This is a genomic window from Pseudomonas sp. A0308 (assembly GCF_044218815.1).
GTDB classification, from domain to species: domain Bacteria; phylum Pseudomonadota; class Gammaproteobacteria; order Pseudomonadales; family Pseudomonadaceae; genus Aquipseudomonas; species Aquipseudomonas iridis.
On record NZ_CP162581.1, the window covers coordinates 1 to 461373 of the forward strand.

General features: G+C 55.9%; 407 protein-coding genes, 1 tRNA gene, 17 pseudogenes and 2 riboswitches (1 of these 427 only partly in view). Of the genes and pseudogenes, 215 read left to right on the forward strand and 210 right to left on the reverse strand.

All coding sequences use genetic code 11. The annotated features are described in order from the left end of the window. Nucleotides 1–375 precede the first annotated feature (375 nt). On the reverse strand, nucleotides 376–717 hold the full coding sequence (locus AB4P92_RS00005; RefSeq protein WP_102879508.1) for a helix-turn-helix domain-containing protein: 342 nt from the start codon (nucleotides 715–717) through the stop codon (nucleotides 376–378). A 208-nt stretch (nucleotides 718–925) separates the two neighbouring features. On the opposite strand from AB4P92_RS00005, the gene AB4P92_RS00010 reads away from it, so the two are divergent. Beyond that, the gene (locus AB4P92_RS00010) at nucleotides 926–1180 is read left to right on the forward strand and encodes a hypothetical protein (RefSeq protein WP_102879507.1); all 255 of its coding nucleotides are present in this window, start codon (nucleotides 926–928) and stop codon (nucleotides 1178–1180) included. A gap of 41 nt (nucleotides 1181–1221) precedes the next feature. Here AB4P92_RS00010 and AB4P92_RS00015 read toward each other — a convergent pair whose 3' ends face one another. The 12 genes from AB4P92_RS00015 to AB4P92_RS00070 form a co-directional block, all read right to left on the reverse strand. Continuing rightward, a complete protein-coding gene (locus tag AB4P92_RS00015) occupies nucleotides 1222–3189 on the reverse strand; it encodes a DNA topoisomerase III (protein ID WP_102879506.1) in 1968 nt (655 codons plus the stop codon). 222 nt (nucleotides 3190–3411) lie between these two features. Continuing rightward, nucleotides 3412–3882: a single-stranded DNA-binding protein gene (locus tag AB4P92_RS00020; protein ID WP_102879505.1), complete on the reverse strand. Its 471-nt coding sequence runs from the start codon at nucleotides 3880–3882 to the stop codon at nucleotides 3412–3414. Then, a complete protein-coding gene (locus AB4P92_RS00025) occupies nucleotides 3879–4397 on the reverse strand; it encodes a DUF3158 family protein (RefSeq protein WP_102879504.1) in 519 nt (172 codons plus the stop codon). The genes AB4P92_RS00020 and AB4P92_RS00025 overlap by 4 nt, the downstream gene beginning before the upstream one ends. After that, nucleotides 4394–5149: a PFL_4669 family integrating conjugative element protein gene (locus AB4P92_RS00030; protein ID WP_102879503.1), complete on the reverse strand. Its 756-nt coding sequence runs from the start codon at nucleotides 5147–5149 to the stop codon at nucleotides 4394–4396. Before AB4P92_RS00030 ends, AB4P92_RS00025 begins: the two co-directional genes overlap by 4 nt. A gap of 145 nt (nucleotides 5150–5294) precedes the next feature. Beyond that, a complete protein-coding gene (locus AB4P92_RS00035; protein ID WP_102879502.1) occupies nucleotides 5295–6485 on the reverse strand; it encodes an STY4528 family pathogenicity island replication protein in 1191 nt (396 codons plus the stop codon). Then, the gene (locus tag AB4P92_RS00040; RefSeq protein WP_102879501.1) at nucleotides 6482–7030 is read right to left on the reverse strand and encodes a DUF2857 domain-containing protein; all 549 of its coding nucleotides are present in this window, start codon (nucleotides 7028–7030) and stop codon (nucleotides 6482–6484) included. The genes AB4P92_RS00035 and AB4P92_RS00040 overlap by 4 nt, the downstream gene beginning before the upstream one ends. Continuing rightward, nucleotides 7027–8607 (reverse strand): ParB family protein, encoded by a 1581-nt coding sequence (locus AB4P92_RS00045; protein ID WP_102879500.1) that lies wholly within the window; start codon nucleotides 8605–8607, stop codon nucleotides 7027–7029. The genes AB4P92_RS00040 and AB4P92_RS00045 overlap by 4 nt, the downstream gene beginning before the upstream one ends. A 14-nt stretch (nucleotides 8608–8621) precedes the next feature. Next, nucleotides 8622–8831, reverse strand: a complete 210-nt coding sequence (locus AB4P92_RS00050) for a hypothetical protein (protein WP_102879499.1) — start codon at nucleotides 8829–8831, stop codon at nucleotides 8622–8624. Nucleotides 8832–8916: 85 nt separating this feature from the next. Beyond that, nucleotides 8917–9756 (reverse strand): ParA family protein, encoded by an 840-nt coding sequence (locus tag AB4P92_RS00055; RefSeq protein ID WP_102879498.1) that lies wholly within the window; start codon nucleotides 9754–9756, stop codon nucleotides 8917–8919. Between the two features lie 4 nt (nucleotides 9757–9760). Further along, nucleotides 9761–9991, reverse strand: coding sequence for an AlpA family transcriptional regulator (locus AB4P92_RS00060; RefSeq protein ID WP_102879497.1), 231 nt, complete (start codon nucleotides 9989–9991; stop codon nucleotides 9761–9763). A gap of 109 nt (nucleotides 9992–10100) precedes the next feature. Continuing rightward, entirely contained in the window at nucleotides 10101–10856 is a 756-nt protein-coding gene (locus tag AB4P92_RS00065; protein WP_169905052.1) for a hypothetical protein, read from the reverse strand. A gap of 284 nt (nucleotides 10857–11140) precedes the next feature. Further along, nucleotides 11141–11419, reverse strand: coding sequence for a hypothetical protein (locus AB4P92_RS00070; RefSeq protein WP_102879496.1), 279 nt, complete (start codon nucleotides 11417–11419; stop codon nucleotides 11141–11143). 1031 nt (nucleotides 11420–12450) lie between these two features. Between AB4P92_RS00070 and AB4P92_RS00075 the strand changes: the two genes are divergently transcribed. Beyond that, nucleotides 12451–12639 (forward strand): hypothetical protein, encoded by a 189-nt coding sequence (locus tag AB4P92_RS00075; protein WP_102879495.1) that lies wholly within the window; start codon nucleotides 12451–12453, stop codon nucleotides 12637–12639. Nucleotides 12640–12940: 301 nt separating this feature from the next. Continuing rightward, nucleotides 12941–13399, forward strand: a pseudogene (locus AB4P92_RS00080) (glyoxalase superfamily protein); the annotation flags it as partial. A gap of 606 nt (nucleotides 13400–14005) precedes the next feature. Here the strand turns inward: AB4P92_RS00080 and AB4P92_RS00085 are convergent. The 4 genes from AB4P92_RS00085 to AB4P92_RS00100 form a co-directional block, all read right to left on the reverse strand. Continuing rightward, nucleotides 14006–17092: an efflux RND transporter permease subunit gene (locus AB4P92_RS00085; RefSeq protein WP_102879494.1), complete on the reverse strand. Its 3087-nt coding sequence runs from the start codon at nucleotides 17090–17092 to the stop codon at nucleotides 14006–14008. Then, entirely contained in the window at nucleotides 17089–18093 is a 1005-nt protein-coding gene (locus tag AB4P92_RS00090) for an efflux RND transporter periplasmic adaptor subunit (protein ID WP_169905047.1), read from the reverse strand. Before AB4P92_RS00090 ends, AB4P92_RS00085 begins: the two co-directional genes overlap by 4 nt. 153 nt (nucleotides 18094–18246) lie before the next feature. Next, nucleotides 18247–19080 carry a MipA/OmpV family protein gene (locus AB4P92_RS00095; RefSeq protein WP_102879492.1) on the reverse strand — a complete coding sequence of 278 codons (834 nt, stop codon included), beginning with the start codon at nucleotides 19078–19080 and terminating at the stop codon, nucleotides 18247–18249. After that, the gene (locus AB4P92_RS00100; protein ID WP_197880421.1) at nucleotides 19077–20585 is read right to left on the reverse strand and encodes an efflux transporter outer membrane subunit; all 1509 of its coding nucleotides are present in this window, start codon (nucleotides 20583–20585) and stop codon (nucleotides 19077–19079) included. Before AB4P92_RS00100 ends, AB4P92_RS00095 begins: the two co-directional genes overlap by 4 nt. 84 nt (nucleotides 20586–20669) lie before the next feature. On the opposite strand from AB4P92_RS00100, the gene AB4P92_RS00105 reads away from it, so the two are divergent. The 11 genes and pseudogenes from AB4P92_RS00105 (at nucleotide 20670) to AB4P92_RS00155 (ending at nucleotide 29128) form a co-directional block, all read left to right on the forward strand. Next, a complete protein-coding gene (locus AB4P92_RS00105; RefSeq protein WP_102879491.1) occupies nucleotides 20670–21371 on the forward strand; it encodes a response regulator in 702 nt (233 codons plus the stop codon). Next, on the forward strand, nucleotides 21368–22552 hold the full coding sequence (locus AB4P92_RS00110) for an ATP-binding protein (protein ID WP_102879490.1): 1185 nt from the start codon (nucleotides 21368–21370) through the stop codon (nucleotides 22550–22552). The genes AB4P92_RS00105 and AB4P92_RS00110 overlap by 4 nt, the downstream gene beginning before the upstream one ends. Nucleotides 22553–22815: 263 nt before the next feature. Beyond that, nucleotides 22816–23421 carry a paraquat-inducible protein A gene (locus tag AB4P92_RS00115; RefSeq protein ID WP_102879489.1) on the forward strand — a complete coding sequence of 202 codons (606 nt, stop codon included), beginning with the start codon at nucleotides 22816–22818 and terminating at the stop codon, nucleotides 23419–23421. Next, a complete protein-coding gene (locus AB4P92_RS00120; RefSeq protein WP_232103917.1) occupies nucleotides 23418–24038 on the forward strand; it encodes a paraquat-inducible protein A in 621 nt (206 codons plus the stop codon). The genes AB4P92_RS00115 and AB4P92_RS00120 overlap by 4 nt, the downstream gene beginning before the upstream one ends. Then, nucleotides 24031–25722 (forward strand): intermembrane transport protein PqiB, encoded by a 1692-nt coding sequence (locus AB4P92_RS00125; protein ID WP_102879488.1) that lies wholly within the window; start codon nucleotides 24031–24033, stop codon nucleotides 25720–25722. The genes AB4P92_RS00120 and AB4P92_RS00125 overlap by 8 nt, the downstream gene beginning before the upstream one ends. A 77-nt stretch (nucleotides 25723–25799) precedes the next feature. Beyond that, on the forward strand, nucleotides 25800–26321 hold the full coding sequence (locus AB4P92_RS00130) for a membrane integrity-associated transporter subunit PqiC (protein WP_102880063.1): 522 nt from the start codon (nucleotides 25800–25802) through the stop codon (nucleotides 26319–26321). Nucleotides 26322–26387: 66 nt separating this feature from the next. Next, nucleotides 26388–26729, forward strand: a complete 342-nt coding sequence (locus AB4P92_RS00135; RefSeq protein WP_102879487.1) for a multidrug efflux SMR transporter — start codon at nucleotides 26388–26390, stop codon at nucleotides 26727–26729. 2 nt (nucleotides 26730–26731) lie between these two features. Then, entirely contained in the window at nucleotides 26732–27061 is a 330-nt protein-coding gene (locus AB4P92_RS00140; protein WP_102879486.1) for a multidrug efflux SMR transporter, read from the forward strand. A 151-nt stretch (nucleotides 27062–27212) separates the two neighbouring features. Further along, nucleotides 27213–27721 (forward strand): annotated as a pseudogene (locus AB4P92_RS00145) (acyloxyacyl hydrolase). A 229-nt stretch (nucleotides 27722–27950) separates the two neighbouring features. Further along, nucleotides 27951–28631 carry a DUF3313 family protein gene (locus tag AB4P92_RS00150; RefSeq protein WP_102879485.1) on the forward strand — a complete coding sequence of 227 codons (681 nt, stop codon included), beginning with the start codon at nucleotides 27951–27953 and terminating at the stop codon, nucleotides 28629–28631. A 110-nt stretch (nucleotides 28632–28741) separates the two neighbouring features. After that, nucleotides 28742–29128 carry a hypothetical protein gene (locus tag AB4P92_RS00155; protein WP_146036628.1) on the forward strand — a complete coding sequence of 129 codons (387 nt, stop codon included), beginning with the start codon at nucleotides 28742–28744 and terminating at the stop codon, nucleotides 29126–29128. A gap of 33 nt (nucleotides 29129–29161) precedes the next feature. Here the strand turns inward: AB4P92_RS00155 and AB4P92_RS00160 are convergent, their stop codons facing one another. The 8 genes from AB4P92_RS00160 to AB4P92_RS00195 form a co-directional block, all read right to left on the reverse strand. Then, entirely contained in the window at nucleotides 29162–29956 is a 795-nt protein-coding gene (locus tag AB4P92_RS00160) for an IclR family transcriptional regulator (protein ID WP_102879484.1), read from the reverse strand. Nucleotides 29957–30069: 113 nt separating this feature from the next. Next, complete coding sequence (locus AB4P92_RS00165; RefSeq protein WP_102879483.1) at nucleotides 30070–30675, reverse strand: sarcosine oxidase subunit gamma; 606 nt, start codon at nucleotides 30673–30675, stop codon at nucleotides 30070–30072. A 1-nt stretch (nucleotide 30676) separates the two neighbouring features. Beyond that, the gene (locus AB4P92_RS00170; protein ID WP_197880422.1) at nucleotides 30677–33574 is read right to left on the reverse strand and encodes a 2Fe-2S iron-sulfur cluster-binding protein; all 2898 of its coding nucleotides are present in this window, start codon (nucleotides 33572–33574) and stop codon (nucleotides 30677–30679) included. Then, nucleotides 33571–33876, reverse strand: a complete 306-nt coding sequence (locus AB4P92_RS00175; protein ID WP_169905043.1) for a sarcosine oxidase subunit delta — start codon at nucleotides 33874–33876, stop codon at nucleotides 33571–33573. The genes AB4P92_RS00170 and AB4P92_RS00175 overlap by 4 nt, the downstream gene beginning before the upstream one ends. A 24-nt stretch (nucleotides 33877–33900) precedes the next feature. Further along, nucleotides 33901–35142 (reverse strand): FAD-dependent oxidoreductase, encoded by a 1242-nt coding sequence (locus AB4P92_RS00180; RefSeq protein WP_169905041.1) that lies wholly within the window; start codon nucleotides 35140–35142, stop codon nucleotides 33901–33903. Beyond that, nucleotides 35124–36044, reverse strand: a complete 921-nt coding sequence (gene folD, locus AB4P92_RS00185; protein ID WP_169905039.1) for a bifunctional methylenetetrahydrofolate dehydrogenase/methenyltetrahydrofolate cyclohydrolase FolD — start codon at nucleotides 36042–36044, stop codon at nucleotides 35124–35126. Before folD ends, AB4P92_RS00180 begins: the two co-directional genes overlap by 19 nt. After that, nucleotides 36041–36907, reverse strand: a complete 867-nt coding sequence (purU, locus tag AB4P92_RS00190) for a formyltetrahydrofolate deformylase (RefSeq protein ID WP_169905038.1) — start codon at nucleotides 36905–36907, stop codon at nucleotides 36041–36043. The genes folD and purU overlap by 4 nt, the downstream gene beginning before the upstream one ends. Before the next feature lie 258 nt (nucleotides 36908–37165). Continuing rightward, nucleotides 37166–37771, reverse strand: a complete 606-nt coding sequence (locus AB4P92_RS00195) for a cupin domain-containing protein (RefSeq protein WP_169905036.1) — start codon at nucleotides 37769–37771, stop codon at nucleotides 37166–37168. Nucleotides 37772–38046: 275 nt separating this feature from the next. On the opposite strand from AB4P92_RS00195, the gene glnT reads away from it, so the two are divergent. The 6 genes from glnT (at nucleotide 38047) to AB4P92_RS00225 (ending at nucleotide 45578) form a co-directional block, all read left to right on the forward strand. Beyond that, on the forward strand, nucleotides 38047–39381 hold the full coding sequence (gene glnT / locus AB4P92_RS00200; RefSeq protein ID WP_169905034.1) for a type III glutamate--ammonia ligase: 1335 nt from the start codon (nucleotides 38047–38049) through the stop codon (nucleotides 39379–39381). A 72-nt stretch (nucleotides 39382–39453) separates the two neighbouring features. Then, entirely contained in the window at nucleotides 39454–40359 is a 906-nt protein-coding gene (locus AB4P92_RS00205) for a glutamine amidotransferase family protein (protein WP_169905032.1), read from the forward strand. 11 nt (nucleotides 40360–40370) lie between these two features. After that, a complete protein-coding gene (locus AB4P92_RS00210; protein WP_169905030.1) occupies nucleotides 40371–41054 on the forward strand; it encodes a protein glxC in 684 nt (227 codons plus the stop codon). A gap of 15 nt (nucleotides 41055–41069) precedes the next feature. Next, nucleotides 41070–42404: an FMN-binding glutamate synthase family protein gene (locus AB4P92_RS00215; RefSeq protein ID WP_169905028.1), complete on the forward strand. Its 1335-nt coding sequence runs from the start codon at nucleotides 41070–41072 to the stop codon at nucleotides 42402–42404. Between the two features lie 381 nt (nucleotides 42405–42785). Continuing rightward, the gene (locus tag AB4P92_RS00220) at nucleotides 42786–44123 is read left to right on the forward strand and encodes an ammonium transporter (RefSeq protein ID WP_169905026.1); all 1338 of its coding nucleotides are present in this window, start codon (nucleotides 42786–42788) and stop codon (nucleotides 44121–44123) included. A gap of 306 nt (nucleotides 44124–44429) precedes the next feature. Next, nucleotides 44430–45578, forward strand: coding sequence for an integrase core domain-containing protein (locus AB4P92_RS00225; protein ID WP_169905024.1), 1149 nt, complete (start codon nucleotides 44430–44432; stop codon nucleotides 45576–45578). 424 nt (nucleotides 45579–46002) lie between these two features. Here AB4P92_RS00225 and AB4P92_RS00230 read toward each other — a convergent pair whose 3' ends face one another. The 5 genes from AB4P92_RS00230 to AB4P92_RS00250 form a co-directional block, all read right to left on the reverse strand. Continuing rightward, nucleotides 46003–46974, reverse strand: coding sequence for a WD40/YVTN/BNR-like repeat-containing protein (locus AB4P92_RS00230; protein ID WP_376750091.1), 972 nt, complete (start codon nucleotides 46972–46974; stop codon nucleotides 46003–46005). Nucleotides 46975–47000: 26 nt separating this feature from the next. Then, the gene (locus AB4P92_RS00235; RefSeq protein ID WP_232104044.1) at nucleotides 47001–49337 is read right to left on the reverse strand and encodes an RND family transporter; all 2337 of its coding nucleotides are present in this window, start codon (nucleotides 49335–49337) and stop codon (nucleotides 47001–47003) included. Between the two features lie 71 nt (nucleotides 49338–49408). Further along, on the reverse strand, nucleotides 49409–51121 hold the full coding sequence (locus AB4P92_RS00240; protein WP_169905020.1) for a DUF1302 domain-containing protein: 1713 nt from the start codon (nucleotides 51119–51121) through the stop codon (nucleotides 49409–49411). An 18-nt stretch (nucleotides 51122–51139) separates the two neighbouring features. Next, entirely contained in the window at nucleotides 51140–52474 is a 1335-nt protein-coding gene (locus AB4P92_RS00245) for a DUF1329 domain-containing protein (protein ID WP_282399031.1), read from the reverse strand. 500 nt (nucleotides 52475–52974) lie between these two features. After that, nucleotides 52975–54630: an MFS transporter gene (locus AB4P92_RS00250; protein WP_169905018.1), complete on the reverse strand. Its 1656-nt coding sequence runs from the start codon at nucleotides 54628–54630 to the stop codon at nucleotides 52975–52977. 1082 nt (nucleotides 54631–55712) lie between these two features. Here AB4P92_RS00250 and AB4P92_RS00255 point away from each other — a divergent pair. Beyond that, a complete protein-coding gene (locus AB4P92_RS00255; protein WP_169905014.1) occupies nucleotides 55713–57137 on the forward strand; it encodes an aldehyde dehydrogenase family protein in 1425 nt (474 codons plus the stop codon). A 478-nt stretch (nucleotides 57138–57615) separates the two neighbouring features. On the opposite strand, the gene tnpC is transcribed toward AB4P92_RS00255, so the two are convergent. The 10 genes and pseudogenes from tnpC to AB4P92_RS00305 all read right to left on the reverse strand — a co-directional run bounded on the left by tnpC (nucleotide 57616) and on the right by AB4P92_RS00305 (nucleotide 65431). Continuing rightward, entirely contained in the window at nucleotides 57616–59142 is a 1527-nt protein-coding gene (gene tnpC, locus AB4P92_RS00260) for an IS66 family transposase (RefSeq protein WP_106120196.1), read from the reverse strand. A gap of 50 nt (nucleotides 59143–59192) precedes the next feature. Then, complete coding sequence (gene tnpB, locus AB4P92_RS00265) at nucleotides 59193–59528, reverse strand: IS66 family insertion sequence element accessory protein TnpB (RefSeq protein WP_040266828.1); 336 nt, start codon at nucleotides 59526–59528, stop codon at nucleotides 59193–59195. Next, nucleotides 59525–59842 carry an IS66-like element accessory protein TnpA gene (gene tnpA / locus AB4P92_RS00270; protein WP_106120197.1) on the reverse strand — a complete coding sequence of 106 codons (318 nt, stop codon included), beginning with the start codon at nucleotides 59840–59842 and terminating at the stop codon, nucleotides 59525–59527. Before tnpA ends, tnpB begins: the two co-directional genes overlap by 4 nt. Nucleotides 59843–60385: 543 nt before the next feature. After that, a pseudogene (locus tag AB4P92_RS00275) lies at nucleotides 60386–61226 on the reverse strand (transposase); the annotation flags it as partial. Between the two features lie 313 nt (nucleotides 61227–61539). After that, nucleotides 61540–61956 carry a nuclear transport factor 2 family protein gene (locus AB4P92_RS00280; protein ID WP_169905012.1) on the reverse strand — a complete coding sequence of 139 codons (417 nt, stop codon included), beginning with the start codon at nucleotides 61954–61956 and terminating at the stop codon, nucleotides 61540–61542. Between the two features lie 87 nt (nucleotides 61957–62043). Then, nucleotides 62044–62664: an NADPH-dependent F420 reductase gene (locus AB4P92_RS00285; protein WP_169905010.1), complete on the reverse strand. Its 621-nt coding sequence runs from the start codon at nucleotides 62662–62664 to the stop codon at nucleotides 62044–62046. A gap of 94 nt (nucleotides 62665–62758) precedes the next feature. Next, nucleotides 62759–63079: a hypothetical protein gene (locus AB4P92_RS00290; RefSeq protein WP_232104043.1), complete on the reverse strand. Its 321-nt coding sequence runs from the start codon at nucleotides 63077–63079 to the stop codon at nucleotides 62759–62761. A 6-nt stretch (nucleotides 63080–63085) separates the two neighbouring features. Next, nucleotides 63086–63700 (reverse strand): NAD-dependent epimerase/dehydratase family protein, encoded by a 615-nt coding sequence (locus AB4P92_RS00295; protein ID WP_232104042.1) that lies wholly within the window; start codon nucleotides 63698–63700, stop codon nucleotides 63086–63088. 47 nt (nucleotides 63701–63747) lie between these two features. After that, nucleotides 63748–64716 carry an SDR family oxidoreductase gene (locus AB4P92_RS00300; protein ID WP_169905008.1) on the reverse strand — a complete coding sequence of 323 codons (969 nt, stop codon included), beginning with the start codon at nucleotides 64714–64716 and terminating at the stop codon, nucleotides 63748–63750. A gap of 46 nt (nucleotides 64717–64762) precedes the next feature. Continuing rightward, a complete protein-coding gene (locus AB4P92_RS00305) occupies nucleotides 64763–65431 on the reverse strand; it encodes an NADPH-dependent F420 reductase (protein WP_186351747.1) in 669 nt (222 codons plus the stop codon). 126 nt (nucleotides 65432–65557) lie between these two features. Between AB4P92_RS00305 and AB4P92_RS00310 the strand changes: the two genes are divergently transcribed. After that, nucleotides 65558–66010, forward strand: coding sequence for a helix-turn-helix domain-containing protein (locus AB4P92_RS00310; RefSeq protein WP_169905006.1), 453 nt, complete (start codon nucleotides 65558–65560; stop codon nucleotides 66008–66010). A gap of 561 nt (nucleotides 66011–66571) precedes the next feature. On the opposite strand, the gene AB4P92_RS00315 is transcribed toward AB4P92_RS00310, so the two are convergent. Then, complete coding sequence (locus tag AB4P92_RS00315) at nucleotides 66572–66757, reverse strand: hypothetical protein (protein WP_169905004.1); 186 nt, start codon at nucleotides 66755–66757, stop codon at nucleotides 66572–66574. A 556-nt stretch (nucleotides 66758–67313) separates the two neighbouring features. Here AB4P92_RS00315 and AB4P92_RS00320 point away from each other — a divergent pair. The 6 genes from AB4P92_RS00320 to AB4P92_RS00345 all read left to right on the forward strand — a co-directional run bounded on the left by AB4P92_RS00320 (nucleotide 67314) and on the right by AB4P92_RS00345 (nucleotide 73695). After that, nucleotides 67314–68321: an alpha/beta hydrolase gene (locus AB4P92_RS00320; protein WP_169905002.1), complete on the forward strand. Its 1008-nt coding sequence runs from the start codon at nucleotides 67314–67316 to the stop codon at nucleotides 68319–68321. 72 nt (nucleotides 68322–68393) lie between these two features. Next, nucleotides 68394–68768, forward strand: coding sequence for a nuclear transport factor 2 family protein (locus AB4P92_RS00325; protein WP_169905000.1), 375 nt, complete (start codon nucleotides 68394–68396; stop codon nucleotides 68766–68768). A gap of 369 nt (nucleotides 68769–69137) precedes the next feature. Then, nucleotides 69138–69800, forward strand: coding sequence for an NADPH-dependent FMN reductase (locus AB4P92_RS00330; RefSeq protein WP_232104041.1), 663 nt, complete (start codon nucleotides 69138–69140; stop codon nucleotides 69798–69800). A gap of 674 nt (nucleotides 69801–70474) precedes the next feature. Beyond that, nucleotides 70475–72094, forward strand: a complete 1620-nt coding sequence (locus AB4P92_RS00335; RefSeq protein ID WP_169907388.1) for a methyl-accepting chemotaxis protein — start codon at nucleotides 70475–70477, stop codon at nucleotides 72092–72094. Nucleotides 72095–72121: 27 nt separating this feature from the next. Continuing rightward, nucleotides 72122–73279, forward strand: coding sequence for a hypothetical protein (locus AB4P92_RS00340; protein WP_169907387.1), 1158 nt, complete (start codon nucleotides 72122–72124; stop codon nucleotides 73277–73279). 11 nt (nucleotides 73280–73290) lie between these two features. After that, nucleotides 73291–73695 (forward strand): phosphate ABC transporter substrate-binding protein, encoded by a 405-nt coding sequence (locus AB4P92_RS00345; RefSeq protein WP_197881985.1) that lies wholly within the window; start codon nucleotides 73291–73293, stop codon nucleotides 73693–73695. Nucleotides 73696–74141: 446 nt separating this feature from the next. On the opposite strand, the gene AB4P92_RS00350 is transcribed toward AB4P92_RS00345, so the two are convergent. Further along, entirely contained in the window at nucleotides 74142–74756 is a 615-nt protein-coding gene (locus AB4P92_RS00350; RefSeq protein WP_169906577.1) for a TetR/AcrR family transcriptional regulator, read from the reverse strand. A gap of 513 nt (nucleotides 74757–75269) precedes the next feature. Between AB4P92_RS00350 and AB4P92_RS00355 the strand changes: the two genes are divergently transcribed. From AB4P92_RS00355 to AB4P92_RS00365, 3 genes are all read left to right on the forward strand, one after another. Further along, nucleotides 75270–76319 carry an LLM class flavin-dependent oxidoreductase gene (locus tag AB4P92_RS00355; protein ID WP_169906575.1) on the forward strand — a complete coding sequence of 350 codons (1050 nt, stop codon included), beginning with the start codon at nucleotides 75270–75272 and terminating at the stop codon, nucleotides 76317–76319. Nucleotides 76320–76622: 303 nt separating this feature from the next. Further along, nucleotides 76623–76934 (forward strand): EthD family reductase, encoded by a 312-nt coding sequence (locus AB4P92_RS00360; protein ID WP_169906573.1) that lies wholly within the window; start codon nucleotides 76623–76625, stop codon nucleotides 76932–76934. Between the two features lie 431 nt (nucleotides 76935–77365). After that, nucleotides 77366–78109 carry a histidine phosphatase family protein gene (locus tag AB4P92_RS00365; RefSeq protein WP_169906571.1) on the forward strand — a complete coding sequence of 248 codons (744 nt, stop codon included), beginning with the start codon at nucleotides 77366–77368 and terminating at the stop codon, nucleotides 78107–78109. A 1617-nt stretch (nucleotides 78110–79726) separates the two neighbouring features. Here AB4P92_RS00365 and AB4P92_RS00370 read toward each other — a convergent pair. Genes AB4P92_RS00370 through AB4P92_RS00380 form a run of 3 tightly spaced genes read right to left on the reverse strand, consistent with a single transcriptional unit; the run spans nucleotide 79727 to nucleotide 82009 of the window. Then, nucleotides 79727–80548, reverse strand: coding sequence for a CoA ester lyase (locus tag AB4P92_RS00370; RefSeq protein WP_169906569.1), 822 nt, complete (start codon nucleotides 80546–80548; stop codon nucleotides 79727–79729). Beyond that, on the reverse strand, nucleotides 80545–81750 hold the full coding sequence (locus tag AB4P92_RS00375; RefSeq protein WP_169906567.1) for a CaiB/BaiF CoA-transferase family protein: 1206 nt from the start codon (nucleotides 81748–81750) through the stop codon (nucleotides 80545–80547). The genes AB4P92_RS00370 and AB4P92_RS00375 overlap by 4 nt, the downstream gene beginning before the upstream one ends. Then, on the reverse strand, nucleotides 81743–82009 hold the full coding sequence (locus AB4P92_RS00380; protein ID WP_169906565.1) for a hypothetical protein: 267 nt from the start codon (nucleotides 82007–82009) through the stop codon (nucleotides 81743–81745). Before AB4P92_RS00380 ends, AB4P92_RS00375 begins: the two co-directional genes overlap by 8 nt. A gap of 124 nt (nucleotides 82010–82133) precedes the next feature. Between AB4P92_RS00380 and AB4P92_RS00385 the strand changes: the two genes are divergently transcribed. Beyond that, on the forward strand, nucleotides 82134–83054 hold the full coding sequence (locus AB4P92_RS00385; protein WP_169906563.1) for a LysR family transcriptional regulator: 921 nt from the start codon (nucleotides 82134–82136) through the stop codon (nucleotides 83052–83054). Nucleotides 83055–83369: 315 nt separating this feature from the next. Here the strand turns inward: AB4P92_RS00385 and AB4P92_RS00390 are convergent, their stop codons facing one another. The 3 genes from AB4P92_RS00390 to AB4P92_RS00400 are packed head-to-tail and all read right to left on the reverse strand — an operon-like array spanning nucleotide 83370 to nucleotide 85562. Further along, nucleotides 83370–84023, reverse strand: a complete 654-nt coding sequence (locus tag AB4P92_RS00390) for an SDR family oxidoreductase (protein ID WP_169906562.1) — start codon at nucleotides 84021–84023, stop codon at nucleotides 83370–83372. An 8-nt stretch (nucleotides 84024–84031) separates the two neighbouring features. Further along, nucleotides 84032–84466: a tautomerase family protein gene (locus AB4P92_RS00395; protein WP_169906560.1), complete on the reverse strand. Its 435-nt coding sequence runs from the start codon at nucleotides 84464–84466 to the stop codon at nucleotides 84032–84034. 16 nt (nucleotides 84467–84482) lie between these two features. Then, nucleotides 84483–85562, reverse strand: a complete 1080-nt coding sequence (locus AB4P92_RS00400; protein WP_169906557.1) for an alcohol dehydrogenase catalytic domain-containing protein — start codon at nucleotides 85560–85562, stop codon at nucleotides 84483–84485. A gap of 71 nt (nucleotides 85563–85633) precedes the next feature. Between AB4P92_RS00400 and AB4P92_RS00405 the strand changes: the two genes are divergently transcribed. Next, entirely contained in the window at nucleotides 85634–86605 is a 972-nt protein-coding gene (locus tag AB4P92_RS00405; RefSeq protein WP_102879481.1) for a LysR substrate-binding domain-containing protein, read from the forward strand. 15 nt (nucleotides 86606–86620) lie between these two features. Here the strand turns inward: AB4P92_RS00405 and AB4P92_RS00410 are convergent, their stop codons facing one another. From AB4P92_RS00410 to AB4P92_RS00460, 11 genes are all read right to left on the reverse strand, one after another. Beyond that, nucleotides 86621–88078, reverse strand: a complete 1458-nt coding sequence (locus AB4P92_RS00410; protein ID WP_102879480.1) for an aldehyde dehydrogenase family protein — start codon at nucleotides 88076–88078, stop codon at nucleotides 86621–86623. Between the two features lie 42 nt (nucleotides 88079–88120). Then, nucleotides 88121–89218: an NAD(P)-dependent alcohol dehydrogenase gene (locus tag AB4P92_RS00415; protein ID WP_102879479.1), complete on the reverse strand. Its 1098-nt coding sequence runs from the start codon at nucleotides 89216–89218 to the stop codon at nucleotides 88121–88123. 267 nt (nucleotides 89219–89485) lie between these two features. Then, nucleotides 89486–90238, reverse strand: coding sequence for an SDR family oxidoreductase (locus AB4P92_RS00420; protein ID WP_102879478.1), 753 nt, complete (start codon nucleotides 90236–90238; stop codon nucleotides 89486–89488). 44 nt (nucleotides 90239–90282) lie between these two features. Beyond that, nucleotides 90283–91716 carry an aldehyde dehydrogenase family protein gene (locus AB4P92_RS00425; RefSeq protein ID WP_102879477.1) on the reverse strand — a complete coding sequence of 478 codons (1434 nt, stop codon included), beginning with the start codon at nucleotides 91714–91716 and terminating at the stop codon, nucleotides 90283–90285. Next, nucleotides 91713–92447: an ABC transporter ATP-binding protein gene (locus AB4P92_RS00430; protein WP_197881983.1), complete on the reverse strand. Its 735-nt coding sequence runs from the start codon at nucleotides 92445–92447 to the stop codon at nucleotides 91713–91715. The genes AB4P92_RS00425 and AB4P92_RS00430 overlap by 4 nt, the downstream gene beginning before the upstream one ends. Beyond that, nucleotides 92444–93184, reverse strand: a complete 741-nt coding sequence (locus AB4P92_RS00435) for an ABC transporter ATP-binding protein (protein WP_102879476.1) — start codon at nucleotides 93182–93184, stop codon at nucleotides 92444–92446. Before AB4P92_RS00435 ends, AB4P92_RS00430 begins: the two co-directional genes overlap by 4 nt. Then, nucleotides 93181–94122, reverse strand: coding sequence for a branched-chain amino acid ABC transporter permease (locus tag AB4P92_RS00440; RefSeq protein WP_102879475.1), 942 nt, complete (start codon nucleotides 94120–94122; stop codon nucleotides 93181–93183). The genes AB4P92_RS00435 and AB4P92_RS00440 overlap by 4 nt, the downstream gene beginning before the upstream one ends. Next, the gene (locus tag AB4P92_RS00445; protein WP_102879474.1) at nucleotides 94122–95024 is read right to left on the reverse strand and encodes a branched-chain amino acid ABC transporter permease; all 903 of its coding nucleotides are present in this window, start codon (nucleotides 95022–95024) and stop codon (nucleotides 94122–94124) included. Before AB4P92_RS00445 ends, AB4P92_RS00440 begins: the two co-directional genes overlap by 1 nt. Beyond that, the gene (locus AB4P92_RS00450) at nucleotides 95021–96301 is read right to left on the reverse strand and encodes an ABC transporter substrate-binding protein (RefSeq protein ID WP_197881981.1); all 1281 of its coding nucleotides are present in this window, start codon (nucleotides 96299–96301) and stop codon (nucleotides 95021–95023) included. Before AB4P92_RS00450 ends, AB4P92_RS00445 begins: the two co-directional genes overlap by 4 nt. A gap of 397 nt (nucleotides 96302–96698) precedes the next feature. After that, on the reverse strand, nucleotides 96699–97688 hold the full coding sequence (locus AB4P92_RS00455; RefSeq protein ID WP_102879473.1) for a zinc-dependent alcohol dehydrogenase family protein: 990 nt from the start codon (nucleotides 97686–97688) through the stop codon (nucleotides 96699–96701). A 77-nt stretch (nucleotides 97689–97765) separates the two neighbouring features. Further along, on the reverse strand, nucleotides 97766–98629 hold the full coding sequence (locus AB4P92_RS00460; RefSeq protein WP_102879472.1) for an NmrA family NAD(P)-binding protein: 864 nt from the start codon (nucleotides 98627–98629) through the stop codon (nucleotides 97766–97768). Nucleotides 98630–98864: 235 nt separating this feature from the next. Here AB4P92_RS00460 and AB4P92_RS00465 point away from each other — a divergent pair, with 235 nt between their 5' ends. From AB4P92_RS00465 to AB4P92_RS00475, 3 genes and pseudogenes are all read left to right on the forward strand, one after another. Beyond that, entirely contained in the window at nucleotides 98865–99287 is a 423-nt protein-coding gene (locus AB4P92_RS00465; RefSeq protein ID WP_102879471.1) for a helix-turn-helix domain-containing protein, read from the forward strand. Between the two features lie 140 nt (nucleotides 99288–99427). Beyond that, complete coding sequence (gene namA / locus AB4P92_RS00470) at nucleotides 99428–100492, forward strand: NADPH dehydrogenase NamA (protein WP_102879470.1); 1065 nt, start codon at nucleotides 99428–99430, stop codon at nucleotides 100490–100492. Nucleotides 100493–100627: 135 nt separating this feature from the next. Then, nucleotides 100628–101185 (forward strand): annotated as a pseudogene (locus AB4P92_RS00475) (zinc-binding alcohol dehydrogenase family protein); the annotation flags it as partial. A gap of 168 nt (nucleotides 101186–101353) precedes the next feature. Here the strand turns inward: AB4P92_RS00475 and AB4P92_RS00480 are convergent. Together AB4P92_RS00480 and AB4P92_RS00485 are read right to left on the reverse strand one after the other, a co-directional pair. Beyond that, nucleotides 101354–102622 carry an integrase arm-type DNA-binding domain-containing protein gene (locus tag AB4P92_RS00480; protein WP_102879468.1) on the reverse strand — a complete coding sequence of 423 codons (1269 nt, stop codon included), beginning with the start codon at nucleotides 102620–102622 and terminating at the stop codon, nucleotides 101354–101356. Nucleotides 102623–102775: 153 nt separating this feature from the next. Then, nucleotides 102776–103690: a LysR family transcriptional regulator gene (locus tag AB4P92_RS00485; protein ID WP_042559271.1), complete on the reverse strand. Its 915-nt coding sequence runs from the start codon at nucleotides 103688–103690 to the stop codon at nucleotides 102776–102778. A 269-nt stretch (nucleotides 103691–103959) separates the two neighbouring features. Here AB4P92_RS00485 and AB4P92_RS00490 point away from each other — a divergent pair, with 269 nt between their 5' ends. From AB4P92_RS00490 to pgm, 4 genes are all read left to right on the forward strand, one after another. After that, nucleotides 103960–104982 carry a zinc-dependent alcohol dehydrogenase family protein gene (locus AB4P92_RS00490; protein WP_047301189.1) on the forward strand — a complete coding sequence of 341 codons (1023 nt, stop codon included), beginning with the start codon at nucleotides 103960–103962 and terminating at the stop codon, nucleotides 104980–104982. A gap of 550 nt (nucleotides 104983–105532) precedes the next feature. Continuing rightward, nucleotides 105533–106987: a hypothetical protein gene (locus AB4P92_RS00495; RefSeq protein ID WP_395598662.1), complete on the forward strand. Its 1455-nt coding sequence runs from the start codon at nucleotides 105533–105535 to the stop codon at nucleotides 106985–106987. Between the two features lie 49 nt (nucleotides 106988–107036). Continuing rightward, nucleotides 107037–108437 (forward strand): PLP-dependent aminotransferase family protein, encoded by a 1401-nt coding sequence (locus AB4P92_RS00500; protein WP_047301185.1) that lies wholly within the window; start codon nucleotides 107037–107039, stop codon nucleotides 108435–108437. A 106-nt stretch (nucleotides 108438–108543) separates the two neighbouring features. Then, nucleotides 108544–110190, forward strand: coding sequence for a phosphoglucomutase (alpha-D-glucose-1,6-bisphosphate-dependent) (pgm, locus tag AB4P92_RS00505; RefSeq protein WP_395598663.1), 1647 nt, complete (start codon nucleotides 108544–108546; stop codon nucleotides 110188–110190). A gap of 71 nt (nucleotides 110191–110261) precedes the next feature. Here pgm and AB4P92_RS00510 read toward each other — a convergent pair whose 3' ends face one another. After that, complete coding sequence (locus tag AB4P92_RS00510) at nucleotides 110262–110957, reverse strand: pirin family protein (protein ID WP_042559266.1); 696 nt, start codon at nucleotides 110955–110957, stop codon at nucleotides 110262–110264. Between the two features lie 277 nt (nucleotides 110958–111234). On the opposite strand from AB4P92_RS00510, the gene AB4P92_RS00515 reads away from it, so the two are divergent. Beyond that, the gene (locus AB4P92_RS00515; RefSeq protein ID WP_395598664.1) at nucleotides 111235–113709 is read left to right on the forward strand and encodes a UvrD-helicase domain-containing protein; all 2475 of its coding nucleotides are present in this window, start codon (nucleotides 111235–111237) and stop codon (nucleotides 113707–113709) included. 50 nt (nucleotides 113710–113759) lie between these two features. Here AB4P92_RS00515 and AB4P92_RS00520 read toward each other — a convergent pair whose 3' ends face one another. Beyond that, on the reverse strand, nucleotides 113760–114032 hold the full coding sequence (locus AB4P92_RS00520) for a DUF1652 domain-containing protein (RefSeq protein WP_042559264.1): 273 nt from the start codon (nucleotides 114030–114032) through the stop codon (nucleotides 113760–113762). 263 nt (nucleotides 114033–114295) lie between these two features. Here AB4P92_RS00520 and AB4P92_RS00525 point away from each other — a divergent pair, with 263 nt between their 5' ends. From AB4P92_RS00525 to AB4P92_RS00590, 14 genes are all read left to right on the forward strand, one after another. Next, entirely contained in the window at nucleotides 114296–115111 is an 816-nt protein-coding gene (locus tag AB4P92_RS00525) for a nuclear transport factor 2 family protein (protein WP_200617183.1), read from the forward strand. A gap of 52 nt (nucleotides 115112–115163) precedes the next feature. Next, nucleotides 115164–116570: an NAD(P)/FAD-dependent oxidoreductase gene (locus AB4P92_RS00530; RefSeq protein ID WP_395598665.1), complete on the forward strand. Its 1407-nt coding sequence runs from the start codon at nucleotides 115164–115166 to the stop codon at nucleotides 116568–116570. A 30-nt stretch (nucleotides 116571–116600) separates the two neighbouring features. Next, entirely contained in the window at nucleotides 116601–116945 is a 345-nt protein-coding gene (locus AB4P92_RS00535; protein ID WP_115148108.1) for a cupin domain-containing protein, read from the forward strand. A gap of 50 nt (nucleotides 116946–116995) precedes the next feature. After that, nucleotides 116996–118081 carry a polyamine ABC transporter substrate-binding protein gene (locus AB4P92_RS00540; protein WP_042559259.1) on the forward strand — a complete coding sequence of 362 codons (1086 nt, stop codon included), beginning with the start codon at nucleotides 116996–116998 and terminating at the stop codon, nucleotides 118079–118081. A gap of 468 nt (nucleotides 118082–118549) precedes the next feature. Beyond that, nucleotides 118550–120016: a serralysin family metalloprotease gene (locus tag AB4P92_RS00545; protein WP_210624545.1), complete on the forward strand. Its 1467-nt coding sequence runs from the start codon at nucleotides 118550–118552 to the stop codon at nucleotides 120014–120016. A gap of 93 nt (nucleotides 120017–120109) precedes the next feature. Continuing rightward, nucleotides 120110–120532: an AprI/Inh family metalloprotease inhibitor gene (locus AB4P92_RS00550; protein ID WP_181818540.1), complete on the forward strand. Its 423-nt coding sequence runs from the start codon at nucleotides 120110–120112 to the stop codon at nucleotides 120530–120532. A 211-nt stretch (nucleotides 120533–120743) separates the two neighbouring features. Then, nucleotides 120744–122522 carry a type I secretion system permease/ATPase gene (locus AB4P92_RS00555; protein ID WP_339473499.1) on the forward strand — a complete coding sequence of 593 codons (1779 nt, stop codon included), beginning with the start codon at nucleotides 120744–120746 and terminating at the stop codon, nucleotides 122520–122522. Then, nucleotides 122519–123868 carry an HlyD family type I secretion periplasmic adaptor subunit gene (locus AB4P92_RS00560; RefSeq protein WP_047301169.1) on the forward strand — a complete coding sequence of 450 codons (1350 nt, stop codon included), beginning with the start codon at nucleotides 122519–122521 and terminating at the stop codon, nucleotides 123866–123868. Before AB4P92_RS00555 ends, AB4P92_RS00560 begins: the two co-directional genes overlap by 4 nt. Nucleotides 123869–123870: 2 nt before the next feature. Beyond that, nucleotides 123871–125238 (forward strand): TolC family outer membrane protein, encoded by a 1368-nt coding sequence (locus tag AB4P92_RS00565; RefSeq protein WP_042559254.1) that lies wholly within the window; start codon nucleotides 123871–123873, stop codon nucleotides 125236–125238. Between the two features lie 177 nt (nucleotides 125239–125415). Then, nucleotides 125416–128367: an autotransporter domain-containing protein gene (locus tag AB4P92_RS00570; RefSeq protein ID WP_395598666.1), complete on the forward strand. Its 2952-nt coding sequence runs from the start codon at nucleotides 125416–125418 to the stop codon at nucleotides 128365–128367. A 75-nt stretch (nucleotides 128368–128442) separates the two neighbouring features. Next, entirely contained in the window at nucleotides 128443–131529 is a 3087-nt protein-coding gene (locus AB4P92_RS00575) for an autotransporter domain-containing protein (protein ID WP_395598667.1), read from the forward strand. A 25-nt stretch (nucleotides 131530–131554) separates the two neighbouring features. Next, nucleotides 131555–133243 carry a polyurethanase gene (locus AB4P92_RS00580; protein ID WP_395598668.1) on the forward strand — a complete coding sequence of 563 codons (1689 nt, stop codon included), beginning with the start codon at nucleotides 131555–131557 and terminating at the stop codon, nucleotides 133241–133243. 199 nt (nucleotides 133244–133442) lie between these two features. Then, nucleotides 133443–135296 (forward strand): polyurethanase, encoded by a 1854-nt coding sequence (locus AB4P92_RS00585; protein ID WP_395599718.1) that lies wholly within the window; start codon nucleotides 133443–133445, stop codon nucleotides 135294–135296. A gap of 258 nt (nucleotides 135297–135554) precedes the next feature. Then, nucleotides 135555–135929: a hypothetical protein gene (locus AB4P92_RS00590; RefSeq protein WP_395598669.1), complete on the forward strand. Its 375-nt coding sequence runs from the start codon at nucleotides 135555–135557 to the stop codon at nucleotides 135927–135929. Nucleotides 135930–136040: 111 nt separating this feature from the next. Here AB4P92_RS00590 and AB4P92_RS00595 read toward each other — a convergent pair whose 3' ends face one another. Continuing rightward, nucleotides 136041–136265, reverse strand: coding sequence for a YgdI/YgdR family lipoprotein (locus tag AB4P92_RS00595; protein WP_395598670.1), 225 nt, complete (start codon nucleotides 136263–136265; stop codon nucleotides 136041–136043). A 194-nt stretch (nucleotides 136266–136459) separates the two neighbouring features. Between AB4P92_RS00595 and AB4P92_RS00600 the strand changes: the two genes are divergently transcribed. The 4 genes from AB4P92_RS00600 to AB4P92_RS00615 all read left to right on the forward strand — a co-directional run bounded on the left by AB4P92_RS00600 (nucleotide 136460) and on the right by AB4P92_RS00615 (nucleotide 142966). Beyond that, nucleotides 136460–138112, forward strand: a complete 1653-nt coding sequence (locus tag AB4P92_RS00600) for a VRR-NUC domain-containing protein (protein WP_395598671.1) — start codon at nucleotides 136460–136462, stop codon at nucleotides 138110–138112. Continuing rightward, the gene (locus tag AB4P92_RS00605; protein WP_395598672.1) at nucleotides 138109–140427 is read left to right on the forward strand and encodes an ATP-dependent DNA helicase; all 2319 of its coding nucleotides are present in this window, start codon (nucleotides 138109–138111) and stop codon (nucleotides 140425–140427) included. The genes AB4P92_RS00600 and AB4P92_RS00605 overlap by 4 nt, the downstream gene beginning before the upstream one ends. A gap of 5 nt (nucleotides 140428–140432) precedes the next feature. Continuing rightward, the gene (locus AB4P92_RS00610; RefSeq protein ID WP_395598673.1) at nucleotides 140433–142352 is read left to right on the forward strand and encodes a PAS domain S-box protein; all 1920 of its coding nucleotides are present in this window, start codon (nucleotides 140433–140435) and stop codon (nucleotides 142350–142352) included. 77 nt (nucleotides 142353–142429) lie between these two features. Beyond that, complete coding sequence (locus AB4P92_RS00615) at nucleotides 142430–142966, forward strand: hypothetical protein (RefSeq protein WP_047301155.1); 537 nt, start codon at nucleotides 142430–142432, stop codon at nucleotides 142964–142966. Between the two features lie 102 nt (nucleotides 142967–143068). Here AB4P92_RS00615 and AB4P92_RS00620 read toward each other — a convergent pair whose 3' ends face one another. The 5 genes from AB4P92_RS00620 to AB4P92_RS00640 all read right to left on the reverse strand — a co-directional run bounded on the left by AB4P92_RS00620 (nucleotide 143069) and on the right by AB4P92_RS00640 (nucleotide 147204). Further along, nucleotides 143069–143365 carry a hypothetical protein gene (locus AB4P92_RS00620; RefSeq protein WP_047301153.1) on the reverse strand — a complete coding sequence of 99 codons (297 nt, stop codon included), beginning with the start codon at nucleotides 143363–143365 and terminating at the stop codon, nucleotides 143069–143071. Nucleotides 143366–143520: 155 nt separating this feature from the next. After that, nucleotides 143521–144867, reverse strand: a complete 1347-nt coding sequence (locus AB4P92_RS00625; RefSeq protein WP_395598674.1) for a cation:proton antiporter — start codon at nucleotides 144865–144867, stop codon at nucleotides 143521–143523. Nucleotides 144868–145037: 170 nt separating this feature from the next. Continuing rightward, nucleotides 145038–145895: an SDR family oxidoreductase gene (locus tag AB4P92_RS00630; RefSeq protein WP_395598675.1), complete on the reverse strand. Its 858-nt coding sequence runs from the start codon at nucleotides 145893–145895 to the stop codon at nucleotides 145038–145040. A 210-nt stretch (nucleotides 145896–146105) separates the two neighbouring features. Next, nucleotides 146106–146585 (reverse strand): DUF1348 family protein, encoded by a 480-nt coding sequence (locus tag AB4P92_RS00635; RefSeq protein ID WP_395598676.1) that lies wholly within the window; start codon nucleotides 146583–146585, stop codon nucleotides 146106–146108. 55 nt (nucleotides 146586–146640) lie between these two features. Beyond that, the gene (locus AB4P92_RS00640) at nucleotides 146641–147204 is read right to left on the reverse strand and encodes a TetR/AcrR family transcriptional regulator (RefSeq protein ID WP_395598677.1); all 564 of its coding nucleotides are present in this window, start codon (nucleotides 147202–147204) and stop codon (nucleotides 146641–146643) included. A 215-nt stretch (nucleotides 147205–147419) separates the two neighbouring features. On the opposite strand from AB4P92_RS00640, the gene pssA reads away from it, so the two are divergent. Further along, a complete protein-coding gene (pssA, locus tag AB4P92_RS00645; RefSeq protein WP_395598678.1) occupies nucleotides 147420–148763 on the forward strand; it encodes a CDP-diacylglycerol--serine O-phosphatidyltransferase in 1344 nt (447 codons plus the stop codon). Between the two features lie 151 nt (nucleotides 148764–148914). On the opposite strand, the gene efeO (AB4P92_RS00650) is transcribed toward pssA, so the two are convergent. From efeO (AB4P92_RS00650) to efeU, 4 genes are read right to left on the reverse strand one after another with little or no spacing between them, the layout of a single operon-like run. After that, complete coding sequence (gene efeO, locus AB4P92_RS00650) at nucleotides 148915–149739, reverse strand: iron uptake system protein EfeO (protein ID WP_042559239.1); 825 nt, start codon at nucleotides 149737–149739, stop codon at nucleotides 148915–148917. 27 nt (nucleotides 149740–149766) lie between these two features. Beyond that, nucleotides 149767–151065: an iron uptake transporter deferrochelatase/peroxidase subunit gene (efeB, locus tag AB4P92_RS00655; RefSeq protein ID WP_395598679.1), complete on the reverse strand. Its 1299-nt coding sequence runs from the start codon at nucleotides 151063–151065 to the stop codon at nucleotides 149767–149769. A gap of 17 nt (nucleotides 151066–151082) precedes the next feature. Then, nucleotides 151083–152282 carry an iron uptake system protein EfeO gene (gene efeO, locus AB4P92_RS00660; RefSeq protein ID WP_395598680.1) on the reverse strand — a complete coding sequence of 400 codons (1200 nt, stop codon included), beginning with the start codon at nucleotides 152280–152282 and terminating at the stop codon, nucleotides 151083–151085. Nucleotides 152283–152290: 8 nt separating this feature from the next. Further along, nucleotides 152291–153130 carry an iron uptake transporter permease EfeU gene (gene efeU / locus AB4P92_RS00665; protein WP_395598681.1) on the reverse strand — a complete coding sequence of 280 codons (840 nt, stop codon included), beginning with the start codon at nucleotides 153128–153130 and terminating at the stop codon, nucleotides 152291–152293. A gap of 304 nt (nucleotides 153131–153434) precedes the next feature. Between efeU and AB4P92_RS00670 the strand changes: the two genes are divergently transcribed. The 6 genes from AB4P92_RS00670 (at nucleotide 153435) to AB4P92_RS00695 (ending at nucleotide 160407) form a co-directional block, all read left to right on the forward strand. Then, the gene (locus AB4P92_RS00670) at nucleotides 153435–154451 is read left to right on the forward strand and encodes an AraC family transcriptional regulator (protein WP_115148135.1); all 1017 of its coding nucleotides are present in this window, start codon (nucleotides 153435–153437) and stop codon (nucleotides 154449–154451) included. A gap of 248 nt (nucleotides 154452–154699) precedes the next feature. Further along, entirely contained in the window at nucleotides 154700–156364 is a 1665-nt protein-coding gene (locus AB4P92_RS00675) for an AMP-binding protein (protein WP_047301136.1), read from the forward strand. A gap of 16 nt (nucleotides 156365–156380) precedes the next feature. Then, nucleotides 156381–157142: an SDR family NAD(P)-dependent oxidoreductase gene (locus AB4P92_RS00680; protein WP_042559234.1), complete on the forward strand. Its 762-nt coding sequence runs from the start codon at nucleotides 156381–156383 to the stop codon at nucleotides 157140–157142. Between the two features lie 12 nt (nucleotides 157143–157154). After that, nucleotides 157155–158348 (forward strand): acetyl-CoA C-acyltransferase, encoded by a 1194-nt coding sequence (locus tag AB4P92_RS00685; RefSeq protein WP_395598682.1) that lies wholly within the window; start codon nucleotides 157155–157157, stop codon nucleotides 158346–158348. A gap of 142 nt (nucleotides 158349–158490) precedes the next feature. Then, entirely contained in the window at nucleotides 158491–159618 is a 1128-nt protein-coding gene (locus tag AB4P92_RS00690; protein WP_042559232.1) for an acyl-CoA dehydrogenase, read from the forward strand. Nucleotides 159619–159633: 15 nt separating this feature from the next. Continuing rightward, entirely contained in the window at nucleotides 159634–160407 is a 774-nt protein-coding gene (locus tag AB4P92_RS00695; RefSeq protein WP_395598683.1) for an enoyl-CoA hydratase, read from the forward strand. A gap of 192 nt (nucleotides 160408–160599) precedes the next feature. Here AB4P92_RS00695 and AB4P92_RS00700 read toward each other — a convergent pair whose 3' ends face one another. The 5 genes from AB4P92_RS00700 to AB4P92_RS00720 form a co-directional block, all read right to left on the reverse strand. Beyond that, nucleotides 160600–161751: an acyl-CoA dehydrogenase family protein gene (locus AB4P92_RS00700; protein WP_047301132.1), complete on the reverse strand. Its 1152-nt coding sequence runs from the start codon at nucleotides 161749–161751 to the stop codon at nucleotides 160600–160602. A gap of 3 nt (nucleotides 161752–161754) precedes the next feature. Next, a complete protein-coding gene (locus tag AB4P92_RS00705; RefSeq protein WP_042559229.1) occupies nucleotides 161755–162861 on the reverse strand; it encodes an enoyl-CoA hydratase/isomerase family protein in 1107 nt (368 codons plus the stop codon). Between the two features lie 188 nt (nucleotides 162862–163049). Continuing rightward, on the reverse strand, nucleotides 163050–163745 hold the full coding sequence (locus AB4P92_RS00710; protein ID WP_395598684.1) for an HPP family protein: 696 nt from the start codon (nucleotides 163743–163745) through the stop codon (nucleotides 163050–163052). A gap of 155 nt (nucleotides 163746–163900) precedes the next feature. Then, nucleotides 163901–165079, reverse strand: coding sequence for an MFS transporter (locus AB4P92_RS00715; protein ID WP_395598685.1), 1179 nt, complete (start codon nucleotides 165077–165079; stop codon nucleotides 163901–163903). Nucleotides 165080–165204: 125 nt separating this feature from the next. Next, nucleotides 165205–166584, reverse strand: coding sequence for a UDP-glucose dehydrogenase family protein (locus tag AB4P92_RS00720; RefSeq protein ID WP_395598686.1), 1380 nt, complete (start codon nucleotides 166582–166584; stop codon nucleotides 165205–165207). A gap of 384 nt (nucleotides 166585–166968) precedes the next feature. Between AB4P92_RS00720 and xerC the strand changes: the two genes are divergently transcribed. Next, the gene (xerC, locus tag AB4P92_RS00725; protein WP_234451832.1) at nucleotides 166969–167814 is read left to right on the forward strand and encodes a tyrosine recombinase XerC; all 846 of its coding nucleotides are present in this window, start codon (nucleotides 166969–166971) and stop codon (nucleotides 167812–167814) included. Here the strand turns inward: xerC and AB4P92_RS00730 are convergent, their stop codons facing one another. The 5 genes from AB4P92_RS00730 to AB4P92_RS00750 form a co-directional block, all read right to left on the reverse strand. After that, a complete protein-coding gene (locus AB4P92_RS00730) occupies nucleotides 167815–168366 on the reverse strand; it encodes a membrane integrity-associated transporter subunit PqiC (protein WP_261735851.1) in 552 nt (183 codons plus the stop codon). It abuts the gene before it with no gap. A gap of 16 nt (nucleotides 168367–168382) precedes the next feature. Then, nucleotides 168383–170038, reverse strand: a complete 1656-nt coding sequence (locus AB4P92_RS00735; RefSeq protein WP_042559223.1) for an intermembrane transport protein PqiB — start codon at nucleotides 170036–170038, stop codon at nucleotides 168383–168385. 195 nt (nucleotides 170039–170233) lie between these two features. Beyond that, nucleotides 170234–171535, reverse strand: a complete 1302-nt coding sequence (locus AB4P92_RS00740; RefSeq protein WP_395598687.1) for an NAD(P)/FAD-dependent oxidoreductase — start codon at nucleotides 171533–171535, stop codon at nucleotides 170234–170236. Beyond that, complete coding sequence (locus tag AB4P92_RS00745; protein ID WP_395598688.1) at nucleotides 171532–172620, reverse strand: polyamine ABC transporter substrate-binding protein; 1089 nt, start codon at nucleotides 172618–172620, stop codon at nucleotides 171532–171534. The genes AB4P92_RS00740 and AB4P92_RS00745 overlap by 4 nt, the downstream gene beginning before the upstream one ends. Nucleotides 172621–172760: 140 nt before the next feature. Next, a complete protein-coding gene (locus tag AB4P92_RS00750) occupies nucleotides 172761–174119 on the reverse strand; it encodes a glutamine synthetase family protein (RefSeq protein WP_115148083.1) in 1359 nt (452 codons plus the stop codon). A 161-nt stretch (nucleotides 174120–174280) separates the two neighbouring features. Between AB4P92_RS00750 and AB4P92_RS00755 the strand changes: the two genes are divergently transcribed. From AB4P92_RS00755 to AB4P92_RS00790, 8 genes are all read left to right on the forward strand, one after another. After that, nucleotides 174281–175189 carry a helix-turn-helix domain-containing protein gene (locus AB4P92_RS00755; protein WP_395598689.1) on the forward strand — a complete coding sequence of 303 codons (909 nt, stop codon included), beginning with the start codon at nucleotides 174281–174283 and terminating at the stop codon, nucleotides 175187–175189. Between the two features lie 83 nt (nucleotides 175190–175272). Beyond that, nucleotides 175273–175782, forward strand: coding sequence for a sigma-70 family RNA polymerase sigma factor (locus AB4P92_RS00760; RefSeq protein ID WP_042559152.1), 510 nt, complete (start codon nucleotides 175273–175275; stop codon nucleotides 175780–175782). Beyond that, on the forward strand, nucleotides 175782–176729 hold the full coding sequence (locus AB4P92_RS00765) for a FecR domain-containing protein (protein ID WP_395598690.1): 948 nt from the start codon (nucleotides 175782–175784) through the stop codon (nucleotides 176727–176729). Before AB4P92_RS00760 ends, AB4P92_RS00765 begins: the two co-directional genes overlap by 1 nt. A gap of 67 nt (nucleotides 176730–176796) precedes the next feature. Beyond that, a complete protein-coding gene (locus tag AB4P92_RS00770; RefSeq protein WP_395598691.1) occupies nucleotides 176797–179199 on the forward strand; it encodes a TonB-dependent siderophore receptor in 2403 nt (800 codons plus the stop codon). 142 nt (nucleotides 179200–179341) lie between these two features. Continuing rightward, nucleotides 179342–179857 (forward strand): cupin domain-containing protein, encoded by a 516-nt coding sequence (locus AB4P92_RS00775; RefSeq protein ID WP_261735859.1) that lies wholly within the window; start codon nucleotides 179342–179344, stop codon nucleotides 179855–179857. A gap of 396 nt (nucleotides 179858–180253) precedes the next feature. After that, entirely contained in the window at nucleotides 180254–180931 is a 678-nt protein-coding gene (locus tag AB4P92_RS00780; protein WP_200645924.1) for a hypothetical protein, read from the forward strand. Continuing rightward, the gene (locus AB4P92_RS00785) at nucleotides 180928–182922 is read left to right on the forward strand and encodes a hypothetical protein (protein WP_301483945.1); all 1995 of its coding nucleotides are present in this window, start codon (nucleotides 180928–180930) and stop codon (nucleotides 182920–182922) included. Before AB4P92_RS00780 ends, AB4P92_RS00785 begins: the two co-directional genes overlap by 4 nt. Nucleotides 182923–182937: 15 nt before the next feature. Then, nucleotides 182938–183912, forward strand: a complete 975-nt coding sequence (locus AB4P92_RS00790) for an ATP-binding protein (RefSeq protein ID WP_200645922.1) — start codon at nucleotides 182938–182940, stop codon at nucleotides 183910–183912. 1586 nt (nucleotides 183913–185498) lie between these two features. Here AB4P92_RS00790 and AB4P92_RS00795 read toward each other — a convergent pair. Continuing rightward, entirely contained in the window at nucleotides 185499–185975 is a 477-nt protein-coding gene (locus AB4P92_RS00795) for a helix-turn-helix domain-containing protein (RefSeq protein WP_200645921.1), read from the reverse strand. Nucleotides 185976–186317: 342 nt separating this feature from the next. Between AB4P92_RS00795 and AB4P92_RS00800 the strand changes: the two genes are divergently transcribed. Beyond that, nucleotides 186318–186767, forward strand: coding sequence for a hypothetical protein (locus AB4P92_RS00800; protein WP_200645920.1), 450 nt, complete (start codon nucleotides 186318–186320; stop codon nucleotides 186765–186767). Nucleotides 186768–186788: 21 nt separating this feature from the next. After that, complete coding sequence (locus AB4P92_RS00805) at nucleotides 186789–187184, forward strand: DUF6957 family protein (RefSeq protein WP_200645919.1); 396 nt, start codon at nucleotides 186789–186791, stop codon at nucleotides 187182–187184. Nucleotides 187185–187222: 38 nt separating this feature from the next. Here AB4P92_RS00805 and AB4P92_RS00810 read toward each other — a convergent pair whose 3' ends face one another. After that, nucleotides 187223–187408, reverse strand: coding sequence for a hypothetical protein (locus tag AB4P92_RS00810; RefSeq protein ID WP_200645918.1), 186 nt, complete (start codon nucleotides 187406–187408; stop codon nucleotides 187223–187225). A 199-nt stretch (nucleotides 187409–187607) separates the two neighbouring features. On the opposite strand from AB4P92_RS00810, the gene AB4P92_RS00815 reads away from it, so the two are divergent. After that, nucleotides 187608–188003 (forward strand): hypothetical protein, encoded by a 396-nt coding sequence (locus AB4P92_RS00815; protein ID WP_200645917.1) that lies wholly within the window; start codon nucleotides 187608–187610, stop codon nucleotides 188001–188003. A gap of 1106 nt (nucleotides 188004–189109) precedes the next feature. Continuing rightward, on the forward strand, nucleotides 189110–189604 hold the full coding sequence (locus AB4P92_RS00820; RefSeq protein ID WP_395598692.1) for a pentapeptide repeat-containing protein: 495 nt from the start codon (nucleotides 189110–189112) through the stop codon (nucleotides 189602–189604). 238 nt (nucleotides 189605–189842) lie between these two features. Here the strand turns inward: AB4P92_RS00820 and AB4P92_RS00825 are convergent, their stop codons facing one another. Then, nucleotides 189843–190337: a hypothetical protein gene (locus tag AB4P92_RS00825; RefSeq protein WP_200646076.1), complete on the reverse strand. Its 495-nt coding sequence runs from the start codon at nucleotides 190335–190337 to the stop codon at nucleotides 189843–189845. Between the two features lie 101 nt (nucleotides 190338–190438). Between AB4P92_RS00825 and AB4P92_RS00830 the strand changes: the two genes are divergently transcribed. Then, on the forward strand, nucleotides 190439–191548 hold the full coding sequence (locus tag AB4P92_RS00830; protein ID WP_200646077.1) for a hypothetical protein: 1110 nt from the start codon (nucleotides 190439–190441) through the stop codon (nucleotides 191546–191548). 89 nt (nucleotides 191549–191637) lie between these two features. On the opposite strand, the gene AB4P92_RS00835 is transcribed toward AB4P92_RS00830, so the two are convergent. From AB4P92_RS00835 to arsN2, 6 genes are all read right to left on the reverse strand, one after another. Beyond that, a complete protein-coding gene (locus AB4P92_RS00835) occupies nucleotides 191638–192252 on the reverse strand; it encodes a hypothetical protein (protein WP_301483956.1) in 615 nt (204 codons plus the stop codon). A 135-nt stretch (nucleotides 192253–192387) separates the two neighbouring features. After that, nucleotides 192388–192756 (reverse strand): hypothetical protein, encoded by a 369-nt coding sequence (locus AB4P92_RS00840; RefSeq protein WP_200646070.1) that lies wholly within the window; start codon nucleotides 192754–192756, stop codon nucleotides 192388–192390. Nucleotides 192757–192985: 229 nt separating this feature from the next. Beyond that, the gene (locus AB4P92_RS00845) at nucleotides 192986–194176 is read right to left on the reverse strand and encodes an MFS transporter (protein WP_200646069.1); all 1191 of its coding nucleotides are present in this window, start codon (nucleotides 194174–194176) and stop codon (nucleotides 192986–192988) included. A gap of 37 nt (nucleotides 194177–194213) precedes the next feature. Continuing rightward, a complete protein-coding gene (locus tag AB4P92_RS00850) occupies nucleotides 194214–195299 on the reverse strand; it encodes an NAD(P)/FAD-dependent oxidoreductase (protein ID WP_200646068.1) in 1086 nt (361 codons plus the stop codon). Between the two features lie 36 nt (nucleotides 195300–195335). Continuing rightward, on the reverse strand, nucleotides 195336–195683 hold the full coding sequence (locus AB4P92_RS00855; protein ID WP_200646067.1) for a helix-turn-helix transcriptional regulator: 348 nt from the start codon (nucleotides 195681–195683) through the stop codon (nucleotides 195336–195338). 87 nt (nucleotides 195684–195770) lie between these two features. Further along, the gene (arsN2, locus tag AB4P92_RS00860; RefSeq protein ID WP_200646066.1) at nucleotides 195771–196232 is read right to left on the reverse strand and encodes an arsenic resistance N-acetyltransferase ArsN2; all 462 of its coding nucleotides are present in this window, start codon (nucleotides 196230–196232) and stop codon (nucleotides 195771–195773) included. A gap of 129 nt (nucleotides 196233–196361) precedes the next feature. Between arsN2 and AB4P92_RS00865 the strand changes: the two genes are divergently transcribed. The 9 genes from AB4P92_RS00865 to AB4P92_RS00905 all read left to right on the forward strand — a co-directional run bounded on the left by AB4P92_RS00865 (nucleotide 196362) and on the right by AB4P92_RS00905 (nucleotide 202692). After that, a complete protein-coding gene (locus tag AB4P92_RS00865; protein ID WP_200646065.1) occupies nucleotides 196362–196784 on the forward strand; it encodes an arsenate reductase ArsC in 423 nt (140 codons plus the stop codon). Next, nucleotides 196781–197137: a metalloregulator ArsR/SmtB family transcription factor gene (locus tag AB4P92_RS00870; protein ID WP_200646064.1), complete on the forward strand. Its 357-nt coding sequence runs from the start codon at nucleotides 196781–196783 to the stop codon at nucleotides 197135–197137. Before AB4P92_RS00865 ends, AB4P92_RS00870 begins: the two co-directional genes overlap by 4 nt. Before the next feature lie 24 nt (nucleotides 197138–197161). Continuing rightward, a complete protein-coding gene (locus tag AB4P92_RS00875; protein ID WP_200646063.1) occupies nucleotides 197162–198445 on the forward strand; it encodes an arsenic transporter in 1284 nt (427 codons plus the stop codon). A 16-nt stretch (nucleotides 198446–198461) separates the two neighbouring features. Continuing rightward, a complete protein-coding gene (locus tag AB4P92_RS00880; protein WP_200646062.1) occupies nucleotides 198462–198932 on the forward strand; it encodes an arsenate reductase ArsC in 471 nt (156 codons plus the stop codon). 47 nt (nucleotides 198933–198979) lie between these two features. Next, on the forward strand, nucleotides 198980–199693 hold the full coding sequence (arsH, locus tag AB4P92_RS00885; RefSeq protein WP_054092739.1) for an arsenical resistance protein ArsH: 714 nt from the start codon (nucleotides 198980–198982) through the stop codon (nucleotides 199691–199693). Nucleotides 199694–199713: 20 nt separating this feature from the next. Further along, nucleotides 199714–200136, forward strand: coding sequence for an arsenate reductase (glutaredoxin) (gene arsC, locus AB4P92_RS00890; protein WP_058410998.1), 423 nt, complete (start codon nucleotides 199714–199716; stop codon nucleotides 200134–200136). A gap of 156 nt (nucleotides 200137–200292) precedes the next feature. Beyond that, nucleotides 200293–201372 (forward strand): ArsO family NAD(P)H-dependent flavin-containing monooxygenase, encoded by a 1080-nt coding sequence (locus tag AB4P92_RS00895; protein WP_200646061.1) that lies wholly within the window; start codon nucleotides 200293–200295, stop codon nucleotides 201370–201372. A gap of 138 nt (nucleotides 201373–201510) precedes the next feature. Next, nucleotides 201511–202437 carry a permease gene (locus tag AB4P92_RS00900; RefSeq protein ID WP_267912358.1) on the forward strand — a complete coding sequence of 309 codons (927 nt, stop codon included), beginning with the start codon at nucleotides 201511–201513 and terminating at the stop codon, nucleotides 202435–202437. An 18-nt stretch (nucleotides 202438–202455) separates the two neighbouring features. Next, nucleotides 202456–202692 (forward strand): thioredoxin family protein, encoded by a 237-nt coding sequence (locus tag AB4P92_RS00905; protein WP_017337067.1) that lies wholly within the window; start codon nucleotides 202456–202458, stop codon nucleotides 202690–202692. A gap of 426 nt (nucleotides 202693–203118) precedes the next feature. Here AB4P92_RS00905 and AB4P92_RS00910 read toward each other — a convergent pair whose 3' ends face one another. Then, nucleotides 203119–203670: an arsinothricin resistance N-acetyltransferase ArsN1 family B gene (locus tag AB4P92_RS00910; RefSeq protein ID WP_200646060.1), complete on the reverse strand. Its 552-nt coding sequence runs from the start codon at nucleotides 203668–203670 to the stop codon at nucleotides 203119–203121. A gap of 478 nt (nucleotides 203671–204148) precedes the next feature. Between AB4P92_RS00910 and AB4P92_RS00915 the strand changes: the two genes are divergently transcribed. The 3 genes from AB4P92_RS00915 (at nucleotide 204149) to AB4P92_RS00925 (ending at nucleotide 207065) form a co-directional block, all read left to right on the forward strand. After that, entirely contained in the window at nucleotides 204149–205636 is a 1488-nt protein-coding gene (locus tag AB4P92_RS00915; protein ID WP_301483979.1) for a SulP family inorganic anion transporter, read from the forward strand. Between the two features lie 11 nt (nucleotides 205637–205647). Next, nucleotides 205648–206499, forward strand: a complete 852-nt coding sequence (locus AB4P92_RS00920; RefSeq protein ID WP_200645983.1) for a universal stress protein — start codon at nucleotides 205648–205650, stop codon at nucleotides 206497–206499. A 92-nt stretch (nucleotides 206500–206591) separates the two neighbouring features. After that, nucleotides 206592–207065 (forward strand): NUDIX hydrolase, encoded by a 474-nt coding sequence (locus tag AB4P92_RS00925; protein ID WP_200645984.1) that lies wholly within the window; start codon nucleotides 206592–206594, stop codon nucleotides 207063–207065. Nucleotides 207066–207264: 199 nt separating this feature from the next. Here AB4P92_RS00925 and ppa read toward each other — a convergent pair whose 3' ends face one another. The 6 genes from ppa to AB4P92_RS00955 form a co-directional block, all read right to left on the reverse strand. Further along, nucleotides 207265–207795: an inorganic diphosphatase gene (gene ppa / locus AB4P92_RS00930; protein ID WP_103451675.1), complete on the reverse strand. Its 531-nt coding sequence runs from the start codon at nucleotides 207793–207795 to the stop codon at nucleotides 207265–207267. A 2-nt stretch (nucleotides 207796–207797) separates the two neighbouring features. Then, a complete protein-coding gene (locus tag AB4P92_RS00935; protein WP_200645985.1) occupies nucleotides 207798–208151 on the reverse strand; it encodes a DUF190 domain-containing protein in 354 nt (117 codons plus the stop codon). 10 nt (nucleotides 208152–208161) lie between these two features. Further along, nucleotides 208162–208545, reverse strand: coding sequence for a fluoride efflux transporter CrcB (gene crcB, locus AB4P92_RS00940; protein ID WP_200645986.1), 384 nt, complete (start codon nucleotides 208543–208545; stop codon nucleotides 208162–208164). A gap of 137 nt (nucleotides 208546–208682) precedes the next feature. Beyond that, a riboswitch (Fluoride riboswitch) is annotated at nucleotides 208683–208744 on the reverse strand. Nucleotides 208745–208879: 135 nt separating this feature from the next. Beyond that, nucleotides 208880–209212 carry a hypothetical protein gene (locus AB4P92_RS00945; RefSeq protein WP_200645987.1) on the reverse strand — a complete coding sequence of 111 codons (333 nt, stop codon included), beginning with the start codon at nucleotides 209210–209212 and terminating at the stop codon, nucleotides 208880–208882. A gap of 916 nt (nucleotides 209213–210128) precedes the next feature. Beyond that, a complete protein-coding gene (locus AB4P92_RS00950) occupies nucleotides 210129–210323 on the reverse strand; it encodes a hypothetical protein (protein WP_200646035.1) in 195 nt (64 codons plus the stop codon). A 2-nt stretch (nucleotides 210324–210325) separates the two neighbouring features. After that, nucleotides 210326–210667 carry a GGDEF domain-containing protein gene (locus AB4P92_RS00955; protein ID WP_200645988.1) on the reverse strand — a complete coding sequence of 114 codons (342 nt, stop codon included), beginning with the start codon at nucleotides 210665–210667 and terminating at the stop codon, nucleotides 210326–210328. A gap of 127 nt (nucleotides 210668–210794) precedes the next feature. Here AB4P92_RS00955 and AB4P92_RS00960 point away from each other — a divergent pair, with 127 nt between their 5' ends. Then, a complete protein-coding gene (locus AB4P92_RS00960; RefSeq protein WP_200645989.1) occupies nucleotides 210795–211976 on the forward strand; it encodes a hypothetical protein in 1182 nt (393 codons plus the stop codon). Between the two features lie 132 nt (nucleotides 211977–212108). Here AB4P92_RS00960 and AB4P92_RS00965 read toward each other — a convergent pair whose 3' ends face one another. The 4 genes and pseudogenes from AB4P92_RS00965 to AB4P92_RS00980 all read right to left on the reverse strand — a co-directional run bounded on the left by AB4P92_RS00965 (nucleotide 212109) and on the right by AB4P92_RS00980 (nucleotide 215174). Then, nucleotides 212109–212318 (reverse strand): hypothetical protein, encoded by a 210-nt coding sequence (locus tag AB4P92_RS00965; protein WP_200645990.1) that lies wholly within the window; start codon nucleotides 212316–212318, stop codon nucleotides 212109–212111. 50 nt (nucleotides 212319–212368) lie between these two features. After that, nucleotides 212369–212905 (reverse strand): annotated as a pseudogene (locus AB4P92_RS00970) (NAD-dependent dehydratase); the annotation flags it as partial. Between the two features lie 157 nt (nucleotides 212906–213062). Next, nucleotides 213063–214628 (reverse strand): PAS domain-containing methyl-accepting chemotaxis protein, encoded by a 1566-nt coding sequence (locus tag AB4P92_RS00975; protein WP_200645991.1) that lies wholly within the window; start codon nucleotides 214626–214628, stop codon nucleotides 213063–213065. Nucleotides 214629–214960: 332 nt separating this feature from the next. Then, nucleotides 214961–215174: pseudogene (locus AB4P92_RS00980) on the reverse strand (hypothetical protein). 366 nt (nucleotides 215175–215540) lie between these two features. Between AB4P92_RS00980 and AB4P92_RS00985 the strand changes: the two are divergent. Beyond that, on the forward strand, nucleotides 215541–216806 hold the full coding sequence (locus AB4P92_RS00985) for an APC family permease (RefSeq protein ID WP_200646036.1): 1266 nt from the start codon (nucleotides 215541–215543) through the stop codon (nucleotides 216804–216806). A 216-nt stretch (nucleotides 216807–217022) separates the two neighbouring features. Here AB4P92_RS00985 and AB4P92_RS00990 read toward each other — a convergent pair whose 3' ends face one another. From AB4P92_RS00990 to AB4P92_RS01005, 4 genes and pseudogenes are all read right to left on the reverse strand, one after another. Continuing rightward, a complete protein-coding gene (locus AB4P92_RS00990) occupies nucleotides 217023–217697 on the reverse strand; it encodes an HAD family hydrolase (RefSeq protein WP_200645992.1) in 675 nt (224 codons plus the stop codon). Between the two features lie 86 nt (nucleotides 217698–217783). Beyond that, complete coding sequence (locus tag AB4P92_RS00995) at nucleotides 217784–217966, reverse strand: hypothetical protein (protein WP_200645993.1); 183 nt, start codon at nucleotides 217964–217966, stop codon at nucleotides 217784–217786. A 257-nt stretch (nucleotides 217967–218223) separates the two neighbouring features. Continuing rightward, on the reverse strand, nucleotides 218224–218544 hold the full coding sequence (locus tag AB4P92_RS01000; protein WP_200645994.1) for a hypothetical protein: 321 nt from the start codon (nucleotides 218542–218544) through the stop codon (nucleotides 218224–218226). Between the two features lie 292 nt (nucleotides 218545–218836). Beyond that, a pseudogene (locus tag AB4P92_RS01005) lies at nucleotides 218837–219095 on the reverse strand (short chain dehydrogenase); the annotation flags it as partial. Between the two features lie 359 nt (nucleotides 219096–219454). On the opposite strand from AB4P92_RS01005, the gene AB4P92_RS01010 reads away from it, so the two are divergent. From AB4P92_RS01010 to cydB, 11 genes and pseudogenes are all read left to right on the forward strand, one after another. Next, nucleotides 219455–219703 carry a hypothetical protein gene (locus AB4P92_RS01010; protein ID WP_200645996.1) on the forward strand — a complete coding sequence of 83 codons (249 nt, stop codon included), beginning with the start codon at nucleotides 219455–219457 and terminating at the stop codon, nucleotides 219701–219703. A 13-nt stretch (nucleotides 219704–219716) separates the two neighbouring features. Continuing rightward, entirely contained in the window at nucleotides 219717–220223 is a 507-nt protein-coding gene (locus AB4P92_RS01015) for a CinA family protein (RefSeq protein WP_200645997.1), read from the forward strand. Beyond that, on the forward strand, nucleotides 220223–220741 hold the full coding sequence (locus AB4P92_RS01020; RefSeq protein WP_200645998.1) for a hypothetical protein: 519 nt from the start codon (nucleotides 220223–220225) through the stop codon (nucleotides 220739–220741). Before AB4P92_RS01015 ends, AB4P92_RS01020 begins: the two co-directional genes overlap by 1 nt. 7 nt (nucleotides 220742–220748) lie before the next feature. Then, the gene (locus AB4P92_RS01025; RefSeq protein WP_200645999.1) at nucleotides 220749–221195 is read left to right on the forward strand and encodes a YetF domain-containing protein; all 447 of its coding nucleotides are present in this window, start codon (nucleotides 220749–220751) and stop codon (nucleotides 221193–221195) included. A gap of 90 nt (nucleotides 221196–221285) precedes the next feature. Next, nucleotides 221286–221513 (forward strand): PLD nuclease N-terminal domain-containing protein, encoded by a 228-nt coding sequence (locus tag AB4P92_RS01030; RefSeq protein WP_093543558.1) that lies wholly within the window; start codon nucleotides 221286–221288, stop codon nucleotides 221511–221513. 130 nt (nucleotides 221514–221643) lie between these two features. Continuing rightward, a complete protein-coding gene (locus AB4P92_RS01035) occupies nucleotides 221644–222528 on the forward strand; it encodes a manganese catalase family protein (RefSeq protein ID WP_200646000.1) in 885 nt (294 codons plus the stop codon). Nucleotides 222529–222751: 223 nt separating this feature from the next. After that, nucleotides 222752–223682, forward strand: a pseudogene (locus AB4P92_RS01040) (ZIP family metal transporter). Nucleotides 223683–223834: 152 nt separating this feature from the next. Further along, nucleotides 223835–224335, forward strand: coding sequence for a ferritin-like domain-containing protein (locus AB4P92_RS01045; protein WP_200646001.1), 501 nt, complete (start codon nucleotides 223835–223837; stop codon nucleotides 224333–224335). 167 nt (nucleotides 224336–224502) lie between these two features. Next, on the forward strand, nucleotides 224503–224736 hold the full coding sequence (locus tag AB4P92_RS01050) for a DUF2934 domain-containing protein (protein ID WP_200646002.1): 234 nt from the start codon (nucleotides 224503–224505) through the stop codon (nucleotides 224734–224736). Nucleotides 224737–224910: 174 nt separating this feature from the next. Then, the gene (locus tag AB4P92_RS01055) at nucleotides 224911–226302 is read left to right on the forward strand and encodes a cytochrome ubiquinol oxidase subunit I (protein WP_200646003.1); all 1392 of its coding nucleotides are present in this window, start codon (nucleotides 224911–224913) and stop codon (nucleotides 226300–226302) included. Continuing rightward, on the forward strand, nucleotides 226299–227300 hold the full coding sequence (gene cydB / locus AB4P92_RS01060; RefSeq protein ID WP_200646004.1) for a cytochrome d ubiquinol oxidase subunit II: 1002 nt from the start codon (nucleotides 226299–226301) through the stop codon (nucleotides 227298–227300). Before AB4P92_RS01055 ends, cydB begins: the two co-directional genes overlap by 4 nt. 9 nt (nucleotides 227301–227309) lie before the next feature. Here cydB and AB4P92_RS01065 read toward each other — a convergent pair whose 3' ends face one another. The 5 genes from AB4P92_RS01065 to AB4P92_RS01085 all read right to left on the reverse strand — a co-directional run bounded on the left by AB4P92_RS01065 (nucleotide 227310) and on the right by AB4P92_RS01085 (nucleotide 230310). After that, nucleotides 227310–227840, reverse strand: coding sequence for a cupin (locus AB4P92_RS01065; protein ID WP_200646005.1), 531 nt, complete (start codon nucleotides 227838–227840; stop codon nucleotides 227310–227312). A 37-nt stretch (nucleotides 227841–227877) separates the two neighbouring features. Next, entirely contained in the window at nucleotides 227878–228135 is a 258-nt protein-coding gene (locus AB4P92_RS01070) for a hypothetical protein (protein ID WP_200646006.1), read from the reverse strand. A 333-nt stretch (nucleotides 228136–228468) separates the two neighbouring features. Then, nucleotides 228469–229692, reverse strand: coding sequence for a zinc-dependent alcohol dehydrogenase (locus AB4P92_RS01075; RefSeq protein ID WP_200646007.1), 1224 nt, complete (start codon nucleotides 229690–229692; stop codon nucleotides 228469–228471). Between the two features lie 208 nt (nucleotides 229693–229900). Continuing rightward, entirely contained in the window at nucleotides 229901–230083 is a 183-nt protein-coding gene (locus tag AB4P92_RS01080; protein ID WP_200646008.1) for a hypothetical protein, read from the reverse strand. Between the two features lie 2 nt (nucleotides 230084–230085). Further along, nucleotides 230086–230310, reverse strand: coding sequence for a hypothetical protein (locus tag AB4P92_RS01085; RefSeq protein WP_395599719.1), 225 nt, complete (start codon nucleotides 230308–230310; stop codon nucleotides 230086–230088). 407 nt (nucleotides 230311–230717) lie between these two features. Between AB4P92_RS01085 and AB4P92_RS01090 the strand changes: the two genes are divergently transcribed. The 5 genes from AB4P92_RS01090 to AB4P92_RS01110 all read left to right on the forward strand — a co-directional run bounded on the left by AB4P92_RS01090 (nucleotide 230718) and on the right by AB4P92_RS01110 (nucleotide 233304). Continuing rightward, entirely contained in the window at nucleotides 230718–231161 is a 444-nt protein-coding gene (locus AB4P92_RS01090) for a DNA methylase (RefSeq protein WP_200646009.1), read from the forward strand. Nucleotides 231162–231206: 45 nt separating this feature from the next. Further along, on the forward strand, nucleotides 231207–232037 hold the full coding sequence (locus tag AB4P92_RS01095; RefSeq protein ID WP_200646010.1) for an alpha/beta fold hydrolase: 831 nt from the start codon (nucleotides 231207–231209) through the stop codon (nucleotides 232035–232037). A gap of 148 nt (nucleotides 232038–232185) precedes the next feature. Then, nucleotides 232186–232410, forward strand: a complete 225-nt coding sequence (locus AB4P92_RS01100; RefSeq protein WP_200646011.1) for a DUF2188 domain-containing protein — start codon at nucleotides 232186–232188, stop codon at nucleotides 232408–232410. A 121-nt stretch (nucleotides 232411–232531) separates the two neighbouring features. Next, nucleotides 232532–233065 carry a hypothetical protein gene (locus AB4P92_RS01105; RefSeq protein ID WP_395598693.1) on the forward strand — a complete coding sequence of 178 codons (534 nt, stop codon included), beginning with the start codon at nucleotides 232532–232534 and terminating at the stop codon, nucleotides 233063–233065. Further along, nucleotides 233062–233304: a hypothetical protein gene (locus AB4P92_RS01110; RefSeq protein ID WP_200646012.1), complete on the forward strand. Its 243-nt coding sequence runs from the start codon at nucleotides 233062–233064 to the stop codon at nucleotides 233302–233304. The genes AB4P92_RS01105 and AB4P92_RS01110 overlap by 4 nt, the downstream gene beginning before the upstream one ends. Nucleotides 233305–233666: 362 nt before the next feature. On the opposite strand, the gene AB4P92_RS01115 is transcribed toward AB4P92_RS01110, so the two are convergent. After that, a complete protein-coding gene (locus AB4P92_RS01115) occupies nucleotides 233667–234443 on the reverse strand; it encodes an OBAP family protein (protein ID WP_200646013.1) in 777 nt (258 codons plus the stop codon). Nucleotides 234444–234752: 309 nt separating this feature from the next. Between AB4P92_RS01115 and AB4P92_RS01120 the strand changes: the two genes are divergently transcribed. The 4 genes from AB4P92_RS01120 (at nucleotide 234753) to AB4P92_RS01135 (ending at nucleotide 237579) form a co-directional block, all read left to right on the forward strand. Then, the gene (locus tag AB4P92_RS01120) at nucleotides 234753–235010 is read left to right on the forward strand and encodes a hypothetical protein (RefSeq protein ID WP_200646014.1); all 258 of its coding nucleotides are present in this window, start codon (nucleotides 234753–234755) and stop codon (nucleotides 235008–235010) included. A gap of 65 nt (nucleotides 235011–235075) precedes the next feature. After that, nucleotides 235076–235333 carry a DUF1652 domain-containing protein gene (locus AB4P92_RS01125; RefSeq protein WP_200646015.1) on the forward strand — a complete coding sequence of 86 codons (258 nt, stop codon included), beginning with the start codon at nucleotides 235076–235078 and terminating at the stop codon, nucleotides 235331–235333. 416 nt (nucleotides 235334–235749) lie between these two features. Then, on the forward strand, nucleotides 235750–237192 hold the full coding sequence (locus tag AB4P92_RS01130) for an ATPase domain-containing protein (RefSeq protein ID WP_093543609.1): 1443 nt from the start codon (nucleotides 235750–235752) through the stop codon (nucleotides 237190–237192). Nucleotides 237193–237216: 24 nt separating this feature from the next. Continuing rightward, a complete protein-coding gene (locus tag AB4P92_RS01135; protein ID WP_200646016.1) occupies nucleotides 237217–237579 on the forward strand; it encodes a response regulator in 363 nt (120 codons plus the stop codon). Between the two features lie 109 nt (nucleotides 237580–237688). On the opposite strand, the gene AB4P92_RS01140 is transcribed toward AB4P92_RS01135, so the two are convergent. After that, nucleotides 237689–238813 (reverse strand): sensor histidine kinase, encoded by a 1125-nt coding sequence (locus AB4P92_RS01140; RefSeq protein ID WP_200646017.1) that lies wholly within the window; start codon nucleotides 238811–238813, stop codon nucleotides 237689–237691. Between the two features lie 331 nt (nucleotides 238814–239144). Further along, a pseudogene (locus AB4P92_RS01145) lies at nucleotides 239145–239276 on the reverse strand (DUF2256 domain-containing protein). Nucleotides 239277–239350: 74 nt separating this feature from the next. Between AB4P92_RS01145 and AB4P92_RS01150 the strand changes: the two are divergent. Then, nucleotides 239351–239697 (forward strand): annotated as a pseudogene (locus AB4P92_RS01150) (transposase). Then, nucleotides 239694–239894 carry a transposase domain-containing protein gene (locus AB4P92_RS01155; protein ID WP_395598694.1) on the forward strand — a complete coding sequence of 67 codons (201 nt, stop codon included), beginning with the start codon at nucleotides 239694–239696 and terminating at the stop codon, nucleotides 239892–239894. The pseudogene AB4P92_RS01150 and the gene AB4P92_RS01155 overlap by 4 nt, the downstream one beginning before the upstream one ends. On the opposite strand, the gene AB4P92_RS01160 is transcribed toward AB4P92_RS01155, so the two are convergent. Further along, nucleotides 239875–240891: an NAD(P)-dependent alcohol dehydrogenase gene (locus tag AB4P92_RS01160; RefSeq protein ID WP_200646018.1), complete on the reverse strand. Its 1017-nt coding sequence runs from the start codon at nucleotides 240889–240891 to the stop codon at nucleotides 239875–239877. The two genes, AB4P92_RS01155 and AB4P92_RS01160, sit on opposite strands and share 20 nt — an antisense overlap. A 183-nt stretch (nucleotides 240892–241074) precedes the next feature. On the opposite strand from AB4P92_RS01160, the gene AB4P92_RS01165 reads away from it, so the two are divergent. Beyond that, on the forward strand, nucleotides 241075–241974 hold the full coding sequence (locus AB4P92_RS01165; RefSeq protein WP_200646037.1) for a LysR family transcriptional regulator: 900 nt from the start codon (nucleotides 241075–241077) through the stop codon (nucleotides 241972–241974). A 486-nt stretch (nucleotides 241975–242460) separates the two neighbouring features. Here the strand turns inward: AB4P92_RS01165 and AB4P92_RS01170 are convergent, their stop codons facing one another. Next, complete coding sequence (locus AB4P92_RS01170) at nucleotides 242461–242874, reverse strand: response regulator (protein WP_200646019.1); 414 nt, start codon at nucleotides 242872–242874, stop codon at nucleotides 242461–242463. 470 nt (nucleotides 242875–243344) lie between these two features. On the opposite strand from AB4P92_RS01170, the gene AB4P92_RS01175 reads away from it, so the two are divergent. Further along, nucleotides 243345–245246, forward strand: coding sequence for a potassium transporter Kup (locus AB4P92_RS01175; RefSeq protein WP_200646020.1), 1902 nt, complete (start codon nucleotides 243345–243347; stop codon nucleotides 245244–245246). Between the two features lie 43 nt (nucleotides 245247–245289). On the opposite strand, the gene AB4P92_RS01180 is transcribed toward AB4P92_RS01175, so the two are convergent. The 3 genes from AB4P92_RS01180 to AB4P92_RS01190 all read right to left on the reverse strand — a co-directional run bounded on the left by AB4P92_RS01180 (nucleotide 245290) and on the right by AB4P92_RS01190 (nucleotide 246886). Further along, a complete protein-coding gene (locus AB4P92_RS01180) occupies nucleotides 245290–245418 on the reverse strand; it encodes a hypothetical protein (protein WP_267912349.1) in 129 nt (42 codons plus the stop codon). A gap of 88 nt (nucleotides 245419–245506) precedes the next feature. Continuing rightward, entirely contained in the window at nucleotides 245507–246136 is a 630-nt protein-coding gene (locus AB4P92_RS01185) for a transmembrane anchor protein (RefSeq protein WP_200646021.1), read from the reverse strand. A 12-nt stretch (nucleotides 246137–246148) separates the two neighbouring features. After that, nucleotides 246149–246886 (reverse strand): HupE/UreJ family protein, encoded by a 738-nt coding sequence (locus AB4P92_RS01190; RefSeq protein WP_200646022.1) that lies wholly within the window; start codon nucleotides 246884–246886, stop codon nucleotides 246149–246151. A gap of 513 nt (nucleotides 246887–247399) precedes the next feature. Between AB4P92_RS01190 and AB4P92_RS01195 the strand changes: the two genes are divergently transcribed. Both AB4P92_RS01195 and AB4P92_RS01200 read left to right on the forward strand, forming a co-directional pair. Continuing rightward, a complete protein-coding gene (locus AB4P92_RS01195; RefSeq protein WP_032894820.1) occupies nucleotides 247400–247699 on the forward strand; it encodes a metal-sensing transcriptional repressor in 300 nt (99 codons plus the stop codon). Nucleotides 247700–247706: 7 nt separating this feature from the next. Beyond that, complete coding sequence (locus AB4P92_RS01200) at nucleotides 247707–248909, forward strand: nickel/cobalt efflux transporter (RefSeq protein ID WP_395598695.1); 1203 nt, start codon at nucleotides 247707–247709, stop codon at nucleotides 248907–248909. A 135-nt stretch (nucleotides 248910–249044) separates the two neighbouring features. Here the strand turns inward: AB4P92_RS01200 and AB4P92_RS01205 are convergent, their stop codons facing one another. Beyond that, the gene (locus tag AB4P92_RS01205) at nucleotides 249045–249254 is read right to left on the reverse strand and encodes a hypothetical protein (protein ID WP_200646024.1); all 210 of its coding nucleotides are present in this window, start codon (nucleotides 249252–249254) and stop codon (nucleotides 249045–249047) included. A 185-nt stretch (nucleotides 249255–249439) separates the two neighbouring features. Between AB4P92_RS01205 and AB4P92_RS01210 the strand changes: the two genes are divergently transcribed. Then, complete coding sequence (locus tag AB4P92_RS01210; protein ID WP_200646025.1) at nucleotides 249440–249688, forward strand: CsbD family protein; 249 nt, start codon at nucleotides 249440–249442, stop codon at nucleotides 249686–249688. Between the two features lie 240 nt (nucleotides 249689–249928). Then, nucleotides 249929–250393, forward strand: a complete 465-nt coding sequence (locus AB4P92_RS01215; protein ID WP_200646026.1) for a hypothetical protein — start codon at nucleotides 249929–249931, stop codon at nucleotides 250391–250393. Between the two features lie 151 nt (nucleotides 250394–250544). On the opposite strand, the gene AB4P92_RS01220 is transcribed toward AB4P92_RS01215, so the two are convergent. After that, a complete protein-coding gene (locus AB4P92_RS01220) occupies nucleotides 250545–250763 on the reverse strand; it encodes a hypothetical protein (RefSeq protein ID WP_200646027.1) in 219 nt (72 codons plus the stop codon). Between the two features lie 163 nt (nucleotides 250764–250926). Between AB4P92_RS01220 and AB4P92_RS01225 the strand changes: the two genes are divergently transcribed. Then, nucleotides 250927–251931, forward strand: coding sequence for a metallophosphoesterase (locus AB4P92_RS01225; RefSeq protein WP_200646028.1), 1005 nt, complete (start codon nucleotides 250927–250929; stop codon nucleotides 251929–251931). Between the two features lie 444 nt (nucleotides 251932–252375). Here the strand turns inward: AB4P92_RS01225 and AB4P92_RS01230 are convergent, their stop codons facing one another. The 3 genes from AB4P92_RS01230 to AB4P92_RS01240 form a co-directional block, all read right to left on the reverse strand. Beyond that, complete coding sequence (locus AB4P92_RS01230; protein ID WP_200646029.1) at nucleotides 252376–253200, reverse strand: inositol monophosphatase family protein; 825 nt, start codon at nucleotides 253198–253200, stop codon at nucleotides 252376–252378. Nucleotides 253201–253281: 81 nt separating this feature from the next. Further along, the gene (locus tag AB4P92_RS01235) at nucleotides 253282–253752 is read right to left on the reverse strand and encodes a hypothetical protein (protein WP_200646030.1); all 471 of its coding nucleotides are present in this window, start codon (nucleotides 253750–253752) and stop codon (nucleotides 253282–253284) included. 82 nt (nucleotides 253753–253834) lie between these two features. After that, nucleotides 253835–254239 carry a helix-turn-helix transcriptional regulator gene (locus tag AB4P92_RS01240; protein ID WP_200646031.1) on the reverse strand — a complete coding sequence of 135 codons (405 nt, stop codon included), beginning with the start codon at nucleotides 254237–254239 and terminating at the stop codon, nucleotides 253835–253837. 662 nt (nucleotides 254240–254901) lie between these two features. Between AB4P92_RS01240 and AB4P92_RS01245 the strand changes: the two genes are divergently transcribed. Together AB4P92_RS01245 and AB4P92_RS01250 are read left to right on the forward strand one after the other, a co-directional pair. Then, entirely contained in the window at nucleotides 254902–255120 is a 219-nt protein-coding gene (locus tag AB4P92_RS01245; RefSeq protein WP_234452103.1) for a hypothetical protein, read from the forward strand. Between the two features lie 69 nt (nucleotides 255121–255189). After that, nucleotides 255190–255594 (forward strand): hypothetical protein, encoded by a 405-nt coding sequence (locus AB4P92_RS01250; RefSeq protein WP_200646032.1) that lies wholly within the window; start codon nucleotides 255190–255192, stop codon nucleotides 255592–255594. A gap of 583 nt (nucleotides 255595–256177) precedes the next feature. Here the strand turns inward: AB4P92_RS01250 and AB4P92_RS01255 are convergent. Both AB4P92_RS01255 and AB4P92_RS01260 read right to left on the reverse strand, forming a co-directional pair. Continuing rightward, nucleotides 256178–256777 (reverse strand): hypothetical protein, encoded by a 600-nt coding sequence (locus AB4P92_RS01255; RefSeq protein WP_200646033.1) that lies wholly within the window; start codon nucleotides 256775–256777, stop codon nucleotides 256178–256180. After that, nucleotides 256774–257094, reverse strand: a complete 321-nt coding sequence (locus AB4P92_RS01260) for a hypothetical protein (RefSeq protein WP_200646034.1) — start codon at nucleotides 257092–257094, stop codon at nucleotides 256774–256776. Before AB4P92_RS01260 ends, AB4P92_RS01255 begins: the two co-directional genes overlap by 4 nt. A 198-nt stretch (nucleotides 257095–257292) precedes the next feature. Between AB4P92_RS01260 and AB4P92_RS01265 the strand changes: the two genes are divergently transcribed. Further along, nucleotides 257293–258459, forward strand: coding sequence for a restriction endonuclease (locus tag AB4P92_RS01265; protein ID WP_191952883.1), 1167 nt, complete (start codon nucleotides 257293–257295; stop codon nucleotides 258457–258459). A 426-nt stretch (nucleotides 258460–258885) separates the two neighbouring features. Next, on the forward strand, nucleotides 258886–259824 hold the full coding sequence (xopAX, locus tag AB4P92_RS01270) for a XopAX family type III secretion system effector (RefSeq protein WP_200645863.1): 939 nt from the start codon (nucleotides 258886–258888) through the stop codon (nucleotides 259822–259824). Nucleotides 259825–260096: 272 nt separating this feature from the next. Here xopAX and AB4P92_RS01275 read toward each other — a convergent pair whose 3' ends face one another. The 3 genes from AB4P92_RS01275 to AB4P92_RS01285 form a co-directional block, all read right to left on the reverse strand. Next, nucleotides 260097–260900 carry an HNH endonuclease gene (locus AB4P92_RS01275; RefSeq protein WP_200645864.1) on the reverse strand — a complete coding sequence of 268 codons (804 nt, stop codon included), beginning with the start codon at nucleotides 260898–260900 and terminating at the stop codon, nucleotides 260097–260099. Between the two features lie 5 nt (nucleotides 260901–260905). After that, nucleotides 260906–263122 (reverse strand): AAA family ATPase, encoded by a 2217-nt coding sequence (locus AB4P92_RS01280; RefSeq protein ID WP_395598696.1) that lies wholly within the window; start codon nucleotides 263120–263122, stop codon nucleotides 260906–260908. 667 nt (nucleotides 263123–263789) lie between these two features. Continuing rightward, the gene (locus tag AB4P92_RS01285; protein ID WP_200645866.1) at nucleotides 263790–264062 is read right to left on the reverse strand and encodes a hypothetical protein; all 273 of its coding nucleotides are present in this window, start codon (nucleotides 264060–264062) and stop codon (nucleotides 263790–263792) included. A gap of 177 nt (nucleotides 264063–264239) precedes the next feature. Here AB4P92_RS01285 and AB4P92_RS01290 point away from each other — a divergent pair, with 177 nt between their 5' ends. The 3 genes from AB4P92_RS01290 (at nucleotide 264240) to AB4P92_RS01300 (ending at nucleotide 271824) form a co-directional block, all read left to right on the forward strand. After that, entirely contained in the window at nucleotides 264240–264815 is a 576-nt protein-coding gene (locus AB4P92_RS01290; RefSeq protein WP_200645867.1) for a hypothetical protein, read from the forward strand. 270 nt (nucleotides 264816–265085) lie between these two features. Continuing rightward, nucleotides 265086–267839 carry a UvrD-helicase domain-containing protein gene (locus AB4P92_RS01295; RefSeq protein ID WP_234452002.1) on the forward strand — a complete coding sequence of 918 codons (2754 nt, stop codon included), beginning with the start codon at nucleotides 265086–265088 and terminating at the stop codon, nucleotides 267837–267839. 169 nt (nucleotides 267840–268008) lie between these two features. Continuing rightward, entirely contained in the window at nucleotides 268009–271824 is a 3816-nt protein-coding gene (locus tag AB4P92_RS01300) for a P-loop NTPase fold protein (RefSeq protein ID WP_200645868.1), read from the forward strand. A gap of 619 nt (nucleotides 271825–272443) precedes the next feature. On the opposite strand, the gene AB4P92_RS01305 is transcribed toward AB4P92_RS01300, so the two are convergent. From AB4P92_RS01305 to AB4P92_RS01315, 3 genes are all read right to left on the reverse strand, one after another. Then, nucleotides 272444–274168 carry a Shedu anti-phage system protein SduA domain-containing protein gene (locus AB4P92_RS01305; protein ID WP_200645869.1) on the reverse strand — a complete coding sequence of 575 codons (1725 nt, stop codon included), beginning with the start codon at nucleotides 274166–274168 and terminating at the stop codon, nucleotides 272444–272446. Between the two features lie 411 nt (nucleotides 274169–274579). After that, nucleotides 274580–275587, reverse strand: coding sequence for a hypothetical protein (locus AB4P92_RS01310; protein ID WP_200645870.1), 1008 nt, complete (start codon nucleotides 275585–275587; stop codon nucleotides 274580–274582). Between the two features lie 96 nt (nucleotides 275588–275683). Next, complete coding sequence (locus AB4P92_RS01315) at nucleotides 275684–276670, reverse strand: tyrosine-type recombinase/integrase (RefSeq protein ID WP_200645871.1); 987 nt, start codon at nucleotides 276668–276670, stop codon at nucleotides 275684–275686. A 197-nt stretch (nucleotides 276671–276867) separates the two neighbouring features. Between AB4P92_RS01315 and AB4P92_RS01320 the strand changes: the two genes are divergently transcribed. Further along, nucleotides 276868–277938, forward strand: coding sequence for a DNA-binding protein (locus AB4P92_RS01320; RefSeq protein WP_200645872.1), 1071 nt, complete (start codon nucleotides 276868–276870; stop codon nucleotides 277936–277938). Nucleotides 277939–277941: 3 nt separating this feature from the next. Beyond that, the gene (locus AB4P92_RS01325; RefSeq protein WP_200645873.1) at nucleotides 277942–278163 is read left to right on the forward strand and encodes a hypothetical protein; all 222 of its coding nucleotides are present in this window, start codon (nucleotides 277942–277944) and stop codon (nucleotides 278161–278163) included. A gap of 103 nt (nucleotides 278164–278266) precedes the next feature. Here the strand turns inward: AB4P92_RS01325 and AB4P92_RS01330 are convergent, their stop codons facing one another. The 4 genes from AB4P92_RS01330 to AB4P92_RS01345 form a co-directional block, all read right to left on the reverse strand. Continuing rightward, the gene (locus tag AB4P92_RS01330; RefSeq protein ID WP_234452003.1) at nucleotides 278267–278740 is read right to left on the reverse strand and encodes a hypothetical protein; all 474 of its coding nucleotides are present in this window, start codon (nucleotides 278738–278740) and stop codon (nucleotides 278267–278269) included. Nucleotides 278741–278788: 48 nt separating this feature from the next. After that, nucleotides 278789–279463: a hypothetical protein gene (locus tag AB4P92_RS01335; protein WP_234452004.1), complete on the reverse strand. Its 675-nt coding sequence runs from the start codon at nucleotides 279461–279463 to the stop codon at nucleotides 278789–278791. A 270-nt stretch (nucleotides 279464–279733) separates the two neighbouring features. Next, nucleotides 279734–281593, reverse strand: a complete 1860-nt coding sequence (locus tag AB4P92_RS01340; RefSeq protein WP_200645874.1) for a chemotaxis protein — start codon at nucleotides 281591–281593, stop codon at nucleotides 279734–279736. Continuing rightward, on the reverse strand, nucleotides 281590–283350 hold the full coding sequence (locus tag AB4P92_RS01345) for a hypothetical protein (RefSeq protein ID WP_301482458.1): 1761 nt from the start codon (nucleotides 283348–283350) through the stop codon (nucleotides 281590–281592). The genes AB4P92_RS01340 and AB4P92_RS01345 overlap by 4 nt, the downstream gene beginning before the upstream one ends. Nucleotides 283351–283667: 317 nt before the next feature. Here AB4P92_RS01345 and AB4P92_RS01350 point away from each other — a divergent pair, with 317 nt between their 5' ends. Then, nucleotides 283668–284006 carry a hypothetical protein gene (locus tag AB4P92_RS01350; protein WP_200645876.1) on the forward strand — a complete coding sequence of 113 codons (339 nt, stop codon included), beginning with the start codon at nucleotides 283668–283670 and terminating at the stop codon, nucleotides 284004–284006. Nucleotides 284007–284481: 475 nt separating this feature from the next. Continuing rightward, complete coding sequence (locus tag AB4P92_RS01355) at nucleotides 284482–285048, forward strand: hypothetical protein (protein ID WP_200645877.1); 567 nt, start codon at nucleotides 284482–284484, stop codon at nucleotides 285046–285048. 379 nt (nucleotides 285049–285427) lie between these two features. Here the strand turns inward: AB4P92_RS01355 and AB4P92_RS01360 are convergent, their stop codons facing one another. The 4 genes from AB4P92_RS01360 to AB4P92_RS01375 all read right to left on the reverse strand — a co-directional run bounded on the left by AB4P92_RS01360 (nucleotide 285428) and on the right by AB4P92_RS01375 (nucleotide 292013). Then, the gene (locus AB4P92_RS01360) at nucleotides 285428–286273 is read right to left on the reverse strand and encodes a hypothetical protein (RefSeq protein ID WP_395598697.1); all 846 of its coding nucleotides are present in this window, start codon (nucleotides 286271–286273) and stop codon (nucleotides 285428–285430) included. Between the two features lie 160 nt (nucleotides 286274–286433). Further along, a complete protein-coding gene (locus AB4P92_RS01365; RefSeq protein WP_200645879.1) occupies nucleotides 286434–289442 on the reverse strand; it encodes an AAA family ATPase in 3009 nt (1002 codons plus the stop codon). Further along, on the reverse strand, nucleotides 289439–290038 hold the full coding sequence (locus tag AB4P92_RS01370) for an ABC-three component system middle component 1 (RefSeq protein ID WP_200645880.1): 600 nt from the start codon (nucleotides 290036–290038) through the stop codon (nucleotides 289439–289441). Before AB4P92_RS01370 ends, AB4P92_RS01365 begins: the two co-directional genes overlap by 4 nt. Nucleotide 290039: 1 nt before the next feature. Then, nucleotides 290040–292013 (reverse strand): ABC-three component system protein, encoded by a 1974-nt coding sequence (locus AB4P92_RS01375; protein ID WP_200645881.1) that lies wholly within the window; start codon nucleotides 292011–292013, stop codon nucleotides 290040–290042. Between the two features lie 1027 nt (nucleotides 292014–293040). Here AB4P92_RS01375 and AB4P92_RS01380 point away from each other — a divergent pair. From AB4P92_RS01380 to AB4P92_RS01390, 3 genes are all read left to right on the forward strand, one after another. Beyond that, nucleotides 293041–293334 (forward strand): hypothetical protein, encoded by a 294-nt coding sequence (locus AB4P92_RS01380; protein ID WP_200645882.1) that lies wholly within the window; start codon nucleotides 293041–293043, stop codon nucleotides 293332–293334. A gap of 1316 nt (nucleotides 293335–294650) precedes the next feature. Beyond that, complete coding sequence (locus tag AB4P92_RS01385) at nucleotides 294651–295709, forward strand: ArsO family NAD(P)H-dependent flavin-containing monooxygenase (protein ID WP_395598698.1); 1059 nt, start codon at nucleotides 294651–294653, stop codon at nucleotides 295707–295709. Nucleotides 295710–295818: 109 nt separating this feature from the next. Further along, a complete protein-coding gene (locus tag AB4P92_RS01390) occupies nucleotides 295819–296880 on the forward strand; it encodes an SDR family oxidoreductase (protein WP_395598699.1) in 1062 nt (353 codons plus the stop codon). Between the two features lie 443 nt (nucleotides 296881–297323). Here the strand turns inward: AB4P92_RS01390 and AB4P92_RS01395 are convergent, their stop codons facing one another. Together AB4P92_RS01395 and AB4P92_RS01400 are read right to left on the reverse strand one after the other, a co-directional pair. After that, nucleotides 297324–297809: a helix-turn-helix domain-containing protein gene (locus AB4P92_RS01395; protein ID WP_228732720.1), complete on the reverse strand. Its 486-nt coding sequence runs from the start codon at nucleotides 297807–297809 to the stop codon at nucleotides 297324–297326. After that, nucleotides 297810–298115: pseudogene (locus tag AB4P92_RS01400) on the reverse strand (AraC family ligand binding domain-containing protein); the annotation flags it as partial. Between the two features lie 123 nt (nucleotides 298116–298238). Here AB4P92_RS01400 and AB4P92_RS01405 point away from each other — a divergent pair. From AB4P92_RS01405 to AB4P92_RS01415, 3 genes are all read left to right on the forward strand, one after another. Next, the gene (locus tag AB4P92_RS01405) at nucleotides 298239–298703 is read left to right on the forward strand and encodes a cupin domain-containing protein (RefSeq protein ID WP_115148001.1); all 465 of its coding nucleotides are present in this window, start codon (nucleotides 298239–298241) and stop codon (nucleotides 298701–298703) included. A gap of 75 nt (nucleotides 298704–298778) precedes the next feature. Further along, complete coding sequence (locus tag AB4P92_RS01410) at nucleotides 298779–298937, forward strand: DUF2256 domain-containing protein (RefSeq protein ID WP_261735394.1); 159 nt, start codon at nucleotides 298779–298781, stop codon at nucleotides 298935–298937. A gap of 30 nt (nucleotides 298938–298967) precedes the next feature. Then, nucleotides 298968–299429 (forward strand): PAS domain-containing protein, encoded by a 462-nt coding sequence (locus tag AB4P92_RS01415; protein ID WP_042559115.1) that lies wholly within the window; start codon nucleotides 298968–298970, stop codon nucleotides 299427–299429. A 48-nt stretch (nucleotides 299430–299477) separates the two neighbouring features. On the opposite strand, the gene AB4P92_RS01420 is transcribed toward AB4P92_RS01415, so the two are convergent. The 3 genes from AB4P92_RS01420 to AB4P92_RS01430 all read right to left on the reverse strand — a co-directional run bounded on the left by AB4P92_RS01420 (nucleotide 299478) and on the right by AB4P92_RS01430 (nucleotide 301763). After that, nucleotides 299478–299735 carry a helix-hairpin-helix domain-containing protein gene (locus tag AB4P92_RS01420; RefSeq protein WP_200614194.1) on the reverse strand — a complete coding sequence of 86 codons (258 nt, stop codon included), beginning with the start codon at nucleotides 299733–299735 and terminating at the stop codon, nucleotides 299478–299480. A 199-nt stretch (nucleotides 299736–299934) separates the two neighbouring features. After that, on the reverse strand, nucleotides 299935–300297 hold the full coding sequence (locus AB4P92_RS01425; RefSeq protein ID WP_042559113.1) for a response regulator: 363 nt from the start codon (nucleotides 300295–300297) through the stop codon (nucleotides 299935–299937). Nucleotides 300298–300320: 23 nt separating this feature from the next. After that, complete coding sequence (locus AB4P92_RS01430) at nucleotides 300321–301763, reverse strand: ATPase domain-containing protein (protein WP_200614533.1); 1443 nt, start codon at nucleotides 301761–301763, stop codon at nucleotides 300321–300323. Between the two features lie 167 nt (nucleotides 301764–301930). Here AB4P92_RS01430 and AB4P92_RS01435 point away from each other — a divergent pair. Further along, nucleotides 301931–302029: pseudogene (locus tag AB4P92_RS01435) on the forward strand (DUF190 domain-containing protein); the annotation flags it as partial. A 6-nt stretch (nucleotides 302030–302035) separates the two neighbouring features. Here the strand turns inward: AB4P92_RS01435 and AB4P92_RS01440 are convergent. The 5 genes from AB4P92_RS01440 to AB4P92_RS01460 form a co-directional block, all read right to left on the reverse strand. Continuing rightward, on the reverse strand, nucleotides 302036–302899 hold the full coding sequence (locus AB4P92_RS01440; RefSeq protein WP_042559111.1) for a sensor domain-containing diguanylate cyclase: 864 nt from the start codon (nucleotides 302897–302899) through the stop codon (nucleotides 302036–302038). Between the two features lie 242 nt (nucleotides 302900–303141). Continuing rightward, nucleotides 303142–304170, reverse strand: coding sequence for a sensor histidine kinase (locus AB4P92_RS01445; protein WP_395598700.1), 1029 nt, complete (start codon nucleotides 304168–304170; stop codon nucleotides 303142–303144). A gap of 7 nt (nucleotides 304171–304177) precedes the next feature. Further along, entirely contained in the window at nucleotides 304178–305638 is a 1461-nt protein-coding gene (locus AB4P92_RS01450) for an ATPase domain-containing protein (protein WP_042559110.1), read from the reverse strand. Next, on the reverse strand, nucleotides 305635–306069 hold the full coding sequence (locus tag AB4P92_RS01455) for a hypothetical protein (RefSeq protein WP_395598701.1): 435 nt from the start codon (nucleotides 306067–306069) through the stop codon (nucleotides 305635–305637). Before AB4P92_RS01455 ends, AB4P92_RS01450 begins: the two co-directional genes overlap by 4 nt. A 50-nt stretch (nucleotides 306070–306119) precedes the next feature. Then, nucleotides 306120–306758 carry a dTMP kinase gene (locus AB4P92_RS01460; protein ID WP_395598702.1) on the reverse strand — a complete coding sequence of 213 codons (639 nt, stop codon included), beginning with the start codon at nucleotides 306756–306758 and terminating at the stop codon, nucleotides 306120–306122. Between the two features lie 375 nt (nucleotides 306759–307133). On the opposite strand from AB4P92_RS01460, the gene AB4P92_RS01465 reads away from it, so the two are divergent. The 3 genes and pseudogenes from AB4P92_RS01465 to AB4P92_RS01475 all read left to right on the forward strand — a co-directional run. Continuing rightward, nucleotides 307134–308432, forward strand: a complete 1299-nt coding sequence (locus AB4P92_RS01465) for an MFS transporter (protein WP_115148006.1) — start codon at nucleotides 307134–307136, stop codon at nucleotides 308430–308432. A 90-nt stretch (nucleotides 308433–308522) separates the two neighbouring features. After that, nucleotides 308523–309650, forward strand: coding sequence for an alanine--glyoxylate aminotransferase family protein (locus tag AB4P92_RS01470; protein WP_395598703.1), 1128 nt, complete (start codon nucleotides 308523–308525; stop codon nucleotides 309648–309650). Nucleotides 309651–309945: 295 nt separating this feature from the next. Next, nucleotides 309946–310224: pseudogene (locus AB4P92_RS01475) on the forward strand (hypothetical protein); the annotation flags it as partial. Nucleotides 310225–310572: 348 nt separating this feature from the next. Here the strand turns inward: AB4P92_RS01475 and AB4P92_RS01480 are convergent. Together AB4P92_RS01480 and AB4P92_RS01485 are read right to left on the reverse strand one after the other, a co-directional pair. Then, the gene (locus tag AB4P92_RS01480; protein ID WP_395598704.1) at nucleotides 310573–311364 is read right to left on the reverse strand and encodes a CPBP family intramembrane glutamic endopeptidase; all 792 of its coding nucleotides are present in this window, start codon (nucleotides 311362–311364) and stop codon (nucleotides 310573–310575) included. 208 nt (nucleotides 311365–311572) lie between these two features. Further along, nucleotides 311573–313699, reverse strand: coding sequence for a TonB-dependent siderophore receptor (locus AB4P92_RS01485; protein ID WP_395599720.1), 2127 nt, complete (start codon nucleotides 313697–313699; stop codon nucleotides 311573–311575). Between the two features lie 326 nt (nucleotides 313700–314025). Here AB4P92_RS01485 and AB4P92_RS01490 point away from each other — a divergent pair, with 326 nt between their 5' ends. Together AB4P92_RS01490 and AB4P92_RS01495 are read left to right on the forward strand one after the other, a co-directional pair. Then, entirely contained in the window at nucleotides 314026–314841 is an 816-nt protein-coding gene (locus AB4P92_RS01490; RefSeq protein ID WP_395598705.1) for a DUF1206 domain-containing protein, read from the forward strand. 188 nt (nucleotides 314842–315029) lie between these two features. After that, nucleotides 315030–316238, forward strand: coding sequence for a sensor histidine kinase (locus AB4P92_RS01495; RefSeq protein ID WP_261735415.1), 1209 nt, complete (start codon nucleotides 315030–315032; stop codon nucleotides 316236–316238). On the opposite strand, the gene AB4P92_RS01500 is transcribed toward AB4P92_RS01495, so the two are convergent. Further along, entirely contained in the window at nucleotides 316195–317700 is a 1506-nt protein-coding gene (locus AB4P92_RS01500) for a sensor domain-containing diguanylate cyclase (protein WP_261735387.1), read from the reverse strand. The two genes, AB4P92_RS01495 and AB4P92_RS01500, sit on opposite strands and share 44 nt — an antisense overlap. A 248-nt stretch (nucleotides 317701–317948) precedes the next feature. Next, nucleotides 317949–318143: riboswitch (cobalamin riboswitch) on the forward strand. Between the two features lie 143 nt (nucleotides 318144–318286). On the opposite strand from AB4P92_RS01500, the gene AB4P92_RS01505 reads away from it, so the two are divergent. From AB4P92_RS01505 to AB4P92_RS01515, 3 genes are read left to right on the forward strand one after another with little or no spacing between them, the layout of a single operon-like run. Beyond that, nucleotides 318287–319300: an ABC transporter substrate-binding protein gene (locus tag AB4P92_RS01505; RefSeq protein ID WP_395598706.1), complete on the forward strand. Its 1014-nt coding sequence runs from the start codon at nucleotides 318287–318289 to the stop codon at nucleotides 319298–319300. Further along, nucleotides 319297–320313 (forward strand): iron ABC transporter permease, encoded by a 1017-nt coding sequence (locus AB4P92_RS01510; protein ID WP_042559102.1) that lies wholly within the window; start codon nucleotides 319297–319299, stop codon nucleotides 320311–320313. Before AB4P92_RS01505 ends, AB4P92_RS01510 begins: the two co-directional genes overlap by 4 nt. Further along, nucleotides 320310–321101, forward strand: a complete 792-nt coding sequence (locus tag AB4P92_RS01515; RefSeq protein ID WP_395598707.1) for an ABC transporter ATP-binding protein — start codon at nucleotides 320310–320312, stop codon at nucleotides 321099–321101. Before AB4P92_RS01510 ends, AB4P92_RS01515 begins: the two co-directional genes overlap by 4 nt. 4 nt (nucleotides 321102–321105) lie before the next feature. On the opposite strand, the gene AB4P92_RS01520 is transcribed toward AB4P92_RS01515, so the two are convergent. Further along, the gene (locus AB4P92_RS01520) at nucleotides 321106–321567 is read right to left on the reverse strand and encodes a GNAT family N-acetyltransferase (protein WP_234451733.1); all 462 of its coding nucleotides are present in this window, start codon (nucleotides 321565–321567) and stop codon (nucleotides 321106–321108) included. A gap of 83 nt (nucleotides 321568–321650) precedes the next feature. Then, nucleotides 321651–322562, reverse strand: coding sequence for a ZIP family metal transporter (locus AB4P92_RS01525; RefSeq protein ID WP_395598708.1), 912 nt, complete (start codon nucleotides 322560–322562; stop codon nucleotides 321651–321653). Nucleotides 322563–322884: 322 nt separating this feature from the next. Here AB4P92_RS01525 and AB4P92_RS01530 point away from each other — a divergent pair, with 322 nt between their 5' ends. Then, nucleotides 322885–325293, forward strand: coding sequence for a glucose/quinate/shikimate family membrane-bound PQQ-dependent dehydrogenase (locus AB4P92_RS01530; RefSeq protein WP_210624356.1), 2409 nt, complete (start codon nucleotides 322885–322887; stop codon nucleotides 325291–325293). 95 nt (nucleotides 325294–325388) lie between these two features. Further along, a complete protein-coding gene (locus tag AB4P92_RS01535; protein WP_395598709.1) occupies nucleotides 325389–326678 on the forward strand; it encodes a carbohydrate porin in 1290 nt (429 codons plus the stop codon). Nucleotides 326679–326743: 65 nt separating this feature from the next. Here AB4P92_RS01535 and AB4P92_RS01540 read toward each other — a convergent pair whose 3' ends face one another. Beyond that, nucleotides 326744–326935: a hypothetical protein gene (locus AB4P92_RS01540; protein ID WP_042559096.1), complete on the reverse strand. Its 192-nt coding sequence runs from the start codon at nucleotides 326933–326935 to the stop codon at nucleotides 326744–326746. A gap of 177 nt (nucleotides 326936–327112) precedes the next feature. Between AB4P92_RS01540 and AB4P92_RS01545 the strand changes: the two genes are divergently transcribed. After that, nucleotides 327113–328015, forward strand: a complete 903-nt coding sequence (locus AB4P92_RS01545; RefSeq protein ID WP_395598710.1) for a bestrophin family protein — start codon at nucleotides 327113–327115, stop codon at nucleotides 328013–328015. 57 nt (nucleotides 328016–328072) lie between these two features. Here the strand turns inward: AB4P92_RS01545 and AB4P92_RS01550 are convergent, their stop codons facing one another. From AB4P92_RS01550 to AB4P92_RS01575, 6 genes are all read right to left on the reverse strand, one after another. Continuing rightward, the gene (locus tag AB4P92_RS01550) at nucleotides 328073–328321 is read right to left on the reverse strand and encodes a hypothetical protein (protein WP_042559094.1); all 249 of its coding nucleotides are present in this window, start codon (nucleotides 328319–328321) and stop codon (nucleotides 328073–328075) included. A gap of 147 nt (nucleotides 328322–328468) precedes the next feature. Continuing rightward, nucleotides 328469–329677 (reverse strand): chromate efflux transporter, encoded by a 1209-nt coding sequence (chrA, locus tag AB4P92_RS01555; RefSeq protein ID WP_395598711.1) that lies wholly within the window; start codon nucleotides 329675–329677, stop codon nucleotides 328469–328471. A 218-nt stretch (nucleotides 329678–329895) separates the two neighbouring features. Next, the gene (locus AB4P92_RS01560; protein WP_395598712.1) at nucleotides 329896–330651 is read right to left on the reverse strand and encodes a hypothetical protein; all 756 of its coding nucleotides are present in this window, start codon (nucleotides 330649–330651) and stop codon (nucleotides 329896–329898) included. Between the two features lie 250 nt (nucleotides 330652–330901). Further along, a complete protein-coding gene (locus tag AB4P92_RS01565; protein WP_042562058.1) occupies nucleotides 330902–332761 on the reverse strand; it encodes an ABC transporter ATP-binding protein in 1860 nt (619 codons plus the stop codon). 248 nt (nucleotides 332762–333009) lie between these two features. Further along, nucleotides 333010–334341: an ATP-binding protein gene (locus AB4P92_RS01570; protein ID WP_200614280.1), complete on the reverse strand. Its 1332-nt coding sequence runs from the start codon at nucleotides 334339–334341 to the stop codon at nucleotides 333010–333012. Continuing rightward, a complete protein-coding gene (locus AB4P92_RS01575; protein ID WP_395598713.1) occupies nucleotides 334338–335048 on the reverse strand; it encodes a response regulator in 711 nt (236 codons plus the stop codon). The genes AB4P92_RS01570 and AB4P92_RS01575 overlap by 4 nt, the downstream gene beginning before the upstream one ends. Before the next feature lie 165 nt (nucleotides 335049–335213). On the opposite strand from AB4P92_RS01575, the gene AB4P92_RS01580 reads away from it, so the two are divergent. The 3 genes from AB4P92_RS01580 (at nucleotide 335214) to proP (ending at nucleotide 337950) form a co-directional block, all read left to right on the forward strand. Beyond that, nucleotides 335214–335528 carry a hypothetical protein gene (locus tag AB4P92_RS01580; protein WP_042559089.1) on the forward strand — a complete coding sequence of 105 codons (315 nt, stop codon included), beginning with the start codon at nucleotides 335214–335216 and terminating at the stop codon, nucleotides 335526–335528. Continuing rightward, on the forward strand, nucleotides 335528–336187 hold the full coding sequence (locus AB4P92_RS01585; protein WP_181818534.1) for a DUF3313 domain-containing protein: 660 nt from the start codon (nucleotides 335528–335530) through the stop codon (nucleotides 336185–336187). Before AB4P92_RS01580 ends, AB4P92_RS01585 begins: the two co-directional genes overlap by 1 nt. 260 nt (nucleotides 336188–336447) lie before the next feature. Then, nucleotides 336448–337950, forward strand: a complete 1503-nt coding sequence (gene proP, locus AB4P92_RS01590; RefSeq protein ID WP_395598714.1) for a glycine betaine/L-proline transporter ProP — start codon at nucleotides 336448–336450, stop codon at nucleotides 337948–337950. A 63-nt stretch (nucleotides 337951–338013) separates the two neighbouring features. Here proP and AB4P92_RS01595 read toward each other — a convergent pair whose 3' ends face one another. Beyond that, the gene (locus tag AB4P92_RS01595) at nucleotides 338014–339129 is read right to left on the reverse strand and encodes an AI-2E family transporter (protein WP_115148024.1); all 1116 of its coding nucleotides are present in this window, start codon (nucleotides 339127–339129) and stop codon (nucleotides 338014–338016) included. A 251-nt stretch (nucleotides 339130–339380) separates the two neighbouring features. On the opposite strand from AB4P92_RS01595, the gene AB4P92_RS01600 reads away from it, so the two are divergent. Further along, nucleotides 339381–341084 carry an amidase gene (locus tag AB4P92_RS01600; protein WP_047301041.1) on the forward strand — a complete coding sequence of 568 codons (1704 nt, stop codon included), beginning with the start codon at nucleotides 339381–339383 and terminating at the stop codon, nucleotides 341082–341084. A gap of 260 nt (nucleotides 341085–341344) precedes the next feature. Here the strand turns inward: AB4P92_RS01600 and AB4P92_RS01605 are convergent, their stop codons facing one another. The 8 genes from AB4P92_RS01605 to fdnG form a co-directional block, all read right to left on the reverse strand. After that, nucleotides 341345–341812 carry a hypothetical protein gene (locus AB4P92_RS01605; protein WP_395598715.1) on the reverse strand — a complete coding sequence of 156 codons (468 nt, stop codon included), beginning with the start codon at nucleotides 341810–341812 and terminating at the stop codon, nucleotides 341345–341347. Nucleotides 341813–341896: 84 nt separating this feature from the next. Continuing rightward, a tRNA-Sec gene (locus AB4P92_RS01610) sits at nucleotides 341897–341992 on the reverse strand. Between the two features lie 6 nt (nucleotides 341993–341998). Continuing rightward, on the reverse strand, nucleotides 341999–343915 hold the full coding sequence (gene selB, locus AB4P92_RS01615; RefSeq protein WP_395599645.1) for a selenocysteine-specific translation elongation factor: 1917 nt from the start codon (nucleotides 343913–343915) through the stop codon (nucleotides 341999–342001). Next, nucleotides 343912–345324 carry an L-seryl-tRNA(Sec) selenium transferase gene (gene selA / locus AB4P92_RS01620; RefSeq protein WP_395598716.1) on the reverse strand — a complete coding sequence of 471 codons (1413 nt, stop codon included), beginning with the start codon at nucleotides 345322–345324 and terminating at the stop codon, nucleotides 343912–343914. Before selA ends, selB begins: the two co-directional genes overlap by 4 nt. Nucleotides 345325–345372: 48 nt before the next feature. Next, nucleotides 345373–346299 carry a formate dehydrogenase accessory protein FdhE gene (gene fdhE, locus AB4P92_RS01625; RefSeq protein ID WP_115148027.1) on the reverse strand — a complete coding sequence of 309 codons (927 nt, stop codon included), beginning with the start codon at nucleotides 346297–346299 and terminating at the stop codon, nucleotides 345373–345375. A gap of 3 nt (nucleotides 346300–346302) precedes the next feature. Further along, complete coding sequence (locus AB4P92_RS01630) at nucleotides 346303–346968, reverse strand: formate dehydrogenase subunit gamma (RefSeq protein WP_047301033.1); 666 nt, start codon at nucleotides 346966–346968, stop codon at nucleotides 346303–346305. Continuing rightward, nucleotides 346965–347900, reverse strand: a complete 936-nt coding sequence (fdxH, locus tag AB4P92_RS01635; RefSeq protein WP_395598717.1) for a formate dehydrogenase subunit beta — start codon at nucleotides 347898–347900, stop codon at nucleotides 346965–346967. Before fdxH ends, AB4P92_RS01630 begins: the two co-directional genes overlap by 4 nt. Continuing rightward, on the reverse strand, nucleotides 347901–350966 hold the full coding sequence (gene fdnG, locus AB4P92_RS01640) for a formate dehydrogenase-N subunit alpha (RefSeq protein WP_395598718.1): 3066 nt from the start codon (nucleotides 350964–350966) through the stop codon (nucleotides 347901–347903). A gap of 332 nt (nucleotides 350967–351298) precedes the next feature. Between fdnG and AB4P92_RS01645 the strand changes: the two genes are divergently transcribed. Both AB4P92_RS01645 and AB4P92_RS01650 read left to right on the forward strand, forming a co-directional pair. Next, nucleotides 351299–352453, forward strand: coding sequence for a MalY/PatB family protein (locus AB4P92_RS01645; RefSeq protein ID WP_395598719.1), 1155 nt, complete (start codon nucleotides 351299–351301; stop codon nucleotides 352451–352453). 166 nt (nucleotides 352454–352619) lie between these two features. Further along, on the forward strand, nucleotides 352620–353399 hold the full coding sequence (locus AB4P92_RS01650; protein ID WP_042559075.1) for a TSUP family transporter: 780 nt from the start codon (nucleotides 352620–352622) through the stop codon (nucleotides 353397–353399). Here AB4P92_RS01650 and nudC read toward each other — a convergent pair. The 4 genes from nudC to AB4P92_RS01670 all read right to left on the reverse strand — a co-directional run bounded on the left by nudC (nucleotide 353367) and on the right by AB4P92_RS01670 (nucleotide 357708). Continuing rightward, complete coding sequence (gene nudC / locus AB4P92_RS01655) at nucleotides 353367–354197, reverse strand: NAD(+) diphosphatase (RefSeq protein ID WP_042559074.1); 831 nt, start codon at nucleotides 354195–354197, stop codon at nucleotides 353367–353369. The genes AB4P92_RS01650 and nudC overlap by 33 nt on opposite strands. 5 nt (nucleotides 354198–354202) lie before the next feature. Further along, nucleotides 354203–355015, reverse strand: coding sequence for a crotonase/enoyl-CoA hydratase family protein (locus tag AB4P92_RS01660; protein WP_395598720.1), 813 nt, complete (start codon nucleotides 355013–355015; stop codon nucleotides 354203–354205). Nucleotides 355016–355202: 187 nt separating this feature from the next. Beyond that, nucleotides 355203–356126: a magnesium transporter CorA family protein gene (locus tag AB4P92_RS01665; RefSeq protein WP_047301020.1), complete on the reverse strand. Its 924-nt coding sequence runs from the start codon at nucleotides 356124–356126 to the stop codon at nucleotides 355203–355205. Nucleotides 356127–356133: 7 nt separating this feature from the next. Beyond that, nucleotides 356134–357708 (reverse strand): RimK family protein, encoded by a 1575-nt coding sequence (locus AB4P92_RS01670; RefSeq protein WP_395598721.1) that lies wholly within the window; start codon nucleotides 357706–357708, stop codon nucleotides 356134–356136. Between the two features lie 92 nt (nucleotides 357709–357800). On the opposite strand from AB4P92_RS01670, the gene AB4P92_RS01675 reads away from it, so the two are divergent. Then, on the forward strand, nucleotides 357801–358901 hold the full coding sequence (locus tag AB4P92_RS01675) for a GNAT family N-acetyltransferase/peptidase C39 family protein (protein ID WP_395598722.1): 1101 nt from the start codon (nucleotides 357801–357803) through the stop codon (nucleotides 358899–358901). Nucleotides 358902–358966: 65 nt separating this feature from the next. Here the strand turns inward: AB4P92_RS01675 and AB4P92_RS01680 are convergent, their stop codons facing one another. Both AB4P92_RS01680 and AB4P92_RS01685 read right to left on the reverse strand, forming a co-directional pair. Then, nucleotides 358967–360121, reverse strand: coding sequence for a PQQ-dependent sugar dehydrogenase (locus tag AB4P92_RS01680; RefSeq protein WP_395598723.1), 1155 nt, complete (start codon nucleotides 360119–360121; stop codon nucleotides 358967–358969). Between the two features lie 51 nt (nucleotides 360122–360172). After that, nucleotides 360173–360493 (reverse strand): hypothetical protein, encoded by a 321-nt coding sequence (locus tag AB4P92_RS01685; RefSeq protein WP_042559068.1) that lies wholly within the window; start codon nucleotides 360491–360493, stop codon nucleotides 360173–360175. Nucleotides 360494–360682: 189 nt separating this feature from the next. On the opposite strand from AB4P92_RS01685, the gene AB4P92_RS01690 reads away from it, so the two are divergent. Continuing rightward, entirely contained in the window at nucleotides 360683–361543 is an 861-nt protein-coding gene (locus tag AB4P92_RS01690; RefSeq protein WP_395598724.1) for a Ku protein, read from the forward strand. A gap of 144 nt (nucleotides 361544–361687) precedes the next feature. Here the strand turns inward: AB4P92_RS01690 and lpxO are convergent, their stop codons facing one another. Together lpxO and AB4P92_RS01700 are read right to left on the reverse strand one after the other, a co-directional pair. Then, nucleotides 361688–362587: a lipid A hydroxylase LpxO gene (lpxO, locus tag AB4P92_RS01695; protein ID WP_042559066.1), complete on the reverse strand. Its 900-nt coding sequence runs from the start codon at nucleotides 362585–362587 to the stop codon at nucleotides 361688–361690. 1067 nt (nucleotides 362588–363654) lie between these two features. After that, on the reverse strand, nucleotides 363655–364398 hold the full coding sequence (locus AB4P92_RS01700; protein WP_395598725.1) for an abortive infection family protein: 744 nt from the start codon (nucleotides 364396–364398) through the stop codon (nucleotides 363655–363657). A gap of 433 nt (nucleotides 364399–364831) precedes the next feature. Here AB4P92_RS01700 and AB4P92_RS01705 point away from each other — a divergent pair, with 433 nt between their 5' ends. The 4 genes and pseudogenes from AB4P92_RS01705 (at nucleotide 364832) to AB4P92_RS01720 (ending at nucleotide 369455) form a co-directional block, all read left to right on the forward strand. After that, the gene (locus tag AB4P92_RS01705; RefSeq protein ID WP_395598726.1) at nucleotides 364832–367663 is read left to right on the forward strand and encodes a TrlF family AAA-like ATPase; all 2832 of its coding nucleotides are present in this window, start codon (nucleotides 364832–364834) and stop codon (nucleotides 367661–367663) included. 70 nt (nucleotides 367664–367733) lie between these two features. Continuing rightward, nucleotides 367734–368024: pseudogene (locus tag AB4P92_RS01710) on the forward strand (sensor histidine kinase); the annotation flags it as partial. Between the two features lie 331 nt (nucleotides 368025–368355). After that, nucleotides 368356–368787: a VOC family protein gene (locus AB4P92_RS01715; RefSeq protein ID WP_259494375.1), complete on the forward strand. Its 432-nt coding sequence runs from the start codon at nucleotides 368356–368358 to the stop codon at nucleotides 368785–368787. Between the two features lie 179 nt (nucleotides 368788–368966). Then, nucleotides 368967–369455 (forward strand): AAA family ATPase, encoded by a 489-nt coding sequence (locus AB4P92_RS01720; protein ID WP_395598727.1) that lies wholly within the window; start codon nucleotides 368967–368969, stop codon nucleotides 369453–369455. Nucleotides 369456–369547: 92 nt separating this feature from the next. On the opposite strand, the gene AB4P92_RS01725 is transcribed toward AB4P92_RS01720, so the two are convergent. Further along, nucleotides 369548–370636: an FAD-binding oxidoreductase gene (locus AB4P92_RS01725; RefSeq protein ID WP_261735364.1), complete on the reverse strand. Its 1089-nt coding sequence runs from the start codon at nucleotides 370634–370636 to the stop codon at nucleotides 369548–369550. 216 nt (nucleotides 370637–370852) lie between these two features. Between AB4P92_RS01725 and AB4P92_RS01730 the strand changes: the two genes are divergently transcribed. Next, a complete protein-coding gene (locus tag AB4P92_RS01730; RefSeq protein WP_080963927.1) occupies nucleotides 370853–371221 on the forward strand; it encodes a hypothetical protein in 369 nt (122 codons plus the stop codon). 359 nt (nucleotides 371222–371580) lie between these two features. Here AB4P92_RS01730 and AB4P92_RS01735 read toward each other — a convergent pair whose 3' ends face one another. Together AB4P92_RS01735 and AB4P92_RS01740 are read right to left on the reverse strand one after the other, a co-directional pair. Beyond that, complete coding sequence (locus AB4P92_RS01735) at nucleotides 371581–372924, reverse strand: sensor histidine kinase (RefSeq protein ID WP_395598728.1); 1344 nt, start codon at nucleotides 372922–372924, stop codon at nucleotides 371581–371583. Then, nucleotides 372921–373580, reverse strand: a complete 660-nt coding sequence (locus AB4P92_RS01740; RefSeq protein ID WP_395598729.1) for a response regulator transcription factor — start codon at nucleotides 373578–373580, stop codon at nucleotides 372921–372923. Before AB4P92_RS01740 ends, AB4P92_RS01735 begins: the two co-directional genes overlap by 4 nt. A 132-nt stretch (nucleotides 373581–373712) precedes the next feature. Here AB4P92_RS01740 and AB4P92_RS01745 point away from each other — a divergent pair, with 132 nt between their 5' ends. The 9 genes from AB4P92_RS01745 to AB4P92_RS01785 all read left to right on the forward strand — a co-directional run bounded on the left by AB4P92_RS01745 (nucleotide 373713) and on the right by AB4P92_RS01785 (nucleotide 385286). Further along, nucleotides 373713–374036, forward strand: a complete 324-nt coding sequence (locus AB4P92_RS01745; RefSeq protein WP_010459356.1) for a PepSY domain-containing protein — start codon at nucleotides 373713–373715, stop codon at nucleotides 374034–374036. A gap of 92 nt (nucleotides 374037–374128) precedes the next feature. Next, nucleotides 374129–374599: a DUF2271 domain-containing protein gene (locus AB4P92_RS01750; protein ID WP_395598730.1), complete on the forward strand. Its 471-nt coding sequence runs from the start codon at nucleotides 374129–374131 to the stop codon at nucleotides 374597–374599. 25 nt (nucleotides 374600–374624) lie between these two features. Continuing rightward, entirely contained in the window at nucleotides 374625–376805 is a 2181-nt protein-coding gene (locus AB4P92_RS01755) for a PepSY domain-containing protein (RefSeq protein WP_395598731.1), read from the forward strand. Further along, nucleotides 376789–377766, forward strand: coding sequence for an FAD:protein FMN transferase (locus AB4P92_RS01760; protein ID WP_261735358.1), 978 nt, complete (start codon nucleotides 376789–376791; stop codon nucleotides 377764–377766). Before AB4P92_RS01755 ends, AB4P92_RS01760 begins: the two co-directional genes overlap by 17 nt. A 31-nt stretch (nucleotides 377767–377797) precedes the next feature. Continuing rightward, nucleotides 377798–378499 carry a VIT family protein gene (locus AB4P92_RS01765; protein ID WP_261735357.1) on the forward strand — a complete coding sequence of 234 codons (702 nt, stop codon included), beginning with the start codon at nucleotides 377798–377800 and terminating at the stop codon, nucleotides 378497–378499. Between the two features lie 278 nt (nucleotides 378500–378777). Next, nucleotides 378778–379437, forward strand: a complete 660-nt coding sequence (locus AB4P92_RS01770) for a carbonic anhydrase (protein ID WP_261735356.1) — start codon at nucleotides 378778–378780, stop codon at nucleotides 379435–379437. 1000 nt (nucleotides 379438–380437) lie between these two features. Then, on the forward strand, nucleotides 380438–381055 hold the full coding sequence (locus tag AB4P92_RS01775) for a response regulator (RefSeq protein ID WP_395598732.1): 618 nt from the start codon (nucleotides 380438–380440) through the stop codon (nucleotides 381053–381055). 10 nt (nucleotides 381056–381065) lie between these two features. Next, nucleotides 381066–384272, forward strand: coding sequence for an ATP-binding protein (locus AB4P92_RS01780; RefSeq protein ID WP_395598733.1), 3207 nt, complete (start codon nucleotides 381066–381068; stop codon nucleotides 384270–384272). A 234-nt stretch (nucleotides 384273–384506) separates the two neighbouring features. After that, entirely contained in the window at nucleotides 384507–385286 is a 780-nt protein-coding gene (locus AB4P92_RS01785) for an EAL domain-containing protein (protein WP_395598734.1), read from the forward strand. A gap of 53 nt (nucleotides 385287–385339) precedes the next feature. On the opposite strand, the gene AB4P92_RS01790 is transcribed toward AB4P92_RS01785, so the two are convergent. The 9 genes from AB4P92_RS01790 to AB4P92_RS01830 form a co-directional block, all read right to left on the reverse strand. Next, nucleotides 385340–386338 (reverse strand): fimbrial protein, encoded by a 999-nt coding sequence (locus AB4P92_RS01790; RefSeq protein ID WP_395598735.1) that lies wholly within the window; start codon nucleotides 386336–386338, stop codon nucleotides 385340–385342. 296 nt (nucleotides 386339–386634) lie between these two features. Continuing rightward, nucleotides 386635–386868, reverse strand: a complete 234-nt coding sequence (locus AB4P92_RS01795) for a hypothetical protein (protein WP_395598736.1) — start codon at nucleotides 386866–386868, stop codon at nucleotides 386635–386637. A 215-nt stretch (nucleotides 386869–387083) separates the two neighbouring features. Next, nucleotides 387084–387929 (reverse strand): fimbrial protein, encoded by an 846-nt coding sequence (locus AB4P92_RS01800; RefSeq protein ID WP_395598737.1) that lies wholly within the window; start codon nucleotides 387927–387929, stop codon nucleotides 387084–387086. Between the two features lie 151 nt (nucleotides 387930–388080). Continuing rightward, nucleotides 388081–390528: a fimbria/pilus outer membrane usher protein gene (locus tag AB4P92_RS01805; protein WP_395599646.1), complete on the reverse strand. Its 2448-nt coding sequence runs from the start codon at nucleotides 390526–390528 to the stop codon at nucleotides 388081–388083. Nucleotides 390529–390681: 153 nt separating this feature from the next. Further along, nucleotides 390682–391398 (reverse strand): molecular chaperone, encoded by a 717-nt coding sequence (locus AB4P92_RS01810; protein ID WP_395598738.1) that lies wholly within the window; start codon nucleotides 391396–391398, stop codon nucleotides 390682–390684. A gap of 45 nt (nucleotides 391399–391443) precedes the next feature. After that, nucleotides 391444–392034 (reverse strand): fimbrial protein, encoded by a 591-nt coding sequence (locus AB4P92_RS01815; RefSeq protein ID WP_395598739.1) that lies wholly within the window; start codon nucleotides 392032–392034, stop codon nucleotides 391444–391446. A 553-nt stretch (nucleotides 392035–392587) separates the two neighbouring features. After that, nucleotides 392588–393190, reverse strand: coding sequence for a terminase small subunit (locus AB4P92_RS01820; RefSeq protein WP_395598740.1), 603 nt, complete (start codon nucleotides 393188–393190; stop codon nucleotides 392588–392590). A gap of 329 nt (nucleotides 393191–393519) precedes the next feature. Further along, complete coding sequence (locus AB4P92_RS01825) at nucleotides 393520–393852, reverse strand: phage holin family protein (protein ID WP_008080174.1); 333 nt, start codon at nucleotides 393850–393852, stop codon at nucleotides 393520–393522. A 529-nt stretch (nucleotides 393853–394381) separates the two neighbouring features. Then, nucleotides 394382–394741 (reverse strand): hypothetical protein, encoded by a 360-nt coding sequence (locus AB4P92_RS01830; RefSeq protein ID WP_395598741.1) that lies wholly within the window; start codon nucleotides 394739–394741, stop codon nucleotides 394382–394384. On the opposite strand from AB4P92_RS01830, the pseudogene AB4P92_RS01835 reads away from it, so the two are divergent. The 3 genes and pseudogenes from AB4P92_RS01835 to AB4P92_RS01845 form a co-directional block, all read left to right on the forward strand. Further along, nucleotides 394715–395209 (forward strand): annotated as a pseudogene (locus AB4P92_RS01835) (tyrosine-type recombinase/integrase); the annotation flags it as partial. The gene AB4P92_RS01830 and the pseudogene AB4P92_RS01835 overlap by 27 nt on opposite strands. A 20-nt stretch (nucleotides 395210–395229) precedes the next feature. Beyond that, nucleotides 395230–396816 (forward strand): ABC-F family ATPase, encoded by a 1587-nt coding sequence (locus AB4P92_RS01840; protein WP_080896013.1) that lies wholly within the window; start codon nucleotides 395230–395232, stop codon nucleotides 396814–396816. 225 nt (nucleotides 396817–397041) lie between these two features. Next, the gene (locus AB4P92_RS01845; RefSeq protein WP_395598742.1) at nucleotides 397042–398229 is read left to right on the forward strand and encodes an MFS transporter; all 1188 of its coding nucleotides are present in this window, start codon (nucleotides 397042–397044) and stop codon (nucleotides 398227–398229) included. A gap of 100 nt (nucleotides 398230–398329) precedes the next feature. Here AB4P92_RS01845 and AB4P92_RS01850 read toward each other — a convergent pair whose 3' ends face one another. Together AB4P92_RS01850 and AB4P92_RS01855 are read right to left on the reverse strand one after the other, a co-directional pair. Then, nucleotides 398330–399367, reverse strand: a complete 1038-nt coding sequence (locus AB4P92_RS01850) for a dienelactone hydrolase (RefSeq protein WP_200614542.1) — start codon at nucleotides 399365–399367, stop codon at nucleotides 398330–398332. Between the two features lie 237 nt (nucleotides 399368–399604). After that, entirely contained in the window at nucleotides 399605–400216 is a 612-nt protein-coding gene (locus AB4P92_RS01855; protein ID WP_047301015.1) for an FMN-dependent NADH-azoreductase, read from the reverse strand. 128 nt (nucleotides 400217–400344) lie between these two features. On the opposite strand from AB4P92_RS01855, the gene AB4P92_RS01860 reads away from it, so the two are divergent. Continuing rightward, nucleotides 400345–401253 (forward strand): LysR substrate-binding domain-containing protein, encoded by a 909-nt coding sequence (locus AB4P92_RS01860; RefSeq protein WP_047301013.1) that lies wholly within the window; start codon nucleotides 400345–400347, stop codon nucleotides 401251–401253. Beyond that, nucleotides 401250–401609, forward strand: a complete 360-nt coding sequence (locus AB4P92_RS01865) for an MmcQ/YjbR family DNA-binding protein (protein WP_042559061.1) — start codon at nucleotides 401250–401252, stop codon at nucleotides 401607–401609. Before AB4P92_RS01860 ends, AB4P92_RS01865 begins: the two co-directional genes overlap by 4 nt. A gap of 139 nt (nucleotides 401610–401748) precedes the next feature. Here AB4P92_RS01865 and AB4P92_RS01870 read toward each other — a convergent pair whose 3' ends face one another. Together AB4P92_RS01870 and AB4P92_RS01875 are read right to left on the reverse strand one after the other, a co-directional pair. After that, nucleotides 401749–402177, reverse strand: a complete 429-nt coding sequence (locus AB4P92_RS01870; protein WP_047301011.1) for a DUF1294 domain-containing protein — start codon at nucleotides 402175–402177, stop codon at nucleotides 401749–401751. Next, a complete protein-coding gene (locus tag AB4P92_RS01875) occupies nucleotides 402174–403004 on the reverse strand; it encodes an undecaprenyl-diphosphate phosphatase (RefSeq protein WP_042559059.1) in 831 nt (276 codons plus the stop codon). Before AB4P92_RS01875 ends, AB4P92_RS01870 begins: the two co-directional genes overlap by 4 nt. 303 nt (nucleotides 403005–403307) lie before the next feature. Here AB4P92_RS01875 and AB4P92_RS01880 point away from each other — a divergent pair, with 303 nt between their 5' ends. From AB4P92_RS01880 to AB4P92_RS01920, 9 genes are all read left to right on the forward strand, one after another. Then, nucleotides 403308–404942, forward strand: coding sequence for a methyl-accepting chemotaxis protein (locus tag AB4P92_RS01880; protein ID WP_395598743.1), 1635 nt, complete (start codon nucleotides 403308–403310; stop codon nucleotides 404940–404942). A 403-nt stretch (nucleotides 404943–405345) separates the two neighbouring features. Then, complete coding sequence (pnuC, locus tag AB4P92_RS01885) at nucleotides 405346–405909, forward strand: nicotinamide riboside transporter PnuC (protein ID WP_150603107.1); 564 nt, start codon at nucleotides 405346–405348, stop codon at nucleotides 405907–405909. Beyond that, nucleotides 405906–406430, forward strand: a complete 525-nt coding sequence (locus tag AB4P92_RS01890; RefSeq protein ID WP_395599647.1) for an AAA family ATPase — start codon at nucleotides 405906–405908, stop codon at nucleotides 406428–406430. The genes pnuC and AB4P92_RS01890 overlap by 4 nt, the downstream gene beginning before the upstream one ends. Nucleotides 406431–406777: 347 nt before the next feature. Beyond that, entirely contained in the window at nucleotides 406778–407227 is a 450-nt protein-coding gene (locus AB4P92_RS01895; protein WP_395598744.1) for a hypothetical protein, read from the forward strand. A 1-nt stretch (nucleotide 407228) separates the two neighbouring features. Next, complete coding sequence (locus tag AB4P92_RS01900; RefSeq protein WP_042559054.1) at nucleotides 407229–407801, forward strand: hypothetical protein; 573 nt, start codon at nucleotides 407229–407231, stop codon at nucleotides 407799–407801. A gap of 71 nt (nucleotides 407802–407872) precedes the next feature. After that, nucleotides 407873–408865: a heme utilization protein gene (locus AB4P92_RS01905; RefSeq protein WP_395598745.1), complete on the forward strand. Its 993-nt coding sequence runs from the start codon at nucleotides 407873–407875 to the stop codon at nucleotides 408863–408865. Nucleotides 408866–408928: 63 nt separating this feature from the next. Next, nucleotides 408929–409609 carry a C39 family peptidase gene (locus tag AB4P92_RS01910; protein WP_042559052.1) on the forward strand — a complete coding sequence of 227 codons (681 nt, stop codon included), beginning with the start codon at nucleotides 408929–408931 and terminating at the stop codon, nucleotides 409607–409609. Nucleotides 409610–409652: 43 nt separating this feature from the next. Continuing rightward, nucleotides 409653–410399: a hypothetical protein gene (locus AB4P92_RS01915; protein WP_042559051.1), complete on the forward strand. Its 747-nt coding sequence runs from the start codon at nucleotides 409653–409655 to the stop codon at nucleotides 410397–410399. Between the two features lie 45 nt (nucleotides 410400–410444). Continuing rightward, nucleotides 410445–411749 carry a hypothetical protein gene (locus AB4P92_RS01920; RefSeq protein WP_115148041.1) on the forward strand — a complete coding sequence of 435 codons (1305 nt, stop codon included), beginning with the start codon at nucleotides 410445–410447 and terminating at the stop codon, nucleotides 411747–411749. 65 nt (nucleotides 411750–411814) lie between these two features. Here AB4P92_RS01920 and AB4P92_RS01925 read toward each other — a convergent pair whose 3' ends face one another. Continuing rightward, a complete protein-coding gene (locus AB4P92_RS01925; RefSeq protein WP_042559049.1) occupies nucleotides 411815–413140 on the reverse strand; it encodes a sigma-54 dependent transcriptional regulator in 1326 nt (441 codons plus the stop codon). A gap of 368 nt (nucleotides 413141–413508) precedes the next feature. Here AB4P92_RS01925 and AB4P92_RS01930 point away from each other — a divergent pair, with 368 nt between their 5' ends. The 3 genes from AB4P92_RS01930 to nhaB all read left to right on the forward strand — a co-directional run bounded on the left by AB4P92_RS01930 (nucleotide 413509) and on the right by nhaB (nucleotide 417035). Beyond that, nucleotides 413509–413775: a hypothetical protein gene (locus tag AB4P92_RS01930; protein ID WP_042559048.1), complete on the forward strand. Its 267-nt coding sequence runs from the start codon at nucleotides 413509–413511 to the stop codon at nucleotides 413773–413775. Nucleotides 413776–414057: 282 nt separating this feature from the next. Then, the gene (locus AB4P92_RS01935) at nucleotides 414058–415347 is read left to right on the forward strand and encodes a delta-60 repeat domain-containing protein (RefSeq protein WP_395598746.1); all 1290 of its coding nucleotides are present in this window, start codon (nucleotides 414058–414060) and stop codon (nucleotides 415345–415347) included. Between the two features lie 185 nt (nucleotides 415348–415532). Continuing rightward, on the forward strand, nucleotides 415533–417035 hold the full coding sequence (gene nhaB, locus AB4P92_RS01940; protein ID WP_395598747.1) for a sodium/proton antiporter NhaB: 1503 nt from the start codon (nucleotides 415533–415535) through the stop codon (nucleotides 417033–417035). A gap of 123 nt (nucleotides 417036–417158) precedes the next feature. On the opposite strand, the gene AB4P92_RS01945 is transcribed toward nhaB, so the two are convergent. From AB4P92_RS01945 to gnd, 3 genes are read right to left on the reverse strand one after another with little or no spacing between them, the layout of a single operon-like run. After that, nucleotides 417159–417968, reverse strand: a complete 810-nt coding sequence (locus AB4P92_RS01945; RefSeq protein ID WP_042559045.1) for a Cof-type HAD-IIB family hydrolase — start codon at nucleotides 417966–417968, stop codon at nucleotides 417159–417161. Next, the gene (gene zwf, locus AB4P92_RS01950; RefSeq protein ID WP_261735346.1) at nucleotides 417965–419488 is read right to left on the reverse strand and encodes a glucose-6-phosphate dehydrogenase; all 1524 of its coding nucleotides are present in this window, start codon (nucleotides 419486–419488) and stop codon (nucleotides 417965–417967) included. The genes AB4P92_RS01945 and zwf overlap by 4 nt, the downstream gene beginning before the upstream one ends. Then, a complete protein-coding gene (gnd, locus tag AB4P92_RS01955; protein ID WP_042559043.1) occupies nucleotides 419485–420465 on the reverse strand; it encodes a phosphogluconate dehydrogenase (NAD(+)-dependent, decarboxylating) in 981 nt (326 codons plus the stop codon). The genes zwf and gnd overlap by 4 nt, the downstream gene beginning before the upstream one ends. Nucleotides 420466–420737: 272 nt before the next feature. Here gnd and AB4P92_RS01960 point away from each other — a divergent pair, with 272 nt between their 5' ends. The 4 genes from AB4P92_RS01960 to AB4P92_RS01975 all read left to right on the forward strand — a co-directional run bounded on the left by AB4P92_RS01960 (nucleotide 420738) and on the right by AB4P92_RS01975 (nucleotide 425653). Then, nucleotides 420738–420920: a DUF6026 family protein gene (locus AB4P92_RS01960; RefSeq protein WP_042559042.1), complete on the forward strand. Its 183-nt coding sequence runs from the start codon at nucleotides 420738–420740 to the stop codon at nucleotides 420918–420920. Nucleotides 420921–421132: 212 nt separating this feature from the next. Continuing rightward, entirely contained in the window at nucleotides 421133–422881 is a 1749-nt protein-coding gene (locus AB4P92_RS01965; RefSeq protein WP_395598748.1) for a phosphoethanolamine transferase CptA, read from the forward strand. Nucleotides 422882–423030: 149 nt separating this feature from the next. After that, the gene (locus AB4P92_RS01970; RefSeq protein WP_395598749.1) at nucleotides 423031–425277 is read left to right on the forward strand and encodes a TonB-dependent siderophore receptor; all 2247 of its coding nucleotides are present in this window, start codon (nucleotides 423031–423033) and stop codon (nucleotides 425275–425277) included. A gap of 166 nt (nucleotides 425278–425443) precedes the next feature. Beyond that, nucleotides 425444–425653 carry a hypothetical protein gene (locus AB4P92_RS01975; protein ID WP_047300989.1) on the forward strand — a complete coding sequence of 70 codons (210 nt, stop codon included), beginning with the start codon at nucleotides 425444–425446 and terminating at the stop codon, nucleotides 425651–425653. Between the two features lie 86 nt (nucleotides 425654–425739). Here AB4P92_RS01975 and AB4P92_RS01980 read toward each other — a convergent pair whose 3' ends face one another. From AB4P92_RS01980 to zapE, 3 genes are all read right to left on the reverse strand, one after another. After that, complete coding sequence (locus AB4P92_RS01980) at nucleotides 425740–426237, reverse strand: GNAT family N-acetyltransferase (RefSeq protein WP_115148045.1); 498 nt, start codon at nucleotides 426235–426237, stop codon at nucleotides 425740–425742. Between the two features lie 121 nt (nucleotides 426238–426358). Continuing rightward, nucleotides 426359–426940: a DinB family protein gene (locus tag AB4P92_RS01985; RefSeq protein WP_047300986.1), complete on the reverse strand. Its 582-nt coding sequence runs from the start codon at nucleotides 426938–426940 to the stop codon at nucleotides 426359–426361. Between the two features lie 17 nt (nucleotides 426941–426957). After that, complete coding sequence (gene zapE, locus AB4P92_RS01990) at nucleotides 426958–428076, reverse strand: cell division protein ZapE (protein WP_395598750.1); 1119 nt, start codon at nucleotides 428074–428076, stop codon at nucleotides 426958–426960. Nucleotides 428077–428393: 317 nt separating this feature from the next. Here zapE and AB4P92_RS01995 point away from each other — a divergent pair, with 317 nt between their 5' ends. Both AB4P92_RS01995 and AB4P92_RS02000 read left to right on the forward strand, forming a co-directional pair. Next, complete coding sequence (locus tag AB4P92_RS01995) at nucleotides 428394–429860, forward strand: nucleobase:cation symporter-2 family protein (RefSeq protein WP_042559035.1); 1467 nt, start codon at nucleotides 428394–428396, stop codon at nucleotides 429858–429860. Nucleotides 429861–429928: 68 nt separating this feature from the next. Then, nucleotides 429929–430402: an LEA type 2 family protein gene (locus AB4P92_RS02000; protein ID WP_395598751.1), complete on the forward strand. Its 474-nt coding sequence runs from the start codon at nucleotides 429929–429931 to the stop codon at nucleotides 430400–430402. 117 nt (nucleotides 430403–430519) lie between these two features. Here AB4P92_RS02000 and AB4P92_RS02005 read toward each other — a convergent pair whose 3' ends face one another. Beyond that, complete coding sequence (locus AB4P92_RS02005; protein ID WP_395598752.1) at nucleotides 430520–431443, reverse strand: carbon-nitrogen hydrolase family protein; 924 nt, start codon at nucleotides 431441–431443, stop codon at nucleotides 430520–430522. 84 nt (nucleotides 431444–431527) lie between these two features. Between AB4P92_RS02005 and AB4P92_RS02010 the strand changes: the two genes are divergently transcribed. Next, nucleotides 431528–432442 carry a LysR family transcriptional regulator gene (locus AB4P92_RS02010; protein ID WP_115148050.1) on the forward strand — a complete coding sequence of 305 codons (915 nt, stop codon included), beginning with the start codon at nucleotides 431528–431530 and terminating at the stop codon, nucleotides 432440–432442. 7 nt (nucleotides 432443–432449) lie between these two features. On the opposite strand, the gene AB4P92_RS02015 is transcribed toward AB4P92_RS02010, so the two are convergent. Further along, nucleotides 432450–432701 (reverse strand): hypothetical protein, encoded by a 252-nt coding sequence (locus AB4P92_RS02015; protein WP_042559031.1) that lies wholly within the window; start codon nucleotides 432699–432701, stop codon nucleotides 432450–432452. 154 nt (nucleotides 432702–432855) lie between these two features. Here AB4P92_RS02015 and AB4P92_RS02020 point away from each other — a divergent pair, with 154 nt between their 5' ends. Beyond that, nucleotides 432856–433173, forward strand: a complete 318-nt coding sequence (locus AB4P92_RS02020; protein ID WP_047300978.1) for a YqjD family protein — start codon at nucleotides 432856–432858, stop codon at nucleotides 433171–433173. Nucleotides 433174–433214: 41 nt separating this feature from the next. Here AB4P92_RS02020 and AB4P92_RS02025 read toward each other — a convergent pair whose 3' ends face one another. Continuing rightward, complete coding sequence (locus AB4P92_RS02025) at nucleotides 433215–434255, reverse strand: Ldh family oxidoreductase (RefSeq protein WP_115148051.1); 1041 nt, start codon at nucleotides 434253–434255, stop codon at nucleotides 433215–433217. A 216-nt stretch (nucleotides 434256–434471) separates the two neighbouring features. Here AB4P92_RS02025 and AB4P92_RS02030 point away from each other — a divergent pair, with 216 nt between their 5' ends. Further along, nucleotides 434472–439274, forward strand: a complete 4803-nt coding sequence (locus AB4P92_RS02030) for a dermonecrotic toxin domain-containing protein (protein ID WP_395598753.1) — start codon at nucleotides 434472–434474, stop codon at nucleotides 439272–439274. A gap of 58 nt (nucleotides 439275–439332) precedes the next feature. On the opposite strand, the gene AB4P92_RS02035 is transcribed toward AB4P92_RS02030, so the two are convergent. Continuing rightward, on the reverse strand, nucleotides 439333–439602 hold the full coding sequence (locus AB4P92_RS02035) for a PepSY domain-containing protein (protein WP_042559028.1): 270 nt from the start codon (nucleotides 439600–439602) through the stop codon (nucleotides 439333–439335). A 152-nt stretch (nucleotides 439603–439754) separates the two neighbouring features. Between AB4P92_RS02035 and AB4P92_RS02040 the strand changes: the two genes are divergently transcribed. After that, nucleotides 439755–440756 carry a FecR family protein gene (locus AB4P92_RS02040; RefSeq protein ID WP_395598754.1) on the forward strand — a complete coding sequence of 334 codons (1002 nt, stop codon included), beginning with the start codon at nucleotides 439755–439757 and terminating at the stop codon, nucleotides 440754–440756. 55 nt (nucleotides 440757–440811) lie between these two features. Here the strand turns inward: AB4P92_RS02040 and AB4P92_RS02045 are convergent, their stop codons facing one another. After that, a complete protein-coding gene (locus AB4P92_RS02045; protein WP_395598755.1) occupies nucleotides 440812–443157 on the reverse strand; it encodes an acylase in 2346 nt (781 codons plus the stop codon). 301 nt (nucleotides 443158–443458) lie between these two features. Between AB4P92_RS02045 and AB4P92_RS02050 the strand changes: the two genes are divergently transcribed. Continuing rightward, the gene (locus AB4P92_RS02050; protein ID WP_395598756.1) at nucleotides 443459–443836 is read left to right on the forward strand and encodes a fe2+ zn2+ uptake regulation protein; all 378 of its coding nucleotides are present in this window, start codon (nucleotides 443459–443461) and stop codon (nucleotides 443834–443836) included. Nucleotides 443837–443854: 18 nt separating this feature from the next. Here AB4P92_RS02050 and AB4P92_RS02055 read toward each other — a convergent pair whose 3' ends face one another. After that, the gene (locus AB4P92_RS02055) at nucleotides 443855–444043 is read right to left on the reverse strand and encodes a hypothetical protein (RefSeq protein ID WP_042559024.1); all 189 of its coding nucleotides are present in this window, start codon (nucleotides 444041–444043) and stop codon (nucleotides 443855–443857) included. A gap of 450 nt (nucleotides 444044–444493) precedes the next feature. Between AB4P92_RS02055 and AB4P92_RS02060 the strand changes: the two genes are divergently transcribed. From AB4P92_RS02060 to AB4P92_RS02080, 5 genes are read left to right on the forward strand one after another with little or no spacing between them, the layout of a single operon-like run. Beyond that, complete coding sequence (locus AB4P92_RS02060; RefSeq protein ID WP_395598757.1) at nucleotides 444494–445741, forward strand: MFS transporter; 1248 nt, start codon at nucleotides 444494–444496, stop codon at nucleotides 445739–445741. Between the two features lie 10 nt (nucleotides 445742–445751). Beyond that, on the forward strand, nucleotides 445752–446882 hold the full coding sequence (locus AB4P92_RS02065; protein ID WP_395598758.1) for an acyl-protein synthase: 1131 nt from the start codon (nucleotides 445752–445754) through the stop codon (nucleotides 446880–446882). A 1-nt stretch (nucleotide 446883) separates the two neighbouring features. Beyond that, nucleotides 446884–449286: an aldehyde dehydrogenase family protein gene (locus AB4P92_RS02070; RefSeq protein ID WP_395598759.1), complete on the forward strand. Its 2403-nt coding sequence runs from the start codon at nucleotides 446884–446886 to the stop codon at nucleotides 449284–449286. Between the two features lie 46 nt (nucleotides 449287–449332). After that, entirely contained in the window at nucleotides 449333–450643 is a 1311-nt protein-coding gene (locus AB4P92_RS02075; protein WP_395598760.1) for a phenylacetate--CoA ligase family protein, read from the forward strand. After that, nucleotides 450621–451556 carry a GNAT family N-acetyltransferase gene (locus AB4P92_RS02080; protein WP_261735329.1) on the forward strand — a complete coding sequence of 312 codons (936 nt, stop codon included), beginning with the start codon at nucleotides 450621–450623 and terminating at the stop codon, nucleotides 451554–451556. Before AB4P92_RS02075 ends, AB4P92_RS02080 begins: the two co-directional genes overlap by 23 nt. A 63-nt stretch (nucleotides 451557–451619) precedes the next feature. Here AB4P92_RS02080 and AB4P92_RS02085 read toward each other — a convergent pair whose 3' ends face one another. Next, nucleotides 451620–452147: a hypothetical protein gene (locus AB4P92_RS02085; protein WP_261735412.1), complete on the reverse strand. Its 528-nt coding sequence runs from the start codon at nucleotides 452145–452147 to the stop codon at nucleotides 451620–451622. 434 nt (nucleotides 452148–452581) lie between these two features. Between AB4P92_RS02085 and AB4P92_RS02090 the strand changes: the two are divergent. The 8 genes and pseudogenes from AB4P92_RS02090 to treZ all read left to right on the forward strand — a co-directional run. Then, nucleotides 452582–453658: pseudogene (locus AB4P92_RS02090) on the forward strand (cache domain-containing protein); the annotation flags it as partial. A gap of 333 nt (nucleotides 453659–453991) precedes the next feature. Beyond that, nucleotides 453992–454519: pseudogene (locus AB4P92_RS02095) on the forward strand (methyl-accepting chemotaxis protein); the annotation flags it as partial. A 272-nt stretch (nucleotides 454520–454791) separates the two neighbouring features. Continuing rightward, the gene (locus AB4P92_RS02100; RefSeq protein WP_200614434.1) at nucleotides 454792–455238 is read left to right on the forward strand and encodes a DUF411 domain-containing protein; all 447 of its coding nucleotides are present in this window, start codon (nucleotides 454792–454794) and stop codon (nucleotides 455236–455238) included. Then, the gene (locus AB4P92_RS02105; RefSeq protein WP_395598761.1) at nucleotides 455238–455672 is read left to right on the forward strand and encodes a YqaA family protein; all 435 of its coding nucleotides are present in this window, start codon (nucleotides 455238–455240) and stop codon (nucleotides 455670–455672) included. Before AB4P92_RS02100 ends, AB4P92_RS02105 begins: the two co-directional genes overlap by 1 nt. An 86-nt stretch (nucleotides 455673–455758) precedes the next feature. Further along, on the forward strand, nucleotides 455759–456808 hold the full coding sequence (locus tag AB4P92_RS02110; protein ID WP_047300959.1) for an alpha/beta fold hydrolase: 1050 nt from the start codon (nucleotides 455759–455761) through the stop codon (nucleotides 456806–456808). 13 nt (nucleotides 456809–456821) lie between these two features. Further along, nucleotides 456822–457775, forward strand: coding sequence for a D-2-hydroxyacid dehydrogenase family protein (locus AB4P92_RS02115; RefSeq protein ID WP_261735325.1), 954 nt, complete (start codon nucleotides 456822–456824; stop codon nucleotides 457773–457775). Nucleotides 457776–458396: 621 nt separating this feature from the next. Then, on the forward strand, nucleotides 458397–459983 hold the full coding sequence (glgA, locus tag AB4P92_RS02120) for a glycogen synthase GlgA (RefSeq protein ID WP_042559011.1): 1587 nt from the start codon (nucleotides 458397–458399) through the stop codon (nucleotides 459981–459983). Nucleotides 459984–460001: 18 nt separating this feature from the next. After that, nucleotides 460002–461373 carry the 5' portion of a malto-oligosyltrehalose trehalohydrolase gene (gene treZ / locus AB4P92_RS02125; RefSeq protein WP_395598762.1) on the forward strand. Its footprint extends 431 nt past the window's final position, so 1372 of the gene's 1803 nt are visible here — the first part of the coding sequence; its start codon is at nucleotides 460002–460004; its stop codon lies beyond the right edge, outside the window.

Here is a 461373-nt window from a genome sequence, read left to right on the forward strand (position 1 = left end):
GCAATGATTCGCCAACCGACCCTTGTCGTGGCCTGGGTCGGAACATGCTGGCACGCATCCGCGCACAAAGGGTGCCCCCTTCTTTCCCCGGTGGGCTCCGGGACTGAATACGATCGCAGAAGCGGATGACCGCTATTGCCGGATAGAGGCAACAGTGGTCATCCGCCACCACAATCAGGTCGAGCAAAAAACGGGAATTAAATTCCGCAGAATAGGAGGCTCCGAACTCGAAGAGTTCGACCGAGCTGCCCGGAGCTAATCGGTCTTGGGTCGCCGTTGGCGGTGATCTGAAGCTACTACAGCAAAGAGGTCAACACGACGTCAAGTCTGTAGGAGCCCCTTCATAAGACGCTACGTTGAGCGCGATGAAAGAGGTCACTTACTGCCTAGATGTGCGGCTAATTGTTCGACGGTTGCCAAGATAAAGGCACGGTCGCTTTCTTTCAGTCCACTCAGCAGACCCGCAATCATCTGGCTCTGGTCATTGGGGCGATTACTCGATTCCGTCAGCAATTCATCCATGCGGCAATCGAAAATGTCCGCCAGTTGCATCAGTTTGACCACGGTAAGCTCCACTACTCCCCGTTCCAGGCGAGAGATGGCTTCGCTACCGATCCCTAAACGCTCAGCTACCTCTTCTTGGGTCAGATTACGTTCGCTGCGGTGCTTCGCGATCATGCGCCCGATTTGGGCTTGGGTAGGATGTTTATGTGCCAAGTGATGAGTTCTCCAGTTCAACCCGAATGGTTGAGCAAAGACCCGTTGACATGAACATCCCTAAGGGTTGAGTATCGACTCATTGGGTTGTTATAGTGACTGAAATAGCTGTGTACCGCGACGTGGTTTCTATTCCACCAGGAATCAGCGTCCAAGGTGGTCGGTGAGAATGAAAGCCTGATAGGGCCAAGCTGAGGGACGGTTGAGCATGGAAGACGAAAACAAGGACATGGATCTGATTTGGGATCGAACACTGGAGCTGTTCATCAAAATCCATGATTGCCCTGATAACCCCGAACACTTCGACAGCCTTGTTCATTGGCTCAACGAAAGTCCTGCTCATCTGAAAGCGTTCAACGAACTCGGGCAGATATGGATTTCTATTGGCATCGCCTTGGCCCGAGAAAACGGACAACCTTTGATCGATTTGGAGCGGGCTCAGGCGCCGCTGATAATGCACTGAACAGTGCAACCCCCAACATCATGACGAATTCAACTGAACGGTCATTGACGCTGCGTCTCTTTTCTTATAGGCGTCGTGCCCTTGCAGTTCGGGTACTGCGAGCATGACCAGAACGGACCAGATTTTCCCTTACGCTTGATCATTGATGCATTGCAAATGGGGCAGGTCGGCCCGGCTTTGATCGGTATCGACAAGGTGAGCGATCCACAGTGTTCGACCAATTGCGCAATCCAGTTCGCCTGCTTGGCGACGAATGCATCCAAGGTCAGGCGTCCCGCTTCGATCTCCTCCAGAGCTTGTTCCCAAACGGCGGTCATACCTGGATCTGCGACGGCGGCTGGTACCGCCTCGATCAGTGTATGGGCAGCAGCGGAGGCCATTAAGGCACGTTTTTTCTTCAGCAGATAACCGCGATCAATCAACCCCTTGATGATGCCGGCTCGGGTGGCTTCGGTACCGATACCGGTGGTGTCCCGAAGTTTCTGTTTAAGTCGTGGGTCGGTGACCAGCTTGGCGACGTTTTTCATGGCCTTGATCAGATCACCCTCGGTGAAAGGTTTGGGAGCGGTGGTACGCAAGGGCTCGAGTTCGACGTCGTCCACTGCGCACTGTGTACCCTGTTGTAAAACCGGTAAGACTTGGGACTTGTGATTGGGCTCATCCTCCTCGGTGTTTTCGCAGAGTAAGCCTTTCCAGCCCTGGACCAGGATCTGTTTGCCAACAGCGATCAAACGTTCTTCGCCACACTCCAGCTCGACCTGGGTTCGATCAAACTCATGGTGCGGCAGAAATTGCACGAGGTAGTGGCTACGAATCAGTTCGTAGACTTGGCGTTCTTGTTCAGACATCCGCGCCAGGTTTGCCGGCTCGGTGGTGGGAATGATGCCGTGGTGCGCGGTGACCTTGGCATCGCTCCACACGCGGGAGCGCAATGATCGATCGAGGCTCCCGAATGCAGGTCTGAGTGCCGGATCCGTTTCGAGCAGGGCGTCGAGCACTGCGGGCGCCTCGTTGAACATACTCTCTGGCAAATAGCGGCAATCGCTGCGCGGGTAGGTGGTGGCTTTGTGAGTTTCATACAGGGCTTGGGCGATATTAAGGGTTTCCTGGACGCCGAGCCCCAGCTTACGCGAGCAGACTTCCTGCAATGTGCTCAGGTCGAAGGGCAGGGGTGGTGCTTCGCGGGAATGTTCAGTCTGCAACGAGAGCACCGTGGCGGACTTACCATGGGTGATTGTTTGGACCGCCTGATGGGCAAGTGCCTGCTGCAGGCAGCGGCCCGTCTCATCCCTTCCCGAGTGTGGCGGTAACCACGATGCGATGAATCGATGGCCCATTGACGATAGGTGCACTTCAACGCACCAGTAAGGTACCGGGACGAAGCTGGCAATCTCACGATCCCGATCGACTACCAAACGTAAGGTGGGTGTCTGGACGCGCCCCACTGACAATACGCCGTCGTAGCCTGCCCGCCGACCAAGAAGGGTAAACAGACGACTTAGGTTCATGCCGATCAGCCAGTCGGCGCGGCTGCGGGCGAGGGCTGAGAGATAAAGCGGGTAGGTCTCCTGACCAGACTTCAGCGAGGAGAGGGCTTTGCGAATCGACGCCTCGTTGAGGGCGGACAACCAGAGGCGCTGAACGAAGCCTCGATACTTGCAGAGCTCCAACAACTCGCGGGCAATCATTTCACCTTCGCGGTCGGCGTCGGTTGCGATGACGACGGTGGTGGCTTCAGTGAGCAGGCGCTTGATGACTTTGAATTGTGCCGCGGTCTTGGGTTTGACCTTGACCTGCCACTGCACGGGAATGATCGGTAGATCATCCAACGACCAACTCTTGAATTGCTCGCCATAGGCTTGAGGCGATGCTGTCTCCAGTAGGTGGCCGATACACCAGGTGACAGTTATCTCGGGGCCGATCAGGCAGCCATCACCACGCCGGTTGGCTCCGAGAACCTTGGCGATGTCACGACCTTGGGAAGGTTTTTCGCAGAGGAAGAGGTACATATAACTACTCCGGATTGAGTTCGGAGCAGCGTTGTTCGAGGTAGCAGGGGCGAGATATGAGAAACCTGAATGGCAGGTTCCTCATATTAGTCGGTGAGGGCGGGATGGACCGAGGCTGGTACCCCGTTGTAGCGTGGACGACAGGGTCGGTCTTCACGAGCAGTGAGTAAAAGTAGACCAGCAACTTCGCGCAAAGGCGCAATTTCCATGCCTGAAAGTCTGTCAGTCCGTAGGTGGCTGCCCTCTGCGCTTTCTGGGTTTCGACGCAGGTGAACTGGCCTGTTCTGTACTTTTCCCGACGTGTGTCGCAGATACCGCCGGTTCACTGGATCGTTCGCGCATGACCACGCTGTGCACCCGGTGAGGCAGGATGCCGACTCGACGGGCCTCGATCTTGAAGGTGACCCGCGCATTGTCTTCGCTGTCCTCCCACTCATCACGTACGGTGCGGCCTTCGACCAGCACACGCATGCCTTTCTGGTACAGTGTGCTCCAGTGTTCAGCCTCACGGTGCCATAGCTCAACCGGCGCCCAATAGCCGCCTCGATCTTCATAGCTGCCCTCGCGTGGCACAGGGTTGTCGAAGTACACATTCAGCCGCAGCAAACGCCGTGGCTCGTCATTGCCTGATGGAAATTCCTGGAACTCTGGCGCACTGCCGATATTGCCTTCGCCGACAAAAAAAGTACTCATCGTGATATCTCCACTGCGGTTGTGAACTGGCGCAATAACCGTTCGGCACTGGCCATTTTGATCGCGCAGGTCGAGGCCTGGCGGTAGAGCGAATGCACCACGCTCATCTGCAGGTTCAGTGCAATGCGATCGCATTCGAAACGGTGCAATCTCTCGCGTACGGCCTGCGGCAGGGCGTTGTTGCAGATCTGGCGTTCCCAGACCGCAACCCCCATACGGGCGAAGTCACGGGTGCGCCAACGCAAAAAGGTGCTGCCTGCGCTGGTGTTCTGCAGCACTAAACGAATGTCCAGCAGCGAGTAAGGGGGCTGTCCGGCTTGCTGCACCACAGCCTCCATTAGGTGACATAACTGCGCCTCGATTTCCCTCGCCAGCTGCGCCAAGTGCTCCAACTCCCCCTTACCCTTAAAAGGTTTTAAAAGGCCTTTTAGGGAGGCTGCGTGTTCGAGCTGTCGATAGGCATCCGGTGTTAACGCTTCGAAGGGCATTGGTTGAGCCGGGATCATCCGATTCATGCTTCGTCCTCCGGCACAATCACTGTCGCAGACGACACTCCGACGTCCTCTGCCAGCGCGTCGGCGTCATGCACTGCCACAGCACCACGGCGAGTGATTGGCGGCGCGAACTGGGAGCGGCGATGACCCTCCAGGATGTCCATTGGGGGCAAACCCATCTTCTCGATGGCCGCAATGGCTCGGGCGTTGTTCGCCGCCATATCATCGCGTGTGACGCCGGCATGCCGATAGCGCTGGGCCTGGCCGAATAGGCTGCGCAACAGATGGGCGCCGTCGTCGATCCAGGCTTCCATGTCGATGCGGCCGATCAAGGCGGTGTGATGGGCCAATAGAGTCTGGCGTACCAGGGTGTCGTAGTCGGTCAGCAGGTAGACCGCGAGAAAGCCCAGCTGGCTGCCGATGTACAACGGCAAGGTGACGGGGTGGATGTTGAGGTTGTCGCCCATGTCGATCTGTGTCGGCAGGTCCTGCCTGATTCGGTCCAGCTGTCGGGTCAATTCCAGCATCCCAGCCTTGGCCTGCATCAGCTTTTCTTCGAGTTGCACCATGGCCCAGTCGGCATAGGGGTCGTCTTGGGCCGCGGTTTGTTTGATTAGGTTGGTGACGCTGATGTAGCCGGCCATGCCCATGATCGAGTGGACGCCTTCGCGTGCGGTTCGACCCTGCCAGATACGGGCGGCATGGTGAGTGTGCAGGGTCAGGGTGATGCTGCTGCGCAATGAACCCAGATTGAGTTGATAGTGATCGGCCACGGTGTTGTCCTCGCATTCGCTTGGACGGGAACGTTGCGACAGATGAGGGGCAAGGGCAGCCAAAAAGCTGAATGCGGTCTGTTCGGTTTGGTTTAAGGGGCTAACTATGAAGACCTCAGTGGATTTGATGCCACTGGCATCAAATCTACTGGCGTCCACCCCGTTTGCCGCGCAGTTGGCGCAGCTCATTCAGGCACGCTTGAGCAAGGGCAGACACGGGTTCGCCCTGTTTTCGAATCGGGCGCAAGGGTGGTTGTGCAGGCGGTTCTGCAATGGGTGGCGGTTCGGCCTGACCTGCCCAAGGATGAAAGTCACCTTTCAGCGCGCGCTGGATCAGGCCCATCAGATACGCCGCTGGCTTGCGGATTCCACCGGCCGCACAGCGTGCCCCCGCTTCGTTGAGCACCGCCTGCCGATCCGCTGGTTTGAGCTTGTTCAGCGCCACGGCGACGGCCTGACGCTCGCTTGGGCTCAGGTGCAGCGCAGCGGGCCAGTGCAGGTTATCCACCGTCGGAGTCGCGCGCGGTACTGTACAAATACTTTCTTTTAATACAGTACAGGCGGCGTTCGGATTCCGAACAGTGCCGGAAACACTGGCGTTCAGCCCCGGTTCGGAATCCGAACGAGGGCCTGCACGATTCCGAACGAGGGCATCTTCCCCCCGTCCGGAATCGAGCAGAGCGGTACCGGTTGCCGGATCCAATCCTTGCTGCGTCCAAATTTCGCCCCAGCTGTCGAGCCGTGTCGGTAATCGACCCTGATCGATATCGGTGTCCTGGCGGATTTCTTCCACAATGTTCTGCGCGACAATGCGCACCGCCTTGGTCGCATGACCGAGGGCATGTCCGACCATCGCCAGGTAATCCTGATCCAGTTCGATGGCTTCGGCGGGGGTTAACGGCTCATCGTGCAGAACGTACAGCGAACCTTGAAGACGTCCGCTGAGCTGATCGCGTCCGCGACTCACCAAACTCAGCCAACGCGTCAACCTGAGCATCGTCAACACCCGAGCAATGGTTTCCCGGGAGGCTGACGCACCGTAGGGCACGCTTGACAGGTAAGGCTGCAAATCCTCATAGCGCGGCGTGACCACGCCCTGGCCTTGCAGCATGAGTCGGAACACTTGCCAGGCATTCCGTTCCAATGGCGTCAATCGACTATCCAACAGCAGCCGACGTGGCACGACTTCGTGAGATTGGCCGCTGAACAGAAAGCCCGCCTGCAGAGCCGGGTTGGAGGGGTGTTCAGTGGTGGGGCGTGCGGGCCAGCGTTCACTCAGCTGCTGGGTGCATTGTTGCAGGACACGCTGCCAGCGACTGGAAGGGGCAGTATTCATGTGTTGTTGCTGTACTGGTCAATCTGCTGCCACACGATGGTCAAGCTGATCTGTTGCTCCTCCGCCAGCATCATCATGGCGTCGAGCTGATCCTCGGTACCGTCCTGAGCCCGCAGTTGGCACCAACGCTGCCATAGCGCGTGTTCCTGGGTTTCGCTCAAATGCTGAGGGCGGCCCTTACGGGTTTCTATCTTGAGCAGGCGTCGACGCAGGGCGGTTTCCGAATGCGCCAGGCCGAAGCACTGATACATGATGGTGCTGCTGGCGCCAAGCTTGAGCGCTCGATTGATCAAGCGCTCGTTCTGCTCGTCGCGCTCGGCTTGTTCGATCAATCGATGCAGCACCGGCGAGTCGATCTTGACCTCTACCCAAGGTACGGTGGCATGGGCCAAACGCGACAGCGTGGTGGGTGGTAAAGATTGCAGCAGGTAGATGTCGTCTTCACTCAGCCCGAGCGCCTTACAGCGTTGCAGGTTACCCAGGCGCAGCTCATGCAGTACCTGAGTCAGCATGGCCTGGTTGAGCACATTGAAGGACAGGTTCATGGCAGTTCCTTCGGTGAGTCATCTTCAGGGGTAAGTGTTAAGTCGATCAGGCGACGGGCCAGGCGGATCAGGCGATATAATTTGATTAACAGACTATCAGGTAGTCGTTCGAGGCCTACGTCCATGACGGGACGGTCTGGTAGCGAAAGTTGATAGATCCCCAGCAACAACTGGCCGAATAGCGCTGACGGCAGTTGCTTACGATCTTCCCAGTTCACGTCGTCTTGAGCGCGCAACAGGGCCAGGAGCAGCAGGTGAACGCCGGCCGCGCGAGGCGTGGCAAGATCAACCCGTTCGATGTCTAGAGCGAAGCCCAAGCCATGCTTCTGATCGATAATGCTCTCAGGATGTCCGGCATAGGCCGCCATTTCCCGAGCCAGCCCGGCAATGGCTAAACGCAGTTGTTCGGGGGTATCGAGTGCTGGTGCGATGATCCAGATGTCGTCGATCGTGCAGGTTTCGACGGTGGGCGCTGCATCGGTGGAAGTCTCGCGGTCAATCTGTTCACGAATCTTTTGAACGCGTGACGGAGGGTTGGCCGCTGAGACGACATCCATTTCAGGCGGTTCTGGCAGTTTCTCGCCCCGTGGTTCGATCAGACTCTCGGTTGACTTGGGACCGGGCTTGGAGGAACGCGGTCCTGTCTCGGCTTCATCAATACCCGGCGGAACACTGTTCTCCGAAGGTTTGGTGACTACAAAGCCAGGTGTAGGAGTGACGCGTTGGGTATCGGTCAGCTCTAAGGCCAACATACGGTAGGACTGTCCGAGTAAACCGCTCATGCGTTCGAGCAGTTCATCCTGGATCTGCTCAAGATCGAAGGATTCGGGATCGGCATCGAAGATGACCAAGGTGCCGAGCCAAAACTCGGCGAACGAAACGGTGACGGGCGGGTAACGGTTCCAGGTTCGTTCTGCCTGGCTACGCAGAGCGATCAGGCGTTCGATCTGAGGCTTACCCAATCCGGCATATAGTGTTTGCGGAATGGCGGGCAGCAAGTGTTCAAGGGTGTCCAACATTCGGCTGATATGCGACTGCGAAATGGGATAGCCGCCAGCGGCAAGACGTCGTGCCAGCTCACGTTGAGAGAGCACAGCTCCCTCTGGTTCGAGCATGGTTTTGAGTTTGGCCACGGCCAGCGCACGTTCGATAAAGGTGAGCTGACCATGCAGATCGCTTTCGGCCAAATGGCCGAGCAGGGCGGTGAGTTCATCGGTCCAGGGGCGGAACAAGCAGTGAATGCGAAAGAACCGCTCCTCGCGGGTTTCCTGCCACAGTTCGCCGAGAATCGCCAAGCGTGTATTGCCTCCGTTACGGATTATGAAATAAGACTCTCCCGGACGGCGGGTAATCGGCGGTGGTTGATCCAGCCCGCGCTCACGGATCGAGGCTTTGATATCGTCATACAGAGGATTACGGATGAAACGCGGGTTGTGTTCGTAGGGCCGCAACTGCTCCAGCGTGACCAACATAGGCGTGTCAGCAAGTGGATCGGACAGCCGCTCCAGTTCCGGCCCTCGAGGGAAATGCTCCTGGTGCAGCTTGTCGGTGATCTCTTCCTGACTGAGCTTCTTCATCGGAACAACCTCAGTTAACGCCGGTTACGCAAATGGTCACCGACCTCGAATTTTACGATCTCGGCAGTTCCCGAACCTTCGAAATGTCGGGAGAGCTCTTCGAGGAGCCAACCCATGGCCGAGCGCCCACCCCGCAGGCGAAACACCACAGTGCAGTACTCCTCGCGGGGTGGGTGCTGTGGGCGAGTGGATGGTTGAGCGATGATGGGAAGCTGATCCAACATCAAAAGACTCCTTGCCAAACGCTGTTGGCATCAATGTCGATAAAAAATGACTTGGCGAGAAATGCCGGCTTGGTATTTCGTCTTATTAAATCTCCGCGCATCCGTTCACCCTAGAGATCGCCTCGCGCCATTCCGGAAACAATTCGATAGCTAGCGATTGCATGGTTTGATGCGCGGATGGAGAGCGTTTTTGATGTGACCGACGCTTCTCGATTCGATGGGCCGGTAACCCAAGAGAAGCAGCGTTGAGATACGCCACTCGGTCAGGAACTATGTTATCTAGTACAGAGATGTTATTAACCTTAGCGAAGCTTTCACGCAGGCCACGGATGATCATTCGGCTGTCTACCCGATTGGCGTTCACTTGGTTAAGTAGTAGCCGCAAGGCTGGCGGTGAAACGCCCAGGTGACTAAACGGTTCGAGCTCACTGAGCAGCTTCAAGGTACCGCGGCGCAGTTCGCGGGCCGCGAGCATTTCCGGAGTGATGGGAGAGAGGGCGAGGTCAGAGGCCAGTAAGGCCATCTCCAGTAGGACGCTGCGTGCGCCCTGTGTATCGATCAACAGCAGGTCATAATGGGGGCGCAATGTGTATAGCAGATTGCGCAGCCGCAGCCGCCCATCTGGGGCATGTAGTAACAATGAGCTCAGTCGGCCTTGATCATCGTTGGATAGGATCAGGTCAAGTCCTACAATCACTGTCTTGGAAATAAACTGCGCAGGGGTTGTTAAGTTGAGCGCGATGAACTCGTACGCACCCACATCAGCCTTCTGACTCAAGGCGTAATAGCTGGAGAGGGTGGGTTGGCTATCCAGATCGAGTAGCAGAACGCGGAGACCCGCATCTGCCAATAGACCGCCAAGGTTGGCAGCTATTGTGGTTTTGCCCACCCCACCTTTGGTGGAGACCACCGAAATCACACGCATTGCATCAGGCCTGCGTATCTAAGCGTTCTACGACCCACTGCTCAATCTCCAGCGAGTCCCAGCCGACAGCACGCATCCCAATGCGTTTAGCCTGAGGAAATTTACCTTCCTTCATCAAGTTGTAGATGTGGGCACGCTTGAAACCGGTTTTACGCTCCACCTCGTCGCGCCGCATGATATGACGTTCGATTTGTTTTGGTGGCGGAGCAACGATGGGGGAGGATTGATGGGACATGGTGGTCACTCCTAGAGCCAGATGGCGTTGGGTGGGAAGTGACCTGGATTCAATACCAGAAAATGCTATCGGTCATTGCAATGCAACGTCGATGATTGCAATGCAATCCTCATGTTTTGGCTTGGGCGAGACTACGTTTTGCGGCTGCAAATTTCTCATCCAACGATCGCTTGCTCAGCCCTGGTACTCCGTCGTAATAAGCGGTTATGGAGTCGACGATCGAAGCCTGACTATCGAATATGGAATGCTTTCTTCCTGTTGAAGACGATCCCAGTATGGTGTTTACCAGCGCTCCAATGACATTCAGGTAGCTCGCTTTACTTTGGTTACTGATCTGCTCTTTGTTTTCGGCAAACATGCGCAGATTTTCGCGCTCCAGCCCAGCTGCTTTTAGCTCATCGATCAGCATTTGGAGATGCTTTTTGGTTGCCTTTAACTGCACCCGCAAGGCGTCCCGATCTGCTTGTAAAATCAAGTAGGTGCTGTAATGGATCGCAACCTGATCGGCTGCAACTGGGCTGAAAAGGAAGGTGGGCCGCTGATCTGGATGGTAGTGAAACATCCACCGCTTTAAGTCCGAATGCCTGACGGTCAGTAGTTTAATATCAACGGGAGTGCCTGGTGCAACCGTAGTTCCCAGAGCTCCGTAAGGTAGTTCGTGGTTTCGAATGGCATCCAGAATTTTTTCTATTTTTATGTGCAAGCAGGGCCATTGTGGAAAGGAATGGATAATCCGGCCTGGGGTCTCCCATTCTGATTCCAGAATCTGAGCCTCATAAGCAATTAAATCGCACCAGCGTATCGCTGCTTCGATGGGACTATAGAACAGCTTTTCGATCGAGCCGAAGCTATTGAGGTCGTACATAAAGGTCGCCTTGTTATCAAAGGGCAGACCCGCTAGGTATTGTCTAAAGATCCAACACTTGACCTAGGCTTCCATGCGGTTGCTGTCCTATTTCCCTGATAGGTTGCAATTTCTGTGGTCCTGATGCTGTTTTTCAGGTGGTTTTGTGGGGCACTGTTCGAAGATTGCCAGGCCGTTCCCTCACAGGGCGGTTTGGACGTCACAAAGCAACACGAACGATTGATACGATACCCGTAATTATTTTTTCACCCGTCAGTAGTCCGTTGTACCGGCTGAAGCACTCATCAACGCCATCCAACGTCATGACAATTATCGAGGCGCTGATTCAGGTGCCGACCTTGTTCGATGTCCAATATCTCGGAGACCATGAGGCCGCACAAAAAACCTTGTATTTGATGATATGTGTTTACCATTCCCGCATGATGTAGGGTTTCCCAGCGATATGCTTCGACCTGAGGCCGCAAAAGGGGCAGCTCTTCTCTAGCGTCCACCAACCGGCACAAGTCATCAAAGAACTGATTGGTGGCCGCGATGGTGGCTACGCCTTGTAGGGGCTCAAGCATGAATCGACCTCCTTCCCGTTGATACCTGACCCAGAGCGGAAAACTGACGAACATGGGGGATTCGCGCTGTCTAGAGTCAAGCCGTGATCTGCTGAAGTTTATCACCCTAATCACTATGCATTTTGGCGTCGCCCTGTCTCTGCCGCGAAGGTCTTTTACTCAAATAGGAAGCAGGGAATTCATAGTAGGTCGCACATTGGCTTTCGAACACATGAGCTTTCCGCTACCAATCGACTCAAACGAATGCTGCTATTTTGAGGCACAGCCCAGCAGGGTTAGTGAATGGCTGTGTAGACAGTATTAGCGGTCGATGAGGTTAAGTTAAGATTCTTCTTCTGATCGATAGCTAGCGTCTTGAAATCAACGATCCAGTACTAAAGTTGCCGGCAGGTCTTGGCAGCCGAGGCCTAAGGCGACAGCTGCAGGAGAAAAACGCCATAGCCCCAAAGGAGAAAATGCTTATGGCGGAGAGCCATCAGACCTCAAAGTAGGATCAACCCAATTTAAGCAAGTGGCATCTAAAACGAATTTCGCGCTGTGTCTGCCTATAGGCTGTCACTTGATTATCAAGATTGTATGAAGGATCTATCAATTTTTTATTGAGGGCTGGATATTCAGAGACTTGGGCGATGAATGGCTCATCGGCGTGCAGTAAAAGCTTCGAATGATGGCTTTTGGCCCAGAAAGCCTGAACCTGATGGCTGCCCATGGTTTCGCTAGCTGGCTGCTTGAGGCGACTCAGGTCTTGAGCATAGTGTGCCCGTCTTATCGGCCCGGCTCTATCGTTGATCAGCACTCTGAGTCTGAGAGTTCGTGGCGCAAGCACAGTCCTTCGCCAAGCAACCGCAACGTTTAACATGTGTACGCAGTTGGCTATTGCTTATTTTTTAAATCAATTGGCTGGTGATTTTGGCGAAGTTTTAGTTTCTAGTAAATCAACATCTTGACGAAATATTGAAAAAAGCTCGACCGTTTATTAAAAAACCCGAGCTAATTTTAGAGGCCATGATCATAAAAATATAGGTGTTGTGATGGCCCAAACGTCCAAGTTCGAGCGCTCGCTTATCATAAGCAAGCTTGAGTTGTATGCCGAACGGCTTGCCGAGCTAGCGTATGATCTTAAATGTTCTGGCCAACCCGACAATGCGGCCGAGTTTATGGCCCAGGTGGAGCAGTTGATCAATGTCATTGATCGCCTTATGGCGATAGATAACGATTAGTCGTGTGCGTCCGTCTAACCCACCTTGCGTGATTACACTCGGTCTACCTGAAAGATTTCGCCTCCAATAGCAGTTGAGTACTATAAGGGGTCGCCGATGCTGCCAGCCGCTCGCTCCGTAAAGGAAAGGGGAGAGCATGTTTTTACGAACCATATCGAATTTCTCTTGATGAAAGAGGTTTGGCAAGGCGAGCACCAAATGTCTCCATTTCAAGAGAAATAATGTCTTCAATCTAGAAGCCAAACGGATGGCCAAGGGCCTGTGTGCTTCGTTAGGGACGCGCAATTAACGCAATTAAGAAGTGTCGCCCACCGTTGCACTCGAACTGGTCGCACAGCAGTTGGGTTATAAGGGCTGGAAGGTAGCATCAGCGATGCTTCCGGATGAAAATCCTGACCCCGCTGTTACATTTGACAAATCGACTCCCGTATTGCGAATTTTTGACGAAACTAAGGCCCGCGAGTTATATGTTGATTTTCTGGGCTTCAGCGTCGAGTTTGATCACCGATTCGAAGCGAATCTACCGTTGTATTCAGGGGGCAACAGAAACAGTTTATAGCTCCACTTGTCCGAACAGCAGGGTGATGCCTGTCCAGGATCGACAATATTTATTCCGATGCAAAATATCGAAATTCTACGCAATGAGTTACTTGGCAAACGGTACGGATTTGGTCATCCGGATATTGTTCAGCAGGGAGGGGGGCAGGTTCTGGAGGTTTATGACCCTTTCGGTAATCGGATACGATTCTGCCAAAGTTGATTCGAGCGCCATATCGATCTGATTCGTCTCGGATCCTATAGCTAGCGGAATAGCGCTCACCTAAAACCACCTGCGTGGTTAGGTGGCGCCCACCGATTTGACAACAATTGGCCAATTTCACTCGCTCGCTGCATCGGTAGACGGGGGGAGAAAGACCTTCAAATTTTGCGTCCCAGAATCCATGGTCGAATATGGTTCTCGCGCCAATTATTATCAGTGGGTTGGCCCGCTGCGTATTACCCACATCAGGGACCTTTCCAGCAAATAAGAGAATTCCCTGCTAAGAGTGCTTCATCATGCCTCGGTCTCTGGTCGCCGAAGGGCGCGCCTCAACAAATAACCAGGACGCCTACAAAGAAATGCACCAGGCCCGTATTCACCTCTGCGCTAAAGTGGTGTGAAGAGTTTCCGATCAGTTGCACTAGGGATGGCGTTTCGCCGGAGCATTGCTTCCAATGGGTCCCATCCATGCACTCCTTCGTTGCTGGGCCTCCCTGTGATACATCGGTCTCATCAAAAAATCGACGCGACCGATGCCCGGCTCCGCCTATCACGCATCCAAGAGAACGCATATTGGGGGGGCGCTTGCGATTCAGCGCTTCCGCCTTAGACGTTCTGTTCCTTTTCCTTGTTGGTAATCCGCTCCCCGATGGCGCCCGCGAAAAGCAGGTCATACAACACCGGGATCAACCCTAATGTAACTAAGGTGCCGAGCGCCAAACCGCCAATTAGCGTGATCGCCATGCCTGTCCACAAAGGACCGGCAAACATCATCAACGGGATCAGTCCGACAATGCAGGTCAGTTTGGTCATCAAGATTGGCCGTAGCCGTTCTACTGCTGCCGTCAGTACAGCATCGTGACGGGATTGGCCTTCGGCGACACCCACCTCGATTCGCTCAAGCAGCAGGACCGCGTTGTTCACAATTATCCCTGCCAAGGATAGCAATCCAAATGTGGCCATAAATCCAAACGGATAGCCGGTCACCACCAATGCCAGTGCGGCGCCAATAAGTACAAATGGGATGCTGGCAACGATGATCAGCAGTTTTCGGAACGAGTTGAATTGCCAGACGAACAGTAACAACATCGACAATACGGCAACTGGCATATATTGCACTAACGACTCATTGGCCTCTGCGGACTCCTCCATTTCCCCGCCGATTTCAATATGATATCCAGGTGGCAGTTTAAACTCTGCCACCTTAGGCGCAATCTGCGCGACTAGGGTCGCCGCCGTCAGCCCGGGATTACGGCCTGAGATGGTAATGGTCCGATTTAAATTCCGACGCTGAATCGCAGAGGGCTCTGAACTAAGCGTCACTTGCGCGATAGCCGCCAGCGGAACCGGCGAGCCGTTCGCTTGCGGATAGATCAATGTGCTACCCACGTCTTCAGCTTGGTCACGCTCAGTCATCGACCCACGTAGCATGATTGGCACCGTCGTGTCATCGTCATGGATCTGAGACACCTGTGCGCCTGAGTACCGAGTCTGTAGCGCTTGAGCGACATCGGCGCTGGTCACGCCCGCGCGTCGGGCGCGCACTTGGTCAACCACCACTTCGTAACGTGAGATTCGAGCATCCCAATCGTCCTGCACGTTGACCGTGCCTGGCAGGCCATGCAAAGCCTTAGCTATATGGTCGGCCGCTGCACGTAATACGGTCTCGTCCGGTCCGCTGACGCGATAGACCGCCTTTCCAGATTCGGTGGTGCCAAGGGAAAATCGTTTTGGCTCAGCACGCACTTGCGGGTAGGTCTCAAGCATATGATTGCGCACGCGCGCGATCACCGCATCCATGTCGCTCCCTTGGCGCACACTGATGGTGAAGTAACCGGCGTTCGTGGCAGGCAGCGGTGGATTCAATCCCAGTACGATGCGTGGGCCACCGTCTGAGACGTAGCCGATGCTGTCGACAACTTCCGGATTTACCTGGTCATTCGCTAGCCAGTTGCTGATCTCCTTGACGGTCTGCAGTGTCTGACGAGAATCGCTACCCGGTTCAAGCGTCAATGGCATCTGAAATTGCAGCCGATCTGACTCAGGCAAAAAACTGTAGGGGAGGGACGCGAGTACGGCGACAGCTCCAGTCAGCATCAACAGCATCATGGCAATGAACATCAGTTTATGGAGCATGAGCGCTTGGATAACACGGCGATAGCCCCGATACAGTTTTGAATCGTAGGCGGCCTCCTTATTGCCCGCTGGGGCATGAGCCTTGGCAAAGTAAAGGCATAACAAGGGGGTTACCGTCAGGCTCAATACCCATGATCCCAGCAGCGTTACGGCGAGCACGATCGGAAGTGATCTCAAGTACTCGTTTGTGCTGGTCTGGCCAAGGAAAAAAGGTGAAAACGCCAACACAATAACCAACGATGAAGTCAACAGTGGAATGGCTAGCGTGCGCCCCGCCTCTATGCAGGCGGAGCGTCTCTCCTCTCCGGCCTGAAGACGTCGTTCGATGTCTTCGGCAATCACTATGCCATTATCCACCAGAAGTCCCAGTGCGATGATGATCGCTGCGATGGACACCGTTTGAAGTTCGACCTTCAGCGCGCTCATGACAATCAGTGAGCCGAGAATGGTCAGCGGCACGATTGCCCCCACCACAAGCCCAGTGCGCCAGCCCAGAAACAACATCACCACCGCCATCACAATAATGACTGTCTCGGCCATCACGCTGTTCATCTTGCCCATTTCGCGCTCAACCACGTCGGCCTGGAAGGTCACGATATGTTGGGCAAAACCGGCCGGCAGTTGCTTGGCGATTTCGTTCAATCGTTGGCGTAATTGAAGGCCGAAAGCGGCGATGTTCTGGCCGGATGCCATCGAAACGGCAAGTACCACGGCCGGTTGTCCTTCATAAATTGCCGCCGTTTCCGGCGGGTCGGCTGGCATCAAGCGAATGTCTGCCAATTCACCCAACGCCACAATTGTTGTGTCATTTCCCCTCGGGACGGAGATTAGAAATCGACGCAGGTCGTCCAGAGTTCGCATCTCTCCGGTAGTCATCACGGTGAAAGCCGATCCGGAAACAGAGGGCAGTCCGCCAGGCGTCACAACGTTTTGAGTACGCAGTTGCTCCAGTACAGCGTTGGGACCCAGCCCGAGGCCAGCAAGGCGCTGGCGGTCAAATTCGAGGTAGATGCGTTCTTCTTGTAAACCGTATATAGAGACACGTTCAACGCCTGGTAAAGCGTAGAGCTGCTCACGAGTATTTTTAAGTTGCTCGCGTATTTCGCTCATACTAAAACCGGGCGCGGTGACTGCGACGGACGCTACGGCCACGCGGCCGAAATCATCATCGACAAACGGCCCGAGGCTGCCCTGCGGGTATCCTGCAGCTGCCTCGTTCGCCTTAGCGCGTACACGCTGCCACAGCGCGCTAAGGTCTTTGACCTGATCGTAGGCCGTGATCTGAATCATTGCGCTTCCGGGGCGCACGGTTGTGATGATCTTTTTGATGCCCGCCAGTTCACGTAACTTTTCTTCGGTCGGTCTGGCTAGCAAATTTTCTATGCGCTCTGCCGGCATACCCGGAAAGTAAATTGCAACAAGCGCGTCACGAATGGTGATCGTTGGCTCCTCTTGGGAGGGGAACCGCAGGAACGTTAGTACGCCGCCTATCAAAATCAGAAGTGCGGTAAATAAGGTCAGGCGGCTGGCGCCGAGTGCGCTTCGCGTCAGGTTCATAAGGCTTTGTCTCGGCCAATGTGTGTGGCGGGTTGATACAGACGTACCTCCTGACCATCAACCAGGAATGCGGCGCCTGCGACCACGACGGTTTCGCCGACGGCAAGGCCGTCATGTACAAGTACTCGACCGTTTTCCACCGTTTCTGGGGTGACCTCGCGACGGCTGACTTTTGCGGTCCCTGAGTCATACACAAAGACACTCGCTTGTTTGCTCTGTGTTTGTGGGATAAGTGCTGTCACCGGTACAGAGGGCGATCGTGCTTGCGCTGTTGGCAATGTAATTAGTACTGCCTCGCCGCTGCGCAGCTCGCTGTTAGCATCGACGGGACGAAAGATGGCTTGTACCAGCGCGCCATTTTCCAGGCGACTGGATAGGCTTTCCAATCGGATGGAGACGATTCGCGTGGGGTTTGCATTTGTATAGGCTGACGCGACATCCCCAGGCTTAAGTTTAGTGACCAATGCCGCGGGAAGCATTCCGACGACTTCAGCCTTCTCGGCGCCCTCAATCTGAAGCACGCTTTGTCCCGCTGTCACGTCTACGAAGGGCTGAACTGAACGAGCGACGATGCGTCCATTAAATGGCGACACAATGGCGCTGGTGCGCACGGCTCGACTGGCCATTGCTTCTGTTGCCTTTGCGCTGTCCAACTGCTCGTTGGCGCTCAGGTAGGCTGCACGAGCAGCAGCGAGCGTAGCGGGTGAGATCACGCGATCATCAAACAATGCTTGTTGCTGGCGAAAATTCAGCTCTCGTTCAGCTTTTTGCGCTTTTGCAGCGCTCACATCCGCACGGGCCTGTTGTAGTTTGAGTTGTGCCGGCTCTGGATCCAGCCGTGCGAGTGTTTGTCCGCGCCGAACCGTATCGCCGACATCCACGGCAATGGAAGCTATACGGCCTGAACCTTCAAAGCTCAGATCAGCGCGTTGTTCAATCCGGACCCGACCCGTAATAGGGAGGCGATTGCCATCGCTATCCCGCACGGTTTCAACCTTCACCGAACGAGGCGGGGGTTGTGGGGGCGGTGTTGAACGACCGCACCCAGCAATTAGACTTAACATCATTATTAAAGGTACAAGAGGCGCACGAGGGGCATGGATCACGACATGTATTCCCGATATTTATAGTTGAGCGGCTGCCGTCTAGCAGGGTCAGAACGTATAACTGATGGAGGTAACGGCGCTCACAGCTCCTTTGCGTTCGATCAGAGGGCTGTCCTCAACTTTTCCGCCCAATTCCGATGCGGTTACCAGCACATACGTTGACCAGTTTTCGTCAAATTTATGAGTCCAGTTCGCGTTCAGAGCGTACTGATTCAGGCCGCCCCCAGGGGTAAATGCGGTAAACCTCGATTGCTGAGATTGCTGACCAGTTACGCCGAAATAGGCCTGGTTGTAGCGATGATCGGCAGCTCGGACGTCAAGCCCAAGCACAATGATGTCTCTGGACTGGTTCAATACCGTCGCTTCTAGCCCGGCGCGATAGCGTGTTCCCCTTTCTCCACCATCCAGCGCAAATTCGGCTTCGCCATTGACCGAGAGCCATGGCGTCACTTGCTGACTTAGATACAGAATACTGGTTGCTGTGCTGTTGACTTCGCCCATGCCTGAGAGTCGGTTAGACCCAGGCCTGAAGTCGTTATTGCGATCATCCCTGCCAGCGTCGTAGAAAAATGACTGACTGATGTAGAAGCCGGAAGACGACTGCCACTGCAAGCCTAACCCTCGGTAGGTATCAACAAAAAAAATGCCGCGGCTTAGCGAGAGCACCGGAACCGGCACACTCCGGTAATCCTTTGAGCCCATGTAGCGGGGCCCACCGGCAACACCTACACCGATGCTAGCTTGAGTTTCGCCACCAAAGATGCTGTCGGTAATTGAGGGCGTTTCAGCCTGCACTTGAAGCGCCAACGGCAAGGACATGACCGAACCGTAGAATATGTGGGCAGCAGAGCGTCTTAATGCGTGCGCAGAAAGTTTTTTCATGATTTTTTTCCTAACGTTGCTGGAGCGTTCATGGTTACGCCATAGAAGGCGTGGAAAAGGGCGATACGATTAAGGGCTAAGTCCCGTTGCGCGAAAATACCGTCGATGCGGGTTTGGTGGAGCCGAAGGCGTGCCGACAATAGCCGCGGTTGGTCCTCCCATCCCGCTTCGAAGCGCGCAGTCGCTCGCCGAACACGTTCATCCTCTGTGATCCCCAGTCCACGCTCGCTACGTACTCGTTCAATCAGCGCGGTGCGGGCAATGAGCGCATCGGATACTTCTCGGAACGCTGATTGCACGGTTCTTTCGTAGTCGGCCACTGCCGCTTCTTTACGTAGCTGTGCCAGATCGAGATTGGCGCTGTTACGGCCATGATTGAAAATGGGCAGCGTGATTTGAGGAATGAAGGTCCAAACGCGGCCACCTGAATCGAACAGGTTTCCCAGACCATCGCTGGCAGTACCCAATGAGGTACTCAACGTAATTGATGGAAAGAACGCGGCTCTGGCTGCGCCGATGTCAGCATTGGAGGCCCGCAGTTGCTCCTCCGCCTGAAGGATGTCGGGACGTTCCAGCAGTACCTCAGAGTGCAACGAATTCATCCAGTCGAGCGACTCATTGGGATTGGCCAACTCCTCGACCTTTCCCGCGGGGGGCGCGCCGGCGTAGCCAGTCAGCAACTGCAGCGCATTTCGTGCGCCAGCCGCGTCGGTTTGAGCCTGCTGCATGCTTGCGTGTGAGTGTTCGGTGTCGCTGCGTTGCAGGTTCACTTCATCTTCAGATAACGTCCCAACGTCTCGTTGGCGTTCGGCGAGATTGAGTAGGGTCAGCGTATCGAGATATGCGTTTCGCAGTTGTTGTGCTTGAGCCGCAGCTGCGCGATCAATGACATAAGCACGTAGAACTTCTGAAATCAGAGCACCGCGAAACGCGCGTTGTCCTTGAGCGCTGGCCAGATACCGATGCCTGGATGCGTCGGAAAGGCTGCGAACCCGGCCGAAGAAATCCAGCTCGAAATCCGATGTACCAATGGTCGCAGCACTCAATTTCTGTCCGTAGCGCGCATCGAGGCTGGGATCATCGAATTTCTGACGGAAGCGTTGGACTGAGGCACTCACGCTGGGAAGCTGTTGTGCGCGATCAATGCGATTTAGCGCGCGTGCTTGTTCGACCTGGAGCGTTGCGACTTTAAAGTCACGATTGTTAGCCAAAGCACGTTCGACGAGCGGGACGAGATCATCGCTTGTCGAAAACGCCTTAAGAAAAAGGCGTTCCTGCGTAGAGAGCGGTTCCGATCTTCCTTCCGAAACCTTCGAGGTGGGAACCGTCGAAGTATCAAATTTTGCAGGAATCGATGCTTCAGGTCGCTGGTACGTTGGTGCCAGTGAACAAGCAGATAGACTGATGACTACGGGGAGCAGAACCCCGAATACCAGCGTCCCACTGCGTCGGAAGAAACTGGTCTGATTCTCTGTTGGTAAGAAAGTAGCCATCAACTCAACCATTCGCTGTTATCTTGGAAACAGATGGTTGCATATGACTTTCAAGAATCGTTGCGGAAATTATCAAGGTTTCATCAAGAGGCTATTATGGTAGGCAAAAAGGTGCTGGTGGTTGAGGACGACGCCTTAAGTGCAAACACGCTCGAGGCATATCTTCGTCGTGACGGATTTGAAGTGGCTATCGCCGAGGATGGCGAGCGCGGTGTAGAAATGCATGCCCGTTGGAGACCGGATTTGGTCCTGCTGGATGTGATGCTGCCTAAACTTAGTGGTACGGAAGTTCTTTCAATCATTCGCCGTTTGGGAAACACACCGGTAATTATGGTGACTGCGATTGGTGACGAGCCAGAAAAATTAGGGGCACTTCGTTACGGTGCAGATGACTATGTTGTTAAACCTTATAATCCTAAGGAGGTGGTTGCCAGGGTAGTTGCAGTTCTTCGTAGAACAGATGCCGGTGTCCTTGCGCCAAAAAATCAACTTCGCGATGGTTCTCTACTGGTTGATCTCCAAACATTTACCGCGCATGTAGAAGGAGGGAAAATGGGTGGCGAATTGTTGGATCTCACTCCGACTGAATTTAATTTATTAGCAACCTTGCTCCGCGCCCCATTCAAAGCATTTACGCGCAATGAGTTGTTAGAGGCGTGTTTGCCTGAAAGTGGAGCTTTAGATCGCGTTATAGACACTCATATTCACAATCTCCGCAAGAAATTGGAGGTGAATGGTATAACTGATGTGTTGGTCACCGTCCGAGCCGTCGGTTATCGGTTTCGGAGGGCACAATGAAACTCCCTTTTTCGCGTAAAACTCGCTCAACACTTTGGTACTGGGTTTGCCTACGCATGAGCTTGCTTGCACTAGGTGTGGTTTTCAGTATTACATTTGGCATGTGGCTACGATTTGCGATTTGGGACTACACCACGACTCAGCAGATCCCTGCGTCGGTAAGGCCCGAACTCGAAGAGCTTCGCGCAGATCCAAATTACAATCAAGCTCGATTGTGGGAGCTATTTCAACGTTATTATGACGTAGGAGACTTTCTCCCGGGTATGGCAAACCGTGATTGGTGGTGGCTTGCACTATTTGTCATGGTCTCAATACCGGTCGTGATTTTAGGTGGCCTATTGGCTTCTCGGCCATTGTCTCAACAATTTTCAGATGTTGCCCGTGCTGCCCGGAAAGTTGCACAGGGGGACTTTTCGGTGCGGGCGCCAAGTGTCCCTGGTGCTCCCGCCGAGCTTAGAAAACTGGCGAAAGACTTCAACAGGATGACTGCGAAGCTTGAGCAGTATGAGCGCGAGGTTCGTGTGTCCAGTGCGGTGCTCGCCCATGAGCTTAGAACTCCGCTCAATGCGGCGATGGGGCGCGTGCAAGGCATGCTGGACGAGGTGTTCCCCAGTGATCCTCAACAGCTAATGCTGGTCAAAGGTCAGCTTGACCAGTTGAATCGACTAGTGGGTGATTTGCATTTGTTGTCTCTGGCCCGGGCTGGTCAGTTAGCGATGGAGAAATACCAGTTTTCCGTGAATGAGCTGATTTCTGAGCGCCTTGAATGGGCTGCGCCTCAGATTGTCGCTGCGGGTGTCGTGGTGCAGGTTAATGCTGTACGTGAATTCACGCTGATGGCTGATCGAGATAGGATTGGCCAGGCGTTGTCGATTCTGATTGACAACTTGCTGCGCTATGCCGCTCAAGGTAGACATTGCGAAGTGACAGCAAGTCAGTTTGACGGTGCTTTTTTCTTGGTTGTCGCCGATAGAGGCCCTGGAGTGAAGGAGGACCAGCTATCACGCATGTTCGACCGTTTTTGGCGAGCTGAAAGTTCTCGCGCTCGGCCTTGGGGCGGTACGGGGTTGGGGTTGTCAATTGCCTCGGCGATTTGTGAGGCTCATGGCGGTAATATCAGTGCGTCCAACCGCGATGGTGGGGGCTTGGCTATTCAAATATCAATCCCTGCGCTTAATTGAGAACCTCCACACGGTAATCGTGGCGATCGTCGCGCACTGCCTTAGTGAGTATTGCTAAATCTTGATAAAATCTTGATATTTTCTGAATCGTTTATTGAAAAGCGCAGTGTAGCCTTGCTCTGTGCTTTTCAAATTAGACCATCGCTCCCCGTTTACTGACCGCTTGTGGGTTCCTGGTTAAGAATCTTCGAGTGTTCTATACGTTTACGTAGTTACTCAGTAAGAGTGGATGGTGTGTCGAACCCACGTTTAGGAAAACTTACATGCAGCAAAATTCTGACTGGATTATCTGTGAGCATTGCGATTCAGTTTTCGAATATGTAATGCTGGAATCTGGTCAGACAGCGTTTTGCACACGGTGCAAGGGAGTGCTTCAACAGGGATCTACATTTACGATTGAACAGTTGTTTGCGATCTCTATCGCCAGTGCGCTTTTGTTCGTCTTTGCTAATGTATTTTCTGTCATAGATGTGAGTTTTCAGGGGGTGGGTAATCAGGCAACATTGTGGTCTTCGGTTTGGGCATTAGCGCAAGGCGAAGTTACCCCGATCGCTTTTGTGGCTGGATTATGCATTATTTTGGCTCCGGGTCTGCAGATTGCTTTATTGTGCTGGTTGCTTGGATTTGCTAACCGACATCGACGTGCGCCCGGTTTCGAGCGCTGCATGCGTCTGCTAGTGGACTTAAAACCTTGGAGCATGCTCGAGGTATGTTTGCTGGGTATTCTAGTCGCGCTTATTAAACTGAATGGGTTGTTAGATGTTCGGCCAGGATTGGGGCTGTTGGCGTTAGTTTTACTTTGCGTTGTCAGTATTGTTGTAACCAATAAAAGCATTGAGCAGTTATGGGGCGAGGCGCGTTACGTATGATGGCCCGACGTCCTCCAAATGCCTCAGAGTTACAGTTGGTTCTTTGTCATACCTGTAAAAAGACATGCTCCATTCTCGTGAACATTTGTGATCGTTGTGGAGCACAACTTCACCACCGTAAGCCCAATAGCCTTATTCGAACGTGGGCGCTGCTCCTCACGGGCATGATTTTTTATCTGCCGGCTAATTTAATGCCGGTTATGCGTACTGATATTCTAGGTCATGGTCGTGATAGCACCATCATGGGTGGTGTGATCGAACTGTGGAAAAGTGGTGCTTGGGACATCGCGTTATTGATATTTGTAGCCAGTGTAGTAGTGCCGTGCATGAAGTTTCTTATTATGTTCCTGCTACTGACAAGCACTCAGCGCCGCAGCCGATGGCGCACATTAGAGCGATCCAGTCTCTATCGCATTGTTGAACGCATTGGCTATTGGTCCATGCTCGATGTGCTGGTCGTCGCGGTGCTGGCTGCACTTGTACAATTTCAGTTGTTGAGCAATATCGAACCCAGAATAGGGATCGTTTTTTTTGGCCTCGTGGTGGTCTTCACCATGCTGGCTTCTATGAGTTTTGATCCCCGACTTATTTGGGATTCTGAGGTAGAAAATGTCTGATCAACTGAGTGTCGGTGCTAACCAAGAGCCTGAAAGACCTCGTGTAAAAGATCGAAGCAAGGGCTTCTCACTGGTTTGGTTGCTTCCTATAGTTGCTGCATTGATCGGCGTATCGATGGCTGCGCATAACCTTCTGTCAGAGGGACCAGAAATCCAAGTCAGTTTTTCAAGTGCCGAAGGTCTCGTGGCGGGAAAAACTCAGGTGAAATACAAAAATGTAGTCATCGGCCAAGTCGCTAATATTTCTTTGAGCGATGATCGTGATCACGCTGTGGCGACTGTTCAATTAGAACGTTCCGCTAAAGCGTTTACAGCTCAGAATTCGCGTTTTTGGGTTGTTCGACCCCGCGTCGGTGCACAGGGTATTTCGGGCATCGACACGCTTATGTCGGGCGCCTTTATTGGCGCAGATCCCGGTGAATCAAGTGAAACCAAGGTAGCTTTCAAGGGGTTGGAAAGTCCGCCGCCAATAACCTATGGGCAGAAAGGGACGCGTTTTACATTGAACGCTGACGATCTTGGCTCGCTTGACGTCGGTTCTCCGGTTTACTACAGGCGCATCGAAGTCGGGCAGGTTGTCTCTTACCAGCTGTCTGTTGATGGCAAAGGTGTCGAAATCGAAATTTTCATTAACGCGCCAAATGATAAATTTATCACCTCTGGAACTCGATTCTGGAATGCCAGTGGGGTAGACGTGAGTTTTGGCGCAGAAGGGCTGAAGGTTAATACCCAGTCTGTGGCGTCCATCGTATCGGGCGGTATTGCTTTTATGGAGCCGCCCTATGGGGCCGATGCTAAAAATACTGAAGAGCATAGCGCCTTTCCATTATTTAAAGACCAAGCAACTGCTTTGGCTCCGCCAGATGGTGAGCCCTTCTTCATTCGAATGCATTTCGATCAGTCAATGCGCGGTTTAGCGGTAAATGCGCCTGTCGAATTCCTAGGCGTGAACATTGGGAAGGTTGTGTCCACCGATCTGGACTTCAACCCGTCAACCAATAGCTTCGCGGTTATGGTTGGCGCGGTTATTTACCCCCAACGCTTAGGCCAGGCTTATGACCAAATACTTACTGCGTATGGTACAGGTGAAGATGAAGACGGTAAAAAGTCAGCACAGTTAATATCAACATTCGTCAAAGAGGGGCTGCGCGCTCAAGTCCGAACAGCAAACTTGTTGACGGGCCAACTTTATATTGCACTTGATTTCGTCCCAAATGCTCAGCCCGTACATTTTAATTTAGCCGCTCGTCCTATGGAAATGCCAACAGTTCCTGGCAGTTTAGACAAACTGCAGGACCAGGTTCAGCGTATCGTGGAAAAAATCAGTAAAGTTCCGTTCGAGCAGATTGCAGGTAACTTCAATAACAACTTAGTAGAAATGCGTAAGACGTTGCAGCAGGTTAATGGACAGGTACTGCCGCAAATGCGTGATGCGTTAGGCCAGACACAAAAAACGCTGACCATAGTCAACGAGAGTTTTGCTGAGGACTCCCCACAGCGCCAGCAGTTTGGTCAGGTGATGGATGAAGTACAACGTTCTGCACGATCAGTGCGTGTGCTTAGCGATTTGCTGAGCCGACACCCAGAAGCGTTGATTCGCGGCAGAGTGAAGGATGGGCAACCTGACGGTATTCGCTCAAGCAATTCCTCTTCACCCGCTCTATCTTCGGAGTCTTCTGAGTGAAAATAGGTTTTTATGTCCTTGTAGCGTGCCTAACCCTGACTGCTTGCAGCTCTGCGCCCACGCATTATTACACGCTGATGCCTGCTACGGATTCACTTATCACCCCAACAGTGGTGCCGTTTCAGTATGAGCTGACGACCGTTAACGTACCGGCTCAAGTTGATCAGCCTCAGATAGTTGTTCGTCAAGGAGAGAGTGGCGTTCAGATACTGGAGACAGAACGCTGGGCCTCCCCTTTGTCAGATGAGGTGAGATCTGCGCTACGGCATCACCTAAGACTGCAGATGGGGCGGGCGGACAGTGCGGGTGTCGCTCGCGACTCAGGTTTGCAAAATGCGTCTATACAGGTCGACATACGTCGTCTCGAGATGGTTCCAGGGCACTATGCTTTGATTGAGGCAATTTGGAGCCTGAGAAATACTAGGGGAGCTGGTCCACGCAGAAGCTTGAGCTGCACATCAGTGATTCGTCAGGAGGCGACCGCTGAAATGAGCGCGTTGGTTTTGGCGCATCAACAATTGATAAGGGAGCTCAGCGTCCGCATTGTTCAGACGGTGATACCTTGGATGGCAAGCTCGGACTACGCTTGCCCAAATTAAATCAAGGATTTCTACAAACTCTGGCTGTGCGGCGGCTACAGCCTAATTAGCTAACGAGGAAACCGAATGAAACAGTGGATATGGCTTCTTATGGCGATAGTACTTGAGGTTGTGGCGACGCTCTCACTCCGCGCTGCAGTGGATAATCCTCAGTGGATCGTGGTCGTTATTTGCGGCTATGTGGGGGCGTTTGTAGCGCTTTCCATGGTGCTGCGAGAAGGCATGGCTATTGGCGTCGCCTATGGTATCTGGGCCGCTTGCGGAGTGGCGTTTACCGCCGTGGTGGCACACATTTTGTTCAGCGATCCCCTTACTTGGATTATGGGACTAGGCATCGTTTGCATCATCGCTGGCGTCTGGCTAGTTGAAGCGGGATCTGTCGCATCTCATCGCAAAGTGGAGGAATGACAATGAGTTGGATCTACTTGATTGGTGCCATTTTGTTCGAAGTCGCAGGCACGCTCTCAATGCGTGCTTCAGATGGTTTTCGCCGTAAAGTATGGATTTTGCCAGTTCTGGCTTCCTATTTAATTGCGTTTTCATTGCTCAGTTTGACTCTTGCTGAAGGGTTGAGTGTCGGAGTCGCTTATGGGATATGGTCTGCCTGTGGTGTGGCCCTGACTGCAATTGTTGCGAACTATCTTTTTAAAGATCCACTTACTAAATTAATGGGGTTGGGTATTGTCTTAATCGTTGGTGGGGTTTTGCTAATTAAACTAGGCGCTCAGCAGGCTGGTTGATTGTGTCATGCTCGCAGTTAATGCTGGTCAAGGGGATGGTAGGATAATTTTTCACTAGTACTACGCATCTCGGAATCTCCCCTGGCGGTATTTTTATAGAAAAATCTTAAGTGATGGAAGAGTTAAATATCTGAAATTAAGGGGTGTGGGTATGAAAAGAGTCATCATGGCAATACTTCTGTTTTTTTTTTCCTCTGCCTCGCAGGCCGTTGAGCTGTCCTCGTCTGTTGGTTCGACAAGTCAGGGCGGCCTGACTGGTCGCGCTGGTCTGAGCGTGAATTGGGGCAGTTCATGGTTGCAGAGTCGAATAGGGAAACTTACAGGATATTGGGATTTTGGTTACACCTTTTGGGAGGCTGGTAGAAAAGCTGGTGCTAGACATTCCTTATCTTTTGCTCCCGTTTTCGTCTACGAATTCGGTACCTCTCACATCAAACCTTTCATAGAGTTGGGGGTGGGTTTAGCCGTTTTCTCCGGAGGAAATGCAGGTGATAGGGCTATGGGGTCCGCTTTAACTTTGAGGATCGTCTAGGTGCTGGCTTGAAAATCGGTGAGACTCAAAAAGTAGGTGTTCGAGCAATACATTACTCAAATGCTGGGATAAAAGAACCGAATGATGGGATTGAGTCTTTTTCTTTATTCTATAGTCGCGCTTTTTAGTGCGCCTCTGCAAATGCTTTGAAGTTATGCTGATCAGACTGCTGGCTAAATTTCTAACGTCTGATATCTGAAGTTTTAGATATAATCTTTTGCACAGTGATTGTTGTTTCGGCATGTTTAATGCGAGGCGCGCGATCGCGCTGTATCCTATTTTTTTACGAGCGTTGGTTTTATGTGTTCGCGCTATTTTTGCGCGAGACCAGGTGTTTCAATCATTAAGGGCTAATATATGAATGCTTCAAAAAGTGCGTGGCGTGCAAGTTTGGTATGTGGGTCTTCGCATAAAGCCTCAGATAAAATCCATTATTTTGGGAGAGGCTGTTTTTTGATCGCGGCGGTTTTCGGTATTAGTGCGTGTGCCTCGCATACTCCACTAAAATCTGACCAGGCGACGTCTTATCAGGGCTTGGCAGCAAGTGGTGAAAACGAGATGTCGATTCCTCCCCAGCCTGTCGATTTTGGTCGGTATAGAGTGGCCGTTATAGAGTCGGTGCAGGTTGCTCCTGCCGTTGCCAAGGAAGTATCTCCTGAGGTCTGCACAGAAATTTCAGACGTGCTGCGTGATGATGTTAATGCGCAGATGCGAAAGAAGTTTGATTTGAAGGGTGACCCTACTACTGAGCCGGTTCTTCGTATAAAAATTCGTATTACACGAATTACAGAGGCATCTCCTGTGATCAATACTGTAACTTCCTTGGCCATAGGACCGCTACTGAACGGCGCCTTGGCTGTCGAATTGGAGGCGTTAGATGGCAACACTGGGGAGCAAAAGGCAATGTTGTTGTGGGCAGGCTCGGGAGGACTTAAGGAGTTCTTTGGGAACTATAGCCGTACCTCCCACGCACGTACGCTCGCTGGACGCTTCGCCGTTGATGCTACAGCGTTCATCTCTCCGTTGAGTAAACGCTGACGCTGAGCCGATTAGGCGGTGAATTAATAATTAATGGGGAAAGGTGGCGTGTGATAAACGTTTTCAATGATGATGTAAATGCTGGTGGCCTCACACGAGTTACTAGCAGGATGGCTGCTAGTGATATTAACAACACAGATGCAGCTAAGTTACAGCTCTCTAATGTAGCAGCTGCAAGAGGTGCAAACAGTTCAGAAGTTGATAAAGAAACGAGTAGGGGGGAGGGTAACTCTGGCGCTGCATCATCTGATATAATGTCGCAATTGAAACGTCAGATAGCTCAGCTTCAAAAGCAGCTCCAGCAAGAACAACAACAGCTACAAAAAATTCAATCCAGCCAACAGGCTGCCGAGTTGAAAGCGGCCGCCGTTGGCGCTGTTCAGACTCAGATATCAAGCACGTCAGCAGCGTTACAGACTGTAATGGCTGCATTGTTGCAAGCTGTAAAAGGCGCTGGGAGTGAAAATTCTGGCAATATGGTTAACGTCACTGCATAAGAGAACGGCCACTCTCATTAGAGAGTGGCTTTTTTACGGTGGCCCTTGTTGCTTTTGGTAACCTAGCTCGCTGCTAATGCTAAAGCTGCAATCCAATAATAATTCTCGATATTGCGTTTCAATCCCGTCGGGATCCATTACTGCATCGGGCCCAGACAGATTAATAGCGGCCACTACTTTCCCGCTATAATCTTTGATTGATGCTGCAATAGCTGTCGAATAATCGGACCGATGCAGTACCCAGCCTCGTGCTCTGTCTTCGGCAATCAAGCTTTGTAATTCCACTAGTGTACGGGGTGCTGGGTTCGGATAGTCGTCCAGACGGATGTGTTGATAAAGTTGTCCTAGCTCTATTTCGCCAAGTGAGGTTAGAAGCATACGACCCATTGCGGTACAGTGGCACGCAATGCGCGTGCCCACAGGAATATTCACCGAGAGCCGCTGGGCGGCGAAGGCCCGATATAGATAGACGCTGTCACTTTGCTCACGAATGCTTAGATGGCAGGACAAAGATGTGCGATCACGCAGCTCGTTTAAGTGCGGCATCGCCACTTCGACTATATCGCGGCTGGCCAGGTAACTGAAACCATCGCTGATGACGCGAGCGCCGAGTTCGTATTGAGTGTTGTGTTTGTTCAGATAACCCATTTTGGTCAGAGTGAATAGGATGCGGTATACCGCCGAAGTGCTGACCCCCAGCCGCTCAGCGATTTCCTGAATGCTTAGGATGCGTGTGCCGGCGTTGAACATGCCCAGCACACTGAGCCCACGGGTAAGAGCGGGGACACTGTAGTCGGTGTCATTGTCGGGCGTTTCGGCCATTTTCATCCGGGCGTCTCCTTGATAATAGCCCTAGTACTGCCCGTAGCGGTCCGGCTTGCCGGCAGTGAGGCTTTTGAAACCGCTGCCGCCGATAAGCTGTGCTGATAAAGGAGTTGAGTTCACTGGAGTGCTTCAATCTCCAACACCTGCCCATCGAACTCGGTAACGGCATCCATCACTGCGTCCTTGAAATACGCCAGCGACGCCCGGTCGAAGAGGATCTGGAACGCCGGTTGGTCTTTCGCTCCCAGGTTGATCACGATCACGTTGATGCGGGCCGCCGAGGTCTGCGCGACAGCGCCCGGCGGAAAGGCAGCGGGGCGCAGGTCGACGCCACAGAGTTTGGCCATGACTTCGGCAATGCATACGCCACTCAAGTGCAGCCAGGCGTGACTGTCTTCCCGGGGCAATAGGTAGTTGGCGCTGTGATCCAGCTCCCAGCGCGCTTCCTCATCGGCGATGCGTTCGCCACGGTCCTGAAGACTGCCGAGAATCAGGTACTCAGTCTGCGACAGGCGTGCCACATGGCTGCCATCGGCCTGAGTGACCGCCCGGTTTGGCTCATCCGGCAGGTTAAAACCTCGCGCCTGCAAGTAATCGGCGCTTTGTTGACCGCGAAAGCCGACCCTCGGTACTTCGGTCAGATCGACCAGCACGCATTGTTGTAAAGCGCCGAGCTGAAGCGGAGCGGGTTCGATGTATGTTTCTGTGTTGAGGCTCGACATGTCAGAGCTCCTGGCGCTGGTTTTCAGGATCGAAGAAAGGCAGTTTCACCACCGTGGCCTGGACGATCACGCCGCCCTCCACCCGAATCGGAATCTGCTGCCCTGGCTGGCTCTGATCGAACGCGGCATAGGCCAGGCCGATGATCGTGTCCAGGGATTGCGAGTACTCGCAGGAGGTCACGTTGCCGCTGATGTCCGGACCGCGGAGCACCAGATGGCCTTCCAGCGGTTGCGGGCTGGTCTTGGGCAGCGTGAAACCCACCAGTTTGCGTTTCTGCGGCTGGGCTTCGAGGATGTCCACCGAGCGGCGTCCGACGAAGAACGGCTTGGTCCGGCTCACCGCCCAACCCATGTCGATCTCTCCGGGATGGGTCATGCCGTCGGTGTCCTGACTGATGATCACGTGGCCTTTTTCCAGGCGTAGCAAGCGTTGGGTCTCGACGCCGAACGGGCGGATATCCAAAGCCTTGCCGGCTTCCATCAAAGCGTCCCACAGCTTCAGCGCATGGCGCGCGGGAAGGTGAATTTCATAGCCCAGTTCGCCGACGAAACCGACTCGTAGCAAGCGCGCCTTGATTCCCGCCACCGTGCCCTGACGCACGCCCAGATAAGGGAAGCCTTCAGCGGACAGGTCCAGGTCCTGGCATACCTTTTCCAGCACTTTGCGCGAATCCGGCCCAGCCACGTTGACCGCCGAAATCGCCGCCGTGACGTTGGCGATGTCCACATCCAGCCGCCACTGTGCGTTCCACTTGAGCATCTGCTGATAAATGCGATCAACGCCGCTGGTGGTGGCGGTGACGTAAAAATGGTGCTCGCCGAAGCGTGCGCACACACCGTCGTCGATCACCGCGCCCTGTTCGTTGGTCATTAGCGCATAACGGGAGCGACCAATCGGTTGCTTGAGGAAGGCGAAGGTGTACATACGGTTGAGCAGTTCGGCGGCATCCGGGCCGCGCACGTCCAGACCGCCCAACGTCGAGACATCGATGATGCCGACCTTGTTGCGCACGTGCAGCGCTTCAGCCTGCATGCACGCGTCGCGCTCGCTGGCCTTGCCGTAATACGCGGGACGCTGCCAGATGCCGGCAGGCATCATCTTCGCCCCGGCCTCCACATGCCGTTTGTGCATTGGCGTCTGGCGGTACGGATCGAACGCCCGCCCTGCGACATGGGCGAGTTTCTCGGCTTCAAAAGGCGGACGTGCCGTGGTGACGCCGGTTTCGCTGACGCTGCGTTGCGTCGAGGCGGCAACCAGCCGTGCGGTTGGCAGCGCCGAATGACGCCCTTGGGACGGGCCCATGCCGACCGTGGAGTAGCGCTTGACCAGCTGGATGTCGCGGTAGCCGATTTTGGTGGCATTCACTATGTCACGCACCTGCAGGTCTTCATCGAAGTCGACGAAGTCCTTGCCCTTGGGGTGTGGGAAGATCGGCCATGGGAAGTTCACCTGCGCTTCCGGGCGCATCGCCAGCGGCCTGGCAGCGAGTTCCAAATTCAGCGCCATGACGATATTGGCTGCAGCGTGAATTGCATCGGCCAGCACGTTGTCCAACGCGTGATAACCGTGGGCCGAGCCTGCAACGGTGAGGTTTTTCGGTAGACCGCTGAGGGTGAATTCCGCCAGTTGGTCATCGTAGGCCAGCTTGCCACCCGCCTGGCACAACAACTGATAGACCGGCATGTAGCCGCCGGACATGCACAGCAGATCGCAACCCAGAACCAGACCGCTGCTGGCCACCTGGCCTTGTCCGGTGATCTTGCGAATGTCAGCGCCGCTGACGTGGCGCATCCCTTTTTCGTGCAGCGCCTCAAACACGGTGCTGCCCAAGTGACAGACCACGCCGCGCTTTTCCAGCGCCAGTAGCAGGCTGCGGTCGGCGGGGTTGCTGCGCATGTCCACGAGCGCTACCACGTCAACGCCCTGATCGTGCAAGTCCATCGCCGCCAGGTAGCCGTCGTCGTTGCCCGTCAACACCACCGCGCGTTTGCCCGGCTTGACCGCGTACAGCTTCATCAGGCGTTGCGCGGCGCTGGTCAACATGACGCCGGGCAAGTCGTTGTTGCGGAAGATCACCGGCTGATCGAACGAGCCGCTGGCGATCAGGCATTGCGTAGCCCGCACTTTGTACATGCGCTTGCCCTGAATCACCGGCAGGTAGTTGTCAGTGAACCAGGCGTTGCAGGTGGCTTTTTTCAGCACGCGAATGTTGGCGTGGCCTTCGACGGCGCTGACCAGTTCACGACGCAGGGTTTCGGCGCGGGTGCCTTCGAGGTCGAAGCGGGCGTACGTCAGCGAGCCGCCGAGGACCGGCTGTTGCTCGATCAGCAGCACCTTGGCGCCCGCGTTGGCGGCAGTCAGGGCGGCCTGAAGACCGGCCGGGCCTGCGCCGATCACGGCCAGGTCCGCGAACAGATAGGCTTTGTCGTAATACTCGGGCTGGAATTTCAGGTCGAGCACGCCCAGGCCGGCCTTCTTGCGAATGATCGGCTCCCAGAGTTTCCACGCGCCCTTGGGCTTGTAGAACGAGCGGTAATAAAAGCCCACCGGCATGAACTTGGAGAACTTGCCGAGGTAAGCGTCCTTGTCGTTGTCCAGCGAGCCGTTGAAGTTCTGCCCGGTGACCTGCACGCCGTTTTCCAGCAAGTGACTGTCGGCCAGCACGTTGGGCTCGCTTGGCAGCTGCACCAACGTGTTGGCGTCTTGCCCGGCCATGGTCAGGGGGCCGCGTGGGCGGTGGTATTTGAACGAGCGAGACAGCAGAAAGCGGCCGTTGGCAAGCAGGGCGCTGGCGATGGTGTCGCCGGCAAAGCCCTGATACGGATTGCCATCGAAACTGAAATCGAGTGGCTGATTACGGTCAATCAGCAGCCCCATGGGGGCGGGAAGGCGGCTCATCGGGTGGTCTCCCTGGGGGCAACAGCGGTGAATTCCACGCGGGCGTTGAACAGTTCTTTCGGGTCGAAGGTGCGCAGGATTTCGTCGCTGCCGGTGTGGCGCTCGGCCAGAAACCAATAGCTGGAGGGGTTGTGCATCCACCATTCGCGCACCACGCCCAGAGTGTCTTCGCTGTTGAACACGTAATCGGCCCACTCGGCGTCGCTGCAGGTCTGAGGATCGGGCATCTGCTTGAACTCGCCGCCGTAGGTGAATTCGCTGATATTGCGCGGCCCGTTGAGCGGGCAAGTCATGACTTTCATGTGTCTCTCCTGGCTCAAGGGCGGTCAGTGACTGGCCGCTGTGGCGCCCATTTCGTTGACTTGCTGGAAGGTCGAAAAACGCTCCAGACCGAAGGGTTTGATCAGCTCCGGCACCTTGCCGCCGCTGGCCACGAGCTCAGCCATGGTCTTTCCGCAGATCGGCGTGGCCTTGAAGCCCCACGTGCCCCAGCCCGCATCGAGGTAGTAATTCTTCACCGGCGACAGGCCCATGATCGGGCTGTAATCCGGGGTCATGTCGGTGATCCCGGCCCACTGACGCATGAGCTTGGCGTTGGCCAGGAACGGGAACATCTCGATGGCGTGGGCCAGCAGGCTTTCTTTCAGATCCAGCGTGGAGCGGGTGTTGAACAGCGGGTAGGGATCGGAACCGCCGCCGAAGACCACTTCGCCACGGCTGGTCTGCTGCACGTAGCAGTGCAGGGCAGAGGAACTCACCAGCGGATCGAGGAATGGCTTGAACGGCTGGGTCACCATGGCTTGCAGCGGGAAGGTCTGGATCGGCGAGCGAATCCCGGCCTTCTTCATCAGTTGCGAACTCATCCCCGCGACGGCCTGAACCGCGCAGCCGCACTGGATCGTGCCGCGATTGGTTTTGACCGCCGTGATGGTGCCGTTTTCGATGACCAGTTCCTGCACTTCGGTTAGCTGGTGAATCTCCACGCCGTGCTTGGCCGCCTGCTTGGCGTAACCCCAGGCCACGGCATCGTGGCGCGCCGTTGCGCCGTCGATGTGCCACAGCCCGGCGAGCACCGGAATGTGCCCCGGATCTAGATTGAGTGAAGGCACCAGTTCGCGGATCTGCTGGCGGTCGATCATCTCGGTGCGCCCGCCAAAGTGCTTGTTGACTTCGGCGCGCTGACGAAAGGAGCGCACGGTGGCGTCGGTATGGGCGAGGGTCAACTGGCCGCGGTGCGAGTACATGATGTTGAAGTCGAACTCGTTGGACAGGCCTTCGAACATGCGCACGGATTCAGCGTAGAAACGCACCCCTTCGCTGGTCAGGTAGTTGGAGCGGATCACCGCGGTGTTGCGCGCCGTGTTGCCGCCACCCAGGTAGCCTTTTTCCAGCACCGCGATGTTGGTGATGCCGTGGTATTTCGACAGGTAGTAGGCCGTTGCCAGGCCATGGCCGCCGCCGCCGATGATCACCACGTCGTAGGAGGACTTCAGCTCCCTGGGCGCCGGCAGATCGACCTCGACCGGGTATTCCGAGCTGAGCCCGTATTTCAAGAGATTGAAAGGCATACGGCCTCCGAGGGGCTGCTTGGCATTTGGGACGTGTGTGCGTGCGCCTGCTGAACAGCAGCGGTCACCGTGTTTTTCATCAAAAAAGCGATGGTCATCGGGCCGACACCACCGGGCACCGGGGTGATCGCGGAAACCTGGGGCAGGGCGCTGTCGAAATCGACGTCACCCACCAGGCGGCTGCGGCCCTCTTCTTCAATACGGTTGATGCCGACGTCGATGACCACCGCGCCGGGCTTGAGCCAGCTGGCGTCGATCATGCGTGGGCGGCCGACTGCGGCGACGACGATGTCGGCCTGACGGCACAGGGCCTTGGCGTCGAGGCTGCGCGAATGCACCACGGTCACCGAGCAATGGGCCTTGAGCAGCAGGGCGGCCATGGGTTTGCCGACGATGTTCGAGCGGCCGATGACCACTGCGTGCTTGCCGCTCAGATCACCGCAGGCGTCTTCGAGCAACTGCATGCAACCGCTGGGCGTGCAGGGCGTCAGCACGTCCCGGCCCTGACTCAGGCCGCCGACGTTTTCGCTGTGAAAACCGTCGACGTCCTTGCCCGGCGCAATGGCCTGCAGAGCGCGGGTTTCTTCGATGTGTGCAGGCAGCGGCAACTGCAGGAGGATGCCGTTGACGCCGTCGTCTGCGTTCAATTCGGCGATCAGCTCAAGCAGCTGCGCTTGGGAGGTGTCGCCGCTCAAGCGGTACTCCAGCGAGCGGATCCCGGCCTCTTCAGCGCGCAGGATCTTGTTGCGCACGTAGACCTGACTGGCCGGGTCCTCACCCACCAGAATCACTGCCAGCGCAGGCTCGATGCCTTTGAGTTTCAGTTTCTGCACGTCGGCTTTTACGTGGGCTAGTACGCGGGCGGCTGCGGCTTTGCCATCGATTATTTTGGAAGTACTCACCGGAAGATCACCGTTCTGTCCTTGTTGAGGAAAACCCGGTGCTCCAGGTGGTATTTCACCGCCTTCGACAGGGCAACGGTTTCGGTGTCACGACCTGTGGCGACGAGATCATCCGGCAGGTACACGTGATCCACGCGCTGCACTTCCTGCTCGATGATCGGGCCTTCGTCCAGGTCGCTGGTGACGTAATGGGCTGTGGCGCCGATCAGCTTGACGCCACGCTCGTAAGCCTGGTGATAAGGCTTGGCGCCTTTGAACCCAGGGAGAAACGAGTGGTGAATGTTGATGGCCCGGCCCGACAGTTGCTTGCACAGGTCATCGGAGAGGATTTGCATGTAGCGGGCGAGGACCACCAGATCGGTGCCGGTTTCGTCGACCACTCTCATCAGCGCCGCTTCCTGCTGGGCCTTGGTGTCTTTGGTCACCGGCAGGTAGATGAAACGAATGCCTTCGCGCTCGGCCATGGGACGCAGGTCGAGGTGGTTGGAAACGATGGCGGTGATGGTCATGTCCATCTCACCCTTGTGGTAGCGGTAGAGTAGGTCTGTGAGGCAGTGATCGAACTTGCTCACCATGAGCAGTACACGCATGGGCTCGCGGGTGTCGTGCAGTTCCCACTGCATATCGAACGCCTTAGCCACGTCTTCGAAACCGGCCTTGAGCTGAGTGATGTCGCCGGCGTGACCATCGTTGAAACGGAACACCGCGCGCATGAAAAATTTGCCGCTGAATTCGTCGTCGAACTGCGCCATTTCACCGATGTAGCAGCTGTTGCCCGCCAGGTAAGAGGTGACCGCCGCAACGATGCCGGAGGTCGCCGGACAGCTGATCTTGAGAATGAAATGGTTCTTTTCGTGTTGCATGGCATGTCCTCTGGAAGATGGCGGCAGTTCAGCAAACGGCTAACGATCAGCGCGAAAAATTCAGGGGTGAACGAAGATTTCATTGATGAATAAAAATTCCTATCAGGAATTAAATATTCTCGAAGGCTGTTTTATAGGCGAAAGGAAATGACGCGTCCAGAGGTTTATGGAAACTTTTTTAACTGGTGGGAAATATTTGGTGGGTTGAGAACGGTAGGAGCGCGCTGGCCCGCAGGCGGCTCAAGCGTTGCGTACTTCTTATTCGCCCTGCGCACCGTAATTCATGATCGACAGCAACCGGATCGGCACTTTCACCAGCTCTTCCGGACCGTGAGGAATGTCGCCGTCGAAGGTCAGGCTGTCGCCCGCTTCCATGTGGTACAGCTGATTGCCATGGCGATACACCAGCTCGCCTTCCAGCAAATGCAGAAACTCAGTGCCGGGGTGGGAGAAGGTCGGGAATTCTTCGCTGGCGTCGTCCATGGTCACCATGTAGGCCTCGAAACTCTTCTTCGGCCCGCGGGTGTGGTTGAGCAGGTGGTAAGTGTGGCCTTTATCGGTGCCGCGTCGCACCACTTCCAGTCCTTCGTCATGCTTGACCAGCAGGGCGCTGCTGCCTTGCTGGTCGTACTGGCTGAACAGCTTGGACATGGGCATGCCGAGCACGTCGCACAGGCGGCTCAGGTTATCCAGACTGGTTGAGACCTGAGCGTTCTCGATTTTACTCAACATGCCCTGGCTGATTCCTGCGATGCGCGCAACATCGGACAGTTTCAATTCCTGAGCTTGCCGCTGGCGCTTGATTTGAATACCCAGATATTGCTCAAGCTTCAACTTCGGTTGTTGTTCTACTGGCGTATTCATCGACTGTGCACGGTTTCCGTTCAGTAATTTTAAATTCGCACCAGGAATGTGCGACTTGGGCTCTGACTGCTCTTTCTGCGACAGCATTATTCCCCTAATGAAAACGAGTTTCCCATATATAGAGGGGAAATTCCCCTTTATCAGCCTTCGTTGCGCGAGTTGCCAAGTTGGCAAGCTGCTTGCATTCCTGATGAGAAAATAAGTTTCCTGATTGGAATAAATCCCATCGGGCAACAAAACTCTCATGCGTCGTTTTTCACCAGGAGTGAATGAACATGTTGCCACCCGATACACAACGGCTGATCGAGGAGCACGGCATCAAGTACGTGCTGGCCCAGTTCGTCGATATCCATGGATCGTCCAAGACCAAATCGGTGCCGATATCGGGTCTGGAAATGGTCGCTGAAGATGGTGCCGGTTTCGCCGGGTTTGCCATCTGCGGCATGGGCATGGAACCTCACGGGCCGGACTTTATGGCCAAAGGCGACCTGTCGTCCCTGACTCCGGTGCCATGGCAGCCTGGCTACGGCCGGGTGGTCTGCATTGGTCACGTCGAAGGCAAGCCATGGCCGTACGACAGTCGTTACGTGCTGCAGAAGCAGGTCGAGCGACTTAGTGATCGTGGCTGGACCCTCAACACCGGCCTGGAGCCGGAATTCAGCCTGTTCCAGCGTGATGCCGGGGGCAAACTGCAACTGGTGGATGCCAGCGATAACCTCGACAAGCCTTGCTACGACTACAAGGGTCTGTCGCGCTCCCGGGCGTTTCTGGAGCGCCTCACTGAGGCGTTGCAGCCGGTGGGGTTCGACATCTATCAAATCGACCACGAAGACGCCAACGGCCAGTTCGAGATCAATTACACCTACAGCGATGCGATGGAGTCGGCAGACCGTTTCACCTTCTTCCGTATGGCCGCCGGCGAGATCGCCAATGACATGGGCATGATCTGTTCGTTCATGCCCAAGCCGGATCCGAAGCGCGCCGGTAACGGCATGCACTTCCACCTGTCCATCGCCAGCGCCAGCAACAAGAACCTGTTCCACGACGCCAGTGACCCGAGCGGCATGGGCCTGTCGAAAATGGCCTATCACTTTGCCGCCGGTCTGCTTGCTCATGGCCCTGCGCTGTGTGCCTTCGCGGCGCCGACGGTCAACTCCTACAAACGCCTGGTGGTCGGCAATTCGTTGTCCGGCGCGACCTGGGCGCCAGCCTTTATCGCCTTCGGCGCCAACAACCGTTCGGCCATGGTTCGCGTGCCTTACGGCCGCCTGGAGTTCCGTCTGCCGGACGCCGGTTGCAACCCCTATCTGGTCAGCGCAGCGATCATCGCCGCAGGCCTGGACGGCATCGACCGCCAGTTGGAAATCGACCACGTCTGCAACGAGAACCTCTACAAATTGAGCCTCGAAGAAATCGCCGCACGCGGCATCAAGACCCTGCCGCAGTCGCTCAAGGAAGCCTGCGACGCACTGGAAGCCGACCCGTTGTTTGCCGAGGTCATGGGCAATGAAATTGTCGGCGAATTCATCAAGCTCAAGCGCATGGAGTGGGTGGAATACAGCCGCCATGTGAGTGATTGGGAAGTGAAGCGTTACACCGAATTCTTCTAATCCGTTTTTAACCAATTCGTTTTTCGACGCCCTGCGAATGGTTAGGGCGTCTTCTGCCTAGGAGTTATGAATATGTGTGGAATCGTGGGGCTTTATCTCAAGAACCCGGCGCTGGAATCCCAGCTCGGCAAACTGTTCGAGCCGATGCTCGAAGCCATGACCGACCGTGGTCCGGACAGCGCAGGGTTTGCTATCTACGGCGATGAAGTGGGCGATGGCTGGGTCAAGCTGACCTTGCAGGCGACCACTGAACACTACGATTTCAAGGCGCTGATCGCAGCGCTGGAAGGCAAGCTCGGTGCGTCGCTGGACTGGTTCCAGAACGCCAGCGCCATCGTCCTGAAGATCAAGGCTGAAGAAGCCGCCGTGCGCGCCGCACTGGGCGAACTGGCGCCGACCGTGCGCATCATGAGCGCGGGCAAGAGCATCGAAATCCTCAAGGGAATGGGCCTGCCGAAAGAGATTTCCGAGCGCTTTGGCCTGGGCAGCATGAAAGGCAGCCACATCATCGGCCACACCCGCATGGCCACTGAAAGTGCCGTGACGATGGAAGGCAGCCATCCGTTTTCCACGGGTGCCGACCTGTGTCTGGTGCACAACGGCTCGTTGTCCAACCACTTCCGTCTGCGTCAGGAACTGCGCCGCGAAGGGATCAATTTCGACACCGAGAACGACACCGAAGTCGCCGCCGGTTACCTGGCCTGGCGCCTGCAGCAGGGCGACTCACTGAAGACTGCGCTGGACAGCTCGCTGGAAGCACTGGATGGCTTCTTTACCTTCGCCATCGGCACGCGCAACGGTTTTGCGGTGATCCGCGATCCGATCGCCTGTAAGCCAGCGATCCTCGCCGAGACCGACGACTATGTCGCCATGGCCTCCGAATACCAAGCGCTGTCGAGCCTGCCGGGCATCGAGAAAGCCAAAGTCTGGGAACCCGTTCCCGCCACCATGTACATCTGGGAACGCGAGTCGGCTTAAGGAGCATGCACATGAAAACCATCGATCTTTCCACTGCCAGCGTGCGCGACCTCAACCAGGCGCTGCACGATCAAGTCAAGCATCTCGAAGAGCGCGAATGGGTCGTGACCCACCCCAACGGCGCCCATAACTTGGCCGTCGGCGTCAACGAAGCAGTGTCCATCGATATTCAGGGGCACGCCGGCTACTACTGCGCCGGGATGAACCAGAAAGCCTCAGTCACCGTGCATGGCAACGTCGGCGTGGGTTGCGCCGAAAATATGATGTCAGGCTATGTGCGCGTCAAAGGCAGCGCTTCGCAAGCGGCAGGCGCCACGGCCCACGGCGGTCTGCTGGTGATCGAAGGCGATGCCGGTGCCCGTTGCGGGATTTCCATGAAGGGTATCGACATCGTGGTCGGCGGCAGTATCGGCCACATGAGCTGCTTCATGGGGCAGGCCGGCCGGCTGGTGGTCTGCGGCGATGCGGGCGATGCGCTGGGCGACTCGCTGTACGAGACCCGCATCTACGTCAAAGGCAAGGTCGAGTCGCTGGGTTCGGACTGCATCGCCAAGGAGATGCGCGCCGAGCACATCGAAGAGCTGCAAGCGCTGCTCAATCGCGCCGGTTTCAACGAGAAGGCTTCGGACTTCAAGCGCTATGGCTCGGCCCGCCAGTTGTACAACTTCAAAGTCGATAACGCCTCCGCGTACTGATTCAGGAGCAAGAACATGAGCGAGTCCAATACTCCAAAAGCCCCACCCGTCCTGCGCGAGTCGGCCACTTTCGATCGCCTGACCATCCAGGAAATCCAGCGTGCCGCGGAAACCGGCATCTATGACATTCGCGGCGGCGGCACCAAGCGCAAGCTGCCGCATTTCGACGATCTGCTGCTGCTCGGCGCTAGCGTTTCCCGCTACCCTCTGGAAGGCTACCGCGAGAAGTGCGGCACTGACGTGATTCTTGGCAACCGCTTCGCCAAAAAGCCGATTCACCTGAAGATTCCGGTGACCATCGCGGGTATGAGTTTCGGTGCACTGTCGGCCAATGCCAAGGAGGCCTTGGGCCGTGGTGCGACGATTGCCGGGACCAGCACCACCACCGGCGACGGCGGCATGACCCCGGAAGAGCGCGGTCAGTCTCAGCATCTAGTGTATCAGTACCTGCCGTCCCGTTACGGCATGAACCCGGACGACCTGCGCAAGGCGGATGCCATCGAGATCGTGCTGGGGCAGGGGGCCAAACCGGGTGGCGGCGGCATGCTGCTGGGCATGAAGGTGACTGAGCGCGTAGCGGGGATGCGTACGCTGCCCATCGGCGTCGATCAGCGTTCAGCCTGCCGTCACCCGGACTGGACCGGCCCGGACGACCTGGCGATCAAGATCGCCGAGATCCGCGAGATTACCGATTGGGAAAAACCGATCTACGTGAAGATCGGCGCGAGTCGCCCTTACTACGACGTCAAGCTGGCCGTCAAGGCGGGTGCTGATGTGATCGTGCTCGATGGCATGCAAGGCGGTACGGCGGCGACGCAGGAAGTGTTCATCGAACACGTGGGCATTCCAATTCTGCCGGCCATTCCGCAAGCCGTTCAGGCGCTGCAAGAGATGGGCATGCATCGCAAGGTGCAGTTGATTGTCTCGGGCGGCATTCGCAACGGTGCCGACGTGGCCAAAGCCATGGCATTGGGCGCTGATGCCGTGGCGATTGGCACGGCGGCGTTAATCGCCCTGGGCGACAACCATCCGCGTCTGGACGAAGAGCTGAAGAAGATCGGATCTGCGGCGGGTTTCTATGACGACTGGCAAAACGGTCGCGATCCGGCGGGTATCACCACTCAGGATCCGGAGTTGTCGAAACGTCTGGACCCGGTGGAGGGCGGTCGCCGACTGGCCAACTATTTGCGTGTGCTTGTCCTCGAAGCACAAACCATGGCCCGCGCCTGCGGCAAGTCGCACCTGCACAACCTCGATCCCGAGGATCTGGTGGCCCTGACCGTTGAATCAGCGGCCATGGCCCGTGTGCCACTGGCAGGGACTTCGTGGATTCCGGGGCAGGGGTACTGAAACCAACGCACCGGCTGCGGACTTCTGCCGATATTGGCTGACACCGCACCGCTCCCGTAGCCGTCTGGCTTGCCGGCGGAGGCGATTTCAAAATTGCCACCGCCGGCAAGCCAGACGGCTACGGGATTTGTGCCTGGCGCTAAACAACTTATAGGAGTCGGCTTGCTGGCGATGCGGTTGGCCTGCGCCGCATAAGGTGAATGACACTGCGCAAACGCCAGCAAGCGGGCTCCTACAGGATCTTTGTACGGCGCGGATGCGCGTCACGATTGCAGATTTCTGTTGCCTCGCTTAATCCATTCAAAGAGGCCAAACAGGCCCGAGGCTTCATCACATCGCTTTTCTGCCAGACACTTTCCATTCATTGCAGGAGCTTCGACAATGGTTAACCGTCTTCCCGGCAAATCCCTTCTCTTGTCTCTCTTTACGTTCGGGGCGCTCGGCGCCTGTATTCCTCTGGCCCAAGCCGCTGACGCTCCGACCCTCAACACTGGCAGTACCGCGTGGATGATCACGGCGGCGGTGCTGGTGCTGTTCATGTGTCTGCCGGGCCTTGCGCTGTTTTACGGCGGTCTGGTGCGGGCCAAGAACATGCTGTCGCTATTTACTCAATGCTTCGGCATTGCCGGGCTGGTTGGTGTGTTGTGGGTGATATACGGCTACAGCATGGTGGTCGACACTACTAACATGGTCGAAGGCCAGGTCAGCTTCAACAGCTTCGTCGGCGGCTTGAGTCGCGCATTTTTGGCGGGCATGACACCTGAAAGCCTGGTGGGCGATATCCCCGAAGGCGTGTTCGTGACCTTCCAGATGACTTTCGCCATCATCACCCCGGCGCTCATTGCTGGTGCCTTCGCCGAGCGCATGAAGTTCTCGGCGGCGCTACTGTTCATGGCCGTATGGTTCACCCTGGTGTACGCGCCCGTGGCGCACATGGTTTGGGGCGGGGCGGGCGCGCTGATGCATAACTGGGGGGTGCTGGATTTCGCTGGCGGCACCGCTGTGCACATCAACGCAGGCGTGGCGGCGCTGGCGGCGTGCCTGATACTGGGCAAACGCAAGGGCTATGCAAACGCGCCGATGCCTGCGCATAACCTAAGCCTGACCATGGCGGGTGCAGCGATGCTATGGGTAGGTTGGTTTGGTTTCAACATCGGCTCGGGCGGTGGCTTGAATGGTCTGTCCGGGATCGTCATGCTCAACACGCAACTGGGCGCCTGTGCAGGAATTCTCGGCTGGATGTTCACCGAGTGGTTCAAGGTCGGCAAACCCAGTGCGTTGGGTCTGGCCAGTGGTGCTTTGGCGGGTCTGGTCGGTATCACCCCTGCATGTGCGTACGTCGGTGTGGGCGGCGCGTTGGCGATTGGCTTGCTGTGCGGCATATTCTGCTACCTAAGTGTGACCGTGCTGAAAAAACGTTTCGGCTACGATGACAGCCTCGACGTATTCGGCCTGCATGGTATCGGCGGCATGATCGGCGCAGTGCTGACGGGCGTGTTCTGCGTGCCGTCGCTGGGAGGTCTCGTGGAAGGCGTGACTTTGGGTGGTCAGGTCGTCGCGCAAATCAAAGGCGTGCTGTTCACCACTGTGTACTGCTTTGCAGTGAGCTGGATCATCCTCAAGGTGATCAAGGCCGTAATCGGTCTGCGCGCTGACGAACATGTGGAGGAGATGGGGCTGGATCTGGCTGAGCACAATGAGCGTGCTTACAACCACTAGCTTTTGCGAAACATGACGAGTCTTTTGTGTGCGTTTACAGCCTAGTTGTTATCCCAGCTCGGCACTATGACCCGCGACCAAACACTGCTTGAGAAATTGAATCAAAAGTTCTCCAAAATCAAGCACGTGAAGTTTGCCAATTCGCAGCGAGCACATATATTTCGAGCAGGTCAGCCTGCTCGATGACCTTATCATTACCGATATCAGGGCACTTGGAGTAGAGGGTACAAACCGGGGACATCGTTTACATTTCTAACCGGGGACATGGTTTACAGGTTAATACGCATGATCAGGAGGTAACTGATCATGCCCTGGAACCAAGAGTCCCCCATGAACCAACGAATCAAGCTGGTTGCTGACTGGCTTTCGGGTAATTTCACGAAAAGCCAGCTGGCCCGCCGCTTCGGTGTCAGTCGACCGACCGTAGACAAATGGATTTCTCGGCATAACGGCGATTTGAAGTCGTTAGCCGAGGTTTCTCGGCGACCTCATAACAGCCCAAACAAGACCGACGATGAGATCTTGGCTCGCGTAGTGGCCATGAAGGAGGCTCACGATAAATGGGGCCCAAAGAAGCTCATCGAGCTATTGCGAATTGAAGATCCCTCTATCGATTGGCCGTCTCCCAGTACAGCCGGCCAATGGCTTGACCGGCTTGGGCTGGTCAATAAGCGGCGATTCAAGCGTCGGCACGGCACTTCCCATATTGAAATGCGAGAAGCCAATGACCCCAACAAAACCTGGTGCGCTGACTACAAAGGGCAATTCAAGATGCTCAACGCGCAGATGTGCTTCCCGCTGACCGTGACAGACCATGCATCCCGTTTGATTCTGGCTTGCAGGGCTCACCCTAAAATCAAGACCCAACCTGTAAAGCAGACCTTTGAGCGGCTTTTTCAGGAGTACGGCATGCCGGAAGTCATTCGCTCTGACAACGGCGTCCCCTTCGCTTCTCCTGGTCTGGCCAGAATGTCCACGCTGGCCGTTTGGTGGATCCGTTTAGGTATTTATCCCGAGCGAACCATGCCAGGAAGGCCCGCCCAGAATGGTCGCCACGAACGAATGCACCGCAGCCTGAAACTTGAGCTACCGCTAGGGAGCAATTTGGTTGAGCAGCAGCTTTTGCTGGAGCATTTCAAACATGAGTTCAATTACGTACGCCCTCATGAAGCGCTTGGTATGAAACGTCCGGGAGATGTGTATATGCCGTCTACCCGACTTTATCCAGGATGCTTACCCGATGTGGAGTATCCGGCAGAAATGCGGGTTCGAAGCGTCAGGCAGGATGGATCGATCAAGTGGAATGGCAAGTTGGTATTTGTCAGCGAGGCATTATCCGGGGAAAGGATAGGGCTCAAAGAAGCTGAGGATGATGTCTGGGATTTGTACCTGTGTGATTATTCCTTGGGGAGGCTTGGACGAGGTATGACCCGCGTCCAAGCCTCAAATGTGTAAACGATGTCCCCGGTTTCAGATGTAAACGATGTCTACGGTTCTACAGAGATTCAGATGTTGCGAGCGGCGCCAAAGTCGGCCGAGAAAGCCAAACTCCAATCGCCGGCTTCAGCGCAGATCATTGATAGTGGGTATCACAACTGCTAGGTTGCTGGTCTACCCAATGATCGCCAACTTGGCCTACTATCTTCTGCTTCATGCTAGAGGTCGATTTTCGGCCGGGCGAACTTGGCGATTCCGAGTTAAACATTGTCTCAATGGCGGATATTATTGCTGTGCAGCTACAAGCATTGGTAGAGGCGCCGTCGACGTGGTGCTTTGGCAGCACCTCGTCGTAGCTTCACTCTACTTGGGCACGATACCCGTGCACTTCGTAACAAGTTCTCTAAAAATACAACTCCAGTCGTACTTCATTAGATAACATCTATTCGACGTTATGAACAACTCCGTGGCGTGAGAACAGCAGCCATTTTCCCTCTTGCGTCGCAAGCGCTGCAGTCAGTGATTCCTCACTCGGATCCTTAGCGTCTTTAAACGTGCGCCCACCGTCAAGGCTTTGCATCCGTAGGCCATCGAGCCCAATGGCAATTACTTCTATACCATTTGTATCGATAGAGGTAATCGAACCTGTCCTGTCCAGCTGTACACGCACCCAACTCTTCCCTGCATCTTCACTGCGGAGTAACGTTCCACGCTGCCCACCGACCAGAAGTGTGCCGTCGCTTAACTGCGTCCCGCACCATAGAGACCCTTCGTATCCTGTATTCAAGTATTCCCAGGTAGACCCGGCGTCCCTCGAGTGAAGCAACCGACCTCGTTCGCTGGTAGCGTAGATATCGCTTTTAGTGCCAGGAAACAAGTTGAGTAGGTTCAAGTCGGACAATGCCTTATCCTTTGGATTGAGTTTCTGCTCAACCCAAGTCTCGCCACTGTCCTGAGTAGTTAATACGAGCGACCATAACCCAACAGCTACGCCCCGTTTATCATTGAAGAAATGGACAGCAAACAGGGGCCGATCCTCAGTGACCACGAGCCGTTGGGTTTGCCATTTCTGGCCGCCATCAGTTGTCGCCAAAATAGCCCCCCAATGGCCAACAGCCCAGCCACTCTTCGCATCAGCGAAGCTCACTCCGGTCAATGTGGAGCTGATCGGCACCCATTGAGCTTGCCTGAAGGACTTTCCGCGGTTGTCGGACAGCAAAATGATGCCATTACCGCCTACACTTACCGCTCTCTGACCTGCCCAGGTTGCAGCGAGCATTGGTGCTTGAGTCGCTATAGGAGATAGTGACGCCGGCGTTGGCTGGAGTGGTGAGACGAGATCAGCATAGGAAGCTGCTGAGGTCGTGAGTGCTGCAGCAGCGATCGCAAAAGCGATCCCCGACCGATTTGACAATGTTTTCATGTCATCTGCTCCGGACATCAATGCGCTAACAAGCCAGGTGCACGCACTGGGCGGCTACGAGGGAACAGCCGTTCAAGCCAAACGGCGAAAGCAGGCAAAACTGTCACTGCCATTACCATGTTTACGATGAACATAAACGCCAACAATTTACCCATGTCAGCTTGAAACTTTAGCTCTGAGAAAGACCAAGTTGAAACACCGACTGCGAGGGTTATCGCAGTGAAGATTGTGGCTGTGCCGACTTCAAGTATCGACTGTTCCAGAGCCTTAACGACACCGACACCCTCGGCCATGTGAAGCTGCAGTCGATTATAAATATAGAACGCGTAGTCAACTCCGATGCCGACCGCGAGCACCATCACAGGAAGTGTTGCCACCGTGAGGCCTATTTGCAGTTCCTTCATAAACCAATAGCCGATGAAGGTTCCGATAGTGAGTGGGAGGCAGCACGCAAGAACAGCGCGAAAATCTCTGTAGGTGAAAAACACAAGTAAGATGATAGTCGCATATACGTAAAGCATCATAGGCAGCTCACTATGCTCAATCTCTTCGTTGACTGCTGCCAGCAGACCGGCGTTGCCTGACGCTAAGCGAATAGTGACACCCGATAGTTTGTCATCGCTTCGGAATTTCTTCACCGCATCTATTACACGATTGATGGTCGTTGCCTTGTGATCAGTCAGATATATATGCACAGCCGTCATGCTGCAATCTTTGCGCATGATCCCTGGAACTCGACCAATCTCAACACCCATTGAAGAGTAGTTAGCCGAATCGATCGGCACAACCGACATCTTTGGATTACCTTCGTTATAACCTTCGTTGTACTGACGCATCAGCGAAGAAAAAGACAGGATCGACATGACGCCTTCAACTGGCTGCATAGCCCAGACAAAACGATCTTGGTAAATACCAACCTGGACATTCTCGCATGACATAGGAGGTGCTTCGAACACGACGGTCAACCAGTCCAGCCCTACGTCATAGCTCGACGCAATCGACACTGCGTCCTTATTGAATCGAGCCTCTGGCCGAAGTTCAGGGGCGCCCGCCTGCAGGGTTCCAATCACACGATCGCGACTCTGCCAAATAGCAGTGCCGAGCAAAGTTAAGGACAGTAAAAGAATCACCGCAGCGTTTCTAGGCGTAGCGACGCGCGCTAAAACGCGGAGCCAACGTGCTCGCTGTGCCGCTTTCAACTCTGCGCCCAAAGCATACTCATGGCCGACTTTTAACATCGATGCGGCGACGGGTAGCATTATCAAGTTGGTAATAATCTTATACGCAACGCCAAGCGACGCAGTGATGGCTAATTCGCGGACCATTGGAATAGGCATTAGTATCAACGTGATAAACGATACAAGTGCAGTCACTAATGCCAGCGTTCCGGGTATCAATAGCCCGCTAAAACTTGATCTAGACGCGGCGTCCATGGATTTTCCGTTTGCAAGCTCGCGGACGATAAAGTTGATCTGTTGAACGCCGTGCGACACTCCAATCGCAAACACTAGAAACGGTACAAGTACACCTAGCGGATCGAGCCCAAAACCCAGCAACCGTAAAGTGCCAAATTGCCAGATCAGTGACACAAGAGAGCACGCTAGTGGTAACAGCGTCAAACGAATCGAGCGACAGTACCAATAGACCGCGAGTGCTGTGAGCAACAAAGCAATGATGCAGAATTCAAGAACGGAGGAGGCGCCCTCAGCGATGTCACCAATCTGCTTAGCAAAGCCTATGATCTGAATTTCAAACCCAGCATCTTCAAACTTTGATCGGATAGAGGCTTCCAGCTCTCGGTCAAATTCGACGTAGTCGATGTGATTGTTTTTAACATCTAACTCGTTGACGTCCGCGGTAACCATCGCGCTCGTCTGATCACGAGAGACGAGGTTTCCGATGAAGCCGCCTTGCGCTGCGGATCCCGAAATTAAGGCAATAGTTTTAGCATCCAGATTTTCCGGGGTTACCGTGCCCGGAATAATCGGATCCGCTCTAAAGCCGTCCTCGGTGATCTCAGAGACGAAAGAATTGGGTGTCCATAAGGACTGAACGCTACTGCCCGAAACGTTCGGTAAAAATTTGAGTGCTTGGGTTACGTCGTAAAGTCGCTTCAATCCGCTTGGCGTCCAAATGGTGCCTTTCTTAGCCTTAACCACCACGCTCAAGCGGTTGGCCCCGAGTAGGTCTGAACGATACTGTTGGAATGTATCGACGTACTCATGACCAATTGGAAGCTGCTTCTCAAATCCAGCATCCATCCGTAGCTGGATCGCAAAAATACCCATCACAGCAGTGAAGAAAATTAGCACTCCGAGCACAGTTCGTTTGTGACTGAAGAGAATATCTTCCATTTTTTTTAATATCCGAACCATTGCGCTGGGGGGCGCAGATTCGTCATCAGTTATTGACTTCATATGGTGCCTCAGAAGTTTCGTGATACGTTGATGCCGACGAAATCACGGTCGCGTAGCGGGTTGCTCAAAGGATCAGAAGGTCCTAGAAATTCGGTATAATTAATGCTTACCTGCCAGTCTGCGGGGTTTTGTATGAAGTTTACATACATATTTAGCGAGGTAACACCTTCCATGAATTGCTCACTTATATTAGGTGTGTAGCCGAACATTCCTCTACGTACATATATGCCCGGATTTACCTGCCACCCGCCAATTAATGAGCCATCGTAAATCCAGTTGAAATCAACATCGACACCGCCAGAATATTTCGTTCCCTTGGAATCGCCTGGGCTATTTAGTGCTCCGGTTACTGCCAAATCATTAGACTGATTGCCCCATAACCAGCCACCGGCAGCAACTGGTGATCCGCCGTAACTATCGTGTAAACCAGGATACGCAATGACCACTGTTTCAGTAGTCAGGGAAGCGGTGTCTGCGCCTAGCAGTTTAAGTAGCCCTCCGGCATTTGAGGGCTGAAGTGTAAAAAGTGAAGTCAAGTGCCATTGAAATTTCTTCTCATCGACCCAACACTTACCACCCTGCGCCACGCAGCCACTAGCCCCATTTAAAGAAACCGCGTCCTTCGGACGATAGGACAACTCTGTACCTATCGCCCAGTCGCCGATAGGAAAGTTAGCGCTGACACCGAACATGTGACGGTCTTCTGGATACATGTAGACTGTCGAGCCATTTGCATCAAGTGAGATTTGCGGAAGTTTATCGTGGTAAGTAATGGCGTAAACGCCGAGGCTGAGTGCGGCCCCTTCCGGTTGGTAACGTAAGGAAAGTCCGTACTGCCCACTGTTGCGCGCTGCCTCAGTGCGTACGCCATATGCTCCACTTCCAGCCCCTACAGTAGAAGTTGACCAATAGCTACCAACTGGAGGAAGGTAGCTTTCGTCCCAACGACCTTGAATGTAAACTTCGGCATTAAATCCATTCCCGAGTCCGGATGCTACGCTCAGAATTGGAGCGGGCAGTACAAACTCTTTGATCTGTGCACCAGGTTGCGAAGCACGGTTTACATCAATGGCATTGGTCGCGTTGATACCGCCTACCTCAAAAATGCTTTCCCCCCAACTGATCACCTGATTGCCCACTCGAATCCTAGCTTGCTGATCGCCAATATCAACGGTTTTGCTTACCCACAGGTCAAGCAGACGAGACTGAAAACCCAACTTTTCTCGTGCGTGTGAGGCCAAACCATCTCTGATATCTGGTGGCGTCGTTGCAAAAGCGTCTTGTCCACTCGTATTTCCTGTTGTATCGGTTGCTGACACGTCACGTAACCAGGTACCACGTGCCATGAAAGACAGGCCTTCGGTTGGAATCTTGAGCAGTAGTTCGTGACTGCCTTTCAAGTAAGTAGTGAACGCATCTCCTTTGTCATAGTTAATGTCACCTTGGTCACTCATACCACTAAGTTGACCCATTCGCCCGCCGCCAGTCTGTGCGCCAGTGGCGGAATTATATGTCGGTGACACAAGGTTGTTGCTCTGTGACTGAGTGCGAATACCGGTACCTGTCGATATTGTAGAGTCGAAGCTTCCGCGAATAGTGTCGGCATCGTTAGAAAAGGTAAATGCACTTACACCACTGCTACCAGCAATAGATAGTACTGCAAACGTAATTTTTACTGAGCGGTTGTAAGTTTCACGGCGAAGGACCAAAAATCTTTTCATGATTATTTTCTCGTCTGACTATCGTTCGCTCATTGCACGAAGATTTTCCGTGGTATAAAAACCCGGTTTCATATGAGGGTTTCCGCCTGCATCAACAATCCATTTTACGTCCTTGCCACTTCCAATCGGGGAGCCGTCAACTATATAGCGACCTTCAGATAAATTGTATTGGACGAAAGCCAGAGAGTCGCAAGTTCCAGTTTCATATACAGGAATGACATACCCCTCTCGGACTTTTGAAATATTGCCTTGGGTGTCGTAGTCAATTGCGCCTAAGAGTGCCCAGCTGTCTTCGTCAATGTAGAAGTTGCGTTTAGGCGCGGAATGACGCATGCCTTGTTTTACCGTCGCTTCAACGACCCATACACGATGCAGCTCGTAACGACGTTGTGAGGTAGCGACAAAGTCTGATTTCATTACGTCTTCATGTTTGCTGTTAAAATCATACATGCCGAGCGCGTTGTATGGGACAATTAATTCTTTTTTACCGACTAATTTCCAATCGAATCGGTCTAATAAACCTGAGAATGTGTAGGATTCATCAACGTTATATTGATTTTCATACCCAATCTGCGGCGCATCGTACGAGTATGTTGGCATGCGGCGAGTACGACGCTGGCCCGGGAAATAATAAAATACTTCCGGCGGTTTATCTGCCGAATTTAAATAGGTTGCAGCTTGACCAGCCAGTGCCACGGGTGATACGTAACCGAAGTAAGTCATACTTTCTATACCGCCGGTTTCAGCGAATTTAGTTCCGCTCTTAAGTCCCCATGGGTAGTAAGTGTATAAATCGGAAGTGAGCTTGATCCAGTCTGAACCGCCCTTACGCGGGGAAACGGATGTAATTAGGCGACTTAGCTCTACGCCAACGCCGCGATAGCGCATCTTTGAATTCCACATGGCTTCGGCCCCGGTTTTGGGCTCGATAAATGGAATACCCGGCGTATAGGCATCAGCTAGGGCTGTACCATCTGCGCTCATCTTCGCAAAACCGATATTTTTCTTTGTATTCTCCGCAACAAACTCTGGAACACCACAAGTGCGTCGAGACGGGTACACGGGCATGCTGTAGCCCTTGATGCTCTTGATAAGCGCGATTTGGCCGGGATTTAACTGACTTGCATACTTATCGATATTACTGGCATCAATGGTGTACAGCGGAACATCAGACTTATATTGGAAGAAATTCTTCCGAGGCTCGCCATAACTCCAACCTGGCGTCATAGGCTGCGGCGCGGACCATTCCGGAATCCCGCTAACAGTTCCAGCCTGCTCTGCACCAGCGGGGGTCAGTCCAGCACCTTGCGCCAAGACCGACGACGTCACCAGAGCGAAGATAGTAGTAAACACAGACGTTCTCGCAGCTTTATGGATAACTACGTTTTGGACACGATTTAGGAAGGGCACTGTTATCACGTTAATCACCTCGAAAACTTAGCAACTGAGAAATCTTAGGCACGATAGAAGTCATGCCAGTTAAGTCATATTTTTTGCAGCAAAGAAAACCCATCTAAGCCTGGTTCATCAGTATTGATAGATGTGAAACATACCTTTTTCTGAGAAGCGTATTGTCAAAACCTGGGCATGGAGAACCGACCACATCAATTGCGGGGTTGGTCTATTATTCCTGATAGCCTTAATAGGCTATCTCTGCCGTCAATCTTGTCAGGTGCGCGGCCGCAGTTAAAGTTGCCATAGCCCAGATCTGTAGGTACGGTACCGATTGATCTGCATGGTCAGCTTACTCGTTCTCACCTATTTCATTTCATGAAATAAAGCTAGCGCTGGGCTGGCCTACTTTTATTTGTGCGCTCAGTCTTTGTAGAAATTTTTAAATTAGATATCAATGGTCATGGCAGCTTGCTTTTTTCAAGGTTTAAAGTCTTCTCCATAATTCTTCGCTGGCGTAGTAACTCAATCGTGGCCGCATGGCTATGCCTGGTTACCCGGTAGTAGCAGAGGGCTGAAAGCGCCAAGATGTAAAAGATAACGCCCCCTCCCACCCATGCTATACCCAAGTGTTCAATCACTTGAGGTTGAATGCCTTCCAAGTGCTCTTGTGGAAAATTTATGGCGTCTAGCAGAAGACCAGCAACAGCGATTCCGATTGCGCTGCTAGTCTTTGTCACTAGTGATTGGGCGCCATAAATCGTGCCCTCCTGCCGTCTTTCTGTCTTAACTTCAAGCTGTTCCGTCGCGTCTGCGAGCATTGCGCCTATCATGCCCATGATAATAATAAATGCGCCGGTGTCTACAAACAGGAATATGCTAAGCACCGCAAACTCTGGTACAGAAGAGTTCGCAGTCATTAGACCTGAGAAGTAAAGCGCGACAGGCAACGTTACGCTTAAGCAGATAGCTATCAACGACCATAATGCGATGGACTTCTTGTCGCCAACTCGAGTGATAATAAGCGGTGACAGCAGCACCAAGGCCCCATCTAGCAACCACAAAAGTTGGGTACCTGCCATTTGGTCGGAATTCAGCTTCCAGAAATACCCGAATTGGTAGGAGAAAAGTGCGGCATAGACTGTAAATCCGGTTGCAGTTGCCGCGGAGGCAAACAGGAGCGGGGCTATTGTCGGCTCGGCAAAGGAGGAACGCCACCGTTCGAAAATTGCTGCTACACCTGTGCGTCCACCTGGCGATGGCTTTGCTAAGCGTGGGATCATAGGATGGAGGCCGACCGAGCAAATGATCATAGAGACAGCGACGATTAAAGATGACCAGAAGCCAATTTGACGATAGCCCTCAGGGTTGCTAAGCCCATCCGGAAAAGCTGGTGTACTGCTCAGCCAGTAGCCATAGACCGCAACTGAAAAGGCGGGCACAACAATCCAGGCTAATGCAATCCTCGACGAAGCAAGGTGGCTGCGATCATCATAATCTTCCGTCATTTCTGGAAGTAATGCGCTACTCGGAACTTCGAAGAGTGACAACGAAATACGCATGCCGATGAGCATTATCAGAAGGTACAAAGCTAAGCTCAGTCCCTCAAGGTTGAGTGGGGGAGCCCAAATAGCATAATTGAATAGAGCCGTCGGTAAGATGGCCAAGTACATGAAACCGTGACGACGGCCGAAGCGTGAGTTAAAGTTGTCCGAAAGGTAACCTATAAACGGATCCATGATCGCATCCACAACCAGAGTAACGCCGAGGATTAAGGCAATTAGACTGGCAGGAAGATGAAGCGCATTACTATAGAAAACCAATACGAAGGTACTGGTCAGTGCAATGAGAAAACCTGAAGGTATTCCTCCGACCGCGAAACAAGTTCGAGTGACAATCCCAAGTTTTTTCTTCTTTAGTGTATGTAGTACCACGTTCATCTGTCGCTCCCATTTTTTATTTTGATAGATGCATGGAGTGTTTTGGCGGTGCTCGGGTTTAATAACTCCCGCGCCCGCCTCAGTCCCTGGGGATGCATAACTTAATTTGATCAAATCACTACATTTGCCTTCTGTCAACAGTGTCATTTCAAAAGCCCTTAATTCTGAACCGGTCAAAAAAAGTGCGTATCTATCAATTGATAGGCAGCCGATAAGGCCTGCTTGCCTACAAATTCAGCACATGCATGAAGCGGGCCATTGCATAACGCTTGTTATGTGGCATAACGTCTGTTATGTTTCGACGAGAGATGTGTTACGGACGCCTGCGCCGACTGTGGGCTTTTGAAAAAGTGGCCGAAATGAGCGTGACTCAGACCAATGCCCCCGGCTCTCGCTGCGCCCTTCCGGAAACCGGGGAGTTTGTCGCGTGGAACGTCAGTCGTTCGGAACCAAAATTCGATATTAATTTTGCATCACAGACCGTCAGAACTCGCCCTGGCAAGCGGTCGGGCCTGCGTGACCGGTCCGTTGGTGAGCTTTTACAGGTAGCTGATTTGTGCACTCCGAGTTCGACTGATGACGAAGCGCTCGCGGATTTATTTTATGCCCGGACCAACCGCAGTGCAGATCCAGTGAGCTTTTATCGGAGGGAAGGTTTAGTTTTTGGAAGCATCGAAAGCCCTGCCGGCTTCTGCGCCGAAATGAGCCAAGTTTTGCTTCTATCGTTAGCTTCTGTCCGTTATTGGTGCGTGTCCAAGGGGAAGAGGTCGTCCGCGGTGGACAGTTTTGGAGTCGTCGCATGGTGGATTGCGCAAGGTCCAGGCGCGCTGTGTCGTTCGGTAACAAGCCTTGTGCTTTGCGGTGACAGTGCCAATGGTACGTTGATAATAGCGATGGGTTTACGAAATTGGTCAGTAGGCGCTGATTTTCCCATCCACAGAAAATGCTGCCTTATACACTTAGTTTTACGAGTGTGCGCAAGAGGGGGCTGCTCACCAGTTCGGGTATGCAGTGGTTAGCATTCATAGGTTTGTTAACTCGTGCACAATAAACTCTTAAGTCAATTGCGACATAGCAGACTATCTTACTGCACTGAAGCTTCAGGCTAAGGAGTCGCAATGGGCGGCATTTGGCAGAAGTTACGATCTTGAAGTGTCGGTTAAAGGATGCGATGCCGAAACGTAAGCACTTTTGCTGTCCTCTCCAGACGTTTTGGAGGGTATCGGCGTTCTAGTGGTTGATTAATCGGGAGAAGTTAAATGCGTGAATACCTTAAGTTTTACATTGATGGGCAGTGGGTGGAACCTTCTGAGGCGCTGAAGACTCTTGATATCGAGAACCCGGCGAATGAGGAGATCGTTGGACGAATCGCACTAGGTTCGGCCGCCGATGTGGATAAAGCTTGTAAAGCCGCTAAGAAAGCGTTTGGCCCGTGGTCGAACACGAAACCCGAGGAGCGGATTAAGGTTTTGCAGCGTATCTTGATGGAGTACCAGAAACGTTTTGGCGATTTAGCTAAGGCCATCACAGAGGAGATGGGGGCCCCAATGAGTCTCTCTCAGAGTGCTCAAGTGCCTGTGGGCATGGCTCACCTGATGAGTGCCGTGGAAGTTCTAAGAAACTTTAAGTTTCGCGAGGAGCGCGGCAAAACGCTTATTGTAAAAGAGCCTATCGGTGTCTGTGGTCTTATCACGCCATGGAACTGGCCGATGAATCAACTGGTTTGCAAGGTGGCTCCGGCGATTGCTACTGGCTGCACAATGGTGCTGAAACCGTCTGAAGTGTCACCTTTTAGTGCGCACATCTTTGCCGAGATCATGCATGCAGCGGGGGTCCCCGCCGGTGTTTTTAACCTTATCCATGGTGATGGACCAACAGTGGGTGCGGCAATTTCCAGCCATCCGGAGGTGAGTATGGTTTCGTTCACCGGATCGACTCGAGCGGGCATCGAGGTCGCCAAAGCCGCTGCGCCTACCGTGAAGCGTGTAGCGCAAGAGCTCGGCGGTAAGAGCGCTAACGTCATTCTAGATGACGAGGCATTTGGCGCGGCAGTTACGCGTGGCGTAACTGCCATGATGATGAACTCGGGTCAGTCTTGTAATGCACCTAGTCGTATGCTGGTACCACAGGCACGAATGGAGGAGGCTATATTAATTACTCGCAAGGTTGTATCTGCTATTACCGTGGGTGACCCGATTGGCAATAATCAACTTGGCCCAGTAGTGAACAAGACGCAATTCGATCAAATCCAAAAGCTGATCCTGGCGGGTTTAGATGAAGGTGCTACTCTCGTGGCCGGCGGGACAGGACGCCCGGACGGTCTTGAAAAAGGCTATTTTGTAAAACCTACAGTGTTTGCAAATGTCACGAACGATATGATTATCGCTCGTGAGGAAATCTTTGGTCCCGTGCTGTCTATCATAGGATACAGTACGGTTGATGAAGCGATCGATATCGCTAACGATACGCCTTACGGTCTATCCGGTTTTGTCCAGTCCGCCGATGTTGAAAAGGCGCGAAGTATAGCTTTGAGGTTGCGCGCTGGTCAGATCACTATTAATGGAGCCAATCCTGATTTCGCTGCTCCGTTTGGTGGCTATAAAATGAGTGGAAACGGTCGTGAATGGGGCGAATTTGGGTTTCATGAGTTTTTAGAAACGAAGTCCATTCTTGGTTATGCTTAGCACTAAATTATGACTTGCGCTCTTTAGCATAGCGCAGAAATTTAGAGCCCAGGAGAGCAATGGTTTGGGAAGGTCGAGAGCGAAAGGTAGACCGACTTTCCCTTCTCTGGATGTGGCAGATCTTTAACCTCAGTGGTCAATTACGGTGGTGCGGGCACTTTCCTACGCCGCGTTTTCTAACCTACGGCGAGCAATTTACCCATTTGATTCTGTATCGTTAAGCGTTCGCCGAACACAGCCTGCGTGGCTAAACGAGCGTCCATTTATACGGCGTAACTCAGATCCCTCTCGCCCGCTGGGTCGGTCGGCGAGTGAGGACGTTCTTGAGATAGGCATACCGATTATGTTTGGTCGTGCGTGCCGATGGAATCAGTCTCATGATCGCTATCGCCCGGTTTCTGCGACCCCGCGCTTAAGTCGGTAATTCAGAGCTTTTGATGTTGACGAGTAAGCGGCCAGCGAACACACCTTGCGCAGATTAGGCAGGCGTCCACTGATGCGGCAGCAGTCGCTCCATCTCGCTGGCCCGCTGCGTCGGCAGCCGCGTCAGTACATCCTTGAGATAAGCATACGGATCATGCCCGTTGATGCGCGCTGACTGGATCAGGCTCATGATCGCGGCCGCCCGCTTGCCGCTGCGCAGCGATCCCGCAAACAACCAGTTAGACCGCCCAAGCGCCCACGGCCGGATCAAGTTCTCGATCTGGTTGTTGTCGATGGGCACAGCACCATCTGCCAGGTAGCGCGTCAGCGCTACCCAGCGTTTGAGGCTGTAATCCAGAGCCTTCGCTGTGGCCGAACCCTCGGGCACAATTTCACGCTGGGCCAGCATCCACTCATGCAGCTTTTCAGCGATGGGCACTGCTGTTTCCTGGCGTAATCGCCAACGGTCTTCGTCGCTCATTTCCTTGGCGTGTCGCTCGACTTCGTAAAGCCCGCCAATCGAGTGAAGCGCCTGCTCCGCCAATTGGCTTTTATTGGCTACATGCAAGTCAAAGAACTTACGGCGTGCATGGGCCATGCAGCCGATCTCGGTGATGCCCAGCTCAAAGCTGGCCTTGTAGCCGGCAAAGTCATCACAGACCAGCTTCCCGTTCCAGGTGCCCAGGAAGTTGCGCGCATGTTCGCCGGCACGGCTGGGGCTGAAGTCGTAGACAACAGCCTTGAGTGCCGAAAAAGGCGTGCTGCTGTAGGCCCAGACGTAAGCACGATGGGTTTTCTTCTCTCCCGGAGCCAGCATTTGTACCGGCGTTTCATCGGCGTGAACCACGCGCTGGGCCAGCACCACTTCGCGCAACGCATCGACCAGGGGCTGAAGCTGCACGCCGGTTTGACCCACCCACTGCGCCAGTGTCGAGCGCGGGATGGCCAGGCCGGCACGGCCGAAGATCTTTTCTTGCCGGTACAGCGGCAGGTGGTCGGCGAACTTGGCCACCATCACGTGGGCCAGCAGGCCGGCAGTGGGGATACCCTTGTCGATTACCTGCGCCGGCACCGGGGCCTGGATCAGTGTTTCGCACTGCCGACATGCCCATTTCCCACGCACATGCTGTTCGACGGTGAACACGCCCGGCGTGTAGTCCAGCTTTTCGCTGACATCTTCACCGATGCGCTGAAGCTGGCAGCCGCACGCGCACTGGGTGTTGTCCGGCTCGTGATGGATCACAGTACGTGGGAACTGCGGTGGCAACGGCACACGCTTGGGTTGCTGGCGTGGTTCTGCCTGTGCGGGAGCGGGATGAAGGGCTTTTAACTCCGCCTCGATGGCTTCGAGGTCGGTATTGAGTAGGTCATCGAGCAGGCTGCCCTGCGCCGGGCTGATCTGCTCGCTGCGCTTGGCGAACTTGTGCCGTTTAAGGATGGCGATCTCGTGAGTGAGCTGCTCGATAATCGTTTCATCACGATGGATCTTTCGGCTCTGGGTGTCGACCTTGGACATCAACTGCGCAGCTAGTGTGCGCAGTTGTTCGGGGGTCATTTGGTCGAGATCGGGCAAGGAAGTCATGGGGTGGATTTTACCAAAGCAGCCCGACTGCTTCAGCTAAAAGGCAGCATTTAAAGCAATGTAATTGCACCGCCCGCACCGACTCGTTGCCAGGGTAATCCAAGTACCAGCGCCTGGAGTTGTTCGGGGTCGAGTTCGACCTCCGTTCCACGATGGAGGCCTGGCCAATGAAACTTACCTTGGTTCAAGCGCCGTGCCGCTAGCCAGATACCGACGCCGTCGTGCACCAGGACTTTCATCCGATTGGCCCGACGGTTGGCAAAGAGGTAAGCGCAGTGCGGCTTCGCCGCACCGAACACCGCGACCACTCGGGCCAACGCAGTCTCAGTGCCGGCGCGCATGTCCATAGGCTCGGTGGCGAGCCAGATTGCATCGACGCGAATCATTGGGCCAGGCTACGAATGAAACAGGCGCAGCCGTCCGGATCCGAGGCTGGCCATTTTACGGTGATGGATTTATCACCCAGAGGCAGCGAGATGATCACCATCTCTTCTGATGCTCGCCTTGGTCCCGTTTTTACCGGAACGAAAGCCGGCAAGGTTGCAGGCGATTGATCCCGGTAAGTCGGTAGCCACTTGCGGATCACGTTGGCGTTGATGCCGTGATGGATGGCTACGCTGGAAATTGTCGCTCCGGGTTGCAGGCATTCCTGGACGACCTGGGCTTTGAATGGTTTCGGGTAAGAGCTTCGTTGGCGCATGGAAATCCTTGCGATAAGGGCGATCGCGTCCGCTTAAAAATACGCGGACACCATCGCCCTTAATGCTGGAGTTCGGTAGGTGACTTGGCCGGACGGTTACGTTGACGATCCATAGGTCGGTTCTGGTTTAAGTCGTAAACCAAGGCCTTCAATACCGATAATGCCGTGATTCTGTAGTCCCAACACAATTCCGATGGCGTTTCTACTCGCCTAGTGCGAGCTTTTTGAATCAGGGTCTTATCGGGGTAGATCACGCCCTGGTCCACCAGCGTATCTCGCAGCTCATTAACCAAAAGCTGGACCTACACGCTGGTTTACCCAACCCACTACTCCATTGTCGAGCGACCAATGTCAGCCTAAGGAACAAAGATTGTCCCTTGCTGGCTCATGGTCGAGTGTTCGGAACATTCGCGACTATTACGTTGGCCAGCCAGGCTGCGGCCTGGATACCCTTGTTGATCCCCCGAGCTTGTACTGATGCCTGGAACGGTGCTTCGTACTTGCGGCGATCCCATTTCTCGCGAAATTATGCAAAATTGCATTCCATATGACCACCTGATTGCATCGGTAAGCAATATTGCCGATGAGCCGATCTGGCTTGATATCTAAGTATTCTTCGACCCGCTCGATCATCGTTTTGTTGCCCTCGACCTCGGCTGCTCGGTGATCCGGTTTCGGCTTTACGTTCAGGGGCACGCCGTGTTCGACACCAATCATATAGTTGGTCGAGTAAGCGCAGAACGCTTGGCTTTATGAAACTGCTGTCCAACGAGCGAGGTGATCTGTTAGCGACACATGCTTGTGCAGTACTTCGGTCAGAGCCTCTTCATCCAGCGCTTCAAAGTACTGACGGACGGCGCGAGTACTAAAAGACGGATCGCTCGACTTGAACTCTTCGTTCCCAGGTACGTCACGTTGCCGCCGGTCATCCGCTTTGATTACGTTGGCGTCCACAGCAAAGCCTTCGTCCTTGACCAAACCTGCGTCCACGCAGCGACGTAGCACCTCGTCAAATAGCCATCGAAACAGCGAACCATAGCGGAAACGGCAATGCCGTTTTTTGGAAAACTAAGAGTGATCGTGGACTTAGTCTTCGAGGCTCAAGCGGAAAAATCCGCGATACGCCGGGCTCAAATGAGCCTTTGTACAATCTGCGTTCGGAGCAAATACCTTGGCAGTAGCCCACGATCAGCAGGCGATTCATCAGCTCCGGACCAATCGAAGGACGCCCAATCGTGCTGAAGAAATCGGCGAGGTAATCGAGGAGACCGCTCATAGTGACGCATCGATGAATGTCGCGCAGGAGGTGATTGGCTGGGATGTGATCTTTGATGCTGAACGAATAAAACAGTCGCTCTTTTCCGCTCGACAATTGTCCCGTCATGCCTCGAATCCTCCCGCCGGCCAGGCAGGTGATCTACTTTTTCAACATAATCGAACAAAGTCGCCAATCAAATGACCGAAAGTCAGGGGCGATTCATTGCGAATCTTGTACGCGTTTGCGCGCTTTTGTACCGCTGCCGCTTCACTCGGTGAAACCTGTCAATTTGACTGTAGCGAAGAAGGGCCGCCGATCGTTGGCCCCTTTCGACACATCCAGATCTCCTACATGAATCTGTACGCCAGTCGCGCATTCGGGTTAGTCAAAATCAGCAATCCGCCCTGTATCAATGTTCACTCGGCAAGGTGGGTCAGTTTCAATTAGCGCCAACAGCTCGCGCTATCACTGAGGACCGTGCCAGTGCTTGCGTGTCGATATATTCGCGAATGTTTGTCACTTTGCCGTTCCGAACAATCACGGCGAAGACGAAATGGTCCTCGAATGTCCTGTTCGTGGCCTTAACTTTTTCAGTGACGAACCCGACCATCAGAACCCGATCTCCCTGCGCTACAAATTCGGTGGGGTCTGGGAATGAAGTTTCCATTTCGCAGGCCTTCTGAAGCAAATCCTCCAATCCCTGGTGCCCGCGGTGCGTGCCGGCCAGCGGCCAGCCCTCGCCAGGAATGATCCACTCGATATCTTCGGCAGACAACGCCTGCAGACCTGGCTTATCGCTGCGGGCCATGGCCGCAAAAAAATGCTTAACAATCTGGACGTTCTCTTGTGTGCTCATCGAAATTTTCCATTTCCTTATCCAGGATCGTGTCCGATCTAACCCGACACATTGTTGGCCTGCTGGTGAGGACGTGGTGTCGGTGATTCAGCCGATATCGACATTCATGGCGATGTCCCAGGTGCCGGCGCCGTTTTTAGCCAGGCCGATCATCATCAGACCGAGCCACTCGAGCGACTGGGCCATCTGCAGGTTGCCGACATCCAACGGACGCAGCCCGAGACTCTCGAGGAAGGTCGAGACGCGCGCCTTGGCGTGCGCATCGTCCACCGCGATGAACGCGTCGAGGCGTTTATCCTTGGCCAGTACGTGGCCGAAGAGGGTATTGAACGCCTTGACGACATGCGCGCTGGTCGGGGCGACCTTGGCGATTTCCTGCGCGCCGGAACTGCCGTGGGGGGTGACGAGGCCCGAGAGATCGGGAGCGACCGGGTTGGTGATATCGATGATCACCTTACCCTCGAGCGCTTTGCCAAAGTCGGCCAGTACCGCCACCGCATTGGTGTATGGCACGGCGAGAATGACAATGTCGCCCGCCGGAGTCGCGCCGTAAGTCCCGGTGATCGCTGCGGATGCGAGCTTGTCGGCAAGCGCCTGCGCCTTGGCGTGATCGCGGCTGACCACCTCGACAGTGTGTCCGGCCTTGGCGATACGGCCGGCGATCGCCGTGGCCATGCCTCCCGAACCGATGATGCTGATAGTGCTCATGTGCAGTCTCCGTTCTCAAATCTGGTATTTTTCAGCTTTTGCGGGCGGGTTACGCCGTCGCGGCTTGGGCACCCGCCGGTGTGCCGTCACATCATCAGGCGGCCGGGAAGTAATGACCGCTATCAAGATCGGCGAAGAGTCCGGGCTGGGTCGGCTCCCAGCCAAGAACCCGGCGCGTGATGGCGTTAGATGTCGGGGTGTCCAGCGTGACCAGATTCGCAAGGAACCCGAAGTAGCCAGGCAGCATCAGCACGTCCGCGGGAATAGACACGGCCGGCAGATTCAACCGGGTGGCAATGGCTTCGGCGATCTGGCGGTACGGTATAGCCACTTCGGCGATTGCATGCCAGCTTCTGCCCGCGGCACCTTTTTCCAGCGCCAGACGAAACACGCTGGCGAGGTCACGGGCATGCACGGCCCCCTAACGGTTGGCACCGTCTGCGGGGTAGCCGACGACCCCCTTTTCCTTGGCCAGCCCGATCAATAACGGAAGGAAGCCGGCGTTATCGGTGGAGCTGTGCATGATCTCAGGGCTCCTCACGATAGACGACCGTATGCCCTTTTCGGCGAGACCGATCACCGTGGTTTCCACGATGTTGCGAACCCGCAGGGTATTGTTGTACGGATCGCCGCCGGGAAGGGGCGGATCCTCCTCGGTGGCCGGCCGACCCAGGCCCTCCCATCCGGGCGAGCCGACGCTTCCAGACACGACCAACGGCTTTGCGCTTGCGGCCAGTGCTTCGCCATAGGCGAGCATGATCTCAAGCTCCGCGGCCGCAACGGCGTTGATCCCGCCGGTTGGAATCAGGTCCTGCCGGTGTGCGAGGTGAATGACGCCGTCCGAGGCGGCGGCCGCTTCCTTTAGCCCGTCGAGATCCTCGAGATTGCCGCGACGTACCTTGGCGCCGAGCGCAGCAGCCTGCGCCGCGGCCTTGTCGGATCGAGCCAGGGCGGTGACCTCATGGCCGGCGGCGATAAGATCGGAGATGATGTACGGACCGGAATGGCCGGTGCCGCCGGTAACAAAAACGTGCATATGCGCGCTCCTTGTGGGTGATGGCCATTGGCGTCAGCGCCCCGTCGTCAGCTCAAATCAGCCGGAGCAAAGTAATGGCCGTTGTCCAGGTCCTCGATCAGACCGGGCTGAACGGGGTCCCAGCCAAGAGCCTGGCGGGTGATGGCGTTCGACGCGGGGAGGTCTAGCGCGGCCACTGCCGCCAGGAAGCCAAAGTAGCCCGGCAGCATCAGTTCGTCGGCGGGGATGCTCACGGCGGGTATTCCCAGGCGAGCGGCTATAGCCTCGGCGATCTCGCGGAACGGGATTCCCTCGTCTCCGATCGCGTGCCAGGTTTTGCCTGCGGCCCCCTTCTCGAGCGCCAGGCGGAACAGAGAGGCAAGGTCGCGGGCGTGCACAGCGGGCCAGCGGTTCTTGCCGTCTCCCGGATAGCCGGCGAAACCCTTTGTTCTCGCGAGCATGATCAGCTGCAGGCGACCGGTCGCACTGTGTAAGAGAGTGGGAATCCGCACGACCGACGATCTGACACCTCGCTCGGCGAGAGCCACGACGGTGGTTTCCACGATATTGCGTGCCACCAGAGTGCCTGAATCGATCGGGCCGCTCGGTAGCGCAGGATCATCCTCGGTCGCAGGTCGGCCCAGACTGACCGGTGCGCCGATAGGCGCCGCTCTGCCCACGTTCATCGGCGTGCCGATACTGCCTGCGACGACCAGTGGCTTATCCGTGCCCGCCAGCGCCTCGCCGAACGCGAGGACGGTCGCGAGTTCTGATTCGACTAAGGCGGCGATCCCGCCGGACCCAAGCAGTTCAGCCCTGTATCCGAGGTGGATGACACCGTCGGACTCGACCGCCGCCGCCTTGAGCCCCTCGAGGTCGGCAAGATCTCCACGATGCACCTTGGCGCCGAGTGCATACGCCGCTGCTGCGGACGCGTCTGACCTTGCCAGAGCGACGACCTCGTGGCCGGCGGTGATGAGGTCGGGGATGACGTACGAACCGACGTGGCCGGTGCCGCCGGTGACGAAAACGAGCATGTTATTGGTCCTTCTGAGCCGTGTGATGCGAGACGTGCGCCTGCGCTCAGCCAGGAAGGCTGACGCCGATCGCGAAATGGGTGTTTTTGACCGAGTGGGTCATGAGGCCCAGCGACAGCAGACAGACGTGCTCCAGCGTTCGAGCCATAAGCAGCGGCCCAGTGTCCAGCGGGCGCAGTCCGAGGCTTTTGATGAGCGCCGAAACGCGCGCCTTCGCCTGTGCGCCGTCCCCGGCGATGAACACGTCCAGCGGGTGCCCCACGAACGTACCGGCGGCCAGGACGTGGGAAAAGTGGGCGTTGAACGCCTTGACGACTTCGGCGCGAGCAGGGGCGGCGTTGGCGATCTCCTGTGCGCCGAAACTGTCCTGAGGGGTCACAAAGCTTGTGAGATCGGGGGCGACGGGGTTGGTGATGTCAACAAGAAGCTTGCCTGCCAGTGCTTCGCCGTATTGCTTCACCACGTCGAGAGCGGCGGAGTAGGGAACCGCCAGGATGACAATATCCCCGGTGGGGCCTGCGCCGAACGTTCCTGACGTAGCACCGGCTCCGATCTGCTCGGCCAGAGCCCGCGCCTTGGCGGCGTCACGACTCAACACCTGGACGGTGTGTCCGGCCTTGGCGGCAAGGCCGCCGATTGCTGCGGCCATGCCACCTGAGCCGATGATGCTGATAGTGCTTATGCGCAGTTTCCTTACAGCTATGGGGTTGATCATTCAAGACTGCCGGCGCATTCCGGCGACCGCGATCAACGTGCTAGCCATGCTGGTCGTTTCACTTTCAAAAAGCAAGCAACACATAGAAAATTACTTGCGCCATGCAAGCGATGCTAAGATTCAGCCATGAAGACAATTCTTAAAGAAGACTTTCGATCCCATTGCGCGGTGAACTACGGCGTGGAGATCTTTGGCGACCGATGGTCGCTCTTGATCATTCGCGACATCGTTTTTGTGGGAAAGAAGACGTATGGCGACTTCCTGAAATCGGAAGAGGGAATCGCGACCAATGTTCTCGCTTCCCGACTTGCCTTTCTTGAGGAGCAAGGCGTTCTCTCGAAGGCGCCCAGCCCCGACGACAGGCGCAAGGACTTCTACACGCTGACTGAGAAGGGCCTAGACCTCATTCCCATCGTGCTCAGCATCGTCCTTTGGAGCGCGAAGCACGATTCGAAGTCGTACGTACGGGGCCTCAAGGCGTTCATTACTCGATTGAGTCAAAGCCCCACGCAGGTAACCGAAGAGGTCAAGGCGTTGGTCCGTAATGGCGGATGTATGTTTCCTGAGATTAACGAATGAAGCAGACGGCAAGCGAAAAACGAGGTCGGAAACCTCGCAACCAGAACGGTCTTTTCCGAGCCCCGGTCAACTGGCACTGATAGAAATCACGAGCTGAGACAGGCACGCTGAGCTTCTTTGGTGAGGATCCGGCCAGGCGCTAAAGCCACGACCTGAACTCCACGACATTCTCGGCATGTGGATCAAAGTAGGGATGATCGTTAGCCTGGTTGTTTGCTGACATGAATTACCAGCGCCATTTGCCATACCGTTTGAATAGCGTCTTGCTCGGCGTCATCGCAGCTGTGTATCGGGGGGCTTCGAGAGCTAAACGAGGAGGCCAGAACACTCCCCCAGCGCGGTCGTTTGCGATCGGCAGCAACAGGTCGTTCTCCGTCAGTAGTCACTAAGGTGTTTGCTGGTCAAGTCGAATGCAAACGGTTGATCAGACCGGGGGCAATTGACTGGTCAGTGGCAACACAACCAGGTGGCCAAGTCTATGCGCTTACGCACACGTGCTACTCAACGGTAAGCGGGGCAGCCGTGAAATCGAGGTCCTCGCTGACGTCTTCGCCTATGTGCTCAAGCTGGCAGTCGCAAGCGCACCGAGTGTTTTCCTGTCGTGATGTACTGCGGGCACGGGAACTGCTTGAGCGGTTGAGTGCGCTTGTACTGTTGAAGTGGCTCGGCCAGTGCGGTCTGCGGATTGACCGCCTGCAGCTCGGATTCGATAGCCGCGAAAAGAGTGGCGAGCAAGTCATCGAGCAAACCGGCTCGACCCAGTCTCTTCTGCTCGCTGCGCTTGGCAAACGTGCTAGGTCTTCGATGATCTCGAACTGCTGGTCGCCGCAGATGGTTAAATCCTTCCTGTGCATATCCGAAACTGGAACGCTGAGATCGCCCGTATCCAGATCCCCGTATTGTAAGAAGACTCCTACAAACAACAGTGAGCGCAGAATGTTGGCAACCTCGGTTCCGCCCATGGGATCGAGTGCCATCCGTACGTCTTTACCACCAGTGATTTTAGGTTCGCGCTATGGCCCATAACCTTGGTTCGCGGATTAGGGGGCACTCGGCTGAAACCGTCTTGCAGAAATCCAGAGCCTATAGGCTTGGGGCGATCGTAGAGGAGGGCAGATATCAACCGCGTTAAGGTGAGTGGAGATCCGCTGCAGGAGACGCTGCTGAAATTGGGCGCAGGTAACGGGGGAGGGGTAGAAGTGATTTTACATTACAGTTGTTATGTCAGATAACGTCTGTTATGTTTCCCACAAGCAATAACGGTCGAAGATTTCACCGACTTCAGGCAGAGGGAGCAACCTAAATGAACGACGCAGTGCTTAAAGGTCATACCAAATCCGTCCCGTACGTCCGTCCAGACGCCGCCGAGTTTCTGGCCTGGAACAATGCTCGTCCTGAGTCACAGACCGGTGGCGATATGTCACCGCAGGCCATGCGGGCGTGGTACAGCAAACGGGCTGGCATCTGTGATTTGCCGGTTGGCAAGCTCGCGGAAACAAAGGATTTTTTAATCCCGACTCCTGCTGGCGAGATTCCCGGGCGGTTGTTTGATGTGCGTGCAAATCGTAGCGCCGGTCCAGTCGTGGTTTTTTATCACGGAGGGGGATTTGTTTTTGGCGATCTCGATAGTCATGCGGGTTTCTGCGCCGAGATGAGCCGCGTGTTGGATCTGCCGGTGGTTTCCGTTCAGTATCGATGTGCGCCTGAGGGGAAGTGGCCAGCCGCACCCGACGATTGTGAAGCTGCTGCGCGTTGGGTTGCGCAAAGCCCAGCACTGCTGGGCCGCTCTGTAACAAGCCTTGTGCTTTGCGGTGACAGTGCAGGTGGCACGTTGACGATTGTTGCAGCAATGGACTTACGGGATCGACCTGCGCAAGTACCGGTGATCGTGCAGGCGCCGATCTATCCGTCCACGGATGAGGGGGAGCAGTATCCTTCTTATCAAGAGTTCGCTGAAGGATTCTTGCTTACGCGGGTAGGTATGCAGTGGATGCAATTTCATTATTGCGCTGACGCATCAAGTTACCGAGCGGTGCCGATGAAGGGAGATCTCAAAGGATTGCCGCCTGCTGTGATATTGACGGCAGGTCTCGATCCGCTGCGCGATCAGGGCCGTGCTTATGCAGCGGCGCTGATTCGAGAAGGCGTATCGGTTACTTTCCGGGAAGCGATCGGCAACATTCATGGTTTCGTCAATCTGCGCAAGGCCATCCCTTCCAGTAACGGTGATATTGCGGACTATCTCGCTGTGCTGAGGCTTCAGATTGAGGAGTCAGAAGGGCTCCGAATCACAACAAAGGCTAGTGTCTGAGACATCGTCCAGTTTAAAGTTTTGAGTGCGTTGGGTTACTAACCAATTAACCGCCATTTAGGAGTATTTGTGATGCCGGAATCGATTACTGCTGCACGTCTTGATGAAATCATCGCCGCATTCAACAATCATGATGCCGATGCTGTCATTAGCTTCTTCGCGCCTGAAGGCGTTATGTTGTCTCCCGCTGGTAAAGAGGCTGTCGGAACAACCTTGCGTGGCCGGGACACGATACGAGCCGCACTCGCCAAACGATTCGCAGATTCCCCTGATATTCAGTGGACCGAAGGAAAGAATTGGATTTTTGGCAATAAGGCATTGAGTGAATGGCGTGTCCGGGGCACGACTCCTGGTGGCGAGATCATTGATACAATTGGCTGCGATCTATGGGAGTTTGAAGACGGATTGATCGTCAAAAAAGACACTTACTATAAACAAAAGACATAATTGTAATGCCACACTCGCGAGTGCTTCCGAGTCGGCTAACGGCTGTTCTGAAAGCCTGTTAAGTTTTTCTGGTGGCGGAGCGTGTTGCTACCTTAGATTCATATGCAACTCATGGTTAAATATGATAAATGCTAGCTTGCTAGTGGACGAGGGCTTTTGCCATTAAAAAAGAATATTGGCAGCCTGTGTTATTTATTAAATTTTCGATGGCGCGCTTGAGCGGTTTGTTTAGGCGTCGAAGATAATTAATAATAAATATTGGATTTTCCATGTGCGGCATACGGCATCTTTTAAGTTGCCACTCGCGCATCAAGCGAATTTTAGTGTTTCTGTCTGTAAATAAATATCTACGTGGTATTGAGGCGGATGATGACAATGCAAAAAATACTGAGAGAGGCAACAGCAAAGCTGCACGTGGGTGCTACTAACGTGACCGAGAAGGTTGATAATTACGTTAGTGAACCCGCGCACCAATTAATCGTCGGTATTGGCGGAACAACTCGACCAGGCTCGTCGACAGAGCGTGCATTACGCATGGCGCTGAAAGCAGCCGAAGAGCAGGGAGCACGGACGATATTATTCGATGGTCCTTTCCTCGCATCCCTTTCGATGTATGACCCTGCTTCAGAGCGCAACGACGCAGAAAGGGAATTCATCGAAGCTGTACGGAGCGCTGATGGTTTAATTATTGCCAGTCCTGCTTACCATGGTGGCCTATCAGGCTTGGTGAAAAACGCGCTTGACCTGCTTGAAGAGACCTCTAAGGATAAACGTCCCTATCTGCACAGCCGACCTGTGGGGCTTATTGTCACGGCCTATGGTTGGCAAGCGACAGGCGCTACGTTGGCATCCCTGCGGACTATCGTTCACGCTTTGCGTGGCTGGCCGACTCCGTTTGGCGCTGGTTTCAACACCTTGGAGAGCCGATTCGCTGAAGACGGGACTTGCTCCGATAGTTCCGCTGCTTCCTCGCTGGCACTGGTAGCGCAGCAAGTGATGAGCTTCAGCTGTACTGATAAAAATCATAGTTAATATCCCTGCGCTCCGGCTGAAAATAGTCTAGTAAAGTGTTGCTTCGCCTGTTTTTATGTGGCGGTTTTGGCATGTTTATTTCTGGCTGTCACTTCCTGTTTCAAGTTGAAGCAGGAGCACACAGTCGACTGAGTGCCTACGTTCATCTCAGCGTATATGGCCGTAAAGTCTATTGTACTTCTGGTATCGACGTTCAATTGATTGTCGCGTAGTTTAATTGGCAAGGACTTAGCTGTTATAGATTCCACATATGGAGGGTATTGGGGGCGCTCTTAATGTTTTCACTACGCGCAAGGTTACCTTGTACTCTGCTTAGTCCGTGCCGGATATATTTTCCCGGTACCATGATTACTAGAATGTCACGAATATCACCGTTGCCTGCGAGCAATGCCAAGTTGAGGGTTGCTCATCTGCAATAGTGACAACAGTCGAATTGTAGTTCAATGTCTGGAATTGAAGCTCCTACAATATTCAGCGATTTTTTGTCAACTGAGTCCTTCTTGTTGTGCTTGGTGCTTAAGTATTAACCAGCACTCACTGAGCACTCATGGCTGGTCATGTTTTGCATTGTAGTAATAGGAGAATTACAGGGATTTTGATTTTGCGGTAATGAAAAAACGTAGATCTTATTGTCATTTTGCCCTGCCATGAGTCCTGAGGGGGGAGCTTTATTCATGCTGAAAAGTATATCGCTTACATTCAAGCTCTCTTTGCCGCCTATTGTGGCACTTGTCGGTCTATTGCTATTCGTGGCATTTACCGCCATACAGCTTGACAATAATGACATCCGGCTTGTGGCTTTAGAAAAGCAAAGTTATCCGACTCTCGAAAGCGCCGATGCGGTGATTTTCCAGTTCTCGCGCATTCCTGGTCTACTGAATAGCGCAGTTGCCGCTGGAGAAGTGGAAACCTTTCATGAAGCGCGAAAAGTGTTGGACGAGATTAGTATTAAGCAGCGAACATTACAAAGCTTGACCCAAGAGCAATACCAACGAAATCAAGAGCTTATCATTTGGATTGCAGCCGTAAAGAATTACACAGAAAACGCATTTTCGGCGACTGAGCAATTGTTAAAAGGCGCTGCCTTTGAAGATTTGCGTCCAAGCCTAGGCCGGATGGCGAGCGATTTAGATCAAGCGCAGAAAGCCGGAGATTTATTCCGCAAGCACGCTTATGAGGATTTTCAAACGAATTTAGCAAAAACACGTACCGAAAATGCTACGACCACTCGAGTGGGTTTTGGTCTAAGTATCATGTTGGCGCTATTGGTAAGTACCGGTTCGTTGATTGTGATCCGTCGCGTCATGAATAACGTTCATGGAGTTATCACGTCCCTTCAATCTATTGCAAGTGGAGACGGCGATCTTACCCGACGTGTCAACGTAGAAACACACGACGAAATAGGAGTGATGATCAAGCTTTTTAACGACTTCCTCGACAAGTTGCAGGGCACTATGCGGCAAATCATAAACGCGGCTAGCCCTTTGGGTCAAATGTCCAAAGAGTTGTATCGCCTAACCCAAGACACAGAAGAAAACACGCGTTCTCAGCAAGACCGCACTGATTCTATCAGCCGCGACATCTCCGCTATGACGCAGAGCATCCAGGAGGTGGCACGTCGCTCGCAGCAAGCTTCGGAGGAGGCCGCGGCAGCCTCGAAACAAGCCGAAGCTGCGCGGCAGAATATCGGTAGCTTGTCCTCCAGCGTCAGTGATTTGGGCGGTAGTGTGTTGGGCTCGGTACAGGCGATGCAGCAGTTGAAAGAGGAAACTCAACAAGTCGGTTCGGTACTGACGGTTATACGCAACATTGCCGAACAAACAAACTTGCTGGCTCTCAATGCCGCTATCGAAGCCGCTCGTGCTGGAGAGCAAGGTCGTGGCTTTGCCGTAGTGGCTGACGAAGTGCGCAATTTGGCCCAAAAGACGGCTATCTCAACAGCAGAAATTCAAAATATTATTCAACGCTTACAACAAAGCGCAAATGGTGTTCTGAGCGAGATGACTCTAAATGGGGAAAAAGCCGAGGCTAGCATTAAACGTTCAGTGGAGGCTACCCGTACCCTGGAAGTCATTACCAAGTCAGTTCTTCAGATCAATGAACTTAATGCTGGTATTGCTCAGTTTACCCAAGAGCAGATTAGTCTGTCTGACTCAATTCAGAAAGATACAGAAGTACTGCAGAGGGATACCCAAACCACCACGCATGGGGCCGATGCCACCGCGCGTCTTGGCGAGCAGTTAGTAAGTACCGGAGATCATTTACGCGCGGCTACAGTGCAATTTCGTGTCTAACCCTTGCAACCCGAAGAGCATCAAAAAATGAGAAATATTCGATTCCTCGGTCTCTCCGCATGTCTATTGAGTACATCTTCCTTTGCGTTGGAACAAGGTGAATATCGCCTGAATGGCTTCGGTACTGCAGGTATTACGCATTTAGGAGGAGAAGACAGCGGACGTGCCTACGGTGTAACGGGCCAGACAAATGACTCGTGGCGTGGCGATCAATTGTCTAAATTGGGCGGCCAAATCCAGTACGGTATTACTGACACCGTCGGTGTTACGTTGCAAGTCACCGTCAAGCCCCAACAAGATAACTGGAAGGCCAATCTAGAGTGGGCTTATCTGTCCTGGCAAACCACTGACCGTTTGATGTTGCGCGCCGGTCGCCTTCGCAACCCCGTTTACATGTATTCCGAAACGCTGGATGTGGGTTTTACCTACCCGTGGTTACGGCTACCTGACGAAGTTTATAGTCAGGTCCAGCTTAGCAATTACGAAGGTGCTGACGCCTTGTATACAATGCCAATATCGGTTGGTTCCGTGACTTTCCAAGTCGCGGCTGGCCAGGCCGTGAATCGTGATATTTTCGGATTAGGCAAGCTGTACGACATTGATTATAAGAAGATCTTTGCTACCAACATCAGTCTTGCTACAAATAGTTTCGGTACACTGCGTGTAGGCTACACTGAAGCTGATATTGACTCCGTCTACAACTCCGTCGTAACCACTTCGTCGGGTGATCGTTCCGATGTTAATTTTGGTAAACTGAGCAAGCAAAAAGGTAAGTTTACATCGGTCGGCTACCAGTACGACAATGGTACTTGGCTTACCTCTAATGAGCTTACTCGTCGCGTCATCGAAGCTGACGGTAATGTAGCCAGCAAAGCTTTTTACCTTATGGGTGGCCGCCGTTATGGCAATTTTCTGGCGCACGTCACTTATGCTCAGTTAGATGAGGATAATGGTCGTCAAGGTTCTTGGACTTATGGCTTGAACTACAATATTACACCTACCATAATTGTCAAAGGTGAGTACAAGCGAGTCGATACGAGCGGGAAATACAATGGTGTGTTCGTCGAGAGTGCTCAGGAAAACTACGATCATGCAGTTAACGCCGCAACTAATGGGGTTTCGGGAGTTCCTTCGCGCAACTATGACGGCGACATTATCAGTGTCGGCGTGGACTTTGTATTCTAAGGAGAACTCCCATGAAAACGTTTAATAGTGCTCTTGGCGTTTGCATTCTGATTTTCTCTGTCAATGCAGCACGAGCCGAAGTTGCAGTAATAGTAAATCTTGGGGCCAGCGTCACACCTTCGCAATCCGACGTAGCGAACATTTTCCTGGGTAAAGATAAGTCCCTTAAAGGAATTGACCAGAAGGACTGGCCTCCCGCTAAGGAAAAGTTCTATGGCGCAATTGTAAATAAAAACGAGTCACAATTAAAATCGTATTGGTCGGGACTGGTTTTTACCGGCAAAGGTCAACCGCTTCCAAGTGTTGCTGACGATGCTGCCGTGGTTGCTAAGATAAGCACTGAGCCTGATGCTATCGGCTATATCGATAGAGCTTCAGCTACAGAAAAAGTTAAAATTCTTTTCATTCTTCCCTAAGCACGATAATACAAATGAAATTTTTGATGCGAGCTCGAAATCAGCGTAAATAATGCCGTTTGGTCTTTTTGAAATATGTAATTATGTCCGCCGCTGTTAAATCGCTTTGCGAGAACCAGCGTACATAAAATGCAACAATATTTAGAGATGTAGTTCTTGGTTTGCTCGGTTGACGCATCAGTAGATCTTATTCATTTTGCAGTATTTAGCTGTGTTACACCTCCTTAAAACTTAACCACGTATGACATGGTTAATTAATTATGGGGGTGTTGCTTTGCGATAGGGTTTATGGCTTGCCATTAAAGTGTCGGGCAGCATCTCACTAATTATAATTAATCAGTGAGGGGCGTAAGATGCTGCTAATAATATCGGTAAAAAAGTCTATCGAAGGGGCTTGTGTTGCTGAATTAAATTGCAACGAAATCCTGGCTATTTATCTAGTGACCTCAAGAAGTTTCAATTAGATTTACGTCTTGCAGGAGTTTTTCCATGTGTGAGGCCACAACTTTTTTGAGCCGTTGGGTACTAAAGTATTGTGGCTCCAGTACAGCCTGTAGCCCTAATCCGTCAATAAGACTGATCGTGATATCTGTCCAGAGGCGCACATCAAGTTGTGGAGAGACCTCTTGGCTACGCTGAGCGGCCCGCATGAGCCCGCTTATGGCATTTCGCCATTCAGAATAGCGGTTATGGAGTTCTTGCGCCAGGTAAGGCTTACCAAGCGATTGTCCCCAGAACGCTATCCATACACGCCACTCAAGCTTACGGTCATCGTCGAGCGGCAGAACCTCAAGGAGAACCGCGTATAGCGTTTTGAGCGGCGATCCGCTAGACAGGTGCGATGCCATCCTCCTGGCCGCGGCAACGTGTACCTGACGCAAAGCCGCTACAAGAATTTCATCTTTATTGGCGAAATGATGCGTCACAAGCCCCGCTGTACATCCTACTTCAATTGCAATTCTTCGGATTGTCGCTGCTTCTAGTCCCTCAGTCGCTACGACTTTCCAGGTCGCTGCTAGCACCTCGTTGCGACGCTCCTCGTGATCTATTACCCGTGGCATAACTACTCCCAATTTAGCGTTCTTAGAACGCGTATTACAAAAAGAAACGCTGCGCGCAAAAAAAATGATTCGACCGGTTTGTAAAGCAAAATGGGTATGCGTTGAAGCATAAGCCCAATCAACGGGTTACCAAATATGGTCTTGCTGTGAGGCTGATCGTCGCCGTGCCAGCATACTGCATCCCCCGGACTAGACGCTATCGCGCTGGACCACTCCACAGCTACTCAGCGCCACCTTTTATCAGGCATCGAGTTGGTCCTGCATGTCGTGATTATAGGCTTGTGGTTTTTTACAAAACAGGTGTTGCGTAAAAAAAACCGCTGTGCAAGGATACATAACAGTTGTTTTGCAACGTGGCTCGATGATCGCGGTGACGATCCCAAGCGGGTCAGTCGGGCAGTAGTTCAGTGCAATTTGGCGCGCCAGTTGATTGGCGGTTGTCCGAATGCATGAGCAACCGTATTTAGTAAAGTTGGGTCATGTCGGCCTACACCTAAAACACGAGGAACGTAAATGAAAATCGGCATAATCTCCGACGGTGCGTTGGCTGGCACACCGCCACAAAGGAAAATGCACGACATGATCCGCGAGGCTGTGCGTGCAGACGAGCTCGGTTTCTATTGCTGGGGTACATCTGAGGCCCACTTTATTGATGGTCCGACTATTTCAGCCCCTGACGCGCTCTATGGTGCTGTCGCGGCGCTTACTAAAAATATAATTATTCGCTACATGGCCGTTACGATCCCGTTCCATAATCCAATTACGGTTGCAGAGCGTTTAGCTACCCTCGATATTTTATCTAATGGGCGGGCAGAACTCTGTACGGCTCGTGGCAACAATAAATTAGTCATGCAGGCCTTCGGTGTAAAGCCAGCCGAGACCAAAGATCGGTGGAAGGAGGCGATAACGGTAATTGGGGAGACGCTGACCAAAGGTGTGGTCTCTAATCCCAACGGAAAGTACTGGCCTTTTGAAGAAGTTAAGGTCAATCCTAGGCCATTGCAGAAACCATCGCCCCATTTGTTTTCTGTGAGCTCAGGGCCTGACTCTCACAAACTGGCAGCTGAGTACGGCGTTGGAATACTTACCTTCGATAATTTTTTTGGATGGGACTACATAGATGAGTGTATTAGCGCTTACCGCGATACAATAGGAAGCGCAACTCCAGTTAATGATCGTGTGAATAATTCATATGGTTATTATGTTCCAATTTTTCATTGTGCAGCTGATCGAGCAACTGCATTGGCTGAGGTAAGAATGCGAGCCTTTGCTTATGTTCAGTTCATTTTGGATATTTATTTGCCATTGGCTAAGGAACCTACGTATGAGTACTTTGCCGGTATTCAACGTATTGTAGAATATAAGCGAAACCTTGACAAACTCATAGAGCTCAGCCCATCGATCATGGTTGGTACACCTGATGATATTATAGTCGCACTCAGAGCGCTTGAATCCCGCGGTGTGGATGAAGTGATTTTGACCGTTGATGCGATGAGTCACGAACAACATATGCGTACTCTTGATCTTTTGGGAGAGCATGTTCTTCCGCACTTTCATAAATGATCATGTTTATAGTTAACGCAGAGTTTGAGTTTTTTGATATCTCAGACCTTACATGTTCTACTTTGGTGTTTTTTGGATGAGTGTGTAATTCTCTGGCAGCAATCAAAAATCCATAAATCAGGAACGGCTCCATGCTGCAATGTTCAGGGATGGCCAAAAAATAGTCTGATAGTGAGGGCTGGGAATTTGGCCGTTGCCCTGAAAGCTGATGCGTATTCAAATGGCCATACGTATACATTCGATAGTATGCGAAAAGCAATATTCTGCATTCAGATGTACCATCAAACATAGCGAGGAAAACCAATGTATCAAGTGATAGTTCTTTACGGAGTTCCAACGGACCCTGCAGCCTTCGATCAATACTATGAAGAGGTCCACACGCCACTTGTTAAGGCGATCCCTCATCTGAAAAGCTTTTCTGTGAGTAAGGGTCCTATAACCATCGTTGGTGGCGGAGGCCCATACTATCGTATCGCCTTGCTTGGTTATGCTGATCTGGAGTCGCTTGAGGAATCTCAGATGTCTTCAGAGGGTATGAAGGCATCAATGGACGCTGCAAATTTTGCAACTGGTGGCATGACAGCGTTGGTAATGGAAATTAAAGATGAGCTGTAAGTAAAACAGCGGTGGACAAGGGGTCGCGTTGAGATTAACTGTTTCTCGGCGCGATTCCTTAAATGAGCAGCTGTGGTAATTTTTTTTACGGCGCGTACTGGCTGACGATGTTAGACTTTTGAGGGTGTTCACATACATCCCGTTGATGTTGTTTGGTGGAAAACTGTGAAAAAAAACTGTGGAGATGGTGAGTGGTTTTATAGTTGTATTGTGTTTGATTTCTTTATTCGTGGTGTCGCTATGCTTCTTGGTTTTAGCATTCAAAATTAATCACCAAAAAAAACCTGCTTTTGAGTTGTCAGCTAATTTTAAGTTTCAACTATTTGTGATGTGTTTTTTTGGCTTCGATTAATCCAATCTTTAAAATTTGGCTGAGGTGCTACGCACAATGCTTTCTCAGGTTCGCGTAAATCTTATTCCAGGGTGATGAGATGAAAGTTGATGCGTTCGCCTGCGCCGTAGTTCCAAGTGACTCCATAAGCCGTTTTCGGAGGCGTTGCTATCTGGTTCGTCACGGAGATATAGAGTCTTTCCAGAAAGACACTAACGCCTTGGAATCTTGCAATTTCAAACTATCCGATAAGGGTATTCGTCAGGTTCGCGAGCTTGCCGTCATGCTGCAGGATGTTACCTTCGACCGGGCGGTTTGCTCGGATTATCCCCATGCCTATCAAACCGCCAGAATTCTGCTAGATGAACAGGAAGGTATGTTGGAGCGAGCCGAGGCGTTCAGGGAAATAAAGGCTGGCTGCCAGGGCAACATTCCGCGGCACGAGCGGCACGAACTAATCGGTGTTGCCTACGAAACTATTGACGAGGTGGGTGGAACGTTTTTGGGCGGGGAAGACTGGGATAGTTTTGAGGCTCGTGTTCTTGAACAATTTCATCTTATTGTCAGCGAGTCGTCATGGCGTTCGCTTCTTATTGTCAGCCACGACGCAGTAAATCGAATATTGCTGGCCTGGGCAATGGGCGGAGATCGCCACTGCGTAAAGGGGCTTGAGCAGGACTATGCCTGCCTGAACATTATTGATTTGGATCTTATCGGCCAGCAGGTAGTTAAATGCCTGGTGAGAGGGGTTAATATCACTCCCTACGATCCCTGCAAAGTCTTCGACCAACGTACAGGGGAGAGGGTTCATGAGCTATATTACTCAAACGCAGAAAAGCAATAAGTTGTCCCATGGGTGAGTCTGTCGGGTATAAAGCTATTCTACGAGGTGTAAACCATCGAGGGTTACTGTTCAGTTTCTAGCGTTACAGTAGTGATTCCACTGAACTGGAGTAATTTGTTCAAGAGAATCGAATGGTGTGTCAAGCACTTAGCAAAGAAGAAATTCGCTGGGCGTTATTCGGGCGCGCTATTATGTGAAGAAAACCCTCCAAGGCCCACAGGAGGTGTTCGCACATAACACCAACATCCTCAGCATACTCTTGGCTGAAACCGAGGCGAAGGCCGACGCGGAAAAGAAAAAATTTCGCTATTTTGGCGTTATCTCAGTCGAATAGTTCTGATACTGAACACGCCGAGCCATTCATACTCTTGGAGTCGATATGGAGCAAAGTAACGCCTCCGACACCGTCCGCTTAAAAACGAAGAGCTCGAAACCATTATGTGTGATTGTAATCTGACATGTAATTGGACGCATGGGCAGATCGCGCGAAAGCGTGATCGTCCCATTGCTGCAGCGGCGGCAGCGGTTATTGACTACGCTCATCGCGTACGCTAAATGTTTAGAACGCTCGAAACGATCAGCATTTTCTTATCAGCCCATTATCTGAATGTCGACAGTGGGGCTTGGCTGTCATTTCGGCATTGGGCCTTTGCTGGGTCTGCCCGTGACAGCCACGTTATCGGTACAGGTGGGCGCTGCACGGTGACTCAGATCTCGGCCACGAACTTCCCGATCTGGGCGTTAGACTCTATGTATCTATGCGAGGTCAGCGATCTGGTCGAACGGCAAAACTTTAGCCATCAGCGGGCGCAACGTACCTGACTGCTACACCGCCGACTGGATCAAATGCCATTCGGACACGTTCACCATCAGTGCTCCCTAGGCCGTTAAAAACGGCATCCCAAATACCCGCTGCCTCGACAGATGTGATGCCGCTACGTTGGCGTACAAGGGCTTGAACGGACGTTGGCCAGCCGTTGCCGATCTTCATATCCCTATGACGTCCAGCCTATCACTGGAGGTAGCTGCCGAGCGTTTTGGTATCAATGTAAGCCCAAAGGAATGGAATCGTTGCAGCATTACTTCGATGAGAGGTTTGCATCGATCACGATCTACCCGGACGCCTTTAACGCCCAACCTCTGCTCAGATTTTAAGGGATGTTTATCGGTATCTGTTCCAAGATGTCGACGCATTTGCGGTAGGCTTCAACATCGGAGTAATGAAGTCCCACCTAGATATCTAGCGCGAGATCTGCCTTCGGTTGGACGTCAGAAAGGCCTAGGGTATGGACACTTCCAGCGACCACATTGTGATGCTCGGGGATTCGTTACAGTATGTCCAAGATGGCCCCAGAGCGATTGGAGTTTCTGGGTACCATCTGGATTCTATAAGGGGAGGGGGGCAGTAGCCTCATCTACTTCGCCGAGCTAGAGGTCGAGGAGTAGTTGGAGCTAAGGCTGGGTGAATAAGAGAATCTAGCGTCCTGTCAAACCTGCAAAGTCGAGTGAGTCATAACACCTGCATTTCAGTCTTGAGTTGACCTTGCCTTGCTCTATGGACATTCGGGCCACCTTCAGGCATGGATCGCAACTGCCCGACGCGGACGCTCGTCGATGCTAAAGACTCTGTAACAGTCGGCGAGCTGCTGCGATGACTGGCGCGTCGATCATCTTGCCGTCTAAACGAAATGCTCCAACACTTCCCTCAGCGCCATCCACAACCCTGCGAGCCCAGTCTATTTCTTGCACTGTGGGTTCGAAAACGGTGTTCACAACCATCACCTGGCTCGGGTGGATGCAGAGCATGCCGCCGAACCCCCTATCCGAAGCGTCCTGGGCGAACCTGGCAAGGCCTTCAAGATTAGAAAAATCTGGGAACACCGTATCGAGAGGCCTAGCGAGCTTAGACCTCGCAGTTGCGATGAGTATTTCATATCGGACTTGATCAAATATCCGACCTGCAGCGGCGCTCTGCGCACGCATCCCAAGATCTAGCCCCAGATCCAACGCGCCAAACGTCAAGCGCTCGACGCCTGATACTGAGGCAATGGCGGGGAGAAATTCCAATCCCTTGGCGCTTTCGATCAACGGCCAGATCCGTTTGCCTGTGGCCGCAGCACGAGCCACCTGGTCAGCCGACTCTGCCTTGGGCAGCAAGATGACAGAGACTTCGGGAAAGCGGCCGCAGAAATCCAGGTCGGATTCATGCTCATGATGTTCGCTGGCGTTAACGCGAACCACCATGCGAAGCCCTGGGTTGGCGGTAAGGTAGATGCCCAGATGTTCTCGCGCCTGACGCTTCATCGATTCTTCGACAGCGTCTTCGAAATCAACAATTATCGTGTCGGCACCGGTGGCGATCGCCTTATCGAATCTTTCCGGTCGGCTACCAGGGACGAACAGCGCAGTTCTGATTGAGGGTTCCAGATGCATGCTCATATCGCACCCGCCACCTTCAGTTGCTCGATATCACGTACGGAGTAGCCCAGCTCAGCGAGGATTGATTCGCTGTGCTCGCCCAAGGCCGGTATCGCATCCATACGCGGTGTGAATGCACTATTGGCACCTGGTGGCAGCAGCGCAGGCAGAGTGCCTTGAGGGCTCCCCACATCGACCCAGCGATTACGCGACTTCAGCTGGGGGTGCGACCATACGGCGTGCATATCGTTGACCTTGGCATTGGCGATAGGAGCTTCATCCAATCGCTTCACCACCTCCTCAATGCCGAGGGTTGCAAAGGTGTCCACAATGATGGCGCGCAGCTCGCTGCGGTGAGTTGACCGGTTGGCATTGGAGTTGAAACGCTCATCGGCCTGTAATTCAGGCTGACGAAGGACACGCTCGCAAAAGAGCGCCCATTCACGTTCATTCTGCAGGCCGAGCATGACTCTGTCGTTTTCGCCTACCGGGAATGGGCCGTAGGGGTAGATGGTGGAGTGGGAAGCCCCAGCCCTTGGCGGCGGCTCGGCACCATCGAATGCGTAGTACATCGGATAGCCCATCCACTCGACCAGGCTTTCGAGCATGCTGACATCGACACGGCTACCCACTCCCGTGCGACCTCGTAGCAAGAGTGCCGAGAGAATTCCCGTGTAGGCGTACATGCCCGCTGCTATGTCAGCAATGGAGCAACCTGCCTTTGCCAGCTCATCAGCTCCGGCACCGCCTGTTACGGAGAGAAATCCGCCCTCGCTCTGGATCAGAAGGTCGTAGGCTTTCTTCTGCTCATAGGGGCCACCCTCACCGTAACCCGAAATATCGCAGACGATCAGTTTGGGAAAACGCTCATGAAGAGCTTCAAAGGACAATCCCATGCGTGCAGCGGCACCGGGTGCCAAGTTCTGCACAAGTATGTCTGCCTTGGCCAGCAGCCCTTCCAGGATAGAGTCTGCCCCCGGCTTTTTCACATCCAGGGTCAGGCTTTCTTTTGATCGGTTCGTCCAGACGAAGTGTGAGGCGAGTCCCTTTGTACGGGTGTCATAGGCCCGAGCGAAATCGCCGACGGCCGGCCGCTCGATCTTGATCACACGTGCACCCAGGTCAGCGAGCTGGCGCGTGCAGAAAGGCGCAGCGATCGCATGTTCGAGGCTGACAACAGTAATGCCATCCAGTGGGCGAGGGGGGTGAGTAGTTTCAGTCATCTTTAAGCTCCGTCAGCTTGGCTAGATAATTGTCTTCGGCCTCAGGGAGAAAGCCGCCGCGCTGCGGGTGCCCATCGATGCCGAGTGCCGGCTCGCCCACTGGCTCCTGAAAAAAGCACCAGTGCCACAAGGGCTGAAGGGGGGCATTGACGCTCAGGGTGTCCAGATTGAACGTGGCAGCTATACGCTTGAGGAGATTATCGCTTAGAGGGTCTGATGACCGTTCTGTACGTCCCAACCAATCGGTGAAATGAGCCATTAAATTGGCACTCAACAGTTGTTGTTATGAGCAGATCATGAGAGCCTCATAGCGTTCTGAGAAGTAGCGTTTCTTAAACCCTGCGTTTTGAAATGGTTAACACATAGCTAAGGCCACATCCTCTATGCATCTCGACCTAACTGACCTGCGCCTTTTTATCCACATTGCGGAGGCCCCCAGCCTCACGCAAGGTGCTAAACGCGCATTCATTTCTCCTGCAGCCGCAAGTGTTCGAATCAAGGCGCTCGAGGCCCAGCTCAACTGCCACCTACTTTATAGGGGAAGCAAAGGGGTTGAACTGACCGACGCAGGCCAGCGATTGCTCAAGCATGCTCGGCTGATCATGCGACAGATTGGTTATCTGAAAACCGAGTTTGCGGAGTACGGGACAGACTCCTCAGGTCACATACGGATATTTGCAAACACGACAGCCGTCACAGAGTTTTTGCCTGAAGTCCTGGCTGGATTTCTGGCCAAGAATCCGGGCGTTACGGTAGACCTTCAGGAGCGTCTGTCGCGCGACATCGTACGGGGTGTTCAGGAAGGGGCTACCGACATAGGGATCATTGCTGGCCCTGTGGCTGCCAAGGATCTGCAGGTCTTGCACTTCAGCACTGACCGGCTCGTACTGGTCGTGCCGAAGGGCCATGTGCTGGATACCGGTGAGCCTCTGAAGCTCAGGGACGCCTTGGCTTTCCACCATGTGGGCCTGCAGGAGGGCAGCACGCTGCAAGAGTTCATGCGCGAACAAGCTGAAAAACTGGGTGAGCACCTCACCTGGCGGATACAGGTCACCAGCTTCGAATCCATCTGCCGTATGGTTGAGGCGGGTGTTGGTATCGGCGTGATCCCCGAGTCAGCGGCGACCCGGCACAGCCGCACAATGGCGCTGTCGATTGTTCAATTGGATGAACTCTGGGCCGTCAGGGAGCGAAGCATCCTCGTCAGGCAATTGGAGGCACTGCCAGGCTGCATAAGGGCGCTGATTTCCATCTTGCGTCCGGAAGCCATCGACATCCATTCCATGCCCAGCAGTGGTGGGTAAAACAGGGATATGTCCAGGATCAATCGCTCAAGCCTCAGATGCTCTTGGGCTGACGCCAGTCCATTCACCCCATCAGCGACCCATTGAAGCGTCTGAGTGGACAGCGTGCGCGCGTGATCCAGTAACCGCTGAGTACCGGACCCCGGTCGCCACAATCTTTATCAAAAGCTCGTTATGGCGCGGTTCATCCAACTGCAACTGTTCGATCAGAAAGTGGCCGCCTTTTTCTCTAACTACTGCGGCTTTCACCTCAACCATGGGATCTCCTCGCCTTCAATGGGCGTTACTGACAATAATCAACGTATCAAGACAGACCTATTGCGCCATTTTTGCGACCGCCTCGGACACGGGGGTGTCTCCGGCAGTCAACTCGATAATCAGGCGATTCACCGAGGGCGTTTCAATCAACTGCACAAGCGTGGCCGCGACGTCATCGCGCGATACTTCGCCGTACGGGATAGCAAGCCCCGTTCTGATCAGGCCGGTTCCAGGCTCATTGAGCAGAGTTCCTGGCCTGAGAATGACCCAGTCGAGTTCGGTGTGGGACAGGTAGACGTCCGCCTGGCGCTTCACGAACATGTAATGCTCGAAATCTTCAGGCATTCGTTTTTCGCGCCATGCATCTGGAAACGCCGAGACGAGAAGAAAGCGCCACACGCCTGCATATGCAGCAGCATCGCTTGCCTTGGTCACGCCGGCGCCATCCACCGCATCGGTCATCTCGTTGCCACCGCCATTGGCCCCCGCCGTGAAAACCACGGCGTCGGCCTCCAGCATCAGCTCGCTCAGCTCTGTCGTGGACGTGGTGACAAGGTCACCCAGGACAGAAATTGCCCCGATACCTCGCAGCACCTCGGCTTGCTCGGGACGACGGTACAGGCCTACAGCGCTATGGCCTGCTTCGACCAATTGCCGACACAGCCGCAGCCCCGTTTCACCGGTCGCACCCACTACAAATACTTTGGCCATTGGCAACCTCAGACTGGCTTGGCATCAGCCGGTGGGTTGCGCAGGTCGTTCAGGGTGATGGTGTCTCCGAAGACGCCCCAGTCGATTGTGGATACGTCACGAAGCACGATGTAGACCGGTGCAAGATCCTGCTCCGCAATGCCCGCGTGCTTTCGAATGGCTGCCGTGAACCGGGTGATGAGGCTCTCTTTGGCCACAGCATCCAGGCCGCCCTGAAAGGCGTTTACTTCTAGAGAAATGATCTTGGTGCCGCCAGGCTTACCGCCGTGGTAGACATGGGAAGCAGGGTGATCTTTGAAGTAAATCCAGGTGGTGCTTTTAACAAACGGGGTGGTGGGCAGGCCTTCCGACTCAAGGGCCGCGACAGTCAGCTCTTCGGCCAAGGCGTCGCGTGCCGAATCACTGAAGGTGCCTTCGGGGCTGTTTACGTAGATAAGAGGCATTGAGAAAATTCCTGATTCAGTCGAACTTGGTGATGATGACGTAACCGTTGGTATCGAATTTGGGCATCCTGTCCATCACGGACTGGACGTCTTCCAGACTGACTTGCTCGGTCACGTGCTGGCTCGGATTGAGTCGGCCTGCGTCGATCATTGAAAGCAGCTTGGCGTATTCAGGCTGCGGATTGCCCAAGCTGCCGGCGATCGACCATTCGCTGAACACAAGCTTGTCGATCGGGATGGTCAACAGGCCTTTGTCTTCTTCGCTGGACAAGCCCACGGTCGCCATACGGCCACCCTTCATCAGGCTTTCAAGGGCTGTCAGTGTGGCGTTGCTGACCCCGACCGCGTCGATCGATGCGCTAACGCCAGTGCCGTTGTTCAGTGCACGCACTTTCTCACCGGCCTGTTCTGGGGTCAGGCCCGAACTGTTGAGGGTCGCGACGGCGCCAAGCTTGGCAGCGGCCTTGAGCTGAGCTTCACGTGTATCGATACCGATCACCTGGGCTCCGAGCGCAACCGCGATCTCAACTGCTGCGAGACCAACACCACCCAAGCCAACAATCGCTACCTTTTCGCCACCTTTGACATTGGCGCGACTGGCCACCGCTCGGTAGGCCGTCATGTATCGGCAGCCCAGCGCTGCAGCGTCGAGCTCCGTAACACTCTCAGGAAGTGGAACGCAGTTGAGCGAGGCGTTAGGCACTCGAACGTACTCAGACCAACCGCCTGACCCTTCCAGCATGAAAGGCCATGAGGCGTCGTCGCAAATATTCTGAGAGCCCTTGCGGCACTGTGGGCAGCATCCGCACGCGAAGTTGAACGGGACGCTGACACGGGTACCTGCGGTAAGTCCTTTGACGCGTGAGCCGACTTTCTCGACCACTCCGCCAATTTCGTGACCCAGGGTTGTTGGCATTGGCAGCTTCAAACCCAACCAGGCCCAGTCGCCATTCCACAGATGCCAATCGGTACGGCAAATCCCCGATGCGGTGACCCGCACGAGGGCCTCGTCATCACCGATTTCCGGGATGTTCACTCGGCAGATCTTTAGCGGTTCTCGTAGGGTGTCTACTCGAACAGTACGCATGGTGGTCATGTTTTTCTCCATCTGTAATGCTGGTGAAAAAAGCATAGCGAGCACACATAGATTCGACTAGAGTGAACATTATGAAGAGCGAATTCACTTTAAATGAACTTAGGAAAATGGATCTCAACCTGTTGGTAGTGTTGAGCGTCTTGGTACGTGAGCGCAGCGTCAGGCAAACAGCGGCGCTTTTGCATGTGGGATCTCCCGCGATCAGCATGTCGCTGAACCGGCTTCGAGAGTTGATGAATGATCAGCTCTTGGTGCGAACGGGGAGGGGCATGGCACCTACCCCCAAGGCGTTGGAGCTGGTGACGCTGATCGATCCATTTCTGCAAGACCTTCGATTGGCACTTTTGGAACGAGGGCATTTCGATCCAGCCACCGTCACACGTGTGGTGCGATTTGCGATAGCCGATGACCTGGAGGCGGCGCTGCTTCCGCGCCTCATTCGTGCGCTTCAGGAGCAGGCACCCGGCGTTCGACTGGTCGTCAGAGACGCTGACTACCACTGCATCGACAAAATGCTGCAGTCGGGCGACGCGGAGGTGGTGCTGGCTGCATTACTGCCAGAACTGCAGCTCAGAGAGCCTTGCCAAATCCTCTATGAAGAGGGGTTTGTGGCGCTGTTTGACCCCAAACAAATCGTGTTGGCCGCTCCCATAGGACTGGATGAGTACTTAGCGACCCCGCAGCTGCTGATCTCGCCTCGTGGTGAGATCTGCGGAATGCTTGAGCCTCAACTACAGGCGCTAGGACGCACCCGAAATGTCATTGCCACATTGGCGAGGTTTTCAACGCTGCCGCTGGTGCTCAAAGAGACCCCCATCCTGTGCAACGTACCTTCCACCACAGCACACTTCCTGGCCGACCATTTCGGACTGGCCATAAGCGCTCTGCCGTTCAACTCCTCCCGATTCAATATCGGGATAGCGTGGCAGCATGTGTTGAATCAGGATCCGTTCACTCGATGGTTCACATCACTTGTGAGCGAGCTGATGATGGAGCTAAGGGAACAATCACAAGCCAATCAGGCCCCAGCGCAAACACGCTGAGGCCGCGTCCGGGGCCTATTTCTTGAACATGTAGCTCTTGGTGTTGGTGAACCCAGCCAGACCTTCCTGGCCGTTCTCAACGCCCATCCCGGATAGCTTGTGTCCACCAAACGGAATGTCAATGCCGTGGATGTGGATCTCGTTGACCCACACTGTCCCGGTTTCCATTCGCTTGGCGACCGCGATCGCGGCAGCGCGATCGCCACCCCATACAGAACCTGCAAGGCCGTAAGGGCTAGCGTTGACCCGAGCAATTACATCTTCCACATCGTCAAACGCAATGACGGGCAGAATGGGGCCAAACGGCTCCTCCTGCACAATGCGGCTATTCTCGGGCGGGTTGTCCACAACGGTAATCGGAACAAAATTGCCGGCCAGGCTCTGGTCAATAACACCGCCTAGCGGAACGTTGTAGCCCTGCTTGCGGGTATCCTCGAACAGGTCAATCAACTTTTCGTACTGCATACGGTTCTGGATCGGGCCCAGGTCAGTTGACTGATCCATCCCGTCACCCACCTTGACCGTCTTGGCGTACTCCACAAAGGCTGCTGTAAAAGCCGCATGAATGCTGGAGTGCACGTAAAGCCGCTTCACGGCAATGCACCACTGCCCAGAGTTGCCAAACGCTGCCCAGAACAAGGGTTTGACGATCGATGGCCAGTCAGCATCGGCCAGTACCACAGCTGCATCGTTGCCGCCCAGCTCCAATGTGATGCGCTTAAGATTGGAGGCGCCGCTGGCCATTACTTTCTTGCCTGTCGCGGTGCTGCCGGTAAAGCTGATCTTGGCGATAGCGGGGTGTTCTGTGATGATCTGTCCGAGTTCATTGCCCCCGGACAGCACACTGAGCACGCCTGGCGGCAACACAGACTGGGCGATCTCACCAAAGAACAGGGAGGTGAGAGGCGTGTAGGGCGACGGCTTCATCACCATGGTGTTGCCGGTGATCAGGCATGGCGCCACTTTCCACAAGCCAAGAAGCACTGGGAAGTTCCAAGGAGTGATCGCACCCACCACGCCCAATGGCGTGTGGTGAACTTCGACGACGTGCTCCGCCGTATCTTCGATCACCTGGACTGGAATTTCGCGCTTTGCCACTTCCCGAACCCAGTAGATCGCAGCTTCCACCTCTGACTTTGCCTGACTGTGCTTGGGCTTACCCTGTTCCAGTGTCAGCAAGGTAATCAGCTCATCCTGGCGGGCTTCGAGCGCGTCAGCGTATCGCAGGATGTAATCCGATCGGGTCTGCCAAGACAGAGCAGACCAGCTCTTGAACGCCTGAGCCGCAGCCTGGATGGCCTCTTCAAGCTGCTGAGCAGAAGCCTGGGGCGCCTGAGCGATGACCTTATTGTTAGCAGGGTTCAAGACGTCGAAGGAGCGGTCAGCGTCGACCAGCTTCCCATTAATGGATAGGTGGAAAACCGACGGCAATCCAGCCGCTTGGAGCAGATCCAACGAATGAGCAGTATTCATTATGCAATCCTTCTTATTATCTTCGAATGAGTAGACACATCCTCAAGGCTTCAGGATGGGCTTGAGCACGACACCGCTTTCGGAGTCGGCTACGGCCTGATTGATGTCTTCAAGATCGTAGTACTTCACTAATTGATCAAATGGGAAACGGCCGGCGCGCCATAGCTCAATCAGCTGCGGGATGAACACGTGAGGAACGCTATCGCCCTCGATGATGCCCCGCACGCTTCGACCGAAAAGCAGCGTGTTCATGTCCAGCGATACCTCGGCGCCCAGTGGAGCAGCTCCCACAAGCCCGCACACGCCCGGAATCGACAGGCAGTCGACCGCTTGGCGAAGCACTTTAGGGCTGGAGGTGCATTCAAGGCTGTATTGAACGCCGCCATCAGTGATCTCGCGGATGCGATCAAGCGCGTTGGTAGTGCCTGCATTGATGATGTGGGTAGCACCCAGTTCAAGTGCCAGCTCCAGGCGGCTATCATTCATGTCAATGGCGATGATGGTAGTGCAGCCGACGGCTTTGGCCGCCATAACGGCTGCAAGTCCTACCGAACCCGCTCCGAACACGGCAATGCTGCTACCAACGCCCGGTTTGAGCGCATTCATCACAGCTCCAGCACCCGTCTGGATGCCACAACCCAGCGGGCCCATCAGCTCCAGAGGGACATCCTGGGCGATCTTGATCGCATTGCGCTCTGATACCAGCGCATGTGTGCCGAATGAGGACTGATTGAAGAAACATCCACAGACAGTACCGCCATCCCCGCCTTTATAAGGGCTGGTCCCATCGGGCCGATAGCCGCCGAAATTCTGTTCGTAGAACTGAGAGCAATACCCGGGCAAGCCCTTCAAGCAGTTCCCACAGTGGCCGCAGCTGGCATAGCTCAGAACCACATGGTCGCCGGGTTTGAGGGTTTTCACCTCAGAACCTACCGCTTCCACAACCCCGGATCCTTCATGCCCTAACACGAGAGGAAGTGGGACAGGGTAGCCCTGATCTCTGACCACCATATCGGTGTGGCACACACCAACACCGACGATTTTTACGAGCACTTCGTCCTTACGTGGAGCCTCAAGCGTGAGGGTTTCGACCACGAAAGGAGCTGATTTTTGACGAACGACTGCCGCTCTGATTTGCATATTTATTATTCTCCGTGCGCCCCAGGCCAACTTGTTGGTGGTTTTGAAAAATGACAAGGGCGCGGCTATCGCCACCATGCATCAGAATTGGCGTAAGTTGAATCTGCATTCTGAAAAGGGGGTGTTAATCCAGGGCGAACGCTAACTGGCCGCGTTGAGCGAGCTAAATTCCAAGCATTGCGCTTTGAGTGCATGAAGAGTCCAGATGAGTCATTGAATAATCCCGAGGCACGCAGTCGTGGGCGGGCGCCCCGGGATTCAATGCATTTACACCACTCGGCCACCGTCGACCGGAAGTTCAACGCCGTTCAGGAAGGCGGCGCCGTCTGTTGCCAGGAACACTGCGACAGCCGCGATATCATCAGGCTTGGCCAAGCGACCTAACGGGATGGTGGAAAGAAACTTCTGGCGGTTCGCAGGCGTGTCCGGCATACCCATGAAGTCTTCAAGCAGGGCTGTCTCGCCCATGACCGGGCAGATGTTGTTGACCCGAATGCCGTCTGGGCCCAGCTCTACAGCCAGGGACTTGGACAGCAGATTCACAGCGCCTTTCGAGCCGTTGTACCAGGTCAGACCAGGGCGCGGGCGAATACCGGCAACCGAACCGACGTTGATGATCGAGCCGTTCTTGCGCTCGCGCATCAGTGGCACGACGGCCTTGGTCATGTGGAAAATCGATTTCACGTTGACAGCGAAGACTCGATCAAAGGTTTTTTCGTCAACGTCCATCAGTGGCTGATTGCGATGCGTTGTCCCTGCGTTATTGACCACAACATCGGGAACGCCGAAGGTCTTGACGCAAAGATCCACTGCTGCTTGAACCTGGTCTGCTTGAGTGACGTCGCAGGCAGCGGCGATCGCGTTGGCGCCGAGTTCATCGGCCAGTTTGCTGGCAGCTTCGAAGTTGATATCCGCGAGGACGACCTTGGCGCCTTCCTCGATGTAGCGACGTGCGATGCAAGCGCCGAAGCCGCTTGCCGCGCCGGTTACGATGGCGACTTTATTATTGAGCTGTGCCATTTTTCTCTCCGTTACCATTAAGAATCTGATTGTTCGATACAGGCTTAGCCGTGGTGACTGACCACGGTCTTGGTGATGCTGAATTCATCCAAGGCGAGGAGGCCTTTTTCACGCCCGTGCCCGCTTTTGCGGATACCGCCGAATGGCAGCTCGACACCGCCGCCTGCTCCATAGCAATTGATAAACACTTGCCCGCCTTCCAGGCGTTTGGCCATGCGCTGCTGACGTGCACCGTTTTCGCTCCAGATCGATGCAACCAGGCCATAGTCAGTGCCGTTGGCCAGGGCCACAGCATCGTCTTCGTCATCAAATGACAACGCCGCGAGCACAGGGCCGAACACTTCTTCACGCGCCAGTTTGTGGTCGCGTGGAACGGGGCCGAACAGAGTCGGACGCACGTAGTAGCCGCCTTTGGGCAGATCGTTGTCCATGGCACCTTCTGCGATCACTGGCAGATCGGAGTCCTTGCACTCCTGGATGAATTGGTTGACCCGGCCAAATTGAGCTTTGGTGATGATTGGGCCGCAGTCTGGCGCGGTCTCAGGCAGTCCGACACGTACTTCACGGAACTTGGCAGCTACGCGTGTGATGACGTCCTCGTAGACCTCTTTTTGAATGAGGACACGGCTACCAGCAGAGCAGGTCTGGCCTGCGTTCTGGATGATCGCTCCCACGATCACAGGCACTGCCTTGTCGAGGTCGGCATCTGCAAACACCACCTGAGGGCATTTACCACCCAGCTCCAGCACGCATTTGACGTGGTTGACGGCAGCAGCGGTTTGAATGGCGACTCCGACATCAGGAGAGCCGGTGAAGGTGATCAGGTTGATGCCTGGGTGACCCGCCAGCGCGGCGCCCGCTTCGCGACCATAGCCGGTCACGATATTCAGCGCACCAGCAGGCAGACCGGCCTCTGCGGCAATCTCGGCGAAGCGAAGCGACGTCATGCATGCATCTTCTGCTGGCTTGACGATCGATGCGTTGCCCATGGCCAACGCAGGCGCAATCGTACGCCCGAGCATCTGAGCCGGGTAGTTCCAGGGGATGATGTGACCCACCACACCACAGGCTTCTCTGACCACGCTGACCGTGTAGCCAGACAGGTACGGAATTACCTCGCCATGGACTTTATCGGCTGCACCACCGTAGAACTCAAAGTAGCGTGCAAGCGCCTCGATATCCTTGCGGGCCAGGGCAATAGGTTTGCCCGTGTCCTTGGCTTCGATCTCTGCCAGTTCCTCAATGTTCGCCAGCACGCCGTTGCCGATACGAACCAATATGCGGCCTCGCTCGGTAGCGCTCATCCGACCCCAGTCGCCATTGACTGCACTGCGCGCGGCCTTTACTGCCAAGTCGATGTCTTCAGGCATGCCCCGGGCGATTTCGGCATACGCCTCGCCAGTGACAGGTGAGTAGACAGGAATGCTCTGCCCGCCGGTAGCAGGGACTTTGCGGCCGTCGATGTAAAGCGTGCTCATGATTGTGCCTCCATTGGCAGATGGTTAATTGAGTCGGAACCAGTTTCGCGGCTGGTATTGAGGACAGGTGACAGCTCCCCCCGCTCGATGTGCAACACATGGTCAGGGACATCCTTTAGCAGGCTGCCGTTTGATTCAGTCACGACGATGCAGAGGTCTGGAAGACGCTGCTGCAGCTGTTTGAGGGCGTTGCTGTACTCGGTCGCGAGGGCAGGTGCCAAACCCTGAAATGGCTCATCCAGCAAGATCAGCTTGCTGCCGATCATAAGCGCTCGACCAAGGGCAGCCATTTTGCCTTGGCCACCTGATAAGGCTGCGCCAGAGCGGTTTAGCATGGGCTTGAGCTGAGACACGACCTCAAGCGTCGTCGCCAATCGTTCATCAACCTCACGTTTGTTCATCCCCGCAACCTGGCAGGGCAGGCGAAGGTTTTCTTCAATTGAAAGGGTCGGGAACATCACGCGCTCCTGCGGCGCGTAACCAATGCCCAGGCGTGCGCGGCCATGGGCTGGCACACGCGCAAGGTCAGCGCCTTCGAACAGGATTTGCCCTTCCTTGGGCTTGATGAGGCCCATAATCGTACGCAGCAGGGTCGTTTTGCCCGCGCCATTTCGGCCTACCACGGCGATGATGTTTCCTTTATTCAGATCAGCGTTTACGCCTCTGAGAATAGGTACTCGGACGATGTCGGCGCTGACGTTGGCAAGGTGGATCAGGATGTCGTTTTTCATTCGCCAAGCACCTCACGCTGGATGAGCGGATTGCTCAGTACACTGGCAGGACTACCGTCAGCAGCGACCGCTCCACTGATCCAGGCAGCCACGCGGGTTGCGTAACGCTTAACGATATCCACGTCATGTTCGACGAAGATCGCGGTGACCTTCTGGTCGTCCAGAGCACGCATGAGAATCTCCATCACGCCATGCTTCTCTTCTGTCGACACGCCACTGGTGGGTTCATCGAGGATCAGCAATTTGGGCTGAAGCATGAGCGACATGCCCACATCCAGCAGCTTGCGCTGGCCTTCAGGAAGGTTGTTGCACAGCTCATCCTGTCGATCGCACAGACTGATCAGATCAAGCATCCGATCGATTTCTACTGCGCTGCTGCCGCCAGCCAACGAACTCCAGGAAGACAAATTCTCAGCACGCGCGACTGCGGACAGCTGCAGGCATTCGCGCACGGTATGTTCAAGGAACAACTGGGGAAGCTGGAAAGACCTTGCCATGCCCTGTCTGACGATTTTTCGCGGTGACTGGGCTGTAATGTCACGGCCGGCGAAGCTGACCCGACCTTTGCTAGGCTTGAGCAGCCCAGTGCAAATATTGATGAAAGTCGTTTTGCCCGCACCGTTCTGGCCAATCACTGCCAGGCGCTCGCCCTGTTCCAGGCTGAAGTTGATGCCGTTTGCCACCACCAGTCCGCCAAAGGCCAGCGTCAAGTCATGAGTCTGCAAAAGCGCTGTCATGCTGCACCTCCGATGAGGCGTTTACGACGATTCATCAGACCGGTAATGCCTTTGGGCAGGAAGTAGATAATCACGATCAGGATGGAGCCCAACACGAGCTGCCAGGAACCACTGACCAACGCGGCTGCATACATCTTCAAAAACTCGTAAAGGATCGCCCCGACGAATGCGCCGACTGCGTGACCGGCACCTCCCAGGATGGCGATGAAGACGAACTCACCAGACCGAAGCCAGTAGCCCATCTCGGGTGTGACCAGACCTTGAGAGAGGCCAAACAACGACCCTGACAGGCCACACAGCGAGGCCGACAGAACGTACCCTTTCCAAAGCACCTTCTTGGCCGAAACCCCGAGGTATTCCAGGCGGGTTTCATTGGTCTTGATGGCGGCTAGGGCTTGTCCACCGCTGGACACAAAGTAGCGCTGTACCCCCCAGATAGCCGCAAGCGAGATCGCAACGACCAGTACCAACAAGGCAATCTCGAATGGGTCACGGGTCAGTTCAAACCCCAGCAGTGTCGGGCGGTTGATCCGCAATCCATCAGTGCCGCCTGTGACCGCGTAGAACTTGCCAAGGACGGTGAACAGCACCATCGAGATGGCAAGGTTAAGCATGCCGAAGAAGATCTCCCGGTAGCGAACAACGAACGCACCAATGAGCATCCCCGCGACCACACTCGCCAAGGTGCCAAGCGCGATTAGCAAGACCCCGTCCATGCCTGGGAAGCGATGCCCAACAAAGGCCACCACGTATCCAGAGATACAGGCGTACATGGCGTGACCGAACGAGATCTGTCCGGCTTTGAGCAGAACGACAATGCCCAACGCGGCCAAGCCGTAGCACAGCGACAAAATCAGGGGAAGCTTGAGCCAAGGGAATGTCATTGCCAGACCAAGGATGACAACGACCGCTGCAGCATTAAGTAGGAGAGCGCGCATCAGATTTTCCTCGCCTGAACGACAGTGAACAGGCCTTGAGGCCTCGCCAGCAACACCAGAACCATGATCAGGTAGGGCATGACGACTTCAAATTCGGGGGCAAGGTACACGCAGAAAGAACGTGATAGCCCAATCAGCAGGGCGGTGATCAGTGCCCCCGTTATTTGACCCAGACCGGCACTTGCGACGACTGCGAACGACAGTACGATCATGTCCGCGCCGATACCCGGCACCAGTGACGTGGTGGGTGAAGCCAGTGCTCCGCCCAAGGCCCCCAGGACTGCGCCGACGACAAAGGTTAGATAGGCGATGCGCCGAGCATTGATGCCAAGAGCTGTCGCCACTTCTCGGTCATGGGTGACGGCGATGATCTGCCGTCCCATTAGGGTGCTGTTCAGGAACCACTTGAGGAGGAAGTAGACCGCCATCGCCGCGCCTGGGACGAAGAGCAACTGGTAGTTCATGTACACCACGCCCAGCAGTTCAGATGTCCCCATCTGGTTGACGACATCCGCCACAAAATAAGGCTGCGTCCCCCAGATCATCCTTTGCAGATCCTCAAAGATCATGAAGGTGCCATAGGTCACCAGGAGCTGGAGAATCGGGTCGCGATCCTGGAACTGCCTGAGCAAAAGCATCAGTACCGTACCCAGTACAATCCCCACCGCGATAGCGCCTGTGACCAGCAGCAGTACGGATGCCACCGCAGATTCCGACCCCTGCCCAAGCCATAGCCCCAAAGACGCTGCACCATAGCCACCGAACGCGTAGAGGCTACCGTGTGCCACATTCAGGATGCGCACTACGCCAAAGATGAAGGTCAGCCCCAGTGCAACCAGAAACAGCAATCCGGCGTAAGACATGCCGTCCAGCATGGCCAGGATGAAAATATCCCGGCTCATTGCAAGGCGCTCACAGGTTGAACCTGGTCAAGCAACGCTGGCGTCACGGTCTTGACCCACAAAGGGGACTTTTCACCTGGCGGCGTCGTGATCTTGTCGGCAGGGACGATCACGATGTCTTTCAACACTTTGAATTTGTAGTCGGGACTTGAGGTGGTGATGCCAAAGAGCTGAGATTCCAGGCCCTGCCCGTCTTCTGGGCGTATGCGGATCTGACTGGTCAGCCCCCGAAATTCGAGCCCCTTGAAGGCATCGGCCAACTGTTCCTCATTGGGCCATTTGCCGCCGTTGGCCTGGATCGCCCTCAGGTAGGCCGCCTTCATGCCGTCGAGCGCCTGCACCATGTGGTACACCGAGTAGATCGGGTAGGTGCCCGTGCGCTCGTGGTATTTGGTGACGAACGCCTGATGCCGGGCATCCTTGGCGTATTGGGGATTCAAGAAATAATGGTCGCCGCGCGCACCAATCAGGACGCCATCAGGCAGCGTATTACCAAGGCGCTCAAGTGAGGTTTCGCCCAGGGCCAGGAAAAACTTAGAGGTCTTCAGCAGGCCTCTCTGGCTGGCTTGGCGTACGAAGGTATCCAGGTCGCCTCCCCACGAGGTGGTGAGCACGACTTCTGGTCGCAAGACCTGCAGTCGGCTGACCTCGGCAGAAAAATCAGAAGCTCCGAATTTGGGGAACAACTCAGCAACGACTTTCACGTCTGGTTTGAGCTGCTTCAGCACAGCGCTGAAGATTTCCCATGAGTCTCGGCCCCATGCGTAATCCTGGTTTACGACTGCGATGGTTTTGAAATCAGGATTGACCTTTAGCAAGTAAAGGACGCTGGCAACCATTTCGGTGACTGCGTTTGCCTGGGTGCGAAAGACATATTTGTAAGAATGGCCTTCGAGTGCTTTTTCTGTCCCACAGTCCCAGAGAATGTTCACAACCTTCAGGTCTTCAGCGACGGGGGCGAGTGTGTTGCAGTTACCGCTGGAGATCGAGGCGATCATCACCTTCGCACCCTGTTCCTGCACGACCCGGCGGTATTCAGATAAAAGCCGATCACCCCCTACGCCCTCGTCAACGTAGACAGGATCTACCTTGACGCCATCAATACCGCCGGCTGCGTTGAGTTCTTCTATATATAGCTCGGCTGCAGCCTTAGCCGGCATGCCAAAGACTGAGGCGGAGCCGGACATAAATGTCGTGATGCCGATTTTGACGGAGTCAGGCTTATCGCCTTCGGCGTACGCAGGTAGCGTAGAAAGACCCACAACCGCACTGGTCATGATCCGCACGCACATCAACTTGAGTCTGGATGGGGACATAGGAGGTATCTCGATCGGCTTTTGTTGTTTTTATGAAGCTGTGTGCCGAGGATGCGCCGGGGAGGCCGTTTACGGAATTTGCAATTTGGTAAGAGGGTGTTTAGCAAAACAAAACGCGTCGCGGCATAGCGCACATGCGGCTCCCAGCGCCTATTGGGGTCTCAGGGTAGTTTGACGGCTTTGGGATAGGATGGGATCTTGCTTAGAAAGTCGGGTTAAATACATGTGAGGGCTAAGGCATTCATGAGCAATTAATGCCGGCTTAAAGTCCCCGTCCGGCTTTAGTGACACCGATATGGTGCTATTCACCATTCAAACTGCGCTGGCGACGAAGCCACCAGACGCGGAAGAATAGATCTTAGATCTCGATAGCTATCTTGCCAATTTGTGCGTTCGACTCCATGAACCGGTGGGCGTCGACGATTTGAGCAAGCGGGAAGACCTTTGCTATCAATGGACGCAGCGAGCCGGATTGCAGGCCCTTGGTGATGAATGCTTTAGCGCCGTCCAGACGTTCGGGGTCTTGAGTGATTTCAAACAACTGGTATCCACGAATGGTCAGATCTTTGCCAAGCACTTCCATCACAGGGATGCTCATGTCTGCTGTATCGAGCGCTCCGTACTGGAAGAAAATTCCGAGGTAGGAGAGTGCTCGCAGGACATTGGCTACCTCTGGTCCGCCCACTGGGTCAAACGCCATGCGGGCACCTGCGCCTGCGGTGATCCGGTTCACTTCGGAGACGAGATCCTGTTCCTGTGTCGCAATAACGTGGGCGGCTCCCGCGTCCAACAACGCTTGGCGCTTTTCACTGGTGCGGGTTAGCGCGACCGGAACTGCCCCCAGAATGTTTGCAATCTGGATGGCCGCCAACCCTACGCTGCTCGACGCTGCGCGAATCAGAACGGTGTCACCCTTCTGCAGATTCCCGATATCAACCAGAGCACCGTATGCGGTAACGAACTGCATCCAAGTACCGGCGGCTTCTACGGATGTCATTCCTGCTGGCTGACGAACTAAAGCGTGCACCGGGGCAACAGCGAGTTCGCCGTACATGCCGTAGTCTGCGAACGAGAAAGCGGGGATTACATTCACCTCATCGCCCACAGCATACTCGGTGACACCAGGCCCAACGCTCTCGATTGTACCGGCTGCTTCGTAACCGAGAGTGGCGGGCATCTCAGGGGTAAAGGTGTACTGGCCGAGCCGATACATCGCTTCTGCTCGATTGAGGCCAAGAGCCTTAACCTTGATACGAACCTCTCCGGCGTTTGGGCTACGCACATCAACGTCATCAATCTGAAGCACTTCTGGGCCGCCGATACGGTGGAAGCGGACGACTTTGGACATAATGAATTCCTCAAGATAAAGGGCGGACACATACTCGCTCTGGACGTATGCGCCGGCCTGAAGGGTTGCGCCGGCTATTACGCCCGCTCTGCAACCAATTGCGAGATGGCTTCGTTCAACGTTGTCGAACCTTTGCGCATCTCGATACCGCCGCCTTCGAAATCAATCCACCCTTCATTGAAACCATTGATCATTTGAATGCGGGGAAGGGGATTGGTAGCCCCTTGGGATCGGAAAAGTGGCTCCCATTCGGAGCGAGGTATAACGTTGGTTGTTACTCGATGACCGAATGCGAGTGAGAGGGCATTTTCGATGTCCTTAGCGGAATAACGTGATGGGCCCTCCAGTTCCACAAACCTTGCCCCGTCCCACTCCTCATGCAGCAGTTGCGAAACCGTGGTGCCAATGTCGCGGATAGCAATCATGGGAATGGGGTGGTCGGCAGGCTGGAGAAAACTGTTGATGTTGCCGACGCGGGCGTCGCTCAAGTCCCAGGATGAGTTCTCCATAAACCATGCCGCACGCACAAAGGTGATTGGCAGGTTCAAGGTTCGAAAGCTCTCTTCGGACATCTTCAAATTGTTGAGCAGGTTCACGCGCTCGACGTGGGCGCCTACCGTAGACAACACGACGACTTTCGCTGGTTTCGCCTTATCCAGGGCTTCACGCACCGAGCGGTTTGCCTCGACGGTATCCGGGAAACCGGGTGAGGGGTCATAGTTGGGTGGCATCAGGATGAATGCACCGTCCACACCAGTCAGCGCCCGTGTCATGGCCGGTATATTGCGATTATCCGTGACGGCGACTTCACACCCGCGAGCAGCCCATACCGCACCTTTGGCAGCATCCCGGACGATCACTCTGACCTGCTCCCCGGCATCCAGCAATGCGTTGGCAACAGCTCTGCCAACTTGGCCAGTTACACCCATAACTGCAAACATTTGCACCCCCAATCATGAATACCAACATGAATCTCAACGAGAAAAAACCTTGGTCGGCCGCTCACGGCCGCCGACCTGTAGCGTGTATTCGCCCATCATTTTCGGTCGTTTGAGAAGCGAGGCGGGCCATTGCGCTCACTCGACATGCGCATGTTAAAGTTATGATCGTCACCGCGTATATGGCATTTATTTGCACGTAGTGCCAAAAAGCGTACTACCCAACTGAGGATGATGTATGACCAAGCTTAGGAACTATGACGGCGCACCGGGGTGTTCCATCGAAGCCGCGCTTCACATAATGGGCGGCAAGTGGAAGGGGGTCATCCTTTACCACCTGCTGCTGGATGGCACGCATCGATTCAATGAGCTACAACGGCGCCTTACCGGCGTACCGCCGAGATTGTTGATCAAGCAGCTTCGGGATATGGAAGAGGATGGACTTGTGGTACGCAAGGTCTACCCAGTGGTACCACCTAAAGTTGAATACTCGCTAAGCGACGAAGGTCGGAGCCTTGAGCCTTTCATCTTGGGATTATGCGGTTGGGGAGATGCCTGGTTGAAACGTCGGGGTATGACCACAGCAGCGCAGATGAGAGCGGACGAGGATGCTGCAGGGCTGAAATCAGATGCACCGTGCTTAGCTGAAGAGCAAGGGTAGGGCAGTACGCTTAAGCGTACTATATGCAAATTTTCGCAGTATTTACGTTTCTGCCCACTCCGATAGGCTTGTTTGCAAACGGGCATTTGACTGGATCGAGAACTCCAGCCTAGCCCTGAACAACCCTCGGAGGATTGATTTTGTCCGCAAAACTTTTTGAACCAGTAACCATCGGTGGCTTGACACTTCGCAACCGGATTGCGATGTCACCAATGTGCATGCACTCAGCCGATGATGGATGCGTTACGGATTTCCATACCGTGCACTACGGTGCTCGAGCCCTTGGTGGCGCAGGTCTCGTATTTCTGGAAACCACTGCCATTATGAGTAATGGAATGATTGGCCCTGGCGATATTGGGATCTGGGACGACGTCCAAGTTCCAGGGTTAGCCGAGCTGGTCAAAACTATTCAGCGGTTTGGGGCGAAAGCAGGCTGCCAGTTGGGGCATGCAGGCCGTCAGTTGGGTGTCCCAGGCCCATCCATCGCACCTTCGGCCATCTCGTTCACTGCCGATTCACCTGTGCCGCAGGCACTCGATCTGGCAGGAATCAAGCAGGTGGTAGAGGCTTTCCGACAAGGCGCACGCCGTGCTCATGAGGCGGGCTTCGACGTAGTGGAAGTGCACACTGCCCACGGATATCTGCTCAATGAGTTTCTCTCGCCACTCGCGAACCATCGCACCGACGAATACGGTGGCAGCCATGAGAACCGCTATCGCATCGTCCGTGAAGTGATCGATGCCGTTCGCTCCGAGTGGAAAGGCCCATTGTTCGTCCGGATCTCGTCCACCGACTACACCGAAGGCGGTAACACACCTGAAGACTTCCTCATCTACGGCAAATGGATGAAGGAGCAGGGCGTAGACCTCATCGACTGTTCGTCAGGCGGTATCGCTATGGTGAAGGTAAAGGCTTTCCCTGCCTACCAAGTTCCAGCGGCTGAATTGCTGCGTCGTGAGCTTGGGATCATGACAGGCGCCGTCGGTCTGATCGAAAGCGGCCGCCAGGCTGAAGAAATCGTACAGAACGGTCGGGCAGACATTGTTCTGGTTGGCCGTGACATGCTGCGAGACCCCTTCTGGGCCCGCACCGCCGCAGACGAATTGCGAACGGCTATCCCGGTTCCTCCGCAATACACCCGTTATGGATCGGTATGGCAGCGCAGCCAACCGCCGGTGCCATCAGCACCAATGACCGAAAGCTGATCTGCCCACAAGTACAACAGGCTTGATCCAATTTACCCCTGATGCGCCACGCAGCGTTCAGGGGTTTTCTCCATCCGAATTTATCCAGGTCGTTTTCTTTGTTGAAGCGGCTCCTTACCGACTTGAAGGAATAACATGAAAGCCATTGCATTCACTCAACATGGTCTGCCAATCGAAGACCCCAATTCGCTGATGGACATGGATCTGCCAAGGCCAACTCCAGGCTCGCGTGATCTATTGGTGGAGGTGCAGGCCATCTCAGTCAATCCTGTCGACACCAAGATCAGGGCAGGCTCCGCGACTACTGAACCCAAGGTGCTGGGTTGGGACGCAGTGGGAGTAGTCCGTGAGATCGGCGCTGATGTAACGCTGTTCAAAGTCGGCGACGAGGTCTTCTACGCAGGCTCTATTTTGCGTCCTGGTAGCTACAGCGAATTTCACTGCGTGGATGAGCGTCTCGTTGGTCATAAGCCTAAAACCATCAATGCAGCTCAAGCAGCAGCATTACCTCTCACGTCTATTACCGCTTGGGAGTTGCTCTTTGACCGCCTTGGCGTTGCTGAAGGGGGTGGAGAGGGGAACAGTTTACTCATCATGGGGGCTGGGGGCGGAGTGGGCTCAATCCTCGTCCAATTGGCTCGCAAGCTAACCAAAATGACAGTTATTGGAACAGCTTCACGGTCTGAAACGAACGCACCATGCATCCATCCACACGAGCCATCCTTCAGGCGTCTCTGCCTCTTCGATTTTGATCATTTCCTACTTCGGCAAGAAGGGAAACCCCTTAGATTTCAATGGGTAGGACGCTAGATGCGAGTCTCGTTTCCCGCTACAATCTCCTGATTTGTATTCGCTGTATCGTCAATCTGTGGTTATTCGCGCCGCGTTTTGACGCAACTGATCTAGGTAGTTCGCCCATTGTTGGGCAGCCTCTCGGCGTTGCGCCAGCAATTGAGCCCGTGCATACACTGCCCCGAGCGCACCCGGCATTCGGTGAGATAACGAAAGTTCGAGCACGATTGGATCGATACCCAAGTGCTCGTGGGCAATGGTTCTGTAGGTCGCGCGAAAGCCGTGGGCAGTAATGTTGTACTCCGGCCAGATACGCTGAAAGGACTTGAGCATGGAGGTCGGATTGATGGGGCGACCCGGATAGACCGGCGAGACGAACACCCAGCCTTTGCCTTCTTCATCCACCACGCGGGTTCTATGTAGCTCGCGTAACAGAATCAAGGCTTGCTCAGGCAACGGCACGATGTGTTTGCTCTTGTCCAGATGCTTGGTCTTGCTCACCACATAACGCCAATCGGCGCCCACCAAGTCGACATCTTCCCATCGCATCTGCACCAGTTCGCCTGGGCGGACGGGCAATATGACCAGCAGGCGCATTGCCGCGGCAACGCTGCCGTCGCTGCAGTCATCAAGGCGTAGAAGAAACCTGCCCAGGTCGGATGGCCTTTCGATCGCCGGGTTGCTGGTCACAATGTGGCGAATCTTCAACTCCTCAATGTTGCTGAGCGCCACGTTGCGCTCCACCCAGCCGCGACCTTCGGCAAAGCCCAGAACGGCACGTATGATGGTGCGCACGCGCCGGGCCATGGCCATGGTGCGCTGGCGGCGCAACTCAGTGATGATCGTAGTGATGTGTTCCAACTTGATCTCGCTGACCGGTTTATTGCCGATAGCGGGCAAGATGTGGTTATTCAGCGCGCCACTAAACCCCGAGATGGATTTGGGCACCAGTTCCGCAGACTTAAATGCTAACCATTGTTTGGCCACATACGCGAAGGTGCGCTCTTCGTTGAGCAGCTGTGCCTCGATCTTCGCGGTCTTGGCTTTGAGGGGAGCAATGTGGTTGGCTACGTCGCGGCGTGCGCCGCGGGCAATGTCGCGTGCCTCCTTCAGACTGATGTCAGGGTAAGCGCCAATGGAGAAGCGGTTTTCCTTACCATGCAGCCGATACTTCAAGCGCCAGAATTTGGACGGGGATTTACCGGCCCTGCTCGACGCCCTTACCTCCAAGTAGAGGCCAGGGACTTCGCCGTCGGCGTGCTTGCCGGGCTCAGTCAGCGAGCGGATGAAGGCATCGCTGAGTTTTCGTTTGAAAGCAGTAGCAATATCTGGCGGCATCGGTGGGGGCATCCTTTTTAAGGAACCGAAATTTGCCCCCAATTATGCCCCCATGAGCTCTGGAATCCACTGGATTTAGACAGGCGGCGGTGGATTGATTTTTCCTTCAAGTAGTTGTTATTTAAGGATTTTATGGAATACAGTGGAACTCCATTACAAGCTATCGGGGTCCCCAAAAAACATCTGAATCCGCGACCGCAACCAACGCTCGCCCGGGTCATTATCCTGCGAGCCACGCCACGCCATGTGCAGCTCAAACGTGCGCGTCGGCAACGGCGGATCTTCTGCGCGAACGCCACCCGCAGATGTCAGTGCTTCGGCGGCATAGTCCGGCACGGTCGCGACAATGTCAGTTCCGGCCAGCAGCGTGCTCAAACCATTGAACTGCGGCACGGCCAGTACCACATGGCGTTTGCGGCCGAGTTTCTCCAGTTCTTCATCAATGAAGCCGCTGAGGTCGCCGGCAAACGACACCAGGGCGTGGGGCCGGGCGCAATAATCGTCGAGGCTCAACGGCCCCGGCACGGTGTCGGCGCGCAACAACTTGGGCGCGCTGCGGCGCAGCACTTTGCGCTTGGCGTTGGCTGGCAGGTCGGTGGTGTAGCTGACGCCGATCGAGATTTCCCCTGACGCCAGCAAGCCCGGCATCAGGATGTAGTTGACCCGGCGCACCACCAACACAATTCCCGGCGATTCGGCGCGCAGGCGTTTTAGCAGCATCGGCAGCAGGGCGAATTCGACGTCATCCGACAAACCGATCCGAAATACCGAAGTACTGGTGGCCGGATCGAATTCTGCCGCACGGCTGACAGCGGTCGAAATCGAGTCGAGGGCAGGTGAGAGCAGGGCGAAGATTTCCACCGCACGGGCGGACGGTTCCATGCTCCGGCCGGTGCGTACGAACAAGGGATCATCGAACAGGCTGCGCAGGCGCGACAGCGCCGCACTGATCGCCGGCTGGCCGAGGAACAACTTCTCGGCGGCGCGGGTCACACTGCGCTCATGCATCAACGTTTCGAAAACGATCAACAGGTTCAGGTCGACACGACGCAGGTCATTACGATTCATCTGGAGTCCTGGCAGAGTCATCAAGCTTGACGAGGGCGGCCATATGAGAACAATGGCCGGCATGAATCTTACGGGGAAAGACTGGTACTCTGCACCGGAAAATTCAGCTTTACTCAGACGGTGGCAGCAGTTTTTCAAGGATTTTGCCAATACCGCGCATACTGCGGAATCAATGACAGGCATGTCGACTATTAATAGCCACTGATAGTCTTGGGTTAAAAGCCCAGATAGAGTTCATGGCATTAGAGGTTACTTTGACGAGGTTTGCGATGTCCCGCACGATCCGTTTTCACAAGTTTGGTCCGGCCGAGGTGCTCAAATGCGAAGAGCATGCGGCCGCTCAGCCAGGTCCTGGCGAAGTGCAGGTGCGTGTCGAGGCAATCGGCATCAGTTGGTACGACACGCTGTGGCGCCAGAACCTGGCATCGTCCCAGGCACGTCTGCCATCAGGCCTTGGCCATGAAATGGCCGGTGTGGTCACGGCGATTGGCGCTGGTGTCGAAGACCTGTCCGTCGGTGACAAGGTCGCCAGTTTCCCGGCCGAAAGTCCGAACGACTATCCCGTCTACGGCGAGTCGATCGTGTTGCCGCGCACTGCGCTGACCCGTTATCCGGATGTGCTCAGCCCGATCGAAGCCAGTGTGCATTACACACCGCTGTTGATCGCCTATTTCGCCTACGCCGATCTGGCACGGGTCAAACCCGGGCAGTTTGCCTTGGTCACCGACGCCAGCCATTGCGCCGGCCCTTCGTTTGTACAGCTGGGCAAGGCCATGGGCGTGCGCGTCATTGCCGCCACCAAAGAGGCGCAGGAGCGCGAGTACCTGCTGTCTCTGGGCGCGGAAAAGGTGATTGTCACCGAAGAGGAAGATCTGTTGTTGCGAATCAACAAGATCACCGACAACCGTGGCGTCGATGTGGTGTTCGACGGCCTTGGCGGTCCGCAGATGTCGCTGCTTGGCGATGTACTGGCGCCCCGTGGCAGCCTTGTGCTGTACGGCCTTCAGGGTGGGAACCAGACACCGTTTCCGGCCTGCGCAGCGTTCCAGAAGAACATCCAGTTCTTTGTGCACTGCATCGGCAACTTCACCGGCAAGCCGGAGCTGGGTATCGCCCAGGACCACGTCGCCGTGCAACGTGCCCTGCGTGACATCAACCAGTTGACCGCAGACCGCGTGTTGCTCCCGCTCAAGACCCGGGTGTTCCCGTTCAGCGAGTTCGTCGAAGCGCATCGCTACATGGACGAATGCCCATGCCGCGAACGGGTTGCCCTCCAAATCGAGTCGGCGTAACCCTGGCAATCAGAGTCCGTGGCCCCACGGACTCTTTCGTGTTTATCCCTCCTTCAAAGCAAGCGTCTCTGGTGCCATGTCCGGGACCTGTTCAGCAACTGAACTGGTTTTTGGCCCGGATCTGTATCTTCTAATCGCAATGTAAGCCCTGATAATTGAATGATTACTTTCATCTCAAGGAATGAGCCATGGCTGTGCATTCAATTTGTCGACCTCAACATATAACCCCCGGTTTTGTTAAACACGGCATTCTTTGTTTAATTGCTGTAGGGCTATTCCGAAACGCCTTCTCTTTTTCTTGTAATCACTTGTCGTGGGACGTTGTGGGAAGTTTCCTAGGATTAATTAACAATAAAAAATACCTATGTAAAACAATAGCTTGAAGTCTTGTTGTGGCAAAAGCAGAGTTTTTGTCAGGTCAAGTGTTTCAAATAACTACGAATTTGTAAGTGTTAGCATCTGAGCGTCTATTACTTATTGATTAATTGTCGTGCGGACGGTTGGTTTTCTGTCTGCGCGCCATGAAACCTTTTATACCGGGTAAATACCGATGAGCACGATCCACGATCAGGCAATGAATTATGTCTACCAGCAAGTATTGCAGCGGTTGCTGAGTTTTTTCTCACGAGCGGAGCGCACGGCGTTGCAGTTGCTGATCCAGCGACTGGCCGTGGCTGCTGGCGGCATGGAGAACATCGGTCAATTCAAAGTGCTGGTTAACCAGACCGGGTCGCGCGACAGCTGTTACACATTGGCGCTGCTGCGGGCAGCGCAATTGAGTATCGCCGGGCGTGCGCCCGGGACGTTTCAGCTACGGGTGGCGACTTTACGCTGGAACGGCAACAGTGACACGGCGCTGCAGAACATGCACCGCAGCTACGGCGCGCTGTTCCTCCATGACGATCCTCGGGTCGAGCTGTTGATGGTGGATCATCGCCAGGTCCTGCCATTCGACCATCAGGCACCGATTTGCGAAGAGGGGCGCGAAACCCATCGTCTAAACCTGCTGCTGCTGGGGCATCGAAGAACCTACAGCGATGCGCTTGAGTTGTGGGACGACGCTTATTTGGCCACTGCCGAGTACTACGGTCAGATCGCCCGATGGAACAATGGTGTCGATGCCATGATCGGCAGTGAGTCGTTAAACCGCCAGAAGCACTTTCTCGACGGCTTGAGTCGCGCCGTTCAAAAAGCCGCCATTGCCGGTCCGCTGGTGACCTCTGCTGGCTTTGAAGCGCTGTTCCCGCTGCTCGACCGGTTGGGTGGTGATTACTATCGCGAGTTCTACACCGAGGAGGAGCGGGTAGCGTGGCGCCCGGAAGGTGAGTTCGAAGCGTGTCGGCGCACCGGTTTTATCAACATCAATGACATGATCGTTGGCAAGCTCGAGGAGCGCTGGCCGTTGCTCAGTGACTTTCTTGGGTTCCAGGCGGACGACCTGAGCCTTTATCAAAGTGACGATGAATATGCAGATCCTCTGGTCGCTGCGCATCTGCGAGGAATGCAGGCGCGATTCATCGAGGGGAGAACCTACGAGGCCGGGGTCGGCGAATACCTGCAAAGCAACCTTGTGACGATGCGTCGCAGACAGGTACCCGAGCCGGTTTGCGAACAGATGCTCGCCCATTTCGGCAATCTGCAGGATTCGCGACAGTTGCGCGTGCAGGCGGAAGGCTGGCTCTCGGCCGGTTTCGATTTGAACGAGATCCAGCTGATGTGCCTGCTGTTTGCGCCGTTTGTTGATAGCGGGGCGGGGCTGGAACGGTTTCTGCGCAATTGTCATCCCGGCATGTTGGTGGCATTGCCGGATCTACACCGGGCAATGCAGGGCCTGCATGCGCCTGAGCAAGTGCTGAAGTGGATGACGGACGTCAGCGGGTTGCCGGTCAAATTGATTGTGCGTCTTTACTCCATGGGACCCGTTCGGTTACTTGCGTGCGGCGACAGCGCCAGTGCGGAGGAGGCGGGTACCGAGCCGACAAACGATCGATCGGCGGAAGGCTGACCGTGAGCCAATCGCCTAACCCTGAATCACAGCCCATGGATGCCGGCTCGTGAAAGCGTCGCGGGAAAACGACTTTGTTTATCAGGCTGTTTATCGCTACCTGACGCTGCTGATCGAGGAAGCAGGGAGCAGCTCGGCAGTGCGCCTGCCTTCCTTGCGGCAACTGGCTGATCGACTGAATGTGTCGATCTCGACCGTCCAGTACGCCTATTCGTTGCTGGAAAAGGAAGGTCGGGTTTATTCAATCGCCAAATCCGGTTATTACGCGAAAGCACTGCCCGCACTGGACGTGCCTGGTTGTGGCAGGGACCTGCTCGAAACCGTCTACGTCAATACCCAGCGACCGGGCATGTGTGTATTGAGCGCCGATGACCCGGCTTCGCTGCAACCGCTGGACCGTCCTTTGCTGATGCTTGAGCGGGAACTGCTGCGCCAGTACCCGCGCCAGCCGCAAGTACTGGTGCAGCCTTGCGGTGAGCTAGAGTTACGCACCGTACTGGCTGCGCGTTACACCTCATCGACGGTGAATTGCTGGCATGCCGATGACGTCTACATCGGTGCCGATTTGCGCGGGGTGCTGGAAATTCTGATTTCGGTGCTCGAGTTGCGTGGGGCCACCGTAGTGGTCGAGTCGCCGTGTGACTGGGTGATCCTGCGTCTGCTTGATTGCGCCCAAGTGCGCGTGATCGAGTTGCCGCTGCTCGCCGGCGGGGTGATTGATCCGCAACGCCTGGAGTCTTTGCTCAAGAACGAGCCGGTGCGGCTGATCCTGTTGTCCTCAGCGTTGAGCATGCCCCACGGCAGCCTGCTATCTGCGACCAATCGACAAGCCATCGCCCATCTGCTCGGGTGTCATGGCACCTGGGTTCTGGAAAACGACTGTCACAGCGAACTCGATGAAGGGGTCGACTCCCAACGCCTGCGCGACTGGCTAGACCCGGATCGCCTGCTGGTGTTTTCCACGTTCGAGAAGTTCATCGGTGCTGAGGCGCCTTTCGGTTTTGTCCTGTCGCGCCATTGGCGCAGTGAGTTGCAACGCCATTTCCTGTTACGCGCCTTTAGCTTGTCGCTAATCCGTCAGAAAGCGATTGCGAGATTGTTGGGCGGCGGACGGCTGGACCAGCATTTGTCGGTACTGCGACGGATGCTGAAGGAGCGACGAACGCAGTTGATCCAGTTATTGCGCGAGCGCCTGGGCGACGCGTTGCAGTTTGTCGAGCCGCAGGGCGGGGCAACGGTCTGGGTAAGCTCGTTGCGTCCGGTAGACATGGAGAATGTCTTTCAGCGCCTGCTCAAGCAACAGATCATTATTGCGCCAGGGGAGTTGTTCAGCCTGCAGGGGTTGCATGCGCACCATCTGCGCTTGAGCTCATTGGGCCATGGTGACCACGATCTGGGGAATGTCGTCGCGCTGCTGGGCGACGCATTGCGGATGGCACCCGAAAGTTAACGTTAAAAAACATCGGGAGTGTCCCGGATAGATCCCGTCGCACTACGGTCAAACTGCCAGTAAACTGCGTTCTATTCCTGAATCACTCTATTTCAGAGGTTTTTGCATGACACTCAGTCCTTTTGCGGGCAAACCGGCACCGGCAGAATTGTTGGTCGATATCCCGCGACTGGTAACGGCCTATTACACCGGCCAGCCTGACGCTTCCATTTCCACGCAGCGTGTGGCGTTTGGCACGTCGGGGCATCGGGGCAGTTCTTTCGACCTGAGTTTCAACGAATGGCACGTGCTGGCGATCAGTCAGGCGATCTGCCTGTATCGCGAGGCCCAAGGGATCACCGGGCCGCTGTTTGTCGGCATCGACACTCACGCGTTGTCGACTCCCGCGGGTGCCAGCGCTCTGGAAGTGCTGGCGGCGAACGGTGTGACCGTGATGATCGCCGAAGGCGACGAGTACACGCCGACTCCGGCCATTTCCCATGCCATTCTTTGCTACAACCGCGGCCGTACTTCGGGCCTGGCCGACGGCATCGTCATCACGCCGTCGCACAACCCGCCACAAAGCGGTGGCTACAAATACAACCCAACCAACGGCGGCCCGGCAGACACCCACATCACCAAGTGGATCGAAGCCAAGGCCAACGAGCTGCTGGCCAATAAACTGGCTGGCGTGAAGCGCATCAGTTACGAGCAGGCGCTCAAGGCCAGCACCACCCATCGTCACGACTACGTGAATACCTACGTTGCCGATCTGATCAACGTGATCGACTTCGATGCCATCCGTGATGCCAAGCTGCATTTGGGTGTCGATCCGCTGGGTGGCGCAGGGGTGCGCTACTGGTCGGCGATTGTCGAGCACTACCGTCTGGATCTGGAAGTGGTGAACAAGCAAGTCGATCCAACCTTCCGTTTCATGACCGTCGATTGGGACGGCCAGATTCGCATGGACCCATCATCGAGCCATGCGATGCAAGGCTTGATTGGTCTGAAGGAGCGTTTCGACGTGGCGTTTGCCTGCGACCCGGATCACGATCGCCACGGCATCGTGACTCCTTCCGGTGGCTTGCTCGCGCCGAACAACTATCTGGCAGTGTCTATCGATTATCTGTTCCAGAACCGTCCGCAGTGGCGTGCCGATGCTGGCGTGGGTAAAACCGTGGTCAGCAGCGGTCTGATTGATCGTGTCGCCAAGCGTCTGGGGCGTCGTCTCTACGAAGTGCCGGTCGGTTTCAAATGGTTTGCGGACGGCTTGTTCGACGGTTCGCTGGGTTTTGGCGGCGAGGAGAGCGCCGGTGCATCGTTCCTGCGCAAGGACGGCGGTGTATGGAGTACCGACAAGGATGGTCTGATCCCGGCACTGCTCGCGGCAGAAATGACCGCTCGCACTGGTCGCGACCCAAGCCAGGCCTATAAAGCGCTGACCGATGAACTCGGGGAGCCGTTCTCGGTACGCGTAGACGCCAAGGCCAACCCGGAACAGAAAGCCCTGCTCAGCAAGCTGTCGCCGGAGCAAGTCACTTCGACCGAATTGGCGGGCGAGAAGATTCAAAGCATTCTCAGCCATGCACCGGGCAATGATCAGGCGATTGGCGGCTTGAAGGTAATGACCGAGAACGGCTGGTTCGCGGCGCGTCCGTCAGGCACCGAAGACATCTACAAGATCTACGCAGAAAGCTTCATCAGCGACGAGCACCTCAAGCAATTGGTGGTTGAAGCGCAAACTCTGGTGGATGGCGCAATTTCCAGCAAATAAGCTGAAGTCCACCGAGCCAAAAAAAGGGGCAACCATTGCGGTTGCCCCTTTTTTTGCCTGCGATCAGGCGATCAAGCCAGGTCCACCAACACAATCTCACTGTCTTCAATCGCGGTAACGGTCAGTACCTGCTCATGCGCAACCGCCACACCGTCTCGAGCTTGTGCACGCAAGCCATTGACTTCAATCACACCAGTAGCCGGCACCAGATAAGCGCGGCGTCCTTCGTCGAGACGATATTCCGCCGTCTCACCAGCCTTGATATTCGCCGCCACCAAACGTGCATCGGCGCGGATACGCAGGCTCTGATCATCGCCATCCTTACCGCTGGCAAGGGTCACAAACCCTTCACGCTGACCTTTGGGAAAGGGTTTCGCACCCCAGGACGGCGGGGCGCCGGTTTCGGTGGGCAGGATCCAGATCTGGAAGATCTTGGAGTCCTGGGCTTCCAGGTTGTATTCACTGTGCGCGATACCCGTGCCGGCACTCATGACTTGCACGTCGCCAGCCTCGGTGCGGCCCTTGTTGCCGAGGTTGTCCTGATGAGTAATCGCACCTTCGCGCACGTAGGTGATGATCTCCATGTCGCGGTGCGGGTGCTGCGGGAAACCGCTGCCCGCGGCGATTACGTCATCGTTCCACACCCGCAGATTGCCCCAGCTCATGCGCTGAGGGTCGTAGTACTCGGCGAACGAAAAATGGTGATGCGCATCCAACCAGCCATGATGGGCGGCGCCCAGTGTGTTGAAAGGTCTGAGTTCAAGCATGATCGTCTCCTCAAAAGGTTAATGACGGGGCGCAGTTATCACGCCCGGCCCAAGACCGGTGGTTTATGACGGCGATCATCTATCAGCCAAGTATCGATAAAAAGCGTAAAAAATGCGGCATTAAGATCGAATAAGCCGATCAAAAAAAGCTCGAAGATTTCTCATCCCACCTTCAGTTCATCGCCTAAACCAATGAAGCGTAAGCATTTCGCTAGAACCCGGCGTTAAATAAAGACACCATAGCCTTCAACAGCCTTACTTACTGGAGCCCGTCAGCGTGGCGCAACAAACCCCCGATCTTCCTCCCGAACTTCGCCCATTGGCCGAGATGCCGTGGTTCAAACGTATGGCCGCACGTTTCTTCGGCCACGGTTTGACGCGTTTGCGCGCGCAACACCGTGCGTCGTGGCTGCATGGTCAGGCGGATGGCTTTCGTAGCGGTCATACCGCGGGTGTCGAGTACGGGTATAAAGAGGGCAAGCTCGAGGGGTTTGAAGAAGGTCGGCAAGTGTTGCTGATCCGCGACAGCCGCAACACCGAACATCGTCCGCCAAGCGTGGACAATCTCCTGTTCGACGACTGGCGCCTGCCGCTCACCGCTGAGCTGAAGAAGCGCATGAAGGCTGATGTCGCGAGTTTACTTCCCGCACACGCTCAGCCGAGCACTGCGCAGTGGAAAATGATTTTCAGCGATACGCCTTCGACTTCCGTGGTAGCCGGCGCCGGAGCGGGCAAGTCGACCACGCTGGTCCTGCGCATTCTACTGTTGACGCACTATCTGGGCTTTGAACTCGATTCGATGACCGTAGTGACCTTCACCCGCGAATCGCGCAAGGACTTCATCAACAAGCTGATCGAGCTGTTTGCGTTGTGGGGGCGGGCGCTAAGCCTGAAACAGGCGCGGGAGCTGGTGCGAACCTTCCACTCGCGAATTCTGCCGATGGTGCGCAGCCTGGCGGGTTTCGAGCGGTTGCAGGCTTTCGAGAACCTCAGCCATCGAGCGCCCGGAGCTGACGAGGAGGTCGACAGCAATCCGTTCGACCTGCGTATCAACGACGCGCAGCGCCAGCAGCTCAATGCCTGCTATCACCGATTGTTCACGCAGGACGAGCGTTTCCGCCAACTGATCCAGCCGATGACAAAGGCCGGGTTGCAGCTCAAGGAGCTGGAGCGTGATCACCCCGATGTACAGAAGCGTATGGCCGTCACCGAGCTGGCGGCCAAGCGCGATGAAGAACTGTGCGATGCCATTGAAGATCTTTGGTTCGGCGCCGGTGCCTGGCCTATCAAAGGCATTGAGCCCAACCGGCAGACCTTCGAAATCAATGGTTCGACATTTCACTGTCACGGCTACATTCCAAGCCTTGATGCTTGGGTCGTACTCGGTTTCGACCCCAGGGAAAACGCCCAGCTCTGCCGACCGAATGCGAAACTTTCGATACGTGCAGAGTGGGCAGTAAAGCGCACCCTGTTTCAAGCTTTCTGTCGTAAGCCATTGATATGGCTAGATAGTTACGAGTCGTCAAAACGCGTTTTGGCGACATTGGCAGGTGATGCCAGTGCAGGCCCGGGCTTCGATTACAAGGTCAAAGGTGAACTCGCTTCCGCGCCGTTGCTCGACTGTTTCGTGGCGGCGGCCGGGTTTATCGAGAACCTGGGGCTGGACGTGCCGGATGCTGTTGGCCGCATGAGTTTCGCCAAGGATGACCCCGACCGGTTTTTCTTCGAGGCGTTGAGCCTGTTCTGGCGCGCCCTGGAAGATCACCTGCTCGACCAGAAGCCGCCGATCATGACCTACAACCGCATGTTCGCGCTGTTCAGCGAGCACTCGCCGGAAAACCTCAAACTGCTCAGCGATGAACTGCTGCGACCCATGTCGCACCTGATGATCGATGAGTTTCAGGACGTTTCGCCACAGATCGTTTCGTGGATTCGCGCGAGCCTCTCGGAGATTCGCAGCCGTGGGCCGGCCATGCATGTCGGACGAGGCGCGCAGCGCTCATCGCTGCTATGTGTGGGGGATGACTGGCAATCGATTTACGGCTGGCGCGGCAGTTCACCGAGTTACTTCATGGAGTTCAACAAGGAATTCCCGTCGCCGAGCACCACGCGAGTGATGCTCAGTGACAACTATCGCAGTCATCAACACATCATCGATGCGGCGGAACACATCGTCCGTGCCGCACCCGCGATCCCTGGTAAGAAGGCCAAGGCGAGCGGCGAGCCCAAGCCATTGCTGCCAGTCAACGTACTGGAACGCGACGATCAGGCACTGGGCGAACGTCTGGCCGAGCATTATCGGCAGGGACATTCAATCTTGATGCTTTATCGAAAAAGCAGCGATAAGTTATTGATAGAAAAACATATTCAGTCTGTAGTTAATGTTGATTCGAGCTTGCCGTACGAAGCTCGTCGCTTGAAACAACTGACGTATCACAGCGCCAAGGGCCTGCAGGCAGACGCGGTGTTCCTGCTCGGTGACTGTCAGCATCTGACCAGTTCTCCTTACAAGAACCAGGTTTATCGCATGGCCGGATTGGGCAAAACCGGCGACAGCGAGCCGTATGACAGCGCGCAAAAAGACGAGATCTTGCGCCTGGCGTACGTCGGGATTACCCGTGCGGTCAGCCATTGTTATTGGTATGTCGAGCCGCAGGAGCCGCAAGCGGTGAACATGCCCAAGGCGTCCGACCGAGTGGCGAAGGGCAAGCCATTCTTCGCTGATCATCGAGCAGAAAAGCAAACCGCGTGACCCACAAAAAAGCCCGCATTAATGCGGGCTTTTTGTTGTAAATCAGAAGGTTATGCGTAATTCCTGAGAGACTCTGGAGGTATGAAAGCGTCCAGCTCATCCTCCACGGCCTCGATAATTCGCTCGACGTCTGCCGCATTCATTACCGTTGCGCACGGGATGCCTGCGATAGCGATCATGGTTTCACCACTGGCTCGATCAAACAATCGGGCAATCATGCTGCCCGGTGCATCCATCGTTGCTTCGAAACCCATGGGATGAAAATGCCAGCGCATCAACTGGCAGGCGTTGGGGAACGTGACTTTGCTTGACCCATTATTCATGTGTTGCCCGCCTTCTTCATCGAGCGCTTCCTTTAGCTCATGTTAGGTGGGAAGAGCCTTCATTGGCTCAACCAGTGACTGACGTTAAAAGTAGCATCTCAATGTGAAATTCCTGTGGGAATTTTCAGTTCATTTAGCGATTGATTGGTATTTTTTGATGTAAGTCACGGCCTACGCATTCATCGCCAAAATGCCACCATGGATTAGTCATTGATGCCCGTGCTGAACTTCGGCAAGCTCGATTCTTTTTCGCCGAGCTCCTTATGCACGCCGACGACGACGGCCCCGCACAGACCCAGGCCACGACCGCCACGGTCATGCGCTATCACTTGAGCTGGAAACACCGCGACCTGGACAGCGTGATGGCGCTGTATCACCCGGACATTCAGTACAGCGATTTTTTCCAGAACCGCGTGCTCGGCCTCGACGAGTTGCGCGAGTACGTGCGTGTGAGCATGCCGCGCGAATCCGACGAAGCGCTTGAGCATTGCGACCGCATTCGCGTTGATGGCAACACTGCGTTCATTCAGTACGAAGTGACCCTGCGCGGCGGCGAGGGACTTGTGTCGTTCCGCTCCAGCGAGGCGATCACGGTCAAGGACGGGCTGATCTGGCGCGTAAATGAATACGCCTCGTTGGTGCGTGCACAGGTTGGCAATACCACTGCGCCGAGCCAGCGCCCGGCCGTCAGTCGCCTAGGCCTGTCGCCGCGTCAATTGAGTTTTATGGCCGACGATCTGCAGCAATACTTCGAACGCCAGCAACCGTACCTGGATCCAGAGCTTGACCTGCAACGGGTTGCAAAGGAGTGCGGGTACAGCCGCAATCAGATTTCCTACCTGCTTAACCAGGTGCTTGGGCAAAGTTTCTACCGCTACGTCAACCACGCGCGACTGCAACATCTGCTCAAGTCACTGGACGATGCCGCGCCGCCAGTGCGCATCGATGAGTTGGCGTTCGCCGCGGGTTTCAATTCGTTGTCGGCGTTTTACAGCTGTTTCCGCCAACACACCGGCCTGTCGCCCAAGGCTTACGTTAAACAAATTTCTTTGCGGACACGCGCGCAAGACATCTCCTGAGGTCGCGCACTAGGATCGACGCCATCGAAGGTTTTCAGTGGCGGAGTCTTGCATGCCGGCGTGGCGCACTATCAGTTTGTGGATGGATCAACTCGACGAGCCGCTGATCGCGCGGCCCGAGCTTGAGCGGGGTCTGGACGTCGACGTGGCGATTATCGGCGCCGGTTACACGGGGCTGTGGACGGCGTACTACCTGAAGAAGCACGCGCCGGGCCTGGACATCGCGATTATCGAGGCGCAAACCGCCGGGTTTGGCGCATCCGGGCGCAACGGCGGCTGGCTGATGGGCAATCTGCTTGGCGAGGAGCGTTTGCTCGCCGGACTGTCTCCCGAGCAGCGTCGCGCGTCGTTTGATCTGCTGCACAGCATCCCCGATGAAGTGGAAGTCGTCCTCGAACGTGAGGGTATCGACTGCGATTACCGCAAGGGCGGCGTGCTGTACTGCGCGGCGCGCTATCCGGAACAGGAAGCGACTCTGCGCGACTACCTGGCCAAACTCCACGCCCAGGGTCTGACCGACGACGATTACCGCTGGCTCAGCCCTGAGCAACTGGCGCAGCAGATTCGTGTCGCCAAACCTTACGGTGGCATCTACGCCCCGCATGTGGCGACCATTCACCCGGCCAAACTGGTGCGCAGCCTGGCGCGCACCGTGCAAGGCATGGGCGTGAAGATTTACGAAAACAGCCCCGTTACGCATTGGCAGTCGGGCAGTTTGCGCACGGCCAAAGCCAATGTGCGCAGTCGCTGGATCGTGCCAGCAGTGGAAGGGTATTCGGTGACATTGCCACCTCTGGGTCGCTACCAATTGCCGGTGCAAAGCCTGATCGTCGCCACTGAACCGCTGTCCGCCGCTACGTGGGACGAGATCGGCCTCAGTCGCGGCCAGGCTTTCAGCGAATTCAGCCGCCAGGTCACTTATGGCCAGCGCAGTGCTGACAACCGTCTGATTTTCGGCGCCCGCGGTGGTTACCAATTCGCCGGCAAGCTGCGCCACAACTTTGACCTGACCCGCGATGAAGTCGAGCTGCGTCGTTATCTGTTCGGTGAGCTGTTCCCGCAACTGAAAAATGTGCAGATCACTCACGCCTGGGGCGGCAACCTCGGCATGTCCCGCCACTTCAAACCGCACATGCTGTGCGATCGGGCCAACGGCATTGCGTTGGCCGGCGGTTATGGCGGGGAGGGCGTGGGTGCCAGCAACCTCGGCGGCCGTACCCTGGCCGATCTGATCCTTGAGCGCGACAGCGAACTGGTTAACCAGCCGTGGGTGCTGCCGGACGGCGGGATTCATGCGCTGCGTGCCTGGGAGCCGGAGCCGTGCCGCTGGCTCGGTTACAACGCGATCATCAAAAGCTTTGTCCACGAAGACCAGACCCTCGCCAATCCGGCGACTGCGCCATGGCGGCGCAAACTCGCCAGCCAGGTGGCCGGGTTCATGGAAGGTTTCATGCACTGACAGTTGTTTATTCACAAGACAGGTAACGCCATGAGCATCACCCAGTTCAAAAACACCGCCACGTTACAACTCGATGAATCCAACCCGGTCGCCGTGCCGCTTGGCGAGCCGATAGCCATTGCCTCAACTACCAGCGTCGAGCGCGACGATGGTGTCGAAACCGGCGTCTGGGAATGCACGCCCGGCCGTTGGCGCCGGCAGATCACCGCGCAGGAGTTCTGCCATTTCATTTCCGGGCGTTGCACATTCACCCCGGACGACGGTGGCGAAACCCTGCACATACAAGGTGGCGACGCATTGATGTTGCCGGCCAACACGCTCGGTATCTGGGATATCCAGGAAACCGTGCGCAAGACCTACGTGCTGATTTTCTGATTGCTTGAGATTGCCTGCCAAACAACAATAGCCTCTACAGGAATCGACCCATGATCCGGAAAACCCTCACTCTGGCACCGCTGTTGCTGGTCGCCTCCATCAGTCACGCCGCCGAGACGGTCAAGGTTTACAACTGGTCCAGCTACATCGCGCCGGACACCACGAAAAATTTCCAGAAAGAAACCGGCATTGGCGTCATTTATGACGTCTACGACAGCAACGAAACCCTCGATGGCAAGTTGATGACCGGCAACTCTGGTTACGACGTGGTGTTTCCGTCCAACCACTTCATGGCCCGGCAGATTCAGGGCGGCGCGTTGAAGAAGCTCGACAAGAGCCAGTTGCCGAACTGGAAAAATCTCAATCCGGTGTTGCTCAAGGCCCTGCAAACCAACGATCCGGGCAACGAGCACGGCTTCCCGTATCTGTGGGGCAGCACCGGCATCGGTTACAACGTTGCCAAGATCAAAGCGGTATTGGGCGACGACGCGCCGGTCGATTCCTGGGATCTGATTTTCAAACCCGAGTACATGGAAAAACTGCAGAAGTGCGGCGTCGCGATTCTCGACAACGGCCCGGAATTGCTTCCAGCGGCCCTCAATTATCTGGGCTTGCCGCACCACAGCAAGAACCCCGAGGACTACAAGAAAGCCGAAGCGCTGCTGATGAAAGTGCGGCCTTACGTCAGCTATTTCCATTCCTCGAAGTACACCAGCGATCTGGCCAACGGTGATATTTGCGTGGCGGTCGGTTTCTCCGGCGACATCCTGCAAGCCGAGAGCCGCGCCAAAGAGGCGAAGAACGGCATCGAGATCGGCTATTCGGTTCCCAAGGAAGGTTCGCCAATCTGGTTCGACATGGTCTCGATGCCCAACGACGCTCCGGACGAGAAGGCCGGCTACGCCTTCATGAACTACCTGTTGCGCCCGGACGTGATGGCTGACATCAGCAACTCGGTGCACTACGCCAACGGCAATGAGCAGGCCGACAGCCTGATCGATCCGGCGATCAAGAACGACACCAAGGTTTATCCGACCCCGGAGATGTTGGGCAGGTTGTTCGCCCTGGAGGCAATGCCGATGAACATCGACCGGATTCGTACTCGGATCTGGAACAAGATTCGTACCGGTAGCTGAGATATATCGGTAAATGCAAAACCTGTGGGAGCGAGCCTGCTCGCGAAAGTGATGTTTCATTCAGCATTGATGTTGGATGAGCTTTCGCATTCGCGAGCAGGCTCGCTCCCACATGGGTTATCAGCGTCTATTATCGGGTGATATCAATGCGCTGGCACATGCACTAATACAAGGCAAAAGTGAGACGCCTTCGACAAAAAACAACTTAGCCTTATTTAATAATTAAATAGAAAATCGTCAGACAATTAGGCAAAAACCAGCCATCTGAAACATTCTTTCGACCGCACATGCTTTGTTTACGGGAGCTTCCCGGAATAGCTCGATTTGAATTCAAAAAAATGCTTTACGTCAGATTTCAAATTGTGTCAGTTTTCTTTCGCCTTCATTGGGCGAGTGATAGGACGATCTCGCCAGAGATTGTCGCTATCGGACAAAAACTGTTCCATTGCTTAACAAGGAAGTGTGTTTATGTCGAAAGTTAAAAAGAATGCTATTGATACCGCCGAACAGGCTTTTCAGCCTGTAGGGGCTGCGCAGTCACTGGCAGCATCCAGCTCCGCCTGGAACCAAATCAATAGTTTCAGCCATCAATACGATCGCGGCGGCAATCTCACGGTCAACGGCAAACCCTCCTTCTCCGTCGACCAGGCCGCAACCCAATTGCTGCGCGACGGCGCTGCCTATCAAGACAAGGACGGCAGCGGCAAGATCGAACTCACTTACACGTTCCTGACTTCTGCTTCATCGAGCACGATGAACAAGCACGGGATCTCCGGGTTCAGTCAGTTCAGTGCACAACAACAAAACCAGGCCAAGCTCGCCATGCAATCCTGGGCCGATGTGGCCAATGTCACCTTCACCGAAAAAGCTACGGGTGGTGACGGTCACATGACCTTCGGTAACTACAGCGGTGGCCAGGATGGCGCTGCAGCGTTCGCTTATCTGCCAGGCACCGGCGCCGGTTATGACGGCACCTCGTGGTACCTGATCAACAGTGGCTACACGGCGAACAAGAATCCGGATCTGAACAACTACGGTCGTCAGACCCTGACTCACGAGATCGGTCATAGCCTCGGTCTGGCTCACCCTGGCGACTACAACGCCGGTAATGGCAACCCGACCTATAACGATGCTTCCTACGGGCAAGACACCCGCGGCTACAGCATCATGAGTTACTGGAGCGAGAACAACACCAGCCAGAACTTCAGCAAGGGTGGCGTGGAAGCCTATGCCTCCGGCCCGCTGATGGATGACATCGCAGCGATCCAGAAACTCTACGGCGCCAACACCACCACTCGTACCGGTGACACCACCTACGGTTTCAACTCCAACACCGGTCGTGACTTCCTCAGCGCTTCGTCGTCGAGTGACAAAGTAGTGTTCTCGGTCTGGGATGCGGGCGGCAAGGATACTCTGGACTTCTCGGGCTTCACCCAAAACCAGAAGATCAACCTCAATAGCGCCTCGTTCTCCGACGTTGGCGGTATGGTTGGTAACGTGTCCATCGCCAAGGGCGCGATCATCGAAAACGCCATCGGTGGTTCGGGCAGCGACTTGCTGATCGGCAACAGTGTGGCCAACGAGCTCAAGGGCGGTGCCGGAAACGACATCCTCTACGGGGCTGGCGGTGCCGACAAGCTGTGGGGTGGCGCGGGTTCGGACACGTTTGTGTTCGCGGCCAGTTCGGATTCCAAACCGGGTGCGATCGATCAGATCCTCGATTTCGTCAGCGGTCTGGACAAAATCGACCTGACCGGCATCACCAAGGGTGCCGGCCTGCACTTCGTCAGCGCCTTCACCGGTGCGGCGGGCGATGCGGTATTGACCTCGTCGGGCGGCAATAGCCTGCTCTCGGTGGACTTCTCCGGATTCGGCGCGGCCGACTTCCAGGTCAGCACCGTTGGCCAGGCGGCAATCAGCGACATCGTGGCTTGATGTGAAACAAGAGGGCGGCGCGTGATGCGCCGCTTTCTTCGCTTGCATCGTCTTGCCCTGTAGGCAAGGCTACGCATTGGGGTGAAATTTCCTATGAGTCGAAACGTTTTTACCTACATGACGGTGGCGTGGCTGATGGCGACGCTGATGATGATTTCAGGAGAAACAAGCATGGCAAGCAGCCTCAGGCTCGAAGAACCCTCGGTATTTGCCGGGCAGTGGCAGGCGACGCTGAGCGCCCGCGATGACAGCGCTGAAGCGCAAAAACTGCAGGACAAACCGTCGAATACCTGCACTGTCGATCTGCAATCCAACCAGACGATTGGTAAAGGCGCTGACTGCTTGGGGGCATGGCTCGAAGAGGCGCCGATTGGCTGGTTTCCCGACCCGGACGGTATTTCTATCACTGGCAAGGAGGGTTCAAGAATCCAGTTCTTTAGCCGTCAACGTGATGGGTTTTATCTGGCGACTTTGAAGTCAGGTCTGAAAATTACCCTGGAGCGCGTTGCGCAATAGTCGTAATGATCAATCAGACGACAAGATTTTAATATAAGGCGTCACTGTCAGGTTATAAGCGACATGTTCAATCACAACTGCACTGTATTAATCAGAGCTAGTTGTTATGAATTTGTAAGCGAACAGCTTGGAAATATGTTCCCGCGTTGCGCGGATAATCAATTTGAAGTCTCGCCAAAGATTGGCGAGAGTTAGACCTCAGGAATAATCAATGAAGATGGCGAAGGCCCCAGCCACCGCGCCCTTGTTCAAGGCATTGGGTGACTATAAAAGCATCCTGATCAGCGTTGGATGCTTTACGGCACTGATTAACGTGCTGATGCTGGTGCCCTCCATTTATATGCTTCAGGTCTATGACCGGGTGCTGTCTTCGCAGAACGAAACCACCCTGGCGATGCTGTCGCTGATGGTTGTCGGCTTCTTTGTCTTTATCGGCCTGCTGGAAGTGGTGCGCAGTTTCATCGTGATCCGCATCGGCAGCCAACTGGAGCGCCGCTTTAACCTGCGGGTGTACCAGGCGGCGTTCGAACGCAATCTGTTCAAGGGCGAGGGCAATGCCGGGCAGTCGCTGGGGGACTTGACCCACATTCGTCAATTCGTCACCGGCCCGGCGCTGTTCGCTTTTTTCGATGCGCCGTGGTTTCCGGTGTATCTGTTCGTTATTTACCTGTTCAACGTCTGGCTCGGCGTACTGGCCACCGCCGGTGCGCTGTTGCTGATCGCCTTGGCGTGCCTCAACGAATACATGACCAAAAAGCCGCTGGGCGAAGCCGCCGGTTTCTCGCAGCAATCCAGCCAGTTGGCCACCAGCCACCTGCACAACGCCGAAACCATTCAGGCGATGGGCATGCTCGGTTCCTTGCGTAAACGCTGGTTCCAGGTGCATTCGCGCTTTCTCGGTTTGCAGAATCAGGCCAGCGACACCGGCGCGGTGATCAGCTCTGTGAGCAAAACCCTGCGTCTGTGCCTGCAATCGCTGGTGCTGGGCCTTGGCGCGTTACTGGTGATCAAAGGTGACATGACCGCCGGCATGATGATCGCCGGCTCCATCCTGATGGGCCGCGTACTCAGCCCGATCGACCAGTTGATCGCCGTCTGGAAGCAATGGAGCGGGGCTAAGCTGGCTTACCGTCGTCTCGATGCGTTGCTGCAAGCCTTCCCGCCGAGTGATGAAGCGATGGCCCTGCCAGCGCCCAAAGGCCAGATCACCTTCGAGCAAGTCAGTGCCGGCCCACCTGGGCAACGCGCTGCGACCTTGCACATGGTCAATTTCAATCTGGGCGCAGGTGAAGTGCTGGGTGTGCTCGGCGCGTCCGGTTCCGGCAAATCGACCCTGGCCCGAGTGCTGGTCGGTGTCTGGCCGACCCTGGGTGGCACGGTGCGACTGGACGGCGCGGACATCCATCGCTGGAATCGCGATCAACTCGGCCCTTACATCGGCTACCTGCCGCAAGACATCGAACTGTTCAGCGGTAGCATCGCCGAAAACATTGCGCGTTTTAGCGAAGCCGATGCGCAGAAAGTCGTGGCGGCTGCCCAGCAGGCCGGCGTTCACGAAATGATCCTGCGCCTGCCGCAAGGTTACGACACGCAGTTGGGCGAGGACGGCAGCGGTCTGTCCGGTGGTCAGAAGCAACGAGTGGCGCTGGCGCGCGCCATGTACGGGACGCCAAGCCTGGTGGTGCTGGATGAGCCCAACTCCAACCTCGACACCGTGGGCGAAGCGGCGTTGGCCAGCGCGATTGCGCAACTCAAGGCCCAGGGCACCACAGTGGTGCTGGTGACACATCGCTCCTCGGTGCTGGCTCAGGCTGACAAATTGCTGGTGCTCAACGAGGGTCGTTTGCAGGCCTTCGGCCCGAGTCAGGACGTGCTCAAGGCGCTGTCCGGCGCCGCCAATGAACAACCACGCGAGAAACCTGCGCAAGCACCGGGCGGGCTCAGCATGAGCCGGCAGTATCAGCCCACGACAAGGAATTCGGGTGTATGAGCAGCGCAAACATGAACACTGAAAACGAAGCGAGCATGGAGCACGCTTACATCGCTGAACGTCCGGAACGTGACGCGAAATTCTTCGCACGCATGGGCTGGGTTCTGGCGATTGTCGGCGCGGGCAGTTTCTTCACCTGGGCGGCATTGGCGCCGCTGGATCAAGGTATTCCGGTACAGGGCACGGTGGTCGTGTCGGGTAAACGCAAAGCCGTGCAGTCGATGAGCAGCGGGGTGGTCAGCCGGATTCTGGTGCGCGAAGGCGAGATCGTTAAGCAGGGCCAGCCACTGTTCCGCCTCGACCAGACGCAAGTCGCGGCCGATGTGCAATCGTTGCAGGCGCAATACCGCATGGCATGGGCCAGTCTGGCGCGTTGGCAGGCCGAGCGCGACAACCTCAAGCAAGTGACCTTTCCGGCGGAGTTGAGCAATGACCCGGACCCGCGCCTGGCGTTGGTGCTGGAAGGTCAGCGCCAGTTGTTCAGCAGCCGCCGCGAAGCGTTCTATCGCGAGCAGGCCGGCTTGCGCGCCAGCATCGAAGGCGCTACCGCGCAACTGGCCGGCATGCGCCGCGCGCGCACCGACCTCAATGCCCAGGCCGACTCGCTGCAACAACAGTTGAGCAACCTGCAACCGCTGGCCGACAACGGCTACATCCCGCGCAACCGCTTGATGGAATATCAGCGCCAGCTCTCGCAGGTCCAGCAGCAACTGGCGGAAAACACCGGTGAAAGCGGGCGTGTCGAGCAGGGCATTCTCGAGTCGCGCCTGAAGCTGCAGCAGCACAGCGAGGAATATCAGAAGGAAGTTCGTACGCAACTGGCCGAGGCGCAGCTCAAAAGCGTCACGCTGTCGGAGCAACTGACCTCCGCCGGTTTCGACCTGCAACACAGCGAGATTGTCGCCACCGCCGACGGCGTGGCGGTCAATCTTGGCGTACACACCGAAGGCGCCGTGGTGCGTCAGGGCGAAACCCTGCTGGAGATCGTTCCGCAAGGCACCACCCTGGAAGTGGAAGGGCACCTGCCGATCAATCTGATCGACAAGGTCGGCCCGCATCTGCCGGTGGACATCTTGTTTACCGCGTTCAACCAGAGCAAAACCCCGCGTGTGCCGGGCGAAGTCAGCCTGATTTCCGCCGACCAGATGGTCGATGAAAAAACCGGCGTGCCGTACTACGTGTTGCGCAGCAGCGTCAGCGATCAGGCCATGGAAAAACTCCACGGCCTGGTGATCAAACCGGGCATGCCGGCAGAAATGTTTGTGCGTACCGGCGAGCGATCGCTCCTCAACTATCTGTTCAAACCGCTGCTCGACCGGGCCAACTCTGCGTTGACCGAAGAATAAGGATGTTCAGCTGTATGAATAAGCTTTGCATGCTCGGGGCAGCATTGACGCTGTTCGCGAGTCACTCAGTCGTAGCGGCCATGGGGCCGTTTGAGATCTACGAACAGGCGTTGCGCAATGACCCTGTGTTCCTCGGCGCGATCAAGGAACGTGATGCTGGCCTGGAAAACCGCGCCATTGGCCGTGCCGGGCTGCTGCCGCGTATCGGTTACACCTACAACAAGGGCCGCAACTCCTCGAAGGCAACGTCCCTTGATGAGCGTGCGCGCAATAAAACCGATGACCGCAATTACAGCAGTTACGGCTCGGCCCTGACCCTGCAACAACCCTTGCTCGATTACGAAGCCTATGCGGCGTATCGCAAGGGCGTGGCGCAGTCGCTGTTTGCCGACGAAAGCTTTCGCGGCAAGAGCCAGGAACTGCTGGTGCGCGTGCTGGATAACTACACCAAAGCCTTGTTTGCCCAGGATCAGATTGATATCGCACAGGCGAAGAAGAAGGCTTACGAGCAGCAGTTCCAGCAAAACGAACACATGTTCAAGCAGGGTGAAGGCACGCGCACCGACATTCTTGAAGCCGAGTCGCGTTATGAGCTGGCGACCGCCGAGGAGATCGAGGCGCGCAACGAACAGGACGCAGCGCTGCGCGAGCTGGGCGCACTGGTCGGCGTGCCGGCCGTGGATATCGGTGATCTGGCGCCGCTGGATCAGAACTTCCAGACCTTCGTACTGCAGCCAGCCAATTTCGATACCTGGCATGAAATGGCGGTCAGCAACAACCCGAACCTGGCCTCGCAACGCCAGGCTGTGGAAGTGGCGCGCTACGAGGTCGAACGCAACCGCGCCGGGCACTTGCCGAAAATCAATGCTTACGCCTCGATGCGCCAGAACGAATCGGAAAGCGGCAACACCTACAACCAGCGTTACGAAACCAACACCATCGGTCTCGAAGTGAGCGTGCCGTTGTACGCCGGTGGCGGCGTGTCGGCCTCCACCCGTCAGGCCAGCCGCACCATGGAACAGGCCGAGTACGAACTGGACGGCAAGACCCGCGAGACACTGATCGAACTGCGTCGCCAGTTCAGCGCCTGCCTGTCGGGGGTGAATAAACTGCGCGCGTATCAAAAGGCCCTGAGCTCGGCGGAAGCGTTGGTGGTGTCGACCAAGCAAAGCATCCTCGGCGGTGAACGCACCAACCTCGACGCGTTGAACGCCGAGCAACAACTGTTCACCACCCGCCGCGATCTGGCGCAGGCGCGGTACGACTATTTGATGGCGTGGACCAAGTTGCATTACTACGCCGGCACGTTGAATGAGCAGGATCTGGCGCGGGTGGATGAGGCGTTTGGACAAGGCCCAAAAACTCGATAACACCGAAGATCAAAAGATCGCAGCCTCCGGCAGCTCCTACACAGAGCCGGAAAGTGATTAATCCAGAAATATGCATGCCCCTGTAGGAGCTGCCGGAGGCTGCGATCTTTTGATCTGGCTTTTTGGTTCGCAGCTTTCGGCAGCTCCTGAATAAAACAATAAAAGTGAGTAGTGAACATGGAAGTACGCATCAAGCCAATTTCGGTCGGCACGCTGTTGCTCGCAATTTCTATATCCCAGGCCCACGCCCAGTACTTGGAGGCCGGCAAACCCGGTGATCCCGCCAGTTGGCGCAGTGCCGAGTTTCTGCGTGATTGGGGCCTTGCGCGCATGCAGGCCGATCAAGCCTACGCTGCCGGCATTACCGGCAAAGGTGTGAAGATCGGCGCGCTCGATTCCGGTTTCGACGCCGCCCATCCCGAATTCGCCACTGAGCGTTACCACCCGGTTCTGGCCAACGGCAGCTATGTCGACGGCTCGCCGTTCAACGTCGATGGCACCCTCAACGCCAACAACGATTCCCACGGCACCCATGTGGTCGGCACCATGGGCGCCTCGCGTGACGGCACGGGCATGCACGGCGTGGCCTATAACGCGCAAATCTTTGTCGGCAACACCAACAATAACGACAGCTTCCTGTTCGGCCCCAAGCCCGATCCGCGTTATTTTAAAGCGGTATACGACGCATTGGCCGATGCCGGCGTGCGCGCCATTAACAACAGTTGGGGCAGTCAGCCGCCGGATGTCAGCTACCGGACCCTGGCTGATCTGCACGCCGCCTACGCTCAGCATTGGAACAAAGGCACCTGGCTCGACGCCGCTGCCGATGTTTCGCGACGCGGGGTGATCAACGTATTCAGTGCCGGCAACAGCGGTTATCCGAATGCCAGCGTGCGTTCGGCGCTGCCGTACTTTCAGCCGGATCTCGAAGGTCACTGGCTGGCGGTCTCCGGTCTCGATCAGAGCAATCAGCAGAAGTACAACCAGTGCGGCCTCGCCAAATACTGGTGCATCACCACGCCGGGCGCGAAGATCGACAGCACCATTCCCGATGGCGGTTACGCGATCAAGTCCGGTACGTCGATGTCGGCACCGCACGCCACCGGCGCCTTGGCTCTGGTGATGGAACGCTACCCGTACATGAACAACCAGCAGGCGCTCGAAGTGCTGCTGACCACCGCCACCCAGCTCGATGGTTCGGTGACGGATGCGCCGACCGAGCGGCTCGGCTGGGGCGTAGCCAACCTGAACCAGGCGATGCGCGGCCCTGGACAGTTACTCGGGGCGTTCGACGCCAATCTGGCGGCCGGGCAGAGCGATGTCTGGAGTAACGACATCTCCGACAAAGCGCTGATCCAGCGTCAGGGCGAAGACTTCGCTGAACACGTTACCTGGCAGCAAACCCTGCAAGACAAGGGTTGGCAGAACGGCATTGCGCCCGGCGCCAGCCAGCAGGATCAGACCGACTACGCGGTGGGCATGGCCCGTGATGCCGCCGCCGCGGCGCGGGTTTATCAAGGCAGCCTGATCAAGTCCGGAGACGGACAACTGTTTCTCACCGGGGACAATACCTATCGCGGCCCGACCACAGTCAATGGCGGCCTGCTGAGCGTCAATGGTTCGCTGGCTTCAGCAGTGACCGTCAACGATGGCGGCACCCTTGGCGGCTCCGGGCGAATCGGCTCACTGATCGCCAACAGCGGCAGCCGCGTGGCGCCGGGCAACTCCATCGGCACCTTGAATGTGGCCGGTGACGTGACCTTCGCGCCGGGTTCGACCTACGCGGTGGAGCTGTCACCGACCCGCAGCGACCAGATTGTTGCCGGCGGCACGGCCACGGTCAGCGGCGCAACCGTCAGCCTGGCGCTGGAAAACAGCCCGACCTTGCTCAGTGCCTCCGAGGCGCAAAGCCTGCTCGGTCGCCAGTACAACATCCTGCAAGCGGCCGGTGGTGTTCAAGGCCAGTTTGGCGCCGTGGTGCCGAACTACCTGTTCATTGGCGGCAGCCTCGATTACGCCGCCAGCGCGATCCAACTCAATATTGAACGCAACGCGACCGCGTTCTCCAGCGTCGGCCAAACCCCGAATCAGCGTTCGGTGGCCACGGCTGTCGAAGGCCTGGGCGCAGGCAATTCGGTTTACGAAAGCGTGCTGCTGTCGGCAGACGCCGCGTCTGCGCAACAGGCCTTTCAGCAACTGAGCGGCGAAATCTACCCGGCCCTCGGTTCGATGCTGATCAACGACAGCCGCCAATTGCGCGATGCCGTCGGTGAGCGCCTGCACGATGCCTCCGCGACGCCAAGCAACGGCTGGATCAAGGCGCTCGGCGCGTGGGGCAGCACCGATTCGAGCCATGACACGGCGGGCTACAACACGTCGATTGGCGGTCTGTTGGCCGGTGTCGACGGCGCGCTGGACGAGCAGACCCGCATCGGTCTGGTCACCGGCTACAGCGACAGCTCGCTGAGCATGGGCTCGGGCACGCACTCGTCGGCCAAGGTCGACAGCTATCACCTCGGTGCTTACGCCGGGCATGAAATCGGCGCCTGGCGTCTGAGCACCGGCGCGGCCTACAGCTGGCATCGCGCCGATGTGAAACGCGATCTGCAGTACGGCAACGTCAGCGCCAAACAAAAAACCAAGGTTGATGCGGCGACGACTCAGGTGTTCGGTGAGGCGGCTTATCGACTGCACCTGCAACCGCTGGCGCTGGAGCCGTTCGCCAATCTGGCTTACGTGCATCTGGACACCGAAGGCTTCACCGAGAAGGGCGACGCTGCGGCGCTGAAAAGCTCGGGCGATCAGCGTGATGCAGTGCTGAGCACCCTCGGTGTGCGGGCGATCAAAACGTTCAATCTGTCGACTCGGCAAACACTGGATGTGAGCGGCCATCTGGGCTGGCAGCACAGCCTTACCGACATCGAATCTGAACAGCATCTGCGCTTTGCCAGTGGCGGTACGCCGTATAGCGTCGAGAGTTCGGCGCTGGTGCGCGATGCCGCGTTGGTCGGCGTGCAGGCCAGTCTGGCGTTGAGCAAGGACGTGCGCGTGAACCTTGATTACAACGGGCAGTTGGCTAGCCGCGAGAAGAGCCATGGCGTTGGCCTGAGCCTTAACTGGCAGTTCTGACCGAACCCCTCAAAAACAGGGGCGCTAGCTGAACATAGACGGATTTTTCGTAACACAACTAAGGAAGGTCGCAGGATGAAAAACAATAAAACCCCCGCGCAAACGGGTGGCTGCTTTGCCCTGAAAACGTTGACTGGCGCGGTGTTGTGCGCACTCACCACCTGGGGCACGGCACACGCCGCGCCCTATGTGGAAAACGGTCGCACGGGCGATGTCGCCAGTTGGCGCAGTGCCGAATTCAAGGCTGACTGGGGCCTGGGCGCAATCGGTGCCGAACACGCCTACGCCGCTGGTTACACCGGTAAAGGGGTAAAACTGGGGATCTTCGATCAGCCGGTGTACGCCGCACACCCGGAGTTTTCCGGCAGTAATAAAGTCGTCACTCTGGTCACCAGTGGCATCCGCGAATACACCGACCCGTACATCCCTGTCAAAGCCGGGGATGCGTTCCGTTATGACGGTTCGCCCTCGGTCGGTTCCGACGGCAAACTCGGTGCGCACGGCACCCACGTCGGCGGCATTGCGGCGGGCAGTCGTGACGGCGGGCCGATGCATGGCGTAGCGTTCGGCGCACAAATTATCAGTGCCGACAACGGCGACCCCGGCCCTGAAGACGGCATCGTCCGCGGTAACGACGGCGCCGTGTACAAGGCCGGCTGGGATGCGCTGATCGCCAGTGGTGCGCGGATCATCAACAACAGCTGGGGCATTGGCATCACCGATCGCTTCGACCTCGGTGGCCGCGATCCGGCGTATCCTCACTTCACCGTCAACGACGCGCAGGTGCAATTCAACGAAATCCGCACGCTGCTCGGCACCAAACCCGGCGGCGCCTATGACGGTGCGATTGCCGCGGCACGCAGCGGCATCGTGACGATTTTCGCCGCCGGTAACGACTACAACCTGAACAACCCGGACGCCATCGCCGGCCTCGGTTACTTCGTCCCGGACATCGCGCCGAACTGGATCACCGTCGCCGCGTTACAGCAGAATCCGGACCTGACCAGCGCCAATCCGTACATCATGAGTACGTTCTCATCGCGTTGCGGCTACACCGCAAGCTTCTGCGTTTCGGCGCCCGGCACGAAGATCTTCAGTGCGATCATCGAGGGCACCAACGCCGACAATCTGACCACCGCCTACAAAAACTACAACGGCACCTCGATGGCCGCACCGCATGTGGCCGGCTCGATGGCCGTGCTGATGGAGCGCTTCCCGTACATGTCCGGCGATCAGGTCGCCAGCGTGTTGCGCACAACCGCGACCGACCTCGGCGCGCCGGGCATCGACGCGTTGTATGGCTGGGGCATGATCAACCTGCGCAAAGGCATTGATGGCCCGGCGATGTTCGTCACCGAGCAGGACATTCCGAGCGAGTTCCGCATCGACGGCGCTTACGGCTCCGGCCAGTTTGTCGCGGATTTGCCGGGCATCGGCGCGATCATCGATCAGGGCAAGCCCACCGAGCGCGTGTGCAACGACATCACCTGTGGCCTCGATACCTGGCGCAACGACATTTCCGGCCATGGCGGTCTGACCAAGCAGGGTATCGGCACACTGGTGCTGACCGGCAATAACAGCTACAGCGGCCCGACCCTGGTCAATCAGGGCCGACTCGCTATCAACGGCTCGCTGGCCTCTGCGGTCACGGTGAATGACGGCGGCATCCTCGGCGGCAATGGCCGGATCGGCGCGTTGTCGGTGAACAGTGGCGGTACCGTGGCGCCGGGCAATTCGATCGGCACGATGAATGTCGCCGGTGACGTGAACTTCGCGTCGGGTTCGACCTACGCGGTGGAACTGTCGCCGACCAGCAGTGACCAGATTATCGCCACCGGTAAAGCCGTGATCGAAGGCGCCACAGTGACCATGGCGCTGGAAAACAGCCCGACACTGCTGACCACTGGCGAAGTGAAAAGCCTGCTCGGCACGCAGTACAACATCCTGCAAGCGGCGGGTGGTATCGAAGGACGCTTCGGCCAGGTGTTGCCGGATTACGCGTTTCTTGGCGGGACGCTCGCTTACTCGGCGAACGGCATTCAACTGGCGGTGGGGCGTAATGACGCTTCGTTCGCCAGCGTGGGTCTGACGCCGAACCAGCGCGCCGTGGGTGCCGCTGCCGAGCGCCTGGGCGCGGGCAATGCGCTGTTCGAAACCCTGCTGGTGTCACCGACTGCTGCCGTAGCGCAGCAAGCGTTCCAACAGTTGTCCGGAGAAATTCATCCGGCCATCGGCACGATGCTGATTAACGACAGCCGTTACCTGCGCGATGCCGTCGGCGAACGTCTGCGCGAACGTGATCTGTTCGACGCCGCAGCGCCGACGGATGACCGCAGCAACGCCTGGGTCAAGGTGCTGGGTGCGTGGGGCAAAAGCGATGGCGGGCATGAAAATGCCGATTCCAACAGCTCCATCGGTGGCTTGCTGGCCGGCGTCGACGGCTTGATTGCTGAAGATACTCGTCTGGGTTTCGTTACCGGTTATAGCGACAGTTCACTGAGCATGGGCAGCGGCACGCATTCGTCGGCATCCGTCGACAGCTACCACTTGGGCGCGTACCTGGGGCATGAAATCGACGCACTGCGTCTGACCGTGGGCGGCGCCTATAGCTGGCACCGTATCGACGTGAAACGTGATCTGCAATTCGCTGATGTCAGCGGCAAGCAGAAGGTCAAACGCGATGCGAGCACCGCGCAATTGTTCACCGAAGCGGCCTATGACCTGGGCCTGCAACCGATGAACCTGGAGCCGTTCGCCAATCTGGCTTACGTGCACCTCAACAGCGACAGCTTCACCGAGAAGGGTGACGCCGCCGCGCTGAAGGGCGGTGAAGACAACCGCGAGGCGGTGCTGTCGACCCTCGGCGTTCGCGCCAAGCGCACGTTTGCCCTGTCGGACAAGCATCAGCTCGAACTGGGCGCGACCCTGGGCTGGCAGCACAACCTGAGCAGCGTCGATGCTGAAAACCATTTGGCGTTCGCCAATGGCAACAGCGCGTTCAACGTGCAGAGCGTGTCGCTGGATCGTGATGCTGCGGTGGTCGGGGTGCGCGCCGGTCTGGCGCTCAACCGCGATGTGCGGGTTAACCTGGATTACAACGGGCTGATCGGCTCGAACGAGAAAGACCACGGCGTAGGTCTGACGCTCGACTGGCAGTTCTGATTTCAAGGAAGAGAGAGCACAACACATGGGACTGTTTGATTACAAAAATGCCGATGGCAAAGCGTTGTACAGCGATGCCATCGCTCTGACGCTGTATGCCTACACCCCGACCGGCAAGCCATTGCCGGCCGGGGGGTGGGCACCGGTTACAGCGACGACGCTGGGCTATCAAGGCAAGGTCGGGCCGCAAGGCACGTTTTTCGGCGAGAAGGATGGCTTCACCAGCGCCGAGGCCGAAGTGCTCGGCAAGTACGACGCGGCCGGTAAGATGATCGGCATCGGTATTGCGTTTCGTGGCACCGGGGGGCTGGGTTACAGCGACACCTTCGGCGACATGAAAAACAATCTGCTGGCCGCCATCGGGCCTTCGGACTACGCCAATCAATACGCGAAAAATGCCTTCGATAATTTGCTCAAGGCTGTCGCGGCGTTCTCCATCGCCCATGGCATTGGCGCCAAGGACGTGTTGATCAGCGGCCACAGCCTTGGCGGGCTCGGGGTCAACAGCGTGGCTGAATTGAGCGCCGGCAACTGGGGCGGGTTCTTCAAGGACGCCAACTACATCGCCTTCGCCTCGCCAACCCAGAGCAGCACCGGCAACAACGTGCTGAACATCGGGTACGAGAACGATCCGGTGTTCCGCGTGCTCGACGGCACCACGTTCAGCAGCGCATCGATGGGCAAGCACGACAAGCCGCACGAATCGACCACCGACAACATCGTCAACTTCACCGACAACTATGCGTCGACCGCGCAGAACCTGGTGCCGTTCAGCATCGTCAATCCGATGAACTGGTCGGCCCACGGTTCCCTGGGGTATGCCGACGGCTTGAATCGGGTGATCGATTCGAAGTTCTACGGCCTGACCCACAAGGACTCGACGATCATCGTCTCCAACCTTGAGGAGTCGTCCCGGGGTAAAACCTGGGTCGAGGATCTGGGCCGCAGTGGCGAGCCGCACACCGGCTGCACCTTCATCATCGGCACCCAGAGCAACGACTGGCTCAAGGGCGGGGCGGGTAACGACTTTCTTGAGGGCCTGGGCGGTGATGATCGTTTTCGCGATGACGGCGGCTTCAACATCCTGCTCGGCGGCCAGGGCCACAACACCTTCGAGCTGCAGAAGCCGTTGCAGAACTTCAGCTTCGCCAACGACGGTGACGGCACGCTGTATGTGCGCGACGCCTACGGCGGTATCAGCATGACCCGCGACATTGGCGCGCTGGTGAGCAAGGAGTCGGGGTCGTGGTGGGGCAGCAAGGAGATCACCTGGGGCGTCACGGCCAAGGGTTTGACCAATGGCAGCGAGCTGACCCAGTACAATCATTCGCTTAGCGGCGATGGCTACGGCAACGCGCTGCACGCCACGGCCGAGGGTGACTGGCTGTTTGGCCTGGATGGCGACGACACGCTGATCAGCGACAAGGGCCATGTGACCTTCGTCGGTGGCGGGGGGAACGATGTGATGAGCGCGGTGGGTGGCAACAATACCTTCCTGTTCAGCGGCGCGTTCGGTTTCGATGCCATCAATGGTTATCAGGGCAGCGACAAACTGCTGTTCATGGGGGTCGAAGGCGCGGGGCAGGGCTACGACTACAAGCAGCATGCGTCGCAGGCAGGCGGCGATACCGTGCTGAAGATTGGCGAGTTTGCCGTGACGCTGGTTGGGGTAGGAGTGGCTAACCTGTCGGACGCAAGTTTCGTCTTCGCCTAGGTCCAAATGTGGGAGCGAGCCTGCTCGCGAAAGCGGTGTGTCAGCAATACAAATGTTGACTGACACTGCTTCTTCGCGAGCAGGCTCGCTCCCACAGTAAAAGCAGTAAGTAGTTTTGAAATACTCCGCGGCGTTCCGCGAGGGGCGCCCCGGCTGTGAGCTATCTCTGACAATTCCAACAAAAAGAGAGGCAATGGCAATGGGTGTGTATGACTACAAAAACTTCGGTACAGCCGATTCCAAGGCGTTGTTCAGTGACGCCATGGCTATCACGCTGTATTCCTATCACAACCTCGATAACGGCTTCGCCAGCGGTTATCAGCACAACGGTTTCGGCCTCGGTCTGCCGGCCACGCTGGTGACCGCGCTGATTGGCGGCACCGATTCGCAAGGTGTCATCCCCGGTATTGCGTGGAATCCCGATTCAGAAAAACTCGCCCTCGACGCAGTGCAAAAGGCCGGTTGGACGCCGATCACCGCCTCGCAATTGGGCTACGACGGCAAGACTGACGCGCGCGGAACCTTCTTTGGCGAGAAGGCCGGTTACACCGGCGCCCAGGTGGAAATCCTCGGAAGGTACGACGCCCAAGGCCATCTCACTGAACTGGGCATTGCCTTTCGCGGCACCAGCGGCCCGCGAGAAAACCTGATCCTCGACTCCATCGGCGACGTGATCAACGACCTGCTGGCGGCCTTCGGTCCCAAGGACTACTCGAAGAATTACGTCGGTGAAGCCTTCGGCAATCTGCTCAATGATGTGGTCGCCTTCGCCACGGCAAACGGCCTAAGCGGCAAAGACGTGCTGGTCAGCGGTCACAGCCTCGGTGGATTGGCCGTCAACAGCATGGCGGACTTGAGCGGCGGCAAGTGGGGTGGCTTCTTCAGTGACTCCAACTACATCGCCTACGCTTCGCCAACCCAGAGCAGCACCGACAAGGTGCTCAACGTTGGCTACGAAAATGACCCGGTGTTCCGCGCGCTCGATGGCTCGACCTTCACCGGCGCTTCGATTGGCGTACACGATGCGCCCAAGGAATCAGCCACCGACAACATCGTCAGCTTCAACGATCACTACGCCTCTAACGCCTGGAATGTGCTGCCGTATTCGATCCTGAATATTCCAGTCTGGATCTCGCACTTGCCGACTGCGTATGGCGAGGGCATGAACCGGGTGATCGAGTCGAAGTTCTACGACCTGACCAGCAAGGACTCGACGATCATCGTCGCCAACCTGTCGGACCCGGCGCGGGCCAACACCTGGGTGCAGGACCTCAACCGCAACGCCGAAACTCACAAGGGCAGCACGTTCATCATCGGCAGCGACGGCAACGACCTGATCCAGGGCGGCAGCGGCCATGACTATCTCGAAGGTCGCGCCGGTAACGACACCTTTCGTGATGGCGGCGGCTACAACGTCATCCTCGGCGGGCAGGGCAGTAATACCCTCGACTTGCAGAAATCGGTAAACACCTTCGATTTCGCCAATGACGGTGCGGGCAATCTATACATCCGCGATGGCAATGGCGGGATCAGCATTACCCGCGACATCGGCAGCATCGTCACCAAGGAGCCGGGCTTTCTCTGGGGGCTGTTCAAGGACGATGTGACCCACAGCGTCACGGCCAGCGGGTTGAAGGCTGGCAGCAATGTGACGGCGTACGAATCCAGCGTGAAGGGCACCCACAGCGCCGATACGCTCAAGGCGCATGCCAGCGGTGACTGGTTGTTCGGGCTCGATGGCAATGATCAGCTGATTGGCGGCGCGGGCAACGACGTGTTCGTCGGTGGCGCGGGCAATGACCTGATGACGTCGGGTGGCGGGGCGGACACGTTCCTGTTCAACGGCGCGTTCGGACAGGACCGAGTGGTGGGGTTTACCGCCAACGACAAACTGGTGTTTCTTGGGGTGCAGGGTGTTTTGCCGAGTGATGACTTCCGTGCTCATGCTTCAGCGGTTGGGCAGGATACGGTGCTGTCGTTTGGTAATGATTCGGTGACGTTGGTGGGGGTGTCGCTGAATAGCTTGAGTGGCGATGGCATTGTGATCGCCTGATGTTGATGGGGCGCCTGTAACGACGCTTTCGCGAGCAGGCTCGCTCCCACAGCGGATTTGCGTCGAACACAAAACATGTGGCCGACCAGGAACCGTGTGGGAGCGAGCATGCTCACGAAGAACGATAACGCGGTATCAGAAGTGACTCGATGGCCACTACCTGACTCTCAACCTGTGCAGAACAGGAAAAGCGGCCTAAAGCCAGCACGTGCGCACACGTTCTATAGCTAGCCGCCACTGAGCACAGGAGATTCAAACGTGAAAGGTTTCAAAGGGTATGTCGGGATTGTGGGATTGGCGCTGCTATCGGCCAACGCCTGGGCCGATCTGCCTCAAAGCTCGATTCTGAGCCGTTACGGCATCACCACCGATGAATTGCCGAGCCCGGCGAAAACCGAAGTGGTAGAGCCGGTCGAAGAGAAAAGCCGCTTTCAGGTCCAGCCTGAACAGCCCTTCGTGACCATTCGCCTGGGTGACGGCAAACAGCCGCAGACCACCGGCAACCTGAGCATTGACCGCATGGCTCAGCAAGATCAGGAACGTTGCCAGCGTTTGCAGGGCGAACTGGCCCGGCGTGGTGGGCAATATTTGCGTTGCGACGACACGATCCCCGGCATGACCCCGGATCAATAACACCGCGAAACCCCTGTAGGAGTTGCCGGAGGCTGCGATCTTTTGATCTTGATCTTAAAAAAAGATCAAAAGATCGCAGCCTCCGGCAGCTCCTACACAGGTCGTGTTTCGTCAGTCTTCTTGGCGCACCGTAGCCACTTCAGCCGCGCGTACTTTCACCTTGGCGCCGGAAATATCCTCGAACTCATAGAAGCCGTCCTCGGTTTCGGTCTTCGGCATGTCCTTGGTCAAATACTGGGTGCCGTTTTGCAGGGTGACCACGGTCGGGCTTGCGCAGCCGGCCAGTGTCAGCAAGGTCGCTACCGCGAGGGGGATGCCCAGAGTCTTGATTTTCATACCCATCTCTAATTCCTTAATCCATGTGATTCCGAACGATGTCGGTGTTCTAACGCGGTTGGTGCCATTCAGCCAGAAAAAGTTCGATAGGCCGGCGAAAAAATGCCATTGATCCTTTTCCGTTTGCGCCGGGCGGGGCAGAGCTGGTATCTGTACGCATAACCAGTATTCGCTCCCCGTGGCCCAGAATTCCCGTGACTGCCAATCCACTCGACGATCCGTTCTATTACCTCAACAACTTCCGGCAAGTGCTTGAATGGCTTGAGCTTCGCTATGCCGATGTGATGGGTGAAGCAGAGCATGCGTTCATGCGTGACTTCAAGGCGTTGCCGCGCGCTTCGCAGGGTTTGCTGGTGCGGTTGGTGATGCGCAAGGGTGCACATTTTCGTGCCGGCAAACTCAACTACCCGGAAATTGGTGACATCGGCCAAGCGGCGCATCCGCTGCTGGAGCAGGGCTGGATCGACGAGCATGCAGCGCTGGCGATCACAGAGCTGTTCGACGTACTGCTCAAAGCCGAAATCCTGCAAGCCTTCGGCGCTTTCATCGAACAACCCAAGGGGCGCAAGGACGATTGGCTGCCAGCGTTGGCCGAGCAGTTCACTGATGCGCGCACGCTGCGTGACTGGGCGCCGGCGCTGCAGGATCGCCTGTTCAGCCTGACCATCATGGAGCTGTGCGACCGCTTGCGATTGATGTTCTTCGGCAACCTGTATCAGGACTGGTCGGAGTTCGTGCTGGCCGACCTTGGCATCTTCACCTATGAAAAAGTCGAGTTCTGCGCCGATTCCCGTGGTTTGCGCAGCCGTGAAGACGTCGATGCCTGCCTGTTTCTGCACCAATGCCAACTGCGTTTCGAGGCGGGTGAGCCGCTGGAAACCATTGTTGAGCAGGTCAGCGCCTTGCGTTTCGACAACCCGTGGCTGGAGCGTCGACGCGCCAAGGTGCTGTTTCAGATCGGCCAGTATTGCGAGCGCATCAGCGAGTTTGCCCTGGCCCTGGATATTTACCGGACGTGCGCCTATCCCGGTGCGCGATTGCGCATGATCCGGGTCTTGGAGCGTTGTGGCGACTACGGCTTGGCGCTGGAACTCGGCACGCTGGCCGAACAGGCGCCGCAAAGCGCCAACGAACAGCAAGGCCTGCAACGCATCCTGCCCCGCCTGCGGCGCAAACTCGGCGGCCCGCCGTTGAAACGGCTGGCGCCGCGACCGGTGGAGCGTCTCGATCTGCATTTGCCGCGCATCGATCCGGCGCGGTCTGTGGAGTTTCATGTGCAGGCGCATCTGCACGACGACGAGGGCCCGGTGCACTACGTGGAAAACAGCCTGATCAACTCGTTGTTCGGTCTATTGTGCTGGCCGGCGATTTTCGCGCCGCTGCCGGGGGCGTTCTTTCACCCATTCCAGCGCGGCCCGGTTGATCTGCTCAACGAAGACTTTCAGCAACGCCGCGCCGAGATGTTTCAGGCCTGTCTCAACGAGCTGGACGACGGTCGTTATGCCGATACCATCCGCCAGCGATTCGTCGCCAAGTGGGGTGTGCAGTCGCCGTTCGTGTTCTGGGGCGCGTTGAATGAAACGCTGCTGGAGCAAGCGCTGGCCTGTTTGCCCGCGGCCCACCTCAAACACTGGTTCAGCCGCTTGCTGCTCGACATCAAGGCCAACCGCGCCGGGATGCCCGACCTGATCCAGTTCTGGCCGCAGCACAAAACCTACCGGATGATCGAAGTCAAAGGCCCGGGTGACCGCTTGCAGGACAACCAGCTGCGTTGGCTGGAGTTCTGCCATGAACATCAGATGCCAGTGGCCGTGTGTTACGTGCAATGGGCGGAGCAGAGCGCTTGAGCTACAGCATTGCAGTGCGGGCGCTGTGCGAGTTCACCGCCAAGACTGGCGATCTCGACTTGCGCTTCACGCCCTCACCGACGGCACTCGAAGGCATTGCCGGCCATCGCACCGTGGCCTCGCGACGCAGTGACAACTACCAGAGCGAAGTGGCGCTGGAAGGCACGTTCCGCCAATTGAAGGTCAAGGGCAGGGCGGATGGCTACGATCCGGCGCAGAACTGCCTGGAGGAAGTCAAAACCTACCGGGGCGACCTGAGCAAGCAACCGGCCAATCATCGGCAGTTGCACTGGGCGCAGGCGAAGGTCTACGGCTGGCTGATGTGCCGCAAACTTGATCTTGCGCAGATCAACGTGGCGCTGGTGTATTTCGACATCGTTAGCGAGAAGGAAACCTGTCTGGTCGAAGCGTTCAGCGTCGAGGCCTTGCAGGTTTTTTTCGAGCAGCAATGCAGCCTGTTTCTGTACTGGGCCGAACAGGAAATGTCCCACCGCGAGGCGCGCAATCTGGCCGCGCAGCAACTGGCCTTTCCCCATGCAGACTTCCGTCCCGGTCAGCGCCATCTGGCCGAATCGGTGTTCAAGGCGATCAGCACCGGTCGCTGTCTGATGGCGCAGGCCCCGACCGGGATCGGCAAAACCCTCGGCACGCTGTTTCCGATGCTCAAGGCTCTGGCGCCGCAGCAACTGGACAAGGTGTTCTTCCTCACCGCCAAGACACCCGGGCGCAAACTGGCGCTGGACGCCAGCCAGGTGTTGTTCGACCAATCGGCAACCTTGCCGTTGCGCGTGTTGGAGATGGTCGCGCGGGACAAAGCCTGCGAACACCCGGACAAGGCATGCCACGGCGAATCCTGCCCGTTGGCCCAGGGCTTTTATGATCGCTTGCCCGCCGCCCGTGAAGCGGCCAGTCGCATCAACCTGCTCGATCAAGCCGCGATGCGTGAAGTCGCCGCGCAGCATACGGTGTGTCCGTATTACCTGAGTCAGGAGATGGCGCGCTGGGCTGACGTGGTGATCGCCGACTACAACTATTACTTCGACTTCAGCGCATTGCTGTTCGGCCTGGCGCAGCTCAATCAGTGGAAAGTCGCCGTGCTGGCAGACGAGGCGCACAACCTCGTCGAGCGCGGCCGACAGATGTACAGCGCCAGTCTCGATCAGGCCACGCTGGGCAGCGTGCGCAAAACCGCACCCGCACCGCTGAAGAATTCGCTGCAACGGGTCAATCGCGAATGGAACGCGCTGCATGCGCCGCAACTGGCGGCTTATCAGGCCTACGACAAAGCCCCGGAAAAGCTCTTGCAGGCGATTTCCCTGTGTTGCGCAGCGATTGGCGATTACCTCAATGACCATCCGCAAGGTCTCGACAGCGGTTTGCAGAACTTCTATTTCGACCTGCTGCAATTTGGCCGGGTGGCGGAGCTGTACGACGAGCATTACCTGTTCGACATCAGCAAGCGCGACCTCGACCGCAAACGTCCGCTGTCGCAGCTGTGTTTGCGCAATGTGGTGCCGGCGGCGTTCATCGGTCCGCGCCTGAAGGCTGCGCGCAGCAGCGTGCTGTTTTCCGCGACCTTGAGCCCGCGCAACTATTACGCCGACTTGCTCGGTACGCCCGCCGATACCGTGTGGATCGACGTCGAATCGCCGTTCAGCGCCGAGCAGTTGCAGGTGCAGATCGTCAGTCGCATCTCGACGCGCTTCAACCATCGCCAGGCATCGCTTGAACCGATCGTCGAGCTGATCGCCCGCCAGTTCAGCGAACGGCCGGGCAACTACCTGGCGTTCTTCAGCAGTTTCGATTACCTGCAACAAGTGGCAACGTTGCTGGCCGAACGGCACCCGCACATCACCCTGTGGCAGCAATCGCGGGGCATGGTCGAAGGGGCGCGACAGGCGTTTCTCGATCAGTTCACCGCCGATAGCCAGGGCGTCGGCTTTGCAGTGCTGGGCGGTGCGTTTGGTGAAGGCATCGATTTGCCGGGCGCACGCTTGATTGGCGCATTCATCGCCACCCTTGGGCTGGCGCAGCTCAACCCGGTCAATGAACAACTGAAACGGCGCATGGCGGCGATCTTTGGCGCCGGCTACGACTACACCTATCTCTATCCCGGCGTGCAGAAAGTGGTGCAGGCCGCCGGCCGGGTGATTCGCACACGCGAAGATCGCGGGGTGGTGATGCTGATCGACGACCGCTTTGCCGAGAGCCGCGTCCAGCAACTGCTGCCGCGCTGGTGGGCGATCAATAATGAGGCGCCGGCTTCCCAATTCCCCGGATTGCCGCATACTTCCGCTTATGACAACGGCTGGTGAGTGTGATGAGCGATAACAACAAGTCCGCAGCGATCGAAGAGATGCGTTTCAGGCTTTTGATCGATGCGGTCGTCGACTACGCGATCTACATGATCGACCCCGACGGCATCATCACCAGTTGGAACTCCGGCGCCAAACGCTTCAAGGGTTATGAAGAGGCGGAAATTCTCGGTCAGCACTTTTCGCGGTTCTATACCGCCGATGATCGCGCAGCCGGATTGCCGCAACGGGCACTCGATACGGCGATCCGCGAAGGGCGATTCGAAGGCGAAGGCTGGCGCGTGCGCAAGGACGGCACCAACTTCTGGTCCCACGTGGTGATCGATCCGATCATCGACCCCAATGGCAAACTGCTGGGTTTCGCCAAGATCACTCGTGACCTCACCGACCGCAAGATGGCCGAGGAAACCCTCAAGCAAAGTGAACAGCAGTTTCGTCTGTTGGTGCAGGGCGTCACCGACTATGCGATCTACATGCTCAGCCCCGAAGGTCGGGTGAGCAACTGGAACCAGGGCGCCCAGCGGATCAAAGGTTATCTGCCGGAAGAAATCATCGGTCAGCATTTTTCGATTTTCTATACCCCCGAGGACCGCGAGCGCGGCGAGCCGCAGCGGGCGCTGGCGATAGCCACCGAAACAGGCCGCTTCGAGAGTCGAAGCTGGCGTGTGCGCAAGGACGGCACGCAATTTCTGGCGCACGTGGTGGTCGATGCGATTCGCGGTGAAACCGGCACGTTGCTCGGTTTTGCCAAAATCACCCGCGACGTGACCGAAGCCCATCAGGCCCAGCAGTCGCTGGAGAAGACCCGCGAGGCGCTGGCCCAGGCGCAGAAGATGCAGGCGATCGGTCAACTAAGTGGCGGCATAGCGCATGACTTCAACAACCTGCTGACGGTGATTCTCGGCAATCTGGAGATCGTCCAGAAACGCATTGGCGACGACCCGAAAATCATCCGCCTGTTGGAAAACGCCACTCAAGGCGCACTGCGCGGCGTGTCACTGACCCAGCGCATGCTGGCATTCGCCCGGCGTCAGGAGCTCAAGACCGAATCGGTAGACATACCGCAACTGGTGCAAGGCATTACCGGCCTGCTTCGCAGCTCGCTGGGCCCGGGCATTCGCATCGATACAGATTTTCCCGAAGACCTGGAACCGGTGTTGGCGGACGTCAACCAACTTGAATTGGCGCTGCTCAACCTGGCTACCAACGCGCGCGACGCCATGCCCGAGGGCGGCAGCGTGACCATTGCTGCGCAACGCGAAGTCGTGCTTGAACTCGGTCATACGGAATTGGCGGCGGGGCGTTACATTTGCCTGAGCATGACTGACACCGGCGACGGCATGGACGCGCAGACGCTCGCTTCGGCCCGCGACCCGTTTTTCACCACCAAAGGCGTGGGCAAAGGCACTGGTCTGGGTTTGTCGATGGTGCATGGCTTCATTGAACAGCTCGGCGGCCGCTTTATCCTCAAAAGTGAAAAGGCCAACGGTACTACCGCCGAACTGTGGATTCCGGTGGCCGGCGAGGGCGCGACGGCGAAGGCCTTGTTCCCGCCGGCCGCTCCGATCGTTGTACCGCGGCTAAGCGTGTTGGTGGTGGACGACGACTCGTTGGTGCTGACCAGCACCAGTCTGCTGCTCGAAGACCTCGGTCACCGTGTGGTCAGCGCAACCTCCGGCACTGAGGCGCTGGCGTTGTTCGACCGGGGCGAGGTCATCGACCTGATGATTACCGACATGGCCATGCCGCACATGAGCGGCGCGCAACTGGCCCACGCGGTGCGGGTGCTGAAACCTGATCTGCCGATCGTTCTGGCCACCGGTTACGCCGAGCGCCTGGAAGGCTTTGCCGCGCAGTTGCCGCGCCTGCCGAAACCGTTCACGCAGTTGAATCTTGTGGAGATCATTGCCCTGTCGATGAAATGAGCTTCGGGGATATTCGGCTGAACTAGTGTGAGGCAGGGGGTTTCTAAGTTTTTTACCTGCCCCGGAGCCCGTGTCTCGTGTCTCGCATATTGACCCACCCGACCGCTGAAGAAATCCAGACCGAACATGACGCCAAGATGTTCGGCTCACCCAAGGAACGTCTGGACTTCTATCGGCGCGAAATCCAGTACGAAACCAGCATCCTCGCCAATCGCACCGATGCCTATCTGGCGGCGCAATCGTTCCTGGTGATTGCCTTTGCTTCGTGCATGTCCAACCTCAACCCGGAATGGGGCAAGTTGTTTACCTTGGTGGTGCCACCGTTTCTGGCGCTGTTGGGGCTGCTCAGCTCGCTCAACGCCTGGCCTGGGATTCGCGCGGCGTACGACATCATCGACCACTGGCACTTCAAGCAGAGCCATTTGCTGCACAGCGAGCCTTTGATGGGCCTGGCGTACGACGAATCACCCCTGTTCAGCGAGACGGAGTCGAGCCACAAGGGGTACCGTAAATCGCTGTTGTTCTCGGTGCGCACGCCGTGGATTTTTGCCACGTTCTGGATGATGCTGGGCAGTTATGCGGTGTTTATTCAGGTAACGAATCCTGGGGGCTAGGTTTTGGCTACCAGAGTCGCAGAGTCGAAGAATCAACAGCCCCTCACCCCAGCCCTCTCCCTCGGGAAGAGGGCTAGGGTGAGGGTGAGGGGCTTTTTCAGCTTACTCCGCCGTCTCCAACTCCCGACGCAACCCCTGCGAATTCTGCACCGACATCGGAATCGGCGGGAAATCCTCGTTCAGCACGCACAGATGCTCAATCGCATCGGCAAACTTCACATCGGCTTTTCGGCGTAAAGCCCGGTAGTGCTCAAACTGTTCGAGATCCAGCTGCCCGCTTTCGAGTAACTGATAAGCCGCGCGATTCAACGCGTGTGCTTCTTCGAACAATTGACGATTGCGTTCCAGGGCCAAAGCCCTGCAAGCCTTGATTTGCGCAGGAGTCGAGCATTCTTTCATGACCGTAACCTTAAATATCGGGATTCCTTTTCAGGGCGCGATGCCGCAGGGGAACCGAACCTGCCGTACCCCGTCGCAGGGTGCGGCAGGGAGTTAAGGTTGTGACCGTCGGCAGTTGCAGAGCGATCCATTTTTTTCATCACCATGTTCAGCAGTTATTGCCGGGAGCGCTTTTTGCGCTGTTCATATCGCGCAAGGATCGGTTGCGTACTGATGCCATGCAGCAAAATACTCAGCGCCACCACCGACAGCGTCAGGTCGGTACATAGCGTGGCCACCGAATCGCTCAGCCCATGATTCAAGGCATAAAACAGATAGAACAGGCTGCCGATCCCGCGTATGCCGAACCAGCCGATCAGCAAACGTTGCCGTCCCTCCAGCAAAGAACCCCACGGCATCAGCGCAACGCAAAGCGGGCGAATCAGGCAGAACAACACGCCGCCAACCATTAATGCCCGCCAGTCCCAGTGTGCAATCAGCACAACGCCCAGCAGTGTGACGAGAAACACTTCCATCGCCCGTTCGACCAGGCCCCCGAACGACAACATGTCACCCATCATGATCCCGGCAGCAACCTGACTGTCTTCCATCCGTTCGGTATCGCCATGCACGGCATGCTGCGGTTCCGCATTCAGGTGACCGACTACCGGTTGCACCAGATGCTCGGCGGGCGGCTGGCTGGCACCGGTGGATTGAACTTCCACCTGACGCAGGCCCAGTCCCGCAGCAAATACCGACAGAAAGCCATAGCCACCGATGGCTTCGGCCACGACATAGGCCAGCGCGATCAATGCCAGCGCCAGATAGTCATTGGGGCTCAGGGTGCTGTCTTCGTTGTGGATGCGTAATGACAATGTCACGCGGCCGATGCCACGGCCCATCCAATAACCGGTCAGCAACCCGGCGGGTACAGCCCATAACACGCTGCGCAAGATCCAGTCCTGCCATAGTCCCGTGTTGCTATCGGCCTGCAGTAATACCAACCCGAGGATTACGAAAGGAAAGGCGATACCGTCATTCAGCCCGGCCTCGCCGGACAGGCCGAAGCGTACGCCGTCGACGTCCCTCGCATCGTTGACCTGGACCAGCGCCGCGAGCACGGGGTCGGTCGGCGCCAGAATCGCGCCGATCAGCAACGAGGGCCCCCACGCGAGTTGCAAGCCCCAATGCAGCAACAGGCAGACGCCCGCTATGGTCAGTACCATCACCGGGCCGGCCAGGCCGAACGCGATCCGCCAACGCTTGTCGCTTAATGGCAGGCGCAGTTTCAATCCGCAGACAAACAACGAAAAGAGCACCGCGACTTCCGTCAGGTGCTCCATCCACAACGAGGCGTCATCCAGCGACAGTTTCAGCAGATCCAGGCCACTGGGGCCAATTGCAACACCCAGCAGCAAGCACACTGCCGAGGTCGTCACCGGCATCCAGCGCAAATAGGAGGAGGTCAGCGCCAGGGTCAGCAACACGGCGCCGAGCACGGCCACCCACACGGTAAAACTCATGATTCATCTCTCGTACTGGCCAGACCGGGCGTCGTGTTCATTTTTCCCGCCGAATTCCCTGTAGGAGCTGCCGCAGGCTGCGATCTTTTGATCTGGTCTTCTAGAATCAAAAGATCGCAGCCTGCGGCAGCTCCTACACGGGACGGGGGCGGCACTGATCAGGGCGAACGTCAGAGCATCGGTTTACCGCCGGTCACGCCATAGCGTTGGCCGGTGATGTAGCTGGCTTCATCCGAGGCCAGCAGAACGTAAATCGGCGCAACCTCCACCGGCTGGCCGGGACGCCCTAGTGGGGTATTGCCACCGAAGTTCTGCACTTCTTCATCAGGCATGGTCGAGACGATCAGAGGCGTCCAGATCGGCCCCGGCGCCACGCAGTTCACGCGAATTTCCTTGGGCCCCAGCATCTGCGCCAGACCACCGGTGAAGTTGGCGATCGCACCTTTGGTGGTGGCGTAAGCCAGCAGGCTCGGCTTCGGCATGTCCGAATTGACTGAGCTGGTATTGATAATCGACGCACCGGGACGCATGTGTTTGATCGCCGCCTGACACAGGCGGAAAATCGCCGTGATGTTGACGTCGAAGGTCATCACCCATTCGTCATCGGGGATGTCTTCGAAGTTTTCGTGGGTCATCTGGAACGCGGCATTGTTGACCAGCACGTCGATGCGGCCGAAGTGTTCAATGGTTTGATCGACCAGTTCCTGGCAATGGGACCTTTGCGCGAGGTCGCCCGACAGCAACAGGCATTGGCGACCGGCCTGTTCGACCCAGCGTGCGGTTTCCTTCGCGTCTTCGTGCTCATTGAGGTAAGCGACGACAACGTCAGCGCCTTCACGGGCAAAGGCAATAGCCACAGCGCGGCCGATACCGCTGTCGCCGCCAGTGATCAGGGCGATCTTGCCGGCCAGTCGGCCCGAGCCAACGTAACTTTGCTCGCCGCAATCAGGATACGGCTCCATTTTGCGTTGCGAACCGGGAACGGATTGGGCCTGCGCAGGGAAGGGTGGTTTTGGATAATCGGTCATCGTGGGTCTCCGAGTCTCATGGCGGGTATGGCCGGTTGACCCGGCAGGTTTGCCATGAGTTCGATCGGATTTGCGCTGACGGTTCTACATTGAGCAAAACCCAAGTCCCCTGTAGGAGCTGTCGAGTGAAACGAGGCTGCGATCTTTTGATCTGTTTTTTAAGAGCAAGATCAAAACATCGCAGCGTGCCGCAGCTCCTACAGGTGCGGGTTACAGACCAAGCGCCGACAGTCCCGGATGATCATCCGGGCGACGGCCCAGCGGCCAGTGGAACTTGCGCTCGCTTTCCTCAATCGGCAGGTCGTTGATGCAGGCGTAGCGCTGGAACATCAGACCGTTGTCGTCGAACTCCCAGTTCTCGTTCCCGTAGGAGCGGAACCAGTTGCCCGAATCGTCATGCCATTCGTAGGCATAGCGCACCGCAATGCGCGTGTCCGAGTAGGCCCAGAGTTCCTTGATCAGTCGGTAGTCCAGCTCTTTCGCCCATTTACGGGTGAGGAAGGCTTTGGCCTCTTCGCGGTTGTTGGCGAACTCGGCGCGGTTGCGCCATTTCGTCTCGAGGGTGTAGGCCAGCGAGACCCTCTCGGGATCACGGGAATTCCAGCCGTCTTCGGCCAGGCGAACTTTCTCGATGGCCGATTCAAGGTTGAAGGGTGGCAATGGCGGACGTACCTGAGCTGCAGTAGACATGATCAGTCTCCCGATAGATTCAACGTTTAAACAACTTGTCTGGCCTATTAAGGCGTTACAGGTCCAATAACTTGCGCGCCATGCATTGCGCATTATCGGCGGCACTGTGATCACCCATCACAAGCGCTACGGTAATGGCGCCGTCAATCAGGATCAGCAGCTGTTTGGCCAGCAACTGCGGATCCTTGGCGCCATGTTCGGTACACAGCTCGCACACGTAGTCGAGCAGCTTCTGTTTGTGTTCCCTGGCGACCAGACGCACCGGATCTTGCGCGTCGCCGGTCTCGCCGCTGGTGTTGATGAAGGCGCAGCCGCGAAAGCCCTCCGAGGCGAACCAGCCCTTGAGCACGGTAAACAGGTTGAGCAGGCGATCGGCCGGCGTTTTGGCCTGATCGACAGCGCTCCGGTACCAGTGCATCCAGCGCACGTCGCGGCGTTGCAGGGCGGCAGCCACCAACTGATCTTTATTGGTGAAGTAGCGGTAGATGCTCTTTCTGGAGACGCCGGCGGTTTTCACCAGAAGATCCATGCCTGTGGCGGCGATACCACTTCTATAGATCAGCTTTTCGGTGACATCCAGAATGATGTCGCGGGTTGAGATGTCTGTGATTTCGTTCATGTGGCGAACAGTAGAACGGTCGTTCTTCATTGACAAGTTATTTTTTAAAGTCAACAGATCGCAGCCTTCGGCAGCTCCTGCACGGGGATTGTGAACACCTTGTAGACGCTGCTGAAGGCCGTGATCTTTCGATCTCTTTACAGACCCTCACAAGACCCGCAGGGATCGATGGTGTAAGCTCTCGGGTTCTTCGGATTCGACCCATTGCGAGCCCTATGCCGTTGCTCTTCAAACGCTCTCTGCTGCCTAAACTGCGCAGCTTTCCGCTGACCGCCGAGGCCGTGACCATTTTGTCCGGCGCCGCCGAGTTCCGCCGTTGCCTGCTGGAGAAAATCGCTGCGGCGACCCAGCGCATCTATGTCGTCGCGCTGTATTTGCAGCAAGACGAAGCCGGTCAGGAAATCCTCGATGCCTTGCACGCCGCCAAACTCGCGCGTCCCGAGCTGGAAATTGCCGTGGTGGTCGACTGGCTGCGCGCCCAGCGCGGGCTGATCGGTGCCGGCAAGCAGCCGGGCAATTCGGCGTGGTATCAGGAAATGACCCGCACCCACCAGAGCGAAGTGCCGGTCTACGGTGTACCGGTGCAAACCCGCGAACTGTTCGGCGTGCTGCATTTGAAGGGCTTCGTGATCGACGATTGCGTGGTCTACAGCGGCGCCAGCCTTAACAACGTTTACCTGCACAAGTTCGACAAGTACCGTTTCGACCGCTATCACGTCCTGCAGAGCCCTGAGCTGGCGGACTCGATGCATCACCTGGTCAAGCACGGCCTGATCGAATCCAAAGCGGTGCATCGCCTCGACCTGCCGAATCTGCCGACCACTCGCAGCCTGCGTAACGACATCGGCGATCTGCGCAGCCGCCTCAAGCACGCGGCGTACGACACCAGTGCCGGCAGCACCGCCAGAGTAGGTTTGTCGGTCAGTCCATTGCTGGGCGTGGGCAAGAATAACCCGCTGAACCGGGCGATTCTCGAATTGATCGCCAGTGCGCAAAAGCAGCTGACCATTTGCACGCCTTACTTCAACCTGCCGCTAGGGGTGATCCGCGAGATCAACCGCGCGCTGGCTCGTGGCGTGAAGATCGACATTGTGGTTGGCGACAAGACCGCCAACGACTTCTACATCCCGCCGAGCGAGCCGTTCAGGGTGATCTCAGCGCTGCCGTACCTGTACGAGATCAGCCTGCGCCGCTTCGCCAAACGCCATCAGCGCAGCATCGACAGCGGTCAGTTGAACCTGCACCTGTGGCGTGACGGCGACAACACCTATCACCTCAAGGGCATGTGGATCGATCAGCGCTACACGCTGTTGACCGGCAACAACCTTAATCCACGGGCGTTCCGCCTGGACCTGGAAAATGCGTTGTTGATCGATGATCCCAAAGGCGAGTGGGTGGACCCGCGAGCGCAGGAGCTGGAGGCGATCTTCCGCCATACCTCGCGAATTTCCAGCTTCCACGACCTGGAGACCTTGCCGGAATACCCGGCCGGGGTGGCGAAGTTTCTCAAGCGCGTGAGTCGGGTGCGGATTGAGCGGTTGCTTTACCGGATTCTGTAAATTGATCCGGATGATGCGGCGAGCCTGCTGACGTCATCGCTGGCAAGCCAGCTCCCACAGGGTTTGCAGTGCACACAGATTTTGTGAACACCGGCCAAACCTGTGGGAGCTGGCTTGCCAGCGATGAGGCCCTGAAAAACCCTACAAAAACTCAGTTCAGCCCCAACTTCCCACGCAACGTGGAAAGATCTTCCGCCAAGGTATTCACCGGCCCGACCAGTGCCTTGCGGTCGTTATCCTTGACCTTGTCATACGTCTCAAACCCGCCATCCTGGGTCTTGTACCTGGCCAGTACTTTGTTGACGGTGGCGAAGTTCTTGTCGACTTTCGCTATGAAAGCCTTGTCCTGCTGCTCGATCTGCGGACGGAACAAATCGACGATTTTCTTCGCGCCATCGATGTTGCCCTGGAAGTCATACAGGTCGGTGTGGCTGTAGCGATCTTCCTCACCGGAGATCTTTGTCGCGGCGACTTCTTCCAGCAGCGCAGCAGCACCGCCCACCACTTTTTCCGGCGGGAAGGTCAGGCCGGCCACGCGGGTTTGCAGGTCTTGCACGTCTTTGTTCAAGCCATCCGCCAATGCATCGAGGCCCTGGGTGCTCTTCTGCGCGAACAGCGAATATTCAATGCGGTGGAAACCGGTGAAATCTTCAGCCTTCACGCCTTTCTCGTGATCATCGACGCGAGAATCGATGGACGCATCGAGGTCACTAAACAACTCGGCAATCGGTTCGATCGACTCGTAGAAGACGCGGGTCGGTGCGTAGAGTTTTTGCGCGGTCGCCAGGTCGCCTTTCTTCACGGCGTCGGTGAATTGCTGGGTGTGGCTGGCCAGTTCATCGAGTTGTTCGGTGACGTAGATCTTGTAGTCCGACACCGGCCCGACCAGATCCAGCGGTGCTGTTGCGGCGAATGCCGACAGCGGGGTGTTGAGCAATCCGAGGGTCAGCAATAACGCGAGTGGCGTCTTTTTCATGGGGGCGGCTCCAGTGTTGAAGTTGTTTTATGCGGCTGTTTTGGGTTGTGTGGCGTTGAGCAGCGAGCGACCGATAAAGTCCTTGTCGCCCGTCACACCCGGCAGGGTGAAGAAGTAACCGCCGCCGACCGGTTTGAGGTATTCCTCCAGCGGTTCGCCGTTGAGGCGGGTCTGCACGGTGATGAAGCCTTTTTCCAGATCGGCCTGGTAACAGATGAACAGCAGGCCCATGTCGAGCTGGCCATTCTTGTTGACGCCATTGGAATAGTTGAACGGTCGACGCAGGATCAGGTTGGCCTGGCTGGCGGCGGTGCGCGGGTTGGCCAGGCGAATGTGCGCGTCGAGCCTGGTCAGCTTGCCTTCCGGGTCTTTGCTGTAATCCGGGACCTCGCTTTCGTGGTGACCTCCCATTGGCGCGCCGGTGTTCTTGGTCCGACCGAAAATGCTTTCCTGCTCCTGCAATGGCGTGCGATCCCAGCGCTCGACGAAGTTGCGGATGATCCGTACCGCTTGATAACTGCCGTGCGCCGCCCAGGCCGGTTCGTCGCTGCCCGGTTGCACCCATACCAGGCGATCCATGGCTTTATCGTCGTTGGAATCGGGGTTGGCCGAGCCATCACGAAAACCCAGGAAGTTACGCGCCGATTGCGCCGGCACACCGGGCTTGGCCGGGGCTTGCGGCGGCACGCTGCCTTCCTGTTTCCAGCGCACCAGCAACAGGTCCGGCAGGTTCTTGACGATGTCGCGCAGGGCGTGGATGTTGGTGTCGGCGGTGTTGGCGCAGAACTGCAGACTCAAATCGCCATGGCAGCAATCGGCCTCCAGCGCATCGTTGGGAAAACCGACCATGCGTTGCAGACGTTTGGGTTTGGCGTCCGCCAGGCCGAAGCGCTCATCGAACAGCGATTCGCCCACCGACACGGTGATGGTCAGGTTGTCCGGGGTGACGACCGGGCCGAGGATACCGGAGTCTGGCGGCGGCAGTTTCGGATCGATCTGCGCGACCGGACCGCCCTTCATCAGGAAGGCGATGCGCTCGTTGAGCGTGCGGAACAGTCGCTCGAGATCTTCGCGATCGCTGGCCAACACATCGAACGCCACCAACATGCCCGACGCCGGGCGAGGGGTGACGATGCCGGTTTGATGCACACCGTGGAAATCGTGACGGTCTTCGGTCTTGTCGCTGCTCGGTGCTTCCGTGACTTGCGCAGGTGCAGCCGCCATAACCGGGCAGCTCAGGGCCGATCCAGCCAGCGCGACACCGGCAGCGCCCATGCCCATGAGTACGCGGCGGCGTTGCAGGTTGAGTTGTTCTGAATCTTTCATCGGTACGGGTCTTCTGCTTACAGGCCGGAAAGGCCAAGGGCTGGATCGATGCCTTCAAGTGCGTCGGCCAAAGCCTGAGCCTTGTCGGCGATCTGCTTGCGATGCGCGCCGCTGATGGCGTCGTAGCTGGCGTAGCCGTCCTTGACCTTGTAGCTGTTCAGTTCGTTGTCGAAGTCGGCCAGCGTCTGGTCGATTTTCGGCAACAGATCCGCCGCCGACTTGCTCAGCATCGGCCGCAGCAGATCGACCACTTTGTGTGCGGTTTGCAGATTGGCGGCGAAACCGTTGAGGTCGCTGTGGCTGTAGCGTTCTTCTTCACCGCTGGCGGCACGCACGTCGGCGAGGGTGTTGAGGTTGCGCACGACGATGTTGACCAGTTGCTCGGGCGGCAACGATTGCGCGAGCAGTTGCTGTTTCAGCGTGGTGACGTCGCTCACCAGACGCTGGGCGACGGCGGCGAGATCATCGAGTTGGCGTTGCTGGAACAGTGCGTATTCGATGCGGTGGAAACCGACGAACGCCGGGTCCTGCTCGCGCTTCTCAAAGTAATCGGCGCGCGCATTGATCCGGTTGTCCAGTTCGGCCAGTCGCTGAGCCGCCGGGGCCAAGCGTTGATACGCCGCCCGCGCCGGCAGGTACAACGCCTGCGCCTGACTCAAGTCACCGCTGGCAATCGCCTGATTGAGCGCGGTCGTGGTTTTGATCAACGCGCTGCCCTGGCTGGCCAGATACACACGGAATTCCGACAGCGGCCCGATGAAGGCCACCATCGACGGCTTGGCTTTCGCGGCGGCGTCAGAAGCGGCGGTCGGTGTCACATGCAGGGTGCCGCGCGGGTTGCTCAGCAGGCCGCAAGTGATGGCGTAGTCACCGGGTTGCAGGTTGGCATTGATCACCTGACTCAGGCCCGGGGCGATGTTTTCACGCTCTTCGACCACCAGCACGCCGTCGAGGATTTCCCATTCCACCGCCCGTTCGGAGCGGTTGACGATGCGGAAACTGGCGCGACCGGCCGGGACTGTCAGGGCGTTCGGCTCGCAATTGCCCGGATGAATGTTGACCACCACTTCATCGTGGTTGTGCTGACGTTTGGCCGCGGCCATTTTCGAGGCGTACCAGAACAGGCCACCGGCGGCGATCATCACGATCACCGAACCGGCCAGCGCCCAACGCAAGGCACGGGGAGGCGAGGCCTGAGGAGTATTAGGCTTTGACATGAGTGCCCTTATTGGCTGGAAGCAGAAGACGATTGCGCGACAGGCTTGGGCGCGGGCAGAAAGAACATCACCAGCGCCAGCAGCAGATAGATCAGGTACGCGCCAAGAGTGCTGACCGTCGGCGCATCCTGATAACCGAACATGCCGGCCAGCACCGAGCCCAGCGGGCCATCCATCGGCAGTGTCGCGCTGAAATCGAAGAGCACGGTTTGCAGGTGATTCCACACGCCGGCTTCATGCAGGGCTTGCACCGAATTGGCAAGAATCCCCGCGGCCACGACCAGAATGAACAACCCGGTCCACTTGAAAAATGCCGAGAGGTTGAGGCGCATGCTGCCGCTGTAGATGAGGAAGCCAACGATGATCGCCAGAATCAGGCCGAGCAGGGCGCCAATCGGCGCGCCCGGGCCTTCGCTCTGCTGGAACATTGCGAGCAAAAAGAACACGGTTTCCAGGCCCTCTCGCGCCACGGCGAAGAAAACCATGGCGATCAGCGCAATCACCTGATGTCTGGACGAGGTCAGCGCCTGATCCAGCGAGGCGTGCAGCGAATGCTTGATCGACCGCGCGACCTTGCGCATCCAGAACACCATCGAGCTGAGAATCGCCACGGCCGCCAACCCGACCACGCCTTCGAACAGTTCCTGCTGCTTTTGCGGGAATTCGGCGCTGACCAGTTCCAGGCCACCGCCGACCAGCAATGCCAGGGCTGCCGCGAGAAAAACACCGATCCACACGGCGGGCATCCATTCGCCGCGGCCGGTCTGTTGCAGGTAGCTGGCGATAATGCCAACGATCAACGCGGCTTCAATGCCTTCGCGCAGCATGATCAGAAAGGGAACGAGCATTCGGTATCCGCGGTGATTTAGATAGGAAGCTAAGTTGTAACATAATGACACTCATTCTCATATGGTAATCATTGACAAGAACCTGAACGCAAGCTGAACAACATGACGTTATGTTCAGCACAAAACCCTGTGGGAGCGGGCTTGCCCGCGATTGCAATGGAACAGCTGGCATTTCTGTTGACTGACAGGACGCCATCGCGGGCTAGCCCGCTCCCACAGGGTTGCATTGTTTTCGGGCCAGCAACGCGCGGGTGGCTGCGGTAAGATGCCCGTCACTCAAAAACAACAAGGTCTGCCGCGTTCCATGTCGGAAAAAGACACCATCGCCGTGCAACTGGTGCGTGAAGCGCTGCTGCAAAGTTGTGCCCCGGGCGTGGCCAGGGAAGAACTGTTGAACAAGGTCGGCATTGCCCCGGCCTTGCTGGAAACCGGCGAGGGCCGGGTGCCGGCATCGCAATATGCGAAGCTCTGGCGTCTGTTGGCTCGGCGGGGGGATGACGAGTTCTTCGGCATGGACCCGCGCAAGCTCAAGTCCGGTAGTCTGGAGTTCCTTTGCCGCAGCGCCATGGCACAACCAACGCTGGCGGCCGGTTTGAGCACGGGCCTGAGTTTCCTGTCGTTGATGCTTGAGCGCCTGCCGGCGCAACTGGTGCATCAGCAGAGTCTTGCGGAAATTGTCCTGCTTGAAGACGATCCCGAACCACGTCGCGCGTTTACCTACTTCACCTATTGGATGATCGTCCACGGCGTGGCCTGCTGGCTGGCGGGGCGGCGGATTCCGATCCTGGCCATCGAGCTGCGCTGCCCGGCGCCGGACTTTACCGATGACTACCGGGTGATGTTCTCGGACAACCTGCGCTTTGATCGGCCACGCACGCGGATGATCTTTTCCGCCGATTGCCTCGATCTGCCGATCAAACGTTCCGCCGAGGAGCTCAAGCGCTTTCTGGCTCACGCGCCGGCCAACATTCTGGTCAAGTACCGCGACCCGCAGAGCCTGGCCAGCCGGATCAAACACGATTTGCGTCAGTTGCCTGCCGAGCAGTGGCCGGAAACCGAAGCGTTGGCCCAGCAACTGTGCATGTCGGCCTCGACGTTGCGCCGTCGCCTGGCCGAGGAAGGGCAGACGTATCAGGGCCTCAAGGACAGCGTGCGCAAGGAACTGGCGATTGTCTGGCTGGCCGAGCCTTCGATCAGCTTTGTCGAGATCGCCAGCCGCTTGGGGTTTGCCGATGCGAGTTCGTTCTACAAGGCGTTTCGCAAGTGGTCGGGGTCAAATCCGGGGCATTACCGGACGTTGATCCTTAACGAAGCCGTCTGATTCGGACTCCATGCTGGCTGATTTGGCCCCTTCGCGAGCAGGCTCGCTCCCACAGGGTGAACGCATTTCAAATGTGGGAGCGAGCCTGCTCGCGAAGGCGGCAATCCTGGCGGCACATCTCTTGAACCCTGGCCAAACCAGTCAGCCACTTTGATAGCTTTGACCATTGCCCCAAGCCCCTTACAGCGCGACTATCCCTCTGTTGTTTACGGTTCCCAGCCTAATAAAAACACAGAGGGATTCTGGCAATGCGCGACTACTTGTCTGCCACCGAACAGTTCAACTATCAGCACACTGTGGATGCCGCGCTCAGCGGCTCGCTTGAGGCGCTCAACGCCTGCGTCGAATGTTGCGACCGCCATGCATTGCCGGGGCGCATCGCGCTGTTCTGGGAAGGTCGCGACGGCGCCAGCGCGACTTACACCTTCAGCGACTTGCAGGACAAAGCCGCGCGATTCGCCAACTTCCTCCTCGCCCAAGGCGTGCGCAAGGGTGACAAGGTCGCCGGCCTGCTGCCACGCAATATCGAATTACTCATCACCGTTTTCGCCACCTGGCGCATCGGCGCGGTCTATCAACCGCTGTTCACCGCGTTCGGGCCCAAGGCCCTCGAACATCGACTGAACAGCTCCGGCGCCAAAGTCGTGGTGACCGACGCCGTCAACCGACCGAAACTCGCTGAAGTTGCCGACTGCCCGACGCTGGTCACGGTCGGCGGCGCCAAGGGCCAGGGCATTGTCCGTGGCGATTTCAGTTTCTGGGCTGAACTGGCCAATTATTCCAACGTCTGCGAACCCGTGCTGCTGAGCGGCGAAGACCCGTTCCTGCTGATGTTTACCTCGGGCACCACCGGCCCGGCGAAAGCCCTGTCGGTACCGCTCAAGGCGATCGTCGCGTTCCAGAGCTACACCCGTGATGCGGTGGATCTGCGCCCGGAAGATGCATTCTGGAACGTCGCCGATCCGGGCTGGGCCTATGGCATCTATTTCGGCGTCACCGGCCCGTTGGCAATGGGGCATCCGATCACTTTCTACGATGGCCCGTTCACCCTCGAAAGCACCTGCCGGGTGATCAACAAGTACGGGATCACCAACCTCACCGGTTCGCCGACTGCTTATCGTCTGCTGATTGCCGGCGGTAACGAGTTCGCCAGGTCGATCAAGGGCAAGCTGCGGATCGTCAGTAGCGCGGGTGAACCGCTGAACCCGGAAGTAATCCGCTGGTTCGCTGACAACCTTGATGTGGTCATCCACGACCATTACGGCCAGACCGAACTGGGCATGGTGCTGTGCAATCACCATGGCCTCGACCATGCGGTTCACGTTGGCGCCGCCGGTTTCGCCTCGCCGGGTCATCGCATTGTGGTGCTCGACGAGCAGCACCAGGAACTGGGCGTCGGTCAGCCAGGCATCCTCGCCATCGACCGTGCCAACTCGCCGATGTGCTGGTTTGGCGGCTATGAAGGCGCACCGACCAAAGCCTTTGTCGGCGATTACTACCTGAGTGGCGACACCGTGGAGTGGAATCCGGATGGCAGCATCAGTTTCGTCGGCCGCAGCGACGACGTGATTACTACATCTGGCTACCGCGTCGGGCCATTCGACGTCGAAAGCGCGTTGATCGAGCATCCGGCCGTGGTCGAGGCCGCGGTGGTCGGCAAACCCGATCCGGAGCGCACCGAACTGGTCAAAGCCTTCGTGGTGCTCAGCGCGCAATACCGCGCGGCACCAGAGTTGGCCGAAGAACTTCGCCAGCACGTACGCAAACGTCTGGCCGCGCATTCGTACCCGCGTGAAATCGAATTTGTCAGCGAATTGCCCAAGACCCCAAGCGGCAAATTGCAGCGCTTTATCTTGCGCAACCAGGAAATCGCCAAGGCTCAAGAGGCCGCGGCGCACAACGTTTCAGCTTGAATCGAAGGAAACAGTCATGCAGATCGAGAACAAGGTTTTTATCGTCACTGGCGGCGCTTCCGGCCTGGGTGCAGCCACCGCTGAATTGCTGGTGAGTGCCGGCGCCAAAGTGATGCTGGTGGACATGAACGCCGAAGCGGTTGCCGCGCAGGCCCAACGCCTGGGTGCGCAAAGCGTCGTCGCCGACATCAGTAATGAAGCCGCCGCCGAAGCCGCCATACAAGCGACCGTCACTGCATTCGGCAGCCTCAATGGTCTGGTCAACTGCGCCGGCATCGTCCGTGGCGAGAAGATCCTTGGCAAGAACGGCCCGCACGTATTGTCCAGTTTTGCCCAGGTGATCAACGTCAACCTGATCGGCAGCTTCAACATGTTGCGCCTGGCCGCTGCGGCGATTGCCGAGAGCGAGGCCAATGCCGATGGCGAGCGCGGCGTGATCATCAACACCGCCTCGGTAGCGGCGTTCGACGGCCAGATTGGTCAGGCCGCGTATGCAGCGTCAAAAGGCGCCATCGCCAGCCTGACCCTGCCGGCCGCCCGTGAACTGGCGCGCTTCGGCATCCGCGTGATGACCATCGCCCCGGGCATTTTTGAAACGCCGATGATGGCCGGCATGACCCCGGAAGTCCGCGACTCGCTGGCGGCCGGCGTACCGTTCCCGCCGCGTCTGGGCAAGCCTGCCGAGTACGCCGCGCTGGTTCGGCATATCATCGAAAACAGCATGCTCAACGGTGAGGTGATCCGTCTCGACGGCGCCTTGCGCATGGCCGCCAGGTAAGGAGGATTTGTCATGACTATTTCCAACGATCCGATTGTTATCGTCAGCGCCGTTCGCACCCCGATGGGCGGCTTTCAGGGCGAACTGAAAAGCCTCACCGCGCCGCAACTCGGCGCCGCCGCCATCAAGGCCGCGGTTGAACGCGCCGGTGTCGCCAGCGATGCAGTCGATGAAGTGCTGTTCGGTTGCGTATTGCCTGCGGGCCTCGGCCAGGCCCCTGCGCGGCAAGCGGCGCTGGGCGCCGGGCTGGATAAATCGACCCGTTGTACCACCGTCAACAAGATGTGCGGCTCGGGCATGGAAACCACCATCCTGGCTCACGACATGCTGGTCGCGGGCAGCGCCGATGTGGTGATCGCCGGCGGCATGGAAAGCATGTCCAACTCGCCGTATCTGCTGGATCGTGCCCGCGCCGGTTACCGCATGGGCCACGGTCGGGTGCTGGATTCGATGTTCCTCGACGGTCTCGAAGACGCCTACGACAAGGGGCGCCTGATGGGCACTTTCGCCGAGGAGTGCGCCGACACCAATGAATTCAGCCGTGAAGAGCAGGACGCCTTCGCCATCGCCTCGACCACGCGCGCGCAACAGGCGATCAAGGACGGCCGCTTCAAGGACGAAATCGTCCCGCTGACCGTGACCGTCGGCAAAGAGCAGGTGCTGATCAGCAATGACGAACAGCCGCCAAAAGCCAAACTGGACAAGGTCGCTTCGCTGAAACCGGCGTTCCGCGAAGGCGGGACGGTGACGGCGGCGAACTCCAGTTCGATTTCTGACGGTGCAGCGGCGCTGGTGCTGATGCGTCAGTCGCAGGCGCAGAAACTTGGTTTGAAACCGCTGGCGGTCATTCACGGTCACTCGGAGTTCGCTGATACCCCGGGCCTGTTCCCGGTGGCACCGATCGGGGCGATCAACAAACTGGTGAAGAAGACCGGCTGGTCGCTGGCCGAGGTTGACCTGTTTGAAGTCAACGAGGCGTTTGCCGTGGTTGCGATGGCGGCGATGAAGCATCTCGATATCCCGCACGAGAAGCTGAATATCCACGGCGGTGCTTGTGCGCTGGGCCATCCGATCGGTGCGTCGGGTGCGCGGATTCTGGTGACGTTGCTCTCGGCGTTGCGCCAGAACAATCTGAAACGCGGCATCGCGGCCATCTGCATTGGTGGCGGCGAAGCAACGGCCATGGCCGTGGAATGCGTTTACTGAAGTTGACACCTGACCCTGTGGGAGCGGGCTTGCCCGCGATGGCGGTGGGTCAGACAGCCAATATTTTGATTGACGCGGCCTCATCGCGGGCAAGCCCGCTCCCACAGGGTTTTGCGTAGCAAACCGGATTTAAGGACTCACCATGATCCCCAACGAAGACCAACAACAGATCCGCGACATGGCCCGGCAGTTTGCCGAGGAACGGCTGAAACCGTTCGCCGCCGAGTGGGATCGCGAGCACCGCTTTCCCAAGGAAGCCATTGGCGAGATGGCCGAGCTGGGCTTTTTCGGCATGCTCGTGCCGGAGCAGTGGGGCGGTTGCGACACCGGTTACCTGGCCTACGCCATGGCGCTGGAAGAAATCGCCGCCGGCGACGGTGCCTGCTCGACGATCATGAGCGTGCACAACTCGGTCGGCTGCGTGCCGATCCTCAAGTTCGGCAACGACGATCAGCGCGAGCGTTTTCTCAAGCCGTTGGCCAGCGGCGCCATGCTTGGGGCTTTTGCGCTGACCGAACCGCAGGCCGGTTCCGACGCCAGCAGCCTGAAGACCCGCGCACGCCTGGAAGGCGATCATTACGTGCTGAACGGCTGCAAACAGTTCATCACGTCCGGGCAAAACGCCGGGATCGTGATCGTCTTTGCGGTGACCGATCCAGGTGCCGGCAAACGCGGGATCAGCGCGTTTATCGTGCCGACCGATTCGCCGGGCTACAAAGTTGCCCGCGTCGAAGACAAGCTCGGCCAGCACGCCTCGGACACTTGCCAGATTCTTTTCGAAGACGTCAAAGTGCCGGTCGCCAACCGGTTGGGTGAGGAGGGCGAGGGTTACAAGATCGCCTTGGCCAACCTCGAAGGTGGCCGCGTCGGTATCGCCTCGCAATCGGTGGGCATGGCCCGCGCAGCATTCGAAGCGGCGCGCGATTACGCCCGTGACCGCGACACGTTCGGCAAGCCGATCATCGAACACCAGGCCGTTGCTTTTCGTCTCGCCGACATGGCGACGCAAATCGCCGTCGCCCGGCAAATGGTGCATTACGCCGCGGCGCTGCGTGACAGCGGTCAACCGGCGCTGGTCGAAGCGTCCATGGCCAAATTGTTCGCCTCGGAGATGGCCGAGAAAGTCTGCTCGATGGCTTTGCAGACGCTCGGCGGTTACGGTTATCTCAACGATTTCCCGCTGGAGCGCATCTACCGCGACGTGCGCGTCTGCCAGATCTACGAAGGCACCAGCGATATTCAGCGCATGGTTATTTCGCGCAATCTTTGACCAGGAATTTTATCCATGACTTACGAAACGATTCTGCTGGAAAACCACGGCCGCGTTGGCTTGATCACTCTCAACCGGCCACAGGCGCTGAACGCGCTGAACGCGCAACTGGTCAGCGAAGTGAACCAGGCACTTGATGCGCTGGAAGCGGATGCCAATATCGGCTGCATCGTCATCACCGGCTCGAAAAAGGCTTTCGCTGCCGGCGCCGACATCAAGGAAATGGCCGAGCTGACCTATCCGCAGATTTATATGGACGACCTGTTCAGCGACAGTGATCGCGTGGCCAACCGCCGCAAGCCGATTATCGCCGCGGTTAACGGCTTCGCTTTGGGCGGTGGCTGTGAGCTGGCGTTGATGTGCGACTTTATCCTGGCCGGCGACAGCGCCAAATTCGGCCAGCCGGAAATCAACCTCGGCGTGCTGCCGGGCATGGGCGGCACACAACGTCTGACTCGCGCAGTGGGCAAAGCCAAAGCCATGGAAATGTGCCTGAGCGGACGTTTGATCGACGCGGTTGAGGCTGAGCGTTGCGGCATCGTCGCGCGGATCGTGCCGAGTGATGAATTGCTCGATGAAGCGCTGAAAGTGGCAGCAGTGATCGCCAGTAAGTCGCTGCCGATTGCGATGATGGTCAAGGAAAGTGTGAACCGTGCGTTTGAGGTCAATTTGACGGAGGGTGTGCGGTTTGAGCGCCGGGTGTTCCATGCGGCGTTTGCGACGCAGGATCAGAAGGAAGGGATGGCGGCGTTTGTGGCCAAGCGGACGCCTGAGTTCAAGGGTAAGTAATTCGCGAACTTGACTGGCCTCATCGCCAGCAGGCTGGCTCCCACAGGCGATTTGTGTAGAGCGCCGATCCAATGTGGGAGCCAGCCTGCTGGCGATGCTTTTAGAAGATCAAAAGATCGCAGCCTGCGACAGCTCCTACACGGGAATATGTGTTTCCTTGTAGGAGCTGCCGCAGGCTGCGATCTTTTGCTTTTAGAGCTGGTAGTTCTTCAATTCCCGAGCAATCACCATCCGCTGAATCTCGCTCGATCCTTCATAAATCTGGGTAATCCGCGCATCGCGGTAATACTTCTCGACCGGATAATCTTCCAGATACCCATACCCGCCATGAATCTGAATCGCCGACGAGCAAACCTTCTCGGCCATCTCGGACGCAAACAGCTTGGCCTGTGACGCCTCTGACAAACACGGTTTGCCCGCCGTGCGCAGGCGCGCCGCATGCAAAATCATCAACCGCGCCGCGTTCAATTGCATGTGCATGTCGGCCAGCAGATTGGCGATGCTCTGGTGTTCGTTGATCGGCTTGCCGAACTGCACCCGATCCCGCGAATAAGCCAACGCCGCTTCGAACGCCGCGCGGGCAATCCCTAACGCTTGCGCGGCAATGCCGATGCGTCCGCCCTCAAGGTTGGACAAGGCAATCGCCAGACCTTTGCCGCGCTCGCCAAGCAGGTTGGCCTCGGGAATGCTGCAGTTGTTCAGCGTCACCGCACAGGTGTCGGAAGCGCGGATGCCCATTTTGTGTTCGGTGCGATCGACGATGAAGCCCGGTGTATCGGTGGGCACCAGAAACGCCGAAATACCTTTCTTGCCCAGATCCGGGTCGGTCACCGCAAACACGATCGCCAGTTTTGCCCGTTTGCCGTTGCTGACAAATTGCTTGGCGCCGTTGATCACCCACTGGCCATCGCGCAGCTCGGCGCGAGTGCGCAGGTTGTGCGCTTCGGAACCGGCCTGCGGTTCGGTCAGGCAGAAGCAGCCGATCACCGCGCCACTGGCCAGATCCGCCAGCCAGGTCTGTTTCTGCTCGTCGCTGCCGTAGTTCATCACCGGGCCGCAACCGACCGAGTTGTGGATGCTCATGAACGCACCCGTGGCGCCATCGCCAGCAGAAATTTCTTCCACGGCCAGCGCATAAGCGACGTAATCAACGTAGGTGCCGCCCCATTCTTCGGGCACGACCATGCCCAGCAGACCCAACTCGCCCATCTTCGCCACGAGGGCGTCGTCGATCCAGCCAGCCTTTTCCCAGGCTTGCGCATGAGGCGCGATTTCGCCGCGGGCAAAGTCCCGGGCCATGTCGCGGATCATCACTTGTTCTTCAGTCAGTTCGAGATCGTGCATGGCTCAGCTCCCGCTCTCAGCAAAACCGTGGAAGAAACTCGCCACATGCGCAGCGTCCAGCGCGGCGAGGTTCGGCGGGTTCCAGCGAGGTGTCTTGTCTTTGTCGATCAGCAGGGCGCGCACGCCTTCGATCAGGTCACCGCGGGCGAACCACTGACGATCCAGATGCAGTTCGAGGGCGAAGCACTGTTCCAGGCTCAAGTGCCGGCCACGACGGAGCATTTCCAGCGTAACGGCCATGGCCAGCGGTGAGCGGGTTTCCAGCAGATCAGCCGTTGTGGTCGCCCATTCATGGCTGTTGGCAACGGTGACGGCGCGCAGTTGCTCGACCATGCTTGGCACGTCCGGCAGCGCGAAGAAGTGGTCGATGGCCGGACGCAAGGCTTCGAGTGGCGCATCGGGCAGGGTTTGCACGGCGTGTTTGGCCAACAGGTTTTGCAGCGACTTGAGCGGTGTGTCCTGCCATTCCATCTGATCGAGTTTTTCATCGAGGATGGCCAGTTTGCTGCTGTCCAGATACCAGTCGGCGAGCCCGCAATACAACGCATCGGCAGCGCGGATCTGCACGCCGCTGACGCCCAGGTATATCCCCAGCTCGCCGGGAATGCGCGGCAGGAAATAGCTGCCACCGACGTCCGGGAAATAACCGATGGCCACTTCCGGCATCGCCAGACGGCTCTTTTCGGTGACCACGCGCAGATCGGCGCCTTGCACCAGACCCATACCGCCACCGAGGACGAATCCGTCCATCAGCGCCAGCACCGGTTTGCGGTAGTGGTGAATCGTCAGGTCGAGGGCGTATTCCTCGACGAAAAAATCTTCGTGCAGCGTGTCGCCGCTCTTGTAACTGTCGTAAAGCGAACGAATGTCGCCGCCAGCGCAGAAGGCTTTGTCACCGGCACCGCGCAGGACGACGGCGTGCACATCGGCGTCGCTCGCCCAGGCGTCGAGCCGCTGTTGCAGCAGGCGAACCATGTCGAGGGTAATGGCGTTGAGGCCGGTAGGGCGGTTGAGGGTCAGGTGACCGATGTGGTTGCGAACCTCGGCCAGCACTTCGTTTTGCGTGGCATCCATGGACAGAGTCCGCGGGGATGAAGCCTGAGCAGTCATCACTAACTCCCTGCTTTTATTGTCTTTATTCGAGAAGCTCGCGCGCGAGCGTTAACGGATCGTAACAGTGCAAATTTGCCCTGTACAACGAGGATATCTGCAGGGGCTGTGTGCATTTTTACATCAGGTGATGGAATGCAATGACAGTGTAGGAGCCTTCGGCAGCGCCTACACAGAAGTGTGGGGATTCAGGACGGGCGGGTGAAAACTTCACCAATGCTGCGGCGTTTGGCATGCAGTTCAGTGGCGTGGATCAATTGCTCCAGGTCTTCAGGCGTGATGTCGATGAACGCCTCCATGTCAGCCAGCGCCAGTTTCAGGTCTTGAGCAGTGATCGCCTGGCTATCGACCGGGGCAACCACCGGCGCAGGTTCGGCGGGGCGTTTTGGGTAACGGATGCGCGTCAGGTTGTTGTAGGCCAAGGCACTGGCCAACATGCACGCAGCCCCCAACATCACTGGCTCCATGGCTTTCCAGTCCATGGCGATGGTCGCGGGATCGGCCAGCACTAACGTCAACGCCAACGCGCCGGCCGGTGGGTGCAGGCAACGCAACCAACACATCAGAATCAACGCGATGCCCGCCGCCAGACACGCGCTGCCGAGTGTTCGGCCGAGCACATGGGCGACCAACAATGCCACGACACCGGCACACAGATAGCCGCCCAGAATCGACCAGGGCTGGGCGAGGGCGCCGGACGATACGGCGAACAGCAGCACCGCCGACGCGCCCAACGGGCCGATCAGGTGATAAGCGACTTCATGACCGAATACCTGGGCGCACAACCACACGCTGAACAGCGTGCCCAGTGCCATGCCGATAGCGGCGCGGCTCCATTCGGTGGGGCGAGTGTTGATGGCGGCGGGCAACCAGCGAGCGAGCATGTGAAACCGATCCTTGCAAAAATCCGGGCAAAAAAAAGGACTTGTCCGGCAAGTCCGGAAAGCCCTCGAAGTGTTCCAACATTGGGGGAGGAACGCGCACAGTTTGCCGATCAATCTCGATGCTGACAAATTCATATTAATGCAGTTTTAGTGCATTACTTTTGCATTGAAGCGACCCTGCGCCCGCTGACAAAACACAGATAGCCGCCCAGCGCCGCGAGACCACTGAGGGCGAAAAACATGCTCGGTGCCGGTGTGTGCATCAGCAGGAACCCGCACATTACCGGGCTTAAAGCACCGCCCAGTGCCGCCAGATTCTGTGCGCCGTAGTAGCTGCCGCGCAGTTCTTCCGGGGCCAGGGTGTCGACGAAGAGAAAATCCGCCGGGTAAATGATCATCTCGCCCAGAGTGAAGATGAACATCGCCACGCACCAGCCGACGAGGCTGTCGGCGACACTGAAGCCGATCAGTCCGACGATGAACAGCGCGGTGCCCCCGGCAATCCAGTACCGCAGGTGCTCGCGCTTGAGGAACCGGCCGATCTGATATTGCAGCAGGATCACTGTGATCGCGTTGCAGGCGAGCAGGGCGGCCATGGTGTCCAGCGTCTGTTGCTGAGTGTGGGTCACCAGCAGGTACTGCGACAGGTACAAGGTGAAACGCCCGTGGACCAACGTACTGAGCAGGCAGCCCAGGGTGAACAGGACCATCGTGCGGTCGTTTTTCAGGATGATCAGGGTATTCAGAAAGCTTTGCGGCTGGCCGAGCGGCGTTATCGGGCTCACCTTCCTGGCGACGCCGAGCAGCAGGAACACACTGGCGCAGGCGATCGCACCGGCGACGATAAACGGCGCGCCAGGCTGAATACCTGCGATCACCACGCCGATCATCGGGCCGACTGCGTAACCGATGTTGGTCAGCGTGTAGTTCAGGGAAAACGCCTTGACCCGCTGACCGATGGGCAGGTTCTCGCTGAGGATCGCCTTGGAGCAGATCAGGAACAGCGCCGAGGCGGTTTCGCTGATGATCAGCACCAGCGTGACCAGGTACAGATTCTGCGCGAAGGTCAGCAGCATCAGTCCGATGCCGCTCGAGAGCATGGTAAGGATCAGCAACTGGCGCTTGTCCAGTCGATCGATGATGTAACCGCCATACAGCGACAGCAGCGTGGCACTGAACACCGCGATGCCCAGTAGCAGACCGACGTCTTGAGGGTTGAGGCCGAGTTTGTTGCTGAGGAACAAGGTCAGCAATGGGCTGATCAGGGCACGGCTGATGACGACTGTCAGCGAGCTGATCATCAGCCGGCGGATCAGGGGTGAGTAGGTAGCCACGAAGAGGTCAATGTCCTTATTTCAGATGCACAAGCGGGCGTCGCCATCCTCGCCGGGTCGCAGTCACCGGTCAACCTGACACAACAAAATCCCCTCTGTAGGAGCTCAAAGGTCGCAATAACCGGTCAGGCGACGTCGGACGCGCGGGGCCATTGCTGCAGCGAGATTGGCAACTTGCGCGACTCGCCACGGCCCATCGGGAAGTACTGGATGCCATTGCGCGCCAACCGCTCGGCGTCGTACAGGTTGCGACCGTCGAAGATCACCGGGGTGTTGAGGCGCTGCTTGATCAAGTCGAAATCCGGCGCCTTGAACTGCTGCCACTCGGTGCAGATGATCAGCGCGTCGGCGCCGGGCAATACCGACTCAGGCGTGCCCATCAACATCAGTTTTGCTTCGTCCGGATAGAGGTTTTGGGTTTCCTGCATGGCTTCGGGGTCGAACGCGCGCACGCTGGCGCCGGCGGCCCACAGTTCTTCCAGCAAGACCCGGCTCGGCGCATCGCGCATGTCGTCGGTGTTGGGTTTGAAGGCCAGACCCCACAGGGCGAAAGTCCTGCCGCGCAGGTCGCCTTTGTAGAACGCGTTGATACGCTCGAACAGCTTGTGCTTCTGCCGCTGATTGATCGCTTCGACCGCTTGCAGCAAGTCGCTGGAGCAGTGCGCCTGTTCGGCACTGTGGATCAAGGCGCGCATGTCCTTGGGAAAGCACGAACCGCCATAACCACAACCCGGGTAGATGAAGTGGTAGCCGATGCGCGTGTCGGCGCCGATGCCCTGGCGCACCGATTCGATGTCGGCGCCCAGGTGTTCGGCCAGCTCGGCGATCTGGTTGATGAAACTTATTTTGGTCGCCAGCATGCAGTTGGCCGCGTACTTGGTCAGCTCGGCGCTACGCAAGTCCATGAACATGATGCGGTCATGGTTGCGATTGAACGGCGCGTACAGATCGCGCATCACGTCACGCACCTCATCGCCCTCGCAACCGATGACGATGCGATCCGGACGCCGGCAATCAGCGACGGCGGAACCTTCCTTGAGAAACTCCGGGTTGGAGACGATATCGAAATGCAGCAAACGACCCACCTTGATCAAGGCCTTTTCGATGTGCGTGCGCAAGGTGTCGCCCGTGCCCACCGGCACCGTGGATTTCTCCACCAGAATCAGCGGATGTTCACGGTGACGGGCAATCGCATCGCCGACCGAGAGCACGTAGCGCAAATCCGCCGAGCCGTCTTCACGCGACGGCGTACCCACCGCAATGAACGCCACACGGCCGTGCTGCACGGCGAGTTTTTCGTCGCTGGTGAACAACAGGCGTTTCGAATCCAGACCCTCGCGCACCAGGCTGGCCAGCCCCGGTTCGAAGATGCTGACGTGGCCCTGACTCAGCAAGTTGACCTTGTTATGGTCGACGTCCATACACACCACGTCATGCCCGACTTCGGCCAGCACAGCCGCTTGCACCAGACCGACGTAACCACTGCCAAATACCGTGATTTTCATGAAGCACTCCTGAATGCGGACGCACGAGCCAGATGAGTGTTGATCTGTTGTTGACCGCGATCAGGGTAGGCAAGGGCATGTTTCAATTCGTCTATCGCGCCTGCAACGTCCGCCCGGTTGTCTGAAAAACGCGGAAGTTCAAGGGCTTGGGATACCGGTCGGAGAATGCCTGATTGACTTTTAAGCCCTTGGCCGGCAGGTTGTGAGCCTTTTCCGGCAACCGGTCGCATTCAGGTTTTGCCGTTTTTTGTCATGTTGTAATGAACTGTTTTCCATTCAAGGCCGTTTCGTTTGATTGACTTGTCGAGTACCCCATCTTCCCCGTCCAACACTAATCCGCTAACGCTTTATCTGGCACGCCTGGCGCCTTCCAGCCAACTGACCATGCGCTACGTCTTGCAGGACGCCGCCGACCGTCTGGGTTTCGAGGACATGAATCTCGAAGACATTCCATGGCACGGCTTGCAACCTGAAGATGTCGTTGCACTGGTGGCGGCTTTGCGTGAGGACAACTACGCGCCCAATACGTCTTCGCTCTATGTAAATGCCGTGCGCGGGGTGATGAACGAAGCCTGGCGCATGAGCCTGATCACTCAGGATCACCTGTTGAAAATGCGTTCGGTCAAAGGCATCGCCGGCACGCGGTTATCGCAGGGGCGCAATCTCAAACGCACGCTGATTCACGAATTGATGGAAGTCTGCGCCGCCGACCCACGCCCGCAGGGTTTGCGTGACGCCGCAGTGATTGCGCTGCTGTACGGCACCGGCATGCGCAAATCCGAGTCGGTGGATCTGGATTTGAATCAGGTCGATTTCACTGAGCGCAGCCTGACCGTCATCGGCAAAGGCAACAAACAACTGATCAAGTACGCTCCGGCGTGGGCGTTCGCGAAGCTCGATGCGTGGCTGGAACTGCGTCGCTCACAGCTCAAGGAAGGTGAAAGCGATGACGGGTTTCTGTTCAATCGCATCCGTCGTGGCAGCCACATCACCCGCGAACGCATCACCAAACACGCGATCTATTACATCGCCCGTCAGCGCGGCACACAGGTCGGGGTGAAGATCATGCCCCACGATTTCCGGCGTTCGTTTATCACCCGGGTCATCGAAGAGCATGATCTGTCGATTGCGCAGAAGCTGGCGCATCACAGCAACATCCAGACCACCGCCAACTACGATGTGCGTGACGACAACGAGCGGCGGCGGGCAGTGGATCGCTTCGATCTCTGATCAGGAGGCGGGAGGGCAACCGCGCGACCCACTGGCGGCCTGAGTGATTTGCGCGGCAAGACGTTTGACGTTGTTTTGCTGCGCCGCCACCAGTTCGTCGATGCTTGGCCCGGACGGCGTTTGCAGGACGGAACGGCAGGTCAGCAGTGCGCTGTCAGCCGCGCCGAGTGGCCGCAAACGCCATTTGACGTCGATCAAACCGTACTGGCCGGGGATCGAATCGAAGCGCTGCACGTCGACGCGCACCGAGAGTTTCTGCTGGCCGCTGGCGCTGCTCAACTGGTCGACCAAGGCAGTGCGCAGTTCATCCGCGAGCGTCGCGCCCCACCATTCAGTCTCCAGTATCGCCAGGCCACTGTTGCCCTGCCGGATGACGATTTGCGCGCGATCGACCTGCGGCGGCACGGTGATGCCTTCTATGGCGATCTCCGATCCGCTTCGGCCAGAACCCGGTTGTGCCGGCACCAGCGTGTGAAAGCTGATCGGATCGCTGCGACAAGCAGCAAGCAGCATAAATGCAGCGAGCACGGTGATCTTCAACGGTAAAGCCATGGTTCAGCTCCTGTGCTCAATTGCGTGGCGGTCCTTTCAGGTCCATCGGCCCGGCGTTTTCGGGACGACCGCGAATCAACGATTCCGGATGACGACCCAGGTAGTCCGAGAACTCACGCAAGGAGCGCGACATGCGAGAGAGCTCGTCGAGGGTCTCATTGATTTTTTCCCGCTGCGGTGAGTCATCGGCCAGCGTGGAGTTGGCGGACTGCAGGGTTTTGCTGACGTCGGCGAGGGTGCTCTGTACGCCCGGCAAGGTTTTCGCATTGAACTGGCTCAGGCCTTTGCGCAACTCGACAAGATTGCCGTCAAGGTTACTGGCGATCCGTTCCACCGGCAGTTTGTTGATTTTGTCGACCATCGCTTCGAGTTTTTCCTGCAACTGTTCGAGGCTGCCTGGCACGGTCGGTATGACCACGGGACGAGCCGTTGGATCGAAGACGACTTTTTCGGCTTTAGGGAAGAAGTCCAGCGCCACGTACAGTTGGCCCGTCAGCAGGTTGCCGCTGCGGGCCTGTGCGCGCAGGCCATTGTCGATAAAGGTGCCCATCAGGCGTATACCGGCGGCTTCGTCGTTGGGGTCATGATTGAACGCCGTGAGCATTTTTTTGTATGCCTGGCCGAGGCGCTGCGGGTAAATGACGATGCCGACGTTCAGCGGGAAGCTGCGTTTTTTCGCGTCGAAATCCAGATTGATTGCCACCACCCGGCCTATTTCCATGCCGAGGAACTCCACCGGTGCGCCAACCTTGAGGCCGCGCAGGGACTGGTCGAAGCGCAAGCTCAGGTATTGCGCCTTGCCGTTGGGTGGGGCAAGGGCGGTCAACTGATCCTCGAACAGCTCGAAGTCTTTGTCATCAGCCGCTGCTACATCGTTGGGACTGTAATCCGGCGCACGGAAGGCGATGCCGCCGACCAGCATCGACGACAACGACTCGGTCTTGACCTGAAAACCATTGGCGCCAACGCTGACGTCTATGCCGCTGGCGTTCCAGAACCGGGTGTTTTCGGTGACGAAGGCATCGTTTGGCGAATGAACGAAGATTTCGATGTCGACGCCTTTGCCGTCCTGGGCGAGGGTGTAGGCGACCACTTGGCCAACCGGGATCTTGCGGTAGTAAACCGGCGAACCGATGTCCAGCGAGCCGAGATCCTGAGTGTGCAACATGAAGCGCTTGCCCGGTTCGCCGTAGGTGATCGGCGGCGGGTTCTCCAGACCCTTGAACTGCTTGGCGCGGTTATTGGCTTGGCCGATGTCGGCGCCGATATAGTCGCCGGAGAGCAGGGTGTCGATACCGGACACGCCGCCAGCGCCAATGCGTGGGCGTACCACCCAGTACTGCGAGTCTTCGCGGGTAAAGCTTTCGGCCTGCTTGGCCAGTTTGATGGTGGCGTTGACGCTTTTCTGGTCATCGCTCAATTCGACATCGGTGACCCGGCCGATGACCACGTTGCGGTATTTGACTTCGGTCTTGTTCGCCACCAGACCGCTGCCGGTCTTGAAGTTGACGGTGATGGTCGGCCCTTCCTGCATCAGGTTGTGCACCACCAACGAAATGCCCACCAGCACAGCGATAATCGGCACGACCCATACCAGCGACAGGCTGAAGCGTCGGGTTTTTATGGGCGCCTGGCCCGGTGCTGGCGGCTCGTTGGTGGCTGACGACTTCATCCGTGTCCTCCTCTGATAATTGGGCACTGAGCGTCAGGAACGCAAAAGCACTTCATCAATATAGAAGTGCTTGGCGATAGAGCAAATTACTGACGATGTTGCCGGTGATCGTTCCCACGCTCCTGCGTGGGAACGATCAAATCAAGCAAGATCAAAAGATCGCAGCCTTCGGCAGCTCCTACATGGGATCGTGTGTTAGCCGAGCATCTCGCGCAGGCGATACCAGAACATGCCCAGTGCCAGCAACGGCGAACGCAGGGCCGGGCCGCCGGGGAAGGTCATGTGCGGCACACCGCTGAACACGTCCATGCCCTGACTGTGGCCGGCATCAATCGCCTCGCCGAGCAGTTTTGCGCACCAGTGAGTCACGTTCAGACCATGGCCGGAGTAACCCTGGGCGTAGAACACGTTCGGGTGCTGTTGTAGGCGCCCGACCTGAGGGAAACGGTTGGCGGTGATGCCGATCTTGCCGCCCCACTGATAATCAATGCGCACGTCGGCCAGTTGCGGGAAGACCTTGAGCATCTTCGGGCGCATGTAGGCGGCGATGTCTGCTGGATCTCGCCCGGAGTAATGGCAGGCACCGCCGAACAACAAGCGCCGGTCCGCCGAGAGCCGGTAGTAATCGAGTCCGACCTTCTGATCACACAAGGCCAGATTGTGCGGGATCAGTTGCGCGGCGCGTGCTTCGGACAACGGCTCGGTGGCAATAATGTAGCTACCGGCGGGCAACACTTTGCCGCTCAGTTGAGGTTCGAGCTCATCCAGGTGCGCGTTGCAACCGAGCACCAGGCTGCCGGCACGCACGGTGCCAGTGGCGCAACGCACCTGAGCCGTCGAGCCATGGATGATTTCCAGTACCGGGCTCTGCTCGAATATTTTCACGCCAAGCGACGTCGCCAGTCGCGCTTCACCTTGCACCAGATCCAGTGGGTGCAAGTGGCCCGAGCCCATGTCGATCAGACCGCCCGCGTAGCCCTCGGCATTCACCACTTGCTGGCGAATCTGCTCGGGCCCGACCAGATGGGTTTCATGGGCGTAGCCGAGTTCGGCGAGGCTGACTTGTTCTTCCTTGAACGCGGCGAATTGCGCCGGCGTATTCGCCAGCTCACAGAAGCCCCAACGCATATCGCATTCGATGTCATTGTCTGTAATGCGCTGGCGCACCAGGTCCACCGAATCGATCCCGGCGCGCTGCAAATAGCGCACGCCTTCATGACCCACGTACTTGGCGAAACCTTCGACCTCGTGGCCAATCCCGCGGATCAATTGGCCGCCATTGCGGCCGCTGGCGCCCCAGCCAATCCGCCGCGCCTCGATCAACACCACCGACAGCCCGCGCTGAGCCAGCTCGATGGCGGTGTTGACCCCGGTGAACCCGCCGCCGATCACGCAGACATCGACGCTCAGATCGCCGTCCAGGACAGGGTAGGGAGTGGTCGCCCGAGCCGAGGCTGCGTAGTAGGAGCGGGCGTGTTCTTGGGTGTACTGATTCATTTGTTCGACTTCACTTTGCTCCAGGAACGGGTCATCAGACGCATGATTGCCTGGGGCGGGGTAGAGGAGATGTAGAGCTTGTCGAGCACCGCTTGAGACGGATAAACCTCAGGGTTGTTGACCAGCTCCTGATCCATGTACTGCTTGGCGGCCGGGTTCGGGTTGGCATAACCGACCGAACCGCTGACCTTGGCGATCACTTGCGGATCGAGCAGGTAATTAATGAACGCGTGGGCTTCTTTGGTATTGCCGGCGTCGGCCGGAATCGCCAAAAGGTCGAACCACAGGTTGGCGCCTTCTTTCGGGATCGCGTAGGCGATGTTCACGCCGTTCTTGGCTTCCTTGGCGCGATTGGCCGCCTGGAACACGTCGCCGGAATAACCGAAGGCCACGCAGATGTCGCCGTTGGCCAGGTCCGACACGTACTTGGACGAGTGGAAGTAGGTGATGTACGGGCGAATGCTCAGCAGTTTGGCTTCGGCTTTCTTATAGTCTTCCGGGTTCTCACTGCGCGGGTCCAGGCCCATATAGTTGAGGATGGCCGGGAAGACTTCGTCGGCAGAGTCCATCATCGACACGCCGCACTGGCTGAGTTTCTTCAGGTTCTCCGGTTCAAACAGCACGGCCCAGGAATCGATGTGATCGATGCCCAGCACTTGTTTTACCTTGTCGACGTTGTAGCCGATGCCGTTGGTGCCCCACAGGTACGGCACGGAATGCTCGTTGCCCGGGTCGTTTTTCTCCAGCAGTTCGAGCAGTTTCGGGTCGAGGTTTTTCCAGTTGGGCAGTTGCGTGCGGTCCAGTTTGAGGAACGCCCCGGCTTTTACCTGACGGGCGAGAAAGTGGTTGGACGGCACCACCACGTCATAGCCGGTGCGGCCGGCGAGGAGTTTGCCTTCAAGTGTTTCGTTGGAGTCGAAAACGTCGTAGATCACCTTGATCCCGGTTTGGCTCTGGAAGTCGGCGAGGGTGGTTTCACCGATGTAGTCGGTCCAGTTGTAGACGCTGACCTGTGGCTGGGCGTGGGCTACGGCGCTGAACAGAACGCTCAGGCTGAGCGGGATCAGGGATTTCAATAGACGCATATCGACACCTCTTCTTGGATTTGTTTGGTTCCCTGTGGGAGCGGGCTTGCCCGCGATGAGGGTGGTGGCTTCAGCAACATTGTTGGATGTGCCAAAGCCATCGCGGGCAAGCCCGCTCCCACAGGGTCAGGTGGTGTTACTTAAACGCTCATCATCAGGAACTCACGCTCCCACGAGCTGATCACGCGCTTGAAGTTTTCATGCTCGGCACGCTTCACCGCGACATAGCCACGGACGAACTTGCTGCCCAGGTACTCGGCGACGGTGGCGCACTCTTCCATTTGCGTCAGCGCTTCTTCGATGGTGATCGGCAGGCGCAGGTTGCGGCGCTCGTAAGCACGACCTTCGACGCCCGCGCTCGGCTCGATCTTCTCGACCATGCCGAGGTAACCGCAGAGCAGACTCGCGGCAATCGCCAGATACGGGTTGGCGTCGGCGCCCGGCAAGCGGTTTTCCACGCGCATCGCCTCAGGGCTGGACGTCGGCACACGCAAGCCGACGGTGCGGTTTTCTTCGCCCCATTCGACGTTCACCGGCGCCGAGGTGTCCGGGAGGAAGCGGCGGAACGAGTTCACGTTGGGCGCAAACATCGGCAGGACTTTCGGGATGTACTTCTGCAAACCGCCGATGTAGTGCAGGAACAGCTCGCTCATCTGCCCGTCAGCGGTGGCGAAGACGGGTTTGCCGGTGGCGATGTCCACCACGCTCTGGTGAATGTGCATGGCGCTGCCCGGCTCGTCGCCAACCGGCTTGGCCATGAACGTCGCCGCGACGTTGTGCTTGAGCGCTGCCTCACGCATGGTGCGTTTGAATACGGTGATCTGGTCGGCCAGATCCAGCGCGTCGCCATGACGGAAGTTGATTTCCATCTGCGCCGGGCCGTCTTCGTGGATCAGTGTGTCGAGGTCCAGACCTTGCAGTTCGCACCAGTCGTAGACGTCTTCGAACAGCGGATCGAATTCGTTGGCGGCATCGATGGAGAATGACTGACGACCACTTTCAGCACGGCCCGAGCGGCCCAGTGGTGCCTTGAGCGGCAGGTCCGGGTCTTCGCAGCGCTGAGTCAGGTAGAACTCCATTTCCGGCGCGACGATCGGCTTCCAGCCTTTATCGGTGTACAGCTGCAAGACTTTCTTCAACACATTGCGTGGCGACAGTTCGATCGGGTTGCCGAACTTGTCGAAGGTGTCGTGGATGACAATGGCGGTCGGCTCGATCGCCCATGGAATCACATAGACCGCATCCGCCACAGGCTTGCAGACCATGTCGATGTCGGCCGGGTCGAGCAGGTCGTAGTAGATGTCGTCGTCGACAAAGTCCCCGGTTACCGTTTGCAGCAGCACACTTTCCGGCAGGCGCATGCCTCGCTCATGCAGGAACTTGTTGGTCGGTGCGATTTTGCCGCGGGCAATGCCGGTCAGGTCGCTGACCACACATTCAACTTCGGTAATCTTGTGATCTTTCAGCCAAGTGAACAGCTGATCGAAAGGGGCATTCATAAAGACCTCGTTATTGGTTTTATTGACGCCGGGGAGGGCGGGTTTCATCTTCCGCCCCTTCCCCTGTAGCGCGTTGACGACTATCTTGGGCGAGCCTTGCAGTTCCATCTATCCACTTTAAACACACCAAAGCGCACCAAAAGAGTGCGCAAGGTCACCCCATGACAACGTGCAATTCGCTCCAGGTTCAAGCGTTCAATACCGCCGATGTGGCCGAGCAAGTCCGCGCCACGCCGGGCTGGGTTCAGCATTACCAACAGATGTCGCCAGGCCATTTCGCCGGACAGATTCGCTATCTGGATCTGCAGGGTGTCGAAGTCTACGAAGAGCAGATGAACACCCGGGTCGAGCAAAATTTCAGCGCGCCATCGGGTGCTTTGGCGTTCTGTTTTGATCGCAGTGACAACGCGCTGTACCTGCTCAATGAAGAGAGTCGCAACATCTGGATCACCCCGGAGAACTACCAGGAAATTGCCGTGGTGTTCGGCCCCGAATTCGTCCGCCAGCACGGTCTGGATGTGGCCAAACTTGAAGGCCTGTTCATGGCGCCGCTCAATGGCGGGCAGAACGCCTTGTTCAGTCGCTGGTTAAGCTCGACTCTCACGAAGTTGACGCAACCCATTGATCTAGTTGAAAAAGAGGCGTTGACTCAACAGTTGCTTGAGGACTGTCTGTTCATCCTCGATAACGCGCGGGTGCATCTGGATCGCGGCGGTTTGCAGCGCCGGACCGAGGAGCGAATGATCATAAAGCGCATCGGTGAATGGGCGGCGGATTCACCCGAAGAGACGCTGAATCTGCTGGAGCTTTCGCACGTGGCGGGTGTTCCGCTGCGGCAGTTGCAGCAAGCCTTCAAGCACTTCACCGGGATGACGCCAAGCCATTGGTTGCGACTGCGCCGGTTGAACAGTGCGCACCGCGAGTTGCTCAAGCGCAGGCCGACGGAAACCACGGTTGCCGAGGTCGCGATGCATTGGTCGTTTTGGCACTTGGGGCGGTTTTCCAGCAGCTACCGGGCGTTGTTCAAAGAGCTCCCGAGCGAGACCCTCAAGCGCTCACACATGGCCTGACCCGTAAAAAGACCTTTGTCTCATCCGCGAAGTTAATTAGAATCAGTCTCATTTGAATCTAACTTCGCGCAGGGTCTCTTGAGATGATTGAAGCAGCGGCGCCCTCGGAGCAGAACCTGCACGACCTGTATCGGGATCACCGCGGCTGGCTGGAAACCTGGCTGCGTCGACGCATGGGCAACGCCTGGGATGCGGCAGATCTGAGTCAGGACACCTTCATGCGCGTGCTGTCCAGTGCGCAACCCCTGGCCGATATTCAGGAACCGCGAGCCTATCTGCTGACCGTGGGCAAACGCCTGTTAAGCAATTTCTACACCCGCCGCCAACTCGAAAAAGCCTATCTACAAGCACTGGCGCAATTGCCGGAGGAGAGCGTGCCTTCGCCAGAGCAGCGCTGGCTGCTGCTGGAAACCCTGCAAGCGCTGGACGAGTTGCTCGATGGTTTGCCGCGGCCGGTGCGCCGGGCATTTTTGTGGAGTCAGCTCGAAGGGCTGGGTTATCGCGAGATTGCCGAGCGCTTGCAGGTTTCTGAGCGCACGGTCAAACGCTACATGGCGCAGGCATACGAGCATTGTTTGCTGGTGGATTTGTGATGCGTGTTGCCCCCAGCGACGAAGCGCGTGAAGTGGCCCGCGCTGCTGCGCAATGGCTGGCGTTGCTGGAGTCGGGCGAGGCCACGGATGATGATCACACGCGCCTGCAACACTGGCGCAGCAGCGATCACCGCCATGAAAACGCCTGGCAGAAGATTCAGCTGTTGCGCCGACGCTTTAGCGGCCTGCCTTCGGCATTGGCCATGGCCACCCTGGATCGCCCGGATCCGGCACGTCGTGCAGCGCTGAAACGCGCGCTCGGTCTGGCGGCGCTGGTGCCGGCGGCGTGGCTGATCAGTCGGCAATTGCCGCTGGACGCCTGGCGGGCCGATCTGCACACCGGCACCGGTGAGCACAGTCAATTACAGTTGGCGGATGGCAGTTCGTTGCAGTTGAACACGGACAGTGCGGTCAACATCGATCTGGTTGCCCGTCAATTGACGCTGGTGCGCGGCGAGATGGCGCTCAAGGTTCCCGGCGACTCAGCCTTGATGATCAACGCACCTTACGGGCGGATCAGCGTCAGTCGCAGCGAAGTCTGCCTGCGCCTCAGCGAAGGTGAATGCCGCGTTTCGGTGGTCAGTGGTGCGGTGCAGTTGCAGCCGCTGCAAGGGCCGGCGCTGATGTTGAGTCAGGGCCAGCAGGTCAGTCTGCAAGCGTCCGGTGCCGGGCGTGTCGCAGCGTTCGATGCCTTGATGCCGGGCTGGCGTGAAGGTGTGTTGATGGCGCAGAACCAACCACTGGGGGATTTCCTGCGGGAGTTGAGCCGTTATCGTTCCGGGCTGTTGCGCTGGGATCCGGCACTGGAGTCCTTGCGCATCACCGGCAGTTTCCGCCTCGACAACACTGATCAAGTCCTTTCATTACTGGCGGCGAGTCTGCCAATCGACGTCCATACGCGCACCCGTTTCTGGGTTTCTCTCGTCCCGCGAAAAAACGTTGGCTAAAGGCTGTCCCTTTTTTTCGCCTCGCTGGTCATTTCAGGCAAGTGAACAAAATCGAGAGCTTTTTCCAATGCCCGCAGTATTCCCAAGTCGTTTGCGTCCGTTGTTGCAATTGAGTCTGCTGCTGAGCCTGAGTGCCAGCCCCTTGTTGATGTCGACCAGTTGGGCCGATGGCGCAGAGCGCCGCAGCTATCAGGTACCGGCCGGTAATCTGAGCACGGCGTTGACGCGCTTTGCCGGTTTGGCCGGGGTCAATCTGTCGGTAGACCCGGCACTGGTCAGCGGGCGTAACAGCGCAGGGCTGTCCGGCGAATACGGGGTGGAGGAGGGCTTCACGCGCTTGTTGCTGGGCAGTGGTTTGCAGTTGCAGCCAGTGGGCGGCAATGCCTACATCCTGGTTCCGGCGGCGGACGGCAGCAGTCTGGAACTGGCGCCGACCTCGATTCTTGGCGCCACCGGCTCGTCGGATGCCGACGTGTTTGCCGGCGGCCAGGTCGCACGGCGTGGTTCGCAAGGGCTGTTGGGGTCCAAGGACTTCATGGAAACTCCGTTCAGCATGACCACTTACACCAGCGAAGCGGTCAAGAACCAGCAGGCCCGGACCCTGGGAGATCTGATCGCCAGTGATCCTTCGGTGCGCGCGACCAACCCGGCAGGGGGGCGTTACGAGCAATTCACCATCCGCGGCTTCAGTCTGTTCAACAGTGACGTTGCCTATAACGGGCTCTACGGCGTATTGCCAACGTACACGATCGACATGGAAATGGCCGACCGCGTCGACATCATCAAAGGCCCGAGCCAACTGATTAACGGCATTTCGCCTCGGGGCAGTGTTGGCGGCGGGATCAACGTGGTGCCCAAGCATGCTACCGACAAGCCAATTACTTCGTTGACGACCAGTTACGCCTCCAACAATCAGCTTGGGGGGGCAGTGGACGTCGGTCGACGTTTCGGCGAGGACAACCAATTCGGCCTGCGTTTCAACGGCGTCAAACAGTCTGGCGACACTGAATGGGATCACCAGCGTATCGATCGCGATATGGCGGTACTTGGCCTGGACTTTCGTGGCGATCGTCTGCGCCTGTCGACCGACATCGGTCATACCGAGCGCGATACTGACGCCCCGCAAGAACGTGTTCAGGTGGCGGCCAACGCGAAGGTTCCAAACGCCAACGACGTGCGAAACAACTACGCGCAGCCCTGGAGCCAGGCGCGAACCAAGGACACCTTTGGCACGGTCAACGGTGAGTTCGATGTCAGCGATTCGGTGATGGTGTACGGCGGTGTCGGTGCACGCAAAAGCAACCATGACTTCCTGCGCCATGCCGTTTCCGTCACCAATGATGCTGGCGATTTCAGCGTGCTGCCACGGGATTTCACCCGCGACGAGAACGTCCGTACAGCCACGGCTGGCGTGCGTAACTGGTTCCATACCGGCCCGGTCAGCCATGAGGTCAACCTGGCCGCCAGCTATTTCTACATGGACTTCGAAAACGGCGGCGCCCGCTATGCGGCAGGACGCAGCAACCTTTACGACCCGGTGACAACTGCCAAGCCCGGCACACCGACGCGTCAAGATGCCAAGGTCTATACCGAAAACCGCTTCAGCGGCGTGGCGTTGTCCGACACGCTGGGTTTCTTTGATGATCGCCTGTTGCTGACCTTCGGCGCGCGCTGGCAGCGGGTCAAGGTCGACGACTGGAGCGACGATGTGAAGGGCGACACCGCTTACGACGAGGAAAAGATTTCGCCTTCGGGGGGCATTCTGTTCAAGGCGACCGACAAGTTGTCGCTGTACGCTAATTACATGGAAGGCTTGAGTCAGGGCAAGATCGCGCCTTCGACCTCGGTGAACGAGGATGAAATCTTCCCGCCGTTCATCAGCCGCCAGGTCGAGGTCGGCGCCAAATACGACGCCGGCGCTTACGCCTTGACCGCTGCGGTGTTCCGGATCAAACAGCCCGCCTACGAAACCAACGCCACGACGCGGGTATTCGGCCCGAACGGCAAACGGCAGAACAGTGGGGTGGAGCTGAGTATGTTCGGTGAGCCGCTGAAAGGTTTCCGACTGCTCGGCGGTGTGATGTATATCGACAGCGAATTGACCCACACCACCAACGGCACTTTCGATGGCAACCGCGCGCCGGCAACGCCGAAATACAACGTCAACCTGGGTGCCGAATGGGACGTGCCGACTGTGCAGGGGTTGACGCTGACCGGGCGCGGAATCTATTCCAGCTCGCAGTATCTGGATCAGTCCAACGAGAAGGAAATCGACTCCTGGGAGCGCTTCGACGTAGGCACGCGTTACGCGTTCAAAGTCGATGACAAAAACATTACCCTGCGTGCCAACATCGAGAACGTGATGGATAAACGCTATTGGAGTTCGGCGGGCGCTTCGGATGACAGCGAGCCGGGTTTGACGCTGTCGACGCCGCGGACTTATCTGTTGTCAGCGACAGTCGATTTTTGACGGTGAGGTGGGAAGGGCGGCGGTATCATCTTGTGGGCAACGTCGGTAAATGTCTTTTAATGTCGTCGATATGCCGTTAACTATACTAAATGGTCGTTTAGTAGAGCTAACAGTAATAAGCCATCAATCAAGAGGGAAGGCCATGATTCAGCGCGATATAAAAGTTGATGAGCTAATTACCGCGCTGGATTTAGAGCCCCACGTTGAAGGCGGCTATTTTCGCAGAACCTATCAAGCCGACCATCGCAAAATGCTCGATACCGCTGGCGGCCCACGATATCTGATGACGTCGATCTACTATTTGCTGACCGAACAATCACCCGTGGGCCAGTTTCATTTCAACCAATCCGACATCCTGCATTACTTTCATCTGGGCGACGCCATCGAGTACAGCCTTATCCTGGCTGACGGTTCACTGCAGACGCTGGTTATGGGCAGCGATATTCTGGCAGGACAACATCTGCAATTGCACGTACCGGGTGGCATTTGGAAAGCTTCACGCTTGCTTGAAGGTTTACACGGATTTGGTTTGATCAGCGAAGCCGTCTCACCAGGATTTGATTTCGGCGATATGGAGATGGGTAATCGCGAGAAACTCACGACGCAGTTTCCTCAGCATCGAACACTGATAGAAAAGATGACGCGGGAGGAAGATTGAGCATGCGGCATTTAAGGAGGTTACAGCACGTCGAAGTAACCGCGACCCTATCTCCGTGATTTAGAATTCTATAATAATCAATCGATTGCTCGTAATGGCAGGAGTGATCATGGTTGAATTATCCAGTTTTACTTCCAAAATTTGGAAGTAAAACTTTAGCTATCCAGGTCATAAAGAACTAAGTTTGAACCTAACGTGACAGGCGCTATGCGTCGATAATAAAGTAATGTGTCGACAGATGAAAAACTGGTCAAATGCATGCAAAATGGTCTTTTTGATATTGTAAAGGTATTTCAAATTTCTACATAGCTTCGAATCGTTCCAAAAAACACCCGTTGACCGCGCTAAAATATCGGAAGCAATTTTGTTCCTTGGTATCAGTGCGGAGAAAGTGCTATGCCGTCCTTGAAGAGCCATCGTCGTAAGCAAATTATGTCTTCAAGGAAGGGGAACAGACATGGCAGTCTGTGGCTGGTTTATAGCCCGAAATCGAACGAAGACCTCACCATCACCAGTGATAGAGAACTGCTGTATTGGATTTCCGAACTCGAGATTAATCATAATGTTCGTCGGTTCAAGTTTGACGCTGAAGTCGAAGTCTGTCTGGACGAGAGCGACCCTGATAAGTTTGAATCAGTCAGTTTCACACTTGTAGAGTGCGTAGATGGTACGACTGAATTGCATGTGATTGACGCACGCGAAAATCTTGATACGGATCTCAAAAGCCTATCGGTTCGATTCCGAAGTGAAAATCACGTTACACATAAAGCTAAGATCGTAAGAGTTCCACTTGCACGCTTGAAACTGTTTTCGCCGCAGCTGGGTTTTTGGCTCCGTATTCTCGCTTTCGCTTCACAGGTGAGGGAATACAAGCTTGATGTCGAAGCAGACTTGGTAAATTTGGCAGTATCTACGGATGGTGAGGGCACGATTAGTACGCTCCTGTCGACGATTCAGATTCAAGATCCAGCTCTTGCGGTAGGCGCTATATGTAGGTTGATTTTGTCTGGAGGGATTCTGGTTGAGGCAGGAGGGAATAGCTTCGGCCACAATACCTCATGGAGGTCATCATGAAATCGCGACGTTCCAGGGGCGAGATCATCGCGCTTATAAAAACCACAATGCCGTGGGAGCATGTTTCTGTAGAAATGTTGCCACCAGATGCAGTAGAAACATTCCGGCGCAGGAATGAGGCGCTTGATCTCTATATGAATGGAAGATCAATACCTGAGATAAAGCGGATCACCAAAATTGGTGGTAACTATCTCAGAAGAATAATTGAGCGGTGTCTTATGGTGGCGCCGGATGGACAGCCGTTTGGATACCGCGCGTTGCTGCCAAACTTTCCAATCAAGGCATACTCACGAACTAAATCATTAAATACACGGGCTAGGGGGGCCGGGCTCGCTGGAGCACTTGGCACTTTGTTTGAAATGTATAAAGATCTGAAGGATTTTTTGTACTCTAAAATTCTCAAGAGAAAGTCCGCTAAAACCGAGCCTGAGTCTATCAACGAATTCTCTATTAGGACGAAGGATGTTCATTATGAGTTTATCAAATTTCTTGAGCGGCATAATCATCCGCCCAGCGAGTGGCCTTTCAATGTGAAGTATCGTGGGCTACGAACTATTTCTGATTTTGTCAAAGAAACGCGCCTGCAGAATTTCAACAGAGCAGTACAAATTATTGGTAACAGCGCCGCTATTGCACACATACCTATTGGTAACGGCCAGTCACTTATCCGTTTATTGGGTCTAATGGATGGTATTGAAATTGATAGCCATACCTATGATGCAGATTTCGTGCTTTCAGTTCCAAACTCGGCGGGACTGAACAGTTTTTTTGAAATGAAGCGGCTACACGTACTCCTAGCAGTGGAAATATCTTCAACTGCAGTCCTTTGGTATCACGTTGTTTATGGCGATGACGCTACCGCTGAGGATCTTTTGGCTTTGATTCGTGAGATGTTAGGTTCGGAACGCCCTCTACCGTTGCAAGTGATTCCGGATATCAAGCTTAAAAACGGCGCGGGATTCCCAGCAGATTTATTTCCATGTCTGAAACAAGCATTGCCATCGGTTATTCGGTTCGATAACGCCCTTATTAATTTATCAAGTAAGGTTAGTAGCACGCTGAGAAAGCAATTAGGTTGCGCGCTGGACTATGGTCTCCCAGGTCACTTTGAAAGACGTCCCACTGTTGAGAATACATTCGGCCGTTTTACGGAGGACTTGTGTAAAAGATTTCCTAGTACTACTGGAGCTGGCCCAGATGACGGCAGAGCCAAGAATCCTGGTGAGGAAGCAAGGAAACATATGATGGAAAGCTCCGCGCTTGAGCAACTGACTTATTCTTATTTTGCCAATCATAATGCTGAACCATCAGAAGGGTTAGGTTTTTTATCACCTTTGCAGGCGTTAGAGCAAATGATCGCTGCACGGAATGAGCATTTTATTCCAAGGTATCCTCCTTTAAATATGCAGCAGTCAATCGGAACAGCCTCCATTAGGGAAACCAGAAGGGTATCGGCAGACCTAAAAAAAGGGTTGAGGCCACATATAAACTTAGATGGCGCAAGATATAGTTCAGAACGTCTTAAGCAAATGACCGCTCTTGTTGGCAAAACGATCATTGTCGAGATAAATGAATCAGATATGCGGGTCGTCCATGGCTACATCGAGACCGGGGAACCCATAGGGCAACTGACAGTTCAGGGTGCATGGAGCAAGCAGCCTCATACCAGGAAGACACGGAAAACAATAAATTCCCTGAAGCATAAAAAAGTCATTTCATATGTTGAAGGTGAGTGCATTGTAGACACTTATCACAAATACCTGCTGCTAAAACTACGTGGAGCGAAACAAGCTGGAAAGCAAAATCGAGGCACTGCATCCAAGCTAGATCGCCTACAGCACGAGATTTCGCAGTCACCTTCAGAGCTACCAAGCCGTGATGAAGCGACATCCACACTTATACCTCCCCATGACGACACCCCTCTTCCCCAAAGAGCCTGGATGGTGTCAGCCGCTGATCTTAATCTACTTGAATTAATTAAGAAGTTGTGAAGAAGGCGGTGGGTAATGGACAAATTTGATCCGATGAATATCACTCAGCAACTTGCACTTTTGCCGAAGCATCCATTGGTAACCAATGACTATAAGGTGCTGACCCCCAGTATGCCAATAGTGCTGGAGGCAATCATGGACGCAGTAATGTTGCATAAACGAAGCCTATTTTTCAAGGCGATGCCTCAAATGGGCAAAACTCAGACCTGCCTTTTCGCCGCAAAGGCGATAGAAGAGTTTCATGATTTCCAAGATCGGCTCGTAATCGTAGTGACAGCTGACCCTCGGGGGGAAGAAAGCATTCTAAAGAATATTGCTCGTTCCAGTATGTTAAAATTACCCAGTAGGCCAAACTTAAGCTGCGTACGGAGCTCAGTGTTGGCTTACATTGAAAGTCGTCTTAGATCCCTAAACGGTCGGCACATCGTTCTTTTTATTGATGAAATGCAAGCGTTGACTCTCGCTGACTTCGAAAATTTGCAATTTTTGCAGAATGAATTGGGCTTGCGGAATATCGGAGTCACAACGATAGGTTTTGGACAAACGCAGATTGAAGCCACCATTTCATTGCTTCGACAACAGGGGCGCCCTGAATTAATTGCCCGATTCCTGAACGAAGAATGTGATCTCCCTAGGTGTATGGATCATTATTGGATGGCTGGGGCATTATCAATGTTTGATGAGCATTTGACTTACCCAGTTGGGAGCGACTGCACATTCACTCGCTTTTTTTTGCCACAGGCATATGAGTCGGGATTCAGACTGACAGGATCTGCCAATGAAATTCACCAAATAATGAAAGAAGCTGCGAAAAAAGCGACGTTGGCGGTTTTACCAACAGTATATGTTCTTGAGGTTTTCAGACTTATTTTAATTCGGCTAAGGACGAAAGACTCCTCTAGGTTCGAGTTGAAGGATGACGCAATCTGGGATGCAGTCAAAGAGTCTCAACTTCATACTTATTCAACCTATCTGAAATCCGGGGAATAAGATGTCAATGTGTGATAAAAAAAATTTAATTTATCCCGGGCTGGCGATTCCATACTCCTCGTCCTGGCTCGTATGCATGACGATTTTGAAATGGAATTCGATACGGAATTTTCGAGAGCTTCGCGAGATTTTTGAGATCCATAGTGAATCTGAAACTATGGACATCTCTAATAATTGGTGTTCTAGTGATCAGTCGTTTCAATGGAAATTGGAAGCCAGTTTAGGGCTTCAACAGAATAAATTGAAGTCGTCTTTTTTTAATGCGTGGTTTCCATTTCCAAATAAAGCGGAGTGCTCTGGAAGTTATTCCAGGCCTCAAGTATTAATACGCCATTGTTCCGAATGTATAAAATTCGGCTATCATTCTGTAATATTTTATTTTGAGCACATCAGCCATTGCCCTTGGCACAATGAAGAGCTTGAATTTTGCCATGAGTGTACAACTGTTCTAGGTAATAATTGGCCAATAAAAAAGGGGATTTACGGCTCTGCTGGTCGTTGTGCGCATCTGGACTTTATTCTGGATGTTTCGGCGCCAAATATGCCTTCGACCGAGCACATCGACGAGGTTGAAGCTTGGTGTTCTACATTTATGGATTGGGTTCATTGTAGCTCAAAGCTAATCGGGAACACTGCGTATGAAATAATAGCTTCGAAATCCTCTGCTAGATTTCAGGATAAACAAGCGGCAATCGATTTTTTGGTCGAGCGGTTTGGCTTCCCGGGAGTTAATTGTCGGCTGTCAAAACGGATGACAATCATGAAGCTGCCGCGATCCAAACTTGCTTGGGAGATTCCATATCATAATATATTGCAGAGCCCGAGAATGAGGACAATAAGACGGCAGCAACCGCAAATTGACGAGAAGTCGGAAATATCGATACTCAAATCTATTCGTCGATACATTTTTCACACCTATCTTCGCTCCCACCGGAGGTGCTTGGCAGGCCTGAAATCTTTGAGTAAAGACGATTGGTGCCGGCTCAATGCAGAAACAATTTGCCCTTGTGTTATGGCTTATCTGATCCTATTTTCAAACCTCAGCTTCACGTCGCCATACGAATTATTACACTCGCGCAGAACATTTTCCTTCATCAAACGTCCATGCTGGGGTGCCGTTTTAAAGTGCGAAACAGAACTCTTGGCATTTCACTATTTGCAGAAATACTTTATGATTTGGAATGCGCTTAGAAATACTCACAAGGTGGCTTATAAGTTTTTAGCTTTCAGTAACAGATATGAGGCGTCGTTGTTTCCCATAAAATTCCCTGGGTATTTTGATAGTAGTCTTCTGTGTGGGCGTGGCGCTTATTGGGACTGCTATTGCTTCTTTGAAAATCCTGAGGTTAGTTTGGAAGCAAGTCATCCTTACTGTGCTGCTCGGCGAACTCAATCGTTGTGCCTAGCGCTAGATGAGTCTTTTATTGATAATTTCCTCAACAATGAAAATGTTCAGTGCGTGATACATAGCCCGTCTTTAATTAGCGAGTTTGGCTCTAGGTGGTGAATCTAAGTTTTTGGCGCTGGATTCAATTTAGTTGAAGTTTTTGTAGGTATAGGAGCAACTAATTTTGAAATTTACTACACTATTCGGATTGCCGCTGCCAGATTCGGCTAACCGTCGCTCTTGATATACCTTGCTCCTCTGCGGTTGCCTTCTGAGTCATACCTCGAGCACGACAAGCAAGAATGGCCTCAACTTTTTTTGGAGGTGTTCTTCTACCTGCTTCCACGGGGCGCAGGGCGCCATCTCGAAATTCTCCAGACCATTTTTCGCTAACACCAAGTCTCGTCAGTTGTTCGCCTTGTTCGCGAAGCTGATGAAGAAGATCCTCATGAGAGATACCACGGTTAAGGCTCGCGGCGACCGTAAGAAGGGTCAGCGGATCAATTTTCAACACCGACGCCAGCAGCTCGAGCGTATCGAGCGTGACGCCGCTTCTTGCATTCTCGAGGTTGAATACGTGCTTGGGGTCGACCACTCCCTGAAAGTCATCCTTACTGAGCCCGCGCGAAATCCTCAGGAGCCGAATGACCGCGGCTAATGACTCTCTCAGTGGCATGTCGATTCCTCAAAGCTGAGGATAGAGCCACATTGATTAATTTCAATCCATGGAATATATTCCCTGCAAATGCAATTCGAGCATTTGACCTTCATGCCATGCCTGCACTGCGCACCGAAAGGTCGCTCTGCCAATTTCTCAAAAATGTTTAGGGTGGGGTAGGCGGCCCTTACCGTGCGGGCAGTCACAACGGCTTGAATTTTGATTGTCCGTTTTCCGGCCGTTGTCCCTAGCAGCAGCCTCTCGTTGGATGAGGCGGCTGTAATGCTTACCGCCTGAAGCTGCAGACCATTCACTACAAACCCAGTGCATCGCCTTCGCGATGGATGCAACGAGAAACCGATGTTTAGAACAGACGATAATGATTTGGCAGGTGTCCCAGGAGTGTTCGGTGAGGGCCTTGCACACTGGCATGCCGTTTCCAGGATGCTCAGGAAGCATTGGTTCCACCTCACCGTAAAAATGATCGTGAAGGGCAGGGCGCATGAGTTTGAGCTGATGGTCAATGACGAGCCCAAGCTTCAGCAAGTGCTCCAGTCACAAGACGATGAGGTCTTCGTCAAAGAGATTCAAATTGTCACACCGGCCAACATGAATGGTGGCGACGCTTGGCGAATGGAGAAGGTCGAGAGTGTGGCCCTAGGAGACGATTCAGATGGGGACGCCGTCTGTGTCGTGACGGTTGAGGGTGGATCGATTTATCACGACTCGTATCGCTCCAGCCTGGATGTGAAGACGTTGACCAACGTGCGCACTCTTTACAATCGCAACGCTGGGCGAGGCGTGCACTGACTCGTCAGAGGTGCAGGGGGAATGGCTATCGCGGACGATAACGAGCTGTTGAATGATGACCATACTTCTATAGACGGCTTATCGCTGAGCCTGGATGAGGCTCGTGAGCTTGTGTCTGAGCGCTTTCCGAGGAAAGCTTATTGCGTGGTTGAGCATTGGACTTTTTTTCAGGCAGACGTATCCGCTGATGATCTGGCAAAGATTCACGCCGCTGGGCATCTTCCATTGGTGGTCTTTGCCCATCGAGTAATAGAAGATAGCCGTGGTCGCTTTCAGCAAGGTGATTGGGTGCGGTCGAGTATGTGCACATCGTTCGACGGTAGCATCCTGGCTGAGACGAAGAACACCGTGTATGTGTTGGTCGGCCCCGGTCGACGCCAAACGGCGAGTCTGAAAACGATTTTCTCTTTTTTCTGATCGCGTATAACAGTGGTCAGTCCATCTGGTAAGGACACTTAATGCCCGGTTCCATCGATGTAGATTTTCACAGCAAACAGCATTCTGACTTTGAGCTCCAGTGCATAGCCGGAGCCGTTTCCCAAGGCTTCGCTGAACCGGTTACTGCATACCTCACTGAAGCCTTCATTAAGTCCCGGACATGTGTTGGAGTGGTATTCGGACATCAAGGCGATGACGCTCATGGAAGGTTTGAAGACGGCCGCATTATTCGAACGGGCGTCGTGGTAATGGCGCAGAAGGAGGGGGGTTATTGGGTCTTGTCAGATGAGGCGGGCGGCAGGTTCGTGCTCGTCACATTTCGCCGAGATGGTGGGAGTGAGAGTCTGCTGAATTATCTAAAGACGGCTGAACCGCAACCAGAGCTACCTTGCTGAGCTGAACATGAACGATATTCCCTCGAACGGCCAGGCTCTTCCTGAAATCGAGATTGAAGAGTTCAGAGCGCGTTATCCGCAGCTTTTCTCGGATCCTAGAGTGGATGAGATCTACTGCGATCCAGGTTGGCGCGATCTTCTTTTGTCCCTTTGCGACACCTTACAGTCGCATCTAACACGGCATCCTGATGTCATGCCGGTGACTGTCGCCCAGATCAAATCGAAATTTGGCGAGCTTCATTTCTTTTATGACGGTGGTGATGCGTATTGTCGAGGAGCTGTTGATTTGGCTGCGGGGCTTTCTCTGAAAACTTGTGAGAGGTGCGGTGCTCCTGGCAGCCTTGTCGGAGCGCAGTGGGTTAGCACGCTGTGTTCGACCCACGACGGTAGCAGTGCCGAATAAAGCCTTAGGATCTCACTGATTCGACTGGGGTGGCGTGCCGCTTTCGCGGACGGCTGTCGTAAACCGAGCCACTCCGCGTCTCGGCCCTGCCGGGCTTCCATCCTCACGTCTTTGGCCATAGGCCTGCGCGCTCCGCTTACGTGGGGGCGCTGCGCGGTGCTAACGATTTTTAGATTTGAAATTGAGGCGAATTAGAATTTCCTTCACCTGGAAGAGTAGATGCTTTCAGCCCTTCGGCGTTGAACATCAGGCAGAACAATTTATTCACTCGATCATCACGCTTTGGTAGTAGCCAGGCCACATTGAGCGAAGCGTTACCTTGCATAAGCTCTTCGACAGCATTTTCTTGTTGTTGGAAATTCTGACGATTTTTCGACCCGCAATCATATTACCCACCACTGCCTCAGATGGCAGTACCCATATCCAACTCGTCATCCTTTTCCCCTCATCAAAACTTCCAAGTCGAATCACAGCCTACCAAACCAAAAGCATCGGAGTGCAGCGGTCTTTCTGCAAAAATCAGTTTTTTGATGCCTCTAACCGCGACTCGATGGATGAACTAAGCACAGTATTGGATCGATCTGCTGGGCTAGTGTCTGCGACTTGACTTTTATAGAGAAAATTTTCAGTATTGCCACTGCGCCAATGACGGTGGCGTTCAGCCCTAGCTAGATAAAGCCTCTGCACCGTTGCTTCAACTTCTTCATCCCAGCCATCTCGAATGGTCAACGGAATACTAGGGTTCAACGTTGGCCGTGAGAGGTTTGGCCATGAGTCGTTTTGTTACCCCTTCCCTCAGTGCTTTCAAGTCGGATGCAGCTGTCCTGCTTCGCGATTTCCGTGACGGTTGTCCTGATGCCACCAATAGGCTCGCTCGGTATTCGCCTCGTCCCAAGACAGAAATCAAGCTCGCGACATGCCTGCGAACCATCGCCAGAGAATACGAGACCACATACTAGGAAATCACAGCTGAAGAGCAGCTGATTTCTAGGTACGCGCAGCATTCCTATGCGCAGGGGTACTGGAGGCAGCCCTACAGCGGCGAGTTTCGTCGCGCTCGATTCCTGCTTCAGTTTGATGCGCTTATTGAGTGCCTACGAGATCAGGTGCCCCTTGCCGTCGCCGCCAACAAACGAAATGTAGATTTCAGTGGCTTTCACTTCAGTAGCTTGCTTTTCAGCAGGATCAGTCAAGTGCTCGCTCGTAAAAAACTCCCTGACTTTAGCAATCTCCAAGCACCAGGAAGCCTCGTGCACTGGCACTGGGTATTGGATGTGAAGAGTTTTAAGAACTCAAATTTGAGTGACGCAAAATTCTATTCGACGAGCGTCGATCCATTGGTTCTACCGGGAGGCAATTGTTGGATGGCAGACTTCGAAAGCGCCGACTTAACTGGGGCGGATTTCCGCGGATCCTACCTTAGAGGTGCGAGTTTTTGTAGCGCGAAATTGGAAGGCGTGGATTTTCGTAATGCCAATATTTTCGAATGCAATTTCACCCGTGCTCAAGGGGCATTTGTGAGTGGTAACGTTCCGGATGATGATTGGGACGTAGGGCCAAAGGGGCTCATTGAACCAGACGCCGAATTCACGTCGCGGTGATGTATTTGGAAAGTTTATCACCTCGCTTTGTAGCCCAATCCTAGTCGCTCACATTGCTCAACTGTCTATCGAGCTAGGCGGGCGCCAGCCCCATTTACGGGGCTGGAATCTAATTGTTAGCGTTTATCTGGAGGTGCTTTTCGGTTGATAGCCGGTTCTTCAGATCTTCGCTGATATTCAGTAGTGGGAGGCGGAGGAGGTGGAGTCTTGTTCTCGTTGTTCTGCAGGTTCTTGTCTGTCATGAGGTCAGCTCTCTGATGGTTGTGAGAATCGCAAGTAGCATGAAAAACCCGGCGCCCCAGACAAGTTCGCTGTAAGCCAAATCAAGAGGCTTAGATTTCGCGTCGATGGCAACTTGGAGTTTTCCGATGGTGTCAATGTAGCATTTGTAAATGTGGAGCTTTTGCTGTTCAGCGTCTACGGCAAGCAAATACTCTGCAGTCTTACGACTCGATGGTAGGCTCGGACAATCGCAAATGCGTAATGCGCTGAAAGCATGCCCCCAAGAGCAAGCCACGCAGATGGCGGTAGCAGCAAATGAAATGAAGATCAGTGCAGCGAAAGGGGATGTCACCTGGAAAAGTATTCCGTTTTTCAAACCTGCCAACGCGCTCAAGGCCGCAATCACAATCGATACCGCAGTCAGAAATTTTGCACATTTGTTTTCGAAGTGATCAAAGCGACCCTGTTCCTCTTTGAAACGATCTTTCAGGTAGCTGATTGTCTCGTCCATATCAGTACGTATCCGTTTAAAAAGCGTGAAGGCTGTATAGAAAATCGAGTGGGCCACTCTACAGGGATTGCTATGATCAAGCTTCAGTCAAGGAGCGGCGCATGAGCATTGAAATGTATCGAAGGCAGGTCAACACGTGTCAGCAAAACATCGCAAAACTGCAAGCTGACAAGGGAAAGCTTTCGGTTAAAGCCGCAGCGGCATTGAAGAAAAAGCAAGACGCTTTGGCTGCCGCTGGCAGGTCTACTAGCTCTTCTACAATCAACATGAAGTTGCGAGAGGCGGATCGTTATGCCTCCGATAACAGCAGGGCCACGATCGAAATGGCCAAGCTCGATAGCAAGATTGCCGATGAGCATAAGAAGCTTGTGGCCGCTCAAAGCAAGGTTAGCCAGGAGGAGACTCGCGAGCTGAAGAAGCAGGATGCGGCTAAGAAAAAGCGCGATGCCGATCTCAAGAAGCAACAGGCCGATCATAAACGCACAGAGCAGGCCAGAGAGCGACGTATGCGTGAGATGGGAGCAGGGCTGGCCAGGCATGAAGATTTGCACGCAGAAGTGGCCTTGCAGATTCAGATGCTGAAGGCATTACCTGAACAGATTACCGTACTTTTCATGGCGTCGGATCCCGGGACAAACAAGCTCGCGCTTGATGAGGAGGCTAGGTCTATTGGTGAAAAGCTCCGAGCGTCACAGCATCGGGATGCCGTAAATTTTCAGACGCGTTGGGCGGTCAGGCCGATGGATATTCTTCAGGCTATAAACGAACTTCACCCGACGATTGTGCATTTTAGTGGTCATGGCACCTCGGCAGATGCATTGGTTCTTCAGGATGATCATGGTAGGCCGAAGCATGTTTCCAAGGAGGGGATCGTCAGCGCAATCGCATTCGGCTCTGACAGCGTCAAACTTGTGTTTTTCAATACGTGTTTCTCTTTCAATCAAGCGCGTAGCAGCGTTGAAAAGATAGATGCTGCCATTGGTATGAATCGTGAAATCGGCGATGAAGCTGCTCGGGTATTCTCATCCCAGTTTTACTCCAGCATTGGCTTCGGCCACTCAATCCCGAAAGCATTTGCACAGGCCACATCTGCGCTGATGATGGAGGATCTCACTCAGTGCGATATTCCAGAGCTCCATCTGAAGGAGGGGCTTTCGGACGAAGATTTGACGCTTGTGCGTCCTTCGACAACGTCAAGTAAAAAGCCCTGACTTTAGGAGTGACAGTGAGCGATGGGTGATTACGTTCGTTGCGTGGCCGCGCCTTTGGTGCATGAAGAAGCGATCGAGCATGCAAGGACTTAGACCGGTATCGCATCTCTCTCAGGATTCCAAAGCCGCTCAACAGCCCAGAGCGGCTGACGCCCCTGAAATAGTCGTATAGCTTTGATATAGGCGTCGTAGGTCGCACGATCAAAGGTTGTCCAAGTTGTGCCCAGTTTCTTGGCAATTTTGAGCTTACGACGAAACTCCTCGAGATCGCATTCCTGATCTATGGACTCCGCTGAGTCTAGGGCCTTCAATAACACCGCATCGAGCGGAGGGTGCACACCTTTCGTGTGCGGATGATCATGATGTCCAGCGCAGACGATTTTCAGTTTCAAATACATGTTTACAAGCTTTTGAGCACGACCGTAGCTGCAAAATAAAGGCTCTGTGGTGTTTGGCCCGCCTTTCGGCCGCTTTGTGTAAGTAAGGCCTTGGGACGCTGCCATGACAGCTTGTATCCGCTCATTTATAAAATCGTCCATTAGTTCAGGAGGCGGCAGTTGATCCGCTGTTTTGGTTGATCCCAAACCAGAACGCTCGATTAGATATCTCGCGACTGCGATGGTGTGCCCAGGCCCTTGCCGAGAATAGGCACGACCAGCTCCCCAAACGGCGACACGATGCCGGTGCTCATGAATGTCGTACATAATTAGTTCCCGTTTCTCAATCTGCTTCCGCAAGAAGCTTATCCACGTGTAAGGCTTTCAATGCGCTGGCGCCATATTCCAGTCCGAACGTCTATAAAAGTGTTGAATGCGTAGGGCTAATCCAAAACATTCTCTTCAATTGGTTGCGGTGGTGGTACCCGGAGCGGGGCCTTCGCTGAACGTGTAATTGATGACCACGTCATTGCGGATCAAAACGTCGAGAGTTTTCTGAGTGTCCGTAGTCGTCACCTTCATGGTGACCAGGTAGCTTTGGGCATGGGCTGAGCCATTGGTGTAGGTGTAGATCCACTTTTCGTCAGTCTCGCTGACTGCGCTCTTGGCGTAGTGCTCACCGAATAGCGACTTCAACTCAGAAGTCGTGGTTTTGCCTTTGGTGATGCTAGCTACACTGGCCGAAGGGAAGTCTCGGCCTGCCGTGTAGTGCGACGTAGCGCAACCGCCAAGTACCACGCACATTCCCAGAATCGCGATGAGCTTTTTCATATCCGTCCTTGATCGTAGAAGGTTCCAATCTAGCTGGCATCGAGGCTAAAAACCATCACCACCTTGATCACCTGCGCTCGCGCTTGTCGGCAGCTCATAGCACACTATCCTGCGCTGGAACTGCAGCTTTGTTCGCCCTCGAGATCCTCCCGGCATAAGGTGCCTTAATCGGCACATTAAGCCCTTAAACAAGGATTAATGTGCCATTTTGGGATCACTACGCCAGCATTCATTCGGTGGGAAGCGCAAGGCTTGTGATGAAGCTAATCGCCACTAAAACGCACATACCAGCCAACAGCGGGATTGAACCAAATTTCTCTAGAGCAAGTGCTGCTGCTACAGGGCCTGCAGCCTGGGCGATCAGCATGGGACGAGCCAGCAGCCCCATGCGTGTTCCGTAGCCATCAGCGCCGAATAGAGCCAAGGGTAATGTTCCGCGAGCAATGGTCAGAATTCCATTACCTGCTCCGTAAAGCGCCAGGGCTACGAAGGCTAGCCACGGGATGGCCGGTAAAAGTAGGGCAATACCCACCCCGCACAGCAGGATGGCGATACGAGCCGACCAGGTAGGGTGCAGGTTTCTCCCAATCGAAAACTCAGCAAGGCGTGCCACGACTTGAGATGGCCCAATCATCATTCCTATGGCTAATGCTGTTGAGGTTGCGATGCCAAGCAGTTTCAGCACATCAAGCAGGTGGACTGAAACGGAAGAAATCACCAGGGATTGGAATGTCAGTAGCGCTGCCAGCAGGATGTATATGCGATTGGTTAATTTGCTGGCAGTTGCAGTGGACTGGATACTTGCAAGAGGTGCAGATTCATCTGGGGGGCCTTTCTCGCTGGGAATTGCCAGAAGATGGATTGGTAGACCAACTACTAGATGCATTGCGGCTAAGGCAAAGCAGCTGTACCGCCAACCGATCTGGTGCTCCAGGCCTGCGATCAGTGGCCAGCCTAAGGTGCTGGCAAACCCACCTAGCAAGGTTAGACCAGTCATCGAGGCTCGTGCATGGTCGCCAAGTAGTCGTCCGAGTGTCGAAAACGCTGCGTCATAAAGACCAGCAGCCATGCCCGCGCCGATCAGCGTCCATGCTAGGTAATAAACGGCTAAGTTACTGGCTAAGCCCATCAACAGCATACCCATCGCCAAAAATAACGAGCTAGCTGCCAACACGGGGCGTCCCCCACTTCGGTCGATCCATCGTCCCACCATGGGCGAGCAAGCTCCTGCGACCAGCAGTCCCCAAGACAATCCAATTACTACGCTCGTAACTGACCATCCTGTTTCTTTGGTGATTGGTGTCGCAAGAACTGCTGGCAGGTAATAGGTCGAACTCCAAGCGAGAATTTGTGCGATGCCTAATGCCCATACAAGCCTGAGTCGGTTGATAGGTTGCTGGCTGCTTTCTAGGTTTTTCACTAGCTACGGGCTCTTGTGTTTTTCAGACGTAAGCTGCTCAGTTTTGCGTTACAAGCGTGGGGGCGGCTTCCAAATTACGAACTCGCTTTAGCAAATACGGGAGTATGTGTTCTGCGTCAGGCCCCACGCCTCGTAGGGTTGCAGAGGCGAAGTTGCGTTGTTTGGGCAAGCCTACAAAGTACAAGCCTGGGACATGAACTGCTCGCCCGTCGCGTTGCGCCACTCGTCCCTGCTCATCCATTACTGGAAGGCCTTGGAGAAATGGCAGGTTCGGACGAAAGCCAGTGGCAAAAACGAGGCTATCAACGGTTTCATGCTGACCTTCGGCCCAAATCACGCCTGTTGAAGTGACCTCGGAGAACATTGCTGCTTGATTGAAGTATCCGGATCTCAGAGCCTTTCTGTACGTGCCGTCGTCCAGTACAGGCGTGCTTTGATCATTTAGCCACTTAGTTTTCTCTAGGCCTGTCCATTTCAACCAAGTATGAAAATCTGCTCCTAATATCCGTTGTGGCGCGAATCGAATCGCCTCTCGCGTGGCCAGAGTCACTGTTGCAACTTTGGATAAATCGTAAGCGATTTGTACAGCGGAGTTAGCAGCGCCAACTACGACGATGCGTTGCCCACTAAATGCTTCTGCATTTCGATAATGAGCACTGTGAAGCTGAGTGCCGCTGAAGTTTTTTAGCCCAGCTATATCGGGTACGTAGGGACGACTGAAGGCTCCTGAAGCCACGACAACTGCTCTCGCCGAAAAGCATTGTCCGTTCGTGGCAGTGATCCGAAATCCTTCGCCTTCCTGACATACGTTTGCGACCCTAATCCCTTGGAGAATAGGTAGCCGGAAGAAGTCGGCATACCGTTCGAGGTAACGCACGACTTCATCTCTAGTAGGGTAGTGGCCTGCTGCTCCAGGGAAAGGAAGCCCCGGAAGAGAGGAATATGCTGCTGGTGAGAACAATTCAAGGCTGTCGTAGTAATTACGCCAGTTCCCCCCAGGCTGCGGTTGCTCATCAAAAATAAGGAAATTGAGGCCTTGCTGCTTCAGGTGCCAACCGCTAGCCAACCCTGCTTGGCCAGCACCAATGACAACAACATCAAACATCTGATTCTTTGCGTTCATATGTGCGCACTCATGCACGTTTTATACAAAAAAGGATCAGTCATTTTTGCCTGGACAGCACAGCGGGGCGATGCTTTTGGTGTGGAGGAGGATGGCTTCTAGACGCTTGATAATGGCTGGGCCGTCCACTTCATAGAACATCTGGCGCCCTACCTTCGCAGCTCGAACAATCCCTGCTTCCAGTAGCACCTGAAGATGACGAGATACAACCGAACGCTCCTGAGGCAGCTCAGCCGCAATTTCAGTTACATCCGCGCGACCTAATAGCATGACTCGCTTCAGCACCGCGATTCGCGGTGGCTCACACAGGGCCTTGAAGAATGCGCCGTCCAACGATTCGATGGCGGCCTCAATGGCTTGGTTTCGGGTTAGTGATGTAGTCATAAAGGAACTATATGTGCATGTATGTGCACATGTAAAGGCTAGGTCGAAACTGGACACTACCTCCCAGGCTATCGGATGGGCAAACTATCAGCCATTGTCGAATGGTAACGCCTTGCACATGTAGCAAGCCGAGCCAGGGCAAAGCCCTCTGAACTGCTCCGTCTGAGAAATCATAGGCGGCGCAGAACCTCGTTGATTCACTGCATAGCCCTGTTGCTCAAAAAAGCCTGATGCAGTCGTCGTCAGGAGATGAAACCGAGCAATACCTCGCTCGGCTGCTATCGCTTCAATGGCCCGCAGCGCTGCGACCCCGACCCCTTTCGATCTGTATGCCGGCTCTACGACCATGGAGCGCAGCAATCCATCTGCTCCATGCGTTTCAAATCCTCCCCACCCGACACTCTTACCGTCCCTTGTGAACTCAAAAAAGGTTCGGCCTGGAAGGTCAATATCGTCTGCAGGAAGATCGGCGGATTTCAACGCAGCGCGAAAACGCTGCCATTGCCCTCCAGCTATTTCCGTTCCCTGGATCATCATCTTCCTATCCATCCTTTTATCTCCTTTGTGCCGCTTTACATGGACTGTTACGGCTCAAGCCGAAGCAGCAGCCATCATATTTGCTTTACCGGATATTCGAAAAAGCATATATTCGTTTTTCCATATGCATCGAGTTCAACCATGAGCCTCGCCATCAAAGTGCTTTTCGTATGCGTTGCCAACTCCGCCCGCTCCCAGCTTGCAGAGGCTTTGCTGCGGCACACCGACCCGAGCTTCGAGGCCTTCAGCGCCGGTTCGGAACCGTCTGAAGTTGATCCGCGCACCATTCAGGCATTGGAGGCAGTTGGAGTCGATGCAGCGGGCCTGCGCAGCAAGTCCATCAGCGAGTTTCAAGCTGATCGATTCGATTACGTAATCACTCTTTGCGATAAATCCGCGAGCGAGTGCCTACCAATGCCCAGCGCAGGTGAAGTCATTGCCTGGGATTTTCCCGACCCAGTAACCAGCGATGATCCTAGCGCATTTCGCCACACACTCCACGACATCCACGAGCGCATCAAGCTCTTCGTTTTGGTCAAGACCAAACACCTGGAGGATCTATGACAGACCCCTTGAACCCCACCACCTTATTCAAGTGCCTGGCGGATGACACCCGAGCAAAAATTTCGCTGCTTGTCGTGAGTGAAGGTGAGCTGTGTGTATGCGAGCTAACGGCAGCACTCGACCTGAGTCAGCCGAAGATTTCTCGTCATTTGGCGCTGCTGCGCTCTGCCGGTTTGTTGTTGGATCGTCGACAAGGCCAATGGGTGTACTACCGATTGAATCCTGATTTGCCCGCGTGGGTGACTGCAGTTTTGAAGGAAGTGGTAGACGCCAATCAACAATGGCTGGAAACCGAGGCTAAGCGCCTCTGCGGCATGAACGACCGCCCGATCAACCAAGCCGTGTGTAGCTGATTCACGCGCAACCGGATTAATGAAATGCTGATTGCCGTATTGATCTTTATCGCCACCATCGTCCTTGTCATCTGGCAACCCAAGGGGCTTGGGGTTGGCTGGAGTGCGATGTTCGGTGCCATCGTGGCGTTGCTGGCAGGCGTCGTTACCCTCGCAGACATACCCGAGGTTTGGCGCATCGTCTGGAATGCCACTGGGACTTTCATCGCGGTCATCATCATTAGTCTGCTGCTTGATGAGGCAGGCTTTTTCAAATGGGCTGCGCTGCATGTGGCCCGGTGGGGAGGCGGGAGCACCCGCAAGCTGTTCGCATTTATCGTTCTGCTGGGCGCAGCGGTGTCGGCCCTGTTCGCCAATGACGGAGCAGCATTGATCCTCACACCTATTGTGATCGCGATGTTGCTGGCGTTGCGTTTTTCGCCTGCTGCTACGTTGGCATTCGTTATGGCAGCCGGTTTTATCGCCGATACGGCGAGCTTACCGCTGGTGGTTTCCAACCTGGTCAACATCGTTTCTGCCGACTATTTCGATATCGGCTTCAACGAATATGCTTCGATCATGGTGCCGGTAAACATCGTCAGCGTGGCGGCGACATTAGCCATGCTGCTGTGGTTTTTCCGCAAAGATTTACCAAAGACCTATGACCTCAACCAACTGGACAATCCGGACGAGGCAATCCACGACCGGGCCACTTTTGTAGCCGGTTGGTGGGTGCTGGCACTACTGCTGATCGGTTTCTTTGTCATTGAGCCATTGGGGGTGCCAATCAGCGCCATTGCAGCGGTCTGTGCATTCATTCTTTACGTCATCGCGGCTCGTGGTCACGCCATCAACACAAGCAAGGTGCTTAAAGAGGCGCCATGGCAGGTGGTGATTTTTTCTTTGGGTATGTATCTGGTTGTTTATGGCCTGAAGAACGCCGGCCTGACCGACCACATCGCGCAGATCCTGAACGTGTTCGCCGGTTATGGCGTTTGGGGCGCGTCCCTAGGTACAGGACTGCTAACAGCGTTGCTGTCTTCGATCATGAACAACATGCCCACCGTTCTGGTAGGCGCCTTATCCATTCATGCCGCCGAAGTCGATGGTGTAGTCCAGCAAGCGATGATTTACGCCAACATCATCGGCTGCGACTTGGGCCCGAAGATCACCCCAATTGGGAGCTTGGCAACTCTGTTGTGGCTGCATGTGCTCGCACGGAAAAACATAACGATCAGCTGGGGTTACTACTTCAAGACCGGGATCGTGCTGACCTTGCCTATCCTCGTCGCCACATTGTCCGCCCTGGCACTGCGCCTCAGTTTCTGAATCAAGGAATCGTTTGATGAAAGTCTTGTTCATGTGCACCCACAACAGCTGCCGCAGCATTCTGTCCGAGGCGCTTTTCAACCACTTGGCGCCCGAGGGTGTAGAAGCCGTCAGCTCAGGAAGCTTTCCCAGTGGCCGGGTGAATCAACGGGCATTGCAAACGCTGGAGGCGGCGGGTATCTCCACTACGGGCTTGAGCAGCAAGGCTTCGGATGCTTTTGAAGTCTCGCCTCCAGACATCGTGATCACTGTCTGTGACCGGGCAGCGGGTGAGGCATGCCCAATCTTCTTTGGGCCAGCTTTGAAGGCGCATTGGGGTCTGGCCGACCCGTCTGACGCTAGCGGGTCGGAAGCCGAGATCACCGCAGCGTTTGAAACCACACTCGCCAAAATTCACGAGCGCGTGAGCGCATTTCTTGCGCTGCCACTGAAGACCATCAGCGCTGAACAGTTGAAAGCTGAACTGAATCGCATCGGTTCGCTTTAAAGATTAACCGAGGCGGTGCCCAACCTGGCGCCGCCGTAGGAGTTTACATGCAAGACACATTGCCGAACGTACACGCCGACCTGATCGACATTCCGTCGTTGGAGCAACTGGAGCCGCGTACACCGTCACTCCATAAACCTCGAATCTTGCTTCTGTATGGATCGACGCGAGAGCGCTCTTTCAGCCGGTTGGTGACTCAGGAAGCAGCCCGCTTGCTGGAGGAGTTTGGCGCCGAAACCAAAATCTTCGACCCCTCGGGTTTGCCGCTGCCGGACGATGCTCCGGATACGCATCCCAAAGTCGCGGAATTGCGCGAACTCATGCAATGGTCTGAAGGACAGGTGTGGTGTTCGCCTGAACGGCACGGCTCCATGAGCGCAGTTTTCAAGGCCCAGATCGACTGGGTTCCGCTTGCGATTGGTGCTGTTCGACCTACGCAAGGAAAGACCCTTGCAGTAATGCAGGTCTGTGGCGGCTCGCAATCTTTCAACGTGGTCAACCAACTACGGGTATTGGGGCGGTGGATGCGCATGTTCACCATCCCAAATCAATCTTCGGTGGCCAAGGCGTTCACCGAGTTCGACGAGGCAGGCCGTATGAAGCCTTCCTCGTACTACGACCGACTGGTGGACGTGATGGAAGAGCTGATGAAGTTCACGCTGCTGTTGCGGGGTCGCCAGGACTACTTGGTTGATCGCTACTCCGAGCGTAAAGAGTCAGCTGAAGAGCTGTCCAAGCGCGTCAACCAGCGCTCCATTTGATACCACCGCGAGGAAACGGTATGAGTCAGATAACGATTTATCACAACCCGCAATGTGGAACCTCTCGCAATACCTTGGAGCTGATCCGCAACAGCGGAGAAGAGCCGACGGTTATCGAGTACCTACAGACCCCACCTGACCGCACCACGCTTGTCAGGCTGATCAAAGATATGGGTATCGAGGTGCGGGCCCTGCTTCGTATCAAAGGCACTCCCTACGAGGAGCTAGGACTCGGCGATACGTCACTTACTGATGACCAGCTCATCGATGCCATGATGGCTCATCCCATCCTGATCAATCGCCCCATCGTCGTGACGCCTTTGGGCACACGCTTGTGTCGTCCGTCAGAGGCCGTCCTCGACCTTCTGCCGCAAGAGCAGCGCGGCAGCTTCGTCAAAGAAGACGGACAAGTCGTCATTGATGAGAATGGCCGTAGGGTTTAAACCGATGTAAAGCAGATTGGCCTGGAGGCATGAGGCCTAATTGCCGGCTGACCAACGGCAGCTTTAGCATGTTCAACAGATGATCGAGATCAGATTGGATTCGTTCTTGGGTCTCTATACTGGCGACAGTTCAGCATCGACTTAAGGTTTCCCCCCATGACTCATTCGGCCCGTGACAAACTAGACGTAGTCATTATCGGCGGGGGGCAGTCAGCTTTGGCAGTGGCGTATTTTCTGCGCCGAACGCAACTGTCGTTTGTCATCCTCGACGCAGAGGAAGAGCCCGGTGGTGCCTGGCGGCATGGCTGGAACTCACTGCGTTTATTCTCACCCTCCACCTGGAGTTCGATACCTGGCTGGATGATGCCTCCAGCGCAGGAAGGCTACCCAACACGAAATCATGTGATCGACTATCTCAGCCAATATGAGCAGCGCTACCAATTTCCGATTGAACGCCCGGTTCGGGCTATTTCTGTAGAGCGTATAGAGTCTGGCTTACGAGTACGTTCTGACGCCAAGTATTGGGATGCCAAGATTGTAATCAGCGCTACCGGTACTTGGAGCAATCCGTATATCCCTCACTATCCTCATGCCGAGCTATTCGCCGGTCGTCAGCTTCACTCCGCGCACTATGTTGAAGCGCAAGCGTTTGCTGGCAAGAAGGTTCTGGTGGTGGGGGGTGGTAATTCAGGCGCGCAGATTTTGGCGGAAGTCTCCAAAGTCGCTGAGACTACTTGGGTAACGCCTACTGAACCTGTGTTTTTGCCTGATGAAGTGGATGGACGGGTGCTGTTCGAACGGGCTACTCAGCGCTTGAAAGCTCAACAGGAGGGGCGCGTCATTGACCAGCCCATCGGCGGGTTGGGCGACATTGTCATGGTACCGCCCGTTATAGAAGCCCGTGAACGCGAAGCTTTAAAATCTGTACGCCCATTTGAACGTTTCACTCGCGAAGGCGTTATTTGGGCCAATGGATCTGAAGCTGCAGTGGATGTTGTCATCTGGTGTACCGGATTCAGGCCCGCACTTCAGCACTTGGAGCAGCTGGGAGTGATCAACACCGAAGGCCGTGTCGAGGTCGAAGGCACTCATTCGATCCACGAGCCAAGACTATGGCTGGTGGGCTATGGCGAATGGACAGGCTCGGCTTCCGCGACGCTAATTGGTGTCACACGCACCGCACGCAGCACCGTCAATGAGATCGCGACCTGTCTTGGCGATCCATCCATGGCCTAGCGCGCCTAAGCCTCAGGAGTAGAGGACATGAACGACATGATCGTGCGCTGGCCTGCGCGAAATCCCCGCCTGTTTTTAGCGGCAGCAGCGCTTGCCTAATTCGGATTGTACGAAGCCCTTATTCCTGTCTCAGAGGCTTTGGTCGCAGCGCTTCCAGTTGATCGGAATAGCCACCTTGGAGGCGCCTTACAGTTTTTTTTCTACGACACGCCCAAAGTGTTGATGCTGTTGACGGGCATCGTGTTCTTGATGGGCATGCTCAACTCCCACTTCACGCCTGAACGCACCCGCGCAATATTGGCAGGGCGAAGCGAGGGAACGGCCAATGTCATGGCGGCCTCGCTCGGTGTGTTTACCCCATTTTGCTCGTGCTCAGCCGTTCCTCTTTTTATAGGTTTTGTTCAAGCTGGCGTGCCCCTGGGGGTGACGTTCTCCTTCCTTATTTCTGCGCCCATGGTGAATGAGGTCGCGCTGACACTGCTGCTTGGCTTATTCGGCTGGAAAGTTGCGTTGCTGTATCTCAGCCTAGGGTTGTTTATTGCGATTGTGGCTGGCTGGGTCATTGGCCGCCTGAAAATGGAGGCCTATCTGGAAGATTGGGTTCGTGAAATGCCCAGGATCCAGGCAACTGCCGGGAACACACGCATGCCCCTGTATGAGCGGATAAGTGCCGGGTTTGGCAGCGTGCGTGAAATCGTCGGAAAAGTCTGGCCTTACATCCTCGCCGGTATTGCCATTGGCGCGGGCATTCACGGGTATGTGCCAGAGGATTTCATGGCCAGTTTCATGGGCAAGGAAGCCTGGTGGTCGGTTCCGCTCGCGGTTCTTATCGGCATCCCCATGTATACCAATGCGGCAGGCATCATCCCCATTGTGCAGGCATTACTTGCAAAGGGCGCGGCACTGGGCACTGTGCTGGCCTTCATGATGAGTGTCATCGCTCTATCTCTTCCGGAGATGGTGATTTTGCGCAAGGTGCTTAAAGTTCGCCTGATCGCTACCTTCATTGGGGTCGTCGCCGTCGGCATTCTCATCGTTGGTTACGTCTTCAACTTCGCTTTGTAATCCACCTACCGAGGTTTTATGAAAGACATCAAGGTTCTGGGCACCGGTTGTGCAAAATGCAAATCGACAGTCGCCATCATCGAACAAGTGGCGAGTGCGAAAGGCATCCCCGTAAAGCTGGAAAAAATCGAAGACATGCAACAGATCGTCGGCTACGGGGTCATGTCCACCCCGAGTGTTGTGATTGATGGAAAGGTTGTTCACTCAGGGGGCATCCCGACACGTGACAAGGTTGAAGAGTGGCTCAGCGCTTAGAGGGGCTAGAGGCTCCTCAGGCCACAGTGGGGAGCTGCCCGGCATTGTATCGTGCACCGTAAAGGAAGCTCGCGAACGCGGTGTGCTGAACGCGATACGGCCATTCACGCATTTCATTTCAATGGGTGTTGTGTGGCCATCGGTAACCTAGACGAAGATCGATGTCGTCATCTGGTGTACTGGATTTTCTCCGGCGGTCGACCACCCGAGCAACCTGAGTATCATCGGCGATGGCAGCAAAGTCGCTGTGAATGAAAACCGGAGTGTTGATTCACCCCATCTGTGGATGGAGGGCTACGGCGGTTGGACGGGGCTTGCCTACGCTACGTTGATCGGAGTAACCCGCACCGCTTGGGGTGTAGTCAACAAAGTCCAAAGCTATCTCAAAGGTGGAGCCTGATGGCTCGCAACGCAAATCGATTGCGCCTACTGTGATGAGACTTCAAGCTCCGGGAAAAGAACAGGCTCTAAGGGAGGGGTTGCCTGGCACAGTCCGAGCCGCCAGTAGCCGACGTCGTGCCATTTCCCAAGCTTGAAGCCAACCTCCGGATATGTGCCGATATGGACGAATCCCAGCGACTCGTGCAGCCCCACACTGCCTTCATTGGGCTGTGCGATTCCGGCATAAGCTGCGCGAAAGCACTGTTTTTCAAGGATCGGAAGCAAGGTCTCATAGAGTTCACGGCCAATACCCTGACGGCGAGCCGATTCGGCTATGTACACCGTTACGTCAACGGCCCATCGGTATGCCGGACGTGCGCGGTGCTGGCTGGCATAGGCGTAGCCCTTGATCTCCCCACCTTCTTCGGCCACCAGGTAGGGATATGTCTGAAGTGTCGTCGCTATTCGCTGAGCGATTTCCTCGGCGCTTGGCGGAATCTCTTCAAACGAGATCGCCGTTGTTGAAACGATGGGGGCGTAAATGCGCTGGATGGCTTCAGCATCTGCTACCGCCGCCGTACGAATCTTCGAGACCATTGAAGTCGCCTTAATTCAAAACGTAGACACTACTTTTCCGATCACCATATCCAATATGGCGTTCTGGCGGTGCTACCGAAAGCATGTTTAGCACCACAGATGTTGATCAGGAGTGGGCTGGTAGGGATCTACTGCCCGCAGTAAACCGTCAGCATCATGTACGCTATGAAATCCACTTAGAGCTTGACATCCGGTCGCAATTGAAAAGGGATTTGAGGTATAGTGCCAGCTCTTCATACCCTTGAGCTACAGGAACACTCGCATGACTGTACTCCAAACGATCTACTGGCAGCCTACGCCGCCTTAGCGCTACGCCCCCTCGCAACACCCTGCTTCCGCTAGCCTCGCTCGCGGGTGCGCACTGCTGTACGCCTGGTTTACACCTTAAGCACACAGCAAAAATCCTCAAAATTTGAACTTGTATCGGTTCGCTCGCCTTTCCCTTGGCGTGCGCGATGCTTTGCCTTGGATATTTTCTATGCTGCAAAAACTTAGACAAACGTGGTTTTCCAACGTCCGTGGCGACGTGCTCGCGGGGCTGGTGGTCGCGCTCGCGCTGATCCCGGAAGCCATCGCTTTTTCCATCATCGCCGGGGTAGATCCCAAAGTCGGTCTCTACGCCTCCTTCTGTATCTGTGCTGTTATCGCCTTTGTCGGTGGGCGCCCCGGAATGATCTCGGCGGCTACCGGCGCCATGGCACTGCTCATGGTTACGTTGGTTAAAGAACACGGACTTCAGTATTTGCTGGCCGCAACCCTTCTATGTGGCGTACTTCAAATCCTTGCCGGCTACCTGAAGCTTGGCTCGTTGATGCGGTTCGTTTCACGGTCGGTAGTCACCGGTTTCGTAAACGCATTGGCGATCCTGATTTTCATGGCGCAGTTGCCGGAACTTACGAATGTCACCTGGCACGTCTACGCCATGACGGCAGCGGGCCTCGGGATCATCTACCTGTTTCCATACGTACCGAAGATCGGCAAGCTGATTCCGTCACCGTTGGTGTGCATCCTGACGCTGACTGCCATCGCCATTTACCTCGGTTTGGATATCCGCACCGTCGGTGACATGGGCCAACTGCCTGATACGTTGCCGATTTTCCTCTGGCCCGAAGTGCCGCTGAACTTTGAAACCCTGCGCATCATTTTCCCATACTCGGCTGCCTTGGCCGTAGTGGGTCTACTCGAGTCAATGATGACCGCGACCATCGTCGACGACCTTACCGATACCACCAGCAACAAAAACCGCGAGTGCAAAGGCCAGGGTGTGGCCAACATCGCTGCCGGCATGCTTGGCGGCATGGCAGGTTGCGCCATGATCGGCCAATCGATCATCAACGTGAAATCCGGTGGTCGTACCCGTCTCTCAACATTGTGTGCCGGCGTTTTCCTGCTGCTGATGGTGGTATTTCTTGGCGAATGGCTCTCCAAAATCCCTATGGCGGCACTCGTGGCTGTGATGATCATGGTGTCCATAGGCACCTTTAGCTGGGATTCCTTGCGCAATCTGAAAAAGCATCCGCTGTCGACCAACCTCGTTATGGTGGCGACCGTCGTGGTCGTCGTGGCCACTCACAACCTGGCCTACGGCGTACTGGTTGGGGTGCTGCTGGCTTCGCTGTTCTTTGCCAATAAGGTCGGGCACTACCTAGATATTAAGAGCACTCTGGAAGAGACGGAATCGCATCGGACTTACCACGTCGTGGGCCAGGTGTTCTTTAGCTCTGCAGACAAGTTCACTGAAGTTTTTGACTTCAAGGAAGCGCTCAACAAGATCACCATCGATCTCACGCAGGCGCATTTCTGGGATATCACCGCTGTCGCAGCGCTGGATAAGGTCGTGATCAAGTTCCGCCGTGAAGGAGCTGAGGTTGAAGTGCTCGGTCTCAATGAAGCCAGCGCAACAATCGTTGACCGCTTCGGTGTGCATGACAAACCCGGTGCCATCGACAAGCTCATGAGCCACTAAGGAGAATGACAATGACCCACGTAATGGCCTGCATTGATAACTCACAATCTTCATTGGCGGTCTGCGACTACGCAGCATGGGCGTCGCTACAACTTAACGCGCCCCTTACCTTGCTGCATGTATTGGATGAGGAGAAATACCCTGCATCTGCAGACCTGAGCGGCAATATCGGCCTTGGTAGTCGAGAGCATCTGCTGGAGGAGCTGGCTACATTGGATGCCCAGCGCGCCAGGCTTGCTCTGGAGCAAGGTCAACACATGCTTGAAAAGGCCAGGGAGCGAACTGTCATTTGCGGAGTTGCATTTCCTGAGCTAAAGCAGCGCCACGGACACTTGATAGAAAGCCTAGTTGATCTTCAGGACGATATTCGACTCTTGGTCATTGGACGAGTGGGTGAAGGCAGCACACGTGGAGTGCACAGCCTTGGCAGCCAGATTGAATCTGTCGTGCGCACAATTCACCGTGCAATTTTGATCACGAGCAGCGGCTATAAAAAGCCAGAAAAAGTAATGCTCGCTTTTGACGGCAGCCCCACAGCCCACAAAACCGTTGAGCTGCTTGCCGCGAGCCCGCTCTGCACAAATCTACCGATTCATCTTGTTATGGTTGGCGCTGGCTCGGAAGGCAACCGAGAAGCGTTGGAGAAAGCCAAGAGCACGCTCATTAGTGCTGGCTTTGTCGTCCAAGCTCAGATCGTACAAGGAGAAGTGGAAGCAGCGTTGCACGTTTATCAAGCCGAGCATGGAATTGATCTGCTAGTCATGGGCGCTTATGGGCACTCGCGCATCAGACAATATCTGGTCGGTAGTACAACTACGACGATGCTTCGCACAGCTACCCTGCCTGTATTGCTGCTCCGCTGAAGTGACACGCCTAACCGCATTGTTTCTAACACTCTGGAAACACTGCGGTTATCCTAATTGATGAATATCTAAACACGTCTTGTTGAGACCTCATGCAACTCATAACTGAAATTGTTCACCCCGAGCTGAAATCCAAACAGGGCAGAGTATTCCGCCGACATGCAGCTCGCGGCATAGTGATGCGGGGGGAACAGATCCTGTTGCTGTTCACCGAGCGCTATAACGACTTCAGCTTTCCTGGAGGCGGCCTTGATGGTGACGAGGACATTGTCACAGGCTTGAAGCGTGAGCTTGAGGAAGAGACTGGTGCCCGTGAAATACAGGTGCTCCAGCACTACGGTTACATCGAGGAGTACCGGCCCTACTGGAAGCCACAGTACGATCTGATGCACATGACCTCGCATTTTTATCAATGCGAAGTAGCGCCCCAGCTAGAGCCCGTGAGAATGGAAAGCCACGAAATCGCGAATGGTATGCGGCCTGTCTGGATCAACCTGCATGAAGCCATAACGCACAATGAAGCCGTGATGCAGAGTCAGGATTCATCGATGGGGCAGTCCATTTAGCGCGAAACTTTCATGCTGAAAAAAGTTGCTGCGGAGTTGCTGGTGCAAATCAGCCGTTGAGGGGGGCGAGTGAACATCGATCCTTCTTTCCAAGCGTATGGTTCCCCGGATATTTGATGATCGGAGCAACTGAGGCCCAACATAAATGCAAGCACCTCAGCGCGACCCTCCGACAGAGGCACTTCAATCTGGCGCAAGCCTATTTGGGGATATAAGCAGCTACCGACTTGCGAATCTCTTCCCGCGCTTCATCTGCGCTCCCCCAACGGCCCATCTTCACCCACTTACCCGGCTCCAATGCCTTGTAGTTTTCGAAGAAGTGCTGAATCTGTGCGAGGAGTAACGCAGGGAGGTCTGAGCACTCCTTTACATCGCTGTACATCGAGCTGAGTTTTTCATGAGGGACTGCGATCACCTTGGCATCCGCTCCGGCTTCGTCAGTCATGTACATCACACCAACCGGGCGACTACGAATTACAACGCCAGGCGATACTGGGTAAGGGCAAATCACTAGGACATCCAAGGGATCTCCGTCATCGCTGAGCGTATTGGGAATGAACCCGTAGTTGGCCGGGTAGAACATCGGTGTGCTGAGGAAGCGGTCAACGAAAATTTGTCCGCTTGGCTTGTCCACTTCGTACTTGATCGGCGAGTGGTTTGCAGGAATCTCGATAACGGTGAAAAAGTCGTCGGGGATGGCGGTGCCAGCTGGGATGTCCGCGTAGCTCATGTTCATAGCTCCGAAGTTGTGGAGGGTGTTGAGCTGGACGGCGTTTTTCCAAGTGTGCCCATCTCGATTGGCGTCTTCGTGAAAAACACCGATATTTCCTCAGAGTCCAATCGTTTGAACAATCGTTCTGCCTCATCTTCCGTGATTGCCAAGCGAATCTCCGTGGGTTGATCCGCCAGCTCAAAAAAGTGCGATGAATGCAGTTTTCCTGTGTGCCCAAACCCCTCGATTCCGGTGCAGAGCGTGGCGCCGCGTAACCCCATTTCTTTAGCAACGTTGACTATCCATTCGCCTAGCATTTTTCCCTGATAACGACGGTTTTGTTGGGTGAAGAAAACGACCATATAGCCTTTCATTTCTATCTCCTCAGCGAGTACCAATCATTTGGTAGGACAGAAGCCCGGCAGCGGTCATCGCTAACGAGCCTACGACGTGCAACGAAATTGAGCCAAGCGCCCAGAGCAGCCTGCCCTCGTGAATCAAGGCAACCGTTTCGGCTGAAAATGTAGAGAAGGTGGTAAGCCCACCACAGAAACCCGTGATGATTAGGAGACGCCACTCTGGGCTTAGTGTCGGAGATGCGGCCAAGAAGGCGATGGCCAAGCCGATGATGTAGCCCCCAACCATGTTCGCAACCACAGTACCTGGAGGAATCGTCGGGAACAGAGCATTCAGTTTCATGCCCAATATCCAGCGCAACCAGGCTCCAAGTGAAGCGCCAACGGCGATGACCATTAATGACTTCAGCATGGCGAGCCCACCTCATCAGACCTGAATGCAATAACAGGCGGAGGGTAGGTGCAGAGAAGAAATCGAGACTCAAAGGGTAAGATCATATCCTGTCCTAAATGGAGGACAGGGAGACACACCTACGCACCCTGTCCAGGGTTCACGTAGGCATCATCAGCACGAAGGCGGTTAAAGGAGGAATGCCATCTCCTGTTCTGATCCTATAGCATCAGCGCCAATGGCATCAAGAGCAACTGCATGCGAGCGATCTGAAGGCCCCTTTGATGAGGCAATATGTTTGATCAATGATCCAGGTACGGGCCGCCTCTTTGCATAACTAGGTCATTTGGGGCGTTTACATGGATTTAACCGATACCACTTCCACGTACTTGTACCTCTTCCTAGCAGCCTTCACAGCCTCCTGCTCAGCAAGCAAAGAGCTCAACGTATTTGCCTCGTGAACCAACTCGATCATTTTCCCTTCAAACTCGTTTCCAACGCGAAGCGTGACCTTCAGCCTAGGCGTAAATGATTTCGCCGCTTTCTTTTTGGGCGAAGGCGTTGATACTGGCTTGGTAAAAACAACCACTGGGGCAGGCTGTGGCGTTGGAGGCGCAGGAACCACTTCGGGCTCAGTCGAACCAAACAATGCACGACGCATTTCTTCTTCAGTTAAATCAGAGCTCATGGAAGATCTCAAAGGGGTGCTTATTATCTCGACAAATTCCACTAGGATTGTTGCCTACCGGTATCGTAGGGGAGCTTGCCTAGACGTCAAATCCCAAGTTCGATTTTAATGCTAGAGCCGCGCAAGGCTCGCGAGAGCTGCACCTTTGGCAGGAGGGTAATGAGTCCATCAGCTAAGTTGCTAGCGTGACGAGTATACAGCGTGACTGTGCCCGCATCCGGCGTCCGACCTGATACGACAGCACCTACTCTTTGCTGGGCAATTCTAAGAGTATTCAAGACTTCCTGATTGACCTCATTGGTGGACAGATGCTCAACGAGCGGCCTGGTCGGAGGGGCGGAACGGCTCCACAGAGCTATGGCCGCTTGGAGCAGGCCGTCTGAGCTCAAATGCTCTAGGGCCATCACACACAACTTCCCCTCTTGGGCGATATCTAGGCGTGCCCTACTAATTGCGAAATCCTAAAAAGCATCAAGCTCACTCCTGATTGCGGATTTTACCCAGCTTTCGGCGAAGCGGCGCTCATATAGCTGGGTTGGTCGCAGAGGACGGGGCGCGAATTCTACGTTGAACGGCAGGATATTAGATATTCAAACTCGCGGAAGGATGCTGACTTGGGCGCGTAACATCAATCGCTCGCCGCCTGGATGGGGAACACCCCGATTGAACGCATCCTATTTCGTAGGATGAAAGAAGCTTCGAGGAGAAATAGAGCCATGCCCACCACATCGGCCACGAAATGGTCATACGCATTTATCCCCAGCCAGCCACCTTCGTTCAATGACGTCTGAAATCTGAGTGTATGTCAGGCTCTCCTTTAACCAAGATGTTCCAGTGTACATACAAGCCCACCTTGGACAGCGCGATCAGTTTATGGCGTTACGTGATGTACTGGTCAGTCTCCTAAATCCCAAGCCTAATAACTAAAGCGATAGATAGCTTGGTCGGCACGGCGCAGCAATTCTTCGGTGCTAAGGTCTGCAGTCCAACTAGCGACATCAAAGCTTGCCGTGACGCTACCTGCGACGGCGATCTGTTGATTGCCGAGGGAACTGCGAAGCGAATTCGCAAGTTTTTCGGCCTTCTCCAGTGAAGTGAATGGGCAAAGGATAGCTAGCTCTTCACCCTAATTCGGCAAAACACGTCACTGGTAAGTAAGCGCTGGCGGGTTATTTTGCATGTTTGCCTCAGCACCATGTCGCCGACGTCGTGGCCGTAACTGTCATTGCTGGATTTGAAGTGATCCAGGTCTAGCCTGATCAGGGAAAAAACAACGGTGTAATGTTTGGCGGTGGCCACCAGTTGCTCAAGCGAACTCATAAAACGACGGCGATTATAAATACCGGTCAACTCATGGGTAATAGTTAGGTCTCGCTGCTTCTCTTCGCGATCCTTGAGCTCGGTTATGTCAGTGAATGGATACGGCTTTCTTTTTAGCAGCCGCTCCTTGCGCATACCTCCACCTTATTTCCTTTTGCTCTCACCCATAAACCTAATTATTCCATCGCTTCAGCCCTTTGCCACTAAGCTAGCTTGCAGTTGAAGGATCACCCAACCGCAGCACCAAAAGGAGCAACACGTCATGCTGTCTCTCGCCCATGCAATTCGTAAAAGTTCCGGCTCTCTCGCTCAAGTACAAAATGATTACAAACAGAACGTAGTTGCGGTCAATACCGTAATGACGAGTGTCTTGGGGTCAAGCTTGCCTACCCTCCATCAAGTGCCTCCGGATTGGCAGTCCTTTGTCAGCGCTTTTGAAGCGGCCAATGGCGACGCGCTGAATTGGGTCAATACAGTTATGGCTCGTTTGCTGAACGTTCCCCAAGAGGTGATCGGTTACAACGCAGTGATCAGCCAGGTTCTTCAGGATGCCAAAAGCCAAAGCGAAACACTTGTCGCTCAGCCAACAAATCAAATAGCACTGGCTACGCTCAATCAAGATCTGACTACGCTCACGAACCAGCTTGGCCTGGTGACCTCGTTCATCAGCGGAGCAATCGTCGCCTTACAAACATCACGTGATACGCTTCCGGATATGGCCGCCCAGCTACAGAGCATCGCTGATAAGTCGACAGTCGATGCCAATGCTGACCAAGCTCAAATTGATAAGCTCAATGCTCAAATTGATCAATTGAAGGCCGACATCAAAAGCCTCACAGCTGCCATTATTGCGCTTGGTATTGCTGACGGCGTTGCATTGACATTGGGGACGGTTGCGACAATTGCACTCTGGCCCGTTGGCGCGCTTGTATGGTTTATGCTTGGCCCAGCGATAGCTGTTGCCAGCACTTATATTGCGCTGGACGCCAAACAAATAGAGGCTGATCAAGCGAGCATTACTTCGACCCTTGCCACCATCCAAGGTATAACTGCCGATGTTGCAACCTTGCACGTGTTAGCGCATAACTTTTCCGATCTGGCGACGCAGTCGGTAGCTATCGAGACAAATCTCCAGGCAGTATTGGCTGAATGGCAAACGCTGGAAAATGATGTAAACGCTGCGGTAACTGACATCAAAACGGCCATTTCTGACGCCAGCTCTACCAATTTCACGGCAGTGCTTAATGACGTTAATGAAGCCATAAGCGAATGGAACGACTCCTATGCTCAAGCTGGCTCGTTACAGCTTGATCTGCAGGTGAACGATGCCAATCTCCAATATGGCATGACTTCTGCCCAAGTGCAGTCAGCGGTGGCCGGAGCTAAAACAGTGGATTTGATCACGTACTACAACCAGCTGTCGCAGCAAAGAAAAGTTGCCTGAGTTTGATAATTGCCCCGCACGTGCGGGGCTTTTCAAATAGGGTAGAGCTGATAGCGGTCAGTCGAGTCTGTTTGTCCGCGCTGCCGGAGCTCAAAAAACCAGTTTGTCTTGCCCGTTTCGCCAGTGCTCGTCTCAAGACGCATTTTTAAGCTTGGCCAAACCATGTTTGATGTGCCCCGCATTCTCACCAATCGCCCATAAAGCGCCGCGAACGTTGTTCCCTACCTCAGCGTTCCCTTGGGCTTCGACATGGAGCGTTAACTCCATCACAGCTGCCTCTAAGGCGAGTTGATTTTGATACATCCTTTCCAGCACGTCGGACAACGAGTATTCGCCTGCCATTTTCTTTCTCCTTTCCTTGAATCATCGGAGCATATCCGTTGCAGCACGACCTAGGGTATCAAGCGCATCTCGCGTAGTTTGTCGAACACGCCGAAAAATGCTTGATCACTCGCCTGGCACGCAGTGAAGCCCATTGCACGACTTTTCGACATATCCGTGACAACTTCGATTGGTCGACCGAGGTCTGCATCGGTATACCATAGGGATATCAGGCGACCAATGTCCGATTCCTTCAAGCCATTTTCCGCGACTTTTTGCGTCCATACGGCTTGGTCGTCAGTCATCTGCTTCTCAAGAGGTGACACTGAAGCGGAATAATCGGCAGCAGGCAAGTCGAAGTAGTCGGCAATTCGGCTCCACATCCATTTCCAACGGAATACATCGCCATTTTGACGTTGAATGCCTGATTGGCCGCCGCCGGCGTGGTGGCCACCCACAGTTGTTGTTTAGCCAACTGCCGGGCGTCCGTCATACCGGTAAGGCTGTCCCACTGCACTCTTGATCCTGGAAACACAAAAGGGCGATTGGACTGTTTGCAAAATCGAGGCATAGACGGCGAGGGTGGTTGCCATGTTCATCGCATTACCACCTTATAGTTCTGGCTGGCCAAGTGATTTTGGTTTGAGTACAAAAGGGCCTGAGAAGGCCCTTAGTTAGTTGGCGAGGAAGAGGGCTAGAACTAGAAAGCAGAGCGTTTTTCGCGGCCCCATGCAATGACAAAGCCTGTGGCTCAGTATGTTGGGGCTATCGGTTAAAGCGCTCGACCAACGAATATTGAGTTGCCGCTGTCTTGGTTAACTCCTTGCTCAGTTCTGCTGAGTGATGAGCTTGCTCCGATGTCTGATCCGCGAGTTGGGCAATGGTGGTGATGTTGCGGCTGATTTCCTCGGCGACGGCGGTTTGCTCTTCAGTGGCGGCCGCAATCTGCGTTGTCATGTCAGTGATGTTGGCTACGGCTTCACTGATTCCCACCAATGCCTTGTCTGCTTCAAGTACCCACGCCACACCTTCTTCGGCTTGACGATGGCCGCTCTCCATTGTCTGTACGGCAGTGTTAGAGGAAGTCTGAAGCTTGGTGATCAGGTCATGGATCTGCTTAGTGGACTCAGACGTGCGCTGTGCCAACTGACGTACCTCGTCGGCCACCACAGCGAAGCCTCGACCCATATCGCCAGCGCGCGCGGCCTCGATCGCGGCATTCAGTGCCAGTAAGTTGGTTTGATCGGCAATACCTTTGATTACGTCGACCACTGTTCCGATTTCGTTGCTGTCCTTGGCCAACTGCGCGACGGTCTCCCCAGTTTCACCCACCACTGCAGAGAGGCGCTGGATTGCTTCGCGGGTATCACGGGCAATGTCGCGTCCGCGTCCGGTCAACAGATTAGCCTCCTGGGTGGCGTCAGCGGTGCGCTGGACATGGCTCGCGACTTCTTGCGTGGTCGCCGCCATCTGATTGACTGCAGCGGACACTTGCTCGGTCTCGACGCGCTGGCGATCAAGTCCACGTGAGCTGTCGGAAGCCAGTATGTCGGATCTCCCGGCTAACCCACTGAGTTGCTCTGCGGTGTCTTGCAGGCGTGTAAGACAGGTCTTCAGACGCGCAGCCTGGCTCACAAAGGCTGTTTCCAAACGCGCTTGAGCCCCGTGCTGATCACTGTACATCTGTGCAATAAGTTGATCAGAAGTTGAGGGCTCAGCCATCTGCAACAGGCGCATTGTTCCTTGCTTTTGCCAACGAGAGGTCATCAGTCCGAGCGGAACGGATATGCCTATTGTGGCGACAATAGCTACGGATGCGTCCAGAAGTAGACCGCTCAAAGTGCCCACTAGACCCATAACAAGGTACGGCAGGTAGTCCAGCAGGGCAGGCAGCCATTTGTCTCGAGTGGGAATGGCGGGTTTTCCCTGGCTGATGCGCCGGTAGAGGGATTCTGCGCGTCGGATCTGCTCAACGGTAGGTTTGACTCTGACCGATTCAAAGCCAACGACCTGGCTGCCTTCAAAAATTGGTGTTACGTAAGCGTTCACCCAGTAGTGATCGCCATTCCTAGAACGGTTTTTGACAATCCCCATCCACGGGTTGCCTTGCTTAAGAGCGCTCCACATATGCGCAAAGACTGCAGATGGCACATCAGGATGGCGGACGATGTTTTGAGGGGCGCCAATCAGATCGCTTCGGTCGAAACCGCTGATCTCGACGAAGGCGTCATTGCAATAAGTAATCACTCCTCGGACATCTGTCGTTGAAATGAGCTTTTGCTGAGGCGTTAGCGCAATTTCGCGCTGCGTTACTGGTTGATTGTTTCTCATTCCCGATGCCTCTTATGTCCAATTAGAATGCCATCGGCAGATACTAGGAAAAGGTTAGTGCTTATAGTAAAAAACCTTTAATAACAATAGGTTGTGTTAAGTGTATTGGGGTGTGGCCACCTCGAGCAGTTTGAGCTATACGAGCGATTTGTGATGTTCTATGTCCCGAATGCGATACACGCCCTGAGGTACTAAAAAGGTCAATCAGATCAGTGATGATTCGGTGACTGATAGAAAGCCCCCGCTTTTAGGCTGCCTTTAACGATGCCTTGGGAATCCCATGGGTTCGGCACGTGCGGCTGCACGGTTAGGCATACGGATCATGATGTAGATCACTCCGGTGCCATGAGCATCGCAAGAGTCATATCGATGAAATCTTCGTTCTTGCTGATCGTTTCCAGCGTACTACGCCCATTGCTTCCAACCTAACCCGTTCCACGCTGCTTGACACATAGGGTGAGCTCCATGATGGCGGTCTCACGCGAATTGGTTTTGATTGATCTTGAATAGTAGGGAAGGGATCAGGAATGATTTGGCATCGCGAATCCTCCTGAAAGAGGTCGGCGTAGCAAAAGGTCTTGGTAGCCGGACGCGGCTCCGACAAGGTCAGTCTAGGTTGACTAAGTGATTTTAGTTTGATTACGAAAAAGGCCCGCCACGGCCTTTTTTGTTATAGATTTTTATTGAGTTCGAGGGCGATTTTGAAGCCCTATTCTGCTTGTAGAGGCGGCGTATTCCCCCCGTCACTTTGGCAAGATATGTGAACTTTAGTGATACGCGAATTTCCATTGCTTGAGAGTAAAGCCACCTAGTTATCAGCCCACTGATCGGCTGTCGCAATCTCAAGCCAGGAAGTTGAACGTGAAGACTACGCCCCCCAAGACCTCCCTGCGTCGCGCCGTCACTGGCCCTATGCTTTTTCTATTTATCCTCGGCGATGTACTCGGGGCGGGCGTTTATGCGCTCGCCGGGACAATTGCGGGCGAGGTAGGTGGCGCAATATGGGTGCCCCTGCTCATCGCTCTGTTTTTCGCGATGCTTACTGCAGGTTCCTACGCAGAGTTGGTGACAAAATATCCTCACGCGGGCGCCGCATCGGTTTTCGCAGAAAAGGCGTTCCGGTCTCCGCTCATTTCTTTTCTCGTTGGCTTTTGCATGCTATCGGCAGCTGTTACGAGCGCGGCGGGTTTATCGCTGGCGTTTGCGGGTGATTACCTAGCGGCGTTCATCCGTGTATCGCCTCACATCGCAGCCCTACTGTTCCTTCTCGTTATCGCGCTCTTAAATGCGAGGGGAATTAAAGAGTCTTTGGGAGCCAACCTGGTGATGACAGTCATTGAGCTGTCGGGTCTTCTTTTGGTCGTTGTTGCCGCTGCTTGGTATTTCCGTACAGGCGAAGCGGATTTGGGTCGCAGCCTGGAGTTCAAGCCGGGGATCAGCCCGATGTTAGCCGTTTTGGGCGCGGCATTAATCGCCTTCTATTCTTTTGTAGGATTCGAAACATCCGCCAATCTAGCGGAAGAAATTCGAGACGTTCGAAAAGTTTACCCGCGCGCATTATTTGCCGCATTGCTGACCGCCGGAGTCGTCTACATGGCTGTCGGCGTCGCGGCATCTTCCGTACTGCCCATGGAAAAACTTGTGGCAACGTCGGCTCCTCTTCTTGAAGTGGTTCGGGCGTCAGGTTTAAACATTCCGCCTCGCGTCTTCGCCTTCATTGCACTGATCGCGGTAGCCAACGGCGCACTATTAACCATGATAATGGCGAGTCGCCTTACCTATGGCATGGCCTGCCTTGGGCTTTTGCCGGTCGCCTTGAGCAAGGTGCTTCCTAGGCGACGCACCCCCTGGATCGCGGTCATCGCCACCACCCTCGTAGCAATCGCACTCACGCTGACGGGAACGCTAGCTACATTGGCCGAAACCGTCGTCCTGCTCCTGCTGTTTGTATTTCTCAGCACTAATTTGTCCGTGTTAATCCTGCGCCGTGACGAGGTTGCGGAAAATCACTTTCGGGTACCGACGTGGGTTCCGGTAATTGCTATCGTCTCGTGCCTAGTGCTGCTCAGTCAGCAAAGTCTGGAAACTTGGATGCGGGGAGGGGGGTTGATCCTGATAGGCATGCTGCTTTTTGTCTGTTCAAGAGTGGCACTGCCGGCGCCAGTAGAGCCTGGCTGATCTTGTAAGCGCTTCGCCTTTCTATCGCAGCGTAAAACTTGTCGAAGTCATAGGAGTGCGGGGTGGGCGCAGTTGTATCGGGTGCGTCCAATGTCTCGGATCGTCGATTCTGAGGAACACTGGAACACTACCCGATCAATCGTCTGACATGGCTGCATGCGTGAACCCGCCGGGAGCGGGGAGCACATCAACCCAATCCGCGTGCTTACAGATCGCTCACGGACGGGAAGCCACCTCATCCAGGTGCCGCAGCAGTGCCATAGGATCCTCGTAGACGCGGAGTGCACCAGCACGTTCAAGCTCTCCTGTGTCGTAACCACCAGAAAGCAGCCCTATACCGGTGGCCTTACATCGGCGTGCGGCAAGCATGTCCCAGATGGCGTCGCCGATCACCAGGCATTCTTCGATGGGTGAGTTGAGTTTGCTTGCAGCGGCGAGGAAAAGGTCTGGATCGGGTTTGCCATTTTTGACGTCATCACGGGTGATGAGATTGACCTCCGCACTACCCAAGCCTAATGCCTTCAGATTTATCGCCGCAGTGTCCATGCCACCGCTGGTCGCAATGCACCACTTGATCTGATCGCGGTTTAGCGTATCGAGAAGCTCTACAGCGCCAGGCAGAGCGGTTATCTGGCCCTGCAGATCCTTGTAGGCTTTATCATGTTTATCGCTGAGTCTTTTAGCCTGGTCTGGATTGATCTCCAAGCCTGTCTCACGGGCTAACATCTTGAGCAGCAGCCCACCGCTCATACCTATCTTTCTGTGAATTCGCCACATGGCCAACGGTATGTCTTCTGAATCGAGCGCGGTTTTCCACGCGAAAACATTCTGGTAGACGCTATCAGTCAACGTGCCATCCAAATCAAATATGAATGAGGTTTGCTGGCGCATACGTGACACCTCCATTAAGCAAGTTTCAGGTAGTAGATGTCGCGTCTTGGGAATATTGGTCGCATCGAATACCAAGGGAGCTGATGTTAATCCTTTAGTCTTTCCAAGTCGGCTGGGCCGGGTTCCACACGTGGTTCGTCGCCAAGAAACTCATCTTCCCTAACGACTCGTTCGTCATCTGTTAAGCCTGTTTCTGACACGTCTGAGACGAGAGCAGAATCTTTCAGTGCTTTGCTTTTTACTGATGGAGCGGAGCTTTTTTCAGTCATGAGATTTCTCCTCGACCCTTGAAATTTGAAGCGCTCAATTTTTCGAAAGCACATGGTCTGAGTCGTTCCGTCTTTCGCAAATCTCCAAGCACAGTAGCCGCAGAGCATGAATGGCAGTGCGGTTTCCTTTGCCTTGCTTCCGCTTTTCCGACGAGGTTTTTAGCGCGAACAGATTTGGTTCAAGTAGAAAAAGGGCCCTTGAAGGTCTTTTTTTATCTGCCGGCAGTGTTTATTGGAAATTTACCTTGAGCCAAAGGTTAATCAGACTCACGAAGCAAGCTGAACCATTCAGAATAAGGGGAGTTAGTGACCCGGAATCTATTGAAATCAGGACTGCCATCAGCCCACCAAACAGGGCCCCGCTCACCAAGCCCTACTTTGGCCACTTGTACCTTTTCCCGGGCGCGCTTTAGCTGCGATTCGTCTTCCGAATCTTTTGCTTTCTTCACCTCGCGTCGAGCTGCCATGAGCGCATCGACAAGACGCTGGCGCACGTCCTCTTCCAATGATGGGTTTGAACGGCGCCACAGCTGCCCTTTGACGACGAAGTAACGACCGTCAGGTGTTACTGGATGCATACCTAACCTCCGATCTTCAAAGGGCGCCTCTCCATATACCTCACGAAGGACGACTACCTTAGCTTTCGGGTAGGGGGACGTTTAGCTTGTTTGACCCCAAACACTATTCCCAGTATTAGCGCTGCGCCCGCCGCCAGGAGTATTGGATAGGGATGTTTACCTGACATCCAGACGCCCTCAACTCCGTGTTGATCGCTTGTTGAAGTAGGGCGATGTCCCGATGACGATGGATTACGACTGATCGGAATGTCAGAGGGATCGATCTCTGCTTCGTAGGGCATTTCTTGTAAAGGCAAACGCGCACCGTCTGCGAGAATGAGGGTGAGGTCTTCGACCGTGCCGGCAAGCCGATTGGGAAAAGCCGGCTCACCCGTGGGATCAAGCTCATCGTAATAAAACTGCTGGCCTTCCAGCCAACCTATGGCCGTCATCAATTCGGGGCCAAGATAATATTTCCCGTCGAGGAAGAAGCCTGGGAAATGTCGTGTGCGTTCGAGACTTTCTACTATGTAACGCTCGCCTGCCTTCATACCGGTTGCTGGGTCAATCATGATGACGTCCTCAGATTCGCTGGTGTTGCGATAGAGGATGCGACTTGGCGCAATGTTCCATCGAGATGACTGAACGGCAGGATGTCGATAACTGGTAAGCCGATAAATCGAACATTCGATTCAAACCCTCGAGCGGACGTAGAGCGACGTAGAACATGGAATGAAGCGCCGCGAACTCCCCGTCACGATAAGTGCCGACGTCTCTCACGGACTACGGACTTCCTAACGAGCGGCAAACGGAAGGCCTACCGCTAGGCCTCCTTTCGTTCTGATCAGTTTCGTAAAACACTTCTTTCTGAAAATTTTTGAACCTAAATCGAGATCGGTTGCTCAACCGGGAAAGCATCGGGGTGAGTGAAATGAATGCTTTCAAGAACCAACTGACGCCTGAGCAGGATTTGAGATTACAAGCCTTGGATGGTTGGCATCGTGCGTTGGAAAATAGAGAACTTCGCATGGACTGCCCAGACGCTTATCACGACGAGCTATTGCGCCTCTCTGATGAGATGGATCGCTTGGGTATGTTAACTCTGGCCGAATGGCGCGATCTGCGAAGGGCTGCGGACGTGGCGTATCTGCATGCGGTCGCTGGTGAGGACTATCACTGAGGTCATTCGGATCATGTCTATCGCCGCCGACACTGTTCAATACCTTCGCGACAATGACTTGGTGCTTACTACGGCGGAGTCGTGTACTGCCGGTAAAATTGTGATGCTGTTATCCGAAGTCGAAGGCAGCGGCAATTTCATAGAGTGTGGGTACGTAGTGTATTCGCCTCAGGCGAAACAGCGCCTATTACATGTTAACCCCCATACCATTGAAACATTCAACCTAACCAGCGTTGAGGTTGCGCGGGAAATGGCGACGGGGGCATTGCGAGACAGCACCGCCCATGCAGCTATCGCTACGACCGGGATTCTGGGCCCGGACGATGTAGACGGTATCCCTGCTGGCACAATCTGCTTTGCCTGGGCCTTTCAAACGACTGATGAGTGTCACGTGTTCAGTCACCAGCACCGGTTTTCAGGCGGACGCTGTGAAGTGCAGAAACAGGCCACCGAGTATGCTTTGCAGTGGTTGGCGCATTTCCATGAGCGTGTCCTGCAGGGTGAGAAAGGTGAACTCTGATGAGCGATGATCTCGACCATCCGGAATTGCGCAGCCGGAGTTATCCCGTAAGCGAAGACATGGCCTATCAGTTGAAGGTTTGGCGATTCGAGCGAGTTGGCTGGTACGTGTTGGTGTTAGTCGTGGTGCTTGGACTGATGGGGGTGTTCTCCAGAGGGTTGATCAGTTCAAGAGATGTGCGCAGTGACGATGGCAAGATCGAGGTGGAATATGAAATGTTCCATCGCAATGGATCTACCAACCCCATGAAAATCAGTGTGAACGCAACGCCCAAAACGGCGGTGGAACTGGAGTTGGCAGGTCAGTTGCTGGAGGCATTCAGTATCGAGACCCTGCAACCTGAACCTCTGCGCTCAAGAAGCTCTTCACAGGGCATTAAGCTCTGGCTTCAGACCGACCTCGATGGTCAAGCGTCGCTTTACATCACCTTGCGCGGGGATGGCCTCGGCTTCTTTCGAAGTCGAATTGCTTCACCGGGCACCAGCGGCGTAAACCTTGAACAGTTCATTTTCCCTTAGGTGATTTATGGATTCGGTACTACGTGCGAGTGCCATGTATCTGGCGCTCATGGTGCTCTTCAAAATCGCTGGCCGGCGCTCCTTGGCAGAGTTGACCACATTCGATTTCGTTCTCTTATTGATGATCGGTGAGGCAACTCAACAAGCCTTGTTGGGCGATGATTTTTCACTCACCAATTCATTGATTGTCATCGTCACCCTCGTCGCCATCGATGTTGGCTTGTCTCTGCTCAAGCAGCGCTCGAGGTGGGTCTCACGGCTGATTGATGGCGAGCCGACAATCATCGTTGAGAACGGAAAACTTCTACACGAGCGTCTTCGCCGTGCTCGATTGTTAGAAGCTGATGTAATGGAGGCTGCGCGTTCCAGTCAAGGCATCGAGAAGCTGGAGGAGATCAAGTTCGCTGTCCTTGAGCGCAATGGCAAAATCTCCGTTATTGCCCAGGAAGACTGACGTGCTGGATTCGATATGTGTTGGCGAAATTACTTGAACATCCCTAAATGCGAGGGGCCTAAGCATTATCATTCTGAGGAGGACGTAATCATGTCGGAAGCTACCAGCTATTTCGCGATTGCCGTCGCGGTGATGATTTTGCTCGTTGATCTGTGGGCGATTGTCAGCGTGTTTCGCAGCGACAAAACGGTGGGAGTCAAAGCAGGTTGGGCTATCGGCCTAATCGTCTTCCCCGTAATTGGGTTGATCGTGTGGGGTGTTGCAGGGCCTCGTGGGATCAAAGAAGGGCCTTCGTCGCCTGAACACAGTAAAGGGTAACCAAGTGCCCGTTGGTCGATAGCGCGAAAATTTTTTGAAATTATCCTCAGCGCGTTTTCTTCAGATAAATGTGGGTCATTCGGTCTCTCACCGAGTGGACTGTAGATCAGATTTGTCTGAGGAGAATGTCATGTTCCTACATAACAAACGACTTCAATACACCGTGCGCGTTGCTCAGCCCAATCCTGGGTTGGCCAATCTTCTGTTGGAGCAATTCGGGGGAGCCCAAGGGGAACTCGCGGCGGCTTCACGCTACTTCACGCAGGCATTGGCAGAAGATGATCCTGGCAGGAAGGATCTCCTGATGGATATCGCCACCGAGGAGCTCAGTCACCTTGAGATCGTCGGCTCGATCATCGTGATGTTGAACAAGGGAGCCAAGGGACGTATGGCTGAAGGTGTCGAGGAAGAGGGTGAGCTGTATCGCGCCATTAACGGCGCTGGCAACGATTCCCATATCACAAGCCTGTTGTACGGCGCCGGCGCTCCTTTGACTAACTCCGCAGGCGTTCCTTGGTCGGCGGCTTACGTCGATACCATCGGCGAACCCACAGCAGACATGCGCTCCAATATTGCCGCTGAGGCTAGAGCGAAAATTGTCTACGAGCGTTTGATGAATGTCACAGATGATCCTGGTGTGAAGGAAGCCCTCGGATTTCTAATGACGCGTGAAATTGCCCACCAATTGTCTTTCGAAAAAGCACTGCACGCCATCCAGCCTAATTTCCCTCAGGGCAAGCTGCCGGGTATGGCGGAATTCACCAACGTTTACTTCAACATGTCTCATGGTGAAGGCAGCACTCGCGGCCCTTGGAACGAAGGGGACGACTGGGACTTCGTAGAAAATCCAGTGCCGGCGGTGGATGGAGGCGACGGCACCGCGACTGTGCAATTGAGCGCCGAGGACGAAGCGCTGCTCATGGATATGAAAACCAGGACGATGTCCGACCCAGATAGCAACCCTATAACGGGTGCGGACTTGGGGGCAGGTGTGCAAGGCGAACCACAACCTTGACGACGTGACCGCACGCCATCTGGCGTGCGGTTTTCCATCTGATTCGGAGGAGACTCATACCATGGTTATCAAAAAATCGGCGCATCAAAATCTAACAGTTCCAGAGATATTCTACTCCACCAGCGTCACTTTCGAGCGTGACGCGCAGCGTGTATCCAGGCAGTTCTTGCGGTCGCTATCTGGATTCGCTGAGAAGACGAACTCAAGAAAATAAGAGGCTGCCATGCCCGAGCCATTGATCTCATCAGGCGCGCCAATTCGCTCCTTACTCGCCCGCCTCTCGGACTTCGGGTGGGGTGGACGAGTCTTCTGGTCGATATTGATTGCTGTGACAGTCTTCCTGCTGATCAGCGGGCTATGGAGCATTCGTCGGCGCCAACAAGGCAAATCTCTACCTCGCTTTTTGGGGCGGCCTTTCGGGCTTCGCCGCTACAGCTCTTGGAGCTGTAGCAGCAATAGCGGTACGGGATATCAACGCTCGTACCCAAGACATCATGCTTGGCTTCGCAGCCGGCATGATGCTGGCCGCCAGTTCGTTCTCACTCATTCTCCCTGGTATCGAAGCAGCTCAGGTGCTTTTCGGTAACCAGTTGCTCGCAGCCTGCGTAGTTGTTGCGGGATTGGGACTAGGCGTAGCGCTGATGGTCGGGCTTGATCGTTTTGTCCCGCACGAACATGAGAAAAGCGGACGCCGGGGGCCGGACGCGCAGCGTATCAATCGTGTTTGGTTGTTCGTCCTCGCAATCACATTGCATAACTTGCCGGAAGGCATGGCCATTGGAGTGAGCTTCGCGAACGGCGACATGAAGGTTGGGCTCCCGCTGACCACCGCTATCGCCATTCAAGATATTCCCGAAGGCTTAGCTGTCGCGCTGGCGCTACGGGTGACAGGCATCTCAGCGCTTCATGCAGCGCTTATAGCAGTGGGTTCAGGCTTGATGGAGCCCATGGGCGCCATTGTTGGATTGGGAATTTCTAGCAGCTTTGCATTGGGCTATCCCATTGCGCTCGGCTTGGCAGCTGGAGCCATGATTTTCGTGGTGTCTCATGAGGTCATTCCGGAGACTCATCGCAATGGTCATGAGACCCCGGCGACCTTAGGACTGATGCTCGGATTTGGCGTGATGATGTTCCTCGATACCGCTTTGGGTTAGCGACAAGCCTTTTATCCGTAACCCTGAAAATTTTCGGAACGCCTTTTAAATCAGGCTGGTCAGTTTTTATGCACGGCAAATTTTGCATGCATGTTGATCCAACGCGGACGCTTACCAGGCGCCGCTAATGCTGACCAGAAGGAAGTTTAGAAATGGCTAGAAAAACTGTCGAAGACTTATTTATCCATGAACTCTCTGATGTTTACAGTGCGGAAAAGCAGATCACCAAAGCCTTGCCGCGCTTGGCGAAAGCGGCGACCAATCCATTGTTGGCTGATGCCTTTACCTCACACTTGGAAGAAACCCAAGGCCAGATTGAGCGCATCGATCAACTGGTCGAGCTGACCGGTATCAAGCTGAAGCGCATGAAGTGCGTGGCCATGGAGGGGCTCGTCGAAGAGTCGAAAGAGCTGCTGGAAGAAATCGACAAAGGCGCCGTACTCGACGCCGCACTAATCGGTGCGGCTCAAAAGGTGGAGCACTATGAAATTGCTGCCTACGGCACCCTCATAGCAATGGCCAAGCATCTAAAGCTCGACGACGCGGCAGCTTTATTAGCAGCGACGCTTACTGAAGAAAAAGGTGCGGACGAGAAACTGACCAAGATTGCGGAGCAAGGTGGTAATCAAGCAGCGACCATGAATTCTAAATAAACGGTATCAGCAAACGTGCTGGTCGACAGAGGCGAGATTTCGTCGACCAGCCTCGATAGAAAATTATGATCAATTCAAGCTCGATCCAGTTATGGCGAGCTTGATGCGCTGATCCATGGTGCCGAATTTTCCTAACTAGCTCTAGGATAGCCAAGCAGGAGAAAACGATGATTGATGAATCGGTAATTCGCGAAAGGGCGTATGCACTCTGGGTAAAGGATGCTTGCCCAGAGGACGCTGACCTTTTTTATTGGTTTCTTGCTCGAGAGCAGCTTGAAACAGCGCTCAAGCGAACTTCCGTCGAGAGTGACGTGTGCGATGGAAACGATAAATTTTTTAATAAAAACGGCACGAAAAAAAATGAAGTAAATTTACGTTCCAGGAAGCGAGAATCGGCGTGAGAACGATTTTCCTTACTTTTTTGACCGCCAATTAGTCAGGAAGAGTCAACTGGCAATATTTTCAGACAGGTGCTACGCCTGTATCGATGCATCCATTTGACTCTTCGCGTAGCTAAGCTACGAGCTTGTGTTACGAAAATTTCCGCAAATGCAGGCCAATGATTAGAGGGCTGTATGGATGCGATTGATTCGGCGCTTATGGCAGCGCGTGCCCAGTTCGCGATTACCATAAGCTTTCATATCGTGCTGGCAGCCTTCACCATTGGCTTGGCCAATTTTCTCATGGTGCTGGAGGCACTGTGGCTGTGGCGCAGGCGAAGGATCTACTTGGATGTATACCTTTACTGGCTAAAAGTGTTTGCGCTCACCGTTGCGGTAGGCACAGCGTCGGGTCTGATTTTGGAGTACCAATTCGGATTGAATTGGTCACGCCTCTCGACCCAGGCGGGAGACATTCTTGGGCCGTTGATGTTCTACGAGGTACTGGCGGCATTTTTCCTAGAAGCGGGTTTTCTCGGCATCATGTTGTTCGGGTTGAAGAAGGTGGGCCCTAGGCTGCATTTCCTCGCCACCTGCGCGGTCGCAGTTGGATCTTTGATCAGCGCCTTTTGGATCCTTTCAGCCAACTCCTGGATGCAAACACCCGCCGGCTATTCAATTGGAGCCGGTGGACGTTTTATTGCCGAAAACTGGTGGGCGATCATCTTCAATCCTTCGTTCCCTTACCGGCTTGTGCATATGACATTGGCCGCGATTATAGGCAGCGCCTCGCTGGTAGCTGGTGTTAGCGCTTGGCAGTTGATGCGTGTGCCACAGAACCCGCGAGCCCGGCTTGCCTACTCCATGGCGTTGTGGGTGGTTGCGTTGCTGACGCCTGTGCAACTACTGGTGGGCGATCTGCATGGTGAGCACAGCCTTAAAGTTCAGCCACAAAAGGTTGCAGCCATCGAAGGTTCCTGGACACGACCGGCGGTAGGAGAGGGGGAACCATTACGTTTATTCGCCATTCCAGATATGGCTGAGCGACGCAACCATTGGGAAGTAGCGATTCCGCGCGTAGCTTCGTTGTACTTGCGGCATGACCTGAGCGGCACAATTAAAGCGCTTGATGAATTCCCGCCTGAGGACATACCACCTGTGCCACCCGTGTTCTTCGCTTTCCGTGTCATGGTCGGATTGGGGCTGTTGATGCTGGGGCAGGGGTTAATCAGTATGGTATTACGCTGGCGGCATCGCTTGTACTCTGCCCGTTGGATGCTCCGAGGGAGTGTGCTAATGGCGCCTGCTGGATTTCTGGCGATGCTAAGTGGTTGGGTTGTGACAGAGGTAGGCCGTCAGCCCTTTACTGTCTACGGGTTGATGCGAACTGCTGACAGTCTGTCTTCGGTGTCTCGTCAGCAGGTGGTAGGGGCAACGTGGACAATCCTGTCGTTTTATCTGGTGATCTTCGGCGTGGGTTTCTGGGTACTGCTGCGACTTTTGCGGGAGCCACCTCACGAAGACGAGCCTGGGCCTCAACCCTCTTTGGCTGACGAAACGGGTAAATCCGAGGGTAAACATCCATGATGGACAATGACTGGGTAACGCTATTGTCCGCTGCCGCACTGGGGTTTTCGGTTTTGAACTACGTGCTGTTGGATGGCACTGATCTTGGTGTGGGGGTGCTGCTGGGCCTTACTCGTTGCAGTAAGCACCGACGTACCATGGCGGTGACTATCCTTCCGATTTGGGACGCTAACGAAACGTGGTTAGTGCTCGGTGGCGGCGGTCTGCTGGCGTTGTTTCCGCTGGCTTACGCTGTCCTGCTGCCGGCGCTTTATTGGCCGTTTATCGCGATGTTCCTGGCATTAATTCTTCGCGCGGTCGCGCTGGAATTTCGTGATTACTCGAGAAGCTGTCGTATGAAGCGCATGGTCGATGGCTTGCTGCTGATAGGTTCACTGCTGGCTGGGGCAACTCAGGGGATTGTGTTGGGAACGCTTGTACAAGGGGTGCCGAATCAGGATGGGCAGTACAGCGGGAGCGGCTGGGAGTGGTGGGGCCTATTTCCGCTGTATTGCGGCGCTGTGCTCGTAGTGGGTTATATGTGGTTGGGCGCCTGCTGGCTGTATTGGCGTACTGTCGACGATCTGCAATGTAGGTCAGGTCGACAGGCAAGGGCGTTGGCCATCGTGACCATAATGCTTTTGGCCGTGCTGGTGGTCTGGACAGCGACGCTGGATGCTCAATATGCGCAACGGCTTTCCAATCGACTTATCTGGTTGCCGGCGGCAATGCTGCTTACTGCATTGCTGTTCAGTTTCGCCTTGAGCTTTCGAAGCCGCCGGCAATATCTGCCGCTATTCACCGCACTGGGAATTTTCATCTTGGCGTTCGCATTGATGATCGCAGCGCTCTTTCCGTTGATTGTCCCGCCTAACCTGACCTTGCGACAGGCAGCTTCAAGTCCCACCAGTCAGATTTTCATGTTGGTCGGGTTCGCCGTGCTGATCCCGGTGACGCTCCTCTACAACACCTACGGCTTCAGAGTGTTCAGCGGAAAGGTTCGCGCCGTTCGTGATTGACTTCTCAACTCAACGCTGGCCAGCCCAATACCGGTGTACGGCGCCTTGCGACCCTTGCACCGGATCCTGGTCGGGAAACGGCAGCGTGTCGATGCTCGCCAGTTGAGCATTGGTGGGGGCCTCTCGGCAGATATCTGCACATTGCCCCGGCGGATAGGCACCGACTACCAGAAAATCTTCACTTGAATCTAAATTGCAATGGCCGGTGCCGGCAGGCAATAGCAATACGTCGCCTGCACTGACTTCAAGTACATGACCCTCCGGGCCGCCCAGCATCAGCCTAGCTCGACCGCTGGCGATGCCAAGCACTTCATGACCTTCGGCATGGTAGTGGTGGTAGCTGTAAATCCCATATCGCCATTGTGGTGGCCAGCCATTGGCGATGAAGGTTTGCTCGAACAGCACAGCTGGATCATCGCCCTGAATTGCAATCGCGTTGGGGTAAATGAGTGCCGGCAGGCTCGGGTTGTTGGGAACCCATTGGTTGCGTTCAAACATCAGGGTTTGGACGGTAGCTGTCTCAGCTCGCGGTTTGTTCATTCAAGGATCTCCGAAACCCTGATGTGGCAATGGAATTTCATACATTGATCTGCAACTCCAAATCAGTATTATCCAGTCTGCGGGCGTGGGCCACCGTACCGTTCAAGCGTTCTCCCGAAGAGAGAATCATGGTCAAGGAGTGAGCCTTGTGTAGATCATCAGGTACTGGGGATAGCACCTGCACCTGAAAGGCACCTGGCGTGATGGGAGTGATGACTACGTCGCAATCAATAGTTTTGGCGATAGGGCCAAAAAGGGTGTCGTTTAAGTAATTCAAACGTGCGCGCTTGGTCATGGATATGTCCTCTGACGCCAGGTATTTAAAGCATAATTTTTGTGCTTCATTTGTATGCTAGACGACACCCACGACAGATGAGTTCAACGCCATGGAGTGATGGTTCCTTGCTTCATGCCGTCTCTAATGATGCGATTGCTGTCACGCAGGGGCCAATGAACCAGCGGAGTAGGGTTCAATCGATGGCGTTAGATTGGTAGAACTCGTCAAGTGTCATGAAACAACATGAGACGGACGTGGAGGCGATGACTTTCACTTTAAACTAACCACAAACGCCAAGACGAGACGCCCGATGAAGTCCCGGGTAGTCTCGTCCTTGATGCTCTATGAGCTCTAGTTAGTCATGGCAGTCGTGCTTGCATCGATCTCCGGTTCAACTACATAATTTGTTCCGGGAGTCAGAATCACCTTTCGGCAATCCTCCTCTTTTTTATCGAAAATCTTATATCCCTCGGCGGCCTGTTCCAGTGACATGCGATGGCTGATGATGACTTCCGGTGAGAGACGACCTGTCTCGATGTGGTCGAGGAGCTCAGGTAGGAAACGATGCACATGGGTCTGACCCATTTTGAAGGTCAGCCCCTTGTCGAAAGCATCACCGAAAAGAAAGCCATGAATGAACCCAGAATAGACGCCTGGTACGCTTACAACGCCTCCGCGTCTGACCGCAGCGATACACTGACGTAAAGCTTTACCGCTGCTTCCCTCAAGCTTGAGTGTCGCGAGAACGGTTTCCGTCGTACTACCTTTTGCTTCAAACCCAACTGCATCCACCACGCCATCAACTCCCCGCATTCCTTTGGTTTGCCGAATGATCGTATCTGCAGGATCGTCGTCCTCATCGAAGTTGATCGGAATTACACCATATGTTTTCTGCGCGTAAGCCAAGCGGTAAGGATGGTGATCGACCATAAAAATTTGGTCGGCACCGAGCATCCTTGCACACGCCGCGCTCAACAATCCGACGGGGCCTGCACCGTAGATGGCGATGCTTGAGCCGTTACCAATCCTTGCGTTCGTTACAGCCTGATAAGCAGTTGGAAGGATGTCTGAAAGGAAAAGAACCTTTTCATCCGACAGCGTCCCCGGCACTTTGAACGGCCCGGTGTTGGCTTTCGGCACGCGCACGTATTCGGCTTGCCCGCCAGGCACACCGCCATACATATGACTGAAGCCGAACAGCGCGGCTCCTGGTGGTATCGCCTTTTTATTTATGATCGCTCCGCGCCCCGTATTTGTTGTTTCGCAGGCCGCAAACAGATCCATCGCGCAGAAGAAACAGCTGCCGCAGGCGATTACAAAGGGAATTACCACGCGGTCGCCTGGCTGTACGGCGGTGACCGCTGAGCCTGCCTCTTCGACGATCCCCATGAACTCATGCCCGAAGATATCGCCATGCTCGACAGTTGGGATCTTTCCTCGATAGAGATGGAGGTCAGATCCGCATATCGCCGTCGCGGTAACTCGAAGAATGATGTCATCACTTTCCTCGATAACCGGATCGGGAACCGTGTCGACTTTGACGCTGTGCGCGCCGTGATAGGTGAGTGCTCTCATAACGTCTTACCTACTTCAGCTGGATGGTAAGTGGGAGAGGAGGATCGAGGAAAGTAAGTTCAGAGTGATATCGACGCAAATGACTAGCGGTCGCCTATGTTGGTACGTTCGTAATTTTTTAAACCTAATGGAGCGGAAGTGGGTCGACTGCAGGAGTCAGTAACTCAGGTCGTCGGAGGTGACGTTAATAATCGGTGTTGTCATAGCCTCAGCGTGGTTCATCGGTTCGCAACGAGCGCACCGGCGCATGATCGCCTTTTGGGGATTTATCACCGGTAATGCGCTTTGGGTGATCTGGGGGCTTCACGCTGATGCCTACGCACTGATCCTCCTTGAGTGCATCCTTTTGGGGATGAATGCGCGTGGCTTTAAGAAGAATTTCGATGGTCACCGTCAATCCTGAGACTGCTCGTTTTCTTTACCCTTCGAATTTTTCTTTAGCCCTCGAAGGTTCATCAGGAATAGACAAACCTGTAATACGATCAATGCATACGCGTCTGCGTCAAGTCCCCAAATCACCCACAACACGTTGCTCACACTGAAGCATACAAACCCAATCATCCGCCTTCCTGGCCGCTGCGATCCGATTAGCCATGCAGCGAGAACGGTAACAACCATCGCGGGCCATTGAATCCAATCCAGATAAGCCAAGTTTTCCTCCGTTACGGTTCAGCAAAGTGAATTTCTATATCGATGCCGCCCTATTCAATCGGGCCCTTGATGGCTGGATGAGGTTTTCGATTTGCCGAGAATGTAGCAAGGATGCAGCTGACCATTTGGGTGGGTTGTGACGACCACAGAAATCAATGACCAGCCTTCGCGAAGCTTAAGGTTTGCATCGTGGGCTGATAGCGATTCCATGACTTGAACTGTCTCGGATATGTGCATTTCGTCTATCTCAAATCCTAGGGGTCAAACATTAGGCGTCGCACAAGAGGAAGGGTTCCTTTATTGGTGCCTCGCTCAGTTGGATCATTCGCGCTAGCGCCGGGTCTACATTGAGACATTATTTGAAGGTTGATCAAGTGAGCAAAATCATCAGCGCACATGACTTACAAATTGACCTTCAAAGTGCGAACGAACCCGGTTTGTTCAAATGGCTGATCGCCAGTTTCCTGATGGGCAAAAGAATCCAGGGGTCGATTGCCGCCAAGGCGTACCAGGTGATCGTCGTGAAACACCATCGGGATACGCCGCACAAATTGGCGAGTTGCACTCACCGCCAGTTGGTCATGATGCTTGGTGAGGCTCACTACGTCCGTTACGACGAGACCACCGCGTCGCGGTTATTGGCATTGGCTAACAAGATGAATGCTGAATATCACGGCAAGGTCAGCAACATCGTCGCGGCAAGCGCAGATCGTAAGGCCTTCGAAAAGCGGCTATCTGAATTTGAAGGGATTGGGCCGAAAACCATTGAGATTTTTATGAGGGAAGCAGCTGCATTGCTCTTCAGACCCTCCTGCTAACTCTCATCTACACTGCCTCCCAGTTGCGTGCAGCATGGAGAAATCATGGCAAACCACAGGCTAACCACGCAGGGCTTGCAGTTGAACGTTTCGATCTGCGGTCAGGGCTCGCCGCTGCTTTTGCTCAATGGTCTGGGTGGCTTGATTCGTACCTTCGATTCGCTGCGCGATGAACTGGACAACTTCATGACCATCACGCTGGACGTGCCAGGGGTCGGCAAGTCGCAAATGCCCCGTTGGCCCATTCGCCTGCCACGCCATGCCGACGTGATTGCAGAGATGCTCCAGCAATTGGGAATCGACCAGGTCGATGTGTTCGGGGTGAGCTGGGGAGGTGCATTGGCTCAAGAATTCGCTCTTCGTCACCCGAGCATGGTACGCAGGCTGATCCTCGCGGCAACCTCTCCCGGCCCAGTGCTGTTGATGAAGCCTGCTGACGTTATGGATTTTTTCCGTACGAGTAAAAACGCCAAAATGCGCGAGCAAGATAGCTCCCGCAATTCAATTCACACATTGCTGCGGTTCGGTGTGATGAAAGGCATGCTCTCTGTTAATCCGCAAACCTACTATTTCCAGCTCGCAGCCTTGATCGGATGGACAAGCCTGCTTCGGTTGTCCCGGCTTCCTCAACGCACGCTGATTCTTACCGGCGACCGCGATCCGTTAATACAGGCATACAACGCCCATATCCTGCGCCGCACAATTCGACGTTCAGAACTTCGCCTTCTGAAGGGAGAGGGGCACTTCTTTGTGGTGACCAGCGCTAGCCGAACTGCCGTCTTGATCCGTGAATTTCTTAGCCGGCGGTATGAGGATGAAGAGATGGCACCGAGGTTCGCAAACCGAAACGCCAAGGCTAGCCTGGAGCGCACCTAGGTCAATTAATCCGCTCGTTAACGTCGTTGTGGGGGGCGCACACGCAGTCGTAGGCAGCATTAGTTTCTTCGCCAATCCTTTCAAACTCTCCAGTTCGACGATGGTCAACCTTACTAGCTGTTGTCGATTAATCATGTCGAGGTGATCCATGGATAACTACCACATCACGAAAAAAGAAAACGCTTGGGAGCTTGTCAAAGAGGGCGCGCAACGTGCTTCCAAGACGGCCCCTACGAAAGCGGAAATCACTGAAATAGCCAGCGAATTTCTGCAAGGTAAAACAGCCTCTCTGAAAATCCACAAAGAGGATGGGACGATTCAAGAGGAACGTACCTTTCCTCGTGCCGCCGACCCTAGGAAAACAAAAGGCTGATTCGAATCCAAATTAATGGGCGGCTGCGAAGAAGACTTTCGATCCTTATCAAAGAAGTCAGTTTTACCAGAAGTTCGCTTTCCGATCCCGCCCGCGCATGTCTAACCATAGGGACTCTTCAATGGTAATTGCATGTCTAGGATGGGGATCCCTGATTTGGAAACCTGGAGCATTACCGCTCGCAAGCAAATGGTTTTTGGATGGGCCCGATTTGCCCATCGAATTCGCGCGAGTCGGTGATGGTGGAGAGCTCGCGACGGCGATCTGCGCGAATGCGCATCCTTGCACCGTTCTCTGGGCAGTGTTGCATGTAGAAAACCTTGAAGAGGCATGCGAGGCCTTGCGTGTCCGAGAGCAAATTCCAGAGGACAGGGAGGATGGAATCGGTGTTTTTACCACCAGTAGCTCCCCAGTGGGAGTAATCGCCGAATGGGCACTCCTTCACCAATTGGACGCAGTCATTTGGACTGCACTGCCGCCCAAATTCGAAGACATTGAAGGTTTGATCCCAACTGTTGATGACGCCGTTTCATATCTTGCTGGTTTGAGTGCAGATGCGCAGGAGCACGCGCGGGACTACATTAGGCGGGTGCCGGCTCAGATCGATACGTCCTATCGAAGGGAGATCAATTCAAGGCTTGGGTGGCATCAATGAGTGCACAAAGCCAAGCTCAAATCGGCGCCATCTTTGATCAGCTGTTGGCTCTGCGAGAGAGCGTCAACCTTCTTCAGCAGATGGAGGATGAAAGAGTAGGTGCGCTTCGTGGCCACCAGACCGTGGATGTGGACGGCGCTTTCCTGTTGGTTTTTCAGAAGCTTCAAGACAACATCGCCGATATGGAGGAGGCTTTGGCCACCATTGCGGAAGCCACAGGCGATGCACCGAAGTTCTAGCAAATGGTCATTGAGGCAAAATTACATGCCATAACGATCTTCCCTGACCAACCTAGCTTCATAAACCTATTGCGAGCTTAGCCGAATCTCCATTTTCTGCGGCCTACCTAACCCTGGAATGTTGGGTTCTCCCAGATTAAGGATCGCGAGCAATCTCTATCTTTGTTCCAAGGGTGGCAACCACTCAGCTAGCTATAAATCCCGTAAGCGCGTGGCAGTGGTCGCCATGGCCATCTCGTTGAACGTACACGGACGCAGCGCCAGAGCTGCCCCATCTATCACCCTAGACGGAACCTGTGATTGGTTTTTCTGGCAGTGCTGACTCGCGAAAAGTCCAAAGGCTAGCCAGTCAGCTTGATGATTCAGTGCCGCTGCTCATTGCCAGTCGGATCTTCGATTTGAAAGCCCTTTCCATTACGCCAAGCATCAGCACCTGGGTCTATAGGAGGGACAGGGATGGCTGCACGGGCGTTCTTTTTCCGAGAGCTATCGACGTCAAATCTTTTATCCCGGTCGCTTACCAGTTGCTGGTTGATCTGGCCATCAGCTGTGAATCCCATCATCAGTTGCGGTACGCCTAGCGGTAGGTCTTTGTTGAGGTCGGTGTGCCACGTATGCCAAGTCTTGCCATAGGTATGGATGAGCTTTTCCATAAGCGCATGTTCTGCAACGTCCGGAATGCCGGGAGCAATCAGTTGGCCCGACTTCACTTCATGAACATGGCTGTGCCAAAGCGCTTTTTCAGCGTTCGGCAATTTAGCAAATAGCTGCTCATCGATGATGTATTCCACCCCCATGAGCTTCGCATCCTTGCGATTTCCATCATAGATCACGCACTGGATCACCTGCTCATTGAGAATGGAGCAATAGTGATGAGCCTCCATTTGAGCGTCGGGATGACCACTGTAAAAATGGAAACCATCCAGGTAGGCATTGAGTTCATCGATGGGCGGGCGCGATTGAAGTAGAGCGGCACCGGTATCCAGTGCGCGCGTAGTGGCTGTCTTTTCCTCACCCGGTGCAACGACATAGGACGGTGTGGTGTTAACGGCGCACGCAGTCAGCAAGCCGAGGCCGGTCAGAATCAAAGATGGTCTGAGGGCGGTGAAAAATTTTCGCTGGCTATTACCTCTATTCATTGCGCTGATCTTCCGTCCCTTTAGCTTCCAGGCGTCGATAACAAACGACGATTGCCTTGGTTACCGATGCCCATATACCTAGATAGAAAGCTCTTAAGGGCTTGCGTTCAAATCAATTGTCACTGCGGCCCCTTTTGGCGTGAGCCTCGCCCTGCTTGATCTTAAAGAGAAGGGACTGGTGTAGGTCTAGCTTCGACACCATGAGTCCTCGAGGGAAGCAATATGGAGATCGACTACCGCACGTCGTGTAAAGGGAAACCCTCAATGCGTACGGGCATCCATTGTTCATATCACTGTGGAGATTTGATCATGAACGACGACCCGAAGGTGCAGGCCTTTTCCACTTGGCATGAGTTGCTTGTGAATCCGGAAGCCCGAATGGGTGCGCAGGATCAATACGACGAATTACTGCGCTTAGCTGACAATTTTCGAGAAAAGGGAATCATCGGTACGGAAGAGAGGAAAATTTTAATACAGGTGGCCACGTTGGCTTATACGCGTTCTGTGGAAGATCTGAGTCGCGGAGATTTGTCGCCGGCTTCGGGACAACCTTCGAAACGAATTTAGATTTATAAGTTTTATTCTCATCTCAAATCGCTATGAGCGTAAGGATTAATGTAGAGGGATTTCACATGCTTTCACACTTAGAACTAAGACACATTATTGAGACAGCATTCCTGCCTGCCAAATGCATTTGCTCCATATTCGCGGACAATCGCATGACTGTTCAGTTGCTCGACGCCAGTACAGAAAGGGAACAGCTTACGGTCGTCGGTTTAGATTCAACCAAGCTGGTCAACAGCCAAGCAATCGCAACCTTGGTGGCCGAGTTGAAAGAGGAGGCCAGAATCAGGCGCACGGCCCACTGCAAAGCGTACACGCGAGTCTAATTCAGGTTGCAAAGTAGCAGCGGTGTGTCGCGCAGGATTCAATTCGCAGCGCAGATCTGCGCGTTCGCGGGATCGTATGATTCCACAGCGGCTATGCACGGGCGCGATGGTGTACCGCCCTGGGAGGCTACTGAATGATGTCCAAGGCTAGCATTCCCGGCGCTTTCTTCTCCCCCCTAGCGGCTCAAAATATCCAGCGGTTGTACTCTACTGAAGAGACCGTGATGGCGGATGTGGATCCGTTTGCCCATTGCGTCGATCAACGGTTTCGTTGTCCCCAGTATCAATGGAATTCACGTATCAGAAAGTATTTCTCCTCTCATCTAGGGTCTGAAAGTGAGATGGCTCCCACGTGAAAATGGAGTTAGCATTCACATATTCGGCTTCAACAGCCTGTTTCAGATCAGGGTCGCAATGTGGAAACGCTAAATCGCCTTCAAAGCGGAATCGAAGGACTGGATGCTCTGCTCAAGGGAGGTCTGGTCTCAGGCTCTTCCTATATTATTCAGGGTCGTCCGGGGTCTGGTAAAACCATCTTGGCCAATCAACTGGGGTTCCATCATGCCCGAAATGGTGGCCGAGTTTTGGTCGCTACATTGCTTGCCGAGTCCCATGATCGCCTTTTCCAATTTCTTTCGACATTGAGCTTTTTCGATGCGTCCATGGTGGGGGCTGAAATCCAGTTTGTCAGCGCTTTCGACACCCTGGAGAATGAGGGGCTCGATGAAGTCGTAAAGTTGCTGCGACGGGAGATCAGCCGCCAGAAAGCTACCGTGATGGTGGTGGATGGATTGCTCAATGCGCGCTCCAAAGCCGACTCCCCCATCGACACCAAGAAATTTATCTCCGAGCTTCAAGGCCATGCCGCATTCGCCGGCTGTACTGTGTTGTTCCTGACCAGTTCCCGGCTAGACGACGGCAGCCCTGAGCACACGATGGTCGACGGCGTCATTGAAATGGGCGAAGAGCTGTATGGCACCCGCTCCGTGCGCCGTATCCAACTTCGCAAGACTCGCGGTAGCGGGGCCCTGACCGGGCTTCATGAGTGTGAGATCAACGACCACGGCTTGGTGGTCTATCCACGCTTGGAGACCCTTTACAGTCGCCCTTCGTCAAATGACAGCGCCGATATGACGCGCATCGCCAGTGGTGTTGCCTCATTGGACATCATTCTCGGCGGCGGATTGTACAGTTCCAGCGTGACGCTACTCATGGGGCCCTCCGGAATCGGCAAAACAACCTTGGGCCTTAAGTTTCTAAGCGAGTCGACCGTTGATGCCCCTGGACTTCATTTCGGCTTCTATGAAAGCCCAGAGCGTTTGCGCCTAAAGGGTCAATCGCTTGGGATCGACATCAAAGGAATGGAACGGAGCGGTGCGCTGAGTATTGCTTGGCAACCCACCACCGAAGGCCTGCTGGATGGCTTGGGCGCACGGCTGTTAAGTTTGGTTGAGGAAAAAGGCATCAAGCGTTTGTTCATCGATAGCCTAAGCGGGATGACGCGGGTTTCGACGAACCCTGCGCGAATCACCGACTTCTACAGTGCTTTGATGAACGAGTTGCGATCCAGGGGGGTAACGGTGTTGGCCTCATGGGAGATGCGAGATTTATTCGGCTCCGAGGTCAGCGCTCCGAACTCCGATCTGTCCAGCATCGTTGATAACCTCATACTCATGCGCTTCTTCGAGAATTACTCTGAACTAAGCAGAACAATTTCAATTCTTAAAGTACGAGATAGCTCTTATGACCCCTCGCGATTCGAGGTCGTCATCCGTGACCAAGACGTTGACCTGAAAAAGGCTTCAAGAAATGAACCGCCAGTTTCTAATCATTCAGCGCTGCCTGGTTCTACATCCTAAGTCTTGGATTCGGGTTGAATTGACATGACCACCATCTTGGTCGTCGACGACGAGTATTTGATCGCAGATATTCTTGGCTATGCGCTGGAGGACGAGGGCTTCATGGTCGTGAAAGCCAGCAATGGGCAGATAGGGCTTGAGGTACTGGAGCGCGAGCGACCATCACTGATCATTACGGACTTCATGATGCCCGTCATGGATGGTCTCGAGTTCGCCACAGCCGTGCGTGCCTTACCATCCGTAAGTCACCTGCCGATTATCTTGATGAGCGGCGCACAAGCACACATCGGCATGCAGAGGTCTGACTTGTTCAATGCCGTACTGGCCAAGCCATTCAAGATTGATTTGATGATCGCTGAAGTCAGGAGCCTTTTGGCCCCTGCTTGATTATCAACCCTTAACGGTGTCGATAATCCCGGTTGTGACCAAAGCTATCGATAGACAGCAAAGCAAATAATTTAGATTACTCGTCGGGCATAATTCTGAACGTTGGTCATCAGCCAAGGGGCAATACGACGCGGAAAAGCGTTCCTTTCTCCAGCGTCGATTCGACCTCAATGGTTCCTCCATGGCCTTCTACAATCTGAGCCGCGATGAACAGCCCCAAGCCGAGCCCTGAAGATACTCCTTTATCATTATTGGAATGTCGGGAATAGCGACCCTCCGGATCGAAAAGCGTGGATAGCACACTGGAGGGAATCGGTTCACCATAATTTTGCACGCTAAAAAACGTACTGGTGCTTTCAACGCCTAATGAGACATTGATGGGCTGCTGTGAATCGCCATGGCGCACGGCGTTACCAATGAGATTTGAGAAGGCTTGAGCGATGCGCTGGGGGTCGTAATGGCCCTTTAGCGGGCCTGGCTTGTTGAAAAGGATTTTCGCGCTGGGATGGGCAATTGAGAGTTCATCGACGACAGATTTACAAATGGACGCGAGATCAGCCTTTTCCGGTCGTACAGGGATGCCGGTACCAAGGTTGCAGCGTGCCAGGTCGAGCAGGTCGTTCACCATCTGGTTGGCGTTTTGGGCACTGAGGGAAATCTGGGAAATTAATCTTTTCCCATGGCTACCCAATTCTTCACTCTGCCTCAGCAGATCGGCGCCCAGTGTCACAGCGCCTAATGGAGTGCGCAGATCGTGGCCCAATACGCCTAGGACTGTCTTTCGCGTTTTCTCTGCCGCTATACCATAGGCGGTGACTGCCTCTACCAGCGCTTGATCTACAGCCTCGTTGAAGTGAATCATGTCCTCAACTTGATGGTCTTCACCCGCGTACCCCCGAGCCAGCCAAAGTCTAAGTACACTCGAACGGAGGGCGCGATATTCGGAGACCATCTGATCAAGCGTGAAACCCGCTATAAGGCGAGTCTGCGCGTGAGCTTGGGCTGCGGTGACATCCTCAGGAGTGGCCTCCAGCTTTTGGGATTCGACACCCCGTGGCAGCGGAGAATGCGTCCTCCGCATATCACTCGCTACATTCCTCAAAATGTACTCTGCATGATCCCTCAATCCACGCGAGTCCATCGGCGGCATCGCTGTATCTACGGATCTGGCAAATTGCTCCCAGGCTTGCAGAATAAGCTCAAGATTTTTGAGGATAAAATCTGAAAGTCGCATATTCATCCTTTGAGGAGCTTTTGTAATCCAAGGTAGCAGCTTGAAAATATTGGCACACTGAATCAGATCAGCGGGTCTTCTTTGAGGCGATTACGCCGACTAGGGGGGCAGCTCTTTCGTAGCCTGCAAGCTGGACGGCACTAACCAGCGCTCCTCGTCATTTCATTTCGGAAGAATACCTACCGGGAATACAGGGGGAAATAATGGCAAAAAGCCGTAACGGCTTTACTATGTTCTTTATAACGAATGATTTGCCGTTTGAGGGTATGGGTTTGAACCTCTCGTAATAGTGTCCTAGGTAATATCGGCCCCTTTAAGGATTTTTGTTTGTTCAGCTTTTGCTTCGCCGGCAGAGCTCCGAGCAGTAGCGAACCTCCTCCCAGCAGCGTGCCCATTTCTTTCCCTACATAAAGGGAAGACCGCAGGTCGCGCAGATTTTTACTGGGCGTTCCCTCTTATTCACGATGACTCCCTTTCGTCCAAGCTTGTGGCCACGCCCGGCGCAAGTTCTTGGAGCTACACGCCACCAGCAGGCGCATGCTCGCTGAAAAAGTCCTGCGCTACATACAGCTACCATTCGAAATCGAACGCGAAGCCCGCGACCTGAAGCCGGATCTACGGCGCCAAATACACCAGGAAAAAACCGTCCCCGTCATGGAGAGGCCGCACACTTGGATGATCGCCAGCGAGAGCTCGTACCGGAATGTTCGGCCATCCGCAGAACGCTTGATTACAGACTAAAACGCTGGGCAGCACTGTCGCGCTACCTCGATGACGGGGCTGTATCTATTGATAATAATTGGGCAGAGAGCCAGATCCGGCCATGGGCTATGGTACGAATGCAGGGTCGTTACGCAGCGGCAAATGGGCGGCTACTATCATGAGCTTGATCAAGTCTGCACGGCTTAGCGAGATTGATCCGAGTGATTATTTGAAGGGCGTGCTCACTCGCCTGCCGTCGCAGCGGGCGAGTGAGACTACCGATCTGCTGCCACACAATTGGTGTGGCCATCTAACCGCGTATATTCAATGCGGAAATTTGCGGCGTAACGCCAAGATGCTTAATCCTGCGCGACTTTGATTACTACCTTACCAAAGGCGCCTTTGGCCAAATGTTCGTACGCTTCGCGTGCTTGATCGAATGGATACACGTGGTCGATTACCGGACGAATCTTGTGCTCATTCAAGAATTCGTTCATTCGGTCAAATGACGAGCGTGGAGCAACAGCTATGCCGCGAATCGTTGTTTGTCGGAAAATCATAGGCATCAGGTTCAGGGCAGAGGTTTGGCCTGTCAGAAAGCCGATCTGTGCGATACGTCCACCTACCTTTGTTGCAGCAATCGATTGATTGATGCCGTCACCGCCTGCCACATCCAGCAGGAGATCTACTCCCTTACCGTCAGTGAGCTTCAGCACTTCCTCTGCCCACTCAGGGGTGGTGCGATAATTCACACCAGCAACAGCGCCCAGTTTTTTTACAGCGTCCAGATTGGCATCACGGCTGGAGGTGACGATAACCTTGGCCCCCAGAGCTGTGGCTATTTGTGCCGCAAAAACAGAAACACCTCCAGATCCTTGAACCAAAACGGTTTGGCCGGCCTCGATCTGGCCATAATCGACGAGCGCATACCATGCCGTCAGAGCAGCAATTGGAAGGGTCGCTGCTTCCTCATCCGACATGTCGTCGGGGGCACGTACCGCGCTGTCTTCATGGATGATCATGTATTCAGCAAGACCACCAGGCAATGGTGAGCCGAAGCAGTAGTTGGGTTCATCTGGCCCGGGCATGCCGTCCAACCAGCGCGAGTAGAGGTGTGAGTTGACCCGATCTCCAATAGCGAAGCGGCTGACACCATCACCAACTGCCACGACAGTCCCTGCCGCATCGCTGACGGGGATCAGCGGCTTGGGCACCATGTGAGGTTCGTAGATACCGTCAACGATGGCCTTGTCCCGGAAATTCAGTGATACGGCGCCTACTTTAACCAGCAGCTCACCAGCTTGGGGCACGGGGGTTTCCGTTTCGCCCTGTACCAAATTCTCTAAGCCAAAATCTTTCAGAAGCCACGCTTTCATTGTCTTTCTCCAGCAATTTTGAAGTGCTTAGGAGGAAAAGCTCCCCCCTGTACGCTGAAGTCATTGTTCCGCTTTGCCACTTCTGGATAAATGTGCAGAAACCAACAGGATTGTTATCCTGGCAAGCAACAATCATCGCAGTCACATGCATTTCGGGGGAGAGTTATGGAGCTTCTACAGGCGATGCAGGTATTCGCTAAGCTAGCGGAGCTAGAGAGCTTCACGAAAGTCGCGGAAGCATTGCAGGCAGGACGCCCGCACGTCACGCGCACCATTCAGGATCTGGAAGCTTCGCTGGGTGTCCGTCTCTTCCAACGCACTACTCGCAAGGTAAAACTGACTGCTGAGGGCGAGCGGTTTTACGAACGCGTCAAAGAGATTTTGGCAACCATCGCAGAAACCACTTCCATGTTCGACCGCAGTGGATCGACGTTGCGAGGACGGCTTCGAATTGATATCCCCACTGCATTTTCCCAGCACAGCTTCATGGAAAGCCTTAGGAGATTTACCGAGGCATTCCCCGAAATCGAGCTTGCGCTAGGCGTGACCGACCGTATGGTAGATCTCGTAGCCGAGGGCATCGACTGTGTAGTGCGAATTGGTGACCTCCCAGATTCAAGTATGGTGGCCAGAGAAATTGGCACCGCCATCATGGTGACCTGTGCGTCCCCAAGTTATCTCCAAGCGTTCGCGGCACCTACAACACTGCAAGGTCTAATAAACCATCGGTGTGTCAGCTTCCTTTCCGGTCAAAGCAACAGGCCGCTCCCTTGGCACTTCTCGGTGGACGGCGAGGATCATCCTCACACCCCCCGTGGCGGTATCACTGTGAATGAGTCAAATGCCTACGTTCAATGTGGTGTTGCCGGCTTCGGCATTATTCAAGCTCCGGGGATTACCGTTGAGACCTTCCTCGCAAGTGGAGAACTGGTTGAGGTGCTCAGTGAGCATCGCCCAAAGCCGCGCTTGGTCTCCGTGCTTTATCCAAGCAGGACGCATCTTGCTCCTCAGGTCGACGCATTTGTGGCTTGGCTGAAGGAACATTTCCCTGTGCTACACCCCAGTTGGTTCACAGCGCACTAACCTTCGCTCGTATGCTGGCTCCACACCAAACTTAGCCAGGCAAGATATGTCCTGCAGACGCTTACGTGAGATGACCTTGAGCCGTGCCAAATTCCGCCGAGAGGGTTTCTTGCACACTATGCAGCCTCCAATATGTAGCCCAAAATGAGCTCATAGGAATAGCGGTTCGTAGTACCGAGCCAGTCCTACCGCCGAAGTGACATCATGTTCAATCTCGATGAATTCCGATTCAATTCTCACCACCTTCTAGTGGCTCTCGATGGGGCGACAAATCACCTAATGATGCTGGTGGTGGCGAAGGAAGTCTCAGGCGCCCGTTGGGACGAAGCAGTGATTTGCCACAAAGGCGCATATGACGCTTGGACTAGGTTGCTTTCTACAGTCCGACCTTGCATTGAGCCTTGACGGTCGCCCGTCTGACAGCCCTGTTCTAGATTTGGATTACCTACCATGGCGTCCAGATAGGAAAAGTCTTAAACCTAGCCTTCATGACGTCTTAAGACGCGGATCGCCTGGCCGGAGCAGTTTTGCGACAGCCATCATCAGCTCGGTCATAGACCAAGGCTTACCCAGGTAAATTGTTGAAGATGGAACCATCGACGGATCCAGCGCGTAGCCGGATGTAAGAATTGTGGCTGTCGTGGGCCATTTCTCCTTAATGATTTTTATGAAATCTGCACCTTGAAGTTCACCAGGCAGCCCTTGATCTGCAATCACCAGAGGGCAGCTATCGGACGTGCTCAGCAGGTGGGTTAAGGCCTCATCTGCAGTGCTGAAATCCAACGTGCGCATACCGACCTCCGATAAAATATCGACAGTCAGCAAGCGAATTGATGGGTCGTCCTCAACTACGATTACCAACCCTTCTATCGGGGGAAGTTTTTCCCAATCTTCGTGCATAAGATCGTTCCTGTATCCGATCTATTTTTCTAAAAGTTTTGTGTAGCGGCCTAAAGTGTAGGCCTTTTCGATGGAACTGATTCGGTCGGAACGGGAATAAATTGAGTGTCGGCTTCAAGCAGTGAGGTACGTGCGCCACCCCACCGTAGGAAGATAAAGATGACTGTCGAGCAATCGCCCGAGTAATTGAGGGCGGTAAATCAAAGGTGCTCAACCGGTCAATCGGAGCTCCTCCGCCAATCGCTTATAGCTCTGCCTTCTGACTAGATTCGGCTTGACTCACACCCAGAATGTCGAGAAAAACCAGCCTGAGTTTTTACGATTTCTTTACGGTAGATTTTTTTGCTCACCACGATACTGGCCGCGATTTTTTATATCGTCCATGCGCCTAGCTTTGCAGTTGGCCCTGGAAAAACGTATTGCCCAAGGATGGCATGCAGTTACTCCCCGCTAATTGAGAGGGCGCCACCTTGAGTGAGACCGCGACCGCTACACACGTAGACTCCCCATCCAAAGCATCAGGGGTGGGCTTGCTCGTCGCTGCTGTAGGTGTGGTTTACGGAGACATTGGCACGAGCCCCCTCTACACGTTGAAAGAGGTCTTTTCCGGGCATTACGGGGTTCAGGTGAATCACGATGGCGTGCTAGGCATTCTGTCGTTGATCTTTTGGTCACTGATCTGGGTAGTCTCGATCAAGTACGTATTGTTCATTTTGCGTGCCGACAACCAGGGCGAAGGCGGCATCATGGCTTTGACTGCGTTAGCCCGCCGCGCAGCTGCACCTTACCCACACATGAGCAAGATACTGGTTCTACTCGGTCTGTTCGGTGCTGCACTTTGTTACGGTGACAGCATGATCACCCCAGCTATTTCGGTGCTCTCTGCAGTCGAAGGATTACAGTTAGCATTTGACGGAATAGAGCACTGGGTGGTGCCGATATCAGTGATCGTGCTCGTTGCGCTGTTCTTGATACAGAAACATGGCACAGCCCGAATCGGCATTCTGTTTGGCCCGGTCATGGTGTTGTGGTTTGTGGTGTTGGGTGCCCTCGGCATCCACGGCATTTTGCAGCGGCCCGAGGTGCTGCAAGCGCTAAACCCTGTTTGGGCGGTGCAGTTCTTTGTTGCTCATCCTGGCATGGGTGTAGCGATTTTAGGCGCGGTCGTGTTGGCATTGACCGGTGCTGAAGCACTGTATGCCGACATGGGGCATTTTGGCCGCAAGCCGATTTCTCGGGCATGGTTCATGTTGGTGTTGCCGGGGCTGGCACTTAATTATTTTGGTCAAGGCGCCTTGATCCTGGAAAACCCAGAGGCTGTGCGCAACCCGTTCTATTTACTTGCGCCGAGCTGGGCACTGCTGCCGATGGTCGCGCTTTCCACACTGGCTACGATCATCGCTTCTCAAGCCGTCATCTCCGGTGCGTTTTCCCTGACGCGCCAAGCCATCCAGCTAGGGTACGTCCCTCGGATGTTCATCCAGCACACCTCCAGCCAAGAGCAGGGGCAGATTTATATAGGCACGGTCAACTGGGCGTTAATGGTCGGTGTAGTGCTGCTGGTGATTGGCTTCGAGTCATCCAGTGCCTTGGCTGCCGCCTACGGGGTTGCAGTGACGGGCACCATGCTGATCACGACCATCTTGTCCTCGGCTGTAGTGCTTCTCCTCTGGAAAACACCGCGATGGCTGGCCATCCCATTGCTGCTGGGCTTTCTGCTAGTAGACGGTCTGTATTTCGCGGCCAACGCGCCAAAGATTTTTCAGGGTGGTGCGTTCCCCGTGATAGCCGGCATCGGCCTGTTCATCTTAATGACCACTTGGAAGCGAGGGCGGAAGATTATCGTCGAGCGCTTGGACGAGACCGCACTTCCTCTGCCGTTGTTCATCAGCAGCATCCGTTCGCAGCCACCGCATCGCGTGCAGGGTACGGCAGTGTTTTTGACGGCCAGATCTGATGCTGTCCCTCATGCGCTCTTGCACAACCTTCTGCATAACCAGGTTCTGCACGAGCAGGTGGTTTTGCTCACGGTGGTCTCTGAAGACAGCCCGCGTGTGGCAGCTGATCGGCGCTTCGAGGTCGAGGCTTACGGTGAGGGATTTTTCCGAGTTAGCCTGCACTTTGGCTTTATCGAGGAACCTGACGTACCCGCAGCCTTGAGTCTTTGTCACTTGGGTGAGCTGGACTTCAGTCCGATGCGTACAACCTACTTCCTTAGCCGCGAGACGGTTATCCCGACCAAGCGTATAGGGATGGCTCGTTGGCGAGAGGGCTTGTTCGCTTTTCTGCTGAAGAACGCCAACAGCAACCTTAGATACTTCAACTTGCCGCTGAACCGAGTGATCGAACTGGGTACGCAGGTTGAGATGTAGACACAAACAAGGCCGCAACTGCGGCCTTGTTCTATTCAGGGTGTCACTCGTGAGAGTGTCCGTGTTCAGCGGACTCGGAGGTTTCTCCTTTCTCACCACCGCCGCATGCCGTCATCAGGCCGAAGAAGCAGATCAGGAGCATCGAGCGAAACAGAGTGGTTGGGGTTTTCATGGAGGGACTCTTCATAATTTGGAAATAAATGGTCTGGTGCTGGCTGAACGCTGGATTTCGGCAGCAGGACAGCCATCGCTGTTCTGAATTACTGTTTGACGCTCAAGTAATCGCCGTTGGTTTTAAGTGCAATGGTCACGTCATTGCTGCTGCGATTACGCCAAAACCAACCATGGGTGCCATCAAAAATGGCGGTAAATTCACCCTTGTCACTTTTGACCTGCTTGCGCTTGCTGTAGCTATGGAAGTAACCCTTTTCACCGTTGTAGGGTTCGCCATGGGTATCGAAGTTCACAGGCCCGCCAACCGCAGTCCATTCGTAGCTAACAGACTTGCCCTTCAAGACTTCGAGCTTTATTTCCGTCCCTTCACCTGGCTTGAGAGTGACGCTCATTTGATTAGTCTTCAAAGCAGACGTGTGTGTGGGCGCCGGCTGAGCAACAGGTTTCGCAACAGGCTGGACTTGCGCAACCTGCGGAGCAGCAGCTTGCGGTGGCGCGGCATCCGCCAAAGCTTCCTGAGCAAGGATGATCTTCAATTCGCCCATTTGGGTCAGTCCCAGTGCTCGGCCCACACCCGTTGGATCGACGGCATATTCCGAAGGCATAACCACTGTCACCAGCAGGCCGACCGCAGTCAGCAGGGCAATAACAGTGGAGCGCACCAGTTTGCGAGTGCTTGGTAATTCATTAACAGTTGGAAGCGGAGTATTGAACATGGTCAGAATTCCTTACGCGGAGACAAACAGGCCGGTGATCTGGTAACCCATCAGGAGGAAACCGGCACTCATCATGGCGACGTTGGCGGTATAGGCGTGGCGCCAAAAACTGCCGGTGCGCCGCCAATAACCCATCAAAATGAGAATCGCGCTGAGGGCCAGCAGCTGGCCGATCTCAACGCCAACGTTGAAGGCGATCAGGTTCGGAATCAGGCCATCAGATGAGATCTCGTACTCCTGGATCTTCGTCGCCAGACCAAAACCGTGGAGCAAGCCGAAGATCAGCGTGGCCACTTTGGTGTTGGGTTGGAAACCGAACCAGCGCTGGAATGCGCCCAGATTGTCGAGCGCCTTGTACACCACCGAGAAGCCGATGATGGCGTCGATGATGTACGAGCTGATGCTGACCTCTGTAAGTACGCCAAGCAGCAGCGTGACCGAATGGCCTACAGCGAACAGCGTGACGTAGAGCCCCACGTCTTTCAGGCGATAGAGGAAGAAGATCACCCCGAACAAAAACAGCAGGTGGTCGTACCCGGTCATCATGTGCTTAGCGCCCATGTAGATGAAGGGCAGCAACATGACGCCGGAGCTTTCCTGAATGAAGCCTTTGTCACCCTCCGCGACGGCGTGAGCCATTGCCTCGGGCATTCCCAGGAAAAGTGCAGCGACAAGTAAAAACAACAGCAATACGGGGCGGTGCAAAGGCGCAGTAAACGCGCCGACGCCGCTCATCGAGTACGAATGCATATATCAATCCTACGTTGCAGAGATCGAAGGCCGCAGTGCGACCAAGGTCAAGATGCGAACGAAGGACGGGGTGGACGCTCGATCAAGAATATCGGCGGCAGGGGAATAGAGTCTCGAAGCGCATCGACCCGGATGGATAGTATTGGGGATGTCGCCAGCATCAACGCCGCTGTGAGTTGCGGTGTTTCGTGCTGGTGATCAGGGGTCAATGGCGAATGGTAGTGATCTGAAAGATTCGAGTAGCTGGATGAAGCCTCTCCGCCGTGGGAGTGATGGGCGTCTTGCGTGATCTCCCAGGCTGGCTGTTTCGACGCCACTGATAACGAATAGGTATGCCCGGCCCAAGCCACCAACATGGCGAGAGCAAGCGCGATTACCACCGTAGTTGTCAGTGTTCTGCTGAACATGGCGTTAGGGTTTCAACTCGGTTTATAGGGCTTTTACGCGTTTGACCGCATCCCCCTAGGGGGGATAGGATGCCAGCGTAATTCATTGAGACCTGAGGCTCAAGTCATGAGTGAGCACGAACACGAACACAGCCATCCCCACACCCACCAAAGTCACGAGGCGATCATCAAACGTCTCAAGCGGGCGGACGGGCATTTACGCGGCATCATCACCATGATCGAAGAAGGTCGTGAGTGCGTTGACATCGCCCAGCAGCTGCATGCGGTTGAAAAAGCAGTGTGCCAAGCCAAACGTACGCTCATCCAGGATCACATCGATCACTGCCTGGAGGACACCGTTTCGGCGCTAGGCAATGGCGAACGCGCACCACTGGAAGCCTTCAAGCAAATCACCAAGTACCTCTAGGTCAGACATGCCCAATTTCGCTGAACTGCTGCAACAAGGCGGGGCTCACGCCTGGCTGTATTTCCCGAGCGCGATCCTGCTCGGCGCCTTGCATGGCCTGGAGCCGGGACATTCCAAAACCATGATGGCGGCCTTCATCGTGGCCATCCGTGGCTCGGTCAAACAGGCTGTTTTGTTAGGTTTGGCCGCGACGTTGTCGCATACCGCAGTGGTGTGGTTGGTCGCCATCGGCGGCATGTACCTGGGCAAAGGCCTGGATGCGCAAACCACTGAGCCGTACTTCCAGATTGCCTCTTCTGCACTGATTATCGTGATTGCGCTATGGATGCTCTGGCGTACTTGGCGCGGCGAGCAGATGTTCAAGTTCGAGCAAGGTGATGATCACCACCACGGCGAGCACGGCCATGGTCATGGTCATGGTCATGGTCATGGTCATGGTCATGGTCATGGTCATGGTCATCATGATGAAACCCATCGAATCGATACCGGTCATGGCCGCATCCAACTGTCGATCTTCGAGGAAGGCATGCCACCGCACTGGCGTCTGAAGACACTGACCGGGCACGCTTGGGCTGCCTCAGATGTTCGCCTGATGACTACTCGTCCGGACGGTAGCAGCCAATCGTTCTCTTTCGTTGAGCGCGACGGCTTCCTAGAGTCGACGGTCGATATTCCGGAACCACATGAATTCAGTGCTCGCTTGAGTCTTGGGCATGCAGGTCACTCCCATGATTACGATCTCCAGTATCAGGAACACGATCACGGGCATGCTCATTCCGAATTGGAAGGCTTAGAGTTGTCGATTGATGGCTATCAGGATGCGCATGAACGTGCGCATGCCAACGATATCCGCAAGCGCTTCACTAATCGCGAGGTCACTACGGGCCAGATCGTTATGTTCGGCCTGACTGGCGGTCTGATTCCTTGTCCGGCAGCCATTACCGTTCTGTTGCTATGTCTTCAGGTAAAAGAAGTCGCGCTGGGAGGCATGCTTGTCCTGTGTTTCAGCATAGGATTGGCTCTCACCTTGGTCACTGTAGGTGCTGCTGCGGCAATTGGCGCTAAGCAGGCCTCCAACCGTTGGCCTTGGCTGGGCACCGTAGCTCGTCGAGCGCCGTACTTGTCCAGCGTGCTGATCATCGGTGTTGGTCTGTACGTGGGCTTCCATGGCTGGATCGGCCTGAACGCACACCCAGCTCACATTGCGTAAATCAGATAGGCTCTCGATCACTCGCAGCTTTATTGCGGGCAAAAAAAAGCCCGCGATGGGGTGCGCGAGCCGTGAATTGTTTGAGGAGCTGACTTAATCGTACGCCGACGGATGTGAAAAAATTGTAAGACGTAGTCATGGAGACTTCTTGAGGCGTGCCAAACCTTGTTTGATGTGACCAGCGTTCTCAGCAATTGCGTAAAGCGCACTCCGGACACTGTCTCCGACATCTACGTGACCTTGAGTTTCAGCGTGCAGCGTCAACTCCATCAAGGCAGCCTCGAGGGCCAGTTGATTCAGGTACATCCTTTCCAGTACGTCTGACAGCGAGTATTCACTGGGCATTTATGTGGCCTCCTTAAAAAATTAACATCGCGAGTCATGGACTACGAGTAGACGCTTTCCTCACAGTCCCTACAGCTCATCATCATTGAACTAATCATCAGACGTACGCCCCTAAAGTCGTGCTGGTAGCCACTCGACCAGGGCTGTATGGAACTCCCCACTCACACGCGAAGGTCTGATGAATTATGAAGAGCGAACAAGTAGAAGGTGTAGCAGAAAAGCTGGCCGGCAAGGCGCAGAGCGCGGTCGGGAAACTGATTGGTGATTCGAAGATGGAAGCTGAAGGTGCGGGGCATCAAGCAGCTGGGCAGCTGACTAAAACCTACGGGGATACGCTGAATAGCGTATCCAAATTCGTCAAAGAAAAGCCAGTCGCGGCACTCGCGATAGGTGCTGCAGCGCTGATCCTGATAAATCGCATTTTTCGTCGTTGAGCCAAGATGAAGGGTTTCGCCAACTGGGCATTCCTTTCCATCGCACTGTTTCCCTGCACTCTCCCTAGCGCTGTCTGCTAGAAGGGTGCGAGGACGAAAGACATGGAGCGTCTTTTGCCTCCAGCATTCCTTGCTCAGCGTACATAGCGGCTAAAACAGACGGTTCAAGTGATTGAAAGCGAATGCATAAGCAGTAGGCGTAGTTGCTAATAGTCGCAACCGTCAAACAGGAGCCTCACCGTGGAACGCCCAACTTTCTTTCTTGATTTTGAAGCCTCTCGCATAGCTCCTGATAGCTATCCCATCGAAGTCGCTGTCGTGTCGTGTGAGGTCTCCTTCAGTTCGCTGATCAAGCCAGCCCGTTACTGGATGCACTGGTCGTATGATGCGCAAGACATGCACGGAATCTCTCAGGATCAGTTACGTCGGGAAGGTGATACCCCAGACGCTGTGGCGAGGAATATGAATAAGCTGTTTTCAGGGCAGATGCTTTGCAGCGACTCACCTCAAGACAGTTTTTGGTTCGATGTGCTTTTCGAGGCCGCAGATCTGATGCCCACCTTCGAGTTGAAGCCTTTGGAGGTATTTGTGGGCCGGAAGGCTGCTAGCGATATTTACCGCTTACTGCCTACAATCAAGCACCACCGAGCTTTAACCGACGCAACTGCTTTGATGAACGCCTGTCGTGCTTTTTTCGAAGCTTGAACTATCAAGGGGGTGGATATGGTGCGCGGACATTCGATGCATTCCTGGGATCTGATGCTGGAGCTGACACCTCACTCCGTATGGGGGTCTACTTTCTTATCTATCAATCTGGTTGGCAACGACGCGATTGGCGCGAGGAGAGGGGCAACGTCTACGATTGTCGAATCCTCAAAATGGAAGCTGTGATGGCTTGAGCATTGGCATCCAACGCTTCCATGGCCGAAATAGCATGACCCGCGACACTTCCGACGCCATTTTCTGAGAGCCACTTGGCTATTTCTTCAATTGCAGCACCCAGTGCGTGCTGGTTGTGAAGCAGCAATGTCAGAGAGTCAGCCGTGGCGATCTTGTAGTTCCAGTTATCAGACATGAAAGTCTTCCTTGAGAGTGATGCTCAGAGCCTAGTTCATCTCTTCGCAGGCACGAACGGCGCTGGGTAAGTTCGCCATCGTCCAATCATGTGTCCCGACGAGAGAGTATAATTGGGCTGCTCAGTCGATCCCTCGGCCATCGCTCCGGAGTAACGATCCCAGATGAAGCAAACGGTTTTGCGACTCCCCAAGAACGAAGTGGGCCGTGACTTTGTAGTCGGTGATATCCATTTCAAAACCATCGAACTCCACAAGGGGCTTCGTGCACTCGGGTTTGACAGTGCGATTGATCGGGTCATAGCTGTAGGCGATCTGATTGACCGCGGGCCTGGGATGCTGGATGGCCTAAAACTGCTCGGTGAACCTTGGTTCTTTTGTGTCCAGGGCAATCACGAACAGATGCTGATCAACGCTTACCGTGAGAACCCACAAGCACCTTACAGCTCCCATGGTGCGGGGTGGTGGTCAACGATCGCTGATGAATCGAAAGGAATGGTGATCGAAAGGCTGGAACGTCTTCCCACCGCCATAGAAATTCAGTCCGCACGTGGCTTGGTCGGTGTCGTTCACGCTGATGTGCCAACAGGGATTTATTGGCAAGAGTTCGTGGGGAGCCTAGACAACGCTCAGATCGAAGAGATCGCTCTGTGGGGCAGGGAACGGATCATCAAGCATTATCGTGACGGTGTTCCAGGCATCTGGAGAGTTTGCTCGGGACATACGTGGATTCCGAAACCGCTGAGACTGGGGAATTTTCTCGCGCTTGATTGCACGGGAGGAGGGGACGGCTCTTTGGCAATCTACTGTGTCCAAGAAGACATTATCTATGTTGATGGGCGTCCTGTGTCGCTTGATAGCGCAGAGAGCATTTCAGAGCAGCTGCAGGAACTCGAGAACATCATCAGTCAGCTTAAGACAGAAGTGAATGGCAACAGGTTGATTGAATCGCAGAGCCTTAGCCGAAAGGCTGAAGCGTTGGCCAAGCAGGCAAACTCATCGTGGATCACGATGAGAGATGAGGACGCCGAATCTGAGAAGCTCATTAATGCGTTGCACGGGCTTAGCTTACTTACTGGCGAGCGCAGAGGTGCCAAGCTTGATGAGCTGAAGGCAAGGTACAGAGGAACGCAGACGGAGCAGCTGCTTCAGCGGCTTTTCGGCGCCTGATTTACTGCTCTGGGCATCACAAAGTGGTTCTTCAGGATGCTCTCGTCACACAAACCGAAAATATATTTTCCCCGCCCCCTTGAAAGTAAAATTTCAAACCGGAGACCTTATATTTGAAAACAAACAAAAAGCGACGTTCTCCAAGAGTCTCCCGTTTTTTTGGCCTGCCTTGAGCTGTGGGGCAATCGACCCGATTGCCTTGTTGTTGCTCTATGGGCTTGCGCTCTTTCTGCTTTAGATCTTTTGGCCTCTGCTTTCGGTTTTCTCTGCGTTGGAATGCATGATGGAGGGCGGCGAAGCCAGTGTTGTGTATGCTGATCGCACCTTTGCGACGTCAGTCGCGGCTACTTTTTGATTCCAAAAGACACCGAATTTTTTTTAAAAAACTGCCAAACTGCGGTCTCCAATGCGTAGGTAATGATCCCTCCGGCTTTGCAGAGCGCCCTAGTTCGCCGAAGTCTCAAAAACTTTGGCCCAGTCGCGACTCACGAGTTCAGAACAAGCATTGGGTGCTCCGCCAAAGCATTGTTGGCAAACACTCAACATTTCCACCTCAGTACGATACTGAATAGGGTTTCCGGATTCGTCGACCAAAACGCCTTTGGCACCAATCAGCAATGCGTGCCCCGCAACTACGTCATGGGCTGACACCGGATATAGAGACAGTCCGCAAACTCCATCCCCAGCAGCGACCTTAGCCAGTCTGTACGCAATCGATGGCATGGGGTAAAAACCTGCCGGCGCACAGAGCTCGCGATTGGTCTGCGGTTTGTTGCCAGCAGCAGCGCTCACCATCACCAAGCTTCCGTCCGTAAGCTCCTGCTTCGAGAGGTCTACATAGACGGGAATTCCATTTCTAATGAGGTTATCCATACCTTGCGCCCAACTGATGCAGTCTGGACGTCCGCCAGGAGTAACTGGGGCATGTACTACGCCCAAAATGGGATGATTGTTGTGAAGCAAACCTACTGAAATTGCTGATCCATCTAGTCCTTTGAGGAAATCACTGGTGCCGTCGTTCGGGTCAACAACCCAGCAGAAGGAGTTGCCGGAAAGTACGTGGCCGGTCTCTTCACCCCACCAATCGCATGGCAAAATTCTCAGCAATTCCTCACGAAGAAATACCTCGATTTCAACGTCGATTTCAGCTTTATCACCGTATCCCCTTCGGCCTCCCGGACGGACGCATTCGTCAGCCAATAAAATACCTGCCCGTTCCACAACCTTGATAACTTGGGGAAGAAACTGCTGCATTTGCGTGTTGATCATGGCGACCTAGCGAGCTAATGGATGGAGGAGTGTAGGGGGGATATTTTGTCCGTAAGCAAATAGACAAGGCTCCTACTCATCTTACAGAAGCTGCGAACCAAGCCATCGACTAAGGCGATCAGCTTGAACGCTTTCCAGCTTGTTGGTGGCTCCTTTGAGCATTCCGACCATGGCATCTAAATCATGATCGTCCGGAAACCACTCTGACAGCTCGACGTTGCAAAACTCTGAGCGGCCGAGCACCCACTTGAGAACCATATCTCCGGTCGCGCGGAAGTGGTCGGCCATATAGATCTGGTGATCGGTCTTCCACCCCCTCCGCTCTAGTTCATCGGTGGTGTTCAAGATGCCCGTGTCACCAAAGCAAAATGCCGTGTCGGGGTAGTGGATACCAGCAAGCGACACCTTCGCCTCACCGACCTCGCTGTTCCAATATGCTAGGTAGTGCCATCCACCCGAAGTGGCGTGAGGCCTCGGGAAATTTATGGCTGCCTTGCCGGTGATGAAGTGCTCGTAGGTAACCCTACTCAGGTCAAGATCGAAATTACGCATTACTCGACCTCTTGGATTTTCCAAAGGTGTGCCACAACACGCAGCCGTGTCTGCCGTCTGAATACGTGACAATGAAAAGCGTCTAATCAGCGAAACAGAATTCGACTTGCTGGGACTTCGTCACTGAGCGATGACTTGGGGGCTTTGGAGAGGGGCGTGGTGCTAGTAACTCATCACACGACGAAATCGCCAGGTTATTGAGAACGCCCTCATGGCCTAGGCTCGCCAGTTCCTCTTGGGTGCGACGCAGCAAAGCGTCGACGGACTCTCCCGACTCAGCGCAAAGAGTTATGGCTACCAGGGTCATAGGACTCACTCTGAGCGGCCCGCTCAAAGCCGTGATCATCTCGAGCGTGGGGCTTGACTGGGCGCGCTCTAGTTTCGAAACGTATGTTCGACTGCTGACTTCAGCGAGATTTCTCTGGGTCAATCCTTTGCCCGCGCGCATCGCTTTTAGCAAAGCAGCAAAAGCAATTTTGAGCGTCATAAACACGTTCCTAATCAGCCAGTCTTTTTGAGCGTGGTTGCGCTTTATGAGACATTTTAGCCATGTGGAGCCAATCACGGTATGTCGATTGGAGTGGCTTCGCTCACCAGACAAGGTTGGGGTTCCCGCGCCGCCTCTCTAGCCTCTCGCAGTCTTTGCTCAGCGTACATCGCCGAGTCATCCTCAGGCAGCGGGTAGCCGGCCGCTGAGAGTGCCTTTGCGCGTTCTTCGATCAGCACGCGCCCAGGATCTCGAGCGGACTGGTAAGCCCTCCCTTTTACCCGTTGAGTTTCATCCATTTGCGACTCCTCAGAGGCTGAGTAGAAACCAGAGCAAGTTTTACCAAGGATAGGCTAAGAGAAGTATCAAATTCTTCTGGGCCTTGACATCAAAAATCAGCTGGGAGTGTGGTGGCAAGCGGAGCGCGCAGGCCGAGAGGCCGAGGCGCGAGGATAGACGCCCTTCGGGCCAAGACGCCGCCCTGGCAGATGGCTTGGTTTACGACAGCCATCCCCGGCAGGGGCGCGCACCAAAACTAACGTCAATCAATCGCCGATCCACTGCTGCATTCGGATCGTAAGACATAGCACTCCCAACGAGGCTTGATTGCAGCACCGGTACATACCAACATCAGGGTTTCAGCTTCCTAGTTTGGAGGACTTATGAGTCGTGATGACAAAGACACGGTGTACTGCAATGTTCAAATGCCGATAGCCAAAGGCAGGGAGCTTTCGCGGTTAGTAGCGGAGCTTAGAAAGTCAGGTGCTCATCCCGAGCTAGACTCAGTCTTTGAAGAAATACAGCACGAGCTGAGCTCGTCAATCGAGTTCGTGGAGGAGCAACTCTCCGGCGCTGGCGGATTTGGCCGGCGGTCACACTGAAATAGCTCAGCCACGAAGCCCGCGACCTTAAGAAGAGGTCTGGGTGTCCGCATTAAGGAGGAGAACCTAATGTCTAGCGGTGTTGTTGATCAGAATCTGCGTGAGCGAGAGAAGATCAGGAGGAAAGCATTGTGGGCGCTATCTGATCTTCTGCCAGGCGATCCCAAGGCCACTCCAGTCGTGTCTATGCTCGACGAAATCGCACGCCAGGATGAAGCCGACAGGTTGCTGAGAGATGTGGCGAAACTAGAGGATCTTCGCGACCTTGTGGTTATCGAACCTCGCTCGAGCGGCCTCCAAATTGTTCGAGAAGAGAGCATTCCAGAACCGTGGCGGGAACGATTTCTACAAGCGAGTATCGGTTCGACTCGACTCGAAGCGGGGCCTTATCTTCACGACTTAGAGAAATTCATCAATCTTTGGACGCAGGAGAATAAGCACCTGGAGGCACACCGTTCAGGGATCGATAAATAGGTTTTTGAGCGCATGCTGGGTGAGCTCGCAACCTCAATCAAATCGTTGAAAATTTACCTATATGGAGCCCTAGGTGTCAGTGAATAACTCTCCTTCGGACACCTCCGCTCTGCCTTCAGAAGTCTTAGCTACGCAGGTTGACTCTCCCAGCTGCTTGACTCTTATGCACCGCTATCTCTTCACCAGATCTTTGTACAGTTCTCGTGCCGCCAAGATCTGATCTCTGAGTTCCTCAGGGTCAATCCTCATCCCGCCGCGAGGAGTTGTCTGCAAAGTTTTCAGACCGTTGGCTGCCTTGATGAAGGCTCGCTCCTCTGCCTGAACCCATTCAGGACGTTTGTCTTTCCAAAATGACCATGCCATTCGCTGAGCCTCGTTCCTGAGCGGATGAGGCTAGTATGTGGCAGCTGAAAGAAATGTCCAAGCTAGGTGGCGACCTTGGTCATAATGTAAGCGGAGCGCGCAGACCAGGAAGGTCGAAGGCATGAGGATGGACGCCCGCAGGGCCAAGACCCGTCGATAGACGAGGCTTGGTTTACGACAGCCATCCCCAGAGGGGCATGCCCGAAAAATAAAAGCTAGGTTATCCAACCGCACGCTGTTCGTTCGTACGAGGAGCTACACCCATGGCGTAAAGATCATAAGTCTTTCGCAACAGCACTTCGTCATCAGACGATACATGTGCGTGCGTAAAGACTGTCGACAAGAAACGCTTCCGTTCGCCATTGCCAACCTCAGACCAAACCCTCGGTTGCCCTTGAGCATCTGGGACTGCCAAGCGATCAAGAAGGTACTCCTCAAGGCTATGCAACCGCTGCAAGCCATCGATCAAGATATCGCTGCTCTCAGCCATTGCTCGCCCCGCAACCGAATCACACCACTCATTAGTGAGATAGCTTCCGAGATCCCCTCCAGACCACACAGAAACGATGAACCGAGCCTTTTGACCCAGATTCCAGACCACTGAGCGATGCCAAGACGGAACAGGAATGCCCATTACAAACTCCGCAGCCCAAGGGTACTTCTCGTGAGCAACAGATGGCTCGACCAAGTGTTTTTCCCAGCGAGAAACGAGGATATCAATCGGATATTGATTGGTGCTGGTTGCCAAAATTTGACGTGGCATTCTGAGGCTTGGATCTGAAATTTCGTCGTCCGCGTAGCGCTGAAATTTGGAAGTCATGAATGTCCTTGGAGGAGGGGAGTGTTAAAGGTGGACGAACCATTGGCGCGGATGAAATGACGCCGCCACTCATCAACGATTGAGATGATCAGTAAGTCACGCTCTGTTGAGATTTCGATCTGCTCTCCGTCGACCAGCGCTTGCGCATAGCCCTCAGCGAAGGCTGCAGCTCTGTCAAAGTCGGAAGGGGAGTCAGAGGACGCGATGTAGCTGACCAAGCGTTCCCACGCCCTGCTTTGACGATGACCCTGAACGGTCTCGGCAAACGGCACGGCGCCTTCCAAGGAGCGTGCAAATACGATCGTTTGTAGGTTCAAAACCGGTTTCTCTGGATGTCATAGATATGAAAAACGGTTCGTATTGAGAAACCTTGAGCCGTATAGGAAGTTTTTTTGTGCCGACGCAAACAGGCGCTAACCGGACGCGAACGCGTGGACGTGCTAATGGCACTCAGATATTGTCGCAAGCGTGATTACGCGCTAGCCGCGTGACGACTCATGAAAGGGATAGACGCGATGATTTACCAATGCAACGGATGCAACAGGACTACCTTCGAGATCGCATGCCCGTGGTGCATGGGTTCTCAAGTTTCACCGTCATCAGAGCTCACGTTGCGACACCTCACGCCACTGGATCCTTCGTTTTATCCCGACTTTCAATACAGATCCAAAGGCTTGATTCAAGATTTCTTCGGGAAGAAGAAGGAGCAAGCCCAGCTCAACGATCTCCTGAATAACGTGTTGAGAAAGTACGCAGAGCTGAAGCAGCCATACTTCACGAACTTCATTCACACAACGCGCGAAAGCGCAGGTAGCAGCGATGACGCAGGCGTACCTGGGCCACGATTGGATGGTGTGTACAGCGAGAGGGAGTTGTTTAGGGAAGTCTTGATTCGCAAAGGCTTTGACGAGCTTGAAGGGCTTCCATCTCTCTTGGACAAGCTGCTGCAGACCACAGCTTTCAACTCTGACTATATGGGGTTCTCCAGAGAGCTGACCCGCCACATTCGAACTGATCTTGCCGACACCTTACGTTCTTGGATTGAAGAGGCAGGAACGACCTTCAGGTCTGACTTGGCTTTGTTCTATTACTACCTGTGGGAAAATGACGTTGCGTTCCCCAATGTGCAATTCAACCCTCAAGCGGCTTCGACATCTGGTGTGCCACTCCTCCCGATACAGGTTTTTCGTAATGGCCTGAGCCTTTGCGAGGAGATTTATTTCGATATTCTCGTCGAGCGGCTGGGATCTCAGCTGGAGCATTTCAATCCGAACCAGTTCATCACCATGTACCTAGTGGACGCTATGGACGGATTTCAGTTTGAAGCCTTCCTGGTTGAGATATTCCAAACCATTGGATACGACGTTAAAGAGACCAAGAAGACGGCTGACCAAGGCGCTGATCTTTTCGTCAGCCGCTTTGGCAAAAACATGGTGATCCAGGCAAAGAACTACTCGGGCTCCGTAGGCAATGCGGCTGTGCAGCAAGCCATCTCCGCAAAAGCCTTTTATGGGTGCGACGAGGCCATGGTAGTCACGAACTCCTACTACACGAAATCAGCTAAAGAGCTGGCCAGCACAGCAGGCGTCCGGCTGATCGACCGGGACGGGCTTCAGAGCTATCTGGATGACTACAACCAGAAGCTCATCGAGGTTTTCCAGGCCGAGGAAGAAAGTGCCTAATCGTTGGCCGTTTGGTATTGATGTTTCGTAGTGGACGCCTCGGTCGTATTGAAAGCACCGGGGCGACATGACACGGAGCTTACCAGCCTCACCAACTCATGGACGCAATCACGCCAATGGCGGCGTTTTTTAGACTTACACGCCGTCCTTCGTTGAATTCAAAATTTGTACTGCTTCGTCAACGCCAATAGGCAATCGTCTAGCTTTTCATACTACGCTCCACTGTCAGCTACCCAGAGAAGGGGGCATGAGGCAAGTTGAGTTCATACGGAGCATGTATGTCGAGTCTACGAGCAGAGTATCAGCGGTTTCTGGTTCAACTCGGTAACCAGCAAATGTCTGACGATGTACGCCGGATGGCCAAGCTGGTTAGGTAATCACCTCCAAGAGGCATCTCGGAGGAAACTGGAGAAGGAAAAGATCAGTATGCGCATTACCAACGACGACTATTCACCTATTCAGCTTGTCAGTGAGCTCTCGACACGAGAAACCTGTAAATGGAATGGCCACGGAAGTTTCTTCGTTGAAGAAAAAGCTAAGCATGAATGGATTGTCGAAGCATGGACGGAAAAGCTCGACGAAATTCTGAATCTCTTCCAACGATACGGAACGCTAGCCGCGAGTTGTCAAAGCGTGCGCGACAATGGCATCGACGTGTATCTGACATTCACCAAGGATGACAAAGCACATCGAGTTGGGTTCCAGCTCAAATCAGAGTCGGAAGTGCTTCGTGACAAAGGCACAAATGAAAAACACTCCGTTATAGGAGCCTTGAAACGTCAAGCCTATGAGGCCATCCACTCTGGAAAGGTTGATGAGTGGTGGATTGTGCCATGCATAAATTACGATAAACATCCAAAGCTAATTCAACAAATCAATGCTGAAATTATAGTAGGTAAGTCTAACCATAATGGCGTTGAGATTAAGCTAGTCGACCCGCGAGATGCCATTTCGTTTCTATCGAAAGATAGTGGCGAAATAGACGCACTTTGCACACTTCTCCTCTGTTGTGAAGATGAAATATTAAAAGGGGCCATTCGTGAAATCGAGGATCTTACCGTCTTTCAGCGCAAGTGCATCCTAACCTTTATGTGGCAGGCATTGGATGGTAACGAGTCTGTTAGAAGTGACGATATGATGCACTTGGAAACCGGCGATGAGGAAGATATTGCGACTGAATTCGCGCATTTGGAAGACATTGGATTCTTGGAGTCGAATGGGGGCGAAGGATTCATCATCAGACCCTATAACCTCCCTGGAATATGCGCACTTTACTTCGAAGGGAGGGTTCGGCACGGCATGTCTGCAAGCGGAGCTGAATCGTTTGTGATGACCTTGATTTCTAATCCTGACGAAATGGATTAGCCAAGCAGTAGTTAGCGGCTGCTGATTCTGGCGCTCCTGCGGGCGAATCAATCAAAGACTGCGTAACCAGCTTCGATAGCTCCTCATAGAGCCGGCTGTAGGCGGACGCTTCCTGCGCCACTGGACACCCTGTCAGTGGCATTGCCCGCACCAAGAAGCTCACTACGGACTGAAGCGAGAGCCATGATGCCAAGCCACTGGCCTTCCTCAAATAGCTTGCAGAGGGTCATTCCTCTTACGGAAAGCATGCCTGCAAATTCAATTGCCTCAGGTCAGCGCTCATCAATGAGTTTCAGGGTAATGTCAGCGAGAGATTTATTGAAAGCTTCCACGGCTAAAGCCGCTTCTCCATCCAAGCTGGGTGAGTGGTCGTAGAGCTTGTTGATACTCTCCCTCAATGCCACGTTACTAGATAAAACAATATCTTTTGCTGAGATCATTCTGAGAAGGTTGTTGCAAAGATTTCTCCCCTGTACTGTCTGTCCAATGTACAAGGAAATGTTAAGTGCATTGGTTTGAATCCTTACAAATCGTACGTGCTCATCATAAATATGGAAGCGGGGATGATACCAGTCTGAAAAATCTTCAGGCTTAGGATAATCTTCAACTGACACTACAGATGGATTTACCCAGAATTTGTTGCTCTTCGCATGATTACAGTCGAAGCAAGCAATAGCCATGTTCCAGAAGTGGAAAGTGTGCTGCACGAATGGCTGCCGAGGCAAAACGTGCTCAATTGGCTTGGCATTGGCAATGTTAACGAGAGGGCGCCTACAGTAACAACAGAGATTGCCTTGCTGCTCCTCAAGAAATTCACGTAGATGTTGACGCAAGAGCTTTCCTGTCACGCCTGATTTCTTGGTTTCGTTATGCTTATATAGTTTCACCCATAAGTCGCTCGAACTGGCAGGATTTCCCGCCTGTCGATTGCTAAACTCTTTTCTAGCCAAATCGGAAAATTTCTTTAAAAGATTAAAAGTACCTACCTTATGCTTTTTTACACCATGACACCTGTCGCGGTATTTTTCTTCTACAGCCGCAATATCCGCCTTTTGCTTTACGCTATAGTTTGCCATAAAGGTTAGCCTGAAACTTGTTTTGTTGGAACAACCGAACGAATAGCTGCAATTGCCTTTTCAAGCAGGTCAAGATCACCGCGCGCCTGAGCATCACCATTGTGCTGACCAGTCTTCTGAATTATGGCAGTGATACTCTCTAGCGCGGCAATCGCTTTCGCCCCAGCATCTGTGGCTTGAACCTTGTCCGTATTCACCAGCCCAATAACGTTGGAAACCAAATTTGCGCATTTTTCGTGAACCTCCCTGTTGTGGGGAGTATAGGTCTGAAAGCCTTGAAGCAAGATTGTTTCAACGGAATGCCTGTCTTTAGAGTTAATCAGCTCAAGTGTGCCTGCATGGGCAACGTAGCAAATAGAATTACCAAAACTTGCGTTAGCGATAATTACAGGGGAATGGGTAGCTAAAACCAACGAAAGCTTGAATTCTTTTGCAATACTAGAAAAAATATTTGGCAGAACTTGTTGCCATTTTACATGGAGGCTAATCTCAGGCTCGTCTACGAAAAAAGTAGCCTCGCGGGATGCAGCACTAACAAGCAAAGTAACAAGCTGGATAATATTTCGCTTGCCTGAGCTTAGTCGACTGAATGGAATGATGTAATTTTCATCTCTAGGCACTATACCGACTTCATATCGGGCTGGATCGATACCGTGCGGACTATCTGGATCAGAGTGATGTTGAAGTGAGAAGTATTTCAAAGGGATAACTGATTTAGAGTTTGAATCTTGTTTGCCGGCATTACTTTTCCGAACCAAGTATAAGTTCTGGTTGAAGCCTAGTGCGGTCATGGCTTCAGTGAATACATCAAATCGCCGATCGAATTTGCCTAGCATTTCCAGAAGCGCGCGTGTTGTCGATTCGCTTCGCTTAGATTTTGAGCTGAACTCCCCCATACGACGGTAACGGTCTCCGAGACCGTCTGACATGGATGGAAATCTATCTGCTAGGGACACAGTAAGCGCTACACACTCTCTATGATCTTCCACCATTAAATGTATAAGGTCGCGGAGGAGAAAGCTTTTTCCTTCACCGTTGTTGCCAATGACATACAGACATTGATTGCCCCGCGAACTGCTCAGCTCGTCGAGAATAGGCGCACTATTGATTAAGAGGCTTGGCTGATATTTGCTCCTGGAAAGCTCGTCAGGTTCTTTCAATGAGTGAAGTCCGATTCGAGTCTTGCTCGACCATCTAAATACGCCACACAACCTAGGGATATCTCTGTAGCCATGCTCAAATTGCGCATTCAGAACCCGCTGGACATTTAAGTTGCTGCTATTTTCCTCGTGGTGACCATTCCATAGTTGGTATATCGACGCGGCAAGCTCGGATGCCTCTAAATAATTTAGCTCCTGAAGCGCCGTATTCCCTTTGCTTATATCAACATACAACACATCGCGGTATTTTTCTTCACTTCTATCGCCATCTGTGATAACCATCAATGCGTTCGAAACTTTACCGCTTTCTGAAGCCGAAAACCGGATAACGGCACTTATCGGTAATCGTTCACTAGCTAGCTTAAGAAGTTTTTCACCAAGACGAAAGTTTTTATCTCTCATGAGCGGAGTTATGATTACACATCGATTCTGGATGCCAAACGTCATGAATTGCTTAAGTGTGGATACAGGCTCACTTTTGGGCGCTTGCGAGAATATTCCTTCGGAACTCGTTGCGTTAATATCCAAAACACAAATAGCCCTACTAGATATTCCGCGAGCGATATCATTGATCCCGATCTGCTGATAGGCAATATTATGTAAGCTCAACTTTAGCTTTAGCAGGGCGTCAGCTCCAACTTTTTGTCGAGCCATGTATGGTTTTACATAAGAAAGTTCTCGGGCGGCGACGAAAAGCTCTCCAGTTGAGGGTGTAACATCGATTAACTCTGAATCTTTACCACGATTAAAAATACCTCTCACCATTAGTGCCGAGACTTTTGAAGCACCTATCTCGTAACCGATATTTGATGAGATTAATTTATCAATCAAATAAATTGAGAAGTCTCGCAACTCAGCGTCGCTTAGTTCTTTCAGCCATTGAACTGTGGCACGCCAACACTCAATTAGCGCATCGTCATCAAGACTCTTCAGCGTCAACGGGATTATATAGTCTTCTTTCTCGAATCGACGCTCTATCTGCTCTCTAAAATATTCAGCAGGTGCATCCCCGTTAAAGTCACTTCCGAGGAATTTATTTCCGAACGCGACGGAAAAAATCATTACAGCCCAGTCGAGACTCTCTGTCCGTGCGCTGCTATATCTCAACGCGGACTTGATAGAGTTTTCCAGCTCAGCCCAATCTGCATCCCTAGCGCTATTTTCCATCAATTACCCGTACTTAATCTGGTTGAAGTTGAGACCTGAAATTGAAAAAAATCTAATGACATCATTATGCCACACTGAACATGCCTCGGACGTATCTGTAGCCTACGGTTAGCTTTAGTGGGTTGGGTTTCGTTCCAGTTTGGATAGGTAAAAGCCCATCCAGGTATCGGTTTACTTCATGCTTCTAACCATGGACATGAACTTCGTAGCTTTCGATGGCTAACGCTGGCTTCGCGAGAAATCACAGAGAGAGAGTGAGGCCTAGGGCAGGGAGTTCGTATCGAGCACCAACATCTTCAAAACGTACCATGCTATGACCAAAAAACATAAACAGCCAAGCGAAGCGCGCAGGCGTGAGGATGGAAGCCCGGTAGGGCCGAGACTGGGCTCCGCTAGACTCGGTTCACGACAGCCATCCCCGTAGGGGCACGCACAGAGTCAAGCCCGTAAATCGTGCAATCGCTATCTCCACAGCAAGGATTTACATGGTTCCAGGGCCGTAATGATCACCCTCCATGATGAACGTCTCACAGAGTCGGTTGCACAGATCAGAGGCTGCAACTCATCCGTCATTTCTTGAGAGGTCAGTGAGTGCTGAGGCTAGCGCTATCGCCTGCTGATGCGTGAACCTAAAGCGCGACTCATCGATTTTGATAGAAACTACGCCATTGGATTCTGTATCCAGGAGAACTGCGTAGCTGTTGTCATCGTCTATGACTTCACCCTCGGCAGTGCCGGGCCGAGTGAAGATGGCGAGCCTAACTTCGTCCAACTCACCCTCGGGCGAACCATCCTTGAACGTGAAGAATCTGTTCGGCGGCAGTTTTGTACTCATGGTCTCGATATTCCTCAGAAAATAAGTCGCATGACTATTTAAACGGAGGCGGAATTCGAAACTTGAGTGTTGGGTTTAAAAAGACATCTGCCTGAAAAATAATTTTGCGAAGCACTAAAGTTTTGCAAAAAAAAATCCGTTTAAGTTTGTATTTCACGGTAAAGGGCTGTGTGGGCAATGATGAAAGAGCATGATTTTGCGGAAATTACTAAGTTCAGGGCCGAGCGCGCGTTTTTATCTCATGAAGATGAGGGTGAGGGTGAGGGTGAGGACGCTAAGTGGTTCAAGGCATCTGTTGAACTCGCAGATAGCCAGGTAAGGCTCGTTCTAGACGGGTCTGAATATGACTTCACTGCTCAGCAATGCGGAGAGCTAGCTGATGGGCTGTCGACCCTGATCAAAACGCTCCATCAACGGAGCCCAATCCTCACTGGTATCCCTAATCCGCAGAAATTAGATTTTGGAAAGCTATTTCACCAACTGATTCTGTCTCGTACTCAGTCCACACAGCAGGATTGGTTGTGCAACCACGGGTACGACTCGGACGGAATGTTCTTTGGAGCATCTGGGTCGTTTCGCTACCCAGAGTCGCAAAGCTATTTTCAGCTTTTCATAGGGGTGAACGACGAGCTATTCGTACCGATCTTGGGGATCGAAGATAGGGTATTCAAGTTCAGCGTGGAGGACGCTTCGTGGTTGATTGAGCAGCTGTGCGTAGGAGGATACTTGCTAGCTCGGCTTGAGAGACCGTAAGAGGAGTAGCCTGCTCCTGCATTGACAACTTAGCATGGCCAGCTCACGAAAAAACCTCAACCCCTGCATAGAGTGGCGTAGTTACGATTATCCGTTGAAGACGTGCAGCTGGTTGTAGACAGCATCCGAGGCGCTGAATGGAATCTCACACAGGGAAGGCATGGAGATTGCACAGGCACCAATGTAGATGCCATGAGCTAGCTGCTATCTGTCGAGTGCCGCATTGATGGGTAAACTACCTGTTTTTTGCGGTGTGATTGGCGGATTACAATGGAGTGGCAACCTTCTTTTCTCTCGCGGCTGCTCAGAAGGGCGGCATCATGGCGTCTGACGATCGAGAATGATCAATTCAGCGTTACGTTGAATGAGCAAACGTACTCGATACCTCTCGAAGCGTTTTCCTCACTGCGCTTTCGCGATGGCCTGTTATGGACAAACGTCACTGCTTGGGTTGGTTACGAGATTCATCTCGTCGGCTTGCCAAAGTCGGCTCGTCACACGCTGAGTGAGCAGCTTCGGGCCGTCACGAGCAGGCAGAATTTCCGTACTTATTACGCCAGGATCATGGGTTGGCTGAAATTGGTCGATCAAGTTGCGCTGACGGTAGACGCAGAACATCGATGGCTGACACACGACATGCAGCAGGAGCTTCTTTTCGAGAAGGATGCTTTGAAAATCGACGATGCTGATCTCAAGTCACTGTTTGATTCTCCAGTTATCCAAACTGCATTGGGAGACAACAAGACACGCGTGTTAGGGCGGTTGCGCCAATGGTCTCAAGATTGGCCAACGCATTGGCAGACTCGTAACAAAGCACACATGATCCGCGAGCTGGATGCTTGCTCAAATCTTCTGGATAACGTCGAGTCCCGTGAGCTCAATGATGAGCAAGCAAAAGCTGTGGTTTGCTTCGACAATCGGGTTCAGCTTATTGCCTCCGCCGGCTCCGGCAAGACCTCTACGATGGTTGCCAAGGCGATTTACGCGGTTCATCGCGGTTTCTTGGCCCCATCCGAGATCATCATGCTGGCCTTTAACAAAGATGCTGCACAGGAGCTGCAGGAAAGGGGCGCTCAGTCTCTCGGAAGGCTAGGTATGGCCGGTGTCACGATCAATGCACTGACGTTTCATTCACTGGGCTTAAAAATCATTGGCGGTGCGACAGGCAAAAAACCTAGCGTCCCCAAGTGGGCTACCAAGGCGGATCTTGGGCTTGAGAAACTTGGTGTGATCGTTGACACGCTTAAAGACAGGTCAGATGAGTTTCGCACCAAGTGGGATCTTTTCCGCTTGGTATTCGGGCGGGATCACTCCACTGCGCCGTTGAGAGATGTGGCGGAAGCTTTCGACAGGGAAGGGGAGGCTCGGCTTATCACACTCAATGGTGAGCATGTCGCGAGTCAGGAAGAGCGCTTGATTGCCAACTGGCTTTTCTACAACGGCGTCGAGTACGCCTATGAGCGGCCCTACGAACACGACACTGCAACTGCCGATCACCGCCAATATGCGCCCGACTTTTATTACCCGCAGCTGAACCTCTATCACGAGCACTTTGCCTTCGATGCAGAGGGCCAAGCACCCGCGCATTTCGTGAATTATGCGGAAGGGGCCGATTGGAAGCGGAAGACCCATGCCAGTTATGGTACGCAGCTGATGGAGTCGACTTCACACCAATTGCGGACGGGTGAAATCTTCGCTCATCTCTCTCAAGAGCTGACGTCGCGGGGCGTGGAGCTAAATCCAAACCCCGACCGTCCGATCCCGGACTCCGGCCTAGTACCACTGGAACATATTGACTTGGTGAAGGTGCTCCGATCGTTCATCTCTCACTACAAAAGTAATAGCCTGACGGCGGCGATGCTGCACGAACGGTACGACGCTCTTCCGATCAGCGTTTTCAAGTTCCGGTACAAAATGTTCCTGGAGCTCGCGATTCCGGTGATCGAAGGCTGGGATGCCGCCCTGAAAGAAGACCGTGGGATCGATTTTGAGGACATGATTAACCTGGCCGCAGATTGCCTAGAGCGTGGCTACCAGTCGCCTTATCGCTTGGTCATGGCCGACGAATACCAAGATGCGTCGCGCGCTCGTGCGCGACTCTGCCGGGCGTTGGTACAAGAGCCCCATAGTCACCTGTTCGCGGTGGGTGATGACTGGCAGTCAATCAATCGATTCGCCGGCGCGGATGTGAGTGTGATGACTGGTTTCGTGGAATGGTATGGCCACGGTGAGGTATTCCGATTAGAGAAGACTTATCGCTGCCCTCAGGCTATCTGTGACACCTCCAGCCAGTTCGTGGCTAAGAACCCTGCTCAGTTGCAGAAGACCGTGATTTCTGTGACGGAGCCCATCGGGCCCGCATTCCAGGCATTTCAGCTATCGAGTAGGGATCAGGTTCAGGATGGCTTGCGCCAGTATTTGGACGATCTTTACCAGCAGCTTTCGACCGGCGTAGTCCCCGGGGCAAATGGTCGGCTGATAACAGTCTTCGTACTTGGACGCTACAAAACCGATGCGCAATTCATACCCCAGGGGTGGGAGCAACGCTACGGAAACAAACTTGAGATCAGATTCAAAACCATTCACACCTCAAAGGGTGATCAGGCCGACTATATTTTGCTCCCCGGAATGATGGCTGGAGGATTCCCGAGCATGAAAGGGGACGATCCGGTCTTCGGCCTAGTTATGCCCGAAGGAGACACCTACCTGCATGGCGAGGAGCGCCGACTTTTCTACGTGGCGTTGACCCGGGCTCGTAGGTCTGTAGTGATGTTCACTGTGTCTGCCAGAAATTCACCGTTCCTCACCGAGCTGGTAAAGGACGGGGTGGTAATAGTCACAGATATCAAGGGTGAACCAATCCAGGAGGAACGATGCCCGGTGTGCCAACATGGGGTCGTGCTTCAGCGCACCGGTAAGTTCGGTGATTTCAAATCCTGCTCAAGCTTTCCTCGTTGCAAGTACAAGCCCGGAAAACCAAGACGCCAAGATACTCGGCAGGCAAAACTGACTCGGCGACGTTAAGGGCGTCAGTACCAGCCAGCCCCGCACCCGGATAGCGCAAAGCCTTCATATGTGGCATATAGCCGCTAACGAAGTGGCGCGTAGGTTTTCATTGTGACTACGTCGACGCGTGTATTGAAGGCGATTGCGGCCCAGCGCTGGGCGGCGGGCCGAGAACCAGGATCAGGAAATGTCAGGGAAAATCGTACGCGGCGCCAGCCGCTGTTGGTGGGCGCTAGTCGCCGGTGGACGTGCAGCCCGGCGATCATTCGCAGCTTGGCGAAGTGAGGATGGACTCTATTTCGAGCCCTTGACTCCCATTCTGGTGGAGAACGACAGAGCGGCAAGATATGAGCGTGAACTCTTGCGGGCACTGCAAAACGATGAAGTACTCAACATAGCAATTACCGGTGGCTATGGGGCAGGTAAAAGCAGTGTCCTGAAGACGTTTTTCGAACACCACCGTAGCTTCAAACATACTTTCGTATCGTTGGCCACATTCACCAAGGCGAACGCTCCCACCACCACTGTCTCACCAAAGCCGATTGACGAGTCATCTGAGCCAAGGCTGCTCGAAGCACCTCGGCCTGCATCGGTTGAGATCACCACCGATGGGGCGGCTAGTGATGACCTAATCAATCGGATCGAAGAGACGATCGTCCAGCAGCTTCTTTACGCGGTACAAGCGAAAAAATTACCCAAAACACGACTTAAGCGCATTTCTCATGCCTCAACGCTGCGCGTGTGCTGGCGTACCCTGTGCGTCGCAGCGATCGGTATCTGCGCGTTGCGCCTGGGTGCACCGAAGTTGCAAACCCTTTCCGAGGTCGCAAAGGATTGGGCATTGAAAGGGCTGATGTGGGTACCAGAACCGGTTGCACTTGGTGTGGTCTTGCTTGGCTGTGCGTGGGCCCTTTACTCTGGCTTAAAACTGCTCTCACTTTTCAGCATCGATGGTTTGACGCTCAAGGGCGGGAAGCTTGAGGCGACTCACCATGGCTCGGTGCTGCACAAGAACATCGACGAGATCATCTACTGCTTCGAGCGCAGCGACATCGACGTTGTGGTGATTGAGGATCTGGACAGATTCGACATCCAGGAGATCTTTTTCAGGCTGCGAGAGATCAATTTCATCATCCGCCAGTCTCCCCAGGTGAATCGCCCTATCCATTTCATCTATGCGCTGCGGGATGAGATGTTTACCGTCACGGACAAAACGAAGTTTTTTGATCTGATCATCCCGATCATTCCCGTGGTGAACTCGGAAAACTCGCGTGAAAAACTGATCGAGCTGCTGGAGCAGCGACATGTAGGTGGTCAGCCGCTCACCGCTGGTCTCACGCCCAAGCTGATCGAAACGGTGGGCTACCACGTCGATGAGATGCGCCTGATCAAGAACATCGTGAACGAGTTCGACATCTACGCAAACATTCTCGCCAATGACGGCCTGGCGCTTGAACCTGACAAGCTTTTCGCGATGGTTGCCCTTAGGAACCTTCACCCTGAGGTGTATTCGGATCTCCTCAAGCGGAAAGGACTTGTATATGAGGTGATCGACGGCTACCCCGAGTGGGTTAAAGGTGAAGCACAACCCCATCAGCGCGTGATTGCAGCCCTGAAGGAACAGCGAGAGAAGCATGAGGCAGATATTGCTCCCAATTTGGCAAGCCTCCGTGCGTGTGTTTGGTTAGAGCTCATCCGTCGAGGCAACCTCAGAGAGGCCAATACTCTATGGCTAGAAGACGGAACCGTCATCTCGCTGATGGATTTTGTCGAAGACCAAGTGTTCGACCGGGTGGTCAATCAGAGGAATGTCTATACGCAATTTAATGCCAGGGGTTACGGATCTCAGCGAGGTGACGCCCAGAGTCCCAAAACAGTGCTCCAGGAGCTGTCGTACTCCGATCGCGCCGCGAGGTTTGAAAAGTCAATTCATGAGATTGACGATCAGATTGCGGATTCGCAGAGAGAGATAACAAAACTGAAAACCATGCCGTTCAGAGACGCCTGTAAAAACGGCTATGGTGACTCGTTCAGTGCTCGCTTCGCTGGCTACGAGCTGATCATTTTCATGCTGCGCCGAGGCAAGCTTGATACCGATTACACGGACTACCTGGGCTACTTCTACGAAGGCTCATTGACCCAGACGGACAAGATGCTCACGATGGCCCTTGCCCGGGGCGAAATGCTTGACGTCGGCACCCCCATACGGAATCCCGAGCGTGTTGCGAGCAAGCTGGATTTCGATTCGATCGACAAGGGGAAAGGGTTGTTGGTGCACTTGATGGCCGAACTCGTCCGGCCAAGCCAGGATGACGCTCAGTCCAGGGAAGACAAGCTGCAGGTAATCATCAAAAGCAGTTCTCAGCATCTAGCGCGCCTTGCTGAGGTTGTCGAGCTGCTCCCAGATGAGGCGAAGACTGGGTTCATCAGGGCACTATTCAAAAACCATCCTAACGTCATCAATGAGCTCGTCGCCTACGACAAAGCGAACTTTGTGCTTGAAGATTTGTTGGTCATGACGTTGGATAGCTTGACGGCCGACGAACTCAAACAGCTTGAAGGGCGCAGCGACACGGTGTTCAAAGCCATCAACGACCTGCGCGATGTTTCAAAGCTGATTCCCGGGTTGGCTTCAAACCAGATGGGCTGGGATTGGCTCAGAAAGAAACCCGCGCAGTTTTGGAATGTCAGCGACACATCTACTTTTGACGAGCTCCGATCACTGGTGGAGTGGGGGTGCCTCAGTCCCACACTGCCGATGTTGAAACTGCTATGCAGTACTCTGGATCATGGCACCGACCCTGGCACCGTTTCCCACGATCGGCTTTCCCAGTTGGAACTCGTCGGCTTCGATGAGCTGATTGAGCAATCTGCTGCAGCGTACGTTTGCGGATTGCTCAGCCAAGATGGCAGCCTACCTGAGACGGAGATCTCGCTACTCGACCTGTTTGCTCTGCTCGAAGATATCGAAGACATGGAGGGGCTTCAGTTGGAGCTCTTCAAAAAAACCAGTTGCTTGATCACTGATATTGAAAGACTTCCTCATGCGCTTTGGTTGTCGGCTATGGAGTCTGAGCGCTTGTGCAACATCGGGGATACCGTATGGACATTCTTCGATTACGTCATCATAACCGGCGGAGAGGCCTCGTCATCTGAAGTTGAACGGATAGATCTCGGCAATTCTGCTGCTCCTACCTTCATCAAATTCGTCACACGCAACGCGGCAAGGCTGACCGATGAGATTTGGGGAGCAGAAGGGGAGGAAGAGTTGCAGACATTCCTCATCCAACATGAGCAGGTTAGCGATGAGACTTTAAAGTCCCTGTTTTCTTCGATCGTCCTGGCGCCGTCGGTATTTTTGAAACACTCCGTGCCAACAACCCGATGGCTCTGTTTCTCAGATGCGTCCTTCGTCCCTTACAGTTCAGAAGTCAGAGAGCTATTCGCACAGTACAACATCTCACTAGCGGCACGTTACATCGCCCATCATTGGACGGAAGCCCGTGAAACTCTGAGTCTAACTACGTTGCCAATTGGCTTGGTTGCGGCCCTCAGCCGCTCTGGTGTCGCTTCTGTAGTAGACACCATTACGATGTGGCAGGGCATTACTGCAGATATGTTCAGCACTTGGGAGGGCTCGGTCGTTGAATTGGCCAACGCTTGCGTTCGCGCTAACAGTGAGCAAGCCACATTCCCGGTGAGCTACTTGCCCGTGATCCTGCATTGCCTTTCCGATTCATCCCTGAGCACCTCGAATCGGACAGAGATGATCATCCAAGCCCTGCAGATGAATTGCGGCTGGACTGACTTAGCCGAGGTACTACCTTTACTGGGAGAAGAGCATGCTGACCTCGTTGGAAAGAAGCGTGCGCACCTCCCGCCATCCTCAGACGTTCGGCGCCTTGTTGAGGCCCTGAAGCGCCGAGGGTTCGTGGGGGTTGTCCGCTACGAAGATAAGCGCACAGTGGTCTTCAGCAAACGAAGCCAACATGGCCTAACCTGAGACGGGCCTGTGCAGGTTAGGGAAAGACTTTCCCTGCCTGCAGCGTTAAGGCCTGCGGGCGCAAAAGTTGTAGCGGACGATAAAGCGAGACTTTGTGTAAATCCAAGAGGATATCAAACGGTTTTCTCTGCAGGCTGCAGAGGCGCTTCGGCGCTATCAAGAGGCGATGGCCGCAGGGACGTGGAGTTTTTGCACTCGGAGGCAGAAAACCTGAGCCAGGCCGTGTCGGACTATCTATTGAGAGTTATGGGGACGCCGTCCCCGACGCTGCAACGAAACGCTTGGTTGAACTGCATTCTGGTCGTGCTGGGGCAGAAGGGATGTTGGTGTTATTGAAAATGAAAAGCTGGCGGCCGCCAGTCTCGCTCTCGATTCTGCTGTCGGGGCAGGTTCCTGCGGGCGGTAACGTTCATTTCAGCGGCTATATCAGAGGAAATGATGTGAAGCCCCCCGGATTGTGAAAGCTTGAACGTCTCCTCCACCTCTATGGCATTAGACACCTATAACTACGACAGCCGCCACACTGATCTTGGCAGTAATGATGACGCCGGGAAGGTGGAGATGAGCGCCTCTGGGTTCCATGGTGGCCATTTTAGTGGTAACTACCCTATGCCTCTTATTACTCTGCTTTTTCCAAAGCATCCTCGCGGGCTCGCTCAAGATTAAACGCCAGTCCTCTCACGTTGCCTTCGCACAGGTCGTGTATAGCCATCCAGGTTCGATCACCAAACAAGAACTCCACTCGCTCAATCAACTCTTTACTGAACACCGCAGGTTCAATGTTTTCGTGCGGCTTCGCTCGAGGGTTGATTCGAATCATTCTTGCCTTGAACAGGTGATAAAAGCGCCAATCTGTTTTTACGCGCTCGCTGTTTCTCCGGAATTCCCACCTGTGGTGACTTCTGAAATAGGCGTTCACGATTCCCGAAAGCAACCATTGGCAATGCCGAGGTAGGGAGTTTACTGCTAAGAGCCACATACGCAAATTTGCTGCCAGCTCGGGATGCTGAGTAGGTTCAATCTCTAAAACCCCCAGTAAATTGTCCGCCATGCTGGTTTGCCAGTTGCGAGTGAAGCTCAAAGCTTGTTGGTCGAGATCAGCCCTGTATGGCTTACGCAAGGCCATAGATTGGTTGAGTGGATGTGGCATTCCGAGGGTATGTTTTTCCTCATCGTTGAGGCAGTTCAAATGATCTGCACAAGTTAATGCCACATGGTCAGTGTTCCAGAATTTCGTCCAATCACTATCATCGTCAATAACGTTGTATATGGGACGTAGGAGGCCTGTAATTTTGCCTTCCTCGATCGCTCTGCGACTACATCCGGGCTTTTCGCATCTACCGCCCGATCGATAGAAGATTGCTTTTATGGAGGCTGGATGCATGGCCGAGGCCTCGTTACTTCCTATATGTAATTCCCAGCCCAACCCAGCTAGTCGCACCCCGTACGGGTCATCATTCTGGGTAGCCGGCAGCCCCAGTGACTGGGCAAGAGGGAGAAGGGATGATGGATTAGCCAGTGTAAGAGGGGTCGTCTTGTAAAGACCGAGCTTCAAAACGTTTTTGATGTGGTGGTACTTCCTGACTTGCTCCAGCATCATTGGATAAGTCATAAATATGATGCCTTCCTGCATATACAACCTATCAATCAATGATTGATGCGCTTCGTTTTGCGGTGTTTCATTTCCTACAACCAATACATAGCTGATCTCTATCCGAGCAAGCGATGTGGGATTTCCATGGTCGTCAAAAATCGGCAGCGGATACCCTATGAACAATTTTCTCAGTTTGCGTAGTAGAGTTTTCTGTGAAGCTTCATTCTGCATCTCTTCACGCCAGTTCCTGACCTGATTAAGCGCGGCCTCTGTCTCGCACCGAAAGGATGATCGTCGGCCGATGGAGTTATGGAACACCGCCTTCGACGCCTTTTCAATTTCAACGAGAGTAACCTTGATCACACGGTCTTGAACGGTGATATACGTGAAGTCGGTGATGTGACCCGAGGGCAGTTCATATTTATTCAGAAGTGCATCCAGGTAGAGTCCGCCGGCGTACAGCTCTGGTGTGTGGAGAAGAAAAGGATGCTGAACGATCATTTCGTGCAGAGCCTGCTCTCTGGTGGAAGAGGCAACCTGGTTGACTTTTCGACTGCTCCCCTGCTTCAGAGCAGGATGCCGCTGTCGCTTATCCTGACTTTCCTTCCCTTTTTTGAAGATGGGGTTCTGAGGAAAGGATTTCGAATAGGCATTGGCTGACTCGGTCGCCACTTTTCGGACGGGCTTAGTAACATTCACCAGCCGTTCGAAACTTTCAACAATCTCATTGATGGTGGCGGGGTTTTCCATTGGGGGCGTGCTCCAGAGAAGATCAGATTTTCTAGCGATCCTGCTAGGCGCTGTCAATCCTTAATCGCCTGCTCGAAGCTCGCAGGCGCAACAGCTCAGTCGGGGAAAGTAGTCAAGGGACAACGGCGTTCTCAGGGCTAGTGTTAGCCTCCTCGGCTCCCTTTTTCACCTAGGCAGTATGATCTGGTCGCGCGTCATCTCTGAAGCGTTGACCCAACTGCACCAGAGATGAGCGCGTCCTACCAGAAAGATCTCGGGATCAGCGAGTCTCGGCTCTTTGCTGATGTGATTTATCGCTAAGGCTAGCCACTCACCCTACATACTCTGCAATCTCCTACGAGCTTTGCTTTCCATCACCTATGCAGATTTCGGTGGCCTGCCTTTCTCAGCCCTGCTGCTCAAGGCTGAACTTTAAAAAAATGGTCTAGGGTTGCCGTTAGCTTCCCAAAGGTCTGCCAGCTTCTGCGGCCTGTAAATCCAATCTTTCTGGAAGCTATTAATGTCCGAAAGCTTATCAACGACCCCGCCGTCTTCCGTTACCAAAAGCGCCGGTAGCTTGAGGTAGCTGAGGAGATCGTAATCAATGCCATCGTTACGTTTGCTACGCGATGACGGATTGTAGGCGCCTTTTTTCTTCTGCATCCGAGCGAACTGCCGCCAGTGATATCGGATTTCCAAATGCATTCCTTGTGTCTCGTGAACAGTCTTGTCGTCCGCCGATTCAAAGGAATTGAACACCGCCGCACGGAGTTGAGGCTCGATCACATCCCACCGATTTCGGTTCTCGACCGAGCTGGTAAGCGCATCGTGCACGGTATCGACAGTCGCTGTGGCGAAATCTGTTGCCCAAGGCCCGCTTTGCAAGAATTGGAGTAGTTCATCCGGACTCAACTCCTCTGCCGCTTCCAAAATCTTTGTGTTCTTGGATCTTAATTTATCGACAACTATTTGCCAGTGCGCAAGGCGTTCAATCCATTCATCGCGAGCTTCTTGAAGCAGGGCATCTGGGCCATCGCCTAGTGGGTGTGTGTGTCGGCTTTCGAGCGCCTGCCAAGTTTGAGCCGACAACGAACGACATGAACTTTCACTCCAAGGCTCAGTGTTGATTTGGAGCATGCCGAGTAGGTCATTTTTTCCGAGTATTACCGGCAGTTGGGGATTGAGGAAGAGGGCCAGACGCTGGCACAGACGCTCGATCTCTTGTGCTTTGATCGAATTTCGCGCCCGCTGGTTAAGAAGCTCCATTAGAGCACCGTCAGCGAGCGAAAACGAATAGCCTTCCTTCTTCATTTTAGCAAACGTTAAAGCCCAAGGCGGACACTGTAGTTCGTGAGCGAGGTTGCGGGCTGCATTGGTATCAAGCACAACGATTGTCTCACCTTGATCGACGATCAGGCGTGGAGGGGCTGGTTTTGGCATAAATATCCTTCTTTACCGCTATGATCAGAGCAGATGCGTACTTAGCAAAAGGGCGGGGGTGTTGGCCGTGAGATAGTACGAAAAGTTGGGTTAGAGTTAGCGTCTGTTTATTCCGATGGCCACACCTTGGAGCTGATTTGGGCTTCTCGTCGGCGTTGCTGCGGCGTGCAAAGCAATTCCACCGAAGGACACACTAGCATCCACATAGCTCAACGCAGACTTCATATCCTTCCAGCCCACATAGCTCATCAGCCCTTTGATGTCCCACCCATTGGCGGACGCCCAGGTTGCAAAGCCTCTCCGCATCGAGTGGCTGCTAAAGAGCTCGGCTGGCAATCCTGCATCTTTGAAAATGCGGCGTAGCACGGGTATCAGACTATGCGGCTGCATGGCTTTGCCTGACAGGTTTCCCCAGCGATCAATCCGCTGGAACACCGGGCCTTTAGCGATCCCGGCAACCGTTATCCAATTGATATAGGCCTCCACAGGGCAAAGCATAGTTAGGGCCGGCGTCTGGAACGTGGTTCCTTCATGCTGGCGATCACCCTTGGTGTAGGGCAGAAAAAAGGTAATGCCTTCTCCGCTTACGGCTTGGGTGTCCTCCACCGTCAGCCTGGCCAACTCGTCGCCTCGAAAGCCACGCCAGAACCCAATCAAGATGATCGCTACCGAGCGCCGGTGACGTACCAGCGTTTTGTAATCTCCCCGTTCAATCGCAGCTGCAGCTTCCCCTTCAAGCCATGTGACCGCCTGCTCTAGGTGCTTCAGTAGCAGTGGGGCGGCCTGTTTCACTCTTGCGGGGTGCACGACCTTGATGCCCTTGATCATCTGGCGCACGTCAGGGGTCTTGGTTGGATCAGGGAAGCCCTGAGTTATGTGCCACTGCGCAAGGGCCGCCAAGCGCTGCTTCAGAGTGTTGATGGAGAGTTTGTCGGCGTACTCCGCCAAGTAGCGAACGACGCCCGCTCCGGTCGTGGGTAGGTACCCGCCCCAAGTCACTTCGAAGTGCTCGATCGCCGCCCGGTAACTCTTTCGCGTGTTCTCCCGGGTACCGGCCCTGAGGTACCGATCTGCCTTTTCCATCGTACTTTGCCTTCAAAATCGGAGCGTTTTGCTTTCCCAGCGCAACTAGGAGGCTTTCTGGGTGCCAGAAAGCATCAAGAAGCCATAAAGCACTATTATGGCCTCCTAGTAAATCAAACTCAAACGGTGTAAAATTTCAATTAAGTGTTATGTACCTACATGACATGTAACACAGTACGATATCGTAGGAGAATCCCATGGCTCGAGGCGGAATCAATAAAGCTGTTGTGCAAGCAGCACGTCAGGCGCTGCTGGCCAGGGGAGCCAACCCCAGCATCGATGCAGTGCGCGTAGAGCTTGGAAATACGGGCTCCAAGACAACGATTTCTCGGTACCTGAAAGAGCTTGAGCCCTCCAGTCGAGAGCCCGTAGCAGCACGTGAACGCATGGGCGAGACGCTCAACGGTATGGTGCAAATGCTGCTGGATCAGCTTATGGAGGAGGGCCAGGAAGTAATCTCCCAGGCGACCGCAGCTTTTGACCTGCAGCGGGCCGCGCTCGAAAACCAGATCATCGAGCTCAGATCGGAGTTGGTTACCGCCCAACGTAATTCGGCCACCCAACAGGCCGCGATAGAGACGCAGAACGCTGAACTTGCGACCACCCAGTCCTCACTCCAGACTGAGCTGACCCGTAACGCGGGCCTCAGTCAGCGCTGTACCGACCTTGAGTCGCTGGTTGCTGAAAAGGACAAGCACATCCAATCGCTGGAGGAAAAGCACGTCCAGGCGCGTGGAGCGCTCGAGCACTATCGGGAGGCGGCGAAGGAGCAGCGAGATCAGGATCAACGCAAGCACGAGTCTCAACTACATGAGATGCAAGTTGAGCAGCGCAAGCTGCGGGAGACCATCTCTATGAAACAGGACGATCTGACGCGACTGAATCGCGACAATGAACGCCTGCTCGGTGAAGCCAGGCAGCAAACCAAGGCCCTGCACACGCAAGAAGCCTTGGTTCAGTCTCTCAACACGCAAATTCAAGCACTGCGCCACGGTGAGGCCAAGTCCGCTGGGGTGGTTGAGCACCTTATGGAGCAGATCTCAGCTCTGCGCGAAGAGGTCAAGGCACTCCACCAGTCCGTCGCTGTAGCCGATTTGCGTGAGCGAGAAACCACGGTATTGCTGGCGACTGCACAGAAAGAGAATGAGCAACTGCGGCCCGCTAGGGTTGATGAGCCAAGCCTGGAGGAGGGTAGCAATGCCTCCTCAGGAGTAGAGGATAAGCAAATCGCCGAGCACGCCAAGCCTTCGAAACGACCTAGGAGTTGAAACATGGATCAGATCACAGGAAATCCACGTAGCCATGATGCAGGCACCTCAGGTTGGAAGTTCGCTCATCAGCGTCTATCCCAAATGCTCATAGAAAGGGTTGAGCCATTCGGCTCCCTGACTCCGATTATGAAGCTGGATGCCGCCGACACCAAGATTCCATGGCAGCCGCGTCACGTGGCCAACTTGATGCCAATGACTGAATGTGAGGCGCGTCGATTCTGAGCTCAAGGCTCGAAGCGCACCGGTAAATTTAGCAGCGCCTCAGACTCTCAAGCCACTTAGCAATTAACTTGATACCTAAGCCGAAGGCGGGCCCGGGCTGACGCTACAGACCGGCCTCAGCCTGCTTGTTATTGCGATTTTGGAACAGGCGAGCGATATCTTGGGTGGATGGCGGGGCAGCCACTGTCATTGGTTTCAGCTTGGATTTGATGGGCGCTCCCATGACGATATGGTTGACGAACATTCGACGCTCATCGCAGGGCTCGTCAGCTTTTTCCCAAGCGTGCTGAAAGGCGGTATGCATGATGTAGCGATAGCCTACCTTGCAAGATGCTTCGTAGTTGGCCTCCTGCTCCTTCCAAAAATCGGACTTCTCGAGGCTGCGGACGTCCGATGCCGTCCAACGTTCTCGCGTCGTCCGCTCGGCCCAGTATTCGATGACGCAGTTTTGGATGTTACCTTCGCTGGCCTGCATGGCCGACTGGAATGCTGACTGCCAGTCGGCATATGCCGGTGTAGGGCATGTCAGGTCTTCAGAATGTTTGGCCAAGCCTTCTTGGTAGTTTCGCGCCAGCATCGCATCTAGGGCGGCGCTGGGGGCCCGGGCTTGCTTGGTGGCCTCAGCCTACAATTGGGATAGCGTGGTCTTTGCCAGGTCGACAGGCTGCAGCTCTAAGGACTTCAATTTTTGTGCAATGGCGCTAACTTCGTCTTCTTCGAAGACTTTCAAAGTGTAGGTACTTCCCGAGCGGTTCACGATCTGAACGATGCTACTCGGCATTGCCAGGTCGCCCAGAAGGCTCTGCAGCTTCAGCCCATAGTGCTGAGTTTGAAGCATGGAGAGGGTGGATTCAGCCGTTTTTGCCTCGACAACTGCTTTCCCGGCTCGGCGCGTTGCATCTCGCGCGGACTTCTCTGCATCGACTACCTTCTGGTTGAGCGTTGCAATTTGGCCTTCGATGGCAAACCGCTGATCAACCAGTTCTTTGTTTCTAGTTTCCCCCGCTGCCAAGGACTCGGTCTGCTTACCCATCTCCTGTTGAAGCTTCCGTTGTTCGATCTGCAGGCGGGCGAGATCTTCGGAGACAACTTCCTTCTGGAAGACTGGCCGCACGGTAAAGATGTAGCCAAAAACGACGACCACCAGCATGAATACCTGGGAAACGTTGGCGATAACACCTGTATACGATAGTGTTTTCTGCAACCGCGAGGAGCTGCCAGTCGGCTTCGAAGTCTGTGTCACACTGGCGTTGGAGCGTTGTTTTCCGAGAAATCGTACGTATCGATTACGAGCTGCCACTTGGTTTCCTAATAGGTGAACATGATTTGGGATCGGCGCGCGCACGCGGCGGAATGGTACGAAATTTCGCGGCCTTGAGCTGATTTTTTCGGCGTGACACATGCGATGCCAATTCGCGTTCCATATCGCCTGGGCAGTCAGGAGGATCTGACCACCTGAATTGCCTAACGCTGACGGAGACGGGCTCTTGGTCAGGCAATGGTTCCGGCGTCGATGCAGCTCTAGTTTTTGGTGGGCTGGGCATCAGACTGGATCACCACAGGTTGATTGTTACTCCGTGGTTTCGCTTTCCCATTTCGGTAGGGAAACGAAGTGAATCGTTTTCTCCCCAGCCAACTCGAGGTTTGCGCCAGCCCGGCGTGAAAACCAGAATGCCGATTGCGCCCGGACAGTCCTGGCAGCAAGTTGCTGGGAATCCGCCCTAATGCTTGGATCATCTTCCTTGATCACCAGTGGGTACCAGAGCTGCGGCGGAAGCGGAAGCCGACTGTGACGGCAAGCCATCACTAATACCGGCCAATGTCCTAGGTAAACAGCAGACAGCCGCGAGTAGTCTCCTTCTTGAGAGCACTCCCTCTCCAGTGTTCTTCTGGCCGCCTCGCCGTCAGCAGTGATTGGAATATCACACAGCGCTAGCCCATGCGACGTTTTGCTGAGATACAAGAGAGCCTCGGTGTCAGGCCCAGGCATCCATAGCTGCTGATTACAATGTTTCATCTCGCTCCGAACAAATCGAGAGAATCCTTCGCTAGAGCGCGTTTCGCCTTCCAAAGTGGCCCAGAGCGTGACTATGGGAATGAGCGCGCTGCCCTTGGTATTCTGCGCCCGATACTCTTCAGTTCGGGCCTGGGGATGCCTTATCAGCTCCTGGTAGCTGGCGTGGATGCTCGGGTACTTATGATGCTTGGTGAAATTGAAGTGGTAGTAGCTCAGAATCTCACCGCAGTAATCCTGCGCATAGCTGCGCCAGTCACGCATCATGGACAGGAAAGTCAAGGCGCAGCTGATCTCAATCACTTGCTCGTCAGCTACTGGCGCCAGCAGCGACCTATTGTTCTTGATGAGTTCCGCGATATGCAGTGCGAGTTTGGAGGCCTCCTCTGGTACCTCGGAGGCTTCAAGGACTCGCAGCTCATTACCGTCCAGGTGGGGCCAGAGAATCCATAATCCCCTCACTGCGATACGCCCCAGAGTCTCAAACAGCTTGAGGTTGATGTCGACAGAGCTGTGAGAGTTTACGGAGCAGGCCAGCGCATCTCGTTTTGATGTGAGCGGCAGGATTTTATCTTCCATCAGCTCGGCCCAGATCTTTGTGTGCAGATCCAGCAGCTCGCCGAAGGTCAGCCCGATGCGCGTGTGCCCGATCGATGCATCCTCGATGTCACCTTTGACCAATTCCCAGGCGCGCAGAATGACCAGCTCACTGGCTCGGTATGGGGCTTCGAGGTTCTGCTGCGTCCGTGCCCATACAAACAGCACAGAGAGGCAAATGTACATTTGTCGCAGTGTGGCAAGCCGCTGGGGGGCTTCAAGGTTTTCCGCTTTGACCAGCCCTTCGATCAGTGCGGTGAAGTGCTGAACTGAAACGTCAGGCTCGTCGAGCATCGCGATGGACTTCTGGAACCGCGACTGCAGTGTCTTGCTCACATGCTGGTGCTGTAGCAATCCATCAGCGAGCAAGCCCGCCATGTAGTCGCCATTCCATTCCTGGAAGGAAATGCGATCATCGCTCAGCCTACTGATCATGCCCGTCAGGTTGTCCCTCACAGCCTCTTTCACACTGCCCCCAAAGCATAGACAGATGACAACCTTCAATGACTCGTACTGAGTGGAAATCCGCTTCGGAATGTAAACGTCGATGATATCGTTGATTGAGCATCGTACACCTTGGGGCACTGCGTCCCACTCGGCTCGCGTCAGGTCTCCCTGCTTGATAGTGAACAAGTAGAGCCTCTGCTCGCCGCCCACCATGGGGCTTACGGCGGCGACGTCGACGCCGAACTGGCGTGGCCCAGTCGATGGACGCGAGATTACGTTGTAACCCAATTCGCTCAGCAGATCGGGTAGAACGACATCCAGCTCATTGCGCTCGCGGAGCGAGGCGAGGTACTCACGGAAGACGAGTTTCATTGCGAGCGCTTCTCATACAAGAAGTTGAGGATCTGGATCTCTAGCGTGGAAGGCTCAAGAACCGAATGCCGAGGTATTTGGAAGGTATGCTGAATAGTGGCGAGCGATTGCTCCATCCGGCGCATCGCCCCCGTTTCATCGTCAGCCATGTGCTGTGGAGATGGAAACTCCGGCACCCAGCTGGCCATGCCGGTGCCGTAAAGCAGCACTTTTTCACTGACCAGACTCCCTATGATTGAAGACTTGCGAGCCTCCACCATGTCATTTTGCATCTCCTCATTACGTCGATGATGCTCCAACTGGCGCTGACGCTCCGAGGGTTGCAACTCGAGGATGTACGCGTCCCCAAGGCCCTCTAGGTACTTCTGCAGTTCCTGCAATGCTCGATGGACTGCCTTCGAAGCCGGATCAGTGGGACTTGCTGCTATCTCGTCCAGGTAATCTGATCGCAGACCGGAGTAGTTGATCAGAACTGGGTCGAACAGCAGGCTCTCCAGCGCACCCAAGGTCACATCCGTGGCGTTACGCATCATGCTCACTAACAGGGAGGCAATGAAGAGGGGCTTTGAGAAAAAGGTGCCGAGCGCTTTGCGTGCGATGAAAAGGTAATCGCTTTCCGGTACGTCCAGCGCCTGGCTGAAATCGAACGTGAACACCCGACCCTCACTTGCTGCAAACAGGCCGCGCCTGAGCGCTAGAGATAAGCTCAGTGACTCAGATTGAAGCCAGCTCACCACCCACTTGTCCAGGACAGCAGCATCTCCGCCCTCAAGCTCATGCAGAACGGAAGTGAAATGAGTAAATAGTACAGAGGGGGCGCCGAGAATAAGTTTCTCAACCACTCCCCGAGCCTCCAATACCTCACCTCTTCTGATAAGCCCGGCCAAGACGATGTCCAGCAACTTGACGAGCTCATCTTCTGGCTGGCCTGACGCCAGAAGAGCAAGGAGATCTCGACGAACTTGAGCGCTATAAACATTTGAGCTGCCCATCAACGCAAGGGCGATCGCTTTTTTGGCCGCCAAAGTGACGGGGGAGGTGGATCGCTCGATCAGCCTGTACGTCGATCGTTCCAGTTCGACCGGAGCATCCTTTTGCCAGGCAAGTGCCAGGGCGAGGAGCGCGTCTTGTACTGAAGGCTCGGTCTCACGCTCGATCACGGCGAGGATGGTTTCGACCAGATCAGCAGTCGTTGCCCGTACTTCAGCAGACAAATTACAGAGGGCTCTGGCTGCCTGGGCGCGTCGAAGGGCGTCACCGTTTTCGAGAAATTCAATGGCCTTTGCCAGGTAGAAAGCTACATCTGTCGAGAGCCCGGTACTGATGCACGCCTGTAAGCAATGAAACCTTTGAGCGAGCAGGTCACCCGACTCAATGAGTCGTAGTAGCTCGACGAGGCGATCAGGTGAAACTTGGCACCATTTTACTGCTTCAGCGTACGGTAAGTGGCTGAGCATGGAGTCATCGTAAGGAACTGCCCCAGCCATCAATACAAGCAAATCCGCACCGCTTGTTGCGATGGAGCCCAATGCGGGTAGGAGAACATCCATGCCCTGATACAATTCGTTGCCCGAAAATCCGGGCGGCTCAGGCAGAGGGAGCAGGGCGCGGAGATCGACATCCTTTGATTGATGAGCATCAACCAAAGCTTGCGCATAGGATGCGCCATCGTGCTTCCAGCTGTCCTTAAAAATCAGATCAAGAAGTCTGCCTTCTGTTGCTGCTCCAGCGATTTCATCTCGCGAGGGGATGGTCATTTCAGCTCCTTCCAAGCAATCCATTGCTCAGGCATTGCCGAGCTCGGTAGTGCACCAGATGTTACGACCTCTGCAGCAAACAGGCGAGTATTCAGGGTCGACTTGTTCGACGAGGAACCAACGATAATTGTCTGGCCATCAGTGTGATGGAGATGAGGCTCCGTGGCCGGGGAGAACCGGGCGGGTAATCCCGGTGCTATCATCGGTATCCGCAGGTATCAACCATACCGTTGAGCCCACTCCCTGTCGAAATCGTAAACCTCTAAAAGACGGGCGCTCGACCCGTGACAGCTTTCAATGCTTTCCAAGGTATATCTATGGCTATTGAATTAAATGAAGAAGAAATGCGGAAGGCACTCTTCGGAGTCAGTGTGGATCCGGTGACGCCTAACGCAGCAGCACCAGTAGTTGATACGACATCGACCCCACCAGATCCAAGTCCAGCCACCCGCCCGAAGAAAGCTACTGGTTACCATACGGCCAAACTTCGTGTGACATTACATGTATCTAAGGTGTACGACGGTGAAGTCGAAGCCTTTGTTCACGACTCGAGCAGCCTCAGCAAACTGGTAGCTGAGCAGGAGGCAAAGGCCGCGGCGAAGAAGCAAAAATACAAATACTTGGAATTGGTATCTGTTGAATCAATTTCGAAGTAACGCCCCAAGAGCAGCGTCGATCACAGTGTTCGTGGCGTACATGCACCTTCTGCTTTACTGCTCTGCGCGGGAATGAGAGCAGCGGAACTGGGCTTCAGGATCTCTGAGGTTTTCTCTAGCTTCAGCGTACGTTTACCGGCTCGACAATCTCAAGGCGATCCACCCAACGCAGGCTAACCGTCCGGTGAACTAACCTAGCCGACTCCGGCGATAAGGACTCCCATGCGCCTGAGAGCTTCTTACCTCAAACTCTTAGCCAAATGCCTGCAACCGAGCTTACCCATCGCCAGTGGCTCATGAAGATGTCGAGAAAGGTAGTGCTGCTGCTCGTCGATAGTCTTTGCGATATGCTGGACGGCAGCTCAATATTTTGGACTCTAAACTACTCGCACACAGCAGTTTTCTGCCTAGTGACGCGGCGACAGCAACGCTGTACGTTAGCTACGACTGCGACATCAACTATCGAGAATCCATCATGGCGGACGATGAAAACAAAGGCGCTAAGGCTAGTGAGCCAGCGGCACCTTCTACCCAGCCCAGCGGCACGGCGAATCTTCTCCAGAACTACTCCGAATTTATGAGCATAGAAGAGGAATACGATCGATCCGTAGCCTCAGGTCTGTTGCGCAAATCGCTTGAGCAGCACGGTGTCAAAAAAACGCTTGGTGATGTGCAAGCCTGGGCTGATGTCAGCAGGGCTATCGTGACAAACCCCGTTAATGTCGGTCAGGAATTCAAAGAGGCGAAGGGAAAGACCGACGCCTACGTGAACGGACTGTTGTCCTCGGGGGCTGGGCAAGACAGTCAACCGACCGGCGCAATACCTGTCGACTCCACATCTAACCAGCCTGGGCCTGAACAGTATGCTCATGGGCTTTTAGATGACCTGGACGATGATGAAGTTGACGATGACGATGACGATCAGATTGAAGATGAGGAGGAATACGATTCTCTTCAGGAAATCTTCAATACTGATGACCCCGAGGACGCGGAAGAACAGGCTTACGACCATGTCCTTAAAATAATGGAGAAGGTTGACTAACCGGTTTCAGCGTGTTCAGAGATTGCAGCGGAGTCCCACAGCCCTAACCCCTGCACCTCTTGCCACCCTAGATCCGGTTGCAGGCGGCATAAAGCAGTAGACGGTCGGGTTTAACGGCACGGCGGTAAACGGGCTGCGGCAATCATGATCCGTATGCCCACATGAAACACATTTTGACTCGCATGCTCACACAGCGGGCGAGTCAGATCGACCAACTGCTTTCGCATCAGTGGATGCCTGCACGATCTGAGCATTGTGTGCTCCTCATCCCTCCTTAAAGCGCAGGAAACTCTTCGAAGCCGTATCGACATTGCGTAACGAGGAACAGCGCAATCCTTCCTTTGTTTCTATCGTTTAATCACTCAATACAAGACGAAAATTACCACCAAGGCGAGGACACCCCGGGATAGGATTTAGATCGCAAAAAGCCCAGCATATGGCGTTTAAATCGATATCCGATGAAAAATCTAAGCACACCACGCCGCTCTTTAACTCCGTACAATTTCATCAGCGGAACAGTCAGCTCTGGAAAAGGGATAAGAAACTCTCCGCCGTTAAGTGTGAAAGGGGTGTCCGCATTGATGGAGAGATGCTTCGCATTTGAACACTTCAGAAGCATATGCCTAGAAAAAAACACTCGGTGAATACTTAAGGTATTAGGAGGTACTAACTTCCGTGTAAAACTTTGCGCTAGATAGGGGATGTTATGCTCTTGAGCTAATGAAACCCGATTTTTCCCTTCGCCTGCCTGAACCAAAGGGAAGGGTTTATACCAGTGCGCCAAGGCTCCCAAGGCTGTTCCTCCTAGAACTGTATCCTCATCAAATTTTGCGAAAAGCCCAAGCACATCTGCTCGATTTTTCTGGGTGTGCCCGCGCCATGGAGCACCTACCACCAACTCTGCTGATATGGAAATTAGCTTCTTCTCATCGAGTGAAAATTCGTAGAAAGGGCTGATCAGCAGCTCGGTATATGCATCTGGCATCAAAACGTAATTTTTGCCTAGAGCTTTCTCTTTGGGTACCGGGATACCTAAACTGACGAGTTCTGTTGTACCTGTATGGGCGCTCCAGTTGCTGCCGGCCTGCTCAATTGACTTCTTGAGTGCGATACCTTGTCGGATAATATCCTCGGCATCCTTTGCGGCCTTATCTAATTTCAGCACATATACCACCGCGCCGACCGTTTGGCTTTGCTTTTCATCTTTTACAAGCGAGACCTTCATACCGCTCCATATCGTCGTTACGACTAATTACTCCATGCCTATTTAGAAGATAGTAGGGCGTAGAGGTATAGATTTTTTGGCCACATATAGACTTTGACCGCAGAGTCGATACGCCTGGTTAGAACTCCGGCATGATCGACTGCCCGGCCTACTGGTTAACCTACTCGCTCACTATCAATTGGTTTCTACCCGGCCATGAGCCTTCTGAGGCTGTTACGCCATCAGGCGTTGGTGCGAGTGACCAGATACGAGCTTCGATACCGTCGTTTTGCAGCTTGCGCATGAAGTAACGAGCTTGAAGGGCATCGTGGGTTGCAATCACGACCTGGAAGCCATGATCGACGATGTAGTCACGAAGCACATCGAAGACTGACGCCGCATGCACAAGGTCATGATGCTGGGTTGGGTCATCCAGAAGCAGGCCGCGCCAGGAAGACCACTGATGATCCAGCGCCATTGACAGCAGGAAAGTCAGTTGCAAATCCGTCAGTTGAGCTTCACTGGCTATCGCTGGTACCGGAACCAGTTCACCGTGGAGCGGCACCGACACTTCAGCACGCTCCTTTCTATAGAGGCTGCGGAAATCAAGGTTCGTCCCGGTAAATCGCGGTTCCCTAACCACTCGCTTCAAGAGCGCCTGCCACCGGGGCACGACCGCGAGGACATGTTTTTGGACGTTCGCGATTTCGGTTGATAGGTGCTGATTGAGAGTATCCATCGCATCCGAAAGAAGTGACAGATGCTTCTGATCCGATTGTTCTTTCTCCACCCGCTGACGAAGATTAGTGTTGAACTCAACTTCCGAGAGCTCGCCGCGGCGACGATCCAAAAGACCTTGAGCCAAGCGCGCCTGCTCCAACTTGCTCCAAGCACCGATCTCGATTTGGATCGTTTGAAGTGTTTCCGAATGTCGAGTCAGCTCGCTTACGGATGACTGCAACTGAGCCTCTTGGCTGCTCGCGACCTCGGCAAGGGGATCGCCGGCGAACGACAGCTGGCGCCAGGAAGCTCGTACGGTAGCGAGGCGAGCCTGAGTGTCGGACAACTGGGTTTCCAGCTCAGATACCTTATTTGTCAACTCAGTCAGCGGCGCCTGCTGGCGATCCAAGGTCGACTGCTCGGCCGCCACCTTGGCGTTCAGGTCTGCGACGTGCTTGGCATTTGTGTTTTGCGCAAGCGACAGTTCCTCCAAGGTTTGTGCTGGCGGGGCGTCTGCTGTAATTGCGGCCAACGCCGCGGTCGCTTGCTCGAGCCTACTACTAGCCTCTGATCGGTCTTCTCGGGCTACGTCCAATGCAAGGACGGCGGAATCGTAGGCGCTCTTTGTATGCTCAAAAACTTCCATAGCAGGGGCGGGCGCAAGATTGCTCTGCTTCTGGTCGAGTTGAAGCTTGGCTGAAACATTTGCATCTTCGCGAAGTCGGATTGACTCTTTCGCAAGAGGTACTGTATCTCCGCCGAGCAAAGCGTTGCCCTTGAGATCGTCGACGTCTGCCAGCAGACCCGCCTGCTGGTGTTCCAGCTCAGCAATTTTGCTTTTGCAGGTTTTCAGCTCTGCTTCGGCGTTGGCTACCGCCTCTGTGCATTCACGCAATGCATCGGTGGCATTCTTGAGTCGTCTTTCAGCCTCGACGACACTAGGGTCTATCGCCTCCAATGCCTTGGCAACACGCTGATGAAGGATTATTGCACCGTGCTCTTCGCCACAAAGGGGACAATCTCCACGCTCGGCGGGCAAATGGGCTGCGATGGACGCAACTGCTTGCCGTATTGAATCAGCGGCCGAATTCAAAGCCTCGTGCTGGCTCTTCGCAGCGAGTTCCTCAGCCTCAGCGGCCACCCGCGACGTGACCGCACTACGAAGCTGTTCTTGAAGGATATCCTCTTGCGCCTCTTCACCTCTGATGGCAACCGTAACCGCTGCAACGTTCTGGAGCGTCCGCTCCCATCGCACAAGGAGTTCTCGAGCGATCAGAAGGTCAGCATCTATAAGGAGTAAAGCGTTTCGCTGTCTGTTAATGAGCTCATGCTGGACGCCGAGCTGCTGATTGCCCTCATGTGCAGTACGCAATGTGGAGACCTGAGTTTCAGCGCTGGTCAAGGTCTTGTCGGCGGTCTCCAATACTTGCTTACGCCGATCGACCGTTTCTTTGGCCTGACTCTCGCTCACGTGCCGGTTCAGCTGCTGAGCAATGGCATCACGCTCACCTTCCGCACTGACCAACTCCTTTAAGAACTGCTCATGACTGGTATCGACTAGGGAGCGATCTTGTTTCTTCTCCACCAGTTGCTGTTTAGCAGCGATCAAATCGTTACCAAGATGCTCTGAGCGTGCCTGTTCAGAAACGAATCGACCGATTATCCCGTCAACCTCAGCCAGCGCCGTGATCTGATCACGAAGGCGGTCAAGTTTCGCTTGTACCAATTGCTCCAATGCGTCGTGCACCGTTTCCAAGCCGTCTTGGCCCAGTGGCGGCACGAGTAGGCCTGCGGGCAGCTGCTCCAAGGCCTTCGCCTGCCGTGCGATATCTGAAATGGATTCAGCGATGTTTTCTTTGCTACGAAGCGCGCCTTGAGACTGAGAAGCTGCAAGATCCCGTTCAAGGGTAAGGCTTTGCCATTCACTAAATTCTGCTTCGAGTGTCTCTAGTGAGCTTTTGGCTTGTTTCAGTTGCTCAGTGAGCGCGCGTCGAATGCCGCCGAGTACAGAACTCACCTGGGTGCCATCCTTGCCAATTGGCAACCGGGCCAACTGCGAGCCTGCAATTTTTGGTTCTGCTTTTACCAGCCATTCCCCTTCACGCTGATCCAACAAGTGGGTAAGCCTGAGCAGAAACGGAATGTCCTCAGGGTTTGTGTCTGGAAAAAGAGGGCTTAAGTCGCCGGTTCTTTTTACGTCACCAATGTTGCTGACCTGAGCAGAAGCTTGTACATCACCGAAATCTAGGCTCACTCGAGCCATGGTTTGAGTGTCTCGAATGATTGGGGAAAGATTGTCGCCAAGTCGCGATATCTTGCCAGTGAGACCGAACTCTATGGCTTCGAAGATCGCCGTCTTTCCGGTGCCATTGGGCGCGAGGAGAATGGTTGCGCCGCGGCTAAGCTCAATCGTGGTATCGGCGCCGAACCTTCGGATGTTGGAAAGAGTAATGGACTTCAGCTGTTTCATTGGGAGTCCTCTGCACCAAACGCGTCAACCTTAAGGGCTTCAGCGATATCACCGCCGGATTTTCCAGACAATAGTAATTCTCGCCACGTTTCGAGGTGTGGCAACACCCAGGAATGCGACAGGCCCAGTGACCCCAGCGACGCTAGAAGTGGATCACTGATATTCTCTGAGCTGCCGGCGGGCGAAAGGCTCGCCAAGAAACTACGGTCTAGAAAGGATCCGACATCCTCCTGCTCTCTGACCACTAGCTTTCTGCAGAAGCGATCATCCGTCTCGAGACGAGCTGCGTCCTCTGATGCGATGCCTTCGATAAGCATGAACATATAGAGGTCAGCTGTTTGCGGCTCCGCAAGCATGTCACGGACATCGGCGGCCCATCGAAACGCATCTAGAATTTTTGCCTGATCGTAAGTAAAGGCTGCAATCAAAATGGTTCGCCAGCCCGCACCTTCTTGATTGACCCGCTTGAGCTGCACCGTAGTTGAGTCGATCTCAATCGACGGCAACGTCAGTTCAAAACTATCGGACAAGGAAACATCATAGCGACCTTCGGCCCGCTTCGAGATGGCTGCAACCATCTCCTGTATTGTTAGCATTTCAGAGTCCTTTCGCGTTCGTCTCGATGGCTGACTCGCGAGCGAGTAGTCGATCTTGCCATTGCTTAGTGAAGTGTTGCCGCACAGAGGCCAGATTCCCCCGACGCAGAAGATTAAACACCCCAGAACGGGTGACGAGTAAGTATGGCTGGCGCTCGGCGGCCATGCTGGTAGCCGCCTCTGCGTCGTCAGCCATCCCTATGTTCAATAATTCTGAAGGGGAAGCGCTCACGCCTGACAAGATTACGACCGGGGCAGGGGAAGGCCCGATAACCGTCATTAAAGGATCGTCAGATAACTCCCGAACTTCCGGAGCGCTGCCGGCGGGCCCAGACCAGTACTTAAGTGCAATGCTCAGCACCGCCCCACAATTTGGGAAGGATTCCCAGTCTGTGCCACTTCCACCGACCCCAACCGAAACCAACAAAAGAATTTCCACTGCAGTGATCAGCAGGTCTACAGTACGGGGGCCGAGACGAAGAGCATGCTTCGCATTTTTTCCTTCTGTTGGCGGGTACAGAAGCTGTTCCAGAAATTTGCGGCGGCTCATTGGATCCTTTGCGAATCCGTCCAACCAATCCAGCCAAACCGCTTCCATCGCATCAGCGAGGGCCAGATCAGTAATCGCAGTAAGCTTTTCAGAAACGCCTCGAATGAGACGTTGCCACACGAGTTCGTCCATGGCGCTTGCGAGCGCTTCAGCTTCAGCGCGGGCCGCTCCTTGTGTCTTGAATTCATGATCCAGCTCGCACGTGAGCCGCTCAGGGTTCTCCAGCCAAGGTAGGTTGCTCAGGTCGCTTTCTGCGGAGCCGAGTGTGTGACCGACCTCATGGCCAACACTACCGCGCCACGCTGGTAGGCCCAGCATTAAACTCTGACTGCCATTAGGTAAGTGTAAAGCCATGCGCAGTATCGCAGATGGGAGAGTGAGATTTGCTCCGATAGAGGGCGTGTACGGGGCGTAGATCCTGAGCTTCCGGTTCCCAGGGTCGCTGCTCCACATGTGTTCCACAACGCCCTGCGCAGAGCAGGAAGCTCCACCACCAAGATCGTGGGTACCAGCGAACGACCAAGACCTGCCGGCAGGTAAAATTTCTTCGCCTAAAAGATACTGTGCCCAGGTTTCGATATCTGGGCGAAGCTCGTCTTTGAGCTCTTTCAATACCGCATGGCACCCCAAAGTTGAAACGTGGGAGGTGCCCCAGGTGATGTACGTTAACAGCCGTTTAAGCGCACGCTCAGGATTGGTGAAGTGCCGAGCTAGAGTTTCAGAGCAACGTTGCTCCAATGTGGCGTCATTGCCCACGCAGACTATGGTGACTCGACAAAGTACGTCCTTGATCTGAGCCCAATCCCTGAAGCCACACCAAGTAGTCAGCCATGTATAGACCTTAACAGTCGGGCCATCCGTGCTGCTAGCTAGCTCAGTGAGATTGACCCCGTCCTGGCGGCACAGTTTGCATAAGGCATCGACATGGTCAACGGTTAGATCAGCCTTTACCTTCATGCTGGAGCCCACGAGGGTCAACTTGAATTGGCGGTCGGGTAGGGCGTCGAAAGTGCCTTTGCTGGCATGCTTCGCGAGGCTAGCGAACGCTGAATCCAGAACGGAGTCTTCCTTCGGTGGCTTTTTAGGCTTGAGAGGTGCATTCAAAGGGGGCGGGTTGGGGTCAGGTAAGGCCTTCAGAGTGGCTTTCGCAGATTCGTTCTTTGCCTGTTTGGCTTTGTATTTGGCTTTATCAGGATCTTTGGTGCAGAAATCACTGGCTTGGCGTTTGACTTGCAGATGCTCAAAGGAGGCCTGTGAATGCTGGATAACGACGTCATCCCACTCCTCGATACCGCCCTGTTCGGCTCCGATCGCGATTGGAGCGAGCCGTCCATCAAGGAACTTCACCAGCATGTCCGACAAACGCTGAGCTATCACTAGCCTCTCGTAATGAGACTTCTGCTCCAGCCGGAACCGCCTAATCATACCGACATCCCTTCATTTTATTGTTTTCCCGACCAGATCCGCTGGCAGTGTGCCACATGCTAGCATCTGAAATGGCTCAGTGCTGCTCTCCTATCATCACCAAAGTCCGAGCCAGTCGCGTCAGCACGTGCCGCATTAGAAGCTTGCGCGGCATCCAGCTGTCGCAGAGTTGAAGCTTTATCGAAGTCAACAGCCCCGCGGTTGTCCCGTTCAAATCATCCGGTTGGAGAGGGCACGCTTAATCTCGATTATGGGATGTCGAAGGTGACTGGAGAACTTAAACGAGAAGCTTGTTAGGTTGATATGGCACGGCATCGGACTTCACTAGGTCAGAATTACCGTCATAACTGACTGGATATCAGATGAAGTGAAGTTATGCAGAGCCTATAAATTTTCATATCGTTACTCTCAATCGCCGTTTAACCCCCCCCTTATAATCCACTAATAGTCGAGCGATAGATATCGTTTGTGTTTGAAATCGCAAAGCAAGTGGGTTGACGCTGCACCGAAAGTAAGTATCGGAGTAGGGCGACCCGCCACTATATATTTCCTTGCGACAATCTATTTATTGATGGTATCTGTCCTGTAGGAACGGCAATGCCGTTCATCATGCGCGCATTGTTAGCTCCATGATCGCGGACAGAAAACGCACTTCACCGAGCGTGATGCGACGGGTTCATTGTCATGCTATTAGCGGCAGCTTCGCAAAACGGCATTCATTAGTGAACTATTTTATGAGTATTGTCAGTTACGAGCGCAATAATGTTGAAATGGAAGATTTTCGTTTATTGGCGATGATCCTAGCTCATGCAGTGCGAACGCTGTCAATTTATGCTAAACATTGATGACGTAGCTAGCGCGGGAAGCCACCCAACCACGTGAAAGCGCTTCATATCATCTGGTTATAACGGCGTTCTAAGCGCCACGGGATCTTTACGACTTCGGTAACACTGCTTTTTTTGAGCAGACAAACGGTCGCCCTGGATGGGCTAAACTTGAGCATCAACGGTATGCGGAGCGAAGCCTCATGAATGCCCCTCATCGATCCGATGCAATCTACCTCGCTCAAAAACGAATTAGCGAGCTAGAGCTGGAAATCAGCACTCTTCGCAGAGAGCAGCAGTCGCAGCGCGAGATAGATTTTATGGAGAAGCTTAAGCTGCTGATGCAGAAATTCAGCCTCCAGCCAGCTGAGGTGATAGCAGTGCTCGAGCTGCGGGGGGATCTTGATCGTAAGCTTTTCAGTTGCGAGACTACCTACAAGCTGAAGCATATTTTAGGCCTTAAGGAAGTGGATGCCTCTCATAGGCCACCCAGATGAAGAATCGTTCTAGAGGCGGGCGAGGGAGGACATCCGAATCTGATCGGGCGCATGCCGTACTTGACGAAAATTTCCAATCAAATGCACATTTGATTGCTCGACTTTTTGAGTTAGACAGGAAGATTGCTTCCGATTACGAAGCTGCTTGTGCGTTGCTAGAACTCTCAGATGTTGTCAATACAGTGCGGTTTTTGGCGGAGTTGGACAGTTTGGCGACGAGCTATAATATTTCGCCTAGGGAAATAATTACGCTTTTGGAGTCGAAGAACTATTAGAGTGCTGTCGCTCTGAATACAACAGAAACCAGCTCAACTAAATAACTCTTTAGTTGAGCTATTATGCAAATAGTCATCAAGAGAGAAGGTGGGAAATATTACCACCAGGCATTAAAACCAATTTACGAGCGAGTGACGCCATATTAAAGGCTCGGAATGAATTTGGCTCGGTATCCCCCTATTCGCTTCGAGACTTAAACCGAGCCCAGCTAGACGCTAGGAAAGCCAGCAAGCTAACTGGTGGCTGATCGCTTCACTGGAGAGCGAAAAAAGGCGCATTAGAACTTGCTTAGCCCATAAGTCCGTACATTCTAGAGAGGCATAGCTGTGGCGCTGCCACCAGATTCGCTTCTTTGCGTTCAGCTTATCAAAGTTACTTCCAAAGCAACGGCAAGACCTTTTGTCTGAAAGTTTCGCGGCAGATGACACTCCGTGATCTGATAATAGGCTATAGAAAATGTCTCCAGAGTCAGCGCAAAAATTGTTTGAGCTTTTACGGTGTAGGCTTACAGCCAACCGGCCAATGATCATATCTATGAGTGCCTGGTTGAGATTCAGAAGACTTTTGGTTTGGAACTGACTTTGATCTCAAGTAAACAGTAGACAGCATCGCAAGGAAGTGTTTTGCCGGCTGGTCTTTTATCAGCAGACGGTGATGGTCAGATTTGTGCGGATGAGCTCTTAATCCAGGTTGCTTCCAAACCTAGTGTCAAAGTCACTTCGACGTCCTGTTACCGGGCTCAAGGAACAGCGGCGTCAGAAGCAGCGCGGGAGGTTTAATTCCTGTGGGCAACCGGGTCAATCTCGCAATATCTTGTTACGTGTAATGTATATTATGTTAAATCATGCGTTATGTCAGATATGTTACATCGACGACAAGCTGCCCTCGCTTCGACCGCCAGTTTCGTGGTCGGCGCAGCGTTGCCGCTGGCAATAGCCTTCACAGCGCCAACGGACAGCGTTGTATCTTGAGCAACATCAACAAACGTCCGCTTCGAATGGATTAACTTAACCTGACCTTCGCCGACCCAAGGATTCCCCATGCCTGCCGAAGTGGATGTTGCGATTATTGGCGGTGGCCAGTCCGCACTCGCCGTGGCTTACTTCCTGCGCCGTACCGGGCGTTCCTTTGTGATTATTGATGCCGAAGCGGGACCGGGTGGCGCCTGGCGGCATGGCTGGGATTCCCTGCGACTGTTTTCACCGTCGGCCTGGAGCTCCATCGCCGGTTGGATGATGCCTCCGGTCACTGACGGCTACCCAAGTCGCGACAACGTACTCGATTACCTGCGCCAGTATGAGCAACGCTACCAATTTCCTGTCGATCGGCCCTACTGGGTCAACGCTATTGAGCGTCGGGGCAATCACCTCCACGTAAAAGCCCAGGGCCGCAGTTGGCTGGCCCGCACCGTGGTCAGCGCGACCGGCACCTGGCGCCATCCCTACCTGCCGCATTACCCCGGCAGCGAAACCTTTACCGGCCAGCAATTGCATTCGGCCCACTACGTTAACGCCAAGCCGTTTGCCGGGAAAAAAGTCCTGGTGGTGGGCGGTGGCAACTCCGGCGCACAGATCCTCGCTGAAGTCTCGCAAGTGGCCGATGCCACCTGGGTCACTCCGCAGCCGCCAGAGTTTCTTGCCGATGACGTTGATGGACGGGTGCTCTTCGAACGCGCCACCGAACGCTTGAAAGCGCAGCTGGCCGGCATCGTCATTGAAAAGCCGGTTGGCGGCTTGGGCGATATCGTGATGGTGCCGCCAGTCGTCGAGGCTAGGGAGCGCGGCGTGCTGCACGCGGTTCGGCCGTTCCTGCGTTTCACCGAGACCGGCGTGACGTGGGCTGATGGCTCGCAAACGCCAGTCGACGCAGTGATCTGGTGCACCGGCTTCCGCCCTGCCCTCGGCTATTTGGAATCCCTGGGCGTGTGTACCGCCGACGGGCGCGTGGCCGTAAAAGGTGCGCATTCGATTCAGGAACCGCGTTTGTGGTTGGTGGGTTATGGCGACTGGACAGGCGCCGCTTCGGCGACACTGATCGGCGTGACCCGAACGGCGCGCAGTACCGTTGAGGAAATTGAGCGGTTTTTGATGGAGCAGTGAGTCGGCTGTTGTGAATCAAGCCACGCACAACGAACGCCAATGCGAGTCCGGTTTAGGTTGAACCTCTGCTGCTCAGGCGGACTCCCAAACCTAAATCCAGGAGAAACGTATGACCCATACAGCTTTGGTCGTGGGTGCCAGCGGCATCGTCGGCAGCGCCATCACTCAATTACTCATCGATAACAAGTGGCAGGTCGCCGCGCTGTCGCGGCATCCGTCACAAGTGCAAGGCGTGATACCTGTCGCGGCAGACCTTCAGGATCCCGCTTCGTTGGAACATGCGCTGGCGGATTTGAAACCCACTCATGTGTTCATTACCACATGGTCACGGCAAGCCACAGAAGCCGAGAACATTCGCGTTAATGCCGCCATGGTACGCAACGTACTCGCCGCCATTCGCCCAGCCAATAGCGTTGAGCACGTAGCGCTGGTAACTGGGCTAAAACACTATCTCGGCCCTTTCGAAGCCTATGGTAAAGGCAGCCTTCCGCAAACACCGTTTCGCGAAGAGCAAGGTCGTCTGGATGTCGAGAATTTCTATTACGCCCAGGAGGATGAGCTTTTCGCCGCAGCTGAAAAGGACGGCTTCACCTGGAGCGTTCATCGCCCGCATACCGTTACTGGAGTTGCTGTAGGCAATGCGATGAATATGGCAACCACCCTCGCCGTCTATGCCTCAATTTGCAAACAAACCAATCGCCCTTTTGTGTTTCCAGGATCAAGCGTGCAATGGGACAGCCTTACCGATATGACGGACGCCCGGCAGTTGGCGAAACAACAATTGTGGGCGGCCACCACGCCGGCTGCGGCGAATCAGGCATTCAACGTCACTAATGGCGATGTGTTTCGATGGAAGTGGATGTGGAGCCGAATTGCCGACTACTTCGACTTGCCTGCTGCCGATTATCCCGCTTCAGTGTCACCTCTTGAGAAGCAGATGGCTGACGACCAAGCCGTATGGACGCGAATAGTCGCGGAACACGGTTTGAACGAGTCGGATATTGGTCGCCTGGTGTCCCCATGGCATACCGATGCAGACCTCGGTCGACCCATCGAAGTTGTCACGGATATGTCGAAAAGCCGTGCAATGGCATTCACTGCCTACCAAGCGAGTGATCAAGCATTTTTCGATGTGTTCGACAAACTACGCGAGATGCGCTTGATACCTTAGGTCGTGCCACAACACATATGCTCAAATGATTCCAAGGAGAGGAGAAAGAAAAACGTCCGAGGTGCTTTGTGGGCCCATTGGTGAGAACGCCGGGCATATAAAGCAGGGTTTAGCGAGGCTCAAAAAAGCATCGTGAGCCTTTGCCCGAAGAAGCGATAGCCTGGGGATCGACATTAGGTCTCCAGGCTTTCCCGTATTCAGTGCATCGCACCTCAGCAAGCGATGACTAGAGCTAGGTACACAGCTTCTCACGTACGCCAAGACATATACGTCGGCTCTTGAGCTGGCTGTGTATTCAGCGAATCCTCCTGGCATTCGCTTCTATGAGAACCAACGCTTTGAAATTCTCAATGAACGTTTGGATGAGCACACTTGCCACCTTGAGAGATTGATGCGCTGGGGCATCTGATTCACGCCCCTTCTTTCAGAATGCTGTTTTCAGGCTATTGCCCTTTGTACCCAACGCTAGGCAATGAAACATATTTTGCGGGAGTGGTTCCGAGCGCCAGCTTGAACATCCTGATGAAGCTCGTTACGGCCTCATACCCTAGGTCTCCTGCTACTTGCTGGACGCTCTTCCCCTCAGCCAACAACTTCAGCGCGACCATCAGATGAAGCTGTCGACGCCATTTACCGAACGACATCCCGGTGTCCTTGAACAGCTGTCGTGAAAATGTGCGTTCGCTCATCCCGCCAAAACTTGCCCATTGCTCTAGCGTTCTTCTGCTATCAGGAGCCTGGATTAATGCTTCAGCTACCCGTTGTAACCTCGAATCTGCGGGTATTGGAAAATGTGTGCTCACCCTTGGCATAGCGCTCAACTCTTCAACCAGTAAATGGGTGATGAGATCTTTACTGAGAGTAGTGCGGTCGCTGCGACCCTCGCATAGCTCAATAATCATTTCGCGCAACATGGCACTGATACTCAACGTACAGCACTCGTCTGGAAGAGTGGATGCTGAGGGTGTGATGAAAAGGAAATAGCCGTGGGCGTTCGAAGAGGCGCGACTCTGATGCGGGACGCCGGCGGGAATCCAGAGAGCGCAATGTGGTGGCACTATCCAATGGTTATCAGCAACCTCGCACGCGACAACCCCTTGCATAGACAACACCAGTTGCCCTTGCTCATGAAGATGAGTATTTGATCTCGTGAGTCCCTCACTTAAGGCAGTAAAACTAATCGCAGTTACGATTTTTCCTGACGCGCCGGAAGGTAGAAGTAGATGCTTTGCCATTTTGACGTTTTTTGCATATTAATTGACCGGATATACAAATCCTACCACGGCTGATCCCAATAAAATCCTCCACAAGCTTGAGATGGCTATCCCCCATCTGCCCGGAAATCACTGGAGGAAGGTATGAGTAGTAATTCGATTAAAGCCCGCATGATCAGCTCTGATGAGGGGCATCACGTTTTGCACCCTACAGGCGCCCGCATGAACATCAAGGTGTTTGCTACCGAAACGGGAGGAGTCTATTCGCTTATGGAGACCGTACTCCCACCCGGAGGTGAAGTGCCGCGACATATACATGAGGGTGAGGATGAAAATAACTATATCCTCGAAGGACAGTTAACCATGCAGATTGGCGAGGTTTTTCACTTGGCAGGGCAAGGCAGCTACGTCGTTGCTCCGCGCGGCGTACAGCAGTATTTTAAGAACGACGGTGACAGCGACTGTCGATTTCTCACCACCTTTACTCCTGGAGGAGCAGAAGGTTTTTTCAGGGAGGCCGGTGAATTGATACGTCGTCTGGCTCCCGAAAGGCCCACTCCGGAAGAACTGCTCCAGCTCCAGCAAAGATATGGTCTGAGCTATCTATAAAAGTGAAAAAGAACCGAGGCATCTTTGGGCTGTACCATCAGATGTTGTTCGCTCGATAGACGATGGTGAGTCATTTTGAAAAAGAGTGAGCTACCGGTAAAAACCTGCGTGACCTGCGGCCTTCCCTTCACATGGAGGAAAAAGTGGGCACGCTGCTGGCAGGAAGTCCGCTACTGCTCGGAGCGTTGCCGGCGCAAATCACCTTTAAAAGTCAGATCGCAAAGGTTGGTATAGACTTGCGTGAAAGTCACAGGGACTCTGGAAATGATCAATGCAGAATTGCTGAAACTGATGATCGAGGCATCCAACGATGGCATCGTTGTGGCAGAGCAGGAAGGTGATGAGAACGTTCTTATATACGCCAACCAAGCCTTCCAGCGCCTGACGGGCTACAGCTCTGATGACACCTTGTATCAGGATTGCCGGTTCCTGCAGGGCGATGACCGAGACCAACCAGGCATTGTGGCTATCCGCGAGGCAATAAAGAACTTTCAGCCTTGCCGGCAAATCATTCGAAACTATCGCCAAGACGGCAGTGCTTTCTGGAATGAGCTGTCGATTACCCCAGTGTTCAACGACGCAGATCAACTCACCTATTACATCGGCATCCAGAAGGACGTTACTGTTCAGGTCGAGGCGAGCGAGCGTGTCCGCGAGTTGGAGGCTGAAGTCGAGAATCTGAAAGCCCAGTTGACGGAATTACAACGAAACGCTTCATCGATTTAAAGAGCCATAGAAAACGGCAAAACAAGTCCGTTCACATACAGCCAAAAGTCACTCTGTCACCGATAATCTTGGCGTGGAGCTCTTTGCGAGCTCAATGGCAGCGTTAATGGCGGCTCGAGCCTGGGGGCTGTTCTTCCAACAAGTAGATCCCACTGCAGCCGATGCCTGGGCCAAAATGTCACAAACATCCGCTTTGCTGAGCATTGCCAGGGAGTCAAACCCCATCTGTTCAAGGCGAGCGATAACGGTTGGTCCTACGCCCTTCAATGCCAAAAGGGCTTGCTGTTCCTTCAGGGTAAATGGCATCCGTAACCTCCTGTTCTCGGCCAGTTAGCTACTGACTCTGCCCTACTTCGGCGGCCATCTCAATAGCCAGCGATGAGCCGCCGAGTTGCCTCTGAATCGCGGCCAAACCAAGCAGAACCAACGTCAATAAGATGCTGCCACCCACCTGAAGGCAACCAAGCTTGAGACTCATGAAGGTATGCATGTTCGAGACAGCTGACTAATCAGCAGCCAAGAGCTTTTTAACTTCGGCGATGATCAAGTCGATGTCGAATGGTTTTGCCAGTACGGCATCAAACAGATCTGATCTCTGCATACCGATATGTGCCTGAGCACCGCTCATCAAGATGATCGGCAATTGACTAGCTGAAGGGAGAGCTCGAACGGCTGTAGCGAACTCCAGCCCGTCCATGACCGGCATCATGAAGTCGGTAATGATCAAGGCGGGTCGCTCTCTATCCAGTATCTCGAGCCCTTTTCGACCGTTGCTGGCCGTCACCACCATGAACCCCTCATCCTCTAGCGCAAAGCTGAGAATGTCAGCGATCAAATACTCGTCGTCGACGACCAGGATGGTGGACATGTTAATTCAACCCACTCAAAAGCTTAAGAAATTGAACCGGGCGATGACTCAGCGGGAACTGATGGTTCACGTCTTGAAGCCTTTTCCAGGAAAACATCTTGATTACGGATCACGACCACAAATCGCGAAGGATCGTAGGAGCTGTCTCGTATTTTAAGAATGGAAAGCGTCCTGCTAAGTTCAGATTGATTCTCAGAGAACCGCATGAGCATGAGATTGTCGACGATGCTGGACAGGTCCGAGTTCGGCGCGCTGACCTCGGAGCCGAAAAGATCGCGCATTTCCCAAGAGGCAAATACGGTAACGCCTCTGGATCGCAGCTCGTTCATCAGTGCACTGAAGAAATCAGTAATCCGCGCCGGATTTGTCGAGACTCGCGTCATACCGCTCAGGCTATCGATAAACAGGCGCTTGATGCCCTTTTCTTCAACGAGATTCAGTAGGCGTGCGCCCAAACCATCCAGGAGGCCCTCTGTGGTGGGTTGCCATGCGATGGTCAGTGCGCCGCTGTCTTCCATGCTTTTTAAATCGATGCCCAGTGATTGGCCCTTGAGTCGCAGCCGTTGGGGACTTTCGTAGAAGCCGAAATGCAGACCCGGCGCTTCCACGGTCGACTCGGCCAGGAATTTGAGGCCCAGCGTCGTTTTACCAATCCCGGAGGGGCCTATGACCAGAGACACACTGGAACTGTGCAGGCCTCCGCCCAAGATGTCGTCCAGTGATTCAATGCCACTGGCGATACGCGTCATGTCGGCGCTGTCGGGAGAGGACGGATGGCTGTAGAGACTTTCGAGCCGTGGATAAACAACCAGGCCATTGTCGGTAATTTCACACTCGTGAAGGCCGGTCATTGCTCCGCTGCCGCGAGTTTTACGCAGCTGAATTCGACGCACCGAGCGAGTGCCATACAACTCTTCGCCCATCTCGATCACGCCATCAACCATCGTGTGCTCAGGACTGCCATCGTCAAGGCGAGAACTGGTTAGAAACAGCACCGTGCAACCAGCGAACGCGGCGTGCCCTTGCAACTCAGAGATGAATTTCTTGGTGTCGATATGGGAATCAGCTTTTGAACGCGCATTTAGCAAGCCGTCGACCACCATCACGGTGGCTTTCTGACGGCTTATCTCACGCCGAAGCAGCTTCACTACTTCATCCAAACCTTCGTTTTCCAAAGTATCGAATGCGCTGACGAACTGGATTTCAGCCCCGACTTTGGAAGAGTCGAAGAAGCTCAGAGTCGAAAGAAATTGAAAAAGGCGATCGTGTGACTCGGCCAGCAGCGTTGCGACTAGAACCCGCCCACCCTTTTGCGCGTGATGGAACCCAAGCTGGTTGGCCAAGATCGTTTTTCCAGACCCTGGGCGCCCTTGGATTATGTATGAAGAGCCCGCTACCAGCCCGCCCTTGAGCAGAGCGTCGAGCCCTTCGATTCCACTTTCGAGGCGTTTTAGCTTTTCCACAATGCGACCCTGATCTGAAAAACAGGCTGTTTAAGCCGAATGGGGGAATGCTAACGCCATTTTCGCTCTGGGCCAATGCACTAATTGGTGGCATGCGTTTACTTACAACATGCTGGACGCCTACCTCGGTTTGATTGCTTGGAGCAGCTTGAATCATCGGTAGGCGCTGCGAATGGATCGTCGATAAGGCTATAGAGATGGAGTTACGCGGCGCCACGCTCTGCACTGGAATTGAAGGGTTTGGACATACCGGACAGCTACATTCAGCCCCACGCTTAACTCTCCAAGGAGCGATATCTCTTCATTCGGTACATTTCACTATCCGAATGGGTGAGCAGTGTATCGGCATCATTTCCGTGCTCGGGATAATAGGCAACGCCAATACTGCACAATGGCATCTTGAGTGTGCCGAACTCAGGGCCGAGTGGCTCAGCCATGACGTTGTGAATCTGCTCTAGCTTTTCGGAAATCGTGTCCCTCGACTGGACGTCTGTTAGCAGCACCGTGAATTCATCGCCGCCAATGCGAGCCACGGTGTCTGTCTCACGCACACAGCTTTTCAGACGCTGGGCAACAATGCACAGAACACTATCTCCCGCTGCGTGACCATGGACATCATTGATACTCTTGAAATCATTTATATCCAAAAAAAGCAGAGCTAGCTCATTACCATGGCGCTGCGCAGTCTGCAGTGCAGATATCAGTCGATCACTAAAGAGCGACCGATTGGTTAATTTCGTCAGCGGGTCGTGATGAGCGAGGAAGCGTAACTCCTCCTCGGCTTTAGCTAAGGCTGTAACGTTTCTAGCGACCCCAATCCTGGCACCGACCTCCTCCGACCAGAATGCAGCCCACAGGATGTACACGACTGCCCCATCCTTGCGGATGTAACGGTTCCGGAAATCGAAATGAGGTTGGCCATTCATGACCCGGGAAATCGAAGCTCGCGTCGCATCCAAATCTTCAGGATGCATATAGCTGGTGATACTGGTGCCAATCAGCTCATCAGGAAGGTAGCCCAATAGGGCCTTACAGGCATCACTCACAAAAACAATGTGGTCGCTTTCATCAACCACAAAAACAGTATCCAACATTAAGTGGATCAGTTTGGGGTAGAGCGCTTGAAGATCGATGGCCATAAGTCATGTGGGTCTGAGTCGTTGAGCGCGATCATATCCCGATTTACAGGGTGGACTACGAGGAATCTTGGTGGAAGTGGAATCCCGTCGCTTAGGCCGTCTAGAGTGGTTGCGTCCGCGGTGTAATTCCGGACGTTCGTTGGCGATTTACCATCGCCCTATACGCGCTCGCTGAAAAGCGCCCAGTGGTACGGGGAGCGTCAGTGACCATCAGTTTTTTACCGGCTGACGCAAAAGAAAAGCTAGGGATTTAACAGCGGTATTTTCAATACGAATTCGCTTCCCTTGCCTTCCCCCGCACTTGTGCCGGTCACTGTTCCACTATGGGCTTCAACCAACTCGCGCACCACCGTCAGACCAATGCCTAAGCCTGCGCCATTGAAACCCACTGCATGATCATCCTGGACAAACGGCTCAAAGATGAAAGGCAGCGCTTTGGCTGAGATACCAATGCCGGAGTCCCGAATGCGAATTTCCAGCAGATTGGCTTCAACGGAAACGGCAAGTGTGACAGTGCCACCTTTGGGCGTGTACTTGGCTGCGTTACCCAGCAAATTATCAAGAATCTGCGTCAGCCTTACAGGATCGCCGTTCACCGCTAAACGAGATTCCAAGCGTTCTGAGCTGAAACTCAAGCCGTGGGCGAGCATGACCGGAGTATAGATCGCTATTGCGTCACTAATGATGTCAGCCATATTAGTAACCTGGAAGTTCAGGCGAAATTTACCGGTGGAAGCACGAGCAATGTCGAGCAAATCTTCCACCAGCCGGGACATCCGCTGTACTTGGCCTTCAATCAATAGCTGCATGCGTGGCAATTCTTCGCGAGGCATTCGCACCAGCCGGCCAGCAATCATGCTGATGGGCGTCAGTGGATTTCGCAGCTCGTGGGCCACTACAGAGAGGACATTGCGCTGCTGCTCCAGTGCCTGTTCAGCTGCAATTTGCAGGTCTTGGGCACTAAGCGCTGCGATAACCAATCGCTCATTGGCTTCACGCATTTCCAAGTACAGATGCTGTTCTGCCTGAGCATTTTTCTGATCTTCAACATCCGACTGCGCCGATAAAATTGCCAGCACTAACTGCTGATTGGCCTCAATGAGTTGCTCGACTTGCAAGGTATCGACAAGCTGGCTGTTGGCTTCGCTGAGTTGCTTTTGCAGCGCCGCGAGTGCCGCACGAGCCGCGACCGTTTTCCGGCCCAGTAGGAACAGCTCGCGTGCAGCAGTGGCTAAAGCCTGTTCATTCTTGCCGCTGGCCTCACTCATCATTCTTCGCTCATCTATCGACCTTGTTCAAAACCTGCCTTGTCGGTCGCCCACCGAGCAAACCTTCCTGCTCCGGCAACATGTCACCGATGTGTAGGCCGCTATCATCAATGAAGTACTGACGTAACTCATCAGAGTGCGCACTGGCGCGAACCTTGACCACGGCCATGATGCGCAGCAACCGGCTCTGCACCTCAATATAGCGCTGGACGATGATTGCATCCGTCAGAAACGCCGTGCCGTAAGGGCTGAAACGCAGATCGGTGTAACGATCTTCCAACTCCGAGGTCATCAAGACACTGACCCCGGAATTGGTCAGCGCCGTGACCATGCGCGACAGCGACTCGCGAAAATCCTCGCGAAAGGTCGGCGCCACTGCCAGTTCGAAGCCCGACAGCGAGTCGATGACCACGCGAGTGGCTTTCAGCCGAGTGATCTCGCCGAGCAACAGCTGGACAATTTCGTCAATCGAGAGATCGGGAGCGCGACTATCCACCAGACCGACCTGCCCGCTCGCAATCAAACCCGACAGGGTCGCATTCTGCGAGTGATTGGGCCGTTGTTCGAATACTGCGATCACGCCGGTTTCACCATTGCGCGCGCCTTCGGCGAGGAAGGTCGCCGCGAGGATGCTTTTGCCTGACCCCGATGGGCCGGCCACCAGCAACGAATAGCCCCGAGGCAGACCTCCCCCGAGCATCTCGTCGAGCTGCGCTACCCCCATGCTCAAGCGCTTGATCGGTGATTGCGGCGGCGTATCAAACGGGCTGGCGATTACGGGTGCAAAAACCTTGATCCCGGAAGTTGCAATGCGGAAGGTGTGCAGGCCCGGCAACGTCGGTTGGCCGCGCATCTTCATGATTTCCAGCTTGCGTACCATGGAGTTGCGCTGAACGCTTTGTCGAAGCCAGATCAGGCCATCGGCCACGGTGAAAATCGGGTTGGTGTCGGTTTCAGTGAAATACTCGCCGATGAGGAACGTCGTCGCTTGCCACGTCGTCATTAGCATGCCCAGTTGCTGAACGAACTGCGGAAGGTTGTTGTTGGGGTTGTCCTGGGTCTGGCTGGCCAGCACCACGGAGCGGAACGAATCGACAAACACCAGCGCCGGCGAATGCGCTTCGACTTCGCTGACGATGCGCCGCAGCACCTCGTCCAGATCCCCGGCCAGGGTATCGTCGGCCAGGTTGATGTAACGGATCGACTGGTTGATCGCTTCGCTGTCGAAAAAGTCGAATTGCTGCTGATAACGCAGCATCTTCAATGGCGGTTCACCCAGGACGGTAAAGAACAGCGCCGGGCGTTCGGGCGTTGCCAGGGCAAACATCATCTGGTGGGCCAGCGTGGTCTTGCCGCAACCAGGAGGGCCGGCAATCAGATTGAACGAAAATTCCGGCAATCCTCCACCCAGCACCTCGTCCAGTCCAGGCACGCCGGTGGCCAGACGGTTGATAGTCACTTTGGTGCTCATGGCGAATTTTCCTGCGAGGGGGTGTCGCTCAAAGAAGGTTCCCACACGCCACGAAGCAAACTAGCGGTGAGCGAGGGCCCGATCAGTGTGGTCAGAAGCTCGTAGAAAGTAGTCAGCAACACTTCACCACAAAACAGTGCTTCGGTGTCCTGCTGCTCGACGAGTACGGATTTAAGGGCAATAAGATCCATCGCGGCCGGCAGACTGTCATAAGTGCCGGCGAGATGCGGATGAGCAGAAACACACAGATGTAAACTGCGCCGGTACAGGGCGACAACCTCTTGCTGGCCAATAATCGGCGTAAGGGCTGCGTCCATAGCCTGCAATTTCGCAACAATCGCCTCGGCGATGCTTGCAGTGTCAGCATTAAGACCGACACCCTGCGCCAGAGAAGCTACGATCCGGCGGCTCTCTTCGCTAAGCGTGGACATGGCTGACTGATATCTGATGAGCAGAATCTGATGGTACACCCTCAAGCGAACTATTGAGTCCCCCTCCCCCAGTTTCGTGCCAACATCACCTGATAGATCTGAGTTACCACCTGCGTCGTCGCCTCTTCGATTGTTCCTTCATTACGACAGAGAACCCAACCGTGGTCGGCTACCGCTTTTTCGAACGACTCGGTACACGCAACGTGCTCTGCATATTTCTGAATCACAGTGCCGCCCAGTCCTCGCGAACGTGTCGAGGCCCTTGCCCATGAAATTTCCGGTTCGGTAACGACGCCGACATGCAGGTCTGGCACTTGTACGTTTCGATCCATGTTCAACTGGAGGATGTCGGAAAACGGGACTGATTGCCGAAACGCAGCGTCAGATGGATACCAGCGATCAATCAAGATGATGCTGTCTGGCGGCTGTTTCGTCAGCACGTGACGGGAAATCCAGCTACGGCTTTCAGCAAAACCCTGGCATACAGCCCACTCCAGATCCGTGGAGGGATTTCGGGCGAGATTGTTAACCAGGGCCATGGTTTCACCCCTGAAAGGATCGCTTTTTCTCTCGCAAAGCCGGATGACTTTCTGGTTGCCCGCGCGCAGTACCTGCGTAATGGCCTCCAGCAGTGTGGTTTTGCCGGTGCCCTTGGGCCCATCCAGAGAAACAAACAGCGGACGATTCATTGTTCACACAACAACTGAGACATTGATGAGCACTGTAACCTCATTCCGGGTATTCCATTAGCTCACCCCTGCCCCTTGCTGAGGCTTTGCAACATTTGTGCAGTGCAAAACGATGACCTGTCGTTATGTCTGAGCCTTGATCGGCCTGCGTCCAACTGCCGCAGCAAACAGCCATTGGCAAATTCCGCACAAGCCTTAGAATCCGCGCGCTCTTGCAGTCGCCAGATTTGGCGCCCGAGGCATACCTGACGGGCTGGCCCCACCTCGGACTCAACCGCCCCGCCCGTTCGGCGGGCACTTGCACCCCACACACTTCGGCTTGGCAATCGCATGCGCAGAGGCGCGCGTTCTGCTGTTCGTTTTCTAGAGGTTTTTATGTCTGCGCGTTTGCTGGCCATGGCGCTGGCGCCCTTGCTTGGGCTGTTCATTGTTGCGCTGGGCAACGGTTTCATGTCGTCCCTGACCACCCTTCGACTGGACGCTGCCGGTGCGTCGACCACGATGATCGGTATCGTCTCTTCGGCCTACTTCATTGGTTTGACCCTGGGCGCCGTGTTCAATGACCGTTTGATTTTGCGCATCGGTCATATCCGCGCCTACGGCAGCTTTGCCTCGCTGATCGCGGTGACCATCCTGCTGCAAGGGTTGTTCTATGACACGTGGGGCTGGTTTGCCCTGCGCCTGATCAATGGCTGGGCCACGGTCGGTGTGTTTCTGGTAATCGAAAGCTGGCTGTTGCTGGCAGGTGACGCGAAGATTCGCGGGCGCTTGCTCGCGTTGTACATGATCGTCTTGTACGGCGCCGGCGTGCTGGGCCAGGCAACGCTGGGGAGAATTACCGGATTGAGCGACAGCGCACCGTTCATGGTCGCTGGCATGCTCGCCTCGTTTTCAGTGCTGCCGATCGTGATCCTGCCGCGAGTCTCGCCTCTGCTCGATCAAGTGGAGCCGCTCAAGCCACGGCAATTGTTGGGCGTGACGCCGACCGGGCTGGTCGGTTGTTTCGGCTCGGGTATCACCATCGCGGCGATTTACACCTTGCTGCCGCTGTACCTGCAACGCAGCGGTCTGAATGTCGGCGAAGTCGGTAGCATGATGGCCTGGACAATTCTCGGCGCGATGCTCCTGCAATACCCGGTCGGACGCTGGTCCGACCGCAAGGACCGCTTGCAGGTGCTGACCCTTCTGACCGTGGCGTGCAGCGCATTGTCGCTGGTGATCGTCGTACTGCCGTTGTCCTCGACCATGCTCGCCGCGATGTTGTTTTTGCTCGGCGGCGGTGTGTTCGCGCTTTACCCGGTTGCCGTCAGCCACGCCGCTGATCGCGCCCCTGCCGAAGCGTTGGTGCCGATGATTCAGGGCTTGCTGCTGATCAACTCGCTGGGCTCGGCGATCAGTCCGATGATGATCTCGCCGGTGATGAATTCGTTCGGTGCCAATGGCCTGTTCTGGGTATTTGCGCTGGTCAATCTGTGCATGGTCACTTTCTTCCTGTGGCGACGTGGCAAACGCCCGGTTCCGGCCAACCCCGCGCCTTTCGCGGCGGCGGCGACCTTCTCGCCGACAGGTGCGGAGTTGCGGGTGACCGAAGATCTGCGTCAGGCGGTGCAGGATCATCCCCCGATGGTTGACGCGCTGAGCGGCGAGCCTTCGCCGCAATGTGAAGCACGCTAAGCTCATTTGCGTAATTCGATGAGCCCATTAGTGCCTTTTGCCTACACTCCTTGGCATTGATGTTTACCTCTGTGCCCAAGGAGTCACCTTATGTCCAAGCTCTACCCCAGTGTCGATCCCGAGGGGCTAATCGAGTACTCAGTGGTCTACACCGACCGCTCGCTAAACCACATGTCGCAGTCCTTTCAAGGGGTGATGAAGAACATTTCCGCAACCCTGAAACAGGTCTACAACGCCGAGGCTGTTGCGGTGGTTCCGGGCAGCGGCACATTCGGCATGGAGGCGGTGGCGCGGCAGTTCGCCACCGGCCAGCAATGTCTGGTGATTCGCAACGGCTGGTTCAGCTATCGCTGGAGCCAGATCCTTGAGATGGGCAACATTCCGGCCGCCACCACGGTACTCAAAGCCCGGCCAGTGGAAACGGGTCACCAAGCGGCCTATGCCCCGCCGCCTCTGGACGAAGTGCTGGCAGCCATTGCGGCGCAGAAGCCGCAAATAGTTTTCGCGCCCCATGTTGAAACTTCATCCGGGATCCTCCTGCCCGACGAGTACTTACGGGCAGTCGGCGACGCCGTGCATGCGGTAGGCGGCCTGTTCGTGCTGGACTGCATCGCTTCAGGCACGATTTGGGTGGATATGCACAAATGCGCCGTCGACCTGCTGATCAGCGCACCGCAGAAAGGCTGGAGCGCCTCCCCTTGCTGCGCCCTGGTAATGCTCAGCGCTCGGGCCCTCGCGCGCATCGAACAGACGCAAAGCAGCAGCTTTGCCTGCGACCTGAAAAAGTGGCTGCAGATCATGCAAGCCTACGAACAGGGCGGACATGCCTACCATGCGACCATGCCCAGCGATGCCCTCGCGCGGTTCAACGAAGTGATGAAAGAGACGCAAGCCTACGGTTTCGACAAAGTTCGCGACGAGCAACAGGCGCTGGGTGATCGGGTTCGCGTCCTGTTGACCGGTAAAGGCTTCAAAAGCGTGGCGGCTGCCGGCTTTCAGGCCCCTGGCGTCGTGGTCAGCTACACCGATGATGCCGACATCAAGAACGGCAAGAAATTTGCCCACCATGGCCTGCAAATCGCTGCCGGCGTGCCGTTGCAATGCGACGAACCGGCCGACTTCCAGACCTTCCGCATCGGGCTGTTCGGCCTTGAGAAACTGCAGAATATCGAGCGTACGATCAATATGCTTGAGCAGGCAGTGGATGAGGTTATTTAGATACCCGGCCGCGTGCGTCCAGATAAATGGTGCCTTGGCAGAGGCTTGAACCGTGTGCTGGAACTCGTATGAACGGGTGGATGAGAGCAACTGTCTGACTACCCGACAATCAGATCCGACCGTGGGCGTTTGGCCGTTCAAACTGGCCACTACGACCTATACTGCCGAAGCACTGTCGTCGAGGCGGTGACAAGTCGTTTCGCCCGGCCTCGGCGCTGCGCGTGCTGTCGTATGACCATGACGCTCGTGCAGTACGTACAACCACTCTCAAACAGAAGGAGAATGTCGCATGAATATGAACAAGTTTTTGCTGGGTGCCACCACTTTACTGTTTGCCACCGTAGCCAGTGCTGATATTCCGCTACTCAACTACGACTGCCCGACTAATATCGCCGTGCATGCGGATCAGGGTGGGCCGGTGTACATCAATGGCAAGGAGGCCAAACTGAAGAAGTTCAATAACAACGCCTATGAAGCCAAAGGCTCTGGCGTGACGATTTCCCTCACGCGCAATCCAGATGAGTCATGGGACGTATCCTATACCGGTAAAGGCGGGGCCAATGGGGTGTGCAAGCCAGCGACATCTGGCGCTGCGAGTGCTGCCGGTAGCGCCAGTGGCACATCTGCCACCAGCAAGGCAGAGAAAGCCTGCCTGGCCGAGGTGGCGAAGAAAACCGGTGTGGCCGTCAGCAAACTTTCGGTGACCGACGTCATGACCGCCGAAGCGGGAGTTGGCGTGACGATCAAGGTACCTGACGCGGACGCTCCTTGGTCGTGCCTGTCTGATGCCAGTGGCAAAGTCCAAGGTGCAAGTTATACCGGATCTGAAGGCAAACTCTGAGTTCTAGCCAAGCGCCTTCTGCTTGCGCGATCGGCATCCCAACAGGGCTTCGCCCTGCCGATCGCGCAACTCAGCGACGCCTTAATGCCCAGAGGGTAGCGCAACCAACAGGGCGATAATGAAAAGCGTCCAGTCGTTGAGTATATGAGCGCCCGTGGAGACCCAGATGTTCTTCGTCATGATGTAGGGCAGCAGCAGAATCAGCCGCGCGCTGCCGATGACAACGAACGCCTGCACCATGCTCCAATCATAGGTCGGCAAGTGCGCCGCGCCGAATAGCAGGGCCGACAAGAGCCAAGCACCGATGATCGCCCCCTTGCGCGACCAGTGCAGCCGCACAATCAGGAACGTCATGATTGCGAGGAATGGCAAAATCGTCAGCACCTCCTCGCCCAAAACCTGCGGCAGCGTCTTGAGAAAGAAGAGCAGGTGCTCGACGGTTGTTTGCGACGCCAGCCCGGCGAAAACCGGGTTCGAGTGCATGCCTATGGTCTTCATGACCACCAGGCCGATGACCATGGTCACGATGTTGAGCAGCGCGAACAGTATCATCCACTTGATGTCGCGGATCGTGACCCTGCGGAACAATGCCCAGCCATGTTGCCGCGTGATCCATGCCAGCACCGCCAGCGGGATGGCGAAGAACAGGATTGCGGGAATGAATTGCCCAACGCTTCCCGCAAACAATGGCAATGGCGCTATTAGCACCAGGAACCCGGCCACCACCCCAAGCATTAACAGCATCCATTGTTTGCCTGAAAGGCCCATGGGCTTGCCGTTGTAGTACGGGAAGTCGTCGTCGGGGTACTCCAGCCAACGGAAAAGCTGAACTGCCGCGGATTCGTCGGCACTGACCTGCTTGCGGTTATCCACGGGGGACCTCTCTGCGACGGAACTCCACACTGCCATTCACCGTAGCAGTGCTGGGCCGAGTCGCAAGGCGTTTTCGTACGCCGAGCAAAGACACCCCGCTGACAGAGACAACCAGCCCTATCTGCTGGTGCTGGTTGGGAAATTGTCAGAAAAGCAGAGCGAGCGTGTCTATTTGCTTAGCGTCAGGTCGTCGGTGCGTCCGGATCATCTACAAGGTGTAAGAAACACCCACTTGAACGGTTCGCGGTTCACCAGGGTATGCGTAGACATTGCCGAAGGCGCCTTCTTCATAGTCGCGGTCGAAGACATTCTTCACATCAAGATTAAGCCTGACCTTGTCGTTGATCTTGTAGAAGCTGAGCAAATCAACAACGGTGTAACTGCCCATTGAAAACGCCGTGTTAGCAGTCTGACCGGCACGTTCGTCAACGTACTTGCCGCCCATACCCAAACCCAATCCCTTCAGATTGCCATCCTGAAATTCATAAACGTTGAGCAGGCTGAAGCTGTTCTTCGGAATGTTCATCAGTCGCGTGCCCGACTGGATTACATTGTCCTTGGTGACTTCAGCGTCCACATAGGCATAACCGCCAATCACCCGCCACTCTGGGGTTACGTTGCCTGCGACGTTGAGATCAAACCCACGGCTGCGTACCTCTCCAGCTGCCACGCTGAAAGTGGAGTCCACGGGATCGGTGGTGAGGACGTTTCGTTTTTCAATCTGGTAGATCGCTGCGTCAACGCTTAACTGGCGATCCAGCGCTTCCCATTTGATCCCCATCTCATAAGACTTACCCTTTTCCGGTTCAAAACCGCCGCCCTGCCGACTTGCTCCCGTATTGGGTTTGAATGAGCGCGCGGTATTGGCATACACCGCGACGGTATCGGTAAGGTCATAAAGCAAGCCAAGACGCGGGGTTACCGCATTGTCGCTTGCCTCCCAGCTTTTACCGCCTGGTACATAGGTTTCATAGTCATGCTCGAAACGTTCGAAACGGGCGCCCGCCAGAACTTTCAGGCGCTCGGTCAATGCCACTTGATCCTGGATGAAGGCGGCGTAGGTCTTGAGATTTTCCTTGTCGTGGGTCGGCGTACGGGTCAGGGCGGGACGCGCCTGACCATATACCGGATTGAAGATATCAATCGGGTAGGCACCTACCGCGCCACTGGAACGCTGGATGATGGACTTGTAGTCGTAATCCTCGTACTCGATTCCGGTCAACAGCGTGTGATCGAAGCCCCCGGTTGAGAAATGTCCGGTGAGGTTCAGTTGGGTATCCTTGTCCGTCCACTCCAGTTTGCGATAGTTGAAGTTACGCCCCAGCGTGCGCCCGTCGGCAGCGACGCCATTCGCTTCAATGGCGTTGCCATGCAGTGTCCCATCGAGCCATTGGAAACCACCGCCCAACGTCCAGTTATCGCTCAGTAGATGTTCGAAACGCAGCTGCGCCATGTTGTTGTCGTTGTGCAATTTGCCAACATCTTTTTCGCCAAAGAAGGTATCGCGAGACGCGGTACCGATCTGATTCGGATAACGCGTGACACCACGATCCAGCGGGTGATTATTGCGCATGAAATCACCCTCGAAGATCACCTTGGTGTCGTCGCTGGCCTGCCAGGAAATAACCGGCGTCACGCCATAGCGCTCGGTTTCAACATGATCGCGAAAGGTATCACCGCCCTCACCCACCACATTCAAGCGATAGGCCAGGCGGCCTTCTTCGTCGATCGGGCCGGAAGCATCCAGCGTGCCACGCTTCATTCCCTGATCATCGAGTTGGCTGCCCAGGGTCACGGTGCGCTCCATCAAAGGCTGTTTGGAGACCACGTTGAACGTGCCACCTGGATCACCCCGGCCATAGAGAGTAGTGGCGGGGCCTCGCAGTACCTCAAGACGCTCGATGGTGTTCGCATCGGGCATGTTCGGATAACCACGGTTGATCGGGAAACCGTTGCGATAGAACTCGCCCGTGGTAAATCCACGCACCGTGAAAGTAGTCAGTCCCTGGCCTCCGAAGTTATTGGCCCGCCCTACCCCTCCGGCGTAATCAAGCGCGTCCTGAAGCCGAGTAGCGCCGATGTCTTCGACAGCGTCTTTGGTCACCACGCTCATTGACTGCGGGGTCTCGTGAATCGACGTGTCGGTTCGTGTTGCGCTGGCAGAGCGCGTTGCTCGGTAGCCCTTCACCGGCCCTTGGGCGGCTTCGTACTGCGCAGTACCGACGATGTCGGTCGCCTCCAACTCCAGAATGGTTGTATCGGATGTCGCCTGCTCCGCCCAGGAAGAAGCGGAAAACGCCTGAAGCACGCAGATGGAAAGCAGAGTACGACGCATCGAGGGAGCCTTGAGGAAATAGCCAAATGGGACGGCATACGTGCCAATAATTTGCGGGAAATAATATCTGACATTTCCAGCATTTGATACGTATTCGCATTTGTATTCATCAACGCCGCTTGAATAGCCGTGTTGAAGATCGATCCCTCCAGACAACCCAACCTGTGCAACCAATGCATCCTCGCGTGGTGACAATGAAAATGCTGGGTGTTGCCCATTGCCACTTACGACTCACAACCCTTCAGGTCGCCGCACACCGCTTTATCGAACCCCTGCAGCCGCGGCGGGTCTGCTCGTATACAACTTCTCTGCTCGGAAATATTTAAATGCTCGCCCAACACACCCTTGTTCTGCTCGCGCGTTGCGGTTACGCCGCTCGGGGCGTTATGTATCTGATCATTGGGATATTCGCGCTGCTGGCGGCTCAAGACGCTACGAAACCAAAAGACAGTCATAAAAGCCTCGAGGCACTGCTGAGCCAGCCATTTGGGTATGTTTTGATTGGACTGGTGGTGGCAGGTTTACTCGCCTTCGCGGCGTGGCGCGTGTTGCAAGCTATTCGCGACGTTGATCATCACGGTACCGAACTCAAGGGGCTCGTCATTCGTGCAGGTTTGTTCGCGGGAGGTGTGGTCAATGGCGCGCTGGCGTTTTTTGCATTGGGCCTGCTCGTCAGTGGTGCTGGAAGCTCGGGTAACTCCGGGGATGGCAAGACGAAGGATTTGTTGGCGCATCTTTTGTCGTTCGAGCATTCCAACCTGCTGATCTACCTTGTTGCGCTAGTTCCGTTTGGTGTCGGCATTGCGCACATCATCAAAGGCTGGAAAGCGTCGTTCGAGAAGTACTTTGAAGCCGACGAAGACGTTATGCGCTATATCCGCCCGGTGTCGCGATTCGGACTGATTGCACGAGGCGTGGTGTTTATCGAGATTGCAGTGCTAATGGCGATCAGCGGCTCTCTTTACAAAGCCACGAATCCCCCGGGCATGAAGGAAGCCCTTGATGCTCTGCAAAGTATGCCTTTTGGCGGTTTGATTCTGATGGTGATGGCGTTGGGGTTGATCGCCTTCTCGGTTTACAGTTTTTCCGAAGGCGCCTGGCGCAAAATAAACATGGACGTGCCGGGCGTAGAGAAGCACTAGCGGCAAAGTGAATGCTGGTCGCAGGAAGTTGTAAGGCGAGCGCCCTTGTACGCATAACGCAATCAGCGTTCAGGGCGCAGCGTTTCATAGGACAGCGCAGCAAAACAGCAAATCCGTGTTCTACTTCACGTTGCGGCTTCCCCATCACTCCTGTCTGGAACTCGCCCTCCTGACCAGGATCCATGCACATGCGACTGTCTGACTTCATCACCGCCAACCTCGAGCCGATTCTGCAGGACTGGGACGATTTTGCGCGAACGATTGAGACACCCGGTGCACCGCTGGACACAGAAGCCCTGCGTGATCATGCCGAACAGATGCTCGACGCCATAGTGCTCGATCTACGGACTAAACAGACTGCAAAAGAACAACTGGCGAAGGCGCATGGCAATGCCCCGTCCAACGATCTGGAAACACCCGCTGAAACCCACGCGGTCACGCGGCTCATGGCAGGCTTCACGATCGATCAGATGGTCTCCGAATATCGCGCGCTCAGAGCCAGCGTACTCAACCAGTGGTCTAAACAGATCAAGGCCGGCACGCCACTCGACATCGATGACATGACGAGATTTCATGAGGCAATCGACCAAGCCCTCGCCGAGTCAATTGCAAGCTATTCGCGAGCCGTTGAAGCGTCACGGAATCTATTTCTGGGCATCCTTGGCCATGATCTGAGAACCCCGCTGGGCGCGATCTTGCTCGGCGCCGACATGTTGCGGCGCTCAGAAGACATAGGCACCAAGGCCACGAAGATTTCCACGCAAATTTACACCAGCGTCAAGCGCGCCAGTCAGATTGTCGGTGACCTGCTGGATTTGACACGTTGCCAGATGGGCCCCGGCATACCTGTTAAAACAAAGCGCCTGGATTTGTTGCCCTTGTGCGAGCGCATCGTTGATGAACTGCGGGCGTTCTACCCGAGTGCCGCTATCTTCTTTGAGCCAAAAAGATCCTGTCATGGTGAATTCGATGGCGCACGGATGGAGCAGGTTCTTTCCAACCTGATCGGCAATGCCGTGCAGCATGGCGATAACCAACGGCCAGTGACCGTTACTCTGGATACCGATGAGGAGCATGTGATTTTCACCGTGCATAACAGCGGTGAGCCCATTCCAGATGATGTGATGCCGTTCATCTTCAACCCGATGGGCCGTTTTTCTCAGCACTCGATCATCGACCATGACCCAAGTGAAGGCTTGGGACTGGGGTTGTTTATTGCTTCAGAGATCGTTACATCGCACGGCGGCGTCATCGAGGTCACTTCGGATTCGCAAAGCGGTACTACCTTCGTCGTCACGGTTCCAAAGCTTCATCGCAAGCACAATGATTCCTGGCATCTGCAGCAAATGACACTTACAGCCCACCCCTCACATACTGATTTCGACCCCGTGCCTTAGCGGTGTACAACGCCTGATCGGCCACCTCGATCAAACCTTGCAGGTGATCCAGTTCCGACAACGTAGCGGTCGCAATCCCGATGCTGACACTGACACGTCCGAGCGGGCTGGCGGTGTGGGGGATGTTTGCTTGCTGCAAGCGGTCGATGATCAGTTGCGCCACTATTGCGGCGCCGTCGCTGTCGGTGTCAGGCATGATCACGGCCATCTCTTCACCGCCATATCGGGCCACCAGGTCCGACGGGCGCCGCACACATTCGTCCAGGATTCTGCCAACGGTTTGCAGACAGGCGTCACCGGCAACATGCCCGAGTGAATCGTTGAACAGCTTGAAATGGTCGATATCGATCATCAGCAATGCCAACGTCGTGCCGTCACGTCGTGCGCGCCGGGCTTCCATGGCGAGGCTTTGATCAAAGCAGCGTCGATTGGCCAGACCGGTCAGGGCATCTTTCATCGCCAGCAACTCCAGTTGCCGATTGGTTGAGAGCAACTGCTGCTGGGCTCCTCGCAACTGATCTTCTGCCCTGGTACGCCGACGGATATCCACAATCAGGAACCAGCCGATGAGGCCCGTGAGCCCCAGCAGCCCGGTTACCACCACCGCCGACAACAATGCCTCCGTGCGCCACGCGGCGAGAGCTTCGCGCTTGCCGAGTGCCACCGTCGTTATCAGCGGCAGCCGGTCACTCTTGCGGAAAGCGTAGAGCCGCTCGACACCATCCAGGCTGGATGTAAACGACGCGGTGCCGACTGATCGATCCACCAGATACTTGGCATAGATGGGCGATTGGGAAAAGTTGCGACCCATGTCCTGCTCGCGGAATGGATAACGAACCAGCAACGTACCATCGGTGTAGGACAACCCGATGGCGCCCTCCTGCCCCACGTCGATCTTTCCGAACAACCGAAGAAAGTTTTCGACGCCCAACGTGACCGCCACCACCCCGGCAAACTCTCCGCGCGCATCATTGAAGCGGCGGCTGAGGGTGATCACCCATTCCTGATTGGAGCGGCTCTGGATAGGCGGACCGATAAAGGTCTCACGGCTGGGATCGTCGCGATGATGAATGAAATAGGCCCGATCGCTGCTATTCGCCCCGGCCGGAATCGGTCGGTTGGAGGACATCAGCCAGCGTCCCTGATTGTCGTAAATCGTGATACCACTGAGCTGTGGCATCAACGATTCCTGGCGGATGATCAATGCACTCAGCCGCTGAATCTGCGCGGGGCCGCTACCTTCGATTTCCAGGCGCTCGACAAGCCCGAGTAAAAGCAGCGAGCTCTGGCGGACAATTCCCTCGGAGTAGGTAGAAAGCGCCTGGGTCAGGTTCAAGCCGTGGACATCCACTTCCTCCAGTGCTCGATCTCGAGAGGCCAATACTTTCCAGACCGTCAATGACGCCAGAGAGCAACCGATCACGAACAGCAAAAGCACAACCAGGTGCGAATCACGCTTCACGTCATTACCTTCAGAAAAGTCCGGTTTTCCGTTCCCGTGACTATTGGGTCAGGGCAATAGCTGGGGCCATTCGTCCTCGTGTAACGCAAGGATACAAGTTGCGCAAAATCGTTGCAGTAACTGAATAGTGGGAGAAAAAGGTGCTGCGCATAAAGTACTTTAATGGTCTGTTGTCCTCACCAGCCCTCCTGCTGACGCCGCCCCACCCCTTGAACGAGCACGCCCGTTCGCCTCAACCGCCACGATCGGATACCATGCCGCCCGCCGGTTTCCAATTGGGATTAATAGGGAATCCGTGATGCGCCCAACGCATCAAACGGAACTGCCCCCGCAACTGTAGATGCTGAGCCTTAGTCCGAACTGCCACTGGGATTGCTCCCGGGAAGGCTGACGCAGGCGACGACGCATCAGTCAGGAGACCTGCCGGCCAAGCAACAATCACTAACCGGCGGGGTGTCCGGGAAGGACATCCTTGTGCGCGCGTCACTTCGGTGATCGGCCTGGCACTGCTTTTAAGGCAGCGTAAGCGATGTGTTTCCAGAACCTGCACCCTGGCTCCGTGTACGGTTCAAATGGAGATTGCATCATGCTGTTGCCTCGTTTTGTCGCCCTCGTCGTTGGCCTGGGTGTTGGCGCCCTCGCCCATGCTGCACCGACGCAGTACCCCCTGACGATTGAAAACTGCGGCAGCACGCTGACCTTCGCGCAGGCTCCTGCCCGTGCGGTGACCATCGGCCAGGCCGGCACGGAAATGCTTTTTGCGCTCGGGCTGGCTGACAAAATGGTCGGCACATCGCTGTGGTTCAACGATGTGCTGGTGCAGTACAAGGCGCAAAACGACAACATCGAGCGCTTGGCCGATAACGAACCGAGTTTCGAATCGGTGATTGCCAAGCGCCCGCAACTGGTGGCTGTCGAACTGGAATGGATGGTCGGGCCACAAGGCGCGGTCGGCACCCGCGAACAGTTTCACGAACTGAAGATTCCGACGTATCTGATGCCGTCTGACTGCGAGGCCAAGGACAATCTGGTCGGTTCCGACGGCACGCGTCTGGCGCCGTTTCGCATCGACAGCATCTATAAAAGCATCACCCAGTTCGGTGAGATTTTTGATGTCCAGGCGCGTGCGCAGCAGCTGAACACAGACCTCAAGGCAAGCCTGGCCAAGTCCATTGCCATGGCGAATGGCAAGAACCCGAAAGACATCAGCGCGTTGGTCTGGTTTTCCAGTGCCAGTCTGGATATCGACCCGTACGTTGCAGGGCACAAGGGCGTTCCAGACTTCATGCTCAACACGCTGGGCGTGCGCAACGTCGTGGAGTCCGATGAGGAATGGCCAACCGTCGGCTGGGAAACCATCGCCAAAGCCAACCCGACGTTCCTGGTCATCGCACGCATGGATCGCCGGCGCTTCCCGGCTGATGACTACCTGAAGAAGCTGGAATTCCTGCGCAACGATCCCGTGACCCGCAACATGGACGCGGTGAAAAACAACCGCATCATTATTCTCGACGCCATGGCCATGCAGGCCAGCATGCGCACATTCGACGGTATCGCCGCGCTGGCGAGCGCCATCAACGGATACGACCTGTCCAAATGACCGCGACGTTGATACGCACTTTGCTTGCACTGACGATCCTGCTTTTAGCGGTGATTGCGGGTGTGGCGATTGGTGAGACAACCATTGATCCCATCGTGGTGTTCCAGGTGCTGGCCAACAAACTGTGGGCGGCCGGGTATGTTCTTGATCCGATCGACGAAGGCATCGTCTGGAACTATCGCCTGACTCGCGCGCTGGTGGCTGCCGCTTGCGGCGCTGGCCTGGCGACTTGCGGGGTGATTCTGCAATCGCTGCTGCGCAACCCGTTGGCCGATCCCTATCTGCTGGGCATTTCCGCTGGTGCTTCGACGGGCGCGGTGATGGTCGCGTTGCTCGGGTTCGGCGCGGGGGCGATTTCCATGTCAGTTGGCGCGTTCGGCGGCGCTGTTGTGGCGTTCGCCGTGGTGGTTTTGCTCGGCCGCGCCGCTGGCTCACCGGGTAATACCGGCCAGATCATTTTGGCGGGGATCGCCGGCTCGCAGCTGTTCAATGCGCTCACGGCATTTCTGATCACCAAGTCGGCCAGTTCCGAACAGGCACGCGGCATCATGTTCTGGATGCTCGGCAATCTCAGCGGCGTGCGCTGGCCATCGGTGTGGCTGGCGGTGCCGGTGGCGGTCATCGGGCTCGTTGTGTGCCTGTGGCATCGGCGTGCGCTGGACGCGTTTACCTTCGGTGTAGATTCAGCTGCCTCGCTCGGGATTCCGGTGCGTCGCGTGCAATTGCTGTTGATCAGTTGTGCCGCATTGGTGACGGCTGTGATGGTATCGATTGTCGGCTCGATCGGTTTCGTGGGTCTGGTCATTCCCCACGCTGTAAGGCTTTTGCTCGGCACTCGACACACGCGTCTGCTGCCAGCGAGTGCACTGGGTGGCGCGGTGTTTCTGATTGCTGCTGATGTGCTGTCGCGCACGCTCATCAAAGGCCAGGTGATCCCGGTCGGCGTGATTACCGCGCTGGTCGGTGCGCCGGTGTTCGCGCTGATCCTGATCGGCCGGAGGAATGCCCGATGAATACGCTGTCCCCGGCTGCCGGCGAATCGGTGCTGCAGTGCTGCGGCCTCGGCTTTGATATCCGCGATGCAAGGTTGCTGCACGAGATCGATCTGGACATCCGCCGCGGCGAAACCCTTGGCCTTGTCGGCCCCAACGGTTCCGGCAAATCCACTTTGCTGAAATTACTCTGCGGCGTACGCGCGCCCAGTCGTGGCGACATCCATCTCCACGGCCAGCGTTTGAAGACGCTATCGCGCCGAACCGTCGCGCAAACGCTGGCAGTGGTTGAGCAGCAGGCGGACACCCTCGACGCGATCAGCGTGTTTGACGCAGTGGCGCTGGGTCGAACGCCCTGGCTGTCGGCGCTCAGTCCGTGGTCTGCCGAGGACGACGGCATCGTCGATCAGGCCTTGCGCGATGTTGACGCGGCGCATCTGCGCAATCGCTCCTGGCGCAGCCTTTCCGGTGGCGAGCGCCAGCGTGTGCACATCGCTCGCGCCCTCGCCCAGCGCCCGCAAATTCTGTTGCTGGACGAACCCACCAACCACCTGGATATCCAGCATCAACTGTCTATTTTGCATGTGGTGCAAGCGTTGCCGGTGACCACGGTGATTGCCCTGCACGACCTCAATCAGGCACTGACTTGTGATCGTTTGGCGGTACTGGAAAAGGGCCGACTCGTCGCCCTCGGCAAACCCCTTGAAGTGCTGACTGCGCAACGCCTGCTGGAAACGTTTGGTGTCCACGCGCACTACCTGACTGACCCGTTCGACGGCGCGCAGATCCTGCGATTGCGCTCCTCCTGATGGGTCAGTTTTGAATCCGGCAATCCATATGAGTCGTCTGCCAAACCGGGTCGGCATCCACAGCGATCACCTCAAAGCCACGCTTGAGCCAGAAATTGATCGCGCCCGGCAAGAAGGGGTGCGTGTGCAGGTAGATCACATGAACCCCTGCACGTTCGGCTGACGACTTCAGTTCTTGGTAAAGCTCACTGGCCAATCCTGAGCGTCTGAACTCGGGAACGACAAACAGCCGCACCACTTCCACGACCTCGAGTTGCTGATAGTCGAGGTGTTCGAAGCGATCGTCATAGGGTAGATAGCCGATCGTGGCGACGATGCGACCCTCATGACGGGCGAGCAGAAAACGTCCGGCGCCACTTATGTAAGTCTCTTCAAAATTCGCCAGATCTGGCGGGATTCCTGTGGCGCTCAGCTTCGGAAAAAGCTCAGCGCGAGCCTGCATGACAAAGTCGATGACCTCGGCCATTTCTGACCGGGCCACGGCCTCGATGTGGAATGTGGACACATGCCCTCCTTTGTTGACCATCGTTTTGACAAGACGATGAGCGATTAGCCCAGCGCCGTGTCGAGAAACATCATCACGCCGAACCCGAGCATCAGCCCCAGCGTCGCCGGTGTTTCGTGGCCATTGCGGTGCGTTTCGGGAATCACTTCGTGGGACACCACGAAAATCATCGCGCCAGCGGCAAGCCCCAGCGCAATCGGATAACCGAGGGCGAAGCTGCTGGAAATGCCCAGACCGACGACCGCGCCGATCGGCTCCATCAAGCCCGATGCGATGGCAATCATCGCCGCGCGCAGCGCTGAAATACCGGTCACCCGCAAGGCCAGAGCCACCGCCAGGCCTTCGGGAATGTCCTGAATGGCAATGGCTGTTGTCAGGGGCAGGCCGACCTGCATGTCGCCATTGGCGAAACTGACGCCGATGGCCATGCCTTCCGGCAAGTTGTGCAAGGTAATCGCCAAGACGAACAACCAGACCCGATTGATGCGCTCGACTTGAGGCCCGCGCCGTCCACTCTCGGTATGTTCGTGAGGGACGAATCGGTCGAGTCCGATCATCAACGCCACCCCCAGGCCAAATCCCAGCACGACGATGCCGGCAGCCAGCAATGGGCTGCCGCTAAGCTCCCGAGCAGCTTCGATACCGGGAAGAATCAATGAAAACGAACTGGCGGCGAGCATCATGCCGGCGGCGAAGCCGAGCATGATGTCCTGCGTGCGAGCGGCGATGTCGCGCAGCGCAATGGCCGCTACGGCGCCCAGTGCGGTTGCACCAAATCCGGAAAGTCCGCCCAGTACGGCGAGTTGCAAGTTATCGCGGTTGGCATTCACCAAAGCACCGTAGCCGCTGACCAGCAACAGCACCGCCACTCCTGCCAGTACCAGCCAAAACATCATGCCCATCCAGCGTCGGTTTGGCGGTTGAGTCGGCCTTGCAGACGCAACAGGTTGTGACATTGATCCTCCTGATTTTTCCAAGTTGGAACACCTCACGCCTGCGCCAGGATCGGCACCGGTGCAGGCATTCCACAATGATCTGAAACGCGGTCGAAAGGAATAATTGCAATTTTCATGGCGCGCCTGCGACGGGCGGCGCTCACCGCCGATTCTGCGCCTGTCGACAGCATTTGGCCAAACGGAACAAACGCTTAACGAGGTCCGAACCTTCCGATGGAGCGCTTGATTCAAGGACGAACTACGCTTGAAGCGTGAAATTGTGTTTTAACTAGGTAGTTACCTAACTATATAATAGGCGCCTCATTTCAACGGGGCTCTCAACGTGAAGCAAAGTCAACGCGTCTCTGGCGTATCAAAATTCATTCTGATCGGGCTGGGTGTGATCATCGCCCTGCTCGGTCTGGCGCTGGCGGCCGGGGGCGTGAAGTTGGTCGGCCTCGGTGGTTCGTGGTACTTCCTGGTCGGCGGTGTGGCGATGGCCATCGCCGGTGTTCTTATCGCGCGCTACAAGCCGGCCGGTGCCTGGTTGTTCGCAGCGTTCCTGCTCGCAACCGCTATCTGGGCGGTCAGCGACGTGGGCCTGGTGTTCTGGCCGTTGTTCTCGCGTCTGTTCATGTTCGGCGCGGTCGGCCTGGCCGTTACGTTGGTCTACCCCCTGCTGACGCGTGCCAACGGTGGCGTGCCTGGTCGTGGCGCTTATGGCGTTGCCGCCGTATTGGCGGTGGCACTGGCCGTTGCCGCCGGCAACATGTTCGTCGCCCACCCTACCGTCGCAGCGACCGGCACTGGCCCGGGGCTCACCCCCGTGGAGCCAGAAAAAGCACAGAAAGACTGGGCTCACTACGGTAATACCGAAGGCGGCAGCCGCTTCGCCGCGCTGGACCAGATCAACCGTACCAACGTCGACAAATTGCAGGTCGCATGGACTTACCACACCGGTGACGTCGCCGAGAGCGATGGCAACGGTGCCGAAGACCAGCTCACCCCGCTGCAGGTCGGCAACAAAGTGTTCATCTGCACCCCGCACAACAATCTGATCGCGCTGGATGCCGACACTGGCAAGGAAATCTGGAAAAACTCGATCAACGCCCAGTCGAAAGTCTGGCAGCGTTGCCGTGGCATGGCTTACTTCGACGCCACGGCGGCAGTCGCCAAGCCAGAAAACTCGCCGGTCGCTCAGGACACTGCCGCCGCCCTCCCTGCCCACTGCCAGCGCCGTTTGCTGACCAACACCATCGACGCACGCCTCATTGCTGTGGATGCCGACACCGGCGAGTTCTGCCGGGGTTTTGGCAACAACGGCCAGGTTGATCTCAAGGCCGGTCTGGGCAATGTCCCGGACAGCTACTATCAGCTGTCCTCCGCACCGCTGATGGCCGGGACCACCGTCGTCGTTGGCGGTCGTGTGGCCGACAACGTGCAAACCGACATGCCGGGCGGTGTGATCCGTGGGTTCGATGTGATGACTGGCGCCATGCGCTGGGCATTCGATCCGGGCAACCCGCAGGATCGCAACGCACCAGCCGAAGGCAGCACCTATGTGCGCAGCACGCCGAACAGCTGGGCGCCGATGTCTTACGACGCGGCGACCAACACCGTATTCCTGCCGATGGGCAGTTCTTCCACCGACATCTACGGTGTCGAGCGCAGCAAACTGGATCACACCTACGGTGCATCGATCCTCGCGCTGGACGCCAACAGTGGTGAAGAAAAGTGGGTGTTCCAGACCGTTCACAACGATCTCTGGGACTTCGACCTGCCGATGCAGCCGAGCCTGATCGACTTCACCAAGGACGGCAAAACCGTTCCGGCGCTGGTCATCGGTACCAAGGCTGGTCAGATTTATGTGTTGGATCGCGCCACCGGCAAACCGCTGACCAACGTTGAAGAAGTGCCGGTCAAAGCGGCCAACATCCCTAACGAGCCGTACTCGCCAACCCAGCCAAAATCGGTAGGCATGCCGCAGATCGGTGCGCAGCACCTGACCGAATCGGACATGTGGGGCGCGACGCCGTACGACCAACTGTTGTGCCGTATCGATTTCAAGTCGATGCGCTATGACGGTTTGTACACCGCGCCGGGCACCGACAAGTCACTGAGCTTCCCGGGTTCGCTGGGCGGCATGAACTGGGGCAGCATCTCCACCGATCCGGTGCATGGCTTCATCTTCGTCAACGACATGCGCCTGGGTCTGTGGATTCAGATGATCCCGTCGCAGAACAAGGCTCAGGCCGCTTCCGGCGGCGAATCACTGAACACCGGCATGGGCGCCGTGCCGCTCAAGGGCACGCCTTACGCGGTGAACAAAAACCGCTTTCTGTCGGTCGCCGGTATTCCTTGCCAGGCGCCGCCGTTCGGTACGCTGACCGCCATCGATATGAAAACCCAGAAAGTCGCCTGGCAAGTACCGGTCGGCACCGTTGAAGACACGGGCCCGTTGGGTATACGCATGCACCTGCCGATCAAGGTCGGTCTGCCAACCCTCGGCGGCACGCTGTCGACTCAAGGTGGCCTGATCTTTATCGCCGGTACTCAGGACTTCTACCTGCGCGCCTTCAACAGCGGCAACGGTGAAGAAATCTGGAAGGCGCGTCTGCCTGTGGGCAGCCAGGGCGGTCCGATGACTTACGTTTCGCCGAAGACCGGCAAGCAGTTCATCGTTGTCACCGCCGGTGGTGCTCGTCAGTCGACCGATCGTGGCGATTACGTGATGGCTTACGCGCTGCCGTAAACATCTGCGAGCCACTTCATTGCACTTGTGCGCGGCACCTTCGGGTGCCGCGCCGCTTTATGCCTATCGCTGAAGATTTCACCAGGAAGATTTCCATGTTTCGTTTTTCTCATATCGGCTGGCTCAATGGCGTGCTGTTGGGGCTGACCTGCAGCACCGCCCTGCCCGCCTTCGCCGATACCGGTTCGAACCTCTTGACCCGCAACACCCTGACTGGCGATTGGGGCGGCCTGCGCCACCAGATGGACGAAGACGGCATCAAGTTCACCGGCGATTACAGCGGCGAGACGGCCTACAACGCCGACGGTGGGCTGCATCGTTCGGCGCGTTACTCGCAGAACATCAAGCTGGGTGTGCAGTTCGACCTGAGCAAACTGTACGGCGTGGACAACGCCGGCAAGGTCCAACTGACCATCAACGACCGTCGCGGCAATAGCGCCTCTGAAGATCTGGTCGGCAACCGTCTGCCAATCCAGGAAAACTACGGTGGCCTCTACACACGTCTGACCGAGTTGAGCTACGAACGCTCACTGTTTACCCCGGCGCTGAACGTCAAACTCGGCTACATGGCCATGGGCAACGACCTCGGCGGGCTGGACAGTGGCATTCTCTGCAACTTCATGAACGCCGGTTTCTGCGGCCACCCGCTGAACATGTCCGGCGGCAGCGGCTGGACCAACTACCCCAACGCCCGGTTGGGTGTGCGGGTGAAATATGACCTGTCGCCATCGTGGCAACTGCGTGTGGCGGCATTCAATGTCGACCCCGAGAGCAACGGTGACGCCAGCCGTGCCTGGCATCTTGGCCCGAAACACACCACGGGCACCGTGGTGCCGATCGAGTTGGTGTACAAGCGCGCAGGTGACTTGCCGGGTGAATACAAGGTTGGTTACTACTACGACAGCTCCGATGTAAAACGCATCGACAGCGACAAGGAAGTGTCCGGTCGCGGTGGTCATTACTTGCTGGTCGATCAGGCGGTGTGGCGCTCGCAGGCGTCCGAAGGTCGCAGCCTGCACGCCTTCGGCCAATATTCGGCAGCCAGCACCGCCGCCTCGCCGTTCAGCAAGTGGTATGGCACGGGCGTGGTCCTGTACAAACCGTTCGAAGGCCGGCCGCGTGATACCGTTGCCCTTGGGTATGGCCGCGCTGTGCCCAACCCGCGCAGTCGCGATGTGCAACAAGACGCCGCACTCAACAACGGCACAGCGTTCCCGAATCTGGACAGCGCCGAACAGTTGATCGAACTCGGTTACGGTTATCAGGCCACGCCCTGGCTGACCTTGCGGCCGAATATGCAGTACATCATCGAGCCGGGCGCTTTTTCCGGCCAAGACATCGACAATGCGCTGGTGTTTGGCTTGCAGGTGAAAGCTGCGCTCTGATTGGTCGATTGCAGACCAAAAAAAACCGGCGGAATGCCGGTTTTTTTATGGCTCGATTATGTTGATCAAGGATGCTCGCTTGATACCGAGTTATTCGCATCCACATCGCTCATGTCTTCCTCGAGCGGCGCTTCGTCGTCTGCTGGCAACGGGACCTCAGGTTCATCGCGCCGCGGATCGTGTCCGGTCTCGTTGTCTGTGGTGCGTGTCACTTCCTGCTGAGACTTGTTGCCTGGCGCGTTTTCATCAATTTCCATGCTGGCTCTCCAACCGGGGCGCGGGAAGTCCGTGCTTGAAGTTCAGAAGCGATCCGCTCTGAGGAGTGCCGCGTTCTGGACGAATGGACGACAGGTATTTCAATCAGCGAACCTTTACCCCGAAAACACCGTCCGAGCTAGGGCGTAAATGCTTACCGCTCGCCTCGAGGTTTCCGTTTGAAAGCTGCCATCATCAAAAAATACCGTCTGATCATCAAAACCATGGGCTATGTCGGCTGGGCCCTGTTTTGGCTATTGCTCTGGGATATCGCCGTCACCGTAGACTTCATGTTGTTTCTAAATGCCAAGATCAACCTGCCGCTGATGCCCCTGACATTGCTCGGTTCAGCATTGGTGGTGTTGATCAGCTTTCGCAACAGCAGTGCCTATAACCGTTGGTGGGAGGCGCGAACGCTGTGGGGCATGATGATCAACAGTTCCCGCAGCTACGCCCGGCAAGTGCTGACGCTGCTGGACGACACCGGCAGCGAGGTGAATCCGGTCAAATCAACCCTGCTGCGCCGTCATGTGGCCTATGTGAATTGCCTCGCTGCGCATCTTCAAGGCGAGCCTTGCCCCGAAGAAATTCGCGCGTTTATCCCTGCCGACGAGTTCGCCCGCAGCGGCACCACCAATAACTTCGCCAACGACATCCTCACCGGTTCCGCCGCCCTGCTGGCGAAAGAATACAAGGCCGGGCGACTGGACAGCATTCGCCTTGCGCGGCTGGAATCGACCATGGTCGATCTGTCCAACAGCCAAGGCGGAATGGAGCGGATCGCCAATACGCCGCTGCCGTACCCTTATGTGTATTTCCCACGGCTGTTTATTTCTCTGTTCTGCCTGATCGTGCCAGTGGGGCTGGTGGAATCCCTGGGTTGGTACACCCCGCTCGCCTCGACCGTGGTGGGCTTTATGCTGCTGGCCATCGAACGTATCGGCACCGATCTACAGAGCCCGTTTCGTCTCAGTGAACACCAGATTCAGATGGAAGCGCTGTGCGAAACCATCGAGAAAAACCTGCAGTCGATGCAGCGTGATTCCTTGGGTGATGTGCACAGGGTTGAGGCGCTGGCCTGAAGTGAAGCCATCGGCTTGAGGAAAGCTAGGGCGTAAAGCCCTAGCAGATTGCAGGTGTCACTTTTTCTTCTTTGCAGGCTTATCAGACTTCTCTGATTTCTTGGCCTTTTCTGGCTTGCTATCAGCCTTCTTTGCAGACTTCTTGGGTTCGGCGTCTTTCTTTTTGTCCTTCTTGTCGGAGGATTTGGAAAGCGTCGAAGCCGCCGCTGATTTTTTTGCCGGTGATGATTTTTTGTCTTTCAAGTCCTTGCTGGCTTTCGAAGCGTCACCTTTGCTTTTCTTCTCGTCTTTAGCCACGTTGATCACCTCTCGGAGGGTGCCGATATTGGCACATTGCCTGTGTGATTATTCACAAGCTAATCATTAGGTGAGCGAGCCCAAGAGCGGTTCAAATTTTTTATGCGTTGAGATCGGCTTTGAGGGATACACCGCTTACTTGGCAGGTGACCTGGTTCATACCAAGACACTCATCACCCACCCCGCCACTCCCGTGCCGATTACAACCAGCCACGCCGGCAACTTCCACACCATCAGCGCCATCAGGGCAACCAGTGCGAGGCCGAAGTCTTGCGGCTTGAGAATCGCGCTGGTCCACACAGGTTGATAAAGCGCGGCCAGCAACAGGCCAACGACGGCCGCGTTCACCCCGGCCAAAGCGGCTTGTGCACGCACGCTGCGACGTAAATGTTCCCAGAAAGGCAAGGCGCCGACGACCAACAAAAACGCTGGGGCAAAGATCGCCAGCAAGCAGATCATGGCGCCCGCCCAACCTGAAGGTGGGAAGCTCATGGAGGCGCCGAGAAACGCCGCGAACGTAAACAACGGACCCGGCACAGCCTGCGCAGCACCGTATCCTGCGAGGAACGTTTCGTTGTTGACCCAACCGGAGGGCACTACTTCTGCTTGCAGAAGAGGCAGAACCACGTGGCCGCCGCCGAATACCAGGGAGCCGGAACGGTAGAAAGCATCGACCATTGCCAGGCTTTGATCGGTTACCCGTTCGGCCAACAACGGTAGCCCCACCAACAACAGAAGAAACAAGGCCAGCCACATCACCCCGGCTCTGCGGCTGACCGGTAAAGACAGCACGTCGTGCTCGACACGTTGCGCGGGTTTGAACAGCATCAGCCCCACCCATCCAGCCACGACAATCACGCTGACCTGCCCCCAGGCAGACGGCGCAAGCAACGCGACGCACGCGGCAATCACCATGAGGATAATTCGCGGTACGTCCGTGCACAGGTTTCGAGCCATTCCCCACACGGCTTGAGCAACCACCGCGACAGCCACGATTTTGAGTCCGTGCAGAGCGCCGGGCGAAAGAACAGCGCCGTAACGGGACAGGCCCAGCGCAAACAAAATCATCAGCATCGCCGACGGCAACGTGAACCCGGCCCAAGCAGCGAGCGCACCGCGATATCCTGCGCGGGACAGGCCCAAAGCGATGCCGACCTGACTGCTCGCCGGTCCCGGCAGAAACTGACACAACGCGACCAAATCGGCATAGCTGCGCTCGGTCAGCCATTGCCGCCGGCTGACGAACTCATGGTGGAAGTAGCCCAGGTGAGCAATGGGACCACCGAATGAAGTCAATCCGAGCCGCAGAAAGATCAGAAACACCGACCAGGCACTGTTTCGTTCAGTCGTACAAGAGTCGGCCATGTACCCGCGTTCCTTCTTGAATAGTCGAGCAACGATAGCGTATTTCGATTTATTGAGAAGTTACAGGGTCGTTGTTCCATTACCGTTAAAACGCTGCGGACGCTGATCAACTGCTTCCTGCCGCACCACCTGCAACGGCTGGAGCATTGGCATCCGGGCCAGAGTAGTAACGAGTGGCCGAAAGCTGAGACTCAGAATGCGAACGCCCAACAAACCGCTTAGAGCTGCATTTCGGCGAGCGCCCTGCGCAGGGGCTGATCGGATATCTGGATAGGGCCGTGAAATGGCACATCCATGTCCAGCACGAGGTAAACAGAGGCCGCGATGAGCAATGACGAGACAATGAACATTCCAATCACCATCGAGTTCCGGGGAGCGCGGTATCCGAAACTGGCGAAGATGAGTGTCAACCAGGCAACCAGCATCCCAATCAAAGGGCCCGGAATCGCCCCCTCTGACTGCTCGACGATCCTCCAGCGTTGCTCGATGAGCGAATGATATTGCTGACGGATATCCTGAAGCATCGTTTCATGGAAGCGATCCGGTGGCTTTATGCCGGTCAACGACTTGCCTATGTCATCCAGGTATTTAGCCGCTTCGCTGTCGCGATGCTGCAAGGCCTCATCACCTCGATACGGAGTCTCGATAGCGCGCTCGAGATAGGTGATCAGACGGTTGCGCGTGTCTTGTGTCGCCTCTCCATAGCCTCGTAGCGTCCGGTCAAAAATAATCAGACTGGTTGCATAGCCATGGAAGTTCGCATCTATGGACTCGTAGGTGTTTTTGGCAGAATTGATCATCAGACCAAAGACCAGCGACGTCATGACCACAAAAATGTTGGCGACCAGGCGAATGACGGTATTGGTCTCGTCATCCCGGTGGTGGGACGCCAGCTTGGGGTACCCATTCATCATGAAAAGCGAAGCAGCAACCAGGCACCCGAAAATGGCCAGGGCGATCCAGAGAGAGTTCATGCATCAGCACCCTGAGCAGTTGAGTCAAGTCTTGGAGCATAGACTGTCAGGCGTTCTCGGAGTTTCCCTGTTCAGATACAGGTTTGCCTGCTGGGGAATGACCGCGATGCTGAGTCGAAAGCCGGCGTTGGTGAATGGCAGGTATGGGTCGACCTCTGCCCAAAATTCTGGTTAACCACGGGCTACTGTCGGCCCATATAGAGGGCGCATGGACGGAATTCAACATATCCGCGCCATGCGCCCTGGCATCTCAAGCCTGATCCAGTGCCTCGACCAACCCCTTGTCTTCACCCAGAAACCCGCCGCTTTGATGTTGCCAAAGCCGCGCGTACACGCCGTTCCTCTCCAGTAATTCGCTATGGGTGCCCTGTTCGATAATGCGTCCGTCATCCATCACGATGAGCCGGTCCATGGCCGCGATCGTCGACAGCCGATGGGCGATAGCAATCACGGTTTTGCCCTGCATCATGTCATCGAGGCTTTCCTGAATGGCCACTTCGACTTCCGAATCCAGCGCGCTGGTGGCTTCATCAAGCAGCAGGATCGGCGCGTTCTTGAGCATTACCCGGGCAATCGCGACGCGTTGCCGTTGACCGCCCGACAGCTTGATGCCCCGCTCACCGACCAGTGTGTCGTAGCCGCTATGGCCTTGGCGGTCGCTCAGTTGACTGATGAACTCATCGGCCTGGGCGCTGGCGGCGGCGCTGCGGATTTGCGCATCGGTGGCGTCGGGACGGCCGTAGGCGATGTTGTCGCGAATCGAACGATGCAGCAGCGAGGTGTCCTGGGTAACCATGCCGATGGCGCTGCGCAGACTGTCCTGGGTCACTTTCGCGATGTTTTGCCCGTCGATGCGAATCTCGCCGCTGTCGACGTCATAGAAGCGCAGCAGCAAGTTGATCAGCGTGGATTTGCCGGCGCCGGAGCGGCCGACCAGACCGATTTTTTCACCCGGGCGGATGTTCAGGCTGAGGCCATCGAGCACCTGGCGTTCGCCGTTGTAGTTGAAGTGCACCTTATCGAAAGTAACGGCGCCGCCCTTGGTCACCAGCACACCTGCATCCGGCGCGTCCTGCACCTTGGCGCCTTGCGTCAGCGTGGCCATGCCATCCTGCACGGTGCCAATGCTCTCGAACAACGAGGTCATCTGCCACATGATCCAGTTCGACATGCCGTTGATGCGCAACGCCATGGCAGTGATTGCCGCCACGGCACCGGCGCCGACATCGCCCTGGTGCCAAAGCCACAGGGCGTAACCACCCGCGGACATGATCAACCCTACCACCAAGGCCTGGTTGACGATCTCGAACCTGCTGACGAGACGCATCTGGCGAAAACCGGTCAGCTTGAAATCTTCCATCGCTGCACGGGCGAAGTGCGCTTCACGATTGGAATGGGAGAACAGCTTCACCGTCGTGATGTTGGTGTAGGCGTCCGAGATACGCCCGGTCATCATTGACCGCGCATTGGCTTGCTCCTGCCCGACTTTGCCCAGCCGCGGCACGAAGTACCACATGGCCAGCGCGAACAACACTGCCCAGCCAATGAACGGCAGCATCAGTTTCAGCGCGAAGCCACCGGCCAGCGCGATGATCGCGATGAAATACACGCCGATCCCGGGAATGATCTCGATCAGGGTAAACAACACGTCACGCACTGCCAGCGCGGTTTGCATCACCTTGGTGGTGACCCGGCCGGAAAACTCATCGGAAAAAAACGAAAGGCTCTGCCGCAACATCAGGCGATGGAAATCCCAACGCAGGCGCAACGGCAAGTTAATCGCCAATATCTGGTGCTGCACCATGGTGCGCAACGCCACCAGCCCGACACTGGTCACCATGACAATGCCCATGCCCCACAACACCCGACTTTCCTGCGCGGCCGCTTCGCCGCCCGCCTGCCAGGTCGAGAGCAGATCCACGACCTGCCCAAGGAAGGAAAACAGCCAGGCTTCGTAAATCGACACAGCGGCACTCAGCAGCGCAAGCAGCAGAATGTAACCGCGCGCGCCTCGCGTACAGGCCCACAGAAAACGCGCCAGGCCGTTGGGCGGCGGTGGTACCTCGTCAGGCGGAAAAGGGTCGAGTCTTCGTTCAAACGCACGAAGCATAGTGATCTCCAAAACTTTCAAGTTGAGGGGATTCTGCCATTGAATGGTTGGCAGGAGGGCTTTGTGAAAAAGTGTGTGTCCGTGGCGACGGCTGCGGCCATAAACCACAGATCGCTTTTCACGCAGCTTTCCAGCAGGTCGAATAATGCGCGTCTGCCCAGCTTAGGAATGCGATCCCATCGAATTCGTATAACCACGGAATGTCCTGGCGCTGATAACGGTGCCCCTGACAGCGGCTAAAGACGTGGTCATTGAATCGGCAACTCAACCCGCGCCACTAACCCGCCACCGCTGCGATTGCTCAACGTCAGTTCCCCGCCCTGCTCACGCACGATGGCCCGCGCCGCGGAAAGCCCGAGTCCGACCCCGCCGGTTTCGCGGTTGCGTGAGGTTTCGAGGCGTAAAAACGGATCGAACACGCGCTCCAGCGACTCTTCGGCAATCCCCGGCCCTTCGTCGCTGACCTCGATGCAGATCGTGTAGCCATCGCCGCTCAAGGCGATGCTCGGGTGTTGCGCGTACTTCTCGGCATTTTCCAGCAGGTTGACGATCACTCGTTTGATGCCAAGCGGCCGACCCTCATACACCCAGTGTGCCGGGCCGCTGTAACCGACGGCGATGTTCTGGTCACGGTAGTCATCGATGATGGTTTGCAGCAGTTCGGCAAGGTCAAACGCCGTGGTGGGTTCCCCGTGGGTGTCCTCGCGAAAAAACGCCAACGCGGCGTTGATCATCGACTGCATTTCTTCGATGTCACGAATCTGTTTGCCTTGGTTATCCAGATCTTCCATGAACTCGCTGCGCAAGCGCATGCGGGTCAGCGGTGCGCGCAAGTCGTGGGAGATGGACGCGAGCATGTGCGTGCGTTCGCCGATGAAATGCTGAATCTGCGCCTGCATGGTGTTGAAGGCGATGATCGCCTGGCGGATTTCCTCAGGGCCTTCGATTTTGATCGGCGGTGCGCGCAGATCACCCCCGAAACGCCGCGCGGCGCTGGCGAAACGCTGCAAGGGTTTGGCCAGTTGGCGCGTGGCGATCCAGGCCACCAGCAAGGTAGCGATCAGGCCGAGGGCAATAACCACCGCAATCCGCGTACTCGCCTCCAGCCCCCAAACCCGTTCCGGTGGGGTGAACGACAACCAACTGCCATCGACCAGTTGCACAAGTGCGGCATAGTGCGCCTGCGGGCTGTGGCTCGGCCAGTCGTCGGGGTTGAAGGCTTCCATGGTTCGGCCATCGGCCAACAGCAGTTGCAGCACCGGCACCCTGCCCGCTTCAACCGGATTGCCGCCCGCCGGCAGCCCGAAGTCGGCGCGCTGCGCTTTCCACGCCACTTTCAGCCGCGGGCTGCTTGCCGCGTCCGCCAACTGCGGGCGCAACGGTACTGGCGCGGCCTCGATCACGCGCACGGTAGCGGCAATCTGTTCCAGCAAACCGGTACGCTCAATCGGCGGACGCGCCCAGATCCCGGCGACCTGCACGAACAAGGCATTAAGGGCCAGCGACGTCAGCATCGCCGCGACGATAGTCAGGGCAATCCGCCGACTGAGGGTGTCGCGCCGCAGCATCCGGCGGATCACGAGCGGCTGACCTTGGCCGTGAACATATAACCGCCGTTGCGAACGGTGCGGATCAGGTCTGGACGCTTGCAGTCGGGCTCAATCTTGCGCCGCAACCGGCTGACCTGCACATCGATGCTGCGATCAAACGCGTCGTGGCCCTGGCCATGGGTCAGGTCGATCAATTGCTCGCGAGTCAGAATGCGTTGCGGATGCTCAAGAAACACCACCAGCAAGTCGAACTCGCCGCCGGACAGCGGAATCATCACGTTTTGCGGTGAGCGCAGTTCGCGGCAGGTGATATCCAGATGCCAACCGGCGAAGGCAATCACCGGCCGGGACGGTTCGCTCGGCTGACTGGCCGGTTCGCTCGCGCGGCGCTGCACGGCACGCAGACGAGCCAGCAGTTCACGCGGTGCAAACGGCTTGGTGACGTAGTCATCCGCTCCCAGCTCCAGGCCGACAATGCGGTCGCTCAGTTCGCCCATGGCGGTGAGCATGATGATCGGAATGGCCATCTGCGCGCGCACTTTCTGGCACAGACTCAAGCCGCCCTCCCCAGGCAGCATCAGGTCGAGAATGATCGTGTCCGGTCGCTGCTGCGCGATCGCCGCCCACATCGCCTCGCCGTCCGCCGCTACATCGACTTCATAGGCGTGCTGGACGAAGAACTTCTTCAGCAGCGACAGAATTTCCACGTCGTCGTCGACGATCAGCAGTCTGCTCACGGGCACAGGATCCTCAATCCAGAAAAGAGCGCATCTAAAACCATTCTGGCGTCCGGGTCATTTATTTCAATCGAGCAACATTCCTTCGCCAGTGACATCAACCGGACATCGTCCGGCAAAAACCGTCATGCATCCTGCACACCTTTCCAAATCAGGGGGTTGTTCATGAAGGCCTTACACAGCAGGTATACCGCCGAGGGGCATAACGCCCAATATCCGTTGATCCTCAGCCAGCGCACGACAGCACCGACACACGATACGCCCATCCTGTTTCAGGAGTTTTGCCTGGGATTGTCCAGTGATCAGAGCCGGATTGTCCTGCGCCGTTACTTCGAACAGTTCAGCCCGACCAACGCCCAGTGGGTGGAGTACGCCCATTCGATCCCGGCCGCCGACCTCATCCACTGGATCATGACCCACGGCCAGTTGCACATCGAGTGCTCGCAAGACACCCCGCCAAAGCACAAGGAATCGCATTGATGAGAAGCCATTGCCTGATGTCGATTTTGTGCACGGCGTCCCTGAGCATGTCGGCTTGCAGCAGCCAAAAGGTCGAACATACCGGGTTTCTGCACGACTACAGCGTATTGAAGGAGCACAAGTCGCCTTCGGGTCAGGACGTATTGGGTTGGGTCAGTCCGGCATTGGTCAGAGGTCGTTACACCCAGGCCTATTTGGCGCCGAGTCAGTTCTATCCCAGCGCAGAGCCGACTGACCGGATTCCACTGAGCACGCTGTCCGGGGTGACCGAGTATTACGACGCAGCCCTCAGGCATGAACTGGGCAAAGTGCTGCAACTGGTGTCCACGCCCGGCCCGAATACGCTGATCGTCAGGCCGGCTATCACCCGGGTCAGTGCCAGCACCCAAGGCCTGCAATTTTATGAATGGCTGCCGGTCACACTGGTCGCGGCTGGCGTGAGCACCGCCACCGGCATCCGCGATCAGGACAGTGAAATCGCCACGGAAGTCTCTTTCGAGGACGGTTCGACCGGCGAAGTGGTGGCCGAAGTCGTGCGCAAGGGCACCGGCGTGCCGCTGGAAAACGACAAACAGGTGCTGAGCGCCGACGACGTCAAAGTGGTGCTCGATGGCTGGGCCAGTGATCTGGGTAAATCGTACGTGGCGATTCGTAAGTAGAGCCCGTGGCCGGGTGCATCGGTCGTAAAGACGTTTTTTGTCTGATGTGAAGTGCAGCTTTCGACAGCCCTCGGGACACTGCCCCCCGTAGGAACTGTCGCGTGAAACGAAGCTGCGATCTTTTGATCTCGTGTTTGAAAATTAAAAAAAGCCGCGAGCGGTGAATTATTTCGTGTCCTCATGTATCAGACCCATTAAGCACGCGCCATCAAATAGATGGCATTGACGCGAAAAGATGGATCAGTAAAGAGAATACCCGGATGAAATCACGTAAAAGCAGCGTCAAACCGATTGGTCTGAAAGACATCACAATCGTCGATGACGTCAAGATGCGCAAAGCCATTACGGCCGCTGCACTCGGCAATGCCATGGAATGGTTCGACTTTGGCGTCTACGGCTTTGTCGCCTATGCGCTCGGCAAGATCTTCTTCCCCGGCGCCGATCCTGGCGTACAAATGATCGCGGCATTGGCGACATTCTCCGTGCCGTTCCTGATCCGGCCGCTGGGCGGTCTGTTTTTCGGCGCGTTGGGCGACAAGTACGGACGACAGAAAGTCCTCGCCGCGACCATCGTCATCATGTCCCTCAGCACCTTCGCCATTGGCCTGATCCCCTCCTATGACTCCATAGGTATCTGGGCGCCGATCCTGCTGTTGCTGGCGAAAATGGCCCAAGGCTTTTCCGTCGGTGGCGAATACACCGGTGCCTCGATCTTCGTCGCCGAATACGCGCCGGACCGCAAGCGCGGCTTCCTCGGCAGTTGGCTGGACTTCGGTTCGATTGCCGGTTTCGTCCTTGGGGCCGGTGTAGTGGTGATGATCTCGACGATTATCGGCGAAGAGCAGTTTCTCGAGTGGGGCTGGCGTCTGCCGTTCTTCCTCGCCCTGCCATTGGGCATGATCGGTCTGTATTTGCGTCATGCGCTCGAAGAAACGCCAGCGTTCCAGCAGCACGTGGAGAAACTCGAACAAGGCGACCGCGAAGGTCTGGCCCGTGGGCCGAAAGTGTCGTTCAAGGAAATCGCCACCCAACACTGGCGTAGCCTGATGACCTGCGTCGGTGTGGTCGCGGTGACCAACGTCACCTATTACATGCTGCTCACTTATATGCCGAGTTACCTCTCGCATAACCTGCACTACAGCGAAAACCGTGGCGTGTTGATCATCATCGCGATCATGGTCGGCATGTTGTTCGTGCAGCCGCTGATTGGTTTTGTCAGCGACAAGATCGGCCGCAAGCCCTTTATCGTCATCGGCAGCATTGGCCTGTTCGTCCTTGCCATTCCGGCGTTCATGCTGATCAACAGCGGCAAAATCGGCCTGATCTTCGCCGGGCTGCTGATGCTGGCGGTGTTGCTGAATTTCTTTATCGGCGTGATGGCCTCGACCCTGCCAGCGATGTTCCCGACGCACATTCGCTACAGTGCACTGGCGGCGTCCTTCAACATTTCCGTGTTGATCGCCGGCCTGACGCCGACCGTCGTGGCCTGGCTGGTGGAAAGCACCAACGACCTGTACATGCCGGCGTACTACCTGATGGTGGTTGCCGTGGTCGGTCTGATCACCGGCGTGACAATGAAGGAAACGGCGAACAAACCGTTGCGTGGCGCCGCCCCCGCAGCCTCTGACCTCGCAGAGGCGAAGGAGCTGCTGCAAGAACATCACGACAATATCGAGCAGAAGATCGAAGACATCGATGCCGAAATTGCCGAGCTGGAAGCCAAGCGCAACAACCTGGTGCAACAGCATCCACGGATCAACTGAACCATACGTGGCCCGGTGCAGAATCCTGCCCGGGCTGCTGCAACCTCTTCAGCACTGCGTGATTCAGGACAGATTTTGCTCTGGCGGCGATTCCAGCACCTGGGTGACGTCGTCGGGTTGATACACCCAACCCATAAACAACGCATAACCGACCGCCAGAATCACCGGCCCGGTGAACAACCCGATAATCCCGCTGGTCACCATGCCGCCGAGGGCGCCGATCAACACGACGGGCATCGGCACGGCCACGCCGCGTCCCAACAGCATCGGTTTGAGCACATTGTCGGAAAGCCCGGCAACCACCATCCACACGGCGAAAATCACCGTCGCGACGCTGACGCCTTGCTGCGCAAAAACAAAAATCACCACAGGTAGCGTGATCAACAGCACCGGCAATTGCGTGATGCCCAGCAACAGCACCAATAGCGCTAATATGCCGGCCGCCGGTACGCCCATGATCACCAGGGCGACGCCGATCAGCAGCATCTGGATAAAAGCGATGCCCACCACGCCCTGAGCTACGGCGCGAATGGTCGCCGTGCACAATTGGGCAATCTGCTGCCCACGCGCGGGCCCGGAAATCCGCGTGGTGACGGCGACGGCGGTGCGATGGCCGCTTTCACCGTAGGTCATGATCAGCCCGGCAACGATCAGCGCTACGACGAACACCACAATGCCCGCTCCCACCCCGGCCGCTTGGTGCAGCATCACTTTGCCCCAATCCTTGAGGTGCGGCGCCAGTTCCTGGAAAGCCCAGCTCAGATCCTGCGAAGCGTGCTGCCAGATGCCGAAAATCGGTGGCCCGATCAGCGGCCAGTTCTCGACATTGGCCGGCGGCGGCGGGATCTCGAATTGGCCGCTTTCAAGCACCTGCATCCCGCCCTTCACCGAGTCGGCCACCGAGGCGCCCAGCAGACTCAACGGCACCATCAGGATCAGCAATCCCAGCAACACCAAAATAACCGCCGCCCAGCCGTAGCGCTGACCAAGTTTTGCGCCGAGCATCCGGTTCAACGGGTACAGGGTGACGGCCAGGATCAGCGCCCAGAGCATCACATTGAGAAACGGATGGAAAATGTCGTAACAGAACAGCACCAACGTGGCGATCAACCCCGCACGGATCAGGACGTCAAGCAAAGCTCTGGAACTGTTGAAAGCGATCAGCGGCTTCTCGTCCATAGTGGTTTCCCTGTCAAGCGCATCGTTAGGAATGCGCTGAGCCTAGATCACCGCCTTGCAGTCTGCCTGTTTGATTGATGGGCCCGCCAAGGAGGCATCGATGGACAAAAACCATCCAGCCGATTACTCCGCGCCCGGCATGGTGTTAAATAGGCGCCAGTCTTAACCTTGTCGCTAAAGCCGTGCACGAGAACTGATATGAATAGCTCTTCAAAAACCCATGACGCTCAACTGCAATCGGCGGTGAACGCATGATCGAAGTCACTGAAGTTTCCATCGCCCAATTGCGCGCAGCGCTTGAGTCCGGCCAGACCACGTCGCTTGAGCTGGTGCAGGCCTATCTCGCCCGCATCGATGCCTACGACGGCGCCGACACGGCGACAGCGCTCAACGCGGTTGTCGTGCGCAACCCCGAAGCGCTGAACGAAGCGCGGGCCGCCGACGCCCGCCGCGCCAAAGGCGAAACCCTGAGCCCGCTCGACGGCATTCCTTACACCGCCAAAGACAGTTATCTGGTCAAGGGCCTGACCGCCGCGTCCGGCAGCCCGGCCTTTGTTGATCTGGTGGCTTACCGCGACGCGTTTACCATCGAGCGTCTGCGCGGTGCCGGGGCGATTTGCCTGGGCAAGACCAACATGCCGCCGATGGCCAATGGCGGCATGCAGCGCGGGGTTTATGGCCGCGCCGAGAGCCCGTACAACGCTGACTTCCTCACCGCACCGTTCGCTTCCGGTTCGTCCAATGGCGCTGGCACCGCCACGGCCGCAAGTTTTGCTGCATTCGGCCTGGCGGAAGAAACCTGGTCGAGCGGGCGCGGTCCTGCTTCGAACAATGGCCTGTGCGCCTACACGCCGTCGCGCGGTGTGATCTCGGTGCGCGGCAACTGGCCGCTGACCCCGACCATGGATGTCGTGGTGCCCTACGCGCGCACCATGGCTGACTTGCTCGAAGTCCTCGACATCGTCGTTGCCGAAGACCCTGACACCCGAGGCGATCTGTGGCGCCTGCAACCTTGGGTGCCGATCCCGAGTGTCAGCACCGTACGCCCTGCCGCTTACGCCGAACTGGCTGCCGACCGCACCGCGCTGGCCGGCAAGCGCTTCGCCGTGCCGCGCATGTTCATCAACGCCGACCCTGACGCTGGCACCAGCGAAGCGCCGGGCATCGGCGGCCCGACCGGCCAACGCATCAACACGCGCGCGTCGGTGATCGATCTGTGGAAACAGGCACGTCAGGCGCTGGAAGCCGCCGGTGCCGAAGTGATCGAAACCGACTTCCCGCTGGTCTCCAACTGCGAAGGCGACCGCCCCGGCGCACCGACCGTGTTCACCCGTGGGCTGGTGTCCAAAGAGTTCCTCCACCATGAACTGTGGGACCTGACCGCCTGGGCTTTTGACGACTTCCTGCAAGCCAACGGCGACCCGAAGCTCAATCGTCTGGTCGACGTCGACGGTGCGAAAATCTTCCCGCACGAGCCGGGCACTCTGCCCAACCGTGAGGGTGACCTTGTCGCCGGCATGGACGAATACGTACGCATGGCCGAGCGTGGCATCACGCCGTGGAATGAAATCTCCACTGTTCCCGATGGCTTGCGTGGCCTGGAACAAACCCGGCGCATCGATCTTGAGGACTGGATGGATAAGCTGGGCCTCGACGCCGTGTTGTTCCCGACCGTCGCCGATGTCGCCCCGGCGGATGCGGATGTGAACCCGGAGTCCGCCGACATCGCCTGGAGCAATGGCATCTGGGTCGCCAACGGCAACCTCGCGATCCGCCACCTGGGCGTGCCCACCGTCACCGTGCCGATGGGCGTCATGGCCGACATCGGCATGCCGGTCGGCCTGACCTTCGCCGGTCGCGCCTACGACGACTCGAGCCTGCTGCGCCTGGCCGCGGCGTTTGAATCGACGGGCAGTAAACGCATGATCCCGCCACGCACCCCGCCGTTGTCATAACGCGGTCAAGCTGTGGGAGCGAGCCTGCTCGCGAAAGCGGTGCTTCAGTTGATAGAAATGTTGCCTGATGCACTGAAATCGCTGGCAAGCCAGCTCCCACAATTTTATCTGTTACCAAAAATGGTGGGCACATCCCAAATCCCTGTGGGAGCTGGCTTGCCAGCGATGGCGCCGACTCAGTCAGCATCGCTTCGCGCACCACGTTGGCGTTCGGCGAAATGACAGTCGAAACCCCGGTGTTCGACAAACGCCTTCATCCGTCACTCCGGCATCTCAGCGATAATCTCAATCAGATCATCCCGGCTAATGTCATTGGCCTTGACCGCCGCGGCAACATCGCGCCTGGATAAAGGAAAACGTTTAAAAATGTCGTTCAACGTAACGGCATCAATGCTTTCCAACCACTGCGGGACAACCACCGAGCCGCCGTAATTCGGCTCCATCGTCACCGTTTCGTGATCAATCGGGCCTTTGTGGTTGAAGTAGACCAGATAACGCGTGAACCCTTCCGGGTAGCTTTTATCTTCATAAAGTGTGGTGCCCATCGGCAGTACATAGCTGTTTTCATCACCATAACGCCCGCCAATCAGCAGCGGTTCTGTGGTTCTGATCATTGGCATTCCACGTGTCACTGTGCCGTGCATGATCACGTAGTAAAGCCATCCCGCAGCATTCACACACACCAACAAGGTGAAGAACAGCAAGGTGCTTCTGGTTAGATTTTTCAAGCGGATCTCCGGCAGTCCATTGTCAGGATTGCCGGATGGTACAGGGTAGGCGCTGGCGAAGGCTGCGATCTTGTGTTTGCAAAGTGGCGGAAGGCAGCCGGAGTCGAACCTGCCCGGGAACGGATGCCGTCCCCAACCGGGTTTGAAGCCCGGCCGCGCCACCGGGCGCGATTGCCTTCCTTGAACTCAGTGCGCGTCCGCCATGGCCAACGCGTTGTCGTGACGGATTTGTCGTGATTCGCCGCTGCGCCGGGTCAGGCCGAGGCGATCGAAGTATTCGAGGTATTGAATTGAGCGTTTGCGTCCCAAGCCTAGCGCATCGCGGAAGGTTGTCACTTGGATCTGCGGATTTTCCTTGGCCAGTTGCAGCAACACGGCCACCATTTGCTGCAGCATCGCGTCGCTGATAAACAGGTCGCGCACCACTTGATGCATCAGCCCAAGGCGCGCGAGTTTGCGCAGCAGCAAGCGGACGACGGCGTCGTCCTGCTCAACAACTCCTCCGATGTCGCGCACCCACGGCGGATCGAATCCTGCCTGCTCGAACAGCGGTTGCAGTTGAAGCCACAAGGTTTCGTCTTCGGCATTCAAGCGCACCTGATGATCCGGCAGGTGCAGCCACGGCCCGCTGGCGTTGATCGAACCGGCGCCGAGCAATTCCTCCAGCAGACTGCCGAAAATAGAACGCTCCAGCGCCAACCCGCTGAAACGCCGCAGACGATCCCGATCCGGGCCCATCTGATCGGGCTCCAGTTCATGAAACTTCGTCAGTTGTTCCAGCAGCGTGAATTTCAGCTGACCCCAGCGCTGTACGTTGAACAGCACCGGCCCTTGGCGTGTATCGATCAACCGGACGTTCTGCGGCAATGACCAGTCTTCGCGGGGACGATTGAACTGGCGCTCCAGCCGCTGCGGATCGAGGCCGCCGGCGCTGTGATTGAGCAACACCGGCAGCACCTGCTCAAAACGTTCACTGCGCGCCAAGGCCTCAAGTTGCGCCAGCCGTTCGGGGCTGCGACGTTGGCGGACCGGGGCGAACGGGTCGAGCACTTGGCCGCCGCCGAGGGTACGTTGCGCACTTTGGTCGCGCAGGATCAGCCGATCCCCCTTCACCGCGTGCACCGGCGCGTTGATCAGCAATTGCGCGAACATGCGTTCGCCGGGGTTCAGGCGCGGGCCTTCGAGCAGGGCGACGCGGGCGATCACGTCTTGAGTGCCGAGGTGCAGATGCGCCGGGTGGAAGTGCTCGAAGGGGCGTTCGCCGGGCAACAGTTGAAACTCGATATCGACCCGTTGCGTTGGCGCGTACAGCCACTCGCTCAGCAGCCATTGGCCGCGGTGGATTTGCTCCAGTGCCAGACGATCGCCGCTGATATTCAATGCCACGCGCTGCCCGGCGCCCCCGTGTTCGGAAGGCTGATTCTGCGCATGCAAACCACGAACCCTTACGGCTTTACCGGCAGGCCCCAAAAGCAGTTTGTCGCCCACCGCGACCACGCCCGATAGCGCCGTGCCGGTGACCACAATTCCCGCACCGGCAACGCTGAAGGCGCGATCGATGGCCAGACGAAAACCACCGTCACGACTGCGTTCAAGCACTTCACGTTGGCTCTGCAACAAGATCTGTCGCAATTCATCAATGCCCTGCCCGCTCACGCTCGATACAGCCAAAATCGGCGCCTCGGCAAACGGCCCGGCTTCGAGCAAGTCCAGCGTCTGGCGCTGCACTTCCTCCACCCTGCCCGCTTCGACCCGGTCGCATTTGGTGATCGCCACCACCGCACGCGGAATGCCGAGCAACTGGACAATCGCCAGATGTTCGCGGGTTTGCGGCATCACGCTGTCATCCGCCGCGATTACCAGCAACACCAGATCAATGCCCTGCGCGCCGGCAAGCATGTTGTGGGTGAATTTTTCATGGCCGGGTACATCGATAAAACCGCTCAGCCCGGCACCCGGTTCCAGCTCGGCATACAGATAACCGAGGTCGATGGTCATGCCGCGCTCGCGTTCCTGCGGGCGGCGGTCGCCGGTTTGCCCGGTCAGCGCTTGCAGCAACGAGGTTTTGCCGTGGTCGATGTGCCCTGCCGTGCCGACAATCATTGCGCGACCTGCAAGAGCGGCAACTGCGCCAGCCATGCGGGCTCGTCGTCGAGTTGGCGCAGATCCAGCCACAACGCGTCGTCATCGATGCGCCCGAGGACCGGGATCGGCAAGGCACGCAGCGCTGCTTCAAGGTTGAGCAGATGACGGCCGCGCAATCGCCTGGACACTTGCGGCCGCAAACACAGCGCCGCACTGGGCAGGCGCGCCACCGGTTGGCTGCCACTGCCGATCATGCCGAGTGACTGCACGGCACCCACACGCCAGACCTCGCCCAAAACGTCAGCCATGGCCGGTTGCAATCGTGACGCTTGCGCAAAAATGTCGGCTTGCGCACGGGTCAACAGGCGCAGACTCGGCAATCGCTCGGCCAGTCGATCCGGATCGCGATACAAACCCAGCACGGCTTCCAGCGCCGCCAGGGTCAACTTGTCGACCCGCAATGCACGCTTGAGTGGGTTCTTCTTGATCTTGGCGATCAGCGCTTTGCTTCCGACAATCAATCCGGCCTGCGGGCCGCCGAGCAACTTGTCACCGCTGAAGGTGACGATATCGGCACCATCGAGCAGCGCCTGTCGCACCGTCGGTTCCGCCGGCAAACCCCAGCGCGTCAAATCCAGCAGACTGCCGCTGCCCAGATCCTCCAACAACGGCAGCCCGTGACGATGCGCCAACTCCGCCAACTCGGCGGTCGGCACCCGGGCCGTAAAACCCTCAATGCTGTAATTGCTTGCATGCACACGCATGATCAAACCGCTGCGCGGGCTGATCGCTGCTTCGTAATCACGGGCATGAGTGCGATTGGTGGTGCCGACTTCGTGCAAACGCACGCCGGCGCGGGCCATGATGTCGGGGATGCGAAAAGCGCCGCCGATCTCGATCAACTCGCCGCGCGAGATGATGCCTTCCTTGCGTGCACCGAGGCTGTTCAGCGTCAGCAGCACCGCCGCGGCATTGTTGTTGACCACGGTGACGGCTTCGGCGCCGGTCAGTTCGCGGATCAGGCCTTCGATCAAATCATCACGATCACCGCGTTTACCGCTGGCCAGATCGAATTCCAGATTGAGCGGATAACGCGCCGCCATTTGTACCGCTTCGATGGCTTCTTCAGGCAATAGCGCCCGGCCGAGATTGGTGTGCAACACCGTGCCGGTCAGGTTGAACACCCGCCGAACCTGGCTGCGTTGTTGCTGCACAAGCCGTTCGCCCACCCGGCCGGCCAGCACTTCAGGACTGATTTCAACCGCCGACAACTGCCCGCTCAACACACTGGAGCGCAGTTCATCCAGCAGCTGTCGCAAACTCGTCAGCAACGCCTCACGCCCATAACGCTCGGCCAGCGGCAGACACACCGGGTGACGCAACAAACCATCAATGGAAGGTAATCGCAGGGCAACACTTGCAGACATCTGCCACTCCCGAAACAAAAGACTGTCCGGCGAGTGTAGACGCTGCGCTCATTCGTCTCCCGGTGCCAGCAGCAGATTGGGTGCCAGACGCTGATAGCCGTCCTGCGCCAGACGCATGTCCAGCAGCAAACTGCTCAGATCGGCCGACAACGCCTCGGCGTCGGCATCGTTCTCCAGATAGAGCAATTTCAGATAGCTGTTGCAGCCCGGACAGACTTCGGCGCGCAATGGCGCCTGATTGGCCGCGTGGCGATCGTCCTCAAAACTCAGGTAGTCGAGGCCTTTGCTCGACTCGCAATACACGCATTTGACCCTCACCACGTGCCATTCACAGGCGCACAGCGAACACACCAGATAGCGCAAGCCGTTGTGTTTGCCGCGATGGCGAACTACGCCGATCATGGCTGGTGAACCACAGGCCGGGCATTGGCTGAGGCTGTCGCCGGGTTTGAGTTGCAGGTTGGGCGCGCTCAGCAGCCAGTGGCTCCACGCCGCTTGCAACGCCGCGCCAAGAAACGGCACCAGTTGCGCCGGCACCATGGAATATTGACCGCTGACCAGCGCCACCGCCCAACTGCGCAATTGCCCGGAGTCGGCGCTACGCAGCACGCTGATTGCATCGATCACGGCGGGTTGCGCCGGGGGTGCGTAGCGTTGCAGCAGAGCCGCAAGCCAGGCTTGCCAGTCATCTTCGCGGATCAACGTATCGGCGCCGAACGGCGGCAAACCGTGTTGCTGGCACAGGGCAAGCCGTTGCTGATCGACTGGCCCGGTCGACGGCGGATCATCCAGCACTTGCTGCTGAGCCCGGCACAAACCGGCGATCAAGCGCAGATACTCGGCCAACGGGTGCCCCTCGGCCAATCGCTCCAGACGTTCGGCGCGCAAGGTAAAAAGGTTGTGCGGTGGCAGGTGCAGAAACGGCGGCGAACTGGCCGCCGCTTCGATTTCTCCGGGTTCAAGAATGCTTGGCAAAGGTCAGCCCTTTTTGGTGATCGGTCGCTCTGGCACGTCCGGTTGACGCTCGTCGCGGGTGATGTCGCGATACCACAGTGCGTGGTGTTTCTTCGCCCAGGCGCGGCTGACCCAACCATGCAGCATCGCGTCGACCGAGCCCTTGATCCACAGCCCGGCGTAGATGTGGATGATGATGCTGAGGATCAGCACAAACCCGGCCAGTGCATGCAGCAGCATTGACCAGCGGATCAGGGTGATGCCGAAAAACGCGCTGAACCAGGCGCGCCAGATCACCAGCCCGGTGAACAGCAACGCGAGCATGCACAGCAGTAAAGTCCAGAACAGCAGCTTTTGCCCGGCGTTGTACTTGCCAACCGGCGGCACGGCTTCTTCGTCGTTGACCAATACCCGATCAATGCGCCGCAGCCACTGCCGGTCGTTGGCGATGAAGAAATTGGCACGCCAGAAATTGAACACCAGACCGAGAAACAACACGAACATCGCCACACCCATGAACGGGTGCAGAATCCGCGTCCACGGTCCACCGCCAAACAGATTGGTCAGCCAGAACATCGATGGATGAAACAGCGCCAGTCCCGACAGCCCGGCCATGAAAAACAGAATCGCCACCAGCCAGTGATTGGTGCGCTGGTTGGCGGTGTAACGCAGGATCGTCTTGTTGCTCATGGCCGGTCCTCCCCGCGTGGGTCGAAGGTATGCACCGCCGGATCAACGACATGCACCGAGGTGTCGGGCGCGGTCGAATGTTCATCCTCTTCAACCCGATTCGGGCCGATGCGCACGTAGTGGAAGAACCCGGCCAGCACCGCTGCGCCCATCGCCAGCAGGCCCAGCGGTTTGCTGATGCCTTTCCACAAGCCCACCAGCGGACTGATGGTTGGCGCGTCGGGCAGACCGGCGTAAATCCTCGGCGTGTCGGCGTGGTGCAGCACGTACATGACGTGAGTGCCGCCGACGCCGGCCGGATCATACAAACCGGCGTTCTCGAAGCCACGGCTTTTTAGGTCGACGATGCGTTCGGCGGCGTGTTCCTTCATGTCTTCTTTGGTGCCGAAGACGATGGCGCCGGTCGGGCAGGTTTTCACACAAGCCGGCTCCAGGCCTACCGCGACTCGATCCGAACACAGGGTGCACTTGTACGCCTTGTGATCTTTTTGCGAGATACGCGGAATGTTGAACGGGCACCCGGTGATGCAATAACCGCAACCGATGCAGTGATCCTGATCGAAGTCGACGATGCCGTTGGCGTGCTTGATGATCGCGCCGGGGCTCGGACACGCCGCCAGGCATCCCGGCTCGGCGCAGTGCATGCAGCCGTCCTTGCGGATCAGCCATTCGAGGTTTCCGGCGTCGGTTTCGTGCTCGGTGAAGCGCATCAGCGTCCAGGATTCTGCGCTCAGATCCTGCGGGTTGTCGTAGGTGCCGTGGTTGTGACCGACCTCGTCGCGCAGTTCGTTCCATTCCGAACAGGCGACCTGGCAGGCCTTGCAACCGATGCATTTGGTGGTGTCGATCAGCTTGGCCACCGCCTCCTGATTCCTCACCGAAGGCGGCACCGTGGTGGTGGCCGAGCGGGCAATGATGTCTTGGCTGGCCATTTAGATTTTCTCCACGTTGACCAGGAATGACTTGGATTCCGGGGTCTGTGTGTTGCCATCGCCGAGGAACGGCACCAGGGTGTTGGTCAGGTAACCGTGACGCGTCAGGCCGGTAAAACCCCAGTGCAACGGGATGCCGATCTGATGCACGACCTGGCCGTTGACCTGCAGCGGCCGGATCCTTTTGGTCACTACCGCGACCGCTTCAATAAATCCGCGTTTGCAACTGACCCGCACTCGATCACCTGCAGCGATGCCCTTCTCTTTCGCCAGCACCTCGCCGATTTCGACGAATTGCTCAGGCTGGGCAATCGCGTTCAACTTGCAGTGCTTGCTCCAGAAGTGGAAATGCTCGGTCAAGCGATAGCTGGTGCCGGCGTACGGGAAGTCCTTGGCTTCGCCGAGGGTTTCCCACACCGAATCGAAGATCCGCGCTGCCGGGTTGCTGGTGGCCTGTTTGTTTTGCGGGTGCAGCGGGTTGATGCCGATGGGGGTTTCGAACGGCTCGTAATGCTCGGGGAATGGCCCTTCATTCATCTTGTCGACGGCGAAGAATCGCGCCACACCTTCCGGGTTCATGATGAACGGGTTCATCCCGGCTTCCGGCGGCACGTCGGCCTTGTAGTCCGGCACATCGGTGCCGGTCCAGACTCTACCGTTCCACCAGACCAGACGCTTTTTCGGGTCCCACGGTTTGCCCGCAACGTCTGCGGAAGCGCGGTTGTACAGAATCCGCCGATTGGCCGGCCAGGCCCAGGCCCAACCCTGGTGCTGATGCATGCCATACGGGTCGGCATTGTCGCGCCGGGCCATCTGATTACCGGCCTCGGTCCAGCTGCCAGCGAAAATCCAGCAACCGGACGCGGTGCTGCCGTCATCCTTGAGCAACCCGAACCCGGCCAGTTGCGTGCCAGCCTTGACCGTTGCGCCGCTGGCATCGGTGAAGTCTGTGACGGCGCTGCCGTTGATCTCTTTGGCCAGTTCTTCCGGGGACGGTTCGTCGGCGATCTTGTACGGCCACGTCAGTTTCAGCAGCGGGTCGGGAAACTTGCCGCCCTCAGCCTGATAACGCTTGCGCAGGCGCAGGAACAGCTCGCTCATGATGCGGATGTCGGTCTGCGCTTCGCCCGGGCCATCGGCGCCCTTCCAGTGCCATTGCAGCCAGCGGCTGCTGTTGACCAGCGAGCCGTCCTCTTCGGCAAAACAGGTGGTCGGCAGGCGAATGACTTCAGTCTGGATCTCTGCGCTTTTGACGTCGTTGTACGGTCCGACGTTGTGCCAGAACTCCGACGTTTCGGTGGCCAGTGGGTCCATCACCACCAGCCATTTGAGTTTGGCCAACGCGCCCATCACGCGGTTTTTGTCAGGCAACGCAGCGATGGGATTAAAGCCCTGGCAGAAGTAGCCGTTGACCTTGCCCTGGCTCATCAGGTCGAACATCTTCAACACGTCATAGTTGGGGATGTCGAGTTTCGGCAGATGGTCGTAGAGCCAATTGTTCTCCGCGGTGGCGTGGGCGCCGTACCACGACTTCATCAGGCTGACGTGGAATTTGCTGTAATTCTGCCAGTACGAGAGTTGCCCCGGCCGCAACGGTACTTGCGTACGTTTGTGGATATAGGTGGCGTAATCCTGCTCGGTGTCGGTGCCCAATGACAGATAGCCCGGCAACGCATTGGAGAGCAATCCGAGGTCGGTCAGGCCCTGAATGTTCGAGTGCCCGCGCAAGGCATTCACCCCGCCGCCCGGCATGCCGACATTGCCCAGCAACAGTTGCACCATCGCCGCACTGCGGATGATTTGCGCGCCGATCGAATGCTGGGTCCAGCCGAGCGCGTAGAGAATCGTCATGGTCTTTCCCGGTATCGAGCACGTGGCGATTTCGTCCCAGATTTTCTGCATGGCATCGACCGGCATCCCGCAGATCTGGCTCGCGAGGTCGATGGTGTAGCGGCTGTAATGCTGCTTCATCAGTTGATAGACGCAGCGCGGATCTTGCAGGGTCGGGTCGACTCTGACGAAGCCGTCCTCGCCCATTTCGTAGCCCCAACCGGATTTGTCGGTATAGCTGCGCTTGGCCACGTCGTAGCCACTGAAGATGCCGTCCTCGAAGCCATAACCGGCTTTGACGATGAACGATACATCGGTGTAATTGCGCACGTATTCGTGCTGGATCTTGTCCTCGGTCAGGAGGTAATTGATCAAACCGCCCATGAAGGCGATGTCGGTACCGGTGCGAATCGGCGCGTAATAGTCGGCCACCGAAGCGGTCCGGGTAAAACGCGGATCGACCACGATCAGCCGCGCGGCGTTGTGCGCCTTGGCCTCGGTCACCCATTTGAAGCCGCACGGATGCGCTTCTGCTGCGTTGCCGCCCATCACCAGAATCAGATTCGCGTTAGCGATATCGGTCCAGGTATTGGTCATGGCACCACGGCCGTACGTCGGGGCAAGACTTGCCACCGTCGGACCGTGTCAGACACGCGCCTGGTTATCGAACCCCAGTAGACCGAGGCTGCGAATCACCTTCTGGGTGATATAGCCCGCTTCGTTGGACGCCGCCGAGGCCGCGAGGAATCCGGTGGTCAGCCAGCGATTCACCGTTTGCCCGTTGGCATTTTTCTCGATGAAATTGGCGTCGCGGTCGGTTTTCATCAGGTCGACGATGCGGTCCAGCGCTTCATCCCAACTGATCCGCGTCCATTCGCTGCTGCCAGGTTTGCGCGTCTGCGGATACAGCAAACGGCCCGGGCTGTGAATGAAGTCCAGCAGGCCCGCGCCTTTTGGACAGAGAGTGCCACGGTTGACCGGGTGGTCGGCGTCGCCCTCGATGTGGATGATATTTTGCGCGACATTCTTCCCGGCATCGCCCTGGCTGTACATGATCAAGCCGCAGCCGACCGAGCAATACGGGCAGGTGTTGCGGGTTTCATGGGTGTGGGCAAGCTTGAAGTGACGCACCTGCTCGGCGAAGGCAGGCGTCGGGGCCATGCCCAGCGCGCCCAGGCTTGAGCCTGCAAGGCCGATACCGGCGACCTTGAAGAACTGACGACGGCTGAGATCCATCGTGCACTCCTGATCAGGTGGAACCCGGTACTGATGCCGGGCTTTATCTGGACAAACACGGTTGAGGCAACGGGTGCCCGCTTTTTCACTGTAGACAATGACCACACAGACTGTGTGAAAACCGACCGTCGGCCGTTTGTCGGGGCTCTCCCTGACAACTTCAATTCCCTGTGGGAGCTGGCTTGCCAGCGATGACGTCGGCACATCCAACAATGATGGTGACTGATCCACCGCTATCGCTGGCAAGCCAGCTCCCACAGGTTTTGTGTGCTCCCACAAGGTCATGGGCTTATCATGGCGGACAGAACTCACCCGCCTTCACGAGACCGCGCATGACTTTCGATTTTGATCAGGTATTCGACCGCCACAACACGGGCAGCACCAAGTGGAGCCGCTATTCGGCCGACGTGCTGCCGATGTGGGTCGCTGATATGGATTTCGCCGCGCCGCCGGTGGTCATCGAGGCGCTGCAGCAGCGCCTGCTGCACCCGCTGGTGGGTTACAGCGTCGCGCAAGACAACCTGCGTGAAGCCATCGTTGCCGACCTCTGGAACAAGTTCGCCTGGAAGGTGCAGCCGCAAGAGCTGATCTTCCTGCCAGGCGTTGAATCCGGTTTCAACATGGCGCTCAAGGCGCTGGTGCAGCCGCAGCAGAATGTCGTGGTGCAAGTGCCGAACTACCCGCCACTGCGCCATGCGCCGGCTCATTGGGGTTTGAACAAGGTTGAGCTGGAATTCGTGCCGCAGGCTGACGGCACCTACGCCACGCCGCTGGACACTTTGCGTGATTCGCTGAACGGTGGCGGCGCGCTGCTGTTGAGTAACCCGCACAACCCGATCGGCAAAGTGTTCGGCCGCGATGAGTTGCAAGCAGTGGCAGACATCTGCGTAGCGCAGGACGCATGGATCATCTCTGACGAAATCCATGCCGAGCTGTGCTTCGATGGCCGCGTGCACATTCCAACCGCTTCGCTGAGCGCGGAAATCGCCCAGCGCACGATCACCCTGATGTCGGCGAGCAAGGCCTACAACATCGCCGGTCTCAAGACCTCGTTCATGATCATCCAGGACGCCGACCTGCGCGAACGCGTCAATCACGCCCGTTGCGGCATGGTCGACAGCGTCAATCCGCTGGGCATGGAAGCCACCCGTGTCGCTTACAGCGAAGCTGGACCATGGCTTGCCGAGTTGAAAACCTACTTGCAGGCCAACCGTGATTATCTGGTTGAAGCGGTTCGCAGCCGTTTGCCGGGCGTGACCATCAATGTGCCGCAGGGGACTTATCTGGCCTGGCTCGATTGCTCGGCGCTGGATCTGGAAAACCCTCAGCAGTTCTTCCTTGAACAGGCCAAGGTAGGTTTGAGCGCCGGGCTGGACTTTGGCGATCAGAATCAGCAATTCGTGCGGCTGAACTTCGGCTGCCCACGGTCGTTGCTGGAAGAAGGGATTGCGCGGATGGCGCGAGCGTTGGCTGGTCGCAACGCCTGACGCTTAGCCAGAAGCTCCTGCAGGGTCTTTGAGATCAACGCAAAAACCTGTGGGAGCGAGCCTGCTCGCGAAGACGTCCGTCGACTCGCCGCAACAATTGGAAATGAGTAACATGGCAGCCCTCCGCGCAGCCCCGATCTGCGCCCCTGCCGAATAAGTCGACTCCATGCCTTTTGAACTCAGCGTTGACCTCACCACTTTGGCCATTCTGGCCGTTGTCGCTTTCGTTGCCGGTTTTATCGATGCCATCGCCGGCGGTGGCGGTCTGTTGACCACGCCTGCGCTGCTGACCGCTGGCCTGCCGCCGCATCTGGTACTGGGCACCAATAAACTGAGTTCAACCTTCGGTTCGGCGACGGCCAGTTTCACTTTCTACCGGCGCAAGCTGTTTCATCCTCGCCAGTGGATGCACGCGATTGTCGGCACCCTGGTCGGTGCGTTGACCGGTGCCGTCGTCGCTCATTACCTGCCGGCAGAATGGCTGAACAAAATGCTCCCGGTGATCGTCTTCGCCTGCGGCCTGTATCTGCTGTTCGGCGGCACGCCAAAAGCGCCGCTGGACAGCAACGCGCCGATCAAGAAGAAGTGGCAATCGACCCAAGGCTTCAGCCTCGGTTTCTACGACGGTGTGGCCGGTCCCGGCACGGGGGCATTCTGGACCGTCAGCAGCTTGCTGCTGTACCCGATCGACCTGGTCAAGGCCAGCGGCGTGGCGCGCAGCATGAACTTCGTCAGCAACATCGCGGCGCTGTCGGTGTTCGTGTTTTCCGGGCAAGTGGACTGGATCATCGGCCTGAGCATGGGCCTGTCGGTGATGGTTGGCGCATTCTTTGGTGCGCGCACCGCGATCAGCGGTGGCGCCAAGTTCATTCGTCCGGTGTTCATCACCGTAGTGCTGGGATTGACCGTGCGCCTAGCCTGGCAGCACTGGTTCAGCGTGGCCTAAACGCCGCGCCACATAAACGTCGATCAGATAACGTGCAATCGATTTTGACGCCGGCAAAGGCGGCAGGTCGTGCACGTTGAACCACTGGGCGTCTTCGATCTCGTCTTCCTGACAAACAATCTCCCCGCCCGCGTATTCCGCGTGAAAACCCAGCATCATCGAGTGCGGGAACGGCCAGCACTGGCTACCCAGATACTGGATGTTCTTCACCTCGATCTGCACTTCTTCGCGCACCTCGCGAATCAGGCAGTCCTCCGCCGATTCGCCCGGCTCGGCGAAACCGGCCAGCGTGCTGTAAACCCCAGTGACAAACCGCGGTGAGCGTGCCAGCAGAATCTCGTCGCCACGGGTAATCAGCACGATCATGCTCGGCGAAATCCGCGGATAACTGCGCAGATCACACGGCTGGCAATACATCGCCCGCTCGCGCGGCACTTGCCTCATGGCCTGCCCGCAATTGCCACAGAAGCGGTGTTCACGGGCCCAGGTGCCAATCTGCGCGGCATAACCCAGCACTTTGTAGATCGTGTGATCGCCGTCGAGCATGAACGCCCGCAGGCCCTTCCAGCTGCAACCCATGACCTCGCTGGCACTGCGCAATTCCAGCAGGTACACCGGCTCGCCATCGAGGTGGCCGATGCCATGCTCGGTCAGCACCGACAAGTCCTGACGCTTGAGCCATTCCCGTGGGAACAGCGCGCCGTTGTCGTCGAACAGAAAGCCTTCGGGGCTACGCGCCACGGCCCAGCCGCCGGGTTGATCGGTGTCCAGTACTGCAGTGGTCCAGCGAGATGTCATGGTTCTCAATCCACAAATTCGGGTTTCTGTTTGCTCATATGGGCGGCCATGGCCACGCGCAAGTCGGTGGATTGCAACATGGCGGCGTTCCAGGTGGCAACGTATTCGAGGCCGTCGTCGATGCGATGGTCACGCATGTAGCTGATCATTTCCTTGGTGCCGGCAATTGCGATGGGCGACTTGGACGCGATGTCGCGAGCGATATCCAGCACACCTTCGAGCAGCGCGTCCTTGTCACTGTAAACGCGATTGACCAGACCGATGCTGCGCGCTTCTTCAGCGCCAAAGCTGCGACCGGTGTAAGCCAGCTCACGCAGCATGCCGTCACCGATGATCCGTGGCAACCGTTGCAAAGTGCCAACATCGGCGGCCATGCCGATATCGATTTCCTTGATCGAGAATTGCGCGTCTTCGGCTGCGTAACGCATGTCGCAGGCGGCGATCAGATCGATCGCGCCACCCAGGCAATAACCCTGAATCGCCGCGATGACCGGTTTGCGGCAGTTATCGACGGCGTTGAACGAGGCTTGCAGGGTCAAGATCTTTTTGCGCAGCAGGCGCGCGTTGCGGCCGACATCCTTGCCCAGTTCATCGGCGACGCCGGCGAGCATCATCAGGTCGATGCCGGAGGAAAAGTGTTTACCGTTGCCGCTGAGCACCACCACGCGCACTTCGTCGGTGTCGTCGATCCACTGGAAAATCTCGACGATCTCGCTCCAGAACGCGGCGTTCATCGAGTTGATCTTTTCCGGACGATTGATCTGCACATGGGCGATATTGTCGGCCAGTTCGACGCTGAAGGCGGAGTATTGAGACATGGCAGTGATCCTTTACCGGGCTGAAATGAGGCCCGAACTATAACAAGGCATCACGGTGGCGGTTCGGCCAAAAGCGGGACTGTCAGAAATACATAAACCGTGTAGGAGCTCCCGAAGGCTGCGATTTTTTGATCTTGAAAATCAAAAGATCGCAGCCTTCGGCAGCTCCTACAGGGATTACCAACGATCAACTGGCCAAACGCCGTAGACCAAACAACATCCCTCCCGCTCCCAGCAACATCGCCGCCAAAAACAGCGGATACGAGACCCACCACGGTGTTCCTGCCGTCATCATGCTGAACTCCGACATTCCGCCAATGCTCGCAATCAGGTTCAACGGCAAAAACACCACGTTGATCAACGTCAGTTTGCGCAACAGGTTGTTCATGCTGTTGTTCATCAGGTTGCCGCGCGCGTCGATCAGCCCGGAGAACACCGTGGAGTAAATCTCCGCCTGTTTGTAGCACTGGTTGTTTTCGATGATCAGGTCGTCGATCAGGCCGATCGCTTCGCTGTTGAAATGCAGTTTTTCGGCGTGGTTGCGCAGCCGCGTCAGCACTGCGCCGTTGCTGTGCAGGGCGTTGATGTAATAGATCAGGCTTTCGCTGAGGTTGAACATCTGCACCAGATGCTGGTTCTGCATCGAGGCATTGAATTTTTGCTGCAACTCGCGGGCGACCAGTTTGATCACCTTCAAGTGCCCGAGGTAGTGATGGATGTTGTTGAACAGCAGGTCGAGCAGAACATCCAGCGGCGTGTTTAACGGTTGGCGCGTGCCGAGGCCGTGCAGCGGCGTGTCGTCGGTGGCGATCACCAGCAACTGCCCGGGCGAGAACAGCAAACCGCACGAAGACACCTCAAACGCCAGACTGCCGCCGCCGGAATAGTTTTCCGGGCGCTTCCAGATCAGGAACAAGTGGTCGGGGTGAAACTCGATTCGCGACACTTCGTCCGGATCGAGTGCCGAGGCCAGTGCGTGCTCATCGACTTTGAAATGACTGTGCAGCAGGTCACGCTCGGCGGCGTCGGGATCGCTGAACAGCATCACCTCGGCGTCCAGTCGTTCGACTCGCTGCAAGGCGCCGCGGCTCAATGCAAAACTGTTGATCATCGGCGCTTCACCATGCCTGGCCGCGACGCTTGAGCTCCAGCCGCCGCACGAACTCTTCCAGCACCAGTGAATACAAATCGTCCTGCAAATAAGCGTCTTCGATGCCGGCGTCCAGGTTCGGGTTGTCGTTCACTTCGATCACCACCACCTTGTCGCCAGCCTGTTTCAGGTCCACACCATAGAGACCGTCGCCGATCAGGTTGGCTGTTTTCACCGCCAGTTCCACCACGGCGCGGGGGGCCTCGTGGATCGCCATTGTCCGGCATTCGCCGTTGATGTCCTGACCCTTGGCCTTGTGGTTGTAGATTTGCCAGTGTCCCTTGGACATGAAGTACTGGCAGGCGAAGATCGGTTTGCGGTTGAGCACGCCAATGCGCCAGTCGTACTCGGTGTAGAAAAACTCCTGGGCCAGCAACAGCACCGAATGTTCGAACAGCTCGGCCGTGGCTTCGAGCAGCGCATGCTGGCTTTCGACCTTGATCACACCCCGCGAGAAACAGCCATCGGGGATCTTCAACACCAATGGAAAACCAAGCCGTTCCCCTACCCGTTCGAAATCTTCGGGTCGCTCCTTGTACAGAATCTCCGTCGCCGGCATGCCCAGTTGATGGCTGTTGAGCAGGTCGGTGAGGTAGACCTTGTTGGTGCAGCGCAGAATCGAGGCCGGATCGTCCATCACCACCAGCCCCTCGCTTTCAGCCTTCTTGGCGAAACGGTAGGTATGGTTGTCGACGCTGGTGGTTTCGCGAATCAGCAAGCCGTCGTACTCGGCGAGTCGCGCGTAATCCTTGCGCTCGATCAGCTCGACGTCGATGCCCATGGTCTTGCCGACCCGAACAAAGTTCGCAAGCGCCTTGCTGTTTGATGGCGGCAGCGCTTCCTGCGGATCGTGCAAGATCGCCACGTCATACCGCGCCACTTGCCGGGAACGCGGCACCCGCCAGACTTTGCGGCTGAAGCCATCAAGGGCATTGGCGAATTGATCTTCCTGGTCGTCGCGCAACTTATGTAACGTGCCGGACTTTATGCCCTCGATGTGCCAACCGTTAGTTCGACGAAACTCAACTAACAGAATCGGACAGGGAAACACTTCAAACAATTGTCGAGCCAGATCCTGTAATGGCTCGATATGAGTTTTGCCAAAGTACAACGTCAGGGTAAAACCTTCGGTATCGCTATATAGATGATGACTGAGGGCTTTTTCCAGGGTTTTATCGAGGTCGTCCAGCGCCAGGCCGTAAAGTGATTTTTTGGTCAGTTCGCTGATCGTGCGAACCGACGGAATCACTTTGTGCCCGCGGGCTTCGGCAAGTAGCGAGCAGTAATAGCCATGGCCGAGGTACTTGTAGCTGCGGCACAGATTGATCACCTGCACACGCTTGCCCGGCTCGCTGTCACGTGTTTGCTCGAGGTATTCCTGCGCCGTGATGATGTCCTCGCTGGGGAAGTACGAAGCCCAATCTTCCTTGCGCTCGACAATGATCAACACTCGACTGGAAGTGCCAGTCGCTGAATTTAAATAAGTTGCCGCCGGCAAATTTTGCTCGGATACTTCGCGCCAATGACCCTGTACCGCTGACATAGAGATTGATCCGTTGGAGAACAAGACCTTTTCTATTAAGCACGAAATTTTTCGAAAGTCTCGTTTCGTTACGCAACTTTTACGGTGGTCATATGAGTGCTGTTTTTCGTTTGGCGGTAGTTGAAGATCTGCCGGCGTTGCTGGCATTGGAAATGCAATGTTTCACCACGGACGGGCTCAGCCGTCGCAGTTTTCACTGGATGATTACCCGCGCCCACGCACAGCTGCTGGTGGCCGAGGTCGACGGCCATTTACGGGGTTACGCACTGGCGTTGTTTCACCGCGGTACGTCGCTGGCGCGCCTGTATTCCATTGCCATTGCCGCCGAGGCGCGCGGGAGCGGATTGGGTAAACAACTGCTGCAACGTATCGAGGCTTGCGCGCTGGAACACGATTGCGCGTACCTGCGCCTGGAGGTACGCACCGACAACCCCGCCGCCATTTCCCTGTATGAACGCAACGGCTACCGGCGTTTTGCACTGATCCACGATTACTACGAAGACCATGCCGACGCGCTGCGCCTGGAGAAACGCATTCTCCAGCATAGAGACTCACGCAGCATCAAAGTGCCTTGGTACGGTCAAACCACCGATTTCACCTGTGGCCCGGCGTGTCTGTTGATGGCCATGGGGGCGTTGCAGTCAGAACGCTTGTTGGAGCGCCGTGAGGAACTGCAGATCTGGCGCGAGGCGACGACCGTTTTCATGACGTCGGGGCATGGTGGTTGCAGTCCGCAGGGATTGGCGCTCGCCGCATGGCGACGGGGATTTCGCGTGCGTCTGGAGTTGAGCCTGGCGGGGCCGTTGTTCCTCGACGGCGTACGCAATGAGCATAAAAAAGACGTCATGCGCCTGGTTCATGAAGAATTCACCGCACAGTTGGCGCAGACCGATGTCGAGCGCGTGATCGGTGCTCCGCTGGATTTGCCGCGCTTACTGGAAGCGGGAGGCCAACCTCTGGTGCTGATCAGCAGCTATCGGCTGACTCGATCGAAATCGCCGCACTGGGTGGTGGTGACCGATTGCGATGAGGATTTCGTTTACCTGCACGATCCGGACGTCGACCATAGCCAGCACCGCCAGCCCATTGACTGCCAGCATGTGCCGGTCAGTCATGGCGAGTTCGAGAAGATGTGCCGGTTTGGGCGGGGGAAGTTACGAGCGGTGGTGATTCTTTACGCTCGTAGTGAGTAGTCGGCCCCTGATGCTGATATTGAACCTGTAGGAGCATTTCGGCAGCTCCTACAGGGGCATGAGTCTTAGAGATCGGGTTTCAGGCCGATCTTATAGAGCGAACCGTTCTCCTCATCCGTCAGCACATACAAGTACCCATCCGGTCCCTGCCGCACGTCTCGAATGCGCTGTTTCAGCTCACCCAACAAGCGCTCCTCATGCACGACCTTGTCGCCATCGAACTGCAAGCGAATCAACTCCTGACTCACCAGCGCGCCGATAAACAGATTTTTCTGCCAGGGTTTGAAGCGATCGCCATCGTAAAACGCCATGCCCGTGACGCCCGGTGATCTCTCCCACACATGGCGCGGATCGACGCCCCCTTCGACGCTTTTGCCTTTGGCTTCAGGAATCGGCAGCAGCGAATAGTTGATGCCGTGGGTCGCCAGCGGCCAACCGTAGTTTTTCCCGCGTTCGATGATATTCACCTCATCACCGCCGCGCGGGCCGTGTTCGTTTTCCCAGACGGTGCCGTTCCACGGGTTAAGTGCTGCACCCTGCGGGTTGCGAATGCCGTAAGCCCAGATTTCCGGCCGCACGCCTGACTGCCCCACGAATGGATTGTCGTCCGGAACCTTGCCGTCCGGGTAGATCCGCACAATCTTGCCTTGCAGCTTGTCGAGATCCTGCGCGGTCGGCCGGTCGTTGTTTTCACCCAGGGTGATGAACAGATAACCATCGCGATCAAACACCAGCCGAGAACCGAAGTGGTTGCCGGTGGAGAGCTTTGGTTCCTGACGGAAAATCACTTTGAAATCTTTCAGCGTTTTCAAGTCATCCGACAGGTAACCCCGTCCCACCGCTGTGCCTGCCTTGTCCCCAGCGCCGCCACCTTCGGCATAGGACAGGTAAACCAGTCGGTTCTGTTTAAAGTCGGGTGACAACACGACATCCAGCAAACCGCCCTGCCCCTTGGCCCATACTTGCGGCACGCCGCTTAGAGGAGCCGATAGCTTGCCGTCCGCACCCACCACGCGCAGATTGCCCGGTCGTTCGGTCACCAGCATTCCTTGGCGATCCGGCAGGAAGGCCAGCGACCATGGATGCTCAAGCCCTTGGGCAATTGTTGTGACTTCGAGAGTGCCTTGCTCGCTTTGCAGCTCTTTGGGGGCAGCGGCGAATGCCGGAGCACTGATCAGAGCGCCGGCGCACAGGCTGGCCAGAAGGGTTTTACGCAACATGCACGATTCCTTTTGTCGTATCAAAGTCTGGCAGAGCGTTTTACCTGCCGTTTAACGTTGAGTGTCGGTGCTTCGCGAGGGTGGGTTTGGAATGAATGTAGGTGGCTTGGCCGGCGCTGAACGGATCGGCTGGCCATTGCCAATGCCCCGGTTATCGAGGGTTGGCGGACGCGGCACGGGAACGGTGCTTGGTCCACGGATGGGCGGCGCACTGGGCTGGGTGCCCTGCATGCTGTTGGGATTCGCCCGGCGAATCGGACTGTTATAGGGATTGTTGCTGTTGCCGGTCGGGCTCTGCGCCAGCACAACGTCCGCATGAACCAGACCGCCACTGAGTGTCAGGACGGCGATGCCAATCAGAAATCGGTTCATGGGTCAGCCTCTCGATGTGCTTGGTATAGAGCCTTCGAGTCCACGCTACGCTTCAGGTTCGGATTTGTTAACCCGTCGGCGTTAAACAACATGTAACACGGCTTGACCGAAGCCAATTGAAAATGCGCATTCTCTGGAAACTTTCGCGCCGGGCTTCAGGTCACCTGATCATCACTCGGAGAACTCACCATGGCTCGGGCAATCTGGAAAGGCGCGATCAGCTTCGGACTGGTCCATATCCCTGTCGCGCTGGTTTCAGCGACCTCATCCCAAGGCGTGGACTTTGACTGGCTCGACAGTCGCAGCATGGACCCGGTGGGCTACAAGCGCGTCAACAAGGTGACCGGCAAGGAAGTTACCAAGGAAAACATCGTCAAAGGTGTGGCCTACGAAAAGGGTCGTTATGTGGTGCTCAGCGAAGAGGAAATCCGCTCCGCGCACCCGGTTTCGACCCAGACCATCGACATCTTTTCCTTCGTCGACGCCGAGCAGATCCCGTTGCAGAACATCGATACGCCCTACTACCTGGCGCCGGACAAGCGCGGTGGCAAGGTGTACGCGCTGTTGCGTGAAACGTTAAGCAAAACCAACAAGGTTGCGCTCGCCCGCGTCGTCTTGCACACGCGCCAGTATCTGGCGGCGGTGATGCCGCTGGAGTCAGCGCTGGTGCTGGTGAAATTGCGCTGGCCCCAGGAAGTACGCGGCCTCGATCAGTTGGAACTGGGCAGTGAAGTGACCAAGCCTCAGCTTGCCAAAGGTGAGTTGGACATGGCCAAACGTCTTGTCGAGGACATGAGCGGGGACTGGAGCCCCGAGGATTACAAAGACGAGTTCGAAGACAAGATCATGGCGCTGGTGGAGAAAAAGGCCCATAAGGGCGAGATCGAGGATGTCGAGACGGTGGGTGGCGAGGAACAGCGCAAGACTGCCGATGTTATCGACCTGACCGAGCTGCTTAAACGTAGCCTGGGTGGAAAGGCCTCCGCCAAGCCGAAGGCCAAAACGGCGAGCAAGTCAACGCCAGCGAAGAAGGCTAAAAAAGCCTCTTGAATCATCGGGTGAATCTCAGGGCCTTATCGCTGGCAAGCCAGCTCCCACAGGTTTTAGCGGTGTAAATGCGATTGAAGCATCACACCTGCCATTGTGGGAGCTGGTTTGCCAGCGATGGCGTCAGGACAGTCACAGCAATAATGTTCAGATCAGAATAAAGATCGCCAGCAAACCACCAAAGATCGCCCACTTTTCCATGTAGTACCGAGCACGATTACGCTTTTTCAGCTCTTTGCCACGCAACCTGATCTTGTAGATTTTGGTAAACAAACGGTTGATCCCTCCGGTACGGTCGCCCGCATCGTTGGGCGCACCGGCGGCGGACATTACCGTACGGCTGAACCAGGCATTGAACGCTGCAGCCCAGCGATACTTCATTGGACGCTCAATGTCGCAGAACAGGATGATGCGGTTCTTGTCGGTGGTGTTTTCCGCGTAATGGATGAAGGTTTCATCGAACATCACCGCTTCACCGTCACGCCAGTGGTAGCTCTCACCGTCGACGTTGATGTAGCAACCCGCATCGTTAGGCGTGTCCAGGCCCAAGTGGTAACGATAGGAGCCGGCGTACGGGTCGCGATGGCGTACCAGTTTCGAACCTGGCGGCAGTTCGGCGAACATAGCAGCCTTGATCGAGCCGATGCTCTGAACCAGTTCCGTGGTGCGCGGGCACAGCTTCATGGCCGACGGATGGCTCTCGCCGTACCACTTGAGGTAGAAACGCTTCCAGCCGCTTTTGAAGAACGAGTTGAAACCGACGTCGTCGTATTGGTTCGAACGCTTGATCTCCCCCGCGCGCAGCAGGTTCTGGCCTTCTTCGCGGATTTCTTCCCAATGCGCCTGCAACGGGCTCAGGTCGGGAAATTCAGCCGGATCAAGGTAAGGCTTGTTCGGCTTTTTCGAGAACAGGTAGAGAAAGCAGTTGATCGGTGCCAGAAACGTCGAATGATCGCTCAGTTGCCGACCCAGTTTGTGGCGCACACGGCCACGCAAGTGAACGTATGCAATGGAAATGACATAAATAGCAGCAATGATGAGTTTCACGGAATTCGTCACACGTCAGAAGTTAACAAACTGCGCGCCTGTCGGCCTGAGGCCCAGCGTCTTATGCAGTGGTCTGAGTACAAAATGGCACGTCCTTGAGCCCGCGCCGCTGTAGGGCGGTGGGTGAATGGATGGCATTTTAGCCACACTTTGTAACCGATAGTGAACCTTCATCTGTGAAAAACTGTCTCGCGATTGTGCCAATCGGCACCCGCGACGTCTTCGCCCTATCGTTTAAAGAGCCAGACCAGTACAATCGCCGCCAAACTTTACGCGCCCCCTTGGTTGATGCCGGGAACTCCCGCCTCAGCGCACCTTGACTCGGGCCAAGCGCTACAGCCGCACCCTCGCTATTCAGAATGCTTCGCAGGAAAAACTCTTGATCTCTACAGCTAACATCACGATGCGATCTAAGATGCATCGTGATGCGGCCAAAAGCGCAATAAAATCAGTCGGTTAGCGCGCACGAGATCGCACCAGAATACGCCATTTAGCAGCTGATGGTATCAAAATTGGTATCAGCTTTAGTCCTGCAAGCTTCCGATATGCCAGCTGCTGGGTAAGCAGCCCTTCCCTGGGCGCTTCTTCGCAAGCATTTTGATCAAAGCTAGCCCACCAAAGATTAAATTGAGCATGTCCTACAAAACACGGGATTTTAAGTCCATAACTTTTTACTTCTAATTCAGAAGCTTACGGCCAGCATTTTTCCGCATCACCGAAATTTTCCCTCCGTTCCAAGACAGCAAAACCAGCACCTGAAAATAAATTGCGGAAAGAAATCGGGCTGTAGGATCACGCATTTTAAGACAACTCAGATGCACGTCAGTAGCCAGACAGCCAAGGAATGGTAGACCAGCCCTGGGCGGACCGGCTTCCACGGCCACAAAAAAAGGCTCCCATACCAGGGCCAGGTGTGGGGGCCGATTGAACATAGGGCGGAATTCAATGAACAGGTCATTAAGGCCGCTATCGGCCAGGAGCGGACGTTTTTGAGTTGTCGGTACTAGGTAGATTTGACCATCCATTTGTACTGAATTTGATCCGCCCCTTATTGAGCGATACCACACTCAATCCCCGTTCTTCGCCTCCCATGTGGCAAGCAGGAAAAGCGCAGTTGAGCCCGCCAGATTCACTGCCAGTTCTGCATGCCGTGGAGCAGCCTTCACCCCGCCTTTTCCTTTTCCGTGAGCATCGCTTAGACGATTCCGAAGCGCGCCTAACCCTTCTACAACTGCTGTACATCCTCCAAGGATTTGCTTGAACACGACCTCTTCATGCTGTGCCTTCGTCAGATTTAAAAGCGTAGCTGTTTGTTTGTAGAGCTTGTTCAGATCAGGAGTCGTCTCATGGTCGCTCGTTCCGGCTTCGTCAAGAATGTGTTTGCATACCGATTCTAGGAGCGTACGAGCCATGGTGATAGCTCCCTCGGGGTCAGTTGAGCGCCTTTCAAGTGCCTTTGTCCAAGCGATCCGAACGTGCTCAGCATCAATGCGGTCCAGCGCCTCCGAGACAACGATATCCGAAGGGTGCTCCCCACCCGATTCAGCAAAGTCGACGAGCGCCCTAAAATCATCCCAGATGAACTTCCTACGCTCTGCGTAGCTTGGGAATTTCGGCTGGATGAACCCCCAAAACTGATCCAAGTTCCTGTAACGACGCACCCACGCGGGCACCAGCGAGGCCACACGAGGGTCATCAAGAACGCTTTGCCGGTAAAGAGGGTAATCCCGCTCATCATCGTCGTTTCCATTCCCGGTGGCACGATTGATGTAGATCGATTGCAAGCCTTCAACGTCATCAATGAGAGCCATGGCTTCCCTACCTTCGTAGCCTGTATACCAAACAGTTATACCAGCTCACGATTGCCTGTGAACCTAGCTCGTAACGGCATTTCTGCGCGGGCGCCTTCGGGGGCGGAGCTTTCGCACAATCTCAGATCCGCTACTCACCATATGGCTGAATGACTGCATTTGGCCGTTCGTTGCCCCTCAAGACCGGCTGAAAACGGCCAGAAGCGGACAGTCTCACTGGGACTAGATTGGTATCCCTGAGGCTCGAAAGCATCTATGAAACTCGGGGCCATTCAAAATTCACATCACTTACTCATTTCGAGAGCTTCCTCCCCCCCCCTCGATCACTAGCCGAATCGGGCCAGTGAGCGATACTGTTGGCACAGTCCCACCCATGAATGGACTAAGCGCCATTGCGTAACAAGACGGTGAGGATGGCCAACAAGGAGAGAATATGAGTCAGGCTTGGCGATACGCTGGCGCCCGCTGGTGGAAATTCGATTTTCACACTCACACCCCGGCATCAAAGGATACGAATGCTTGGCAAGCCGCGATTGGTACCGTCGATGAGTTGACGCCGCAAAAATGGTTGCTCAAGTACATGGCTGCTGAGATCGACTGTGTGGCAGTCACCGATCACAACAGCGGTGAATGGGTGGATGGGCTTAAGGCCGCCTACTCGGACATGAAGCGTGAAGCAAATGCCGGGAGTCCACCTGAGGGATTTCGCGAACTCCATTTATTCCCTGGCGTTGAGATTTCTGTTCAGGGCGGCTTCCACTTGCTCGCCATTTTCGACCCATCTGCCTCCAGCCAAACCGTCAGTGATTTGCTGGCGAAAGTGCATTACGCGGGAACGCGTGGGGATAGCGACGGTGTGACACGTGAGGGCGCTGCTAAGGTGATCGAGCATGTCATTGCCGAGGGCGGATTAGCGATTCCTGCTCATGTGGAGGGTGACAAGGGCCTACTGCAGGTTGAGCAGGGAACCCGAAAATGTTTGCTCGATACGAACACCGTCAAGCAAGTTCTAGAGGAACCGGGCATTTTGGCCATGGAGTGGACCTCAGGAAGCAGTTCACCTCCCATAGTGCTTGAAGAACTGAAGCTTCTCTTCGCCAGTGTGGTTGGTAGTGATTGCCACAGTTTCCAAGGGACGGCGGTTCCTGGCTCGCGCTTCACCTGGATCAAAATGGCCAAACCCAACATGGAAGGTCTGCGCCTCGCGCTACTGGACGGGCAAGAGGTTTCAGTACGCCGTAGCGACCAAAGCGCTGGCTTCGCACCATTCACTACCCCCGATCACTTCATCGAATCTATTGAAATTCGAAATGCACGCTACATGGGGCGTGGAAAAAATAGTGCATCTCTCCCCCTCAATCCATATTTTAATGCGCTGATCGGCGGTCGAGGAACAGGGAAATCAACCATCGTGCACGCCCTTCGCTTGGCTTATCGGAGGGAAAGGGAACTGTCGCAGGCTTCCGAGGCTGGACAGACCTTCAATAAATTCAACGCTGTCGGGAAGACTAAAAACGACAACGGCGGCTTACTCGACGACACGGAGATCCGTGTGCAGGTTCTTCGCAATGGCTCGCCCTATCGCCTTACTTGGCGAAAGGATGACACCGAGAACATTGTGGAAGAATGGGACATCCTATCTACTGATTTCATACCCTCTGACAGCCAGGTCATCAATGAGCAGCGCTTTCCTGTAAGGCTGTTTAGTCAGGGGCAAATTGCTGCCTTGGCCGGCGACAGTCAGCAGGCTTTACTGAAAGTGATCGATGATGCCGCTGACACGCGACCGCAAAGAAACGCACTTGAAGACGCAAAAAGCGCATTTCTGGCTTCCCGGGCAAGAATGCGCGAAATGGAAGGGAAGTTATCAGCCCTCGAATCCTTAACGCTCGCACTGCAAGACATAAAGCGAAAACTTGAACGGTTCGAAGGCCTCGATCACACGGTTGTGTTGAAAAACTACCAACGCACCAGCCAACAGAATCGGGAGCTTGAACGTCAATTTCAGGCGGTGACCAAGCTTGTTACAGAACTGGAAAATGTCGCTGCCACTTTGCTGCCTGACGACCTGCAAGCAGGGCTATTTGATGCCGATGATGACAGTCCCGCTCTGGCCTCCATTCAGGCCTTGAACGAGGTTATCGGCAATGTAAGACAGGACATCGAGACTTCCGCTACCGAATTGGCAATGTTTGGGCAAGCGCTGAAAACAGACCTTGAGTCATCGCCTTGGTTTACCCGAATCGCAACTGCTAGAGAAGCCTACCACCAGCTAAAGGAGAGTCTTCAGCAGCAGGGGGTCAACGATCCCAGCGAGTACGGCCGCTTGGTCCAAGAAGATCAGCGACTGGATACCGAGTTGAGGAACTTGAACGCGTTGAAGTCGCAACATGCTGAGCTGCGCAACACTGCGATGTCACAGCTGGAGCAAATCCAGTTGGCACGCCGGGCAATCAGTCATCGACGCAGCGAATTCCTCCAGGCCACCCTACATGACAACCTCTACGTAAGGATTGAGCTCGTTCCCTATAGCCGCGATACGCGGGGGATCGAGCGATCATTGCGCGAAGCGCTGGGTGTGGGAGACGGCAAATACGCGGATGACTTGTATCAGGAGCAGGAAGGTTCGACTCCTAAGGGGCTCATAGCAGATCTCATGGTGGCAGACGAGTTGCTCGGGGACACGCCCAGTTTCGAAGAATTGCTGAAGATTTTGAGGACGCGATTATCCCAGGCCTGCCGTGGCAAACCAGAATTTGGGAGTTGGTTCAATAAATATTTGAAAAGTGAAACGGACAGACGACCTGAATACATGGACCACCTGCTGTGCTGGTTCCCTGAGGATGGTCTACAGGTTGAATATAGTCGCAAAGGCAACGGACGGGACTTCCAATCTATCGGTCAGGCCTCTGCGGGTCAGCGCGCAGCTGCCATGCTGGCTTTTCTGCTAGCGCATGGAGGTGAGCCTTTGGTTCTCGACCAGCCCGAGGATGACCTGGACAATCATCTTATCTATGGACTGGTCGTTCAGCAGATTCGCTCTAACAAGCAGCGCCGACAGCTAATCATCGTCACTCATAATCCCAACATCGTAGTAAATGGAGATGCTGAGCTGATTCATGTGCTGGATTTTAACAACCAGTGTCATGTGAAGCAGACTGGCTCACTACAGGAGCAGGACATGCGGCAAGAGGTTTGCCAGGTGATGGAGGGAGGCTCGGAGGCGTTTGAGCGCCGCTACCAGCGTTTGGGAGGGGAGTTCTGATTAGGGTCTTGGACGCCGACGTAAAGTGTGAACGGCCAGAAAAAATTGAGCCCATGGTGCGGTCAGGCATGGTGACCCATTGCAACCTATCCATGTGACCTTGTCTCAAGCTGACAATTGGACAGTCTTCAGCGTGCAGAATCGCGGCGAACTTATACCTGCCAGCGCAATGCTGCACCTTTTCAATCCCCAGGTCCGTTACTCAAACTATGCAGCAACTGAAAAAGGATCGACCGCCGGCTTGGGGATGGGTCAGTTCAACGCGTCGGAGATAGTGACCGCCCACGGAGGAAAAATTGGGGTGGTTTCCACACCTGAGCAAGGCACCATCTTTAAGGTTCAGATCCCGATCGGCCAGTGATCCAATCTCACATGCTCTAGAGTGGAGCTCGTCACGGTCTACACTCAAGTTCGACCCTCGTGACCCCTTCATATCCGCCTCCCCTTGGCGGGTTTTTTAACGAGTATCACATCCAGTCTTTACAAATAACGCTCACTCGCATGAAAGCAAATGGCGATAACCGACGCTTACGACTGACCGCTTTCGGCCAAAAGCTGCCACTCAGCGCGACTCGATAATTCCAACCCGAACATGCATCATCAGGCCGCCACGATCCCGTCGTGGCATCGAAGCCATAAGTGCAGAACCTGCCCGCCTGCACGAATTAGCCTTTTGAAATGGAAGTCATCTCATGTTCGAACGTAACAAGCTGGTTCCGGAGTTAATGGTCACCAACCTGGATAGCAGCCTGGCTTTTTGGGTTTCTTGCTTGGGGCTCAAAATAGCTTATCAACGTCCGGAAGACGGATTTGCATACCTTGATTTGAACGGTGCTCAAGTAATGCTTGAGCAGATTGATTCGGACGCGGGGCAATGGCTGACTGCGCCGTTGACTAAGCCGTTTGGAAGGGGCATCAACCTACAGATTGATGTTGAGGCTGTCGCACCCATCATCCAAAAACTTGATCTGGCTGGATTTCCACTCTATCGAGAATGCAAAGACACTTGGTATCGGGCAGATAATGTAGAAGTAGGCCAGCGCGAATTCATCGTCCAGGATCCCGACGGCTATCTTGTAAGGTTGGTAGAGCGGTTGGGGGAGAGACCGGCTTGCTCAATCTGAAACTGGGCAAAGCCTACCGTCAGCTTTGTGCCGGTGCAGCCCTTCACGACAGGCAGCATCCGGCCAATACCGGACGTTCATGTCGACCGCTTCCGCCCCAAAGCTGACAGTGGACGATCTGCGGTTGCTTCGACGCTTTTCAATGAGCATCATCAGTACTCGACAAGGAGACGTCCCCCATGACTCAACCAATGCTTCATTTGATGTCAGGCAAGATTGCATCCGGCAAGTCGACGCTGGCCAAGTCCTTGGCTTCTGAACGGTCGGCTATTCTGATGAGTGAGGATTATTGGCTCTCAAGGCTTTATCCTGACCAGATCCATTCAGTGGCCGATTATGTGCGGCTTGCACGTCAGATTCGGGCATTGGTGGGCCCGCTTGTCACCGATGTGCTGAAGGCTGGCGTGACTGTGATTTTGGATTTCCCGGCCAACACTCCAGAGGATCGGCAATGGTTATGCGGTCTGGCTGACGCAGCCGAAATTCCCCACTGTTTCCACTACATCGAAGTGGATGATGAGACCTCCTGTCGGGGCCGGCTACATCAGCGCAATGGCCGCGCAGAGCATGAGTTTGCAGCAAGCGACGCTGAGTTCGATTTGATCACGAGCTACTTTCGTGCTCCGGATGCAGATGAGGGAATCCAGATTAAAATTCACCGCTTCTGAAGGGCAGTGATGCCTGAGCAAATTATCTAAAAAGTCCGCTTTTGGCCGATAGGAGTCGTTTCCGAGCGTTTGCTCATTGGCCGATTTCTGCCTCACAAGAGAATTCCCTCCGCTTGCAAAAATCGATCGGGCCGGCATGCGCAAAGGACACTGGACACCTTGTCATCGATGATCTCCTCGCTGGCCAGACGTCCCACGGTCGCCGCCAAAGTAATTCCAGGATGCATTGCACAAACGTAGACGCCACCCACTTTGGGTAGATAACCAATGATGGGGATGCCATCGGCAGGCATGGGCCTGAGTCCGACACAAGCCCGCTCCGGATCTATAGAAATAACACCATGGAGTTCGTTCTGGATCGTCTTGGCAGTTCGAAGCGCTATCGCTGCCGGCTGATTTTCCACGGCGTCGTCCAGGTAATCCTCTGCTGCCAGCAACGCACCATCCGAACTTTGCCTCACTTCCATTTCAGGGCTGGAGATGAGGGTGTGCACGAGGTTGGGTTGTGACTTGTAACGGATGAAAATGGCGGGAGATGCCTCTATTGGCAGGGACACTCCAAGCATGTCTGCCAGCTTCGTGATGCCTGTCCCGGCTGCCAGTACGACAATATCGGCATCGAGGATGCCTATTGTAGTTTCGACTCCAGTCATCCTTGCACTCTGGCTTACAAAACCGAGCACTCGCGTCCGAGTGAGAATCTTCGCCCCATGCGCCTGGGCACCTGCGATCAACGCATGCGTAGCTGCTACTGCGTCCAGCGCTCCTTCTTCAGCCGCATAAAGAGCAGACTGGGGAGGGTTCTTGAGATTTGGTTCCAAGTCGAGAATCTGCGATCGAGACACCAGGTTTGCCGAAGCTTGGTGACCTGAGGTTGGCAGCGCTTCAATCGCCATCACGCTGTAAGACAAGGCGCCTGTCCATCTTATCTCCAGACCTGGCAGCTGGGTTTCGAGTCGACGGTACTCCTTGATGGCAGAACCGCGCAGTTGCGCGATTGGGTCGGGTTCGGGGTGTGAGGCATTGAGCCAAGCGAATGAGCTGCCAGTCACTCCCGAAGCTATATCTTCAGCTTCTACCAAAGTGACATTCGCGCCTTTACCTGCCAAGTGATACGCCAATGACGCGCCAACGATGCCTGCACCAATGACAACGACTCGTTTGCCCTGACCATCTCCCATATCAACCTCCGTTTTGTTGATGTGCGGATGGTACGACAGCTGGATGATTTCATTACATGAGAACCTGATCGTTCAGGACGCTTTCTGAGTGTCTGCTACTGGCCGAATACGGTAGCCTGGTACGGCAGGTTTCGGCTAGAAGCGCACTCGACAGTTAGCCGCTGATGTCTCTACGCTGATCGATCTGGTGAAAGCACACCACTAAAAGGAGCAGTCATGTTGGTAGTTGCCATTGATCGAGATAGCGTTCATGCGGGAGATGATCTGGAAAGTCATGCAATATCGGTCACACTCGATCAATCAGCAACACTGCGTACCTTGATCGAAGTGATACAAGATATGGACTACCTACCTCGTATCAGTGGAGGCAAGGCCACTTGGGTTGTTTATTCATCTGGCAAACCATTAGGTGTTTTAGCCCAGCAATGGCCAGAACCTAGATGGGTCGTGCGCCCCGAGAGCATCGTGGATCAATATTTCGGAAATATCGAGCCTCGCCTACTTTTCAGATATTGGTGTCAGGCAGATCCAGATGAGGTCTTTTCGGATGCCCAGGCCGGAAATGAACTGCCATCACGATTTTAGGATGGGCAGGAGGCATTGCTTTAGATCAATGCGGTTCAGATTACTGCTGTGGGTCGATAGCTGCCTCCCGTGAACGACCGCTTTTGCCCGTTAGCGGCCGTTCTGAGGAACATTGCAGGCAATCAAAGCGGAACACTGCGGCTCATGACTCATTGAAGTTCGACCTCGACACACCTGGGGATGTGGATGTCTTCAACGGACAGCTTTCGGCCCAGAGTGTGCAAAAACGCTTCGCCAAAATTGAAATGTGCGCACCTACGTTAAATCTGAAATTTATCGGCACGTCAGCAAATGTGGATTTGGTTCGGCTCACACCTGCGGCATATCACACAACGGATAGCTACTGTCCGGCACCACCCTCAATCGTCGGCAGTTGAGGCAAGCGCAAACCAGACGCAGACTTCGAATCCTTGCGTTCGCCCAGTCGCCGGCGATATCAGCCGCATTTTCCCATTGACGCCCTGCGCTATGGTTTGTGCAATCGCCAATCCCAACCCTGAACCGCTGGTTTCGCTGTGCCCCCGCACAAAGCGCTCGGTTAGCTGCTGCAACACCGCATCGGGTACCGGCGGGCCACCATTGACCACCCGCAGCAGCGCCTGGTCACTGAGGCTGACTTCGACCGGTTGATCCGCGGCGCCATATTTGAGAGCGTTCTCGATCAGGTTGCGCAATAGGATGGCGAAGGCGTCCGGGTCAATCGTCGAGTACAGGCTCGTCCGGGTTGGCAGATGCAACTCGATCCGGTGCCCGCTACTCTGGTTCCACTCATCGACCACATGGGCTAGCAACGGAATAAGGTCCTGGGGCGTTTCGGACAGCAGCCCGCCCCCCTCGGCCTTGGCCAATTGCATGAGTTTTTCCGAGAGCCGCGCCAGTTCGCGCAACGAGTTTTCGATTTTAGCCGCGCGTAACCGCAACGGGCCTTCGGGCACCTCGTGGTGTAACCGCTGGATCTGCGCCAGGGTCGCGGCCAGTGGCGTGCGCAGTTCATGGGCGCTGTTGGCGGTAAAGCTGCGCTCCGCTTCCAGGGCCTTGCGTAAGCGCTCCAGCAAGTGGTTGACTGCCTCGGCCAATGGATCGATTTCTGCCGGCAGGCGAGCCACCTTGATCGGCGACAGATCCCCCACCCCACGCGCCTCGACCGCCCGACGATACGCCAACACACTGCGCAGGCTGATCCGCACGAACAACCAGGTGCCCAACAGACTGATGGGAATCAGCGCCAACAGCGGCAACAACAAGGCAAACAAAGCCTCCCGCGCGGCTTCACGGCGATGACCCAGCGGCTCGGCGATCTCAATGAACAGCGTCTCGCGTAACGCACTGGCGCCATACAAGCGGTACTTTTCAGAGGTGGAAAATCCCTCGGTCGGCTGCTTACTGAAGATCTTCGGGTTGGCGTCGTGGGACTGCATCAGGATCTTGCCGCTGGCATCGCGCACCAGGTACGTCAGGTATTCCTTGTGCATTTTCAACGTCGCAACGTGCTGCGCTTCACGGGGTTCCTCCCGGTTGCTGATTTCCAGCACGGCCAGCGGCAAGATCCGTTGCGCGGTCTCTTCCAGCGCACTGTCGAACGCCTCGTTCAATTCATGTTGCACCACCAGCCAGGCGCCAACGGTCGCGCCCAGCCACAGTAAGGTCATGCCCAGGGTCAGCCCCAGGCCGAGGCGTTTTTGCAGGCTCGAAGAAGACTTCATGCGGCCGCCAACCGGTAGCCCATGCCGCGCACGGTTTCAATCAGATCGCGCCCCAGTTTTTTACGCAGACGGCTGATGTACACCTCGATGGTATTGCTCTCGATTTCGGCACCGAAGGCATACAGCCGCTCTTCGAGCTGCGACTTGGACAACAACGCGCTGGGGCGCTGCACGAACGCTTCGAACAGCGCCCATTCGCGAGCCGTCAGGTCCACGGTGGTGCCGGCACGCTGCACAGTGCGGGCGCTCATGTCGACCTGCAAATCACCGAGTCTGATCTGCGGATTGGGGTTGCCGCTGTATCGTCGGGCCACCGCCGCCACACGGGCCGAGAGTTCAAACAGGTCGAACGGTTTGACCAGGTAATCGTCGGCCCCGGCATTGAGGCCGGCGATGCGATCGGAAATCTGATCCTTGGCCGTCAGGATAATCACCGGTGTCACGTCCCCGGCCGAGCGCTGCTGACGCAAGAAATCCAACCCGCGACCGTCCGGCAGCATCAAGTCCAGCAGGATCAGGTCGTAAGGCGTGGTGCGCACGCTGTTGCGCGCATGGTCCAGGCGCTGCACCCAATCGATGGCGTGACCGTCATCGGCGATCTGTTCGCGCACCGCTTCCCCCAGCCCTGGGGCGTCCTCGACCAATAAAACCCGCATCTGAGACCTCCTGTAGTGGTTGTCGTGCCGCACCTTAATCGCCTTACCTGACGTGAATCTGAAGATTCAGCTGGTTGTCAGGAATGCACCTTAGGGTATGCCACAGACGCCGACCTCGGCAGGAGACAGATCATGAAATCAGGTTTTATTGCCCATGCCGCGCTGTTGAGCCTGCTGCTTAGCGGTTTCGCCATGGCCGACGACGACTGCAGCGACCCGGTGAGCGACTGGCAACCGCGCGAGACTTTGCGACAGCAGGTCGAGCGGCAATACGGCTGGAGCGTGCAACGCATCAAGGTCGACGACGGTTGTTACGAACTCAAGGGTTTGGACCGCAAGGGCAACGCCATCGAAGCCAGCTACTCACCGGCCTCGCTGCGCCTGCGCACGCTCGAGATCCATTTTCGCGACGACGGCGATGCCAGGGATTATCTCGGCAGCCCGCTCACCGAATGACGCCTCACCCGTCGATGAGTTTTTCCTGTGATTCAGGTTGCTGTCAGCAAGCAGGTCCAGGCTCTCGACCTAACGATCAAAAGGACACCCTCATGAAAAAGATCATCGCAGCCACCTGTCTCGCCGGCGCCATTGCCCTGCCGGGGTTGGCCCAGGCCCGGGAAGTTACCCTGACCACCCAGCTCAAGGACTACAGCGGCAATGATGCCTACCTGGCGATCTACGTGACCGACGCCAACGGCCAATACCAGAAAACCCTGTGGGTGGCCGGCAAGAAGGCCAAGTACTACAAGCACCTGGGCGACTGGGCCCGTGGCAGCGGGATGAGCCCGAGCGAGTTTGACGGCGTCAGCGGCGCCAGTGTCGGCAGTGGGCGCACGCTCAAAGTCAGCGTCGAACTGGCAGACATCCTGATCGATGCTGGGTATCAGATCCGCATCGACAGTGCCGTCGAGGACAAGCGTGATGCCCGCGCCGATGTCAGCGTGCCCCTGACGTCCAATGGCGCAGGCCAGCCGGCGACCGGCAGCACCTATGTCGAGTCCTTTACTTACGATTTGTAGCACCTGCCCTTTCTGGAGGCTGAACATGCTTCGCCAGTCCCATTCCCTGTCCGGCCTGATCGCCGCCCTGTTGGTCATGCTGTTGGCCATCAGCGGCGCGATCCTGTCGGTCGACCCGGCGCTGGAACGCTTGCACAGCACCCCCACCGCGGCCGGGCAACTCAGCGTCGGTCAATTGGCCGGGCGTATGGCTAATCACTTCCCGGGCGTGGAGCAGATCCAGCGCACAGCTTCCGGGGCGGTCATCGTCTACTACAACCAGGACGGTCAGGCCGGGGCTGAAACGGTCGACCCACTGACTGGCGAAGGCCTCGCACCTTATGCACCCTCCGGGTTCACGCGTTGGGTGAAAGAGCTGCACCGCTCGATGTTCCTTGGCACGCCGGGCCATGGGGTGTCGGGTGTCGGCGCGTTGTTCATGCTGATGCTGTCAGTGTCCGGCGCGCTGTTGCTGGCCCGGCGCCTGGGTGGCTGGCGCAACCTGCTGCGGCCACTGCGCGGCACGTTCAACCAGCGCTGGCATTCTGAAGTCGGGCGAATGACCTTGCTCGGGCTGCTGCTGTCGGCCTTGAGCGGGCTGTATATGTCTGCCACCACCTTCGGATTTATCGCCGACGGCAGTCAGAATGAACCCGCCTTCCCCGTTCACGTCAGTGTCGGGCCGGCCTTGCCAGTGGCGAGCCTGCAAGCCTTGCAGGCCACCGACCTGAATGACCTGCGCGAGCTGGTCTACCCCAGTCCCGGCAACCCGAAGGACGTGTTTTCTCTGCGCACGGCCCAAGGCGACGGCTACGTGGATCAGGCGAGCGGCGCCTTGTTGTCCTACCAGGCCCACGACTCGATGCACAACCTCTACGAATTGATCTATCAGCTGCACACCGGTGAAGGCCTTTGGTGGCTGGGCCTGCCGCTTGGGCTCTGCGCCCTCTGTGTGCCGTTGATGAGCGTCACCGGCATCCTGTTGTGGTGGCGCCGGCGCAAGGCGAGCCCGAACATCCGCCACAACAGCCCTGCCCACTCCGCCGACAGCGTGATTCTAGTGGGCAGTGAAAACAACAGCACCTGGGACTTTGCCAAGACCTTGCATGACGCCTTGCACCTGGCCGGACACCGAGTGCATAGCGCGGCGATGAATCAATACGCCAACGATTACCGCAGCGCCCAACGCGTGATCATCCTCACCGCGACCCACGGTGACGGCGACGCGCCAGCCTCGGCTTCGCAGTTTATGTCGCGGCTGGCCAAAACCGGCCTCAAGCCCGGCCTGCCCTTTGCCGTGCTGGGCTTTGGTGACCGCCAATTTGCGCAGTTCTGTCAGTTCGCCTATCAAGTGCAGGACGCGATGTTGCAGGCCGGTGGCTCGCCGTTATTGGGGCTGGAAACCGTCAACCGCCAATCCTCTCAGGAATTTGCACGTTGGGGCCACGCGCTGGGCGACGTGCTCAAGCATGACCTGACACTGGTCCATATCCCGCAGCGGCCACAGACCCATCCATTGCTGCTGACAGAGCGCATCGTCTATGGCGAACAGGTGAACGCACCGACCCACGTCTTGCGCTTCAAGGCACCCGGTGCGCTGCCGGACTTCCTGGCCGGTGACCTGGTCGGGATTGTGCCTCCGGGCAGTCCAATCCCTCGTTTCTACTCGCTGGCCAGCGGTTCGCAGGACGGCGTGCTAGAAATCTGCGTGCGCAAACACAACGGCGGCGTGTGCTCGGAATTTCTTCATGGCCTGGACGTCGGAGCATCGATCGAAGCGTTTATCCAGCCTAACCCGCACTTTCGCCCGGCGTCGGGCACGCACCCGGTGATCTTGATCGGTGCCGGTACCGGCATCGGTCCATTGGCCGGTTTTATCCGCAACAACACGGCCCACCACCCGATGCACTTGTATTGGGGCGGGCGCAACCCGGCCTCGGACTTCCTCTACGAGCCGCAACTCAAGCAGTACCTGGCCGACCGGCGCCTGACGGCATTGCGCGCCGCCTTTTCTCAGGTTCAAGACCGCTGCTATGTGCAAGACCGGCTGATCGGAGATGCCCAGGCCCTGCGTCTACTGATTGAAAAAGGCGCCCAGGTGCTGGTGTGTGGCAGTCGCGAAATGGCCAAAGGCGTGATGCACGCCCTCGATGAGGTGTTGGCACCTCTCAACCTGACGGTGCTGACCCTCAAGGCACAAGGACGCTACCGTGAAGACGTCTACTGAGTTGCAGCGCTACAGCCTGAACGGCGAAACCATGGGCAGCCGCTACACCGCCCTGTTCTATGCCGGGGCCGGAATCGATACCGACGAAGTGGGTCGTCACTTGGCGTGCGTGGTGGCCCGGGTGGACCAGCAAATGTCCACCTGGAAACCCGACTCGGACCTCAACCGCCTCAATGCCGCCCCCGAGCAGCAATGGATTTTGGTGCCCCAGGAACTGGCAACGGTGCTGTCAGCGGGACTGCGTGTCAGTCAGCAATCCGGCGGCGCCTTCGACATTGCCGTCGGTGATCTGGTGAATGCCTGGGGGTTCGGCCCCGAAGAACCGACCGTTAGAGAACAGGCGCTCGCGACGATGCCGCCGCGCACCCGGCTGTCAGCTAGCGCCGCGTTGGTGGTCGACCCGTTACGCTATCAGGTGCGCAAACGCGCCCCGCTGCACCTTGATTTGAATGGCATCGCCAAGGGGTTTGGCGTCGATGAGTTGGCTCGTTGCCTGGAAGGTTTTGGCATCACCCGCTACCTGGTCGGCATCGATGGCGAGATGCGCGCCCGGGGTGTCAAACCCGATGGCCAGTGCTGGACCGTAGCGGTGGAAAAGCCTGACCGCGGTGTGCGTGCAGTCATGGGCGTCATGGAACTTGGCGATGCCGCGATCGCGACCTCCGGGGACTACCGACAGTGGGTCGACGTGGCCGGTCAAGCCTATGCTCATACCATGAACCCGGCCACCGGCGCGCCGCTGTGCAACCGGCTAGCCGCCGTCACCGTGGTGGCTGCTTCGTGCATGCTCGCCGATGCCTGGGCCACGGCGCTGATGGTGCTGGGTGAAACCGAAGGGCCACGTCTGGCACAGGAACGCGGGATGGACGCGCTTTTCGTGCTGCGCGACGGCCAGCACTTCAAGGAAATATCCATTGTCGGCGGCCAGTTGCAGGCGCAGATTGAAACCCGTCCGATGTGAACCGCCTAATGACAGTGAGTCGCACACAACCATGAAATTCATGCACAGGCACACCGAATCCCACCGCAGTGATCGTATCGGCTGGCTGCGCGCCGCCGTCCTTGGGGCCAACGACGGAATTGTCTCCACCGCCAGCCTGCTGATTGGCGTCGCCGCCGCCAACGCCAGCCACGCTACGTTGCTGGTCACGGGCATGGCGGGGCTGATGGCCGGCGCCATGTCCATGGCCGCAGGCGAGTACATCTCCGTGCACTCCCAGGCCGATACCGAGCGCGCCGATTTGTCCCGCGAGCGGGCCGAGCTGGCCAGTGACCCGAAAGCCGAACACATCGAGCTCGCCAACATCTACATGCACCGTGGCGTATCATCCGAACTGGCGCATCAGGTGGCCGATCAATTGATGGCCCATGATGCGTTGGGTTCGCACGCCCGGGACGAACTGGGTATCAGCGCCACCCTTACCGCCAAACCCTTGCAGGCGGCCCTGGCCTCCGCCGCCAGCTTTGTGGTGGGTGCCGCCCTGCCCTTGGCGGTGACGTTTGTCGCGCCGGAGCACAGCGTGGTGCCCTGGATATCGGGCATGTCATTGGTGTTTCTCGGGACACTGGGTGCCATCGCCGCCAGGGCCGGCGGCGCCAAGGTCATCACCGGCGCCTGGCGGGTGACCTTTTGGGGCGCGTTGGCCATGGCGGTTACGGCACTGGTGGGGCACTTGTTTGGCGCCGTGGTCTAGCTCACGTCCGCTGCCAAAAACAAAGGGCGCCCGTTGAAGGGGCGCCCTTTGTACGCTGCTAACCTAAACCACGCCTACGAAATCGCTCGCTGCTCAACCTTCAGGCCAGCGAAAGATAAATGGCGGCTACTAGGGTACTTCGGACATACGCCGCGCGGGCCTCGGCTCGGAGTCCACCGTTGATCGAGTGCAGCCAAATGCGCGCAAGGTCTGCAATAATGACGGTCACAGCGGCACGAGCTCGTGCCCTCATCCGGCATTCGGGTTTGGAGAACTCCATGCGTGACATTATTGACGGTTTTCTGCGCTTTCAGCGCGATGTCTATCCGCAACGCGTCGAGCTTTTCAGGCAGCTCGCGACGACACAAAGTCCGAAGGCATTATTCGTCACCTGCTCGGACAGTCGTGTTGTGCCCGAACTCCTTACACAGCGCGAACCGGGCGAACTATTCGTGATTCGTAACGCCGGCAACATTGTGCCGTCGTATGGTCCCGAGCCCGGCGGCGTCTCGGCCACCGTCGAATATGCGGTCGCAGTGCTCGGCGTACAGGACATCGTAATCTGCGGTCACTCAGACTGCGGAGCGATGGGCGCGATTTCACGCTGCACATGTCTGAACCATCTTCCGGCGGTCGCTAACTGGCTACGTCACTCGGACGCCGCGAAAGCGATTAACGCGGCGCATGATTTCGACACGCCTCGCGCGAAGCTCGACGGCCTCGTGCGAGAAAACGTGATCGCGCAACTGGCGAATCTGCGTACCCATCCATCGGTAGCACTCGCGCTCGAGCAGGGGCGAATGAATCTGCACGGCTGGGTTTACGACATTGAGACTGGTTGCATTGATGCGCTTGACGGCGCGACACGACAATTCGTTTCACTTGCTGATTCGCCGACCACAGTGGCGATCGCTGCGCGCAACGGCAGACAGATGTAATGGCGACAGGCAAGTGAGGGTGCTCGCATTACTCCCGAATATTTTCGTCCCAGCTAGGTCTGCAAAGTTGCATTGTCTCTATCGGACAAGTTTCGGAGAAGATAATCCGTTCGAATGCCTGTCCGACGGGACTGGCGAGCGACCCGAACTGGCCGGAAGCAGCCGCTCACAAACAACCGTTTCCGGCCAAAAGCGGACGTAAGAGCCAAGTCAGGAGCAGCCATTCCACCCTGCCTGTCAAATAGTGCCGGGCACCTACTATTGCCCACACTCCTCTACTAGCTCGTACAGCTCTGCTTTGCGAAGTGGTGACTGCAACACACCTCGGAGCGGAATTGCATAGCTTCTAGCCCACAGAATCAGGTTTTGACGCTGGATGGAATTTACGTCCGAGACCGCGACAATTGAAAAGATAGCGCAAAACCTAGCCAGCATTTTTAGGTAGCCTGCGTCCATATCCAAGTCAAACGAATCGTAGACCAAGTATTCAAAGTGCTCTCCTGCCTCCAGCAGATCGACTACCTCGTTGACCTTAGTGCATAAACTAAGTGAGTAGTAACCAACCTCATTGAGCACTTCGGCGTACCGGTAGAGAGAACTGAGGTTTCTGTTGAGCACGACGATCTTTCCCATCCCCTTGCGCATAGCTTGACCCAATGCAAAAGCAAGAAAATTAACTCCACGCCCTTAACTTATCCACGAGATTGGCCTCATAGATCTCCAGAATTTTCTTGATTCTTAACCAGACACAAAGACACCGGTGCCGCCCAAGAAAAATCTTGTCACAGAGACAGAAAAATCGGGATCCCAGTCAGCGAAAAGCCGGTGTCGAGCTAAGCTTTTACCTGCAATAATTTGTGTCGAAAATAGCAGGCATCGCGCTGTAAACGACTCAGATCTTTAAACGTAATCGTCTGCATTTTTGCAAGCCGGATAGTCAGTGGCATCGAACGTCAGAAGATTATCGCCCCCCCCTCGTCACTACGCGGATTTGAAATTTATGAGTAAACGAGTATTGATCGTCGATGATCATCCGGTAGTTTGCCACGCCATCAGCATGGCGCTTGCGTCGATTGGCTACGAAACAATCGGCGAAGCGTCCGACGGCATTAATGCCCTCCAGATGATCGAATCGCTGAAGCCAGACATGGTCATTCTCGATATCGGCCTGGAAGGAATGGACGGCTTGGCAGTCTTGAAGCGAATCACTCGAGAGAAGCTCGCTACCCGGGTGCTCGTTTTCACGTCTCAGATCAAAGAAACCTTTGCCACCCGCTGCCTGCACGCCGGCGCCAGTGGTTTTGTCAGCAAGAGCGAGCCAATCACCCAATTGATCAAGGCGGTTGGAATCATTTCCGAGGGCTATGTGCACTTTCCAAGAGACGCCATACCGCTGTTCGCAGGTGCCGTTGCCTCGGATGATCTTGGAAACCTTACGGATCGTGAGATGCAGGTTCTCAAACTGCTAGCCGATGGGCTGCCCAACCGTGAAATAGCAGAAAGGCTCAACCTGAGCAGCAAAACAGTAAGCGGTCATAAAATTAACATTCTGATGAAACTCAATGTCACGTCAGTGGTTGAACTTGCCAGCATAGCCAAGCAGCACAACCTCATTTGACGCTGGCCTGATGAAACCGACATCTGCACTACTCAGCGTTTTCCTTGTCCTGTTGGCGATAGGCTGGCGCATTCCAGACGCCGGAGCTGACGATCTGCAACCCCATGCGCGGCAACCGCTCGACAGCGTGAAGGTGCAGATTAACCAACAAGAACGCGAATGGCTTCAGCACAAGCAAGCGTTGATTGTCGGCGTAACCACTGACACCTTCCCACCCTTCGGCATCATGACTGAGCATCACAGCTACGAGGGCTTGACGGCTGACTATCTGGTAGCGTTGCAGCGTGAGCTTGGCATTGAGTTCAAAGTACGGCCGTTCGACTCAGCAAAAGCCGCCTACGAAGCATTGCACTCAGGACAGATTGATTTGGTGGGCAGCGCCATACCTCAAGATGCCCCCGATTTCGGGGTGCATCTGACGCAACCTTACGCACTGACAGAATTGGCGCTGCTTTCTGAAGGAGGCGACCTTCACGTCTACAACACGCATGACGCACACACGCGGATCGCCGTTGCCAGCAAAGACGCCCTTGACTTGTATCAACGCAGCGGCGGCCAAGGTGCCTTCGCGCTCTATGCCTCTCCCCTGGCAGCCTTGGCCTCTGTGCTGACTGGTGACACGGATGTTTACCTTGGCGATACCTACTCCACCAATTACATGTCCAGCCAGTTGTTCAGCAATCAGTTGGAGGTTAACCAGGACACTGCGCCGCAGGAAATTAAAGTGGCTTTCGCGATTCGCGAAGACCACTCAATTCTGGCAGGTCTGCTCGCGCAAGGTTTGCAGGGTGTCGACCGTTGCACCATGGTCCGTGCCCAACAGCTGTGGGCTGACATCGAGGACTGTGACCTCGGCAGCTTTCGCGACCGCCTTACAGATCCAGAACGTGCATGGCTTGATAACAACGCCACGGTGAAACTGGCGGTCAGCGAAGACTTGGCGCCCTATGCCTTTTTCAACAGTAACGGCCGTTTCAATGGCATCGCTTCGGACTTGCTGGGCATCATTCAACGCAAAACCGGATTACGCTTCGAGATTATCCGCGTCAGCTCGTTGAGCGAGGCCAATTCCCTATTAGTCAACGGTGAGGCGAATCTTGGCATCCTCACTGAAATCAGCCGGGCGCCATCGCCGTACTTGCACAGCCGATCCCTGGCCACCGCGCCCTACCTGTTTGTCATGCGTAACGACGAGACAGCGATCCTCGATCAACACAGCACCGCGACCATCGCAGTCGCCCAAGGCTATTTGCTGCCTGCTTCGCTGGCCCTGCAATTCCCCAACGCCCGTTTCGAAGAAACCGACACCATGGGCGAAGCCTTCAAACTGGTGCGCGACGGAGACGTTGATTTCGTCGTGTCGCCTTCAAACGTGGCACGTTACTACCTGTCTTTTAAATACGAGACCAGCCTTAAAGTGGGTGGCCTTCTGGATCTTGATAACGCGAAGATCGTGTTGGCTGCGCCCGAAGCGCAACGACTGATGATCTCCATTATCAACAAAGCCATGCTGGAAATACCCCCTCGAGATTACCCGCAGATCATCGGACGCTGGCGCGCCAACTCCGCCACCGACGAGAAGTACTGGGAGGGCGTCGCTTCGTACATCTGGCGATCTTTTGAAGTGTTGGGAGCCTTGCTGCTGGTGGCCGGGTTGCTGATCATGCTTCAGCGCCGTCACCTTCAGCGCGAGCGGCGCGATCTGAAGCAACGCAAGCTTCTCCTCGACGAACTCGAAGTGGCAAAGGAGTCCGCCGAAAAAGCCAGCCGCACCAAGTCTGTATTTCTGGCCACCATGAGTCACGAAATCCGCACGCCGCTCAATGCCATCATCGGCATGCTGGAACTGGTGCTCACCCGCCAGGAAAACGCCCGGCTCAATGCACAGTCCGTCCACATCGCTTATGAGTCAGCGACCCACTTGCTGGCGCTTATCGGCGACATTTTGGACATCTCGCGCATCGAGTCAGGCAAGCTGACTTTGACGCCCGAGCCCGCCCGGATCAAGGACTTGATCGAGTCGACGAGCAATGTGTTTTCTGGTTTGGCGCGACAAAAGCAATTGCAGTTACACGTGGACATTGATCCGATGGCCGCAGAGCTGGTTTGGGTAGACGGGTTGAAGGTCAAACAGATTTTGTCCAATCTTCTGAGCAATGCGATCAAGTTCACTGAGCGTGGCGGTGTCGACATTCATTGCAAGGTAACAGCCGCAAGTGATAGCGCCCTGCATTTTGTGATCAGCGTCAGCGACACAGGAGTAGGCATTCCGGCCACACACATCGATCAGATTTTCAAACCATTCTTCGTAACGCGCGAGGCTGTTAGCGACCGCAATGCAGGGGCGGGCCTCGGTTTACCGATTTGTTTGGCATTAAGTGAATTGATGGGAGGTCATCTGGAGGCTAAGAGCCAAACAGATGTTGGCACTCGCATGACGTTCAGTGTTCACCTCCAGCGCGTCAGTGCCGAGATTGCAGTGACTAGCGCTAACCTGGCAGCGCACGCTGCTCCATTAGACGATTCGCCGCTGGCCGTCCTGATCGTCGAAGATCATTTGCCGAGTCAATACCTGCTGCATCAGCAAGTAGCTTACCTGGGGCATCGTGCACTGACCGCAAACAACGGCCTTGAAGGCGTGGCAATCTGGCAAGAGAACGAGATCGACATCGTCATCACCGACTGCAACATGCCCGAGATGAACGGGCACGAGATGACCAAGATGATTCGTCAGCTAGAACGCAGCCAGCGCGTTCGACCATGCATCATCGTCGGGTTGACTGCCGATGCTCAGCGAGAAGAGCTGGATCGCTGCATAGCATCAGGCATGGACCATTCACTGGCCAAGCCGATCACCCTCGCCGTCCTCAATCGCTGGATTCCCAAACGGGGTACGGATAAGCAGCCGTCGGAAACTACGTCGTCACCCCTGAATGACATCCGGGGGACGATGGCCGAAGAAGTCATTCAAAGCAACGGTGTCGAAGGTAAAGCCCTGAGTCACGCATTGGAAAAGCGCGACCTGCAGGACGTCATACGGATCGTGCACAAGCTCAAGGGCACCGCCTACCTGCTCAATCACTCTGGCCTGCTTGAGCAGTGCATCGAAATCGAGGATTTATGCGCGCAAGGCACGATGTCCGTGGAGATGCATGAGGCCGTAAGCGCTTTGATCCGGAAACTGGAGGGAATCAACCGGTCACTACGTCAGGAATGAATGCTGCGTGCCGAGCAAGGAAAATCCTGGTGTCATTCCAGAAAAAACCGGGCGAACAACAGATGGATCTTTCGTGTTGTCAGCGGGTGCCCACCTAAGCTTGGGAAGTATTCCAAACGATCACCCCTCCCCATGCCAAATCGATCCCCGCTTGCACTCGTGTCAAATCCCCAAGTTCAACAGGCTACGCATCGAGAGCCTGAATTTTCATATCTACTCAAAGCGCGCACTCATTTGCCAGATGCCGACGATGTTCTACGTGGGCTTTGGCGCCGAGAGTTTCGAGCATATCTGCAACCCAAGTTCGATTTGCGAACGGGCAAGGTGGACGCGGCAGAAGTCCTCGCACGCTGGCACCACCCAACCCGCGGCGTACTCGGCCCGGCAAGTTTCATCCCGTTGATGACGCGTAAGCAATGGCTCGACGAGTTGCTGTTTGAATTGCTTGAGCAAGGGTTGGCGCTACAACTCAAACTCCACGAACAGGGTACGCTGCTTGGCTTGGCCTTCAATTTGTCCCTTGGGCAGTTGCAGAACAGACTGTTTATCGATGGTTTGAAGACTCGGTTGCTCCAGCACCGTTTGCCGTTATCAATGCTGACTTTTGAAATCACAGAGGACGGCCCGGCCGATGCTGCTTGCTGCGTTGAACAGCTGAATCGACTGAGCAATTTGGGAGTGAGGCTGTCAATAGATGACTTCGGAACGGGTTATTCATCACTCTTGCGACTATGCCAAGTGCCCTTCCATGAAATTAAACTGGCTGGGGATTTCACCCGTTTTATTGACACGCCCAGTCGTTATCAGGTGGTCATTCGTCATGCGCTGGGGCTCGCCGAAGATCTGAAGTTGTCATTGGTGGTGGAAGGCATTGAAACGGTAGGGCAACGCGATAGTTTGGAGCAGATGGGGGCTCGTGTGGGTCAAGGATTCTTTTGCGCAAAACCTATGTTGATTGATACGTTTGAAGGCTGGATGACTAAACCCTATCGAGATTTCCGTGCTCAGTCTTGAGAGGATGCGTGATAAGAGCTGTTCACTCACGCCTCTTTTAGAACCAAGCGATATCAGTTGTATTCGAGAACGTAGTTCAACGTGGCGTTGGCCCTACCTGCCTCAGCCTTTTGCGATGCCTTCTTCACATACTCAGCAATCACAGGCAGACGATAAAGCTCTCCCTGTGGCTCACTCCGAATCCAGGTCATCGCCAACGCACTGCTTTGTAAAAATGGCAGTTTCACTCCTTTACTACTAAGCAACGATATCTCAACCCCTTTGGCACCTCCTGGTTCAAGATTGAGCCGCCCCGGCCCGTCTGAGCTTCCTTCAAAATAAACCTTAACCGGAACAATGGTTCCTGCAGACATACCAGAGCACAGGACGTCGAGATTGAATGGTGTATTCGACTCCTCGAGCTTCATTACCAATACACGCCCCATAGAAATATTCAATTTCTCAACACCGGCGCAGCCGCTGAAATAGCCTTCAGAATTGAGTTTTGTGGTACCCAATACCGTAATCTCAGCTGCATGCCAACCATTTAAATAGTTATGGATTGTTAGTTCGATTGGTACGTCGCCAGCTTCAACGTCACGCGAAGTTCGCACAAATTCAAGTTTTATTCTGTTAGGAACACTTGAATATAAAAGATTGTGATTGGGGGTTGTTTCCCTGACAAATGGAATTGGAGACTTATAACTGCCCACACTCAAAACCCTCACACCTATACCTTTCAATCGAGTTTTATAAACATTATCAAATCCGTCAACCAACTCCAGATTTTTGAAAAAAACCTCTTGCCGCAAAGTAGGATAGCGTTTCGGAGGACACTGACTTTGCCATCCTTCACTATGTACGATGAGTTCCGCTGAGCTAGCCATAACAGAACCAATTGGCACTCTGCGCAAAGTCAATAGCTGAGGTGCGACAACACTCCAAACTCTCAATTCGGTAGATCCAGGAATAGGTGTAGAACTACTCCAGGCGCATTCATCAGAAAGAGCATAAGCCTTGTTGAAGCCCTGCGCAGAAACAAAAAGTATAAAAATACAAACGAAAAATTTCATTTTTTACGTCGCCTTGAATTGAACACAAGATACGAGCTTAACTCCAGTACAAAAAACTGATAGTCGTAAAAAGGAGTTTCATAGAAATCCTAGAGATACAACGAGTACTTTCGTGCCAGCAGACATACCGGAACACAATACGTCCAGATTAAAACGTTTTCGATCTGAGACTACTTCCGATCTAAAAACTGCCCAATGAAATGTCGAGCTTATCTAGCCCTCCGCACCCGCCAAAATAATTAGGAGAGTCAAATTTTGCTACGCAACATTAGAGTTATAGCTAGAGGGCAAATTATTTACCAAGTTTCGTAATGAACATCAATTATTGGGGTGCCAGCCATTACTGATCCCACTTCGGCCTTCCGCAAGAAGATTGAACTAGCAGCAGTAACACTCCAAAACTTCACGTCACACCCACTGATATTGCCAGCTAAAGTGCGCCATCCGCATCTATCAAAGTCGACTGCCTCAGCGGCTTCACCCCACAAAACCCCGAATAAAAAAACAAACATGAAATCTTTGATTTTCATTTATTAATACTCAAAAAACAAAACATCCCAGACCGATTCGAGCTGACCATAAATTACAAAAGTACTCCACCCAGGAAGCTTGTAGAAAAATTTGCATTGACTATCGCTTCAGCGTCGAGTAGCTCGACAACGTTAGTTGTACCAAAACCAGTGCACAGACTGAACATCAATCAAGATCAACGCGCATTAAGATTTAACCAACACATGCATTTACTTCAGTTGTATTCCAGAATGTAATTCAACGTCGCGTTAGCCTTACCCGCGCGAATTTTTTGCGAAACCTTTTTCGCATACTCAGCAACAACGGGTAGTCGATAGATCTCTCCCTTGGATTCACTTCGCATCCATGTCATCGCTAAAGCATTACCCTGTGAGAATGGCAGCCTCACCCCCCGATCATTCACTAACAAGATCTCGACGCCCTCGGCTCCCCCTGGGTCCACGTTCAATAGCCCGGCACCACCAGAGCTGCCGTCAAAGTAAACTTTAACCGGTACTTTGGTCTCGGCAGGCATACCGGAGCACAGCACATCAAGATTAAAGGATCTATTTTGAGTTCCTATTTCCGTTGCAAGCACGCTCCCCATAGAAATATTAAGCTTCTCAATACCGGTGCAACCGCTGAAATAGTTTGTAGACTCAAGCGTCGTGACGCCACTTATTCTGATCTCCGCAGCACTCCAACCATTAACTTGGTAATTAATTGAAAAATTCATTCTTACATCACCAACTGCAACGTCACGGGAAGTCCGAACAAACTCCATTTTGATTTTATTTGGAACATTACCATATGTGCTAATACTGCTATTCTTATACTCAGCAGATAACGGCAATACACCCTTGAATAAATCTAGACTCAAGAATCTTACACCTACTCCAGCAATTCCAGTCTTGTAAACATTACTGAATCCATCCACCAACTCCAAGCCCTTAAAACTAGTTTCTTCACGCAACTTCGGATATTGCGGCCAAGGGCAGTCAACTTGCCGTTGCTCATCATGAATAACAATCTCTGCAGAGCTGGCCATCACAGACCCAACCGGAACTTTACGCAAATTCAATAGAGAAGGTCCAACAACAGTCCACAACCTCATGTCAGTGCTGCGGGGACGGGATGTATACATACTCCAGCGACACACTCCGGCCCTCGCTTCAACGAGGCCTAAAATAAAAAATAGAACTACTAGAGAGCGAACTGAAAACCTCATGTAACTACTCCATCGCCAAGCTAAAGTCGCATGTAACTTTAACTTGGTCATACACAACTGATGGGTCGCGCTCAGGGAGCTTGTAGGGGACTGTGCAGTTTCCGCCGACCCAGTTCAACGTCAATCGACCGTGCTCTTTTATGCCAAACACCAATGCGCGTGATTGGTTGTCCACCACGGCTAACAATCTATTAGCCTCATCAAAGAGTTGCGCCCCGAAAGGCATCTTTTTGCCATTAGCTTGAAGCAGGTCAAATTGCACGCGTCGGCCAGTCGAGGCTTCAAACCGAGCTGTAACTACCGAACCACGCCGCGGAACCAGTTGTTGCGAAGTCTCAGTAACGTCGACATCGCTGCCCAGCGTCTGGGTATCAAGGTTTACCCAGTTATACCGATAGGGCTGCACGTAGCTTTCGATGGTGTAACCGGCGCTGTCAGTTCGAGCCGTAGAGCCTTCGACAGCCACACCTTTCACGTTAGGAACTTCGACAAGTGCGAATGTCTCACCCACCGGCTGACCAAACGTCACACCGCCGCTATGGACCACCACCGAGCCGGACGCGGTCATGTCCAAATGACGAGAAGGGCCAGACGTTGAATAGTTCGCCGCCAGCTTTGCCGATGGCGCATCCCAACCTATGCCAACACCACTTGAGCGCTCGTTACCGGCCAGCCCGGCCTGAGCTGAATAGGACAAGGTGCTCTCATCGTTGAGGTAACCCGCAACGCCACCTTGCAGGTTGTCCTGACCATTACCATCGGTGGTCAGGTTGCTGTAGAAACGCTGCGAGCGGTTGCGGTCGCCGAAAGGAACGCTGACCGAAAACGCCAACTGGTTATCCGAATCACGCGAACGATCAGCGTTTTGCGTGTGTGAGGCCGACACGCTGTAGCTCACCACGCCCACACTGCCGCTGTAGCCGACCTGCAATCGTCGAGTACTGCCGGCGCGATCCCAGTAGTTGGTCTCGCCTGCACTGAGAAACAGCGAGCCGTTGCGGCCGAGGGTCTGGTTGATGCTCAAATCCAAGCGATGCTTCGGGCGACCTCGGTTGCTGTAGTGATTGGCAGAGTCCAGTTCGTCAATGTGTTCGCTCAAGGTCCGATACCCTGACGTGGAATAGCGATAACCCGCCATGGTGAAGGTGGTGTTGGTCTTGCTCAGGGTTTTCGAGTACAGGAACCGTACACTCTGCCCAGTCGTCACCTGGCCGGCATCTACTCGCGAACGGCTGTTCGTCACGTCTACCGAAGTGCCACCCAATGCCGAATTGACACCTACACCCAGGTTAAGCGCGGTATACCCTTCTGTGGCCTGTGCTCCGCCATAGGTGGTGAGGTTATCGGTGGCGCCGTACACGGCAGTTCCTTGCACCAGTTTTGGTGACACGGCGCCTTCGTAATCATATTTGCCCAACGAGAGGCTGTATTGAAAGTTGCCGCGCCGAGTCATAACCGGTAAGTATGCGTACGCCTGGCTGTACTTACGTTCGCGGCCGTCGGATTCGATGATGGTAATTTCCAGGTCGCCGTTAGAACCACCCGGATAAATATCGCGGATCTCGAAAGCGCCCGGCGAAACCGCGGTGGAGTAGATCACGTAGCCGTTCTGACGAACTTCCACCGTGGCCTGGGTTTCGGCAATGCCGCGCACGACCGGCGCGTAGCCAGCCTCGTCATCTGGCAACATGCCGATGTCGGAGCCTAGCTGTACGCCGATGAAACGGCTGCTATCGAAAATATCGCCGTTGCTATAAAGCTGACCTAGCGCAAATCGTCCCTTGAGAAGGGTGACATCGTGCTCCAGGTAGCTGCGGTTACTGGTAAAGGTCCGCGGTGTGCCGGTGCCTTGACTGATAGATGATTCATTGCGCAGCCGCCACTGGCCGATGTTCAGGCCATTGCGCAGTCCCAGGTACCCATAGTCGCTGCTGAAACCGTTACCGGTGTTGCGGTTGAAGTTCAATTGATAGCTGCTGAACACGGCAGTGATACCGTCATCCCACAGCGAAGGATCAACATAACCCCGGGCGCGACGCTGGATGTAGGCTTGAGGAATGCTGACGTAAAGCGACAGCTTGGCCACGTCGAGTTCGACCGAGGCCCCGTCAATCCGCAACAACTCGACGGCGTCGTCGTCGCTGCTGTCTGGGGAGACAATCCCGTCTTGTTTCAGGCGCTGGATATTGACCCCCATGTCGTGCAGCAGTCCAAGCGTCAGTAGCGGCTGTGGATCGGCGCTTTCGGCGTCTGCGTCTACCTGGAAAGTGATCTCCTGACGACGATTCAGCCGCTGATTCAAATAGAGATCGACGCTGTAGGTGCCTGGCACAACGCCGCTGGATTGTTCGAAATAACGCAGATCAACTTCGGCCCCCTTGTCCTTGAGAAACATCGGATTGAACTGCGCAGCGTTGGCTTGGGTGGCGCCTAATACACCCAATGCAGCCATATAGGAAAAAAGGCCGCTGAAGCTCAACTTCGAAAGTTTTAAATGGTCGACGTGCGATAGGAAATTTTTCATTACGATATCCTTATGCGCAACGCAACCCCTGAGCCATTACCCATTAAATGAAAATTCAAGAGATGAAGTTTACGCGCGTTACTACTGAATAACTGCCTGATGCTTGACTAGCGCACCATAATCATTGACGGACTCCCAGCGAACTTCTGCGCTACCAAAAAATTTACCGGCAATACCTTTTACATTCATTTCGGAGTGACTTTCCGGGCTGACCATCTCCGTATCAACTGCGTACTCTTTGCCGTTGACTACTATCGACGCACTTGCCAGCGAAACATAAAATGCAGAGGAATTACTGACCGACAACTTCGATTTACCCGAGTCACTCACCCAGCTCCACTTGAGGTTTTCGGCCGACTCATCGGGTGACCCTGGAAGTTTCAAAGGTCGATAAAACACTTTCAGCCGTTGGCGAAAGGCTACTTGCAGCGTGTTCTCCGAGCCCGACAACTGCGGAATTTCCTGAATGCTGAGCCAGTACACCGACTCACGGTCCACAGGCAGCCCTTTACCTTGGTAAAAGATGCGTAACGACTGCTGTTTTTTATAACTCAGACGCGCGAGAGACGGAGTGATTGCGAATGGAATATTACCTTCCATCTGGCTCGGAACCGCTTCGATCCAAGACTGGATCATGGTGTCTTCAGCGCCTTCATTACGCACTTGAATGGTGGCTTCACGATCGGACGCGGGGAAGATGATCCGTGTGCCGCTCACCTGGATGCCCGCCACACAAATACCAGGGCAGGCAAACAGCGCCGCCAGCAGGACGCAGCGTAAAACTAACGTGGCGTTCATTCATAACCTCGTGAAAGGCGGAGCATCACACTCCGCACGGAACAGTTACTCGTAACTCAGCGTGAAAGGCAGCGTACCGAAGGCTGTGCCCACTTCCAGTTCATCGCCATTGGCAACGTAAGCAGCACGCATGGTCAGGCTCGCGGTGTACTTAGTGTTCTCATCTTCACCACTCTTGACCAAATCACTGGAGTACGCTTCGTTCGCGGAAAGATTGATCAGATTGTTGTTAGCGTCGTACATCCCGATGCCAACACCTTTAGCGGAGCCTGTTGTCTTCAACAGACTATTGTTCTTCTGATCGATGCCAGAGCCGGCCATCGGGTCAAAACCGAGTTTGACGGTGGTCAAACCGGCAGCAGTATTACCGCAATCCAGATTCAGGTTGATCGATTTACCAGCGGCAATACCCCCACCCGCAGACCCAGTGAGAGAGTCCAGGCTCACCTTGCCCAAATTCACGTCAACGGTCTGATTGCCAACGCCACCGCCCACAGATGTACCCGCACCAGAAGATGCGACGCAGGAAGCGGCGATAATTTCGCCAGTGAAATTGATGGTGCCATCAGCTGCCAGCGCGGTATTAGTTAATGCACTGATTGCCGAAGTTAGCAGAACAAACTTAAGTGTTTTCATTGGATGAAGAATCCCTATAGGCATCGCTATGTTGATTGGCGTTGAATAAAGCGCCACAACAATCTAGCCTCATAGATAACCGGGATATACAAGACGAAGCTTGTTCTCATCCAAGAATTTTCTTGAACTGAAAAGAACACGAAAAATATTAAAAATTCCATATTATGCGGTGACGTCACCCCGACATTCACGACATTTAAAATGGCGACGTGATTCACAGCCCCTGAACAGGTCTCATATATCAAAAAAAACCCGATTGAATAAATTCAGAATATCCACACCAAAATTATATCTTGAGTCGTAGCTGCTTATCTCAAGATCATCACCGCAATTCAATCTCTCGATCTCTTTTGATTGAGGACATAATAGAAAACGTTTTTGAGTTTTAACCTATCGGCCTCATACACCAGTTCTGACCGGCAGCTATGGTCGTAAGCAGCCTTCAGTGAATGGTAGCTATTGGCCGAAAGCAGTCATCGGTGAACGGCAGCTATCGGCTAAAAGCGGTCAATGTGGGTCACGTTGTCCACCGATGAGCTCTCATCGCATACAGTTAGCACTCGTTGAGTTCAAATCCAAAATCGTCGCTGGACACCTGACACGCTTCGTCTAGCCGCTGGCGCAATGCGGCAGTCAACTGCCGCTCCACTTCCCATGGATCCGACAAGGCAGCGAGTTGCGGTGCCAATTGAGGCGACATACTCATCAGCGAATGATTGAGCGAACGTGCCGTTTCAAAAGCAGCTTTTTGCACAAAGCCGATTTCCACCAGTTCGCCCTGCGCTTTGCGAAACTCCATCTCTGCCATCCGCGCCAGGTAATGCTCGCGATGCGCTCGTGCTTTCTGAAAGTCTGGAGTCTGCCCTTGCGCAGGATCAGCGGGCGCTGGCGCAGCCATGTTAGTCAGCTCGGATTGGGCTGCGACGTGACTGTACACATCACGCTGAAGCCGCTCCTGTTGGTGGCGAGCAGCGACGGCGGCCTTGCTCGGGTCAGCGGTATCACGGATCAACGCCTCAGTGGCCAGCACGTCGACCTGCTTGCCATTGGGTGACAGGACCAGCCGGCCGTTTTCCTTGAGCCAGGTGATGTAACTCGGTGACCGACCGATGTGCGCGGCGAAGGCGCTTTTGGACAGGTACGTGACTGCGTTCATAAGCTCTCCTTTTCAGCGGCTTTTTCAATGAATCCTTTCAAGATTTCAGTGGATTGAAATTTCAGTAAGCTGGCAGACCTCCCACTAACAAGATCCCGCGGGTTTCCGACCCCGTGTCCTTTGAAAGTCCCCAGGGTCCCCGGCAGTTTTCTGCCCGGTCCGGTCGGTCGAGCCTGCATCCGAGTGCCATGCCCTGCCCCATCCGTTTGGAAAGACGGACATCCCTGCAAAGGTTTCAGCTAGAGAGATTCCGCGAGTTCGATAACCCGTGTAGGGGGCGGCCCTCAGGGAGGACCCGTAAATTCGGCGCCCTACCCGGCCTGCTCGGCTCATGCCTTCGGCTCGGCCTCGCTCAGGTCCAGCCGCTTGGCCACCCAGCGCTCGTACAAGCCGATGGCGACATCGGCGCCGGCCATCGCGGTCAGGCAACCCAGGGCGCCCGCCGTCCAGATCGATAAGCCCGCGCCGAACAGCAACATCATTGCTGACACGCCGCAGACGATGCAGGCGCCGGACCGAAGTGCGAGGCGGCGCAACAATGCCCAGCCTCGTGCCCCATCCTTGTCAGCGCGCCACATCTCGCCGGACACACCGCCAACCAGGGACAGGGCAATCACCAACCAGATCGGCATCTCTGCCAGTGCCTGTTGCTCGTTCGTCATTGCGCTGCCCCTTAAACAAAAAGACCCGGCGCAATGGCCGGGTCAGGTGGTGGATGGCCTGCCGCGCTTTGCGGTCGCACCCATCGAAGATGGCCCCTTTTTACAGGTCGATTCTGGTGGCAGCAAGACCGTTTTAATGCCATCCGGTGAATGTGTGGGTTACGCCCGGTGAACGGCTGGCGAATGTCGGTGAATATCTATCCCGGCTGTCTTTTGCTTTTCTGGCGTCCCATGCGTCCCACCTCTCTAAAACTAGGTGGGACGTCCGAAAGCCCCATAGATTGGGGCTTGGCCCCACCGTCCTACTTTTAACTCTCCTTTCTCGTGTATAGAGAGAATATTTAAAAACACGCGTGCGCGTGAACACGCGCATTGATGCCCGCTACGCATACACGGGCGGGAGACATGAAAAAGGTGGGACGGTGGGACAGCCCAACAACGACGGGGCCTGCGCCCGTCCCACCACCGCAAAAAGCAGTGGGACGGAGGCAGGCCAGTGGGACGGCGTGAGCCAAAGTAATGCCCACGATCAAGCCGCTTCCTCCAGGAGGAAGTGCTCAACCACGATGTGAGCGTCATGCAGGCGCTGGTAGTAGAGGTTGCGTGTGCAGCCACTCTCAGCCAGACGCGCAGTCAAAGGCGCATCAGGCTGGAAGTAATGCACCTGGACCACCGTCATCAACTCGGGATCGAGGCGTTTCTTCACGATGCGCTCGATGTCCAGTGAGGCTTCCAGAGGCACCCTGCTCCCACGCCTGCCGCGCACGAGCTGGCCACCGCTCTCCATCATCATGGCGACCATATTGCCGCCCGAGTAACCGGCGGCCACCTCGTCGCTGTGCAGCTCCTGCGCCCATTGTTTGTCGACCTGGTGAAACGCCAGGTACATGTCTGCCGCACCGTAGCGCTTGGCCTTGTCGAGGAGCGAACCAAGACCAACAAGGACCGCTTTGTTCTGCTGAATGAACGAGCGCTGCACGCGCTCGAGTTCGCCCGTCAATACGCAGAGCGTCGTGCAAACGGCATCGGCAAGATCAAAACAACGCCCTACGTGTTCCCGCCTTCGAAGAACAGCGAGTACATCAAACAGACGTCGGACCTGCACAAGCAGTGGAGGCCAGCGCTGAAGGCTTTAGCGCTGCCTCATCGGCCGCCGTACAACTGCCGTCATACTTATGCGACAATATGCTTAATGTCCAACATGAACCCCGCATTCATCGCTCAGCAGCTTGGCCACAGCGTCCAAATGTTGCTGACGACGTATGCGCGTTGGCTCAACTCAAGCTCAGACTGGGGGGAGCTGGAAAAGCTCCAGATTGGTATCAAATCGGTATCAGGCAAAAAAGACCAGCTCTAACCCATTGATAGGTAAGGTAATTGATCTCCACAGCTAACATCACGATGCAGTTCGGCGCCAAGCCGCTCTTCGAAAACGTTTCCGTCAAATTTGCCGCGGGTAACCGTTATGGCCTGATCGGCGCCAACGGTTGCGGCAAGTCGACCTTCATGAAAATCCTCGGCGGTGACCTTGACCCGACGGGTGGCCAGGTCATGCTCGAGCCGAACGTACGCCTGGGTAAGCTGCGCCAGGATCAGTTCGCCTACGAAGAATTCACCGTGATCGATACCGTGATCATGGGTCACGAAGAGCTGTGGAAGGTCAAGGCCGAGCGCGATCGCATCTACTCGTTGCCGGAAATGTCTGAAGAAGACGGCATGGCCGTGGCCGAGCTGGAAACCGAATTCGCCGAAATGGACGGCTACACCGCCGAATCCCGTGCCGGTGAACTGCTGCTGGGCCTGGGTATCGGCATCGAGCAGCACTTCGGCCCGATGAGCGAAGTGTCGCCAGGCTGGAAACTGCGCGTGTTGCTGGCTCAGGCACTGTTCTCCGATCCGGAAGTGCTGTTGCTCGACGAACCGACCAACCACCTGGACATCAACACCATTCGCTGGCTGGAAAACATTCTGACCCAGCGTAACAGCCTGATGATCATCATCTCTCACGACCGTCACTTCCTGAACAGCGTGTGCACGCACATGGCTGACCTGGATTACGGCGAGCTGCGCCTGTTCCCGGGCAACTACGACGAGTACATGACCGTGGCGACCCAGTCCCGCGAGCAACTGCTGTCGGACAACGCCAAGAAGAAAGCACAGATTTCCGAGCTGCAATCGTTCGTCAGCCGCTTCTCGGCCAACGCCTCGAAAGCCAAGCAGGCCACTTCCCGCGCCAAGGCGATCGACAAGATCCAGCTGGCCGAGGTCAAGCCTTCGAGCCGCGTGAGCCCGTTCATCCGCTTCGATCAAAACAAAAAGCTGCACCGCCAGGCTGTCATGGTCGAGAAGATGGCCAAAGGTTTTGACGGCAAGCCGCTGTTCAAGGATTTCAGCTTCCAGGTTGAAGCCGGCGAGCGCGTCGCGATCATCGGCCCGAACGGTATCGGCAAGACCACGCTGCTGCGTACCCTGGTCAACGAACTGACTCCGGATGCCGGTAGCGTCAAGTGGACCGATGCCGCCGAGCTGGGCTACTACGCTCAGGATCACGCGCACGACTTCGAAGACGACATGACCCTGTTCGACTGGATGGGTCAGTGGACTCAGGGCGAGCAAGTGATCCGTGGCACTTTGGGTCGGATGCTGTTCTCCAACGACGAAATCCTCAAGTCGGTGAAGGTGATTTCCGGTGGTGAGCAAGGCCGCATGCTGTTCGGCAAGCTGATCCTGCAAAAGCCGAACGTGCTGATCATGGACGAACCGACCAACCACCTGGACATGGAATCGATCGAAGCGCTGAACCTGGCGCTGGAAAACTACCCGGGCACGCTGATCTTCGTCAGCCACGACCGTGAGTTCGTATCGTCCCTGGCCACTCGCATCATCGAGCTGAGCCCGGACGGCGTGACCGACTTCAGCGGTACGTACGATGATTACCTGCGTAGCCAAGGTGTGGTGTTTTAAAAGCAGCTACTAGTTTTCAGCTGCCAGCGATAAGTTAAAAGCCCTGTCCATGTGACAGGGCTTTTTGCATTTCAGGGTCAGTCATTTTTTGGTGCAGACACCTTCGCGAGCAGGCTCGCTCCCACAGGGGAATGCATTTCCGGAAAAATAGTTAGCCAGCTTCCTTTTATTCCACACCCACGCCATGATGCGAATTCTCCCACCGCCGCCCGCGAACGAGTCCTCATGTCTGCGCAGCAACTGCCACCGCAACGCTCCATGGCGATCACCGTGCAGATCGTCTCTATCGTTTTCTATACCTTTATTGCCTTCCTCTGCATCGGGCTGCCGATTGCGGTGCTGCCTGGTTATGTTCATGAACAACTGGGTTTCAGCGCGATCATTGCCGGACTGGTGATCGGCTCGCAGTACCTGGCCACCCTGCTCAGCCGGCCTATGGCCGGGCGCATGTCTGACACCATCGGCACCAAACGGGCGATCGTGTATGGCTTGCTGGGGATTGTGCTCAGTGGCGCGCTGACACTGTTGTCAACGCTGCTGCAAAGCTATCCGCTGCCGAGCCTGTTGATTCTGATTCTCGGGCGATTGTTGCTGGGCATTGCGCAGGGGCTGATCGGTGTCGGCACCATCAGTTGGTGCATGGGCCAGGTCGGGGTCGAGCACACCGCCAGGTCCATCGGCTGGAACGGTATCGCGTCCTATGGCGCCATTGCGATTGGTGCGCCGCTGGGGGTAGTGATGGTGGCCGAATACGGTTTCGCCAGCCTCGGTATTTCGCTGTCGGTACTGGCGGCGGGGGCGTTGCTGTTGATTCGTAACAAACCTTCGGTACCGGTGATACGCGGTGAGCGTCTGCCGTTTTGGGCTGTGTTCGGGCGGATTGCACCGTTTGGCGCGAGCCTCACGCTGGCCTCAATCGGCTACGGCACACTCACCACATTTATCACACTCTATTACCTCAACCGCGGGTGGAGCGGCGCGGCGTATTGCCTGACGGTGTTCGGGGTGTGCTTCATCGTGTCGCGGCTGATGTTTATTTCGGCAATCAGTCGATTCGGCGGCTTCACCTCGGCCATCGTCTGCATTGCCGTTGAAACCGTGGGGCTGGTGATGCTGTGGCTCGCGCCCTCCACCGCGTTTGCATTGATCGGCGCCGCACTGGCGGGGTTTGGCCTGTCGTTGGTGTATCCGGCACTGGGCGTGGAGGCGATCAAGCAGGTACCGAGTTCCAGTCGCGGTGCCGGGTTGAGTGCCTACGCGGTGTTCTTTGATCTGGCACTGGCGGTTGCCGGGCCGTTAATGGGGGCGGTGGCGTTGAATCTGGGGTATTCGTGGATTTTCTTCAGTGCGGCGCTGTTGTCTGTGACGGGACTGGGGTTGACCTTGATGCTCAAGCGCCGGGCAGTGGGTTGAAAAGCGGGATCAAAAGATCGCAGCCTTCGGCAGCTCCTACAGGGTGTACGCCATCCAAATGTAGGAGCTGCCGAAGGCTGCGATCTTTTGATCTTATGGGTTACTGATCCGCAGTCTGCATACCCGCCCGTGTAGGCCGGCCCAGGGCATGGGCGAAGAATCGGCCGGCCTCGGAAATCAGATTGCGATGGATGTCTTTGCGATCAACCCCATCTGCATCCGTGCACAACGCCGGCATGGCAATGATCTGCTCTTCGTTGCACGGCGCCATGAACACAAAGTGCCCTGCCCCGGCCAGCAATTTGAAGTCCGGGGCAGTCGGCAGTTTGCGCGCCAGTGCGGCAGCGTTTTTATCGAAAGCCACCAGCTTGTCGCCATCACCGCTGTACAGCAGCACGGGCACATGCACGTCAGCCAGCGTATGTCGGCCGAATTTCAGGCTGAGCGGCGCCATCAGCAACAAGGCATGCACGCGTGGGTCGGCCACCGGTTGCAAGTCATCACGGTCAACAATGAGCTCGCCTTGGGTGTTGCAGGCATCGCGGTCGTCCGGGCGTTCCTGGCAATAGCGGCGCAGGCGATCCAGATCCGGTTGCGCCCCCGAGAGAATCAACGCTGTCTCGCCCCCGGCCGAATAGCCGATCACGCCAACCTGTTCAGCATTGACGAACGGCGCCAGCATGGGGTCGCCAAGGGTCGCAGTAATCGCTTCGGAAATCTGGATCGGCCGCCCATAAAGATTGCTCAGGGTGCCGAGTCGGCTGTGATCCCTGGAATTGTCGCCGGGGTGAATCACCGCCACCACGACGAACCCCTTGCGCGCCAGTGACGTGGCAAGATCGTGCAGGGCCAGCGGCGTGCCGGTGTTGCCATGAGACAGCATCAGCATCGGGAATCGGCCAATGGCGACCTTGGTGTCTTCGCCGGCTTCGACCGAATACCCCTCGAGCAGGCTCAGGTGTTCGCGGTCGCTGGAGGGATAGAACGCGATGGCGCGCATCGGTTGCAAGTCGAGCGGATCGAGGAACGTCATCTCGTGGTAACCAACGCTCCAGACAGGATGGCGCCCGGGCGCCGCCTGCACCGTAATCAGGCTGCCGAGCAGGCAAATCAGTAACGTTGCACAAAGACGTATCACCGGACGCCCCACCCTGTTGTGACTCAATCGAAAGATCCGTTGCAGTGTGAGACCAGAAACCCGTAGATTCGGTGCACAGGTCACAACATTGGACTCAGACGCTGATCGTTTGACTGCATAACCCGGGCCAGATTATGTAACAGCCAGAAACAAAAAACTCCGTATTTGGCCCTTGCGGAACCAGAATACAGAGTTTTTTGGGGGCTGCCTGAACATCAGCTGTTTCTTACGCAAGCCTTAAGCGGCGGCGAACAGTTGCTCGCTGATCTTCGCTTGCGCGGCGGTCATGGCGTTGTTGCGCACTTCGTCACCGTACGCCAAGCCTTCGGCACGGACGATTTCGATGTCGGTGATGCCAAGGAAACCCAATACCAGCTTCAGATATTCTTCGTGGGCGATACCGCTGGCCTGACCGGCGTGAATGCCGCCAGAGGTGGAAACGATCACTACTTTCTTGCCGCCGCACAGGCCTTCGGGGCCGGCTTCGGTGTAGCGAAAGGTTTGACCGGCAACGGCAACACGGTCGATCCACGCCTTGAGTTGGGTCGGTACGGTGAAGTTGTACATCGGTGCAGCGATCACTACAGCGTCAGCAGCGATGAACTCGGCCAGCGTCGAAGCGCTGAGGTCGGCTTCGTGTTGCTGTGCAGCGTTGCGCAGTTCAGCGGTGGTGCCGGCGGCAACCAGCGTGGTCGACGAGAAATGGCTGATGGCGTCAGCGGCCAGGTCGCGGTAAGTCACCACAGCGCTTGGCTCAGCGGCTTGCCAGGCTTTGACGACTTCGCTGCTCAACAGACGGGAAGCCGAGTTGTCGCCCAGAATGCTCGAATCGATATGCAGCAGTTTCATGTGGAATCCCCTGGAATGAATCGCCGGTGGCGACGGAATGGAGACAATCCTACGCAACAAACCAATAGCTGATTAGCCGCCAGCAATGCGATAGTTCGTCCCACTGATAGAACAGTTGGATATCAACCATGCAAGATCTCAACGATCTCTACTATTTCGCCAAAGTCGTCGAGGCTGGCGGTTTTGCGGCGGCCGGCCGTTTGCTGGGGATTCCCAAGTCACGACTGTCGCGGCGCATCGCCGAACTGGAAGAGCGTCTCGGTGCGCGTTTACTGCAGCGCACCACACGCCAACTCAACCTCACTGCGGTCGGCGAGCGTTATTTGCGTCACTGTCAGGCGATGCTGCTTGAAGCGGAAATGGCCGACGAAGCCGTCGCCAGCATGTCCAGCGAACCGCGGGGACGTTTGCGGGTGTCCTGCCCCACCGGCCTGGCGCATGAAATGCTGCCGTGGGTGATCAGCGACTTCCTCGGCAAATTCCCTCAGGTGCAACTTGAAGTGGTGCTCCTCAATCGTCGGGTCGATCTGGTCGCCGAAGGATTTGATGTTGCCCTGCGCGTGCGCGAGTTGGGCGATGAAGACCCGTTACTGGTCACGCGCCGTCTGCGTCAGGCGCAAATGGTGGTCGTGGCCAGCCCGACATTCATGCAAGGCCAGTCGATCAGCCACCCGCAAGACCTGAAGAACTTGCCGGTGCTCGGGGCGCTTGAGGCCGATCGGCTGGTGCATGTGCGTTTGCTCGATCAACAGGGCACCAGTTTCGAGCTGAGCATGGAAGCACGGCTGGGCATCGACGATTTTGTCGTGCGCAAGGCTTGTGTCCTGGCCGGCCAGGGCTTCACGTTACTGCCCATGATGTATTGCGAGGCCGAGCTGGAAAGCGGCGCGCTGGTGCAGTTGCTGCCAGAATGGTCGCTGCCCGGCGGTTGGCTGCAAGCGGTGTACCCGCATCGACGCGGGGTCATGCCGGCGGTGCGTGCGTGGATTGATCACCTGGTCGAGTCGTTCAATGCCTGTGGGGAGCGGTTGTTATGAGCAAGGGAAAAATGAGCGAAGCGGACGTCGCCGCGTTTTGTCTGGCATTGCCCGGCGCGCGCGAGGACTACAAGTGGGGTGGCGTGCGCGTATTTTCGATTGCCGGCAACAAGATGTTTGCCTTGCAAGGGCTGCGTGGGGATTCGCTGGCGTTCAAGGTCGACAAGGATCTGTTTTTAGGCCATTGCGACCGCCCCGGGATTCATCCGGCTCCTTATCTGGCAAGGGCACAGTGGATCATCATGCATCCGCCCTACCCGCTGGGCACCGAGGAATTGCAAGGGTTGCTGCAACGGTCGCATCAGTTGGTGGTGAGCAAGTTGCCGAAGAAAACCCGGATCGGATTGCTGCTTTAACACCTCGCTATGGCGGCATTGTTGCTTAACACTTCACCCCTGTAGGAGCTGCCGAAGGCTGCGATCTTTTGATCTTGGCTTTTAATTCAAGATCAAAAGATCGCAGCCTTCGGCAGCTCCTACAAGGGTTTGCGTGGGTTCAGATGAGGGATAACAGGTTCGAGCCGAGGAACAACTGGTCGATCCAGAACACCTGATGCAACACAACGATCACCCAGAACAGTACCTGAAAAGACACCTTGCGCGTCTTGTGTCGGAACACCTGTTGGGCAATCAACGCACCCGGCCAGCCGCCAGCCAGTTCCAGCGCATGGAGGATGTTTTCCGGCGTACGCCACGCATCGTTGCGAGCCTTGCGCTTGTCCGCCCAGTACATGAAAAACGCCAACACGCTGACAATCCCATACGCCGCCAGCGGCACCAGAGAAATGCCGCTCAGCCACATCGACAGCGAGCCTGCCAACGGCAATGCGCAGACGATCAACAGGACGACCAGCTTCAGTTTCAGGTTCTGAATACCGCCACCGGACGGCCGACCTTCAGGGCGGCGCGCGCGCGAATCACTCATGCCTTGGCCGCCGACCAGTCCACCCAGCCGAACTGCCACGTCGCCAGAATCACCAGCCCGAACACAATCCGATACCAGGCGAATGCCGCGTAGCTATGGCTGCCGATGAACTTGAGCAGACCGCGCACCGCGATCATCGCGAAGATAAACGCGGTGACGAAACCGATGGCAAACACCGGGAAATCCGCCGGCACAAACAGATCGCGATACTTGTAGCCCGAGTACACCGCGGCACCGACCATGGTCGGCATGGCGAGGAAGAACGAGAACTCGGTGGCTGTCTTGCGCGACAGGCCGAACAGCAGGCCGCCAATGATCGTCGAGCCGGAACGCGAAGTGCCGGGAATCATTGCCAGACATTGGGCGAAGCCGATTTTAAGGGCGTCGCTCCAGCGAATCTCATCGACCGTTTCAGCATGCACTTCGTGCTGACGCTTTTCCGCCCACAGCATGATCACACCGCCCACCACCAACGCCGCCGCAACAGTGATCGGGTTGAACAGGTATTCGTGGATCAGGTCGGCAAAAATCACCCCCAACACCACGGCTGGCAAGAACGCGATCAGCAGATTAGCCGTGAAGCGCCGCGCACTTGGCTGGGTCGGCAAGCCAATGACCACGTCGATAATCTTGCGGCGAAATTCCCAGACCACGGCGAGAATCGCGCCGAGCTGAATAATGATGTTGAACGCCATTGCCCGTTCGCCGCCGAAGTTGAGCAGGTCGGCAACAATGATCTGGTGTCCGGTACTGGAAATGGGCAAAAACTCCGTCAGCCCTTCTACAACTCCTAGTATCAATGCCTGCAAGGCGGTCCAAAGATCCATCAATCCCCCAAAGAGCGATGCACGCGGGCATGCCCCGATAGTATTTTTTACGTTCACTGCGATCAGCGTAGCTGGTTAATGCTGGACCGATTCCGCGCGCACAGGATCCCTACGAACGGGTCAAAATTCCGTGAAATATCAACTTCGATTCAGGTTTTCACGCGCGGGGCCGAAATCCTAACAGACAAGCCTTAATAGCGCTGCCGCGTTATACGACTTGGGTCGCGTAGGCCCGCTCGCGAAATCGTGATCGGATGCTGGCGGTCGTTAATTACAAGAAAAAGAATCCGGAGTGACAGCGTTATGAACAGCTTGCGCAGTGTGTCGATCAGCCGACGCTTGTGGCTCATCTTGATTGTGGCGGTGGTCATGTTGCTGACCTTGGGCGTGTTGATGCTCAAGCAGATCCACGACGACCTGTATCACGCCAAAGCCCAGAAAACCCAACACGTGGTGCAGACCGCCAGCGGCCTGCTGACCTATTACCACGACCTGGAAACCGCCGGCACGCTGACTAAAGAGGCCGCGCAGAAACAGGCCCTCACTGCCATCCGTGGGCTGCGTTATGACCAGAGCGATTACTTCTGGATCAACGACCTCACCCCTGTGATGGTCATGCACCCGACCAATCCCAAACTCGAAGGCCAGAATCTTTCGGCCATCCGCGATCCGGACGGTTTTGCGGTGTTCAACGAGATGGTCGCGATTGCCCGGTCCAAAGGCGCCGGCATGGTCGACTACCGCTGGCCGAAACCGGGCGCGAGTGAGCCGGTGGCCAAGACCTCCTACGTCAAGCTGTTCGAACCGTGGGGCTGGGTGCTCGGTTCCGGCGTGTACGTAGACGATGTGCAGGCCGAATTCCAGGGCCAGGTGATCAAGGCGACGGTGATTGGCCTGGCGATTGCCGTGATCATGGCTCTGCTGGTGATCCTGATCGCGCGCAGCATCGTGCGTCCCTTGCAGGAAACCGTGAACGCCATGGCCAACATCGCCAGCGGCGAAAGTGACCTGACCCGCAGCCTCGATACCCACGGCAAGGACGAAGTGACCGAACTGGCTCACCACTTCAATGCGTTTACCGCCAAATTGCGCCGGGTGATCGGTGAGTTGCAGGTGTCGGCCAGTGCGCTCGGTCAATCGTCCAGCGAACTGGGCAACGATGCCTCGCAAGCCCAGCAACGTAGCCAGCAGCAATCGCAACAAATGGAGCTGGTGGCCACCGCGATCAACGAGGTGACTTACGGCGTCCAGGACGTGGCGAAAAACGCCGAGCATGCGGCCACCGAAATGCGTGATGCCGAGGCGCAGGCGCAACAGGGCCAGATCAATATCGACGGCAGCCTGCAACAGATCGACAAGCTCTCGGGCACCATTGACCAAGCGGTCGAGGTGATTCGCACCTTGGCCACCGAAAGTACCCAGATCGGCAGCGTGCTGGAGGTGATTCGCTCGATTGCCGAGCAAACCAACCTGCTTGCCCTCAACGCAGCGATCGAAGCGGCACGGGCCGGTGAACAGGGTCGTGGATTCGCCGTGGTGGCGGATGAAGTGCGTTTGCTGGCGCAGCGTACGCAGAAGTCGACAGCGGAAATCCAGTCGATGATCGAACGCCTGCAAAATCATTCCGAGGCGGCGGTGAAGGTCATCGGTGACAGCAGCAAGGCGTCGCAACTGACCATTGAACAGGCTGGGCTCGCGGGCGCGAGCCTGAATGCCATCGGCCAGGCGTTGCGCAACCTCAGTGGCCTGAACGCGTCGATTGCCAGCGCCACACTGCAACAGGCGCATGTGGTCGAGGACATCAACCAGAACGTTACCCAGGCGGCGGGGCTTTCTCACAGCACGGCCATGGCGGCGGAACAGTCGAGTGCGGCGAGCGTAAGACTTGGGCAGTTGAGCGAACAACTCAACGGCCTGCTGCGCCAGTTCCGCGTTTAGTACATAACCTGTGGGAGCGCGCTTGCTCGCGATAGCGGCTTGTCGGTTGGGAGATGTCGCCTGCCCCACCGCTATCGCTGGCAAGCCAGCTCCCACAGGTTTTTGTGCAGTGCCATTTTCTGTGAGCACAACATAAATCCCTGTGTGAGCTGGCAGACTTTGGCGGCGTGCTCATAGGCTGAGCACTGCATAAGCTGGCAGGCTTTAGCGGTGTGCCACAAAGCCTGAGTGCCACATAAATCCCTGTGGGAGCTGGCTTGCCAGCGATGGGGGCGCAACATTCAGCATCAGTGTTGAGTGGGCCGACACACTCGCCAGCAAGCTCACTCCTACAGGGTCCTTCAGTGTTCTGGCGAATACAGTACAATCCGCCACCTCTTTCAACTCCCCTCAAGGAACCCACATGTCCGGGCTTGAACTGTTTGCCGCCGCTCTCGGTGTCATCGCCGTGTGGCTGACGGTCAAACAGAATCCGTGGTGCTGGCCGATCGGGCTGGTCATGGTGCTGCTCTATAGCTGGATCTTCTTTGAAGTGAAGCTGTATTCGGACATGTTGCTGCAAGTGATCTACGCCGCCCTGCAAGTTTATGGCTGGTGGCAATGGACCCGCGCCGGGACGATGCATGACGGGCGTCAGGTCACGCGCCTGGATGCTCGTTCGATAGCCCTTGGCTTGGGTGTCGGCGCTGTCGGCAGTGTATTGCTGGGTGCGGCCATGGCGCACTGGACTGACGCAGCGCAACCGTGGCTCGACGCGGCGCTCACCGGTTTCAGCCTGGTTGCTCAGTTATGGATGGCGCAGAAACGCCTGCAATGCTGGGCACTGTGGTTCGTGCTGGATGTGATTTTTGTCGGCCTGTTCCTTTATAAGGGGCTTTACCTCACCGCGGGCCTGTACGCGCTGTTCACCGTGATTGCCATTCAGGGCTTTCGTGAATGGCGCGCCGACCCGGCACTGCGCACATGAAGGTCGTGGTGCTGACCGGCCCGGAATCCACCGGCAAGAGCTGGCTGGCGGCAGGCCTTGAGCAACAGTTTGGCGGTTTGCGGGTGGACGAGTACGTGCGTTGGTTTATCGAGCAGAATCCGCGTGACACCTGCCTGGCCGACATCCCCGAGATCGCCCGCGGACAACTGCAATGGGAAGATCAGGCGCGGGCGCAACAACCTGCCCTGCTGATTCTCGACACCCACTTGTTGAGCAATATTCTCTGGAGCCAGACCCTGTTTGGCGCGTGCCCGGACTGGCTGGAAGGCGAGTTGCTGGCGCGCCATTACGACTTGCACCTGCTCCTTTCGCCGGAGCGGATTGACTGGACCGATGACGGTCAGCGCTGCCAGCCGGATCTGGATCAGCGCCTCACTTTCTTCCAGGCCACGCGCGATTGGCTGCAACAGCATCGGCAACCGTGCCAGATCATTCAGGGCGACTGGGCCGAGCGAAAGGCCCAGGCCTTCGCGGCCGTTGCGCGCCTGTTGGCCGACTGACGGGGCGCCAGGCTCACTGTTTCACCCTGTTTTGGGGGAAGACTGTCCATTCCTGAAACACTCGCCCGAGTGCAGAGGGGCCGTTTCAACGCTATTCATCGCTTTGTCATGGCACTTGTTACGCCACTGATACACATCCCCGCAAACCCTTGTTCCAGAGCTTTGTTTAGCCAATTGACAGGCTGGCGAGACTGCGTGTGTTTCAACGCTGAAACACACTGTGCATCGACTCTGCGCGTTTTACTGATAACTCATTGGAAAATAACAACAATTCAAAAGCGGCACAGCTTTCGCTATCACCTTCATAACGCTGACAAGGGCAGCCCACTGAAGAAGGAATTGCAGCCGTGGGGAATATCCAAAAAAGCATGACCTGCCTTCTGCTGATCGGATCAGCGGCTAGCGCGTTTATCAGTTTCAACGTTCAGGCCGAAGGCAATGGTGTGATCGTCCTAGATCGCGATGTTCAGCCTATCCCTATCGGTCGCAATGGCGGCAAAGACCCCTACCCGACGACAGTCAATGCCAACCCCTCCGCTCGAATCAACCAGAGCCTGAGCAGCACTGAACTCAGTGACGGTGACTTCGCCGGGGTCGCCAGTGGTTCTTCGATACGCGGCAACATGAACACGCCTGCTTCGAACCTGCCGGGGATGAACACGCTGACCAACACCAACGGCTTGCCGGGCATGAGGACTGGCACCGGCGGCGGTGCCGGCGGCTCGATCTCCAATACCGTCAACCGTGCCATGAGCACTGGCCTGGCCCCCTTGACCCGCATGGCCGGAGGCCAATGAGATGAATCGCACTCTCCTTCTCCTCGCCGTGCTCGGTTGCACCAGCGCCATGGCTGACCCGAATTCAGTCAACAGCGCAAACATTCAGGATTCAGGCATGCAATACCGCGGCAATTTCAACGTCAACCAGGCCGCCGGTGACCAGATGCAACAAGCCAATACCAAGGCGATCGCCATCGGTACCGAATCTCAGGCCAGCACCCGCGTCATTCAGAGGATCGACACACCTGCCGATCGCTCGATGAACGCCACCGCCAACATCGGCGGCAACTCTTTCAGTAATGGCAACGGAATTCTGGGTGTCAACCAGGGCGCCGGGGCCAACAACCAAATGGCCAATGTGACGCGTGTCAGCATCAGTGCTGCCCCGCAGAGCATTGACGATAGCGCCCTTTCGCAACAGAACGTGGCGTTGTTACCGAGCTCAGGAGCAACTGGTACCTCAATCGGCAGTCGCCAGGTCACGACAAGTGATCAGGCCTTCACCGGCAGCCGCGGGGTAATCCAGGTGAACCAGAGTGCCGGGGTGGGGAACCGTATGGCTAACACCCTGAGCATCCGGGTCGCAGACTGACCCAAATAAAAAGCAGTGCAATTAGAAAGTACCAACACTTAACCAACTAATAAGCACGATGGAGAAACACCATGAAACCTACAATGGCTCTCAAACCACTGGTTTTCGCACTTGCAGCAGTGATGGCAATCGCAGCACAGGCAGGCGGTCGTGATGACGATCATGGTAATGGGCACGGCAACGGGCATGGTAATAACCAGCCTAAAGGCCCAACCCTGGAACAACTGCTGCAAATCACCGCAGGCGCCGGCGCCGCTGTGCTTGACGTGCAAGACAGCGACGGCAACGTGGTGAAAAACCAGGGCACTCTGAACAACGCTAATGCCAGTGATTCGCTCAACGGTTCCAACGGCAACATGGGCGCCAACGTTGCAGGCGGCGACGGCAACCAGCAGGACAACGCTGCTGCACTGGCCACCGCTGACGAAAGCTTCATCTTCGGCAACGCTGTTGCTGCCTCGAGTGCTACTCAAGTCAACAACAACAACTATGTGAAAAACTCGTCCACCTTCAACAACGCCAATCTCAACAACGCAGGCAACAATGGTTCCGGCAACATCGGTATCAACGTCACTGCCGGCAACTTCAACCAGCAGAAAAACAACCTGGCGATCGCCGTATCCGGTGGCCGCGTAGCTCAGGCTGCTGCTTCTGCCAACCAGTCTTCCACTGGCCTGGTTGTAGAAAACAAAGGCGTGCAGGCCTACAAAACCGACACCCTCACCGGCACCTATGCCGCTGCCGGCGTGTTCAAGGCAAAAGGCACTGCAACCATCGAAGACGATAATGATCACGGCGGTTGGGGCAATCGTGGCGGCGGCCACGGCGGCAACGATGACCAGAAAGCCAAGTTCGAAGCCGTGGGTACCTTTGGCCTCGCTGGCGTAACCACTCAGCAAGTCATGACCAAAGACGGCTGGAAAGCGCCAGTGGTCAACAATGCCAACATGACCAACTCGATGAACAACTTCTCCGGCAACGGCGGAGCCAACGTCTCGGCGGGTGTGGGCAACCAACAAAGCAACTCGCTGTCCATCGCCGCAGGCTGCAGAGCCTGCATGTAATCGCGATCGAAACGAAAGCCCCGGAAACGGGGCTTTTCCTCAGTCCGCAAAGGCGTATCGATCATGCGTAAAACGGCTCTTTTCGCTTTGCTTTGCCTGTGTGGCCTGACTCAGGCTGCGCAGATGCCTGTGGCTGCCCTGCCGGGCGGCGTACTGGTCTACAAGGACGTGCAAAGCATTCGTGAGCGCAAGTTTGCCGACATCGTCGAACAGAAAACCGATTTCAGTTGCGGCGCTGCCGCACTGGCAACGGTGTTACGCCAGGCTTATTGGCTCGACGTCGATGAGGATCACATCATCAAAGGCATGCTGGTCAATGCAGACCAGGACCTTGTTCGTACTCAAGGTTTCTCCATGCTCGACATGAAGCGTTACGTGGAAAGCATCGGCATGCGTGCCAGAGGCTACCGGATACCGCCCGAGAAGCTCGAAGCGGTGACGATTCCGGTGGTGGTACTGATAGATATTCGCGGCTACAAGCATTTCGTTGTGTTGCAGCGTGCAGACAAGGAGTGGGTTTATATCGGAGACCCTGTCCTGGGACATAAGCGCTACAAACACGATGACTTTGTCAAAGGTTGGAACGGCATTGTCTTCGCCATCGTCGGCCCCGGGTACGACAAGGCCAACGCCTTGCGCAGTCCACCGGTACCGTTGACGGCCAAGAACCAGCTGGATGGCTTCAACCCTGTCAAAGATGCTGAATTGATGGATTTCGGGTTCATACAGAGCGACTTCTTTTAATCGCCGATTATAGAAATGGGACTGGATGTCCCGGGAGCAGCAAATGAAAACCTCATACTGGCTGGCCGCCGCCTGCCTGGCGGCGAGTGCTTCAGGCTATGCCAATGCAGGATTCACACCTATCGAAATCAAGGACCATGAGCTCGCCGAGCTGCGTGGTCGTTATGTCATGCCGGGGCGAATTATCAGCTTCGGCATTGTCATGAGCAGTACCTGGCGCAACGCCAGCGGTGACTTGATCGGGGCCGCGACCTCGATGCAGATTCAGGCCGCGACGGTCAAACCGGAATTCTACGTCTCGACCATCAAAGAGACCGGCAACGGCAGCGTCCCTGTGCTGGGTACGGGCACCGTTATCGGTGGCGCGGGACTCAACAGCAGCCAGGGCGTGACGCAAAGCGTACGTGCTGCCGGCGACAGCAATACCGCCAACAACAATGTTGCAATCAACGTCAAAGAAGCCAGTCAGGCACCTGCATTGGCACCTTCCCAAGGCCAGGCGCTGGTCGCCGGACAAACCATCAATGGCAGCAACGCTGCGGGCAGTGTCGCGGTTTCGGCCACTGGCGGCGGCGTTCAAATGGCAATTCAAGCCAGCGGCAATCAGGGGACTGCACTGCAACAGGTCGCCCAGGGCGGTTTGCTGCAGAACACTCGATTGCTGGGCAGCGCCAACGTGGTCAACAACCTGACTCAACTCAACGTCGTACTCAACAATAACGGCAGAAGCGCCGGTGCACTGGACTGCAACCTGACCCAACTCGGTGCCCTACGCAGTATTGGATATTGAACTACGCTGATTCTCGATCATTGGGCTTAAAGGGACGGCTTATTCATGTATCGATCAGTATCACTGCGCGCAGCAGTGTGTTTGAGCACTCTTATCCCTGCCGCGATGCTGCAAGCGGCTCCTAACGCGGATGTAGAGGCCCTGAAACAGGAACTTCTGGAGCTGAAGCAACGATACGAAGTACAACAAAAAGCCCTGGCGGTACTCGAGCAACGGGTCCGCCAGGTAGAAGATCAACCCTCTGCCCCACCACCAAAACGGCTGGCGAAATCGCCGTCGGACATGAAAGGCAATCGCGTCGCCACCGGCACCGGTGCCGCCGCAGCATCAGGAGGAGCCGCCGGGGGCAGTGGCGCCTCTTACGGGCAATCGCTGGCTGACGATTCACAACCGGCGCAAAGCGTATCCAACCTCTATGACGAGGCCAGCGGCTTTTTTGGCGGTGGCAAATTCAGCGTTGAAACCGGCATCACTTATTCGCGCTATGACACTCGCCAGCTGATTCTCAACGGCTTTCTGGCACTGGACTCGATTTTTCTCGGCAACATCAACCTCGACCGGATCAAGGCCGATACCTGGACGCTCGACCTGACAGGCCGCTACAACTTCGACAATCGCTGGCAGTTCGATTTGAACGTGCCCGTGGTGTACCGCGAGTCGACGTATCAGTCGGGCGGCGGCAACGAGGGTGCGGCGGGCGTCACCACCGAGGAAACCGTCACCAAGGATCCAACCATCGGCGACGTCAACTTCGGTATTGCGTACAAGTTCCTCGACGAGTCGGTCAACACGCCGGATGCGGTAGTCACCTTGCGGGTCAAGGCGCCAACCGGCAAGGATCCGTTCGGGATCAAACTGCGCCAGACCGACGCCAACTCCAACCTGTTCGTACCTGACACCCTGCCGACCGGTAACGGCGTCTGGTCGATCACACCGGGCATCTCGCTGGTCAAGACGTTTGACCCGGCCGTGCTGTTCGGCAGCCTGTCCTATACGCACAACCTCGAGGAGTCGTTCGACGATATCAGCTCCACCGTCAACCAGAAAAACCCGGGCAAGGTGAAGATCGGCGACAGCTTCCAGATCGGCGCCGGTATTGCCTTCGCACTGAACGAGAAGATGAGTATGTCGTTCTCGGTATCCGACCTGGTGCAGCGCAAGAGCAAATTGAAGCAGGATGGCGGGGATTGGGAATCGGTGGTGTCCAGCGACGCCAACGCCGGTTACTTCAACGTCGGCATGACCATTGCGGCCACCGACAACCTGACCATCGTGCCCAACTTGTCGATCGGCATTACCGAGGATGCGCCGGACTTTTCCTTCAGCCTGAAATTCCCGTACTACTTCTAAACTTGCCTACATGAAAAAGGCCCGCTGCGAGATGATCGCAGCGGGCCTTTTTCATGCCCCCCGCCCTAGCGGATCTGGTGTTTGTGCAGCAAACGGTAGAACGTCGGCCGGGAAACGCCGAGCACTTTGGCTGCAACGCTGAGATTATCGCTGTGCCGGTTCAAAACGTCGCACAGGGCCTGGCGTTCGGCGCGGGTCTTGTAGTCTTCCAGGGTGCCCATGGGCGTGGCGATCGAATGCTGGCTGATCAGCCCCAAATCCCGCGCTTCGATCTGCCGGCCTTCGGCCAAAACCAGGCCCCGACGCACGCGGTTGGCCAATTCACGCACATTGCCGGGCCAGTCATGCTTGCCCATGGCAATCAACGCATCTTCGCTGAAGCTGCGCGGACGGCGGCCAGTTTCGTGGCTATAGAAATGCGAGAAGTGGTTGGCCAGCATCGACAGATCACCATGCCGTTCGCGCAACGGCGCGGTGACGACTTGCAGCACGTTGAGCCGGTAATACAGGTCTTCCCGAAAGCGCTTCTTCTCGATTGCCGCCTCAAGATCGACGTGGGTCGCCGCCAGCACGCGTACATCCACCGCAATAGGCTGACTGCCACCCACTCGCTCAATATGTTTCTCCTGCAGAAACCGCAGCAGATTGGCTTGTAATTCCAGCGGCAGATCGCCAATTTCATCCAGAAACAACGTACCGCCGTTGGCCGCTTCAATGCGCCCGACCTTGCGTTGATGGGCGCCGGTAAACGCACCTTTTTCGTGGCCAAACAGCTCGGACTGAATCAAATGCTCGGGAATCGCCCCGCAATTGATCGCCACAAAAGGCTTGCTGTGGCGTTGGGATTGGCGATGCAGTGTGCGCGCAACCAGTTCCTTGCCAGTGCCGCTTTCGCCACGGATCAACACTGGCGATTCGGTGGGCGCCAGTTTACTGAGCAACTTGCGCAGTTCGCGGATCGGTTTGCTGTCGCCAAGCAGTTCATGTTCAGGCTGATCGACGTGGATCGTGCCCTGCCCGCGCAGCCGCGCCATGCCGAAGGCCCGGCCGAGGGTGACCTGCACCCGTGACACGTCGAACGGCAAGGTATGAAAATCGAAAAACCATTCGCAAACGAAGTCGCCAACGTTCTGCATTCGCAGAACTTCCTGATTGAGCACGGCGATCCATTCGGTGCCGCTGCGGCTGATCAGTTCTTTAACGGCTTCGGGTCGTTCCAGATGAAAGGGCTGCAAACGCAAGAGCCCGACATCACAGCTGCGGTCGGCAGCGTTTTCCAGGGTACAACTGTCGACATCCCACCCTACCGCGCGTAAACCCGGTAACAGGCGATGGCAGTCGTCGCACGGATCGACCACCAATAAACGTCGTAACGCAGGCGCTTCGCTCATGACTGTTCCTTGGCGCCAAATTTTAGGAAAAGGTTGAAAAAACAGTCATTTGGCAGACCTGGCTGTAACACTAGCAAGATTTTGACAGCGCCTTGTATCGTTTGCTTATAGGTGTACAACCAAACTCGTTATAAGAACGTTAGTTGTTAGTTAGCTATCGACTTATGTCTGTTTTTGACTCGCCGTTAACAAGCTTTCGCCAAGCTTTCAAAACTGACTTAAAACCGGGTGTATGAAAGAAAGTCGAAATTTCTTTGCCAAGAGTGTGACCTGCTCCCCGGTTGCGTGCATCAGTACAAGTAACCAGCCGAACGGTCAGCCCAACCGACGGCAAATCACTGATTGGGCACTTATAGAGAGAAGACCCCATGACCGCCCCGCTCCGTATCAACGAAGCACTTTTGATTGCCAACCACGCCTTCAAGCCTTTCCAGTGCGTGGCCTGGGCGCCGCAAGACGGCAATGGCGAACTGAGCCTGACCGTTATCGACCGCACCAACTCCCACATCGGTCGCAAACAGATTCCCAGCAGTGCCTACTCCGATCCAGCACAACTTGAGCAACTGCTGCAGCAGGCTCGTGCTGAACTGAGCGAAGAAGGTTACGCGCTGCAATCCTGGTCGATGCCACACTGATAACCGGGTGATGCGGATGACTTCCTGGTCATCCGCCCTCCTCTTGTTAGTTGCTGTTTCTAGTGAGTCCTCGGTACTTTTGTACAACTTCGGGGATTACGCTCCAGCGTAAATTGCTTGGCACGCTTGCAATTGGTTCAAAAAGACACTGTTCTGGCACAGTGCGACCCTCCACCTGTTAGTTCTTACAGTTGTACTTCCCTCAGTTCAGGTTTTGAATGTTCCGCTCATGCAGTTACCAGCCGGTTTTCGGTGTTGGTCAACTCGCAAGGAGATGCGTGCATGTCCACACTGAACGCCTTTGCGCTCCCAGCGTTATTGAATGACGCGGGACAACTTGACCAAACCTTTGCCCACGGCGGCGTTGCTCAGGTGTATTTCGCCGGCAGTTTGTCCAGCCTGACCGAGGATGTCGCGCTCGATGCGCAGGGGCGAATTCTGGTGGCGGCGAAAGTCGGCGTTGCCGAAGGCAGCCGTTTCGGCCTGGCGCGGTTACTTGCAGATGGTTCTGCGGATTTGTCCTTTGGCAATCAGGGCAGCGTGATTGAAACGTTTACCCATGGTTTCGAAGCAATGGCCGGCAAAGTCCAGGCGCTCGCCGATGGACGCATCCTGCTGGCCGGTTTGCACTATGAAAATAGTCATCGCACCTTGCCCGCCCTGGCCTTGTTCGACGCGCAAGGCAATCCGGATCAGACGTTCGGCGACAATGGCCGGCAAGTCGTGCGTCTGCCGGGCGATTTGTCCATGGGCACCCGCGATACCTGGCTCCCGCCCGGTGTACCCGGTGCCGAAGCCTGCGACTTCGCGGTTCAGGAAGACGGGCATATCCTGCTGATCGCCAACCATCACTTCGAACTCGCCGATCACGCCGGCATGCTGATTCGTCTCAAACCCGATGGTTGCCTGGATGAGACTTTCAACGGTCGCGGTTTCGTGATGATCCGCCATTTGCTGCTCAATACCTGGCTCAACAGTCTATTGTTGCAGGCCGACGGACGGATCGTGGTCGGCGGATCGATCGACTTTCCGCAGCAAGGTCTGTTGGCGCGATACCTGCCCGAGGGTTGTCTTGATGAAAGCTTCGCGGTAGATGGTTTCATGGCGTTCACCGCCCAAGGCAAAAGTGCACTGGTCAGTCAGATTCTTGAGTCCACCGAATCACTGCACTGTTTCGGCAGCAGTCGCGACCCGATCCGCTGCCTGGCGCTCACCCTGCACCCCAATGGTCGCCCGGATTCGCACATCAACAATGGCCAGCCGCAACTGCTCGAAATCGGACCCAGCGGCTGCCAGTGGAGCGCCGCACAAAGCATGGCAGACGGTCGGATGATTGCGGTGGGAGCAACCCTTGGCGGTGTCGAGGCAGACTTCATCGTCGCTCGTTATCGCACCGATGGCAGCCTCGACCCAAGCTTCGGTCATGGCCGCGGCTGGCTACGCACACGCCTTGGCCGCAGCCTCGACACGGCCAACTCACTGGCCGTGCGACCAGACGGCGCGATACTGGTGGGTGGCTATTCGCTGGATGGCAACTACCGGGCGATGGTTGCACGGTACCTCAATCACTGAACTTCCCCTGACACAATTACGCCTCCTGTAGGCGCTGCCGAAGGCTGCTATTTTTTGATTTTAGAAACAGGATCGAAGGATCGCAGCCTTCAGCAGTTCTACAGAGGCGTGTTTCAGGCAGTTAGAACTTGAACTCGGCTGAAACATCCGGCAACTTGCGCGCTTCTGAATACAAGGAGCAACCGATGTCCGGTTCAATCGCCCAGGCGCTCGCGCACAACTTTCTCGGGCACTCGCCACGTTGGTACAAGGCGACCATCGTCGGCTTCCTGATCCTCAATGCGCTGGTGCTGTTCACCGTCGGCCCCGTCGCGGCGGGCTGGCTGTTGGTGATCGAGTTCATTTTCACCCTGGCCATGGCCCTCAAGTGCTATCCGCTGATGCCCGGTGGTTTGCTGTTGATCGAAGCCCTGCTGCTGAAGATGAGCACGCCGCAGGCACTCTACGATGAGCTGGTGCACAACTTCCCGGTAATCCTGCTGTTGATGTTTATGGTCGCCGGCATCTACTTCATGAAAGACCTGCTGCTATATCTGTTTTCGCGACTCCTGTTGGGCGTGCGCTCCAAAGCGATACTGTCGCTGATGTTCTGCTTTTTGTCGGCGTTTCTCTCGGCGTTCCTCGATGCCCTGACGGTAACCGCAGTGATCATCAGCGCAGCGGTAGGCTTTTACTCGGTCTACCATCGGGTGGCCTCGGGCAACGATCCGCGCAAGGACAGCGAATTCGGCAACGACCAGCATCTGCCGGCCCTGCACTATGACGACCTGGAACAATTTCGCTCGTTTTTGCGCAGTCTGTTGATGCACGGCGCGGTCGGTACAGCGCTTGGCGGCGTCTGTACGCTGGTGGGCGAACCGCAGAACCTGCTGATCGGCCATGAAATGGGCTGGCATTTTGCGGAGTTCTTCCTGAAAGTCGCGCCGGTGTCCCTGCCGGTATTGGCAGCGGGCCTGGTGACCTGCGTGTTGCTGGAGAAACTGCGCTGGTTCGGCTACGGCACCCTGCTGCCGGACAACGTACGCGCCGTACTGGCCAACTACGCCGCCGAAGACAACGCCGAACGTACCGCGCGTCAACGCGCTGCGCTGCTGGTGCAAGGCGCCGCCGCGCTGATCCTGATTGGCTGCCTGGCCTTTCACGTGGCAGAGGTCGGCCTGATCGGCTTGATGGTGATTGTGCTGATCACCGCATTTACCGGGATCACCGACGAGCATCGTCTGGGCAGCGCGTTCAAGGACGCCATGCCGTTCACTGCATTGCTGGTGGTGTTTTTTGCCGTGGTGGCAGTGATTCACGATCAACAGCTGTTTGTGCCGCTGATTACGTGGGTACTGGCGCTGCCGGTGGAGCAACAACCGGGGATGCTGTTTATCGCCAACGGTCTGTTGTCGGCCATCAGCGACAACGTGTTTGTCGCAACCATCTACATCACCGAAGTGAAGCAGGCATTCCTCGCCGGCCACATGAGCCGCGAGCATTTCGAGACGCTGGCGATTGCGATCAACACCGGCACCAACCTGCCGAGTGTGGCGACGCCGAATGGTCAGGCCGCGTTTCTGTTCCTGCTGACGTCGGCGATTGCGCCGCTGGTGCGCTTGTCTTACGGGCGGATGGTATGGATGGCAGTGCCTTACACCGTGGTGATGGGCCTGCTGGGCTGGTATGCCGTCAGTTACTGGCTCTGATCAGTACCGAATAAACCTGTGGGAGCGAGCCTGCTCGCGAAGAGGAAGAGTCAGACAACGGATTCGTTGATTGACACACCGTTTTCGCGAGCAGGCTCGCTCCCACATCGTGACCCGGTTGAGTCAGCGAGCAAGGATGTATTTCTCGATCGCCTGGGCCACACCGTCCTCGGTGTTCGGCGCCGTCACCACGTCAGCCTGACGCTGCACCGCCTCTTCCGCCTGGCCCATGGCAATCGACAATCCCGCGCAATGGAACATCGCCGGATCATTGCCGCCATCGCCAATCGCCGCTGTGTGCGCAAGCGACACGCCCAGATGCGCAGCCAGTGTCGCCAGTGCCGTGCCCTTGTTCGCCTCCAGCGCCGTGACGTCGAGGTACACCGGTTGTGAGCGCGAGACTTGCGCCATGCCGTTGACCTTGGACAACAGGCGCGCTTCCAGCTCGATCAGAAACTCGGTGTTGTTACTGGTCGCGACGATCTTGTCGATGCGCTCCAGATACGGCTCAAAACTCTCCACCACCACCGGCGGATAACCAAGGCCATGCTGCTCGCGCGGCACCATCGGCCCGTGCGGGTCTTTGAGCAGCCAGTCACCGCCGCTGAACACCCAGACTTCAACATCAGGCTGGTCCGCGAACGTCGCCAGTGCAATCAGTGCGGTTGTCGCCGGCAGGTAATGCGCCACCAGCAGACTGCCGTCCGGATTGACGATGGTGCCGCCATTGAACGCCGCCGTCGGCAGGTCGACGCCCAAGGCTTCGATCTGCTGCAGCATGGCTTTGGGTGGACGACCCGTGGCGAGGCTGAACAGCACGCCCGCCTCGCGCAACGACCGGACAGCATCGATGGTGCGCTGGCTCAGACTGTGATCGGGCAACAACAGCGTGCCGTCCATATCGCTCAGCAAAAAACGGACAGGCTCGCTCATCCCAGACCATGCCAGACGCGGCCATCGCGAGTCAGCAGATCTTCGGCAGCCTGTGGGCCGTCTTCACCGGCGGCATAGCTTTGCACGCTCGCATCCTGCTGCCAGGCGTCGAGGAACGGCTGCACGGCACGCCAGCCATTCTCGATGTTGTCGGCGCGCTGGAACAGTGTCTGATCGCCAGTCAGGCAGTCGTAGATGAGTGTTTCGTAGCCGGTCGACGGCTGCATCTCGAAGAAATCCTTGTAAGCGAAACCCAGCTCGATGTTGGCCATGTTCAACGCCGGACCAGGACGTTTGGCCAGCAGATCGAACCACATGCCTTCGTTCGGCTGGATCTGGATGCGCAGGTAGGTCGGCTGCAACTCGTCGACTTCGGTGTCGCGAAACTGCGCATATGGCGCCGGTTTGAAGCAAATAACGATTTCGGTGTCGCGCACGCTCATGCGCTTGCCGGTGCGCAGGTAGAACGGCACGCCGACCCAGCGCCAGTTGTCGATCATCACCTTGAGCGCGACGTAGGTTTCGGTGCTGCTGTCGGGTGCAACGTTGGCCTCATCGCGATAACCAGCCAGTGGCTTACCGCCCACTTCGCCGGCGCTGTACTGCCCGCGTACCGAGTTGGCCCGCGCTTCTTCCACGGTCCATGGGCGAATGGCGCCGACCACCTTGGCCTTCTCGCCCCGCACCGCATCGGCGCCGAACGCTGCCGGAGGTTCCATGGCCACCATCGCCAGCAACTGGAACAGGTGATTGGGCACCATGTCGCGCAGCGCGCCGGTGTGCTCGTAAAAACTGCCACGGGTTTCAACGCCAACGGTTTCCGCGGCGGTGATCTGTACGTGGTCGATGTAGTGATTGTTCCAGAATGCTTCGAACAGGCTGTTGGAGAACCGGCTGACCAGAATGTTCTGCACGGTTTCCTTGCCCAGGTAATGGTCGATCCGATAGATCTGCTTCTCGGACATCACCTTGAGCAAACAGGCATTCAGTGCTTCGGCAGTTTGCAGATCGGAGCCGAACGGCTTCTCGATCACCACCCTTCTGAACGCTTCAGGGGTTTCCTCGAGCAAACCGGCGCTGCCGAGACGGCGCACCACTTCGCTGAAGAAACGTGGCGCGGTGGCCAGATAGAACACCGCATTGCCGGTGCCGCTGTCGGCGATTTTCGCCGCCAGCGCGGAATAAGTGCTGTCGTCCAGGAAGTCGCCCTGGACGTAGCTGATACCTTTGGCGAGCTTGGCCCACAAGGCCGGATCAAGCATCTGATCGCCCTTACCGACCTTCGCCGCTACTTCGGTACGGATGAAGTCTTCGAGTTTTTGCGCGAAGGCTTCATCGGTAATGGCGTTGTGATCAACACCGACGATCCGCAGACCCTCATCAAGCAGGCCGTCGCGACTCAGGTTGTACAGCGCGGGCATGAGCAAGCGCTTGACCAGGTCACCGTGGGCACCGAACAGGAACAGCGTGGTCGGTGGTGCGGGTTCTGCCTTGGATTTTCTGCGGATCGTATGGGTCATTTTTTCGCAGTCTCTACGTGGCCGCCGAAGCCGAAGCGCTGGGCCGAAAGAATCTTGTCGCCAAAAGTACCCTGACCGCGTGAGCGGTAGCGCGAGAACAGCGAGTTCGACAGCACCGGTACCGGCACCGCTTGTTCCATGGCGGCTTCGATGGTCCATTGACCTTCGCCACTGTCTGCCACCGAGCCGGAGAAACCGTCGAGTTTCGGGTCGCTGGCCAAGGCGTCGGCAGTCAGGTCGAGCAACCAGGACGACACCACGCTGCCACGACGCCAGACTTCAGCGATGTCAGCCACGTTGAGATCAAAACGCTGATCTTCCGGCAGACGCTCGCTGGATTTGGTCTTGAGGATGTCGAAACCTTCTGCGAAGGCCGCCATCATTCCGTACTCGATGCCGTTGTGAATCATCTTCACAAAATGCCCGGCACCGGCGGGACCGGCGTGGATGTAACCGTGCTCGGCACGCGGGTCATCGGACTTGCGGTCCTTGGTGCGCGGAATATCGCCCATGCCCGGCGCCAATGCGGCAAACAGCGGGTCGAGACGTTTTACGGTCTCGGCATCGCCGCCGATCATCATGCAGTAACCGCGCTCCAGGCCCCAGACGCCACCGGAGGTGCCGACGTCGATGTAGTGCAGGCCCTTCTCGGCCAGGGTTCTGGCGCGGCGGATGTCATCCTTATAGTTGGTGTTGCCACCGTCGATAATGGTGTCGCCAGCTTCCAGCAGGTTGCTCAGCGTTTCGATGGTGTCTTCGGTCGGCGCGCCGGCCGGCAGCATGACCCATACGGCCCGTGGTTTGGCCAGGCCTGCAACCAGTGCCGGCAAATCGGCAACGCCCGTGGAGCCCTCGGCGACCAGGTTATCGATGAAAGCGGTATTGCGGTCGAAAACAACGGTGGTGTGACCGTTGAGCATCAGACGCCGCGCAATATTGCCGCCCATACGGCCCAGTCCAATAATCCCGAGTTGCATGTGCTGATGCTCCTTACTACAAATAATGTGTGTCAAAAGGTATAGCCCAACGCGACTAATGGAGGTTAGTCCAGAGCACCGGGATGAAGTTTCCGGGCATTGTGCCCGATCTAGACTGATAACGCCCTCAAACCTGTCGAAGACACACCGACCATGAAAAATAAAAAAGTTCCATTCAGTGGCAAAAGAAAACAAAATTGATGCCGATAGTAAGTCAGCACCTCAAAACGGGCGCTATTTACAGTTGAGACATACCATTTGCGAGGTGAGCAATGGGCACAGTACACACAGCAATGCCGGCACAAACCCTGTACGTCACGATTCGTCGCGATGAATTGCGTCAGTTGAAAGACGAGCGCGACCAATTGAAGCAGGAGTTGGCGCAACTGCGCGCGTTGACCCATGGCGCTCAGTCCAAACCGCTGCCAGTTGTCCAGCGTCACCCGCACGCCTGATCTTCCCCGCTGTTTTCGGGAGCAGCCGACGCTGTTCCCGTCACGATGTACCCCCGGCCGTTTAAGCACAGACAAGCGCGCCGATTAACAAAACTTTCACATTCCCTTCGTGATACTGCGCCGCATTCTGGCCGTACCTGCGCGTGCGGCGTCCGTTCGTCGGTTTCATGGATGTTCCGGCGGTAGTTGTAACGAGTGAGCTGGAGCGCCGAATGGCATTGTTCAAACGCAGCAAAACGACTGCGGCAGGTTTCGATTGGGCCGGTGTTCTCTGGCTGTTTGTATTCTTCTGGTACTTCTCCGGCATTACCCAACTGCTGATACAGATAACCGGCACCTCCGGTTTCACGGGGTTTCGCCAAGCGTTCGTGATGAGCGCGATCTGGCTGGCACCGATGCTGTTGTTCCCCAAACGCACAAAACTGCTCGCCGGCCTGATCGGCGTGGTGCTGTGGGCCTGTTCGATGGCCAGCCTGGGTTACTTCTTCATTTATCAGCAGGAATTCTCCCAGAGCGTCATCTTCATCATGTTCGAGTCGAACGTGTCTGAAGCCGGCGAGTACATGACTCAGTACTTTGCCTGGTGGATGGTGGCGGCGTTCCTGGCGCATACCGCATTCGCCTGGTTCCTGTGGACTCGCTTGCGCCCGGTGTACATGCCCCGTGGCCGCGCAATGGTCGCTGCCGCGGCTATCGTGATCGCTGTTGTCGGTTATCCGCTGATCAAGCAAACGCTGCGCATGGGCAACTTCGCTGAAGGCTTCGAGAAGTTCGAAACCCGTATCGAGCCGGCGGTGCCATGGCAAATGGCAGTGGCTTACCACCGTTATCTCGAAACCCTGGAAGACATGCAGGGCATGCTGGACAGCGCCAGCAAGATTCCGCCGCTGCATAACCTCAAAGCTGCCGGCGCCGATCAGCCGTCAACGCTTGTGCTGGTAATCGGCGAGTCGACCAACCGTCAGCGCATGAGCCTGTACGGCTACCCGCGCAACACCACGCCGGAACTGGACAAACTCAAGGATCAACTGGCGATTTTCGACAACGTCGTAACCCCTCGCCCTTACACCATCGAGGCGTTGCAGCAGGTACTGACTTTCGCTGACGAAGAAAACCCGGACCTCTACCTGTCCACGCCATCGTTGGTCAGCATGATGAAACAGGCGGGTTACAAGACCTTCTGGATCACCAACCAGCAGACCATGACCAAGCGCAACACCATGCTCACGACCTTCTCCGAACAGGCCGACGAGCAGGTGTACCTCAACAACAACCGCAACCAGAACGCTGCCCAGTACGACGGCGACGTGATCGAGCCGTTCAACAAGGCGCTGGCCGATGCGGCGCCGCGTAAGTTGATCGTCGTACATTTGCTCGGCACCCACATGAGCTACCAATACCGTTATCCGCCGACCTTCGACAAGTTCAAGGATCGCAACGGTGTTCCGCCGGGTGTGCGTGATGATCAGGTACCGACCTACAACAGCTATGACAACGCCGTGCTGTACAACGACTTTGTCGTCTCGAGCCTGATCAAGGATTACGCCAAATCCGATCCGAATGGCTTCCTGCTGTATCTCTCGGACCACGGCGAAGACGTGTTCGACTCGGTAGGCCACAGCACCCTGGGCCGCAACGAAAACAAACCGACCGCGCCGATGTACACCATTCCGTTCATGGCCTGGGCCTCGCCGAAATGGCGCGAAAACCATGACTGGAATCTGGCCGGTGACTTGCAGCGACCGTACAGCAGCTCGCATCTGATCCACACGTGGGCAGACCTGGCCGGTTTGAGCTTCGACGAACTGGACCGCAGCAAAAGCGTGGTCAGCGACAGCTTCAAGGTTCGTCCACTGCTGATCGGCGATCCGTATCAACGTGAACAACGGGCGCTGATCGATTTCAGCCTGATGAAGCCCAAGCCCGTCGCGGGCTCAGAGTCGAAAGTCGTACAACAGTGACATCGCAAAGGGGCCGAAACCGGCCCCTTTTTCATGCCTGCAACATTTTCAAATGAAAGTATTTCGCGTTTGATACTAAATCGCAGTTTCGCGCTTCGTCTTTGAACAAACGGAATTTTTCCCCTCTCGAAGACAAGGAGTCGGCTGCGATGTTCGCGCCCATCACCCGTTTCATGACCCTTACCCTGGGCCTCTGCGGAGCCGCCCTGAGCCCCGATCTGCTGGCTGAGTCCGAAGCCGAAAAACCACCGGAGCCCACCGCTCCGGCGCTGGAACTGGCATCGACCAACATCTCCGCGCAAGGCCTGGGCAGCAGCACCGAAAACACCCACGCTTACACCACCGGTGCCATGAGCACCGCTACGCGGATGAACCTGTCGATCAAGCAAACGCCACAGTCGGTGTCCGTGGTCACCCGCCAGCAGATGGATGATTTCAAGCTCGGTACATTGTCCGAAGCCATGAGCCAGACCACTGGCGTGGTGGTCCAGCACCTTGACTCGGATCGGGTCAGCTATTCCTCCCGGGGTTATTCGATCAACAACTTCCAGATCGACGGGATGCTCAACACGTTCGACCGCATGAAGTCCGACGCCGACACCATCATCTACGACCGCATAGAAGTCGTGCGCGGTGCCACTGGCCTGACAACGGGTGCGGGCGATCCGTCGGCGACCATCAACATGGTGCGCAAACGGCCGACGGCCCAGCTTCAGGCGCTGGCCGGGGTCAGCGGTGGCAGCTACGACGATTACTACAGTTACGTCGATGTCGGCGGCCCGCTGGCCTTTGATGGCCGTTTGCGCGGGCGTACGGTGCTGGCTTATCGCGACAGCCAGTCGTTTCGCGACAAGTACGCGCTGCAACGGGAAGTCGGCTACGGGATTCTTGAGGCCGACCTGACCGATTCCACGGTGCTCGCCGTGGGTTATGACTATCAGGACAAGCAGGTGCAAGGTTCGGCCTGGGGCACCGTACCTTACTGGAACGCCGACGGCGGCAAGGCCGGACTGGGTCGCTCGACCAATATGGCGACTTCCTGGAGTTCGTGGCCGCTCAAGGATAAAACCGCCTTCGCCACCGTTGATCAGGCACTGGCTGGAGGCTGGCACCTGAAGGCGGCCTACACCCATCGCCAAAGCGATATCGACGGCAAGGTCTACTATGGCGGCGAAGGTTTCCCCGACGCAGACCGCAGTGGCATGGTTGCTTACTCTTCGCACATGGTCGGCACGCAGAAAATGGACGTCTATGACTTCAATCTCTCCGGTCCCTATTCGTTGCTCGGTCGTGAGCACGAGATGATGTTCGGCTATGGCGAAGCAGAACACCGCTCCTACTCCCCGAAGACCGTCAACGGACCGCGTGCCGCCGGTTACGGCAGCATCCGCGACTGGAAATACATGGGCGATATCGCCAAGTTCCCCGACACCGTCACAGGCCTCACCAGCTCCAGGGGCAACACGCGACAGAAGGCGGGCTATATCGCCACGCGCCTGAGCCTGACCGATCAGTTGCACGCCGTGATCGGCAGCCGCTACGGCAGTTGGGAAGGCGAAAATGCCGACTACTCGTATGACAAAAGCCTGCGATTGACCCGCGTTGAAACAACTCGCCAGCAACAAAGTGACGTCTGGACACCCTATGCCGGCCTGCTCTACGACCTGACGCCGGAATACACCGCTTACGTCAGCCACACCGATATTTTCAAACCGCAGAGCAACCGCGACAGCAGCCGCAAGTACCTCGATCCGGTCGTCGGCAGCAACTATGAAGTGGGCCTCAAAGGCAGTTTGCTGGAAGAGCGGCTCAACGTGGCCACGGCGCTGTTCTGGAGCAAGCAGGACAACGTTGCCGAGGTCGACAATTCGGTGCCGCCAGATCCGGTCACCCGCGAAAAGTTCTACAAGTCAGGCGGTAAAGGCAACAAGGTCAATGGTTTCGAAGCCGAGGTCTCCGGCGAAATTCTCAACGGCTGGAACATGACCGCCGGCTACACCTACACCCATTCGGCCAACGGTGAGCAACAACGCACCAATGAAAACCAACCGCTGAACATGCTGCGGCTTTCCACGGCGTATCGTTTGCCGGGTGAATGGCAGGCGTTGACCGTCGGCGGTGCAGTGAATTGGCAGAGCCGTATTTTCAGAGATTCGAATCGCCCGATCGGCCGCGATGCCGAGGGCGAATTCATCACCGAAAATGCCAAAATTCACCAGGGCGCCTACACCGTGGTCAAGCTGATGTCGCGCTACGCGATCGACAAAAACCTCTCGGCCTCGCTGAACGTCGATAACCTCTTCGACAAGAAGTACTACGAAAACGTCGGTTTCTACAACGGCGTGTATTGGGGGGATCCGCGCACAGTGACGGTGAGCCTGGACTGGAAGCTCTGACTTTCTTTTATGCACCCATCACCTGTAGTGCAGGAACAAGCGTCCTCGCTACAGGTATGGCACGCCGTCAAAGGGTGTTAACCCCGAGTTAATTCGCTCCGCACACAATTGCCTCCGAGATCTGCTTCATGGACGAACGGCTCCGACTTGTTCAGTAGGAGGCACCATGAAAATCACCACCGCAATGCTTGCCGGGCTACTCGCCCTTGGTTCCGCCAGCGCTTTCGCTGAAGGTGGCGCCGAACGCATGCGTCATTACTTCGACAATTTCCCGGTCCATCACGCGCAAAGCGAACAGGCGAACGACGCCAACGCGAAAGAGATTCGGGTTCCCGCCGATCAGACGGCGCAAGTGACCGAGTCCTACCGCGACTGATTTTTTACAGAGCAACCGATGAACCTCCCACGGCTGCGCTCCGGCCTGGGGGAAGACAGTTAGGCGCCCTTTTCGGGCGCCTTTTTTTATGCCTGAAGATCCTTGATCCAGAACAGCATGCGCCCGTGATCAGGGTTGAACATGCCGGGCGCAAAGCCGAATTTGCTGTAGGCGTTCTGCGCCACGGCGTTGCCTTCCAGTACTTCGAGAGTGATCTTGCAGCAGCCGCGCTGACGGGAGATTTCCTCGACCTTGCGGAGCATTTTCTGGCTCAACCCCAAACCGCGAAACTTGCTCATCACCGCCACATCGTGGACGTTGACCAAGGGTTTGCATGCGAACGTGGAAAACCCCTCAAAGCAGTTCACCAGCCCTGCGGGTTCACCGCCGACGAACGCCAGCACACTGAAGGCGTGCGGCCGGCGCGCCAGCTCTTCGGGCAGTCGTCGCAGCAACTCAGGGTCGATCGGCTGCTCGCCGCCCATGGGATCTTCTGCATAGTGATTGAGTACAACGCCAATGGCCTCGGCATGCACTGGATTGGTGTAACTGGCCTGAAGCACAAGAATTTCTGCGGAATCCATTTCCATCCCCGAACACAAAAGCCCCAGCGCGCAAAGTGCTTGCTGAAAGGCACAGCAAGACCTTAGCGCGAGCGCGGTGCGGCCGACAACCCGCAGGGAAAGCAAAAGATCACAAGGTCGCTCAACGACCCCAGATCAGCTCCTCGGTCCAGCCCAGCTCAGCAAAATCCCCGGCGCGCAATCGCGCCTCACCCACACAGAAAAACTCGTCGAGTTGCGGCGGTTTCACGGCGGTGTCGCTGAGCATCGCGTGCACCTGCCCACGATGATGGATCTGATGCTCAAACAGGTGTGAAAGCATGCGCAAGCGACTGTCGTGCTGCGGTATCTCGCGGGCGATGGTGACGAGCCGGCCCAGATCGGCATCGCGCAGTTGTTCGCAATAAGCGATCAGCCGACGATCGACACGGGCCTGTTCCTCACGCAATGGAAGTGGGTCGGTAAAGGGTTCGGCGGCGTTGAAAAACACGTAGCAGTCAGGATGCGGTTCGTCCCCGCGCAGTTCGCGCTCCAGCGCATCCACGTAGAACCAGTCACAGGTGAGGATATGGTTGAGGGTCAGCCGCAGGCTCGGAAAAAAACTCACCCGAGGGGCCGAAAGGTCGCTGTCGTCGAGTTGCGTCCAGGCCTTGGCCAGTCGGTGATTGGCCCAGGCGTTTTGATACGCCATGGTCAATAGATGATGGGACAGCGGCTGGTTCATGTGGGCGCCCTCTTCTTTCAAGCCTCGGCAAAGCGCTGCAATTGCATTTCCTGCAAGCGACTGAGGGTGCGGCGGAACGGGAACTGCAGATAGCCCTCGGTGTAGAGCGCCTCCATTGCCACGTGTGCCTCGATGTACAGCGGGACCTTGCGGTCGTAGCACTCGTCCACCAAGGCAATAAAACGCCGCACGCCATCGTCGTGCACCGATAACTGTGGCAACTCACGATCCCCCGCCACCACTTGCGCGCTGCCGTCTTCGGTGCCGCGAGCGATACGTCCTTCGCGCTTCTGTGCGCTGAGGTTCGGCACGTCGCTCAACAGAATAGCCCGGTAGTTGTCGCACAGCGCGATGAAATCCATGGCGGCGAACGGTTGCTCGCACAGGTCGGCGTAACGACACCAGAGCACAGTCGGACTGGCCTGCACCACGTTGAGCACTCGATGGCCGACCGTTACCGGTTCAGCGCTGGCCGATTGCCCGGCCGTCAACGCGTCAAAGACCTCGCCCAGCGCACTGGTGCTTCCGGCATTGGCGACAAAATAGCGCTGGTGGATCGCGCCCGGATGCAGGCGATGATCCTCGGCGCCGTTCACCGGGACCACCTGCATATGCGCCTTGATCGCGGCAATCGCCGGGACAAAACGGTCGCGATTGAATCCATCGGCGTACAAATCATCCGGCGGCAGGTTGGAGGTGCAGACCACTACCACGCCTTCGTCGAACATGACCTGGAACAGGCGCCCGAGAATGATCGCATCGCCTATGTCGTTGACAAGCAGTTCGTCGAAGCACAGCACCCGCACTTCGCTCGCCAACTCCTTGGCCAGCGCACGCAGCGGATCGGCGATGCCAGTCAACTGGAACGAACGCTGGTGCACCCAGCCCATGAAATGATGGAAGTGTTGCCGCCGCGCCGGCACTCGCAAGCTTTGATAGAACTGATCCATCAGCCACGTCTTGCCGCGCCCGACGGGCCCCCACAAGTACACGCCGCTGACCGATCGGGCGCCGGCGTGCAAGGCTTCGTGGCATTTTTGCAGCGCCCATACGGCGTGTTCCTGAGCTTCATCCTGGATGAAACCCTTGTGCTCGATGGCATGCTGCCAGGCGCTTAGCGGAGAGTCGAAAGTCATGCGCGGCAGTATGCCATGGTGTCCCCCGAAAAAATGTGGGCTTTTTGCCGACGTTTTTAACCTCTTCCCAATCCCTTGTAGGAGCTTCGAGTGAAACGAGGCTGCGATCTTTTGATCTGGCTTGTGATCTGAGCAACCAAAGTCAAAAAATCGCAGCCTTCGGCAGCTCCTACAGGATCGGGGCTGTATTCAAACCTTCCACACCCAATAAAACCTGACCTTTCAGGCAGTTTTATTGCGTTGCCCTCGCCGCCCTCTTCCGGCATCCTGCGCCTCCATTTTCTGACCCGGCCCCGCCTCACGGCGCGCAAATCATCATGACCGCCTCCGAAAAAGCCCTGCGCAACAACGATCTGATCTACGGCCTCAACGACCGCCCGCACCTGACCGCTACTGTGTTTGCAGCACTGCAACACGTGTTGGCGAGTTTCGTCGGCATCATCACCCCGACCCTGATCATGGGCGGCGCCCTCGGTCTGCAAAGCGAAATCCCTTACCTGATCAGCATGGCGCTGTTCGTCTCGGGCCTGGGCACGTTCGTTCAGGCCAAGCGTTTCGGCCCGGTGGGCTCTGGCTTGCTATGCCTACAAGGAACAAGTTTTTCCTTTATCAGCGTGATTCTCAGTGCCGGGTTTATGGTCAAGGCCCGCGGTGGCGGCACCGATGAAATCCTCTCGACAATCTTCGGCGTGTGCTTTTTCGCCGCGTTCATTGAAGTAGCGCTGAGCCAGTTCATCGGCAAATTGCGCATGCTGATTACCCCGGTGGTCACTGGCACGATCATCACGCTGATGGGCCTGTCGCTGATCAAAGTGGCAATGACCGACATCGCCGGCGGTTTCGGCGCGGCGGACTTGGGCGGCGCCAGCCATTTGTTTCTGGCGGCGCTGGTGCTCGGCACCATTGTTGTGCTGAACCGAGTCGACGTGCCGTTCCTGCGTCTGGGCGCGATTGTTATCGGCCTGACCCTCGGCTACGTCGTTGCGTGGTTGATGGGCGCCGTCGACTTTGCCAATTTGCCCGACGTGCCAGTGGTCAGCGTGCCGGTGCCGTTCAAGTACGGCTTCAATTTCGACTGGGTAGCGTTTGTACCCATCGCAGTGATTTTCCTCGTCTCGCCACTGGAAGCTGCCGGTGACCTGACTGCCAACTCGATGATTTCCCGGCAACCGGTCAAAGGCCCGTTGTACATCCGCCGGATCAAGTCCGGTTTGCTCGCCGATGGTCTCAACTCGGCAATGGCAGCGGTGTTCAACAGCATGCCGATGGTGACTTTCGCGCAGAACAACGGCGTGATTCAGCTCACTGGCGTTGCCAGCCGTTACGTCGCCTTCTTCATTGCCGGGCTGCTGGTTTTGCTGGGGCTGTTCCCGATGATTGGTGCGGTGTTGCAACTGATGCCCAAACCCGTGCTCGGCGGCGCCGAACTGGTGATGTTCGGCACCGTGGCCGTGGCCGGGATCAAGATCCTCGCCGAGGCTGGCCTGCACCGGCGCAACATGCTGATCGTGGCCATTTCCCTGGGCATGGGCCTGGGCATCGCCGCCGTGCCGGAAGTCCTGCGCGAACTGCCCCAGGCGCTGCGCAACATCTTTGAATCGCCGATCACCGTGGGCGCGTTGTGCGCTATCGTGCTGAACATCTTCTTGCCGGAAGAATTCATCGAACTTGAGGAGGACGACTTCGATCCGGAAGCCTCTATCCTGCAAGTCATGGAAAACCCGGATGTCCCGGCCAAGGGTGAACCTGCCTCGCCTGCGGCTGTCGCACAGTTGAACCGCTAACGCTGCGCTCTGAATAAAAAAGGGCTGATCCGGTAGCGGCTCAGCCCTTTTTTGTTGAGAGACTGTTTATGCGCCGCTTGCACGCTTTGATCCTGTCGCTACTTTTGCTGTCGCTCAGTGCCTGCGCGCTGTTTCCCAATCGTGACCCGGTCAACATCAACGTGGTCGGGATCGAACCGCTGACCAGTCAGGATCTGGAAGTGCGTTTCGCGATCAAACTGCGCGTACAGAACCCCAACGAAACCGCTATCGATTACAACGGCATCGCCCTCGATCTGGAGGTCAACGGCCATGCGCTGGCCTCGGGCGTCAGCGACCAGAGCGGGACGATCGGGCGGTTTTCCGAAACCGTGGTCTGCGTCCCGGTCAGCGTTTCCGCGTTCTCGGTGTTGCGCCAGACCCTCGGCCTGAGCCAGACGCAAACCCTCGACAACCTGCCCTACGTACTGCGCGGCAAACTCGCCGGCGGACTGTTCGGCACCATGCGTTTTGTCGACAGCGGCAAGCTCAGCCTGCCCAAGGCCAGCGCGGCGACCTGGTAAAAATGCGTTAGCCTCGCTGATCAACCCACTGACCTTGCCAGGCCGGCGCAATCCCGGATCCCGGTTGTTGTCCTGTGGGGATCCAGATACGACCCAGGCCAGGCTTTGCCACAAGGGTTATGTGTTGAACCGCACGCCCGGTTTGGCGCGCTCATCAACGCTCAACTCGAACACATCCGGCCGCGCATAATGGCCGACGACGTCGAAGTCATAGCGCGCCCGGATCAGGTCATCCGTATCGATTTCAGCCGTCAGCAGCCCTGCCTCGCCGCGTAACGGCCCCGCCAGCACATCACCCATCGGCCCGACGATCACGCTGCCACCGGCAATCAATGGACGATCCTGCGGCCAATTGGCGATCTCTACCCCCAGCTCATTCGGCGACGCCTGCACCTGACAGGCGCTGACCACAAAACAGCGCCCCTCATGAGCGATGTGGCGCATGCTCACCTGCCACATCTCGCGCTCATCCACGGTCGGTGCGCACCAGACCTCAATGTCCTTGGCGTACATTGACGTGCGCAGCAAAGGCATCATGTTCTCCCAGCACACCACCGCGCCGAGTTTGCCGACCTGGCTGTCGAGCACCGGCAGCGTCGAGCCGTCGCCCTTGCCCCAAATCAGCCGCTCGGTACCGGTGGGCATCAGTTTGCGGTGTTTGGCGACAAGTCCGGACTGCGGATCGAAATACAGCGCCGTGCAATACAACGTGCTGCCCGAGCGCTCGATCACGCCGATCACCAGATTGGCCCCGGTGCGCGCCGCCAAAGCCGCCAACGCCTCGGTCTCCGCACCCGGCACATCAATGGCATTGGCAAAATAACGCGCATACGCTTCACGACCTTCTGGCAATCGATAACCCAGTTGCGTGCCGAAGCCCTCACCTTTCGGATAGCCACCGAGCAAGGCTTCCGGCATCACCACCAACGCCGCGCCCGATTCAATGATGGCCGCCTCCCAACTGAGAATCTGCGCCAGGGTTGCGTCTTTGCCGCCGGGTAATGCGCCGATTTGCAGCGCAGCAACGATTGATTTTGGCATCGCGGTCACTCCATCCGATTCAAGTGTTGCTGATTGTCCGGCGTCACGGGATCATGAATAAAGCCCCGTTCGCTGCTGAATGATATGAGCCAAATGAATATCGCCACGGTCGACCTCAACCTGTTGAAAGTCTTCGAAGCCCTGCATGAAGAATCCAGTGCCAGCCGCGCAGCCCTGCGCCTGGGCGTGACGCAATCGGCAGTCAGCGCGGCATTGCGGCGTCTGCGTGAGGTTTACGGCGATCAGTTGTTTGTGCGCACCGGCCGCGGATTGGCGCCGACACTCAAGGCCAATCAGTTGAAACCGGTGGTCAGCGAGGCGCTGAACAAATGCAGGCAAAGTCTGGCGATGGTTGATCCGACGGCCAATCACTACGACGGTCGTTCGGTCACTGTTGGCCTTTCGGACGATTTTGAAATTGCTTACGGCCGTCGCTTGATCGAGGAAATCGCCCGAAGTGCACCGAAACTGCGGCTGATCTTCCGCCAGACCCACAGCCAGATCGTCGCCCGCGCGCTGATGGAACGCAGCATCGACTTGGCAATCACTGCTGGCGGATTTGCCGAACGCTTGCTCAGCCGTCAGGTGTTGGGCGAAGGGGGTTATGCGTGCCTGGTGGACCCGGTGAGCCTTGCGCCCGGCCAGCTACAAATCGATCTGCAGGAGTTTGTTGCCCGCGAGCATCTTCTGGTGTCGTCGGGTGGTTTTATCGGCATCACCGATGAAGGGCTGGCGGCATCAGGCCTGAGTCGACGAGTGTGTGCGTCGACCACGCATTTTGCCGCGCTGCCTTTTCTGCTCAAGGGCAGTCACGCGGTAGCGACGATCCCGGCGCATGCCGCCGCGAGCATCGCCGCCCTCAGCGGCCTGGCGTTGTTGCCCTGCCCGCTGGCCTTGCCGCGTTACCCGATCGAACTGGGCTGGCGCACCAGTACCCAGCTCGACCCTGTGGTGGTGAAAGTCCGCGAAGCCATTGTTGCGTGTTTCAAGCGCGACTGAAGCGGCGTTACTTCGCCGCCATCAAGCGGTTGACCTCACTGCGCACCATGTTGGCGAACTCCGGCGGTGACATGCCGTCCAGTTCCGCACGGACCCACTCGGCCCATTTGCCTTTGCGCTTGGCCCGCTCGCCGAACAACCGTGCGGCTTCGCCTTTGGCCTTGCCCAGATTACTTTGCCAGAGGTCGAACAGACGGGATTTCTCGTCTTCCAGCGCGGCGCGCTCTGCGAGGGGTTTGTCGGCCAGATTGAAACTCATGGGGATTTATCCTGCGGCGTAAAATGCCGACATCTTACACGCTCGACGGAAATCTCCCGCGCAGGTTTTTGATTCCGGACTAAATTCAGTGCAACTTTTCACCCAGCGTCACACTCCATTGATCACTGTCCATTCAACTGCAAGGAGTCACCCAATGGCCCGCAAATCCGCCGTGCAAGCCGCCCAGGATCAAATCAAGGATCAAGCCTTCAGCGACCTTCAGGCGCTGATCGAAGAGTCCGAAAAACTACTCAAGAGCAGTGCCTCGATGGTAGGTGAAGAAGCGGAGACCCTGCGCGGACAAATCTCGGTGAAGCTGCAGCAGGCGCTGGACTCGGTATCCAGCGTGCGTGATCGCACCAAACCTGCGGTCGAAGCCACCGAAAGCTACATCGGCGGCCACCCTTGGCAAACCGTGGCCATCTCGGCCGGCTTTGGCCTGGTGGTGGGTCTGCTGCTCGGTCGTCGCTAAGCAATCTCCTGTGGTGAGGGGACTCGTCCCCTCACCACACCTCAGTATCCAGCCAGCGTTCTAAGCTGCAGCAAAGTCGCCTCATCCAGCACAATCCCCTGCGCCAGTGACCTCGCCCTCTGCAAATGCCGACGGTCCCCCGGCAAGCGCTTGAGCCCTGCCCCATGCATCTGACGCACCAGTTCTTCGCTGCGTTCGGCAAAGCTTTGCCCCGCCGCCTTGCTTGGGTCGATGACGATCAACAGCTGGCCGGTCCACGGTGTTTTCGCCCCTGGATGGTTGGACCAGTCGAACTCGAAAGAAAAATTCCCTCCCGTAAGCGCCGCCGCGAGCAATTCGACCATCATCGATAGCGCCGAGCCCTTGTGCCCGCCAAATGGCAACAATGCCCCGCCTTCCAGAATCGCCTTGGGGTCCTGAGTCGGCTGGCCGAGGCTGTCGACGCCCATCCCCGGCGGCAGTTTTTCACCTTTGCGCGCGGCGATCTGCACGTCGCCATGGGCGATGGCACTGGTAGCCAGGTCGAAAACGATGGGTGCGGCGCCGGCGCGTGGGGCAGCAAATGCAATCGGATTGGTGCCGAACAATGGCCGGTCAGCGCCGTGCGGCACCACGCAAGTCATGCTGTTGACCACGCTCAATGCCACCAGCCCTTCCTCGGCGAAAGGCTCGACATCCGGCCACAGCGCGGCGAAATGGTGAGAGTTGCGAATGGCCAACACGGCGATTCCGGCGTGACGCGCCTTCTCCACCAGCAGCGCTCGTGCAGCCGCCAGTGCAGGCTGGGCAAAGCCATTACCGGCATCGACCCGGACAAAACCCGAGGCGACGTCTTCAACCTGGGGCACTGCCTGGCCGTTGACCCAGCCACTGTTCAGGGTCGAAACATAGCCGGGAATGCGGAACACGCCGTGGCTATGAGCACCATCACGCTCGGCATTGGCGCAGTTGGCAGCCAGCACCCGCGCTACTTCGGCACTGGTGCCATTGCGCAGAAACACGCTTTCAAGCAATCGGGTCAGCGCCTCAAGGGTGATCGAGGAAGCGGCGGCAGGTATTGCACAATCGTTTGGCGCAGACATCTGAAGCTCCAGAATAGTTATTGGAGGGAACACCAGCGTACGGACAACTTGCGCACCGATTAACCACGTCACAACAGTACCCTGTCAACCCTTCGACGCCTGCCGTCCAAAGCACCAGCATCTGGCCGTGCGATAACTATCTACCACCTGCGCCACCTTCATCGCCCCTAGTCTCGGACTTCATTCTTCGCGCCGCACGCGCCATTTCGAGACCTGATGATGACTGAGCCGGCATCCCCGCTGCTGTTCCCCGAAACCCTGAATGTTCCCGCGCTGTGGAGGCAACTGGGTAAAACGCACAACCTCAATGCCAAGGATTTCACCTGGCTGGGTCATGTAAAACTCGCCACCCAGGCACTGCGCAGCCGGCAAACCCCGCCGATGCTCGCGCAAAGCATTCACATTCACGCGGGCACGGCGCCCTCGGTGACGTTGGCAGGCTGTTTCATCCTCAGCGAAACGCCTGATGACCGGGGCGCGATCCTGTACACGCCCTATGACGGCATCAAGAAATACGAAAGCCTGGCCACGCTGAAAAAACAGCTCGAAAAACGTCTGAAGGACGCCGAAGAAGACGACCTGCTCCTGGCCTTCATCGCGCTCGGCCAACGCAGGGACATTGTCGAACAGCGGCAACGCACGCTCACGTTCGAAACCATCGAGGGCGACATTTTCGATCAGCAGAAGGCGCAGATTCTCGCGAGCCAGCAACGCAATGCTCAGGCCACACTCGACGAGTTGAAACGCCTGCCCTCGCTGACATCGATGCTGGAAACGCTCCTCAACGGCTTGTTGAACATCCGTTTGCCTCACATCAATCAGGCGCTGACCCGAGTCAACTTCTACCTCGATGCCGCGCCGGGCAGCGCTAACGCCGTATCGCCAACGCAGTCCGTCAGGCACTGGCACGACTCCATCAGCCTGAGTGACGCAGTGTTGATGGTCTACCGCAATCAGGGTTGGCCAACTGACCAGATGCATGAGTTCTCCCATCCCGGGCGTGCCCCGTTCGATCGCGACCAGGCCGTATGGGAAGAGGCGCTTGATGCGGTCGCGGGCAAGCTGCAGGTGTTGCTGTTTCAGCAATTGCAACACTACTGGCAGGCGCCCGCCGAAACAGGTTCGCCGCGTAACGCGTTCTTCAGTGCCGTGCTCCAAGAGCAGGCCCGCGCCGACCTGATGATCAAACGCGAAGGCGCCATCCTCAGCGCTGACAAGTTCGCCGTCCTGCATCAGATGATTCAGCCCGACGCATTACCGGCCGGTCGCCCGACTATCGAAAACGTGCGGATCTGGGAGTACCAACCCGAGTATGTCGAGTTGGCCGGTTCGCTGATGATCAGCCACATCGATGCCTGTCTGTACACGCCCACGCACGGTTTGCAGGTGCTCAAGGACTACCCTGACCTGCGAGACACCGTGTTGAGCAAGTTCGGCGCACGCGGTCATCAGGACGAATTCTATGGCTTGCTGAGCATGCAGGAGCGCAACCGGTTCATTGGTTTCAATCGCCCGAACGTGACGGGAGAAAGCCTCGGCGGCGAGCCCTTCAAAGTGCTGTGCGAGGCGATCATCACCAAGCAACGGCAGAACATCGCCTACGCCTTGCAAGTGTTCCGCCAAAGCGATGGCGGCGTCGACATTCATTCATTGTTCGACAAGGCCCTGGATATCCGCGCCATGCTGCATGAACGGCTGTTAACTCTCGACGCCGGCGAGCGTTGGTCGACAAGGCCGGTATTGACCGGCGTGCAACAACCTTCCGAAGTGCTGGCGCACAAGGCGACGAGGATTGCCGACACCTGTGATCTGGAAAACATCGTGCTGACCGGCACGTTCAGAGGGCAGCCGACAGCGACCGAAGCTGAACAGCGCCGGTACCTCGACACTCTCAAAGGCAGGCTCAGCAACGTGTTGGTCAGCGGCGTGACCCATGAGGCGCAGCTACGCGTTATGAGTGGTTCGCTCAAGGCGCCGGAGCAAGCGATTGTCGACACCGTGTTCAACAACGCTCAGCCCAGTCGCGATGATCGTCGCTCGCTCAATGGTTTCCGGCCCGATGCCTGGTCAATCACCCTCAGGAGCGCCGGGGTGGCGCAAGCGTTGGCTTTGGCCCACTGCTTTTTACTGACCGAGCGTGGCGGCCTGGATGACCTGTACTCCGGTCGCGCCGTTTTGTGGACTCCGGCACAGGGCCTGGAAGTCTTTGCCAGCATCGGCGCCGCCCGCCTCGCCCTGGAACATCGGCTCAAGGACAAGCTTGATCGCCTGACCCTGCTGGAAAACCTGCTGCCCCAGCAACGTCGGTTTCACAACGAGTACACGCTGGGTGCCTTGCGGTTGATCGAGGACAACGTGCTGCTGGAACGTGTGCAGTCCGGCATCGAGCATTTCCTTGCGCGTTGCAATCAGCTTCGCCAGCGCATCAAGACGGCGTCGAAACTCAAGGCTGCCTTTGACGTTGTGGTGAAAACCCCGATTGACACCAATTTGGAGCGCAGCGTCTACCTGGCCAACGCCATCCGCCAGCAACAATCGCTGCCGGCCTGGATGGGCATGGCGCCGGTGCAGGAGCAACAGCTTTATCTCGAACTGCTGGAGCAATGGCGCCACAGCGTGGTTGACCAGCAGGATTACCTCAGCGGCCTGCCCTCACTGCCCGAGTACGTCGGCCAGCGCTTGCAATCGTTGCTCGACAGCCGTTTCCCGGGTAGCGCGCTCGACCCGCAGAACATCGAGATCACCCCCAACCTGGCATTGGCCGGCCCTGCGCTCCCGCTGACGGAATTTGCGTTGAATCATTTCAACATCGGCCAGGGCACCGGGTTCAAGGTCGCCTCGAAAACCACTCGGCGTCTACCGGCCGGCCTGGATCAAAGCGCTGTCAGGCAATTGCTGTTGTCGCTGGACATACCCACGACATTCACGGCGAAGGTCACCGCCGCGTTGTCACCGGGCCATGCGCAAGCCACGGCGCGCAGACAGCGCTTCTATCGCCAGTTGCCCTGGCAATTGCTGCAACATGCGCAAGGTCTGAAGATGCAGCAGCAGCTGTCCGCCAGCACGTTCGATCACCTCTGCCAGGTGCTCGACATGCCGGATGGCCTCGCCCGCAAAACCGTCGAAGGCGCCCACGCGATTGTTTCTCCGCTGTCATTGTTCAAGACCGCAGGCGCAGTCGCTGTCGAAACCTTGGGGATGTACCTGATCGGTCCGGGTGGCGGCCACACCGGCCCATTGGTCCTGTATTCGCCGTATGGCGAAGAGGTGTTGCGCGAGTTCGCGGATTCGGCGAGCGTCATCGCCGCCATCAACACACCGGGCAGGTTCCAGGACCTGCTGATTCGCCGTTTGCCCCAGGCACAACAGTCGGTCTTCGCTACGCTTCTACAATCAAGTGCTGGCACGACCAGTGAGTTCACCCTGTCCAGCACGCCTATCACCGGCAACGTGCTGCACAGGTTTTTCACTGACAACCTCAAGCTGCTGCCGCAATTGCTGAGCTGCCAATTGCAACGCGACGCCCAGGCCGACTGGGACACGGCCAAAGCGCTGTTCAACCGAGGTATCAGCCTGAGCGCGAGCCTGCTACCGGGTAAAGTGTCCTACCTCACTTTTCTCTGGCAGGCCTACAAAGACTTCAAGCACTCCGCCGAAGGCTTGCAGGATCATCACTGGCCGCAAGCCCTGAAAAGCTTTATTTCAGGGGCGGCGCAAATGATCTCGCTGGGGCGTCTCAAGCTGGAAGGCGCCGCGCCCGTCACCGACGTCCCCGCACCGCCCACCGCGCAGGCTGCACCGAGCTGGTCGCAAATCAGAACCACCTCGCCGCTGCGCACCGAGTTGCAGCCCTTCGAAGCCACGGATGTCGCGCTGCAGGATCTGCGGCATGTCCCACAAACCGGCCTCTACGAGGATCTGCTCAGCAAGCGCACCTATGCGCCGATCGCTGGCAAGGTAAACCGTGTAGAACAACCAGGGCCCGTCTGGCAGATGGTCAACGATCTGGCACCCGGTCCGAGCCTGGTCCAGAGCGGCTCGCGCCTGCTGCTGGCGCCTGATCAGAACGCCGCGCATTACGGCAAAGTCATGTCGATCCTGTCGCGCGCGGATGATATTGAAGCCAACCGCAGGGCATTGCTGAACATTGAAGCGATTGGCATGAAGGAGATTCAGCGCCTTCATCCGTATAAAGCACGGCAGATCCAGCAGGCCATCGACATTGCCCGCTTTTACGCTTTCAACAGTTTGCACAATCTGGCCCAGCTCAAAGCCAACGTTCCCGGCAGCCGGCTGGATGGCTTTCTCAAGGTTTTTTTCGGGGTGACTGCGGTCGATAAAAACCTGTTAGGCAAGGTGCACAAGGCGATCGTGCCGATCTGTGAAGCGCTGGTAGACCCCAGCGATGACCTGATGAACACGGAGCGGTTCGTGGTGGGCTCCAATATCTACAAGTCCTCCGTCAGTGCGTTTGTACTGATCAAGGACGAGCGCAAAATGGTGCATTTCACCGAACATTTCTTCGACCCGAACCTGGCCTACTACCAGGAGCATCTGAGTGAGCCCTTCAACATCGAAGGCCACGCCCAGGCTGCCACCCTGATCCACGAATTTTCCCATCAATACTCCGGCACCGAAGACTTCGCCTTACTGGAAGCGCGGCGACCGTTTCCCGATCTGATCAACACCATCACGGTCTTCGGGCGAAACCTGAGGGATTCGCTGGAAGAATTTCGAAACACTGCACTGTCCCTGCAAACGTCTCGTCAGGCGCTGTTTGCGCGCGAAAGCAATCAGCGCGGCGTGTTTGTCGATCTGGACAAGATCCCCGATGGCAAACACATCGGCAAAGAAATACTCAGGCTGACCAGCAGCCCGAACATGGATGAGGCGCGCAACGCTTTTTACAACCGGATCTCAGCGGATGCGCGGATCGATATCATTTTGCACAATGCCGATTCGCTCGCCCTGTTGATCTGCGAGATGGGCCGGCAACTGGACCCGGTGCCGGCGCCCTGAAAAAAAACATAAAAAAAGGCGCAGGTCGAAACCTGCGCCCTGGCTCAGACGGTCGGGATCAGTCTTTCTGATCGCGCAGAATGTTGCCCGATGCGCCATCGATGCGGAACTCATAGACGACACCGTCAGACTTGCGCCCTTCCCCTTCCCAATAGCCATCGTTATCGGCCTCGATCTTGTAGATCTCGACATAACCTGCCTTGGTCTTCGCGGTATCGATGGCTTTTTCGATGGTGATCCAGCCTGCGCCTGGCTTGTCTGCCAGCGCGGCACCGGCGCTGAGCAGGCTTGCAGTGGCAATCAGTGCAGCAAAGGTCTTCTTGATCATTTTTTCACTCCATTTGTGGATAGTGGTCATTGGCGTCCTGTTTTTTGGGCGCCTGAGCGAAAAATAAGTTCCACATTGATGGGTAAATGCCATGACTTATGTTCTCGGCAACTTCCCGTCAAGGTTAGAATGTGCGAAATCAGGATGAGTCAATGACCCAAGACACTCTCTCGGAAGCCGAATACGATGCGATCACCGATGCCGCCGCGCATTGGTGCATGCGTTTGCACGCCGCCGACTGCACGGAAGACGAGCGTCGCGCATTCCAGCAATGGCACGATGCACATCCTCTGCATGCATTCGAGTACGAAGCCATGCTGGAAATCTGGGACGTTGCCGGACACCTGCCGCGCCCGGAGACAGCATTGGTTGTGCCGGTTACTCAGCCTGACCGCCCATGGCGCCGCTACGCGATAGCGGCCGGGGTCTGCGCACTGGCGTTGCCGCTGACGGCTTACACCGGTTGGCATCTGGGCTGGCTGCCCAACAGTTATGAGCATTTTGCCGCCACTGACAATGTGCGTCAGGTGACGCTGAGTGACGGCAGCCAACTCGAACTGAACCTCAACACTGACCTGACCTTCAGCAACTACAAGGACGAACGCCGCGTCACGCTGAAAAAAGGCGAGGCATTCTTTACCGTCAGTCACGACACGTCGCACCCGTTTGTCGTGCGGGCAGGCGAAGGCAGGATTCGGGTGACCGGCACGCGGTTCAATGTCTGGATGTACGAGGATCAAGTGCGAGTGAACCTGATCGCAGGTTCGGTACTGGTCAGCAGTAATCGTCAATTGCCGGGCGATGGCTTGCGTCTCGAGCCCTCCATGCAAGCGCGTTACAAACCGGGCGACTACATGCCGCAAATCAGCCAGACCTACCCTGACGATGCTTCGCTGGCCTGGCGCAGCGGCAAACTGGTGCTGGACAATCTGCCGCTCAGTGAAGCCCTGCCGCTGATCAACCGCTACCTGGAAAAACCGTTGATGCTCGCCGACACCAGCACCGGAGCAATTCGGGTGGGCGGTATCTACAACATCAAAGAGCTGAACAACCTCGCCAACTCCCTGCCCAAGGTCTTGCCCGTTTACCTGACGCGCAATAAGGAAGGCAACCCGGTGATCAACCCGATGCCGCAACAGCCGCCAAAAAGCTGAAGGCCGCGCCCCTTGCGGGATGCGGCCTTCAATTGTTTTTCCAGTAATGCCGTGTTTACTTCGCGGCGACCTTCCCCGTTTTGTCCAGCGTCCCGTGAATGGTCTGCACCTGATACTGCGGGTCAGCCTGGATCTGCTGTTCGGTAAACGGCAGCACACTCCACTGTTTCTTCGAGAATGCCTCAGTCTGATCGCGCGAGTATTTCGATGCCGGATCGCTGGACAGCGAGAAGGCCAAGAGCCCCTGCGCGTGCGGGCCCTTTTCATCGAACGTCACGACTTGCAGATAACTGGTGCCACTGACCACCTCAAGCTTGCCATCCTCGCGTGGCACGCTCTGGATCGCATTGTAGATCCCCAGCGTACCCGGCCCGCCATGGATCGGCGTCTGCCGCCCGCCGCTGCTGACCACCTGAATGTCGCCCCAACGGGTTTGCGGTTTCAGGCCCATTTTGGCCACGGCATCGATCGACGCCAGCATCGCTTCGCGAAGCGCCTTGGCCACCGCTGGTTGCTCGATCGCCAGACCACGCGGCGTGTGTTGCGCGTCTTGCGGATCGAAGGCGACGCGCCAGATGTCCACCGACTGCTGCAGGGCTTGCATGATGTTCTGGAAATGCACCAGGCCCAGGCCCGAATCCAGATTGGCCCGCCCGTCCCACGCCTTCAGGCTGGCACACACCGGTTTCAGTGCTTGCGCATCGGCGCCAAGGTCAGCGGCGCAGAACTTCAGCAAATCCGGCACCACCTGGGTCGCCAGATACACTTGATCGTCCATCACCATCTGCTGTAGATCCTTGATCCCCAGCGCGCCTTTTTTGTTCAGGCTCGCCAGACGATCGAGGGCAAAGCGCGAACGCAAGCCCAGCGGTTGGCCGTCCTGACTGATCAACGGCGAGAAACCGGTGAGCGGTTGCGCCGGGTTGGCCAGCCATGCGGAATCGTTGGAGTGCTGGACGAAGTCCTTGCGCAGCAGTTGCGGCAATTGGCTGGCAGCAAAAATGCCCTTCTGCGCGGCTTGCGGGTCGACGTCCCAGGCGCAGGCGCTGTTTGAGCCGTCGAGCACGATCATCTGGGTGCCGATTCGCGGGTCACTGCACTTTGCGAGTTTTTCGCCGCTGACGTTCGGCACCACCGACAGGTTCATGTACAGCGTCTGCCCCTTGTCATCTGCGGCGAGCGTATTGACCCAGGGAATACCCTGAATCTTGTGCACCGAATCCTGCAAATCCTCAAGCGTGGAAGCCTGATTCATCGCATACCACTGCTTGAGCACGCGATCGTTGTCGAGGTTGGCATCACGCAGGCTGTAGGCGAACTGATTGTCCCAATCGAGCTTGCCCGGCCACTGCACAATCGGGCCGAACTTCGAGCTGTAGATGTCACGTGCCACCGGCAGCACTTGCCCGTCGGCCTGTTTGACCTGCACGGTCACTGTCTGCTTGCTCATCGGCAATGATTGGCCATCGAGCAGATAGCGCGTCGGGTCTTTCGGATCGAGTTGCAGGCGATACAGAGTGAAGTGTTTGGAGGAATCGACCGTATGGGTCCAGGCCAGATGCTGGTTGAAACCGATGTTGATCATCGGCAGGCCCGGTAACGCGGCGCCCATGACGTCAAGTTTGCCGGGAATGGTCAGGTGCATTTGATAGAAACGCATACCGCCAACCCAGGGAAAGTGCGGGTTGGCCAGCAGCATGCCGCGACCGTTGAACGAACGCTCGCTCCCCACCGCCACGGCATTGCTGCCACGATCAAGCGCGAAGCGCTGCTGACGGACATCTGCCATTTGGTAGGCGTGCGTATCGTTGGCGATCCGCGCCGTGGCCTGTGGCGGCGTGGCACCGGCAAGGGCTTCGGCGAATTGTCCAACCCCGCCCTCGACCAACAGACGACGGGTCAGCTTGACCAGATCTTGCGGGGCAATATCGCGAACCCATTCGCCCTGACATTGTTGCGGCAGACCCTGCTGACGGCGTTCGGCGAGATAGCGGTTGTAGCCCGCGGCATAACCCTGGACCAGATCACGCACCTGTGCCGTTTGCGCCTGCCAGAAGGTGCTGACCGCTTCCGGCGTATTAAGCCAATTGAAAAAAACATCGCTGACACGGTTTTCACGTTCTTCGACAGTGAACTGATCCGGGCCGAAATACCGCGACCGCTGGCCATTGACCGTGACGATTTCGTTGGCCAGCAGGCACAGGTTGTCCTGCGCATAAGCGTATCCGATGCCGAAACCCAGGCTACGCTCGTCTTGTGCGCGGATATGCGGCACGCCGAAACCGGTACGACGGATCTCGGCGCTGGTATCAATGGAGGGGCTGAATGCATGGGCCGAAAGGCTCAGCCCGAAAAGCATACCGGCAACGGTCAGTCCGGTTAACTGCCTGGAAATAATCACGCTCGCTCCTGATCGAAATGCCGAAGAGCGGATCTGCCTTGCCGCGCGAAACATGTGACGGGCAACGGATCCGCTGTGGTAACACCCACGCGTCCACGCGCAATGAGCCTGTCCTGAAAACGAACGTCGACGAAAAAAATTTAGCGCGGTGCGCGGCAGTTTTGCGCAGTGATTACGCGCAGAAGACGAAATCCCGACAAATTTTCTACATTTTTTCTTTCATGATTTGGCGAGCTGAAACGTCTTGTTTAGAGAGCGCAAAAAAACCTTTCCCGATCGGGCTCTGAAAAGGAGTAATTGCATGTACAACCCGCAACTACCAACGGACGGTAGCCAGGCGCCACAAGGAGCATCCATGAGCCCCCACGCGAGCGATTTCGGACAACGCATCGAGCGTCACGGCAACGAACGCATCCGGCTGTTGCTCAAAAGCTTCGGTCTGCGCACCAGCCTGATTCGCCTGAAGGTCATCGACGCCCTGCTGGTCGCGGCACAAAACGACCGTCGCCTGGGCGTTCGCGGCGTCCATAGCCAATTGCTGGATCTGGATATTCCGCTGTCCTTCCTCAGTGTGCGCGAAGTCCTCAAGCGCCTGAGCGCCGAAGGTGTGATCACCTTCAACGCGGACAAGAGCTACAGCCTGCATCCGCAGGCTGCTGCAGTCCTCGACGCCGAGTGAAACGTACTGCGATCGCCGTCAGGGTTTGACCTTGCGGCGCATTACGCCGTTGATCACCACGACGATCACCGCCACACCGATGGCGATGTACTGGAAGGTTTTTTCATCGATCTTCCCGGTGTTTTGCAGCCAGGACAGGCCGAGCATGATCGCCAGTACGGAGACGGCGATCAGAATCGAATAAATCAAACGTTGCTTCTGGGTCATTGCGGCTTCCTGAAACTTTGGAATGTATCCACTTGCATGCCATGCACTTGCCGTCATACGGGTAGGCGCCGCTGCAAACGGGGCCTCATGTTACAGCCGATAGAGGCTTTTGGCTTCATCACGGCTTCAAGACGACCATCATCCTTGCGCCGGGGAAGCCCCGGCGACGATCAACATCGTTAACAGGATATTTCACCCCGCCTGCTCGCCAGTGTCAGATGCCGGGCATGAAAAATACACACTGAATTAACTGAAAAACAATGCCCGCCCCATTCGCGGGCATTTTTTTTTAGCATGGATGAGTGCCCGGTAACGTCTTGTTTTACTGGCGTTTTAGGTCCGTTTCATATCCTGCAAAGATTCGAAATTTAATGTTTCAGCTAACCAGTAGGTCACGCCAATGTCTGGACCTAGGCTCTGCAACCTCCTCCTTACCTGACAAGGATGTTTATGCAGAGAACATTGATAAGAATCGGGCCACGCCAAGTGGTGGGATTCTGCCTGGCGCTTAGCGCTTTTGAACTCCTGACCTATATGGCCAGTGACTTGATCATGCCAGCGATGTTGAGCGTCACTGAAGAGTTCCAGGCCGATGTTCGCCATGTTCCCAATGCCTTCAATCTTTATCTGTTGGGCGGCGTCTGCCTGCAATGGCTGCTGGGCCCAATGTCTGATCATTGGGGGCGGCGCCGACTGCTGTTGATCGGCTGCGGCGCATTCGCTGCTGCCTGTGCCGCCGCTTTCGCTACCCGCAGCATTGAAGCGTTCAATGCGCTGCGCCTGATACAGGGCATGGGGCTGGGGTTTGTCGTGGCCGTCAGCTATCCGGCCCTACAGGAAGTGTTCTGCGAAGCGGATGCCGTGCGCCTGATGGCCCTGCTCGGCAACATTGCGCTGCTATCGCCGTTGCTCGGCCCCATGCTCGGCAGCGTACTGCTGGAATGGCTGACATGGCGCGAACTGTTTTTGGCACTCGGCATTGCTGCGGTGCTGGTCTGGCTGGGGCTTTACGCCTGCATGCCGGAGACCGTGGGGGTTATCCGCCGCGATGGGCAGCAGCAAGCCCGCGTGGCCTTTTCCATGCGTCAGATCCGCCAGCGCTACCTTGCCCTGCTCGGTAACCCGCGGTTCCTCGGCGCGAGCCTGGCCCTGGGGCTGATGAGCCTGCCACTGATTGCCTGGATCGGTCTGGCGCCGTTGCTGCTGATCCAGGGCCTGGGCCTGACACCGCTGACGTATGGCCTGTGGCAAATTCCGATTTTCTCTGCCGTCATCGTCGGCAATCTCATTCTCAACCGTCTGCTGGTGACGCACTCGTTATCACGCCTGATACAACTGGGGCTTTGGCCGTTCTGCCTGGGCCTGCTGGCGCTGATCGGCTGCGCGATGCAGGGTCTGGGACTGACAGCGACAGTCGCCAGCCTGGCGCTTTACGCCGTTGGATTGGGCATCAGCAACGCGGCGTTGTATCGGCTGGCGCTGTTTTGTTCGGATGACAGCAAAGGCCTGGTCTCGGCCATGGTCGGCATGATTTCGATTGCCGCGATGGGCATCGGCGGCTCAATTATTGCAGCCATTGGCGGCGGAACCCGGCTTGAGTTTTTCGCCCTGTGGGCCGCGCTCGGAGGCTTGATGTGCCTGCCGCTGTTGCTCTGGTTTCTACAAGACGCCAAAACCGCGTTCGCCGCACCTGAATAAGGGAACATTGATGATCCATTTACCCGCGAGCGATGCGTTATGCGCGTTGCCCCATCCTTATTGCCCGCATTCCGTGCCCACGGGCCTGTTCGAACGGGCCATGGCCGAGATCAGTCGTTTTCATTGCCAGCACACACCGGGCTACGAACATTGGTTGAACGCCCACGGGCTCGGTGCGCATGACCTGGACACGCTTGATGACTGGTCGCACTTGCCACCGATCTTCGCCAATTTTTTCAAGCAACGGCTGCTGCTCAGCAGCACCGGCGCCAATGCCCTGGAACTGACGTCTTCCGGCACCAGCGGTCAGCGCAGCCGCATGCGCTACGACGAGCGCAGCCTTGGCGCGGCGCAATTCATGGTCGTGCAGATCTTCCGCCATTACGGTTGGGACACCCCGGACACGCCCTGCAACTACTTGCTGCTGAGTTACGAGCCGCAAGGGCTGATCACGCTTGGCACCTCGTTCACCGATCAGTTTCTGTGCCGCTTCGCCCCCGCCAACCTTGTGGTCTATGCCTTGCGCAGCACCGGTAACGGTCATCGGTTTGATGTGTTTGGCGTCATCCAGGCCTTGCAGGCGTTTGCCGAAGAAGGTCTGCCGGTACGCATCCTCGGCTTCCCGGCGTTTCTCTGGCAGACCTTGCAACAGATGCAGGCCCTCGGCATGCCAGATCTGAAACTGCCGGCCGGTTCCCTGGCATTTTTCGGCGGTGGCTGGAAAACCCAGGCCGCACATGAGATTCCCAGGCAACAGTTATATGCCTGCATCCACCGCCAACTGGGCATTGAAACCTCGCGTTGTCGAGATGGTTACGGTGCCGTCGAGCATGCCGTGCCTTACATCGAATGCGCCCATCACCGTTTTCATGTCCCGGTCTATTCGAAGGTGTACGTGCGCCATCCAGCTGATTTTTCTATTCAACCCTATGGCCAGCGAGGCCTGCTGGGATTCGTCTCGCCCTATATCTCGTCCAGTCCCGCACACGCGGTGGTGATGAGCGATCTGGCGACGTTGCACCCTGGCCAGAGTTGCGGCTGCGGGCTGAGCAGCGATTGGTTTGAACTGCACGGCCGCGCAGGCACTACCGCAGGCAGAAGTTGCGCGATGGCAGCGGCCGACCTGCTGGGGAGCTACTGATATGTACTTGATCGACGGACAATTACGCGACGCCTGCGACCTTGACGCTGCGCTTGAATGCCTTCAGGCAGATCTTGCGGATCATCTGAGCACGCCGCTGCAAAGCAGCACGGTGATCAGCGCCGCGACCTGCTTTGCTGAGCAACTGAGCGGCGACAATCAAGAGCTCGCGCTCGATCTCGAACATCGACAGGCCCTGATCGAGTTCTGCACGGCCGAGGCATTGCAGATCAAATTGCAACGCGAACTGGGCGCCCAACCGGGCTCATTGCGCCGCATCGACTATCGACAATCGCACTTCGAATGCTGGAGCCCACTCGGGCTGGTGGTGCACATCACGCCGGGCAACGCGCCGTTGCTGGCGTTCTGCGCGGTACTGGAAAGTCTGTTGGCAGGCAACGTCAACTGGTTACGACCCAGCAGCAGCGACCAAGGCCTGACCGCACGGTTACTGCACGCCTTGTTGCAATGCGATTCGAGCGGCCAAATCGCTGGTTACGTGGCGGTATTGCCAGTGGGCACGGGGCAGATCGGGCAACTGTGTAAACGCGCCAATGGCGTTGCGGCGTGGGGCGGTGAGCCCGCCTTACAAGCCATTCGCAAGCAGCTCCCGTCCGGTTGCCGGTGGATCGACTGGGGACATCGCATCAGTTTCGTCTATCTGACGACCGAAGCCGCCACAGCGCAGAACCTCGATGCTGTCGCCGATGAAGTCTGTCGACTGGATCAGCAGGCCTGCTCCAGCCCGCAATGGCTGCTGGTGGACAGTGACGACCCGGTCGTATTGCGCGAGATCGGTGAACGCCTGGCGGCAGCCTTCGAACGCCGCGCCGGGCAATGGCCGGCGCTGTTGCCAACGCCACAGGAAGGCGCGCAAATCACCACGCACACGCACATGGCACGCCTGGCGCAGAGCTTCGCGGAACAAACCGGCCATGTCTGGAGCGCGCCGGGCTGGCGGGTGATCTGGGCGCACGAGCGTCAACTCGCCCCCTCCCCGCTGTTTCGCAGCGTGCTGCTGCATCCGGTACCGCGGTCGCTGATCACCGACACCCTGCTGCCATGGCGCAACGTCCTGCAAAGTTGCGCGCTGCTGTGCGGCGAAGCACAAATTGGCGAGTTGGCACGGATACTGATCCGTGCCGGTGTGACGCGCATCGCGCCAGTGGCCGGCATTCACGATGGCTATGACGGTGAGCCCCATGATGGCGTTTACGCGTTGCAACGACTTAGTCGACGTGTGTCGGTCAGCGTCGCCGCCGGCCTGTTGCCAAGCCACGCCACCCTTGATCCCGCGCCTGTACCCGTAACGCTTTGCGGGCAGCCGATCATGGACAAGGAGCGTTTCAAGGGCCAGCCGTTCAACGCGGCGGCGCAGTTGTATTTCCGCTCCGGTGGCAGTAGCGGGACACCCGCGCTGTCCGGTTATAGCTATGGTGATTTCCATCGACAGATGCGCGCAACAGCGGACGGTTTGTTTGCTGCGGGCCTGGATCCGGCGCGGGATCGGGTAATGAACCTGTTCTTCTGCGGCGGGTTGTACGGCGGTTTCCTGAGTTTCGCCAAAGTGCTTGAGTTGCTGGACATCCCCCACCTGCCGATGGGCGCCCCGGCCGATGACGATTACCGCGACATCGCCGAGCTGATCATCAGTCAGCGCGTGACGGTGCTGATGGGCATGCCAAGCACTCTGCACCGCTTGTTCCTCAACGAACGGGAGCGCTTGCAAGCCTACGGCGGTATCACCAAGGTGTTTCTCGGCGGCGAACATCTCAGTGAACCGAGTCGTGCTCTTTTGCGCCGGTGCGGTGTGACCAGCGTCCGCTCGGCGATTTACGGAAGTGTCGACGCCGGCCCCCTCGGTCATGCCTGCCAGGCTACGGGAGATGGCATTTTTCATCTGATGAACGACACCCAACATCTGGAAATTGTCGCGCTCGACGCCGATGAGCCTGTGGTCGGCAATCAAGTCGGCCGCCTGTTGTTCACCTCCATCGCCCGGGAGGCGCAAAACGTTCAGCGCTATGACGTCGGCGACACTGGCCGCTGGGTATCCGGTGCCTGTGCTTGCGGACTGGCCTCTCCACGCTTCGAACTGCTGCAACGCCACGGCAAATTGATCCGCATCGGCACCGACTTCATTTCATTGAGCGAACTGGCGGTGCATCTGCAAGTGCCGTTTCAACTGCTGCTGGATCATGCACCCGACGGTATCGAGCGCATGCGTTTGCGCAGCGAACTCGAAATTGTTGACGTGCAGGCCCGACTGTCGAGTTACCCGACCCTGGCAACGATTATTCACAGCGGGTTGCTGAATCTCGAAGTTGAAGTCTGTGCCATCAAAGACTTCGCCCGAAACAAGCACAGCGGCAAGACGCCGTTAATGATTGATTCGCGCAACTGACACTTCCCGTGAGTCAAGCCAGAAAACTATAAAAAAGGTCAACCTTGTGAACATCACTGACTCAGTGGGCGAATTGATCAACTTCGCTCGTCAGCACTCGCCCTATTACCGCGAACATTTTGCCAAAGTCCTTGGACAAGTCACGTTGCTCACCGAGCTACCGATCGTTGACCCCGACGAATTCTGGCGTCACAGCGAAACCCTCGATCTGTGGCCGGTATTGACCGACTCAGCGAAGGGGGCACTGGTATTCAGAACCGGCGGTTCCACCAGTGCCGGGAAACTCTCTGTTTACAACCGGGAAGAATGGCGGCGCCTGGTCGGCGATTTCGGCAGCGCCCTCAGTGTGCAATTCAACCCGGGAGACCGGGTGGCCAATCTGTTTTTTGCTGGCGACCTGTATGCCAGCTTCCTGTTCATCCACGATTCATTGGCACATGTGCGTGTGGACATCACTGAGTTTCCGTTCACCGGCGATATCGATTCTCAGGTATTGGCGCAATCCATCCAGCAGCATCGGATCAACGTGCTTGCAGGCTTGCCGGCACATCTGTTGACCTTTGCCGCCTGGCTTGAGCGTCGCAAGCAAACCTTGCCGGTTGTCGACACGCTGCTCTACGGCGGCGAAAGTCTGTTTGATTCACAGCGCCAGATTCTCAAAGTGGTCTTTCCCAACGCGCGCATCGCCTCCATCGGCTACGCCAGCGTTGACGCCGGTTTCATCGGCAGCAGTCAGCGCGACTGCGCCGAGGGCGAGCATCGAATGCATGAAAATCACGCCATCCTGGAGATCATCGACGAATACTCGGGAGAGGTGATCGAGTCTTGCGATGAAGTGGGTTTGCTCGTTCTGACCAGCCCCCACCGGCGCTTGATGCCGCTGATTCGATACCCGGTAGGCGACCGCGCCTGCTGGCGAGAACCGCTCGGCACTGCGCAGCGAAAATTCGCGATCAAGGGGCGCAGCGCCAGCAGCCATCGGGTCCGAGTGGGCATTTTGTCGCTGGTCCCCCAGGAAATCGCCGAAGTGATACGCCGCGACGCTGCCTGTGACGACTGGCAACTGGTGATTGAACAGGTCGCGCTCAAGGACGTGCTGACGCTCAAATGGGTGCCAACTGCACAGTCTCCCGACCGCGCCGACGTCAATCGGCAACTGGGAACCGCAATGCTTGAGCTTTATCCGTTGATCACGCAATTACGGGCGGATCATTTGCTGGAACTGCACATCCAGTGCTGCACGCATGAGGATCTGCCACGACATCCCCGTTCGGGCAAATGCCTGCGCGTGCTGGACCTGCGTCGTTATGGACACAAGGATCAGGAGGGTCCGGATGGAACCGCTGATTCTGCGTAATTATCGCGCCAGCGATGCCACGGCGGTCAGCCGGTTGTTCCGCGAGGTGTACGGCGATCTCTATGTGCAACCGCACGTTTATCTGCCGCAGATGATCAACCAGAACCACGCCCACCAGCGCTGGCACTCGCTGGTCGCCGTGGTCGACGGGCAGATACGCGGACACGCCACCCTGTTTCGCGACACAGGCGCCCGCACGGCCGAACTGGCATTGAGCGCCGTCCATCCTGATGCCCGGGGACAAAACATTGCCACACGTCTGAGCCAGCAACTGCTGACCCACGCGCAAGCACTGGGCTGCCACGACGTGTCCATCAAACAGGTCACTCACCACCCGTACACGCAACGCATGGCCGCCAGTCTCGGTTTTCAAAACACCGGGCTGTTGCCGGACTACGTGCCCTCACCATTCGGTAGCTCAACGCCGGAATCGATTGTCGTGGGATGTCGCATCATCGACGGGTATCAACGCCCCTTGCCACGGCAGACCTGGCCGTCCGCTTACCGCAGTTTCATGGAACATTTATGTGATGTATTCGGCACGCAAGAGCAACGATTTTACTGGCGTGGCCCCGCAATTCAGCTGGAACAACACACCAATCGTTACGACATCCTGCTCAAGGCCCTGCGGCCCGATCTGCTCGAGCAGCTAAGGGGATTGCCGCAGCAATGGCTGGTGTCGATCCGGCTCGGATTGTCACAGCAATTCACCTGCGACCTGAACAGACTGGCTGCAATCGGATTTGTCTTTACCGGGCTGGCACCCGTCGAGGGTAAGGAGGGAGGATGGCTGGCGCTGTTTCACCGGGGTTACCGGCTGGGAAAACTTGAGTTGCACTGCCCGCAGATGCAGCAGTTACACGATCAGGCACAACAGCAAGTCGTGCCTCACCTGAGCAAAATAGCGCTGTGACTTGAGCGTACCGCGATCTTGCGAAATGACCCGCTCAACTTGAGCGGGTCATTGTCTGGCGGCTCAAGCCCTGGCTTTGATGCCGTCTTTATTGGGAAGCGGCGCGTTGCCTTCCCCATAGGTTTTCAGGTTTTGCAGGACGTAAATGGCTTTCTTGAATTCGGGGATCAGATTTTTGCCGTACGCATTGCCATTGAGACCATTGTTCTGGATCGCATCAAGCTGAGTCGCGAAATACTCCAGCGCATTGAATTTGGCATCAATGTCTTTGGTCACGCCGAAACGATCGAACTTGTCGCCGGCATTCATCAGAGTGAAGGACGTGATTTCCGAGATCAGCCCTCGGCTACGCAGCATCGCCGCCAGGTTACCCATCTGTTTTACCGAGACGTTCGCGGGATCAAAGCCCTTGATGTTTTTGCGCAGGCCTTGCTTGTCCATCTCGGCAGTGTTCAAAGCGTTAGGATCGTTACCAACCTTGGTGAGCATCTGCTGCACCTTGACGCTTTGGGACACCTGCTTTTTGCCGCCGGTGTTGCGCACCATGACGCCAGCCTTGCTTTCCCAGCCGCCGACAATGCCAATCGTCATGAGAAAACTCCCTGTGAAATGAACATGAAATATCCTTGTTGAAGCACTCGAATGCTGGGGAGTATCCACCGGCTCACTGATGGCACCAACCCTTTTTGTGCACTCACTTACAATTCTCGTACATTCTCGATACAAATCAGCAGACCTCCGTGGATGCTGGCTTTCAAGCCCTTCATCACGCCGCGACCGGTAGAAATTCACTCTGGTGCCATGGCTGGTTAATTCCTGTGTATCAGGTCCGATACCGACCAGTCATCGGCCTTCAGCTTTTTAGCACGCCGGTACCTAAAGCTTCTGACGGCAACGACGATACCTAGTGATACCCGCACTGTTTATGCCTCCCGCCCCTAATAAGAATCGCAGCTCAAGGACCGGTTTCCATGCCCGCATTCCGCACTATTCAGGCTCGCTACACGCTGTTTCTGGTTCTGTTCATGCTGCTGTTGTCAGTGCTGACCGTGGTCGGTATCAGCCAACTGGTCGCACCCAAACTGCGTCAAACCGAAGAACAGGTGGTGCTCAACCGCATTGCCGAAGTCGCGGAGCAGATTCAGGGCGAGTTGAACAAGGTTCAGGCGCAACAACGCAGCATCACCCAGACCATCCCGCTGCTCGACAGCGCGGCCATCGACACGGTATTGCCGGGCCTGGTGGATCAATACGGCGAACTGAAAGTGTTTGGCGGTGGTATCTGGCCGCTACCCGGCCAGCGTGAAGCCGGACGCAACAAGTTCAGCACCTTCTGGCATCGCGATGCCTCGGGCAAACTGGCTGTCAACACGTTCTGGAACAGTGACGCGGCGCCCAACTACTACGACCAGACCTGGTACAAGGGCGGCATGGCCACCCCGCGCGGTCAGTGCGCCTGGGCGGCGGCCTACAAGGACGACGCCAGCGCCGAGCCGCGCACCAACTGCGCCATGGCCATCCAGAAAAACGGCAATGCCTGGGGCGTGTCGACCATCGACGTCACCCTGGGTTTCTTCAACGACCTGGTGGCCCGCAAGGAAAAAGACCTCAACGCCGAAATGCTCATCGTCGAGGCCGATGGCAAAATCATCAGCAACAGTTCGCGCATCAGCGGACCGATCGTGCTGAAGAACATCAGCGAACTGGCTGCCAGCTCGACCTTCGCCAGCCAGGTCAAGGCGGGTCTGCAAAGCCGTGATCAGGCGCAGCGCGTCGAATTCGACAACAACGGTGAAGCCAGCACCTTCTTCATGCGCCCGATCGAGGGCACGCCGTGGTTCCTCGCCACTGCTCTGCCGACCAAAATGCTCACCGCCCAGCGTGACGACGTGCTCAGCACCCTGAGCCTGTTGCAGATTCCGCTGGTGATTCTGTTAGTGCTGTTGCAGATCTACGCGATCCGTCAGCTGGTTTCGCGCATGAAAGCGCTGAAAGCCAACATCGACCTGCTGTCCAGCGGCGATGCCGACCTGACCCGACGCATCACCATCCGCGCCAAGGACGAACTCGGCGCCATCGGTCATTCGGTCAATACCTTTATTGCCTATCTGCAAAACATGATCGGTGAAGTCACCCAGGCCACCGGCGCCATGGCGTCGAGCCTCGACAACCTGCAACGTACCTCGACGCATACCAGCCAGATTCTGCTGCGTCACGCTTCGGAAACCGATCAGACCGTCACCGCCATCACCGAGATGAGCTCGACTGCCGAAAGCGTGGCGCAGAACGCTGCTGAAACCGCGGCGTTCACCCAGCGCGCCAACGAAAACGCCGACCGTTCGCGTGTGGTGGTGGGCGAGGCGACCAACAGCGTGGTTGCGCTGATCGATGAAGTGGCCAGCGCCACCCATAAAGTCGAAAACATGCAACAGGACGCTCAACGCATCACCGAGATTCTCGGGGTGATCGGCGCGATTGCCGGTCAGACCAACCTGCTGGCCCTCAACGCCGCCATCGAAGCGGCGCGCGCCGGTGAACAGGGTCGCGGCTTCGCCGTGGTGGCCGATGAAGTACGCGCCCTCGCCGCCCGGACCCAGGCCAGCACTTCGGAAATCAACGAGATGTTGAAGCGACTGACCCAAGGGGTCAGTTCGTCGGTCAGCGCCATGGAAAACACACAGGCCAGTTGCCAGTCGGCGGCCGACGCCACGGCACGGGTCAACTCGGGGCTGGATGAAATGGCCGGTTCCGTCAGCCATATCAACAGCCTCAGCACGCAAATCGCCACCGCCGCCGAGCAGCAAAGTGCGGTGACCGAAGAGATCAACCGCAGCATGGTGCAAATTCGCCACATGGTTGATGAACTGGTTCAAAGCGGCCAGGCCAGTGAACTCAACACCCGTCAGTTGCTGGAAGCCAACAGCCGGGTGAGTGCGATCATGGGGCGCTTCAAGGTCAGTTGATTCACCTCAATCTCATGTAGGAGCTGCCGCAGGCTGCGATCTTTTGATGTTGCTTTTAAAAGATCAAAAGATCGCAGCCTGCGGCAGCTCCTACACAGAATCGCGTGCAACCTTACGGATTTGTCATCTCTCGCTCATGGGGCTGTCAGGGTTGATCTACGATTATCCTGCCAGTCTGCCTTGTAGCAACTTGAAACACTGAGTTGATGCCTGGCAGGAAAAACCGGTCAAAATACGTTCTTTTTGACCGCCACCCGAGTCGAGAGTCCGTCATGCGAACCCACCTGCGTCTGGTCGCCCTGAGCGCCCTGTTCATCTCCTCCCTGGCCCAGGCTGTCGACCTGATTCCCATCGAAGTCCATCGCGATGCCAATTGCGGCTGCTGCAAGAAATGGATCAGCCACCTAGAAGCCAACGGTTTCAAAGTCGAAGATCACGTTGAAACCGACATGAGCAGCTTCAAGCAACAACACGGCGTGCCGCCACGGCTTGCCTCATGCCACACCGCAATCATCAACGGCAAATTTGTCGAAGGCCATGTCCCGGCGGAGCAAGTGCTGGCCCTGAGCAAGCGTGACGATCTGCTGGGTGTTGCCGCACCGGGCATGCCGATCGGCTCGCCGGGCATGGAAATGGACGGCATGAGCGATGCTTATCAAGTGATTGGTCTGAAAAAGGACGGCGCTGACGTCGTAGTGGCGGACTACCCGGCTCGTTGATGGGCGCGGCTTACACAGGGCTGTTCTTTGCCGCCTTCGGCGCCGCGACGTTGCTGCCACTGCAATCCGAAGCCCTGCTGGTCGGGTTGATCGTCAGCGACCGTTACTGGCTCTGGGGATTGTTGGCGGTGGCGACCGTGGGCAATGTGCTCGGCTCGCTGGTCAACTGGTGGCTGGGTTGCAGACTTGAGCGATTTCAGGATCGGCGCTGGTTTCCGGTCAGCGCCAGACACATGGAAACCGCACGCAAGCACTATGAGCGATACGGCCATTGGTCACTGCTGTTCAGCTGGTTGCCGATTATTGGCGATCCGCTGACGTTGGTTTCCGGGGTGATGCGCGAGCCGCTCGGGCGCTTCCTGCTGATCGTCACCCTCGCCAAAGGCGCGCGGTATGGCGTACTGGCCATGCTGACGCTGGGCTGGATCGGTTGAACCATCATCGCCGCACATTGCCTGTGTTTAACGTCGCCCTAATCCCGCCGTTCCAGCATCGGCCGATTTCAATGGAGTTAGCCCTTATGTCTGTCACGTTATCCCGTTGGCTGCCCGGCCTGTTCCTGACTGCCGCCCTGCCGCTGTTTGCCCATGGCGCCACGCAAACGACAGCCCCCGCCGAAGGTCCGGCGTATGGGCCACAGCTGCAAGGCTTCGAATACCCCTACACGCTTAAACACTTCGATTTCCAGTCTCAGGGCAAAACCCTGCAGATGGGTTACATGGATGTCGCCGCCCTCGGCAAGGCCAACGGTCGCACGGTGGTGCTGATGCACGGCAAGAATTTTTGCGCGGCCACCTGGGACAGTTCGATACAGGCCCTGAGCGAGGCCGGTTACCGGGTGATCGCGCCAGATCAGATCGGCTTCTGCACCTCCAGCAAACCGGACAACTATCAATACAGCTTCCAGCAACTGGCAACCAATACCCAGCAATTGCTCAAAGCGCTGGGCATTCAGAAAGCCACCCTGCTTGGTCATTCCACTGGCGGCATGCTCGCCACGCGTTACGCGCTGCTGTTCCCGGAGCAGGTCGACCAATTGGCACTGGTCAACCCGATTGGTCTGGAAGACTGGAAAGCCCTCGGCGTGCCGTATCGTACGGTGGATCAGTGGTACCAACGGGAGTTGAAAGTTACCGCCCAAGGCATTCGCGACTACGAGCGCACGACTTACTACGATGGCCGCTGGAAACCTGAGTTCGACCGCTGGGTCGACATGCTCGCCGGCCTGAGCAAAGGCCCGGGCAAGACCCAGGTGGCGTGGAACTCGGCGCTGATCTACGACATGATTTTCACCCAGCCGGTGTACTACGAGTTCAAGGACTTGAAGATGCCGACACTGTTGCTGATCGGCACCTCCGACACCACGGCTATCGGCAAGGACCTCGCGCCACCTGAGGTGAAAGCGAAAATCGGTCACTATGAGGTGCTTGGTAAACAGGTCGCCAAACTGATCCCGCAGTCGACTCTGGTTGAATTCCCCGGCATGGGCCACGCGCCGCAGATGGAAGAACCGGCGAAGTTTCACCAGGCCCTGCTCGGCTGGCTGAACAAAACCAATCCCGTTGATTGATGAGGTAAGGCTGATGGCGGTGCAGATTGCGGTGATCGATGACTGGCAGGACGTGGCGCGGGACGTGGTCGACTGGTCGGTCCTCGATGGCGTCGGTGAGGTGACGTTCGAGCATGATTACCCGGCGGACAATGCCACGCTGGCCGAACGCCTGGGCAAGTACTCAGTGATCTGCGTGATGCGCGAACGCACGCGTTTTGACGAAGACCTGCTCAAGCGATTGCCCAATCTCAAGTTGTTGGTGACCGGCGGTATGCGCAACGCAGCGCTGGACATGCAAGCCGCTGCGGCGCTGGGCATCAGGATCTGCGGCACCGACAGCTACAAACACGCCGCGCCGGAACTGACCTGGGCGCTGATCATGGCCGCCACGCGCAACCTGCTCAATGAAGCCAACGCATTGCGCGCAGGCGTGTGGCAACAAGGCCTTGGCGGCGACTTGCATGGCAAGACGCTGGGCATCCTCGGCTTGGGCAGCATCGGGCAACGGGTGGCGCAGTTCGGGCAGGTATTTGGCATGCGCGTTATCGCCTGGAGCGAAAACCTCACGGCCGAGCGCGCGCAACAAGCCGGCGTGACCTATGTCAGCAAGCAACAATTGTTTGAGCAGGCGGACGTGCTGTCCGTGCATCTGGTGCTCAGCGACCGTAGTCGTGGGCTGGTCAATGCGCAGGCATTGGCCTGGATGAAGTCGACTGCGCTGTTGGTGAACACCGCCCGCGGCCCGATTGTCGATGAAGCAGCGCTGATCAAGGCCTTGCAGAAACAACAGCTCGGCGGCGCGGCGCTGGATGTGTTCGATCAGGAGCCGCTGCCAGCGCTGCACCCGTTTCGCACACTCGACAATGTGCTGGCGACCCCGCATGTGGGGTATGTGAGTCGGCAGAATTATCAGCAATTCTTTTCGCAAATGATCGAGGATATTCAGGCTTGGACGGCGGGCAGTCCGGTGCGCTTGCTGAATTGATATCAACCTCTGTCTCGACATTGCTGCGCCCTCTGCGCCGCCATCGCTGGCAAGCCAGCTCCCACAGGTCCGTGGCGCCCACAAGATTTGTGTACGCCGCCAGTCCTGTGGGAGCTGGCTTGCCAGCGATAAGGCCCTTGGACACAACCCATCAACAAATCGCACGCACCACAACAGTGCATCCATCTTCTTCGCTAGCACGAAAACGTGACCGCCCGGTCACCGTTTTGACCCTTTCAGGCAAAAAAACCTGCCCTTCGTCGGTGCGTTTCCCTCCACATACCTCCCCTCGCAACACCACGTAACCGATTGTCGAACAATTTACCCATTTGCTCTGGCCCGCTCTAGGATCTGGCCTAGACTCATTTTCGCGGGGTAAAAACTGTCGGTCACAAACTCGAAAAAAAGTCGAAACTTTTGCTGAGCCCGGCGGGTCATCTCAAAGGTAGGGCTGAAGCGAGTGGTGCAATCCTTGCAATGGCCTCTCCACCCATTCTGCTTTGCGCGTGTTGGGTAGCGTTTGCTCCCCACTGCGCGGTGCGTTTGCGCCCGGCCACAGGATTTGGCCATGAACATCGTTTGTTTGAGACAAGAATCAGATCAAAAACACGGGAGATTCATATGATCAGTGCGGCATTGGACATTCAGGGAGAACGTGCTCAGCAGTCGATAGGCGAAGCGAGCACCGTCAGCATTCCCGGCAGCCGGTCGATCAACGTCCCGAGCAGCAAAACACTGACACCGGTAGCCAGTCAGAATCCCAACAAGAAAAAAGTATTGTTCGTGACCTCGGAAATCGCCGATCTGGTGAAGACCGGCGGCCTGGGTGACGTGTCCGCCGCCCTGCCCCGCGCCATGGCGCATCTGCACGACGTCCGGGTGTTAATCCCCGGTTACCCGCAGGTGATGCACAGCGAGAACCCTATCCATATCATCGGCGAACTCGGCGGCCATGCAGCGCTGCCGCCGTGCAAGATCGGGCGCATGGACATGCCCGACGGGCTGGTGATTTACGTGTTGATCTGCCCTGAACTCTACGAGCGTGAAGGCTCGCCCTACGGCGCCAACAACGGCCGCGACTGGCCGGACAACCACATTCGCTTCGCACGTCTGGGCCTGGCCGCTGCCGATATCGCCGCCAACCTCGCACAAATTCACTGGTGCCCGGACCTGGTGCACGCCCACGATTGGCCCGCTGGCCTGGCGCCTGCTTACATGCACTGGCGCGGTCAGCGTACGCCAACCCTGTTCACCATCCACAACCTGGCTTATCAAGGCGTGACCAGCCTGGGCTCGTGCCCTGAACTCGGCATCCCGAACCATGCCCTGCAACAGGAAGGCATGGAGTTCTACGGCAAGATGTCGTTCCTCAAGGCCGGCATGGCTTATTCGAGCCACATCACCACGGTCAGCGCGACCTACGCGCAGGAAATCACTACCCCGGATTTCGGCTGCGGTCTCGACGGTTTTCTCGCCGCCAAAACCCAGCAAGGTTTGCTCAGTGGCATTCCCAACGGCATCGATGAAAGCTGGGATGCCGCAACCGACCCGCACCTGTTCGCGCCGTTTGCCATCGGCGACTGGGAAGGCAAAGCGGTCAACGCCGCGCACGTTCGCCAATTGTTTGGCCTGAAAGATTCCACTGGCCCGCTGTTCGCTGTGGTGTCGCGCCTTGTTTATCAGAAAGGCCTGGACCTGACCGAGGCTGTCTCCGAGTACATCGTGCAGAACGGTGGGCAGATCGCAATCATCGGACGTGGCGAACCGGAAGAAGAACAGGCCATGCGTGAACTGGCGTTGCGCTTCCCCGGCCAGATCGGTGTGCGCATCGGCTTCAACGAAACTGACGCACGCCGCATGTTTGCCGGCAGCGATTTCCTGTTGATGCCTTCGCGTTATGAACCCTGTGGCCTGAGCCAGATGTATGCGCAACGCTTTGGTTCGCTGCCCGTGGCGCGCAATACCGGGGGTCTGGCCGACACCATTGAAAATGGCATGACCGGGTTCCTTTTCGACGAATCCACGCCTGAAAGCTATCGCGAAGCGCTGAGCCGGGCGTTCAAGGTTTTCGCTTTCCCTGAATTGCTCAACGCCATGCGTTGCCGCGCCATGGCTGCGCCGTTCAACTGGTGCAAAGCGGTCGAACCGTACGCTGAACTTTACGAAAAACTGGTCGCCAAGGCACTGGGTAAGGCTCACCACAAATAAGCAGGGAGTTTTTTAACGATGCCGTTACGGACCCAAGAGAACTGGCCCCACGGCGCGATCAAGCTGGACGCCGAACACACACAATTTGCGCTGTGGGCACCTGACGCGTTTTACGTCAGTGTAGAACTGGACAATGGAGAGTCGCTGCCGATGCTGCCTCAGGCAGACGGCTGGTTTGTGGTCAAGACCCGCTGTCCGGCGGGCACTCGCTACCGTTACAACATTGATGGCGAACTGGAGGTGCCCGACCCGGCCTCCAGAGCTCAGGACGGTGACATCGATCGCCACAGCGTGGTGGTCGACCCTCTCGCCTATCAATGGCAACACCTCGCCTGGCACGGTCGCCCGTGGCACGAGGCGGTGATTTACGAACTGCACGTTGGCGCGCTCGGCGGCTTTGCGGCGGTTGAAACGCATCTCGCGCGACTGGCCGAAATGGGCATTACTGCTATCGAACTGATGCCGATTGCGCAGTATCCCGGCGATCGCAATTGGGGCTACGACGGCGTCTTGCACTACGCACCGCAAGCGTCCTACGGCACGCCCGAACAGCTCAAACACCTGATCGATACCGCCCACGGCCATGGTCTGGCGGTGATTCTCGACGTGGTCTACAACCACTTCGGCCCCGACGGCAATTATCTCAACCGCTATGCCAAAGGCTTTTTCCGCGAGGACAAGCACACGCCTTGGGGCGCCGGGATCGATTTCCGCCGCCTGGAAATCCGTGATTTTTTCATCGAAAACGCTTTGATGTGGCTGCTGGAATACCGCTTCGACGGGTTACGCCTGGACGCGGTGCATGCCATTGAAGACCCGCAATTCCTGCGCGAACTGGCGCGACGCATCCGCCAGCAGGTCGATCCTTCCCGGCACGTCTGGCTGACCGTGGAGAACGAATTCAACCAGTCGAGCCTGCTCGAAGAGGACTACGACGCGCAGTGGAACGATGATGGGCATAACGCCCTGCACGTGCTGCTGACCGGCGAGACCGATGCGTATTACGCCGATTACGCGCTGCAACCGACCGAGCAACTTGTGCGCTGCCTGAGCCAGGGCTTCGTGTTTCAGGGCCACATCACCCGCCATGGCGAGCCTCGGGGTGAACCGAGCGAACATCTTCCTTCGACCGCTTTCGTGCTGTTCTTGCAGAACCATGACCAGATCGGCAACCGTGCCTTTGGCGAACGCCTGCATCAACTGGCCGACCCTCGAGCCTTGCAAGCCGCTACCGTGTTGCTGCTGTTGTCGCCGATGATTCCGCTGATGTTCATGGGCGACGAGTTCGCCGCCGAACAGCCGTTCCTGTTTTTCACCAGCCATCATGGCGAACTGGCGGAGCTGGTGCGCGAGGGCCGGCGCAATGAATTCGCCGCGTTCAGCGCCTTCG

Coding starts and splice junctions, on each gene's coding strand:
- AB4P92_RS01310 (WP_200645870.1), bottom strand. CDS start 275,587: ATGCCAAAACCAGCCCCTCCACGCCTGATCGTCGATCAAGGTGAGACA.
- AB4P92_RS01375 (WP_200645881.1), bottom strand. CDS start 292,013: ATGATTAGGCGGTTCCGGCTGGAGCAGAAGTCTCATTACGAGAGGCTA.
- AB4P92_RS01905 (WP_395598745.1), top strand. CDS start 407,873: ATGAAACCTACAATGGCTCTCAAACCACTGGTTTTCGCACTTGCAGCA.
- AB4P92_RS01415 (WP_042559115.1), top strand. CDS start 298,968: ATGATCAATGCAGAATTGCTGAAACTGATGATCGAGGCATCCAACGAT.
- AB4P92_RS00180 (WP_169905041.1), bottom strand. CDS start 35,142: ATGCCTTTCAATCTCTTGAAATACGGGCTCAGCTCGGAATACCCGGTC.
- AB4P92_RS00280 (WP_169905012.1), bottom strand. CDS start 61,956: ATGAGCACACAAGAGAACGTCCAGATTGTTAAGCATTTTTTTGCGGCC.
- AB4P92_RS00035 (WP_102879502.1), bottom strand. CDS start 6,485: ATGAATACTGCCCCTTCCAGTCGCTGGCAGCGTGTCCTGCAACAATGC.
- AB4P92_RS00675 (WP_047301136.1), top strand. CDS start 154,700: ATGCGCGACTACTTGTCTGCCACCGAACAGTTCAACTATCAGCACACT.
- AB4P92_RS00585 (WP_395599718.1), top strand. CDS start 133,443: ATGGGTGTGTATGACTACAAAAACTTCGGTACAGCCGATTCCAAGGCG.
- AB4P92_RS02085 (WP_261735412.1), bottom strand. CDS start 452,147: ATGACGATTGGCATTGTCGGCGGCTGGGAAAGCAAGGCTGGCGTCATG.
- AB4P92_RS01560 (WP_395598712.1), bottom strand. CDS start 330,651: ATGAACTCTCTCTGGATCGCCCTGGCCATTTTCGGGTGCCTGGTTGCT.
- AB4P92_RS00490 (WP_047301189.1), top strand. CDS start 103,960: ATGTCCCGCACGATCCGTTTTCACAAGTTTGGTCCGGCCGAGGTGCTC.
- efeU (WP_395598681.1), bottom strand. CDS start 153,130: ATGCTCGTTCCCTTTCTGATCATGCTGCGCGAAGGCATTGAAGCCGCG.
- AB4P92_RS00340 (WP_169907387.1), top strand. CDS start 72,122: ATGAGAAATATTCGATTCCTCGGTCTCTCCGCATGTCTATTGAGTACA.
- AB4P92_RS01810 (WP_395598738.1), bottom strand. CDS start 391,398: ATGAACGCCACGTTAGTTTTACGCTGCGTCCTGCTGGCGGCGCTGTTT.
- AB4P92_RS01985 (WP_047300986.1), bottom strand. CDS start 426,940: ATGAACCAGCCGCTGTCCCATCATCTATTGACCATGGCGTATCAAAAC.
- AB4P92_RS00540 (WP_042559259.1), top strand. CDS start 116,996: ATGATCCGGAAAACCCTCACTCTGGCACCGCTGTTGCTGGTCGCCTCC.
- AB4P92_RS00235 (WP_232104044.1), bottom strand. CDS start 49,337: ATGGAAGATATTCTCTTCAGTCACAAACGAACTGTGCTCGGAGTGCTA.
- AB4P92_RS01830 (WP_395598741.1), bottom strand. CDS start 394,741: ATGTACCTGGCGTTTCACCAGGTCGACAAACAATGGGCGCAGGAGCTG.
- chrA (WP_395598711.1), bottom strand. CDS start 329,677: ATGGCCGACTCTTGTACGACTGAACGAAACAGTGCCTGGTCGGTGTTT.
- AB4P92_RS00020 (WP_102879505.1), bottom strand. CDS start 3,882: ATGAGTACTTTTTTTGTCGGCGAAGGCAATATCGGCAGTGCGCCAGAG.
- AB4P92_RS01715 (WP_259494375.1), top strand. CDS start 368,356: ATGTTCGAACGTAACAAGCTGGTTCCGGAGTTAATGGTCACCAACCTG.
- AB4P92_RS01325 (WP_200645873.1), top strand. CDS start 277,942: ATGGATCAGATCACAGGAAATCCACGTAGCCATGATGCAGGCACCTCA.
- AB4P92_RS01015 (WP_200645997.1), top strand. CDS start 219,717: ATGTCTATCGCCGCCGACACTGTTCAATACCTTCGCGACAATGACTTG.
- AB4P92_RS00485 (WP_042559271.1), bottom strand. CDS start 103,690: ATGAATCGTAATGACCTGCGTCGTGTCGACCTGAACCTGTTGATCGTT.
- AB4P92_RS01520 (WP_234451733.1), bottom strand. CDS start 321,567: ATGGCCGAGGTCATCGACTTTGTCATGCAGGCTCGCGCTGAGCTTTTT.
- efeB (WP_395598679.1), bottom strand. CDS start 151,065: ATGAAAGATTCAGAACAACTCAACCTGCAACGCCGCCGCGTACTCATG.
- AB4P92_RS01705 (WP_395598726.1), top strand. CDS start 364,832: ATGAGTCAGGCTTGGCGATACGCTGGCGCCCGCTGGTGGAAATTCGAT.
- AB4P92_RS00745 (WP_395598688.1), bottom strand. CDS start 172,620: ATGCGTCTATTGAAATCCCTGATCCCGCTCAGCCTGAGCGTTCTGTTC.
- xopAX (WP_200645863.1), top strand. CDS start 258,886: ATGCGCATTACCAACGACGACTATTCACCTATTCAGCTTGTCAGTGAG.
- AB4P92_RS00750 (WP_115148083.1), bottom strand. CDS start 174,119: ATGAATGCCCCTTTCGATCAGCTGTTCACTTGGCTGAAAGATCACAAG.
- AB4P92_RS01745 (WP_010459356.1), top strand. CDS start 373,713: ATGAAATCAGGTTTTATTGCCCATGCCGCGCTGTTGAGCCTGCTGCTT.
- AB4P92_RS01220 (WP_200646027.1), bottom strand. CDS start 250,763: ATGTCTGATAACTGGAACTACAAGATCGCCACGGCTGACTCTCTGACA.
- AB4P92_RS01380 (WP_200645882.1), top strand. CDS start 293,041: ATGAATGCCCCTCATCGATCCGATGCAATCTACCTCGCTCAAAAACGA.
- AB4P92_RS01805 (WP_395599646.1), bottom strand. CDS start 390,528: ATGGCTGCATTGGGTGTATTAGGCGCCACCCAAGCCAACGCTGCGCAG.
- AB4P92_RS01630 (WP_047301033.1), bottom strand. CDS start 346,968: ATGAGCAACAAGACGATCCTGCGTTACACCGCCAACCAGCGCACCAAT.
- AB4P92_RS01445 (WP_395598700.1), bottom strand. CDS start 304,170: ATGATGAGTGAGGCCAGCGGCAAGAATGAACAGGCTTTAGCCACTGCT.
- AB4P92_RS01085 (WP_395599719.1), bottom strand. CDS start 230,310: ATGGTTGTTACCGTTCTCGCTGCATGGCTAATCGGATCGCAGCGGCCA.
- AB4P92_RS00525 (WP_200617183.1), top strand. CDS start 114,296: ATGCACGCCGACGACGACGGCCCCGCACAGACCCAGGCCACGACCGCC.
- AB4P92_RS01965 (WP_395598748.1), top strand. CDS start 421,133: ATGGCATTGTTCAAACGCAGCAAAACGACTGCGGCAGGTTTCGATTGG.
- AB4P92_RS01460 (WP_395598702.1), bottom strand. CDS start 306,758: ATGAATCGTCCGCTGTTTGTTTCTCTGGATGGGCCCAAGGGCACCGGC.
- AB4P92_RS00545 (WP_210624545.1), top strand. CDS start 118,550: ATGTCGAAAGTTAAAAAGAATGCTATTGATACCGCCGAACAGGCTTTT.
- cydB (WP_200646004.1), top strand. CDS start 226,299: ATGATGGACAATGACTGGGTAACGCTATTGTCCGCTGCCGCACTGGGG.
- AB4P92_RS01925 (WP_042559049.1), bottom strand. CDS start 413,140: ATGAGCGAAGCGCCTGCGTTACGACGTTTATTGGTGGTCGATCCGTGC.
- AB4P92_RS01665 (WP_047301020.1), bottom strand. CDS start 356,126: ATGATCAACAGTTTTGCATTGAGCCGCGGCGCCTTGCAGCGAGTCGAA.
- AB4P92_RS00320 (WP_169905002.1), top strand. CDS start 67,314: ATGAACGACGCAGTGCTTAAAGGTCATACCAAATCCGTCCCGTACGTC.
- AB4P92_RS00975 (WP_200645991.1), bottom strand. CDS start 214,628: ATGAGAAACAATCAACCAGTAACGCAGCGCGAAATTGCGCTAACGCCT.
- AB4P92_RS00225 (WP_169905024.1), top strand. CDS start 44,430: ATGCCCTGGAACCAAGAGTCCCCCATGAACCAACGAATCAAGCTGGTT.
- efeO (WP_395598680.1), bottom strand. CDS start 152,282: ATGTCAAAGCCTAATACTCCTCAGGCCTCGCCTCCCCGTGCCTTGCGT.
- AB4P92_RS00925 (WP_200645984.1), top strand. CDS start 206,592: ATGCAACTCATAACTGAAATTGTTCACCCCGAGCTGAAATCCAAACAG.
- AB4P92_RS01995 (WP_042559035.1), top strand. CDS start 428,394: ATGACCGCCTCCGAAAAAGCCCTGCGCAACAACGATCTGATCTACGGC.
- AB4P92_RS01675 (WP_395598722.1), top strand. CDS start 357,801: ATGAGTGCTGTTTTTCGTTTGGCGGTAGTTGAAGATCTGCCGGCGTTG.
- AB4P92_RS00690 (WP_042559232.1), top strand. CDS start 158,491: ATGATCCCCAACGAAGACCAACAACAGATCCGCGACATGGCCCGGCAG.
- AB4P92_RS01505 (WP_395598706.1), top strand. CDS start 318,287: ATGCTGTTGCCTCGTTTTGTCGCCCTCGTCGTTGGCCTGGGTGTTGGC.
- AB4P92_RS01580 (WP_042559089.1), top strand. CDS start 335,214: ATGAAGGCCTTACACAGCAGGTATACCGCCGAGGGGCATAACGCCCAA.
- efeO (WP_042559239.1), bottom strand. CDS start 149,739: ATGAAAAAGACGCCACTCGCGTTATTGCTGACCCTCGGATTGCTCAAC.
- AB4P92_RS02105 (WP_395598761.1), top strand. CDS start 455,238: ATGGGCGCGGCTTACACAGGGCTGTTCTTTGCCGCCTTCGGCGCCGCG.
- AB4P92_RS00955 (WP_200645988.1), bottom strand. CDS start 210,667: ATGCGCAAGGAGCGGCTGCTAAAAAGAAAGCCGTATCCATTCACTGAC.
- pnuC (WP_150603107.1), top strand. CDS start 405,346: ATGTCCGGGCTTGAACTGTTTGCCGCCGCTCTCGGTGTCATCGCCGTG.
- AB4P92_RS00310 (WP_169905006.1), top strand. CDS start 65,558: ATGAAGACAATTCTTAAAGAAGACTTTCGATCCCATTGCGCGGTGAAC.
- AB4P92_RS00640 (WP_395598677.1), bottom strand. CDS start 147,204: ATGAACGAAATCACAGACATCTCAACCCGCGACATCATTCTGGATGTC.
- AB4P92_RS00360 (WP_169906573.1), top strand. CDS start 76,623: ATGTATCAAGTGATAGTTCTTTACGGAGTTCCAACGGACCCTGCAGCC.
- AB4P92_RS01650 (WP_042559075.1), top strand. CDS start 352,620: ATGCCTTTTGAACTCAGCGTTGACCTCACCACTTTGGCCATTCTGGCC.
- AB4P92_RS01355 (WP_200645877.1), top strand. CDS start 284,482: ATGGCGGACGATGAAAACAAAGGCGCTAAGGCTAGTGAGCCAGCGGCA.
- AB4P92_RS02020 (WP_047300978.1), top strand. CDS start 432,856: ATGGCCCGCAAATCCGCCGTGCAAGCCGCCCAGGATCAAATCAAGGAT.
- AB4P92_RS01225 (WP_200646028.1), top strand. CDS start 250,927: ATGAAGCAAACGGTTTTGCGACTCCCCAAGAACGAAGTGGGCCGTGAC.
- AB4P92_RS00550 (WP_181818540.1), top strand. CDS start 120,110: ATGAGTCGAAACGTTTTTACCTACATGACGGTGGCGTGGCTGATGGCG.
- AB4P92_RS01120 (WP_200646014.1), top strand. CDS start 234,753: ATGAACGACGACCCGAAGGTGCAGGCCTTTTCCACTTGGCATGAGTTG.
- AB4P92_RS01465 (WP_115148006.1), top strand. CDS start 307,134: ATGTCTGCGCGTTTGCTGGCCATGGCGCTGGCGCCCTTGCTTGGGCTG.
- AB4P92_RS00375 (WP_169906567.1), bottom strand. CDS start 81,750: ATGACTGAAACTACTCACCCCCCTCGCCCACTGGATGGCATTACTGTT.
- AB4P92_RS01330 (WP_234452003.1), bottom strand. CDS start 278,740: ATGCTGGCGCGAAACTACCAAGAAGGCTTGGCCAAACATTCTGAAGAC.
- AB4P92_RS01180 (WP_267912349.1), bottom strand. CDS start 245,418: ATGAAAACCCCAACCACTCTGTTTCGCTCGATGCTCCTGATCTGCTTC.
- AB4P92_RS00810 (WP_200645918.1), bottom strand. CDS start 187,408: ATGAGCGTCATCGCCTTGATGTCCGAATACCACTCCAACACATGTCCG.
- AB4P92_RS01910 (WP_042559052.1), top strand. CDS start 408,929: ATGCGTAAAACGGCTCTTTTCGCTTTGCTTTGCCTGTGTGGCCTGACT.
- AB4P92_RS00830 (WP_200646077.1), top strand. CDS start 190,439: ATGAGCATTGAAATGTATCGAAGGCAGGTCAACACGTGTCAGCAAAAC.
- AB4P92_RS00875 (WP_200646063.1), top strand. CDS start 197,162: ATGCTGATTGCCGTATTGATCTTTATCGCCACCATCGTCCTTGTCATC.
- AB4P92_RS00065 (WP_169905052.1), bottom strand. CDS start 10,856: ATGTACGACCTCAATAGCTTCGGCTCGATCGAAAAGCTGTTCTATAGT.
- AB4P92_RS00365 (WP_169906571.1), top strand. CDS start 77,366: ATGAAAGTTGATGCGTTCGCCTGCGCCGTAGTTCCAAGTGACTCCATA.
- AB4P92_RS01510 (WP_042559102.1), top strand. CDS start 319,297: ATGACCGCGACGTTGATACGCACTTTGCTTGCACTGACGATCCTGCTT.
- AB4P92_RS01345 (WP_301482458.1), bottom strand. CDS start 283,350: ATGACCATCCCCTCGCGAGATGAAATCGCTGGAGCAGCAACAGAAGGC.
- AB4P92_RS00215 (WP_169905028.1), top strand. CDS start 41,070: ATGAGCGAGTCCAATACTCCAAAAGCCCCACCCGTCCTGCGCGAGTCG.
- AB4P92_RS00995 (WP_200645993.1), bottom strand. CDS start 217,966: ATGACTGAAAAAAGCTCCGCTCCATCAGTAAAAAGCAAAGCACTGAAA.
- AB4P92_RS00865 (WP_200646065.1), top strand. CDS start 196,362: ATGAGCCTCGCCATCAAAGTGCTTTTCGTATGCGTTGCCAACTCCGCC.
- AB4P92_RS01235 (WP_200646030.1), bottom strand. CDS start 253,752: ATGCGTAATTTCGATCTTGACCTGAGTAGGGTTACCTACGAGCACTTC.
- AB4P92_RS01750 (WP_395598730.1), top strand. CDS start 374,129: ATGAAAAAGATCATCGCAGCCACCTGTCTCGCCGGCGCCATTGCCCTG.
- AB4P92_RS00195 (WP_169905036.1), bottom strand. CDS start 37,771: ATGAATACGCCAGTAGAACAACAACCGAAGTTGAAGCTTGAGCAATAT.
- AB4P92_RS00325 (WP_169905000.1), top strand. CDS start 68,394: ATGCCGGAATCGATTACTGCTGCACGTCTTGATGAAATCATCGCCGCA.
- AB4P92_RS01075 (WP_200646007.1), bottom strand. CDS start 229,692: ATGAGAGCACTCACCTATCACGGCGCGCACAGCGTCAAAGTCGACACG.
- AB4P92_RS00905 (WP_017337067.1), top strand. CDS start 202,456: ATGAAAGACATCAAGGTTCTGGGCACCGGTTGTGCAAAATGCAAATCG.
- AB4P92_RS01645 (WP_395598719.1), top strand. CDS start 351,299: ATGACTTTCGATTTTGATCAGGTATTCGACCGCCACAACACGGGCAGC.
- AB4P92_RS01795 (WP_395598736.1), bottom strand. CDS start 386,868: ATGAAAATCAAAGATTTCATGTTTGTTTTTTTATTCGGGGTTTTGTGG.
- AB4P92_RS01100 (WP_200646011.1), top strand. CDS start 232,186: ATGGATAACTACCACATCACGAAAAAAGAAAACGCTTGGGAGCTTGTC.
- AB4P92_RS02000 (WP_395598751.1), top strand. CDS start 429,929: ATGCGCCGCTTGCACGCTTTGATCCTGTCGCTACTTTTGCTGTCGCTC.
- AB4P92_RS01440 (WP_042559111.1), bottom strand. CDS start 302,899: ATGGCCATCGATCTTCAAGCGCTCTACCCCAAACTGATCCACTTAATG.
- AB4P92_RS02060 (WP_395598757.1), top strand. CDS start 444,494: ATGCAGAGAACATTGATAAGAATCGGGCCACGCCAAGTGGTGGGATTC.
- fdxH (WP_395598717.1), bottom strand. CDS start 347,900: ATGGCCAGCCAAGACATCATTGCCCGCTCGGCCACCACCACGGTGCCG.
- AB4P92_RS00765 (WP_395598690.1), top strand. CDS start 175,782: ATGCGTGTTGCCCCCAGCGACGAAGCGCGTGAAGTGGCCCGCGCTGCT.
- AB4P92_RS00220 (WP_169905026.1), top strand. CDS start 42,786: ATGGTTAACCGTCTTCCCGGCAAATCCCTTCTCTTGTCTCTCTTTACG.
- AB4P92_RS00355 (WP_169906575.1), top strand. CDS start 75,270: ATGAAAATCGGCATAATCTCCGACGGTGCGTTGGCTGGCACACCGCCA.
- AB4P92_RS01110 (WP_200646012.1), top strand. CDS start 233,062: ATGAGTGCACAAAGCCAAGCTCAAATCGGCGCCATCTTTGATCAGCTG.
- AB4P92_RS00135 (WP_102879487.1), top strand. CDS start 26,388: ATGAAACAGTGGATATGGCTTCTTATGGCGATAGTACTTGAGGTTGTG.
- AB4P92_RS01790 (WP_395598735.1), bottom strand. CDS start 386,338: ATGAAATTTTTCGTTTGTATTTTTATACTTTTTGTTTCTGCGCAGGGC.
- AB4P92_RS01470 (WP_395598703.1), top strand. CDS start 308,523: ATGTCCAAGCTCTACCCCAGTGTCGATCCCGAGGGGCTAATCGAGTAC.
- AB4P92_RS01875 (WP_042559059.1), bottom strand. CDS start 403,004: ATGGATCTTTGGACCGCCTTGCAGGCATTGATACTAGGAGTTGTAGAA.
- AB4P92_RS01930 (WP_042559048.1), top strand. CDS start 413,509: ATGACCGCCCCGCTCCGTATCAACGAAGCACTTTTGATTGCCAACCAC.
- AB4P92_RS00350 (WP_169906577.1), bottom strand. CDS start 74,756: ATGCCACGGGTAATAGATCACGAGGAGCGTCGCAACGAGGTGCTAGCA.
- AB4P92_RS01540 (WP_042559096.1), bottom strand. CDS start 326,935: ATGGAAATTGATGAAAACGCGCCAGGCAACAAGTCTCAGCAGGAAGTG.
- AB4P92_RS01565 (WP_042562058.1), bottom strand. CDS start 332,761: ATGCTTCGTGCGTTTGAACGAAGACTCGACCCTTTTCCGCCTGACGAG.
- AB4P92_RS01280 (WP_395598696.1), bottom strand. CDS start 263,122: ATGATTTTTTCCGTCGCGTTCGGAAATAAATTCCTCGGAAGTGACTTT.
- AB4P92_RS00780 (WP_200645924.1), top strand. CDS start 180,254: ATGCCGTCCTTGAAGAGCCATCGTCGTAAGCAAATTATGTCTTCAAGG.
- AB4P92_RS02055 (WP_042559024.1), bottom strand. CDS start 444,043: ATGACCCAGAAGCAACGTTTGATTTATTCGATTCTGATCGCCGTCTCC.
- AB4P92_RS01855 (WP_047301015.1), bottom strand. CDS start 400,216: ATGAAACTGCTGCATATCGATTCGAGCATTCTGGGCGACAACTCGGCT.
- AB4P92_RS00565 (WP_042559254.1), top strand. CDS start 123,871: ATGTTCAGCTGTATGAATAAGCTTTGCATGCTCGGGGCAGCATTGACG.
- AB4P92_RS00720 (WP_395598686.1), bottom strand. CDS start 166,584: ATGAAAATCACGGTATTTGGCAGTGGTTACGTCGGTCTGGTGCAAGCG.
- AB4P92_RS01045 (WP_200646001.1), top strand. CDS start 223,835: ATGGCTAGAAAAACTGTCGAAGACTTATTTATCCATGAACTCTCTGAT.
- AB4P92_RS00455 (WP_102879473.1), bottom strand. CDS start 97,688: ATGTCCAAAGTCGTCCGCTTCCACCGTATCGGCGGCCCAGAAGTGCTT.
- AB4P92_RS00050 (WP_102879499.1), bottom strand. CDS start 8,831: ATGTTGGATCAGCTTCCCATCATCGCTCAACCATCCACTCGCCCACAG.
- AB4P92_RS01975 (WP_047300989.1), top strand. CDS start 425,444: ATGAAAATCACCACCGCAATGCTTGCCGGGCTACTCGCCCTTGGTTCC.
- tnpA (WP_106120197.1), bottom strand. CDS start 59,842: ATGCGCCAACGAAGCTCTTACCCGAAACCATTCAAAGCCCAGGTCGTC.
- AB4P92_RS01585 (WP_181818534.1), top strand. CDS start 335,528: ATGAGAAGCCATTGCCTGATGTCGATTTTGTGCACGGCGTCCCTGAGC.
- AB4P92_RS00305 (WP_186351747.1), bottom strand. CDS start 65,431: ATGATCAACCCCATAGCTGTAAGGAAACTGCGCATAAGCACTATCAGC.
- AB4P92_RS00570 (WP_395598666.1), top strand. CDS start 125,416: ATGGAAGTACGCATCAAGCCAATTTCGGTCGGCACGCTGTTGCTCGCA.
- AB4P92_RS01140 (WP_200646017.1), bottom strand. CDS start 238,813: ATGCGACTTTCAGATTTTATCCTCAAAAATCTTGAGCTTATTCTGCAA.
- AB4P92_RS00140 (WP_102879486.1), top strand. CDS start 26,732: ATGAGTTGGATCTACTTGATTGGTGCCATTTTGTTCGAAGTCGCAGGC.
- AB4P92_RS01690 (WP_395598724.1), top strand. CDS start 360,683: ATGGCTCGGGCAATCTGGAAAGGCGCGATCAGCTTCGGACTGGTCCAT.
- AB4P92_RS00680 (WP_042559234.1), top strand. CDS start 156,381: ATGCAGATCGAGAACAAGGTTTTTATCGTCACTGGCGGCGCTTCCGGC.
- AB4P92_RS01285 (WP_200645866.1), bottom strand. CDS start 264,062: ATGAGTACAAAACTGCCGCCGAACAGATTCTTCACGTTCAAGGATGGT.
- AB4P92_RS01070 (WP_200646006.1), bottom strand. CDS start 228,135: ATGACCAAGCGCGCACGTTTGAATTACTTAAACGACACCCTTTTTGGC.
- AB4P92_RS01755 (WP_395598731.1), top strand. CDS start 374,625: ATGCTTCGCCAGTCCCATTCCCTGTCCGGCCTGATCGCCGCCCTGTTG.
- AB4P92_RS00085 (WP_102879494.1), bottom strand. CDS start 17,092: ATGAACCTGACGCGAAGCGCACTCGGCGCCAGCCGCCTGACCTTATTT.
- AB4P92_RS00385 (WP_169906563.1), top strand. CDS start 82,134: ATGCATCTCGACCTAACTGACCTGCGCCTTTTTATCCACATTGCGGAG.
- AB4P92_RS00770 (WP_395598691.1), top strand. CDS start 176,797: ATGCCCGCAGTATTCCCAAGTCGTTTGCGTCCGTTGTTGCAATTGAGT.
- AB4P92_RS00155 (WP_146036628.1), top strand. CDS start 28,742: ATGGCTGCTAGTGATATTAACAACACAGATGCAGCTAAGTTACAGCTC.
- AB4P92_RS00895 (WP_200646061.1), top strand. CDS start 200,293: ATGACTCATTCGGCCCGTGACAAACTAGACGTAGTCATTATCGGCGGG.
- AB4P92_RS01420 (WP_200614194.1), bottom strand. CDS start 299,735: ATGCCATTTACCCTGAAGGAACAGCAAGCCCTTTTGGCATTGAAGGGC.
- AB4P92_RS00850 (WP_200646068.1), bottom strand. CDS start 195,299: ATGAACGCAAAGAATCAGATGTTTGATGTTGTTGTCATTGGTGCTGGC.
- AB4P92_RS01730 (WP_080963927.1), top strand. CDS start 370,853: ATGTTGGTAGTTGCCATTGATCGAGATAGCGTTCATGCGGGAGATGAT.
- selA (WP_395598716.1), bottom strand. CDS start 345,324: ATGTCTGCAAGTGTTGCCCTGCGATTACCTTCCATTGATGGTTTGTTG.
- AB4P92_RS01775 (WP_395598732.1), top strand. CDS start 380,438: ATGAGTAAACGAGTATTGATCGTCGATGATCATCCGGTAGTTTGCCAC.
- AB4P92_RS00055 (WP_102879498.1), bottom strand. CDS start 9,756: ATGCGTGTGATTTCGGTGGTCTCCACCAAAGGTGGGGTGGGCAAAACC.
- AB4P92_RS00445 (WP_102879474.1), bottom strand. CDS start 95,024: ATGAGCCGGGATATTTTCATCCTGGCCATGCTGGACGGCATGTCTTAC.
- AB4P92_RS01670 (WP_395598721.1), bottom strand. CDS start 357,708: ATGTCAGCGGTACAGGGTCATTGGCGCGAAGTATCCGAGCAAAATTTG.
- AB4P92_RS00395 (WP_169906560.1), bottom strand. CDS start 84,466: ATGCCTCTTATCTACGTAAACAGCCCCGAAGGCACCTTCAGTGATTCG.
- AB4P92_RS00530 (WP_395598665.1), top strand. CDS start 115,164: ATGCCGGCGTGGCGCACTATCAGTTTGTGGATGGATCAACTCGACGAG.
- AB4P92_RS00620 (WP_047301153.1), bottom strand. CDS start 143,365: ATGAAAGAATGCTCGACTCCTGCGCAAATCAAGGCTTGCAGGGCTTTG.
- AB4P92_RS00370 (WP_169906569.1), bottom strand. CDS start 80,548: ATGAGCATGCATCTGGAACCCTCAATCAGAACTGCGCTGTTCGTCCCT.
- AB4P92_RS00115 (WP_102879489.1), top strand. CDS start 22,816: ATGCAGCAAAATTCTGACTGGATTATCTGTGAGCATTGCGATTCAGTT.
- AB4P92_RS00510 (WP_042559266.1), bottom strand. CDS start 110,957: ATGCTTGAACTCAGACCTTTCAACACACTGGGCGCCGCCCATCATGGC.
- AB4P92_RS00205 (WP_169905032.1), top strand. CDS start 39,454: ATGTGTGGAATCGTGGGGCTTTATCTCAAGAACCCGGCGCTGGAATCC.
- AB4P92_RS01600 (WP_047301041.1), top strand. CDS start 339,381: ATGATCGAAGTCACTGAAGTTTCCATCGCCCAATTGCGCGCAGCGCTT.
- AB4P92_RS01845 (WP_395598742.1), top strand. CDS start 397,042: ATGTCTGCGCAGCAACTGCCACCGCAACGCTCCATGGCGATCACCGTG.
- AB4P92_RS01050 (WP_200646002.1), top strand. CDS start 224,503: ATGATTGATGAATCGGTAATTCGCGAAAGGGCGTATGCACTCTGGGTA.
- AB4P92_RS01945 (WP_042559045.1), bottom strand. CDS start 417,968: ATGAGCGAGCCTGTCCGTTTTTTGCTGAGCGATATGGACGGCACGCTG.
- AB4P92_RS01205 (WP_200646024.1), bottom strand. CDS start 249,254: ATGCCCAGTGAATACTCGCTGTCAGACGTACTGGAAAGGATGTACCTG.
- AB4P92_RS00685 (WP_395598682.1), top strand. CDS start 157,155: ATGACTATTTCCAACGATCCGATTGTTATCGTCAGCGCCGTTCGCACC.
- AB4P92_RS01425 (WP_042559113.1), bottom strand. CDS start 300,297: ATGTCCACCATCCTGGTCGTCGACGACGAGTATTTGATCGCTGACATT.
- AB4P92_RS00330 (WP_232104041.1), top strand. CDS start 69,138: ATGACAATGCAAAAAATACTGAGAGAGGCAACAGCAAAGCTGCACGTG.
- xerC (WP_234451832.1), top strand. CDS start 166,969: ATGCGCTACGTCTTGCAGGACGCCGCCGACCGTCTGGGTTTCGAGGAC.
- tnpC (WP_106120196.1), bottom strand. CDS start 59,142: ATGACTTCCTTGCCCGATCTCGACCAAATGACCCCCGAACAACTGCGC.
- AB4P92_RS02115 (WP_261735325.1), top strand. CDS start 456,822: ATGGCGGTGCAGATTGCGGTGATCGATGACTGGCAGGACGTGGCGCGG.
- AB4P92_RS00210 (WP_169905030.1), top strand. CDS start 40,371: ATGAAAACCATCGATCTTTCCACTGCCAGCGTGCGCGACCTCAACCAG.
- AB4P92_RS01765 (WP_261735357.1), top strand. CDS start 377,798: ATGAAATTCATGCACAGGCACACCGAATCCCACCGCAGTGATCGTATC.
- AB4P92_RS01350 (WP_200645876.1), top strand. CDS start 283,668: ATGGCTATTGAATTAAATGAAGAAGAAATGCGGAAGGCACTCTTCGGA.
- arsN2 (WP_200646066.1), bottom strand. CDS start 196,232: ATGGATAGGAAGATGATGATCCAGGGAACGGAAATAGCTGGAGGGCAA.
- AB4P92_RS01900 (WP_042559054.1), top strand. CDS start 407,229: ATGAATCGCACTCTCCTTCTCCTCGCCGTGCTCGGTTGCACCAGCGCC.
- AB4P92_RS00165 (WP_102879483.1), bottom strand. CDS start 30,675: ATGTCGAGCCTCAACACAGAAACATACATCGAACCCGCTCCGCTTCAG.
- AB4P92_RS01820 (WP_395598740.1), bottom strand. CDS start 393,190: ATGAACGCAGTCACGTACCTGTCCAAAAGCGCCTTCGCCGCGCACATC.
- AB4P92_RS02015 (WP_042559031.1), bottom strand. CDS start 432,701: ATGAGTTTCAATCTGGCCGACAAACCCCTCGCAGAGCGCGCCGCGCTG.
- AB4P92_RS01250 (WP_200646032.1), top strand. CDS start 255,190: ATGTCTAGCGGTGTTGTTGATCAGAATCTGCGTGAGCGAGAGAAGATC.
- AB4P92_RS01525 (WP_395598708.1), bottom strand. CDS start 322,562: ATGTCACAACCTGTTGCGTCTGCAAGGCCGACTCAACCGCCAAACCGA.
- AB4P92_RS01290 (WP_200645867.1), top strand. CDS start 264,240: ATGATGAAAGAGCATGATTTTGCGGAAATTACTAAGTTCAGGGCCGAG.
- AB4P92_RS00695 (WP_395598683.1), top strand. CDS start 159,634: ATGACTTACGAAACGATTCTGCTGGAAAACCACGGCCGCGTTGGCTTG.
- glgA (WP_042559011.1), top strand. CDS start 458,397: ATGATCAGTGCGGCATTGGACATTCAGGGAGAACGTGCTCAGCAGTCG.
- AB4P92_RS00425 (WP_102879477.1), bottom strand. CDS start 91,716: ATGAGCACGCTTTACATCGACGGCCGCAAAGTCCCTGCTACCGGCGGG.
- AB4P92_RS00070 (WP_102879496.1), bottom strand. CDS start 11,419: ATGCTTGAGCCCCTACAAGGCGTAGCCACCATCGCGGCCACCAATCAG.
- AB4P92_RS00985 (WP_200646036.1), top strand. CDS start 215,541: ATGCTTTTTCTATTTATCCTCGGCGATGTACTCGGGGCGGGCGTTTAT.
- AB4P92_RS00465 (WP_102879471.1), top strand. CDS start 98,865: ATGACCAAGCTTAGGAACTATGACGGCGCACCGGGGTGTTCCATCGAA.
- AB4P92_RS00870 (WP_200646064.1), top strand. CDS start 196,781: ATGACAGACCCCTTGAACCCCACCACCTTATTCAAGTGCCTGGCGGAT.
- purU (WP_169905038.1), bottom strand. CDS start 36,907: ATGCAACACGAAAAGAACCATTTCATTCTCAAGATCAGCTGTCCGGCG.
- AB4P92_RS00040 (WP_102879501.1), bottom strand. CDS start 7,030: ATGAACCTGTCCTTCAATGTGCTCAACCAGGCCATGCTGACTCAGGTA.
- AB4P92_RS00105 (WP_102879491.1), top strand. CDS start 20,670: ATGGTAGGCAAAAAGGTGCTGGTGGTTGAGGACGACGCCTTAAGTGCA.
- AB4P92_RS00450 (WP_197881981.1), bottom strand. CDS start 96,301: ATGACCAGTGCGGTTGTGGGTCTTTCTACGCTACCTGCGTACGCCGAA.
- AB4P92_RS00075 (WP_102879495.1), top strand. CDS start 12,451: ATGGCCCAAACGTCCAAGTTCGAGCGCTCGCTTATCATAAGCAAGCTT.
- AB4P92_RS00735 (WP_042559223.1), bottom strand. CDS start 170,038: ATGAAGTCGTCAGCCACCAACGAGCCGCCAGCACCGGGCCAGGCGCCC.
- AB4P92_RS01010 (WP_200645996.1), top strand. CDS start 219,455: ATGAATGCTTTCAAGAACCAACTGACGCCTGAGCAGGATTTGAGATTA.
- AB4P92_RS01935 (WP_395598746.1), top strand. CDS start 414,058: ATGTCCACACTGAACGCCTTTGCGCTCCCAGCGTTATTGAATGACGCG.
- AB4P92_RS02050 (WP_395598756.1), top strand. CDS start 443,459: ATGTACAACCCGCAACTACCAACGGACGGTAGCCAGGCGCCACAAGGA.
- AB4P92_RS00790 (WP_200645922.1), top strand. CDS start 182,938: ATGGACAAATTTGATCCGATGAATATCACTCAGCAACTTGCACTTTTG.
- AB4P92_RS00880 (WP_200646062.1), top strand. CDS start 198,462: ATGAAAGTCTTGTTCATGTGCACCCACAACAGCTGCCGCAGCATTCTG.
- AB4P92_RS01455 (WP_395598701.1), bottom strand. CDS start 306,069: ATGTCCACGCTTAGCGAAGAGAGCCGCCGGATCGTAGCTTCTCTGGCG.
- AB4P92_RS01025 (WP_200645999.1), top strand. CDS start 220,749: ATGGATTCGGTACTACGTGCGAGTGCCATGTATCTGGCGCTCATGGTG.
- AB4P92_RS00240 (WP_169905020.1), bottom strand. CDS start 51,121: ATGAAAAGATTTTTGGTCCTTCGCCGTGAAACTTACAACCGCTCAGTA.
- AB4P92_RS01735 (WP_395598728.1), bottom strand. CDS start 372,924: ATGAAGTCTTCTTCGAGCCTGCAAAAACGCCTCGGCCTGGGGCTGACC.
- AB4P92_RS01165 (WP_200646037.1), top strand. CDS start 241,075: ATGCAGGTATTCGCTAAGCTAGCGGAGCTAGAGAGCTTCACGAAAGTC.
- AB4P92_RS00730 (WP_261735851.1), bottom strand. CDS start 168,366: ATGGCTTTACCGTTGAAGATCACCGTGCTCGCTGCATTTATGCTGCTT.
- AB4P92_RS01865 (WP_042559061.1), top strand. CDS start 401,250: ATGAGCAAGGGAAAAATGAGCGAAGCGGACGTCGCCGCGTTTTGTCTG.
- AB4P92_RS01360 (WP_395598697.1), bottom strand. CDS start 286,273: ATGAAGGTCTCGCTTGTAAAAGATGAAAAGCAAAGCCAAACGGTCGGC.
- glnT (WP_169905034.1), top strand. CDS start 38,047: ATGTTGCCACCCGATACACAACGGCTGATCGAGGAGCACGGCATCAAG.
- gnd (WP_042559043.1), bottom strand. CDS start 420,465: ATGCAACTCGGGATTATTGGACTGGGCCGTATGGGCGGCAATATTGCG.
- AB4P92_RS02100 (WP_200614434.1), top strand. CDS start 454,792: ATGCGAACCCACCTGCGTCTGGTCGCCCTGAGCGCCCTGTTCATCTCC.
- AB4P92_RS01065 (WP_200646005.1), bottom strand. CDS start 227,840: ATGAACAAACCGCGAGCTGAGACAGCTACCGTCCAAACCCTGATGTTT.
- arsH (WP_054092739.1), top strand. CDS start 198,980: ATGCAAGACACATTGCCGAACGTACACGCCGACCTGATCGACATTCCG.
- AB4P92_RS01370 (WP_200645880.1), bottom strand. CDS start 290,038: ATGCTAACAATACAGGAGATGGTTGCAGCCATCTCGAAGCGGGCCGAA.
- zwf (WP_261735346.1), bottom strand. CDS start 419,488: ATGACCCATACGATCCGCAGAAAATCCAAGGCAGAACCCGCACCACCG.
- AB4P92_RS01495 (WP_261735415.1), top strand. CDS start 315,030: ATGCGACTGTCTGACTTCATCACCGCCAACCTCGAGCCGATTCTGCAG.
- AB4P92_RS00255 (WP_169905014.1), top strand. CDS start 55,713: ATGCGTGAATACCTTAAGTTTTACATTGATGGGCAGTGGGTGGAACCT.
- AB4P92_RS00390 (WP_169906562.1), bottom strand. CDS start 84,023: ATGGCCAAAGTATTTGTAGTGGGTGCGACCGGTGAAACGGGGCTGCGG.
- AB4P92_RS00805 (WP_200645919.1), top strand. CDS start 186,789: ATGGCTATCGCGGACGATAACGAGCTGTTGAATGATGACCATACTTCT.
- AB4P92_RS00170 (WP_197880422.1), bottom strand. CDS start 33,574: ATGAGCCGCCTTCCCGCCCCCATGGGGCTGCTGATTGACCGTAATCAG.
- AB4P92_RS01365 (WP_200645879.1), bottom strand. CDS start 289,442: ATGAAACAGCTGAAGTCCATTACTCTTTCCAACATCCGAAGGTTCGGC.
- AB4P92_RS00410 (WP_102879480.1), bottom strand. CDS start 88,078: ATGAATACTGCTCATTCGTTGGATCTGCTCCAAGCGGCTGGATTGCCG.
- AB4P92_RS01405 (WP_115148001.1), top strand. CDS start 298,239: ATGAGTAGTAATTCGATTAAAGCCCGCATGATCAGCTCTGATGAGGGG.
- AB4P92_RS00300 (WP_169905008.1), bottom strand. CDS start 64,716: ATGCTCGTTTTCGTCACCGGCGGCACCGGCCACGTCGGTTCGTACGTC.
- AB4P92_RS00710 (WP_395598684.1), bottom strand. CDS start 163,745: ATGCTCGCTCGCTGGTTGCCCGCCGCCATCAACACTCGCCCCACCGAA.
- AB4P92_RS01595 (WP_115148024.1), bottom strand. CDS start 339,129: ATGGACGAGAAGCCGCTGATCGCTTTCAACAGTTCCAGAGCTTTGCTT.
- AB4P92_RS00575 (WP_395598667.1), top strand. CDS start 128,443: ATGAAAAACAATAAAACCCCCGCGCAAACGGGTGGCTGCTTTGCCCTG.
- AB4P92_RS01535 (WP_395598709.1), top strand. CDS start 325,389: ATGTTTCGTTTTTCTCATATCGGCTGGCTCAATGGCGTGCTGTTGGGG.
- AB4P92_RS02010 (WP_115148050.1), top strand. CDS start 431,528: ATGAGCCAAATGAATATCGCCACGGTCGACCTCAACCTGTTGAAAGTC.
- AB4P92_RS00095 (WP_102879492.1), bottom strand. CDS start 19,080: ATGAAAAAACTTTCTGCGCACGCATTAAGACGCTCTGCTGCCCACATA.
- AB4P92_RS01255 (WP_200646033.1), bottom strand. CDS start 256,777: ATGACTTCCAAATTTCAGCGCTACGCGGACGACGAAATTTCAGATCCA.
- tnpB (WP_040266828.1), bottom strand. CDS start 59,528: ATGATTCGCGTCGATGCAATCTGGCTCGCCACCGAGCCTATGGACATG.
- AB4P92_RS02040 (WP_395598754.1), top strand. CDS start 439,755: ATGACCCAAGACACTCTCTCGGAAGCCGAATACGATGCGATCACCGAT.
- AB4P92_RS01305 (WP_200645869.1), bottom strand. CDS start 274,168: ATGGAAAACCCCGCCACCATCAATGAGATTGTTGAAAGTTTCGAACGG.
- AB4P92_RS00405 (WP_102879481.1), top strand. CDS start 85,634: ATGAAGAGCGAATTCACTTTAAATGAACTTAGGAAAATGGATCTCAAC.
- AB4P92_RS00100 (WP_197880421.1), bottom strand. CDS start 20,585: ATGGTTGAGTTGATGGCTACTTTCTTACCAACAGAGAATCAGACCAGT.
- AB4P92_RS01720 (WP_395598727.1), top strand. CDS start 368,967: ATGACTCAACCAATGCTTCATTTGATGTCAGGCAAGATTGCATCCGGC.
- AB4P92_RS02110 (WP_047300959.1), top strand. CDS start 455,759: ATGTCTGTCACGTTATCCCGTTGGCTGCCCGGCCTGTTCCTGACTGCC.
- nhaB (WP_395598747.1), top strand. CDS start 415,533: ATGTCCGGTTCAATCGCCCAGGCGCTCGCGCACAACTTTCTCGGGCAC.
- AB4P92_RS01105 (WP_395598693.1), top strand. CDS start 232,532: ATGGTAATTGCATGTCTAGGATGGGGATCCCTGATTTGGAAACCTGGA.
- AB4P92_RS01485 (WP_395599720.1), bottom strand. CDS start 313,699: ATGCGTCGTACTCTGCTTTCCATCTGCGTGCTTCAGGCGTTTTCCGCT.
- AB4P92_RS00060 (WP_102879497.1), bottom strand. CDS start 9,991: ATGTCCCATCAATCCTCCCCCATCGTTGCTCCGCCACCAAAACAAATC.
- AB4P92_RS01660 (WP_395598720.1), bottom strand. CDS start 355,015: ATGTCTCAATACTCCGCCTTCAGCGTCGAACTGGCCGACAATATCGCC.
- AB4P92_RS00785 (WP_301483945.1), top strand. CDS start 180,928: ATGAAATCGCGACGTTCCAGGGGCGAGATCATCGCGCTTATAAAAACC.
- AB4P92_RS00420 (WP_102879478.1), bottom strand. CDS start 90,238: ATGGCACAGCTCAATAATAAAGTCGCCATCGTAACCGGCGCGGCAAGC.
- AB4P92_RS01200 (WP_395598695.1), top strand. CDS start 247,707: ATGCCCAATTTCGCTGAACTGCTGCAACAAGGCGGGGCTCACGCCTGG.
- AB4P92_RS00335 (WP_169907388.1), top strand. CDS start 70,475: ATGCTGAAAAGTATATCGCTTACATTCAAGCTCTCTTTGCCGCCTATT.
- AB4P92_RS01320 (WP_200645872.1), top strand. CDS start 276,868: ATGGCTCGAGGCGGAATCAATAAAGCTGTTGTGCAAGCAGCACGTCAG.
- AB4P92_RS00010 (WP_102879507.1), top strand. CDS start 926: ATGGAAGACGAAAACAAGGACATGGATCTGATTTGGGATCGAACACTG.
- AB4P92_RS00755 (WP_395598689.1), top strand. CDS start 174,281: ATGACAACGTGCAATTCGCTCCAGGTTCAAGCGTTCAATACCGCCGAT.
- AB4P92_RS01195 (WP_032894820.1), top strand. CDS start 247,400: ATGAGTGAGCACGAACACGAACACAGCCATCCCCACACCCACCAAAGT.
- AB4P92_RS02005 (WP_395598752.1), bottom strand. CDS start 431,443: ATGCCAAAATCAATCGTTGCTGCGCTGCAAATCGGCGCATTACCCGGC.
- AB4P92_RS01685 (WP_042559068.1), bottom strand. CDS start 360,493: ATGAACCGATTTCTGATTGGCATCGCCGTCCTGACACTCAGTGGCGGT.
- AB4P92_RS00760 (WP_042559152.1), top strand. CDS start 175,273: ATGATTGAAGCAGCGGCGCCCTCGGAGCAGAACCTGCACGACCTGTAT.
- AB4P92_RS00595 (WP_395598670.1), bottom strand. CDS start 136,265: ATGAAAATCAAGACTCTGGGCATCCCCCTCGCGGTAGCGACCTTGCTG.
- AB4P92_RS00495 (WP_395598662.1), top strand. CDS start 105,533: ATGAGCACGATCCACGATCAGGCAATGAATTATGTCTACCAGCAAGTA.
- ppa (WP_103451675.1), bottom strand. CDS start 207,795: ATGAGCTACGCGGACATCCCAGCTGGCACCGCCATCCCCGACGACTTT.
- AB4P92_RS00380 (WP_169906565.1), bottom strand. CDS start 82,009: ATGGCTCATTTCACCGATTGGTTGGGACGTACAGAACGGTCATCAGAC.
- AB4P92_RS01870 (WP_047301011.1), bottom strand. CDS start 402,177: ATGAGTGATTCGCGCGCGCGCCGCCCTGAAGGTCGGCCGTCCGGTGGC.
- AB4P92_RS00045 (WP_102879500.1), bottom strand. CDS start 8,607: ATGAAGAAGCTCAGTCAGGAAGAGATCACCGACAAGCTGCACCAGGAG.
- AB4P92_RS01920 (WP_115148041.1), top strand. CDS start 410,445: ATGTATCGATCAGTATCACTGCGCGCAGCAGTGTGTTTGAGCACTCTT.
- AB4P92_RS01170 (WP_200646019.1), bottom strand. CDS start 242,874: ATGCACGAAGATTGGGAAAAACTTCCCCCGATAGAAGGGTTGGTAATC.
- AB4P92_RS02035 (WP_042559028.1), bottom strand. CDS start 439,602: ATGATCAAGAAGACCTTTGCTGCACTGATTGCCACTGCAAGCCTGCTC.
- AB4P92_RS01390 (WP_395598699.1), top strand. CDS start 295,819: ATGACCCATACAGCTTTGGTCGTGGGTGCCAGCGGCATCGTCGGCAGC.
- AB4P92_RS00400 (WP_169906557.1), bottom strand. CDS start 85,562: ATGACCACCATGCGTACTGTTCGAGTAGACACCCTACGAGAACCGCTA.
- pgm (WP_395598663.1), top strand. CDS start 108,544: ATGACACTCAGTCCTTTTGCGGGCAAACCGGCACCGGCAGAATTGTTG.
- AB4P92_RS01825 (WP_008080174.1), bottom strand. CDS start 393,852: ATGACGAACGAGCAACAGGCACTGGCAGAGATGCCGATCTGGTTGGTG.
- AB4P92_RS01295 (WP_234452002.1), top strand. CDS start 265,086: ATGGAGTGGCAACCTTCTTTTCTCTCGCGGCTGCTCAGAAGGGCGGCA.
- AB4P92_RS01860 (WP_047301013.1), top strand. CDS start 400,345: ATGCAAGATCTCAACGATCTCTACTATTTCGCCAAAGTCGTCGAGGCT.
- AB4P92_RS00025 (WP_102879504.1), bottom strand. CDS start 4,397: ATGAATCGGATGATCCCGGCTCAACCAATGCCCTTCGAAGCGTTAACA.
- AB4P92_RS01880 (WP_395598743.1), top strand. CDS start 403,308: ATGAACAGCTTGCGCAGTGTGTCGATCAGCCGACGCTTGTGGCTCATC.
- AB4P92_RS00965 (WP_200645990.1), bottom strand. CDS start 212,318: ATGGCAGGCGAATACTCGTTGTCCGACGTGCTGGAAAGGATGTATCAA.
- AB4P92_RS00945 (WP_200645987.1), bottom strand. CDS start 209,212: ATGAGCTCTGATTTAACTGAAGAAGAAATGCGTCGTGCATTGTTTGGT.
- AB4P92_RS00635 (WP_395598676.1), bottom strand. CDS start 146,585: ATGTCTACTGCAGCTCAGGTACGTCCGCCATTGCCACCCTTCAACCTT.
- AB4P92_RS00295 (WP_232104042.1), bottom strand. CDS start 63,700: ATGCACGTTTTTGTTACCGGCGGCACCGGCCATTCCGGTCCGTACATC.
- AB4P92_RS01035 (WP_200646000.1), top strand. CDS start 221,644: ATGTTCCTACATAACAAACGACTTCAATACACCGTGCGCGTTGCTCAG.
- AB4P92_RS01020 (WP_200645998.1), top strand. CDS start 220,223: ATGAGCGATGATCTCGACCATCCGGAATTGCGCAGCCGGAGTTATCCC.
- AB4P92_RS00285 (WP_169905010.1), bottom strand. CDS start 62,664: ATGAGCACTATCAGCATCATCGGTTCGGGAGGCATGGCCACGGCGATC.
- AB4P92_RS01135 (WP_200646016.1), top strand. CDS start 237,217: ATGACCACCATCTTGGTCGTCGACGACGAGTATTTGATCGCAGATATT.
- selB (WP_395599645.1), bottom strand. CDS start 343,915: ATGATTGTCGGCACGGCAGGGCACATCGACCACGGCAAAACCTCGTTG.
- AB4P92_RS00015 (WP_102879506.1), bottom strand. CDS start 3,189: ATGTACCTCTTCCTCTGCGAAAAACCTTCCCAAGGTCGTGACATCGCC.
- AB4P92_RS00120 (WP_232103917.1), top strand. CDS start 23,418: ATGATGGCCCGACGTCCTCCAAATGCCTCAGAGTTACAGTTGGTTCTT.
- AB4P92_RS00630 (WP_395598675.1), bottom strand. CDS start 145,895: ATGACCGATTATCCAAAACCACCCTTCCCTGCGCAGGCCCAATCCGTT.
- AB4P92_RS01055 (WP_200646003.1), top strand. CDS start 224,911: ATGGATGCGATTGATTCGGCGCTTATGGCAGCGCGTGCCCAGTTCGCG.
- AB4P92_RS00815 (WP_200645917.1), top strand. CDS start 187,608: ATGAACGATATTCCCTCGAACGGCCAGGCTCTTCCTGAAATCGAGATT.
- AB4P92_RS00800 (WP_200645920.1), top strand. CDS start 186,318: ATGTTTAGAACAGACGATAATGATTTGGCAGGTGTCCCAGGAGTGTTC.
- AB4P92_RS01125 (WP_200646015.1), top strand. CDS start 235,076: ATGCTTTCACACTTAGAACTAAGACACATTATTGAGACAGCATTCCTG.
- AB4P92_RS01155 (WP_395598694.1), top strand. CDS start 239,694: ATGAGCTTGATCAAGTCTGCACGGCTTAGCGAGATTGATCCGAGTGAT.
- AB4P92_RS00990 (WP_200645992.1), bottom strand. CDS start 217,697: ATGCGCCAGCAAACCTCATTCATATTTGATTTGGATGGCACGTTGACT.
- AB4P92_RS02070 (WP_395598759.1), top strand. CDS start 446,884: ATGTACTTGATCGACGGACAATTACGCGACGCCTGCGACCTTGACGCT.
- AB4P92_RS00480 (WP_102879468.1), bottom strand. CDS start 102,622: ATGCCGCCAGATATTGCTACTGCTTTCAAACGAAAACTCAGCGATGCC.
- AB4P92_RS00910 (WP_200646060.1), bottom strand. CDS start 203,670: ATGGTCTCGAAGATTCGTACGGCGGCGGTAGCAGATGCTGAAGCCATC.
- AB4P92_RS00670 (WP_115148135.1), top strand. CDS start 153,435: ATGTCGGAAAAAGACACCATCGCCGTGCAACTGGTGCGTGAAGCGCTG.
- AB4P92_RS01185 (WP_200646021.1), bottom strand. CDS start 246,136: ATGTTCAATACTCCGCTTCCAACTGTTAATGAATTACCAAGCACTCGC.
- AB4P92_RS01915 (WP_042559051.1), top strand. CDS start 409,653: ATGAAAACCTCATACTGGCTGGCCGCCGCCTGCCTGGCGGCGAGTGCT.
- AB4P92_RS01095 (WP_200646010.1), top strand. CDS start 231,207: ATGGCAAACCACAGGCTAACCACGCAGGGCTTGCAGTTGAACGTTTCG.
- AB4P92_RS00825 (WP_200646076.1), bottom strand. CDS start 190,337: ATGGACGAGACAATCAGCTACCTGAAAGATCGTTTCAAAGAGGAACAG.
- AB4P92_RS01725 (WP_261735364.1), bottom strand. CDS start 370,636: ATGGGAGATGGTCAGGGCAAACGAGTCGTTGTCATTGGTGCAGGCATC.
- AB4P92_RS01030 (WP_093543558.1), top strand. CDS start 221,286: ATGTCGGAAGCTACCAGCTATTTCGCGATTGCCGTCGCGGTGATGATT.
- AB4P92_RS01970 (WP_395598749.1), top strand. CDS start 423,031: ATGTTCGCGCCCATCACCCGTTTCATGACCCTTACCCTGGGCCTCTGC.
- AB4P92_RS00555 (WP_339473499.1), top strand. CDS start 120,744: ATGAAGATGGCGAAGGCCCCAGCCACCGCGCCCTTGTTCAAGGCATTG.
- AB4P92_RS00835 (WP_301483956.1), bottom strand. CDS start 192,252: ATGTACGACATTCATGAGCACCGGCATCGTGTCGCCGTTTGGGGAGCT.
- AB4P92_RS02030 (WP_395598753.1), top strand. CDS start 434,472: ATGATGACTGAGCCGGCATCCCCGCTGCTGTTCCCCGAAACCCTGAAT.
- AB4P92_RS01115 (WP_200646013.1), bottom strand. CDS start 234,443: ATGAATAGAGGTAATAGCCAGCGAAAATTTTTCACCGCCCTCAGACCA.
- AB4P92_RS00160 (WP_102879484.1), bottom strand. CDS start 29,956: ATGAAAATGGCCGAAACGCCCGACAATGACACCGACTACAGTGTCCCC.
- AB4P92_RS01240 (WP_200646031.1), bottom strand. CDS start 254,239: ATGACGCTCAAAATTGCTTTTGCTGCTTTGCTAAAAGCGATGCGCGCG.
- AB4P92_RS00535 (WP_115148108.1), top strand. CDS start 116,601: ATGAGCATCACCCAGTTCAAAAACACCGCCACGTTACAACTCGATGAA.
- AB4P92_RS00775 (WP_261735859.1), top strand. CDS start 179,342: ATGATTCAGCGCGATATAAAAGTTGATGAGCTAATTACCGCGCTGGAT.
- AB4P92_RS00960 (WP_200645989.1), top strand. CDS start 210,795: ATGCTGTCTCTCGCCCATGCAATTCGTAAAAGTTCCGGCTCTCTCGCT.
- AB4P92_RS00435 (WP_102879476.1), bottom strand. CDS start 93,184: ATGACAGCGCTTTTGCAGACTCATGACTTGACGCTGGCCTTTGGCGGA.
- AB4P92_RS01265 (WP_191952883.1), top strand. CDS start 257,293: ATGATTTACCAATGCAACGGATGCAACAGGACTACCTTCGAGATCGCA.
- AB4P92_RS01680 (WP_395598723.1), bottom strand. CDS start 360,121: ATGTTGCGTAAAACCCTTCTGGCCAGCCTGTGCGCCGGCGCTCTGATC.
- AB4P92_RS00430 (WP_197881983.1), bottom strand. CDS start 92,447: ATGAAAAACGACATCCTGATCCACCTTGCCAACGTCAGCGCCGACATC.
- pssA (WP_395598678.1), top strand. CDS start 147,420: ATGCCGTTGCTCTTCAAACGCTCTCTGCTGCCTAAACTGCGCAGCTTT.
- AB4P92_RS00440 (WP_102879475.1), bottom strand. CDS start 94,122: ATGCGCGCTCTCCTACTTAATGCTGCAGCGGTCGTTGTCATCCTTGGT.
- AB4P92_RS00915 (WP_301483979.1), top strand. CDS start 204,149: ATGCTGCAAAAACTTAGACAAACGTGGTTTTCCAACGTCCGTGGCGAC.
- AB4P92_RS00920 (WP_200645983.1), top strand. CDS start 205,648: ATGACCCACGTAATGGCCTGCATTGATAACTCACAATCTTCATTGGCG.
- AB4P92_RS01315 (WP_200645871.1), bottom strand. CDS start 276,670: ATGGAAAAGGCAGATCGGTACCTCAGGGCCGGTACCCGGGAGAACACG.
- AB4P92_RS00460 (WP_102879472.1), bottom strand. CDS start 98,629: ATGTTTGCAGTTATGGGTGTAACTGGCCAAGTTGGCAGAGCTGTTGCC.
- AB4P92_RS01780 (WP_395598733.1), top strand. CDS start 381,066: ATGAAACCGACATCTGCACTACTCAGCGTTTTCCTTGTCCTGTTGGCG.
- AB4P92_RS01450 (WP_042559110.1), bottom strand. CDS start 305,638: ATGAGCACCAAAGTGACTATCAACCGTCTGGCCACCGGCGTGCCTGGA.
- AB4P92_RS01960 (WP_042559042.1), top strand. CDS start 420,738: ATGGGCACAGTACACACAGCAATGCCGGCACAAACCCTGTACGTCACG.
- AB4P92_RS00125 (WP_102879488.1), top strand. CDS start 24,031: ATGTCTGATCAACTGAGTGTCGGTGCTAACCAAGAGCCTGAAAGACCT.
- AB4P92_RS01230 (WP_200646029.1), bottom strand. CDS start 253,200: ATGATCAACACGCAAATGCAGCAGTTTCTTCCCCAAGTTATCAAGGTT.
- AB4P92_RS01700 (WP_395598725.1), bottom strand. CDS start 364,398: ATGGCTCTCATTGATGACGTTGAAGGCTTGCAATCGATCTACATCAAT.
- AB4P92_RS01890 (WP_395599647.1), top strand. CDS start 405,906: ATGAAGGTCGTGGTGCTGACCGGCCCGGAATCCACCGGCAAGAGCTGG.
- AB4P92_RS01245 (WP_234452103.1), top strand. CDS start 254,902: ATGAGTCGTGATGACAAAGACACGGTGTACTGCAATGTTCAAATGCCG.
- AB4P92_RS01770 (WP_261735356.1), top strand. CDS start 378,778: ATGCGTGACATTATTGACGGTTTTCTGCGCTTTCAGCGCGATGTCTAT.
- zapE (WP_395598750.1), bottom strand. CDS start 428,076: ATGACTTTCGACTCTCCGCTAAGCGCCTGGCAGCATGCCATCGAGCAC.
- AB4P92_RS00345 (WP_197881985.1), top strand. CDS start 73,291: ATGAAAACGTTTAATAGTGCTCTTGGCGTTTGCATTCTGATTTTCTCT.
- AB4P92_RS00580 (WP_395598668.1), top strand. CDS start 131,555: ATGGGACTGTTTGATTACAAAAATGCCGATGGCAAAGCGTTGTACAGC.
- AB4P92_RS00705 (WP_042559229.1), bottom strand. CDS start 162,861: ATGACTGCTCAGGCTTCATCCCCGCGGACTCTGTCCATGGATGCCACG.
- AB4P92_RS02025 (WP_115148051.1), bottom strand. CDS start 434,255: ATGTCTGCGCCAAACGATTGTGCAATACCTGCCGCCGCTTCCTCGATC.
- AB4P92_RS01515 (WP_395598707.1), top strand. CDS start 320,310: ATGAATACGCTGTCCCCGGCTGCCGGCGAATCGGTGCTGCAGTGCTGC.
- AB4P92_RS00175 (WP_169905043.1), bottom strand. CDS start 33,876: ATGAAAGTCATGACTTGCCCGCTCAACGGGCCGCGCAATATCAGCGAA.
- AB4P92_RS01815 (WP_395598739.1), bottom strand. CDS start 392,034: ATGAAAACACTTAAGTTTGTTCTGCTAACTTCGGCAATCAGTGCATTA.
- nudC (WP_042559074.1), bottom strand. CDS start 354,197: ATGACATCTCGCTGGACCACTGCAGTACTGGACACCGATCAACCCGGC.
- AB4P92_RS01160 (WP_200646018.1), bottom strand. CDS start 240,891: ATGAAAGCGTGGCTTCTGAAAGATTTTGGCTTAGAGAATTTGGTACAG.
- arsC (WP_058410998.1), top strand. CDS start 199,714: ATGAGTCAGATAACGATTTATCACAACCCGCAATGTGGAACCTCTCGC.
- AB4P92_RS00740 (WP_395598687.1), bottom strand. CDS start 171,535: ATGAATCAGTACACCCAAGAACACGCCCGCTCCTACTACGCAGCCTCG.
- AB4P92_RS00840 (WP_200646070.1), bottom strand. CDS start 192,756: ATGAAAAAGCTCATCGCGATTCTGGGAATGTGCGTGGTACTTGGCGGT.
- AB4P92_RS00855 (WP_200646067.1), bottom strand. CDS start 195,683: ATGACTACATCACTAACCCGAAACCAAGCCATTGAGGCCGCCATCGAA.
- AB4P92_RS00560 (WP_047301169.1), top strand. CDS start 122,519: ATGAGCAGCGCAAACATGAACACTGAAAACGAAGCGAGCATGGAGCAC.
- AB4P92_RS00520 (WP_042559264.1), bottom strand. CDS start 114,032: ATGAATAATGGGTCAAGCAAAGTCACGTTCCCCAACGCCTGCCAGTTG.
- AB4P92_RS01740 (WP_395598729.1), bottom strand. CDS start 373,580: ATGCGGGTTTTATTGGTCGAGGACGCCCCAGGGCTGGGGGAAGCGGTG.
- AB4P92_RS01340 (WP_200645874.1), bottom strand. CDS start 281,593: ATGAAACTCGTCTTCCGTGAGTACCTCGCCTCGCTCCGCGAGCGCAAT.
- AB4P92_RS00625 (WP_395598674.1), bottom strand. CDS start 144,867: ATGAGTTTTACCGTGTGGGTGGCCGTGCTCGGCGCCGTGTTGCTGACC.
- AB4P92_RS00700 (WP_047301132.1), bottom strand. CDS start 161,751: ATGCACGATCTCGAACTGACTGAAGAACAAGTGATGATCCGCGACATG.
- AB4P92_RS01980 (WP_115148045.1), bottom strand. CDS start 426,237: ATGGATTCCGCAGAAATTCTTGTGCTTCAGGCCAGTTACACCAATCCA.
- AB4P92_RS00110 (WP_102879490.1), top strand. CDS start 21,368: ATGAAACTCCCTTTTTCGCGTAAAACTCGCTCAACACTTTGGTACTGG.
- crcB (WP_200645986.1), bottom strand. CDS start 208,545: ATGCTGAAGTCATTAATGGTCATCGCCGTTGGCGCTTCACTTGGAGCC.
- AB4P92_RS00610 (WP_395598673.1), top strand. CDS start 140,433: ATGAGCGATAACAACAAGTCCGCAGCGATCGAAGAGATGCGTTTCAGG.
- AB4P92_RS01000 (WP_200645994.1), bottom strand. CDS start 218,544: ATGCATCCAGTAACACCTGACGGTCGTTACTTCGTCGTCAAAGGGCAG.
- AB4P92_RS00795 (WP_200645921.1), bottom strand. CDS start 185,975: ATGCCACTGAGAGAGTCATTAGCCGCGGTCATTCGGCTCCTGAGGATT.
- AB4P92_RS01190 (WP_200646022.1), bottom strand. CDS start 246,886: ATGCATTCGTACTCGATGAGCGGCGTCGGCGCGTTTACTGCGCCTTTG.
- AB4P92_RS01210 (WP_200646025.1), top strand. CDS start 249,440: ATGAAGAGCGAACAAGTAGAAGGTGTAGCAGAAAAGCTGGCCGGCAAG.
- AB4P92_RS02065 (WP_395598758.1), top strand. CDS start 445,752: ATGATCCATTTACCCGCGAGCGATGCGTTATGCGCGTTGCCCCATCCT.
- AB4P92_RS01275 (WP_200645864.1), bottom strand. CDS start 260,900: ATGGCAAACTATAGCGTAAAGCAAAAGGCGGATATTGCGGCTGTAGAA.
- AB4P92_RS00150 (WP_102879485.1), top strand. CDS start 27,951: ATGAATGCTTCAAAAAGTGCGTGGCGTGCAAGTTTGGTATGTGGGTCT.
- AB4P92_RS01300 (WP_200645868.1), top strand. CDS start 268,009: ATGTCAGGGAAAATCGTACGCGGCGCCAGCCGCTGTTGGTGGGCGCTA.
- AB4P92_RS00415 (WP_102879479.1), bottom strand. CDS start 89,218: ATGCAAATCAGAGCGGCAGTCGTTCGTCAAAAATCAGCTCCTTTCGTG.
- AB4P92_RS00935 (WP_200645985.1), bottom strand. CDS start 208,151: ATGAAAGGCTATATGGTCGTTTTCTTCACCCAACAAAACCGTCGTTAT.
- AB4P92_RS01490 (WP_395598705.1), top strand. CDS start 314,026: ATGCTCGCCCAACACACCCTTGTTCTGCTCGCGCGTTGCGGTTACGCC.
- AB4P92_RS02080 (WP_261735329.1), top strand. CDS start 450,621: ATGGAACCGCTGATTCTGCGTAATTATCGCGCCAGCGATGCCACGGCG.
- AB4P92_RS01385 (WP_395598698.1), top strand. CDS start 294,651: ATGCCTGCCGAAGTGGATGTTGCGATTATTGGCGGTGGCCAGTCCGCA.
- AB4P92_RS00130 (WP_102880063.1), top strand. CDS start 25,800: ATGCCTGCTACGGATTCACTTATCACCCCAACAGTGGTGCCGTTTCAG.
- proP (WP_395598714.1), top strand. CDS start 336,448: ATGAAATCACGTAAAAGCAGCGTCAAACCGATTGGTCTGAAAGACATC.